This window comes from Spirosoma koreense, assembly GCF_054777875.1.
Genome location: NZ_BAAHAC010000022.1, coordinates 403,700 through 865,072 on the forward strand (window position 1 = coordinate 403,700; position 461,373 = coordinate 865,072).

Annotated in this window: 354 protein-coding genes and 8 tRNA genes (2 of these 362 only partly in view); 162 read left to right on the plus strand and 200 right to left on the minus strand. The window is 53.3% G+C overall.

Annotation, left to right across the window (positions count from 1 at the left end):
• From ACYVC2_RS15080 to ACYVC2_RS15110, 7 genes are all read left to right on the plus strand, one after another.
• Positions 1 to 1,001, plus strand: the end of a protein-coding gene (locus ACYVC2_RS15080) for a SusC/RagA family TonB-linked outer membrane protein (protein ID WP_461103279.1). The gene continues 2,515 nt to the left of window position 1, outside the view; 1,001 of the gene's 3,516 nt are visible here — the last part of the coding sequence; its start codon lies beyond the left edge, outside the window; it ends in the stop codon at positions 999 to 1,001.
• Positions 1,002 to 1,014: 13 nt separating this feature from the next.
• Positions 1,015 to 2,436, plus strand: a complete 1,422-nt coding sequence (locus tag ACYVC2_RS15085; RefSeq protein WP_461103280.1) for a RagB/SusD family nutrient uptake outer membrane protein — start codon at positions 1,015 to 1,017, stop codon at positions 2,434 to 2,436.
• Between the two features lie 134 nt (positions 2,437 to 2,570).
• Positions 2,571 to 3,563, plus strand: a complete 993-nt coding sequence (locus ACYVC2_RS15090) for a hypothetical protein (RefSeq protein WP_461103281.1) — start codon at positions 2,571 to 2,573, stop codon at positions 3,561 to 3,563.
• A gap of 42 nt (positions 3,564 to 3,605) precedes the next feature.
• Positions 3,606 to 4,952 carry a Gfo/Idh/MocA family protein gene (locus ACYVC2_RS15095; protein WP_461103282.1) on the plus strand — a complete coding sequence of 449 codons (1,347 nt, stop codon included), beginning with the start codon at positions 3,606 to 3,608 and terminating at the stop codon, positions 4,950 to 4,952.
• Between the two features lie 94 nt (positions 4,953 to 5,046).
• Positions 5,047 to 5,949 carry an alpha/beta hydrolase gene (locus ACYVC2_RS15100; RefSeq protein ID WP_461103283.1) on the plus strand — a complete coding sequence of 301 codons (903 nt, stop codon included), beginning with the start codon at positions 5,047 to 5,049 and terminating at the stop codon, positions 5,947 to 5,949.
• A 490-nt stretch (positions 5,950 to 6,439) separates the two neighbouring features.
• The gene (locus ACYVC2_RS15105) at positions 6,440 to 7,351 is read left to right on the plus strand and encodes a DUF808 domain-containing protein (RefSeq protein ID WP_461103284.1); all 912 of its coding nucleotides are present in this window, start codon (positions 6,440 to 6,442) and stop codon (positions 7,349 to 7,351) included.
• A 473-nt stretch (positions 7,352 to 7,824) separates the two neighbouring features.
• Positions 7,825 to 8,076, plus strand: a complete 252-nt coding sequence (locus tag ACYVC2_RS15110; protein ID WP_461103285.1) for a hypothetical protein — start codon at positions 7,825 to 7,827, stop codon at positions 8,074 to 8,076.
• A gap of 280 nt (positions 8,077 to 8,356) precedes the next feature.
• Here the strand turns inward: ACYVC2_RS15110 and ACYVC2_RS15115 are convergent, their stop codons facing one another.
• Positions 8,357 to 9,634 carry a hypothetical protein gene (locus ACYVC2_RS15115; RefSeq protein WP_461103286.1) on the minus strand — a complete coding sequence of 426 codons (1,278 nt, stop codon included), beginning with the start codon at positions 9,632 to 9,634 and terminating at the stop codon, positions 8,357 to 8,359.
• 477 nt (positions 9,635 to 10,111) lie between these two features.
• Between ACYVC2_RS15115 and ACYVC2_RS15120 the strand changes: the two genes are divergently transcribed.
• Together ACYVC2_RS15120 and ACYVC2_RS15125 are read left to right on the plus strand one after the other, a co-directional pair.
• On the plus strand, positions 10,112 to 10,300 hold the full coding sequence (locus ACYVC2_RS15120) for a helix-turn-helix domain-containing protein (RefSeq protein ID WP_461107145.1): 189 nt from the start codon (positions 10,112 to 10,114) through the stop codon (positions 10,298 to 10,300).
• A gap of 31 nt (positions 10,301 to 10,331) precedes the next feature.
• Positions 10,332 to 10,640, plus strand: a complete 309-nt coding sequence (locus ACYVC2_RS15125; RefSeq protein ID WP_461103287.1) for a helix-turn-helix domain-containing protein — start codon at positions 10,332 to 10,334, stop codon at positions 10,638 to 10,640.
• Between the two features lie 502 nt (positions 10,641 to 11,142).
• On the opposite strand, the gene ACYVC2_RS15130 is transcribed toward ACYVC2_RS15125, so the two are convergent.
• The 5 genes from ACYVC2_RS15130 to ACYVC2_RS15150 form a co-directional block, all read right to left on the minus strand.
• Positions 11,143 to 11,214: transfer RNA gene (locus ACYVC2_RS15130), tRNA-Gln, on the minus strand.
• A 73-nt stretch (positions 11,215 to 11,287) separates the two neighbouring features.
• Positions 11,288 to 11,372: transfer RNA gene (locus tag ACYVC2_RS15135), tRNA-Ser, on the minus strand.
• A 12-nt stretch (positions 11,373 to 11,384) separates the two neighbouring features.
• Positions 11,385 to 11,488: transfer RNA gene (locus tag ACYVC2_RS15140), tRNA-OTHER, on the minus strand.
• Positions 11,489 to 11,502: 14 nt separating this feature from the next.
• A tRNA-Cys gene (locus ACYVC2_RS15145) sits at positions 11,503 to 11,573 on the minus strand.
• Between the two features lie 38 nt (positions 11,574 to 11,611).
• Positions 11,612 to 11,712, minus strand: a tRNA-Tyr gene (locus tag ACYVC2_RS15150).
• A 327-nt stretch (positions 11,713 to 12,039) separates the two neighbouring features.
• On the opposite strand from ACYVC2_RS15150, the gene ACYVC2_RS15155 reads away from it, so the two are divergent.
• Both ACYVC2_RS15155 and ACYVC2_RS15160 read left to right on the plus strand, forming a co-directional pair.
• Positions 12,040 to 12,369 (plus strand): hypothetical protein, encoded by a 330-nt coding sequence (locus ACYVC2_RS15155; protein ID WP_461103288.1) that lies wholly within the window; start codon positions 12,040 to 12,042, stop codon positions 12,367 to 12,369.
• An 88-nt stretch (positions 12,370 to 12,457) separates the two neighbouring features.
• On the plus strand, positions 12,458 to 12,865 hold the full coding sequence (locus ACYVC2_RS15160; RefSeq protein WP_461103289.1) for an A1S_2505 family phage non-structural protein: 408 nt from the start codon (positions 12,458 to 12,460) through the stop codon (positions 12,863 to 12,865).
• A gap of 774 nt (positions 12,866 to 13,639) precedes the next feature.
• Here ACYVC2_RS15160 and ACYVC2_RS15165 read toward each other — a convergent pair.
• From ACYVC2_RS15165 to ACYVC2_RS15195, 7 genes are all read right to left on the minus strand, one after another.
• Positions 13,640 to 14,389, minus strand: a complete 750-nt coding sequence (locus tag ACYVC2_RS15165; protein ID WP_461103290.1) for a hypothetical protein — start codon at positions 14,387 to 14,389, stop codon at positions 13,640 to 13,642.
• 591 nt (positions 14,390 to 14,980) lie between these two features.
• Entirely contained in the window at positions 14,981 to 16,447 is a 1,467-nt protein-coding gene (locus ACYVC2_RS15170; protein ID WP_461103291.1) for an ATP-binding protein, read from the minus strand.
• Positions 16,448 to 16,560: 113 nt separating this feature from the next.
• Positions 16,561 to 17,280, minus strand: coding sequence for a PD-(D/E)XK nuclease domain-containing protein (locus tag ACYVC2_RS15175; protein WP_461103292.1), 720 nt, complete (start codon positions 17,278 to 17,280; stop codon positions 16,561 to 16,563).
• 274 nt (positions 17,281 to 17,554) lie between these two features.
• A tRNA-Asn gene (locus ACYVC2_RS15180) sits at positions 17,555 to 17,628 on the minus strand.
• Positions 17,629 to 17,747: 119 nt separating this feature from the next.
• Positions 17,748 to 18,050: a hypothetical protein gene (locus ACYVC2_RS15185; protein ID WP_461103293.1), complete on the minus strand. Its 303-nt coding sequence runs from the start codon at positions 18,048 to 18,050 to the stop codon at positions 17,748 to 17,750.
• 109 nt (positions 18,051 to 18,159) lie between these two features.
• Positions 18,160 to 18,789 (minus strand): 16S rRNA (guanine(527)-N(7))-methyltransferase RsmG, encoded by a 630-nt coding sequence (gene rsmG, locus ACYVC2_RS15190; protein WP_461103294.1) that lies wholly within the window; start codon positions 18,787 to 18,789, stop codon positions 18,160 to 18,162.
• 95 nt (positions 18,790 to 18,884) lie between these two features.
• On the minus strand, positions 18,885 to 20,039 hold the full coding sequence (locus ACYVC2_RS15195) for a glycosyltransferase (RefSeq protein ID WP_461103295.1): 1,155 nt from the start codon (positions 20,037 to 20,039) through the stop codon (positions 18,885 to 18,887).
• Positions 20,040 to 20,191: 152 nt separating this feature from the next.
• Here ACYVC2_RS15195 and tgt point away from each other — a divergent pair, with 152 nt between their 5' ends.
• The 14 genes from tgt (at position 20,192) to ACYVC2_RS15265 (ending at position 38,802) form a co-directional block, all read left to right on the plus strand.
• The gene (gene tgt / locus ACYVC2_RS15200) at positions 20,192 to 21,322 is read left to right on the plus strand and encodes a tRNA guanosine(34) transglycosylase Tgt (protein WP_461103296.1); all 1,131 of its coding nucleotides are present in this window, start codon (positions 20,192 to 20,194) and stop codon (positions 21,320 to 21,322) included.
• Between the two features lie 133 nt (positions 21,323 to 21,455).
• Complete coding sequence (locus tag ACYVC2_RS15205; protein WP_461103297.1) at positions 21,456 to 23,768, plus strand: SLBB domain-containing protein; 2,313 nt, start codon at positions 21,456 to 21,458, stop codon at positions 23,766 to 23,768.
• 18 nt (positions 23,769 to 23,786) lie between these two features.
• Positions 23,787 to 24,923: a lipopolysaccharide biosynthesis protein gene (locus tag ACYVC2_RS15210; protein ID WP_461103298.1), complete on the plus strand. Its 1,137-nt coding sequence runs from the start codon at positions 23,787 to 23,789 to the stop codon at positions 24,921 to 24,923.
• Positions 24,920 to 26,218 (plus strand): nucleotide sugar dehydrogenase, encoded by a 1,299-nt coding sequence (locus ACYVC2_RS15215; protein WP_461103299.1) that lies wholly within the window; start codon positions 24,920 to 24,922, stop codon positions 26,216 to 26,218. The genes ACYVC2_RS15210 and ACYVC2_RS15215 overlap by 4 nt, the downstream gene beginning before the upstream one ends.
• A 20-nt stretch (positions 26,219 to 26,238) precedes the next feature.
• A complete protein-coding gene (locus tag ACYVC2_RS15220; protein WP_461103300.1) occupies positions 26,239 to 27,267 on the plus strand; it encodes a CgeB family protein in 1,029 nt (342 codons plus the stop codon).
• Positions 27,248 to 28,516, plus strand: coding sequence for a lipopolysaccharide biosynthesis protein (locus tag ACYVC2_RS15225; RefSeq protein WP_461103301.1), 1,269 nt, complete (start codon positions 27,248 to 27,250; stop codon positions 28,514 to 28,516). The genes ACYVC2_RS15220 and ACYVC2_RS15225 overlap by 20 nt, the downstream gene beginning before the upstream one ends.
• Complete coding sequence (locus ACYVC2_RS15230; protein ID WP_461103302.1) at positions 28,513 to 29,844, plus strand: hypothetical protein; 1,332 nt, start codon at positions 28,513 to 28,515, stop codon at positions 29,842 to 29,844. Before ACYVC2_RS15225 ends, ACYVC2_RS15230 begins: the two co-directional genes overlap by 4 nt.
• Position 29,845: 1 nt before the next feature.
• The gene (locus ACYVC2_RS15235; RefSeq protein WP_461103303.1) at positions 29,846 to 30,859 is read left to right on the plus strand and encodes a glycosyltransferase family 4 protein; all 1,014 of its coding nucleotides are present in this window, start codon (positions 29,846 to 29,848) and stop codon (positions 30,857 to 30,859) included.
• Positions 30,856 to 32,022 (plus strand): glycosyltransferase, encoded by a 1,167-nt coding sequence (locus ACYVC2_RS15240; protein ID WP_461103304.1) that lies wholly within the window; start codon positions 30,856 to 30,858, stop codon positions 32,020 to 32,022. The genes ACYVC2_RS15235 and ACYVC2_RS15240 overlap by 4 nt, the downstream gene beginning before the upstream one ends.
• Positions 32,000 to 32,698: a class I SAM-dependent methyltransferase gene (locus ACYVC2_RS15245; protein ID WP_461103305.1), complete on the plus strand. Its 699-nt coding sequence runs from the start codon at positions 32,000 to 32,002 to the stop codon at positions 32,696 to 32,698. Before ACYVC2_RS15240 ends, ACYVC2_RS15245 begins: the two co-directional genes overlap by 23 nt.
• Positions 32,699 to 32,721: 23 nt before the next feature.
• On the plus strand, positions 32,722 to 33,813 hold the full coding sequence (gene wecB, locus ACYVC2_RS15250; protein ID WP_461103306.1) for a non-hydrolyzing UDP-N-acetylglucosamine 2-epimerase: 1,092 nt from the start codon (positions 32,722 to 32,724) through the stop codon (positions 33,811 to 33,813).
• 3 nt (positions 33,814 to 33,816) lie between these two features.
• Entirely contained in the window at positions 33,817 to 36,003 is a 2,187-nt protein-coding gene (locus ACYVC2_RS15255) for a bi-domain-containing oxidoreductase (protein WP_461103307.1), read from the plus strand.
• Positions 36,000 to 37,628, plus strand: a complete 1,629-nt coding sequence (locus ACYVC2_RS15260; protein ID WP_461103308.1) for a heparinase II/III domain-containing protein — start codon at positions 36,000 to 36,002, stop codon at positions 37,626 to 37,628. Before ACYVC2_RS15255 ends, ACYVC2_RS15260 begins: the two co-directional genes overlap by 4 nt.
• Positions 37,591 to 38,802 (plus strand): glycosyltransferase family 4 protein, encoded by a 1,212-nt coding sequence (locus ACYVC2_RS15265; protein ID WP_461103309.1) that lies wholly within the window; start codon positions 37,591 to 37,593, stop codon positions 38,800 to 38,802. Before ACYVC2_RS15260 ends, ACYVC2_RS15265 begins: the two co-directional genes overlap by 38 nt.
• Positions 38,803 to 38,906: 104 nt before the next feature.
• Here the strand turns inward: ACYVC2_RS15265 and ACYVC2_RS15270 are convergent, their stop codons facing one another.
• Positions 38,907 to 39,389, minus strand: a complete 483-nt coding sequence (locus tag ACYVC2_RS15270; protein WP_461103310.1) for a thioredoxin family protein — start codon at positions 39,387 to 39,389, stop codon at positions 38,907 to 38,909.
• Positions 39,390 to 39,575: 186 nt separating this feature from the next.
• Between ACYVC2_RS15270 and yihA the strand changes: the two genes are divergently transcribed.
• Together yihA and ACYVC2_RS15280 are read left to right on the plus strand one after the other, a co-directional pair.
• Positions 39,576 to 40,205 carry a ribosome biogenesis GTP-binding protein YihA/YsxC gene (gene yihA / locus ACYVC2_RS15275; protein ID WP_461103311.1) on the plus strand — a complete coding sequence of 210 codons (630 nt, stop codon included), beginning with the start codon at positions 39,576 to 39,578 and terminating at the stop codon, positions 40,203 to 40,205.
• A 68-nt stretch (positions 40,206 to 40,273) separates the two neighbouring features.
• On the plus strand, positions 40,274 to 40,786 hold the full coding sequence (locus tag ACYVC2_RS15280; protein ID WP_461103312.1) for a DUF5606 family protein: 513 nt from the start codon (positions 40,274 to 40,276) through the stop codon (positions 40,784 to 40,786).
• Between the two features lie 170 nt (positions 40,787 to 40,956).
• Here ACYVC2_RS15280 and ACYVC2_RS15285 read toward each other — a convergent pair whose 3' ends face one another.
• The 6 genes from ACYVC2_RS15285 to priA all read right to left on the minus strand — a co-directional run bounded on the left by ACYVC2_RS15285 (position 40,957) and on the right by priA (position 49,540).
• Positions 40,957 to 41,844 carry a transglutaminase family protein gene (locus ACYVC2_RS15285; RefSeq protein ID WP_461103313.1) on the minus strand — a complete coding sequence of 296 codons (888 nt, stop codon included), beginning with the start codon at positions 41,842 to 41,844 and terminating at the stop codon, positions 40,957 to 40,959.
• Positions 41,834 to 44,392 carry a circularly permuted type 2 ATP-grasp protein gene (locus tag ACYVC2_RS15290; protein ID WP_461103314.1) on the minus strand — a complete coding sequence of 853 codons (2,559 nt, stop codon included), beginning with the start codon at positions 44,390 to 44,392 and terminating at the stop codon, positions 41,834 to 41,836. The genes ACYVC2_RS15285 and ACYVC2_RS15290 overlap by 11 nt, the downstream gene beginning before the upstream one ends.
• A gap of 423 nt (positions 44,393 to 44,815) precedes the next feature.
• Positions 44,816 to 46,252 (minus strand): pyruvate kinase, encoded by a 1,437-nt coding sequence (gene pyk, locus ACYVC2_RS15295; RefSeq protein WP_461103315.1) that lies wholly within the window; start codon positions 46,250 to 46,252, stop codon positions 44,816 to 44,818.
• A 112-nt stretch (positions 46,253 to 46,364) separates the two neighbouring features.
• A complete protein-coding gene (locus ACYVC2_RS15300) occupies positions 46,365 to 46,760 on the minus strand; it encodes a type II toxin-antitoxin system VapC family toxin (RefSeq protein WP_461103316.1) in 396 nt (131 codons plus the stop codon).
• A complete protein-coding gene (locus tag ACYVC2_RS15305) occupies positions 46,760 to 46,978 on the minus strand; it encodes a DUF2281 domain-containing protein (protein WP_461103317.1) in 219 nt (72 codons plus the stop codon). Before ACYVC2_RS15305 ends, ACYVC2_RS15300 begins: the two co-directional genes overlap by 1 nt.
• A 36-nt stretch (positions 46,979 to 47,014) precedes the next feature.
• Complete coding sequence (priA, locus tag ACYVC2_RS15310) at positions 47,015 to 49,540, minus strand: replication restart helicase PriA (protein WP_461103318.1); 2,526 nt, start codon at positions 49,538 to 49,540, stop codon at positions 47,015 to 47,017.
• Between the two features lie 176 nt (positions 49,541 to 49,716).
• Here priA and ACYVC2_RS15315 point away from each other — a divergent pair, with 176 nt between their 5' ends.
• Positions 49,717 to 50,721, plus strand: coding sequence for a YpdA family putative bacillithiol disulfide reductase (locus tag ACYVC2_RS15315; RefSeq protein ID WP_461103319.1), 1,005 nt, complete (start codon positions 49,717 to 49,719; stop codon positions 50,719 to 50,721).
• On the opposite strand, the gene ACYVC2_RS15320 is transcribed toward ACYVC2_RS15315, so the two are convergent.
• The 6 genes from ACYVC2_RS15320 to ACYVC2_RS15345 all read right to left on the minus strand — a co-directional run bounded on the left by ACYVC2_RS15320 (position 50,718) and on the right by ACYVC2_RS15345 (position 54,811).
• Positions 50,718 to 50,957 carry a hypothetical protein gene (locus tag ACYVC2_RS15320; protein WP_461103320.1) on the minus strand — a complete coding sequence of 80 codons (240 nt, stop codon included), beginning with the start codon at positions 50,955 to 50,957 and terminating at the stop codon, positions 50,718 to 50,720. The two genes, ACYVC2_RS15315 and ACYVC2_RS15320, sit on opposite strands and share 4 nt — an antisense overlap.
• Positions 50,958 to 51,128: 171 nt before the next feature.
• Positions 51,129 to 52,124: an amidohydrolase family protein gene (locus ACYVC2_RS15325; protein ID WP_461103321.1), complete on the minus strand. Its 996-nt coding sequence runs from the start codon at positions 52,122 to 52,124 to the stop codon at positions 51,129 to 51,131.
• Between the two features lie 212 nt (positions 52,125 to 52,336).
• Positions 52,337 to 52,483 carry a hypothetical protein gene (locus ACYVC2_RS15330; protein ID WP_461103322.1) on the minus strand — a complete coding sequence of 49 codons (147 nt, stop codon included), beginning with the start codon at positions 52,481 to 52,483 and terminating at the stop codon, positions 52,337 to 52,339.
• Positions 52,484 to 52,658: 175 nt separating this feature from the next.
• Complete coding sequence (locus ACYVC2_RS15335; protein ID WP_461103323.1) at positions 52,659 to 52,910, minus strand: DUF6965 family protein; 252 nt, start codon at positions 52,908 to 52,910, stop codon at positions 52,659 to 52,661.
• Positions 52,911 to 53,039: 129 nt separating this feature from the next.
• Positions 53,040 to 54,278, minus strand: a complete 1,239-nt coding sequence (locus ACYVC2_RS15340) for a Gfo/Idh/MocA family protein (RefSeq protein ID WP_461103324.1) — start codon at positions 54,276 to 54,278, stop codon at positions 53,040 to 53,042.
• A 170-nt stretch (positions 54,279 to 54,448) separates the two neighbouring features.
• Positions 54,449 to 54,811, minus strand: a complete 363-nt coding sequence (locus ACYVC2_RS15345) for a hypothetical protein (RefSeq protein WP_461103325.1) — start codon at positions 54,809 to 54,811, stop codon at positions 54,449 to 54,451.
• A 319-nt stretch (positions 54,812 to 55,130) separates the two neighbouring features.
• Here ACYVC2_RS15345 and ACYVC2_RS15350 point away from each other — a divergent pair, with 319 nt between their 5' ends.
• The 7 genes from ACYVC2_RS15350 (at position 55,131) to ACYVC2_RS15380 (ending at position 61,733) form a co-directional block, all read left to right on the plus strand.
• Entirely contained in the window at positions 55,131 to 55,565 is a 435-nt protein-coding gene (locus ACYVC2_RS15350; protein ID WP_461103326.1) for a response regulator, read from the plus strand.
• Positions 55,566 to 55,732: 167 nt separating this feature from the next.
• A complete protein-coding gene (locus ACYVC2_RS15355; RefSeq protein WP_461103327.1) occupies positions 55,733 to 56,623 on the plus strand; it encodes a helix-turn-helix transcriptional regulator in 891 nt (296 codons plus the stop codon).
• Between the two features lie 66 nt (positions 56,624 to 56,689).
• Positions 56,690 to 57,427 (plus strand): SDR family oxidoreductase, encoded by a 738-nt coding sequence (locus ACYVC2_RS15360; RefSeq protein ID WP_461103328.1) that lies wholly within the window; start codon positions 56,690 to 56,692, stop codon positions 57,425 to 57,427.
• Positions 57,428 to 57,886: 459 nt separating this feature from the next.
• On the plus strand, positions 57,887 to 58,195 hold the full coding sequence (locus ACYVC2_RS15365) for a hypothetical protein (protein WP_461103329.1): 309 nt from the start codon (positions 57,887 to 57,889) through the stop codon (positions 58,193 to 58,195).
• A gap of 116 nt (positions 58,196 to 58,311) precedes the next feature.
• Positions 58,312 to 59,628 (plus strand): cryptochrome/photolyase family protein, encoded by a 1,317-nt coding sequence (locus tag ACYVC2_RS15370; RefSeq protein WP_461103330.1) that lies wholly within the window; start codon positions 58,312 to 58,314, stop codon positions 59,626 to 59,628.
• Between the two features lie 245 nt (positions 59,629 to 59,873).
• Positions 59,874 to 60,731, plus strand: coding sequence for a hypothetical protein (locus ACYVC2_RS15375; protein ID WP_461103331.1), 858 nt, complete (start codon positions 59,874 to 59,876; stop codon positions 60,729 to 60,731).
• 48 nt (positions 60,732 to 60,779) lie between these two features.
• Positions 60,780 to 61,733 carry a hypothetical protein gene (locus tag ACYVC2_RS15380; RefSeq protein ID WP_461103332.1) on the plus strand — a complete coding sequence of 318 codons (954 nt, stop codon included), beginning with the start codon at positions 60,780 to 60,782 and terminating at the stop codon, positions 61,731 to 61,733.
• Between the two features lie 172 nt (positions 61,734 to 61,905).
• Here the strand turns inward: ACYVC2_RS15380 and ACYVC2_RS15385 are convergent, their stop codons facing one another.
• The 6 genes from ACYVC2_RS15385 to ACYVC2_RS15410 form a co-directional block, all read right to left on the minus strand.
• Positions 61,906 to 62,616 carry an MBL fold metallo-hydrolase gene (locus ACYVC2_RS15385; RefSeq protein WP_461103333.1) on the minus strand — a complete coding sequence of 237 codons (711 nt, stop codon included), beginning with the start codon at positions 62,614 to 62,616 and terminating at the stop codon, positions 61,906 to 61,908.
• 50 nt (positions 62,617 to 62,666) lie between these two features.
• Positions 62,667 to 65,297, minus strand: coding sequence for a PAS domain-containing sensor histidine kinase (locus ACYVC2_RS15390; protein WP_461103334.1), 2,631 nt, complete (start codon positions 65,295 to 65,297; stop codon positions 62,667 to 62,669).
• Positions 65,298 to 65,598: 301 nt separating this feature from the next.
• Positions 65,599 to 66,093, minus strand: a complete 495-nt coding sequence (locus tag ACYVC2_RS15395; RefSeq protein WP_461103335.1) for a cupin domain-containing protein — start codon at positions 66,091 to 66,093, stop codon at positions 65,599 to 65,601.
• 45 nt (positions 66,094 to 66,138) lie between these two features.
• Positions 66,139 to 67,080, minus strand: a complete 942-nt coding sequence (locus ACYVC2_RS15400) for an NADP-dependent oxidoreductase (RefSeq protein ID WP_461103336.1) — start codon at positions 67,078 to 67,080, stop codon at positions 66,139 to 66,141.
• A 1-nt stretch (position 67,081) separates the two neighbouring features.
• Positions 67,082 to 68,170 (minus strand): alkene reductase, encoded by a 1,089-nt coding sequence (locus ACYVC2_RS15405; RefSeq protein ID WP_461103337.1) that lies wholly within the window; start codon positions 68,168 to 68,170, stop codon positions 67,082 to 67,084.
• Positions 68,171 to 68,248: 78 nt separating this feature from the next.
• Positions 68,249 to 69,259: a helix-turn-helix transcriptional regulator gene (locus ACYVC2_RS15410; protein ID WP_461103338.1), complete on the minus strand. Its 1,011-nt coding sequence runs from the start codon at positions 69,257 to 69,259 to the stop codon at positions 68,249 to 68,251.
• 323 nt (positions 69,260 to 69,582) lie between these two features.
• Here ACYVC2_RS15410 and ACYVC2_RS15415 point away from each other — a divergent pair, with 323 nt between their 5' ends.
• The 5 genes from ACYVC2_RS15415 to ACYVC2_RS15435 all read left to right on the plus strand — a co-directional run bounded on the left by ACYVC2_RS15415 (position 69,583) and on the right by ACYVC2_RS15435 (position 73,662).
• Complete coding sequence (locus tag ACYVC2_RS15415) at positions 69,583 to 70,158, plus strand: dihydrofolate reductase family protein (protein ID WP_461103339.1); 576 nt, start codon at positions 69,583 to 69,585, stop codon at positions 70,156 to 70,158.
• A gap of 355 nt (positions 70,159 to 70,513) precedes the next feature.
• A complete protein-coding gene (locus tag ACYVC2_RS15420) occupies positions 70,514 to 70,681 on the plus strand; it encodes a hypothetical protein (protein ID WP_461103340.1) in 168 nt (55 codons plus the stop codon).
• 138 nt (positions 70,682 to 70,819) lie between these two features.
• The gene (locus ACYVC2_RS15425) at positions 70,820 to 71,938 is read left to right on the plus strand and encodes a tail fiber domain-containing protein (protein WP_461103341.1); all 1,119 of its coding nucleotides are present in this window, start codon (positions 70,820 to 70,822) and stop codon (positions 71,936 to 71,938) included.
• A gap of 412 nt (positions 71,939 to 72,350) precedes the next feature.
• Positions 72,351 to 72,581 (plus strand): hypothetical protein, encoded by a 231-nt coding sequence (locus ACYVC2_RS15430; RefSeq protein WP_461103342.1) that lies wholly within the window; start codon positions 72,351 to 72,353, stop codon positions 72,579 to 72,581.
• 649 nt (positions 72,582 to 73,230) lie between these two features.
• Positions 73,231 to 73,662 (plus strand): hypothetical protein, encoded by a 432-nt coding sequence (locus ACYVC2_RS15435; protein ID WP_461103343.1) that lies wholly within the window; start codon positions 73,231 to 73,233, stop codon positions 73,660 to 73,662.
• A 95-nt stretch (positions 73,663 to 73,757) separates the two neighbouring features.
• Here ACYVC2_RS15435 and ACYVC2_RS15440 read toward each other — a convergent pair whose 3' ends face one another.
• The 6 genes from ACYVC2_RS15440 to ACYVC2_RS15465 are packed head-to-tail and all read right to left on the minus strand — an operon-like array spanning position 73,758 to position 83,031.
• Positions 73,758 to 75,098 carry a polysaccharide pyruvyl transferase family protein gene (locus ACYVC2_RS15440; protein ID WP_461103344.1) on the minus strand — a complete coding sequence of 447 codons (1,341 nt, stop codon included), beginning with the start codon at positions 75,096 to 75,098 and terminating at the stop codon, positions 73,758 to 73,760.
• Between the two features lie 5 nt (positions 75,099 to 75,103).
• A complete protein-coding gene (locus ACYVC2_RS15445; RefSeq protein ID WP_461103345.1) occupies positions 75,104 to 76,396 on the minus strand; it encodes a polysaccharide pyruvyl transferase family protein in 1,293 nt (430 codons plus the stop codon).
• 13 nt (positions 76,397 to 76,409) lie between these two features.
• Entirely contained in the window at positions 76,410 to 77,846 is a 1,437-nt protein-coding gene (locus ACYVC2_RS15450) for a RagB/SusD family nutrient uptake outer membrane protein (RefSeq protein WP_461103346.1), read from the minus strand.
• Between the two features lie 15 nt (positions 77,847 to 77,861).
• Positions 77,862 to 81,293, minus strand: coding sequence for a SusC/RagA family TonB-linked outer membrane protein (locus ACYVC2_RS15455; protein ID WP_461103347.1), 3,432 nt, complete (start codon positions 81,291 to 81,293; stop codon positions 77,862 to 77,864).
• A gap of 15 nt (positions 81,294 to 81,308) precedes the next feature.
• Entirely contained in the window at positions 81,309 to 82,304 is a 996-nt protein-coding gene (locus ACYVC2_RS15460; RefSeq protein ID WP_461103348.1) for a FecR family protein, read from the minus strand.
• Between the two features lie 46 nt (positions 82,305 to 82,350).
• Entirely contained in the window at positions 82,351 to 83,031 is a 681-nt protein-coding gene (locus ACYVC2_RS15465; RefSeq protein WP_461103349.1) for an RNA polymerase sigma-70 factor, read from the minus strand.
• Between the two features lie 656 nt (positions 83,032 to 83,687).
• Here ACYVC2_RS15465 and ACYVC2_RS15470 point away from each other — a divergent pair.
• Both ACYVC2_RS15470 and ACYVC2_RS15475 read left to right on the plus strand, forming a co-directional pair.
• Entirely contained in the window at positions 83,688 to 85,793 is a 2,106-nt protein-coding gene (locus tag ACYVC2_RS15470) for an outer membrane protein assembly factor BamB family protein (RefSeq protein ID WP_461103350.1), read from the plus strand.
• A gap of 63 nt (positions 85,794 to 85,856) precedes the next feature.
• Positions 85,857 to 86,651: an SDR family NAD(P)-dependent oxidoreductase gene (locus ACYVC2_RS15475; RefSeq protein WP_461103351.1), complete on the plus strand. Its 795-nt coding sequence runs from the start codon at positions 85,857 to 85,859 to the stop codon at positions 86,649 to 86,651.
• A 115-nt stretch (positions 86,652 to 86,766) separates the two neighbouring features.
• Here the strand turns inward: ACYVC2_RS15475 and ACYVC2_RS15480 are convergent, their stop codons facing one another.
• Genes ACYVC2_RS15480 through ACYVC2_RS15490 form a run of 3 tightly spaced genes read right to left on the minus strand, consistent with a single transcriptional unit; the run spans position 86,767 to position 89,283 of the window.
• Positions 86,767 to 87,267 carry an NmrA family NAD(P)-binding protein gene (locus ACYVC2_RS15480; RefSeq protein WP_461107147.1) on the minus strand — a complete coding sequence of 167 codons (501 nt, stop codon included), beginning with the start codon at positions 87,265 to 87,267 and terminating at the stop codon, positions 86,767 to 86,769.
• A 13-nt stretch (positions 87,268 to 87,280) separates the two neighbouring features.
• The gene (locus tag ACYVC2_RS15485; RefSeq protein ID WP_461103352.1) at positions 87,281 to 88,438 is read right to left on the minus strand and encodes a DUF1624 domain-containing protein; all 1,158 of its coding nucleotides are present in this window, start codon (positions 88,436 to 88,438) and stop codon (positions 87,281 to 87,283) included.
• Between the two features lie 38 nt (positions 88,439 to 88,476).
• Complete coding sequence (locus ACYVC2_RS15490; protein ID WP_461103353.1) at positions 88,477 to 89,283, minus strand: hypothetical protein; 807 nt, start codon at positions 89,281 to 89,283, stop codon at positions 88,477 to 88,479.
• A 191-nt stretch (positions 89,284 to 89,474) separates the two neighbouring features.
• On the opposite strand from ACYVC2_RS15490, the gene ACYVC2_RS15495 reads away from it, so the two are divergent.
• The 7 genes from ACYVC2_RS15495 to ACYVC2_RS15525 all read left to right on the plus strand — a co-directional run bounded on the left by ACYVC2_RS15495 (position 89,475) and on the right by ACYVC2_RS15525 (position 98,823).
• Positions 89,475 to 90,530, plus strand: a complete 1,056-nt coding sequence (locus tag ACYVC2_RS15495; protein ID WP_461103354.1) for a sensor histidine kinase — start codon at positions 89,475 to 89,477, stop codon at positions 90,528 to 90,530.
• Entirely contained in the window at positions 90,505 to 91,224 is a 720-nt protein-coding gene (locus tag ACYVC2_RS15500; protein ID WP_461103355.1) for a LytR/AlgR family response regulator transcription factor, read from the plus strand. The genes ACYVC2_RS15495 and ACYVC2_RS15500 overlap by 26 nt, the downstream gene beginning before the upstream one ends.
• Positions 91,225 to 91,435: 211 nt before the next feature.
• The gene (locus ACYVC2_RS15505) at positions 91,436 to 92,293 is read left to right on the plus strand and encodes an AraC family transcriptional regulator (RefSeq protein WP_461103356.1); all 858 of its coding nucleotides are present in this window, start codon (positions 91,436 to 91,438) and stop codon (positions 92,291 to 92,293) included.
• A gap of 78 nt (positions 92,294 to 92,371) precedes the next feature.
• Positions 92,372 to 93,547, plus strand: coding sequence for an FAD-dependent oxidoreductase (locus ACYVC2_RS15510; protein ID WP_461103357.1), 1,176 nt, complete (start codon positions 92,372 to 92,374; stop codon positions 93,545 to 93,547).
• A 555-nt stretch (positions 93,548 to 94,102) separates the two neighbouring features.
• Complete coding sequence (locus tag ACYVC2_RS15515) at positions 94,103 to 94,693, plus strand: TetR/AcrR family transcriptional regulator (RefSeq protein WP_461103358.1); 591 nt, start codon at positions 94,103 to 94,105, stop codon at positions 94,691 to 94,693.
• Between the two features lie 52 nt (positions 94,694 to 94,745).
• The gene (locus tag ACYVC2_RS15520; protein ID WP_461103359.1) at positions 94,746 to 96,308 is read left to right on the plus strand and encodes an FAD-dependent monooxygenase; all 1,563 of its coding nucleotides are present in this window, start codon (positions 94,746 to 94,748) and stop codon (positions 96,306 to 96,308) included.
• Between the two features lie 589 nt (positions 96,309 to 96,897).
• Positions 96,898 to 98,823, plus strand: coding sequence for a glycoside hydrolase family 97 protein (locus ACYVC2_RS15525; protein ID WP_461103360.1), 1,926 nt, complete (start codon positions 96,898 to 96,900; stop codon positions 98,821 to 98,823).
• A gap of 197 nt (positions 98,824 to 99,020) precedes the next feature.
• On the opposite strand, the gene ACYVC2_RS15530 is transcribed toward ACYVC2_RS15525, so the two are convergent.
• Complete coding sequence (locus ACYVC2_RS15530) at positions 99,021 to 100,655, minus strand: PQQ-dependent sugar dehydrogenase (protein ID WP_461103361.1); 1,635 nt, start codon at positions 100,653 to 100,655, stop codon at positions 99,021 to 99,023.
• A gap of 250 nt (positions 100,656 to 100,905) precedes the next feature.
• On the opposite strand from ACYVC2_RS15530, the gene ACYVC2_RS15535 reads away from it, so the two are divergent.
• On the plus strand, positions 100,906 to 101,160 hold the full coding sequence (locus ACYVC2_RS15535; RefSeq protein WP_461103362.1) for a hypothetical protein: 255 nt from the start codon (positions 100,906 to 100,908) through the stop codon (positions 101,158 to 101,160).
• Positions 101,161 to 101,394: 234 nt separating this feature from the next.
• Here the strand turns inward: ACYVC2_RS15535 and ACYVC2_RS15540 are convergent, their stop codons facing one another.
• Entirely contained in the window at positions 101,395 to 102,060 is a 666-nt protein-coding gene (locus ACYVC2_RS15540) for a TlpA family protein disulfide reductase (protein ID WP_461103363.1), read from the minus strand.
• A 469-nt stretch (positions 102,061 to 102,529) separates the two neighbouring features.
• On the opposite strand from ACYVC2_RS15540, the gene ACYVC2_RS15545 reads away from it, so the two are divergent.
• From ACYVC2_RS15545 to ACYVC2_RS15560, 4 genes are all read left to right on the plus strand, one after another.
• Entirely contained in the window at positions 102,530 to 103,399 is an 870-nt protein-coding gene (locus ACYVC2_RS15545) for a tail fiber domain-containing protein (protein WP_461103364.1), read from the plus strand.
• A gap of 636 nt (positions 103,400 to 104,035) precedes the next feature.
• Positions 104,036 to 105,043: a tail fiber domain-containing protein gene (locus ACYVC2_RS15550; RefSeq protein ID WP_461103365.1), complete on the plus strand. Its 1,008-nt coding sequence runs from the start codon at positions 104,036 to 104,038 to the stop codon at positions 105,041 to 105,043.
• 505 nt (positions 105,044 to 105,548) lie between these two features.
• The gene (locus tag ACYVC2_RS15555; RefSeq protein ID WP_461103366.1) at positions 105,549 to 108,146 is read left to right on the plus strand and encodes an FG-GAP-like repeat-containing protein; all 2,598 of its coding nucleotides are present in this window, start codon (positions 105,549 to 105,551) and stop codon (positions 108,144 to 108,146) included.
• A 603-nt stretch (positions 108,147 to 108,749) separates the two neighbouring features.
• Positions 108,750 to 110,054, plus strand: a complete 1,305-nt coding sequence (locus ACYVC2_RS15560; RefSeq protein ID WP_461103367.1) for a sensor histidine kinase — start codon at positions 108,750 to 108,752, stop codon at positions 110,052 to 110,054.
• An 831-nt stretch (positions 110,055 to 110,885) separates the two neighbouring features.
• Here ACYVC2_RS15560 and ACYVC2_RS15565 read toward each other — a convergent pair.
• The 4 genes from ACYVC2_RS15565 to ubiE form a co-directional block, all read right to left on the minus strand.
• Positions 110,886 to 110,990: transfer RNA gene (locus ACYVC2_RS15565), tRNA-OTHER, on the minus strand.
• A 96-nt stretch (positions 110,991 to 111,086) separates the two neighbouring features.
• Positions 111,087 to 111,161: transfer RNA gene (locus tag ACYVC2_RS15570), tRNA-Val, on the minus strand.
• Between the two features lie 126 nt (positions 111,162 to 111,287).
• On the minus strand, positions 111,288 to 112,070 hold the full coding sequence (porT, locus tag ACYVC2_RS15575; protein WP_461103368.1) for a type IX secretion/gliding motility protein PorT/SprT: 783 nt from the start codon (positions 112,068 to 112,070) through the stop codon (positions 111,288 to 111,290).
• Positions 112,013 to 112,756, minus strand: coding sequence for a bifunctional demethylmenaquinone methyltransferase/2-methoxy-6-polyprenyl-1,4-benzoquinol methylase UbiE (gene ubiE, locus ACYVC2_RS15580; RefSeq protein WP_461103369.1), 744 nt, complete (start codon positions 112,754 to 112,756; stop codon positions 112,013 to 112,015). Before ubiE ends, porT begins: the two co-directional genes overlap by 58 nt.
• Positions 112,757 to 112,969: 213 nt before the next feature.
• On the opposite strand from ubiE, the gene ACYVC2_RS15585 reads away from it, so the two are divergent.
• From ACYVC2_RS15585 to ACYVC2_RS15600, 4 genes are all read left to right on the plus strand, one after another.
• Positions 112,970 to 114,178 carry a dipeptidase gene (locus ACYVC2_RS15585; protein ID WP_461103370.1) on the plus strand — a complete coding sequence of 403 codons (1,209 nt, stop codon included), beginning with the start codon at positions 112,970 to 112,972 and terminating at the stop codon, positions 114,176 to 114,178.
• A gap of 142 nt (positions 114,179 to 114,320) precedes the next feature.
• On the plus strand, positions 114,321 to 115,628 hold the full coding sequence (locus ACYVC2_RS15590; RefSeq protein ID WP_461103371.1) for a Gfo/Idh/MocA family protein: 1,308 nt from the start codon (positions 114,321 to 114,323) through the stop codon (positions 115,626 to 115,628).
• 202 nt (positions 115,629 to 115,830) lie between these two features.
• Positions 115,831 to 117,600 (plus strand): aspartate--tRNA ligase, encoded by a 1,770-nt coding sequence (gene aspS / locus ACYVC2_RS15595; protein WP_461103372.1) that lies wholly within the window; start codon positions 115,831 to 115,833, stop codon positions 117,598 to 117,600.
• 117 nt (positions 117,601 to 117,717) lie between these two features.
• Complete coding sequence (locus ACYVC2_RS15600; protein ID WP_461103373.1) at positions 117,718 to 119,973, plus strand: sialate O-acetylesterase; 2,256 nt, start codon at positions 117,718 to 117,720, stop codon at positions 119,971 to 119,973.
• A 30-nt stretch (positions 119,974 to 120,003) separates the two neighbouring features.
• On the opposite strand, the gene ACYVC2_RS15605 is transcribed toward ACYVC2_RS15600, so the two are convergent.
• The 5 genes from ACYVC2_RS15605 to ACYVC2_RS15625 form a co-directional block, all read right to left on the minus strand.
• The gene (locus tag ACYVC2_RS15605; protein ID WP_461103374.1) at positions 120,004 to 121,518 is read right to left on the minus strand and encodes a sulfatase family protein; all 1,515 of its coding nucleotides are present in this window, start codon (positions 121,516 to 121,518) and stop codon (positions 120,004 to 120,006) included.
• 38 nt (positions 121,519 to 121,556) lie between these two features.
• Positions 121,557 to 122,423, minus strand: coding sequence for a UTP--glucose-1-phosphate uridylyltransferase GalU (gene galU / locus ACYVC2_RS15610; RefSeq protein WP_461103375.1), 867 nt, complete (start codon positions 122,421 to 122,423; stop codon positions 121,557 to 121,559).
• A 93-nt stretch (positions 122,424 to 122,516) separates the two neighbouring features.
• Positions 122,517 to 123,512: a mevalonate kinase family protein gene (locus ACYVC2_RS15615; RefSeq protein WP_461103376.1), complete on the minus strand. Its 996-nt coding sequence runs from the start codon at positions 123,510 to 123,512 to the stop codon at positions 122,517 to 122,519.
• A gap of 167 nt (positions 123,513 to 123,679) precedes the next feature.
• Positions 123,680 to 124,165, minus strand: coding sequence for a hypothetical protein (locus tag ACYVC2_RS15620; protein WP_461103377.1), 486 nt, complete (start codon positions 124,163 to 124,165; stop codon positions 123,680 to 123,682).
• A gap of 145 nt (positions 124,166 to 124,310) precedes the next feature.
• Complete coding sequence (locus ACYVC2_RS15625; RefSeq protein WP_461107149.1) at positions 124,311 to 124,679, minus strand: XRE family transcriptional regulator; 369 nt, start codon at positions 124,677 to 124,679, stop codon at positions 124,311 to 124,313.
• A 235-nt stretch (positions 124,680 to 124,914) separates the two neighbouring features.
• Between ACYVC2_RS15625 and ACYVC2_RS15630 the strand changes: the two genes are divergently transcribed.
• The 5 genes from ACYVC2_RS15630 to ACYVC2_RS15650 all read left to right on the plus strand — a co-directional run bounded on the left by ACYVC2_RS15630 (position 124,915) and on the right by ACYVC2_RS15650 (position 129,054).
• Positions 124,915 to 125,553: a hypothetical protein gene (locus ACYVC2_RS15630; protein WP_461103378.1), complete on the plus strand. Its 639-nt coding sequence runs from the start codon at positions 124,915 to 124,917 to the stop codon at positions 125,551 to 125,553.
• Positions 125,554 to 125,632: 79 nt separating this feature from the next.
• The gene (locus tag ACYVC2_RS15635) at positions 125,633 to 126,400 is read left to right on the plus strand and encodes a PD-(D/E)XK nuclease-like domain-containing protein (protein ID WP_461103379.1); all 768 of its coding nucleotides are present in this window, start codon (positions 125,633 to 125,635) and stop codon (positions 126,398 to 126,400) included.
• A gap of 104 nt (positions 126,401 to 126,504) precedes the next feature.
• Entirely contained in the window at positions 126,505 to 126,852 is a 348-nt protein-coding gene (locus tag ACYVC2_RS15640) for a hypothetical protein (RefSeq protein ID WP_461103380.1), read from the plus strand.
• Between the two features lie 129 nt (positions 126,853 to 126,981).
• On the plus strand, positions 126,982 to 127,749 hold the full coding sequence (locus ACYVC2_RS15645; RefSeq protein ID WP_461103381.1) for a pentapeptide repeat-containing protein: 768 nt from the start codon (positions 126,982 to 126,984) through the stop codon (positions 127,747 to 127,749).
• A 111-nt stretch (positions 127,750 to 127,860) separates the two neighbouring features.
• On the plus strand, positions 127,861 to 129,054 hold the full coding sequence (locus ACYVC2_RS15650) for an AsmA family protein (protein ID WP_461103382.1): 1,194 nt from the start codon (positions 127,861 to 127,863) through the stop codon (positions 129,052 to 129,054).
• Between the two features lie 102 nt (positions 129,055 to 129,156).
• Here the strand turns inward: ACYVC2_RS15650 and ACYVC2_RS15655 are convergent, their stop codons facing one another.
• From ACYVC2_RS15655 to ACYVC2_RS15665, 3 genes are all read right to left on the minus strand, one after another.
• Positions 129,157 to 129,858 (minus strand): porin family protein, encoded by a 702-nt coding sequence (locus ACYVC2_RS15655; protein WP_461103383.1) that lies wholly within the window; start codon positions 129,856 to 129,858, stop codon positions 129,157 to 129,159.
• A gap of 54 nt (positions 129,859 to 129,912) precedes the next feature.
• On the minus strand, positions 129,913 to 130,413 hold the full coding sequence (locus tag ACYVC2_RS15660) for a hypothetical protein (RefSeq protein WP_461103384.1): 501 nt from the start codon (positions 130,411 to 130,413) through the stop codon (positions 129,913 to 129,915).
• Positions 130,414 to 130,484: 71 nt separating this feature from the next.
• Positions 130,485 to 131,069: an RNA polymerase sigma factor gene (locus tag ACYVC2_RS15665; protein WP_461103385.1), complete on the minus strand. Its 585-nt coding sequence runs from the start codon at positions 131,067 to 131,069 to the stop codon at positions 130,485 to 130,487.
• 167 nt (positions 131,070 to 131,236) lie between these two features.
• On the opposite strand from ACYVC2_RS15665, the gene ACYVC2_RS15670 reads away from it, so the two are divergent.
• The 4 genes from ACYVC2_RS15670 to ACYVC2_RS15685 all read left to right on the plus strand — a co-directional run bounded on the left by ACYVC2_RS15670 (position 131,237) and on the right by ACYVC2_RS15685 (position 135,203).
• The gene (locus ACYVC2_RS15670) at positions 131,237 to 131,518 is read left to right on the plus strand and encodes a hypothetical protein (protein WP_461103386.1); all 282 of its coding nucleotides are present in this window, start codon (positions 131,237 to 131,239) and stop codon (positions 131,516 to 131,518) included.
• A 39-nt stretch (positions 131,519 to 131,557) separates the two neighbouring features.
• Positions 131,558 to 131,893: a hypothetical protein gene (locus tag ACYVC2_RS15675; protein WP_461103387.1), complete on the plus strand. Its 336-nt coding sequence runs from the start codon at positions 131,558 to 131,560 to the stop codon at positions 131,891 to 131,893.
• 221 nt (positions 131,894 to 132,114) lie between these two features.
• A complete protein-coding gene (locus tag ACYVC2_RS15680; RefSeq protein WP_461103388.1) occupies positions 132,115 to 133,455 on the plus strand; it encodes a Gfo/Idh/MocA family protein in 1,341 nt (446 codons plus the stop codon).
• A gap of 65 nt (positions 133,456 to 133,520) precedes the next feature.
• The gene (locus tag ACYVC2_RS15685) at positions 133,521 to 135,203 is read left to right on the plus strand and encodes an arylsulfatase (RefSeq protein ID WP_461103389.1); all 1,683 of its coding nucleotides are present in this window, start codon (positions 133,521 to 133,523) and stop codon (positions 135,201 to 135,203) included.
• A 16-nt stretch (positions 135,204 to 135,219) separates the two neighbouring features.
• Here ACYVC2_RS15685 and ACYVC2_RS15690 read toward each other — a convergent pair whose 3' ends face one another.
• The gene (locus ACYVC2_RS15690; RefSeq protein ID WP_461103390.1) at positions 135,220 to 136,935 is read right to left on the minus strand and encodes an arylsulfatase; all 1,716 of its coding nucleotides are present in this window, start codon (positions 136,933 to 136,935) and stop codon (positions 135,220 to 135,222) included.
• 489 nt (positions 136,936 to 137,424) lie between these two features.
• Here ACYVC2_RS15690 and ACYVC2_RS15695 point away from each other — a divergent pair, with 489 nt between their 5' ends.
• From ACYVC2_RS15695 to ACYVC2_RS15705, 3 genes are all read left to right on the plus strand, one after another.
• Positions 137,425 to 139,161: a tail fiber domain-containing protein gene (locus tag ACYVC2_RS15695; protein ID WP_461103391.1), complete on the plus strand. Its 1,737-nt coding sequence runs from the start codon at positions 137,425 to 137,427 to the stop codon at positions 139,159 to 139,161.
• Between the two features lie 101 nt (positions 139,162 to 139,262).
• A complete protein-coding gene (locus tag ACYVC2_RS15700; protein WP_461103392.1) occupies positions 139,263 to 139,781 on the plus strand; it encodes an OsmC family protein in 519 nt (172 codons plus the stop codon).
• 172 nt (positions 139,782 to 139,953) lie between these two features.
• The gene (locus ACYVC2_RS15705) at positions 139,954 to 142,857 is read left to right on the plus strand and encodes a glycoside hydrolase family 9 protein (RefSeq protein ID WP_461103393.1); all 2,904 of its coding nucleotides are present in this window, start codon (positions 139,954 to 139,956) and stop codon (positions 142,855 to 142,857) included.
• 120 nt (positions 142,858 to 142,977) lie between these two features.
• Here ACYVC2_RS15705 and ACYVC2_RS15710 read toward each other — a convergent pair whose 3' ends face one another.
• The 4 genes from ACYVC2_RS15710 to ACYVC2_RS15725 form a co-directional block, all read right to left on the minus strand.
• Positions 142,978 to 143,724: a GLPGLI family protein gene (locus ACYVC2_RS15710; protein WP_461103394.1), complete on the minus strand. Its 747-nt coding sequence runs from the start codon at positions 143,722 to 143,724 to the stop codon at positions 142,978 to 142,980.
• Between the two features lie 30 nt (positions 143,725 to 143,754).
• Positions 143,755 to 146,592, minus strand: coding sequence for an outer membrane beta-barrel protein (locus tag ACYVC2_RS15715; RefSeq protein ID WP_461103395.1), 2,838 nt, complete (start codon positions 146,590 to 146,592; stop codon positions 143,755 to 143,757).
• A gap of 272 nt (positions 146,593 to 146,864) precedes the next feature.
• Entirely contained in the window at positions 146,865 to 148,202 is a 1,338-nt protein-coding gene (gene pabB / locus ACYVC2_RS15720; protein WP_461103396.1) for an aminodeoxychorismate synthase component I, read from the minus strand.
• A gap of 2 nt (positions 148,203 to 148,204) precedes the next feature.
• Positions 148,205 to 149,215, minus strand: a complete 1,011-nt coding sequence (locus tag ACYVC2_RS15725; RefSeq protein WP_461103397.1) for an NYN domain-containing protein — start codon at positions 149,213 to 149,215, stop codon at positions 148,205 to 148,207.
• 340 nt (positions 149,216 to 149,555) lie between these two features.
• Between ACYVC2_RS15725 and hisB the strand changes: the two genes are divergently transcribed.
• The 3 genes from hisB to ACYVC2_RS15740 all read left to right on the plus strand — a co-directional run bounded on the left by hisB (position 149,556) and on the right by ACYVC2_RS15740 (position 153,127).
• The gene (hisB, locus tag ACYVC2_RS15730; protein ID WP_461103398.1) at positions 149,556 to 150,704 is read left to right on the plus strand and encodes a bifunctional histidinol-phosphatase/imidazoleglycerol-phosphate dehydratase HisB; all 1,149 of its coding nucleotides are present in this window, start codon (positions 149,556 to 149,558) and stop codon (positions 150,702 to 150,704) included.
• A 279-nt stretch (positions 150,705 to 150,983) separates the two neighbouring features.
• Positions 150,984 to 151,550 carry a 1-acyl-sn-glycerol-3-phosphate acyltransferase gene (locus ACYVC2_RS15735; RefSeq protein WP_461103399.1) on the plus strand — a complete coding sequence of 189 codons (567 nt, stop codon included), beginning with the start codon at positions 150,984 to 150,986 and terminating at the stop codon, positions 151,548 to 151,550.
• 185 nt (positions 151,551 to 151,735) lie between these two features.
• The gene (locus tag ACYVC2_RS15740; RefSeq protein ID WP_461103400.1) at positions 151,736 to 153,127 is read left to right on the plus strand and encodes a DUF3500 domain-containing protein; all 1,392 of its coding nucleotides are present in this window, start codon (positions 151,736 to 151,738) and stop codon (positions 153,125 to 153,127) included.
• 15 nt (positions 153,128 to 153,142) lie between these two features.
• On the opposite strand, the gene ACYVC2_RS15745 is transcribed toward ACYVC2_RS15740, so the two are convergent.
• On the minus strand, positions 153,143 to 153,910 hold the full coding sequence (locus tag ACYVC2_RS15745; protein ID WP_461103401.1) for a cupin domain-containing protein: 768 nt from the start codon (positions 153,908 to 153,910) through the stop codon (positions 153,143 to 153,145).
• 193 nt (positions 153,911 to 154,103) lie between these two features.
• Between ACYVC2_RS15745 and ACYVC2_RS15750 the strand changes: the two genes are divergently transcribed.
• A complete protein-coding gene (locus ACYVC2_RS15750; RefSeq protein WP_461103402.1) occupies positions 154,104 to 155,225 on the plus strand; it encodes a sensor histidine kinase in 1,122 nt (373 codons plus the stop codon).
• Between the two features lie 8 nt (positions 155,226 to 155,233).
• Entirely contained in the window at positions 155,234 to 155,947 is a 714-nt protein-coding gene (locus ACYVC2_RS15755; protein WP_461103403.1) for a LytR/AlgR family response regulator transcription factor, read from the plus strand.
• A gap of 247 nt (positions 155,948 to 156,194) precedes the next feature.
• On the opposite strand, the gene ACYVC2_RS15760 is transcribed toward ACYVC2_RS15755, so the two are convergent.
• Complete coding sequence (locus ACYVC2_RS15760; protein ID WP_461103404.1) at positions 156,195 to 157,664, minus strand: amidohydrolase; 1,470 nt, start codon at positions 157,662 to 157,664, stop codon at positions 156,195 to 156,197.
• 126 nt (positions 157,665 to 157,790) lie between these two features.
• Here ACYVC2_RS15760 and ACYVC2_RS15765 point away from each other — a divergent pair, with 126 nt between their 5' ends.
• The gene (locus ACYVC2_RS15765; RefSeq protein ID WP_461103405.1) at positions 157,791 to 158,753 is read left to right on the plus strand and encodes an HNH endonuclease; all 963 of its coding nucleotides are present in this window, start codon (positions 157,791 to 157,793) and stop codon (positions 158,751 to 158,753) included.
• A 355-nt stretch (positions 158,754 to 159,108) separates the two neighbouring features.
• Here ACYVC2_RS15765 and ACYVC2_RS15770 read toward each other — a convergent pair whose 3' ends face one another.
• The 7 genes from ACYVC2_RS15770 to ACYVC2_RS15800 all read right to left on the minus strand — a co-directional run bounded on the left by ACYVC2_RS15770 (position 159,109) and on the right by ACYVC2_RS15800 (position 165,023).
• Complete coding sequence (locus ACYVC2_RS15770) at positions 159,109 to 159,834, minus strand: zeta toxin family protein (RefSeq protein WP_461103406.1); 726 nt, start codon at positions 159,832 to 159,834, stop codon at positions 159,109 to 159,111.
• Positions 159,831 to 160,061, minus strand: coding sequence for a hypothetical protein (locus ACYVC2_RS15775; protein WP_461103407.1), 231 nt, complete (start codon positions 160,059 to 160,061; stop codon positions 159,831 to 159,833). The genes ACYVC2_RS15770 and ACYVC2_RS15775 overlap by 4 nt, the downstream gene beginning before the upstream one ends.
• A gap of 40 nt (positions 160,062 to 160,101) precedes the next feature.
• Positions 160,102 to 160,440 carry a hypothetical protein gene (locus tag ACYVC2_RS15780; RefSeq protein ID WP_461103408.1) on the minus strand — a complete coding sequence of 113 codons (339 nt, stop codon included), beginning with the start codon at positions 160,438 to 160,440 and terminating at the stop codon, positions 160,102 to 160,104.
• Positions 160,441 to 160,611: 171 nt separating this feature from the next.
• On the minus strand, positions 160,612 to 161,706 hold the full coding sequence (locus ACYVC2_RS15785; RefSeq protein ID WP_461103409.1) for a hypothetical protein: 1,095 nt from the start codon (positions 161,704 to 161,706) through the stop codon (positions 160,612 to 160,614).
• A gap of 71 nt (positions 161,707 to 161,777) precedes the next feature.
• Positions 161,778 to 162,368 (minus strand): hypothetical protein, encoded by a 591-nt coding sequence (locus ACYVC2_RS15790; RefSeq protein WP_461103410.1) that lies wholly within the window; start codon positions 162,366 to 162,368, stop codon positions 161,778 to 161,780.
• Between the two features lie 44 nt (positions 162,369 to 162,412).
• A complete protein-coding gene (locus ACYVC2_RS15795) occupies positions 162,413 to 163,273 on the minus strand; it encodes a methyltransferase domain-containing protein (protein WP_461103411.1) in 861 nt (286 codons plus the stop codon).
• The gene (locus ACYVC2_RS15800) at positions 163,254 to 165,023 is read right to left on the minus strand and encodes an FAD-binding protein (RefSeq protein ID WP_461103412.1); all 1,770 of its coding nucleotides are present in this window, start codon (positions 165,021 to 165,023) and stop codon (positions 163,254 to 163,256) included. The genes ACYVC2_RS15795 and ACYVC2_RS15800 overlap by 20 nt, the downstream gene beginning before the upstream one ends.
• 146 nt (positions 165,024 to 165,169) lie before the next feature.
• Between ACYVC2_RS15800 and ACYVC2_RS15805 the strand changes: the two genes are divergently transcribed.
• Positions 165,170 to 166,099 (plus strand): polysaccharide deacetylase family protein, encoded by a 930-nt coding sequence (locus ACYVC2_RS15805; RefSeq protein ID WP_461107151.1) that lies wholly within the window; start codon positions 165,170 to 165,172, stop codon positions 166,097 to 166,099.
• 120 nt (positions 166,100 to 166,219) lie between these two features.
• On the opposite strand, the gene ACYVC2_RS15810 is transcribed toward ACYVC2_RS15805, so the two are convergent.
• On the minus strand, positions 166,220 to 166,618 hold the full coding sequence (locus ACYVC2_RS15810; protein WP_461103413.1) for a hypothetical protein: 399 nt from the start codon (positions 166,616 to 166,618) through the stop codon (positions 166,220 to 166,222).
• Positions 166,619 to 166,738: 120 nt separating this feature from the next.
• On the opposite strand from ACYVC2_RS15810, the gene ACYVC2_RS15815 reads away from it, so the two are divergent.
• From ACYVC2_RS15815 to ACYVC2_RS15825, 3 genes are all read left to right on the plus strand, one after another.
• Positions 166,739 to 168,247 carry a glycosyltransferase family 39 protein gene (locus ACYVC2_RS15815; protein WP_461103414.1) on the plus strand — a complete coding sequence of 503 codons (1,509 nt, stop codon included), beginning with the start codon at positions 166,739 to 166,741 and terminating at the stop codon, positions 168,245 to 168,247.
• A gap of 104 nt (positions 168,248 to 168,351) precedes the next feature.
• A complete protein-coding gene (locus ACYVC2_RS15820; RefSeq protein WP_461103415.1) occupies positions 168,352 to 169,161 on the plus strand; it encodes an alpha/beta fold hydrolase in 810 nt (269 codons plus the stop codon).
• 31 nt (positions 169,162 to 169,192) lie between these two features.
• The gene (locus ACYVC2_RS15825) at positions 169,193 to 170,056 is read left to right on the plus strand and encodes a polysaccharide deacetylase family protein (RefSeq protein WP_461103416.1); all 864 of its coding nucleotides are present in this window, start codon (positions 169,193 to 169,195) and stop codon (positions 170,054 to 170,056) included.
• 99 nt (positions 170,057 to 170,155) lie between these two features.
• Here ACYVC2_RS15825 and ACYVC2_RS15830 read toward each other — a convergent pair whose 3' ends face one another.
• Together ACYVC2_RS15830 and ACYVC2_RS15835 are read right to left on the minus strand one after the other, a co-directional pair.
• Positions 170,156 to 171,181: a sugar phosphate isomerase/epimerase family protein gene (locus tag ACYVC2_RS15830; protein WP_461103417.1), complete on the minus strand. Its 1,026-nt coding sequence runs from the start codon at positions 171,179 to 171,181 to the stop codon at positions 170,156 to 170,158.
• A 52-nt stretch (positions 171,182 to 171,233) separates the two neighbouring features.
• Entirely contained in the window at positions 171,234 to 174,023 is a 2,790-nt protein-coding gene (locus ACYVC2_RS15835; RefSeq protein ID WP_461103418.1) for a PQQ-dependent sugar dehydrogenase, read from the minus strand.
• A gap of 87 nt (positions 174,024 to 174,110) precedes the next feature.
• On the opposite strand from ACYVC2_RS15835, the gene ACYVC2_RS15840 reads away from it, so the two are divergent.
• The 3 genes from ACYVC2_RS15840 to ACYVC2_RS15850 all read left to right on the plus strand — a co-directional run bounded on the left by ACYVC2_RS15840 (position 174,111) and on the right by ACYVC2_RS15850 (position 177,533).
• The gene (locus ACYVC2_RS15840) at positions 174,111 to 174,884 is read left to right on the plus strand and encodes an NUDIX hydrolase (protein WP_461103419.1); all 774 of its coding nucleotides are present in this window, start codon (positions 174,111 to 174,113) and stop codon (positions 174,882 to 174,884) included.
• A gap of 99 nt (positions 174,885 to 174,983) precedes the next feature.
• Entirely contained in the window at positions 174,984 to 176,480 is a 1,497-nt protein-coding gene (locus ACYVC2_RS15845; protein ID WP_461103420.1) for a capsule assembly Wzi family protein, read from the plus strand.
• A 93-nt stretch (positions 176,481 to 176,573) separates the two neighbouring features.
• Positions 176,574 to 177,533: an ABC transporter substrate-binding protein gene (locus tag ACYVC2_RS15850; protein ID WP_461103421.1), complete on the plus strand. Its 960-nt coding sequence runs from the start codon at positions 176,574 to 176,576 to the stop codon at positions 177,531 to 177,533.
• Between the two features lie 13 nt (positions 177,534 to 177,546).
• Here ACYVC2_RS15850 and moaA read toward each other — a convergent pair whose 3' ends face one another.
• On the minus strand, positions 177,547 to 178,527 hold the full coding sequence (gene moaA, locus ACYVC2_RS15855; RefSeq protein ID WP_461107153.1) for a GTP 3',8-cyclase MoaA: 981 nt from the start codon (positions 178,525 to 178,527) through the stop codon (positions 177,547 to 177,549).
• Between the two features lie 162 nt (positions 178,528 to 178,689).
• On the opposite strand from moaA, the gene ACYVC2_RS15860 reads away from it, so the two are divergent.
• The 8 genes from ACYVC2_RS15860 (at position 178,690) to ACYVC2_RS15895 (ending at position 190,251) form a co-directional block, all read left to right on the plus strand.
• On the plus strand, positions 178,690 to 179,229 hold the full coding sequence (locus ACYVC2_RS15860; RefSeq protein WP_461107155.1) for a hypothetical protein: 540 nt from the start codon (positions 178,690 to 178,692) through the stop codon (positions 179,227 to 179,229).
• A 247-nt stretch (positions 179,230 to 179,476) separates the two neighbouring features.
• Positions 179,477 to 180,598, plus strand: coding sequence for a hypothetical protein (locus tag ACYVC2_RS15865; RefSeq protein ID WP_461103422.1), 1,122 nt, complete (start codon positions 179,477 to 179,479; stop codon positions 180,596 to 180,598).
• 88 nt (positions 180,599 to 180,686) lie between these two features.
• A complete protein-coding gene (locus tag ACYVC2_RS15870) occupies positions 180,687 to 182,918 on the plus strand; it encodes a TonB-dependent receptor family protein (protein ID WP_461103423.1) in 2,232 nt (743 codons plus the stop codon).
• Positions 182,919 to 182,975: 57 nt separating this feature from the next.
• The gene (locus tag ACYVC2_RS15875) at positions 182,976 to 183,878 is read left to right on the plus strand and encodes a hypothetical protein (protein ID WP_461103424.1); all 903 of its coding nucleotides are present in this window, start codon (positions 182,976 to 182,978) and stop codon (positions 183,876 to 183,878) included.
• Between the two features lie 8 nt (positions 183,879 to 183,886).
• A complete protein-coding gene (locus ACYVC2_RS15880) occupies positions 183,887 to 185,434 on the plus strand; it encodes a vanadium-dependent haloperoxidase (protein ID WP_461103425.1) in 1,548 nt (515 codons plus the stop codon).
• A 223-nt stretch (positions 185,435 to 185,657) separates the two neighbouring features.
• Positions 185,658 to 186,569: a hypothetical protein gene (locus ACYVC2_RS15885; protein WP_461103426.1), complete on the plus strand. Its 912-nt coding sequence runs from the start codon at positions 185,658 to 185,660 to the stop codon at positions 186,567 to 186,569.
• A gap of 41 nt (positions 186,570 to 186,610) precedes the next feature.
• Positions 186,611 to 188,122: a phosphatase PAP2 family protein gene (locus ACYVC2_RS15890; RefSeq protein ID WP_461103427.1), complete on the plus strand. Its 1,512-nt coding sequence runs from the start codon at positions 186,611 to 186,613 to the stop codon at positions 188,120 to 188,122.
• Between the two features lie 104 nt (positions 188,123 to 188,226).
• On the plus strand, positions 188,227 to 190,251 hold the full coding sequence (locus ACYVC2_RS15895; RefSeq protein WP_461103428.1) for an alpha-1,4-glucan--maltose-1-phosphate maltosyltransferase: 2,025 nt from the start codon (positions 188,227 to 188,229) through the stop codon (positions 190,249 to 190,251).
• Between the two features lie 82 nt (positions 190,252 to 190,333).
• Here ACYVC2_RS15895 and ACYVC2_RS15900 read toward each other — a convergent pair whose 3' ends face one another.
• Positions 190,334 to 191,575: an ABC transporter permease gene (locus ACYVC2_RS15900; RefSeq protein ID WP_461103429.1), complete on the minus strand. Its 1,242-nt coding sequence runs from the start codon at positions 191,573 to 191,575 to the stop codon at positions 190,334 to 190,336.
• Between the two features lie 204 nt (positions 191,576 to 191,779).
• Between ACYVC2_RS15900 and ggt the strand changes: the two genes are divergently transcribed.
• Positions 191,780 to 193,585 (plus strand): gamma-glutamyltransferase, encoded by a 1,806-nt coding sequence (gene ggt, locus ACYVC2_RS15905; RefSeq protein ID WP_461103430.1) that lies wholly within the window; start codon positions 191,780 to 191,782, stop codon positions 193,583 to 193,585.
• 17 nt (positions 193,586 to 193,602) lie between these two features.
• On the opposite strand, the gene ACYVC2_RS15910 is transcribed toward ggt, so the two are convergent.
• The 5 genes from ACYVC2_RS15910 to ACYVC2_RS15930 form a co-directional block, all read right to left on the minus strand.
• Positions 193,603 to 194,277, minus strand: a complete 675-nt coding sequence (locus ACYVC2_RS15910) for a TetR/AcrR family transcriptional regulator (protein ID WP_461103431.1) — start codon at positions 194,275 to 194,277, stop codon at positions 193,603 to 193,605.
• 98 nt (positions 194,278 to 194,375) lie between these two features.
• On the minus strand, positions 194,376 to 194,510 hold the full coding sequence (locus ACYVC2_RS15915; RefSeq protein ID WP_461103432.1) for a hypothetical protein: 135 nt from the start codon (positions 194,508 to 194,510) through the stop codon (positions 194,376 to 194,378).
• 10 nt (positions 194,511 to 194,520) lie between these two features.
• The gene (locus tag ACYVC2_RS15920; protein WP_461103433.1) at positions 194,521 to 195,594 is read right to left on the minus strand and encodes a T9SS type A sorting domain-containing protein; all 1,074 of its coding nucleotides are present in this window, start codon (positions 195,592 to 195,594) and stop codon (positions 194,521 to 194,523) included.
• A 77-nt stretch (positions 195,595 to 195,671) separates the two neighbouring features.
• Positions 195,672 to 196,892 (minus strand): hypothetical protein, encoded by a 1,221-nt coding sequence (locus ACYVC2_RS15925; protein ID WP_461103434.1) that lies wholly within the window; start codon positions 196,890 to 196,892, stop codon positions 195,672 to 195,674.
• Positions 196,893 to 197,002: 110 nt separating this feature from the next.
• Positions 197,003 to 198,880 carry a tail fiber domain-containing protein gene (locus tag ACYVC2_RS15930; protein WP_461103435.1) on the minus strand — a complete coding sequence of 626 codons (1,878 nt, stop codon included), beginning with the start codon at positions 198,878 to 198,880 and terminating at the stop codon, positions 197,003 to 197,005.
• A 467-nt stretch (positions 198,881 to 199,347) separates the two neighbouring features.
• Here ACYVC2_RS15930 and ACYVC2_RS15935 point away from each other — a divergent pair, with 467 nt between their 5' ends.
• Positions 199,348 to 199,983: a response regulator gene (locus tag ACYVC2_RS15935; RefSeq protein WP_461103436.1), complete on the plus strand. Its 636-nt coding sequence runs from the start codon at positions 199,348 to 199,350 to the stop codon at positions 199,981 to 199,983.
• 38 nt (positions 199,984 to 200,021) lie between these two features.
• On the opposite strand, the gene ACYVC2_RS15940 is transcribed toward ACYVC2_RS15935, so the two are convergent.
• Positions 200,022 to 203,126: a sensor histidine kinase gene (locus ACYVC2_RS15940; RefSeq protein WP_461103437.1), complete on the minus strand. Its 3,105-nt coding sequence runs from the start codon at positions 203,124 to 203,126 to the stop codon at positions 200,022 to 200,024.
• A 232-nt stretch (positions 203,127 to 203,358) separates the two neighbouring features.
• Here ACYVC2_RS15940 and ACYVC2_RS15945 point away from each other — a divergent pair, with 232 nt between their 5' ends.
• Positions 203,359 to 204,348 carry a bifunctional heptose 7-phosphate kinase/heptose 1-phosphate adenyltransferase gene (locus ACYVC2_RS15945; RefSeq protein WP_461107157.1) on the plus strand — a complete coding sequence of 330 codons (990 nt, stop codon included), beginning with the start codon at positions 203,359 to 203,361 and terminating at the stop codon, positions 204,346 to 204,348.
• Positions 204,349 to 204,547: 199 nt separating this feature from the next.
• On the opposite strand, the gene hemE is transcribed toward ACYVC2_RS15945, so the two are convergent.
• Complete coding sequence (gene hemE / locus ACYVC2_RS15950; protein ID WP_461103438.1) at positions 204,548 to 205,567, minus strand: uroporphyrinogen decarboxylase; 1,020 nt, start codon at positions 205,565 to 205,567, stop codon at positions 204,548 to 204,550.
• A gap of 82 nt (positions 205,568 to 205,649) precedes the next feature.
• Between hemE and ACYVC2_RS15955 the strand changes: the two genes are divergently transcribed.
• The 3 genes from ACYVC2_RS15955 to ACYVC2_RS15965 all read left to right on the plus strand — a co-directional run bounded on the left by ACYVC2_RS15955 (position 205,650) and on the right by ACYVC2_RS15965 (position 209,477).
• Entirely contained in the window at positions 205,650 to 206,738 is a 1,089-nt protein-coding gene (locus ACYVC2_RS15955) for a glycosyltransferase family 4 protein (protein WP_461103439.1), read from the plus strand.
• A 132-nt stretch (positions 206,739 to 206,870) separates the two neighbouring features.
• Positions 206,871 to 208,703, plus strand: coding sequence for an ABC transporter ATP-binding protein (locus ACYVC2_RS15960; protein ID WP_461103440.1), 1,833 nt, complete (start codon positions 206,871 to 206,873; stop codon positions 208,701 to 208,703).
• A gap of 108 nt (positions 208,704 to 208,811) precedes the next feature.
• A complete protein-coding gene (locus ACYVC2_RS15965) occupies positions 208,812 to 209,477 on the plus strand; it encodes a GNAT family N-acetyltransferase (protein ID WP_461107159.1) in 666 nt (221 codons plus the stop codon).
• Between the two features lie 6 nt (positions 209,478 to 209,483).
• On the opposite strand, the gene ACYVC2_RS15970 is transcribed toward ACYVC2_RS15965, so the two are convergent.
• The 5 genes from ACYVC2_RS15970 to ACYVC2_RS15990 all read right to left on the minus strand — a co-directional run bounded on the left by ACYVC2_RS15970 (position 209,484) and on the right by ACYVC2_RS15990 (position 214,370).
• Positions 209,484 to 210,380, minus strand: a complete 897-nt coding sequence (locus ACYVC2_RS15970) for an SAM hydrolase/SAM-dependent halogenase family protein (protein ID WP_461103441.1) — start codon at positions 210,378 to 210,380, stop codon at positions 209,484 to 209,486.
• Positions 210,381 to 210,423: 43 nt separating this feature from the next.
• A complete protein-coding gene (locus ACYVC2_RS15975; protein ID WP_461103442.1) occupies positions 210,424 to 211,221 on the minus strand; it encodes a bacteriorhodopsin in 798 nt (265 codons plus the stop codon).
• Between the two features lie 62 nt (positions 211,222 to 211,283).
• Positions 211,284 to 211,925 carry a DUF305 domain-containing protein gene (locus tag ACYVC2_RS15980; protein ID WP_461103443.1) on the minus strand — a complete coding sequence of 214 codons (642 nt, stop codon included), beginning with the start codon at positions 211,923 to 211,925 and terminating at the stop codon, positions 211,284 to 211,286.
• A gap of 226 nt (positions 211,926 to 212,151) precedes the next feature.
• Entirely contained in the window at positions 212,152 to 213,459 is a 1,308-nt protein-coding gene (gene murA / locus ACYVC2_RS15985) for a UDP-N-acetylglucosamine 1-carboxyvinyltransferase (RefSeq protein ID WP_461103444.1), read from the minus strand.
• Between the two features lie 107 nt (positions 213,460 to 213,566).
• A complete protein-coding gene (locus ACYVC2_RS15990) occupies positions 213,567 to 214,370 on the minus strand; it encodes a DUF4290 domain-containing protein (protein ID WP_461103445.1) in 804 nt (267 codons plus the stop codon).
• Between the two features lie 146 nt (positions 214,371 to 214,516).
• Here ACYVC2_RS15990 and ACYVC2_RS15995 point away from each other — a divergent pair, with 146 nt between their 5' ends.
• Positions 214,517 to 215,926, plus strand: coding sequence for an MATE family efflux transporter (locus tag ACYVC2_RS15995; protein WP_461103446.1), 1,410 nt, complete (start codon positions 214,517 to 214,519; stop codon positions 215,924 to 215,926).
• Between the two features lie 3 nt (positions 215,927 to 215,929).
• Here ACYVC2_RS15995 and ACYVC2_RS16000 read toward each other — a convergent pair whose 3' ends face one another.
• The 3 genes from ACYVC2_RS16000 to ACYVC2_RS16010 form a co-directional block, all read right to left on the minus strand.
• Positions 215,930 to 216,169 (minus strand): hypothetical protein, encoded by a 240-nt coding sequence (locus tag ACYVC2_RS16000; protein WP_461103447.1) that lies wholly within the window; start codon positions 216,167 to 216,169, stop codon positions 215,930 to 215,932.
• Between the two features lie 81 nt (positions 216,170 to 216,250).
• The gene (locus tag ACYVC2_RS16005; RefSeq protein ID WP_461103448.1) at positions 216,251 to 218,356 is read right to left on the minus strand and encodes a carboxy terminal-processing peptidase; all 2,106 of its coding nucleotides are present in this window, start codon (positions 218,354 to 218,356) and stop codon (positions 216,251 to 216,253) included.
• A 103-nt stretch (positions 218,357 to 218,459) separates the two neighbouring features.
• Positions 218,460 to 219,248 carry an FKBP-type peptidyl-prolyl cis-trans isomerase gene (locus tag ACYVC2_RS16010; protein WP_461103449.1) on the minus strand — a complete coding sequence of 263 codons (789 nt, stop codon included), beginning with the start codon at positions 219,246 to 219,248 and terminating at the stop codon, positions 218,460 to 218,462.
• Positions 219,249 to 219,601: 353 nt separating this feature from the next.
• Here ACYVC2_RS16010 and atpA point away from each other — a divergent pair, with 353 nt between their 5' ends.
• From atpA to ACYVC2_RS16025, 3 genes are all read left to right on the plus strand, one after another.
• The gene (gene atpA, locus ACYVC2_RS16015; RefSeq protein WP_461103450.1) at positions 219,602 to 221,176 is read left to right on the plus strand and encodes a F0F1 ATP synthase subunit alpha; all 1,575 of its coding nucleotides are present in this window, start codon (positions 219,602 to 219,604) and stop codon (positions 221,174 to 221,176) included.
• A gap of 85 nt (positions 221,177 to 221,261) precedes the next feature.
• The gene (gene atpG, locus ACYVC2_RS16020) at positions 221,262 to 222,146 is read left to right on the plus strand and encodes an ATP synthase F1 subunit gamma (RefSeq protein ID WP_461103451.1); all 885 of its coding nucleotides are present in this window, start codon (positions 221,262 to 221,264) and stop codon (positions 222,144 to 222,146) included.
• 414 nt (positions 222,147 to 222,560) lie between these two features.
• The gene (locus ACYVC2_RS16025; protein WP_461103452.1) at positions 222,561 to 223,130 is read left to right on the plus strand and encodes a DUF4136 domain-containing protein; all 570 of its coding nucleotides are present in this window, start codon (positions 222,561 to 222,563) and stop codon (positions 223,128 to 223,130) included.
• An 89-nt stretch (positions 223,131 to 223,219) separates the two neighbouring features.
• Here ACYVC2_RS16025 and ACYVC2_RS16030 read toward each other — a convergent pair whose 3' ends face one another.
• The 4 genes from ACYVC2_RS16030 to ACYVC2_RS16045 all read right to left on the minus strand — a co-directional run bounded on the left by ACYVC2_RS16030 (position 223,220) and on the right by ACYVC2_RS16045 (position 226,791).
• The gene (locus ACYVC2_RS16030) at positions 223,220 to 224,149 is read right to left on the minus strand and encodes a DUF6607 family protein (protein ID WP_461103453.1); all 930 of its coding nucleotides are present in this window, start codon (positions 224,147 to 224,149) and stop codon (positions 223,220 to 223,222) included.
• Between the two features lie 191 nt (positions 224,150 to 224,340).
• Positions 224,341 to 224,871, minus strand: a complete 531-nt coding sequence (locus ACYVC2_RS16035) for a ferritin (RefSeq protein ID WP_461103454.1) — start codon at positions 224,869 to 224,871, stop codon at positions 224,341 to 224,343.
• 105 nt (positions 224,872 to 224,976) lie between these two features.
• A complete protein-coding gene (locus ACYVC2_RS16040; protein WP_461103455.1) occupies positions 224,977 to 225,339 on the minus strand; it encodes a hypothetical protein in 363 nt (120 codons plus the stop codon).
• Between the two features lie 78 nt (positions 225,340 to 225,417).
• Positions 225,418 to 226,791, minus strand: a complete 1,374-nt coding sequence (locus ACYVC2_RS16045; protein ID WP_461103456.1) for a peptidoglycan DD-metalloendopeptidase family protein — start codon at positions 226,789 to 226,791, stop codon at positions 225,418 to 225,420.
• Between the two features lie 557 nt (positions 226,792 to 227,348).
• On the opposite strand from ACYVC2_RS16045, the gene ACYVC2_RS16050 reads away from it, so the two are divergent.
• Complete coding sequence (locus ACYVC2_RS16050) at positions 227,349 to 230,528, plus strand: ExeM/NucH family extracellular endonuclease (RefSeq protein ID WP_461103457.1); 3,180 nt, start codon at positions 227,349 to 227,351, stop codon at positions 230,526 to 230,528.
• Positions 230,529 to 230,754: 226 nt separating this feature from the next.
• On the opposite strand, the gene ACYVC2_RS16055 is transcribed toward ACYVC2_RS16050, so the two are convergent.
• Both ACYVC2_RS16055 and ACYVC2_RS16060 read right to left on the minus strand, forming a co-directional pair.
• Entirely contained in the window at positions 230,755 to 232,236 is a 1,482-nt protein-coding gene (locus ACYVC2_RS16055) for an APC family permease (RefSeq protein WP_461103458.1), read from the minus strand.
• Between the two features lie 136 nt (positions 232,237 to 232,372).
• Positions 232,373 to 233,293, minus strand: coding sequence for an SDR family oxidoreductase (locus ACYVC2_RS16060; protein ID WP_461103460.1), 921 nt, complete (start codon positions 233,291 to 233,293; stop codon positions 232,373 to 232,375).
• Between the two features lie 90 nt (positions 233,294 to 233,383).
• Here ACYVC2_RS16060 and ACYVC2_RS16065 point away from each other — a divergent pair, with 90 nt between their 5' ends.
• Entirely contained in the window at positions 233,384 to 234,241 is an 858-nt protein-coding gene (locus ACYVC2_RS16065) for an AraC family transcriptional regulator (protein WP_461103462.1), read from the plus strand.
• Positions 234,242 to 234,255: 14 nt separating this feature from the next.
• On the opposite strand, the gene ACYVC2_RS16070 is transcribed toward ACYVC2_RS16065, so the two are convergent.
• From ACYVC2_RS16070 to ACYVC2_RS16080, 3 genes are all read right to left on the minus strand, one after another.
• Positions 234,256 to 235,149 (minus strand): hypothetical protein, encoded by an 894-nt coding sequence (locus ACYVC2_RS16070; RefSeq protein WP_461103464.1) that lies wholly within the window; start codon positions 235,147 to 235,149, stop codon positions 234,256 to 234,258.
• Between the two features lie 94 nt (positions 235,150 to 235,243).
• Positions 235,244 to 237,682: a glycoside hydrolase family 20 protein gene (locus tag ACYVC2_RS16075; protein ID WP_461103466.1), complete on the minus strand. Its 2,439-nt coding sequence runs from the start codon at positions 237,680 to 237,682 to the stop codon at positions 235,244 to 235,246.
• A 144-nt stretch (positions 237,683 to 237,826) separates the two neighbouring features.
• Complete coding sequence (locus tag ACYVC2_RS16080) at positions 237,827 to 238,777, minus strand: homoserine kinase (protein WP_461103468.1); 951 nt, start codon at positions 238,775 to 238,777, stop codon at positions 237,827 to 237,829.
• Positions 238,778 to 239,080: 303 nt separating this feature from the next.
• On the opposite strand from ACYVC2_RS16080, the gene ACYVC2_RS16085 reads away from it, so the two are divergent.
• Positions 239,081 to 239,464, plus strand: coding sequence for a hypothetical protein (locus ACYVC2_RS16085; protein WP_461103470.1), 384 nt, complete (start codon positions 239,081 to 239,083; stop codon positions 239,462 to 239,464).
• A gap of 106 nt (positions 239,465 to 239,570) precedes the next feature.
• Here ACYVC2_RS16085 and ACYVC2_RS16090 read toward each other — a convergent pair whose 3' ends face one another.
• The gene (locus ACYVC2_RS16090) at positions 239,571 to 240,050 is read right to left on the minus strand and encodes a hypothetical protein (RefSeq protein WP_461103472.1); all 480 of its coding nucleotides are present in this window, start codon (positions 240,048 to 240,050) and stop codon (positions 239,571 to 239,573) included.
• 137 nt (positions 240,051 to 240,187) lie between these two features.
• Positions 240,188 to 240,754, minus strand: a complete 567-nt coding sequence (locus ACYVC2_RS16095) for a hypothetical protein (RefSeq protein ID WP_461103474.1) — start codon at positions 240,752 to 240,754, stop codon at positions 240,188 to 240,190.
• A 202-nt stretch (positions 240,755 to 240,956) separates the two neighbouring features.
• On the opposite strand from ACYVC2_RS16095, the gene ACYVC2_RS16100 reads away from it, so the two are divergent.
• The 3 genes from ACYVC2_RS16100 to ACYVC2_RS16110 all read left to right on the plus strand — a co-directional run bounded on the left by ACYVC2_RS16100 (position 240,957) and on the right by ACYVC2_RS16110 (position 244,013).
• Positions 240,957 to 241,817 carry an SDR family NAD(P)-dependent oxidoreductase gene (locus ACYVC2_RS16100; protein WP_461103476.1) on the plus strand — a complete coding sequence of 287 codons (861 nt, stop codon included), beginning with the start codon at positions 240,957 to 240,959 and terminating at the stop codon, positions 241,815 to 241,817.
• Between the two features lie 13 nt (positions 241,818 to 241,830).
• Entirely contained in the window at positions 241,831 to 242,676 is an 846-nt protein-coding gene (locus ACYVC2_RS16105; protein WP_461103478.1) for an MBL fold metallo-hydrolase, read from the plus strand.
• Positions 242,677 to 242,777: 101 nt separating this feature from the next.
• Positions 242,778 to 244,013: an FG-GAP repeat domain-containing protein gene (locus tag ACYVC2_RS16110; protein ID WP_461103480.1), complete on the plus strand. Its 1,236-nt coding sequence runs from the start codon at positions 242,778 to 242,780 to the stop codon at positions 244,011 to 244,013.
• A gap of 77 nt (positions 244,014 to 244,090) precedes the next feature.
• Here the strand turns inward: ACYVC2_RS16110 and ACYVC2_RS16115 are convergent, their stop codons facing one another.
• The 7 genes from ACYVC2_RS16115 to ACYVC2_RS16145 all read right to left on the minus strand — a co-directional run bounded on the left by ACYVC2_RS16115 (position 244,091) and on the right by ACYVC2_RS16145 (position 247,266).
• The gene (locus ACYVC2_RS16115; protein WP_461103482.1) at positions 244,091 to 244,438 is read right to left on the minus strand and encodes a hypothetical protein; all 348 of its coding nucleotides are present in this window, start codon (positions 244,436 to 244,438) and stop codon (positions 244,091 to 244,093) included.
• A gap of 1 nt (position 244,439) precedes the next feature.
• A complete protein-coding gene (locus tag ACYVC2_RS16120; RefSeq protein WP_461103484.1) occupies positions 244,440 to 244,790 on the minus strand; it encodes a hypothetical protein in 351 nt (116 codons plus the stop codon).
• A 66-nt stretch (positions 244,791 to 244,856) separates the two neighbouring features.
• Positions 244,857 to 245,204: a hypothetical protein gene (locus ACYVC2_RS16125; RefSeq protein ID WP_461103486.1), complete on the minus strand. Its 348-nt coding sequence runs from the start codon at positions 245,202 to 245,204 to the stop codon at positions 244,857 to 244,859.
• Between the two features lie 55 nt (positions 245,205 to 245,259).
• Complete coding sequence (locus ACYVC2_RS16130; RefSeq protein WP_461103488.1) at positions 245,260 to 245,619, minus strand: hypothetical protein; 360 nt, start codon at positions 245,617 to 245,619, stop codon at positions 245,260 to 245,262.
• A gap of 177 nt (positions 245,620 to 245,796) precedes the next feature.
• On the minus strand, positions 245,797 to 246,495 hold the full coding sequence (locus tag ACYVC2_RS16135) for a hypothetical protein (RefSeq protein WP_461103490.1): 699 nt from the start codon (positions 246,493 to 246,495) through the stop codon (positions 245,797 to 245,799).
• An 18-nt stretch (positions 246,496 to 246,513) separates the two neighbouring features.
• Positions 246,514 to 246,888: a hypothetical protein gene (locus tag ACYVC2_RS16140; RefSeq protein WP_461103492.1), complete on the minus strand. Its 375-nt coding sequence runs from the start codon at positions 246,886 to 246,888 to the stop codon at positions 246,514 to 246,516.
• Between the two features lie 24 nt (positions 246,889 to 246,912).
• The gene (locus tag ACYVC2_RS16145; protein WP_461103494.1) at positions 246,913 to 247,266 is read right to left on the minus strand and encodes a hypothetical protein; all 354 of its coding nucleotides are present in this window, start codon (positions 247,264 to 247,266) and stop codon (positions 246,913 to 246,915) included.
• 98 nt (positions 247,267 to 247,364) lie between these two features.
• Here ACYVC2_RS16145 and arfB point away from each other — a divergent pair, with 98 nt between their 5' ends.
• From arfB to ACYVC2_RS16180, 7 genes are all read left to right on the plus strand, one after another.
• Positions 247,365 to 247,766, plus strand: a complete 402-nt coding sequence (arfB, locus tag ACYVC2_RS16150) for an alternative ribosome rescue aminoacyl-tRNA hydrolase ArfB (RefSeq protein WP_461103496.1) — start codon at positions 247,365 to 247,367, stop codon at positions 247,764 to 247,766.
• A gap of 161 nt (positions 247,767 to 247,927) precedes the next feature.
• Complete coding sequence (locus ACYVC2_RS16155) at positions 247,928 to 250,246, plus strand: GAF domain-containing protein (RefSeq protein WP_461103498.1); 2,319 nt, start codon at positions 247,928 to 247,930, stop codon at positions 250,244 to 250,246.
• Positions 250,247 to 250,339: 93 nt separating this feature from the next.
• A complete protein-coding gene (locus ACYVC2_RS16160) occupies positions 250,340 to 254,017 on the plus strand; it encodes a BamA/TamA family outer membrane protein (protein WP_461103500.1) in 3,678 nt (1,225 codons plus the stop codon).
• A gap of 21 nt (positions 254,018 to 254,038) precedes the next feature.
• A complete protein-coding gene (locus ACYVC2_RS16165; protein WP_461103502.1) occupies positions 254,039 to 255,319 on the plus strand; it encodes a Pycsar system effector family protein in 1,281 nt (426 codons plus the stop codon).
• A 412-nt stretch (positions 255,320 to 255,731) separates the two neighbouring features.
• Positions 255,732 to 258,878, plus strand: a complete 3,147-nt coding sequence (locus ACYVC2_RS16170) for a SusC/RagA family TonB-linked outer membrane protein (RefSeq protein ID WP_461103504.1) — start codon at positions 255,732 to 255,734, stop codon at positions 258,876 to 258,878.
• Positions 258,879 to 258,906: 28 nt separating this feature from the next.
• On the plus strand, positions 258,907 to 260,496 hold the full coding sequence (locus tag ACYVC2_RS16175; protein WP_461103506.1) for a RagB/SusD family nutrient uptake outer membrane protein: 1,590 nt from the start codon (positions 258,907 to 258,909) through the stop codon (positions 260,494 to 260,496).
• 99 nt (positions 260,497 to 260,595) lie between these two features.
• A complete protein-coding gene (locus ACYVC2_RS16180; protein WP_461103508.1) occupies positions 260,596 to 262,053 on the plus strand; it encodes a sulfatase family protein in 1,458 nt (485 codons plus the stop codon).
• Between the two features lie 124 nt (positions 262,054 to 262,177).
• On the opposite strand, the gene ACYVC2_RS16185 is transcribed toward ACYVC2_RS16180, so the two are convergent.
• The 3 genes from ACYVC2_RS16185 to ACYVC2_RS16195 form a co-directional block, all read right to left on the minus strand.
• Positions 262,178 to 263,038 carry a DUF2306 domain-containing protein gene (locus tag ACYVC2_RS16185; RefSeq protein ID WP_461103510.1) on the minus strand — a complete coding sequence of 287 codons (861 nt, stop codon included), beginning with the start codon at positions 263,036 to 263,038 and terminating at the stop codon, positions 262,178 to 262,180.
• Between the two features lie 174 nt (positions 263,039 to 263,212).
• Complete coding sequence (locus tag ACYVC2_RS16190; protein ID WP_461103512.1) at positions 263,213 to 264,025, minus strand: SMP-30/gluconolactonase/LRE family protein; 813 nt, start codon at positions 264,023 to 264,025, stop codon at positions 263,213 to 263,215.
• Between the two features lie 287 nt (positions 264,026 to 264,312).
• A complete protein-coding gene (locus ACYVC2_RS16195) occupies positions 264,313 to 264,993 on the minus strand; it encodes a 3-keto-disaccharide hydrolase (RefSeq protein ID WP_461103514.1) in 681 nt (226 codons plus the stop codon).
• 279 nt (positions 264,994 to 265,272) lie between these two features.
• Between ACYVC2_RS16195 and ACYVC2_RS16200 the strand changes: the two genes are divergently transcribed.
• Entirely contained in the window at positions 265,273 to 265,833 is a 561-nt protein-coding gene (locus ACYVC2_RS16200) for a carboxymuconolactone decarboxylase family protein (RefSeq protein ID WP_461103516.1), read from the plus strand.
• Positions 265,834 to 265,954: 121 nt separating this feature from the next.
• Here the strand turns inward: ACYVC2_RS16200 and ACYVC2_RS16205 are convergent, their stop codons facing one another.
• From ACYVC2_RS16205 to ACYVC2_RS16215, 3 genes are all read right to left on the minus strand, one after another.
• Positions 265,955 to 266,974 (minus strand): hypothetical protein, encoded by a 1,020-nt coding sequence (locus ACYVC2_RS16205; protein WP_461103518.1) that lies wholly within the window; start codon positions 266,972 to 266,974, stop codon positions 265,955 to 265,957.
• Between the two features lie 114 nt (positions 266,975 to 267,088).
• On the minus strand, positions 267,089 to 270,172 hold the full coding sequence (locus ACYVC2_RS16210; RefSeq protein WP_461103520.1) for an FAD-binding and (Fe-S)-binding domain-containing protein: 3,084 nt from the start codon (positions 270,170 to 270,172) through the stop codon (positions 267,089 to 267,091).
• Positions 270,173 to 270,198: 26 nt separating this feature from the next.
• Positions 270,199 to 270,678, minus strand: coding sequence for a DUF1648 domain-containing protein (locus tag ACYVC2_RS16215; protein WP_461103522.1), 480 nt, complete (start codon positions 270,676 to 270,678; stop codon positions 270,199 to 270,201).
• Between the two features lie 152 nt (positions 270,679 to 270,830).
• Here ACYVC2_RS16215 and ACYVC2_RS16220 point away from each other — a divergent pair, with 152 nt between their 5' ends.
• Positions 270,831 to 271,388, plus strand: a complete 558-nt coding sequence (locus tag ACYVC2_RS16220; protein ID WP_461103524.1) for a biopolymer transporter ExbD — start codon at positions 270,831 to 270,833, stop codon at positions 271,386 to 271,388.
• A gap of 27 nt (positions 271,389 to 271,415) precedes the next feature.
• On the opposite strand, the gene ACYVC2_RS16225 is transcribed toward ACYVC2_RS16220, so the two are convergent.
• The 4 genes from ACYVC2_RS16225 to ACYVC2_RS16240 all read right to left on the minus strand — a co-directional run bounded on the left by ACYVC2_RS16225 (position 271,416) and on the right by ACYVC2_RS16240 (position 276,361).
• Complete coding sequence (locus ACYVC2_RS16225; RefSeq protein ID WP_461103526.1) at positions 271,416 to 271,763, minus strand: hypothetical protein; 348 nt, start codon at positions 271,761 to 271,763, stop codon at positions 271,416 to 271,418.
• An 80-nt stretch (positions 271,764 to 271,843) separates the two neighbouring features.
• A complete protein-coding gene (locus ACYVC2_RS16230) occupies positions 271,844 to 272,899 on the minus strand; it encodes a DUF4097 family beta strand repeat-containing protein (protein WP_461103528.1) in 1,056 nt (351 codons plus the stop codon).
• Positions 272,900 to 273,584: 685 nt separating this feature from the next.
• Entirely contained in the window at positions 273,585 to 273,878 is a 294-nt protein-coding gene (locus ACYVC2_RS16235) for a hypothetical protein (protein ID WP_461103530.1), read from the minus strand.
• A 107-nt stretch (positions 273,879 to 273,985) separates the two neighbouring features.
• Positions 273,986 to 276,361, minus strand: coding sequence for an ABC transporter permease (locus ACYVC2_RS16240; RefSeq protein WP_461103532.1), 2,376 nt, complete (start codon positions 276,359 to 276,361; stop codon positions 273,986 to 273,988).
• A gap of 386 nt (positions 276,362 to 276,747) precedes the next feature.
• Here ACYVC2_RS16240 and ACYVC2_RS16245 point away from each other — a divergent pair, with 386 nt between their 5' ends.
• Positions 276,748 to 277,416 carry a hypothetical protein gene (locus ACYVC2_RS16245; RefSeq protein ID WP_461103534.1) on the plus strand — a complete coding sequence of 223 codons (669 nt, stop codon included), beginning with the start codon at positions 276,748 to 276,750 and terminating at the stop codon, positions 277,414 to 277,416.
• Positions 277,417 to 277,421: 5 nt separating this feature from the next.
• Here ACYVC2_RS16245 and ACYVC2_RS16250 read toward each other — a convergent pair whose 3' ends face one another.
• From ACYVC2_RS16250 to ACYVC2_RS16305, 12 genes are all read right to left on the minus strand, one after another.
• Positions 277,422 to 278,708: a serine hydrolase domain-containing protein gene (locus ACYVC2_RS16250; RefSeq protein ID WP_461103536.1), complete on the minus strand. Its 1,287-nt coding sequence runs from the start codon at positions 278,706 to 278,708 to the stop codon at positions 277,422 to 277,424.
• Positions 278,709 to 278,761: 53 nt separating this feature from the next.
• Positions 278,762 to 280,234, minus strand: a complete 1,473-nt coding sequence (locus tag ACYVC2_RS16255) for a serine hydrolase domain-containing protein (protein ID WP_461103538.1) — start codon at positions 280,232 to 280,234, stop codon at positions 278,762 to 278,764.
• Positions 280,235 to 280,308: 74 nt separating this feature from the next.
• A complete protein-coding gene (locus ACYVC2_RS16260; RefSeq protein ID WP_461103540.1) occupies positions 280,309 to 281,229 on the minus strand; it encodes a DUF4097 family beta strand repeat-containing protein in 921 nt (306 codons plus the stop codon).
• Positions 281,230 to 282,096, minus strand: a complete 867-nt coding sequence (locus ACYVC2_RS16265; RefSeq protein WP_461103542.1) for a DUF4097 family beta strand repeat-containing protein — start codon at positions 282,094 to 282,096, stop codon at positions 281,230 to 281,232.
• Positions 282,097 to 282,151: 55 nt separating this feature from the next.
• Positions 282,152 to 282,988, minus strand: a complete 837-nt coding sequence (locus tag ACYVC2_RS16270) for a zf-HC2 domain-containing protein (protein WP_461103544.1) — start codon at positions 282,986 to 282,988, stop codon at positions 282,152 to 282,154.
• Entirely contained in the window at positions 282,963 to 283,508 is a 546-nt protein-coding gene (locus ACYVC2_RS16275) for an RNA polymerase sigma factor (protein ID WP_461107161.1), read from the minus strand. Before ACYVC2_RS16275 ends, ACYVC2_RS16270 begins: the two co-directional genes overlap by 26 nt.
• A 231-nt stretch (positions 283,509 to 283,739) precedes the next feature.
• Positions 283,740 to 286,193, minus strand: coding sequence for an ABC transporter permease (locus tag ACYVC2_RS16280; RefSeq protein WP_461103546.1), 2,454 nt, complete (start codon positions 286,191 to 286,193; stop codon positions 283,740 to 283,742).
• A gap of 187 nt (positions 286,194 to 286,380) precedes the next feature.
• Positions 286,381 to 286,971, minus strand: a complete 591-nt coding sequence (locus ACYVC2_RS16285) for a hypothetical protein (RefSeq protein WP_461103548.1) — start codon at positions 286,969 to 286,971, stop codon at positions 286,381 to 286,383.
• A 223-nt stretch (positions 286,972 to 287,194) separates the two neighbouring features.
• Positions 287,195 to 289,579, minus strand: a complete 2,385-nt coding sequence (locus ACYVC2_RS16290) for an ABC transporter permease (protein ID WP_461103550.1) — start codon at positions 289,577 to 289,579, stop codon at positions 287,195 to 287,197.
• A 196-nt stretch (positions 289,580 to 289,775) separates the two neighbouring features.
• On the minus strand, positions 289,776 to 292,184 hold the full coding sequence (locus ACYVC2_RS16295) for an ABC transporter permease (protein WP_461103552.1): 2,409 nt from the start codon (positions 292,182 to 292,184) through the stop codon (positions 289,776 to 289,778).
• Positions 292,185 to 292,271: 87 nt separating this feature from the next.
• Positions 292,272 to 294,659 (minus strand): ABC transporter permease, encoded by a 2,388-nt coding sequence (locus ACYVC2_RS16300; RefSeq protein ID WP_461103554.1) that lies wholly within the window; start codon positions 294,657 to 294,659, stop codon positions 292,272 to 292,274.
• 104 nt (positions 294,660 to 294,763) lie between these two features.
• Positions 294,764 to 297,187, minus strand: coding sequence for an ABC transporter permease (locus ACYVC2_RS16305; protein ID WP_461103556.1), 2,424 nt, complete (start codon positions 297,185 to 297,187; stop codon positions 294,764 to 294,766).
• A gap of 331 nt (positions 297,188 to 297,518) precedes the next feature.
• On the opposite strand from ACYVC2_RS16305, the gene ACYVC2_RS16310 reads away from it, so the two are divergent.
• Positions 297,519 to 297,998, plus strand: coding sequence for a Uma2 family endonuclease (locus ACYVC2_RS16310; protein ID WP_461103558.1), 480 nt, complete (start codon positions 297,519 to 297,521; stop codon positions 297,996 to 297,998).
• A 78-nt stretch (positions 297,999 to 298,076) separates the two neighbouring features.
• On the opposite strand, the gene ACYVC2_RS16315 is transcribed toward ACYVC2_RS16310, so the two are convergent.
• A complete protein-coding gene (locus ACYVC2_RS16315; protein ID WP_461103560.1) occupies positions 298,077 to 300,479 on the minus strand; it encodes an ABC transporter permease in 2,403 nt (800 codons plus the stop codon).
• A 70-nt stretch (positions 300,480 to 300,549) separates the two neighbouring features.
• On the minus strand, positions 300,550 to 301,152 hold the full coding sequence (locus tag ACYVC2_RS16320) for a lipoprotein 17-related variable surface protein (protein WP_461103562.1): 603 nt from the start codon (positions 301,150 to 301,152) through the stop codon (positions 300,550 to 300,552).
• A 72-nt stretch (positions 301,153 to 301,224) separates the two neighbouring features.
• On the opposite strand from ACYVC2_RS16320, the gene ACYVC2_RS16325 reads away from it, so the two are divergent.
• Entirely contained in the window at positions 301,225 to 301,701 is a 477-nt protein-coding gene (locus tag ACYVC2_RS16325) for a Uma2 family endonuclease (RefSeq protein ID WP_461103564.1), read from the plus strand.
• Positions 301,702 to 301,751: 50 nt separating this feature from the next.
• Here the strand turns inward: ACYVC2_RS16325 and ACYVC2_RS16330 are convergent, their stop codons facing one another.
• The 4 genes from ACYVC2_RS16330 to ACYVC2_RS16345 all read right to left on the minus strand — a co-directional run bounded on the left by ACYVC2_RS16330 (position 301,752) and on the right by ACYVC2_RS16345 (position 311,906).
• Complete coding sequence (locus ACYVC2_RS16330) at positions 301,752 to 304,217, minus strand: ABC transporter permease (protein WP_461103566.1); 2,466 nt, start codon at positions 304,215 to 304,217, stop codon at positions 301,752 to 301,754.
• A gap of 99 nt (positions 304,218 to 304,316) precedes the next feature.
• Positions 304,317 to 306,776, minus strand: a complete 2,460-nt coding sequence (locus ACYVC2_RS16335; protein ID WP_461103568.1) for an ABC transporter permease — start codon at positions 306,774 to 306,776, stop codon at positions 304,317 to 304,319.
• Between the two features lie 99 nt (positions 306,777 to 306,875).
• Positions 306,876 to 309,281 (minus strand): ABC transporter permease, encoded by a 2,406-nt coding sequence (locus ACYVC2_RS16340; protein ID WP_461103570.1) that lies wholly within the window; start codon positions 309,279 to 309,281, stop codon positions 306,876 to 306,878.
• 222 nt (positions 309,282 to 309,503) lie between these two features.
• Complete coding sequence (locus tag ACYVC2_RS16345) at positions 309,504 to 311,906, minus strand: ABC transporter permease (RefSeq protein WP_461103572.1); 2,403 nt, start codon at positions 311,904 to 311,906, stop codon at positions 309,504 to 309,506.
• Positions 311,907 to 311,947: 41 nt separating this feature from the next.
• On the opposite strand from ACYVC2_RS16345, the gene ACYVC2_RS16350 reads away from it, so the two are divergent.
• Positions 311,948 to 312,391 (plus strand): hypothetical protein, encoded by a 444-nt coding sequence (locus tag ACYVC2_RS16350; RefSeq protein ID WP_461103574.1) that lies wholly within the window; start codon positions 311,948 to 311,950, stop codon positions 312,389 to 312,391.
• A gap of 61 nt (positions 312,392 to 312,452) precedes the next feature.
• Here ACYVC2_RS16350 and ACYVC2_RS16355 read toward each other — a convergent pair whose 3' ends face one another.
• Entirely contained in the window at positions 312,453 to 314,876 is a 2,424-nt protein-coding gene (locus ACYVC2_RS16355) for an ABC transporter permease (RefSeq protein ID WP_461103576.1), read from the minus strand.
• A 211-nt stretch (positions 314,877 to 315,087) separates the two neighbouring features.
• On the minus strand, positions 315,088 to 315,804 hold the full coding sequence (locus ACYVC2_RS16360; protein WP_461103578.1) for a DUF5020 family protein: 717 nt from the start codon (positions 315,802 to 315,804) through the stop codon (positions 315,088 to 315,090).
• Positions 315,805 to 315,980: 176 nt separating this feature from the next.
• Here ACYVC2_RS16360 and ACYVC2_RS16365 point away from each other — a divergent pair, with 176 nt between their 5' ends.
• A complete protein-coding gene (locus tag ACYVC2_RS16365) occupies positions 315,981 to 317,165 on the plus strand; it encodes a hypothetical protein (protein ID WP_461103581.1) in 1,185 nt (394 codons plus the stop codon).
• Positions 317,166 to 317,247: 82 nt separating this feature from the next.
• On the opposite strand, the gene ACYVC2_RS16370 is transcribed toward ACYVC2_RS16365, so the two are convergent.
• From ACYVC2_RS16370 to ACYVC2_RS16380, 3 genes are all read right to left on the minus strand, one after another.
• Complete coding sequence (locus ACYVC2_RS16370) at positions 317,248 to 319,674, minus strand: ABC transporter permease (RefSeq protein ID WP_461103583.1); 2,427 nt, start codon at positions 319,672 to 319,674, stop codon at positions 317,248 to 317,250.
• Positions 319,675 to 319,755: 81 nt separating this feature from the next.
• On the minus strand, positions 319,756 to 319,956 hold the full coding sequence (locus ACYVC2_RS16375) for a hypothetical protein (protein ID WP_461103585.1): 201 nt from the start codon (positions 319,954 to 319,956) through the stop codon (positions 319,756 to 319,758).
• A gap of 223 nt (positions 319,957 to 320,179) precedes the next feature.
• Positions 320,180 to 322,549 (minus strand): ABC transporter permease, encoded by a 2,370-nt coding sequence (locus tag ACYVC2_RS16380; protein ID WP_461103587.1) that lies wholly within the window; start codon positions 322,547 to 322,549, stop codon positions 320,180 to 320,182.
• Between the two features lie 234 nt (positions 322,550 to 322,783).
• On the opposite strand from ACYVC2_RS16380, the gene ACYVC2_RS16385 reads away from it, so the two are divergent.
• Positions 322,784 to 324,007 (plus strand): ABC transporter permease, encoded by a 1,224-nt coding sequence (locus ACYVC2_RS16385; RefSeq protein WP_461103589.1) that lies wholly within the window; start codon positions 322,784 to 322,786, stop codon positions 324,005 to 324,007.
• Positions 324,008 to 324,092: 85 nt separating this feature from the next.
• On the opposite strand, the gene ACYVC2_RS16390 is transcribed toward ACYVC2_RS16385, so the two are convergent.
• The 4 genes from ACYVC2_RS16390 to ACYVC2_RS16405 all read right to left on the minus strand — a co-directional run bounded on the left by ACYVC2_RS16390 (position 324,093) and on the right by ACYVC2_RS16405 (position 334,085).
• Positions 324,093 to 326,543: an ABC transporter permease gene (locus ACYVC2_RS16390; RefSeq protein ID WP_461103591.1), complete on the minus strand. Its 2,451-nt coding sequence runs from the start codon at positions 326,541 to 326,543 to the stop codon at positions 324,093 to 324,095.
• A 92-nt stretch (positions 326,544 to 326,635) separates the two neighbouring features.
• The gene (locus ACYVC2_RS16395; RefSeq protein WP_461103593.1) at positions 326,636 to 329,041 is read right to left on the minus strand and encodes an ABC transporter permease; all 2,406 of its coding nucleotides are present in this window, start codon (positions 329,039 to 329,041) and stop codon (positions 326,636 to 326,638) included.
• 89 nt (positions 329,042 to 329,130) lie between these two features.
• Positions 329,131 to 331,548: an ABC transporter permease gene (locus ACYVC2_RS16400; protein WP_461103595.1), complete on the minus strand. Its 2,418-nt coding sequence runs from the start codon at positions 331,546 to 331,548 to the stop codon at positions 329,131 to 329,133.
• A 179-nt stretch (positions 331,549 to 331,727) separates the two neighbouring features.
• Positions 331,728 to 334,085, minus strand: a complete 2,358-nt coding sequence (locus ACYVC2_RS16405; protein ID WP_461103597.1) for an ABC transporter permease — start codon at positions 334,083 to 334,085, stop codon at positions 331,728 to 331,730.
• Positions 334,086 to 334,137: 52 nt separating this feature from the next.
• Here ACYVC2_RS16405 and ACYVC2_RS16410 point away from each other — a divergent pair, with 52 nt between their 5' ends.
• The gene (locus ACYVC2_RS16410) at positions 334,138 to 334,578 is read left to right on the plus strand and encodes a hypothetical protein (protein ID WP_461103599.1); all 441 of its coding nucleotides are present in this window, start codon (positions 334,138 to 334,140) and stop codon (positions 334,576 to 334,578) included.
• On the opposite strand, the gene ACYVC2_RS16415 is transcribed toward ACYVC2_RS16410, so the two are convergent.
• From ACYVC2_RS16415 to ACYVC2_RS16425, 3 genes are all read right to left on the minus strand, one after another.
• A complete protein-coding gene (locus ACYVC2_RS16415; RefSeq protein WP_461103601.1) occupies positions 334,575 to 335,252 on the minus strand; it encodes an ABC transporter ATP-binding protein in 678 nt (225 codons plus the stop codon). The two genes, ACYVC2_RS16410 and ACYVC2_RS16415, sit on opposite strands and share 4 nt — an antisense overlap.
• A 129-nt stretch (positions 335,253 to 335,381) precedes the next feature.
• Entirely contained in the window at positions 335,382 to 336,629 is a 1,248-nt protein-coding gene (locus ACYVC2_RS16420; RefSeq protein WP_461103603.1) for an efflux RND transporter periplasmic adaptor subunit, read from the minus strand.
• 249 nt (positions 336,630 to 336,878) lie between these two features.
• Positions 336,879 to 338,585 (minus strand): ArnT family glycosyltransferase, encoded by a 1,707-nt coding sequence (locus ACYVC2_RS16425; RefSeq protein ID WP_461103605.1) that lies wholly within the window; start codon positions 338,583 to 338,585, stop codon positions 336,879 to 336,881.
• Between the two features lie 222 nt (positions 338,586 to 338,807).
• Between ACYVC2_RS16425 and ACYVC2_RS16430 the strand changes: the two genes are divergently transcribed.
• Positions 338,808 to 340,187 (plus strand): sigma-54-dependent transcriptional regulator, encoded by a 1,380-nt coding sequence (locus ACYVC2_RS16430; RefSeq protein ID WP_461103607.1) that lies wholly within the window; start codon positions 338,808 to 338,810, stop codon positions 340,185 to 340,187.
• Here ACYVC2_RS16430 and ACYVC2_RS16435 read toward each other — a convergent pair.
• The 3 genes from ACYVC2_RS16435 to ACYVC2_RS16445 form a co-directional block, all read right to left on the minus strand.
• Positions 340,184 to 340,327 (minus strand): hypothetical protein, encoded by a 144-nt coding sequence (locus tag ACYVC2_RS16435; protein WP_461103609.1) that lies wholly within the window; start codon positions 340,325 to 340,327, stop codon positions 340,184 to 340,186. The genes ACYVC2_RS16430 and ACYVC2_RS16435 overlap by 4 nt on opposite strands.
• Positions 340,328 to 340,503: 176 nt before the next feature.
• Complete coding sequence (locus ACYVC2_RS16440) at positions 340,504 to 340,728, minus strand: hypothetical protein (protein WP_461103611.1); 225 nt, start codon at positions 340,726 to 340,728, stop codon at positions 340,504 to 340,506.
• A gap of 76 nt (positions 340,729 to 340,804) precedes the next feature.
• Positions 340,805 to 341,554: a lysophospholipid acyltransferase family protein gene (locus tag ACYVC2_RS16445; protein ID WP_461103613.1), complete on the minus strand. Its 750-nt coding sequence runs from the start codon at positions 341,552 to 341,554 to the stop codon at positions 340,805 to 340,807.
• Between the two features lie 152 nt (positions 341,555 to 341,706).
• Between ACYVC2_RS16445 and ACYVC2_RS16450 the strand changes: the two genes are divergently transcribed.
• Together ACYVC2_RS16450 and ACYVC2_RS16455 are read left to right on the plus strand one after the other, a co-directional pair.
• A complete protein-coding gene (locus ACYVC2_RS16450; protein WP_461103615.1) occupies positions 341,707 to 342,681 on the plus strand; it encodes an acyl-ACP desaturase in 975 nt (324 codons plus the stop codon).
• An 8-nt stretch (positions 342,682 to 342,689) separates the two neighbouring features.
• Positions 342,690 to 344,051: a sensor histidine kinase gene (locus ACYVC2_RS16455; protein WP_461103617.1), complete on the plus strand. Its 1,362-nt coding sequence runs from the start codon at positions 342,690 to 342,692 to the stop codon at positions 344,049 to 344,051.
• Positions 344,052 to 344,171: 120 nt separating this feature from the next.
• Here ACYVC2_RS16455 and ACYVC2_RS16460 read toward each other — a convergent pair whose 3' ends face one another.
• The 3 genes from ACYVC2_RS16460 to ACYVC2_RS16470 all read right to left on the minus strand — a co-directional run bounded on the left by ACYVC2_RS16460 (position 344,172) and on the right by ACYVC2_RS16470 (position 347,651).
• Positions 344,172 to 345,845, minus strand: coding sequence for a hypothetical protein (locus ACYVC2_RS16460; RefSeq protein ID WP_461103619.1), 1,674 nt, complete (start codon positions 345,843 to 345,845; stop codon positions 344,172 to 344,174).
• 5 nt (positions 345,846 to 345,850) lie between these two features.
• Positions 345,851 to 346,621 carry an ABC transporter ATP-binding protein gene (locus ACYVC2_RS16465; protein WP_461103621.1) on the minus strand — a complete coding sequence of 257 codons (771 nt, stop codon included), beginning with the start codon at positions 346,619 to 346,621 and terminating at the stop codon, positions 345,851 to 345,853.
• A gap of 175 nt (positions 346,622 to 346,796) precedes the next feature.
• Positions 346,797 to 347,651: a DUF3037 domain-containing protein gene (locus ACYVC2_RS16470; RefSeq protein WP_461103623.1), complete on the minus strand. Its 855-nt coding sequence runs from the start codon at positions 347,649 to 347,651 to the stop codon at positions 346,797 to 346,799.
• 205 nt (positions 347,652 to 347,856) lie between these two features.
• On the opposite strand from ACYVC2_RS16470, the gene ACYVC2_RS16475 reads away from it, so the two are divergent.
• Positions 347,857 to 350,301, plus strand: coding sequence for a S8 family peptidase (locus tag ACYVC2_RS16475; protein WP_461103625.1), 2,445 nt, complete (start codon positions 347,857 to 347,859; stop codon positions 350,299 to 350,301).
• Here the strand turns inward: ACYVC2_RS16475 and ACYVC2_RS16480 are convergent, their stop codons facing one another.
• From ACYVC2_RS16480 to ACYVC2_RS16490, 3 genes are all read right to left on the minus strand, one after another.
• On the minus strand, positions 350,302 to 351,330 hold the full coding sequence (locus ACYVC2_RS16480; RefSeq protein WP_461103627.1) for an AAA family ATPase: 1,029 nt from the start codon (positions 351,328 to 351,330) through the stop codon (positions 350,302 to 350,304).
• 168 nt (positions 351,331 to 351,498) lie between these two features.
• Complete coding sequence (locus tag ACYVC2_RS16485) at positions 351,499 to 353,109, minus strand: amidase (RefSeq protein ID WP_461103629.1); 1,611 nt, start codon at positions 353,107 to 353,109, stop codon at positions 351,499 to 351,501.
• Between the two features lie 281 nt (positions 353,110 to 353,390).
• Positions 353,391 to 353,849 carry a pPIWI_RE_Z domain-containing protein gene (locus ACYVC2_RS16490; RefSeq protein ID WP_461103631.1) on the minus strand — a complete coding sequence of 153 codons (459 nt, stop codon included), beginning with the start codon at positions 353,847 to 353,849 and terminating at the stop codon, positions 353,391 to 353,393.
• Positions 353,850 to 354,037: 188 nt separating this feature from the next.
• Here ACYVC2_RS16490 and ACYVC2_RS16495 point away from each other — a divergent pair, with 188 nt between their 5' ends.
• Positions 354,038 to 354,298: a hypothetical protein gene (locus ACYVC2_RS16495; protein ID WP_461103633.1), complete on the plus strand. Its 261-nt coding sequence runs from the start codon at positions 354,038 to 354,040 to the stop codon at positions 354,296 to 354,298.
• 8 nt (positions 354,299 to 354,306) lie between these two features.
• On the opposite strand, the gene ACYVC2_RS16500 is transcribed toward ACYVC2_RS16495, so the two are convergent.
• The 4 genes from ACYVC2_RS16500 to ACYVC2_RS16515 form a co-directional block, all read right to left on the minus strand.
• A complete protein-coding gene (locus tag ACYVC2_RS16500; protein ID WP_461103635.1) occupies positions 354,307 to 355,560 on the minus strand; it encodes an ankyrin repeat domain-containing protein in 1,254 nt (417 codons plus the stop codon).
• Between the two features lie 55 nt (positions 355,561 to 355,615).
• Entirely contained in the window at positions 355,616 to 355,864 is a 249-nt protein-coding gene (locus tag ACYVC2_RS16505; protein WP_461103637.1) for a hypothetical protein, read from the minus strand.
• A 1-nt stretch (position 355,865) separates the two neighbouring features.
• Positions 355,866 to 357,197 (minus strand): WGR domain-containing protein, encoded by a 1,332-nt coding sequence (locus ACYVC2_RS16510; protein WP_461103639.1) that lies wholly within the window; start codon positions 357,195 to 357,197, stop codon positions 355,866 to 355,868.
• 72 nt (positions 357,198 to 357,269) lie between these two features.
• Positions 357,270 to 357,746 carry a pPIWI_RE_Z domain-containing protein gene (locus ACYVC2_RS16515; RefSeq protein WP_461103641.1) on the minus strand — a complete coding sequence of 159 codons (477 nt, stop codon included), beginning with the start codon at positions 357,744 to 357,746 and terminating at the stop codon, positions 357,270 to 357,272.
• Positions 357,747 to 357,969: 223 nt separating this feature from the next.
• On the opposite strand from ACYVC2_RS16515, the gene ACYVC2_RS16520 reads away from it, so the two are divergent.
• Positions 357,970 to 358,986 carry a helix-turn-helix transcriptional regulator gene (locus ACYVC2_RS16520; RefSeq protein ID WP_461103643.1) on the plus strand — a complete coding sequence of 339 codons (1,017 nt, stop codon included), beginning with the start codon at positions 357,970 to 357,972 and terminating at the stop codon, positions 358,984 to 358,986.
• A gap of 33 nt (positions 358,987 to 359,019) precedes the next feature.
• Here ACYVC2_RS16520 and ACYVC2_RS16525 read toward each other — a convergent pair whose 3' ends face one another.
• Positions 359,020 to 362,580 (minus strand): carboxypeptidase regulatory-like domain-containing protein, encoded by a 3,561-nt coding sequence (locus ACYVC2_RS16525; RefSeq protein ID WP_461103645.1) that lies wholly within the window; start codon positions 362,578 to 362,580, stop codon positions 359,020 to 359,022.
• Positions 362,581 to 362,645: 65 nt separating this feature from the next.
• On the minus strand, positions 362,646 to 362,945 hold the full coding sequence (locus tag ACYVC2_RS16530; protein WP_461103647.1) for a putative quinol monooxygenase: 300 nt from the start codon (positions 362,943 to 362,945) through the stop codon (positions 362,646 to 362,648).
• Between the two features lie 157 nt (positions 362,946 to 363,102).
• Between ACYVC2_RS16530 and ACYVC2_RS16535 the strand changes: the two genes are divergently transcribed.
• Positions 363,103 to 364,074, plus strand: a complete 972-nt coding sequence (locus tag ACYVC2_RS16535; protein WP_461103649.1) for an aldo/keto reductase — start codon at positions 363,103 to 363,105, stop codon at positions 364,072 to 364,074.
• A 171-nt stretch (positions 364,075 to 364,245) separates the two neighbouring features.
• Here the strand turns inward: ACYVC2_RS16535 and ACYVC2_RS16540 are convergent, their stop codons facing one another.
• Positions 364,246 to 364,965, minus strand: a complete 720-nt coding sequence (locus ACYVC2_RS16540) for an SDR family oxidoreductase (protein ID WP_461107163.1) — start codon at positions 364,963 to 364,965, stop codon at positions 364,246 to 364,248.
• A 306-nt stretch (positions 364,966 to 365,271) separates the two neighbouring features.
• On the opposite strand from ACYVC2_RS16540, the gene ACYVC2_RS16545 reads away from it, so the two are divergent.
• Positions 365,272 to 365,637 (plus strand): hypothetical protein, encoded by a 366-nt coding sequence (locus ACYVC2_RS16545; protein ID WP_461103651.1) that lies wholly within the window; start codon positions 365,272 to 365,274, stop codon positions 365,635 to 365,637.
• 118 nt (positions 365,638 to 365,755) lie between these two features.
• Positions 365,756 to 368,230 carry a TonB-dependent receptor gene (locus ACYVC2_RS16550; RefSeq protein WP_461103653.1) on the plus strand — a complete coding sequence of 825 codons (2,475 nt, stop codon included), beginning with the start codon at positions 365,756 to 365,758 and terminating at the stop codon, positions 368,228 to 368,230.
• A gap of 107 nt (positions 368,231 to 368,337) precedes the next feature.
• On the opposite strand, the gene ACYVC2_RS16555 is transcribed toward ACYVC2_RS16550, so the two are convergent.
• Positions 368,338 to 368,877, minus strand: a complete 540-nt coding sequence (locus tag ACYVC2_RS16555) for a YdeI/OmpD-associated family protein (protein ID WP_461103655.1) — start codon at positions 368,875 to 368,877, stop codon at positions 368,338 to 368,340.
• Between the two features lie 140 nt (positions 368,878 to 369,017).
• Between ACYVC2_RS16555 and ACYVC2_RS16560 the strand changes: the two genes are divergently transcribed.
• Positions 369,018 to 369,632: a dihydrofolate reductase family protein gene (locus ACYVC2_RS16560; protein WP_461103657.1), complete on the plus strand. Its 615-nt coding sequence runs from the start codon at positions 369,018 to 369,020 to the stop codon at positions 369,630 to 369,632.
• Between the two features lie 9 nt (positions 369,633 to 369,641).
• On the opposite strand, the gene ACYVC2_RS16565 is transcribed toward ACYVC2_RS16560, so the two are convergent.
• Positions 369,642 to 370,154 carry a GNAT family N-acetyltransferase gene (locus ACYVC2_RS16565; protein ID WP_461103659.1) on the minus strand — a complete coding sequence of 171 codons (513 nt, stop codon included), beginning with the start codon at positions 370,152 to 370,154 and terminating at the stop codon, positions 369,642 to 369,644.
• 101 nt (positions 370,155 to 370,255) lie between these two features.
• On the opposite strand from ACYVC2_RS16565, the gene ACYVC2_RS16570 reads away from it, so the two are divergent.
• The 3 genes from ACYVC2_RS16570 to ACYVC2_RS16580 all read left to right on the plus strand — a co-directional run bounded on the left by ACYVC2_RS16570 (position 370,256) and on the right by ACYVC2_RS16580 (position 373,118).
• On the plus strand, positions 370,256 to 370,702 hold the full coding sequence (locus tag ACYVC2_RS16570; RefSeq protein ID WP_461103661.1) for a hypothetical protein: 447 nt from the start codon (positions 370,256 to 370,258) through the stop codon (positions 370,700 to 370,702).
• 677 nt (positions 370,703 to 371,379) lie between these two features.
• Positions 371,380 to 372,381, plus strand: coding sequence for an NADP-dependent oxidoreductase (locus ACYVC2_RS16575; RefSeq protein WP_461103663.1), 1,002 nt, complete (start codon positions 371,380 to 371,382; stop codon positions 372,379 to 372,381).
• 131 nt (positions 372,382 to 372,512) lie between these two features.
• Positions 372,513 to 373,118: a TetR/AcrR family transcriptional regulator gene (locus ACYVC2_RS16580; protein ID WP_461103665.1), complete on the plus strand. Its 606-nt coding sequence runs from the start codon at positions 372,513 to 372,515 to the stop codon at positions 373,116 to 373,118.
• A 45-nt stretch (positions 373,119 to 373,163) separates the two neighbouring features.
• Here the strand turns inward: ACYVC2_RS16580 and ACYVC2_RS16585 are convergent, their stop codons facing one another.
• From ACYVC2_RS16585 to ACYVC2_RS16600, 4 genes are all read right to left on the minus strand, one after another.
• Entirely contained in the window at positions 373,164 to 374,093 is a 930-nt protein-coding gene (locus ACYVC2_RS16585) for a cation diffusion facilitator family transporter (protein ID WP_461103667.1), read from the minus strand.
• A gap of 224 nt (positions 374,094 to 374,317) precedes the next feature.
• Positions 374,318 to 375,586: an efflux RND transporter periplasmic adaptor subunit gene (locus ACYVC2_RS16590; protein WP_461103669.1), complete on the minus strand. Its 1,269-nt coding sequence runs from the start codon at positions 375,584 to 375,586 to the stop codon at positions 374,318 to 374,320.
• Between the two features lie 12 nt (positions 375,587 to 375,598).
• Entirely contained in the window at positions 375,599 to 380,041 is a 4,443-nt protein-coding gene (locus ACYVC2_RS16595) for a CusA/CzcA family heavy metal efflux RND transporter (RefSeq protein ID WP_461103671.1), read from the minus strand.
• 104 nt (positions 380,042 to 380,145) lie between these two features.
• Positions 380,146 to 380,472, minus strand: a complete 327-nt coding sequence (locus ACYVC2_RS16600; protein WP_461103673.1) for a DUF6660 family protein — start codon at positions 380,470 to 380,472, stop codon at positions 380,146 to 380,148.
• Between the two features lie 293 nt (positions 380,473 to 380,765).
• Here ACYVC2_RS16600 and ACYVC2_RS16605 point away from each other — a divergent pair, with 293 nt between their 5' ends.
• The 4 genes from ACYVC2_RS16605 to ACYVC2_RS16620 all read left to right on the plus strand — a co-directional run bounded on the left by ACYVC2_RS16605 (position 380,766) and on the right by ACYVC2_RS16620 (position 385,886).
• A complete protein-coding gene (locus ACYVC2_RS16605; RefSeq protein WP_461103675.1) occupies positions 380,766 to 381,677 on the plus strand; it encodes an NAD(P)/FAD-dependent oxidoreductase in 912 nt (303 codons plus the stop codon).
• A 158-nt stretch (positions 381,678 to 381,835) separates the two neighbouring features.
• A complete protein-coding gene (locus ACYVC2_RS16610; RefSeq protein ID WP_461103677.1) occupies positions 381,836 to 382,213 on the plus strand; it encodes a hypothetical protein in 378 nt (125 codons plus the stop codon).
• Positions 382,214 to 382,291: 78 nt separating this feature from the next.
• Positions 382,292 to 384,634, plus strand: coding sequence for a TonB-dependent receptor (locus ACYVC2_RS16615; protein WP_461103679.1), 2,343 nt, complete (start codon positions 382,292 to 382,294; stop codon positions 384,632 to 384,634).
• A 37-nt stretch (positions 384,635 to 384,671) separates the two neighbouring features.
• Entirely contained in the window at positions 384,672 to 385,886 is a 1,215-nt protein-coding gene (locus tag ACYVC2_RS16620; protein WP_461103681.1) for a sialidase family protein, read from the plus strand.
• Between the two features lie 201 nt (positions 385,887 to 386,087).
• Here the strand turns inward: ACYVC2_RS16620 and ACYVC2_RS16625 are convergent, their stop codons facing one another.
• Positions 386,088 to 386,909: an alpha/beta fold hydrolase gene (locus ACYVC2_RS16625; protein WP_461103683.1), complete on the minus strand. Its 822-nt coding sequence runs from the start codon at positions 386,907 to 386,909 to the stop codon at positions 386,088 to 386,090.
• Positions 386,910 to 387,185: 276 nt separating this feature from the next.
• On the opposite strand from ACYVC2_RS16625, the gene ACYVC2_RS16630 reads away from it, so the two are divergent.
• The 4 genes from ACYVC2_RS16630 to ACYVC2_RS16645 all read left to right on the plus strand — a co-directional run bounded on the left by ACYVC2_RS16630 (position 387,186) and on the right by ACYVC2_RS16645 (position 391,492).
• Entirely contained in the window at positions 387,186 to 387,869 is a 684-nt protein-coding gene (locus ACYVC2_RS16630; protein WP_461103685.1) for a response regulator transcription factor, read from the plus strand.
• 3 nt (positions 387,870 to 387,872) lie between these two features.
• Positions 387,873 to 389,240, plus strand: coding sequence for a HAMP domain-containing sensor histidine kinase (locus ACYVC2_RS16635; protein WP_461103687.1), 1,368 nt, complete (start codon positions 387,873 to 387,875; stop codon positions 389,238 to 389,240).
• 127 nt (positions 389,241 to 389,367) lie between these two features.
• Positions 389,368 to 389,661: a hypothetical protein gene (locus ACYVC2_RS16640; RefSeq protein WP_461103689.1), complete on the plus strand. Its 294-nt coding sequence runs from the start codon at positions 389,368 to 389,370 to the stop codon at positions 389,659 to 389,661.
• A 139-nt stretch (positions 389,662 to 389,800) separates the two neighbouring features.
• Positions 389,801 to 391,492 carry a SulP family inorganic anion transporter gene (locus ACYVC2_RS16645; protein ID WP_461103691.1) on the plus strand — a complete coding sequence of 564 codons (1,692 nt, stop codon included), beginning with the start codon at positions 389,801 to 389,803 and terminating at the stop codon, positions 391,490 to 391,492.
• 115 nt (positions 391,493 to 391,607) lie between these two features.
• Here the strand turns inward: ACYVC2_RS16645 and ACYVC2_RS16650 are convergent, their stop codons facing one another.
• From ACYVC2_RS16650 to ACYVC2_RS16660, 3 genes are all read right to left on the minus strand, one after another.
• A complete protein-coding gene (locus tag ACYVC2_RS16650; protein WP_461103693.1) occupies positions 391,608 to 392,138 on the minus strand; it encodes a response regulator in 531 nt (176 codons plus the stop codon).
• Between the two features lie 516 nt (positions 392,139 to 392,654).
• The gene (locus tag ACYVC2_RS16655; protein ID WP_461103695.1) at positions 392,655 to 393,161 is read right to left on the minus strand and encodes a SixA phosphatase family protein; all 507 of its coding nucleotides are present in this window, start codon (positions 393,159 to 393,161) and stop codon (positions 392,655 to 392,657) included.
• 143 nt (positions 393,162 to 393,304) lie between these two features.
• A complete protein-coding gene (locus ACYVC2_RS16660; protein ID WP_461103697.1) occupies positions 393,305 to 394,111 on the minus strand; it encodes a 3-keto-disaccharide hydrolase in 807 nt (268 codons plus the stop codon).
• A gap of 119 nt (positions 394,112 to 394,230) precedes the next feature.
• Between ACYVC2_RS16660 and ACYVC2_RS16665 the strand changes: the two genes are divergently transcribed.
• Positions 394,231 to 396,117: a family 16 glycoside hydrolase gene (locus ACYVC2_RS16665; RefSeq protein WP_461103699.1), complete on the plus strand. Its 1,887-nt coding sequence runs from the start codon at positions 394,231 to 394,233 to the stop codon at positions 396,115 to 396,117.
• Positions 396,118 to 396,209: 92 nt separating this feature from the next.
• Entirely contained in the window at positions 396,210 to 398,237 is a 2,028-nt protein-coding gene (locus tag ACYVC2_RS16670) for a c-type cytochrome (protein WP_461103701.1), read from the plus strand.
• A gap of 101 nt (positions 398,238 to 398,338) precedes the next feature.
• On the opposite strand, the gene ACYVC2_RS16675 is transcribed toward ACYVC2_RS16670, so the two are convergent.
• The 12 genes from ACYVC2_RS16675 to ACYVC2_RS16730 all read right to left on the minus strand — a co-directional run bounded on the left by ACYVC2_RS16675 (position 398,339) and on the right by ACYVC2_RS16730 (position 419,690).
• Positions 398,339 to 402,217: a sialate O-acetylesterase gene (locus ACYVC2_RS16675; RefSeq protein ID WP_461103703.1), complete on the minus strand. Its 3,879-nt coding sequence runs from the start codon at positions 402,215 to 402,217 to the stop codon at positions 398,339 to 398,341.
• A gap of 364 nt (positions 402,218 to 402,581) precedes the next feature.
• Positions 402,582 to 403,733, minus strand: coding sequence for a glycerate kinase (locus ACYVC2_RS16680; RefSeq protein ID WP_461103705.1), 1,152 nt, complete (start codon positions 403,731 to 403,733; stop codon positions 402,582 to 402,584).
• A 217-nt stretch (positions 403,734 to 403,950) separates the two neighbouring features.
• Complete coding sequence (locus ACYVC2_RS16685) at positions 403,951 to 404,910, minus strand: D-2-hydroxyacid dehydrogenase (protein WP_461103707.1); 960 nt, start codon at positions 404,908 to 404,910, stop codon at positions 403,951 to 403,953.
• Between the two features lie 150 nt (positions 404,911 to 405,060).
• Positions 405,061 to 405,972, minus strand: a complete 912-nt coding sequence (locus ACYVC2_RS16690; protein WP_461103709.1) for a sugar phosphate isomerase/epimerase family protein — start codon at positions 405,970 to 405,972, stop codon at positions 405,061 to 405,063.
• A 20-nt stretch (positions 405,973 to 405,992) separates the two neighbouring features.
• On the minus strand, positions 405,993 to 407,762 hold the full coding sequence (locus ACYVC2_RS16695; RefSeq protein ID WP_461103711.1) for an L-lactate permease: 1,770 nt from the start codon (positions 407,760 to 407,762) through the stop codon (positions 405,993 to 405,995).
• Between the two features lie 77 nt (positions 407,763 to 407,839).
• Entirely contained in the window at positions 407,840 to 410,017 is a 2,178-nt protein-coding gene (locus ACYVC2_RS16700) for an alpha-amylase family protein (RefSeq protein ID WP_461103713.1), read from the minus strand.
• A 178-nt stretch (positions 410,018 to 410,195) separates the two neighbouring features.
• Positions 410,196 to 411,905, minus strand: coding sequence for a GMC oxidoreductase (locus ACYVC2_RS16705; RefSeq protein WP_461103715.1), 1,710 nt, complete (start codon positions 411,903 to 411,905; stop codon positions 410,196 to 410,198).
• Positions 411,906 to 411,950: 45 nt separating this feature from the next.
• On the minus strand, positions 411,951 to 412,535 hold the full coding sequence (locus ACYVC2_RS16710; RefSeq protein ID WP_461103717.1) for a gluconate 2-dehydrogenase subunit 3 family protein: 585 nt from the start codon (positions 412,533 to 412,535) through the stop codon (positions 411,951 to 411,953).
• A gap of 58 nt (positions 412,536 to 412,593) precedes the next feature.
• Entirely contained in the window at positions 412,594 to 414,045 is a 1,452-nt protein-coding gene (locus tag ACYVC2_RS16715; RefSeq protein ID WP_461103719.1) for a RagB/SusD family nutrient uptake outer membrane protein, read from the minus strand.
• A 24-nt stretch (positions 414,046 to 414,069) separates the two neighbouring features.
• A complete protein-coding gene (locus tag ACYVC2_RS16720; protein ID WP_461103721.1) occupies positions 414,070 to 417,525 on the minus strand; it encodes a TonB-dependent receptor in 3,456 nt (1,151 codons plus the stop codon).
• Positions 417,526 to 417,831: 306 nt separating this feature from the next.
• Complete coding sequence (locus ACYVC2_RS16725) at positions 417,832 to 418,956, minus strand: FecR family protein (protein WP_461103723.1); 1,125 nt, start codon at positions 418,954 to 418,956, stop codon at positions 417,832 to 417,834.
• Positions 418,957 to 419,072: 116 nt separating this feature from the next.
• Positions 419,073 to 419,690 (minus strand): RNA polymerase sigma factor, encoded by a 618-nt coding sequence (locus tag ACYVC2_RS16730; protein ID WP_461103725.1) that lies wholly within the window; start codon positions 419,688 to 419,690, stop codon positions 419,073 to 419,075.
• A gap of 674 nt (positions 419,691 to 420,364) precedes the next feature.
• Here ACYVC2_RS16730 and ACYVC2_RS16735 point away from each other — a divergent pair.
• From ACYVC2_RS16735 to ACYVC2_RS16755, 5 genes are all read left to right on the plus strand, one after another.
• A complete protein-coding gene (locus ACYVC2_RS16735; RefSeq protein WP_461103727.1) occupies positions 420,365 to 423,544 on the plus strand; it encodes a SusC/RagA family TonB-linked outer membrane protein in 3,180 nt (1,059 codons plus the stop codon).
• 33 nt (positions 423,545 to 423,577) lie between these two features.
• A complete protein-coding gene (locus tag ACYVC2_RS16740; protein WP_461103729.1) occupies positions 423,578 to 425,101 on the plus strand; it encodes a SusD/RagB family nutrient-binding outer membrane lipoprotein in 1,524 nt (507 codons plus the stop codon).
• Positions 425,102 to 425,294: 193 nt separating this feature from the next.
• The gene (locus ACYVC2_RS16745; RefSeq protein WP_461103731.1) at positions 425,295 to 428,195 is read left to right on the plus strand and encodes a hypothetical protein; all 2,901 of its coding nucleotides are present in this window, start codon (positions 425,295 to 425,297) and stop codon (positions 428,193 to 428,195) included.
• Between the two features lie 19 nt (positions 428,196 to 428,214).
• Positions 428,215 to 429,702 carry a S10 family peptidase gene (locus tag ACYVC2_RS16750; protein WP_461103733.1) on the plus strand — a complete coding sequence of 496 codons (1,488 nt, stop codon included), beginning with the start codon at positions 428,215 to 428,217 and terminating at the stop codon, positions 429,700 to 429,702.
• A 36-nt stretch (positions 429,703 to 429,738) separates the two neighbouring features.
• Positions 429,739 to 431,328, plus strand: a complete 1,590-nt coding sequence (locus ACYVC2_RS16755; protein WP_461103735.1) for a S10 family peptidase — start codon at positions 429,739 to 429,741, stop codon at positions 431,326 to 431,328.
• 152 nt (positions 431,329 to 431,480) lie between these two features.
• Here the strand turns inward: ACYVC2_RS16755 and ACYVC2_RS16760 are convergent, their stop codons facing one another.
• Complete coding sequence (locus tag ACYVC2_RS16760) at positions 431,481 to 432,695, minus strand: proline dehydrogenase family protein (RefSeq protein WP_461103737.1); 1,215 nt, start codon at positions 432,693 to 432,695, stop codon at positions 431,481 to 431,483.
• Between the two features lie 547 nt (positions 432,696 to 433,242).
• Here ACYVC2_RS16760 and ACYVC2_RS16765 point away from each other — a divergent pair.
• Positions 433,243 to 434,136 carry an AraC family transcriptional regulator gene (locus ACYVC2_RS16765; protein ID WP_461103739.1) on the plus strand — a complete coding sequence of 298 codons (894 nt, stop codon included), beginning with the start codon at positions 433,243 to 433,245 and terminating at the stop codon, positions 434,134 to 434,136.
• Between the two features lie 63 nt (positions 434,137 to 434,199).
• Here the strand turns inward: ACYVC2_RS16765 and ACYVC2_RS16770 are convergent, their stop codons facing one another.
• Together ACYVC2_RS16770 and vapB are read right to left on the minus strand one after the other, a co-directional pair.
• Positions 434,200 to 434,586, minus strand: coding sequence for a type II toxin-antitoxin system VapC family toxin (locus ACYVC2_RS16770; RefSeq protein ID WP_461103741.1), 387 nt, complete (start codon positions 434,584 to 434,586; stop codon positions 434,200 to 434,202).
• Positions 434,586 to 434,795, minus strand: a complete 210-nt coding sequence (gene vapB, locus ACYVC2_RS16775) for a type II toxin-antitoxin system VapB family antitoxin (protein WP_461103743.1) — start codon at positions 434,793 to 434,795, stop codon at positions 434,586 to 434,588. The genes ACYVC2_RS16770 and vapB overlap by 1 nt, the downstream gene beginning before the upstream one ends.
• Positions 434,796 to 434,968: 173 nt before the next feature.
• Here vapB and ACYVC2_RS16780 point away from each other — a divergent pair, with 173 nt between their 5' ends.
• Positions 434,969 to 436,147 (plus strand): cystathionine gamma-synthase family protein, encoded by a 1,179-nt coding sequence (locus ACYVC2_RS16780; RefSeq protein ID WP_461103745.1) that lies wholly within the window; start codon positions 434,969 to 434,971, stop codon positions 436,145 to 436,147.
• Positions 436,148 to 436,200: 53 nt separating this feature from the next.
• On the opposite strand, the gene ACYVC2_RS16785 is transcribed toward ACYVC2_RS16780, so the two are convergent.
• Both ACYVC2_RS16785 and ACYVC2_RS16790 read right to left on the minus strand, forming a co-directional pair.
• On the minus strand, positions 436,201 to 437,478 hold the full coding sequence (locus ACYVC2_RS16785) for an MFS transporter (RefSeq protein ID WP_461103747.1): 1,278 nt from the start codon (positions 437,476 to 437,478) through the stop codon (positions 436,201 to 436,203).
• 2 nt (positions 437,479 to 437,480) lie between these two features.
• A complete protein-coding gene (locus ACYVC2_RS16790) occupies positions 437,481 to 438,518 on the minus strand; it encodes a Gfo/Idh/MocA family oxidoreductase (protein WP_461103749.1) in 1,038 nt (345 codons plus the stop codon).
• Between the two features lie 343 nt (positions 438,519 to 438,861).
• Between ACYVC2_RS16790 and ACYVC2_RS16795 the strand changes: the two genes are divergently transcribed.
• A complete protein-coding gene (locus ACYVC2_RS16795) occupies positions 438,862 to 439,245 on the plus strand; it encodes a hypothetical protein (protein WP_461103751.1) in 384 nt (127 codons plus the stop codon).
• 95 nt (positions 439,246 to 439,340) lie between these two features.
• On the opposite strand, the gene ACYVC2_RS16800 is transcribed toward ACYVC2_RS16795, so the two are convergent.
• From ACYVC2_RS16800 to ACYVC2_RS16825, 6 genes are all read right to left on the minus strand, one after another.
• Positions 439,341 to 440,582, minus strand: a complete 1,242-nt coding sequence (locus ACYVC2_RS16800) for a TonB family protein (RefSeq protein WP_461103753.1) — start codon at positions 440,580 to 440,582, stop codon at positions 439,341 to 439,343.
• Entirely contained in the window at positions 440,579 to 442,501 is a 1,923-nt protein-coding gene (locus ACYVC2_RS16805; protein WP_461103755.1) for a M56 family metallopeptidase, read from the minus strand. Before ACYVC2_RS16805 ends, ACYVC2_RS16800 begins: the two co-directional genes overlap by 4 nt.
• Complete coding sequence (locus ACYVC2_RS16810) at positions 442,498 to 442,869, minus strand: BlaI/MecI/CopY family transcriptional regulator (protein WP_461103757.1); 372 nt, start codon at positions 442,867 to 442,869, stop codon at positions 442,498 to 442,500. The genes ACYVC2_RS16805 and ACYVC2_RS16810 overlap by 4 nt, the downstream gene beginning before the upstream one ends.
• 219 nt (positions 442,870 to 443,088) lie before the next feature.
• Positions 443,089 to 443,409 (minus strand): hypothetical protein, encoded by a 321-nt coding sequence (locus tag ACYVC2_RS16815; RefSeq protein ID WP_461103759.1) that lies wholly within the window; start codon positions 443,407 to 443,409, stop codon positions 443,089 to 443,091.
• A 466-nt stretch (positions 443,410 to 443,875) separates the two neighbouring features.
• Positions 443,876 to 445,792, minus strand: a complete 1,917-nt coding sequence (locus ACYVC2_RS16820) for a glycoside hydrolase family 2 protein (RefSeq protein ID WP_461103761.1) — start codon at positions 445,790 to 445,792, stop codon at positions 443,876 to 443,878.
• Between the two features lie 79 nt (positions 445,793 to 445,871).
• The gene (locus ACYVC2_RS16825; RefSeq protein WP_461103763.1) at positions 445,872 to 448,385 is read right to left on the minus strand and encodes a glutaminase family protein; all 2,514 of its coding nucleotides are present in this window, start codon (positions 448,383 to 448,385) and stop codon (positions 445,872 to 445,874) included.
• Positions 448,386 to 448,643: 258 nt separating this feature from the next.
• Here ACYVC2_RS16825 and ACYVC2_RS16830 point away from each other — a divergent pair, with 258 nt between their 5' ends.
• The 6 genes from ACYVC2_RS16830 (at position 448,644) to ACYVC2_RS16855 (ending at position 457,433) form a co-directional block, all read left to right on the plus strand.
• A complete protein-coding gene (locus ACYVC2_RS16830; RefSeq protein WP_461107166.1) occupies positions 448,644 to 449,555 on the plus strand; it encodes an RraA family protein in 912 nt (303 codons plus the stop codon).
• Between the two features lie 117 nt (positions 449,556 to 449,672).
• Positions 449,673 to 450,950, plus strand: a complete 1,278-nt coding sequence (locus tag ACYVC2_RS16835; RefSeq protein WP_461103765.1) for a mandelate racemase/muconate lactonizing enzyme family protein — start codon at positions 449,673 to 449,675, stop codon at positions 450,948 to 450,950.
• A gap of 43 nt (positions 450,951 to 450,993) precedes the next feature.
• Positions 450,994 to 452,418, plus strand: coding sequence for an alpha/beta hydrolase family protein (locus ACYVC2_RS16840; RefSeq protein WP_461103767.1), 1,425 nt, complete (start codon positions 450,994 to 450,996; stop codon positions 452,416 to 452,418).
• Positions 452,419 to 452,527: 109 nt separating this feature from the next.
• Positions 452,528 to 453,754, plus strand: a complete 1,227-nt coding sequence (uxuA, locus tag ACYVC2_RS16845) for a mannonate dehydratase (RefSeq protein WP_461103769.1) — start codon at positions 452,528 to 452,530, stop codon at positions 453,752 to 453,754.
• A gap of 190 nt (positions 453,755 to 453,944) precedes the next feature.
• A complete protein-coding gene (locus ACYVC2_RS16850; protein WP_461103771.1) occupies positions 453,945 to 456,086 on the plus strand; it encodes an alpha-glucuronidase family glycosyl hydrolase in 2,142 nt (713 codons plus the stop codon).
• Positions 456,087 to 456,188: 102 nt separating this feature from the next.
• A complete protein-coding gene (locus ACYVC2_RS16855; RefSeq protein WP_461103773.1) occupies positions 456,189 to 457,433 on the plus strand; it encodes an alkaline phosphatase family protein in 1,245 nt (414 codons plus the stop codon).
• 2 nt (positions 457,434 to 457,435) lie between these two features.
• Here the strand turns inward: ACYVC2_RS16855 and ACYVC2_RS16860 are convergent, their stop codons facing one another.
• The 4 genes from ACYVC2_RS16860 to ACYVC2_RS16875 all read right to left on the minus strand — a co-directional run bounded on the left by ACYVC2_RS16860 (position 457,436) and on the right by ACYVC2_RS16875 (position 460,602).
• Positions 457,436 to 458,242 carry a helix-turn-helix domain-containing protein gene (locus ACYVC2_RS16860; protein WP_461103775.1) on the minus strand — a complete coding sequence of 269 codons (807 nt, stop codon included), beginning with the start codon at positions 458,240 to 458,242 and terminating at the stop codon, positions 457,436 to 457,438.
• A gap of 13 nt (positions 458,243 to 458,255) precedes the next feature.
• The gene (locus tag ACYVC2_RS16865; protein WP_461103777.1) at positions 458,256 to 459,278 is read right to left on the minus strand and encodes an SDR family NAD(P)-dependent oxidoreductase; all 1,023 of its coding nucleotides are present in this window, start codon (positions 459,276 to 459,278) and stop codon (positions 458,256 to 458,258) included.
• Positions 459,279 to 459,389: 111 nt separating this feature from the next.
• Positions 459,390 to 459,845 (minus strand): DUF2147 domain-containing protein, encoded by a 456-nt coding sequence (locus ACYVC2_RS16870; RefSeq protein WP_461103779.1) that lies wholly within the window; start codon positions 459,843 to 459,845, stop codon positions 459,390 to 459,392.
• Positions 459,846 to 460,149: 304 nt separating this feature from the next.
• Positions 460,150 to 460,602, minus strand: coding sequence for a hypothetical protein (locus tag ACYVC2_RS16875; protein WP_461103781.1), 453 nt, complete (start codon positions 460,600 to 460,602; stop codon positions 460,150 to 460,152).
• Between the two features lie 296 nt (positions 460,603 to 460,898).
• Here ACYVC2_RS16875 and ACYVC2_RS16880 point away from each other — a divergent pair, with 296 nt between their 5' ends.
• Both ACYVC2_RS16880 and ACYVC2_RS16885 read left to right on the plus strand, forming a co-directional pair.
• Entirely contained in the window at positions 460,899 to 461,195 is a 297-nt protein-coding gene (locus ACYVC2_RS16880) for an SCP2 sterol-binding domain-containing protein (RefSeq protein WP_461103783.1), read from the plus strand.
• 59 nt (positions 461,196 to 461,254) lie between these two features.
• On the plus strand, positions 461,255 to 461,373 hold the beginning of the coding sequence (locus ACYVC2_RS16885) for a hypothetical protein (RefSeq protein ID WP_461103785.1). Its footprint extends 1,414 nt past the window's final position; 119 of the gene's 1,533 nt are visible here — the first part of the coding sequence; its start codon is at positions 461,255 to 461,257; its stop codon lies beyond the right edge, outside the window.

Consider the following 461,373-nt stretch of genomic DNA (forward strand, 5'->3'; position numbering starts at 1 on the left):
GACTCGAAGTTGGCCTGTTCAGTAACCGCCTGTTGCTTACCGCCGATTATTATAACCGAATAACCTCGGGCTTGCTGCTGAATGTGCCAGTTCCGTCGATCACGGGTTTTACCAATGCCCTGCAAAACATTGGTCAGGTAAAGAATTACGGGCTGGAATTTGGCCTGACGAGTCGGAATATAGTGGGTAAAGTTTTCACCTGGACGACAGATGCCAATATCTCCTTCAACCGGAATCGCGTGCTGGCGCTAGGGCCCAAAGGCGACCCCATCCGTAGTTCCACCGACGTGGCCGATACGCACATCACCCAGATTGGATCGCCCATCAGCAATTATTATGGCTACCAGGTCGACGGTATTTTTCAGAACCAGGCGCAGGTCGATGCGGGTCCAACCTGGGCGGCACCGGTCATTACCCGGCCCGGCGATTTCCGATTTAAAGACATCAATGGCGATGGGAAAATCGATGCCAACGACCGGACGATCATCGGTACGCCGTATCCTAAATTCGTTTTTGGTCTAACGAATACGTTTAGCTACAAAGGCTTCGACCTCAGTATATTATTGCAGGGATCGCAGGGAAATCAGGTGTTGTATTTGCAGCGCCGTTTCTTCGGATTCGTCAATTCCAGCAATGCCTATGCGGATGTGGTAAACCGGTGGCAGAGTGAAGCCAATCCGGGCGATGGCAAACATCCGCGGGCGTATCCGGCGGGTAACTCCAATCAGGTAACGTCCTATTATGTGGAAGATGGCTCCTATCTGCGGATACGCAACGTTTCGCTGGGCTATCGGCTACCTGCCCGTTGGGCCGAACGCATCGGGATGCAGAGCCTCCGCATCTACACGACGGGCCAGAATCTCTACACATTTACCAAGTACGCGGGATACAACCCCGAAGTCAACCGAAACTACAGTGGCAATCCGCTCGTCGAAGGGGTCGATTATGGGGTTTACCCACTCGCCCGCAGTTTCACCGTTGGTTTGAATGCTTCCTTCTAATCCCTGCTTTTCCATGAAACGTTTTTCAACTGGTTTACTCCTCTTACTTGGACTGGCCTCCTCGGCTTGTCAGGACGACTTTCTGGCGTTGTCGCCCATTACGTCGGCCAACGTCGATAAATTTTACCAGACCCCGGCCGATTTTCAGACGGCCATTCTGGGGGCATATTCGACCTTACAAACGGGCGGTATGTACGGCAACTGGTTCTTGTTTGCCGAAGAACGCTCCGACAATACCGAGCAGGAAGATTATGCGGGCACAACACAGGTGTATGGCGATTTTGATACGTTTACCCTACTGTCTACGAACAGTTTTATCTCCGATGCCTGGAATGCCCATTATCGGTTGATCAATCAGTGCAATACCGTGCTGAGTCGGATTCCTGCAGTGAATTTCCCGGACGCTTCTCAAAAAGACCAGTTGATCGGCGAAGCTAAATTTTTGCGGGCATTAGCCTATTTCAATCTGGTACGGGCCTATGGCGATGTTCCACTGGTAACAACAGCCATTTCCGGAGCCGAAGCCTACCAGGTCAATCGGAGTCCAGTGGCTGATATTTATACCCAAATCGGTAACGACCTGACCGATGCTAGTGCGAAATTGCCAGCGAGTTACACGGGAGCCAACATCGGTAGAGCCACCAAAGGCGCTGCGGCAACATTGCTGGGGAAAGTGTATCTGACCCAAAAGCAATATGCTCAGGCCGTCCAGACACTGAAAACGGTGATCGATGCCGGTACTTACAGTTTGCTCCCTTCCTTCGCCAGTGTATTTCTGGATGCCAACGCGCAGAATAAAGAATCGATCTTCGAAGTAGCTTACAAAGCCAGCAGCCAGGGCGAAGGCAGTATCTATGCAACCACGTTTTCGCCGAAGCGGGGTGCCGTTTACATCACCGGTCAGGGGAACGGACAGGGCTATAACCGGCCTACGCAGAATATGATTGCCGCCTATGAACCGGGTGATTTGCGCAAACCTGTGTCGCTGAGCGAAACCTGGACCGATGGCAAGCAGGTTTACAATGACCCGTATGTGAAAAAACAATTCATTACCCCCTTAGCAACCGCGTATGATGGCGATGGGAACTGGATCGTGCTGCGCTACGCGGATGTACTGCTTATGTATGCCGAAGCCCTGAATGAACAGGGGCAGACTAGCCAGGCGCTTCCCTTTCTTAATCAGGTTCGGGTTCGGGCCGGACTCACAGAACGGGCTGGTCTGTCTCAGGCCGATGCCCGGCTCGCCCTGGAACAGGAACGTCGCGTTGAGTTAGCCTTTGAGGGGCATCGCTGGTTCGATCTGGTTCGAACGGGCCGTGCGCTGACCGTAATGAAAGCTACGGGTAAGACCGTCTCAGAGCGGGATTTATTGTTCCCGATTCCCCAGCAACAGATTGACATAAACCCATTGTTGAAACAAAATGCGGGGTATTAAGAAAATGGATAATGAATAATGTCAAATGAATAATGTCAAATGAATAATAGATGACGATTGCATTTAAACTATTTGATTATCAGCGGTAATTTATTATCCATTATTCATTTGACATTGTCCATTATTTCAAGCTCATGCAAGCGCTTCTGTTTTTGTACCTGATCGCCGGGTTATTTACCCGGTCTGGGCCAGTAGAGCCACCCGGCAAAAATCGGTTGACCGCGTTGACATCGCCCATTCTGTTTCGGGGTGATGAGCACACGGCCTATCGCGATCCGGCATTCCTGTATCTCCAGGACAGTCTGTACGTCTTTTTTACCCTGGTACGCATCGAGGAGGAGCATAAAATTTATTCCTACGTGGCCATGAGCCGGACGAAAGACCTCCAGCATTGGACACCTCTCCGCATACTAACTCCCCGCGACCAACGGCTCGATTACAGCAGCCCCGGCAACATTGTGCGGCAGGGCGATGAATGGGTGTTGTGCCTGCAAACGTATCCCCGGCCCGACTATACTACCGATCAAATGCCCCGGTATGCCACCCAGGATGCGCGAATTTTTACGATGCGAAGCCGGGATTTACTTCACTGGAGTAGCCCGGAGTTGCTTCGGGTGAAAGGTCCTGCTGTTGCTGAAAAGGATATGGGACGAATGATCGATCCATACCTGCTGGCCGATAAAGACGAACCGGGAAAATGGTGGTGCATTTACAAACAGAATGGCGTCAGTATGTCGAGTTCATCCGACCTGCGCCACTGGACCTTTGCTGGCCATACCGAGTCAGGCGAAAATGCCTGCGTATTAGTGGAGGATAATCAGTACATCCTGATGCATTCGCCGAAGAATGGGGTTGCCCTAAAACGATCAGCCGATCTGAAAAACTGGCAGGACTGGGGTGGGCTCATTACACTGGGCCAAGCGGACTGGCCCTGGGCCAGCGGGCGACTAACGGCGGGCGCGGTCCTGAACCTCAAACAAGTTCCTGCTTTTGGCAAATACGTGATGCTGTTCCACGGCTCTGGGCCACTGAGTGAAGAGGCTGGTGATTTTGACAAAAATGCGTCAATCGGTATTGCCTGGAGCGATGACCTGCTGAACTGGCAATGGCCCGCTCAGACCCGTTGACCCAATTGATCGTCACCTTACATACAACCAAAACATGCCTGAATGAAATCGAACGAACTCACCCGACGTACTTTTTTACACCAATCATCCCTGGCTGCGGCCAGTGTAGTCACTGCTTCATCCTTTCCCTCGCTTCCCCGAAACGCACCCAAACGCCGGGTGGCCATGGTCGGAACCGGCCACCGCGGAACCAGTATGTGGGGGATACCAGTCGTGCAGGAATTTGGCGACATCGTCGAATTTGTCGGCCTGTGCGACAAAAACGTGGGGCGGGTAAAAACGGCTCAGCAGCTTATGCAGGTGACCTGCCCGGTCTATACCGACTTCGACAGAATGATGCGGGAAACCAAACCCGACTTGTTGATCGTCACTACGGTCGACGCGACCCACGATCAGTTTATTATCAAAGGCATGGAGATGGGCGCTGATATCATTACCGAAAAACCCATGACCACCGATGAAACCAAATGCCGGTCTATTCTGGAGGCAGAAAAACGAACGGGTAAAAAGGTGACGGTTACCTTCAACTATCGGTATTCGCCCCACCGCCAGAAACTCTACGAACTGTTGCGGGAAGGCGTCATTGGGAAGATTACCTCGGTTGACTTCCACTGGTATTTAGACATTCACCACGGGGCCGATTATTTCCGGCGCTGGCACCGACTGCGCGAAAACAGCGGTTCACTTTGGGTTCACAAAGCCAGTCACCACTTCGATTTGCTGAACTGGTGGCTGGAGTCGGAACCGGAGCAAGTCTTTGCGCAGGGGTCGTTAGACTTTTACGGAAAAAAAGGCCCTTTTCGGGCGGAAAACTGCCGAAGCTGCCCCCATAAAAGTGACTGCAGCTTTTACTGGGACATGACGAAGGATAAACGGTTGACGGCTCTGTACATCGACAACGAACAGTATGATGGTTATCTGCGGGATGGTTGTGTATTTAAAGAAGATGTCAACATAGACGATAAAATGGCAGCTACCATTCAGTATGCCAATGGGGTCAATGTCAGTTATTCGCTGACCACCTATTCCCCTTACGAAGGCTATCGGATTGCCTTTAACGGAACGCAGGGACGACTGGAAGCATGGATCAAGGAAGCAGGAAAGATGCCAATCGAACCGCAGGACGAACTTATGTTATCCAAAAACTTTGGCGAAGTCGAGTATATCAACGTACCTCAGGCGGAGGGACATGGCGGAGGAGATGCACGCCTTCGGGATAAGATTTTTCGGAACCCTAACACGCCGGATGCATTTCGCCAGACGGCCGGAAGCCGGGATGGGGCCATGGCGATTCTGGTCGGCATTTGCGCTCGAAAAAGTAAGCAAACCGGTCAGCCCGTGCGTATTGAGGAGATATCCGGTCTGAAACCAAAAGCGATAAAAGCATAAGGATATATCATTGTACATCATAGGATTGGTAATTGAGTAAAGCCTCACCACCTTGTGTGATTGCTTTCTTTTAAAACTAAAACCCCTACTTAAGATGATAAAAAAGTTACTACTAAGCGGCTATTGTTGCTGCTCAGCACTGATCGGGTTGGCTCAGCAGGAAATTCCGTTGTATACGGGTGCCATACCGAATGCAAAAGCATCCGAGGTCAACGAAATTAAACGGGCCGATCAGAGTGTAACCAATGTAGTTCAGCCAACGCTGACGCTCTTTTTACCACCGAAAGAAAAAGCCACCGGGACGGCTGTCATCGTCTGCCCCGGCGGTGGCTACGAAACGCTGGTCATGAAGCGGGAAGGCTTCGACATTGCCGAAGCCTTTACTAAACTGGGCGTGGCCGCTTTGGTGCTGAAATACCGGCTACCCAGCGAGAAAACAATGATCGACCCGTCCATTGGCCCGTTGCAGGATGCCCAGCAGGCGTTGAAAACAATTCGCCAACGCGCTACCGAATGGGGTATCGATCCGAAACGAATCGGGATCATGGGCTTTTCGGCTGGTGGCCATCTGGCTGCTACGGCCGGAACTCATTTTCAAAAGCCGGTCATCGACAATCCGGAAGGCATAAACCTGCGCCCGGATTTTATGATTCTTGTTTATCCGGTGATTAGCCTGTCGTATGAAATCGGCAGCGAGAAAACACGCAAAAACCTGCTTGGTCTGTCGCCCAAACCGGATCAAATCCGGCTCTATTCCAACGAATTACACGTTGATAAAACCACTCCACCCGCTTTCCTGACCCATGCGGGTGATGACTCGAAGGTGCCCGTCAAAAACAGTGTGGTATTTTATGAGGCTCTCCAGCAAAACGGTGTTCCAGCCGACCTGCATATATACCACAAAGGCGAACACGGCTTCGGTAAAACCCCGACGTTCGAGGAGTGGTTTGGGCGAATACGACAATGGCTGACGGACACCAGCTTGCTCACTCCATAACCAGGATGATCTGTTGAGATAATCGTGGTAGGTACAAATTATATACATAGCCAGGGTGCGTTGGCTTAACCATCGAAGAGTTAACTAAACCGGGAGGATCAAAATACAGGGGATGTATTACTTCTTATTTTCCACCCTAGGATCAAATTTGGTAAGATAATTCTGGCTTAAAGAAAGGGATTCCTACAGATTCGTTCACGAAAACCCTTGTCCAGAGAAGCGCTTATCGTAACTCTGGAAGACAGTCAGATCTTTGTCCACAGGTAGGAATTAACAACTTGTTGCCAACTTTCGACCCATGAGCTGGTTAAACTATTCAGAGGCTACTGTAAAGGAGTAGGTATCGCAAATTTTGTGTAAACAAGCGCAGCGGCTTGGCGACCAACCGGTCTTTCCCCAACGGCGCCATTCGCGGGGCAGGACTCAAAAAAATCAGGATCTTGTCGATGCATCCTTTCCAGTGATAGTAGCAGTAGCCAACTTTTCGACGATGCCTTCAGGACTCTTTGCTTTATTGGATGATATTTCGGCGTTGGTAAAAGCAAGTGCCGCCAGTTTAGATGATATACCGACTCAAATCGCGAAAACGACCGGAAAAGTGTCGGGCATTGTCATTGATGACACGGCCGTCACGCCCAAGTATGTTGTGGGGCTCGATCCATCGCGGGAGCTGGCTATTATTTATCAGATTGCTAAAAAATCGCTGATCAATAAACTCCTGATCTTAAGTCCAGCCGCCTTGTTGCTTGGCTACTTTGCTCCCTGGGCTATTACGCCTATTTTAATGGTAGGTGGTGCTTATTTATGTTTTGAGGGCTACGAAAAGGTTCATTCTCTGTTTAGCCACCACGATAGGCACGCTGAACATGAGCCGGTAAAAGAGATTACTCCCGATGAGCTGGAGAAGGAACGAGTGGATAGTGCGGTTCGCACGGATATTATTTTGTCGGCCGAAATTATGGCCATTGCGTATAGCCAGGTAACTGGCCAGGCGATTGTGAACCAGATTGTCGTGATGGTAGCAGTGGCTGTTTTTATTACGGTGGCTGTATATGGGTTTGTTGGCCTGATTGTTAAAGTCGATGATATGGGGCTGCACCTGGCTGGCAGTAAATACCCTCCTGCTACTCAGAAAATAGGCCGTGGGCTGGTAAAATTTATGCCGCATTTTCTGAGCTGGCTGGGTTATGTAGGTACAGCCGCTATGCTTTGGGTAGGTGCCGAAATCATTGCCCATGGCCTACCGTTTACCGCTCACTTACTGCATGATTTAGAACAGGGTTTGTCCTCAATGCCGGTAGTAGCCTGGTTTACCAAAGCCCTGGCCTCCGGAATTGCCGGGCTTATGCTGGGGTTTATCATTGAGAAGCTTGTGATGTTAGTCAAGAAGGCGTTTTTGTAACTCAGGTGTAGATGCGCGTGATTGAGCCACAATGGCCGGTCGGAATGCCACACCACCGGCTCCTGGGTGGGTATCAGGTAAGCACCTCGGGCATTCGCCTGTCGGGTTGGGCGACAGCCTAAAAGCGAAATGAATCAAGTGGTACGCCTAACTGATGGATAGATTGTTGGGGAAATGCCAGCTTGCCGGTGTTAGAGATAGTGCCCTCCAGTTTACTCGGTTCAGCTAGCTTAGGGTGTTGTCTTAGGCGGTAAAAAAATCGAATTTGTTTGGCTCTCATAGGGTCTGTTTAAGCATACACTGCTCCCTTCGACCCTGCCCGCTCTTAAACTGGAAACTAATCTTACGCTTTCCGCTCAGGCTCAGCTCCTTCTCATTGGACAGAGGGCAAAACGGGGATTGATCTGAGTCAATACTGCGCCTGTGGCTATGCCGGATACCGGGCTCCAGACAGCCTGGCTATTCCGACAGCCATGATTAACAAAATCCACTCCAACACCTATACCATCAAACTCAAAAGTGCTGGTGCTCTACGGATTGGCGCCTTTAATAGCCCTAAAAACAAAAACATCATCTATCTACCCGTACAAAACTACTACACTAGTTCTTACGTGCGCTACTTGGCCGTTACTCCAACCGGATCAAGCCCTTCTGACTGGATTGAGGTTGGTGATTTTTATTTTGATACCAGTGGCGGTCGGTTAAACGGATGGGGTACTTGGTAAGATGGGTATTTAGCGGGGGACGCAGACGGATCGGCTCGTTCTTCGTCTTTACAGCCGGGAGCTGCTGCAGCTATCTAGCGTGATTGATAAACGGAACCTGCGTTATGCTGGCTTCTCAGCTATATGATCCCAATTGGCCGATGTGACAGGAGTGCCAAGGAATATATGACGCGGTGGGACGAAATACTGGAGGTGAAGCAGCTCTGGATATTTAACTGGTAATTGAGCAGGACATAAGTACAAAAAATTCTGATGAGCTGAATAAGTCATTTTTTTGTAGTTATGATTGATCATTGGCTGTGGGCGGTGTCCTTTTGGTAGACCGTCGTTGCCGGGTCCGAGCCGGTTTAATCTCGTCTAGTTTTTTTCGACTGTCTAACCAGTTCCGGATCCAGGCAACAAACCAACCCCAAAAACCAAAGATGGACGCCGTGCCGAAAATAAAAGGCAGCGTACCCGAGTATTTCTCAATAAAGCGAGAAATCCGGGCTCCCATCGTCACATCCACTTTGATGTTGCGATGATAAGTCTGCAGGGCATAATTTTGATTTCCACCCTTATAATAAAGCTGGGTATTGATTACCAGGTGTAGCCACTGGGCATCTTCGGTCTGGGGAATTACTTCCCAGCTCCATTCAGTAGGACCGTCTTTTTTGATCACCTGGGTTTCCCGGCTAATCTGATTAATGACAAAATCGCTGCCCGATAGATGCGCATCCACAATGTCGCTGATACGAATCGAATCTGCAGTGAGTGTGTGCGCTGTTTTTGCCTGATCAATCCGGGGTATTAGGGTTTTGGCGAGTTCCTGTTTGGCCTGAGCGGGCGTTCGGTTAGGGTCGATGATGAGGGTGATGGGCTGGGGCTCACCAACATACATTAGTTTCGGCGTTGAAAAGGCGATGCTGGCTGGAAAAAGCTTGTGGATCAACGCCGTTAATTCTGCGCTTGGATCGCTGGCAGGACTAGAAGCCGGCTGGCCTTCTAAAGGACTGTTGGTCGAAAGATGCCCATCAGTAGCCTGATTGCCGTGAGCCGAATAAACAACGTACAGTGAATCTAAGCGCAACTGCAGACTATGGATCCGACTTTTGGTGGCAAATAACTTTTGTTGAAGGCTAACGGACGCTTCACCGCGGCCAACCGTCAAGGCTTTTCTGTATCCACTCATCTCAGCCTCCAGTTCACGACTTAATTTAGCGTGGGCCTCTTTCTCCCGCTGGTACTGCGATTTCTCCTCAATAAAATCACTCACATCTACTTCGGTGTTCCAGTCGGCCTCGGTCGAAGGGGCATCGTTAACAGGAGCTTTCTCTTTAATTGGGTGTTCGGGCGGGTCATCATGGAAACCCGACGAATCGCCAGGTATTGTCGCAATTTGCCCTGTTCCTTCTTCAAGAGCACGTAAAGCTCTCCTAAGTGAGTCGTCTTTCGAAGTACTGTCTGTCACCTCATCAGAGGCTATGTATTGGGAGGTATTGACCCATAGCGATAGCAAAACGGCTAGGCTAAGGCCAGCCAGGAAATATATCCCGACTGACTTGTATACTTTACGCATACCTTTGCTTTTTTTGTGGATAGAAAAATGCCTGTCAGGTCGCCAAACCTGGGCAGGCATTTTACTGTCAGCAAGGTAAAGAAAATTTTCTACAACGTATTTTGCTTGAACAAGCGCTACGCGATCAGGAGTTAATTGTTAAGGATGGGTTGCTCAATCGGTGCTTAAAAAGACTAGTGTCTTAGTAGATTGGGGTCGAAGAGTTATCCAACTATGCCTGGTAAGAAAGCGAGTGACAGAACCCTGAAAATCTCGTGTGAGATGGTTTAATAAATCGGCACAGTGAACTTTTCTAATTTCGCAAGATCATCAGGGCCGCGTACTTTCATCTGTTCGTTCTAAACCATGACGAATTCAAACCTTACGCGCATGATGTAAGTACCCACGGCCGAGGATTTTTTAACCCTTGAGAAGCGAATCGATAATTTCGAGCGGATTCTGACTATTCTGGTTGACCGTACACCAAACTGGTTTACCATCAAAGAGACTGCTGATGCATTACGCGTGTCGCGAATGACTGTTCATCGGTTAACACAGATGGGTAAGCTGTCTCCTCGTTATCAAGGAAAAAGAGTATTGTACGAGGTGTCGCAGATTCTGGCGTACATTCAGTCAACCCGCGTGGGCCCTGAAGCCGCGGATAGTCGTATTCTTGCGGCCAGATGAAAAAGTCAACGCTAACCCGACGCCTATACCCATGTTAAAAGTCCCCAGCTATGAAGAGTTCGAAGCCTTACTGAAACGCATTGATGCCTTAGAACGGGAAGTGCGCTACCTGCGCCAAAACGAAGTCGCTCGTATGACGATTGACCAGACGATAAAAGCTCTGCAGGTGTCGAAAATGACTCTTCATCGATTAGTAAAGGAAGGAAAGTTAGTGCCTCAATATGAAGGAAAAAGGCCTATGTTCGACATTGCTCAACTGCGCGAGTATATCCAGTCGAAACGGGTTAGTCCCGAAGCCGCCGACAAGCGTGTTTTGTCAGCGCTTCAGAACAAAAAATGAGCGGCTTACAATGAGCGAATCCTTTGGCGATTGACGCGTTTCTGAGCGAGCATATCTTTGATTGAAATTAGGTTTTCTTCTGTGATTTCTTGAATGTAAGACCTTCGATAACGGACAATTGCAGAACCAAAACAAAGCACCTTTATGTCCTTCGCCTGGTTTTGATTTGTGCTTAAACCCCGAATCATTTTACGTGCGGTGTCTATATCAACATCCCGAAATTAGGCAACCCAGCGTAGTGGCACGTATTTATCAATTCTCAACGCATGCAATTCCCGCTTGGCCTTTATCAGTTCATTTGTTGTATTTACATAGTTATCGATTATTTCTTTCAATTGTCCAGCGGGCAATACGACAATAGGGTCCATGGGTAAGTTTGTTAAGTGAACCTAAAACAAACAAAATCATGGGGCCCTTTCAAGCTCTATGCGAACTGTCTCACTCTCTGGCCATTCGGTAAGAATTAAAAAGGCCCGGCCATTAACCGAGCCCTCTTTGTTAGTTGGGGCAGATGGAATCGAACCACCATTACCTGAACCAAAATCAGGTGTAATCACCATTATACCATGCCCCAATTAAAGGGGTAACCAGCCAGCCGGATCTATAGCGCTTAAAGCGAAGTAACCCGACTGTACGACACCTTTTTGCAGAGAGAGCAGGATTTGAACCCGCGAGACTATTACATCTGCTAGTTTAGCAAACTGGTGGTTTAAGCCACTCACCCACCTCTCTATTTATCAACTGAACACCTGGAGCGATTCGAACCGCAACGGCGGATCGTACCCGTCAACAGTTTTGGATCAGACCGCCGAAGCGGACCGCTATCCTAACCACTGGACGACAGGTGTATTTTCAACTTGTGAGGTCCGTCCCGGAATCGAACCGGGGGTGGAAGTTTTGCAGACTTCTGCCTTACCGCTTGGCCAACGGACCTTTATAAAGCCTACTAATCCAATTATGAATTAGTAGCTTGGTTGGCGCTGAGGGATTCGAACGGCAGCGGCCGACCGTCCACTCACCTGAAGGAACAGATTTACAGTCTGCTGCAACTCTCCCGCGTTGCCGAGCGCCAGTAAACGAAAAGCCCCTACCGGTTTTGACGCGATAGGGGCTCTCTATGAAAAAGTCTTTTGAACCTTAGTCAATAGCACCCCTATGCAGCCAATACTGGCAGCACAGACTTTGGGGTTGATATTGATTGCGGTTGATCATGCTGCAAAAGAATGAGAAAGAAATGAGAGTTCCAAAAAACTACTGAAAAATGTAATTCGCATCCTGCATGTGTTACTTGAGTTGCCGAAAGGTAGCCAGAGTAGGTTGTGCGACAGGTGGGACTTATTATGCGTATCTTATTTACCAAATAGTGATTAGATAGCCGATTTAAAACCAAATTCAAGCTATGAAACTGACGATCTTACTGCTGCTAACCTGGGTCACAACTTCTCTTAATCTGAATAATCTGGATGAGCCAATAATTAAAGTAACTAGAACATTTACTGACGCTCAAATCAAACAGACCGAGCAGCAGGTTCTACAACGATACGGAGTGAAAGTGGAGGTTAAGGTACTTGAGCGTAATAACAAAGGGGAGATTACAAATCTGAAGTGTGTACGCTATGATCAGGCAGGAAAGCAAGACAGTTCCTGTTCATCCGATAATTTCGGGTTATTAGTTATTACTCGGGAAGGTTGTAAGATTGCAACTCTAGGGCATGAGGACCAGATTTAGAACAACTACCTAACTTAATCCAGTTGGCTGTTGCAAAAGACTCTTTCCTTAACCAACTCCAATTCTCTTTACTGTTGGCCTTTGAAACATGATCACTCGAATTACTCCAGAACGAATTATTACCTTGGCTGAAAGTCAAATTTTTGTATTTGGGTCAAACCTATCAGGCAGACATGGCAAAGGTGCAGCCAAAATGGCTTTGAATTGGGGAGCTATCTATGGTCAAGCTGAAGGTTTACAAGGGCAAACCTACGCTATACCGACGAAAGATCGTTCGGTAAAACACTCGCTTTCCATTCAAGAGATAAAGCCATTTGTTAACAACTTCCTTGATTTCGCACGTACCAATTCTTCACTTCAGTTCTTAGTGACAGAAATTGGTTGTGGGTTAGCGGGCTTCACTCCCTTACAAATTGGGCCCTTATTTGAAGAAGGGGTTTACTTTGAAAATATCTGGCTTCCAGAGCGGTTTTGGCAAGTAATACAAAGTAAATAATATAAAGATGCCACGGCTGGCTTTTCTCAACAGCTACTAGAAATAGGTTAATCTCGCCAATTCAGGTTGACGGATTTACAGGTTGGGCACACCGTATTGCCTTCTGACAATGTATCATAATCGCATCGATGACACTTGTCTTGATGAGAAGTTAGGTGCATGAGTACCGCTTTAGCCTGAGCATGACTTAATTTAGAGGATTCTAGTAGGAAGTTGACGGCAGCTAAGCTTTTTCCCTCTCGATGAAGCCTTATCAGGCTGGCTTGCTGCTTACTATCTAATTCTGGTATGGAAATTTCATAGCCACATCGGTCACAGTGTAGTCCATTCATTTTTGTGGTTAGGTAATGCAGCTAAAAAAGCAACTTTCTATTCTCTACCCCAGTTGCACAGGTGGATTATCATACTTTTAACCGGTTTTGCCGGTAGAAACGGTAATAACCCTTTACCTAAAATCCCCTTTTTGGCTATTTTATCCACACGGCTTGCGGATAGTCTGTGGATATGTTGGAAAGGGGTGTATAGGGAGCTTTTCTGCTGCCAGCTCGTATAGCACGGTTTGGGTTAATTAAATACATTTATTCCCCTTCGCTCTACCAGTTTTCTAAGTTTATCAACTAGTCTATTTCTATGTCTTTTGCCGGTTTTGCCGGGTAGTCATATAGCCGTTTTTGGAATTACGTTTTCTGGTTGGTGATACGACATTAATAATTTTAACCTAGCGTGGTTGACTAAAGGATTAGCACTCTATTGAGAATGTAAGAGCCGATGGCTTTATTTTTTGTGTATATACGTCTTATTGCCGTGGCTATTGTAATAATAGACACCACCTCGCGGCCCGACGTTGAGTGTAGCTCCGGTTGTTGGTGTATTGATCCGCCTTTGGTGATACTCTTCACCGTCAGGATGGTAAGTCCGGCCAGTGTATTCAGTAGCGACAAAAGGACTTCTGGCTTTCGAGAAGTAATAGATAAAATGAACCGGTAAGTATCCTTGTTTGCCATTATGCCATACCTTCCAGTAACTATAGTTATGCTGCTTTATCTTTACTATCGTATTAGCTGGTAAGGACAATACTGTATCAGCAACAGCATACATGTCACTTAATAACTGAGTCCTATAGCTAACCTGACCATACCACTCAATTTTATCCTGTTCAGCCCAGTACTGTTTCGTATCTGCTTCTACTTGTTTAGTCTGCTCATCTTCTACTTTCTGTTTTTGCCTGGCAACATAGGCTACTGCTGGAATAACTGGTTCTTGCTTTGGGTCCACTTTTGTTTTAGACAAAAAGCTGGCTCTGGCAAATGGCGAGTAAAACCCATATCCTTTATATTCGATAGGAGTGAATCCGCCCATATGGACCGTTTCCTTTCCCGTGGCTGAGATCGTATCTCTTTTTTGGATTGTTAGAATAGGACTACCCGAAAACGAAGGAAATTCGTAGACCTCAATTGGCTCATCTGCTAAGTAGTAGAATCGATTTAATTGAGCCGCACGATGGCAGCCGACCAGTAAGATCATAGATAATAAGCAAGCTGAAAGTATGGTATAAGCCCTCATGGCGCTATTGATTTCACCACAAAGTACACTACTGAGCTTACGTTATTTTGCTGATTTACTAAGCGGTAATATATAAGGTTTACTCGCTAATACGGTAGGAGTATTAGAGCAAACGATATACAACTAGGTGGGAGGAAATACTATGAGTGAAGTAAAGATTTCATATTTGGATGTTATTGTCTAAAACGATCGGTTGTAACTCCATTTATATTAGAATAGTACAAAAACATCACTCATTGTAAGTGCTTGGCTATCAAGGTCTTTTCGTTGGTACATGCCCCGTAACCAATATTATATATAATATTGGTTACGGGGCATGTGGGAAAATATATCGAAACTTAGAAGATTACAATTTCACTGTAGGATCATAAGCCAAATTTGTCTTCTAAAAGCAATAAGTATGTATTCTTAAAGTGGTGTTTATAACTTACTACTACAACAAGACAAGCAAGCCATATTATATCTCACCATCTGTCGTTTTTCTAAGCAAGAAGCAATCTGTTGATAATCAATCAGTTGTACGTATACGTCGTCTTTTCAAGCAAGTAAAAACTATCCCCAATAAGGGATGTATTCTGCAAATTTAACAGATTGATTGTCAGGGTCTTTAGGCTTTATTCTTCCCTGAGTGAGTGCATCTCTAATAACACGGGAAACCTGAGAACGTTGCCTCTCGCTTAGTTTGAAACGTTCCCTCAAGGATGTGTTAGTCAGGCCGCTACTAGAAAAATAGCGTATTATACTGTGCTGATAACAAGCTTCTATTCTCTCTGTAGGAGTCATATCTGCAAAGCTTCTGGGACTATACATAATTACGCGAAACGAAGTAGAGGTCTCTTCAAATCTAAGAGGTGGCAAGCCATACAACTCAATGGAAGCGACAGTTTTCGCCATACCAGAACCTCGTTCTTCACAGATATTATAACGGCGGAAAGCAGAAGCCAAAATTTCATTTCTTGACTCAGGGGTCGTGCCTATAAGTCGGTCTATTTTCTTTGAAGGTAAAAGACGTCCTGGGTTTGAGAATTCGATCCGGTCATCAAAAATCTCAATCATTGGGTTGACGCCACGAACTGAAAAATCTTGATGGATTAAGGCATTCGCAGTCAATTCGCGCAAAGCAATCTCAGGGTACACAGAAGTTTCTGCTCTAAAGGCATTCTTAATGATTTCACTGCCGGGCAGGAGAGCCTTCATAAAGGTAATCAAAGCCTCAAAGGCAATTGCATAGCCTTTGCGTCCAGGATATTCCCTAACTGTTTCAATCTTATTTAATCCTTTATACCGGATAAGCCTAATAGTTTTTCGAGCTAGGCCGTCAAATTGATTTAAATCAAAGGCAGCCGCTAGTGCACCAAAATTGGTGATATAATAGCCAGCTCCATCGACCGCTTCGATCATCTTCTCGTCAACCATCCACTTCAAAACGCCCTCCTGTGTGGTAGGAACCGTTTTGTTATCTAGTAAAGCAAATACTGTTCTGTAGTCAATTAAATCCAAGACTTCGTTTCCGGATTTTACTTTAGTAGCGTGATTCTCTTCAAATCGGGGTGTTTTACTATTGAGCATCAAGCTGCCAACTTCAGGGCGAGATGCTTCACGAGTACTACCTCCGCTTCGTATGAAGGTGTTTTCTATTGTTTGCCCACGTTTATGGACTGGTTTAGTCGGACTCTCTTTAACATATACAAAAAGTAATGGTACGCCATCATATGACTCAATAGCATAGTCAATATGAATTGGTGGATCAAGTGCATCACGCCCCAAATTAGTTAGTTTTTGTACTATTTGTTGAGCATTTTCTCTAGTCACGCCAACCAGTTTGGCTGCCTTGTCTTCGATGCCAAATACTAAAAACCCACCAGCTGGTAAGTTGGCTAACGCTGACAAATGCTGAATAAGACGTTCTTTATCAGGCGATAACATTTCTTTCCAATCTAGTTCATTGATTTCCTGTGGTACGGGTTTAAGGCTATGATCCAGTAAAGCTAGAGCTCTTGTAATCCAATCTTTAACCATGGTTATTTTTTCAGGCAAGTAAAAATACTCTGACAATCAAATAGTTATACTGGATGTTTGTTTTCTAGGCAAGTAAAAATTGTCCTGTCATTGGACCATTCAATGACTAAATTTCATCTAGGACAAATGAAAACCTTTACTGTTACTTCTGAGGTACTCATTCGCTCAAGGTCATTAATCAATCCAGCTTTGTTACGTATATGATCACCTTTGTCATAAATGAATATAACCAATATTTTACATTCTGGGTGTCCTCGGTATCGACCAATATCAATCAATAGTTGTGCTCCAACTTCCCTGTCCGCAAGATGATCGTTAGTCATCTTGATCTCAATAACTATTTGCGCGTCTTTGAGAACAAAATCAGTTCTAGAGTTAGCACCTGCATAGCTTGGTGAATAATCCTCTGTTCGAATATCATCAAAGTGAATTAGTAATAGACTATGAAGTAAATCTTGAACATCGTACTCGTCCTTAATTATTAATGTTTCTCTATTACTATGTCGATGTCTTAGGCTTTGAGCTACTTTGTGAAACCTTGAAAAGAGTAATGCTAACTGCTCTATACCTTGGCTTTGTAAATCAACATCTGCTTTCTCTATTAATCCCTCAGCTTCATCAATAAGAGGCAACTTGCCTTGAATTAACTTTAAACGAGAAAGCTTAATAGATAAATTACTACGTACTTTGCCTGCCATTTCATTTAAAGTTGGCTGAGGGGCAGTGCCAAATGAAATTCGGCTGATCGTCATAGGCTGGTAGGTGTAATCTTTAAAAAAATTGGTTATCTGACCTATTAAAGGCTCGCTTAATAAACTCAGCATTATAGTCATTCCAAGACGTATACTCTTGCGAGGCTTTAGCAAGGTCATCCCTATTGTTGATCTGTTTTTCGATTATCCTTTCCCCAATCAGGATTCGATCACCTAACTCCGCTTCGAACTGGTCCTTCCGCTTAACTAGAAAGTCTGGCGTGTTATCAACAGGAGATTGAGACACTCTTCTTTTCGACATACAAGCAAGAGTAATAGAGAAAATTTAAAAGCAACTGTATGCAAATAAAAAAGCCACTCACAAGTTTTAACTCGTAAGTGGCTCATTATCAGGCTCCCGAAGCTGGGCTCGAACCAGCGACCCTCTGATTAACAGTCAGATGCTCTAACCGACTGAGCTATTCGGGAATCGTGGGGCAAAAGTAGGGCTAATCACGATATCACGCAAGTATTGTGCCCGAAAAAATATTGCCTGACTGACGCACTCCGCCTAAGCTGATGACTATCAGATGAAACGAGGGTAAATTTTATCGGAAAGCGTCGGGACGATGATCAGGTACGTTCTGGAGAATCAACTCCTTGATCCGCCGGGCGTCGCTTTTAGAAAAATTACGAATGACGATCTCCGGGCGCGCACGTGGTATCACGTGAATCGTCGCAAAGAACATACCATTGTCAATCTCAACGCCTGAGATATCGGAGTAAAAGACGAAATTATCGGTGCCACCGATCAGTTTCCGGGCCCGGAAAGTAACCCCTTTGTCGTTGAATTCAACCTCGTCAGGATTGAGTGGATCTTTAAAACTGCTGCTACGGAATTTTTCTGCCATGATTTCTGGACCGGGATTTACAGGATTTGACGGATCGACTATGGTTTCTGCTTTCGTCGAAAGCGATGTACAAAATCAGGGTCGGTCAGTTCAATCACATAAATCCCGGTTATTTTTTAGGGATGTAAATTACTTTCTTCGTCTCAAAAAAGGGCTCCTCGAAGTAGTCGGAGAGCTCATAAACCCGATAACGGTCAGGTACTTCTGCCAACTCTTCGGTCAGGTCGCCCCCTTTGAGATACAAAACACCGTTCGGCCGGTCGTTGTTGCCTGACTTATGAATTTTGTAGCGAACCCAGCCTAGAAAGGGCTTTAAACGGGTAACGGCCCGACTGACGACAAAATCGTAGGTGGTGTTCAACTGCTCCACCCGCATCTGTTCCGCCTTGACGTTCTTCAGCGCCAGCGCATCGGCTACTTCCTGCACGACTTTTATCTTCTTCCCAATGCTGTCGACGAGGTGAAAATCGACCATAGGAAAGAGAATCGCCAGGGGGATACCCGGAAAACCGCCCCCCGTACCCACGTCCAGAATCTCAGTACCCGGTTTAAACTGCACGATTTTGGCGATACCCAGCGAATGTAAGATGTGCTTTTCGTAGAGGGCATCGATATCCTGCCGCGAAATAACGTTGATCCTGGCATTCCAGTCGCGGTAGAGCCCGTCCAGGGCAGCAAATTGCTCCTTCTGTTCGCTGGTAAGGGCTGGAAAATATTTCAGTAACAGATCGATAGTCATGGATCGAAAATGAGTCGGCGAATATAATACGGCGAAGGCAACTAACGACTTCCGCTGGCACTCCTGAATCGGCACTCCGTGTTTATGGGTAAAGTCTAGCGCCAGTAAATCCGTTTGTCGGGTCTGGTCAGGAGCGTTTTCGCGCCCGCTAGTCCGTAATATATGGCCAGTACCAAGTCGACAAAAGGAATGATCGCCCAGTGGACGGTATGGCTTAGCCGGTAGCTGATACGGCCGACTATTCCCCAGAAGGCGAATAGTCGCGCCAGAAAAGCACCGGTTCCAATCCGCAAAAGTAACCATTCATGGGCGGTAAAGGAATGATCGCCTGCTACAAGGCAGCCGGCGTATAGGGCCAGCAGCCAGCTTAGCACCTGTGATCCGGTCAGTAGGCCCAGCCGAAGCTTGTGGCCAGGTTTGTAGTAGTTACCCACGTTCAGGTGGCGTCGTTTCTGTAAGCGCCAATCGGCCCACGTTTCCTTGGGTATCGACCAGGTGAAGGTTGACGGAGCCAGGCAGACGGTCGTGTTGCGTTTGGTCGCCACTTCGTTCAGGAACAGGTCATCATCACCACCGACTACGTTGATATGCGAATAAAACCCCCGGTTGGCAAAAAATAGCGACGTCCGGTAGGCCAGGTTTCGCCCCACGCCCATGTATGGTTTGCCGGCCAGGGCCAGCGAAAAATACTGTATAGCCGTGAACAGGGTTTCGGACCGGATCAACAGATTTAACAGGCCGGGACGGCTTTGGTAGGGCGAAAACCCCAGCACGATTTCTTTTTCAGGATTTTGCAATGGAGCAACCATCCCCGTCAGCCAGTCGCTGGAAGCAGGCCGACAATCGGCGTCGGTGAGCAGCACCGTAGCATAACGGGCCTTTTTGAACGCAATGGTCAACGCATATTTTTTGGGGGTTATGTGTTCGTGTTCTTTGTCGATCCGAATAAACCGGATGTGTTCGAGGATAGATGTTTCCCGTTCCAGAAAAAAACGGGTGCCGTCGGTCGAGCGATCATCCATGACCAATACTTCGAAATCGGGATAGTGCTGGGCATCGAGCAGAGGCAGTAACTGGCGGAGGTTTTCGTGCTCGTTTCGAGCGCACACCACCACCGTAATCCCCGGCTGGGCATCGCGACTGGTTACCGCTGATTGACGGAAGAAAGCGGTTCGGGAATATATGAAAAGGATAAAAATAAGCTGAATCCCGACAAACAGCAGCCAGGCTGCCAGCAGAATGATAATCACGAAACAGAAGGAGGTAAGCTCATTAAATCGATGGTTTGCGCACAAAGATAATCGTTCGCTACCAGTCATTCGTCGTTTGCCGGGAGCGGAGTAGATCGATCAACTTTGCCGGTGGATAACCTAGGCTACCGACTATCGACTAATTTTGCAGGATGACATTTTCAATTACGGCCCACGATCCTGGGTCGAAAGCCCGGACGGGTACTCTGACAACAGATCATGGATCGATTCAGACACCTATTTTTATGCCGGTCGGCACGGCTGGCACCGTAAAAGCCGTTCATCAGCGGGAACTGGAATCCGATATCAACGCCGAGATTATTCTGGGGAACACCTATCATTTATACCTGCGACCCGGCCTGAATGTCTTGCAGCAAGCCGGTGGACTGCATGCGTTTAACGGCTGGCGACGCCCGATCCTGACCGATTCGGGCGGGTATCAGGTGTATTCGCTGTCGAATACCCGTAAGATCAAGGAAGAAGGAGTTACTTTCAAGTCACACATCGATGGGTCGAAGCATACCTTTACGCCCGAAGGGGTCATGGATATTCAGCGAACCATCGGGGCCGATATCATCATGGCTTTCGATGAATGTACGCCCTACCCCTGTGAGTACGGATACGCCCGTCAGTCGATGGAAATGACCCACCGCTGGCTCGATCGCTGCATTGGCCGTTTCGACGAAACTGAAGGTCACTACGGCTATCGGCAAACCCTGTTCCCGATTGTGCAGGGCAGTACGTACGCAGATTTGCGTCGTCAGTCGGCCGAGGTGATTGCGAGTAAAGAACGGGAAGGCAATGCCATCGGTGGCCTGGCGGTAGGCGAACCTGCCGAAGACATGTATACGACCATCGAGCTTGTGAATAGCATCCTGCCCGTCGACAAACCGCGTTACCTGATGGGCGTTGGTACGCCAGCCAACATTCTGGAAGCCATTGCCCTGGGCGTCGATATGTTCGACTGCGTAATGCCTACGCGCAACGCCCGGCATGGGTTGCTGTTTACGACCGAAGGTATCATAAATATCAAAAACGAAAAGTGGAGTCAGGATTTTAGCCCCATCGATGCCGGGTTGGGTGGATATGCCAGCACGTTTTACTCAAAAGCGTATCTGCGGCATTTATTTAAATCCGAAGAGTTACTTGGAGCCCAGATTGCCAGTCTACATAATCTGACCTTCTATTTGTGGCTCGTCCGCCAGGCACGGGTCCATATCGCCGACGGCGACTTTGGCCTCTGGAAAAATCAAAACGTCGGGCGGTTCATGCAACGATTGTAGTCGATCAGGTCCATTATTCAGGTATTATAAGTCTCCTAAATAGATTTTTAGGAGACTTTTTTGCTTTCTCTCCGTCTTATTCCTATCCGGGAAAAGTAAGTAGAAAATAAATTATTCGTTTGCTGTGGCGTTGATGCATGAGCTGTCTGGTCGTTGGGTGACGATCGGTTTATTGATCATCGGTTCGTTAGGTACCCCGCTGGCGCAGTCGGTGGCGACCCTGACGGATGAGCAGCTTCAGCAATTTGTGCATCAGGCTCAGGCAAATGGTATGACGGTAAACCAGATGGAAACGATGGCGCAGGTACGGGGCTTTTCGACGGCCGACATCGATCGGATGCGTCAGCGGATTGCGGCCCTGCAACCGGCTGCAAAACCAACTCCTCAGCCCGAAACGAGCGTGGTGCGTGAACAGCCGGCCACACCGGCTCCGCCCACCGCACCAATTCCAACACCGAGCCCGGTTTTTGGTGCGTCGTTATTTGCCAATGCCAGCTTATCGTTTGAACCCAATTTGCGCATTCCGACTCCCCGGAATTATATCCTTGGGCCAGATGATGAACTTATCGTCGATGTTTACGGCCATGCGCAGCAAACCTATCGCCCTAAAGTAAGTCCGGAAGGAAGCATCCGCCTTGAGAACCTGGGCCCGATCTACGTGAACGGGTTGACCATCGAGCAGGCCGAGCAGCGCATTGTGGGTCGGTTGCGAACGCTTTATCTGGGCCTTAACACGGCCAACAGTGGGCTGCATGCCCAGGTAACGCTGGGTAGCGTGCGGAGTATCAAGGTTACACTACTGGGGCAGGTGGTCCGGCCGGGCACCTATACGCTGTCGTCGCTGGCTACGGTTTTCAATGCGTTGTACGCGGCCGGTGGCCCTTCGCCCGAGCGGGGTTCGTTTCGTGATATCCGGGTTTACCGGGCTAACCGACTCATCCGCACCCTCGATATCTACGACTTTCTGCTGCGGGCCGACCAGAAAGACAATCTTCGCTTGCTCGATCAGGACATTATTTTCGTCGATCACTACCACACGCGCGTCGAACTGGCCGGTGAGGTAAAACAGCCGGGTTTGTACGAAATGCGGTCGGGAGAAACCCTCCACCAGGTGCTGGCTTTCGCGGGTGGTTTTACGGATCGGGCCTACACAGCCGCCATCAATCTGCGTCGGAACACACCGACGGAGCACCAACTGCTCACGATCGGAGCCGCTGACGTAAGTCGGTTTGTCCCGCAGGCTGGCGACTACTACGGGGTCGGCTCGATCCTGGATCGAATAAAAAACCGGGTAAGTATCAGTGGGGCCGTCTTTCGGCCGGGCGATTATGCACTGACGAGCGGGTTGACCATTCGGCAGGTGATTCAGCAGGCAGAAGGGGTGCGTGAAGATGCGTTTCTGAACCGGGCCACGCTCCGCCGGCTGCGGGAAAACCTGGACCCGGAAATTATATCCATCGATCTGGGCAAGGTGATCCGGGGCGAAGCGGCCGACATACCCCTGCAGCGGGAAGACCAGCTACACATCGGTACGGTTCATGAACTGCGTCAGAAACGTACGGTCTCCGTTCTGGGCGAAGTGAACAAAAGCGGTACGTTCGACTTTGCCGATAGCATGACCGTGGCGAACCTGATCGTGCTGGCCGGTGGATTTACCGACGCGGCCATTTCGTCGCGGATGGACATTGCCCGGCGCGTCAAAGACGATACCAGCGATTTGAGTCCGAACCAGACTATCAGGCTGTTTACCGTTACGATCGACGAGCATCTCCGGCTCAGTCCGGCCGACGCCAAGCTGAAACTACACCCTTTCGATCAGGTTTTCGTGCGTGCGTCGACTCGGTATGGAGCCCAGAAAGCGGCCAGCATTGCGGGCGAAGTCGCCTATGCCGGTACCTATGCGATTGGGGCGTCTACCGACCGGATCACCGATCTCATTCGGCGGGCGGGTGGGCTGAAACCCGACGCGTATCTATCCTCCGCCCGGTTTATGCGCCGGGGTGAAGTGGTTTCGCTCGATCTAAAAAAAATCCTGCAGGAACCGACCGTAACCAGCAATCTGCTTCTGGAAGATGGCGATGTGCTGACCTTACCGCGTCGGCCGGATGTGGTCCGGATTCGGGGCGAAGTGCTGAACCCAGCCGCGGTAAACTACGATCCGGCCAAATCGTTTCGCGACTACGTGGACGAAGCGGGCGGATTTACGCGCAAGGCCCTCCGGCGAAGCGTGTATGTGGTGGCGGCCAATGGGAAAATCAGGCCAACGCACGCTTTCCTGGGTATTCGGTCTTATCCGAAACCGGAGCGGGGAGCCGAGATCGTCGTACCGGCCCGGTTACCGAAGGAGCCCAGCCATGTGTCGTCGGCCGAACGGGCGGCCTGGATTACGGTCATTGCTTCGGGCGTTGCTGTATTACTGACGGCTTTGCGCCTGTTTACTAATTAAATCATAGTGTCAGAAGAAATGATAGCCCAGACCGATCCGTCGTTTTCGTTGAACCGCCGGTTGCTGCCGCCCGCCGACGTATGGCTACGGCTGGTCTGGCAACACCGTGCGCGGGTGTTGCTGATTGGGACTGTTTTTTCTGCATTCGGGGTGCTGATTGCTTTTCTGATCAAGCCCGAGTTTCGGTCCGAGGCCCGGATTATGCCCGAAATGAGTAACGGATCGGGGGATATGTTCAAACGGCTGGCCTCAGTAGCGGGCTTTGCCGGGCTGGATTTTGCCGAAGCCGACGACATCGACGCGGTTCGTCCTGATCTATACCCCAACGTATTACAAAGTACGCCTTTCGTGCTGTCTCTGATCGATCACCCGATCGTAACGACCGATGGGCAGCAAACCACTATCGGGCGGTTTCTATTGCCGGAGGAAAGTGACTGGTCCTGGAAACGATGGTTGACTAAACGAGCCGATCCTGCCCGGCCATTACCTCAAAAACCGGCCGGGCTTGTGCGGCTGACAACCCGCCAGCAGGAATTGACCGAAGAAATCAGCGAGCGGGTCAGCGCCAGGCTCGATACTCGGTCCGGCATCATTACCATTACGGCCAATATGCCCGATGCGAATCTGGCTGCGGCCGTGGCCCAACTTGCCATGGACTACCTGACGCAGTACGTTACCAGCTATCGAACCGGAAAAGCCCGGCAGGATTTACGGTTTTATTTCAGTCGGCTGACCGAAGCTCGCCAACGGTATCAGTCGGCGCAACTAAAGTTGTTTCGGTATAACGATCAGCATAACCATTATGTCGTGCAGGCTGCTACCATGGAGAAACAGCGGATAGAAGCCGAGTTAAGCATTGCTCAGACAGTGTATATGGAGCTGTCGCGGCAGTTTGAACAGGTCCGCCTGAAAGTGCAGGAACGAACCCCGGTTTTCAAAGTACTCGAACCGGCCCGTATCCCGCTCAGACGTGCGTCGCCCAGACGAACATTCATCGTCCTGCTTTCGGCCGGCCTGGGCCTGGCATTCGGAATTTTATCCACGCTGGTCCGGCCAGCAGACATTGTCAGTAGCTTGCGGACGATCCTGCAGCAAGAACCGCTTCGTCGGCCGCAGCCGGCGGCCGATCACCCGCTAACCCAACACCCATTATGACTTTGGTGAATGACCTTCAACAGAAAAAAAAGCAGATCGCCGTGGTTGGCTTAGGCTACGTCGGTTTACCAATTGCGCTTGCCTTTGCGGGCCAGTTCCGGGTGATCGGTTACGACATTGATCCGGACCGGATTGCCCGGCTGCAACGGGCCGAAGATCCGTCCCGCTCGACCCCCGCCGACGCTTTCGCCGGCGCCGATATTACGTTTACGGCGAATCCAGACGATCTGAAACAGGCCCATTTCTTCGTGGTAGCCGTGCCGACACCCGTCGACGATTACAAAGTGCCGGACCTGAAACCCCTGCAGCAGGCTTCTGCAGTGATTGGACGGGCGCTCAAACCCGGCGATTACGTCGTGTATGAGTCTACCGTTTATCCGGGTTGTACGGAAGAAGATTGTCTGCCGATTCTGGAGCGAAATTCGGGATTGATGCTGGGGAAAGATTTTAAACTGGGGTATTCGCCCGAGCGGATTAACCCCGGCGATAAAGTCCGGACGCTGACCGACATTCTGAAAGTGGTGTCGGGTAATGACGAGGAGGCCGCCGGAGCCATTGCGGAGGTGTACGGGCGGATCATTCGGGCGGGGGTCTATACCGCACCGACAATTAAAGTAGCCGAAGCCGCTAAAGTGATCGAAAACGTGCAGCGCGATCTGAATATCTCGCTCATGAATGAGCTGGCCATCATCTTCGATAAACTCGGGATCGATACCCAGGAAGTCATTCGGGCCGCTGCGACCAAGTGGAACTTCATGCCGTTTACTCCCGGCCTGGTAGGCGGCCATTGCATCGGCATCGATCCCTACTATCTGCTTTACAAAGCCCGGCAAGTGGGGTATGATCCACAGGTGATCAACTCAGGACGCCGGATCAACGACGGCATGCCCGCCTACATCGCCACCCGACTGGTACAGATGTTGCTCCGGCACGGGAAAAATCCGCGGCAGACCAAGGTGCTGGTCATGGGGCTGGCATTCAAGGAAAATATTGCCGATATCCGAAATTCGAAAGTTGCCGATCTGGTGTTTGAGCTGATGAAATATGCCATTCATGTGCACCTCGTCGATCCGCATGCTTCCCCAAACGAAGTGACGCACGAATACCGGCTGACGCTCATCGATAAACCGTCTGATCAATACGATGCGATTATCGTGGCCGTGGGGCACGACGCTTACCGGACCCTCGACGTGGCGTATTTTAAGTCGCTCATGAACGGAGCGCCTATCCTGCTGGATCTGAAGGGATTATACAACGTCGGGGAAGCCGACGGTATTGAATACTGGCGATTATAATCACGTAAACACAACATCTTATGCGAGTAGTTATTGTAGGAAGCAAGCTCTTCGATTCGCTGGAGTATCATCTGGAGGATTCGCTTCGGGCATTAGGCCATGTCGCCACTATTCTGGATGTGACGGACGTGGCTCCCGTTTCTCCGAAGATTACGTATTGGATGGCCCGGTTCAGTGAGTCGTATGACCGAACCGTAAGTCAGCGTTTGGCAAATAGGGTCGTTCAGTTCCATCCAGACCTGGTGCTGGTGGTGTACCGAAACCTCCACCCAACGCTGGTCGAGCGGATCAAAAAGCGCTTGCCGGATGTGGTCGTGGCGCAAATCAATCCGGATGCCCTCTCGAACCTGGAAAAGCAGCAGATCATTGCCGCCGACTTCGACCATTATTTTTCCAAAGACCCTTACATCGTCGATTGTCTGCGCGACAAAGCCGGACTCCAGGCGCATTATTTGCCTGAAGGGTTCAACCCGCGGGTGCATCAGAAACCGCCCGTCGAGAAATTCGTAGCCGAATGGCTGACCAACATCGACGTGCTGGTATTTGGGAGTCTGTATGCCTACCGGGCGCGCATGATCGAGCAGCTCATCCGGGCGCGGGTCCGGGTAGCCGTCTACGGAATCGAGGGGCCGTATTTGCGGCCGGTGGTTCGAGCGGCCTTTCAACCACAATACCTGGTCGGGTCGGCAAAAAGCCGGCTGCTGTACGGGGCTAAGGTCGTCTTCAATAATTTTCATTACGCGGAGATTAGCTCCGTGAATCAGAAATACTTCGAAATCAATGGCGTCGGGGCGTTTCAGCTCTGTGACTACAAACCGACCATTCAGGAATACACGGGCGTACCGGCCGAGCAGGTAACTTACCGCACCATGAACGAAGCCATCGACAAGATCCGGTACTACCTGGCTCATGCCAGCGAGCGGCATGAACTGGCCGACCAGCAACAGCATCATTTTCAGCAGCACCACACCTTTGATCACCGGGTCGCGGAGTTACTCCAGATTGTCACCCACCAGTCGGCACCCGTTCATGTCAAACCGGGCCCCTAAACGAAGGTCGATTGCGTTACCCAGTCCGTCGCTGCTGGTGCTGACCAGCGGACAGGCCGTTTCGGCGCTGGCAGGCCTGGTCTATGGCAAACTAACGGCGCTGTACATCCGGCCCGATGTATGGGGTGCCTATAGCCTGCTGTTTGCCGGCCTGACGCTGTTTCAGGGCCTCTGCCTGGCCCCGACGGTTCAGGCCTTCAAAGTGGCCCTGACGCAGTTTCCGCACCGACAGACAATTCGCTTTTATGGATGGCTGCTCATGGTTATCTACGGTGTGGGCGCACCCTTGTTGGGGCTGGCTGCTGCCTTTTGTTGTCCGAATACCTACGTTGGCCTGATCTGGCTGGCGACCATTGGGCAGGGGGTTTGCCAACTGGGCTGGAGTTACCTCAATGCGACTGGACGGCATAAGCATTATGCCTTAATGCAGATGGGTTACGCCCTGGGTACGGTAGCAGGATTTGTCGGGATTGTTCTGGTCCTGGCCGATCATAGCATTACCGGCCTTTGGCTGGCAGCAGCCTCAACGAACATTGGATTCGCTTTTTTAAGTACCTGGTACCTGTCTCGCAAATGTAAAGAGGAGACTTATGAGCCAACGGCCAATGCTGATTTCAGCGCGTTATGGCGCACTTATCACCAGTACATGTATCCGCTGATCAGCCTAGCGTTTTGGGGATGGCTCATCAACTACGCCGACCGGTACCTGATTCGCCTGTTTATGACGGAAACCGACGTTGGTCAGTACGCCATGGCCTATAGCCTGGGGGCTAAACTGGTCCTGCTGGTCGGTCCTGTGTTAGCCTTCCTGTCGCCGAAGGTGTTGCGTCTGCGCGCTACCGGCCAGCCCGCCGAACAGGCAAACGCGCTGATACGACCTTACCTGATTCGATATGGTTGGCTGGCCGGTATAGGGTGTTTGACGTTCTTTATCGGGCATCGGGAAATTAGCCGACTTCTTCTGTCAGACCGCTATGCACCTGCTTTTCTGGTGGGCCCGATCGTGGCCACCGGCTATCTGTTTCTGACGAGTGTTCACCTGCTCGAACTGAAATGGTACACGTTCGGGCAGACGCGGTTTGTGCTGGGGCACCACCTGCTGGGGACGTTACTGAATATCGGGCTGAACCTGCTGCTGATTCCCCAACTAGGTATTCTGGGGGCCGCCCTGGCAACGTTACTGGGCTTTGCCGGGCAATTTCTGCTGGCCCTGTACCTGTTTTCGTTCACGCCTTCATCGAACCCATGAAACGACGGCTGATAAGCTTTCTGGTTTTCCTGGGCAGTCTGCCACTGCCTGATAGCACGATCCTGGAAGCGGCTGCGGTAGCCTTATCCGCTTATGCTTTTCTGACGTTTATTCACCGCATTGGCGATCGGATCGCCCTGCCCGAATGCATCGGCTGCATTGCTGCCCTGGAAATTTTACTCGTTCCGGCTATCACGTATTGGGTCTTTCCGGCTTCTATGCCCATTGGGTCGGCCAATTATTTTCGGTATGCATTGCCGGCATTCGTCGCTTTCTACATCGGTCTGAACTGGGTCGATACGAATCGCCTGACCCCGGCGCATCGGCTGTATTTTCAACGAGTTCGAAGCTACCTGAAACACCGGACGGAAGCTGGCAACGTGTTGTTTCTGATTGGCTTAGGTGGCTTCGGAATGAAAATGATTCTACCCGATGCGCCTACATTTCTGACGACGTTGCCCTCGCACTGCCTGTTCGTGAGTGTATTTTATGCTGTTTATTCCCGAAGTCGCTCCAGGCTGCTAATCGTGCATGGAGCTATCGGTGTTTTATTGACCTACACCGTTCGGGCGGGCATGTTCGGCGATTTATTCTTCTGGCTCATGCTCATGACCATTTTCGGGACAGCCAGCCTACCTAACCCATTGACGACCCGACTCAAAACAGGCTTTGTGCTGGCGGCTTTTGTGTTATTACTGCTAATACAGTCTGTGAAAGGCGAATATCGCTACAACACCTGGGGCTATTATCGGGGTGAGCGGAGTGGCAATGCCGCCCTGATGGGTGATCTGATCGTCGACCGGCTTCGGAACCCGGAAAAACTTTTCAGTGCCGACCATTTTTTTCTATCGTTCGTACGCTTCAACCAGGGAATCATGATTGGCAGTGCCATGACGAAAGTACCCACGCACGAAGCCTTTGCCAGGGGCGAGGTGTTGTTATCATTCGTTTATCCGTTCGTTCCCCGGTTTATCTGGCCCGGAAAGCCGCAAACGGGCGGTTATGCGAACATTCACCGATTTACGTCTCTGCCGCAGTCGGAAAATACCAGCATGAATATTTCGCCCCTGGGCGAAGGGTACGTAAACTTTGGATATGGCGGAATCGTATTCGCCGGTTTTTATGGGTGGTTGCTGGGCCGCATTTTTCGGTACGTGCTTTGGGTTTCGGCCCGTCGGCCGTCGGTGGTGCTATGGTTACCAGTGCTGTACCTGGGGTGTCTAACTATGGAAACAGACATCCTGTCTACCTGGGGGAGCCTGGTGAATAACGCCCTGTTTATGATCCTGCTCTACGGGGTGCTCCGGCGTGTCGGAATCCAGTTATGAGATGATCCTTACTTACCTACTTCGCAGCCCCGGCACTGGGCATAGCCTCGAAACCTTGTTCGGAGGTCTTCGGCAGGCCGGTGAAGACCAGCCGAACCTGGCCAGAACAGTTACGATGCCCGGCGTCAGTAAAGGTATTCGCAGCGTCTGGAAAAACTGGCGCTTCGTCGCCCGACTCGAATCCGACGTGTTTCATGTGACGGGCGATATTCACTACGCGGTGCTGGCGTTACCGCCCGCCCGAACGTTGCTGACCATCCACGATTGCATTACCCTGCGCAGCAACCGAAGTCGCCCGTTTCGGTATGCGATCTTCTGGCTGTTCTGGTACTATCTGCCTATCCGCAGGGCCGCCGTGGTAACGGTCGTTTCGGAGAAAACCCGGATGGAGCTGATTCAGTACGTGGGAGCCATTGCCCGAAAAGCGACGGTAATTCCCAATGCCTGGCATCCGGCTTTTGTGCCCCAGCCTGTCCAGACGCTGAACAAGCCTCCCATATTGCTACAGGTAGGAACGGCGTTACACAAAAACCTGGGTACCTTACTGGTGGCTATCGATGGTCTTGACGTCATATTGGTCCTTGTGGGGCCGCTTACCGACGCGACGCTGGCTGATTTGCATCGGCGGCAAATTCACTACCGGAATTACGTCGATCTTAGTCAGGAGGCTATTCGACAATTGTACGTAGCCTGTGATCTGGTGGTGTTTATTTCGACCTACGAAGGCTTCGGTATGCCCATTCTCGAAGCTCAGGCGATCGGCCGGCCGGTGATTACCTCTGATCTGTCACCCATGCGCGAAGTAGCCGGTGGTGCGGCCCACCTGATCGATCCAACAGATGCGGGGGCCGTCCGGCAGGGTATCTGGCGGCTGCTGCACGACACTGCCTACCGCCAGCAACTGATCGACGCGGGACTGACCAATGCCCAACAGTATTCAGCCGGTACGATTGCCCGGCAGTATATGGCGCTTTATCAGCGACTGGCGCAACCTTTATCTGAGCCGCTGCCATGAAGATCGCAATGTCGGCGGATTGCTTTTATCCTGCGCAGATGGGCGGTCCCAGCAATGCTATTTACTGGCAGGCGAAGGCATTGACGCAGGCGGGCCATGACGTAACCGTCGTCGCCACTTCGCAGGATCTACCCCCGGATACGCCCCTGGATCGTTGGTTGTCAATGGGTTGCGGACGGGTGATTTATACCCGAAACCCTCATTTTTACCTGCCGCTCAAACACATGTGGTTTGGCTGGCAGGCCATCCGTCAGGCCGACGTAATCCATGTCAATAGCCTGTTTTACCCGGCCTCGCTGGTCTGGGTGATGATGAGCCGGCTGGCTGGTAAGCCCGTTGTCTGGTCCCCGCATGGCGAAGTAAGCTCCGTAGCGTTGACCTATCGACCCGGTTTGAAGCAGAAGTTATTGAACGTAATCCGACGGTTTAGTTCGTCAGTCTGGTTTCATGCCACTTCCGATGTCGAAATGGCTGATATACAGCACTATATTGGCCGGAAGGTACGGGTCGGTGTGATTCGGAATATGATGGAACTGCCCATGAGGGATGTTCCCGAACCACCGGCTTCGCCCTATCTATTATTTATCGGCCGAGTGCATCCCATCAAAGCCATCGACCGGTTATTGGTTGCACTGAGCGATTCGACCCTGTTTCGGAACGACGCGTATTCCCTGCAAATCGTCGGACCCGGTGTGGATACCCTATACGTTCAACAACTCCAGGATCAGGTTCAGGCGCTGGGCTTGACTGGCAAAGTTATCTTTAGAGGGGCCGTTCATGGCCTCCACAAAGAGCAGTTGTACGCGAACGCCCGGGTAACGATTTTGCCGTCGCACGCCGAAAATTTCGGAAACGTGGTCATCGAGTCACTGGCCCAGGGAACTCCCGTTGTTGCGTCGACCGGTACACCCTGGCAACGGCTGGAAACCGAAGGCGTCGGAAGCTGGGTCAGCAATGATCCGGCTGTGCTTCGGCAGACGATTGACACCTACCTGACCATGCCGATTGACACCTACAGGGCGTATCGGAAACGGGCCGTGGCGCTGGTTTATCGGGACTATGACATCGCGAAGAATGTACCTCTCTGGACGCAGTTTTATGAAAAAGTTCTGGCCGAAGCCAGTCGGAAAAACAGCGGAGATGAAGACCAACGAGGCTATTGATTTTCACGACCGGAGGGCAACTCAGTTTGACCGGAAATATACCTCGTCGACCGCCTTTATGGAGCGGTTTCGCGTCTGGATCGATTTGTTCAGGCGGCACATTAAGCCTGAAGATCAGGTGATGGACCTGGGGTGCGGAGCCGGTATTTTCAGCCATTATCTGGCTGCGGCAGGCTGTACGGTGATTGGTATCGACGGCTCGGCGGCCATGATCGCGCTCTGCAATCAGAAAAAGACGGCGCCAGCGGTAAGATTTGTCAGGCAAATCTTACCGCTGGCCGAACCGGGCGATTATAATCCGCAGGACGTAATTATCATGTCGAGTTTGCTCGAATACATAGCCGATGCAGACCAACTGCTCGATCAGGCTCGTACGCTTCTGAGACCAAATGGCTTGTTATTCGTCTCTATCCCGAATAAGACAAGTATATATCGGCGTGTCGAACGGCTACTTTTTCGGTTAACCGGTCAGCCCCGCTACGTGGCCTACAGCCGCAATAGCTCAACGGCAGACGCCTTTACGCAGCAACTGATAAGCCTGGGATTCGAAGTAGTGGAAATGGCTTACTTTTCGAGTCACGACCCGGTTTCTCGGATCATAAAACCCTTCGTGGCCAGGCGGTATACCAACAGTTTGCTGGTCGTTGTAGGCCGAAAAAATGGATTGACAACCTGATAGCGCTTGCCAGACAGAATAAGATGAAAATCCTTAGTATCGTTGGGGCCCGGCCTAATTTCATGAAAGTAGCGCCCCTGCACCAGGCTTTTCGGCGTCGGCCCGCCATCGAATCCAGAATCGTTCATACCGGTCAGCATTACGACGCAAACCTGAGCACGATTTTTATGGAGCAACTCGGCGTTCGTGAGCCAGACTATTTTCTTAACATCAGCTCACGAACGGAAACCGGCCAGACCGCCGATATTCTGCACACACTTGAACCGGTTCTCCGGGCAGAAAAGCCCGATTGGGTCGTTGTCGTTGGCGACGTCACGAGTACATTTGCCGGTGCGCTGGCGGCTGCCCAGGCGGGTATACGGGTAGCGCACGTGGAAGCGGGCCTGCGGTCGGGCGATCGCCAGATGCCCGAAGAGCGGAACCGGATCCAGACCGATCATCTCGCCGATCTGTTGTTTATAACCGAACCGGCTGGGCTGGCTAACCTCAGGCAGGAAGGGATTTCGGCCGAAAAAATTCACTTTGTCGGGAATGTACTGATCGACTCGCTGGTGACGTGTCGGGCCCAAGCTAGCAGGCTGGATACCGTCGGCGCGCTAAACCTGGCGCCGGGCCAGTATATCCTGATAACCCTGCACCGCCCCGCAAATGTCGATACGGAACCAGGGCTACGTCGACTTTTACAGCTGGTGGAAGCGGCCAGCCAGTGGAAAACCGTGCTGTTTCCGCTGCATCCCCGGACCAGGGCGAGCCTCGCCAGGGCGGGTCTGTTGCCGAAACTGACCGACCTGCCCAACGTTCGGCTGCTGGAACCGCAGGGTTACCTCGAGTTTCTGAACCTGCTGGAGCAATCGGCCGTGGTCATTACCGATTCAGGAGGGGTTCAGGAAGAAACGACCTATCTGCAGGTGCCTTGCCTGACGTTTCGAACCACCACCGAGCGACCCATTACGCTCGAACTCGGTACCAATCAGCTGATAGTAGATTTAGCCCCCGCTACAGTCCACCGGAAACTAGCGGAGATCCTGGCGGGAAGGGGCCGGGTGGGGCAAATTCCGCCTTTGTGGGATGGTCGGGCTGCGGAGCGAATCGCCGAAATCATTAGCCGGTTCTGACGGATGAAACAACTGATTCAAAACCTCCGAACCGGCGAAACCCGGCTCGAAGAGGTGCCGACCCCACAGGCAGGCAAAGGGCAGGTGCTGATTCAAACCCGCCGGTCGCTGGTATCGCTGGGTACCGAGCGGACGCTGGTCGAGTTTGGCAAAGCAAACCTGATTGCCAAAGCCCGACAGCAGCCCGACCGGGTCAGGCAGGTACTCGAAAAAATGCAGTCCGACGGTCTGATCCCGACGCTGGAAGCGGTATTTCGGAAACTGGATCAGCCGTTGCCCCTGGGCTACTGCAACGTCGGGATCGTATCGGCGGTGGGTGATGGCGTTACGGACCTCCGCATCGGTGACCGGGTGGTTTCCAACGGGCCGCATGCCGAAGTGGTTTGTGTGCCGCGTAAGCTGGTAACGCTCATTCCGAACGCTGTCAGCGACGACGATGCGGCTTTTACGGTTATCGGAGCCGTTGGGTTGCAGGGCATTCGTCTGCTGAATCCAACATTGGGCGAAACCGTTGTGGTCATTGGCCTGGGCCTGGTCGGCTTGCTCACCGCTGCGCTGCTTCGACTCAATGGCTGCCGGGTCATTGGCATCGACGTCGATGAAGGAAAATGCCAGCTAGCAGAGCGCCAGGGCCACCTTGTGCTAAACCCACAGTCGGGTACAGATACGGTCAAAGCGGTTCTTGCCCTGACCAACCAGATCGGTGCCGATGGCGTCATCATCACCGCTTCGGCAAAAGGCGACGAAATTATTACCCAGGCCGCCCGCCTGAGCCGGAAGCGTGGTCGAATTGTGCTCATCGGCGTGGTGGGGCTGACGCTGAACCGGGCTGATTTTTACGAGAAAGAACTGACATTTCAGGTGTCGTGCTCCTACGGGCCGGGGCGGTACGATGAGGTCTATGAACAACAGGGTCATGATTACCCACTGGGCTATGTTCGATGGACGGAAAACCGGAATTTTCAGACTATCCTTCACCTGCTGGCTGACGGACAATTACTGGTAAAGCCGTTGGTAACCCAGCAAGTCGCTTTTGCCGACTACCGGCAGATTTATGACGATCTCCATTCGTCGCGCCAGATTGCTGCGTTGCTCACCTATCCCGACCGGGTCGAGCTGGCACCAACGATTCGCATCCGGGAGCAACGGTATACACCCGGTTTGGGCACCATAGGCCTCATTGGTGCGGGCAATTTCACCGGTACGGTACTGTTACCCTTACTCACGTCGGAGGGTGCCAGCCTGAAAACCATCGCCAGCTCCGGTGGTTTGACCGCCACGATACTGGCCAGACGATACGGCATTGCCCAGAGTACCGCCGATTATCGGCAAATCCTCCATGATCCGGAGATCGATCTGTGCATTATTACCACCCGGCATCATAGCCATGCCCGATTCACCATAGAAGCGCTTCGTGCGGGCAAGCACGTGTTTGTCGAAAAGCCACTAGCCATCCATGCCCACGAACTACCCTCCGTCGTCAGTGCCCGGCAGGAGTCGGGGCGGATGGTCGTGGTCGGCTTCAACCGCCGATTTTCGCCGTTTGTCCAAAAAATGAAAACCCTGCTGGGCGGAAGCCAATCGGACAAAATTCCGATGAATGTCGTAGTGACCGTAAACGCCGGATTCATTCCGGTTCATTCGTGGGTGCATGACCGGGCGGTTGGTGGCGGGCGTATCCTGGGCGAAGCCTGTCACTTTATCGATCTGACAACGTACCTGACCGGAAGTCGGGTGGCGTCTGTGTGCATGAATACCATGGGGCAGGAGAATGAAACGAGCGATGTCGCATCGATGCTGCTACGCTACGAAAACGGCTCGATGGGGGTGATCAATTATTTCAGCAATGGTAGCAAAGCGTACGCGAAAGAGCGGGTAGAGGTTTATTCGCAGGAGCGAACGCTGGTGCTGGATAATTTTCGGCAGCTAAGCGGCTATGGATTTCGTGGGTTTTCGCGGATGGCTGGTCGGCAGAATAAAGGCCATGCCGAACTGATCAGCCAGTTGATCAGGCAGGTGCGGGGTGTTCCGGGCCAGATGAATGAATCGAAACCGGAGCTTATTCCGTTTGCGGAGATCGTCAATACCACGCAAACCACGCTGGCGGCTTTGCTAAGTTCGCGCGAAAAGCGTTGGGTCGAGGTGGCAGGTATCGGTATGGACCAGCCACCAACGGCAGAAATAAGATGATCAGGGCCGGTTTATATTGGCGTACCGTACGGCATCTGACGTTTCGTCAGATCTGCTATCAATTCTGGAATCGGCTGCGAAGCCAGCCCCGGCTCCGCTTACCGAAACAGGTGCCCGACGTGTATTTTCTGCCCGTTTCAGAAGCTGACAAGCCGGTGGTCTTTCAACACAGGACCTTTACGTTTCTCAATCAGTCCGTTAGGTTTCCGGGTCAGATCGACTGGAATTATGCCGCCCATGGTAAACTCTGGACGTATCACCTCAATTACTTCGATGTGCTGAACCAACCGGATTTTCCTGTCGACGCGGGTGTCGCCTTACTTCATGAGTTCATGGCCTGTACGGCGCAGTTGCGGGATGGCCTGGAACCATATCCAGCCTCGTTACGCATCGGCAACTGGATTCGCTTTTTAAGCCGCTATCAGCTCCGTGATGACCGCATCGATAGCCATTTGTTTGCGCAGGTCAACTTACTGAGCCATCGGCTGGAGTATCATCTGGGGGGTAATCACCTGCTCGAAAATGCGGTGGCGTTACTGGCGGGCGCACTTTATTTCCGGCATGACCGCTGGTTTCGACTGGCTGCGAAACTCCTGCGGGAGGAACTCTCCCGCCAGATTTTACCCGACGGTAGCCACAACGAACGCAGTCCTATGTACCATCAGTTGCTGCTCGACCGGCTGCTGGATCTTCGCCCAGCCTTACAGCAGGCTTCCTGGCTCCCTGATCCCTCCCTGGTTCCGTTGTTGACGCATAAAATCGGACTGATGCTTGGCTGGCTTACCAGTATCACCTTTCGAAACGGTACTGTTCCTTTGGTAAACGATGCGGCTTCGGGTATTGCCCCCACGACATCCCAACTGCTCCGCAAAGCTGGCCTACAGAAACTCACGCCTTTTTTTGTCAGCAAAGATGCTGCGAAGACGAGAAATACGAGCGGCTATCGACTGTTTCGCCGGAGCCGTTATGAACTGTTCGTCGATGTGGGTGCGGTGGGGCCAGACCATCAGCCGGGACATGCCCACGCGGATACGTTCTCATTCGTGCTGCATGTGGATAACCAGCCGATTCTGGTGGATAGCGGCACCTCGACCTACCAGCCCGGACCGCGCCGGAGCGAGGAGCGCAGCACCGCAGCCCACAATACCGTTGCGGTAGCGGCTACCGACTCATCGGAAGTCTGGGCCAGTTTTCGGGTCGGCCGCCGGGCGAGGGTGCAGATCGTGGAAGATACCGAAGTCAGACTGACGGCCAGGCACGATGGCTACCGACCACTGGGCATCTGGCACGAACGAAGCTGGAACCTTAGCTTAACCAAGCTGACCATGACCGATCGACTGCTGAGCACCAGGCAGGAAACGACCCACAGTGGGGTCGCCCGCCTGCATGTTTATCCGGGCATTCCAATTCTGCCCACCAGTGACGACGTGCAGATCGGGCCACTTCGCCTGACGTTTTCGTCCGCAACCAAACCGCATTTGTCCGTCACAAGCTATGCGATGGCCGAAGGGTTTAACCGATTGCGGTCAGCCCAGTGTCTCGAAATCGCTTTCACCGATACCCTGACAACTATCCTGGACCTGCCCGATGAACCTCCTGTACCTGACCTTTTATTTCGAGCCTGACATTGGGCCGGGCGCTTTTCGGAACACAGCCCTGGTCAACGAGCTTTGTCGTCAGCTTCCCGAGGGGAGTCATATTCATGTCATTACCACCCTGCCCAATCGGTACCGGACTTACAGACCGGCGGCTTTCGAGCGCGAGGAACGCCTGAACGGTCAGTGTCGGGTAACGGTCGAGCGGGTGGCTCTTCCGGATCATGCCAGCGGCCAGTTCGATCAGATTCGGGCGTTCACGACGTATTTTAAAACCGCTCATCGGCTCATCGAAAGCCAGCAGTATGAACTGATATTTGCGTCGTCGTCCCGGCTGTTTACGGCATTTCTGGGCGCAAAAATAGCCCGCTCCAGACATATCCCCCTTTTTCTGGACATCCGCGACTTGTTTCGGGAAGCCATTCTGGATGTGCACAGGAGCCCTTTTATCCGGTTGGTACTGAGTCCACTGCTACGCGGGGTTGAAGCGTATACTTTTCAGACGGCCCGGCATATCAATCTGGTTTCGGAAGGGTTTCGCCCTTACTTTAACCCTTACCCGCGGGCCGAATACAGCTATTTTACTAATGGAATCGATGAGGCTTTTTTAGCCACCGAGCCAGCCGTCGACTACACATCCGAGTCGGGCTCGATTAGGCCGGCCAAGGAAATGAAAACAATTCTCTACGCGGGGAATATCGGCGAAGGCCAGGGCCTGCATAAAATTATTCCCTCGGCCGCCCGTCAGTTGGGCGATCGGTACCGCTTCGTCATCATTGGCGATGGCGGGGCTCGCCGGAAACTGGCCGAAGCGCTTCAGAAAGAACAGGTCAGGAATGTAGAGCTGCGAAGTCCCGTCTGTCGGTCAGCATTAATCCTGGAATATCAGCGCGCCGATTACCTGTTTCTGCACCTGAATGACCTGGCTGCGTGCAGGCGTGTATTGCCCTCTAAGCTGTTTGAATACGGAGCAACGGATAAACCAATTCTGGCCGGCGTGGCCGGATTTGCCGCTTCCTTTATCCGGCAAAGCGTTCAGAACTGCATTTTATTCGAGCCCGGCGATGTCGACAGTCTGGTGAGTCAACTGCGGACAAAACCGTACCGTACCGAAGTCAGGACCGACTTCATGACTCGTTTTCAGCGGAAAAATATCAGCCAGGAAATGGCCTGGCAAGTCTGCAACACGCTGGAGAGAGGGTAACGTGTACCGTGGCCGAACCCCGTGGTAGCTTCGCAATCTTTATAAAAAAAGGGCGATGTCGACATCGCCCTTTTTTTATAAAGATGAAAATGGATGAGCTACGATTAAACAGCTGGCTTTATGCTTTTGCCGATAGCAATCAGTTCCTCGGGGGAATGATAGCCTAAGACTTTCTTTAAAATCTTTCCATTGCCGTCAATGAATAGCAGAGTCGGATAGGCATCGAGTGGATACACCTGCGATAGGGCGGGGCCTTCGCCTTTTTCCATGTCCATTTTTACGTTGATAAACCGGCTGTTGTAAAAGTCACCGACGGTTTTCTTCGTAAAAACATTCTTTTGAAGCATTTTGCAGGGGCCGCACCAACTGGCATAGGCATCCAGAAAAATCACTTTCTTCTCCGCTTTTGCTTTTTTTAGAATCTCTTTCCAGGAGGTTTCTGTAAACTGAATTCCTTCCGGACTGTTGTCCGTCCGAGCGGGTTTGTAACCACCGCTTCGTATAGCTTTTGGAGAAAGTGCAGCCTGAGTCGATACCGGCCCAAACGCTACAAATAGCATCGCGAACAGCCAAAATACTTTTTTCATGATGGAACCGGAATAACGGTAGTCTGTGTGATTAACGGATTTATAACGTACGAACCCGCGATTTTCGTTTCAGCCGGGTTTCATTCCCGAAAATTAGCGGACGCCTTCGATAATTGCAAACAACGAACCGTGTGCCATTCTGGTTAATCTTTCCGAACTTTGCGGTCGTTTCCGTATGTCAAGACCATGCCTGTTAAACAAGCCGAATTTTTTGTCAGTAATTCCGATCCGGCCAAGTGCCCCACACCCGACCGGCCCGAGTACGCCTTTATCGGTCGCTCGAACGTGGGCAAATCGTCGCTGATCAACATGCTGACGGGCCGTTCCGGACTGGCTAAAATTTCGGGGAAACCCGGCAAAACGCAGCTTATCAACCATTTTATCATTGATAATGAATGGTATCTGGTCGATTTGCCGGGGTATGGCTACGCACAGGTCAGCAAAGTCGAACGGGAAAAATTTGCCGCCCTCATCGATGGTTACCTGACCGACCGACCCAATCTGCTGTGCATTTTCGTGCTGGTCGACTCGCGAATCGAGCCGCAGAAGATCGACCTTGACTTCATGACCAACCTGGGCGAACGGGGGCTCCCGTTTGTCATGGTCTTTACGAAAACCGAAAAGCTGGGGCCGACGAAACTCCAGGCTACGCTCGAAAATTACCGCGCTAAGCTGCTCGAAACCTGGGAGGAAACTCCGCAGCTTTTTGTTACGTCGGCCGTTACGTCGGCTGGTCGCGAAGAGATTCTGTCGTTTATCCGACCGCTGAACGAGGACTATTTTATTGAACAGAAACGCACACGAACGAAAAAGTAACTACATACATCCTTTACCAAAAGGCAATACGTCGGCCAGAACGGGCGTTACCCATTTATAAAGTCTCTATGGAAGCATTAAAACAGATTGCCAATATTGCTGGTTACAGCGGCCTTTACCGAATCCTGAAACCTGGTCGGGCGGGGGTCATCGTTGAATCATTGGACGACAAAAAGGCCAAGACCATGATGGGGCCAACGGCCCGGGTATCGGTTCTGAACGATATTTCGATATACGTCGACGATGATAGTGATGAACAGTCTATCGCGCTGGGGAATGTACTGACGGCAATCAGTGAAAAATACGGTGATACGCTGACGGTCGATCCGAAAGGCGCGAACAGCGAACTGGCAGATTTTATGGCATCGGTAGTGCCCAATTACGATCGGGAGCGCGTTCGTCCGGCAGATATCAAGAAGTTGATCGTGTGGTACAGCATTCTGCGACAGTTTGCCCCTGAGGTTTTCGACGTCGCTCCGCAAGAGCCTACCGCCGAAGCCACGGAAGAACCGGCTGCTCCGGAGGAGCCTAACGCGGAAGCACCGGAGTCAGAAACGACGCCAAAAACACAAAGTGCCTAAACAGAGTTATACAAACAACTATGTATAACTAATAAACGTCTTCATTTTCAGTGAGAACAGAAAATCCGCGATGACCTTTGGTTTCGCGGATTTTTTTTGTGGAAAGTCCGTACCATCGCCCCGGCGGACCGTGGTAGGCTGCCAGTCGGGGTGCTGCACGATGGTTAGCCTCAATGACTTGGGTAGTCAGCGTCTTCGATGGGAATGACATCTACTTCGACCTGAAACGCGTGCCGTCCCGTACTGAAAATAATTCCTTTTAGGGGTGAGACGTCGCCAAAATCGCGTCCCCAGGCGGTAACGATATGCCTTCCCTGCGGAATGAGGTCGTTGGTAGGGTCGAAATCACACCAGCCCGTACCAGGGATATAAACCGCTACCCAGGCATGCGTTGCGTCGGAACCCTGCAGTTTAGCGTGGCCCGGCAGAGGCTGCGTTTCCAGATATCCACTAACATAGCGGGCGGCAAAACCCAGACTACGCAGGCAGGCAATGGCCAGATGCGAGAAGTCCTGACAAACGCCTTTTTTTTCGTGCAATACCGTTTTAAGCGGTGTATGGATCGTCGTAAAACCCGGAACGTAGGTAAAGTCGGTGTAGATTTTATGGCAGAGGAGCCGTGCGCTCTGGTAAAAAGGCTGATCGTCGGGGAAGCAGCCGGCACAGAATCGACGAATGTCGGCATCCCACTGCACAAACGGGCTTGGAAGCATGTACTCCAGCAGCTCATTACGCAGTGAGGCAACCACCCGAAGTTTCTCTCTCACTTCCTGATTGGTCATGCCTGGATCAGCAACCAGCGACGGGTGCGTCTCAACCCTGCTTTTGGCTAAAAGTGTAAGCCGGGTATGGGGCTTATAAATGGAAAAGTAATGGACAGAGTTGCCGAAATAATCAGTTCGCAAATGAATCGTGTCTGGAGTCGGAGAAACCACCAGCGAGAAATCACGGCAGGTCTGGTACGACACATGCTTCGGCATCAGACAAGCCAGCCCATGATAATTGGTCACGTTCTCACTGTACTGATACTGGGTCTTATGAACGACTCTATAATTCATTTTCCAGGTCGATGATGGTCTCCGTAATCGAGTGCTGGGGGGCCGTATGGTTAAAGTACTGACTGGTTATAGAATCGGACACCGACAGCATCAGCGTGTACACATTGGACAGGATGAAGTCCAGATTCTCGTAGGCCTGCGAGTCGATCCCGACCGTAGCGATTTCGGTGATGTCGATCAGCTTGATTTGGGTAGACGCTTCCAGAATCGCTTTTCTGGATTTACTCAGCCGCCCCGACGATTGGGGGAGCTGGCTGATACTATGGTCGAGCGAGTCCAGCAGGCTGGTCAGCGAAGCCGGGACCTGCTTATCCAGCAGTACCATGTCCAGGACGTGTTCTCTCTCGAAATTTGTCTTGTAGGCCGAGCGGTAGTGCGACAGGGCGAAATGATTCATCAGGATAATTTCCATCAGCTCATTTTCGATTACCGACTCAGTTTTTACGCTGAAAATAGAGCGCAAAACGATAATTTTTGAGAGAATGCGCTCAATGAACTTTCCGGTTTCGAACAGGTAATACCCCTCGTTGCGCGGTACGGTTTCACTAACGATGCCGTAGAACGTGAACAGATTCGTTTGCAGATGATTCAGCGTATTCTGAATATCGTTGGGGTTATGATTGGGACCGATTTGCTGCAGCTTTCGGGCCGTATGCCCGATGACATCGATCGTGCGCCAGGTTACGTTATTCCACCGCTCGCGAACAACAATCATGGCTTTCAGAAAAGCCTGAACCGATGCGGTAACGGTGCCGGTTCTGGCTGCAGTGGCGATACTTGCCGAAAGAATGGGGTAGGGGTTTACAAAAGCGTCTTTGTTCTCGTCCGAAAAATAAGGTTCGATCTGAATCAACGCCGACACGGTTTTCAGGAGTATTTCGATGTGCTGCGTTTTCGTCTGGATGCCAAAATTCCGCTGAAAGCTCAGGGCATTCAGGGTAATCATCAGAAAGGTGGTCGCCGTAATGCTCCGTTCGCTGTACCGGGCGGCCCAGTATAGGTTTTCGGCACTGCGGCTGGGCAATGATGGCTGCGGCTGATGGTGATACGTACCGGGCAGTTTGATCCGCTCCCGAATGATTTCCGCTTCATCGGACACGATCCAGGTGTCTTTCGAAATGTTGCCGTACTGGTTCGAGAAGGTAAATCGATCTTTTAGCGTGGAGCTGCGTGTCAGGCCGCCTTCCATAACCTGATAGCCGTTGGGGGTGGCCGTCAGAAAAGCCCGGATGGCGGCATAGCGCGGCTCGATCCGGCCGTCGACATAGGCTGGCGTCGTCGAAAAACTAACTTCCTGCTGGGCTACATAGTCCGCTGGGTTTTGTAGAATCTGTAGGCGTAACTGCTGCAGCTGTGCTTTCGAGAGCTCTTTGCCGTAAACCGAGCGGAATACCTGTTTACGGTTCGCTTTTTTAATGATCAGGCTTCCCAAACGATCCAGCGTGCTTTGTAACTCTGTCGGCTGGCCACACCACCAGGTAGCTACTGAAGGCAAAATCAATTCTTCCTGTAAAAAATAGCGGCACAGCGAGGGCAAAAAGGCATTGAAGGCCGAATTCTCCAGGACACTGCTGCCGGGCGGATTGATGACCATGACGTTTCCGTTTCGGATCACCTGCAACAAGCCCGGAACGCCCAGTTTTGAGTCGATGCGCAGTTCGAGTGGATCGCACCACTCGTCGTCGATTCGGCGGATAATAATATCGACCCGTTGCAGTCCATCGATGGCTTTTATCCAGACAAATCCATTCTTGACGATCAGATCGTCGCCCTGGACCAGCGTGTAGCCCAGGTAAGAAGCCAGGTACGCTTGCTCGAAATAGGTTTCGTTATTCGGACCAGGGGTTAGATAAACGACGTTTACGTAGTCCGCTTTATCCCGAAATACTTTAAAAATAGACTGCTGGGCTTGCGTGAAGAAAGGAGACAGCCGACCGACGTACATGTCTCTGGCCAGTTCGGGCATCACTTTTGTCAGGATCGCCCGGTTTTCGAGCGCATACCCCGAGCCGGATGGGGCCTGGGTACGGTTGTCTACTACCCACATTCGGCCATCTGGGCCACGCGCCATATCGACGGCATACAGAATCAACTGATTTTGAGTCGGCAGTTTGATATCCTGACACGCTCGAAAAAAGCCGCTGTTGGTATAAACCAGTTCAGCCGGAAGTATCCGGTCTTTTATCAGGTTGCGATGGCCATAGATGTCCCGAAAAATCAGGTCCAGTAGAACGGCCCGTTGTTGCAGCCCTTTGGCAATAGTCTGCCATTCATTTTGCTCGATCAGAAACGGGATCAGGTCCAGTTTCCAGGGGCTGTTTAGGCCACCGGGATGCTGATAGATGTTGTAGGTGACGCCATTCTCCTGAATTTTGTTTTTGATTTCCTGAGAACGATTCCTTAGTTCGTCATGCCCGATGCGCTCTAACGACAGAAACAATTTCTCCCAATGTGGTTTGATCGACCCATCAGGTGCTAACACTTCATCGTACGAATGCAGTTGATTCGTATACAGGTCGAGCAAACGCTGAGCAGATGCTGAAATCATTGGGCTACAGAATGACAATCACTGGACTTTATCGTGGGTGTCGTAAAAACAAGCCCAACGGTATGGCTGCTGCCAACAGGTCAGGTAAGTTAGTATAAGGGCAACCAGGACATTGCTACCTACGACCTCTCCACGATCTTTGGCATAGAATCTTGGGAGGAACTAAGGGAAGTTTAAAATTATTCAGTTATCGCGGTATGCCAACTTTTTTTTGGTTTTTATTTGATACGGTAAAATATAGTTTGTAATAATACAATTTATTGGTCTGCGTCTATTGATGGAGATAGGGATAGATTTCCGGGTGGGGATCAGAGTAAGCGGGTTTTTTAAGGGATCAGATACCAAACTGCCTAATCGACAAAAGGCCAGCGCTCCTATATTGTAGGGCACTGGCCTTTTGCTGGTTTCCGGAGCAGGTGAGAACTAGTCTACGGTGCTCAGCTTCACCGTATTGGTGCGTCTGGACTGGGTCAGCGGCATGCTCAGGGTATTGATAAAAATATCGCCGGAAGCCAGTTTGCCCTGCCCAACGAGCGTTTGTTTGATGCCCTCCACTGTCTGGTCTACCGTCAGGTTCATATCGGGTTCGTAGGGCATGACCTGAACACCCCAGTATAAACCGAGCGTATTCCGTAACTGCGGATCGTTGGAGAAAACGAATAACTGAGCTTTCGGGCGGTGGTGCGATAGTCGTACGGCCGTATAACCCGAATTTGTGATGCCGATCACCGCTTTGGCATGAGTGTCGCGGGCCAGTCGGCAGGCGCTCATCACCACGTTGTCGTTGATGGCGTTTTCGGTTGGCTGCTCGTTTACGTGCGCATGGTAGCGATAGTAAATCTTGTCGGTGGTCGTCTCGACTTGTAGAATGGTGTTAGCCATGCTTTCCACCGCCAGGATGGGGTACTTACCCGAAGCCGTTTCGGCACTCAGCATCACCGCATCGGCACCGTCCATCACCGAATTGGCGATGTCGTTGATTTCGGCGCGGGTTGGGCGGGGGGCATCGATCATACTCTCCAGCATCTGGGTCGCCACAATGACCGGCTTAGCCGCTTTGTTGCATTTTTCGACCAGCATCTTCTGGATCATCGGTACTTCTTCGGCCGGCAACTCCACACCGAGGTCACCCCGGGCTACCATCAGGCCGTCGGTTGCAGCAATGATCTCATCGATATTCTGAATCGCTTCGGGCTTCTCAATTTTGGCAATTACCCGGCTTTTCTTCCCTTTCGATTTAATGTACTCTTTAATTTCGATGATCTCGGAAGCCTCGCGGACAAACGACAGCGCAATCCACTCGGCATCGTGTTCGAGTCCAAACTCCAGGTCGGCCCAGTCTTTTTCGGTAACGGCAGGCATCGATACCTTCGTGTTAGGCAGGTTCACGCCTTTCTTCGACTTCATAGATCCCCCGTACACGACTTCGGTAACCACATCCGTTCCTTCGGTTCGGAGGACGCGGACCTCTAATTTTCCGTCGTCCATCAAAATGCGTTCGCCGGGGTGCACATCCCTGTACATATCTTTGTAAGGTGTACTTACCCGCTGGGCTGTACCGATGATGTCTTCGTTGGTGAAGACGAGTTCCTGACCCGGTACGATCAGCACACCGTCTTTATTTTCGACGTTGCCAATCCGGATTTTAGGACCCTGCAAATCCTGTAGAACGCAGAGGTTCAGGTTATATTCTTCATTGATTTCCCGAATGCGGCTCAACCGCATTAGATGATCTTCGTGGGTACCGTGGGAAAAATTGAGCCGAAACACATTGACCCCAGCTTTGGCTAATGCCAATAATTGCTCTTTCGTTTCGGAGGCCGGGCCAATGGTGGCGACGATCTTAGTTTTCTTAAACATAGGACGGGAAAAATTGGGCAAAATCGGTCAGAAGCCGGTGCAAAAATAACCGGATGGTCTGATAAACGGTGGTATTCACTGAAATTTTACAGGAAGCGTTCCTAAAGAGGATTTACCAGATGACTTCGACCAGATGGTTGTAGAGCGAAAAGTTACGATCAGAAGAAATAACGGCTAACTCATCGGTCAGGGCCGTCGCCAGAATCATTCGATCAAAAGGGTCGCGGTGGTGATCGAAAAGGGGAATACGCTGGTAAGCAACTAAATGTCGTTTTCGTAATGGATTCCATTCGAAACCTGATCGCTGACTCAACTCAATGGCATGGCTGATTGGTCGGTTTAGACCTATCGTTTTGCCAATTTTAATTTTGATCGCCATTTCATAAAAGTTGATAGGGCTGACAAATACGTTGTCGGCTTTTTGAATCATCTCGAGAGCCTTGGTGGTCAGGCGACTGTCATTTTCTAAAAACCAAATCAGTGCATGAGTATCCAGTAGAAGTTGCATTACATATAGTCTTTCAGATCATCGATTGGATCATTAAAATCATCCGATACCCAAAAGGATCCCTTCATCAATCCGGGTGTGCGCTTGGGCTTTTCCGCTGTTTCGACGGTTTCTTCGACAAGCGTCACAATGACTTTGGCGTTGTCGCCCTTGACGGGTAGTGCTTCATCCAGAATGATCTGCCCATTTTTGTACGTTCCGGTGACTGTCGCTAGCATAGGAATATTCTCGTTTTCGGTAATAACGCAAAAATATCACAAACAATCCACGTCGATTACGATGCTGACCTGCCGGAGCCCTTTGTCGGTCAGAATATCGTTGATGCGCTCCTGGATATAGGCTTTTACGGCTTTTACGTTAACCTTGTCGCGCTCGATTTTTACCAGAATATCAAATAGAAACTGGTTTCGGATTCGCTCGACCAGCGGCTCTTCCGGACCGAGTATCCGGCTGCTACCGAGCGCATCCGTCAGTTCGGTCGCCAGGCGTTCGGCGGCCTGGTGGCTGATGGCTTTGTCGGCGTGACGAACAGTCAACTTGATGAGCCTGACGAAGGGCGGATAACTGAAATTCTGCCGTTCCTGAATCTCTTCTTCGTAAAGACCCTTGTAATCGTTCGCCATGACTTTTTGCAGAATGGGCTGATGCGGATTGCTCGTTTGAATCAGCACCGTACCCTGGCGCCCGGCTCGTCGGCCAGCTCGGCCACTCACCTGCGTAATCATCTGAAACGCTCGTTCCGTCGCCCGGAAATCGGGAAAATGAATGAGCCGGTCGGCATCGAAAATTCCAACCAGGCTGACATTGTCGAAGTCCAGCCCTTTGGTAATCATCTGAGTGCCGACCAGAATGTCGACCTGCCCGCCTTCGAACTCCTGAATGATTTGCTGGTAGGCATTTTTGGCGCGCGTGGTGTCCAGGTCCATTCGAAGCACCTGCGACTGCGGGAAAAAAAGTTGCAACTGATCTTCCAGCTTTTCGGTGCCGAAGCCGATGGTTTTCACTTTAGTAGAGCCGCATACCGGGCAGACGCGCGGCACCGGGTCTTTATGTCCACAGTAGTGGCAGCGCAGTTCGGCGTCACGCTGGTGGTAGGTCAGGCTGACGGCGCAGTTCGGGCACTCCGCCGTCCAGTCGCAGTCTTCACACTGCATGTAAGGTGAATACCCCCGACGATTCTGAAAAAGAATGCTTTGTTCCTTCCGCTCCAGGTTTTGCTCCAGCGCGCCGAGCAGCGTCGACGAGAACTCATTCTTCATCGTTTTCTGCCGCTTTTCCTGCTGCGTATTCACCAGAATAATCTCCGGTAAGGTTGCCTCGCCAAACCGCTGAAACAATTCGACCAGGCCGTAGCGGCCCTGTTTGGCCTGATAATAAGTTTCGAGCGAAGGGGTGGCCGAACCTAGTAACACCTTCGCCTGCTGCCAGTGGGCCAGCATGATGGCTACGTCGCGGGCGTGGTAGCGCGGAGCCGGATCGTGCTGTTTATAGCTCGTTTCGTGCTCTTCATCGACGATGATCAACCCCAGGTTGTCGAACGGCAGAAACACCGACGACCGAACCCCCACCACAAACTGATACTGCCCCGACACAACGCCCTTCCAGACTTCTACACGCTCGTTGTCCGAGAATTTCGAGTGATAAATTCCCATTTTATCCCCAAAAACCCGCTGCAGTCGAACCACGATCTGGGTGGTCAGCGCAATTTCAGGCAGTAAGTACAATACCTGCGAGCCACCGGCTACGGCCTGCTGAATCAGATTGATATAGACTTCGGTTTTACCACTGCCCGTAATGCCGTGCAGGAGTACGATATTCTGGCTTTCAAAATGGGCCATGATCTGCTCCGACGCCGTTCGCTGGGCCTCGGTCAGCCGGATCTCGGCTTGCGGAGCAAGGTTATCTGAGAACCGCGGCTGAATCACCTCGAAGGTTTCGAATACCTGATTCTTGATCAGTGTCGTGAGCGATGACTGGGAGAGCTCATCATCCTGATTCAGAATGGTTTTGTCCAGCCCTTTCTGGTTCAGCTCCGGGCTACGCTGCATCGGCACGTGTCGAAGATACCGCATAACGACTTCCTGCTGTTTAGGCAGTTTTTCGAGTCGTTGCAGCAAAACCAGCAGTTGTTCGCGCTCTTCGTAATTGCGGTGCAGGCGGATCTTACGCACCATTTTAGGGACGTATTTCTCTTTGACTTCTTCAAAAACGATTACCGCTTTTTTGCCCACCAGTGATTTGATCAGCGCCGGTACGTTGCTGCCTTCACCCGCCAGCCGGCCCAGTTCTTCGTAGGAGAGTGCCGGCTGTTTTTTTAGTTCGGTCAGCAGCGTCGTTTCGAAGTCGGTGAGCAGTTCGGGGTAATCGAAGTCGGGGTTGAACTGCACTTTCGACTGACTCGATATTTTCAGCCCCGACGGCAGGGCAACGTTCATGACGTCGCCAATGCAGCACATGTAATACTCGGCCATCCAGCGGAACAGTTCCAGCTGGTAACCCGTCACGAGTGGATACTCGTCCAGCACTTCGCTGATGTAGCGGGCCTGATAGGCCGTTGGGGGCGAGTTATGCAGTCGGGCAACCACGGCCGTCAGCACGCGGCCGTTATTTTTGCCAAACGGGACAATGACCCGAGCCCCAATCTTCAGCACCTCAGCCATGCCGCGGGGCACCCGGTATGTAAACAACCGAGGTACCGGAATGGGCAGAATCAGATCGGCAAAGAAAGTAACTTCTTCGGCTTCGGTTGAGGCAAAAAGAGTATATAGCTGGTTTTCCACGGGTCAGACGAGCGGTACGTCAGGTAAATATACGGAAAACGTGGCGTTGGCCCGGCGAATTCCAGTTTTGTAAAAAAGGGAGTGACTGGTAAACCTTTGCCCACTTTCTGACTGTTAAAGACTTATAAGGCGGCCAGAAAGCCGCCAATTTCGCGGCTTTCTGGCCGCCTTACTGCATGCAACTCTACGACGTACTTATTGTGGGCGGTGGGCCTTGTGGGCTGGCCGCTGGTATCGAAGCGACTAAAGCGGGTCTGAGTCATCTGATTCTGGAGATGGGAAGCCTGACCGAATCCATCCGGCAATACCCGCGCCGGATGCGCTTTTTCTCGACCGCCGAAAATATTGAAATTGGTGGCTTGCCCTTTGCCATTTCCGACGTAAAAGCCGGTCGCAACGAAGCCCTTCAGTATTATCGAAAAGCTGCGGCTTACTACCACCTGAATTTTAAACTCTTTCAGGAAGTCTGGGATGTGAAGAAAGAAGGCGAGGTGTTTACGGTTACGACGACAACCGGCGAACAGCACCAGGCCCGCAAAGTGATCATGGCCACTGGCTATTTTACGAAACCGCGCTGGCTGGGTATTCCGGGCGAAAACTTGCCACATGTTTCGCACTACTACGACGAACCGTTTAAGTATTCGTTCACCAACGTTGTCATCATCGGGGCCTCCAACTCCGCCGTCGAAGCGGCTTTGGAATTATATCGGCACGACGTGAACGTCACGATTGTACACCGGGGAGAAGATTTTCGGAGTACGGTGAAATACTGGCTTGTGCCCGATGTGAAAAATCGGGTGAAGGAAGGACGGATCAAAACGGTATTCGATTCGCTGGCTACTCAGATCGATGCGCAGCAGGTAACTGTCTTAAATCAGAAAACCGGCGAGGAAACGCAGATTCCCGCCGATTTCGTGTTTATTCTGACGGGTTACATTCCAGATGCAGCTCTGCTTCAGCGCTGTGGTATCGACCTCGACCCGGAAACGCAGGTGCCCGTTTTTAACAAAGAAACGTTTGAAACGAACATCCCGGGTCTGTACGTCTGCGGTACGGTGCTGGCCGGTATCTACACGGAGAAAGTATTTATCGAAAATGGCCGCGAGCATGCCCAGGCCATTATCGATCACATCGTGGGCCGCAAAGTACACAAAGTAGCTGAACTGATCCAGCGAATCTAATTCGACCGGATGCGATTGAGTTCTTCCTGTACCGCTTTGGCGAAAGCCACCTTATCCGACTTGCGGTAAAGTTCTGTTTTCTGCCGTTTGGAGGGTGGTCTGAAATCGCGGTTTATATGCTGACAGGCTACCCATAGGTCTGGGTTCAATTTGATTTTGTACTGCCGTATCGGTGTATCGACGCCGAACCAAAGATTGATAATATTACTGACTGTTGGTTTGATGACAACGCTCATGACTGTTTACGTGCTAAGGAATCAAAAATAGGCTGTGGATACCTGAAAAAATTTTTGGTACACTTAATTCATAGGTTAAAAGTAGCTGATCTATACAATCTCCTCAAAGGAAATTGTACTAACGGTAGATATAAACGCACGAACCGTAGAATGTATGGATAAAGTGCGGGTTTATAGCCTTAATTTCAGCAGCCGGTCGGCATTACCGTGAGCGATTTTGGCCAGGTCGTCGGGTGGTAGAGATATAGCATTCAGAAAGTTGCGCCCCTGCTCATTGGTGCTGTAGGGGTAATCGACAGAAAACAAAATCCGATCGACACCGAACGTAGCCAGAGCCGCCAGCAAGGGGGGCTGGGTAAAAATGCCACTGGTGGTGAGATAGACCTGCTGCTGTAGCGTCTGGCTGATGGTTCGGGGCAGGTGGGTCATCGCAGGCTTGAAAATCGTATCGCAGCGAGCCATCATAACCGGTAGCATTTCCCCCATGTGACCGACAATCAACTGCAATCCCCGGTGCCGTTCGAATGTGCCCGACAGAATCAGCCGCAGAACGTGAACGGCCGTTTCGGCATGCCAGCCAAAGCCCGCCATACCCAACAGCGTCGATATGGCCGGAGGAAGCCCCTCGTAATACACCTTCCTGACAGCTTCGGGCGGCACATTCGGGTGGAGGTATAGCGGAACGTCCAGTTTCTCGGCCCGCTCGAGCAGGGGCCTAAACTGCGGATCATCCAGAAATTTGTCCTGTGTCAGTCCGTTGATCATGGCTCCGCAAAAGTGCAGGTCCCTAACGGCCCGTTCGAGCTCGTCGGCAGCGGCTTCGGGCGCGGTCATGGGTAAATGGGCAAAGCCGGCAAAGCGGGAGGGGTGCTCAGCTATCTTTTGGGCCAGCAGGTCGTTGTAATCGCGGGCTAAAGCTGGCCCGTCGGTAGCATTCAGCAGATCGGCTCCCGCGCCGGAAACCGACAAAACCTGAACGGTGATACCAGCCTCGTCCATCTTTGTCAGCCGCTCATCGCCGATGTCTGCCAACTGCACGTCGACCTGCTTCATGGGCGAATCGGGGCTGGCGGACGTTGGCCATCCGCGGTTTGCCACGGCTTTTTCAGGAATTCGACTGGTCAGCTCGGGGAAGCTTACGTGTTCTTCAAGGGCAACGGTACGCATATAGCCTGTTTTGGGTTTGCCGGATGAGCTTAGCGTCATGCCGGTAGATGTTGCCCATTACTGACTGATGAAGAGAAAGGTTTTGCCAATGACCTTGTAAAATGATCGAATGGGTATCGGCTGGCGGATAAACTGGAGTGGTCACCAGTCTGGAAGATCAGCTTACCTGCTGAAAAAAGTTGCACCAATAAGGTCGGTTTGTATCAGTCCGGCTATTTATCTGGTTTGAGGTGATCAAACAACTTGAGCAGCAGTTCGGATAAAGCGTTATAGTCGGTCAGCATGTAGGCGAGTAAAATACTCACAAGGACAGCGACCAGAATAAACAGTGTTCTGGCTGATTTTAGCGATCTTGACATTCGCATCGGTGTTAACATGAACCATGCCTAAGCAGGCTATTGGGTCAATGGCTGTGCTGGTACAAGTCGGAAAATCAGCAGCGGGTTCTGGCGAGTGAGCAAACGGCAACCGGCACGGTCGGTCTAGGCAGCACCCCTGATGCCGTGACTAAGGACGATGGGTGGCGGCTATAGGCTACCCTTCAGTGAGTTGCGCCGGCTCCATGGCTGGGCTCTGCTCGATGAGCCACTGGCGTACTTCGGTCAGCATTCGCGCGGCCGAAGCACTGGTAGCGGTAACCTCGCTATGAAGCAACTTCAGATTCGTATGAACGGCGCTGGAAAGATTGAAAAACACGCTGTATGGGTTAACGTGCTGAGGACCTGTAGGTAAGGTCCGATCTGAAAAGAAATCGACTAACTGCTGGTATTCGTTACGCAATGCCATGCCGCAAAAGTAAACATTCCTGAGCAGGACTTCTTCGCATTTGCCCACGAAAAATAGCCTTTTAACTGAGCGGCTAATGCCGACCAGAACACAAGCTATAGCGCTAAGCGTACCATTGTTTCAACGAGGCTAACCCACAGGCCGCGGGTCCATAACCTGCCGCACATCTTTGGTCGGTACCTTGGTTCCCGTTTTGGCGGCCTGAAAAATAGCGTCGATCAGTTGAACGTCCCGCATGCCCATCTCGCCGGGCACTGTAGTGGGTTTATTGGCCAGAATGCAATTGGCAAAAGCATCCATCTGACGAGCCTGCTGAGGTACGTTGTCGACCTCCATCTTACCCTTGCTGGTTTTGCCTTCCAGGTCCGAGTATTCAAAGGCGGGCGAAAGTTCAAACCAGCCATTGGCCGCTTCGGCACGCAACAGGTTATATTTGTCGTTGAAGCTGCACTTGCAGGCCGCCATCGTGCCGTCGGCAAAGTACAATTGAAAGTCCATCCCTTCTTCTACTTTACTGAATTTTTCCGGGTCGGTCACCGGGTGTGGTTTAGCCGTAACGGCAATGGGAATCTGGCCTTTGGTGTAAATAGCCCCCTGCAAACAGTAAATGCCCACATCGAGCAGCGGCCCACCGCCCCCCACTCCGCGCCCCAGTCGCCAGGGTGAGCTTTCGTCCTGCTGCTGGGCATTCTGCGCAATGATTCCGTTTACACGGCCAAACACGTTCTGCTGACCCAGCCGCATCATTTCCTGGTTGTGCGGATCGAAGTGCAGCCGGTAGCCGATCGACAGCTGGCGGTTAGCCTGTTTGCAGGCATCGATCATCTTCTGGCATTCCTCGGCGTTCATGGCCATTGGCTTCTCGCAGATCACGTGCTTACCGGCTTTGGCCGCGCGGATCGTGTATTCGGCATGCAGCGAATTGGGTAATACCACGTATACAATGTCGATGTCGGGGTTGTCGGCAATCTGGTCGAAAGTCTTGTAATCGTAGATGTTTTTATCGGCCAGATTGTATTTTTTCTTCCAGGTCTGGGCCTTCTCGGGCGTACCGGTTACAATACCGGCCAGTCGGCACCGGGTGGTTTTCTCCAGCGCAGGTGCCAGCTGGCCTTCGCTGTACTTACCCAGCCCGACCAGGGCAATACCCAGTGGGCGCGTCGAGCCGGCCGTGGTGGTGGTAGACGATGCCGTGTCGGCCGACGATTTAGTTTCTTTGGACCCACATCCCTGCAGGCTGGTCAGCGTAGTCAGGCTGGGTATGAGCAGAGAAGCCGCCCCCAGGCGATGAATAAACGTCCGACGGGAAAAAGGCAGTTGTTCCATGGCAAAACGAGCGGAGAAAAAACCTGAACGATCCCAGCACATACACGCTGGTTTATGTCCAACGGCAGGGTATACAGAATGTTTGAAGAAGTGAGGCTCTGTAAGCTCAGCCTATTAAACCGGTAGAAATCGGCGCGAAACCGCAGGACGGATCCATCGCCGATCTCTACCTGATTCAGAGGTGTAGACAGAAGCGGACATAACGGATCTGCTTACCTTGAGGTAGGGCTGTGGTTTGGGTCCGATGGATCGTTGGGCGGCAGGGGCTGGCTGCTCTGCCCGATGTCCTGGTTTCGTCGATGTCGGGCAATTAGGTAGTCCGAAACGTGATTGTATAGCAGCATCACCAGGGGTAAAGCAGCCACGGCCAGTGCTGTAATTTTTGCCGCCCGGTGGTTCCACAGGTTTAAACCCACCAGCCCCGCCAGCAGAATAAACCCGAACACCACAAACCCCGATTCCATGCCCCGGCCAGCGGCATCATTTCCCGGCCGGTTGAGTTGAAAGAGGCTAAACACCAGCAGCGCTCCGTAAAGCCCAATCAGTACCCAGTTCAGCGTCGTAATGGTTTTCATGATTGCCAGTTGATCGGGGCCCTGGCGTCCCGATCGATGTAAAAATAAAGCCGGATGCTCCCTCAAAGCCATCCCGGATTTCTACAGAGCAGATCTGGGCCGATAATTGGTTGAAAACGGCTTGTGCTTACCGCTGGCCGACAACGGATTCGCTGCCGAAGCTGACACAAGCGGTGGTTTACCTGGCGATGGAGCTTTCCGGCCAGACGCTTTGATGAGCAGAAAATCTGGCACACAGTGCCTGCCTGAGCGGATAACTTGTTGTCGAACAAGCAAACATCTTCCTGTTGCGACTCGTTTAGTTACCTAAACTACTTATATGGAAGATGCCCCTATCGTCTTTATCGACGCTGATGAAGACGATCAAGCCATGTTCAGACAAGCACTGGCTGAATTAAATGTTGTTCGCCCCATAGTTGTATTCAGCGAGGGCCAGACGGCTCTGAACTATTTACAGACGACCGATCAGCTGACGTTTCTGGTTATCTCCGAGATGAGTATGCCTGGCATGAACGGGCTGGAACTCCGCCATCAGATCGAGAAAGATGCTGAGCTCCGAAAAAAATCGATACCCTTCGTATTCTTGACTTATCCGGTTGTCGACTATTTGGTCGAAGAAGCTTATGAGTTGACCATTCAGGGGTTGTTTGAGAAAAGAACCAGTTTTCAGGAGTGGAAACACCAACTGAAGGCCATCCTCGAATATTGGACGGAATGCCAGCACCCCAAACGATTCAACCGCGGAAACAGCTGAGCTCAACCTTCCGGAAAGCTGTTCATCATACCGAGCCCGTAAAGAAGGCGATTTGTGCAACTGCCAACACGCAGGAAACCCTGTGGCATCGATGATCGAGGTTGCCAGCTTCGACCGGGCTGCGATGCGGCTACGGACAGATGCGCAAAATGTTGTAGCTTTAAGCAATGCAAGTACTTACTGCCAATTCACAGATACCGGTTTATTCGCTGGAGCCGGACGAGCTAACCGGTAGCCGGCAGTTTAAGATGTATTTCTTCGAAGGCAACTTGCCGAATCAGTCCGAGCTGCTTATACCGCACCGGAAAGATCATTACCTGCTGGCTTTCGTCAGGCGGGCCGGTAGCCGTCAGTGGATCGACATGACGCCCTACGTCCTTAAAGACAATACAGTTTACTTTACGGGACCAAACCAGGTCATCGTCAAAGAAGAAATTAACCAGTTATGGAGTACGGGCATCGCGTTTACCGATGAGTTCCTGGCGCTTCAGGAAAATGCTTCGTTAAACAAACTGCCCCTTGTTCAAAACCCCCATAACGGTCACGAATTGGTGCTTACGAATGCCGATATCCTCGTCGTCGAAGAGCTGTTGGGCAAAATAGGGACAGAATATCGCCAGCCCGGCGAATGGCAGCAGCGAATGCTGGGGGCTTATTTGACAGTGCTGCTTACTTATCTGAGCCGCCTGTATACCGAGCAATTTACCCCAAACGATACCTCGGTCGACACGCTGTTGCTCAGAAAATTTCAGGCCAGGGTCGACGAACATTTTCAGCAATGGCACGAAGTGAGTGACTATGCGGCCATGCTGCATCTATCGGCAGGGTATCTGAGCGAAGTAGTGAAAGCGCAGAGTGGTAAACCGGCTATCAAACATATCCATGACCGGCTGGTGCTGGAAGCCCGTCGCCTGCTTTTTCATACACCCCATTCCCTGAAGGAAATCGCTTTTGACCTCGGTTTTTCGGACGCTTCCTACTTCACCCGGTTCTTCAAACGCGAAACCGGCATGACGCCTGCCGACTATCGGACCCACATCCGTAAAATGTACCAGTAATGCCGCAGAATGTGTTCCGGCCGACTGTACGGCGGGCGGTAGCTTTGTACTGTCAATAACTTACTTATGAAAACAGTACTCATCACAGGAGCCAACAAAAGCATTGGTTTTGAAACAGCCAGACAGTTACTACAGCAAGGGTATTATGTATACCTGGGCAGTCGGGATAAACAAAAAGGACTGCAGGCCGTCGGGCAGTTGCAGACCGAGGGGCTGACTCAGGTCGAACCCCTCGAAATCGACGTCGATAACCTGGATTCCATCAAAGCTGCCCGCCAGGTATTGGGCCAGAAAATCCAGACGCTGGATGTGCTGATCAATAACGCCGGTATTAGCGGTGAGTTGCCGCAGCCGCCCCTGGAAACCGATATCCGTGTATTCCGGCAGGTGTTCGAAACTAATTTTTTTGGCGTCATCGAAGTAACCCAGGCGTTTATCGACCTGCTGCGGCAGTCGCCGGAGCCACGAATCGTCAACGTTACTTCAGGGCTCGGGTCGATCACCCTACAGAATGATCCAGCCTGGAAATATTATCCGGTCAAGCCGGCTTGTTATGTCTCGTCTAAAGCGGCACTCAATGCTTATACGACCGTACTGGCGTATACCCTGCGCGATACGCCGTTTAAAGTGAATGCCGTCGATCCGGGCTATACCGCCACCGATTTCAATAACCACTCCGGCCCCGGAACCGTAGCGGAGGCTGCTGCCCGGGTCGTTAAAGCGGCTGTGCTGGGTCCAGACGACCCGACAGGTCAGTTTTTTAGTGACGATAACTCGCCGGAAACTGGAATCAGTCCGTGGTAACAGGGTTGCGGGGGCACGGCAAAGTCGGTTAGGTAAACTGTCCGTAATGCCTGTCTTGCTCTTTAGGCGGTTCCGTTGCCGCTAAGGATGACCTTCCCATCGGGTATACTGAGTCAGCAAATCTTACCCTGCAAAGCAATCATAAAGCGCTGGTCTTCAAAGACTGGCGTTTATGATTGCTTTGCAGCCCGTTTTTATTCGACTCAAAGTACCGGCACTCCCTACGTTCGTCTGGCCGAAGGTGGAGCTTCCGGGTAAAAAACAGTTTGTCTTTTTGGGTTAGATGATCGGGGAGGTGAAACCAGGGAGTCGTTGGCGAGGTAGGTCGTGGTGAGCTGTTTTTTCATCTCTGTTGTCGCAATCGTAGTGGGCGCCAATCTGGGAATCTGCCTATGAGCCGGTAAAGACAACAAATCAACGGCATTTGGGTTACAACCACGAACCCCATTCTGAACGATCATGGAAAACGAAGCCATCAAAACGAAGATCCTCTCTGACTACAAAACCCTGCTGGCTCTGAAATTTGACAGCCCGCTGGTGGCTTACGACAAGCTTAAGCTGATCGGCGAGCATATTCGGCAGCTAACCGGGACCACTCAGGAAGAGCAGGAAAATCTCAGTAAGGCCGCCGGTCTGATCGCGTCGGCCATGACAAGCGAATACGTGACCTTTGACGAAGCGGTGACAAATGCCGATAAAGAACAGACTCTGGCCGCTCTCAAGCATAAAGCCGCTGAAGCCTGCCAGCTCATCGGCCTTCATAGCTAGCTTTGGTTGTGTGCGCATGACGGTCTGGCACGGCCGTGTTCGTTCCGCAAACATTCTACTTAGACAGAGCGATAGGCTGGTGAGCGGATGACCCCATATGGCTGCGCTCTCTCGTAATGACTAACTCCACGGATCAATCCTTATCGCTGTGCTGGCTTCGGCGCGACCTACGGCTGGAAGATAACGCTGCACTGTATCACGCTCTTAAAAGTGGGCATGCTGTCCTGCCGGTTTTTATTTTCGACCGCACGATTCTGGACCCACTCGAAGATCGCCGGGACAGGCGAGTACAGTTCATTCATCAGCGGCTTCATGATCTTCAGCAGCAACTCACCAAAATGGGGTCGACTCTGCTGGTGTATTACGGAGAGCCGGTTGCCGTCTGGACGCAAATCCTGACGACTCTGTCGGTGGCGGGTGTTTATACCAACACCGACTATGAAACCTACGCCAAACAGCGGGACAAACAAATTGAGCAGTTAGTGCGTGAACAGGGAGTCGGCTTTCACAGCTATAAAGACCAAACCATCTTTGCGGGTGATGAACTGCTGACGGGGAAAAAGACACCGTACACCGTTTTTGGCGCTTACCAACGCAAATGGAAAGCAACGCTGACGGACTTCTACGTCCGGCCGTATCCGACCGGGCGTTACTTCGCGCATTTTCATAAACACGCTCCTCAGCCGATTCCCAGCTTAGCGGCCATGCAGTTTCAGCCGTTGAGGGAAGACTTTCCATCTGACCATGTGTCGACTAAATTCCTGGAACGGTACGCCCACGACCGGGACAAGCCCGCGCTGCACGGGACCAGTGAACTGAGCATCCATTTGCGGTTCGGTACCATTAGTTTTCGCGAACTGGTGCGGCAGGCGCTGGCCCATAGCGACCGGTTCCTGACTGAGTTGATCTGGCGCGATTTTTATTTTCAGATCCTGGATCATTTTCCCCATGTCGAACAGAAGCCGTTCCGGACCGCCTATGAAGCCATTCCCTGGCTGAACCGCGCTGAAGATATCGAACGCTGGCAACAGGGGCAGACAGGCTATCCGCTGGTGGATGCGGGCATGCGGCAACTGAACCAGACGGGCTGGATGCACAACCGCGCCCGCTTAAATGCCGCCAGCTTTCTGATCAAGAACCTGCTGGTGGACTGGCGAATCGGTGAGGCTTATTTTGCGCAGAAGCTGCGTGATTATGACTTGTCGGCCAACAATGGGAACTGGCAGTGGGTAGCCGGTTCGGGCAATGATGCCTCGCCTTTTTTTCGGGTGTTCAATCCGCTCTCCCAGGCCAAAACGTTCGATCCCCGCCAGGAGTATATTCGCCAATGGGTGCCTGAATATGGTACACCTGAGTATGCCAGACCGATGATTGATTTTGCGTTTTCGCGCCAGCGCGCCATCGATACCTATCGAAAAGCCTTACGCTCCTAAGTAGCCTAAGTGAATCCGGCGTATTGTCATAATCTGAATTGGTTACAGCAGGGATAGTAGGACAGTATCAGTCGCTTACACCCCTGGCCGCTTCGTTCATCTACAAACCAGCGTCGTTGACATCAAATCCGACAGCGCGGCTTCTATTTCACCTAGTTTTACGGGCATTACGCTTACCAGGTGACGTACTTTCTCTTTTCGCGCAACACCTTGTCTGGTCAATTACTTTCGAACCTACTCAACGTATGAAATACTTCTTTGTCTGCCTAACCTGGCTACTTGCCCACCAGGCTAGTGCTCAACTCTCGGTGGGTCCGCGTGGCATGAATGTCACCGCCGGAACATCCATCAACATCGATGGGCTGAGCCTGACTCCAGCGACCAACCTGACCCTGGTCAACAACAGCATTCAGCGAACCACAACGCCCCTGGCGGGTAATCCCAGCATCAGTCGGCTCTACCAGTTCGGTACCTCGGTTCCTTTCTCCGGCACGGCCGCTATCAGCTACCTGCCCGCCGAGTTGAACGGCTACAGCGAGTACACGCTTCAACTGGCCTACACTGGCGCTGCCAATGATCCGCTGACCGTAACCGAGGGCAGTACCGTAGACCCGACCCGACACATCGTGAGCAATGTGCTGACTGATCAGAACCTATACGTGGTGACGGCCACAGCCCTGTCGGATCTGTCCCCCACGCTGTTTGCCCGTCCCTCCAGTGTGCAGGGGACCAAACCCTTCACGGTCGTGGTGGACGTGTATGAGCTGAATTCGGTGGCTACTTCGGGCGGCTTCAGTGTCAAGATCAGCAAAGATCCCAAAGTCAATCTGAGCTTCGATCCGACTGCGACCACGATAGGGGGTAAGCCGGTGCAGAACAGTGCCTGGAGCTTCAGTGGTCCGGTGGGCGGCTACTATACACTGACCACCAGTCAGTCCATGGCCGCCGGGGATGCGCGGAGTGTTGGGTTATCGGGCACGCTCACGCCCGGAGCAACGACGGGAGTGCTGACGGTCAGCTCAACAGTGATCGCCAGCGGCTTTACGGAGGCCGCCTACGACAACAACACCGACGCTGATAAGGCTGATTACTTTCAGCAGTAACCTCTCTGCTTCAAGCAAACATCACGCTACTTGTTAACAACTCTATCTATGAAAATTGTCTTTACTGCCCTGCTCGGTTTTTCTTTGCTTTCGGCTAACCTGTCCGCTCAGGTTAAGATTGGTGACAATGTCAACACGGTCAACACCAATGCCTTGTTGGAACTGGAGAGCACCAATAAAGCGCTGCTCTTGCCCCGGCTCAATCAGACCCAGATCGATGCCATGCAGAACGTGCCAGCGGGTATGCTGGTCTACAACAGCACGACCAATGTACTGAACATCCGCACCAATACGGGTTGGATTACTCTGGCTCAGGCCGCTAATGCCGCTTCAGTAACCAACCCTTGGTCAACGACAGGGCTCGACATCTACTCGAACAACGTTGGTGGTAAAGTGGGCATCGGTACGAGTACGCCTTTTTCAAAACTAGCCAATACGGCGGGTAACACAATTGGTTCAGATGGGTTAGGAGGTAATCCCGATTCATTTGCCTGGAGTGCATCCCAAGCAGGCTATGCCGCTCAGATCAACAACTCTTTGGCGGGCAATGCAGGCAATGGGCTGGCGGTCAAAGTGGCTGCGCCGGGCTCAGTGGCGCTGGACGTGAGCCGGGGAGATCAAACGACAGTCGGTACGTCCTTGCTTTACGTCAAATCAAATGGCCGAGTAGGCATCAATACCAATTCCCCTTCGGAGGCTCTGGAAGTCAATGGGAACATCAAGTATTCGGGTAACCTGCAAATGGGCGTTCAATACGTATATAAGGATCTTACTTATCCCGCCAATAATTTAGGCAACCAGGTTGCTGGTTGTCCTAGTGGCACTAAATTAATTGGTGGGGGCGGGGGCCAACTCGCTTACGACGCTAATGGATTCAACATTAGTGTCATCTATAGCGGCCCGGACGCAAGTAATAATAACCAATGGAGAATAACTGTTAAGAATACAAATAGTACGGCTGTGGTAATGCGGGTTTATGCTATCTGCGCCAAAGTGCAGTAAGGCCTTGGCAAACGCCATGCATCTGGAATTATTAGTAGCCCTACCATCCTCGATGGGGCTTTTCCCTGGTCAACGAAAAGCAGCCGTTGAGTCGGCATAGCGGGGCTACCTGCTCCTGCGAACGACCCGGTTTATACAGGCATCAGACCTGGCAGACCAGTAAGTAAAGCGGTTACCGACCCGCCAGCGGTTTAAATTTTGCTTTTATCTTCTGACTGGCCTGCGGCTTCAACGGGGCTCCGTGACCAAAAACGGCCTGGTCGAACGGGCGCTCGGCCATCGCCAGGATGCTCCTCAGACCCACCGATCGGTCTTCATAGACAGTGCTGAAGGATAACCCCATCAGGTTGGCACACGTGTCGCCGGCGATCATGACCCCTTCTTCTTTAAGCCATAAGGCCATATGACCGACACTATGACCCGGCGTATGGATTACCTGAAGCCCACCGGCTACGGGAATGACATCGTTGTGGCTCAGTCGCTCATCGACACCCACAGGCGGAATCGACCCGTCTCCTCCTTTTACAAAAAACTGGTAAATGAGCCAATTGACGAGGCCCGGTGATGGATAGATCGGGGAGCGGCCGCTGGAGCCGGCTTCCAGCAGGGGGGCTTCCAGCTGATGGGCCAACAGGGGTATGCCGAGCTTGTCTTTTATCGCCGATGCGCTGCCGGCATGATCTGGATGGGCATGGGTCAGAATCACCTGTTTGATGGCATACGGATTTTCTCCTTGCTTTTGTAGCAGAGAGAAAATGGTAGCCAGGCTGTCGGAATAGCCCGTATCGATCAAGGTTAGTCCATCATCCTTGATCACGAAGGCATTGACGGTGCCCAGACTGAGTTGATACAGAGAAGGCGTAATGGATTGTAAACCAGCCATACGGTTCGTTTTATAGCGTTTATACTCTAAAAAGCCTGCATCAGGAAAGTTTATGGGTGCATGGGCAGATAAACCGTGAAGACAGCCCCCGCTCCGGTCTGGCTGCTCACGCTGATCTGCCCCCGATGATTTTCTACCACTTTTTTGACAATCGCCAGGCCAATACCCGTCCCGCTGTACTGACTACGACCGTGTAGCCGGTGGAATAAATCGAATATCCGTTCCCGGTACGATTCATCAAAGCCAATACCTTCATCGGCCACTCGAAGCCCGATCCATCCTTCGGATTTAGCCGTCGACGGGGGCTGGGGTAATTGGTCAGCGGTGAGGGAGAAACTATCCACCCGAACCTGGGGCGGCTGGCCTGGTTTATTGAATTTCAACGCGTTGGCCAGTAAGTTCTGTAGCAACTGACGAAGCTGGGTCGCGTTACCCATCAGGGTTGGCAATGGCGTGTTACTGACCTGCGCATTTGTTTGCTGAATGGTGGCTTCCAGATCACTTAATACGTCGGCAAGCAGCGTTTGGAGCGACACGGGTTCCATCGGCAGCGATGGCGTCGACAGCCGGGAATAATCCAGTAGCCCCCGGATGAGAACTTGCATACGCTGGGCCGCATTTTGCTGACGACGAAGCAAATCCTGTCCGGTTTCATCCAGTTTTTCGGCGTGCTGAGTCAGTAGCAGATCGGCGAAGGCCTGAATCTTTCGCAGGGGTTCCTGCAAATCGTGGGAAGCCACGTAGGCGAACTGCTGCAGATAGGCATTGGACCGACTCAGCGCCCGGTTGTTGGCTTCGAGTTGCTGCTGGTTGACTCGCAGGAGAGTGATGTCGGTGGTAATCATCAGTATACCCCTGCGGAAAGGCCGGATGTCGTACTCGTAGGTTAAGCCCAGCTCCGGATAGTCGACGGGGGTATGAATGGGCTCCTGGGTGTTCATCACAGAAATCAGGGCTCCAAACAGCGGACGCTGCCTGACGGCGGGAAAAAGGGTCAGCAACGTCTGTTCGGTCAACGTTTCCTGCGTGATGGTCTGGTCAAAAAAAGGGGAAAACAAACCAAAAGTGGCGGGATTGGCGAGCGGGAGGTGAAAGTCGACAACTTGCCCCGATTCATCGGTTATGGGCTCCAGCACCACGATACTATTGGCCGAGCTGTTGAGCACACCCTGAATTAGATCTGCCTGTTGCTGCCCTTTCAATCGGTCCAGTATACTGGCGGAAATGTCCATAAACGTAACAATCACCCCTCCCGGTACGGCCACGGCCGCGATCTCGTACCAGGTCGTGGCTGTGTCGTTGCTCCACTCGAAACGTTGCGAAACACCTGTTTGGGCTACGGTTGCGTACCGTTCGAAGAGGCCATTGACCAGTTGGTGCGGCATGAGTTCGGATAAGCGTCTGCCTTCCAGCGCTTCAGGAGGTTGCCTTAGCGTCTGAGCCAGCGTCGCATTGATCTTCTCCAGAGTAAAATCTACCAACCGACCGTCGGCGTTAAAAACACTGCCTAGCCAAGCCATGCCTGTCAGGGAATTATCCAGGACAAGCTGCAGACGCTCGGCTTCCCGCTGCTGAGCGAACTGCGCTTCTTTCTGCGCCGTGATATCCAGCGTAGTAAGCACAAAGCCAGCGCCGTGCCGCACCGTCCGGCAGTCGAACCAGACCGTCCGGGTAGCCAGCTCATGCATGATTTCGAACTGATCAGGTTGCCCCGACTCGACGACGGCCACGTAACGGTCGAACAAGCCGTTGTCTTTCAGGTAAGGATACAGCTCCAGCATGCGTTTACCGACCGTCGAATCGGCGGACCGGAAAGGACGGTAGGCGGCCAGTTCATTGCCGGTGCTGGTCATGAAATCGATAAGGTGGCCCTCCGAATCCCGGATGGCTTCGTAATAGCGAACCGAAGCGGGCGAACTACTCATCACACTTTCCAGCAGAGAGGCCGTTTTCTGCCCCATCGTCACATCCTGAAAACAAACCAGCAGGCCATCGCCGTACCTGGCCACCGATACGTCGAGCCAGCGTTCTTTCGTGGGTAAATAAAGCAGTTGCTGATGGGGCTGCCCCGTGGTTACCACCTCTACATAGCGATGAAATAAATCATACGCCGGCATGTTAGGGTAGCGTTCACTAATGGGTCGGGACAGTATGTAATCTCTGGGCTGACCGGTAATGGCAGCACCCATTGGGTTGCAGAGTATGGCCTGAAAATCAACGATGTACTCGTCTGCATCCCGGATGGCACGGAATAAGATCAGCCCAGCGGGCAGGGCCGAAATTACCTGTTCCAGAGAGTCCTCCTCTTCAGCCGGAGGCTTCTGCCAAAGCAGGGAAAGGACCACCAGTCCAGGGGCTGCTTTTATTAGGTGGCATTCGAATCCGGCGGCACTGACGGCCTGACTGGGGGGCGCCAGCTGAAAGCGGGAGCTGGTATGCTGCCCGGCTATCCGGTGAAGCTGACTAGCCAGTTCCGGTGAATTGAAGGGGTAAGGTAGCTGCCCGAGCCAGGCACCCGACAAGGAAGTGCTGCCTGCCAGTTGCTGAGCCGCTTCATTAGCCTCCATGACCCGAAATGAGGCAGCCGAATCGGAATCGGCTTGGAGTACCAGGATCGCATTATTGATTCCGGCTGGTAGGTCGTCTGGCTGGCCAGTATTGGGTTGCGTAAAGAAATTCACAAGCTAGGTCGCAGGCCATTGAGGCAACGGATGCGAAGTTAGTAATAAGCTTGAATACGCTTATTAAAAAAGAAACCAGGCTCGTGGGCGCCCCCTGCTTGTCGACAGATTGTAAAAGTTGGACTACTAAGCCGGATTCGCAACGGCCGTGGTGGACCATTACCTAATGGTCCACCACACAGGAACGACTGGGCTTACTTAGTCCCCGACGAGCCGGTTGCTGCGTGGCTAAAAATACCCGGAAAATACTCCGACGGGTTACTCATCGTCTGCTTCCTTTTCATCCGTTAGGATCCTCTGGCTACCCTAAATAATCGGGTGGGAATACTTGCTGACCGTACTTTTCGGCAATCGCCTGTAGCCGCTTGATCTCATCGGGGCTAAAATGGGGAGGGGGTAAGAACGTATCCGCAGCGACAGGTGTACCAATTTCCTGAAAGAATTCGTCCAGACCCGCCGGGACCACCGTACACCATAAGCGGGCTATCTGGTCCGATTTGTTTTTAAAACAGTGCACTACGCCCCCGGCGGGAATATTCAGAAAAGAACCTTTCCGGGCGACGTAGGTCTCCGATTCAGTTTTGACTTCGATCTCACCCTCCAGGACGTAAAACGACTCCTGAAAGTGAGGGTGTGCGTGAGGTCCTGGCCCCCCATTGGGTGGTATGAGCATATCGATAACCGCGTAGGCGCCCTGGGTTTGCTGGCCGGTGATTACGAGTCGATAAGTGTCGCCCACCACCGATAAATGCAGGCCCTGGTCAGCGGCAATCGTCGTTAGTTTATCGTCTTTCATGTTTTTCTAAGTTAAATGATCCGTACCGGCAGTCTAGCTACCGACTTAAGCGTGATTCAGCACGATGCGGCCGTTCTTCTTCTGGCCCGGTCCCGCTGGATTCGCCAGCACTGCATGCCAGGCTTCGGCCGTCCTGGCCAGCGGAAATACTTCGCCAAGGTTAATCGTCAGTTTTTCTTCGTCCAGCAGGGTGGCTATCCGGGCTAAGCCTTGCTGAGAAGGTTGCAACTGCGCAAATGTAGCATGGATATTATGGCTGGCGGCTAAATCGGCCGAGACCGGCTGGGTGGTCGAAACCAGATGCCCTCCCGCTTTGATGAGCCCGTACGAGCGTTGCTGTATCTCACCCCCGACCAAGTCGATGACCGCATCCACCGCATGAGCAACGGATTCGAAAGCCTCGTTTTTGTAATCAATAAACACATCGGCGCCCAGCCTTTTTACGTACTCCTCTGAGTCGGCGGTTGCCGTTACGATTACCCGTGCCCCGGCCTGGTGAGCGAACTGAACCGCGTAGGAGCCAACCGCGCCAGCTCCCCCATGAATGAGAATGGTTTGGCCGCTCTTCAGTTGGGCATCCCGAAAGATCACCTGCCAGGCCGTTTCGGCGGCAACAGGCACGGAAGCAGCTTCGATGAATGATAAGGAACGGGGCTTCAAAGCAATAAATTGGGGGTTAATGGCTATGTATTCAGCATTGGCTCCTCCCGTCAGGCTTGCTCCATACACTTCATCGCCCACGCTAACATCCTGTACCTGCTCGCCGACGGCTTCGATCACTCCGGCAAAATCGATGCCCGGAATCCACGGGATCGGTAGCGGGAAAACCGCCTGCATGGCTCCGGATGCTTTCAGCAGATCGAGCTTATTGACGGCAGAAGCCTTCACGTGAATCAATACGTCAGTGGCCGCAGGAGTGGGCGTGGTCATCTCCTGAAAACGCAGGTTTTCAGCGGGGCCGTAGTTGGTTAAAACAATTGCTTGCATGTCAGTTTAAGTCGATGGTTGATTCGGTCAATGTTGGGTAGTCCGTGTAGCCCTGGGCTCCGGGCGTATAAAGGGTAGTATAGTCCGGCTGGTTGAGTTCAGCCTGCACGGCAATGCGTTCGGCCAGGTCCGGGTTGGCTAAAAAAGATCGTCCAAAGGCAACCAGGTCGGCAAAATCGCCCCGTAAGGCCGCTTCGGCGGTTTCAGGCGTTAAGCCGTTGCAGAGGATGATGGTGCCGTTAAAGGAAGCACGCATGGCATCTGACGTTCGTTGCGGAATCGGTACGTTGACCGCGATATGGAGGTAGGCAATCCCTAATTTATCCAGTTCCTGAGCCAGATAACGGTAGGTTTCATGTACCTCATCGTCGGCATAAGGGGGCAGATCACCTAGTGTTGAATAGGGTGAAAAACGAATGCCGACTTTTTCTGGACCGATCGCATCGGCTACCGCTTTGACCATCTCGATAATGAGCCGGCTCCGGTTGACAAGGTTCCCCCCGTATAAATCGGTTCGGTCATTGACTGCCGGATTCAGGAACTGTTCGATCAGGTAACCATTCGCTCCGTGGAGTTCAATGCCATCGAACCCGGCCTGGAGGGCGTTCCGGGCCGCAGCAACGTGCCCCTCTATGACCTGAGCGATACCCGTTATGGTCAGGGGCTGCGGTTGCGAGTACGCCTGTAATCCTGCCGTATCGGTAAAGATTTGTCCAGCGGCTTTTCGTCCGGAAGCACCCACTAAAGTAGCCCCGGCGGGTAGGTTATCCTGATGGCCAATGCGTCCGGTATGCATTAGTTGCACGAAGATTTTACTACCATCGGCATGCACGGCCGAGGTGACTTTTTGCCAGCCTTCGACCTGATCGGCCGAAAAAATGCCGGGAATGCGCGGATAGCCCAGGGCTTCGGGGGTAGGGGCTGTTCCTTCCGTAATAAGTAAACCGGCTCCCGTCCGCTGGGCGTAGTAGTGAGCCATCAATGCATTGGGCAGGTTGTTGAGAGCCCGGCTGCGGGTCATCGGCGCCATCACCAGATGGTTTTTCAGGCGTAGCCCCCCTTTTGAAAACGGCGTAAGAATCTTGTTCATAATTCGTGATGGTTAGAACACCACAAATGTCTGGCAGACTTTACGCCTTAAATAGCCCGAAAGGACGCATAAATAGTCTTATCCGCCGGAAGCGTACTTTTTGGGTTTCACCCCGTAGTGTTTTTCGAACAGCCGGCTAAAATGGCTTAGGTTCGTGAACCCCAGCTGAGTCCCGACGTCGGTAACGGAGTGGCCGCCCTGCTTCAACAGAAACGCAGCTTCTTCCATGCGAGCCTTCTGGTAATAATTATAAATGCTGTCGCCAAATACCTGCCTGAAGAGGTCTTTCAATTTGGTTTCACTCATGCCGACCAGTCGGGCCAGCTGAGCTAAGTGAGGTGGTTGGCCCAGATCGGCAAGTACGGCGGTCCGGACGATGAATAAGTTGTCGATGTCATCTTTGTAAACCGGACTATGCCGCACGGTGTCTCGCCGGAGTAGCTGCTCAAAAAGCAGCAGCAGTAGCTCCTGTACTTTAATGCTGTAATACAGTGCGGTCAGCTCACCGTTCTGCCGGGCATCGGTAACCTGTTTGAGTGTTTTCTGCACATCGGGTCCCATGCTTTCGTAGAACAGAAAACCCGGTGACACATTCAGTATCGTTTGTATTACCGAATTGGGATGTTGAATGCCTAATAAGCTCTTCAACTGAGTGGCCTTTACCCCAACGACGACAAAGTTGATGGCCGTATGGGCCGGAAAACGAATAACGGACTCCAGATCGTACGAAGCGATCTGGATGGCAAACTGGGTGCTTCTGGCCAGCCGGTTCGACTGCTCCTGACCGTTGGTCATCAGCGAAGCCGGTTCTTCATTGCTGTGAAAGATGATGCTGACCAACCCATAGGTTTCATCGGCTGGCAGTCGTCTGAGTACAAACTCCTCATTCAACGTATAGTGATGAACAACCAGTTTAAAGCCAGTCTCCAGATCGATCCTCTTCATATATCCTTTGCCCAGGGCAGGAGGCAGGTGCAGCGTATCGCCTTGAACCGGAATACCGTTTTTTTCGCCGAAACTGGTTATAAAGTTGAAAGTCGGATTGGCAACAAACTCGAATACCATAAACTGTCTGGGAGGCTCACTCATCGATTTATAAGCAAAGAAATCGGCTATTTCCGGAAGAACAATAATTTCAGCCTGTTCCTGTCGATTAGCTTCAGGATACCCAGGGGTCTACATCGCCCATAACTTCGAAACCGGGGGCGCTACTTACTGTTTAGGTAGGTCGATTTACGCATGCGTTTACAAAGAATTATTATTCCGGTATAGTCTGCCACAGTGAACCTGACCTACTTGTGGGCCAATTGCAACTAGTCACAAAAGCCCCCTCTTATTGTCACAATTGCCCTGCATGCCCGTATCTAAGCCGGTTTAACTTTGTGCAAACAGTAAACAAATAGCTAATCAAAATGAGAAAGATCCGAATCATGGAGCATTGCTCACTGGACGGCGTAATCCAGCACGAAGAGAGCGCCGACTTCACGTATGGTGGATGGACGACACCCTACCGAAGTCCGGCTGGCTTAGAGGCCGTCCTAGAAGCGCAGGGCCGCCACTACGATCTGCTGCTTGGCCGTCATACCTACGACCTCTGGGCCGACTACTGGCCCAAAGCGGGCAATAGTCCAATAGCCAACGGTCTGAATGCGGCCACGAAATACGTCGTGACCCACCGGCCGGACAGCCTCGCCTGGGGCCCAGTCAAAGACTTAGGTACAGACATCCTGGCGGGTATTCGCAGCCTCAAGTCAACAGAAGGCCCTGACCTGATCGTGTGGGGAAGTTCAACGCTGACGTCGGTGTTGCTCGGGCAGGGACTGGTCGACGAGGTTGTGCTGCTGATCTACCCGGTCTTGCTGGGTCGGGGCAAACGCTTTTTTTCGGACAGTGTCGCCCCCTGCGAACTGGCTTTGGTCGACACGAAGGGTATGGACACGGGTGTGCTCATAAATACATACCGGCCCGTTGGGCCGCTACGGCCCTAAAGCTGATTGGTAAAGCGCCATAATCCATCCTGCCAACCGTTTACCAACCTACGCACGCATCGACTTGTGTGTAGCTGATCGGAAACAGAAAGGCTGGGGAAGAAAACCCCACTTGGCAGTGGAACCAGCGCTTTGGCGCCTGCATAAATTTTTTGCCCGCTGAAGCCTCCGGCAGGGCTATTCAGGTTTTGAATAGCCCTGCCGGAGGCTTCAGCGTAAAATGAGACCCTGCCGCTTTTAAACCATAGGGTGTCGGCCATGACTCATAGCTTCTGGGGTAAGGTTATTACTCTGGCAAATTGTGTAGTGTCTGGCAGGGGAGAAGCCGGCCCGAACCCCGATGGTCTGCGTCCGCATGTTACAGATTGGTGAAGTCATTACCCTGAGTCTGGTGGGAGGTGTGTCTGAGACCGGCCCCGCGCCGTCCTGGGTGTGCGTCACCCAGGACGGCTTTAATCACAGCCTGAGCAGCCTTAGGGGGCGGTCGGTTCGGAACGGCGCCCGGCGCGGAGTTTTTCATTGACCGTTCGCTCAAAACATACCCTGGCATATCCTAAAACAGCCCCAACTTACCCGCAGGTATGTTACTGCCTGGGGGATGGGAAAGGCTATGGCTCGGCCCTTCGGAAATTATAGCCATTTCATTCAAATTCTTTTCATCATGAAACACCTTGTCCTGGCGGTCTGCTCAATAGTAAGTTGGATTAACCTATATGCTCAGGTTGGCATTGGCACCACTACACCCAAGGCATTCTTCAACGTAGCCGAAGGCAAAGATGTGCTCTTTGGCAAAGATTTGTCTTACCCCATAGAAGATGATGACCTTGACCGGGCTAAACTCATTTGGTATGCCAGCAAAGGCGCTTTTCGGGCCGGTAATGTTTCCTATACCAAATGGGATATTGGCCAGGTGGGGTATAGTTCCTTTGCCGCTGGCTATAATCCAACCGCCAGCGGGGCTTTTACAGTGGCTCTTGGCTTCAGTAGTTTGGCCAGCGGTTATGGCTCCATTGCTATTGGCCAGGGCAGTGCTTCGAGTAAAGATCATTCGGTAGCCATCGGCCAATATACGACCGCCAGTGGTGACCTGGCAGTGGCGCTTGGGGCCTACAGTACGGCCAGTGGTGCTCAGTCGGCGGCCCTTGGCCACTTCGTCACTGCCAGTGGAGACAATTCATCTGCTTTGGGCAATAAGGTAACGACCAACGCTAAAACGGGCGCATTCATTATTGGTGATTATGACCCTAATGGACCAACCTATTCCAATACCGCCACCAATCAGATGATGATGCGCTTCACCGGAGGGTATACACTCTACACGAGTGCTCCCACCAGCCAGTCGACAGCGCTGGGTATCCGGCTACCTGCTAATGGGAATGCCTGGCAAACGCTGTCGGACTCGACTCGCAAGGAAAACTTTCGGCAAGCAGACGGTGTATCTTTTCTGCAAAAGATTGCCCGAATGCGGCTGGGTAGCTGGAACTACAAAGGGCAGGATGCTCATCAGTACCGGCATTACGGGCCTATGGCCCAGGACTTCTTTGCCGCTTTCGGCCAGGATGAACTGGGCACTATTGGCGAAGACAAGAGCATCAATCAGGCGGATTTCGACGGGGTGAACCTGATTGCCATTCAGGCCCTGATCAACGAGAACCAGGAGTTAAAAGCGAAACTGGCGGCTTTTGAAGAAAGAGAAAAGAACGCTCAGGCGCGACTCGACAGAATCGAAAGATTACTATCGGCATCGCCTGCTGCCTCAATGGCCAGCAGTAGGCCATAGGCGTTCGTGGGGAAATGCAGCCTGAGAACCACCTTTAGCTCAATTGCGCAGGTTATCGTACCCATTAGCCGTTATCTGCTTTGATCGTTTTATTTCCAGGGCGGGCTGGCGGATGAACTATGAATAGGTTGGGGAGAAGTGCCGAAGCCTTTCCTGACGCTGACTGGTGAGTTCCTTTTTATAGGGCGTTTGGACTGGATCAAATACATTTGTTCCCGAACTTCATTACCCGTTTGCTGAGTTTAACCCGGTAGCCGAGTTTAGTACAATCGTGCCTCATTACATTTATAAGCGCTGACCACACCTAGATGAAACTACTGTTCCAGCAGACAAACTTCATCGATAAGGCTGAGGCTACTCACACTTGAAAATTAGCCCATCAAAGGCTTCATTTCGTTAACACGCTATTCCTATGTATACGCTATTTCTACACCACGTCGATTATTTGGACCAGGAGCCACAGGTAAGTATGCCGTTTTTACCTACGACTAATGACTGGCTTGAAATTCCTGTCGATGTTCGCAATGCACACTGGCCTGGCTGTTCGGAGACGCTTTATGTGGTGGAGCGGGAACATCTGTTCGATGAGCAGATGCGATTCTACGGCACCCGGCTTCATTTGCAGGATTGGGAAGGTAAATAAGCAACTGTCTATCAACTGCTTTTTTTCGGTGGGCGGATAAAGGTGCCAGCCGAATAAACTTCGATTACTTAAGCGGATAGCTCTGGGTTGCCAACGAATGTGGCGTGACAATAATAAGAAAACTACCCGTAAGATATCCTGAATAAATAGGATAATTCTTATTTTACATCAATCCGGCTATCAACTCGCCAATCCACGTTAGGGCCAGCAGAATGGCACCTGCGGCCACAATTAGGGGGAGTGATCCTAAATCATCATTGTTGTATTTTTCCATCATACCTGTTAGACGGATAAATAGTGGCCAGGTCTCGTCGATGAACAAATTTTTAATATAATTCTAAGCAGTTAAAGCCGACACGGCTGGCGATAGAGGCTGTTAAGAAAGCGGTAGGCTACGCTCAGGGTGACACAGGAGATCAATCGCCTATAGGCCGTAATGGACCAACTGACCGGAATCAGAGTCTGCCATCCTTTCACGTAGTATGAATGGACGCTATGGGCAGCAGTCAGAGAATTTAAGAGTCATGACTGTTACTTTTTAAATAGAGCGGGAATATGTAATAGATCATGGGTTAATGGCTTTGCTGGCTAATTACCGGCAACCAGGCTGATTTAACCCTTGGAAAAACAACTCTATGCAATCCATCCTATGAAACACTTATTCTGCCTCTTACTGGCCAGTATGTCGATCAGCTTTTTGAGCTGTAAAAAAGCAGCAAATGACCCGGCTACTCCCTCGCCCGTTTCGTCGCTCAATGGCCAATGGCGGTACGCTAGTGATATTGGGGGTGGCTGTCATGATCTGGTTGGCGCAGTGTATGAGATCAAGGAAGGAACAGTAACGGCCCTGAGCGTACCCTCCAATGGATATGGCTGGAAGGCGGGGGATAATATTTTGACCAATATGGCCCAAACAACAGCGCCAACAGCATTTACTGCCAATGGCTACAGTAAGGCCGGAGGTAATATTGCAGACCCGAATATTAAAGTAAACATCATCACGGCAACTAATGCTCAGTCGATGACCGTGACTTACGTTAATGTCTGTAATCCAGTACAGGTGTGGGCAAAAACGAAGTAAGGCCCCTGTACAATGGATAGCCACCAGACGCTCCCGTAGACTACCGCGTAAGCGCATCCGCTAGGGCTTAATCCGGACGTAGCACAACCACAGGATCACACTTTCCGGGACGCAATGGCACGCTTGATCACCTGCATAGTCGCAGCCTGCCGATTCTTAACAAACGCCATTGCCGTGGCTACTTTCTTGCGTGCTCCGGCGTAATCCTGGTGAATCAGTCGGAGTTGTTTACTCCAGTCGGCTGCGGTCGACTCGTCGACCTGAAACAGCCATTCGGGCAAACCAATATCGCGGAACATCCAGGCTTTGCGTCCGTGCGAGGGAGGCCAGGCATGAAGAATCGGAACCCCCAGCGTCAATCCCATAATAAGCGAGTGCGGTTCCATGCCGAAAATAGTGTGAGCCCGTGCGTACACCGACATGGCTTCATCGGCGTTCCAGAACGTATCCCGCCAGACTACTTTCCCTTGTATATCAGTCGGTAACAGGTCGTATACGTACCGTTTGGCAGAGCCTATTTCCTTGGTTACCTCTGGTGCTAATAACACGTTTAAGCCTGTCTCCCGAACCCAGGAGGTAATCATCTCCCGCACCTTGGCCATGCGTGTCTGATCTTGTTCATCCTGGATGGCGGCCGGTTGAGCCAGGCTAAGCGGATCATATTTGCCCGCCGAAAACGGTTTATTGGTCAGAATCACTACGGTCAGAAACTTCTGGTCTTCCAGCCCTACTTTTTTCAGATACGCCCGTCCTTTCTCTTCGTTTCGAACGTTGATGCCGAAGCATCCGTCGGGTCCGAATTCAAGGACAGGCGTTCGGAACGCATTCTCTTTGAGGAACTTTACCGATTCGCCGTCCCGGCAGTATACGAAAGCGGCCTGGCTCAATACGTTCCGGTAAACGTACATCGACGGGAAATCGAAGCGGTCGAACGACTGGCCGTAAATACCAAAAGGAATCCGATTTTCGGCGCAGTAGACGAAAGGCGTCAGGCTCGACATGTTAGCGGCCCAGTCTTTGCCGAACAAGCCAAAATTCATGGCCATGCCCGAGTTAAATATAAACATGTCTGCGCGGTCAAAAGCCGATTTCAATTCACCATCAAAAGGCTTTCCCGCTTCGAAAAACTTACCCCGAATGACCTTGACAGCTGGGAAATTTTTGCTGATAAGCTTTTCGGTTTCGGGTCTGGGATCGACGTGCCAGAGCAGAATCTCGGCATCTGGAAGGTACTGAGAGAGTAGCCGAATGGTACCGGGGGTATGGCCCTGATCGCCAATGTTACCGTCGCCCCAGGACGATCGCAGAATGATAACCGGATTATTTTTGGGCTGCTCCGCTAAACTGGCCGCAAAGGCTAACTCCGGATGGTTTACCCCAAACGAAAGCGCCGGGGAGAGCGTCGAAACTTTAATGAAATCGCGTCGGGAGGGCATACTGATCAGGCTATTTCTACATTTTTCTTTACATACCCCATCGTTTCGCGTTGGCGTTGTTCCACGAATTTTCGGGCTTTGGCCGCTTTGGCTTTGGCTGCTTTTGGGTCTTTAGCCATCGCTAAAACCGCCGGCACGTAGTGGGCTACGTCCTGCCCGTTGTCCATATCGAACAGCCAGTCACCTAAGCCAATGTCTTTCCACATCACGCCCTTACTGGTTTGTTCGAAAAAACGACCAACGATGGCCGGAATACCGTTGCCAATGCACATAATCGGTGAATGCATTTCAAGACCAAACAATCCAGCCGACCGAACATACGTGCTAACGGCTTCATCCGTAATCCAGTACCGATCCCGCCAGACGACCTTCGGTTTCACATCGTCGGGTAGTTTGTCGTAGAGAATTTCCTTGCCGAGCTTCACCTGCGTTTCATCTTCCGGACAAATCAGAATCTTCATCGGCGTCTGACGAACGACGGCAATGATGGCTTCCCGCAGGGGTGCATTATCATGCTCTTTCATTTCCTGATTGCGGGCATTCCGTTTTTCGTCGAAGGGCGTTTTTTTAGCTGGTATTTCCCAGTAGGGGGTGAAGCGCGTTCGGGGAATGACGCACATAAACTTGCCTTCTTTCAGATCGTGCTCTTTCAGAAAAGTAGTAGCTGCCTGATCGTTGCGCAAATCGACGGCGAACGCACCATCCGGGCAATACTCCATAATGGCGTTGTGAACCCCGTTCTTTTTAGCGAAATCCAGCGAAATGGAATCCCGGAACAGCGCAAAACGGGCCTTATTCAGCAGTTCGACATCGAGTGGGTTGGCCGTTACCATGGCTTTAGGATCGGGACTGTATACACCCGGAAAGGTTATCCCATACACGCCGAAAGGCTTACCCGTTTCTTTATCCCAGCGATTTACATCTTTCCGGGCTACGAGCGACGGCCCTGAACCATGCAATAAAAAGACACATTCGGTAAACGCCTGAGTGATTTCATCGGGGGTTTTGATAATCGGTACGTTCGGAAATCTCCGGCGCATCAGAGCCTCGACGCCGTTATCCAGACTGGATGGCCATAAACGAACCTGAACATCGGGCAGGTATTTCTCCAATAGGGCGAGTACCCCGGGCGTATGACCAATGTCCCCAATGTTGACTGTCTGCCAGGATGAGCGGAGAATCATCGATTTTTTAGGAGCCACACCAACTGGGGTCAGGTGGTCTGCCAGTGCTGGAACACTCATTACTAAGCCGAGCAGTGAAGGCGTTTGTTGGAGGAAATCGCGACGGTTCATCATCGGTAAAACGGGATTAGTAGCCAGGGTTCTGTTTTAGGTTTGGGTTCGCATCCAGATCCGTTTGTGGAATCGGCATGAGCACGTGGAAGGGCTGAATCGTGGCATTGCGGTCGAAGCTATTTTCCGCTTTTACGGCGTCGAGTAAGCGGCCCGTGCGAACCAGATCATTCCGCCGATTATTCTCAAACGCCAGCTCCAGGCGTCGCTCCAGCCAAACGGCTTCTTTAAACTGCTGATAGGTTAGCCCGGAGAGCGTTGCCAATCCGGCTCGGGTATGCACTTTATTCAACGCAGCATACGCTGCGTCGGTAGGACCGTTGCCCGCTTCATTGCTGGCTTCCGCAAAAATCAATAATATGTCTGCGTACCGGAGAATGGGAATACTGGTTCCTTCCAGTGATTTAGCCGTTTTGTCGATAAATTTCTGAAATGCCACCGCTTTGGTCGGATCGGGGTCGGTAGCCGACAGGTTGTACGTTACGCCGTTGTAGACATACGAGGTCAGAAACATAACCGGCTTGCGCTTGTCGGCAGATGTATAGGCATTGAACAAACTCGGTGAGGGGCGGGCAATTCCTGAACCCGTACCAGGAAAAATAGGGGCTGAGCGGGTGCCGTATCCAAAATCCAGGGTGTGCCCTTTAACATCGGTAAGGTTCTGAACTTCAACGATATTTTCTTTGCCACCCCGTGCCGAAAGCGCGAACGCATCCGCAAAATTCGCGTATAGATCGTAGACGCCTAAATCCATAACCTCTTTGGCTTTGGCAGCCGCCTGCGCCCAGTAAGGTGACCCGGCGGTCGTGCCCGCCCGCGTCAGGTACACTTTGGCCAGTATACCTTTGGCAGCTCCCTGCGTCGCGCGGCCTGATTCACTGGCTGCATACGTTTTCGGCAATCCATTTTCGGCCTCTTTCAGGTCAGTTTCAATCTGCGCGTACACTTTGTCTACCGGATCGCGCTGGACCGCCAGTCCCTCCAGCGAAGTCGTTTCAGTCGTGACGACCGGCACATCCCCATAAAGCCGAACCAGGTTAAAATAATGGAGGGCGCGTAAAAATTTAGCTTCGGCAACATAGCGGGCTTTGAGGCTTTCGTCCATCGAAATGCCGGGCAAACGAGCAATGACGGTATTGGCCCGGTTGATGCCCGAATAAGCGCTGCCATAGTTTTGAATAAAGGTGTTGGTTGGCGTGATGTTGTAGCGCCAAAGGAGGGGCCGGTCTGCCGAGCCGGTCAGAAAGGGAATGGCGTCGTCACTCGTTGCCAGATCGAGAAACGGATCGGTTCCGCTAATGGCTGCGTAGCAGGCACCCAAGGCCGCTTTGGCATCGTCGGCGGTTTTGTAGAAGGTGGCATTGGTCAAATTAGTGACCGGTGATACATCCAGTTGCTTTTCGCAGGCCGCCAGCAAAAAGATCAGCAGGGGAGATATGTATTTGATGTTCATGGCGCTGGGAAGAGGCTAAAATTTTAGATTTAAACCAACCAGTACGGTTTTAGCCGATGGATAAGCTCCGTAGTCCAGGCCCTGGCTCAGTGAAGAACTGCCGTACCGGTTTACTTCCGGATCGAAGCCGGTATAATTAGTAAAGGTGAACCAATTCTGGGCGGCTACGTAGATGCGGGCTGAATTCATACTCAGGTGATTCATTACGGACTTGGGTAGATTATAACCGAACGCAATATTCTTGACGCGCAGATACGAGCCATTTTCAACCTGAAAGCTGGACAGAATGCGCGACCCACCCGCACTGTTTGCCCGTGGGATCGTGTTGCTGGGATTCGTGGGTGTCCAACGGTCCAGTGCCCGGGCCGACTGGTTGTTACCGCCCGTTAGGTTTAGCAAATCGAAGGTGCCGTAATTCAGAATACTGTTGCCCCAGTTCCCTTGTAGGAAGATGTTCAGATCGAAGCCTTTGTACGAGAAGGTGTTGTTCATGCCGCCAAATCCTTTGGGATTGGCATTCCCGATAACGGCACGGTCATTATCATTGATAACGCCATCGCCGTTCAGGTCTTTGTAGCGAATGTCGCCTGGTTTAGCCGTTTTTTGGGCTGAGGCATCGATCGCGCTCTGGTTCTGAAAAATACCGTCCGTGACACGCCCGTAGAAGTTGCCAAGTGGACTGCCCACCGCCAGTAGAATAGGATTGACATTCGTGGCAAAAATCACCGCATCCGTACCCGTCGTGAATTGCTGGCGACCATCGAGGGTCAGGATTTTATTTTGGTTGAAGGTAACGTTGAACTCAGACGTCCAGCGGAAGCCCCCTTTGTCAATGTTAACGGTATTGAGCGCCAGTTCAACGCCCCGGTTTTCTACGCTACCGATATTTTTGAGAGTAGTCGAAAAGCCTGATGAGGTGGGTACGCCCACGTTAAATAGTAAATCGGACGTGGTTTTGACGTAATAATCGGCTGTTAGCTGGATGCGGTTATTCAGCAAACCAACATCGAGCCCGGCGTCGAACTGAGCGTTTTTCTCCCAGCGCAGGTCCGGGTTGGCAACTCCGGATGTATACGCCCCTGAGTTCAAGGTTCCGCCCAGAATGTAAGACGTCGAACTAATGTTGGCCAGATACCGGTAGTTGCCAATTTCCTGATTGCCCGACAGGCCGTAACTTACCCGTAGCTTGGCATCCGATAGAACCGTTAGATTCTTCATCCACGACTCATTGGCGAGCTTCCAGGCGATGGCCCCTGATGGGAAAAAGCCAAACTTTTCGTTCGGACCGAACCGGCTGGACCCATCCCGGCGCCCGGTAAGCGTCACCAGGAATCGGTCGGCAAACCCATAATTGATGCGGGCTATATAGGAGATCAGCCGCCAATCGGTGGCTGTTGAGGTAGGGGCAACCAGGCTCGAGCCGGCGCTGAGGTTATTGTACAAAGCAAAGTCATTGGTAAACGAATTGGCGTTGGCCTGAACACCTTCCATTGTGAGGCCCTGAATGGTGTAGCCTACCAGGGCGTTCAGGCTATGGCGTGGGGTAATCTGGCGCGTGTAGGTTAACGTATTTTCATTCAGCCAACCCACGTTTTGCGCATTCGCTACGTTTGCGCTACCACCCACACTAGACCCGGCGGTCGTTAGCCGAGTGGCATAATAATTGGTTTTGGTCGTTTGCAGATCGGTGCCAAAGCTGGTGCGAAACGTCAACCCGTCCAGAAGGGTGTAATCCAGGTACGCATTTGCCAGCAACCGGATAGTCGTACTGGGGTTGCTGATTTCATTGGCTATGGCCACAGGGTTATCGACGCCGTAGCCGTTGAGCGTTCCCGTGTTTTTGTAATAGCTGCCGTCGGCATTGTACACCGGGAAGGTCGGAGCAAAACTTAGCGCAGAGCTCGTTACCCCCCCGCCCCCGTTGCCATCGACCTCGGTGCGGGCATTGTTGCCCGTAGTATAGCCTCCCTGCATGGTCAGACCGACTTTTAGCCGCGAGGTCAGGTTGTTATCCAGATTGGCCCGCAGGGTATATCGTTTAAAATTCGAGTTAACGATAATCCCTTGCTGGTTAAAATAACCAAATGAAATCGCATAACGGGATTTGTCCGTACCGCCCTGAGCCGATAGTTGGTGGTTTTGTATCGGAGCCGCCCGAAAAATTTGATCCTGCCAATCGGTTCCGGATCCCAGGGTCGAAGGCATCGGCTGATCAGCCGATGAACCATCGAAATAAGGCTTGCCCCCGTTATTCTGACGCGCTTCGTTGACAAAATCGGCAAACTGCTGTGCGTTTAATAAGGGAATCTTATGCCGCACCGTCTGCACGCCGTAATAACCATCGTAGCTGATAACCGTTTTGCCCGCTTTGCCACGCTTGGTGGTAACGAGTACCACGCCGTTCGACCCCCTCGACCCGTAAATAGCCGTAGCCGACGCATCTTTCAATACATCGATGGATTCAATATCATCGCTGTTGATCGAATTTAAACTACCGTTAATGGGAAATCCATCGACCACGTACAGCGGATCGTTGCTGGCGTTGACGGAGCCCGAACCCCGAATCCGGATGGTAGACGTTCCGCCCGGACGGGCCGAATTAGACACGACCTGCACACCAGCTACCCGCCCCTGCATGGCCCGGTCGAACGAGACAATGGGGGTGGCCTTGATGTCGGCTTCGCCTATTTTCGCTACAGACCCGGTCAAGTCTGATTTTTTGACGGTTCCGTAACCAATAACAACCACTTCGTTCAGCGATTTATCGTCCGGCTGTAGCTGAACGTCCAGCACGGCTTTAGTCCCTACTGGTATTTCCTGGCTGGTATACCCCACAAAGCTGAAAACCAACACTGTTTTTTCGTCTGGCACGGCCAGTTGATAGCGCCCGTCGGTATCGGTAGTCGTGCCACGGATGCTTCCTTTGATCACCACGTTGACTCCCGGTAGGCTTTCTCCTTTTTCGCCGGTTATACGCCCACTTACCCGAATATCGACAGCTTCTGTCGTGGCAAGCGAAGGCGTAAGGGATTGAATAGTTGAGATAGGCTCCTCGGTACTCGCTGATTCATTGCCTGAAACGGGCGATGGATTCTTCGACGGCTTAATGATGTAATAGGCCTGGTCGTTTAGTTTCCTGACGATCAATCCGTAGGGCTTCAAAACGGTTTGCAGTTGCTTTTCCAGCTTTCCCGGATGGCTGAGCGCGTCGGCAGGCACCGTAATTCCCTGAACGGTAGTTTCCTCGAACAGAATACTAATCTGATGCTGCCGGCTGAGGTTCGTCAGTACTTCTTTAAGCGATTGCTGACCAGCTGGATTGGTTTGAATTTGTGGGGGCCATTTGCCCTGCTGACGCGCCAGTACAACCGACTGTGCCAGGGCTAATTGCTGACCCAGCAAACTGAGTACAATCAAGCCCAGTTTGGGGAGAGGTAAACGTACCATAAGTAGATGAACTGTTTAGGAATTAGTGCGTAATTCGATGTGGTGCTGGGTTTTCACGACACGTAGATTCAGCAGCCCAGCCAGAATCTGTAGCAGATCATCGGCTCGTTCCGCTTTGAAGTTGCCCGCAATCCGGCGTTGGCTCAGCGCCGGATTCGTCACCACTACGTTGACCCCGAATCGCTCCTGAATTTGCTCAGCCACTTCGGCCAGTGGGGTATTGTCGAAATAAAACCAGTGTTCTTTCCAGGCTACATAAGGCCGGGCGGGAGCCGACTGAATGACTTTGTAGCTGCCGGACTTCGCCACCGTAACCACATTCCCCGGCTTCATGTAGAGCTGCTGTCCCTGGGGAAGGTTGAGTTTAACTTTCCCTTTGTTGAGAAAAACCCGCTTCCCCCGATCGCGGGCATACACCGTGAATTCAGTGCCCAGTACTTCTACCTGAAAATTGTCGGCGGTTTGAACGATAAACCGCTGGTGACTCGCCGTATGGGTGACACGGAATTCGCCTTCACCAACCAGGAAAACCTTACGGGTATCATTTCCAAAACCAAACCGGGGTACGCGCAGGCTGGAATTAGCATTCAAAACCACCGAACTACCATCGGGCAGCTGGTAGGAGGCAGTCTGCCCGTAGGCTGTCTCATACCACTGATACTGGATTTGTGCCCGAAAAAAATACGCGGCAAAACCGCTTACGAGTAAAATAGAAGCGGCAATGGACCAGGTCTGCCAGCTTGCCAGCCAGTCAGGCTTCGAAGGCTTCAGCAGTGTAGGTTTGAAAACAGGCTCGTCATTCGTCTGCATGACGGCCTGAAAGTCGTTTAGGGCGCTATCCACTTCAACCGGAAATTGCGGCCGTTGACTCTCCCATTCGTCTAAATACTGATAATAGGTTTCTTCGTTGGTTTCATCAGCTAGCCAGGCTTCCAGATATTTTTTCTGAATCGCCGTAGCTTTTCCGTCGAAGAAATCGAAGAGAATTGTTTTTATAAGTGCCGGTTTCATAGCGAATGCGTCGTTTGACAAGGAGACAAGTGAGGACCTTACTGCCTCACTCACAGGCATAAGAAGAAGCAATACATAGCCAGAGAGTAAGGGTGATAATCCAGTCGGCTTTTAATTCCTGACGTAGCTTAGTGAGTGCCCGAATCAATAATTTTTCGACCGCACTGCTACTGATGTGTAAATCCTGCGCGATTTCAGCATATTTCTTTCCTTCGATCCGGCTGAGTAAAAACGCACGCTGACACTGCGGGGGCAGATTTTGGATGATCGACTCGATCTTCTGATGGAGTTCGCTGTAGTGTAATACCTGATCAGGCTGCAAACAGGAAGGGATTGACTGGTTTGTGGCAAACTCAAGCGAATCGGACCGGTGAAGCTCCCAGCGCAGGTAATTATAAGCCCGGTGACGAACGGATTTGTAGAGATAGGCCCGATAAGACGTTGTAATCTTCTCGAAGGTGCGTTCCTGCCAGAAAACGGTGAACACCTCCGCCACAAGGTCTTCGGCTATTGCTTTCGAATACACAAAGCGAACGGCATGATTAACGAGATTGGCGTAGTAACGGCGAAACAGCAGCGAGCAGCCCTGTTGAGCATCCTGCGAAAATAAAGTACGGAGCATAAATTCATCATCCGTCACTTTAGCCGTAGGTTCTGGCTGCAGATCCTTTGCCGAAGCCGGTCCGCCAAAAGTCGAGTCATCATTCGTTAACGGTACTAGCTGCATAAAAACGTCCGTTAGTTGGGTAGTACTTAACGTAGACAAGTTTGGACTTTAATACCTCACCTTGTAGGGAATTTTTTTAGAATAAATTTTTAAAGTTGTTTTCACGTAGCTGTTAAATCGGTAGTGGAGCCATCGCCTGTGGCAGAAATAGTCAATTTCAATTCCTCCTATAAAACATATACCGGCCACCGATCTGGATGGTGATCCCCACCTGCTGGGTGAACAGATCGACATGGGCGCTTATGAGTTACCATCCGAGATCTGTCGCCGACGTTGTTCGCCTACTTTCAGCAATAACTTCGCCGACAAAGTCAACAGGATTCTTTCGGGGTCGATTTCGGTTTACGGTCATAGCTTATGCAATTCATTGGCTAATAATAAATTATCAATTCGGTAGCTGGCTTTTACCAGCACAGTAACGGTCGGTTGACTAAAGGAGCGGGCGATACTAACTATGTTCGTGAGGTAAGAACAACGCGACGCGTCGCAGCAGGTAGTTTTACGAGAGGATTTTGGCCTTTTTTCTCGTTTAAACGAGACGGTTCATTATACGGGAACGCCGACAGAATGTTCGAGCCTCTGCGCCACTTAAGCCCGGAGGTCATCGCAACTTTCGGCCATTTTGTGTTCATTTGTACGTTCCTAAAAACCTACTCATGAAACGGTTAACCTACCCAGCCTTACTGCTCACCCTTGGCTTGCTTAGCCTCACCGATAAACCCGCCACTACCGACTGGCCCGAATACAATGGGGGCCCCGATCGCAACCATTTTTCACCGCTTACTCAACTGAATACCGGCAACGTGGCGGGCTTACAGGTCGCCTGGGAATATGCGTCGGGTGGAGTCGATACGCTTAAAAACAACACCCAAATTCAGTGCAATCCGCTCATCATCGACGGTGTGCTGTATGGGGTGTCGGCCGGCTCACAGGCCTTTGCGCTCGACGCGGCTACGGGTAAGGAGATTTGGAAAACGGCCTTCACCGACGATACCTTCGCCATGAATAGCCGGGGCGTTACTTACTGGACCGATGGACGGGAAGCCCGGATTTTCTTTGCTTACGGCTCGCTGCTTTACGCTCTCGATGCCCGAACGGGTAAACCCGTGACCAGTTTTGGCAAAGGTGGAAAAATCAACTTGAAAGAGGGTCTTGCGCGGCCCGGAGCCGACGAGTACGTAGTGAGCAACACGCCCGGCGTGGTGTATAAAAATCTGCTCATTATGGGCCACCGGGTGTCGGAGGTCGCGCCGGCCCTGCCCGGCGACGTGCGCGCCTACGACCTGCGTACGGGGCGGATCGTCTGGACGTTCCACACCATTCCACACCCCGGCGAGTACGGGGCCGACACCTGGCCCAAGGACGGCTACCGCAACTTTGGTGGGGCCAATAACTGGATGGGCATGGCCATCGACCGGCAACGCGGCATCGTGTACGTGCCTACGGGGACGGCGGCCTTCGATTTATACGGAAGTACCCGGCCCGGCCAGAACCTGTTCGGTAACAGCCTGATTGCCCTCGATGCGGCCACGGGCAAGCGACTTTGGCATTTTCAGACGATCCACCACGACATCTGGGACCGAGATATTCCGGCTCCGCCCAATTTATTCACCGTCGTTCATGGCGGCAAAAAGGTGGATGCCGTATCGGTGTTATCCAAACAAGGGTTTCTGTTTGTCTTCGACCGGGTGACGGGTAAGCCCCTGTTTCCGATTGAGGAACGACCCATGCCCGCTTCCACTGTTCCGGGGGAAAAAGCCTGGCCCACCCAGCCGATTCCCCTCAAACCCGCGCCGTTTACCCGGCAATCGTTTTCGGAAAGCGATATCAACGACTTTGTCACCGACCGCGACACCGTGCTGGCCCAGCTCCGGCGCTGGCAATCGGGCAAGGAGTTCATTCCCTTGCCTCTGAGCCCCAACCGGACCGTGTTTTTTCCCGGCACCGACGGTGGGGCGCAGTGGGGCGGAGCCGCGGTGGACGAAGCGGGCATTATGTACGTTCCGGCTAAGCAAATTCCGGTTACCATGGGGCTGGTTCCAACCCCCACCGGTTCATTGGCATCCAGGGCCGTGGAGCGCACCGGTAGCCAACTCTACCAAACCCACTGTGCCGCCTGCCACGGCCAAAACCGCGAAGGCTCTCACGATGGGACCTATCCGGCTCTGATGGGCATTGCCCAAAAACGCAACGAAACGTCCGTGGCTCAGGTGCTGGCCAAAGGTCAGGGCATGATGCCTGCCTTCACCAACCTGAAGGAAGCCGAGCGCAAGGCCATCGTGGATTTTTTATTCGGTAAAACAACGTCCGTCGCCAGCCAGGCGGATCTGAACACCGCGCCCTACCACCACACCGGGTTTACCCGCTGGTACGACCGGGCCGGATACCCCGTGAGCCGCCCACCCTGGGGCACGCTGACGGCGATCGACATGAACACGGGCGAACACCGTTGGCAAGTCCCGCTGGGCGAGTACCCCGAACTGGTGGCGAAGGGCATTCCCCCGACGGGTACCGACAACTATGGGGCTCCGGCCGTTACGGCGGGCGGGCTGCTCTTCATCGCTTCTTCCCGCGACGAAATTATTCGGGCTTTCGACCGGAAAACGGGCCGTGAACTCTGGCGCGCTAAACTGCCCGCTGCCGGGTATGCTTCGCCGAGTACCTACGCCGTCAATGGTAAGCAATACGTGGTGATTGCCTGCGGGGGCGGTAAACTCAAAACCAAGTCGGGAGATCGGTATGTAGCGTTTGCCTTGCCGTAAGCAGCTACTTCGCCGTTTGTGAGCAGATTAGAATAGAACATTACATTTTCAAATAAGACAATAATGGATTTACAGATACGCGGGAAAACCGCCCTGGTAACGGGATCAACGGCCGGCATTGGGCTGGCTATTGCCAAAACACTGGCTCAGGAAGGGGCCGACGTCATACTGAATGGTCGAAATAAAGAACGGGTCGATGCACTCGTACGTCAACTGACCGATGAATTACCCGGCAGCCGGTTTAGCGGAATTGCGGCTGATTTCAGTCAGGTCAATGAGATTGACGCCTTGCTGGGGGCATTGCCCCAGGTAGATATATTGATCAACAACGTCGGTATTTTCGAGCCGAAGGAATTTACGGACATTTCCGACGAAGACTGGTTTAAGTTTTTTGAGGTAAACGTCATGAGCGGAGTTCGCCTTTCCCGTCATTATTTCCCCCGCATGCTGGCCAACGGGTGGGGACGTATCATTTTCATATCCAGTGAATCGGCGCTGCAGATTCCAACGGAGATGATTCATTACGGTACCACAAAAACCGCCCAGCTGGCCATTTCGCGGGGGTTGGCTGAATTGACTACCGGTACTGAAGTAACCGTAAATACCGTTCTGCCAGGTCCGACTTTGTCAGAAGGGGTGGGTGGTTTCATTACCAGTATGGCGGCCAGAAGTAATGTGTCAGTCGAGGAAATGGAAAAGGACTTTTTTAAAAACGAGCGGCCTACTTCGCTTCTCAAACGATTTGCCACGACCCAGGAAATTGCCAACATGGTGGCTTATCTCTCCAGCCCACTGGCGTCGGCAACCAACGGAGCGGCCATTCGGGTAGATGGTGGGGTGACCAAGACCATTGCCTGATCACCGCTCATTCCGGAAAAAGCAACAGAGTCAAATGCAGGACACGACGGACGATTTGGTGGCAGAACCTGACTTAATAATCAGGTTCTGCCCAAAGGTTGTTACTGACTACGTGTTACCGGGGCAGGTATGTATTCCTGTAACGTGATGTTCCCCCGGATGGGCGCTTCAGGCAGTTCATACGTCTGGTCGTCTGGTCCAGCGTGATGGCCGTCATAGCCGCCATCGACTCGGCGGCTGGCTGAGCAAAGCCGGTTGGCTGTAAACTACTCACCCACTTCTCACCTGGTGTCTCGACCGATTTAACAGCTTTGCCCAGCGCATCGGAAAAGGCAGCTGCCACGTCTGCCGATGAGTAGCGTTCGGGCCCCTCAACATAGTACAAGCCAGTTTGTTCGTTCGGCTCCTGCAACAGCCGGGCGCTTACCACGCCCAGATCCTGTGGGGCCACCATCGGTAACTTGAAATTGGCGAGGTATAAGGTAGACACCTGACCCGCCTGCTGAGCCGTTACCAGAGCCCTATCCCGATTGCTCATATAGTAGGCCGCCCGGATGATGCTGGTGGGAATGTATTGAGTAATGAGGTTACAATCTTGTGCAGAAGGGGTCAGGATTGGTTGGCTTCACTCAGATGTAGCGTAGCCACCGTTGCTCTTTATGACGCTCTTTATAATTTCCGTACCTCTTACAAAGCGGGTACATCGCCAGGACAAGGAAGATCCAAATGACATAAATAACCCATAACTCCACTCCGCTCCCCGCCCTGGGTCGGCCGAAGTTCGAGCCGAACACCAGGTCAGACGTTCGGAATCCTTGTAGAAAGACCATGACGAAAACAAGCGGGTGGATCAAATACCAGTGCACCAGGAAATAGAATAAGGGGGTTTTGCCATAGACGCTCACCCGATCCGTCCAGTCCGCTTTCAGGCCTTGTACAAGGGAAAGAATGATAAACATGATCCCCAAAAAAAGAAGACAGAATTGCAGCGACGGGGGGTATTTGGTCACGTTGATAAAGGAGAGAACTGTGTAGAGCAGATTCTTTTGGGTAGACCAGCTGAGGGGATCACCATATTGGTTCGCTGCGCGTAAAGCCGTGAATAAGCCTAACAATAGCCACCCTGCCTTCATAAAGACCCGCCGTTGATGCTTTTCGGTTGACATGAAAAAATGGCCCGCCCCGTAGCCGATCAGCATAATGCCCAGCCAGGGGATCGGCGGGTAGGCGATCAATACTAGTTTACCGGTAGCATACGGAAAAGCCATGGGGGAGAAAAGGGAGAGCAGCGCTTTCAACCATAAGTTGTCTGGAACCGGCATCGAGCTGACCAACTCATAACCAGCGACGATTATCCCGCCAAGTAACCCGACCGTCTGGGGTGCTAATCTGATCAACTGACTGAGAATCACAGACCCAAGCCCGATAGCCGCGATCACCTCCAGGATGAGGACATCGAAGGTTGGGTCGAACCAGATGCCGAAATTGACCACACTGAGCTCGAGCCCCACCAGCCAGAGGCCCCGTAGCAGCAGAAAACGCCGGGTAGCGGCCAGATCCTGGTTAGCCTTCATGGACAGAAAAGCGGAGGTGCCCGAAAGAAAGACAAACGTCGGGGCACATAAATGCGTAACCCACCGGGTAAAAAATAGGGCAGGGGTGGTGGTAGCCAGATCCGTCGGAGACTGCGATAACGAGGTTAGATGTAAAAAATCCCGAATGTGGTCCAGGGGCATAATGATCATGACCAGTCCACGCATCACATCAATAGAGTGGTTTCGTTTCATACTTTTTGCTATTTCTCCGATCGTTGTGCTCCTCAGACTCATTGCCAGCGTTCGATGTCCTCTACCCATTTTTGCTGCTTCATGGTCAGGCCGATCAGTAACGCCACCCCGCTGTACGCCAGCGCATCGAACGCACTGGCCAGCAGATTGCCACGGTCGGCAACTGGGTTCGACCAGGCGCCCGGGACATGGACCAGCCAAAACCACAAAAAGATCATCAGCGCGAGTAGCAGGGCGATGATCCGGATCCGGATTCCCAGTATAATGGCAATGCCGGAAGCGGTTAAGGCAACACCCGTCAGCTGGACCCAAAAGAGGGGGTTTGCCATCCAGGCAGGAACAGTAGTGACCAGAAACGGCGCGTAGATCAGGTGGGAGATTCCATAGCTGGTCATGGTGTAGAGGAAAAACAAATTGCCATAGGGCATGACTTTATCTAAAAACGCCAGCTTACCGGTTCGGGGCGAATCGAACGAATAGGCTACCACAAAGGCACCTCCCGCTAGGGCCAGTTCTTTTAGTGGCGTCGTCCACAAGCCTAAGTGATACAGCTTATTGGGTTCAGAGAAGAGCTCGTAGGTCAGGTGGGTTCCCAGGAACAGCGCCAGCCAGACAGCCCCCAGCAGAAGGGCAGCTTTTTTGCCGGCGCCTGACACAACCAGTAAAGCGCCTGTGATAATCAGGTAGAGCCCAAAGAGGGAAGCAAATACCTTCAGGAAAGGAAGGTGATGCTGATAGACCGAAAAAAAGACATCTCTGAAGCTGCCAAAATAAATCTGTTGACATCCATACACAATAAGAGCGGCTGCGTAGAAAGACCGGCCGATGCCTACCAGTTGGTTCATGGTGATCTGGGTGTTCAGTGATGTAGGCTCAAAAGTAGCCACCAGCCGTTACGCCCCGGTTTATCGTCTGTACACAACCCTATTCCTCGATAAGCGCCGTTTACCGGAAAAAACGGTCGTTTACCGAAAAAAGTCGTCGCCGTAACTCACCGGCTCTCAAAAGCCTTACCTTCGTTGGGGAGGGCCAACCCATGAACTTAACCCGAGACGTTGCGTTTACTGCCGCTTTCTGGCTACTGTACTTCCTGTATCAGTGGCTGGGCCTGGCGTCTCTGTACGGTAATTATGCAGACTACTTTATTAATGCCTGCATGGCCCTGCCCGTCGCCTTCCTCTTTTCCTGGCTAGCTGTTCATGTCTTAATCAAGAAGCGTTTGGCCGAAACAAGCCAGGCCGTCGATTGGGTGTATGTGGTTCTGTTTTCCCTTGTTTTGCTGGTCCTCAGGCGCTACATCAATTATTACCTTATTTACCCTGCGTACTTTCCCAGGGCCCAGCATATGCCCTTGTTTTCGCTGGGGAAAATGTTGGTCGACCTGGTCAATCTCTATACCATAACCGGCTTATATGCTTTGTATTTTTTTATCCAGTCCTGGTATGAGGAACGCTTGCGAGTCCACCAATTGGTGCAGCAGACTACAACGGCCGAACTAGCCCTGCTGAAAGCCCAGGTTCAGCCCCATTTTGTGTTCAATACGTTAAATAACATCTATGCGACGGCCCTGACAAGCAGTCCTGAGACGGCATCGCTGATCGCTCATCTGTCGGGTTTCCTAGCCTACAATCTATATGAATCCAACCAGGCGATGGTGCCTTTAGAGACCGAGCTTTCTTATATCAACCACTACATCGAACTGCAAAAAAACAGGTATGGTCCCAAACTGGACGTATCGATCAATGTGTATACCCCCATCCATGATCTTCGGATCGCTCCGTTGCTCTTATTACCTCTGATAGAGAACAGCTTTACCCATGGCGTAGCTCGCTCGCCCGGATTTAGCTGGATTCGGATCGATATTTCCGGGCAGCCTGGCCAGTTTTCGGTTAAGATTGCCAACAGTAAGGACGAACAAGATCCAGCTCCTGTATCCATTACCGGGGGGATTGGCTTATCGAACGTAAAAAAAAGGTTGTCTCTGCTTTATCCGGGAGGCCATGAGCTAACCATTATTGACGAGCCTCATTCATATTTGATTCGTTTGACGATTAACCCGTTGACAAATGACTACTTGCTTAATCGTCGATGATGAAGCACCCGCCAGGGCGCTGCTCCTGGAGCATCTATCGAACCTGAACGGGTTTACTGTCTTAGCTGCCCTGGACAATGCGGTCGATGCATTTACGTTTTTGCAGACCAACCCGGTCGACTTGGCTTTCCTGGATATTCAGATGCCCAAACTGTCAGGACTTGATTTGATCCGATCGATAAAGACCCGCCCGAAGGTCATTCTCACAACGGCCTACCGGGAGTACGCGGCTACGGCCTTTGAGCTGGATGCTGTCGATTATTTAGTAAAACCCATCACCCAGGAACGATTCATGCGAGCCGTTTCTAAATACCTGCACTATCAAAACAGCCCTGGGTTGTCTGCCCAGCTTCTCAGCCGCTATGAGGAGAGTTATATGTTTTTCAGAGTTGGGCGAGATCAAACTAAAATTTTCCTGAAAGACATTATTTTTATGGAGGGGCTGGGTGACTATATCAAGGTGCACACAAAAGAAAAGGCCTACGTAGCGTCCGAAAAACTAGGATATATGGAGCAGAAACTGCCCGAGGATAAGTTTATTCGAGTGCACAAATCGTTTATTATCGCCTGGGATAAACTACTCAGTTACAACGCTGATCAGGTTCATCTGGTTACCGGAGCACTGCCGCTGGGCCGTTTATATAAAGGGGTATTCTTACGAAAGATCCAGGAGCGGAAGTTCGATAGCCTGTAAGGGCCACTCCTGCTAGAGTCTGTTCCCTAACGAGGAGACTCAGAGAAACGGCCTGGGTGTAAGCTGGGGTGGTAGAGAGGAGACCAGGCCAGGTATCCACGATCAGTAGTGGTTATAGTATCTCACAAAGTACTACGCACTACATCGAATACGGCCCCTCTTGAAGGGCTTGACATATAAGCCGAAACATTAGCTTTGTGGCGTCGAAACGATGCCCAGAAAAAATAACTATATTCCTGTTAACACGTTGCCGACTGGAGTTGGCGAAGGAATAATCATTATCCGATCGTCGTTCGATGGGTCTCCCAATAATAAGGAAGTAACCCGGTCTCACCGAGATGGCGGACATACCTTTATCGTGCAGGAAAAAGGAGCTACTCATATCGAGATTGACTTTCAGACCTATCAGGTAGTAGCCCCCGCTGTTTTGTACATGCACCCCAATCAAGTTCATCGGCTGATTGAGTTTAAAAACGCTACCACCAGCAGTTTGATCGTCACTCAGGAAAATCTTCTGCCGGCGTACCAGCACCTACTGGACGAACTCACGCCCGTCGGTCCCATACCGCTGCAAACAGATGCGCTAGCCATTCTTTCGCAAACCGCTTCGCTTTGCCTGAACCTTTTCCACCGCAAGCAGGAGAAACTATACGTTCCGATACTGAAAGAAAGCTGTAATGTCTTAGTCGCCCTGGTGGCTTCGCAGTATCTGGCCCAGGCTAAGCCAGCCCATCACTACTCCAGAGTGGAAATGATTACCAAAGCGTTTAAGTCCGAACTGGAACGAGGGTTTACCACAATAAAAAGCCCAGGACGCTACGCTGAACGATTAAACCTATCGACGGCTTACCTCAACGAGTGCGTCAGAACGACAACGGGGCATTCGGTTTCGCATCATATCCAGCAGCGTATCGTGTTAGAAGCCAAGCGTCTGCTTCATCATTCCGAACTATCGGTCAAGGAGATAGCCGCTGAACTGGGCTATGAGGATTACTCGTATTTTGTCCGGCTGTTTGTGAAAGTTGCTGGCATGACCCCCCTGGCATTCCGGGGCAAAAACCTCGATTAGTCCTATACTTACTGCGTATCGGTTTTTTGTATCCTTTCCGTCGGCAGTTCCTTTGTACCCATGAAAAGGATACAAATAATGAACACGTCGAAAGCGATAAACGTACTTGAAAACAAACGGATAGCCATCGTTGGAGGGGGCCCTGGTGGCTTGACACTGGCCCGGCTTTTACAGCTAAAAGGGGCGGATGTCAAGGTTTATGAACGGGACAATAGCCCCGAAGCACGGGTAAAGGGGGCCATCGTTGACCTGCACGCTGACTCAGGCCTGAAAGTGATAAAAGCAGCTGGTTTGCTGGAGGCCTTTAAAGCGGCTTACATGATCGGAGCTGATAAGTTTCGTTCGCTGGATCAGCACGCCAATATCTGGGTCGATGAACAGGCTCAAGGGATGGATGCTGATTTTGAGGATGAACACTTCCGGCCGGAGATCGACCGGGGAGCCCTTAGGAATATATTAGTCGATTCACTTCTACCGGATACCGTCATTTGGAACAGTCAGTTGACGAATATGACGGAGGTCGCTTCCTGCTGGCACCTTACTTTTAAGAATGGGACGACAGTTACGGCAGATATTGTCATCGGGGCAGACGGGTACCGGTCAAAAATCCGCCCTTATCTTACAGATGCTAAAGCCCTGTATTCGGGGGTCACGATCATTCAGGGTGAGATCGATCATCCCCAAACTGATTGTCCAGCCATGTATGAGTTGGTCGACAAGGCCAATCTGATGGCCATAGGCGTGGGGAAATCCATTGCTGCTCAACCCAGAGGGGATGGTGGGTTAACCTTTTATGCCTCATCGCTATACCCTGAAGATTGGGTTAAAACCAGTGGGATTGATTTTACCAGCCCCGACGAAGTGTATGCGTATTTAGTTGACTTTTACGAGGGATGGAATCCCGTATTTTATACCCTGTTCAAAGCCTGTTCCCGGTTTGTACCAAGACCATTGACTTACTTTCCCCTGGACCAGCCCTGGGCTGTTAACCCCAACCTCACCCTGATCGGGGATGCGGCTCATTTAATGCCTCCATCGGGTGAAGGCGTCAATACGGCCATGCTGGATGCTCTGGATTTAACCGAGTGTTTAACCAATGGCAAATTTACCCATTTACAAGCGGCCATCGCAGCGTATGAGCGCCAAATGTGGGCTAGAGCGGTTATTCTTTTAGATGAATCACTGAAAGGAATCAAGGAGTTTGCTTCGCCCTCTGAAGCCTCGGTTCAGGAACTGCTACAACAGAATAACTAAAAAATAGATCAGTGATAAGTTCACCTGCAAGATGGTAGGAACAGGATGCCGTGACTTCGGTTACACCGGTTCATAAACGGCTTTCTAAAGTCAGACGAAAAATCGTTGCCTGTCTGTAAGCAGGTGTTTGGTGAGCCCGGCAGGCGTTTGCTCAGGGCGAGAGCGTGCCGAAAGGCTGTGGCTCCGCCGTCCAGTAATCGCTGGGCCGTAGCCGCACCAATGTCCCATAAATCGCTGTTTTATCTAGTTCTGCCAAGGTAATGGCCGGGCCATAGGTCAGTATGGAGGAGAAGTCATGCCTTGTTCCAATAACCGTATTATTTCAAAATAGGGTGGCTGTTTTTATGAAAACGATTTGGGTGTTCAATTCCTTATCGTTGGCCAACACCTTCCTGTAGGCGCGGAAAGCCTGTTTGTGTTCAGCGCACCCATGGTTCGTTTGTAAAAATGGCCAGGCCACCGGTGATTTGTCGATTCACTGCCCGAGAGGCCCTGGTTTGATTGACTTTTGAAAAACTCTCTCTATCTTTACATACCAAACAGTCGGTATCTAATATGGAAGAGTCCAGACAGCACATTCTTCAAACGGCTCTGACGTTATTTCTCGAAAAAAGCTACAAGGCCGTCACCTTTCAGGAACTGATGGAAAAGACCGGTTTTTCGAAAGGAGCCTTCTTCCATTATTTTAAAAACAAGCAGCAAATCTTCGAAGCAGCCATTGATTTATATATCGAGCGGTTTGCTACCGTCGAGTTTACCCAGCTTTCCCAGACTAGCCTGCGGGAGTTCCTCGATGCTTATTTTCAGGAAGCCAGAAAAGTAAGGGATACGATCCTAACTCCGGAGCTAATGTTTGGGGCTAATCATTACTCGTTGCTCTTCGAAGCTATGCGCATCGTTCCTGACTTCAAAACCAAGATCAACCGTCATGAAGCGAAAGCCTTAGCGGCCTGGATGAACATCATCGCAGCGGCCAGAACCAGTGGGGAAATCAAAACGACTTTACCCGATGAGCAACTGGCCCGGCTCTTTATTGATACGAGCCACGGCCTCGTGATCCATTTGATCATGACCGACAATACGACCGCGTTTGAAGCGAAAGTATCGGCGGCCTGGAATTCGATCTATGGGTTAATCGAAGAATAAATTTTTTTCGCTATTACATACCGAATGGTCGGTATTTCAATTCGCTAAATTGATGAAAACAAATTCAATAAAAACCAGAAATGAAATCAATTCAGCTCGTACCGATACCCAGGTGCTGATCGTTGGCGCTGGCTTAACGGGGCTGACCCTGGCCTGTGATCTGCTACGGCGGGGTGTTCACTTCCGGATCATTGACAAATCGCCCGTTTATTTTCCCGGCTCGCGGGGAAAAGGATTGACCCCCCGTTCGCTGGAGGTGTTCGATGATTTAGGCCTGATCGATGAACTCATGCCCTATGGTTACTCGCATCCGATCGTTTGGGAGTATGAGGGATCTACCGTACTCAAAGAGGAAGATCTCCACCAGGGGTTGACCACTACACCCAACAAGCCCTATTTACCCCTTTGGATTCCTCAGTTTCAGATTGAAGCGGCCCTCCGGAAACAACTGGCGACAGGGGGTAAGTATGTCGAATTGGCCACCGAGCTGATCAGTATCGACCAAAACGACGATGGGGTTACGGCAACCGTTTTACAGGATAATGTACCGGGGCAGATCACCTGTCTGTACCTGGTTGCCGCCGACGGCGGTCGTAGCTTTGTGCGGAAGTTTTTGCAAGTGGGCTTTGCCGGTGAAACCCGGGAAGCGGTCCGGATGCTGGTTGGGGATGTACATACCGATGCCCTGGACCATGCGCATACGCACATGTGGAAGCACCATCCCGACGGCTTTTTAGCGCTTACGCCCTTTGCCAAAACCGACATCTTTCAGATGGCCGCCCAGGTAGCCCCCGATTTTGAGGCCACGCCCACCCTGGCGTTGTTCCAGCAGATTCTCCAGAAACGGACGGGTATGGCCATTGAGCTGTACGATCCTACCTGGCTTTCATCCTTTAAGGTCAATATCCGCATGGTGGACCGGTCAGTTATTGGGCGCGTCTTGATTGGCGGGGATGCGGCTCATGTGCATTCGCCTACCGGTGGGCAGGGGATGAACACGGGTCTGCAGGACGCCTACAATCTGGGCTGGAAACTGGGTCTGGTCTTGCAGGGGGCAAACCCTACTCTGTTGGAAACCTACCAACAGGAACGGTTGCCGGTAGCCGCTGCGGTATTAAAGTTAAGTACTAAACTGCTGGATAAATTTCAGGGTCTCCAGCGTGCCTTGCCGGATGATACCGAACGATTTCAGTTGAGTCTCAACTATAGGCTTAGTCGCCTGAGTCAACAAGCCACGTCGCTGCCCGTACCCATACAGGCGGGTGATCGTGCTCCTGATGCCCCCTTACTGGACGATAAAGGGCGTCGGATACGGCTTTTCGACCTGTTCAGAGGCCCGCATTTCACGCTATTGTACACCGCCGACGTGGCGATGGAAGAATTGACGCAGCTTACCAGGCTATATAGTACTATCAAGGTAGTTCGAATAGTCCAGCAAGCAGGTGGTACAGATGCGAACGGCTGGATTGATGCAGAAGGCTTTTTCGGTTCAGCATACGCATCACAGGATCGATTCATTTATTTAGTACGCCCCGATGGCTATATTGGTTTTATTGGTGATACCGCTCAGACACAGGCACTATTGAGGTATGTAGATCAACTGATGGCCCCTTGAGGCTACTGGCCAAAAGGGATCTGTATAGTCCCGTCGTACCACGCGTTGATTGGTCATTGTCTCCTGAAAAGCTCCTCCTTATGACCAGGAACGTTCAAACCTTTGCTTTTTAAATAATAAAGTGCAGCTCTCATTTAGTGAGCCAAACGGGTTGAGTTGGCTAATTCCTGCCGATCAGTCTCTTTCGCCGATTCACAGCTACGGGTATAGAATAGGGCTGTTGGTCTGACTTCGGTTGCTTTTTTCACTGAATTCATTGGCGCCCCGTTTGTAGCGTAGGGGCTTGACTAGATAGGGTTCGAGTCAACCTATTGGGGTAAGTAGTAACTACTACAAGTATAAATCATAGCAGACCGCCTTCCAAAATAGAAGGTTGATCCAATGCGGGCGGCTTTGACTAGATTCTATCCCTGGCCACTAGATAGCCTGTTTGCTCGATACTGATAGGGGTGATGAGTGCCTGCACCGCTAAAAAGCCAAGGCTACGTATTTTTGTCAAATCCGCTTATTGATGAGAATAAGCACCTTTAGGTTTAACCTATTTTTTTAAGAGACGCCCCGCGTTGCCACTACGACCCTAATCAGTAGAATGAGAAATGTATTGATTTACAAAGGCCCTCCTTTTTTAGCCGGCGCCATTTTTCTTTTCAGCAGCTTTAACGCATCCAGCCAATCGATGAGCCTCAGTTCGAAGCTGGGTGCAAATTCAATCAGCTTGTCTTTGACCAAAAAAGGGGAAATCCAGTACCGGGTAACACACCGGGATAAACTTATTATTGCCGATTCTCCGCTTGGCCTGACTTGCGACGATCAGAATTTTACGGATGGACTCTCCCTCGTCAAGGTTTCACCCACTGGCGTAAGAAGGGAGAAGTACGACCTGAAAGTGGGTAACGTCAAAACGATAGATCATTCTTTTGAAACCAGGAGTATCACGTTTAAGAATAAGACGGGCGCGCAGATGATCATTGATTTGGTGACCGGCCAGGAGGGCGTTGCGTTCCGTTACCGGTTTCCGGATCAGGCAAATACCATGCGGGTGATCAACGACGAGCGGACGGGCTTTCAGATCGAAAAAAAGGCCAAGGGCTGGTTGCAGCCGTATAACAAGGCGGGAAAGGTTACCCCGGGCTATGAAGATTTTTACCTCAGCGTACATCCCGGCGACTCAATCAGTCATCCCCGTAACCCGTCGGTAGGGTGGTGTATGCCTGCTTTGTTTCAGGTAAATGAGAACAAAAACTGGGTGCTACTGGCCGAGTCCGGAACGGATGGATCGTTTCCAGGCTGTCATTTGCAACCCGACTCCAGAGGTGGACTATATAAAATTGCCTTTGCTGAGAAAGACGAAAAATACAACCTTCCCCTGGCTGACAACAATCATCCGACATCGAAGCTGCCCTGGACGATGCCCTGGCGGGTAATTATCATTGGCGACCAGGCCGGGGACATCCTGCTATCAAGCTTGATTACCGATTTGGCTCCTGCCTCTAAGCTGGACGATACATCCTGGATCGAACCGGGCAAAGCCACCTGGTCGTGGTGGTCCCATCCCGAGGATCATTCCCCGGACATATATAACCAATTCACGGATCTTGCCAGCTCTTTTGGGTTCGGCTATACGCTCTTTGATGCTGGCTGGGAGAAAGCCAACACCGAAGGGGGAATCATTGCGAAAGCGACCGCCAAGGGGATCAAACCCATGGTGTGGGCCTATTCGGCCGCCTATTTCGACGCCGAAAAAAGAAGAAAGCGCTTCAAAGAACTGGCAGCAATGGGCGTCAAAGGGGTTAAAATCGATTTTTGGTGTTCAGACCGGCAGGAGGTGATGGCCTGTTTCCAGTCACTTTTTGAGGATGCTGCCAACGAGCATTTGCTGGTCAACCTTCATGGCACGACCGTTCCGAGAGGCTGGCATCGGACCTGGCCCAATTTCATGACAGCCGAAGCGGTTTTGGGAACGGAGCATTATTTTTATGAATCCAGATATCCCGACAAAGCCGCCGAGCAGAATACCGTACTGCCCTTCACCCGAAATGTAGCCGGCCCTACGGACTACACCCCGTTTGCCCTGACCATCCGAAAATATCCCCGGCTAAACACGGCGGTTCATGAGCTGGCTACGGCTATGATCTATACGTCGGGGATTATTGATTTTGCGGATTCAAAAGAGATATTCGATTCACTCCCTGGGCCGGTTCGGCAATTATTGAAAGACATGCCCGCCACCTGGGATAAAACGGAAAGTATTGTGGCTGAGCCGGGGGAGCAGATCATTCTCGCTCGTCAGAAGGACCGGCTGTCTTACATTGTGGGAATAAACGGTACAAATAAATCAATTCCGGTCAACCTGAATCTGGCCAAGTATGCCAAGGGTTTTTCTAAATTTAGAGTGATTAGGGAAGGCGCAGATCCATTGATGAGCTTTACGTCGGAAACCTATCCAGTCACCTCTGCCTGGCAGTACGCTTTTGCTCCTAAAGGAGGCTTTATCATCCAGTTTGTTAATGAGTAAGCCTGGTCGAGTTAGTTAGTAGTCGTTGCTACGTAAGGCGCTGGTTGCATGGTGTCAAGCTTGCTGACTCGCGCGGTTTCGCAATAAGCTTGAAAGCTATTTCATCGTGTTTTCAACGCCTGCGTTCCAAACGAGCTAATATAGGTGGCTCAGAGCGGAGTCTGTCTGGTCGAATACGTAGACTTCTGCCATTGACCCTACGGCTGAAGATAGTCGACCTTGTTGGCAGCTGTGTTGTTGGTCACCTCACCTTCTCCACCACTGCCTGCCACAATAACTGAACTCAGCGTGAAGGATCCATTCACGGGTCTTCCACTGCAGATGCCCTCCAGACCAAAGCTCAGCACTTCACCTGGAGCCAGCTGTTTCGTGGTAGTTAGTGTATAAAAGCCCCCTAAAGGGCCCGTAAAGTTCCAGGTGTTGTTTGCGACGGACCGACCCCCTACTGTACTTGCCATAGGATTGAAACTTAAGCTCACGTTGGCATCTTTAGAGACTTTGACCTGAATGGGTCCAGATGTAGACACCCCGTTCAGCTCGAAGATGTCGACGACCACGGTGAAAGGCTTAGTCCCCACCAAAGAAGAAGGACGAGCATAAACCACCGGACTCAGATCGGGAGAAGGGCTACTCACCTGATAGAGTTTCCCATCGCCCAGCGACAGCACGTACAGTTCGCCATTGGGGCCCTCGCCAAATGAAACAGGCGATGTGGCTACGCCGACAGCCTGCGCAATGTTCTCAAATGTGCCATCGGCCTCTCGCTTTAGTGTCCAGAATGCGCCGGTTGCGTAGTCTGCGTATACGTACCAGCCCTGAAGGTTGGGGTAGGCTGATCCTCGATAGACAAACCCGCCGGTAATTGAGACGGATTGACCGCCATTATGATCGTAGCCCGCATAGTCTAGCAAGGGCATGTGATAAGGACCATTGGTTGGGCAATTGCTCGCGTAAGCGTGAGTGCCTTCGAAACAGGGCCAGCCGTAGTTCTGAGGTGTCGGGCTCGTAGCTGGAGTAACGTTGAGTTCCTCCCAACCATCCTGGCCAATATCACCGACCCAGAAATCGCCGGTTTGCCGGTCGAAACTCCAGCGCCAGGGATTGCGAAGGCCCCAGGCGTATATTTCGTCACGCACGCCGTCGTTAGGATCGGCAAACGGGTTGCTGGGTGGGATGGCGTACGGACTACCTTGGTTTACATCAATCCGCAGCAGTTTCCCATGTAAATCCTGCAGGTTTTGTGCCAGTAGCTGGGCTACTTTATCGGCCTCGCTGACGGGCCCTCGTGCACCCGACGAGGAGTCGCCGGTTGTGATATATAAATAGCCATCCGCCCCGAACCCCATCCGCCCGGAACGGTGTCCGCCAGCGGGATAGGGAATGGTTAAAAAGATCATTTCCGAACGGGAGTCAGCCTCATCGGGATTGTCCTTTTTTCGGGTGTAGCGGGCGAAGACCGACGTCAGATCGCTACGAGAGTAGTGAACATACACATACCCGTTTGTGGCAAAATCGGGGTGTAGGGCAATGCCAAAGATGCCTTCCCAGGTGGGGTCCCTGATTTTGGCGCTGATATCCAGAAAGGGTGTCGGCTGGACGGCCCCGCTTCGAACGAGCCTGATTTTTCCATCCGTCTGGGAGACTAGAAACGTGTTGGCATCGATGATGGCCAGATCGGTGGGGCGCGTGAGGCCACTGGCTACTAATTCCAGCTGGATTTTGGGGGGCTGAGCCCGCAAGGACGACCCCATGAACAGCAAACCAGCCCATAGAAGGTACCAAATGATAATCGTTCGTGCTTCCATCACGTAATCTTTTTTCAAAGTACGCATTGTTGCTAAAGAAAGAATTAAGAATACGCCTTAATCGTAAGGCCGATGTTCATCCTTGCTTAAGAAATCTACAAACCTTTGTACAAGTATTGATGGGTTAAACTCAAGTTGCATACCTAATCTTATCTATCCATGATGATCACTTGCCCCGTCAGCCGCACGTATCATTAATTTTTGGGCTGACCTTAGTTGCTTATGTCTTGATCCTCAGGTCTGGGTAGGCGAGGGTACATACAAGCCTACTTCTACTATGGATAGAGACATAAGCTTTAGTTTGAAAAACGGGGTAAGCAGCTTAGGAGGCTTTCCAGCTATTGGAAATCCGGACCTCTCTCAGCGTGCACCGGCCAGCTATACGACCATGTTATCCGGGGATATTGACGCAGATGGTACGTTGGCCAGCAACAGCTATCATGTTATAAATAACCCCGATGGATTGACAGCTACGGCCGAATTGGATGGCTTTGTTATTACGGGTGGCAATTCACTCAACGTTCCAGACTAGTAGCGGTGATTAGCAAATAACAAGTCAATGAGAAGTAAAGTCGTTTCAAAATGGACAGCTAGTTACGAATAGCGATTAACATAGATTAGTAGCTGCAAATAAACAAAAATCAGCTTAGGCGTTAAAAATCCGAACTCACTAGTCGCCGTTTCATATAAACGGAAGAGTAGTGCTAGCCTCAGAATCGTAACGGTTCTGATCTAATAGCTGAGTGATCTTTAGGCAAGTCTCCAATTACTTACCAACTGCTGTCAATAGCTCGTCGATCACTGATTTAGCCTTATAATAGGGGCCCGTCTGATCCATCTCGTTGCCAACCCAGGCTTTCTGAATGACTCCTTGCTGATCCACGATATAAGTAGTAGGCAGAACATTGCTGTAAAAAGGAAGCATATGGGGTCTCGCTTCGGCAACAACTTTAAACGCAAAAGGATGCTTCTGAAAGTAAGTAGGCGTCAAGCTGGCTGCTCGATCGCCAGCAAAACCAATGAAAAGAACATTCCTGCCCTGATAGTCTTTGACCAGCTTGTTTAACGCAGGCATTTCAGCCACGCAGGGAGCACAGCTAGTCGACCAAAAGTTGATTACTAAGATCTTCCCCGACAAAGCGGCTGAGTCATAGAACTCCCCCTCCAGCGTTTGGAAAGCGGTTAAAGGAGCTTTATGCCCTTTCACGCAGTCTGACCAGGTTTCCCAGGACTGTTTATACTTTTGATAAGTGGGATCTAAAGTTGGGAAGAGAGCTTGTTGATTCGGCACTCGGCTTTGGTTAATGGCATACACAGTTTGATTCAATGTCTTCAAACACTGTTCTAAGGTATTGCTTTGAGCGTAGCTCATTGAAGTGCTTAGTTGCAGACAGACAAGCCCTGTAAATATCGATACGAAGAGGGGGGGCATAGGATTTTACATTTAGATATAGCTGCTAATTCTGTTGTATGATCATCATTAGGTTAATAAGCCGGGAGTCGATGGGATATACCGCATAGGACTAACTTGTTCTTTAGGGCGTGTTCAATATGCTTTTATAACTATCATTTCGTGAGCTAACTAAGTCATTATCAAAATTATCGGTATTCCTGTTAATTGGCTGTTATCAATCGTGCTTACTGGCTGAGGGTGTCCTGAGTCGTTGCTCCTTCGATTGGCGAATAAGTACGCTGTAGGTAGCCTTATGTACATTATTTGAAAGGCATACATTGCGCTGGCCTAGAGACCAGGGCTTTTCTTTTGACCGTTTCCTCAAAACTTCCGCTTGACTGGGCAAAACAGAGACAACTTACCTCGAGGTATACTCCCTTTGAAGCCAAGAGCCAATATGGGGCTACCCTTGAGAAATTTTATATTAATTATTCAATCACTTTTCAGCATGAAACAAGTTGTCCTGGCGGTCTTATCACTAGTAAGTTCGATGAACCTCTATGCTCAGGTGGGTATTGGCACGACCATTCCCAAAGCCTTCTTCAATGTGGCCGATGGGAAAGACGTTCTCTTCGGAAAAGACGTCTCGGGAGTCGGTACCAAGCTGATCTGGTACGGGAGTAAAGGAGCGTTCAGAGCGGGCTATGTCGATGGCACACAATGGGACATTGACCAGGTAGGTGTCAACTCATTCGCGACGGGAGTGAGAGCCACGGCTAGTGGTTTTAACACCGTTGCCATGGGTAGCAATGTGTCCACAAATAATAACGTGGGCTCGTTTATTTTTGGTGATACAGGGGGAGTCCTCTTTACTACGACTGGTGCTAATCAAATGGTGATGCGCTTTGGTGAGGGCTATACGCTTTACACCTCATCAAATGGACAACAGGCATCAACTGTTGGCGTTAAAGTTGCTTCCGGTGGGAACGCCTGGCAGACACTCTCTGACTCGACTCGTAAAGAGAACTTCCGGATAGCAGACGGCGCATCGTTTCTGCAAAAGATCGCCAGGATGCGCCTGGGTAGTTGGAATTATAAGGGCCAGGATGCGGGGCAATATCGCCACTACGGACCCATGGCCCAGGATTTCTTTGCCGCTTTTGGTCATGATGAATTAGGCGTGATCGGTGAGGATAGAAGTATTAATCAAGCAGATTTCGATGGAGTCAATCTGATCGCCATTCAGGCCTTGATTAAGAAGGTAGAAAAGCTGGAAGCCGAAAACGCAGCGCTTAAACAACAGGTGAGTGAAACCGCTTCGTTAAAGTCAGATATGGAGCAGATCAAAAAGCAATTAGCCACGCTGCTGAAGCAGTAAGTCGATCAAACAGCTTTGCTATAATTAGCGGAGCTTTGTCATGTGAGGTCATTTATTAGCGAAAACAAAAAGCATCCCCACCAGTAGCATCAGACTGCTGATCAACCTAGATTATTCCGAGCAGGGCGACAATACCTAAAGGGCCATATTGGGTAAAGCGGAGAACTGAGCTGGGCATATGGTCTGGCTCAGTTTTTTTATGATTATAAATGCCCTACAGATGTAGTGCAAACGTGCTACAGATGCTATACAACACTTTATGGTATAATACCGTTTCTACCGGTATTTACTTACGGTTCCAAACCGTGTTTTAGCTCAACTGTCTGATTATTAAAATTATAGGTATTTCTGGTAATTGGCTGTTATCAATCGTGCTTACTGGCTGAGGGTGTCCTAAGTCGTTGCTCCTTCGATTGGCGAATAAGTACGCTGTAGGTAGCCTTATGTACATTATTCGAAAGGCATATATTGCGCTGACCTGGAGACCAGGGCTTTTCTTTTGACCGTTCACTCAAAACTCCCCCGGCATTTCCTAAAACAAACCCAACTTACCTCCTGGTAGGCTACCACCCGTGATCAGGACTGCTATAACGCTGTCCTTTGGTAGATTTTTAGACTTCTCAATCACTCTTCAGTATGAAACAAGTTCTACTCGCTGTCTGCTTGGTAACAAGTGGAGCCAGCCTGTACGCTCAGGTAGGTATTGGCACAACCACGCCCAATGCGTTTTTTAACGTAGCCGCGGGCAAGAATGTCCTGTTTGGCTACGACCTGTCCGGCTCAGGCAGCAAACTTCAATGGAATGCCCCCAAAAGCGCCTTTAGAGCAGGCTATATTGACGGTACTCAGTGGGATACTAGTCAACTGGGCTACTATTCGCTGGCAGCGGGTTATAATTCCGTAGCGAGTGGCGAGTGTGCTACGGCGATTGGCTTTCGGACTATGGCCACCAATGTCCGTGCCATTGCCTTAGGTACCCAGTCAGTAGCCAGTGGCCCCAACACACTTGCTTTAGGATTCAACGCGACCGCCAGTAGTGATAATGCCACGGCGATGGGCAATAACGTGTCAACCGCCGATAAGGTAGGTTCCTTTATCATTGGTGATTACTCAGGCACTACTTATTCCAATACAGCCGGGAATCAGATGATGATGCGCTTTACGGGAGGCTACATGCTTTATAGTGGTGACCCTGGCAATCAAGCCTCGGCGATAGGTGTACGGTTGACGTCTAACAATAATGCCTGGTCAACACTTTCTGACTCGACCCGCAAAGAAAACTTCCGACCGGCCAATGGCATATCCTTTCTTCAAAAGATTGCTCAGATGCGGCTGGGCAGTTGGAACTACAAAGGCCAGGATTCCCGGCTCTACCGGCACTATGGTCCGATGGCCCAAGACTTCTTTGCTGCCTTTGGGCACGATCAACTCGGAACGATCGGCGAAGACAAGAGCATCAATCAGGCGGATTTCGATGGGGTTAATCTGATCGCCATTCAGGCCCTGATCAAGGAAGTAGAAAAGCTGGAAGCAGAGAACAATATTCTACGTGGAGAAAACACGGCCTTAAAACAGGATACCGCTTCGCTAAAATCAGACATGGAGCAGGTCAAGAAGCAACTGACCATCCTGTTGAAACAGTAGTTCATTCAACAGCTTCGCTATAACTGCCGGGCTTTATCTTGAGGGGTTATTGGCAAAGACAAAAAGCCCTAACACCAGCAGCCCCGGGATTCTGGTCAATTTGGACCATTCCGATAACGGCGACGACCGCCTGTTCTGTGGCTATAAGGTTAGCGGATGATCGTGGAACAACCCTGATCGAAGGTTCGAGTGCAAGTTAAGTACATAAGCCCCGGCATTTGTCGGGGCTTTTTTAATGTCTGCTTTTATGCAGAATGAATAAGTAAACTACTTTTTGTTTTCATAAGTAACAAAACGAATCATCCAAGTAGCTTTCCCTTGCGTAAGTACTCATATTATAGCCAATATGAGTTAATATTGGCTCGTAAACGTTACTTCTCTTTTCTAACTGCTTTTTATGTCAACACCTCTACCGTCTACCGGCCAGGACTCCCCTGTATTGTGCCACAAGTCTCTTTCATCTCCTGTTGGCCAGACTAAAGCCGCCTTCATCTTGTTTCACTATATGGCAATCGGGTGCATCCTAAGCGGGCTCTGCCTGCTGACTTCCAGCAGTAGTTGGGGACAAAGTTTTGGACCCGCGACTAACTACCCCGTAGGTTTCTTCCCCACAGGGGTGATGGTATCGGATGTCAATCTGGATGGCAAACCCGATCTGATTGCCTACAGTAACCCTGATCGGAATGTGTCGGTGTTACTCGGCACCGGCACGGGCAGTTTTGGGCCACAGACCACCTTTAATGTGGGCGATGAGCTCGTAGGGATGGTGATAGCGGATGTCAATCTGGATGGCAGACCCGATATTATCACGGTTAATGCTAACAACTCTATTAATAATATATCGGTGTTATTGGGCGATGGCACGGGCAGCTTCGCGGCACCGACCAGCTTTCCGGCGGGGATATATCCCCGATCGATGGTGATAGCGGATGTCAACCTGGATGGCAAACTCGATATCGTCACGGCTAATTCTGGCGGCAACAATGGGTCGTTGCTGTTAGGGGATGGCGCGGGAAGTTTTGGTCCTCCGACTCCCATTTCCCTAGCCTCTAATCCTGTATCGTTGGCGGTGGGGGACGTGAATGACGATGGCAAACCCGACCTGATTTGCACTAGTATCAATAACAACACGGTATCGGTGTTATTGGGCGATGGCACGGGCAGCTTCGCGGCACCGACCAGCTTTCCTACGGGAATATTTCCCCAGATGCTAGTAATAGCGGATGTCAACCTAGATGGCAAACCCGACTTGATTGCAGGCAATAACGCCTTTAATGGCGCCATAGTGTCGGTGCTGCTAGGGGAGGGTGCGGGGAGTTTTGGTCCACCGACTAACTTCACAGCAAGCGGTTCTCCTTTAATGCTAACCGTAGGAGATGTCAATCTGGATGGTAAACCCGACCTGATCACGGCCGATGCCTATGGCACCACGGTGTCGGTGCTGTTAGGCGATGGCACAGGTGGTTTCGGACCTCAGACGCCATTTACCGTGGGCAGTAACCCCCGATGGGTGTCGGTGGGGGATGTCAACGGGGACGGTAAACCCGATATTGTAACGGCTAATGCCAACAGTAACAATGTATCAGTGCTGCTCAACCAGCAGGTGGTTGCCCAGCCCATTCGCTACGTGCGGGAGGGGGGCAGTGGCGATGGTAGTAGCTGGGCGACGGCTTCGGGGGATTTGCAGGCCATGATCAACGCCGAGGGCGTCCAGCAGGTCTGGGTAGCACAGGGTACCTACAAACCCACCAGCACTACAAATCGTAATATCAGCTTTAGCATGAAGAACGGGGTGGGCATCTACGGGGGATTTGCCCCCACGGGCGATCCGGGTCTGGCTCAGCGGGCTCCCGACAGTTTCACCACCGTACTCAGTGGCGATATTGGAACACCAGGCGTCAACACCGATAACAGCTACCATGTCGTCAATAACCTTGGGGGGCTAACCAGCACGGCCCTCCTGGATGGCTTTGTCATTACGTCCGGTGGTGACCCCAATGCAGTCAATGCTGCTGGCGGCTTATCATCCGGCGGGGGGATGTTTAATAGTAATAGCAGTCCGACGCTGATTAACTGCTTGTTTATCAATAACGTTGGTAGCAATAGGGCTGGCCAAGGCGCGGGGATGGCTAATGGTGTTAGTAATCCGGTACTGATCAACTGCTCATTTGTCAATAATTCGAATGGAAACGCAGGCGGGGGGATACTCAATGATAGTAGCAATCCGGTACTGATCAACTGCTCATTTGTCAATAATTCAGCCAAGTTGGGTGGAGGAATATGCAATAGATTAAATAGTAGTCCCCTGTTGATCAACTGTTCGTTTTCGAACAACTCAGCTACTAGTGGCGGGGGGATAGCCAATAACGGCAACCCTGTACTAATCAACTGTGTGTTCTTTGGCAATGGGGGAGCCAACACGATCGTAGGTGGAACTGTGCAGGCCAGCTACAGCCTGTTTGAGTCCAGCGTGACGGGCTACACCAGCGGACCGGGCAACCTGACGACCACCACCTCCCCCTTTGTCAGTACCACCGACCTGCAACTTGTGCCCGGCTCCCCGGCCATCAACGCGGGCAACAGTCAGAGCTACACCGCAGCGGGTGGCCCCCCTACCGATCTGGCCGGCAATGTGCGGATTCAGAACGGCACCATCGATATGGGGGCTTATGAATTGGGGTTACCGACCGATCTGACCCCGGTGGTCTACGCCCGCACCCTACAAGTCGATGGAACAACTGCTCTGAGTCTGGTGGTGGATGTGTTTGAGATCAACATCGCCCCAACCACAGCACCCCTAACCGTGCGTATCACCAAAGATGCCAAAGTGACGCTCTCCTTTGATAACAGCCTAACGAGCGTGGGCGGTCGGTCGGTGCAGAACAGCGCCTGGAGCTTCGATGCCACGCAGCCGGGCTACTACCAGCTGAGCACCACCGAGCCCCTGGTGGCGGGTGCTATCCGCTCGGTTGGCCTGACGGGGGTGCTGACCCCAACTGGTACAGATGGGATGATCAGTCTGAGCGCCACAGTGGCAGGGGGTGGGGAGGACAATCTGGCGAACAACACCGATGCCGACAAGATCGAGTATTTTCAACAGTAACGATGCCTAGATAAGATATATCATGCTTTTTTAGCCGCTAACAACATTAAACCTGAAACCTGAATGGGACAAAGCGGTGCTGAGGCTAACTCGGCATCGCTTTCCCACTTTAATAGGGGTCGACTTATCTAGTAAACAATAGGTGGCTTAACATCCATCACGGCTAAGAAATTAACACGGCCAGCCGCTAAGCCGTTCGCTGATGCGGTGTGATGCTATCTAGCTGTAATTCGTTGCGCTCTTGTCTATCCTATTAATTGTACGCATTAGCTAGCATGTAGGAAGTGTAGGCAATGCAGGCAGAAAAACAACTTCATATTTTCTACACCATCTGTGCAGGCAGGCTGTCATACGCATTGGTTAGGATCTGCTTTAGCTGCTCAATGACCTGCCGACTGGGCTTTGCTTTTAACTGATCAACCAGCGACCGGGCTAGAGCTTTTTTGTCGATACACTTAAATGAAAATGGTTAATTCATAACTTAGACACTATGAATAATTTACAATTCAACCCTAGCCAATGGCCAACTTTCTTTGTTCTGTGTGGTTTACTGAACAAGTAAACATGACCCTATAGGTATATATTTTGGCATAGCTGTCTTCTATGAAACCGTCTTTTTCGGACTCGACCTCGTCTCTGACCGAACTCGTCTCTTTCCTGGCTACCCAACAAGAAAACATCTTAAAAAACTGGCGTATTCGCTGTGACCAGGACCCCTCCCTCCATAACGTCGCTGGTCTGGCTAGGAAAGAATTTAACAATTCAATTCCTAAAGCCTTAACTATACTACAGCAACGACTAGCCGGGCAACCCGATCAGGAAAGCCTGGCTCAACTAGCCCTTGATCATGGTTTGCAACGGCGTCATAAAGCCCACCTGATCAGCGAAACGGTGCGGGAGCTAAACCACCTGACCCAGGCGCTTTACAACGAACTGCCGCACTTTCAGGCCTTGTTCCCGCAGACAGATCCAAGCCTGTTTTGGGCCGTCCAGCAGCACATGACCCAGATCATGAGCGAAATCATCGACGGTAGTATTCAAGTCTATGATGAGCTGCAACGGGTAGAAGCCACTACCCGGGCCGCTATTCTACAAAAAGCGCTCGATCAGCTGAATGCTCAATTACAAGAACAGAATGATCGACTACGCAGCTCGATGCATGATTTACGGGGTGGTTTTGATATCATTAGCGGAGCTGCTGATCTACTGCAACTCGAGGGGCTAAGTGAGCCCGAACGGACGGATTATCTGGCCATGCTAAGCCGTAATCTAACCAGTGTCCAGGCCATGCTGGCCAATCTGATGGACTTGTCCCGACTCGAAGCGGGTCAGGAATCACGCCAGATTCAACCCCTGGATGCGGCCCCGCTGTTGCGAGCGATTACCAGCAGTGTGCAGCCACTAGCCCATCAGAAAGGCTTAGTTGTCCAGACCGATGGACCTGAGACCTTACCCGTAGAAACCGATGGGGTCAAACTCCAGCGCATTGTTCAGAACCTGTTGCTCAATGCCTTAAAGTATACGGCCACTGGGTTTGTCAAGATTTCCTGGGCCCAACAGCAAGGCGATCACTGGCTGCTGAGTATTCAAGATTCAGGGCCGGGCTTACCCCGTCACATTGTGAGCCACTTCCAAGGCGTTGTTACCGCTGGAACAGAGCCTGAGGGGCATCAACTGGCTCCTTCCGATAAAAGAGTTCGGGCTCAACGAGTGGTTTCTTCAGCGTTGAGTCAACCCATCGTTGAGCCCCGTTCGGGGGAAGGGATTGGACTGACGATTGTCAGCGAGTTCAGTCAACTACTGAAGGCCAGGCTGGAAATAGAAACCGCTCAAGGTCAGGGCACCTCCTTCCGCTTTGTGTTCCCTATTCGGTTTAGCTACGAATCCCCTACGGAATCAATAATCTAAGCCCCAACCATAAAATACGCCCGGCTCAAACGATCCCGGCATTTTCTATACTTGTACAACGGTCAACAATTAGGCCTCGCAACTATCGAAGTAATTTGGCATTGCATAATCAGAGCATAGCCCTATCCACGCTGGCTTCAATCACCTGCTGCAACTCTCCGGTACGTTCGACAGTAAGTCGTGGCCCCCTTGTTTTGAGCCTGTTACTTACCCCGATCTTTTAAATGAGCGTCGGCTATGTGAAAACCATACATGGTTATACTGGCAAAAAACAATGACAGAATAATGGTTATTGAGGTCCGGTAGGGATGAAGCTTACCCGCTTCATCCATGCGACCCCAATCCTGAGGGATAAAGGCCAGTATTTGACTTAAGCCGCCATAGATGACAATAGTTAGAATGATGCCAATCAGTATTTGATGAAAGAGACCTGACCGTATTCGTTTGATTAGGTACAGGTCTTCATGCAACCACTGCCCACTGATGAATTTATAGCCGAAATCCAGGTAATGAGCTAAGAAGCAGAGGCTACCATACAGGATTAGGATGCTGGCAAGAACAGTAAGGATAGTAGATAAATAACTCATCAGGTATATGCTCAATAAGGCTGCAATGTACAGTCGCTAAGTACAAGGTCTGCGAGAATTAACCCAAATTAATCCTGATAATGATTCACGCACAAAAGCTTGATGCGTGGTAAAAGTGATGAAAGCGGTGGCTGAAACAAATACTTTTTTTCTTTCTGTAATAGGCCAATTTAAGACAATCAGATATAAAACTCCTCTGAATAATTAAAAAAGAACCTATATCTGTAGGTGCTTTTAACTAATGTGACCCCGGACAGGTTCGAACCGCCACGGCGGACCGTTGTCGACCCGCTGATTAAGACGGGGCCACCCGGGCGGTCATCTGCTCTACCAACTGAGCTACGGAGTCAATGACAACCCTGGCCATTTCTCTTTAGCGTCAGGTTGTATATCAAATGAAAAAGGCACTTACAATTTTTACATTGTAAGTGCCTTTTTTGTAGGGTGGGAGTTGACGGGTTCGAACCGCCGACCCTCTGCTTGTAAGGCAGATGCTCTGAACCAGCTGAGCTAAACTCCCTTGGTCGCCCGCCTGCCGTAGCGTTTGGGAGTGCAAATATAAACGGCTAAAACGGCTCTACGCAAGTCTACAGGCGAAAAAAAATGAAGTTTTTTGCAAGTGTCTGATAGCCAGCAGTACACCAGACTACTCGAAATTCAGGTACAGCGTGACCGAATGCGTCGTTAGCTTACGAATCCCGACGCTGGCTGCGTTGGTGCCCGGTTGATAGAGGTTAACCAGTCCGTGTGAGAAACGTAATTCGGGCGCGAACTTGAAAAACTCGAAAAACTGCTCGAAGCCAATTCCGTACTCAATAGCGAAATCAGTCGTCCCTGTGCTGAGCCGGCTTTGTCCTACATTTTCTTTTTTGCGCACGTTCGTTTCAAAACTGAAGGTTCCACCCGCCAGAAGATACATGCGGCTGTTGTTGCGCCGTTCGGATTTATACTTGAAGAGCATCGGAAAATCGAGCCAGGTGGACTCCCGAATCTCCGTTCGCGATGACCCTCCCGGATAATCGTACTGCACTTCACGACTCAGCAACGAAACCGAAGGCGTCAGCCGAAAATCGAACCGGTCGTTCAGAAAAGCGTTGATAACAAACCCTACCCGAAAATTTGGCTTGTTGGGCGAATAAATCCGATAAGCCGAGTCGGCTGTTAGAAACGCCGGGCTGTGCGTTACGCTGAAGCGCGATATGGGCGCGGCAAAGAAAAAACCGTAGTGAATGGTTTTATCGTCGTAGCGTTCGAGGTGCTTTCGAACGTATTTGTACGACGACTGCGCCTGCGTCTGCCCATGCAGCCAAAGCCCCATCAGGATAGCCATCCCGAACCGTAAGGTAGAACTCAGCACATAACCCGTTGAGGCTACGCCCGCTTGTGTCCGATGTAAATTGACGCGATGCCGAAGGTAAGCGGTATCCATTTGGTGTTGGTAAACCCGGCCGTTTCGTAGATGCGCAGAAAGTCCGGACCGTCGGGGAAAGCCTGCACCGATTCGGGCAGGTAAGTATAAGCCGACGAGTCCTTGCTCACCACGCGCCCAATCAGCGGCAGGATAGTGCGGGAGTAAAAACCGTATAGTTGTTTAAACGGAAACTGACGTGGATTCGAGAATTCCAGCACCACACACACGCCACCAGGGCGCGTAACGCGGTACATGTCGGTCAGGCCTTTCAGCAGATTCTCGAAGTTGCGTACACCAAACGAAACGATGACAGCATCGAATTCATTGTCTGTAAACGGTAAACCTTCTGAATCACCCGTCCGCATTTCGATAATCTGATCGACGCCCCGCTTTCGCATTTTCTCGCGTCCGATAGCCAGCATCCCTTCCGAAATATCGACACCGACGATTTTTTCGGGCTTCAGGGCCAGGGCCTCCAGGGCAAAATCGCCGGTTCCGGTGGCAATGTCCAGCACGGTTTTTGGCTGAAAAGCGGGCGATTTGCTCGACCGTAGTTCACGAATAGCCCGCTTGCGCCAAAGAATATCGATGCCACCGCTCAGCACGTGGTTCAGCAGGTCGTACTTCGGCGAAATGTTGTCGAACATCTCGGCAACCTGCTCGCGCTTGGAGGTATCTTTATCTTTATAAGGAACAACGGCCATGGCGTACGAATTGAATGAGAGAATGATTGAATGCGAGAATGAGGGATTTTCGCTGCAGTTGGTTTACTCAGGAATTCACTCATTCTCGCATTCACTCATTGAGACTGCAAAGGTAATACCCTAACCGCAGGCTTTCACCGAAAGTTTGTCATTTCAGGCGGCAATCCGTAGATTCGACACATTGTCAAATTCTTTATACAACCCGATCTACGTATGCTTCCTCTTGTTCTTCCGGCCCTGCTCGGTTTGAGTTCGCTGCTAACGCTGCTGCCCGGTGATGATGACCCGATCGCCAAAAAAGCGCATAAAATTCACCAGCGGGTACTGACACTCGATACCCACGCCGATGCGCCCATCATGATGCAGAAACCGGGCTTCGATGTGGGTCTCGTGCACGATACCAAACGGGATGAGTCGCAGATCGATTTTCCGCGGATGAAGCAGGGCGGCATGGATGCCATGTTTTTTGCCGTGTATACCTCGCAGGGCCCCCGCACCGATTCGGGTCATGCCGAAGCCAAACGAAACGCGCTGAATCAATTCGATCTGATTCATAAAGCGCTCAAAAAATATCCGGATATGGCCGAACTGGCCACCTCTCCGGCGGATGCCTATCGGATCAAAAAAGCCGGAAAACGCGCCATTTTTATCGGTATGGAAAACGGCTACCCGGTCGGCAGCGATCTGGCCATGCTGAAAACGTATTACGATCTGGGATGCCGCTACATGACCCTCACTCACTTCGCCAATAACCTGATCGGCGACTCATCGACCGACCCCGATGGGCCGATGTACGGCGGTCTGAGCGATTTCGGCAAGAAAGTAGTACCCGAAATGAACCGGCTCGGTATCCTGATCGATGTGTCGCACGTGGCCGACAGTACTTTCTACGATGCGCTGGCCCTATCGAAAGCCCCCGTCATTGCCTCGCACTCCAACTGCCGGGCGCTGTGTGATTTTCCGCGTAATATGACCGACGACATGATTCGGGCCATTGCGGCTAAGGGTGGGGTGGTGCAGGTAAACTTTGTAAGTGATTACCTCAAAAAACCATCGGATGCTCATCGGGCGGCCAAAACCAAAATCCGGATGGCGCAGGTGGGTAAAGTAGCTTCGGCCGAGATGCAGGCCCGCCTGAATGCCATGAGCGATTCGGTTGCCAAACGCTACGCATCGGAGCGCGCCAGTCTGTCGGATATTGCCGACCACATCGACCATATCGTGAAGCTGGTGGGTATCGACCACGTGGGTATTGGCTCCGATTTCGACGGGGGCGGGGGCGTCAACGGGCTCGAAGATGTCAGCCAGATCGAAAACCTGACAACCGAACTGGTTCGCCGGAAGTACTCAGAAGCCGATATCGCCAAAATATGGGGTGGCAATCTGTTGCGCGTGCTGGGCCAGGCTAAAGTGGCGAACTGAATTTGATTTACTTTAACACAGAGGCACGGACAACACCGAGAAAAGTTAGATTCTCGATGTTGTCCGTGCCTCTGTGTTGAATCTCATTGCGGTAAAAAAGGGCTGTATGACGCTTTTACTCCCATACATTCCGCTTTTCTCAATGAATCGTTCTGACTTTCTGAAAACCTCTGCGCTCGCGGGTGCCAGCCTTATCACCGATCCCGTTCAGGTTCGCGCCTTCATTACCCGACAACCGGCTCAAAAGTATCGCACAGCGCTGATTGGCGCGGGCTGGTGGGGTAACAATATCCTGCGGTGTGCCGTACAGGCCGGTGAATCGAAAATCGTCGCCCTGTGCGATGTCGACAGCCGGCAACTCCAGAAGACCAGCGAGGAACTGAATAAACTGACGTCGGATAAACCCAAACTATACCGCGATTACCGGGAAATGCTGAATGCCGAAAAGCCGGAGATCGTTATCGTCGCAACGCCCGACCACTGGCATCCGCTCGCGGCCATTGCTGCTATGAAGGCTGGCGCGCACGTGTATGTGGAGAAACCCATCTCGCACACGATCAACGAAGGAAAAGCGATGGTAAAAACAGCCCGGCAAACAGGGCGTATCTGTCAGGTTGGGATGCACCGGCGCGTGTCGCCCCACAATGTGTCGGGTATGGAGTTTCTGAAATCGGGGAAAGCGGGAAAGATCGGAATGGCGCGGGCGTTTGTGTACTACGGCGGTGGGGCCGGGCAACCGACACCCGACGGCGAACCACCCAAAGAAATGGATTGGAATATGTGGTGCGGACCGGCTCCGCTACGGGCCTACAACCCGGCCATGCACCCCCGTGGCTGGCGTAATTTCCTGGATTATGCCAACGGGACCCTCGGCGACTGGGGTATTCACTGGCTGGATCAGATTCTGTGGTGGACCGAGGAAAAACACCCGCGTAAAGTGTACTCTACCGGCGGCCGCCCGATTCGGCGAGATAGCACCGATGCGCCTGATCATCAGGTGGCTACGTATGAGTTCGAAAATTTTACGGCCATCTGGGAGCAGCGTAACTTTGCTGGTAATAACGCTGAGAAAACCCATCCGCAGCAGGCTGTGGGCGTTTATTTCTACGGAACTGAAGGTACCTTTCACATGGGCTGGCTCGACGGCTGGACTTTCTATCCGTCCGATCCGAAAAAGCCCACGATCCACCAGGATGCACAACTGAACAAGCCCGACGATCAGAATATTGCCCAGCTCTGGACCAATTTCCTGGACAGCATCAAAACAAACAAGCTGCCCGTCTGCGATATCGAAATCGGGCATCGGTCCACAAACATGGCCCTGCTGGGTATGCTGTCGATGAAACTCGGCCGTAGTGTGGCATGGGACGGCACCCAGATTGCCAACGACCCCGAAGCCAACAAGCTCCTGAGCCGTGCCTACCGGGGTGAGTGGCAGTATCCGGTGTAGGTATCACGGGTTTTAACCCGTCTCTGAGTTACTCTAAGAACGGGTTAAAACCCGTGATACCCGGATTCGTACAGGAAGGACTTTGTCCGTTGCAGTCGAAGTCTGTACCTTTGCGGCAGAATTTAAAGAGCGAATGCGTGAAAGGCAATCCATCTCCATGAGCCTTTCGCCCTTCGCTTTTTCACTCTTTCGTTTTTTCAAAATGCTCCGAACGCACACTTGCGGGGAACTCCGCCTTACCGACGCATCAAAAACCGTTACCTTAACTGGCTGGGTCCAGACCATCCGCGACAAAGGCGGGGTACTTTGGATCGACCTCCGCGACCGCTACGGCATCACCCAACTCCTGCTCGAAGACGGGCAGACCGACCCCGAACTATTCACGATTGCCCGTTCGCTCGGGCGCGAATTCGTTCTGAAAGCGACCGGAACCGTCATCGAACGAAAGTCGAAAAATCCGAATATTCCGACCGGCGATATTGAAATCAAGGTAACTGCGCTGGAGGTACTGAACCCGGCCAAGCTGCCGCCCTTCCTGATCGAAGACAGCACCGACGGGGGCGATGACCTCCGCATGAAATACCGCTACCTCGACCTGCGCCGGAATCCGGTTCGCCGGAACCTCGAACTGCGGCATCGGATGGCTCAGCAAACGCGGCTGTATATGGATAGCCAGCAGTTCATCGAGGTCGAAACACCGGTCCTGATTAAATCGACGCCGGAAGGAGCCCGTGACTTTGTGGTGCCCAGCCGCATGAACCCCGGCGAATTTTACGCCCTGCCGCAGTCGCCCCAGACCTTCAAACAACTGCTGATGGTATCGGGTTTCGACCGTTACTATCAGATTGTCAAGTGTTTTCGCGACGAAGACCTGCGCGCCGACCGTCAACCCGAATTTACGCAGATCGACTGCGAGATGTCGTTTGTGGAGCAGGAAGATATTCTCAACATGTTCGAGGGGCTGGTTCGGCATCTGTTCAAAGCCGTCAGGGGAATCGACCTGGACCGGGTGCCGCGCATGACCTACGCCGACGCGATGCGGTTCTACGGCTCCGACAAACCCGACACCCGTTTCGATATGCAGTTCGTAGAACTCAAAGGTACTTTCGATACGGTCGATCTGACGTCGGGAAAAGGCTTTGGCGTGTTCGACTCGGCTGAACTGGTGGTTGGCATCAACGCACCGGGTTGCGCACACTACACGCGCAAACAACTCGATGAACTGACCGAGTGGATCAAACGCCCGCAGATCGGTGCGAAAGGGTTGATCTACGTTCGTTATAACGAAGATGGCAGCCTGAAATCGTCGGTCGATAAGTTTTATTCGGAAGAGGATCTGAAAAAATGGGCGGTTCAGTTTATGGCGAAACCCGGTGATCTGATGCTGATTATGTCGGGCGATGCGGCCAAAGCCCGCAAACAACTGAGCGAACTCCGCCTGGAAATGGGGAGTCGGCTGGGGCTGCGCGACCCGAATGTGTTCAGTTCGCTGTGGGTACTCGATTTCCCATTGCTCGAATACGGCGAAGAAGAAAAGCGCTGGTTTGCCATGCACCATCCCTTTACGTCGCCGAAACCGGAGGATATTCCGTTGCTCGAAAGTGATCTGGGCGCAGTGCGGGCCAACGCGTACGACATGGTAATCAACGGAACCGAAGTTGGGGGCGGGTCGATCCGGATTTTCAACCGTGACCTGCAAGCCCGGATGTTCAGTATTCTGGGCTTCTCGGATGAAGAAGCCAAAGCGCAGTTCGGTTTCCTGATGGATGCGTTCGAGTACGGTGCACCGCCCCACGGTGGAATTGCTTTTGGGTTCGACCGCTTGTGTTCATTGTTCGGCGGAGCCGATTCGATTCGGGATTTCATCGCGTTTCCTAAAAATAATTCCGGCCGCGACGTCATGATCGATTCACCCTCGATTATTTCCGAAAATCAATTGCAGGAACTTAAAATAAAGACATATATTAATTAATAGAATATATAAAAAGTTAAATTAGAATTAATTTTTATTTACAAACGGCGTATAAATTTAAACTTTGGGTTTAAATTTATACGCCGTTTTTTATTACGCTTTTCTCCAACTCTCTTCATGACGTTTTTTTGCCTCCGGCTAAGGCTGGTTCTAACCTGCCTGTTACCTACTATTGCGTTTGCACAGATCAGTATCACCAGTCCGGTTTCCCGGATGGTTTTCCAGCGAAACTCCGCCAATCAGGCCACCATCCTCATAACGGGGATGGCATCGCCCTCCGCCACGACAATTCAGGCCCAGCTTCTATCATTGACAGCCGGACAAGGTCAGGATACCGACTGGACGACGCTCTCTTTTTTGCCCGGATCGAAAGCTTTTCAGGGCACGATAACCGCAACCGCGGGCTGGTATCAACTCGTAGTCCGGTCGAGCTCAGGCAATACCCTGCTCGATGAAGCCCACGTGAACCGGGTTGGTATCGGCGAAGTTTTTGTGCTGGCTGGGCAATCGAATATGGTAGGTGGCTTCGAGCGGCAGCCCGGCGCGGCCGACGACCGGGTCTCGTGCATTGATTTTCGTCAGGCTAGTTTAGATGAACAGTTGCTTCCGCTGGCCTTCAGCCATGTCAGCTACGGAACCAACACCGGCCCCAGCCAGCCACCCTACATCTGGGGCCGACTGGGCGATAAACTGGTCAGCCGGCTCAACGTGCCGGTTTTGTTTCTGGGCGCGGCTACGGCCGCTACAGGCAGCGATCAGTGGAAGCAATCGGCCGATGGCAACGTCGTGCTCGATGATCAACCGTTTCCCTACCGTCGGCTTGGCGTCGTGTTGCAGCATTACATTGCCCGAACCGGTGTGCGTGCGATTCTCTGGCACCAGGGCGAGGGCGATATTTATTCATCTCAGTCCGCGTATTTCAACAACATTCAGGCTGTGATTCAGAAGACACGCCAGCAGACGGGCTTCGATCAGTTGCCCTGGGTGGTTTCGCGGGTGAGCTATACGCAGGGGCGGTACAACTCGAATGTCATTGCCGCCCAGAATCAGCTCATTGCCAGCCTTAACGCCGTCTTTGCCGGCCCTACCACCGACGACCTTCAGGGGTCGGATAACCGCCTGGGCGACGATGTGCATCTCGGCGGGAATGGGCTGGTGCGGTTCGCCGAAAAATGGGACCAGGCGCTAAGCAACGACTTTTTTGCCCGCTCGACGCCCTATACACCCAACAATTCGGCCTCGCTGATTACGAGCGGATACACCCTCCCGACGAAACGCCGGCCGGGCGAAACGATTCAGGCACCTTCTCTCCGCAACGATGCGCACGAAGCCGACAATAACTACGTGGTGCAGCTCGTCCGGGCTTCCGACAACAGCGTGGTCACGTCTTCATCGCCGGGAACGGCAAATCCGCTGACATTGACTCTGCCCGCCAACCTGCCCAGCGGCCAGTACCGTTTCCGAACGGTCTCGACTCATCCGGTCGTTACGGGTACACTCAGCGAAACGTTCGCCGTCGATGCGTCGGCTCCGGCGACGAACAATCCGGTGGCCATTGTGCCACCCGTGCCTGGGGGCACTGCCGATGCGAGCACGATGCGCCTTGGTTATTCGTACGATGCTGTCAGCCACGGGTTCTATCTGATGGCTCAGTCGGACGTACCGGTCGATTTCCGGCTGGAGCGGATCGACGGCGGAGGCTTCAACAATTCGGGCTGGCAGTCGGCCGTAACGGCCAGCCAGGTGCCGGGTTATTCCGACTTTGCCGATTACAACTACTTTCTGTTCTATTCACCGCCCTATCCCGGTTCAGGTGGGGTCGAGAGTGGGCGCTATCGCCTGTCTGTACGCCGAAAAGGCGATAACGGTTCCGGGTTCTGGTGTGAGGCCAACTTACTACCTAATCGAAATACGCTCTTTCTGCGGATGGAGGAAATTCCGCTGCCACCCGATCTGACCCCTATCATGTATACCCAACCCTCTACCCAGACGGGTACAACTAACTTTGGGGTGGTGGGCGAGATATACGAAGTCAATTCGGTCGCTACGAACGGACTGATTACGTTAAAAGTCAACAAAGACCCACGAATCAAGCTAAGTCTCAATCCCATGGCTACCAGCATCAATGGCCGGAGTGTGCAAAACAGCGCCTGGATGTTGGATAGCAACGGGAATAACTCCTATTACATCATTACGACCAATCAGGTCATTGCGGGAGGAGGTAAGCTTTCGTTCGGGCTGAATGGAGTATTGACTGCCGGAACGACCACAGGAGCTTTGTCGGTCAGCGTGGTCATCGTGGCGGGCAGCGGGGGCGAAGTAAACGCTGAGAATAATACGATAACCAATAAAATAGATTATTTTCAGAACTAGACGAGTGCGCCGGCCCGGTCGGGCCGGCGATCAGTCGAACGTCCATTTGCTCAGCCAGGGATCGCCTGTCTGCTGCTGAAACTGCTTTAGTTTGGCCTGCATGCGAGTCAGCGTAGGGTGGTAACGCGGGTCAGCGGCCAGGTTATGCACCTCGTCGGGGTCGGTCTGAAGGTCGTATAATTCAAAACGCGGACGGTTCAGAAAAGCCGTAACCGTGCGTTTTCCGTATCGTTTCTGCCCGCTCCGCCGGATGTCCTGCCAGGTAAAGGAGTTGTACAAATCGAGCGCCATAGGATACGGCAGGGCATGGGCAATGTTGTAGATCAGTTTATACCGGCGTTCGCGCAGCACCCGCATCGGATAGTACATAGTCACTTCGTGCAGTGAATGGGATGCGTACACCTCATCCCAGCCCGTGATAGATGCTTGTTCGATATGGTTTTTGAACGACCGACCCTGGCTGGCTGCCGTACCGACGCCCGCAAAATCGAGCAGAGTCGGCGTTATGTCGACCCAGGAAATCATCGCGTCCTGCACAAAACCATGCTTCAGAGGTTTGGGTAACTTTATGATGCAGGGCAACCGCATACCGGGTTCGTACAGGGTCGTTTTGGCCCCCGGAAACGGAGCGCCGTTGTCCGACAGGTAAATGATCAGGGTGTTGTCGTACTGGCCGGTTTCTTTCAGGTACTCGACCAGTCGGCCTACGCCCTGATCAAGCCGACTGATGGCTTCGTAGTACTGCGCCAGTTCGGCCCGGCAGGCGCGGGTGTCGGGCAGGTAGGCGGGTACCCGAACGTCGCGGGGCTGATAAAAATGGTCGCCTACCTGCGGATATCCACCGGGGCGATTACCAAACAGGTTAGGCTTCGATCCGTCGAAAACAGGCGAGCCATTGGGATCTACCGAATTACTGCGGTGTGGATCGTCGGTAGCGAAATACAGAAAAAACGGACGGTCTGCTTTTTCGTTCAGGAACGGATAACACAGCCGCGCCATTTCCACCGGACTCCGTCCGATCGAAGCCGGATCGTTGACGGTGCCACCGCTGAGTACCTGTTGAAAATGATAAACCGGTTCCGGCGCGACGTGAAACTTGCCGATCCGGGCGGTTCGGTAACCCGCCTGCGCCAATAAAACCGGAAGCGACCGCACCGTGTCGAACGAACTGAAATGATGCTCCTGATGCTGCAAACCATACATGCCGTTGGCGTGGTTGTGCAGGCCCGTCAACAGGACCGAGCGGCTGGGGCTGCAACTGGCTGTTGTACAGAATGCGTTGGTAAAACGGGTGCCCTCGGCCGCCAGTTGATCGATATGGGGCGTTCGGACCGCCGGATTTCCGTAACAGCCCACCGCTTCGCGCCCGTGGTCATCGGCCACGATCAGCACGATGTTCGGGCGGGCGTCGGCTACAGGCTTTGCAGTATGGACCAGCGTTGACTGAGTCGATCGTAGGCCGGGACCTTCGATCGAGGGTAACAGCGCCCAAAAGCTCAGTAAAAAACTACCTAAAACGAGGCTGAATGCAGAATGTGTGTGCATGGTTCGACGATTCAGCCTCGTTTTACGGACAGGCTGACTTATTTTTTTCTAACCGTTTCTTCCAGAAATTCGCGGAATTTCTGGGCAAATTCGGGCCGTTTGAGGGCAAATTCAACGGTCGTTTTCAGAAAATCGAGTTTGTTGCCGATATCGTGCCGCTTCCCTTCGATACGATGGGCGTAAAGATTCTCGCGTTTGAGCAGCAACAGCATGGCATCGGTCAACTGAATTTCGTTGTTTTTTCCAACGGGCGTCTGCTCCAGCATCGCAAAGATTTCGGGCGTCAGGACATACCGTCCGGCGATGGCCAGATTGGATGGAGCGGCTTCGATGGCGGGTTTTTCGACCAGCGTGTCCAGCTCCAGAATACGGTCGCCAAGCGACTTTCCGCCCACGATACCGTAACGGTTGACTTTATCGTGCGGCACTTCTTCAACCGCGATCACCGAGCAACCGTACTGTGCGTAGGTATCGATCAGTTGCTGCGTCACCGGAATGACAGAATCCATGATAGTGTCGCCCAGTAGCACCGCAAAAGGTTCATTCCCAACATGATGACGCGCGTAGCGAATGGCGTCGCCCAGGCCGTTCAGCTCCCGCTGACGAACGTAGTGCAGGTTGGCCATCTCCGAGAGTCGGCGCATTTCGTCCAGCAGCAGTTGATCTTCTTTTTCCTCGAGCCGGGTTTCCAGCTCGAAGTTCCGGTCGAAGTGGTCTTCGATGGCGCGCTTGCCCTTTCCGGTGATGATGAGAATATCTTCGATGCCCGAATCGACCGCTTCCTGTACGACATACTGGATCGTGGGCCGATCGATAATGGGCAACATTTCTTTGGGTTGCGCCTTGGTGGCTGGCAAAAACCGGGTTCCAAGACCGGCAGCGGGAATAACAGCTTTTTTGATCATGAGTATGGGGCAGAGGGCAAAGGGCAGAGGGGATAGAGGTAAGGGCAGAGGGTGAATGCTACAAACCCTATCCCCTGACCCCTACCCCCTCTGCTACACTACATAAGGCTTGATAACGCGGGCATTTATTTTTTTGAGTTCAACGAACAACCGGTTCAGCATGGCGTCGTCGCGGTAGAGACCAATGATCGAGCCCCCCGAACCTGTAAACGATGCCGAGGCTCCGCAGGCCCGGGCCGTTTCGATGAGACTCCGGTTACGGTCGCTGATGGCGTAAATCTGCGCCCGCAGGTCGAAATTACGGTTGACCAGTTCGTTTAGCGCGTCGGTATCCTGCCGCAGAATGGCCGCGTGTCCTTCCCGCGCTACGTTGGCAATGGCGTTCATGGTATCGACCACCAGCGGTTCGCCTTTGAGCCAGCGCGCCCGAACGTCATTATGGACCCGCCCCGACTGCTTGCCCAAGTCGGTGTTGTAAGCAATGTACAATTTGGGGAGCAGGTGGGAGTCGATCGGTTCGTACTGACCGTAGCCCTGAGCCTCCATGATGTCGCGGTCGAAATCCATGTAAACACAACCCTCGTAGCACTGGATGACCCGATCCTGCAGTCCGGCGGTGATACCCAGTTCTTCAGTTTCGGTGGCCAGTACTAAATTGGGCAGAACAGGCTGTGGGATTTCGACCCCGTAGAATTGCATGAGCGCCCGAAACGTAGCCACGATGATGGCACTGGACCCCGACAATCCGACCTGTCGCGGAATGGACGTGTTATAGCGAATCGAAAAGTTTTGGTTCGGCAGGCGTATGTGTTCGGCTTCGCAATATTCAGCAAACTTTTTAACAGCCGCTTTCAGCAGAGGAACGCCACCGTGGTAGCCGAGTGTACTGACTGCGTCGCGGAGGTGGTGCAGGCTTCGGAACACATTCGTATCCTGAGCCTGCGGTTCAATATGCAGTTCCGGCGAACGGTAGAGGGTTACCGACGCGCCGAAATTACGAACACTGATGGCAATGGTTTTCCCAAAGAAGCCGTCGGACGGGTTGCCAAGCAGGCCCGCCCGGGCGTAGGCACGGGTTTCGATAAGCAAAATCGTGAGTGCGACCCAACAGGCCGCGGGTTTGGCTGAACAATTCAACGGCAAGTTTACGAAAGAATCGCCAGCCCAAAGCGCTACCTTACCAAACGGGCTACCAAATAAAAAGCGACCGGCTGGTGTTCCGGTCGCTTCCTGTGGATGATAAGTGCAGGTTAGCCCTAATCCACGTCATTCTTTTCTACGTTCTCTTTATCCTTTCCGGTATAGCCGACATTGTGCGGATCGTAGCCGGCATTCGGGTCGTCGCCTTGCTCGAGGTAGGTAGCATCGGACCGGTGCAGCAGCGCGTCATCCGACGGATTTTCGGCTACTTCGCTTAATTTCCGGGCGGCATCGTCGCTCATCATCTGTCCTTTGGGTGCTTCTGAGATCGCGTCGGCGTCGACGTCCCACTCCTGTGTACCGCCCAGGCTCGAACCGTGAGGTTCACCCACGCGTCCAACACCCAGGTTGGCTGCGCGCGCGTCACGGGTCTGGATTACGTTCTCGTCGTCCATGTCCATACCCGAGGTCGAATCTTTGTAGACGTTGGTACCAACCCCTTCCGACTCTCGACCGTAATCGGAGGTTCCGTGTTGGTTTGGATCGTGGGAATAAAACTCAGGATCAACTTTATCGGGGTCGAATGGTGATGTCGTAGCCATAGCGTTCAGTGTTTTTCAGACTATAACCCGTAAGCGGGTGGAGTTGTTTTGGGTGGCAAAGGGGTAAGGGCGTGGGGGAGAGGGGTAAGGGTATAGGGCAAAGGGGTAAGGGCGTGGGGCATAGGGTGAAAGTTGCCCCACGCCCTTACCCCTTTGCCCTCTGCCCTTTCAGCTCCGCCAGCAGCTGGTCGTTAGTTTGTTGCAGCAGAGCGACGCGCTCATTCAACTGGAACAGCAGAAACTCGACGTTCCGCAGCCGCTCTTCGGTAGTGATGGCCGCCGATGGCGAGTTCATAACTTTAAACATATGTCCTTCGCCCCGCAGCAGCCAGTCGCCGTTGACCTGCGGATAAGCCGTCAGGATCTTTTCGAGGGTGTCGTAACGGGGTTTCAGCCGACCATGGAGAATATGGTAAACTTTCTCACCCCGATTTTCGCCCAGTTGTCGGGAAAATTCGAGCACGCTGATGTTGAGCGTATCGATTAATTGTTGCAGCCGCAGGTGAATGGTCATAAAGCATGGGGGTAAGGGCATGGGGCATAGGGTTGAATCCGCATCCCCGCGCCCCATGCCCTTACCCCCATGCTTTTTTACACAAAAGTCCGTAAAAATAGGTGATTTTCGATCGAAAATCGGTTGGTTTATTACAGAAAACTATGTATATTTAACCTTGAAAACAGGGCCTTTTTAAAAGGCAAAAGGGACCGCAATATGGGCCCCCTGCTTGAACAGTAAACAACAAATACTAATGAACACACAAAACAAAAGCCAACTTTCGACAATTCAAAGCGGTAACCCCCTGAAACCGTATCAAAAGATTCATGAATTGACCGGCGAGGTGGTCAATAAGTACAAATATCTGGAAGGGCACCCGCGTCAATATCGCTTCGATGCCAAAGAGGGTGTGTTCAATATCAACGGTTCGGAGAAGCTGGGCCGTACGCTCACCTTCCAGCCCATCGCCTGGCGGATCTTCACCGACAATATCCTGAATATGGGTACTAAAAACTGGGCGGAGATTTTTTTCATCGATGAAAAAAACTGCGTGTCAGCGGTGCTGTTCCACGGCTACTCGGTCGATAATATTTTCCGGCTCATCGAACCGCTGTATTACGACGATCTGACACTGGCCGACGTAGTCATCACAGCCGTTGCCGAGAAGAAAGAAAATAATAAAATACAGCCCAAGGGTGTGTATTATATTTCCACGTTCTCCTACAAAATGGGCGACGTGGAAAAAACGGTCGAACTAAAGCAATTTGCGCAGGATGTGAAGATTTTTCGGCAGGAGACGCTTACGGACATTGCCAACATCAAAACGGCGATGAACTACTATAATCCGTTTATCAATCCGGTAGAAGAACCCGAACTCCTGGCCGCCGGCTAAGAATCGGTAGGGTGTTTCAAGGTTGAGGCTGCTCACGTCCGGGCGGCCTCAATTTCATGTATCCGCAAACGCTGAACTTATGTTATCACTGCCATTTTCCCAACAGATTCCCCTGCTGCTGAACCCCAATGATGAGTACCGGTCATTACCGCGGGTTTCCAATTCCGATCTGACCCAGCTGAAAGAAGAGCATCTGGGCTACTGGTCGGTGCCGTCGGCCCGCTTCATTCCGGAGAAAACGAAGGTGTTCGGCCGGGCCTTTCATCAGCACCTGCTCGAACCGGAGTCGATTGGAACCGTACTCGAGCAACTGCTGCCCGACCTGGTCGAGGGACATAGCAAACAGGTTGATCAGTTGGCCATGCTGACCCAAACTATTCGGCAGGATGCCTTTTGCCGACGCTACCTGCGCTTGTCGGAACGGGAGCGCGTAGTGCTGTCTACCGACCCCACAACCGGCGTTGCCTGCAAGGCTCGCCTGGATATGGTGTATACCAGTCCGAAACGGCGAAACGCGCTGATCATCGATCTGAAGACAACTTCTGCCCGCACCCAGGCGCAGTTTCTGGAGTCGTGCTATACCTACGACTATGACCGGCAGGCCGCTTTCTACCTCGACAGTCTTCGAAACGCCGAAAGCGGAGAGTGGGCGTCGACCCGCCAGTTTCGGTTTGTATTCGTGGGCGTCATGAAACAACGGCCGCATCGGCTGTTTGCTATCGATGCTACCTCAATTCCCGGCTTCATCGATTATGGCCGGAAGAAATACCGATTCTGGCTCCGGAAGTGGCGTGAAGAGCAGGACAACGAACTTGTTTCGGCTCCTGCCTGGAGTATGACGGCTTAAGGCAAGGGGCAGAGGGGTAAGGGCATAGGGTAACAGTTTAATTGATTTTTACCCTGTGCCCTTACCCCTCTGCCCTGTGCCAGAAACTTTAATCAACGATCGTTATGAATGCCTCGATAATAAATGTATCCCCCACTCCGCTCCATTTCGATTGGGGAACCGATGGACTGGTGCTCTGGATTGAGGAACTGGACGGGACCGACAGCCTGGCTGGCCAGATGAATGAGGTAATGGACCGGATCGCTTTCGCAATCGAACTCCAGACGGGCTGGGACCACCGGTCCGATGCCGACACGTTGCATCCATTATATGGCTATCGGCTTCTGCTGCGCGATGCGTCGGGCTGCTGGAATGCCGTTCAGACCGACGAAACCGGTCACTATGCCGGACTCACTCCATTGCAGGAAATGGATTATGAAGTGGCCTATGACAAAGTCATGTGGCTGGATTAGTTGGTGCATAAGGGATTGAAAACCGGATCGCTGGGCCATTATAGGAGCCGCCGATCCGGTTTTTTCGTTCTCACGCAACCTTTCTAGGGCCGTTTGCATCCTTAGAAAAACATAACGCACACGAGCCTCATGAAACTTATTGCTTCGTTCCTGTTCTTAACTGCTGTTGCGATAGCACCGGCGCTGGCGCAAACCTCGGTCGATGCCAAAGAGATTATAGCGAAAATCAACCGCAAACAGGCGGTTTCCTACCAGAACGCAACCATTACGGGCGACCTGGATCTGACCAGTCTGGAAAATCGCAAAGAAGTACACGAAGGCAATTGGGATACGCCCCAGTACCTGAGCGTAGTCGACGTGCCGCTGTCGTTTAAAAACTGCACCTTCAAAGGGAAATTTCTGGCTTACCGGTCCGAAGATCGCGAAGGGAAACTGTTCAAAGGCAGCAATACGGTTTATAACACCGACTTTACGGAAGCCGTAACCTTCGAAGGCTGTACGTTTGAAGACGACGCTGCGTTCAAATATTCGCACTTTAGCCAGCGGGCCCTCTTCACCAGTAATAAGTTTCGCGACGAAGCGCTGTTTAAATACACCCAGTTCCGCAACGCAGCCGATTTCAGCGGGTCAGAGTTTCGGGGGTATGCCGACTTCAAATACACGAAGTTTGAAGAAGCCTCGGCGTTTCAGGATGTCCGGTTTGGGCAGTACGCCGATTTTAAATACACGAAATTCGACGAAGGAGTGAGTTTTCAGAAAGCCAGCTTTTCGGGTCACGCGGATTTCAAATACACCAACTTCCCCCGGGGTACCTCCTTCGACAACGTTCGGTTCAACGGGGGCACCGATTTCAAATACACGAAACTCGACGGGCGGAAGTTCAATCCAGGCAACTGACCGTCCTGAGCGCCGGACACAGCGTGTTGGCTCCTGGTCCGGCGCAATTTCTTTCCAACCCCTTTCGGGTTTTTTGCGTTTATCAGAACGTTACACCAATCACGCAACGTTTTGAAACGCACCACCAAAGTTCTGATTGCGCTGGGCATTCTGCTCATTGTTGCCCGGTTACTGCTGCCGTATTTCGTGCTGCGGTATGTCAACAAAAACCTGGCCGACATGGGCGAGTATACGGGCCATGTCGAGGGTATCGACATTCACCTTATCCGGGGCGCTTACCAGATCGACGACCTGCGTATCCGTAAGGTCGCGGGGAAGATCAAAGAACCTTTTCTGTTTATTCCCAAAATCGACTTGTCGGTCGAGTGGAAATCGCTGTTTAAAGGTCGGCTGGTTAGTGAGGTGGAATGTTATAAACCCGAAATCAACTTCGCTTTCAGTGAGAGTGAGGCCAGCAGCCAGACGGGGGCAGAAGTAGACTGGACGGCCTACCTGAAAAAGCTGCTTCCCATCAATATCAACCGGTTTGCCGTGATCGATGGCACGGTCAACCTCACCAGCCTGATCACGCAGCCCCGCGCCGACTTATCGCTCAAGCAGTTTCAGGGCGAAATTCGGAACATCCGGAATGTTGAGGATAAGGACACCAAACTGCCTTCTCCCGTAACGGCCACGGGAAACGTGCCCGGCTATGGCGGCACCATGAATTTCAGGGCCAATATGAACCTGCTGAAGTCTGTTCCGGATTTCGACTACAACCTGATTTTTGCCGATCTTCAACTGGTTAAGCTCAATGCGCTTGCCCGGCACTATGCCAACATCGATTTCGAGCGTGGCAACGTGAGCGTTTATAGTGAGATGGCCATGCTCGACAAGAAGCTGAATGGCTATTTAAAACCCCTTACCAAAGGGATGAAAATTTTTAAGCTCAACGAACATGAACACCGGTCGGTGGGTAAATTTTTTACCGAACTGATTGCTCAGGCCGGCACTGCCATTCTCAAAAACCAGAAACACGATCAGGTGGCTACGCGTATTCCGCTTACCGGTACGATCGAAGACGTTAAAACGCCCCTATGGCCCACTGTTTTTGGCGTACTGCGCAATGCCTACATCAAGGCCTTTCGGGGCGAGTTCGACAATAATATTACCCTGAACGATGCGCTTAAAGATTTCAAAGCCGATCTGAAGGAAAAGCGAGCCGAACGAAAAGCCGAGCGTAAAGAAAAGCGAGCGGAGCGGAAAGCCGAACGCAAACAAAAACGGGCCGAGAAAAAAGCGCAACGCGAAAAAGAAAAACGCTGATGCCCTGGTAGGCGGTGGCTACAAGCGTCCTTAATCAGAAACGCCCGGCTAACGATTCTAAGAATCGTTAGCCGGGCGTTTCTGGCTTTCCTTCTGCAACTACTACCGCCGGGCGGGCGCCGAGTAACGGCTTGGGAATTCACGGCCTACGCCAAAAGCATAGCCCAGGGTAACGGTAATGGTCGAATTATAGAGCGAATTGTGAGGTCCCCACAGATTCGGCAGGTTCGACTGGACATTGGCCAGGCCAAGCGTGTAGCGGGCATCGATCAGGAAGTGCTGTCGGGTAGCCACGCCCCAGTTCAGCTGAAAGCCACCCGTAGCGCCCAGATCCAGGCTGTTGAAATCGCTGGTGTTATCCATGTTGACCACGGTTGGCGGTCCCGACAGGATTTGGCCGTTGGTGCGCTTGGCGTTGAGCTTGATACCGAGCGAAGGACCCACGAACACGTTCGGTCTGAATTTACCCGACAACGTCAGAAAATAACGCGCCACGACCGGAATCTCCAGGTAATTGACGTGCTGGGTAAACGAATACCGGCTGTCGGCGTATTTGGCCCCACGCTGTGAGTACAGGACATCGGCAGAAATTCCGAAATGGTTCAGCGAACTGTACATCAGAAAGGCACCCGCAGCCAGACCGGGCTTGAAACTCATGTTGTCGGCACTGCCCCAATAATTAGACATATTCAAGCCGATGCGCGGCCCGGCACTGAAGCGCTGCTGGGCAAAAGTGCCTGATAGACAGCAGGAAACGAAAAGAAACGATAGGAGAGTAGAGCGTAGCGAAATTGTGCGAAACATAAAGACCTGTATAAGTAGTTATGCCCCGTTAACGTATGATCTTCGGCAAATGTTTTACGATATCCTGATAAATATCGGCGGATTTTTCGAGAGTTTCAACCGAAATACACTGATAAAATCGGCGTTACTGCCGATCGCAGCCAAGGAAGGAGATACGTCGTCGGATAGGTGGCTCGTCACTTTGGGTGCTGGTTTTCGCTCCGGTTTGGCAGGGCGTTTGGGAGCGAAAAAGATAAAATAAACGGCCATGGCCAGCATAAACAGGATCGCGGCCGTCATGGTAGCGATCCAGAGGGGCCAGAGCCGTTTTTTCGTTGCCGACTCATGAATACGCCGGTGGAGCGCATCCCGCAGATCGGCGAGTTGGTCGGCCGAGGGCCCTTCGGCGGCATTGATGCCAGCCACGGCGGTCTGTTGCATGGCTTCCAGCCCGGCCAGCGCGTCGGCGTAAAATGGATTTTCCAGCAGCAGCCGCTCCACACGGTGCCTTGCTGGACCACTTAGCTGCCCAGCCTGATACGCCTGTAAATCATTGAATGTCAGTTGGTCGTTCATGGTTACTGCTTCGGTTGGTCGGGCAGGATGAGGTATATGCCCATCCGGTTGCCCGCGCGTCGAGTCCCGCGTCACCGACTCATACAAATTTTCAAATTTCGGCGGCCATTTTGCAAATAACTTTTCACCTGTTTCAGGTCATAGCCTGTTTCTTCGGCTACCTCCGTATAGGTTTTTCGCTCCAGATAAAAGAGAGTCAGGCAGGTTTGCTGTTCTGGAGGCAGGGTTTTCAGGTACGTTTCCAGGCGGGTCAGGTCTTCTTCCAGATCGGCAATATCAGGTTCTTCGCTGACTAATTTCCCGAATGCTTCTTCGTCGGCTTCCGCTCCCGTATCGGTCACCAGGGTTGTTTTCGGATGGGCCTGGCTTTTGCGCAGTTGCATGAGGCAGTAATTACGGGCCACACTATGCAGCCAGGGCCCGAATTGCAGCACTTCATGCCGGCGCAGGTCGGTGATCAACTGCTCGAAGAGGTTCATGACCGCATCTTTCGCTTCCTCTTCGTCGCGCAGGTAGTTGTAGCACACGGCGTAAGTAAGCTCCATATGTCGCTCATAAAGCTCGCCCAATACCGCCAGATCGCCCGTAGCGCGGTATAACGCCACAAACTCCTGATCGGTAGTTGGTTTAGGTTTACGAAATCGTTTCAGAAACATACACTAGCTGGCCACCTATACGTAACAGATGCACGAAAGGGTTAAATTCCATAAATAAGGGCTTCAGGAATCCAAAACAGATGGGTCACTGGCTCAATAACCCACGTTTGCCGTAACCTAATAAAGCCGCCAATCGTTACATACTTTTAGACAAACTCAACACAGGTATGAAACGAACGCTGCTGCTGATTCATTGGATAAGCCTTACGCTGGTGTGGGGGGCATTTGGGCAAAGTAACCAGTCGCCGACGATGCAACAATCGACTTCGACGACCGATACCCGGCAGACGGATCCGGCTCAGCCGAAACTGAAAAAGCCAGATCGACGCGAACGCCAGAAAATAGAAGCGGGCGTAGATTCTACCCTGCCCAAGAATCGGAAGCAACGACGTCTGCGCCCCGACTCACTCCGCCGGGGTGGTGCCACGCGCGTAGATACGGTTCGCTAAACCAATGTGCGTAATTGACCAATAAACCAACGAAACGTTATGATGAAAGTACTGATGGGTATGCTGCTGGTAACGACAACCGCACTGGCCCAAACATCTCCCGATGCCAAACGAGCCAACGTAGCTGAGAAACCAACGGGCTCCACCGAATCGACAACCCGCTCTAAAGCGAAAACGACGGCTGCCGCTTCGACCAAACCATTGCCGCAACCATCGCTGAAAGAAAAGCTGGAAAGTGGCGACCGGGCCATTCCGAGTTATAAACAGGAAAAAGATGCTGGTATCCACAAGGGTAAGAATCGATATGCGCCCCGGCGAACCGAGTCAGGAGTCCGTAAGGATACCATGCACACCAAGGTTACCAAAAAACTCTGATGCAAGCAATTGCATTCATCGTATAGCCCAAATTGGGTAACAGGCTCGTTGAGGTAGCCTCTCCGGCTACCTCAACCAACTACTCTCCGCTATTGATGCCGGGCCTTCTGCCCGAACGGGCATCATTAAGAATCGCCGACTGATAACCTGGATTTGATTAGTTAACGGGATGAATGTGCTTTCAGACGAAAGAGCCTTTCATGCCTAACGCTGACAAACCCATGCAAACGACGCGCAGAGATTTTATACGGAATACCGCCCTGACGGGAGCTGGTCTCATCAGTCTGCCCTCCTTAGAGGCCATTGCCAGCCAGCGAAAAAAAGTTTCGCCCAATGATAAATTACAACTGGGTCTGATCGGCTGTAACGGTATGGGCTGGTCGGATTTGCGCTCACACCTGCTCATGAGCGACGTCCAGTGTGTTGCACTAGCCGACGTCGATCAGAGCGTGCTCGATAAACGAGCCGCCGATGTTGAGGCTGCGCAGCACAGCCGTCCGCAATTGTTTAAAGACTACCGGAAATTACTGGAAAACAAGGATATCGACGCGGTCATTATCGGCACACCCGACCACTGGCACTGCATGGCTATGATTGACGCGGTATCGGCGGGGAAGCACGTGTATGTCGAAAAACCGCTTGCTAATAGCATCGAAGAGTGCAATCTGATGCTGGCAGCGGCCCGTCGGTACAATAAAATTGTGCAGGTAGGGCAGTGGCAGCGGAGCGGGTCACACTACGAGAAAGCCATCGAGTACATCCGCTCGGGTAAACTGGGGAATATCCGGCTGGTGAAAGTCTGGGCGTATCAGGGTTGGATGAACCCCGTTCCGGTCCGCCCCGATAGTGCTCCGCCCGCCGGTGTCGACTACGACATGTGGCTGGGTCCGGCTCCGAAACGACCGTTCAATCCGAACCGGTTTCACTTCAATTTTCGCTGGTTCTGGGACTATGCCGGTGGGCTCATGACCGACTGGGGCGTTCACGAAATCGATATTGCTTTATACGCCATGAATGCCAAAGCGCCGAAGTCGGTCATGGCGTCGGGTGGTAAACTCGCCTACCCAGACGATGCGTCGGAAACCCCTGATACGTTGCAGGCCGTTTATGAATACGACGGCTTCAATATGCTCTGGGAACACGCCACGGGCATCGACGGTGGCAATTACGGTCGTACCGAAGGAATCGCCTTTATCGGTAACAACGCGACGCTGGTGCTGAACCGGGATGGCTGGTCGTTGCTTCCTGAAACCCAGACGAAGAATAACATCAAGGTCTACAAAGTAGAAGACATACCGGACCAGGCGCGCAACGGCGATTACCTGAATGAGCATACCAAAAATTTCGTTCAGGCGGTTAAAACCAACAATCCGGGTATATTGAAGTGCGGTATCGAAACCGGAAGCGTAGCGGCCATCAACGCCCACATGGGCAACATTGCTTACAAGACCGGTCGAAAAGTGTATTGGGATGCGGCCGCCAAAGGGTTTAAGAACGATCCACAGGCCAATGCGCTCATCAGCGCGCATTATCATAACGGCTGGAAATTACCCGTGGTCTAGTCACTCCTGTGGGTTTGTTTGGTAGTACTGGGGCCGAAAGACGGTTTTGTTCTAATCCCATGCGTATGCGCAAACCAGTAATAAAGCGGAGATTTTTAGTCGGTGTACTCTGCATGAGCCTGAGCGCGCTGGGCTTTTCGTTCCTGTCCATGCCCGATCCGGCTCCTCAACCCCAATTTGTTGCGGGAGCTGGTCAGAGGCAACATGCCCCAAAGCCGAACATTGTCCTGATCATGGCCGATGATATGGGCTATTCGGACCTGGGCTGCTATGGGTCGGAAATTGAAACGCCAAACCTCGATAAACTGGCGAGCCAGGGTGTTCGGTTTACGCAGTTCTATAACACGGCCCGCTGTTGCCCTACGCGGGCTTCGCTCATGACGGGTTTGTTTCAGCACCAGGCCGGTATTGGGCACATGACCCGGGAACCTGGCAACGGAGTCGATTACAATTATGGGGTTTACGGCTACCGCGGTGAGCTCAATCGGAACTGCGTTACACTGGCGGAAGTACTCAAGTCGGCAGGATATCATACGTACATGGCCGGCAAGTGGCACCTGGGTTCCAGTACCCCCGATCTGCGGCCCCGGCAGCGCGGTTTCGACCGGTATTACGGTTTACTGGCCGGAGCCAGCAGCTACCTCGATCCCGTTCAGCCCCGCGGCATCTGGCTCGATAACGAACCGATTGAGCGGGTTGAGCAGCCGTTTTATACCACCGACGCGTTCACCGATCATGCCATCTCGTTTCTAAAAGACCAGACTGATCCGCACCCTTTTTTTCTGTACCTGGCGTTCACGTCTCCGCACTGGCCACTCCATGCGCTGAAGCCTGATATTGACCGGTTTGTCGGTAAATACCAGCAGGGCTGGGATCGGCTGCGGGAGCAGCGTTTTCAGAAGCAGGTGAACCTGGGCCTGGTGTCCAAACAATGGGGAATTGCCGGGCGCCCGAAAAGTTATCCGGCCTGGGTTGAGCAGGACAGCGCCCAACGGCAGGAGATGGATTATCGGATGGCCGTTTATGCCGCTCAGGTTTATCGAATGGATCAGAACGTTGGCAAACTGGTCGAGTATCTGAAAAAAACGGGAAAGCTGGACAATACTCTGCTGGTTTTTTTGTCGGATAATGGCGCTTGCCAGGAGGGCGGCAAACTGGGCGGAGGCACGATTCAGGATATCAACGTGCCTGCTAAAGGGGGTGCTATTTCCTATGGTGGTGTCTGGGCCAACGCGTCCAATACGCCTTTTAAAGGGTTTAAACATGTATCCTACGAGGGAGGGATCTCGACTCCGCTGATTGTGCACTATCCGGCGGGCATTTCTGGCCAGAAAGGGAGGCTTACGGCTACACCCGGCTACCTGATCGACATTATGCCCACGTTTATGGAGGTAAGCGGAGCGTCGTACCCAACGGAAGTGAACGGCCAGAAAATCCACCCGCTCGAAGGCAAGAGCCTATTGCCCGCCCTGACTAAAGGTGTCCGCCAGTTGCACGAATACATGTACTGGGAGCACGAAAACCACCGCGCCATCCGTTACGGCAACTGGAAAGCCGTAGGGGTCGTAGGCGGCCGTTGGGAACTGTACGATTTGAATACGGATCGAACGGAGCAGCATGACCGTGCGGCCGAGCATCCGGACCTGGTCGAAAAACTCGATAAGCAATGGACCACCTGGGCGACCACTCATTATGTGTTTCCCAAAGGAATAATGAAAGCCGATTTCAGCAAGGAGTGGAATTTATAGCGTCGGTCGGCCTGGCTCACTTTTTCGAGTCAGGTTTGGGAAACACCTGATGCGAGCGGGCCCACCCATGCCACAGGCTAGCCAACTGATGTACTTTTTGGGGAAAGCGGGCGGCTACGTCCCGGGTCTCGGTTCGGTCGACGGCCAGATTGAACAGATGCCAGGTACTGTCGCGGCTGGACGAAACCAGTTTCCAGTCGCCTGAACGGGCATACCGCGCTCCGAAGTGTTCATTGAATAAATCGCCATGACCGGCTGATAGTTTCCCCTGAAAGGAAGGAACCAGGCTGATGCCGGTTGTGGGCGTAATGGCCTGTCCATTATAAACTTTAGGGTAGGTCGCTCCACCCAGTTCGACAAACGTGCTCATGAAGTCCATTACGTGGCCTACCTGCGCGCTGAAACCACCTTTTCTGGCTGTAATTCCCCTGGGCCAGAACGCGACCAGGGGCGAATGAATCCCGCCTTCATACGATTCGGCTTTCCAGTAGGCATACGGGGTGTTAGCGACGTTGGCCCAGCGCTGCCCGATGGAGGCATACGTCGTCTGCGGCCCCGGCAACACTTGTTTTTTTAGATCATATACGATCTTTCGACCGTCGCGGGTTTCGCTGGGGCGGTCGAAACCAGGCCCGTAAGCGGCACAATTTTCCGGACTCGCCCCGTTGTCCGACAAAAACAGGATCAGCGTGTTCTCCAACTGACCGGTTTGGCGCAGGGTTTTCAGAATGCGGCCAATTCCCTGATCCATCCGATCGATCATAGCTGCATGAACGGCCATCGCCTGCGCATCCCAGGCTGTATCGGGATTAGCCTCCCAGGTCAGTTCCGGTTGCCAGCGTTCAGTAAGCCTGGTTGTTACTGAATCGATGAGCCCCATCTTGCTCATCCGCTGGTAGCGGGCTTTGCGAATCGCTTCCCAGCCCGGCTTGTAGGTGTCTTTGTACCTGGCAATATCGTCGGGCAGCGCCATCAGCGGCCAGTGGGGAGCGGTGTGCGCTACGTAGAGAAAAAAAGGAGCTGAGGTTTTGGCGAAGGAGCGGACGTAGGCAACTGCCGTATCGTTGATGGCATCGGTGTGGTAATAGTTTTTGGGAACCTGTTTGATGGGTTTAGTACCACTTACCAGACTGAATGGATCGAAGAAATCGACGACTCCCCATATGTTGCCGAAAAATTGCTCGAAGCCACGGCTGGTCGGGTATTGGGCGACTGGCGAAAAATCGCCGAAATCCTTCTGATGGTTTAGCCAGGCAAGCTGATCCTGCGGATTCTTCTGTACGTTGGTATTAGACACGTGCCACTTACCCACCATCGCCGTGCGATACCCCGCTGATTTGAGTACTTCTGCCAGCGTAACCGTGTTCTCGGTCAGGTAACCCCGGTAGCCAGGTTCATCCTCTGCATCCGTCATTTTACCAATTCCCGCCTGTTGGTTGTAGAGGCCCGTTAGCAGCGAAGCGCGCGTCGGACAGCAACGCGAGGTGTTATAAAACTGGGTATACCGCAGGCCGTTATGAGCCAGGTAATCAATGTTCGGGGTTTGAATTTCACCACCGTAACAACCCAGATCCGAAAAGCCCATATCGTCGGCCAGAATGACGATGATGTTGGGGCGCCGAGGGGCTAAGGGCCTACTTTGATGAAAATGTATATACTCGAAACCACTGAGAACCAGTGTGGCAATGAGAATAATCGAAGCGGATAAAAGAGCCAGTAAACCTTTTCTCATGGAGGAAACGCTATTTATTGAACCATAGCTAGGTAAGAAATATATAAATAAAAGCAGTCTGAAAAAGCGTCACCGACCACGAATACTACTTCGTGTACCGTTCAGTCGAGGTAAGTCTAATGATGGAATAATTGATGTAGGTGATCGTTTTCTACTTACCTATAAGGTCAATGAGGACGCTACAATAATGAATGTGATTCAAATAGAAATGATCGCTGGTAGCGTTGTGAGTCGACTTATCGGACTACGCTAAAGAATGACGGACTGTACCCCAATCAATCGGCCATAGCCATATAATTAGTAAATGTATTAAGTTTTCTATTTGATTTTGTAGTCAATAATATTGAGGATTTTATTGAAAAAATACAAGATAATTTAATAATAATAGACTTTATAGTCAAACATTGTAATAATGTATTCGTTGTTTAGCCTATCGGCATATATAGATTCATTTATTATTAGTTTTCGGTATTTAATTCCATGAACGTTATGAAACAGGATATTACAAACGGAGCTAAAATAGCTGTGATCGCATGGCTGGCAGTATGTGTGAATAATGTACAGGCTCAGGTTCGTATCGGACCTGCCTCCGGAGGGTTTGACGGATCGGCAACTTTCGATGTTAAATCGGGGCCTTATTCAACAGGGAGTCCCTACCGAGGTTTATTGACTCCAACTGTTACAACTCCCCAGCGGGCACAGATTCAGAACCCAGCTAAAGGGTTGCTGATCTTTAATACGACAACGAACCAGATCGAAGTTAATACCGGCACGACAACTGCGCCCATCTGGACTCCGGGGGGAACAACTAGTTCGGGTGGCGCATCAGCATCCTCCTGGAACTTGACGGGTAATGCCGGCACTAATCCCAGCACCAATTTTATTGGTACTGTTGATAATGTCCCTCTTAATTTTAGAGTCAATAACCAGAATGCAGGCCGTATCGATCAATTTCTGAACAACGTTGCGTTAGGTTATTTAGCGTTAAGCAGTGGTACTACAGGTCAGGGTAATATCGCTTTAGGCACTTTGGCACTTGCTAACGCTACAACTGGTAACTATAATACGGCTTCGGGTCTACAGGCTTTACAGAATAATACAACTGGTTCGGGTAACACCGCCTTAGGAAGCGTTGCTTTGTTAACTAATACCACAGGTCAGTTTAATACTGCCTCAGGATACAGGTCCTTGTATAGCAACATAAGCGGTACAGGTAACACGGCTGTAGGAGCAGTGACTCTAGAAAACAATACAACTGGAGACAATAACACTGCGGTCGGCCAGGTCGCATTGCAAAATAACTCCACTGGAGCAAGAAATACAGCTCTGGGGGCAGGATCTCTACGGAATAATGTCAGTGGTTATGAGAACCAAGCGATAGGGCAAAATGCTGCAGCTAGTAATACTACCGGTATTTCTAATACAGCAATAGGAACTGATGCTCTATATACAAATACGGCAGGGAGTAATAATGTAGCTTTAGGGGGGTCCGCCATGTTAAATAATACTACTGGCAATGGTAATGTAGCTACAGGCGATTTAAGTCTCCGGCTTAATACGATTGGCACATGCAATACGGCCAACGGGCTTATCGCTTTACAGTACAATACCACAGGGAGTTACAATACTGCTTTAGGGTATAATGCTGGCCCACCACAGGCTAGTCCTAATCTGAATAACTCGACAGCCATTGGAGCAAATGCGATTGTAAGCGCCAGCAATACAATTGTACTGGGCGATAATCAGATTACGGCTCTACGGTGCAACGTCCAAACCATATCGTCGCTTTCGGATAAGCGTATAAAGGATCAAGTCCGTGCGAATGTACCAGGCCTCAACTTTATTACTAAACTTACTCCGGTTACCTACTACGTTAACAAGGTTAAAGAAGCTGAACTGGTCGGGTACTCATTGGCGAATGTCAAAAAAGATACAGTACTCCACAGTGGTTTTTTGGCGCAGGATGTGGAGAAGGCGGCTAAGGCTGTAGGGTATAATTTCGAAGGTGTCCGTCAGGAAGACAACGGCAAATATTATACACTGGGCTATACCCTGTTTGTTATTCCCTTAGTACAGGCGGTTAAAGATTTGAACACTGAAGTCGAATTGCTCAAAGCAAGATTGAAAGAACGAGACGAAATCCAGGCCCAGCTGATAGACCAGGTCAAACAAATGCAGAATTTGCTGGAGATATCGCCGACGAGTGTCAACACGGCTCGTAAATAGGCTATCACTTAGTTGTGACCAGGCAGGAGAGGAAGGGGTAATAACGGAAGAAAGCAGTAATCAGGATCGCCGGTTTTCTTTTTGAGAAAACGTCTATCATCATGACAGCTGAAGAACTAAAGGCCACACAGGCTCCTCTTAAACACCAATACACAGAAGATCCGCAAACGGCCTGGATTACCCTCCGGGCAGAAGGCCGCCTGGGAGAGCAGATTTCCTGCAACATCTCCACCGGTCGGGCGCTGGTCGAAGCCGGTTTGCACCCAGCTACTGGAGGTACCGGTGAACTGGCCTGTTCGGGTGATATGCTGCTCGAAGCGCTGGTCGCCTGCGCGGGTGTAACCCTGAAAGCGGTAGCGACGGCCATCGGCGTCGTTGTTCGGCAGGGAACGGTGAAAGCGGAAGGTGATCTCGATTTTCGGGGAACGCTGGGGGTCAGTAAAGAAGCCCCCGTTGGCTTCCAGACAATCCGCCTGCTCTTTGAACTGGACACCGACGCCAGCCCGGAGCAAGTCGAAACGCTGATAAAATTGACCAAACGATACTGCGTTATTTATCAAACCCTGCAAAACGCCCCGACAATGAACCTGAGCGTAGCAAAGCAGTCTGTGGTTGACTAGCTACGCGACCTGGTCTGCTACGCATGTACGCACCAGGAAGAATTTTATTTATACCGATAACGAAGAAATGTAAATCTAAAGTTAGGTATTCTATTAATTTGACGCTCAGTTAGTTTTTAATCGATGTAGGGTTAAACTAAGATGTAGGGTTAAACTAAATAGAGGATCGTCGATGAATACCAGTCGGATTGCTTTATTCGTTATCAGTTTTTTTGTCTCCTGGATGGCCTGGTCGCAAACACCAGTCAACAGCAGTGGAAGTCTTACTTCGGGTGGACGCGCCCGTACCTTTTCATACCATCTGCCAGACACCCCGTCGGGTAATAATCTCCCGCTTATCATTGCTTTCCACGGTGATGGCGGAACGGGGGCGGGCTTACAGGCCATTGCCGGGCTGGATGCGGTAGCCAATACCCATAATTTTATCGTTGCCTACCCCAATGCCGTTAATGTCGGAGGGAGTCTTCAGTTCAACAAATACGCCGATACTGCGCCCGGATTCGGTACGGCGGGTGATGCCAACGGGCCTAATCCCGCTGATCCTAATGCGCCCGATGATGTGCTGTTTACCAGCGACCTCATCGAGTATTTCGTGCAGACCTACCACATCAATCGAAACCGGGTTTATGTAACGGGGCTTTCAGGAGGTGGGTTTATGTGTTATTTTCTGAGTATGGCGCTTCCAGGAAAAATTGCGGCTTTTGCACCGGTAGCCGCCAGCTTGTGGGGCAATGACGCTTACCTGAACGCTTATTTCGTTACCGGCGCCTACACGCCCGTTCCGGTCCTGCACATCCACAGCGCGGGTGATCCCGTCGTCGATCCACCCATCCAGCCGTATCCACATGCTTTGCCGTACTATGCCTGGCCGCTTTTCAAGTATGCATATCTGAACTGCGGTAACGAAAATACATACACTACCAATCCGTTGAATAGCAACGTCGATTCGCTGACCTTTTGCGGTTCAGGAAAAAAAGTCGTTCTGTTCATGACGAAAGATGCCGCGCACGAGTGGAGTTCGAAGTTTAACGTGGCGCAGACCATCTGGAATTTCGTCAATAAGTATCAGCTGAATATACCGACGAGCACAGGACCCATGGTGGATAACCACCTCAAGGTCGATCAGTTCGGGTATCTGCCGCTGGCTAAAAAAATGGCGGTGATCAGTAATCCACAAACGGGCTACAACGCAACCGAACCCTTCATTCCCTCCAGCTATTACCAGATTCGAAAAACAGGCAATGATGCGGTCGTCTTTCGAGGTACGCCCACTGCCTGGAACGGCGGGGCCACCCACGCTCAATCGGGCGATAAAGTCTGGTGGTTCGACTTTTCGCCGGTGCAGACACCCGGTACGTATTACGTTTATGATTCGCTCCAGAATAAGCGTTCGTATTCGTTCGAGATCGGGAACGCCGTCTATCAGCCCGTGCTCAAACAGGCTACGCGGGTCTTTTTTTACCAGCGTAGTGGCTTGGCCAAACAGCCGCCCTACGCCCAAAGTCCCTGGACCGACGGGGCTGCTTTCCTGGGGGCTCAGCAGGATACCGATTGTCGGCTGATTAGTAACACCACCGCGTCGACCGCGCAGGATTTACGCGGTGGCTGGTTCGATGCGGGTGATTATAACAAATACGTTCCGTTTACCTACGGTCCGCTGGTAGACATGTTGCTGGCTTACCAGGAGAATCCGGTGGTCTGGACCGACGATTTTGGTATTCCGGAGTCGGGAAACGGTATTCCAGACGTGCTGGACGAGGTGAAGTGGGAACTCGACTGGCTACGACGGATGCAGCAACCCAACGGTTCCCTACTGCACAAGGTATCGGTGACCGATTTCAGCGCCACCTCACCCCCGAGTGCCGATACGCACGTGCGTCGGTACGGGGCCGCGAGTACCGATGCCACCGCAACGGGGGCGGCCGTTTTTGCTCTGGCAGCTATTCAGTTCAAAGCGCTCGCTGATCCGGCTATGCAGCGTTACAGCGATACCCTGCGCCTGGCGGCCCAGAATGCCTTCGCCTGGTCGGCGGCCAATCCGTCGGTGTTGTTCAGCAATGCGGGTTTTCAAAGCGCAGCCGCAACGTATACCGACAATGACCGGCTGGCCCGGCGCGTAGCCGCGGCCGCTTTTCTGTTCGTGCTGACCGGCGACACTACCTACAAAACCTTTTTCGATGCGAATTACAATCAGGTACATCTGATGCAGTGGGGGTTTGCCTATCCCTTCGAGGCTACGTATCAGGATGCGCTGCTGTATTACTCACGAGCTCCGGGTGCAACAGCCAGCGTTAAAAGCGCTATTTTATCAACGTATACGGCCAGCCTGAAGACGAATAACGCTGATAATTTACCGGCGTATCTGGCTCAGTCCGATGCATACCGGGCTTTCCTGAAAAACGACAATTATACCTGGGGGAGCAACGAAACCAAAGCACATCAGGGAGCTATGTTCTTCAGTATGAACACCTACAACCAGGATGCCGCTAATAGGCTCAACTACCGGGACGCGGGCATGGGCTTTATCCATTATCTGCACGGTGTCAATCCCACGGCCTACTGCTACCTGACCAACATGAGCGCTTACGGGGCAGAGTTTTCGGTGCCGACTATGTACCATTCATGGTTTGGCGATGGCACCGTTTTCGATACCAATCCGCCACCGGGCTTTCTGATGGGCGGGGCCAACCCGACCTACGCACCCGACGCGGCTTATTCGGGACCCGTTATTTCGCCCCCGCAAAACCAGCCTGTTCAGAAATCGTATAAGGCCTGGAACACCAGCTATCCCGAAAACTCCTGGCAGCTCAACGAACCGGCCATTTATTCGCAGGGAGCTTACTTACGTTTGCTGGCCCAGTCGATGTGCTATACCGACGTAATCACCAGCGTAAAATCCGGTAACTGGACCGATCCGACGACCTGGGCCTGCGGGCGTATTCCGACCCTCGCGAATCAGGTTAGGATTCAGCCGAACCATACCGTTCTGATCGATGCCTCAGTGAATGCCAGAAGGCTGGAGTTAAGGGGAAAGATCACCTACGCAAAAGCGGGTATCCTGACGTTGGTGAATTAGTTGCTAAAGAAAAAGTCTTGTCAATCAGTGAGTTAGCTCAAAAACCCGGAAAAATCTGGAACCCAATTTCAGATTTTTCCGGGTTTTGGGCTCTCTAAATGCTAATCTTCGTAAATATTCTCAGTAGCGAATCGTGAAGAACGGGTTTCGGTGCGCCGTCATGCTTTCGGCGATACTCTGCTTGATGATGTCGTCGTAGCCAGCGTCCGTAATTTTTTTGCCTTTCTGCTTCGGCAGCTTCAGGTCGTCGGGCGTTAGTGGGCGAAAGGTGACGTTGCTTGCCGAAATGAGCGCATCGCCGTCGTTGATGTCCAGTTCCAGAATAAGGCCCGGCAGGCCATTCATCCGTTCGGGCCCGGCCGGTACCGGAATATCCTGGGCAAACCAGGCAGTGATTTTCTGCTTCTTGATCGGGTCTTCGGTTTCGGCTTTCATGCAGATGTAGCCCGCTACTTCCTTGATCTGGTTCCCGATTTTCCAGACCGGTGCGTGCAGCGAATCATCGACGATGTAGGTTTTACCCAGCATTTCGATAATGTCGGTCTTCTTTTCCTTCTCAAAATTGCGGTAGATAAAATAATCATATTTCCGAAAGGAGTACCCGCCCTCTTCGGGTTCATCGCTGAGGTAGGTATACAGGCTTTCGTTGGCATTGAAAGCCAGCTTCATCTTGGTTCCTTTAAAGCTTTCTTCCCAGTTTTTCCAGGTCTGCGATTCGCGGTCCTTTTGTTCCTGAGTTAAAAACGTCAGCCGGTTGGTGATCTTTAGCCAGTATTCTTTCCGAACGTACGTGATCACGCCCTCGGTTTTCTGGGCCATCGTTAGCGGACCCGTTAGCAGGAACAGAACAACAAGTAATTTTTTCATGATCGAAAAGGGAATGAGAACGTTGTGAAATTAATACATTTCCCGGCGCATCTTGGCCGAAACTCCCCGCATGTTGTACGTAAACCCGATGGTAAAATATCGTGCCAGGGTCTGAATCGTCTCCGACTGGGTGTAGTTGATGCCCCGGTTCAGCGAAACGGCTACATTCCGGTTCAGCATGTCGATGGCCGTTAGCCGGACTTCGGCCCGCTTGGCTTTGCCCAGGATATGATAAATCGACGTGTTCCAGAGTGGAATCCGCAAGTCGAAATTCAACTGCTCGTTTTTGTTGACCCGATAGTTCAGGTTCGTGTTGATGTAAAAATCGCTTGGTAGCTTCAGGGTTAGCTCGCCCCCGAAGTTATTGTTGGTGTACGACTGATTCTGGTTCGAATTGATCGAAAACTGCGTGTTGGTGAAGCTAAGGTTAGCATTTCCGTAGAATGTCAACCACTCGGTTGGTGTCAGGCTCAACCGAGCTCCGACGTTGTAGCCCTGCGAACGTGTTTCGTTGACCACATCATTGACCCGGGCCGGGTTGTTGCCCAGATTGAAGCCGCCGTTCAGGTCCAGCGTCGCTTTGGTTTTTTTCAGCGGAAAGCCAAAGCCGATGTACGAACCGGCGTTGCGGCCGCCAGAGAAATTTTCCGGACTGATCACCGTCACCAGCGTTTGTGGGTCGGTGCGCTGACTTTGCACGATCTGATTTACGTACGTCGTGCCGTAGAAGTTGATATAGGCGTTGATGAAACTACCCGGGTTGAAATAATTGAAAAACAAATTCAGGTTATGACCAAGTTGCGGCAGCAGATCGGGATTTCCCTGATTGATAAACAGCGGGTTACTGTTGTTGATCACCGGCTGCAGGTCGCGCGAGCTGGGAATCTGCACATTGACGTTGTAGTACACACCCAGGTACCGGTTGTTTTTCATGCTGTAATTCAGCGAAAAATTCGGGATAACCGCCGTGAAAACCCGGTCGATGTGGTTGAAGCTCTGCGATGTCTGGTCGGGCGCGAACTGCCCGTTGAGCGTAAACCGCTGGCCGGCCAGCCCCCCCGATACGTTCAGCCCTTTGTACGAATAGCGAATGCTGCTACCGAGCCGGTTGTAGACGTAGTTGTTTTTGTAGTACAAACTAAGCGTATCGTTGCGAACGTAGCGGTCGCTCCGGTTAAAAACGTCCCGGTCCACCTCGTCGAAGCGCAGGCTGAAATTATAGAAGGTTTCCCAGGTGTAGCGCTTAGCAAAGGGCTCTACGTATTGCAGACTCGCTTTGTACTCGCTCCGGATGATATCATTCCGCTGGTCCTGATGAATATCGGGCACTTTGTCGGCGGCCGTTACGGGGCCCGAATAAGTGTTGCGCGAATCCAGGTTGAGGGTAGCGTCGTTGGTATTCACCTCGTAGGTAGCACTGGCGGCCAGGCTCCGGCCTTTTTTGCTGCGCATTTTATGCCGATAGATGAGCGAGTTCGACGTGGCAAACTGTTTCTGCTCGCTGTTGTTAACGCTCAGGTTCTCGGTAATGGCACCGGTGCTGCGGGTCAGGATCTGATTCCGGAAAAGCTGGGCATTGCCCATGCCATAGCGGCTGTTGTTGATGAACACCAGCGTGTTGAGCGAATCGATTTCTTTTTCATAGCGCAGACTGACCCGGTGATTTCCGTTGAAGTTGACCTGATTGCTGGTTTCATCCCGCGCATATTGGCTTTGAGGTAAGGTGTTATTGCTCAACCGATGCGCATCGAGTTCAATCCGGGTCTGGTTGTAATAATAGCTGCCGCTGATCTTTTTCTGTTTCGTATCGTAGTTATAATTGGCGCCCCCAGCCGCGTTGTTGGAGAACCCCACGCCCTGACGACCCGTGACCGGAATTCCCAGGCTTTCGTCGCCACTGTCGGTATAGTAAAAGAAATTCCCGCTAAAGCCGAAGTCGGCATTCTGGTTGGAATTGTAGGCGTTGCTACCCCGAAAGTCCTGATAATCATCCCGCGATAAACCCTGCTGGTTCGTATTGTTGCCCAGCCCGATCAGTGAGAACTGGTGCTTGGCGTTGAATTTGTTATACGTGCCTTTGATTTCGGCGCGGGCCGACACGTTGTTGGAAGCGGGCCCCGCAGCCGCCGTCACTTTGCCAAAGCCGCCTTTCTTGAACTCTTCTTTCAGCTCCAGGTTGACGGTTTTTTCTTTCTTACCGTCGTCGATGCCCGTCAGTTTAGCCTGCTCAGTCTTGTCGTTGAATACCTGGACTTTCGTAATGGCTTCGGCCTGGAGGTTTTTGGTAGCCTGTTTCGGATCGTTGCCGAAGAAGTTCTTCCCATCCACCGTCACTTTTTTCACCTGCTCGCCCTGCGCTCGGATGTTGCCGTCCTGATCGATCTGCACACCAGGAAGTTTCCGCAGCAGGTCTTCGACCGTCGAGCCGGGGGGCACTTTAAACGAGCTGGCATTGTACTCGATCGTGTCGCCTTTGATGGTCAGGGGGGCTTTGGCGGTTTTTACGACCACCTCCATCAACTCCCGCGTAATAGGCTTCATTTTCAGTTCGCCCAGGTTAACGACCGCGTCGCCCGTGGGTTTAATGACCTGATTATAGGGAATGTAACCGACGAACGACACTTTCAGCAGGTAGGTCCCCACTTTCACATTTTTGAAGGTAAAAGCACCAGTCTCGGTGGCTCGGGTGAAATTGACCAGCGCCGAATCTTTCGGGTTCAGCAGCATGACCGTCGAGGAGGGGAGCGCAGCGGATGCGGTATCGACAGCGCGGCCCTGGATCGTGAAACGGGTAGGCGGAGTTGGGCTCTGAGCATAGAGACCCGTGATGAGCAGGCACAATACGGCCAGCAGGAAAAGGTTTTTCATAAGCTAAAAACAAAGGGATAGGCGAACAGCTGCAAAGCTAAATGGACAGACGATGCGTTGGTTAATCCGTTAACGATTTTTAACTAAATTTATAGTAGTTAATTTCGCGAACGGTCAGCAACGCTCATAATGAGTCGATTCGAGGCCAAAACGTTGCAGGCTTTACTCCGTAAGAGGAGAAAAAAGAGGCAATTCCACAAAAGCCACCCGTAAAATTTAGTTAGTGGTGATCCCTGGGGCGCTTCAGCCAGTATGGCCCAACCCTCCGGTTGTCAACTCTGCTCCAGCACCTCCCGAATGGCGCTTGCTTTCAGCAGGCATTCGTCCCATTCCTGAGCCGGGTCGGCGTCGTAGGTAATAGCACTCCCTACCGAGAAAGAAGTGTAATGCGTCTGAGCATTGTAGAGCAGAGTCCGAATGACGACGCTGAAGTCGAAATCACCAGCGGGTGTGACAAAGCCGATCGCGCCTGAATATACCCCCCGGCGGCTGGCTTCCAGCTCGTCGATCAACTGCATCGACCGGATTTTAGGCGCGCCCGTCATACTTCCCATCGGAAAGGCATGCTGAATGGCTTCGGCCCACGAAACGTTTTCACGCAGGCTGGCAGACACCGTCGAGATCATCTGATACATCTGACGAAAACCGTAAATACCGAACAGTTCATCGACGCTTACTGAGCCGGTTCGGGCGCTGCGCGCCAGGTCGTTCCGAACCAGGTCGACGATCATCAGGTTTTCGGCCCGTTCTTTTTCCGAGTTCAGCAGGTGGGCGCGAAGAAGCGCGTCTTCTGTCGGCGTTTGCCCGCGTCGGATGGTTCCTTTGATGGGTTGCGACAGCACCCGGTTACCGTCTTTTTTCAGAAACCGCTCGGGCGAAGCACCCATGATGTACCGATCCCCGATTTTCAGAAAACTGGAGAAGGGCATGGGCGATCGGTCATTCAGCGCCCGGTAGGTAGCCAGCGGGTCGAGAGGACGGCCATCGTCGGAAAAAAATTCGAGGCAGTAGTTTAGTTCATAAACATTCCCGGCCCGGATATGCTGCTGGATCCGCCGGACATTTGCCCGATACTCGTCGGCCGTAACCCGGCATTGGATGCGGGCAGGGGAGGAAGGGGCCGGGGCGGGGAGGAAAGGGCCGGGGGCGTAGTGCGTTATCTGCTGGAGCAATTCGGTTGCGTCGCCCCTGCCCGTAAGGATTACGGTACCAGCCAACACATCCGCCTGTTCAAAGTCGATAATCCATTCGGGCTCAACGAAATAAACGTCCGGCAAATCCATCCGGTCCGGGTAGCGGCTCTCCAGGACTTCCAGTTGATTCTTCAGGTCGTACCCGAAATAACCAACCAGGAACGATGGGTCTATACGATGAGCGTCATGCAGGATTTGAAAGGCGTTTTTCTCTGTCGCATCGGTAACCGAAAATGAAACGACCCGTTTCGCACCGATAAACAATCGGTTAGGAAACGGGTCGTTCGGGTAGCTGATGCCGTTGTTATTCAGCAAAGCCACGAAGCCATCCGGATGGTTCTGATCGGATAGGGCCCAGGAAAGTGCCCGCCACCGGAATTCAGGTATATCGTCTACAGCTATCCGAAGTGCGTTCATAATCAGGACCGTACCAGCCGGACATCGATGGCAATGTCTTTACCTTCGGCGTTCTGGCCAACCGTAAATTCAACTTCATCATCGACCTGTAATTCGTTGAAATCTGTATCGATCAGGCTCGTGTAATGAAAGAACAGGTTATTGGGCGGAAAATTGATAAAGCCATAGCCGGTTTTCAGGCTTCGGATGGTACTGATCTTGCGGCCTTCCGGGTCACTATCTTCGCCCAGATCGGCCAGGTTGTAATTGGGTTCGTCGGCCGATGAATACTCTTCATACTCATGCCCGTTCACGTACCCATTGCCGTTGGCGTAGGTCGATCCATTCGTGGTGGCGGTAAAGGCCGGACGAGCCTGCTGTTTTACGAAAAGATTCTGAATGACCATGTCGTTGCGACGGCTGCGATCGTCGATGATGCCATGCATACCAACCGGATAAGAAACCTCTTCCAGCAAATCCTGCGAGGTGCGGGTCACCTGTTTCTCCCCCTGTTCGTTCAGAAATTCGAAATCCCAGCTTAAAACCATAATCCGGGAGCCGAGGGTATTCAGTTTGCGGATAAGCGGTACGTAATCCCCATCGGACGTAATCAGTACGACTACATCGAATTTTTTGTACTGGGCCAGTTCAAACGCTTCGAGTGCCAGCCACACGTCGATGCCTTTCTCCTGACGATAGCCCTGGTAGGTTTTAACCGGTAAATAATGGGTAACGACCCCTTCCGACATCAGAATATCGTCGAACAATCGGTCATAAAATAATTGGTTCCCGCGTTGGTTCGCTTCGTGGGCGTTCAGACGGCCCCGGAAATAGTGGGCATCGACAATCTGACACAAGCGTTCGTTGACGCCTTCTTCTTCGGCTACCTGCCGACGGATAAAGGCGTGTAATCCGGAGATACTGATTCGGCTGCGCCGTTCGTGGGAATAATTATAGTAGTTGCTAACGTGTAAAAAATAATTGCCGTCATAAAAAACCCCAATGCGGGTCAGCCTGGATGATGTCGCTGGCATGTTTTACTCTAAAGTTTATAAATTGTATGTTAGTATAAAAAATGGTGATCCATTAACGAATGTGTTCTTCCGATTTTGTATAGGTTGCGTAGTTACGTATGGAAGGTACTTGTACGGTTTTATTTCTATAAACTAAAAAAACGCAAGCTATTCGGGAATAGGTTAGGTGGTAAAATAAGGGTACGATGCAGATGAACTCACCAGACTCCGAATGGAAACAAATGTATATGGATAGTTACAAAAAACCTATATAAAGAACTACGGTGCAAACATAACACATTTTCGCGTGGAATGTTCCAGGACCTGTATCTTTGGCGGCTTATTCCTGCGGACTTATTTTATGCAAAAGATTCTGTTTATCGACCGCGATGGCACGCTCATCATCGAACCCCAGCCAGACCAGCAGGTCGACTCCCTGGCCAAGCTGGATTACGTACCCAAAGCCATCTCCGCCATGCGCCGGATCGCCGAAGAAACGGACTACGAACTGGTGATGGTGACCAATCAGGACGGGCTCGGCACCGACGCCTTTCCGGAAAATACGTTCTGGCCCGCCCACACGAAAATGCTGGACACGTTTGCGGGCGAAAATGTCCAGTTTGCGGCTGTGCATATCGACCGGCATTTCCCACGCGATAACTCCACAACCCGCAAGCCCGGCATTGGGATGCTGATGGACTATTTCGGCAGCGACTATGACCTGGCCAATAGCTATGTGATTGGCGATCGGCTCACGGATGTGCAACTGGCGGTCAACCTCGGTGCCAAAGCCATTCTGTTCCTGCCCCCGAACGGACTGTCGGCGGTGCAACAGGCGGATGTTACCGGCCTGACCGAAGCCATGCAGAACGCCATCGCGCTGAAAACCGACGACTGGGATCGGATCTATGAATTTCTGCGCTTGCCCGCCCGCACGGCCACGGTAGAGCGCCATACCAAAGAAACTCAGATTCGGGTCGAGTTGAACCTCGATGGACGCGGACAGGCCGATATCCACACTGGGCTCGGCTTCTTCGATCACATGCTCGATCAGGTTGCCAAACATTCGGGGGCCGACCTGACCATTCACGTCGACGGCGATCTGCATATCGATGAGCATCATACCATCGAAGATACCGCCCTGGCCCTCGGCGAAGCGTATCGGCGGGCCCTCGGCGATAAGCGGGGCATCAGCCGGTACGGGTTTCTGCTGCCCATGGACGAAGCGCTGGCGCAGGTAGGCATCGACTTCTCGGGTCGGCCGTGGCTGGTCTGGGAGGCTGAGTTCCGACGCGAGAAAATCGGCGACATGCCCACCGAAATGTTTTTTCATTTCTTCAAGTCCTTCTCCGATACTGCTTTGTGTAACCTGAATATCAAAGTGGAAGGCGAGAACGAACACCACAAAATCGAAGCTATTTTCAAGGCTTTTGCCAAGGCGATCAAAATGGCGGTTCGGCGCGATATCAAAGAACTGGACAACCTTCCGAGCACGAAAGGCGTTTTGTAATCGTTGGTCTCCGCTATGGGTTGTTCGGTAAAAAATACTATCGACTCGTAGCGGAGACTAGCGACTATTGACTCTTCTGTGTACTTTTGCACCGACATTCAACTGAATACCGACATGGATTTATCAACACCTCTGACGCTTCTGTTCTACGCGGTTCTGCTGGGCGCTTCGTTCGTAACGGGCCGTTGGCTGGAGCGCAATGATCGCAAGTACTAATTTTTAGTTGCCAGTAATGAGTTGATGACTACTATCGACTCATTACTGGCAATTCTCTTTATTATGCTTAGCGCTCTTACCCGCTGGTTGTTCCGAATAGCAGGCTGGCGGGTCGTTGGCCCTGTGCCAACCGTACCCAAAGCCCTTTGGGTCGTTGCTCCTCATACGACTAACTGGGATTTTCTGATTGGGCTGGGCGTTCGGCCCACCATCCACGTCTGGATCGAATACCTCGCCAAAAGCTCGTTGTTCACCTGGTATGCCGGCTGGCTTTTTCGCGCCCTGGGCGGAAAGCCCGTTTACCGCGACAAATCGCATAACCTGGTCGATGCGATTGTCAGCATCTTCAACCAGCACGATCGTCTGCACGTTTGTATTACCCCCGAGGGAACGCGCGCCAATGTGGCTACCCTGAAAACCGGCTTTTACTATATCGCCCTCAAGGCGGAGGTTCCCATCATTCCGGTGGGCTTCGACTGGCCCCGCAAACTCGTCGTTCTGGGTGAGCCTCTGTACGTTACAGGAAGTTACCAGCAGGACATGATCCCGTTCTATCGATTCTTCGCCCAGGTGCATGGGGTAAAGAAAGACTGGCTGAGAGATTGGGAAAAGACCGGACTCATCCCCTGATGAGGACGTAACGAAAAGGATTATTCGATCTTATCATCTCCGTTTACGGGGTAATCTTCCCTGGCTTCCTTATTTTTACGGGTCTATTACAACCTGATCGCGGGGCGGGTCAATCATAATTTTCTCCATAGAAGCGCTCATTCTTCCTGCGAACTGATCTTAAATCGTCCAACTGGTCAATTGATATGAACGGACAACTCATCCGACTCACGTTACCTCTTTTCCTGTTTCTCAGCGTAGTGATCTCCTGCAAAAAGACAGAAAACGACATCATAAAAGCCCCTTCGCTAAATTGTTCATCTACGGCCTTGAGCGCTGGGAGCTTAACGACCAGTGGGTCGGCGCAGAGTACGACGCTTACGGTTGGGCTCAACGATGCCACCGCCGGATTGGTTACGTTTGCCATTACCAGCTCTGGAGCTGACTTTAGCCCCGAAACATACAGCACGACCGTGACCAGCGGGCAAACGTCGGTAGCGATTCCGCTCACCTTCGATGGAACCTCCAGCGCGACCTCGGAGACGATAACCGTAACCGCGACGTCCTACGGCACGGGCAATTGCTCGGTAGTGGCCACGCTCTCGCCCACCAGCTCGACCACAACCACCGATTGCAGCACCGCTACAACCAACACCGCTAAGGTAGTGTGCGCAGCCGAAGCGTTTCTGGCCACCCTGAGCGCTACCCAGAAAGCCGCCGTGGTGCTGGATTACTCCAAAGCCAATGCCATCAAGTGGTCCAATCTGCCCTGCGGTTCCAACTGCCGGGTAGGCCTCCAACTGGCCGATCTGACAACGGCGCAGGTCACCGCAGCGCTGGCCGTCGTTGCCGCAGCTACCGGCACCACGACCAACGAAGGGTATGACGAGGTTAATCAGATTCGGGCGGCCGACGATGTCCTCAAAACCGCTGGTGGTGGATCGGGCTACTCATCGGGTATTTATTTTATCGCTTTTCTGGGAACGCCTTCCACGAGCAGCACCTGGCAGCTACAGTTTGGAGGGCACCACCTGGCCGTCAACAAAACCTTCAATGCCGGCGCCGTTCAGGGAGCGACGCCCCAGTTCGAAGGTGTCGAACCCCGGAGCTGGACGGCCGCGAACGGAACGGCCTATGCGCCCCTCGGCAGTGAGCATGATGCCATGGCCGCTATGCTGGCCTCACTGACCAGCAGCCAACTGGCTACGGCCAAACTCAGCAGTACCTTCAGCGACGTAGTACTTGGCCCGAACAACGATGGTAAATTTCCGGCTACTAAAGTGGGTGTGCCGGTCAGTAGCTTAAGTACCGATCAGCAGGCGCTGGTGCTGGCTGCCATGAAGCCCTGGGTGCTCGATACCGACGATGCCACGGCCACCAGTCTGCTGGCGACTTACCAGAACGAACTGGCCAGCACCTACATCGCTTATTCGGGAAATGCAAGCCTGACCAGCAATGCCGATTACGTCCGGATCGACGGGCCGAGCGTGTGGATCGAGTTTGTGTGTCAGTCGGGCGTCGTGTATCAGAATCAGATTCACTACCACAGCATCTGGCGGGATCACACCCGCGATTACGGCGGCAACTTCAGTTTCTGATAATCTTGCTGGCTTTTACTCGAACTGAAAGGCAAAGTAAGTACAGGGACCCTGACTCGTGTTCTGGATGGCATGGGGTACGTTCGATTCCAGAAAGATCAGATCGCCCGCGCTGGCCGGATGAAGCGTTCCATCGATGCTTTCCTGCGCCCTGTTGTCGATCATCAGCAGGATCTCAGCGGCCCGGTGCGTGTGGGGCGGATGACTCCACAATCCCTGATTCAGGGTCGTTACGTGCATTTCGAAGCGTTTGGTCATAGCCGTTGCCCGGTCGAACATACGTCGAATCCCGCCTTTGTCGTGCGGTTGGAATGCAACGTCGTTCCAGTCGATCCAGAAGGAACCTCCAGCCTGGCGACCCCGCTCCAGGTCTGCTGGCTGGGTTGCTTCATAGCGCATGACATAGTACGTGGCAGGAACATCACCCTTGTTTTCGAAACCGTGTACGTCGCCCGGCAGCATCAGAGCCACGCTGCCCGCCCCCAGCGTTTTGGTTCTGCCTTCAATGGTTACCGTCAGGGCACCTTCCTTGATGAGGATCAGCTCTTCGTCATCGTGCCGGTGGGCGGGGTGCGGAGCCTGATGGGCAGGCAGCGTTGTGGCGTGAACCTTCAGGTGCCGGAAATCGGTCGTGCTGCCTTCCAGTAGGGTTCGCTGTTCGACGCCCGCTTTTCGGGTTACCGACGCTTCAGCCCATCTGTACACGTTAGCGACGATGGGTGCATTCGGGAGCGGGCTGATGGCCGCAATCAGGCAGAAAAAAAAGAGATAGCAGGGGTTCATGCCAGGAGGCTGGTTAAAAATCCGGTGTATCCAAAAGCAGGGTACCGCTGTCTGTCTAATCATTTTGCCCATCAGGTAAGGCAATTGGTCAATTGATTGCGGTCGTTGGTGTATAGCTGAGGCATAAACCCGGACATTTACTGTAATTTAGGGAAACAGAAATATCCTGCGTCGAAACCCTTGTTCCCAGACTATGAGCATGGTAACGTACGGCCCACCTGGCCAGAACTGGTTTTTTAGATACAAAATCTACCACCTGCCGTTCTGGATCGTGTACCATTACCTGTGGGCGGCCGTTACTCTGGGCAATCCATTCAAAGCGCTGGATGTGTTTCTGTCGTTTCCGATCAACTACAGTTTTTACATCATCTTTCAGGCCCTGGCAGTTTATTTCAACCTGTATGTTCTGATGCCGGGATATCTCGAAAAAAGCCGGATTGCGCTCTATATCGCTTACCTGCTCCTGACTATCCTCGGCGCCACGTTGTTCATCATTTCCGGTTATTACGTCAGCGCTTACGTGTCTGGCAAAACCATGAATGAGCTGTACGGAGGGGGTACCGACGCGGCCTGTTTCTTTCGGTTTCTGGGAATAGCTCTCCCATCGACGGTAGCCAGTATGACCCTGGCGATGAGTATTAAACTGACTAAAAACTGGATTCAGACCCGGCAGCGGCAGCAACTGCTCGAGCGGGAAAAACTGGAAACAGAACTGAATTTTCTGAAAGCCCAGTTCAACCCGCATTTTCTGTTCAATAGCATCAATTCGGTCTTTTTTCTGATCCACAAAAATCCAGTTATGGCGTCGGCGTCGCTGGCTAAATTTTCCGACCTGTTACGGTACCAGTTGTACGAATGCAACGATCGGCAGATTCCACTGGGGAGGGAAATTGCGTATCTGGAGAATTTTATCGAACTCGAAAAGCTCCGCCAGAACGACCTGACGGTGCAATTTGCTGTCGGGCCGACGGGTACGGATCAGCTGGGCATCGCGCCGTTTATACTGATGACGTTCGTTGAAAATGCCTTCAAACATGTGTCCAAAGACCGTGCCAACTGGATCACGATTCGCTTGGATCTAAGCGGCTCCGAACTGACGTTCGCCGTCGCCAACAGCACCGCCCCGGCGGTTGTCGGTGAGCGGATCGACTACGGCGGTATCGGTCTGAAAAACGTACGACGCAGGCTGGATCTACTTTATCCGAATCAGTATGTACTGAGCATCGAGTCTACCCAGAACCGGTTCGAGGTAGCGCTCCGTGTACACCTATCGACGCTTGCCGACCCTCCCGTTCTGCAACTGGCTTCAACCTGAGCGATCCAATGATCAAGTGTGTGATTACCGATGATGAGCCGCTGGCCCGCGAAGGACTGGCCAATTATGTTCGCGAGTTAGATTTTCTGCAACTCGCCGGCACCTGCGCGAACCCGCTCGAACTGATCGGGCTACTGGATGGGCAACCGGTTGATCTGCTCTTTCTGGATATCCAGATGCCCAAAATGAACGGCATCGATTTTCTGAAAATTGGCCGTCAACCGCCGATGGTGATCATCACAACGGCCTATTCCAGTTACGCCCTCGACGGGTTTCAGCTCAACGTGCTGGATTACCTGCTGAAACCCATTACGTTCGATCGGTTTGTTCAATCGGCGAACAAAGCGAAGGATTATCATCGGTTGCTTACCCAGGCGGGCACGCAGCAACCCGAGGCCGATTATTTTTTCATCAAATGCGGAGCTAAATACGAAAAGCTTTTTTTCGAAGAGATTCTCTTCGTAGCAGGCATGCAGAATTACGTGACCATTTTTACCGACCGGGGCAAGTATGTCACACTGTTGAATATGAAGGATCTGGAGCAGAATTTAGCCCCTCATTCGTTTATCCGGGTGCACAAATCGTACCTGGTTTCGACCAGTAAAATCGATGGCATCGAAGGGGCCGAGATCTTCATCAGGTCGCACCGCGTGCCCATCAGCCGGAACTACCGCGATCAGGTCATGCAGCGGGTGCTGACCGATAAATTATGGAAGAAGTAGCCGATACGCAAAAACTTTTATTGAGAAGCTGAGAGAATAAGCTTCTATAAATCAACTATTTGGGTAAATGTTTTGACCGTCAGCCGATTGGTTTTTTGTCATTCCGACGCCAGGAGGAATCTCAAAGCGTCCTCACCAGAAAGCGTGGCGACACGAAGATTCCTCCTGGCGTCGGAATGACAACCTATAGCCTATTTGGCAAACGCTCGATGAAAAGTAAGTTTTATTCTGCCTTCGCCTGCGGGTATCACTTCCGATAATCCAGCGCGGGTTTGCGGTCGCCGAGCAGGGCTTCGTATTTGAAATCGGCTCCGCGTTTCTGTGTCCATTCGGCACGGGCTTTTTCGATGAGCGCTGGGCTTTTATACAGATCCAGCGCCGTCATGGCCAGGGTTTTGGCCGCTACCAGCATGCCTTTCTGGCCGATGCTCATCCCGCTGGCCGCCGTCGACTGCCAGCTGTGGGCCGACGAGCCTGGTACCCAGGTGGCCGTCGATAAGCCCACGGTCGGTACTACCCAGCTGACGTCGCCCACATCGGTCGAAGCACTGCTGGTCGTGGTTTCGGAAGCCGAACGGAAATCGGCGACTTTAGCCGCGTTTTCGATGGGCACTTTCGGCCCCGTGAAGGTCTGGCTGATTTTGTTGGCAAAAGCAGTTTCTTCCGGAGTGTAGTCGATGCCGCCAACGGTTTGCAGGTTCTGGTGAACGACCTCCGCCAGGGTTACGTTTGGCAGCAGATTATACACCCCACCCAGCACTTCCCACTCCACCTGCGTACCGGTTCCTTTGGCGGCTCCTTCGGCCGCATTTTCGATCCGTTTCCAGACACTTTGCAGCACATCGCGGTCTTTGTGGCGGGCGTAATAATACACCTCCGCAAAGGCCGGCACTACGTTCGGCGCTTCGCCCCCACGGGTAATGACGTAGTGAATGCGCGTATCCGACGGAATGTGTTCGCGCATCATATTGACCATGTAGTCCATCGCTTCCACACCGTCCAGCGCCGACCGGCCGCGTTCGGGAGCCGCAGCCGCGTGGGAGGCAATTCCCTTGAACCGAAACTTAGCATTTTTATTCGCCAGCGATGTACTCGCGTCGGCTGCATTCTGGGCGCCGGGGTGCCAGTGCAACACCACATCGACGTCCTTGAACAATCCGTCGCGCACCATGTACACTTTCCCCGCCCCACCTTCTTCAGCCGGACAGCCGTAAATGCGGACCGTTCCACTGTGCCCTGACTTTTTAAGCCAGTCTTTCACCTCAACGGCAGCGGCTACCGATGCTGTACCGAACAGGTTATGGCCGCAGCCGTGGCCGCCTTTCTGCCCCGCAATGGGCGTAAAGTCGGGTTTGGCTTCCGTGGCCAGACCGGGCAGCGCGTCGTACTCCCCCAGAATTCCGATGACGGGTTTACCCGACCCGTAGGTGGCGACAAAGGCCGTCGGAATGCCCGCCACGCCCGTTTTTACGTCGAAACCTTCTTTTTTGAGTTGCTCTTCCAGCAGGGCAGAACTTTTCTCTTCCTGATAGCCCAGCTCAGCAAAATCCCAGATTTGTTTCGAGATGCCCGCGTATTCGGGAAAGCGTTTGTTTAGATCCGCGATCACCGCCTGCTTGTCGGCATCGACGGCCGGTGTAGCGGATTTTTTAGGTTTCGACTGAGCAGCCGCCAGCAGAGGCAGCAACAGCGCCAGCGTGAGGAATTGTGTTTTCATAGACCGGGTTGCCGGGATGGTTGTAATCGATTGATTCTGTTGGGCAACCGATAAAAATAAGGCAAAAAGCCCGGATGATCAATATATTTCGGTGTAGAATGGCTTTACTGCAAAATTATCTAATGTATGTCCAGTTCCTTTGAGCAAAATCAGTTAGCTGTTTATCAGCGAAAATTTATCCGGCTTAAGCAAGGGGTGACGCCTTACGGTAAAGCACCGCACAAGCCTATACTTCTGATTACGCTGCTTGAATTGATCGGCAAACGGTTGATTGTAGATAATCGGGTGATGATTACGCCTGAACTCGTGGCTACGTTTAAAGAGAACTTCGCGTTGCTAGTCAGAACGGCTCATAAAGATGATTTTACCCAGCCATTTTTTTATCTGCAGAGCGACGGATTCTGGTTTCTGCGTCCCAAGGCAGGCTATGCAATCGATACGCACATTCGTAGTGTTCAAACCCTCAGCGACCGGCTGGATTTTGGTTATTTAGCCGATACTCTGTTTGATTTACTGTCGAACGACGACGCCCGGTTGTCGCTGACAAACACGTTACTCGATCATTATTTCGCTGACATCAAAGCGGAATTTCTACGAATCAAGAATGCTGGACGCAGCTATGTAGCTGAACTGGAAACTTACCTGCTGAATGAAAAAGCAATGTCGTATGCACCGTTACAGGCTGTGGAAGATGAGGAAACGCGCTTTGTGCGTGGTGGTTTGTTTAAAAAGCTGGTGCCTAAGGTCTACGACTTCACCTGTGCTATTTCGGGCCTGAAAGTCATTGCCGTCGACGGGGCTTCACTGGTGGAAGCCTGCCATATCATGCCCATCAGCATTTCCGGTGATGATAAAGTTACGAATGGGATTGCGCTCTGTCCCAATCTGCACACGGCCTTCGACCGGGGCATGATCGGCGTAGATGAACAACTACGGGTAGTGGTTTCGCCTTCACTGGCTGACCACACAGCGAGTCCTTATAATCTGAAACAGTTTCATGGTCAGCCGCTCCGCCTTCCGTTTGGCGAAATGCATTACCCGAAAATAGAAAGCTTTCGGTGGCACATGCGTGAGCGGTTCAGGAGCTAATCTGCTGATAAATAAAAGTTATCAGAAGCATCGGTCAGCAGTTGCGTCTTAGATTGTAAGCTGTGAGGTCATTCAGGCAACGATGGGTTCTGATCAGATTGAGCGACGTGACACTAGAAAAGCACATTTGCAAGCGATAATCACCGGCGTACACAGTCTCTGGAAGTGCAAGGGTCCGCCTAGTTTTACCCCACCAGGATCCACAATTCTTCTATAACGCCTTTTACTCCGTCTATCGCAGCCGTTACATCTTCTTCGGTTGTAAATCGTCCAAGGCTAAAGCGCAGGCATGAAAAGGCTTCGGTTTCGGTTAGGCCCACGGCCAGCAATACGTGCAAGGGATCAATAAAATCAGCTATATTTTATCAAGTACGGCACGGGTAAACCACTGAGGAATTAAGTCTGTCTTGAGTTCAATGTCAATGCCGTCGGTAATCTCGGCAATCCAGACTTTGGTTTCGCCGGAGTTATCAAAAATATAGGCTCGGTTAGTAAGCCGCACAGCATCAAGTAGCAGATCCAATGAACGGTAGTAGCGTTCAGTAACTTTCTGATCCGGTACATTATGTCCACCCATTCTAACCCGGTGTTTAATTCGACTAATGTTAATGAGCGGGTCTTCTGTAGCTACATAATACAAGTAGTTGCGAAAGCTAGCGTCACGGGCTTTTTGCAACGTTTGTACCTTATCCGCCGACGACATTACGGTCTCGAATGTAAAGGAACGCCCTGCTTCAATCAGTTTGTGTCGTAAGAAATCCGTCAGAATAACACTTAGGTATGAGCTAAAGCCAACATTGGCAAAGTCAATAAACTCCTCCTGTACAAACCGGATTGCTTGTATAAAATCGGCTTCATCGGCGCGGCTAAGCAACGGGTGTTGTTCGAAAAAGTGGATAATTTCTAACTCAGACATCGGTAAATTGAGACTACGGACATCGAAATAGCCATCATGCTTAACGGCCTTTTCAATGTCGTCGGGATTGAGGTAGTAACCCAGCATATTGGCTTCAATTACTGACTTTACCGTACTCTTTCCCGAGCCGTTCGGCCCGGCAAACATCCGCATTCGTTTAATCATGCTTTCGGAATGCGAAAATACTTTTGGGTGATGGCTTTCGGTTTGTCAACGGTTTTCACATACGTGCGTGAACCGTCAGGTTTTACTTCTACGATTTGTCCGTTCTCTGCAATCAGTACACTATCGCCCGAAGCCAGCGTTTGCCAATAGGCCTGCCGCGTAGCAATAGAAGCCAGTTCAGGAATCTGCTGTTCTAAATAATCAACTGCCTTATCAGAAAGTACCATCGTCTACTCGGTTGTGTAAACGTAAAATTACCAGATTAAATCATACCAACGCCCGCAATTCCTCCACAACTCCCTTGATGGCGTTAACCGTCGCCGTTACATCGGCTTCGGTCGTAAATCGTCCAAGGCTAAAGCGCAGGCATGAAAAGGCTTCGGTTTCGGTCAGGCCCATGACCACGATGCCCGGTACGTTCAGCGTGCCGTTCCGTATGCCGCGTTTGTGGCCACCGCCGGGCAAAAGCGCATCTAGTTTTACTTTGTTCGGGCGTCGCTGACAAATAAATAGCCCACTACTACCCTTCGGACCATAGAACTTGTGCGCCAGTTGGGCAATCTCCTGAAGAGGTTGAATAACCCCCATTTCGTTGTTCACCAGCATAACCGATCCCAGGATTGTATCGGGGCGGATAGCCGTTTTTTATGACTTTCAAATCTAACGGATCTATTCAACTGGCCAGACGAGTTTTCTGTACTATCCTTTGCCCGGATTTTTCGTCGGCCGCGACCAAATCGCTCAGGCGGTTGTAGTCTTATCCAGTGAATAAAATTGTCAATAGTCGTACACATGCTCGATGTTGACGCCCGGCTGATCGATGTACCGAATGGCTTTGTCGAGCTGCCCAACCACTGTAACGAGAGCTACCCGCTTCAGACCGGGTTTGGTCACAATGGGTTGCGTAAAGACGGCTCGTAGCGTAGGCGAGGCAGGTTGCCAGGTTTCCGGTGCCAGCACGGTCAGCAGAATGGCCGAGTTGTTGCCGGCAATTTCGCGGAAACTTACCCCTTGTTTTACCAGCGCCGATATGGCCGGATGGAACGCTTCGTAGCGCGGCAGCAACAATAAGGCCGACCCATCGGGGTAGGTTTGAGCGGGTGGGTTGGGCGCAGGAGTAAGAGGGTTGGACAACTGATTGACGATGACGGCGGTGGTAGGCAGTGCTTCGTCGTAGGAAGCTTTGGTGCCGAGTTTGATGAGATAACCATAACCCGCTTTCACCAGTAATTCCGTCAGCAGCGTGTATTTGCGGTCGAGTTTGCGAAAAAAATGCGGGCCGAAAAAAGATGCCTTCAGCAACTGGGGAATCCGGGTCATGAAGTCGAATTCATACCAGGGGCGTACCCGAATAAAGTCTACGTAATCCTGCGTGAAGCGGGCGTTGAATTGGTCTTCTTCGGTCAGAACAGCCCCGGCTGCCGGGTCCGTCAGGCGGCCAACCACAGTTTCATACAAAGCTTTCAGCGCATATTCGACGGTTGTGCTGACGCCAATGACCCAGATCATGATGTGATAACCGGTATTGAACGGAAATGCCGATTTGATCTGGTCGTACACGACGCCGTAGCTCTGCCAGAGTTGCCGCACGTGGCTCATGTAGGGAAAGGTCGTGGTGGTATGCGTGTGGGCGTAATCGGCGATTTCGGCGGGACTATGCACCAGAAACCATTCCGGATAGGTCAGAAACGTCTGGTCGGCCGGACGGACGTGCTCACTGGGGGTTACCGGATGGGTGTTGCTGACGAGCCAGTTCTTTGGCACCACGCAACCTTCTCCGGCAGGAACCGTCAGGGCGTTGCGCTTGCTGCGCACAAACAGCATAACGGCCAGCACGAGCATAATGACGGTGAGAATAGGAAGTCGAAGCATGGAATCGATAGTTCTAGTAAATAGTCATTTGTTGTTTTGCTTACGATAAATGATAATAAATGACAATTTACTCAATGGTTCCAGTTTAGGTTGTCGGTTCTAAAGGTGATCTGCCGTTTGCCCTGGCCCGCAAAATCAACGTCGACATCCATAGTTCGGGACGTTTTCAGTTTATCGACCAGCGCTTTTCCAGCGTCGAAAAAGATAACGTTGGCGCTCCCGTTTTCGGCAGCCGAAAACGCGTATGAAACCGGCGGAGCACCATCGAACCGAACGCGGGCCTGCCCGCCCTGAAAACTTCGGTTAAATTGTCCTTTCGACACCTGAATGTACACGTGCGTATCGCTTGCCCGCTTCCGAATGGTCAGCGTAGCGACGGAACCACCGTTGTACGGAAAATCAAACTCGAGCAGTTTGGGCGAAACCGTAGACGCTTTATAAACGGTGCGACCCTGTTGATCCACGCGCTTTTCGTACTGCCATTTTGTATCACCGGCGGTGGGCGCGTTTGTAGCAACTGCATTGTTGGCGACTATGGGCGCTGGCGGTTCGGCCGTCGCTGTGGTTTCGGTCGGGTCGGCCCTGGCTATCGATTTGGCTTTTTCTTTGCCGGCGCATCCGGCAAAGACGAGCAGACTAAGAACAAAAAGAAAAGTTCGCATGAATTTTTTGCATTCAGAAACGGCTCTCGGGCTTCTCAACGGCTTCAGTGTTTGGTAAACAGCACCAGCGTATTGTCGGAAGGGTCGTTGGCCTGCAGCAACCGTTTTCCAGCATCGGTAAAACCCGCTTTGCCGATGAGCTGGCTCCATTCCTGGATGGGTTTGAAGCCTTTATAATCTTCCTGGTCGGTTTCCCAGCTGATATTTAGCCCCAGGTTGAAGACGGTGTGCACGAGCGATACGAAGGTAGCCATGTCGGTGGTTTTGACATCGTGGTCGCGCAGGATGAACCAGCCGCCGGGCCGCAAAATTCGGTGGATGGAAGCCAGAAATCCAGCTAATTTTTCCGGACGTGCGTGGTGCAGGCCGATCAGGCAGGTAACCAGGTCGACGCTTTCGTCGGGAATGGCCGTCGGGTTGATGGGCTCATAGTCGTTCAGCTCGACGAAGGTGCCGAGTTTGCCGAGCTGACCGCGTTCCATGATGTCGGCGGGGCTAAACGTGGGGGCAACGTCGTTGATCAGATAAATCGGCTCGTTGACCGTCAGGCGTTTGCGCAGATCGCTGATGTAGCGCCCCGGTGAACCAATCTCGACATAGCCATTGACAGCCACGCCCGCGGGCAGGAGTTCCAGCATTTGCCGCGTCATTTCTTTCTTCTGCACCTTTAGGGCCGGCAGGGCATACGTCAGCTCCGACAGAAACGGTTTGATGCTGGGCAGTCGCTGCTGAATGGTTTTGTAAATGCGCTCATCCGACGATTCGGTTTTTGTCACTTCCCCAATCAGGTGATGAAACTTGTCTTCCGGATAGAGGTGAAAAACGACCTGCAGGAATCGATAAAACGCATCGCGCGGTTTTGTCTGGTCGAAGACCGCGTGAAATTCAGATGTTGGGTTCGGCATAGTTTGGTTGAGTTTCGGGTTGATAGTACGTGTCCCAGAAAACGTTGCGGAACCGAAAGGTTGGGTCCAGCTTATGCTTGAGCGCAAACAGCTTCCGGGCATTCGGATAAGCCTGGTGAAACTGCTCCGGCGTGGCGTGGGGCTGATAAGGCAGGTAGTAAGCCCCGCCCACTGACAGCACTGCGTCAATCAGCTCGCGCGTCCAGACGGCAACGGCATTTTTTGCCACCTCACTCGTGCGCTGTTTGTAGTACACCACAAACGCGAACATTTCCTCGCGTGCCCAGGCCAGGTACGACCCCGCATCAGGCAACGCGTGCCGGACCGAAACATTGATGACGTTGACCCCGTAGCGGTTGAAAATCTCACTCATTTGCTCCGCAAAGGCATCGAACTGCCCCACCGGGACAAAATATTCCTGCAACACATACGTGCGCTTCGTTCGGGCGCGCGGTTCGAGTTCGGCTACATCATATCCAGCTTCATAGTTGCGCCAGTGAATCGGTTGGCTCAGGTACAGCAGCGGGTCGACGATATGCTCCCGACGCCATTTGCCAAACAGCGTTTCGGTAAAGGCCCACATAAAATACCGTTCCAGCGGATACGATTCCCGAAGCGGCATCAGGCGGGTTTTCACGGTGGGCTTCTCTGTCGTCTTAACCCACGTAACGGCCCGCATGTTTTTGTAAGCGGGCGGATACATGTCGCCGTTATGAAAAACCGCCTGGGTGTTATCACGAATGGACGCCAGAAAATAATGGCGGTAGGCCGTGTAAGGCAGTTTATGGTAGTCGCGCCGGACGGCCAGGTTTTCTTCCAGATCCAGCTCGGCAGAGACGATGATCCCCAGCCCGTTGTAGCCGCCGATCGCGCCAAAGAACAGCTCCGGATTTTCGGTACGGCTGGCGGGCACCAGCGCCCCATCGGCCAGCACCAGCCCGATCGAGCGGACAGACAGAATGGCCGGGCCATGACCCATGTAGCGACCGTGACAATTCACGCTCAGCGCTCCGCCCACGGTGAAGTTGGCGTAGGTCTGCATGATCTTGACGCTCAGGTCGTGCGGGTCGATATACCGCTGAATGTCGCACCAGCGAATGCCAGCCTGCACCCTAATCCATCGTTCTTCCTTCGAAAAAGCAATCACCTGATTCAGCCCGCGCATATCGATGTGCAGGCTGCTGGGGCTCGCCGTCTGCCCGCCCATGCTGAAGCGGCCGCCCCCTACCGAAACCGGGCCGACGGTCGTGCGTAGCCGCTCCTGCAGTTCGGGGATCGAGCCGGGCCGGACTACCTCTGCTACAGTGACCGGATTCAGTTGGGTAACATCGTTGATGATTCGCTCCGATGTATGCCGGTTCGGAACGGGTTGTCCATTGTCATTTTTGAGGTAATCGGCGGCTTCGTTGGGAACGGTACCGAATCGATTGGGGTGCTTGTCTCCCCGTCGGAAGCCCAGTCGGTAAAGAAGCCAGACTGGCCCCAGAACCGGAATCAGAACCGCCAGCAGCCAATAGCCCGACTGGTTTGTATCATGAAGTCGTTTGGTGCCCGTCGCAATCAGCGAACCGAGTAGGAGCGGGTAAAGCGCATACGTTGCACCTTCGCCAAGCAAATCGTTCAGGAGTGTATGGAGCACATAGAACGTACTCCAGATGAAGGCCGAGACAAGCCAGTAGGTGGTACGTCGGATGCGGCCCCGGGTTGTAAAAAGTAGATAACTAAGAGGAAGTTTATCTTTCAACTGCATAAAGTGCGCAACGATAGTAGGCCGCCGACTAGCGGGCTGATTAACAGCGGTTCCTGTTATTTACTGGTATCCGGATAAATTAAAGTTTAAGTAGTTCCTACTATAACCTGGATACTTTTCCTATGTTTGGAACATATTTGTTGCTTATGTTCATTCGTAAAACACAATTGCTTGCAGCAGCACTTTGTCTGTCTGTATTCGGTATGAGTAGCCTGACCAGCTGCCAGTCGAAAGGGTCAGGAGCCAACGAAACGGCTGGTTCCGAAAAGGTTGAGGGGGGCGATAAACCGGCTGGTGCTACGAAAGAAACGTCGGCCGCAGCGCCCGATCCCAGCTCGATTCCCGCCGGTAAAATTGCCGATGCGGCTACCATTCTGGCTCGTCCACAAGTGCCCATTCTGTGTTACCACCAGGTCCGTGACTGGCGCCCGACGGATTCCAAAAGTGCAAAGGATTACATTATTCCGGTTGCGGCTTTTAAGGAGCAGATGAAGATGCTGGCCGACAGTGGGTATCACACCATCCTGCCCGACCAGCTGTACGCCTATCTGGCAACGGGCGCTCCACTGCCGTCTAAACCGGTGATGCTCACGTTCGATGATGGTGACCTCGATCAGTACGAGGTGGCCGCTCCTGAACTCGAAAAGCACGGGTTCAAAGGTACGTTCTTCATCATGACCGTAGCCATCGGCCGGCGGGGGAAACAGCCCTACATGGACAAAACTCAGATCAAGGATCTGGCCGACCGGGGGCATACCATCGGCGCGCATACCTGGGACCATCACAATGTGAAAAAATACCAGGGCGACGACTGGAAAATTCAACTGGAAGAACCCAAAACCAAGCTGGAAACAATTACCGGAAAGCCGGTTCGGTATTTTGCCTATCCGTTTGGGCTTTGGAACAAGCAGGCGCTTCCTGAAATTCAGAAGCGGGGTTACGCGGCCGCCTTTACGCTCGCCGACAAACCTGACGATCAGATGCCGCTCTACACCGTTCGGCGCATCATTGCGGGCGGGCAGTGGAAAGCTACGACCATGTACCGGAACATGATCCAGAGTTTCGATGGTAAATAAAGCATGAACCATTCCGCATGCTGGCTCTATAGCCGAGTGCGATTGGGAAAAGCGGTGCTGGTATTTTCCGGCACCGCTTGGTGTTTCGGGCCGGTATTGATTCGTAAGGGAAACCTACGATTACTTTTGGCCGGTTGTATTCTGAGCCGAAAATCGGTTTATCCGCTCGTTGTAGCTATCCAGCAGGCGATCATCCAGCTCCGGCGCCTGACTGAGTTCGAACCGTAGAAAGTCGTTTCGGTCGGCCCCCTCTACCATGCCTTCAAATTTAAGCTCCTGTTCTACCCAAACTGCGGTTTTCCCGAGCGTGGCTGCCTGACCGAGAACCGCCCGAACGATAGTTTCGGTCCGGGCAGGGCTCTGCGTCGTCAGCAACAGGGTACGGATATCTCTGAGGTAATCTGCCTGGGTTAACCCTTTGGTGGGCAGGCCGGCATGGACCCACTGAAAGACCAGCGACTGAATGAGTTCCTGGTAGGGTGAGGAGTTAAGGTCGTCGGGGTGTAGGCGTCGGTTCATAAATCAAACATACCCACTTTTGGTGGCAAGTGTCTCCAGGAGGAAGGTTTTTTGAGAATCCTGTATTTTGCGATAGCTTGTAGCCTAAACTGTCCTTGTCTCATCAGAAATGTTTAATCGATGTCAAACCGATCGGCGATATTAGCAGGGTTTATTGCGGCCAAGTTCGTACTGCAGTATTTTCTGATCCTGCCGGAGTACGACTTACACCGTGACGAATACCTGCATCTCGATCAGGCCAGTCACCTGGCCTGGGGCTATCTGTCGGTGCCGCCCGTTACATCCTGGGTCGCGCTGGTCATCCGCTGGCTCGGGAATTCTGCTTTCGTAATCCGATTTTTTCCGGCCCTCTTCGGAGCGTTGACCATGCTGGTCGTCTGGAAAACGGTCGAAGGGCTGAAAGGTGGCTTGTTCGCGTGTGTGCTGGCCGCTACCTGTCTGCTGTTTTCGGTGCTGTTACGGCTGAATCAACTGTTTCAACCTAATTCGTTGGATGTGCTTTGCTGGACGACGCTGTATTTTGTTGCCATCAATTACATCGATTCCAAAGACAAAAAATGGCTTTATGGATTCGCGGCTGTTTTCGCGTTTGGCTTCCTGAATAAATATAACCTTGCTTTTCTACTCATCGGATTGCTGCCGGCAATCGTTCTGACCCCCGAACGCAGGCTGTTGGTGAACCGCCATGTTTTTCTGGCGTTGGGAGTAAGCCTGGTGCTCATTTCGCCCAACCTGATCTGGCAATATCAGCAGGGATTTCCGGGCATTCACCACATGAAGCTACTGGCCCAGACCCAACTCGTCAACGTGAATCGGGTCGATTTTCTGAAAGAGCAGGTCTTGTATTTCATCGGCTCCTGGGTTGTCATCATCGCGGGACTATATGGGCTGCTGTTTTACAGGCCATTCCGGGTCTACCGATCGTTCTTTTTCGCCCTGATTTTTACCCTGGCGACCTTCTTGTTTTTGCGAGCCAAAGGGTATTATGCTATCGGACTTTATCCAATTTACATTGCGTTCGGCGCAGTTTTTATCGCTGCGCACGTACGGTCCGTATGGTGGCGGACCGCTTTAACGGCGCTGCCTGTTTTATTTTTTATTCCGGTGTATCAGGTGGCTTTTCCCAACAAAACCCCGCAGGAAATTGCCCGGCATCCTGATCGTTATAAAAAACTCGGGCTCCTGCGCTGGGAAGACGGTCGGGACCATCAGTTGCCCCAGGATTTTGCCGATATGCTTGGCTGGCGGGAATTGGCCGCTAAAGTAGATGCCGCTTATGTTCGTCTTGCCGATCCGGAGAAGACGCTGGTTTTGTGCGATAATTATGGCCAGGCCGGAGCGATCAATTTCTACACCAAACGGAATATCAGAGCTGTAACCTTCAATGCCGATTATATCAACTGGTTCGATCTCAGTAAACGATATGTCCATCTGATACGGGTCAAAAATGCTGAAGAAAGCAGCGATGAACTAGCAGAAACCGGGCCTTTGTTCGCTAGAGGGTATGTTGCCGACTCTCTTACGAATCCATTCGCCCGGGAGCGGGGCGCTACCATTTTCGTTTTCCAGCAGGCTAAAGGGAACATCAATAATCGGCTGGCTAAAGAGATCGAAGAAGAACGCTGGTAGGACGCATCAGGCCAGGCAAAAAACGCCGGATTCAGCGCCGATTGTCGGAAAAGAAATGGGCTTATGCGTTGATGAAAAATGATCGTTAAGACAGGCTATGCCAGATGAGCTATGTTAAGCAAACCTTACTCTCGCTACTGTTCCTGGTGGCGTTGAGCGCTCATGCTCAATTACTCGATACCATCGTCAAGGGCGGTCCTTATCACCTTCATTTTCGGGTTCTGAAGGGCATAAATCCGCCCATACTTTTTGAGTCGGGTGGCGGACAGGATGCCTCCCAGTGGGACTCGATCGCTGCGGTGGTGCATCAGCAACTTCAGGCAACCGTGATTACCTACGACCGGGCTGGCTTTGGTAAAAGTAGCTTTGACACCGTTGGCTACACGATTCTGCAGGAGATCAAAAGCCTGGAGACTGCCTTGCAGCACCTGGGTTATAGCCATACTCCACTGATGCTGGTGGGGCACTCGCTGGGGGGCTTCTATAACCGGGTTTATGCCGCCCGTCATCCTGACCAGGTGAAAGGTATTGTTCTGCTGGACCCAAGAATACCATCTCACGCAGACATGCGATTTGCCCGAAACTATGCTCAGCAGCTTAACCGTAAAGAGTATGAAGCAGAGTACATGAGCTTGTACTATTTACTTGCCAGAATGGAGCGTACCAGTGATTATGTGAGACAGGTGCCGTTGCCGTCGGCCATTCCGGTACTGGATATTATGGCGGAACACGGTCCTTTTGCTGAAGCTAACCAGAACGAACGATTCAAAGCCGACCAGCGCAATCTGGTGAAGGAAAATCCCAATCGGCGTCTGGTTTTTGCGAAGGGAAGTTCGCACAACATTCCTGCCGATCAGCCGACGCTGGTGATTGATCAGGTTGTACACTTCTATAAGAAATACCTCATAAAATGAGGGTCCAAACAAACGTCCTTTTCCTGTCAGCATGACCAGTAAATCAAGACTCCTGAGTGCGCTTCTTCTGCTAATTTTTTACCAGGCGTATGCGCAAACCAATCCGCCCCGGCTCATCATCCGGGGCGACGACATGGGCTACGCGCACGCGGGCAACGAAGCCATTCTGAAATGCTACAAAGAAGGCATCGAGAAATCGATCGAAGTGCTGGTCCCCTCGCCCTGGTTCCCGGAAGCGACCGAAATGCTGAAGCAAATTCCAGCCGCCGACGTGGGTATTCACCTGACCCTGACCAGCGAGTGGGACAACATCAAATGGCGACCGCTGTCCGACTGCCCCAGCCTGCGCGATGCCGACGGCTATTTCTACCCGATGGTGCGCCCGAACAAAAACTATCCGAAACGGTCGGTGGTCGAAAACAACTGGCAACTGGCGGATATCGAAAAAGAATTCCGCGCGCAGATCGAACTGGCGCTGAAGAAAATTCCCCGGATCAGTCACTTCTCCGGGCATATGGGCTGCACCAGCCTAAACGATGAGGTGAAAGCACTGGTCAAAAAACTGGCGCAGGAGTACCACATTCCGCATCATGACGCGAGCCTTCAGGAATCGGGCGTGCAGTACGCGGGCTACGTCGGCGCGCACGTAACGGCCGACGAAAAACTACAGAGCTTTATGAAGATGCTCGAAAGCCTCGAACCCGGCAAGACCTACCTGTTTGTCGATCACCCCGGACTGGATACGCCGGAAGTACAGGCCATCCACCATATTGGCTATGAGAACGTTGCCGAAGACCGGCAGGGCGTCACTGACATTTGGACCAACCCGCGCGTCAAACAGTTGATCAAAGCCAAAGGCATTCAACTCATCGGCTATAACGAGATCAGTAAATAGTAAAAAGTAGATAGTGGTTAGTCATTAGTGGTTGTCATTCGTTGTGAGCATTTACGATGAATGACAACCACTAATGACTAACCACTATCTACTTTTTACTTATGCCAGTTCGGTCCGGACGTGTTCGAGCAGGGTCTTGGTCGCCCGGATGCCGTCGTTCGTGGCCAGATAACCGCCGGTGGGGTTATACATATGCATGAGCCCGCCTTCGTATTCGACACCCACGTAGCCGCTAAACCCGGCGTCTTTGATGATCTTGAACATCCGCCGGAAATCGGTTTCGGTCTCGTTGCCTTTGGCGTCGAACTTATGCGTTTTGGCGCTGATGCCTTTGGCGTAGGGCATCATCTTTTTTACCCCTTCGTAGCGGTCGTATTCCTTGATGCATTTAGTGCCCATGATGCCTTTGATGTCGTTCGTTTCGGGTTTGCTCCGCTGCCGACAGAAATTGCCGAAATCGGGCAGCAGACCCGCATTCGGCATATTGACCTGTTTCATGATGCCCACCAGCCAGTCGATGTCGGTGGAGTTGCCAAAGTGGTTTTCGACGATGACGTTCATGTTCGATTTGGCGGCATATTCCAGCAGTTTGTGGTAACCGTCGGCCGCGGTTTTGGCGGCTTCCTCCGCCGGATCGTCGGCCACGCCCGTAATGGCCTTGCTGGTGTCGCCGAAGTTCACCCGGATGGCGCTGCAGCCTAAAAATTTAGCTGCATCGATCCAGGGATGGTGCGCTTCTACCGCCTGCTGACGTTTCGTTGCATTCAGGTCCGCGATGTTCGCCCCGTCGACCATGATCATGTTGTTTTTCATGCCCAGATCATCGCAGCGCTGCTTCAGTTCTTTCAGATACGCCTGGTCGGTATGCTTGTTGTTGAAGAACATCGAGACGTATTCGAGTACGTCGATCCCGAAATCGTTCTTGGCTCGGGCCGGAAATTCCATGTTGGTCATCTTGCCCGACATGAGCTCGGCAGCAAACGAAAACTCCGCCAGCGAAATGTCGAAGCTGAATTTTTTTGCAGTCATGTCAGCAAAAGTTTGCGTGGGAAGAACGGAGGATAACGTGAGGCCGGCCGTTGCCAGACCGAGTTGGTTGAGAAAATCGCGACGAGTTTGAGTCATGGGTCAGTGAAAAAAGCCCCCGCCGAAAGTAGCGGGGGCGGGTTAGGTGAAATCAGTTGGCAAATTGAACGGTAACGGGGACGAACAGCGGGGATTTACCGGCTTTCTCATTTTTGAAGACGAAATACAGATCATGTTCGCCGGTAGCGGGTGTAATCGTAACCTTCGCCAGGCTGGGCTTAAACATATCGGCCGGATCTTTGCTTTCGTTCGGGACCAACTCTTCGGTCTGGCCCAGGAGCTGCCCCGTCGGCGAATCCAGTCGTATTTCGACGCGACCGCCTACCGCCATGAGCTGCGTTTTCGGCACCGCTACGGCAAATTCCATCGTCCGGATACCCGTCAGGTCAAGCTTGTTGAACTGAACGTATGTGTCCGACGCCATCACAATCACGAGCGGAAACGGCTGGGTACCCATTTTAAAGAGCGTAATCCCTTTGGATTGGCTGTTGCTGGCGCCCATCGCCACCAGCGGATTTCGCAGGAGACGCACGGCTTCGGACGTCTGCGCCGGAAGCCCATTGGCCCCTTTGTCTTTGTACGATGCCTGCAAAACCAGATTACCCGTTTCGGCCTTATCGGGCGTATAAGTTCCCTGGGTCGGCAATGAGGGGGTAGCTACCTTTTTGTCCGATAGCGTCAGAATGTATTTGACGATCTCGCTGGCATCGGGCGAAGTCAGCTGCGGGTGAGCCGTCATGATGGCGTCGCCCCAGACACCCCCGCCCCCTTTGATGATCTTGTTCGACAGGCTGGCAACGGCGTTGGCATCGCCTTTGTACCGTTTCGCTACATCGACGAAGGCAGGGCCAACGGACTTTTTATCAGTGAAATGGCAGGCTTTGCAGTCGCTCTTTTCCATCAGCACCTGCCCCGTTCCGAGGTAAGTAGCTTCGGAGAATTTATGGCCTGCCTCACTGGCATTCTGGGCGGTGGCTTCGTCCTGGTAGTTGGCGCGCACCACCACCTGTTTCGGCTGAATTCGCCCCGGAGCCGCGACCGATCCAGCCAGGCTACCGTCTTCTTTGTCGGTTACGCGCACCTCATAGGCAATGGGTTGTCCGGGAAAATAAAAGCTCTTGTTGCCTTTGGTAATGTCCAGCGAAACGACCGGGGGCTGGTTGCCGGCCAGAATGTCGATCTCGCGGGCGTCTTTCAGGCCATGGGCGTCGGTTACGGTTAGAATGGCTTTGTATTGCCCCGGTTTCTGAAACGTAAATGTCGGGCTGGGTTCGTTCAGCACCGTTGGCTGACCGCCCGCTTTGCTCATGATTTTCCATTGATAGGTCAGCGCGTCGCCGTCGAAATCTTTGGTGCCTTCCGACGATAAGGCCACTTTTAGCGGAACGGCACCGGCTTTCTGGCTAGCGGCTACCTGCACATTAGGTTTGCGGTTGCCCGCGTTGAACTCGATCCGGACCAGCCGCGAATCGTCGTTTTTGAGAAACCAGCCCGTGCCGTATTCGAGCACGTACAGATCGCCGTTCGGCCCAAATGCCATGTCGATCGGATGGCTGAAAGGCATGTTCGGCAGGAAGCGTTCCATGGTGGTCATGTCGCCCTTACTGTCGAAACTGACGGCCAGGATCATATCGCGCATCCATTCGTAGAGAAATACTTTACCGTTGTAATACTCCGGAAATGGTCGTTTCGCGCTTTTGAAATCGTCTTTGTAGTAAGTCGGTCCGGCCATGGCGCTACGCCCGCCGGTGCCCATCAGTGGAAACTTCTTGGTCGCGGCCGCCGTATACGAGATCATCGCCGGTTGAGCCGGAGGGAGGTCATGCATTCCTGTATTGTTGGGCGAGTCGTTGAACGGGTGTGCCGGGTCGAATTTAGCTCCCGACTTACCCGTCGTAAAATCTACGTCATTGTACGCTTTGTTGTCGCCCACGAAATACGGCCAGCCGAAATTTCCCGGTTTTCGGGCCTGGTTGTATTCATCCTCTGCCGTGGGGCCAACTCCGGCCGAATCGACACCCGCGTCGGGACCGACATCGCCCCAGTAAACATAACCCGTGTGTTTGTCGACCGAAATGCGATATGGGTTTCGGTGGCCCATAGTATAAATCTCCGGCCGGGTCTTGGCAGTGCCCTTCGGAAACAGGTTGCCTTCCGGAATGGTATAGGTACCGTCGGCTTCGGGATGAATGCGTAGGATTTTTCCGCGCAAGTCGGCTGTATTCCCCGATGATTTCTGAGCATCCCAGGGGCCTCGGTCGGGTCGTTCGTCGATGGGGGCGTAGAGCGTGGCGCGGGGGCTGGTGTTGTCACCCGTCGAGAGGTACAGGTTGCCCTCCCGATCCCAGTCGATCGAGCCGCCCGTATGGCAGCACTGTTCGCGCTGAACCGGCACTTCCAGCAGCACTTTCTTCGACGCCAGCACCAGTTCATCGCCCCGCAGTTCGTAGCGGGTCAGGATGTTTTTCGACTCCGGGCCGGCAGGCGAGTAGTACAGATACAGCCAGTGATTTTTCTCAAAATTGGGGTCGATGTTCACCCCCAGCAATCCGTCTTCGGCCTCGGTTTCGTGTCCTTCCTTATCTTTATACTTCGTGCTGACCGGAATCGTCGCGATGGTTTTCACCTGCTTCGTGGTTGGCGAGTACAACTGAACGTTGCCATGCCGCTCGATAAAAAGAACCCGCTCGTCGGGTAGAATGGCCATTTCGAGTGGCTCATTAAGTTTTTCGGCCAGAACTACTTTTGTGAAACGATTTTCGTCGGGTGCATCGCCGGGGGCCACGAACGGACGAACCGAGTAGGCCCAGAGCCCGACAGCGCCCAGACACAGGGTCGCGACGGTTCGGTGTGATTTCGACAGGAGAAAATGGCGGCTCATAGGTAGATGTGTATTTTTAACACAATGATAGTAGAATTTTGTTAATGTGTACTCTGTACACACTACATTAATTTTTAAATTTTCCCGATGGAGTACAAAAAAGAGCTTCGGCGTTTCGTGACCGACTTCAAAACCAACTACATGCCTTCGGTATCCATCGACTGCGTCATCTTCGGCTTTCACGATGGACAGCTAAAAGTGCTGTTGCTGCGCTGGAAAGGAACCGACGACTGGTGTCTGCCCGGTGGCCGAATCCGGCATGAGGAAAATATGGAAGACGCAGCCTACCGAAGCCTGCACGAGCGAACGGGCCTGAGCGAGGTGTTTCTGCAGCAGTTTCACACCTTTGGCGATGTGATGCGCTATACCCATTTTAGTCGGGAAGAAACGCTGACCCGGCTGGGATTGGATGAAGAGGTGATCCGGGAGATTGTCAGTCGCGATGTGTCGGTGGGCTATTACGCGCTGGTCGAGTTTGCCGACGTCGTGCCGACGCCCGATTTTTTCACCGAAGAATGCCGCTGGTGGGACATCGACCAGATTCCGGAGCTGCTCTTCGACCACAACGAGATGATCAGGCTGGCCCTGAAAACCCTGCGTCGGCAGCTCAGCTATCAACCGATCGGGTATAAGCTGCTACCCGAAAAGTTTACCATGCCCGACTTGCAGCAGCTCTACGAAACGATTCTGGGGCAGTCGCTCGACCGGCGGAATTTTCAGAAGCGGATGCTCGGCTACGGGATTCTGGAGCGGCTGGATGAGCGGAAAACCGGCGGAGCCCATAAAGCGCCGTATCTGTACCGGTTCGATAAGGAAAAATACGAAAAAGCGCTGGCCGACGAAAGCCTTTTTGTGGGGTAAAGCCGTTGCCAAGCGACAGAAATCACAGCTCATCCGGAAAGATTACCGGTTAATACGCACGATAGGGTAGGTATTCGCAGAAACGTATTTCTTTGGGGTATGAAACACCCTTTCCTCTTCCCTATACTACTTATCTACGCTTATTTCCCAGCCCTGGCTCAACCCCGAAGCCTGCATCAGGCCCATGTCGAAGTAGGGGGGCTGGTTTCCTCGTCCGGGCGAACACCCTTCTGGTTACGGGCCAACCAGTTCGGCGTCGTTCCGAACTCGGCTCCCGTCGGTACGCTCCGGGCAGGGTTGTCGGGAGCTGTGCTGCTAACCGATACGTCCGGGTCATATGCCCGGAAAGCGCCGAGCCGGGCCTGGGTGCTTAGTTACGCGGCTGAGGTCGTTGGCAATGCCGGAAAAGAAGCCCAACTCCTGGCTCCGGAATATTACCTGAGACTGGCCCATCGGCAACTCGAACTGGTCGTTGGCCGCCGACGCGACGTGATTGGGCTGGTCGATACGACGCTTACTTCCGGTTCCTACGCCTGGTCGGGCAATGCCCTGCCACTGCCTAAAGTTCAGATCGGTACGAAAGGGTTTGCCCCCATCGGTCGGCGAAAATGGCTGGCCATCAATGCCTTCATGGCGCACGGCTGGTTTGCCAATACAGACTACATGCAACATTCGTTTCTGCATCAGAAATCGGTTATTTTTCGGGTCGGTAAGCCCGCTTCGCCGGTACGCGTATACATAGGCGTGAATCACAGCGTGCAATGGGGCGGGCATTCCGATTCACTGGATTACCATTATGCCGTCAATGGTAATCTGCCCGGCCAACTGCGCGATTTTCCGAACGTGCTCTTCGCTATTCGTACCGACGGGCTGGACAACCCCCGGATTACGTCCTATGATTACACGAACCTGTACGGCAATCATATTGGTAGCGTCGATTTCGGGTTTGAACTCAGGCTGCCGGTGGTTACCCTGATGCTGTATCATCAGCATAGTTTCGATGATTCGTCGGGGTTGTTTTTCAAAAATCTTCCCGACGGGCTGAGCGGCCTGCGGATCCAACCCGTGAGTCAGGGGTCGTCTGCCTTCCGAATCGACGATTTTCTGATTGAATTTCTATCTACCCTAAATCAGAGCGGCCCTATTTATGATCCGTTCAACAAAATATTTGGAGCTGACAATTACTTCAACAACCAGCAGTATCAGGAAGGCTGGGCTTATAAAAACAGAATTATCGGCACGCCGTTCATTACTCTAAAGCAGGATACAAAACCCGAATACCAGCATAATGCACACTGGGTCGTGAATAATAACCGGATACAGATGGCACACCTTGCCATGCGCGCTACCGTAGCGCAACGGATGAGCCTGATGGCGAAACTTTCGTACAGTAAGAACTACGGTATCCCGATGGCCGAGCCCCTGGCCGGAACACCCGGTCAGTTTTCCTCGCTCATTCAGCTTGGTGCGCCTTTGTCCTGGATGGGTGGCCTGTCGCTGACCGCAGCCGTTTCCGCCGACTTGGGGCAATTATACACTAATGCCGTGGGAGGATACATCGGCTTACGTAAGACCGTCTGGCGTCGGATTCAATAAATTCGGCTGTTCCTCACGATCGATAGATTCTGAATATATTAAGAAACTTTCCTTTTTTTGGCTTGTTAAAAAGCCGTAACACTACCGCGACGCATGAATACACCAATTCGTTTAGCGCTCGACCGAACGCCCAACACCAACCACACCGGGTTCTATGTCGCCTTGGCGAAAGGAACCTATAAAGAGGCCGGACTCGATGTACAGCTCATTTCGCCCGATGAGCAGAACTACCAGACCATGCCGGCCCGGCGAGTAGCGCAGAACGATGCTCACCTGGCCATCACCCCTTCCGAAAGCGTAATCAGCTATCAGACGAATGGTGTACCGCTGGTAGCCGTGGCGACCCTGCTGGCTCGTGATATCAGCGCGATCGTTACGCTGAAAGAAAGTGGAATCGACCGGCCATGCGAACTGGATGGTAAAGTGTATGCCTCCTACGGTGCCCGGTACGAAGAAGACCTGATCCGGCAATTGATTCAGAACGACGGCGGACGTGGTCAGTTCGTTCCGCACAAAACGGGCTGGTCGGGCATCTGGAAAGCGCTGCTGACGCGGGAAGTCGATGCGGCCTGGTTCTGGCTGACATGGGAAGGCGTTAGAGCCGATATCGATGGGGTTGACCTGAACCAGTTTCTGTTCGATGAATATGAGATTCCGTATGGCTACAATCCGGTACTGACCGCTCACCGCGACTGGATCGACGAGAACAGCGATGCGCTCCGTCGGTTTGTGGAAGCCACCGCGGCTGGGTTTCGGTTTGCGGCTAAGGAGCCCGATGAGGCCAGTCGGATTTTAATGAAAACAGCGAACCACCCATCGCTTACAAATCGGAATTTCGTGGAGCAAAGCCAGCAGATGGTCTCCGGCTACTACCTGGATGCGGAAGGCCACTGGGGGTACATGCACCGAACCATCTGGTCTTCATTTGTTACCTGGATGATTCGTAACCGAATGCTGACGGATACCAATGGGGAGCTGATCCAGCGCATGGATGTCGATTCGCTTTTTACGAACGAGTTTCTGGCGCCTGTGCCCGTTGTCATTCGTATCTGAACGCTTTTTCGGATTACCCGCCGATGGTGGCCATCGATTCGGTTACCACGGCGCGCTGTCCTTCGGCTTCGAAGCCATTTAGTGGCCGGTGGGCAAACGCCTGTAAAAATGCAGCTGTCAGTTCTTCGTCGGAGGCACCCTGACGGAGAAGTGCCCGTACGTCGAGAACTCCGTTGTCGTATAGGCAGGTTTTAAGCGTACCCTGGGCCGTTAACCGGATGCGGTTGCAGGTGCCGCAGAACGTTCGGCTAAAAGCGGCAATCACGCCTATTGTTCCCTGATGACCCGGAATCTGGTAATTCGCCGAGGTAGAGAAAGGGGGATCAGGGAGCTTGGTGAGCGCCGGAAAATGCGTTCGTAACTCGTCGATGATCCGCTTGTGCGTCCAGTGAAGGACCGGATAATGGGTACCTTCGCCATTGAACGGCATTTCTTCGATAAAACGCACATCGACGGGCATCGTCCGGGTCAGGTCGGCCAGCGGCACCAGATCCTGAATATTCTGGCCATCCATCACCACGGCGTTGATCTTGGTATGAATACCCGCCGATAGCAGTGCGTCGAGGGTTTTCAACACCGCGGGCAGTTCATCGCGCCGGGTAATCTGCCGGAAGCGCTCCCGGTCGAGGGTATCCAGGCTCAAGTTGACGGACCGTACTCCCAGGCTGGCCAGGTCGGCCACGTGCGGAGCGGTCAGCACCCCATTGGTGGTTATAGACAGATCGGACAAGCCGTCTGTGTCGGCCAGGCGCCGGATAAAAGTCATCAGGCCCGATCGAACGAAGGGTTCGCCCCCGGTCAGGCGGACCTTCTGCACACCCAGGCGGGCCAGTATACCGACAACCCGTTCCATTTCTTCAAACGTCAGCACTTGGTGCCGGGGCAAATACTTGATGCCTTCTTCGGGCATGCAGTAAAAGCACCGTAGATTACAGCGGTCGGTTACGGCCAGGCGCAGGTAAGTGATGGGGCGGTTGTGATTGTCGTAGAGCATGCAGTATCGGACTAACACAAATCTACGCATTTTGATTGCAGCCGCCGGAATAATTGACCCTGGGGCCTGAGTAAATTTCAGAAAAATACTTATTCTACCGGCTTGTTGTGATTTGTCGATAAATTAGTATTATTTTTGAAAGAAATTTACCCCCTTGAATTGGTGAAGAAAGCGGTTTCTATCGGTCTCTTTGGTTTGTTCCTCTACCACACGCTGGCTTATGTGCTGGTGTTTGTGGGTACGTGGTGGCAGGCCGAGCATGACCTGTCCGAACGGCTTTCCGTATATCGGTCGGTAGACAGCATCGTCGAGTTCGAGATTCCACTCAAAGATAAGCTCGATGCCAGCACCATTGCCAGTACCACCTCCGACGGCTTTACCTACCACGGTAATTATTACTCGGTGGTCAGCATGGAAATTCGGGGTAACACGCTGCACATCTCCGGGCTGCAAACCACCAGTCGGTCGTTCTGGCAGAGCGACCTGCTTTCGTTCCTGAACGATCACGTGACCGGTAATACCGAATCGCGCCAGAAAGCGAATCAGTTTCTGAAGTTCCTGCTGAAAGAATATTCGCCGACCCCCCGCGCTATTTTTAAGTTTCTCGCTCCCAACTGGCGCGAAGCCATCCGCATTCCCGAACAGGTGTTTGTGGTGTCGGCCCGTGCCCTGCCCGTTCATTCGCCCCCGCCTGAAGTCTGAGAAATTCCTCAGGACTGTGCTCTTGTAAGTAGTTTGCTGGCTAATCGCGATCAAGGCGGCTAGACACCTGTGTGTCTGCGTTCATTGGTCTGCATGAGGTCTATAGTGGCAGGCTGTTGTCTGGCGGCTAACTTCTTATTCGGCTCAGTTCTGTGGTTGAGTTGCAGGCGTAATCGGCTGCCGGTCTTCGGATCGACGCCCCGCTGCGCTATAAACCAGTTTCTTTCTCTCAGACATTTTCCTGATCATGAAAACACTTTTTACGGTCGTTATCGCGACGGTATGTAGTTTCCTTATAGCCAATTCAGTATTCGCTCAGGGCTGTGTAGCCGTTCGGCACATGAGCTGTGCGGCTCCGGCGGGTGCCAATTCTGCCGATTATTTCAAACAACGGACGGGCCACTGGCAGTTATCGGCGGGCTATCGCTTCTTCCGATCCTATAAACATTTTGTGGGTGATGTTGAGCAGACCCAGCGCGTTGCGCAGGGCACGCAGGTGATCAACGTATCGCACGCGATCGACTTAGGCCTGACGTATCTGGTCAATAACCGGCTGTCTTTTTCGGTCAATCTGCCGGTTCAGTATTACGACCGCTCATCGCTGTATGAGCACTACGGCAACGCGGTGTCGACCAATCCGGCCCAGAAACGATTCCACACGGGTTCGCAGGGAATTGGCGATTTGCGGATTTCGGGAAGCTACTGGCTGATTAACCCCGTCAAGCTGCCGAAAGCCAACATTGCAGCCGGGCTGGGTGTCAAACTGCCGACGGGTGATTTTCGGGCTACCGACCAGTTCCACAGACTGGACAAGGAAGGGAAAGATTATACAGTGGAATTACCCGTCGATCAGTCGATTCAGCTTGGCGATGGAGGAGTGGGCGTGAGTGTCGAACTGCAGGGATACGCACAGGTGACCAAGAGCCTGACGGCCTACGCCAACGGATTTTATCTGTTCAACCCGCGCGAAACGAACGGCGTACTGCGGAACCCCCTTTCCACCACCATCGATCCCGTCATCGGGTACTTCTCCGTAGCCGATCAGTTTGCCGCCCGGATTGGGTTGAGCCAGGCACTGCCTTTCATACCGGGTCTGTCGGTCATGGCCGGCGGTCGGGTCGAAGGGGTTCCGGCGCACGATGCCATCGGGGGCAGCAACGGCTTCCGTCGGCCGGGCTACATTGTGTCGGTAGAGCCTGGACTGGCCTACATGAAAGGGCGCTTCTCGGCCGCACTGACGGTGCCGATAGCCGTCTACCGCAATCGGATCAAAAGCTACTATGACTTGCAGGACCCTACCGGGCAGCGTCATGGTGATGCCGCTTTCGCCGATTACCTGGTATCGCTCAACGTCGCGAAGTGGTTTTAGTGACACTCAACGAACTGGTAGTTAGGGATGGCTCCTGTCGTGCCTCATTACCAGCCTCCTTATCTCAGTTCTGCTGAGGATATTGATAATGAAACCAGTGAATCATAAGTCGATATACCGTTCGGCTAATCCTGTAAAAATCGTTTTGTCGACGCTGCTTATCCTGAGCCAATTTTCCCTGGTCGGCTTCGGGCAGACTCAGCCTACTCCCGATTCCCTCCGAACGCGCACCCTCAATCAGGTGACGGTACGGGGCGTTCGGGCGACGGTGGTGGCGTCGTTGCCGGCCATACACGGCACCTACCTCATGAGCGGTAAGCGAAGCGAAGTCATTCGCCTGTCGGAAATCGATGCGAACGTAGCCGAGAAGAATCCCCGGCAGGTTTTTGCCCGGATTCCGGGGGTATTTGTTTATGATATGGATGGCACCGGAAATCAGATCAACATCGCCACGCGGGGGCTCGACCCGCACCGGTCGTGGGAAAACAACATCCGGCAGAATGGCGTACTGACCAATTCCGATATGTACGGCTATCCGGCCAGCCATTATTCCCCACCGATGGAAAGCATCGATCGGGTCGAGCTGGTTCGGGGAACGGCTTCGCTGCAATACGGCGCGCAGTTTGGCGGTATGCTGAATTACGTAACCAAAAGTGCCGATACCACCCGTCGGTTTGGGTTCGAAAGCATCAACTCCGTGGGCTCGTATGGGTTGCTGAGCACCTACAACGGCATCGGCGGGCGCGTAGGCAAGTGGACCTACTACGGCTATTACTACCGGCGTCATTCGGAAGGCTATCGGCAAAACAGCCGCTCCAACGCCGAAGCCGAACTGGGGCGGCTCCATTACCAGGCTACTCGACGACTGGGCATTACAGCGGAAGTAGGTCGCTCGACCTATACGTATCAGATTCCCGGACCGCTGACGGACGCCATGTTTGCCCAGAACCCGCGCCAGTCGACCCGTAGCCGGAATTATTTCAACCCGGATATCTACGTGCCTTCGATTAAGGTCGACTGGCAACTGTCGGATCGGACCCGGTTCCTCTGGACGACATCGGCCGTTCTGGGGGCGCGCAACAGCGTTCAGCTCGATGCATTTGCAACCGTTCCGGACACCATCAACCGGACGACGGGTCAGTACAAACCCCGTCAGGTAGATATCGATAATTTTCACAGCTACACGACCGAATTGCGCATGCTGCACCACTATCGGCTGGGGCCGGTAGCGTCGACACTGGCGGGTGGTGTTCAGCTGATGAGTACGGATCTACACCGTCGGCAACTCGGCGTCGGCACCACGGGCAGCGATTTCGATCTGGCCCTGGTCGAGCCGTTTAAGCGGGACCTGCACTTCCGGACGAAAAACCTGGCCTTTTTTGCCGAGAACCAGTTTCGGCTGACCAACCGCCTGACGGTTTCGCCCGGCATTCGGGTGGAAGAGGGTAAAACCGAAATGCGCGGCACCATCACGTATTACACGCCGGAGAATCTACCCACAGACATCAGCCACCACTTTGCGCTGCTGGGTATCAATGGACAATACCAGTTGACGGAGGCCGTCCGGATCTACGGAGGCTGGTCGCAGGCTTACCGGCCGGTCGTTTTCAAGGACATCATTCCCACCTCGGTTTACGAACGCATCGATAAAAACCTGAAAGATGCCTACGGATATAATGCCGAAATTGGCGTCGATGGGCACTGGCAGGGACTGCACATAAACCTGACGGTTTTCGACCTGCTGTACCGCAACCGCCTGGGAACGTTGCTGCTGGCTAACCCCGATGGGGCCAACTACATCCTGCGCACCAACATCGGCGACAGCCGCTCCACGGGCGTCGAAGCCCTGATCGAGACGCAGGTGTTGCGCACGGAAAACGTGCTGATCAGCGCCTTTACGTCAACGGCATATAACAACGCCCGCTACATCCGTGGTCAGGTATCGGCGGGCACCGAAAACCGGAACGTGACGGGTAATCAGGTCGAGTCGGCCCCGCGCTGGACCAGCCGCAATGGCTTAAGCGCCCGCTACGGAACAGCCAGCCTGACGCTTCAGTACAGCTACGTAGCCCAGACCTTTTCCGATGCGCTCAACACGGCAGTGCCGTCGGCCAACGGGGCCATCGGTCCAGTGCCGGCCTACAGCCTGTGGGACCTGAACGGGAGCTGGCGTCTGAAGCGAAACCTGACCCTACGGGGCAGTATCAACAACCTTCTGAACACCCAATATTTTACCAAACGTCCCACTTTCTACCCAGGGCCGGGTGTCTGGCCTTCCGACGGGCGCAGTGCCGTCCTGACGGTTGGGTTCGTGCTTTAAATCAAAAAAACGCTGTCAAAACCAAAAAAATCCATCGTAATACTAATCTGTCAACCAATGAAAACAAGTTTAATCGGTCTTTTTATTACCTCGCTGCTGATGCCCTTCGCGGTTCGGGCGCAGATGCCGCACGATGCCATCTATATGGGGAAGAATCAATTGTGCGTGGCCGGTATGTACGGCTATAGCTCCTGGGATCACTACTGGGAGAACAGCCTCAAGCGGGAAAATTTCAACATCGGTACACTCACCACACAGAGCGCCATGGTTATGCCCGCTTATGGCATCAGCAAGCGAGTCAATGTGATTCTGAGTCTGCCCTACGTCTGGACCAGTGCGAGTGCGGGAAATCTGATGGGCCAGCGTGGCGTACAGGATCTGTCGGCCTGGCTGAAAGTAAAAGCCGTACAGGTAGGCGGTTTCTCGCTGCATGGTATCGTCGGCGCGTCGATCCCCATCGGAGGGTACGTGCCCGATTTTATGCCGATGTCCATCGGGATGCAGTGCCGTACGGCGACGCTGCGCCTGCTGGCCAATTACCGCCATGCGCCTACGGGTCTGTACGTAACGGCGCACGGAAGCTACGGCTGGCGCAGCACTATTAAAATCGACCGGGATGCCTACCAGGCCGACGACCGGATGTATAACGTCGACCGGGTCAATGTTCCTAATGTATACGATGCGGCCCTGCGGCTGGGCGTGTTGCGAAAAGGCTGGCAGACGGAAGTGTTTGCCGAACGCATGGCCTGCCTCAATGGCGACAATATTCGCCGGAACGACATGCCTTTCCCGACGAATAACATGCAGGCGACTTCGGTAGGCTGGTACGGTAAATTTCAGCCGCACCACATCGGGGTCAATGCGCGGGTTGGCTACGTGGTCGATGGGTTGAATGTCGGCCAGAGTACCAGCTACACGGTTGGGGTGTTGTATCAAATTAATTTCAAGAAAAAAGCGTGAATAAAGCCATGAACATACATAGTCGTTTTTTCGTCGTAACGGCCCTCGTGGCCAGTCTGGGAGCCGGCGTGGTTTCGTGCAGCAAAACCATCGACGAACCTCAGAAAGCCGCCTACGCACCGACCAATGTCGATGAGAAAGCCGGAACCTGGAAAACATACATACTCACAGCCCCTACGGACGTTACGGTCGCGGCTCCTGCCGCCATCAATTCCGCCACGTACCAGGCCGAACTAACCAGTCTGAAACAAAAAGCTACGGGACTAACCAGCGAGCAACAGGACGCCGTTACGTACTGGGGGGCCGGTGCCGCCTATCGCTGGAACGAGATCGGTCGGGAGTTGTGCGCGCGCTACAATATTCCGCCCGCATCGACACCTGATGGCAAATACCCCGTGCCCGACGCGGCTAACCCACTGGCCGATCCGAAGTTTCCGTTCTCCAACCCGCCCTATTCATCCCGGGCACTGGCTTACCTGAGTGTGGCTCAGTACGATGCGCTGGTGTCGGCCTGGTACTACAAGTACCTGTATAACCGCGTGGCCCCCGCCAAAACCGACGCGGCTCTTAAACCGCTGCTGCCCGTATCGGCGCTGCCTTCGTATCCGTCGGAAGATGCGGTCGTGGCGGCTGCTTCGGTGGTTATCCTGAAAGCGATGTTTCCCGGCGAAGTGCCTTACCTGGATGCGAAACTGGCTGAGCACCGCAATAGCCGTCTGTGGGCGGGCATGAACGTTGAAAGCGACCTGGCCGCGGGCGAAGCGCTGGGCAATGCCGTAGCTGCGAAAATAATGGCCCGGGCCAAAACGGATGGCATGAGCGCGGCCAACAACCAGACCGTAACCGCCGGTATGATTCAGGCGGCAAAAGATCGGGGATTGACCGAGGTATGGGTAAGCCAGGAGGCCCCCGCCCGGCCTCCTATGCTGCCGAACTTCGGTACTGTCTCCACCTGGAATTTCGACAAAGCAACCCTGGTTAAATTACGGCCCGGTCCGCCCCCGGCTCTGAATTCGGATAGCTACGAGAAAGACATAACGGAACTGCGGCAAATCAACAAAAGCCAGACCCGCGATCAGGCCCGGATTGCCAATTACTGGTCGGACGGAGCCGGCAGTTATACGCCACCGGGTCACTGGCACCGCACGGCTGCGAATGCTGCCCACGATGCGCAATACAGCGAAGTGCGCACGGCCCGAACGCTGGCGCTGGTCGGTACGGCGATGATGGATGCGGCCGTAGGCTGCTGGGATGCCAAGTACTACTATTATTACCCCCGCCCACAACAATTTGGCGTGAAAACATCGGTGGGATTACCCAACTTTCCTTCGTACCCGTCGGGGCACTCGACATTTTCGGCGGCTGCAGCAACCGTTTTAAGTGGTATCTTTCCTGATAAAACCCAGGACTTCCAGGATGAAGCGTCTGAAGCGTCCGTATCGCGGGTGTATGGCCTGATTCATTACCGATTCGACTCGAATGCCGGGCTGGATCATGGCAAAAAGATTGGCGCCTACGCGCTGGAACGGGCAAAAGCCGACGGGTCAGGATTATAAAATCTTTATTTTTTATCATAGGTTGACTTTAGTCCCCGGCCGTTCTGCGGCCGGGGTTACTTTTTTGAAGACTGTCCGCCGATAGCACAAACAGGGTTACCGGGGGCGGTCGTCTGCCCGACTAAACTCGCCCAGTTTTCAGATACCGTTCACAAGGAAATTGCACCTTACTGAGGTAGGCTCGTCCGGAACCTCTACTTTTGCGTAACCCTATTCTGGATGTATGCGATCAATCGCCGGTATTACCATCGTTTTTCTGCTTAATCTGATCGGTATCCGACAGGCTTATGCGCAAGGACTGGTCGACGGATTTATGCGCGGTCAGCGCAAAGCGAATCTGCAGATCATAGGCTCACAGGAGTCATACGAGACCTACTACATTAACAAAACCGAAACCCGAAACCCCAATCTGGGTACGGTGACAACCCAGGCCGTAACGGTAAAAGCCTCTTACGGGCTGGGGTACGACCTAGACCTGATCGTGGCAGCTCCCTACGTCCGGACCGAAGCCAGCGCGGGTTATTCGCCCAAACAGGAAGGATTTCAGGACATCTCGGCGGCCCTGCGCTGGGAAGCGTATGATTACAAGATCGGGAAAACCCGGCTGTCGTGGCTGTTTGCGGTGGGCTACTCGATGCCGCTGCAGAATTACGTCAACGACGCCCTGGTAGCGATCGGACGGGGTTCCAGTAACCTCGACGGCCGAACCATGCTGCATTACAAAGCCGGACCTTTCTTTTTGACGGGTCAGTACGGTTACATTCGCCGGGGCCAGGTGGCCCTCGATCACATCGTGAGTGCCTACGACCCCACGCAGCTAAATCCCAACAGTGGCGTGAAGGTCAACTCGCCGGACGTGACCGAGCTGATCATCAAAACGGGGGTCAAAACAAAGGCTCTTTACATCGACGGCTGGTTTCAGCAGCAAACTCCCTATTCTGAAGGGACCAATATCGGCCCCGGAATTCCGTTTCCGACCAACACCGTTGGCTTTGCGCGGGTAGGCGCTACGGCCTATGTGCGGCTCGTCGGTCAGTTGGGGCTGACGGCTGGGTACAGCACGACCCTAAGCGGACGGAACATCGGTAAATCCGATCGGATCAATGGCGGGCTGGTGATTGGCCTGTATCCTTAACCAACCAGGGTATCCCTGGGCTTGCCAAAAGTCATAACGATATGAAAACGTTTTTCTCATTTAGTCTTCTGGGCAGTTTGCTCCTGAGCGTGATGGCTTGTAAAGAGCCTGCCATCGACGAAGGAATTCTGCCGCTGGTGCTTCCGGCAACGACCGACGCCGATGGCGGAACCTGGCGAACCATCGTGCTTAAATCGGCCGCCGACATTGCGGTCCCTCAACCTGCGGATGTGACGTCGGATGGGTATCAGCACGAATTGTCCGACATAAAGAACGGGCTGCTGAGCTTGAATCCGGAGAAGAACACGGCCGTTACGTACTGGGTAGATGGGGGCGTCCGGCGCTGGAATCAGATTGCCCGGCAGCTGGTGGCCAAATACAATCAGTACCCAAACTATCTGACTCCCACCACGGGGCAGGTTTCGTCTACCGATCCGGCCAATCCGATGGCAAGTCAGTCGTTTGCCGCCCGGGTATACGCGCTGCTGAGCGTGGCGCAGTACGACGCGCTGGTGGTGGCCTGGCGGGCCAAGTATCAGTACAATCGCCCGTCGCTGGAGCGGCAGGGCGTGGTGGCGCGGGTACCTGTTCTCGACGTGCCCTCGTATCCGTCGGAAGATGCAGCCATTGCGGAGGCTTCTTACCAGGTACTGGCGTATTTATTCCCGGACGACGCAAGCTGGCTAAAAGCCAAAGCGACGGAGCACAAACAAAGCCGGTTGTGGGCCGGGGCCAGTGTGGCCAGCGATGTAAAAGCGGGCGAAGACCTGGCGGTCAGCGTAGCGGCAAAAGTGATTGACCGGGCCAAAAACGACCGGTTCGACCGGGCAGCCGACCCGACCAATACCTGGCAAACGGCACTGGCCAAAGCGCCATACGACCTGAAATGGAAAAGCCTGGAAACTCCTGTTCTGGCTCCTATACTGCCGCTGGGGGGGCGCGTCAGCACCTGGTATGATTCGGTATCGGTATTTCGGGCGGCACCGGGTGCTCCTCCCGCAACGACCTCGGCTGACTTTCAGCAGGCGCTCAGCGAAGTCCGCAACGTAGCCAGCAACCGCACCCGCGATCAGTGGCGGATAGCCAGTTATTGGGAAGATGGCATTGCGACCTACGGCCTGGCTGGCCACTGGAATTACCTGGCCGAAGGCCTGATTCGCGACGCCCGGCAGAACGAACTGCGTTCGGCACGCACCTATGCGCTGCTGAACCGCGCCATGCAGGATGGTGCAACGGCCTCCTGGTCGGCTATATACACGTATTTCGTGCCCCGTCCCTCGCAGATCGATCCCGCCATAAAAACGGCTACCAGCATACCCAATTACCCGAGTTACGTATCCGACCACGCGACCATCTCCACGGCGGCTGCCACCGTGCTGGTTTATGTGTTTCCCGACCAGGCTACCCAACTGACTGCGCAGGGGACCGAAGCCGCTTTATCGCGGCTCTATGCTGGAGTGCATTATCGGTTCGACATCGATGCGGGTACGAAGTGGGGAACCACCATTGGGCAGGTCGCCATCGACGCGGCAAAAACCGACGGCGCCAAATAACGGGACCGGGACGACTGAAAAGCCTTGAGCGACAGCAGGGCCAAAGCTGCATTTTTTGTAACATTACTCCGTCGTTCACGATTTACTAAGCAAACATTGACTGCATGAGTTCTGCTAAACGTCTTTCCGACATACCCATGTCGGGCCAGTCCCGCGTTGTTATCGAGCAGGTTGCTCCCGAACTCGATGGCGGACGGTTTCCCATAAAAGCGATTCCGGGTGATGTCATCGCTATTGAAGCCGACATTTTTGCCGATGGGCACGATTACCTGGCGGCCCGCCTGCTGTATAAACATGCCGACGAGGCCGACTGGACCGAAACGGCCATGACGCTAATCGTGAATGATCGGTGGGGCGCTTCGTTTATTGCCGCCCGGCAGGGGCGATACCTGTACACCATCGAAGCCTGGATCGATCATCCGGCCTCCTGGCAGCACGAAATCCACCTGAAAGTAGAAGACGGCCAGCGGATTACGAGCGAACTGCTGGCTGGCGCGCAGTATATCGATGGCATGATCGAACGGGCAGGCGGCACGACAGCGAAGGGGAAAGGGCAGCGGGGTAAGAATAAGCCAGTACCGGAAACCCCCGATCTGAAAGCGCTGGTGGATATGGCCGCCATGTTTCGCGACGAGAACCGCTACGACGAAGCCGTTTCGATTGCCGAAAGTGACCAGTTTACGTTCTACGCCGATCGCTACCCCGAACGGCGGCACGTGACGCGCTACTCGCATGAGCTTGGCGTAGAAGTAGACCGGGCCAGGGCTGGATTTAGTACGTGGTATTGTTTGTTTCCACGCTCGGCCTCGCGCGAGGAGGGCAAACACGGTACGTTCCGGGACGTCGAAGCGCTACTGCCCCGTATTTCCGGGATGGGGTTCGATGTGCTGTACTTGCCGCCCATTCACCCTATCGGTATGGCCCATCGAAAGGGGAAAAACAATTCGGTTGTCTGGCAACCCGGCGAACCGGGCGTACCCTACGGAATCGGCTCAGCCGAGGGTGGACACGATACTATTCACCCGGAACTGGGTACGATCGATGATTTCAAGCATCTGATTGCCATTGCGGCTAACTACGGTATGGAAGTGGCGATGGACCTGGCCATTCAGTGCTCACCAGACCATCCGTGGGCAACGGAACATCCCGAATGGTTCAGGAAGCGTCCCGACGGAACCATCCAGTACGCCGAAAATCCGCCCAAGAAATACCAGGATATCTACCCGATTTATTTTGAAACCGAGGACTGGCGAAACTTGTGGGAGGAGCTGAAACGGATACTGCTGGTGTGGGGTTCGTGGGGAGTTCGAATCATCCGGGTCGATAATCCGCATACCAAACCGTTTGGGTTCTGGGAGTGGATCATTGCGGAAGTGAAAAAAGAATATCCCGACATGCTGTTTCTGGCCGAAGCCTTTACCAAGCCAAAGGTCATGTTGGAGCTGGGCAAGCGTGGCTTTGCGCATTCATACACCTACTTTACCTGGCGAAATACGAAGTATGAGCTGGAGCAGTACCTGACCGAACTGACCCAGACCGACATAAGATACGCTTACCGGCCGAATTTCTGGCCAACTACGCACGATATCAATCCGGGAATTCTGCACGGGGGCCACGAACCCCAGTTTCTGATTCGCTACTTCCTGGCGGCTACCCTGTCGAGCAACTACGGAATATACGGCCCCTCGTTTGAGCTGATGGAACACGTTCCGTTTCCGAACAAAGAAGAATACCTGAACTCCGAGAAGTACGAAATCCGGCTTTGGGATTGGGAGAAAACCAACAAGCTGACTTACCTGATCACGGTTGTCAACCGAATCCGTCGCGAAAATGCAGCTCTGCAGACCACCAATAACCTGACCTTCTGCCGGGTAAGCGACGACGCTATCATGGCTTACCTGAAAGTGTCGGGGACCAACCGGCTGATCTGCGTGGTCAATACCGATGCCTATAGCCGCCGGGCCGGAATGGTGCAGGTGCCGATCTGGGAGTTAGGCATCAACCCCGACCAGCCTTACACCGTTCATGATCTGCTGACGGAGGCCTATTACACCTGGCAGGGCGAATACAACTACGTCGAACTCGATCCGTATACGTTACCTATGCACCTGCTGAGGATTGAAGTGTAAATGTGGGGTAAGGCGCGGGGGTAAGGGCAGAGGGTAAAACTTTTGTCAACCCCATGCCCTTACCCCCGAGCCCTACCCATACCTACTTCGCCCGGATGGCGATAACCGGGTCGAGCTTGGCAGCGGAGAAGGCCGGAATGATGCCGGATAGGATGCCGATTACGCTCGAAACGCCGAGGCCCAGAGCGATGTTGCCCGCTGTGAGCTGTAAGTCGAGGGTGCCCAGGTTGATGAACGACAGCAGGTAAACCAGAAAGATACCGGCCAGGCCACCTACCAGACTCAGCAGCACGGCTTCGAACAGAAACTGGAACAGGATGAAATAATTCTTGGCGCCCAGCGATTTCTGAATCCCGATAATGTTGGTTCGCTCCCTGACGCTGACGAACATGATGTTGGCGATGCCGAATCCACCGATCAGAATCGAGAAACCACCGATAACCCAGCCTGCAACGGTCAGTACCGAAAAAATACCGCTGATGGCTTTGGCAGCTGCTTCGGGCCGGTTGATGGAGAAGCTGTCTTCCTGGGTCGGCCGTAGCCCACGCCGGGTGCGCATCAGCCCCCGGATTTCGCTTTCGAGTTCGAGCAGCCCCTCGTCGCTGTCGTAGCCTTTGATGGCAATGTCGATGCTGGGATTGAGGGAGTGAAACATTTTGGCGAAGGCCCCGTAGGGAATCAGGCATTTGATATCCGGATTGCCGCCTACGTTGAGAATACTTTCACCTTTGCGCTCCTGAACTCCGATGACCACAAAATTCAGGCTGTTAATTTTTATTGTCTTGCCCAGCGGCTCCTGACCCGGAAAAACGTTCTCGGCCACGTCGGAACCGATGATGGTTACGTTTCGGGAGTCGTTCATTTCCTGCTGGGTAAAATACCGGCCAACTTCCACCGGAACATCCGAAATCTGATTATAATCGAAGGTCGTTCCCTGAATGAGCGAGGCCATGCTGTTGTTGCCGTTCTTGACCGTCACGCGTCCTTTAAAATCCATCGCTACGATAGCCTGCGCATTCTCCAGCCGTTCGCTCAGAAAACGGTATTCTTTATACGACGGTTCGGGGCGCTGGAAGTACTTCCACCACTGAAAGTCGCCGTCGAAAACCCACGGCCATTTCTGAACGTACACCACTTTGTCGCCGATGAACGAGAGGCTGTCCCGAATGTTTCGTTCGAGCGAATCGACCAGGGTAAACACCGCGATGATGGCAAAAATACCGACCGTGACGCCCAGCAGCGAAAGCGTGGTGCGGAGCAGATTCGAGCGCAACGCTTGCCACGCAAATCGAAAACTTTCGAACGTCTGACGAAAAAACTGCATTTGTTACAACGGGTGAACAAGTGAATGACCAGTCGGACGAAACCCGGTCGGACTCGGAGGAATGAAGGTAATAAATTGCCGCAACTAACCCAACCTTTTTAGGATAAGCGCGGACCTCGACGGGATAAGTGGGCGACTGACGCATTGCCCGAACCGGCTTTTTTCGTAGTTTAGGGCACTTCAATCGCCTATCAGACGTATACCATGCATTACCGGATTGGGCCTTTCGGGCTCTCGCTGCTGCTGGCAACAGGGTTTGTTGCCTGCAAAACCCAATCGTCGACCACCGCTGTCGATAAAACTGTCAGTCAGAGTCAGGGTGTTTATCAATACCGCGACGAAGACCCGACGGTCAAGCCTTTCTTCTCCAACCGGGTTGGGGTAACCGGCCGGAATGGCATGGTGGCGTCGGCGCACCCGGAAGCGTCGCAGGTTGGCCTGGACATCCTGAAAGCCGGCGGCAATGCGGTCGATGCCGCTGTGGCCGTGCAGTTTGCGCTGGCCGTCGTCTACCCCGGTGCCGGTAACATCGGTGGGGGCGGGTTTATGGTTTATCGGGACAAAGACGGGAAAGCCTATACGCTCGATTACCGCGAAAAAGCCCCTGGTCGAGCCACTCAGAACATGTACCTCGACTCGGCCGGTAACGTTCGGCCGGGGCTGAGTTTTACGGGCCACCTGGCGAGTGGCGTACCGGGTTCGGTCGATGGGATGGCCGAAGCCCACAAACGGTTTGGTAAACTGACCTGGGCGCAGGTGCTGCAGCCCGCCGTCGATCTGGCTGCGAAGGGTTTTGCACTGACGGAGCGCGATGCCGTCGGGCTCAACCGGATCAAAACAGACCTGACGACCATCAATCCCGGAAAGCCCTATTTCCTGAAAAGCACTGCTCCGACTGATACCACAAGCTGGCATAAGGACGACCAGCTGGTACAGATGGATCTGGCGAAAACCCTGCAGCGAATTCAGGCGCAGGGACGGGCGGGTTTTTACGAGGGCGAAACCGCCCGGTTGCTGGCCGATGAAATGGTACGTGGCAAGGGGTTGATTACCGAAGAAGATCTGAAAAATTACCACGCTGTCTGGCGCGATCCGATTCAGGCAAAATACAAAGAGTACAATGTCATTACGATGCCGCCAACCTCCAGCGGAGGAGTGGCCCTGTTGCAGATGATGCGCTTCACCGAACCGTTTCCGCTTCGGAAATGGGGCTGGAACCGCGACAGCACCGTACAGGTAATGATCGAGGCCGAACGGCGGGTATATGCCGACCGGGCGAAGTTTCTGGGCGATCCGGATTTTGTGAAAGTGCCCGTCGCCCAGCTTATTTCGCCCGATTATCTCCGCACCCGCTGGACTGATTTTTCGTGGGCCAAAGCTACCGACAGTCGAAACATAAAAGGAGGGATGATTCCGGGCTATGAAAGTCTGGAAACGACCCATTTTTCGGTGGTCGACAAAGACGGAAATGCCGTAAGCATTACGACGACCCTGAATGGTGGCTACGGCAGCCGGGTGGTGATCGGCGGAGCCGGATTCTTCATGAATAACGAGATGGACGACTTCAGCGTGAAACCCGGTGTGCCGAACGTTTACGGACTTATTGGCAATCAGGCCAACGCCATTGCCCCCAACAAGCGGATGCTTTCGTCCATGACACCAACCATTCTGGAGAAAAACGGCAAACTATTTATGGTGGTCGGTACGCCGGGGGGCTCTACCATCATGACATCCGTTTATCAGACCATCCTGAACGTCATCGAACACGGGATGACCATGCAACAGGCGGTCAACGCGCTCAAGTTTCACCACCAATGGTTGCCGGATAAGACCATTTTCGAAAACGGGGCTTTCTCCGAGGCTACCATTCAGGCCCTGCAAAACCGGGGGTATATGCTGGAAAAACTGACGAACACCCTCGGCCGCATGGACTGCGTCCTGATTCGGCCGGATGGGACTTACGAAGGCGCGTCTGACCCCCGGGCGGATAATACGGCCCGAGGCTATTGAGCAAAGCTCAAATTAAGTCACCACATGCTGAGTGCCATACGGGCTAATTCGCTGGTGTGTGAGTTGGTCCGGCGATGAGTGCGACTTTTATCCAGATGCCGGTAGAGTATTTTCAAGGCGGTTTCTACCCGCTGCCAGCCTGCTTCACTGCGCAGGTCGATGCCCAGCATGGGCCGGTCCTGATGAGCCATGATGGTCAGATACGACAGCCCTCCGAGTATAATGCTTAACATTGCGGAGGTGTCGTCGCCCGCCAGATCGCCTTCCAGGTGTAGTTGATCGACGAAGCGGTTGAGCTGGGCATCCTGCGTCTGACTCAATAAGATAGATGCCTCATCGTCTCCTGTCAGCGCGGCTTTGAGCATCTCACGGGTGGCTTTCGAAGAGCGTAACTGCCGGAACAGGAGCCGCGTCTGGCTCGTCCAGAACTGCGCCATTTCGCCTTCCTGCAGGGCAATAAGGGAATCGCCCTGGGGTGGAAGCGGAAACAGGAGCCCGTTCTGGATGTATTCTTCCAGCAGCCCGTCGAGACTGCCGAAGTAGCGGTAGATCAGCACCTTGCTGACCTGCGCCTGGTCGGCTACCAGACTGATAGTGGCCCCTTCTAGCCCGTGTTGGGCAATGACGGCCTGTAAGGCAATAAGAATGCGTTGCTGGGTCTGGTTGCGATTGCGTTTCTTCTTGGTTTCCATCGGTTTGCGGTAGGTATCACGGCTGCCCTGCTCCCGAGTCTACGCCCGTAGACTCGGGGCGGGCCAGCTCATTCAGGTTGTATATTATTGAAAAAGTCTTAGCCTACGTGTAGCGATAGGCCATCACTGACCGAGCCGATCTTAAGCGTCAGTTGGGCTACCTGCCCCAGCTTGCGCACTTGGGGGCTGTGGTAAACCTTACGGACGGGCCTGGATACGATTTGCTGTTTCATAATGTAATTTTTAGGGCACGACCAGCCGATGCCGCCGGGTGGTGGCCCGCTCCTGGACTTGCAACACATAGACGCCACTGGGCATAGCATTCAAGGGCTTAAGCTGCACGCTGACTTCACTCAGGGGCTGACGATGGAGCCCAACGGCCACGCCCCGGCTGTCGTGCAGGCTGATGGCGGCCGTAGAGGGCTCATCCAACTCCAGCACAAAGCTCGCTCCACGGACGACCGGGTTGGGGTACAGCCCGTACCGGCCCTCCAGCTCGACCCACCTGGCCGGGAAGGTCTGCTCCCTGCCCGACTGGTCGACTTGCACCAGCCGGTAATAACTCCGCCCCCGGTAAGGAGAGCTATCGACCAAGTGGTAGGTGTTCAGACTGGTACTGCTACCGGCCACATCGAGGACTTCCCCCACCACGTCAAACGTTTTCAGGTCTTTGCTGCGCTCGACGACAAACTTGCCGTTGGCCCCCTCCCAGCTGGTCTGCCAGCGGACCAGCACGCTGCGGTCGGCCTGAGCCTGGGCCGAAAAGTCGGTCAGCTTTACGGGTAGTCCCAGCGATATGGTATGGGTGTAAACAGAGGCAAAGTCGTTGTCGGTCGGCTGGGGATTCGCCGAGGGGTTAGGCGCAATGTTGCACGAAGCCCCAATGTTATTGACGCTCGTAGCGGAGGAGGCTTCGGTGACCACCGCCGATACATAGATGTCGAAAACGGTACTGGCGGGAATGGCGATGTCTTTCTGCAGGCCATCGATACACCCCGTGACGGGATTAAGGCTAAGGTCGAAGTAAGCTAGTAGGGGCCCCGACAAGGCAGCCAGTGGGCTAGGGGCATTTAGGGCACATTTGGACAGACAGATGCCAAAGCCCATCTTGTTAGCGGGACCCACTCCGGTCATGGGTACGACCCCGTTATTGCCAATACTGAACGTCATCGAAAAAGGCGATCCTGTTCCCGCCAGCGGGGCAGGTTGTAAATCACGACTGGTGACAGCGGGGTCGGAGCCCCTTTGGGCCCAGCCGGGCAAGGTCAGTAGGACCCACAGGCCCAGACTACCCAAAGAACGTATCCATGAATGCATAAGCGGTGGAGGTTAACCGGGGTGACCCTCTGGCAGAAGAGCCACCCCGGTCGATGAATCGAATCGATCAGGACCGGCTACTGCTGGAAGTAGTCGATCTTGTCGGCATCCATATTGTTTTCGAAGACGATCTCCGAGCCACTGCCGGCCACAATGCCCGTCGAGACGGTCAGTGTACCGGAAGTAGCCCCTGGAGTCAGCGTGCCTTCCAGCCCGAAGGCGAGCTTTCCTCCGGCCGGGATGACCTGGGAGGTGGTCAGCGTGTAGAAGCCTCCGCTGGGCCCCGATAGGCTCCAGGCTGCGTTGCTTACTGGACGCCCCCCCACTGTCGTAGCCGTGGGTGTTAGGCTCAGGCTGAACATAGGGTCTTTGCTGAGCTTGAGGGTGATGGTGCCTGAAGTAGCCACGCCACTCAGCTCGAAGACATCGACGACGACTGAGATGGCTTTCGTACCGCTGATGGTTGAGGGGCGGGCGTAGATAACCGGCGTCAGGTCGGGGGCGACAACTAAGGAGCCGAAGCTATAAGCAGTATAGGTGTCAGGAGCGAACGAGTCCGTTGTGGTGATCGAACCCGCCGTTAGGGAAGAACTGCCGCCCAGCACGGATGTTCCGTCTACTACCGACGGGATGGCCACCCACTGGGTGCCGTCCCAGCCCGCCACGGTCAGCTTGCTCAGGTCACCCCCCGTCAGCGTACCGATGGCGCTGGAACTGCTCCAGCTCAGGGTGATGGCCGTGGCGTTGACTCCGTCGATGTCCCAGTACTCCCGGGTGCTCACCGCCGAGAGCGAAGCCGCTTTGGTGGCCGATGGGAACGGCCCGCCCGTTGGCAGCACGGCATAGTTGCCCCCGGCCAGGTTGGAGGTCACCGCGCTGGTGGGATCGACGAAGAAGTAGGCGCCGGTGGTGCCATCAGCCGCGGCTGCGAAGGGACCGTAATGGCCGTTGTCGCCGGTGGGAAAGAGGAACGGACCCGTTCCCAGCTTGCGCACGTAGCCATCTACGTGGTTAGCGTCGTTGGCCCCGGTGTGGGTGGTAGCCGTAGGGGCAAAGTTGAGCACGCCCGAGGGTGAGCTGCGGACCGTGCCGATGATGCCCGGCAGTGCACCCTGGCCCCCGGTGAGGAAGTTATGGGTGCCGAAGAAGGTCATCTGAGCGCCACCAAAGATGTAGGTGTTGCCCTGACTCCCCTGCTGGGCCCGGGCGGTGAGCGCTAGTATGAGCAGGACCACCAGCAGTGGGACACTCATCCAGGCCCACTGCCAGCGGGAGGAATGACTATAGGATTTGTTCATTTGAGCGCTTTTTAGCAATGAGATGATAAGGAGAAAGCCGTAGGCAAAGCCCCTGCCCGAATGAGTCGATGAAGGGACTGGCCTAAAGGTCAGCTAAGTGATTTCTCTGCTTATTTACGGACGACGCGCTTGGTGGTGGCTGGGCTAACACCAAGCAGCGATTTGATGCTGGCCACTTCAGCCTTTAACGCGGCCATCTCAGCCACCTGCGCTTTTAAGCGAGTGTTTTCGGCTTTCAGCGCTTCTAGTTGCTCCTGCTGCTCCTGAACAGCTTTTACAATTAGCGGAGTGACTTTACCATAATCGACTGTCCAGGGATTTGTCTTCTCATCTTTTCCGCCAATGGTTACTGCTACTGGATAGGCTTTGTAGAGGTCCTGGGCTAAGAAACCAGTCGTCTGAGTTTTCTTTTTGTCGGATTTGTAGTTGTAATCGGCTACTTTAATCTTCATCAGATCGCTCAGGCCATAGCGCGTAACCTTAATGTTCTCCTTTAAGCGAATGTCCGAAGAAGTATTGTAGGAAATACCACTGGCTATCCGGGTAATACTTCCGACAACGGCACTATTAACACCAAAGACGGCAAACCGGTCGCCAACCGAAACGTTTGTTTTGGTTAAATACAGGTTGGCTCCTGCATCCCGTTGTACAGCAATGTAAGCATCACCACCGCCTGAATACAGTTCTGCTCCATCCTGCGAAGAATTTCCATTATATAACTGACCTGTATAAGCCGCGGCTACCGCTCTGATGGTACCATTCACGTGAAGCATGGCAAAAGGGGCTGGCGTATTTATACCCACTTGTCCATCGTGATCGATCGTCATTCGTCGAGTCGTGACTGTACCATTGTTGGGTATAGTCCAAAAAGAAAGGTTGGTACCAGCCGCTGCAGCGGTATGGTTTTGAGTAGCTTCTACAAGAATTTGGGAACCATGGTTTTGGTGGTCTCTAAAAGCAAGCAAACCCATGTTATCCCCGCTCTGCACGAAGGTGGGGGCGTCAATAGTACCCCGGCTACGAAGTCCGATGACAACGGGTTGTAAGTCAGGATCGTTGTTTGCCATAATTGGGTAAAAGCCAGGAAAACCGCCGTCAGACATGGCTCGTACTACCCCTTGCACTTCCATCCGGGCTGGACCGAACGCACCAAAGGTCGTACCCGGATAACGGCCAACCCCTACCAGACCCGCTTGTGTAACCGTCATTCTTGGTGTGCCGTGATCCTGAATAGTAATTGCCAGATCACCGATAGCCGGATCGCTGCGCATGGCGATCCGCATTGGGTTTGGATCACTGGATGAGTTGGTGAAGTCAATATACCCGTTCGTCAACGGTGCATTCGCGGCCGGTAGTGAGCTGCTCCGGAACAAGCGTATGCCCCCATTGGCAATTAAGTAGGTCGACATAGGTAAACTCGGGTTTTTCAACCAGATTCCGTTGTTTCTGGATATTAAAGCGCCTTTATTGCCACCGGCGTCATTGGTCGTTCCGTTGATGTAGAATTCCGTCCGGTTGGGGGCTGTATAGCTTACCCAGGACCCGCCACTACAAACGAATTGCTGACCAACCGTAGGGCTCGTTTCGAGCGTGTCGGTATATAAATCACCGCTGTTGCAGGAGCCGGTTGGGGCTCCGCTGCCATATGTATAGTTATAGTTAGGATCAGCCGACGCCCCTACCGTGGCTACCCATTTGGTGCCGTCATTGTAGTAGAAACCAGGCACAACGTCGTTGGCCGTTGCGGTATTGTAGACCGTCATCCCGGCTACGTGTGCGGTCAGTGGGGTTGGGCTTGTCGTTTGGGTCAGGGGCAGCCGGGGCAGCAGCAGACCTTTATTGGTACTTTCTACTTCGAGGGCGGAGTTGGCGTTGATTGTCGTTGGATTGTCACCAACTTTTACCTGCGCCCACACAAAAGAGGAGGCAAATAGCATCGCTGCGAACAAAGCTGTGCCAACGATTTTTGAGAATAGACCGTTTTTCATGGTTACTTTTTGTTTTGTAAAGAGAAATGAAGAGACAAAAAATGTGACTAAATGCAGATCTGAGAGTGATAGTTAATTGGATTAAAAGAAGGAATTGCACCGTTAAAAAGACAATAAGTTGTACTACTAGGCCTGTAAGTATTTATAAATTCAGCTTAGTATGTCATTAGATTTATAGTAAAATCTAATGTTACTTATCGCCTTCAAACGTAGAAAGTATTTTTCAGAAAGTGTATAGATATTTAATTATAGGTTACATAGAATTTTTAGTATATCTCTTATAGTATTAGTTTGAGGGTTAATTAGTATAAATGGTATAAAGAGATCGTAGTTATTCTATATCAAAGACAAACATTATTCGATACTTTTTGTAATAGCCTGTTTGTGTAAACAATCATGTTTATTCTATTTACCTCGATAGGGTATTTGTTGTATTTTTGGCTGCTTTTTCTCACTCTGGCTTTATCATGACTATCCTGGTTGCTGACGATCACACGATCATCCGATTAGGCCTTGAACTCTACCTGACCGACATTCTTCCTGATGCTAACATCATTCTGTGCGAAACCTTTCCGGACGTACTCGAAGCGCTGGATAAACAGGAGGTAGATCTTATTGTGCTCGATATCGACATGCCCGGTTCTGAAAACAGCCAGATGATCCGGCAGATTCGGGAGAAGATACCGCGCATTCTGATCCTGATTTATTCTGGTCTGGACGAAAAAATATATGCCTTACCCTACATCCGGGCGGGAGCCGATGGATATCTGTCGAAAAACGCACCTCACCCTGAGTTCGAAGTGGCCATCACATCGTTGCTCAATCAGGGCAAATACGTCAGCCGTGAAGTCAATCAGCTGATGTTGAGCAAGCTGGGCCAGAAACACCCCAATATGGCCGACAACCCCCTACAGAGCCTGTCGCCGGGCGAACGAAAAGTGCTGCAACTGCTGGTCGAGGGGAAATGGACGAAGGATATTGCGAGTACGCTGAAACTGAAGTCGACAACCATCAGCACTTACCGCAAGAAAATCTTCGAGAAGTTTGAAGTGACCAACATTACCGAACTGATGCAGAAAGTAAACCTCTTCAAGCATCTGTAAGCATATCCGAGAAAGGTTGACAGAATGGGAAGGAAGGCTCAGTCGGCAAACACCAGATGAACGGCCGTGTTCTCGGTTTGCTCGACAAAGATTTTTATCTGAATCAGTTCCGCTATTTCTTTGACAATCAGTAGGCCTACTCCGCGCTGGGTCGTTGCGATGAGCTTGGTGACGCTTTCTGACTGGTTCTGCTCATTGAACCAGTCGATGGTCTGTGCAGACATGCCTGACCCGGTATTGGCAATAATCAGGTGAAGCTGCTGGTCTGCCCGGTCTACATACGCCCGAATCTGGCCCTGCTCCGTGTATTTGGTGGCATTATCGATCAGGTTGTGAATAATAATGCCCAGCAGGTGGCTATCCGACCGAACCGTAACGCCCTGCGGAATCTCATTCTGGAACCGGTTGTGTTTTTGCGCCAGCAGGTTACTGAAAATATCGTAGCGACTGGCTACCAGCGTTTGCAGGTCTACGAGCTCGGCGTCTTCCCGCCGTTGGTACACTTTCGCTCGGGTATAGGTCAGCAATTCTTTCAGCAATTCGCTGGTGTGTTCGCTCGTGCTGGCTACGTTGCTGGTTAGCCTAGCCAGATTATCGTACCGCTCAGCCGTAACCAGCTGATGAACGCGCCGGGCAGTATAGCTTAAAAATGAGAGTGGCGACTGAATGTCGTGCGTGATAGAAGCCATGAGCCTGGACTGAAGATACAACTGACGGTTAAGCTCCTGCTCCGATTTCTTCAGCTGACTCAGCGTGGCCTGCAGATTAGCCGTTCGGGTCGTAACCAGCCCCTCCAGCTTCTGATTTTCCCGAAGAATCTGGCGGAACCGGAGCCGGAGAAGCCCATAAACCATTCCAACACCCAGCAGCACCAGGAGCAGGCGCATCCACCAGGTCTGATACCAGAGCGGAGGTACGGTTACGACGAATCGGGTATAGCCGTAGTTGTTTGCCCCGAATCCGTTGATTTTGCGAACCACGAGCCGATACGTGCCGGAAGCTAAGCTCGATAGCAGAATGGTTGGTTCCTGCGGATTGATGCGAATCCAGCCACCGGACTGGACGGAGGCATCTGCCCGGGTCAGCTGGTACGTTAGCTGCAGGTTGTTAATGTTGTCGAAATAAGGCATAGTCAGATGAAAACGAATCTGTTGCGGTTCCTGCGGTAACCTGATCGTGTCTCCTTCGAGCGGCATCGGGCTTCCGTTCTCCTCGATACGGTCTAGCCGCATAGGCCCCCCCGGCAGCGCTGGCCGAACCGATTCGGGCCGGAACCAGACTAGCCCATGCAGGGAAGGAATCGAGACGTAGCCGTTCGCCAGCCGGACGATACCGGGTTGCCCACCTCCGTTGAATTCGTTGGTTAAAAAGCCGTGTTCTTTAGTATAGTACAGATAGAAAGGCCGATCGGTCCGTTTACCGAGGGCGTAGTCGAGCAGATCCTGATGGGCCATCTGAAACAACCCTTTGTTGGTAGGTATCCAGAAATAACCCCGGTTGTCTTCGAAGATATGGTGGCTGGTAGCCAGATACTGATTATCATCGAGAGGAAACCGGGTAAGTTTATTCTTCAGCAGCAGAAAAAAACCGTCGCCGTAGGTTGTGAACCAGATTTCGCCGGGCCGGGGGTGGTACACACTGCGGATGTGAAACGTTTGTGTACCAGCGATGAGCTGTGCTTTGCGGGTCGTGACACCAACCCGGTAGAGTCCTTTTCGGGTACCGACCAGCAGGATTTCGGGATTTTCGTACAAAAAGTAAACAGCCTCTTTAGGTGGCCCAAACCGAACGGGCCTGGGTAGCGAATCCAACAAATGAATGCGACTTAAGCCGGTTTTCTCTCCGCCAATCCACATATAACTTCTGGTCTGATCCGGAAAGAGCTGAAAGGCATCGATCAGCGGCCAGGTTTGCATCAGGCGCTGGCCCTGAGCATCGAACTGCATCAATTTATCCGTCCGTTTGGTCCAGATGTTTCCCCGCCGATCGATCAGGATACTCGACTGGTCGGCGGGGTTGTTCAGCATGGCAGGTAATTTTTTTTCGATACGCTTGCCGGTCAGGAGGTTTTTGCCCAGCACGGTTCCATTTGGGATCAAGACACTGTTGGCATCGTACGGAATCTGCGCATAAAAGATGTTGTCGAAACGTTTGTTGGTCGCCATCAGAGTTTCAAATGGCCGGGCAGCCAGAACAAACAGGCCTTCGGTCGTGCTGCCCAGAAACAGGCGGTTGCTGGCCGACGCATAGTAGACGTGTCCAATGTTGTGCTGCTCCAGATCGAAATCCTCCAGTAGTAACCGAATCGACAGTTCAGCCGGAGACCGGGGGTCGAACTGATACAGTTTTTTGTTGCGATACAGAAAAACCTGACTGGATGCATTATTCCAGTATAGAGTGCCGTTGGCCGGATTGATTTCGGTCTGGCCGGTCAGGGCAACCGGAGTGGCGCCGGCCTGACTGATCCGAAGAACGGAGCCATCTGCCTGACGATAATATAGGTTTCGGTCTAAGGCGAATACATGCTGAAAGTCTCTGATCGTAAGGCTGACGGAGTATTTCTTTTTCCAGTGATCGTAAAAAGTAACCCGCTGGTGTTCACAGACATAAAAACAACCGGTGTAGCGCCCAATCGGGATAACGTAATGTTTATAACCTGGGAAGGTAAGTAAATAATTAGGCAGGCCCGCTGAGATCAGGTTTTTCTGATCGGGCTGATCGGAGGTGTTCATAAAGGACCATCTTTCGATGGTGGCTCGGTACGCCGTGTCGGTGGTAACCAACCCGCCCTGAAGCCGGATAAAATTTCCTTTCTCGTCGGCCCCATAGATAGACCGGCGGATACCATCCGAATCGTTTAGGCTTGGCTGTAGACCATAAAATCGATTGGTGGCGAAGGCCGCGTTTGATTTAGTGAAGGCGTAAAAATGCTGTCCATCGAACCGAACCAGGCCATTTTCGGTCCCTAGCCAGACAAACCCCAGGTTGTCGGGTGCTACCCCTTTGATGCTGTTCTGAGGTAAACCATTTTCGTCGGTATAGTGCGTCAGGGTAAAAGTAGCAACCGATCTGCTCTGGGCATTGCAATAACTTTGTAATTGAAAAATACTCATCAATAACAAAGCGACTATCGTTTTATTCACAGGCGTGACGCAGCTTGCTACGACCTTAAATACGTTCACGTAAAGGTACTGGATGTTAATAAATAATGGCCAGACAGAACTAGTAATATATGAAGAAAAATACGTCGCTTGCCGATTCGCAAAGCCCCGTTTACTCGAACCCGACCGCTCTTTTCGGAAAAAGACCCCACTTTTTGTTCCTTTGTACTTTCAATAAGCTTTTGCTGTGCCTATGAATCCGGTCAATGACCAGATGGTGCTGGACATGTCGCTCGACGACTTGTTCGACCAGTTCGACAAACTCCGCGTACTGATCATTGGGGATGTCATGCTCGATTCCTACGTATGGGGGCATGTCGAGCGTATTTCGCCCGAAGCGCCCGTACCCATTGTGCGGTTCAACCGGCGTGAGGTGCGCCTGGGTGGGGCCGGAAATGTACTGCTGAACGTACAGGCGCTGGGGGCCGAAGCGATCCTGTGTTCGGTAATCGGTACCGACGCGCCAGGTGATCAGCTCGAACAGGAACTGTGTGACCGTGGGCTGAACTGCGATGGCCTCATTCGGAGTGCCGACCGGATAACCACCATCAAAGAGCGGATCATTGCCGGCTCGCAGCAGGTAGTGCGCGTAGATACCGAAACCGATAAATACATCACCGCCGACGAACGGGCTAAATTGGTAGCCAAAGCCAAAGAGCTGATCCCGACCTGCCACGTCGTTATTTTCGAAGATTACGACAAAGGCGTACTAAGCAAAGAGGCCATCACCGAAATCACGGATTTTGCCAACCAGCAGGGGATTCCAACGGTGGTCGATCCCAAAAAGCGCAATTTTCTGTGCTACCAGAATACGACCCTTTTTAAACCCAATCTGAAAGAGTTACGGGAGGGGCTAAAACTTGATTTCGACGTCGATAACCCCGAGGAATTTCAGTCCGCCGTCGATCAGCTGAAAACGCAGCTGAACCTGAAAGGAGCTTTGATTACCCTGTCGGAGCGGGGCGTATACATTGATTTCAACGGTGAGAAAAGTCAGCTTCCGGCGCATATTCGTAAAATCGCCGATGTATCGGGGGCGGGCGATACGGTGATCAGCATTGCAGCGTGCTGCGTGGCCCTGCGCCAACCGCCCTCCATCATTGCCGGACTCTCGAATCTGGGGGGTGGATTGGTATGCGAGTCCGTCGGGGTGGTGCCCATCAATAAAGCCCAACTGAGAGAAGAAGCTAAAGAGAATCTGTAACGGTTTCGGGCAGTCGCGCTTTTCTTTAGTTTGTCATTCCGACGAAGGAGGAATCTTAAAGTAAATCAACCCTTAAGATTCCTCCTTCGTCGGAATGACAAGCTTTAACCGGCCATTAAGATCCTATTGGATAAAGGGCTTTAACAGCATCAATGACAATGAAAGGGTGGCCTTCTGTTGCAATGGGTTCGCCATTGCGTTACATCGCTTTTATAGCATCGACAAAGCAACGTGCCTTGTCGGGATCGGTATCGGGATAAATCCCATGGCCGAGATTGGCAATGTAGTGTTGATGCCCGAATGCATCGATCATTCGCTTGGCTTCCGTTCGTATCTGCCCAAAGTCGGCGTAAAGCACGCAGGGGTCGAGGTTACCCTGCAAAACCCGGTCCGGAATCAATTCCCGCGACTCGTGCGGGTCCATATTCCAGTCCAGTCCCACTACGTCGCAGCTTAACTGCCCAATCTCCTGCCGGGCGAAGAAAGCGCCTTTGGCAAAGACCGTCAGGGGCGTATCGGTTATCAGGTCGCAAATCTGTTTGAGATAAGGCAGCGAAAACGTCCGGTACTGCTCGGGCGAAAGAATCCCGGCCCACGAATCGAAGAGCTGCACCAGATCGGCACCGGCCCGTATCTGTGCCTGTAAGTACGCAATGGTGCTGTCGGTAATCTGTTGCAGCAGCGCGTGGGCAAAATCCGGATCGGTATACAGCAGTTTTTTGGCGACCGAAAACGTCTTGGATCCTTTACCCTCGGTCATGTAGCAAAAAATGGTAAAGGGCGCTCCGGCGAAACCGATCAGCGGCACGCGGTTGTTCAGCTCTTTCTTGGTCAGCTTGATGGCATCCAGCACGTAGCCCAGATCGCTTTCGGCATCGGCCACGCGCAGACGACTCAGGTCGGCCATGGTCCGGACGGTATCCGGAAAAATTGGTCCCCGGCTCTCGACCATTTCATACGGTAATCCCATCGCTTCGGGAATCACCAGGATGTCGGAGAAGATGATGGCGGCATCGACGTCGAAGGCGTCTACCGGCTGAATCGTTACTTCAGCGGCCAGTTCGGGTGTTTTAGCCAGCGTAATGAAGCTCCCGGCCCGCTCGCGAACCACCCGGTATTGAGGAAGCACGCGCCCCGCCTGACGCATCATCCAGACCGGTATACGTTCGGTCAATTCGCCCCGTGCGGTGCGGAGCAGTAAATCATTCTGTAAAGTCATAATGCAAATATCCGAACTCTGTGTGGTAGGATGTACGTGAATTGATCAGGATTTCAGACTTTTGTCAAAATTGTGCCATCAGATGCCTGCTCTTTTCATCGACGCCGAACGATTACGCGATCTTCATAGTGGTTTAGGGCAGGTGTGTCTGCATCTGGGCCAGGAACTCGTTCGGCAGCACCCGCCCGGCTGGCAACTCACGTTTCTGGTACCCTCCGGTCAGGCTGGCATTTTCGGGAACGAGGTACGGTACATCGAAGCGTCGGCGTTACGAAAAATCTGGATTTCGGGCCGGTTCGATCTGTGGCACTGTCTGCATCAGGATTCGGCTTATCTGCCCCGCCCGGCTCTGAACGGACCTGCCCGGTTGGTACTGACCATTCATGATCTGAATTTTCTGGAACGGGCAGATTATTCGGCAGATAAAAAAAAACGGAAGCTACAGACTCTGCAACGGAAAGTCGATCGGGCGGACCGCCTGACCGCTATTTCGCAGTATACGGCAACTATACTTAGGGAGCATTTGCAAATTCCAGCTGGCAAACTGATTCAGGTCATCCACAACGGCGTAGCGGTCGATCCGGCAAAGACACCGGCTGAACTGCCTGAGAACTCACCTGTACCGAATCTGGCAGATGAACCGTTCTTTCTGTTTCTGGGGGTTATTCACCCGAAAAAAAACGTTCATACCCTGTTGCCGATGCTCGAAGCTTTTCCGGATTATCGGCTCGTGCTGGCCGGCTCCGATGCCCATCCATACGCCCGGCATATTCGTGAGCAGGCAGAAAAACTAGGCGTGGCCGATCGGCTGGTTATGCCCGGCGCGGTAGACGAAGCCACCAAAGTATGGCTCTACGCCCACTGCGCTGCTCTTTTATTCCCGTCGCTGGCCGAAGGCTTTGGCCTGCCCGTCGTTGAAGCGATGGCGTTTGGAAAGCCGGTTTTCGTGTCCAGACTGGCCAGCCTGCCCGAGGTGGGCGGAAAAGAAGCGTATTACTTCGAGGATTTTGACCCGGAGCACATGGCACAAACGATCGACGATGGGCTGCGCGATTTTGCCCAGAATCCGCTGCGGGCGGAGCGGATGAAAAAGCGGGCCGCCGAGTTTAGCTGGCCCCACATAGCCGCAGACTACTGGAAACTGTATCAGACACTGGTCGGTAGTCGGTGAAGATAACCGGGACGAACTGAACGGATTCGGAAGGTAATCGGGTTGTGCTGGCAAAGAGCCATCCGGTCGGTTGCGGGACCCGGAACCTGTAACTCCTGAATCCACTCATTCCCGGTTATCTTTGCGCTACGCATGAAAACTTACCTCCGATTACTCTCGTTTGCCAAGCCGCTGAGTCGCTTTCTGGTGCCGTTTGTGCTGACCTCGCTCGTGGCCAGTGTGTTTGGCGTGCTCAATTTTACCCTCCTGATTCCGCTGCTGAGCATTCTGTTCGATAAGGTCGATGCCGAAAAGATGCGGGCGTTTCTGAGCCAGCCTGCTCCCTCGCTGGTGACGTCGCCAACCGATGCGTTTAGTTATTACTTCGCGCAGGTGTTTCAGGAACACGGCAAAGTAGGAGCACTCCAGTTCGTATGCGTGGTCATTGTCTGCTCGGTGCTGGTTAGTAACCTGTTCAAATACCTGTCGATCCGGCAGTTAGAGTCCTTCAAAGCCCGCATGGTGGCGCGGCTGCGCGAGGCCGTGTTTCATCGAGCGATTGACCTTCACCTGGGTTTTTTCTCGAACGAACGAAAAGGGAATCTGATCTCCCGCATCACCACGGACGTTCAGGAGGTCGAGAATTCCATTGCCAATACGCTCTCGGCGGCTTCGAAAGAAGTGTTTCTACTGATCGGTTATATCATCGCCCTGCTGAGTATTTCGGTGAAACTGACGCTGTTCGCCATTGTCGTCATTCCGATTTCGGGCGGCTTTATCGCAACTCTGGTTCGACGCATGAAGCGCGACGCCCAGGAGGGCCAGCAGCGGCTGAGTGGCCTGGTCAGTCTGCTCGACGAAACCTTTGGCGGAATGCGCGTGGTGAAAGGGTTTGTGGCCGAAGGATTTATCCTGGATAAATTCCGGCGCGAAAACGAAGGGTACCGTTCTGCCATTCGGTCGCTGGCCAACCGGCGCGAACTGGCGTCTCCCTTTTCAGAAGTAATGGGCGTGGCCGTGGTGGCGGGTATTCTGCTGTATGGCGGTTCGCTGGTGCTCAGCGGCCAGTCGGACCTGACAGCCGCCCAGTTCATTGCCTACATCGCTATTTTTTCGCAGGTGACGCGGCCCGCCAAGGATATTTCCAACGCCTTCAGCGCGTCTCAACGCGGGCTGGCCTCCGGTGAGCGCGTCCTCGAACTAATCGATACACAACCTGCGATTCAGGATAAACCCGGTGCCGTGACGTTGAAGCCCTTCCAGGATAAGATTTCGGTTCAGCGCGTGTCCTTTGCCTATACGACCGACACGCCGGTGTTGCGTGACATCAGTTTTGACCTGCCGAAAGGAAAAACCATTGCTCTGGTGGGCTCGTCGGGGGGAGGAAAATCGACCATTGCCGATCTGATTCCCCGGTTCTACGACCCAACTGCTGGCCAGATTCTGATCGATGGGGTAGACCTGCGCGACGGCACGACGGCGTCGCTGCGCGAGCAGATGGGCATCGTAACCCAGGAAAGCATCCTTTTCAACGATACGATTTTCAACAACATTGCTTTTGGCAGTACAGCTTCCGAAGCCGACGTCATGGAGGCTGCCCGCATTGCCAATGCTCACGATTTTATTGAGGCTCAGCCCGATGGCTACCAGACCCTGATCGGCGACCGGGGCGGCAAACTGTCGGGAGGTCAGCGGCAGCGGATCAGCATCGCCCGCGCTATTCTGAAAAATCCGCCGATTCTGATTCTCGACGAGGCCACTTCGGCGCTCGATACCGAGTCTGAAAAGTTGGTTCAGGAAGCGCTGACTCGCCTGATGGCCAACCGGACCACGCTGGTCATCGCCCATCGGCTCAGTACCATTCAGCACGCCGATGAGATTCTGGTCGTCAATCAGGGGCGCATCGTCGAGCGTGGCCGGCATAATGAGTTGTTGTCGCTAGACGAAGGATTTTACCGAAAACTGAGCACGATGCAGAGCGTTTAGCACTGAAAGAATTTGCTTATCTTGGTCATCCAAACAGCGTACGGGCTTTCTCCGCTGAATTAAATACGCTGTTTGCTCCGAATTGCCGCCGAAACTACGTACCGAACCATGAAAGGAAATAAGCTGGATTTATGCCTGAGCAAAGGCTATTTTCGGATGCAGCAGGATATTTTTACCTGTCAGTTTTCGGTCTTCGAAGACAAGCTTTGTTCTGTACACTGGTTGCGGATTGTACTCCCCAGGGTTACCTACGGCACCAAACAGCTCAGGCTGCTTCGAATCAACGAAACCTATTCGGTTGCCGTCAAGCCACTGGCTTTGACGCAGGAAGTCGAAGCCTTGTATGCGCTTTATCGCGGCTCTATTAGCTTCGATGCTCCTCAATCTGTTGAAAACTGCCTGCTTGACGGCGCTACCCGCAATTTGTTCGATACCTACATGGTCGAGGTTCGGGACCAAGGCCGGCTCATTGCCGTGGGCGTTTTCGACAACGGTGCGCAGACCATTGCGGGCATCATGAATTTTTACCATCCGGCTTATCGTAAACAAAGCCTGGGAAAATACCTGATGTTACAGAAAATCAACTATGCCCGTCTGCAGCAAAAAACGTATTACTATCCCGGCTATCTGGTTCGCAACTTTCCTAAGTTCGATTACAAACTGTTTGCCTGCGAGTCTGCCACGGAAGTATACGACAGTTTCACCGATAAGTGGTTGCCCTTCTCGTGGGAAGCCATCGCCAGCCTATCTGCCGACTGGATCGACGGTAGATAAGCTATACTACCGACTGACGACGATCGTCCAGTCCGGGCCACTGAATACCTTGTATTTTTCCGAAAAATTGCCCTGGTTGACGGCCACCGAAAAGTTCAGCAGACTATTGATATACGCGACGTCCTCGCCAACGGGGGCTTCGCCAAACGTGTTGACCCACCGAATGGGTTTATCATACACCAGCTTGTCTTTCTGAAAAATCCTGACCTGCAACATAGCGCCTGGTTTGATTCCCAGTCGGTCGATCAGTGATTTAGGAATGTTGCTCCAGACATTCCCGTATTGAACATCCAGTATGGGAATATTCCCTTTCAGGGTGCCATGTTCGTACGTTGCTTTCTGGTATGGTAGTTCAACAACTTCGTTGCGTAGCTTTTGGCCGACCTGATCGAAGCGGATGGTGTGAGAAGCCAGCCGGGCGGCCGTGTAGGCGTATACATCGCGCCCGTGAAAGGTATATGATTCGTTCGAGTTTTTTCGCCGGTTAATGGCTTCGTTGATCTGCCGGATTTCGCGAATACCCAGGTGTTCGGCCAGGAGAGTCAGGGTGCCGTTATCGGGCGTTACAATATACTGCCCCGTACGGGTGAGCATCACAACCGAACGGCGCTCCGTACCAACACCGGGGTCGCACACGGAGACAAACACCGTACCGGCCGGGTAATACGGCACGGTCTGGTAGAGCCGGTAAGCGGCCTCCCAGATGTTATAAGCCGGAATGTCGTGGGTGAGATCGAACAATTTCAGGTTTGGCGACACGCCCAGCGCTACGCCTTTCATGGCCGATACCGCGCCGTCTTTCAATCCAAAATCGGATTGAAAGACCACGATGCCATTCTGGGCTTTTGCTGAAAAGCATAAGAACGTTAACAGCCAGAGTTTGATCAGGAGCCGGTTATCCATAAAGACCTACATTTTTTTACCGGAGTTGAGCGATAAAAGGCGTCTATTCTGGTTTCGACACGTCCAGACTGGCTACATAAACGGTTAAACCAATGCCGACGATACCGGCCAGGTCGGCGAGTGTGAACAGTAAGTGAAGCCAGTTAAAATCGATAGGTGTCAACGTCAGAAAATAACCGATGAGGTAAACGCCCCAGACACCACCAAGCAGCCGGACGATGGACGAGTAAGTCGTTTGCTGGCCAGCCGCTACCGGTTCATTGGACTGCCGGCCGAGTCGCTGCAGTGTGAAGAAGATAAACCCGAACAGACTGGCCGCAACGACACCCCAGATGGCCTTCGGTCCAGCCAGGATTTCATTGTCGAACGACAACTGCTGATGGCCAAGGTAGCTGGTAAAGAACAGGAGAAAAGCCGCTGTCAGAAGCAGCGCCAGTGAGCGTTTAACCTCACGTGTCCGCAGATTTAGCCTGAGAATCGCCTGAATCAGGAGTAGAGGAGCCACTATAGCCCAATTCATATAGCGATAATGACCCATTGCATTATACGCTTCCCGGATGAGGGTTTGCCGGTCGCCGGCATCCGTTAGAGTAACCAGTTCGGTGAGCAGGATGCGGTAGTCGGCCTGGAGCAGGTAGTAGGACAGCACAGCAAGAAGTGCGACGCAGGCGGTCAGGGTGTGGGCCGTGCGGTAGGCTGGCCTAACCGCTGACTGAGTTGCCAGGGCAAAAATGAAATTACCCAGAAAAACAAACATGGCTACGACCAGAAAAAAGTACGTAACCATGGGGAGAAGGCCAACGACGCCTGCCGTCGGCAAAAATGTATTCGTTACTTCCATGAATGCAGGAATGGTCGGCTTGAATATACGACCATTCCTGCTACCCGGCAAAACCGGCCTGTTTATTTAGGCTGTTGCGCCTTTATCGTATTGATTTCCTGTTTGGCTTTGTCAACCAGCTTCTGGGCATAATCCCGCAGGGTCGTGTTTTTACCGTATTGCAGATAAGTATTCGCCATATCGATACCATCCTGCCGTTGATCGAGCAGCAGCGCCGTAAAGTTTTTGTCCAGGTCGCTCGTCAGTTTGTCGCTGGTACCGGTTTGCTGGAGTCTCAGGTTTATGGCTTCGACATTCCGGCTTTGTTGTTGCGTATAGGCCTGGTTGGGTCGGGTCGGCTTCAGTTGCTTCATCGTACCATCGATCAGGGTCATGTCTGAGTCGGTCGCTGACAGCATCGCCTTGGCCATGTTGACGACATCCGGGTTTTTGCCGTTCTGAATTTCCTGCTTCAGCAAATCCTGAATACCCTGGGTATAAATTTTGGCCTGAAACGAATAGTCGAAGTCAGGATCACCAGTAGATGCCAGTTTTTTGAGTTTGGTAACGCTTTGTTGTAAGGGGGTCAGCAGAGCTGCTTTAGCTGGATCGCTGGTGGCGGCCGTCGAACCACTCGATGTGGCCTGGGCACAAGCTACTAAAGAACTTCCGGACAACAGGGCAACCAGGGCCCAGATGGATAGATTGGATTGTATTGTTTTCATAGTGTGTTAACGGATGCGTTTGCTGTTATTGAATTAAGTGGGCTACATATGTAAGACAAAAATTAGACGAGAAGGTTTAGTGCTGGTAATTTGTGAGTTGATTTTGTAGCCCGGTAAATTTTATTCGCTTTGACTATAACGGCCAGATTAAACCTCTTAAAAAAAGCAAGCAAGGACTATGACGGCCCTTGCTTGCGTAAAAATAACGGATAGGAGTATCTATATTCTACAACCGGATGATCTCGGCACCCAATGCGTTTAGGCGGGTGTCGATGTTCTGGTAGCCGCGGTCGATCTGCTCGATGCTGTCGATAATACTGGTTCCTTTCGCCGACATGGCCGCAATCAGCAGGGCGACCCCCGCCCGGATATCCGGCGACGACATGCGGATGCCTTTCAGTGGAACCTGCCGGTTCAGCCCGACGACCGTAGCCCGGTGTGGGTCGCAGAGGATGATCTGAGCACCCATGTCTATGAGCTTGTCTACGAAGAACAGCCGGCTTTCAAACATTTTCTGGTGAATCAGCAGCGTACCCTGCGCCTGCACCGCCGTGACGAGAACGATGCTGAGTAAGTCTGGGGTGAAGCCAGGCCAGGGCGCATCGGCAACGGTCATCATGCCCCCATCCAGGAACGTCTCGATCTGATAGTGCTCCTGCGCCGGAATATAAATGTCGTCGTCCCGAAATTCCATCTGGATCCCCAGCCGTTTGAACTGGTCGGGAATGATCCCTAATTCGGGAATCCGGCAGTTTTTAATCGTTATTTCCGACTGGGTCATGGCAGCCAGGCCAATAAACGAGCCAATCTCGATCATGTCGGGCAGCATGGTGTGTTCGGTGCCTTTCAGTTCCGAAACCCCGTCGATGGTCAGTAGATTCGAACCGACGCCCGAAATCTTGGCGCCCATCGAATTGAGCATTTTGCAAAGCTGCTGCAGGTAGGGTTCGCAGGCCGCGTTATAAATGGTCGTGGTGCCTTCGGCCATCACAGCCGCCATCAGAATGTTGGCCGTACCCGTCACCGAGGCTTCGTCGAGCAGCATGTACGTACCGCGTAAATTGCTGGCATCGACCTGGTAATATCCTCCGTCGTTGGCATCGTAATTAAACTGGGCTCCTAACTTCTCGAACCCCAGAAAGTGCGTATCCAGCCGCCGACGGCCGATCTTATCGCCACCGGGCCGCGGGATACGGCCGGTCTTGAAACGGGCCAGCATGGGGCCGAGCAGCATGACCGAACCACGGAGTGCAGCCGCTTTGCGCTTGTAAGTGTCGGTGCCGAGGTAATCCAGGTTGACGTCGCTGGCCTGAAAACGGTAAGCGCCTTCGCCGATTTTGGTCACCCACACACCCAGATCGCCCAGCAGATCGATGAGCTGGTTGACGTCGCGAATCCCCGGAATATTATAAATCGTAACCGGTTCTTTGGTTAGCAGAACAGCGCAAAGAATTTGCAGGGCTTCGTTTTTCGCCCCCTGCGGAATCAGTTCGCCTTTTAACCGACGCCCGCCCGTAATTTGAAAAGATGCCATTCGTAGAATGATAAATAATGAGATAGGAAATGATGAATTATAAAGGAGTAGAGTAAGAAATAGTTTACCCTATTCATCATTTATAACCCATCATTCATCATTGGGTACTAGCGTCGCCGACGCGGATTGTCGTTTCGATTGTTGCCCCCCGGCCGCTGGGGACCGCTGTCGCGGTTGCCGAAATTGCGCTGGGAGCCGTTGTTAGGACGTCCCTGTTGACCACTATCGCGGTCGTTTCGGTTGCGGTTCCCGAAGTTGCGTTGCGATCCGTTGTCATTCCGGTTGTTGGGCCGGCTCTGGTTTGAGTTGGCACCCCGTTGATTACTGTCGCGGTCGTTCCGGTAATTGTTACCGCCCGTACGCTGTGGCTGATCACCGGTCCGCTCGCGGGGCGTAGCTTCTACAAGGCCCTGTTCGCGAATGAGCTGGATATCGTCATATAGTTTCCCGTTCGAAAGCTCGATCAGGCTTTGGTAGATGGTTTCGTCTTCAACGGATTCCTTATTCCAGGCCTGGTAGAAGGTGCGCATCAGGCGAGTCAGGTAGGAAACGAAAGCCCGTCGTTCGTCGGGATCTTCCAGGGCCGATGCTTTGGCCACCAGCAGATCGACGTTACGGCCAAAATGTTTGAATTTCAGGTGATGGGTATTGTAGGGAACCCGCTGGGGTTTTTTGCCCAGGGCTTCTTCGGATGGCGGAGGATAAGGACTGTCTACATCCAGTGTAAAGTCGGACATGATGTAGAGGTCGTCCCACAATTTGTTGTAGTAATCCTGGCCATCCTTCATGTTCGGGTGAATCTGTCGCATCAACTCGATCAGGATGTGGGCGTACCGCGTACGCTTTTCCCGATCTTCGATGTTGACCATGTTGTCAACCAGTTTTTGGATACTACTGCCGTATTCTTTCAAAAGCTTTCCTGATTTATAATCGTTCTGGCAAAAGTACGAAGGAATTGGCAGAGGGCAAGGGCGGAGGGCAGAGGGTACGGGGCAGAGGGTACAGTAAAAATGTAGTATTTTTGCAAACCTCGTTCCGCTTCTCAACCCCATGCCCCATGCCCCGTGCCCTCCGCCCTTTGCTCAGTACCTACCGCGCCGAACTGACCGATACGATACGGTTGAGCCTGCCGATCATTATTGCGCAACTAGGGGTCGTGTTGATGGGCGTGACGGATAACCTTTTCGTTGGTCGATTGTTGGGCGCTGTGCCGCTGGGTGCGGCTGGTTTAGCCAATTCGCTTTCGTTTCTACTATCGGGTATCGGCGTCGGGGCCTTGCCGGTGGTGGCGGCTTTGGTGTCAAAAGCAAACAGTCAGCACAGCCCGGCCGAGGTTAATCGGCTGTTTAGGGCCGGGCTGCGGGTGTCGATTTTGCTCAGCGTTGTACTAGGAGGGCTCTCGGTGCTGCTGGCGTTCAATTTTGGGTTGTTTGGCCAGACCCGGGAGGTAAGCGGACTGGCCCGCGATTTTATGTTGATCCTGAGCGCATCGGTTTTGCCCCTGCTGATTTTCGTTGCCGCTCGTCAGCTTTGCGACGGCCTGCGCTATCCGCGTGTCGCCATGGCCATTACGCTATCTGCTTTGCTGGTAAATGCCCTGTTCAATTATCTGCTAATCAAAGGCGTCGGTCCTTTCCCGAGATTGGGGCTGATGGGTTCCGCACTGTCGACGCTCATATCCAGAACCTTCATGGCGGCTGCTATGCTGATTTACATTTACCGCGCCGACCGGTTCAAGCCATTTTTGAAGCCTGAATTCAACTCCTTATCATCGACCGGCGACGTCTGGACGATCCTTCAACTGGGCGTACCCGGTGGGCTCACGTTTTTCTTTGAGATCGCGACGTTCTCGCTGGCCGTGGTTATTGTGGGCTGGCTGGGCGAAGATCGGCTGGCGGCCCATCAGATCGCCATCAACATGGCGTCGGTCACGTACATGATGGCTACGGGTATTTCATCGGCGGCCGCCATTCGGGTAAGCGCGGCTGTCGGGCGGGGAAGTCAGCGCGAAGCGTTGCAGGCGGGGATGGCAGCCTTTCTGTTATCCATCAGTTTCATGAGTCTGGCGGCACTGCTGTTCCTGACCGCCAACGACTGGCTGGTCACTCTGTACATCCGCGACAATCCAGCGGTGATGACCATTGCGGCTTCGCTGGTCATCATGGCCGGTTTCTTTCAGTTGTCCGATGGGGTTCAGGTCGTGGCGCTGGGCGGTTTGCGCGGGCTCTCGGATGTAAACGTTCCAACGCTGATAACCTTATTTTCGTACTGGATTGTGGCGCTGCCGCTGAGTTACGTACTGGCTTTTCCGTTTAAACTGGATGCCATCGGTGTCTGGATTGGCTTACTGGCGGGTTTGACGATAGCCGCGATACTCCTGAGCTGGCGGTTCTTTCGGCGTGTTCGCCGGGCAGACCTGCCGGTTAGCAGCGGACCGGAACCGAATCCGTCGGTAATTCATTCGTAAGATTTACCGCATGCCTGAGAGCAGCTCCGGGCGTGTAGGCCGATCGGCCCTGAGTTCATAAACAATACCTGCGGTATCGAGGTAATCCATGAACTCCTGATAACTGTTTTTCTCGACGGAAAATACGTACCAGTTTTCGTAAGGTTCATTAAAAAGTTCGACTTCGGTCAAGGATGCGCGCTTTTGCAAAGCCTGATACGGGCCCGTATCGAGCGCGCGTTGCTGGATCAAAAAATACCACATACGCCTAAAAAACTGATTTAGACGATAAAACCCCGGTCCATTGGCTGTACCGGGGTTTTATCGATCGATAGACCGTTGAATTTATTTGTTTACGGCTAATTTGTTCGTCGCCAGAATGTAATCAGCCAGAACGAGACCCGCTTCGTTGAGGTACAGGTCTTTTTTCTTTTTCGTAGCGGCTGTTGCGTTCGGTGTTGCCGAGTCGTCAGCCGAAGCGGTGACCTGCGTCACTTTGTTGGCGGCAGCCCGTTTCCGTTCGGCATCTTCGCGCTCTTTCCGACGCTTCGACTCCTGGAGCGATACGACCGTATTTTCTTTCGCTTTCTTAAAATCGGCCAGGTCCTGTGCCAGTTGCTTCAGCTCCGGATCGGATTTAAGCCGCTGATCGAACCGATCGCGCAGACGCGCCAGAATTTTGTCGTCCAGCCCGCGCGACTGCTCGTAGCGGGTGGTATTGATATGATCCCAGGGAAGGGCGCTTGGCTGCGAACTTTCTCCGTATTCTTCAGCCGAGAAGGCCGACGGCAGTTCAACGTCGGGCGTTACACCTTTGTGCTGGGTACTGCTGCCGTTGATGCGGTAGAATTTCTGGATCGTCATTTTAACCTGCCCCACTTTCTCTGGCTCTTTGGGCAACCACTTGTTCAGGTCGATCAGGGTCTGGACGGTTCCTTTTCCGAAGGTTTGGCCGCCTACGATAACCCCGCGTTTGTAATCCTGAATGGCGGCTGCAAAAATCTCCGAAGCAGACGCACTGAAGCGGTTGACCAGCACGGCCATCGGCCCATCATAGGTGACGGATGGATCCGGGTCGGTATATACTTCGGTCTCGCCCGTCGATTCACGAACCTGAACAACCGGTCCTTTCGGAATAAACAGACCGGTCAGATCGATCGCTTCCGTGAGAGAGCCACCACCGTTATCGCGCAGGTCGATGACAATGCCATCTACTTTTTCGCCTTTCAGCTCGTCGATGAACTTCTTAACGTCGCTGGTCGTGCTGCTGAAACCCTGCTCATGCTTGCGGGCTCCTTCGAAATCCCGGTAGAACATAGGAATGTTGATCACGCCAATTTTGAACGCTTTTCCGTTGTCAGACACCTCGATCACTTCTTTTTTGGCGCGCTGCTCTTCGAGCTTGATTTTCTCGCGGACCAACCGGATTTCTTTCGGTGGCGCACCGGCAATCGCATCCGGCGATACTACATGTAAGCGGACAACCGTGCCTTTGGGACCTTTGATGAGTTTGACCACTTCGTCGACCTGCCAGTTCATGGTGTTGACCATCGCCCCGTTGTCGCCCTGGGCCACCCCGGCTATCTTGTCATTTACTTTCAGCAGGTTGCTTTTGAAGGCCGGGCCACCCGGCAGCACACTAGTGATTTTGATGTACTCACCGTCTTCCTGCAACATCGCGCCGATACCTTCCAGCGACTGGCTCATCTCCTGATTGAACCGGTCAGCATTAGTCGGTGAGAAATAATTCGTGTGCGGGTCGAGCGCTTCGGCAAACGAGTTCATGTAAATCTGAAAGACGTCGGCACTTTTTACCCGGTTAATGGCTTTATCCAGGTTGGCATACCGTTGTGCCATCGTTGCCGTAACCACGCTGTCTTTTCGGTTTCCCAGCCGTAGCTCCAGTTCCTGGTTTTTCAGGATTTTCCGCCACAGATCGTTCTGCTCTTCAACCGTTTTAGGCCACTGCGCTTTTTCCCGGTCAGTATTGAAACTTTCGTCGGCCGTAAAGGTGAAAGGCGTTTTCAACTGCTCCTTAATAAACTCACTACGCTCCTTATAACGCTGCCGGAAAACATTGTACAGGTCATAAGCAGCCGTCAGATCGCCATTGATAAGTGCATCGTCAATTTCATAACGGTATTTTTCGAGCGAGGCTACATCCGAGGCCAGCAGGTAGGTTTTGTTCCCATCCACTTCCTTCAGGTAATTATCCCAGACCACAGACGACAGGGAATCATTGAGCCGCACCTTCCGGTAGTGATACGTTGTCAGCAGCTTGGCCACCAGCGTTTCTACCTTTTCCTGAGAAATGGTCGGCTTCAGATCATCGGCTGCGGATGAGACGGGAGTCGATCGCATCGTGCCACTCAGGGCCGAGGCTCCTGAGGGCGAATCCGGCTGAAAACTGAGCATCAGCACGGGCACAAGGGTCACCAGATACTTCTTCATCTATATTACCCAGGTTAACGGCGAACGACCAAAAGCGTGAAGGAGCGAAAACACTCGGGTAATTTATCCACTCCTTCACGCTTTCGCGCATTCACACTTTGAACTATTGTTTTACAATATCAAGCAATTCCACATCGAACACCAGCGTCGAGCCAGGCTTGATGTCGCCACCGGCGCCCCGGTCGCCGTAAGCCAGATCGGATGGGATATATAGTTTCCATTTCGAACCGACCGGCATTAGCTGTAGGGCTTCCGTCCAGCCTTTGATGACTTCACTCACGCCAAATTCAGCCGGTGTCCCGCGCTCAACGGAGCTGTCGAACACCTTACCGTCGAGCAACCGGCCGGTATAATGTACCTTAACCCGATCCGTGGCCGTTGGTTTAGCCCCAGTCCCTTCTTTTTCGACCGAGTACTGCAGACCACTGGTGGTGGTAATGACGCCCGATTTTGCTTTGTTCTCCGCCAGGAAGGCGTTTCCGGCCTTTTTGTTCTCTGCCGACACTTTCATAGCTTCGGCATTACGGGTAGCCATCTGCTTTTGCATGAACGTATTCATGATCTGGCCGGCCTGATCCTGAGTCAGGGCTGTTTTCTGATCTTTCAGCGCATCCTCCAGTCCACGCGCCAGCAGAGCCGTATTCAACTCGGTCAGCCCCTGTTGTTTGAGGTTCTGCGCCATAAAGAGGCCAATGCTATAGCTGATGGAGTCCTGCGTGGATGCCAGGGAAGTAGCTCCTGCGGCTGGTTTGGCAGCCGCTGATGATCTGACCGCCGGTTTAGCGCTGGAAGCAGGTCTGGAAACAGCAGGTTTTTTGGTTTGAGCGGTGGCAGATCCGGAGATAAAAAGAGCTGATGCAACACCAGCCAACATCAATGGGTTGAACTTCATGCGAACGAAAACAAAAATGATAAGGCAATAACTGATCTGGTAATAAAACGTGATTCGGTATCAGAAAAGTTTGGTAACCCCGGGTTTTGATGAAATTTCATTGAACCCCGCCCGAAAAACGCCGACCGATAAAAGTAGCCGTTTCTATAAGCATAAACCAGAATTGAGCCCTGAAAATTTGCCTATTTCGGACGAACGGTTTTCGGCAACCACCGGCGGTTTTCGACTTTAGGGCTTCAGTATTGGAAAAGTCTAACATTCAGCCCGTAATTATCACTGTCGGCAAGCTTTTATTAAATTTTAATTGTACCTTTGCGCCCGAAAAATCAATATTAAAATTTCATTATACTCATATGGAATCCGTAAGACCCGACGAGATATCAGCCATCCTGCGCCAGCAACTGGCCGGAACCCAAACCGAGGCTGAACTCGAAGAAGTCGGTACGGTGCTGCAAATCGGCGACGGCGTAGCGCGTATCTACGGCCTCTCGAAAGTGCAGGCCGGCGAATTGCTGTCGTTCGACAATGGGCTTCAGGCCATGGCTCTGAACCTGGAAGAAGATAACGTTGGTGCCGTATTGCTCGGCGATTATTCGGAGGTTAAAGAAGGCGATACCGTTAAACGGACCGATCAGATTGCCTACGTAAACGTAGGTGATGGCATTCTTGGACGCGTGGTGAACACCCTCGGCCTGCCGATCGATGGCATGGGCCCGATCCAGGGCGAACTGTTCCAAATGCCACTGGAGCGCAAAGCGCCGGGCGTTATTTTCCGCCAGCCCGTAAACGAACCTCTGCAAACAGGAATCAAGGCCATCGACGCCATGATACCCATTGGTCGTGGGCAGCGCGAGCTGATCATCGGCGACCGGCAGACGGGGAAAACGGCCGTAGCTATCGACACCATCATTAACCAGAAAGAATTCTACGACAAAGGACAGCCCGTTTTCTGTATCTACGTAGCCTGCGGTCAGAAAGCATCGACCGTGAAACAGGTGGAACAAACCCTGCGGAAGGCTGGCGCGATGGACTATACCGTCGTCGTTTCGGCTAACGCATCGGATCCTTCGCCCATGCAGTTCTTTGCTCCGTTTACGGGCGCGGCCATCGGCGAATATTTTCGCGATACGGGCCGTCCGGCACTGGTAGTATACGATGACTTATCGAAACAGGCCGTAGCTTACCGTGAAGTGTCGCTGCTGCTGCGTCGTCCGCCGGGACGCGAAGCGTATCCGGGAGACGTGTTCTACCTGCACAGCCGGTTGCTGGAGCGGGCCGCTAAAGTCAACTCGAACGACGAAATCGCCAAGAATATGAATGATCTGCCGCCTTCCCTGAAAGACAAGGTGAAGGGTGGTGGTTCGCTGACGGCGTTGCCGATTATCGAAACTCAGGCCGGTGACGTATCGGCTTACATTCCGACGAACGTAATTTCGATTACCGACGGGCAGATCTTCCTGGAGTCGAACCTGTTCAACTCGGGTATTCGTCCTGCCATCAACGTAGGTATCTCGGTATCGCGGGTAGGAGGTAACGCGCAGATCAAGTCGATGAAGAAAGTGGCGGGTACGCTGAAACTCGACCAGGCCCAGTTCCGTGAGCTGGAAGCCTTCGCGAAATTCGGTTCGGACCTGGACGCATCGACCAAACTGACGATCGAACGGGGCCGTCGGAACCAGGAAATGCTGAAACAGCCGCAATATTCACCGGTTCCAGTTGAGCAGCAGGTAGCGATCATCTATGCATCGACCAACGGTCTGCTGGATAAAGTACCTGTCAACAAAGTGAAAGCGTTCGAAAGCGAGTTTGCCATGGTTCTGAGCGCTCAGTATCCGAACGTGCTGGCCGAGCTGCGCGCCGGTAAGCTGACCGACGAAGGTACCGCAACGCTGAAGAAAGTAGCCGCTGATCTGTCAGCCCAATACTAAAATGAGTTAACAGTGGTTAGTGGCTAACTGGCGGTGAATCGACCGCTCAACCAGTCACTAACCACTGCCGACTATCGATTATTTTATGGCCTCACTGAAAGAAGTACGCGCCCGGATTTCGTCGATCAATTCGACCCAGCAAATTACCAAAGCCATGAAAATGGTGGCGGCTGCCAAGCTGCGTCGGGCGCAGGATAACATCACGCAGCTGCGTCCTTACGCGCAGAAACTCACCCAGATGCTCGGTACCGTTTCGGCGGGTGCCGAAACAGCGTCGGAGAGTCCGTACAAACAGGCTCGCCCGATCGATCACGTTCTGCTGATCGTCGTTACATCGGATCGTGGTTTGTGCGGAGCGTTCAACACAAATGCCGTAAAAGGTGCACTGGCATTGATCGAAGAGAAGTATACGGCACAGGCTCGTTCGGGGAATGTCGAAATCATGGCGATCGGTAAGAAAGGAGCTGAAGCGTTCCAGCGTCGGGGATTCAAAGTCAATACAGCCCACATGGATGTATTTGGATCGCTCAACTTTGCTACGGTTCGCGCTGCAGCTGAAGAAGCCATGGCTGGTTTTGCCAACGGTCGATACGATGTCGTGGAAGTAATTTATAATGAGTTCCGGAACGCTGCCGTGCAGATCGTACGGACGGAGCAGATGCTGCCTATCGTGTCGGCGCAAACGCCCGGTAGTGCCTCGGCCGCAATCAATTATATATTTGAGCCATCGGAAGAAGAAATCATTACCGAACTGATTCCCAAAACCATCAAGATACAGTTATATAAAGCTGTTCTCGATTCCAACGCATCGGAACACGGTGCCCGGATGACGGCTATGGATAAGGCCACCGATAACGCGGGCGAACTCCTGAAAGAGTTGCGGCTGGTTTATAACCGGACGCGTCAGGCTGCCATTACGACTGAAATTCTGGAAATCGTGGGTGGTGCTGAAGCCCTGGCCAGCGCTTAACAAATACCTACAGTCTGCCATTTAAAAAGCCACTGTCCGTACGGGCGGTGGCTTTTCTATTTGATCGTAATTTTTGAGGATCATTGCAACGGTTTACGCGCCAAATGCGTCATGTTATTAAGTAGCAACCCATTGCAACTGTTGTGAGCAGCAGGAGTAATTCCGGCGCGTCGAGCGCTTTGGAAACAAGCCGGTGAACCGCTGGAATGAAAGCCGGATTAATCCCTTGTTAAAATTACTTAATTCGCTATTAATTGCTGATATTCAGTACGTTAAGCTTGGTAGTATCTACTTGTAAACTTCTAAAAACCGGAACGAATGAGCGCTACTTTTAGTTATTGAATTGTCATATACGAATGAGTGTTTCCTCAGCGTTTACTAATCGGTTTGACACCATCTAACGACTTAAATTACATGAAATTCAAAGGCATAATCACCAGTCTGTTCGTCGTCGGTACGCTGGCGTCCTGCGCCCCTTCAATTACCGTTAAATACGACTACGATCCTAAAGTTAACGTTCGGCAGTTTTCCACCTATCGGATCGAAGCTGACCGGCAACGCAACGCTGACCCCATCGTCGGTAGCAACCTGAACCAGCGTCGGATTGCCGATGCGCTCGATCAGTCGCTTAAAGGACGTGGTTACAAGCCCGTTACGCAGGGTGAAGCGGATCTGATCGTTCGGTTCTTCATGGACTCGAAAGATCGGCAGCAAATCCAGTCCAACAACATGTATTCGCCTTATTCGTGGTGGTACGGTGGTATGGGTAACAACGTCTACTCGCGGCAGTACGAAGAAAACCGCGTGGTGATCAACGTGCTCGATGCCCGGACCAATGATATCGTATGGCAGGGTTGGGCTACCGGTCAGTTGAACAATCGAAACAAAGAGCGTGATCGTGATCAGGCTTTCCGCGAAACGGTAACCAGCATTATGAAAAACTTCCCCGAAAGTGCCGGCCAGGATTATGGCGCAGCTCGCTAAGGGTCGTTATTCCCCAATACAAACCGGCTATCGTTGGATAGCCGGTTTTTTGTTATAAGGTAGCGCGGACTTCAAACCGCGCTACCTTACTACTTAATATACTTTTCGATCGTCTCCCGGATTAACCGACGGCTGCTGGCCGAATTGTAGCCTCCTTGTTGTGTAGTGAGAGCCAGCTCATCCAGTTCCCGGCCCAGCACCTGACCCTTCACCTGTCCTCGGATGGTCACCACATTGCGGCTCGCCAGCACCTCGTTCCAGACGGTTCGTACGTCGGCCCAGTAAGCGCGGTTTTCGGCCCACCAGCGTTTTGCGACTTCGCACTTGCGTTCGTCCGTACGCTTGTACGCATTCAATCCTTTCTCGGCTACCAGAAGCTGATCGCCCGATTCTGAACGGATCACTTTATCGTTGTCCTGTTCGTGCACGTACCCATCGGCACGAATCTCGTGGTGATTAGTCCGGCGCAGCACGTTGTAATCCGAGCGCTTGGTGTATTCGCGACGGGGCAACGGAGCGTCGGCGGTACTTTCCCAGTAGTGCCGGCCGTCGGCATGAATCCAGGTTGCCGACCCTTCGTAACGAGGACTGTCGTCTACTTCAAACACTTTCTGGGTCCATTGCCCTTTGACTTGAGCCGCTGTAAGGTTTTCGCGCTTCCAGGAGGCATTCTGGTCGAACTTAAGCAGGCTCGTGTTCTGATAGAGCCAGTCTTCGCGCCAATGCTTCACAACGATTGAGTCGCCAATGACCAGCAAGTGCTGAATCACGATTCGGGACGGGTGAAGAGCCGGTCCGGCTTCTTCATCGACAAATACCCACTCAACGCCTTTAGCTCGGTAGCGATCTTTAAATACGTAGCTTTTTTCGGGAGCAAAGGTTTCGGCATACAGGAAATCGACGTCATAACAACCACACTGGGCCTTTATAGCAGTGATATCCTCAGTATTGGGAGCCGGCTGCGCCAAAATAGTTCTGGTGCTGAGTGATACCAAGGTTATAAGAGTAGGTATACGCATGGTGAACAGGAATTAACAACCAGAATTTACCTGGACAAAAATAGTTTCTCCGGAATGTAATGCATACGGTTCCGAACGCTTTTGAACCAACCGGATTGGTTACGTCATAAGATTGGATGAATGTAGAAGCCAACTCGCTAAAATAAAAAAGGCATCCGCGATGGATGCCTTTTCAATCGGTCATAGGTTGGTTATTCAAAGACGTTGCCATCGTAGGTAACGCTGGCGAGTTTTTTATCCAGGTAATAAATCTGATCGGCGGGGATCTGATCGATCAGTTCGAGGCAACGACGGGCAATGTATTCTTCTTCCATCTGCTCTTTCACGTACCATTTCAGCAACTCCTCGGTAGCGTAGTCACTTTCCCGGCGGCAGATGCCGATGATACGGTTGATCGAATCGGTAACGGCAATTTCCTGATCAAGAGCGCCTTCGAATACCGAACGCAGCGAATCGAATTCTTGGCCTACGGCCGGCACTTCGGGCGAATAAGCCGTAGCCCCCTGATCGCAGAGATAATGGAAGATTTTCATGCCGTGTTTGCGTTCTTCTTCCGACTGCTTGTAAAAAAAGCCCGCACAATGGTCAAGACCATTCCGGTCGCACCAGCCCGCCATCGCCAAATATTTCGATGACGAAATCATTTCCATCTGTATCTGCTGGTTCAGCGCCAGCTCAACGCTTTCTTTAACCGAGGTGCGCAGTCTTGCTAAATCTTTCATAAATAATGGCCGTTTCCGGTGAGAAATCTTATAGCAAAACAACACAAAAAAACCGGACCTTGTTAGAGAGCCGGTTGATTATCAGGAAATTTAGAAAAAGTCTATTTATGCGTGCTCAGGCAGGGAACAGCCACATTCCCGCAGCATGGAATTAAGCTCCAGCATGAGCCGGGCACCGGCGAGCAGCTCGCGCAAATGAATGACTTCGCAGAGCGTCAGCACATAGCAACGCTCGGAGCGCGGAAGGGTCAAAATCTCCACATCGTCGGCGGCTGCCGTGCTCAACGCCATCTGGCGAACATCGACCGTTTCGACCATCCGCCGAAACTGCGCAAAATCGCGGGCGGATAGGGGGGTGTGGGTATCCCAAAATTCCAGAATCAGGCGGTTGCTGCGATCGCACTGATAAACAACACCTTTGTCGGTCCGAAATACTTCCTGGTAAGTGGCGGGTACGTTGCCGGTCATGGTTGCAAAAAAGAATAAGCAAAGATAAGCAGCAATCGTTAATTTAGATAGTGTCTAAACAATATTTTAACCCTGAGTTTAGTGAACGGAGGTCGTTGATGGTTTATTCGAATCGACAGTCATCGGCAGCCAGCCCGTCATCCCATCCGTGCTTCGTACGAGCTGAAAGAAATTGCCGAGCGCCAGCACCTCTACCGCCGTACCCGCAGCCAATGTTTTAACGATCGCTGCCTGGCTATCAGGTTCGTCGAGTAAGTTGCCCGCTGCCGAAAGCGTCAGTCGGCGAAGTGGTCGCCCGGCGGCTTCTGTCGTACTGCTGAGAACATAGCCTGTCAGGCCATCCGGCGTTTCCACCCGAAGCCAGGTTTCAGTTCCGCCAATAATGGTCATTCCCGCCGATTTAGGCAGTGTACGCAGCATGGGCGCATCGCTGGTGGGGGCAAGCCGTATTACCGTACGCGGAGCCGCCACCCGTACCGAATCGCCCAGCCGCGATGGCGCGAGCAAAGGCTGCCTGGCCGGACCGCGCCCCAGCCGGATAAACGGCAAGGGGTCGGTTGCTCCACCCATGGTATTATAAATGCCGAAATGCAGGTGTGGCCCCGTAGTGCGGGCATTGCCCGTATTACCGACGAACCCTACCGTATCGCCGATGGATACGCGTTGCCCGTTCGAGACGCTCCAGCGGTCGAGGTGCGCATAGTACAGGCGGATATTACGTTCGTTATCGGTTAGAAACGCCACGTTACCGCCCAGGCTGTTCGACCCTACGCCCGTGATTACGCCATCGACGGCCGCAACGGCGGGTGTACCCTTAGGCGCGAAAATATCGACGCCTTCGTGTCTACGCCGGCCGCCATCGCGCGCAGCCCCAAAATAACTACTGATCTGCCGACTGTCGCGCCCCTGCACCGGGAATGCCAGAGCTGGTTCGCGGGTAATGCTGATCGTGTAACTGTCGCTCCGCAGCAGTTCGGGTTGCACCCGAATGAGATAGGTCTGGGCTTTTCGGGGTTCCCAGGCCAGCACGTTCGTATCGGCTTTCGAAGAGGCCAGTAGACTGGTGCGGTTCCGGTCATCCAGTGAGAAGACGTCGATAAACACCTGAGTGACTTTCCGACCCTGGGTTTCGATTCGGATCAGAAACCGGTCGCCCCGTTGCGCATCGAGCCGATAACCAACCGCAAAGGCTTTGTTGGCCGAGAAATAGCCGGTTTCGCGGTAAGGAACGGTGATTTTGAGCGAATCCCGCAGTGCCCGCTCACCCGCCTGGAGCCAGTCCGTACCGAGGGCCGTGCGATCGAGTTTCGCTTCTTTCAACGATTGCCCGTACTGATCGTGCAGGGATGTAGGACGGAAGAGACTGGTAGTCGGTCCCACGCCCGTGCAGGCAGCTAGGCTAGTGACCAGTAAACCAAGAGATAATATGTACTGTAATCGAGTGCGAATCATTGGTTATCGTAAGCTTCTCACAGGAGACGATGAACGAGAGAGTTCGTAACTCCCCTTCACCCTGGTATAACGAACAGACTACTACTGTAAAGTTTACAGACCCGTCAGTTGTTTTTAAAATTCGAAACGAAGTATATAAATCGGTATTGGGGCAGAAGGATAAGTTTTTAATCGATTGTATAACAATCCTTCCGGGTTTTCACTTTGTACCAGTACACGCCAATAGTATGAGTTAACAAAAGTGCTTCTTGAATAAATACATTTTCTGGCCAAATAGAAAGTTGTCCGGATAAATTTGGTTTATTCGTTGAAATATGTTAATTCTAATAGAAAAAAAGGGTATTAGCTTTATCTTGTTGGCTGTTATTTTAACATCTACTACATGGACATAGTTGGTCAGTCTGGAATGTTAAAGCTCCCCTTCTGTTTAATGTACAATTTCAGTCGCTTTTGTGGTTAGTAGTGTCCTGCTAATGTCTTGTCCAGCAGGCTCTTCACGTTCTTTCCAATCAGTTAATGTTTATCCGTTCAAGTCAATCATCCAATTAAAGCAAGTGATGAAAAAAGTTTTTACAACGTTAAAATTTAGGCATGGGGCAGTAAAGAGTCTGGGGTATTCGTTGCTCCTGATGCTGCTAATGGGGTTTGGGGCTGGTACAGCTCAAGCACAACTGCTGATTACAAATGCATTCTCAGGAACCAACGTTTGCCCCACACCCGGCAACTCTGTGAGTGTTGTTTCCAACGCAACCTTCTCGGCTTTTTCCCGATCCACCCTCACGTGTACACCTGCTGCCAATGTGTTTAACAGTACTACGCTGAACAACACCGCATCGCGGGCAGATAATAGCTACATTGAATACAGTGTTACGGCTAACACGGGCTATGCCCTGAATTTAACGCAGCTTTCTTTCTTCAGACAAGCTAGTGGAACGGCTCCTAACTCTTTAATCGTATCCTATAGCACAGACGCGGCTAATTTCAATACGACCAGAGTAAATAGCTCAACGTCAGTAACTCCGACTACAGGTACCGTTTTATCCTGGAGTTTTACAACTCCGATTACAACCACCGATGGTGGAACTGTAACCTTCCGGTTTTATCCGTATGGGACAACTCGGGCAGATGGGGGTGCTGCCGCTGCAGCAGCGACGGGTACTTTTAGATTAGATGACGTTGCCCTTTACGGTACTGTCGACCCGGTAGGGGATATCCCACCAACAGTGACCAGCACAACGCCTGCTAACTCGGCAACCTATGTAGCGGCCAATTCAAACATCGTTGTCAACTTCTCGGAAGCGGTTACGGCGTCGGCCAGTTCGTTTAACATTTCAGGCTCGTCCAGTGGCAGCCACTCGTTTGCGCTGACGGGCGGCCCAACCAGCTTTACCCTAAATCCAGACACTGATTTCGCCGATGGCGAAACTATTACCGTTACGGCCCTGGCTGCGCAGATCGCCGATCAGGATGGCACGGCCGATCCACTGGCGGCCGACTACTCCTTCTCGTTTACGACGATTCCGTCTCTTACGGTTGTGAAGATTCATGACATTCAGGGAAGCGGCTCTACGTTTAATACAGCCTTTGGCGGTGTGCAGGCCATTGAAGGGATCGTAACGAGGAAATTTGCCGGATCGACCAAACTCAATGGTTTTTACCTCCAGGAAGAAGATGCCGACGCCGATGGCAACCCAGCGACCTCGGAAGGGATTTTTGTGTATGACCCTTCGGGCGTGTTTACGGGTAACGAAGGCGACAAGGTCCGGGTGGTTGGCTCGGTGGTCGAATATACGAGCGCATCGGGCGGAAACACCAGCTCACTGACGGAAATAAACCTGCTCGGTCTGGTCAATCTGGGAGCCAGTACGCTTCCCACGCCTATATCCGTTACGCTGCCTGTCGCTACTGTATCGGACCTGGAAGCCTACGAAAGCATGCTGATTACGTTGAGCGCAGCCACCGGAAATCTGGCGCTCACGGAATATTTTCAGTTAGGACAATATGGGCAGATCGTGGTGTCGGCTACGGGCCCTAGTGACATAAGTGGTACCGATGCGCGCCTGGACCAGTACACGCAGTACTTTGCGCCCAGTGTATCGGGCTATGCGGCCTACCTGGCCGAACTCGCCAAGCGTAAACTTATTCTGGACGACGGTAGTAGCGTCGCTTATCCTAATCCGGTTCCGTTTGGGCGGGGTGGTCAGCCGCTTAGTGCCTCCAACACGCTGCGTGGGGGCGATCAGGTAACCAGCGTGACGAGCGTACTCGATGAGCGATTTGAAGGATATCGCCTGCAACTTAACACCGGTGTCGACTTTTTGCCGACCAATGCCCGCCCGGTAACACCACCGGCAGTGGGTGGTACGCTGAAAGTGGCCAGTGCCAACGTGCTCAACTTCTTTAACGGCAACGGGTCGGGGCAGGATGGCTCGGCGGGTGGCTTCCCCACCTCACGTGGTGCTTCTAACCTAAATGAATTCAACCGGCAGCGGGCTAAAGTATTGGCGAACCTGTACGGTACCGGTGCCGATATCATTGGGTTGATGGAAGTAGAAAACGATGGCTATGGATCGGCCAGCGCTATTCAGAACCTGGTGAATGGCCTCAACGATCTGGCCGGACCCGGTTCATACACGTTTGTCAACCCTGGCACCAGCATCGCAACGGATGAAATTACGGTGGCCATGATTTACAAACCCGGCAGCGTCAGTGCGGTCGGAGCACCGGCTTCGTTGTCGACCAGTACGGCTTTTGCAGTGGTAGGTCGTCAGCCGCTGGCACAGACGTTCCAGCAACGCTCGACGGGTCAGATTCTTACCGTAGTGGTCAACCACTTCAAATCCAAAGGGTCTAGCTCCGGTGGAGCAGGCGATGCAGATATTCTCGATGGACAGGGAGCCTCGAACGGAACCCGGACCCGCCAGGCTCAGGACCTGTCCGAATGGCTGGCAACCGCTCCGACGGGCACGACCGACCCGGATTACCTGCTGCTCGGTGACCTGAACGCTTACGCCAAAGAAGATCCGCTGACGAAACTGGCTAGCTATGGCTATAACAACCTGCTGCCGACTACGTCCTATTCTTACGTTTTTGATGGACAGATCGGCTCGCTGGACCACGCGTTGGGTAGCAATAGTTTGGTTACGCAGGTGGCCGGTGCTCAGAAATGGCACATCAACGCCGACGAACCCAGCATTCTGGATTACAATACGGAGAATAAATCGGCTGCTCAGCAGGCCAATCTGTACAGCGCCGATCAGTTCCGCTCGTCGGACCATGATCCGGTCCTGGTTGGTTTAAATCTACAGACGCCCCCCGATCTGACCCCCGTTATTACGGCTCGCCCGGCTACGGCCGTCGGTACCATCGACTTCACGGTTGTGGTAGATCTGTATGAAGTTAATTCGGTGGCTACCAGCGGACCGATCACCGTTCGGGTTACCCGCGATTCGCACGTAAACCTTACGCTCGATGCCGGAGCCAGTTCGGTCGGTGGCAAACCCGTGCTGAATTCGGCCTGGGTGCTCGACACGTCTAACCCCAGCTACTATACCCTGACAACCAGTCAGGTCATCGCGGCCGGTGGACAGCTCTCGTTCGGTCTCAGCGGTACGCTAGCGGCTAACTCGACCACGGGATCGCTGACAGTCAGCCCGGTTATCCTGGCCGGTAGCGGGGGCGATGTCGATCCGACGAACAACTCTGATTCAGATAAGGTCGAATATTTTCAGCAGTAGTTGCCTAAGCGTCATTCAATAAAAAACGGGTCCACTTATGCAAGTGGACCCGTTTTTTATTGAAAATATAGTTCGTTTATGATCAACTAGTCGGTGTAATGATTTTTGTCGTCCCGACGGCAGGAGGGGGAGTAGCCTATCCTAACTTACCAGCGTGTACGCTTTAAGATACCTTCTGCCGTCGGGATGACAAACCCGAAAGATAATAACCTGCCAGTTGACTACATTAAGCCTGCTGGCTGCGCTTCGTCAGTAAATAGACAGGAACTCCCAGCCCTGCAATCAGCAAACCCATGCCCGTATTGAATGTTTTAGTATAAAGCAGAATCCCGCAGATGGTCAGGCCGGCGATGATATACAGAGCCGGCACGACCGGGTAGCCAAAAGCCCGGTAGGGCCGTTCGGTCTGGGGTTCGATGCGCCGGAGCCGGAACAACCCCGTAATGGTGATGATGTAAAACAACAGCGAGGCAAATGTGCAATAATCCAGCAGATCGCCGTATTTACCGGACAGACACAGGAGCGAGGCCCAGAGACATTGCAGCCATAAGGCCCGCCCAGGCACGGCATTTTCATTGAGGTGCGACGCCTGCTTCAGAAACAAACCGTCTTTGGCCATGGCATAGTAGAGCCGGGCACCCGCCAGAATCAGCCCGTTGTTACAGCCAAAGGTCGAAATCATGATCAGCACCGCCATAATGGCTACCGCTACGTTGCCGAAGATCGTCTCGACGGCCGCCGTAGCAACCCGGTCGGCTTCGGCAAACTGAATACCCCGGCCAAGAATGTCCGTAGCCGTGGGCGATCCTTTCAAAGGCAGCAGCGACAGGTACGAAATGTTGGCTAAAAAGTAAATCGTCGTTACGAGCAGGGTACCGAAAAATAAAGCGAGGGGGATGTTCCGACGCGGGTTCTTGATTTCGCCCGCAATGAAGGTTACGTTGTTCCAGGCATCGGCCGAGAACAGCGATCCTACCATCGAGGTGCCGAACGCCAGCACCAGTGCGATACCCGCCAGCGGAAGCACCTCGCCCGTAGTCGATGTGAAGCTAGCATCCCACGCATTCGTCAGGTTGGTAGATAATTGCCCGCTGTTCAGCCCGAGTGCGATGCCAACAACGATCAGGCCCAGTAAGGCAATAAGTTTGGCCGAGGTAAATACGTTCTGAATCAGCTTGCCGCTTTGAATGCCCCGACTGTTGAGCCAGGTCAGCAATACCAGGCTGGCAATGGCAAACAGCGACCCCAGCGTGATCTTGATGGGGCCGAGCGCCAGCAGTACATTGTCGGGACCCAGCGCGGGGACAAAGACCGCCGTAAATTTGGTGAAGGCAACGGCAACGGCCGCAATCGTACCGGTTTGAATGACCATAAAGACCGTCCAGCCGTAAACAAAGCCCATCAAAGGCCCGAAAGCCCGCTGGATGTAGATATACTGGCCGCCCGCTTTGGGCATCATGCCCGCCAGCTCACCATAGCTCAGCGCGGCCGCAACCGTCAGGACGCCCGTCAGCACCCAGAGCATCAGCAGCCAGCCGGACGAACCAAGGTTACGGGCCATATCGGCCGAAACAATAAACACGCCGGAGCCGATCATCGAACCGGAAACGATGAGCGTTGAGTCGAGCAGACTCAGGGAACGATTGAATTCTGTTGGTTCCGTAACTACGTCTGCCGTCGGAACTGAGTTCTGTAGGTTGTTTGCCATGAAGAAGAGGATATCTCTACAAGAACCGGCCTATCGGGCAGAAAAACAAGCTAATAGCCCTAAAAGTGTATGGTCTTTACCCTGATAGCCAGAATAACATTCTGGCTATCAGGGTATATGCAGAATCACGGATGAGTTAGGAGAAAGCAGGCGCGTAATCCCGCGCGAACTGCGTAAACGTATACGACGGGTGGCCCGTTACGTCCTGAACGACAGTGCTGATGGCATCAGCCTCGTGGCGACTGTAATGTGCATAGTCTTCGATCAATCCTTCAGCCTGCCAGGCCGGAAACCCGGCTTCGACCAACGCATTCCGCATAACCTCGGGTGGAATGTCTACGAAGGTAATGGGGCGCGCCAGAGCGGTGGAAAGCTGATCTGCCATTTCATCATGGGTAAGCGCTTCCGGACCGGTGAGCGTATAGGTTTGGCCTTCGTGCCCGGAGTTGAGTAAGACCGTAGCGGCCACGGCGGCAATATCGCGGATATCGATGGCGCTGATCCGGGCGTCGCCGATGGCCGCAAAGAACTGGCTCTGATGACGAATCGATTCCCTGAAGCTCAGCAGTCCCTGCATAAACAGATTGGGGCGCAGAAAGGTAAACGGAATGCCAGATGCCTCGATCGCCTGCTCGACCACGGCGTGATAGCGAAGAAAGCGGACGGGCGAATCGACGCGGGCAGCCAACTGCGATAGTTTGACCAGGTGTCGGAGTCCGGATTTCTGCGCAGCCGCAACGAAGGCCAGTTGTTGCGCTTCAGCCTGTTCGGAAGAGTTGGTCAGCAGAAAAGCCCGCTCGATACCCGTCAGCGCCTGGGCCAGGGTGGCCGGATCGTTGAAATCACCGGCGACGACTTCGGCATGAGGAAGCGCCGATAGGGCCTGTGCCTGTTTCGGTGATCGGACCATCGCCCGAAACCGAATTCCTTGCTCAGACAGCAGTCGGGTCAGTTCGGTTCCGATGCTGCCGGTGGCTCCGGTAATCAGAATTTTCGGTGCGTTGGTCTGGGTGGATTCCGATTCGGATGGCGTAGCGGAATTTAGGGTCGTATTCATACGTTTGTAAAGAAATGGGCTATCAGACCCGGTTGATTGATACGACAAAGGTCCGGGTGGCGACTGGCGTAAACTTGTAAGAAAACGAAGATGGCATCACCGACGAATAGTCAACTAATCGAGGCCGATGCGCGCCTGGCGACAGTATTCAGCCTTTTTTACTGCGTACAGCATTCGACACAGGCCGAGGCTTTAGAACAACAACTGCTGCCCAACTACGAAATGCTGATGCTTTTCAATTTTGGTCCGGCCATTCCGGGGCTGCTGGGCGACGAGCCGTATGTAGTCCAGCAAACCGCTGTTCTGGGTCCTTTACAAAAACTCCTGACGTATACCCTGCCACCCGGCGCTGATCTGATCGTGGTCAATTTTACCCTCAACGGATTTTACCGGCTGTTGGGTGTACCCATGCACCAGCTTCGGGACGCGCACGAATTCGACCCGGATGCGCTGATCAATAAAAGCTGCTTTCGCGATCTGTGGGAAGAAGTAGCGGCCACGCCGAACCTGTCGGATCGGCTGCAACGACTCAGCGAGTACGCACTGACCTACTTAACGCCTGTCGACGAAGCCACCCGTTCGCTGATGCATAGCATTCCTTATTTCACCCATCAGGCCGTCGACCCGATCAAGGCACTGGCAGAAACGCAGCGCGTATCGCCCCGAAGCATTCAGCTACGCTTTCAGACACAGCTGGGCTATTCGGCCAAAGAGCTGACGCGTTTTCTGCGGTTTAAGAAACTGCTCAAAGCGCTGTATCAGGAATATCCCGCACCGGTGGACTGGCTAAACCTAGTGTTTACCTTCGGCTACCATGATCATAGCCATTTGATCAAAGATTTTCAGTATTTTCTGGGCATGACGCCCCGACAGTTTTTGCGTCAGCTAGCCACAGGGGGCGTATGCATCAGCCAGTCCGGGAAGTTCTACAGTCTGGCGCTGGAATAACCTGTCGAGTCTTGTCAGAACCGGCCGACCAGGCTCATTCCGGAAAGACCGTAGTGTAGATAAGGCCTTACCTCCCATGAAAACTTTTGTTTCAGCGCCCGATTGTAATACTGAACCGCTTTCAACAGGGCACTGTGTTGATTGCCCGGTGCTGAGTAGCTGACGATGAAGCCCACCAGCATGGTTGCTACACCGGCCACGCCAAGGCCAAGGCCCGTAGGCTTATCAATCGTCGTTGGTTTGGGTGTGGTATAGCCAATTTGGGTTTGCCCGGGCGTCGTTACCGGAATCTTAACTTCAGTAGGCGGGTAGGGGCCTTTGTAGGTAAGGGTTGGGTCGCTGCCGCAAGTCCAGTTGTAGTTACCGCTGCCGTCTCCGGTACCGATCCAACTGGAGCATGGTTTGCTTACATACGTTGTGGTGGGCGGGGTTGTGTAAGTATAATAGCTCGGTTGCTGCTGTTGCTGCTCTGCCAGCGCTTTTTTGTATTCAGTCGCCTGAACGACACCGACGCAGAACATAATGAGGCCCGGAACCCACAGGGCGGCCCCCACCGAAGAGGCCGTTTTCTTCCGGGCTACAATGTCGTCAAAAGAAAGTCGCTGCTTTTCAACATCCGGATCGCCCAGCGCATTCAGGTATCTCCATAGTTCTTTCTCCGGATTCTCCACATCGATGCCATCGTAGCTGTAAATACGCCGGAGACCTGAGTGCGTGCTATAGCTTGTGTGGCTTCGACCATTGTACGTGCTGGTGCTACTGGTCGTGTAGGTATACGGAATCTCCCGAAACTCGATTGGCTTTAATGTATCACCATAGGGTTTGGGTATGCTTAGCGATTCTGGATTTTCGAATTGAGATAGTCCAGGCAGAGAGATGAGCAGTAAGGGTAAAAACAATGTCTTCATACCGTTCGTCGTTTGGCGAAAGGTATGATTATTTCAACTTAATTGAATTAATTATAGGATAATAGAAGGTTAAAGTAGAATTAATTAGGACGTACTACCGTATCTCGATCTCGTCGACGGCCAGCCGGGCCACTTTGCCGGGCGTACGCATGCCCGCTGGTACTTTGCCGACGGTCCGGGCAATAATTCGGATATAACGGGCAGTGGTAGCCTCAAATGAGTAAGGAAGCCGGATAAAGGAACGCTTACCGGTTGGGGCAGCTTCTGTGGGGGCCGTAAGCACCGGGCGAAACGTGGTACCGTCTTCCGAAACCGAAATTTCGACCTGTTTCGGAAGACAAACATTCTTAGCCGTATACCGTAAAAAACCGATTCGCACGTGTTCGATCGACTGCGGCTGTCCCAGGTCGATGACCGCGTTCAGGTCGGCGGTAAAGGCCAGAATTCCCTCGATTTCGTAGCCGCCTATGCCACCGGTGGTTCCATCGGTCAGAACATAGTTTTTGTCGGGGCGGGTACTGATCGGTGCGTTCAGCAGCGTATACGCTTTTCCGGTGGCTTTCGAAACCAGATAAGCCTTCTCGATTTTAGCGGGCCGACTCAGCGGTTTCCCGTTCAGAAACGTGGCGGTGCGAATCGTTGCTGATCTGTCCAGCACAATGGGTTTTTCTTCATATAGCGCAGAAGTTGCAGCCGGAACAGTGCCGTCCAGCGTATACCGAATTGCCGGAATGATTCCGGCAACGGGTTGCTGCCCCGGCAACAACGTAACTGCCACTTTTCCTTCGGGTGTTGGTTTGGCTGATGGCAGGGCATCGTAGAGGGTGCGGGCGTAATTGGTATTCAGATGGCTCAGCCGCTCGAAATGCGTAGTTAACCGGCGGGTGAAGTCGTCGTAATTGCGCTGGTTTTGGGGCGTCCAGACCACTTCGGCCATGGCGGCTGCCCGTGGCCAGAGCATGTATTCGAGCTGGTTGATGGTGCTGATGTATTCGGTCCAGACATTCCCCTGCGCGCCCAGAATGTGCGTGGCTTCGTCGGGTGTCAGCTCGACGGGAGTAGGGTTGTAGGCATACACGGTTGCCAGCGGCAGGAAATCTCCGAAGGCGGGCGGCTCTTGTGCCGGATCGCCCTGGTAGTGGTCGAAATAGCAGAATTTGCCGGGTGTCATGATCACGTCGTGCTGCTGCCGTGCCGCTTCGATGCCGCCTTTAATGCCCCGCCAGCTCATAACGGTAGCATTGGCCGAAAGCCGCAGCGCTGGGCTCTGGCCTTCCAGAATCTCATCCCAGCCAATAATCCGGCGGCCTTTCGAGGTTACGAACTGATCGATACGTTTGATAAAATACCGCTGCAGACCGCGTTCGTTTTTCAGGGCTTTTCGCTTGATGAGCTGCTGGCAGTAAGCATTTTTGTGCCACACGGTTTTCGGGCATTCGTCCCCGCCAATGTGAATGTACTTACCCGGAAACAGATCCATAACTTCCGTCAATACGTTCTCCAGAAACGTAAAGGTTTTCTCGGTCGGGCAGAAGACATCATCGAAGACGCCCCATTTAGTCGAAACGCGGTAGGGTTCGACATGAATGGACCGGGGTGAACAGCCTAGCTCCGGATACGACGCTAAAGCAGCCATGGCATGACCGGGCAGCTCGATTTCGGGCACAATGTCGATGTATTTGGTAGCCGCATACCGGACCACCTCACGGATATCGTCCTGGGTGTAAAAACCACCGTAAGGCGTACCGTCGAACACCTGCGGATCGAACTCATCGTAGTGCCCAACGATAGTTTCGCGCCGGTGCGACCCCACCTGTGTCAGCTTCGGGTATTTTTTGATCTCGATCCGCCAGCCCTGATCGTCGGTCAGGTGCCAGTGAAACGTGTTGAATTTGTGCAGTGCCAGCAAATCCAGGTATTTTTTGATGTAGGCTACCGGGAAGAAATGTCGGCTGACGTCCAGGTGCATCCCCCGATAAGGATACCGCGGCCGATCCTGAATCCGGCAAGCGGGGAGGGTGAGCGCAGCGGGTAGCGGAAGAAGGGTTTGGGGAGCAGGATGCTCCGCTAAAACCCCGATGCCCTTCGCTCCCTGCCCCACGCCCAGCACCGAAGGCGGCAAAAGTTGATACAGCGTTTGAATCGCGTAGAAGAACCCCTTCGGATGACCGGCTTCGACAGTTACGAGCCGGTCGGTGATATCGATGCGGTAGCCTTCGTTGCCGAGGGTCGTGTCGCGCAGCGACAGAAACTGGATCAGGTTGCCGGGCAGTGTCAGTTTGTCCAGGTTTTTTACCGGAATAGCCAGACCACTGCCCTGGTTGATCTGGTTCGTGAACGACTCGACCATCATTTTCAGGTCAGGCTGCACAAAAGGCACCATAACCGTTGTCGTGCGACTTAGGACAAAATCGCCGGTGCGCGGCTCCAACTGAGCCGGTTGCGGAATGATGGAATACCGGTTGGAAGACTGGCAGAAGCCTGCCGTAAGCGAAAGAAAAAAAGCAACGATAAAAGCGAGACGCGTAAGCATACCGGATGGGAGGGCACTTCCTCCGATTCAACGAACCAGGTCAGAAAACCGTATGGTAGCCTGCGATTCGGGATAAAACAAAGTGGTTCCGGCTTTTCGGTAAGAGCCGGAACCACTTGAATAAACAGGAGAGTGACGTAAATGTTAGGCCGCTACTTTTTCGCCGGTTAGTACTTTAGGCCCCTGCCGGTTGATTTGCGAGACGTAGGCTTCGCTGGTAATACCCACCGATAGAAAAGCCTGCTGCATGGCTGCTCCGACTTGGTCGGCGGTTTGGGCGTCGCGGCTAAGCGCAAACATCGACGGACCCGACCCCGAAATGCTGCACCCCAGCGCTCCGTTTTCGAGAGCGGCCTGCTTGACTTCGTTGAATTCGGGAATCAGAATGGCCCGAACGGGTTCAATGATGACGTCGACCAGCGAACGGCTGATAAGGTCATAATCGGGGGTCATCAGGCCTGCGATCAGACCTGCTACGTTCCCCATCTGCGTGATGGTATTTTTCAGCGAAACCTCGTTCTTCAGGATGAACCGGGCGTCTTTGGTATTGACTTCAATATCGGGATGAACAAGGGTGCAGAACAGATTCGCTGGGGTTTCGATCCGGATAACATCCAGTGGCTGGTAACTCCGGACCACCACAAAACCACCCAATAACGACGGACCTACGTTATCGGCGTGCGCTGATCCACAGGCAATTCGTTCGCCTTCCATGGCGAATGGCAGCAGTTTCATGGTCGGCAACGGTCGACCCAGCAGTTCGTTGACAGCGTACACACCCGCCACCGCACTGGCTGCGCTAGACCCCAGACCACTGCCCAGCGGCATCTGCTTATGCAGAATGACGTCGAGGCCCAGATCGGTTCTATTCAGGTGCTTGAGATAGGTCTGAATGGCGATACCCGCCGTGTTTCGGGAGGCTTCGCGTGGCAGGCGACCTTCATCGCCAATGATATCGGTGATTCGAACTCCTGGTTCATCGCTACGTGTCAGCACGATCTGATCACCCGGATTATCGACCGCAAAGCCAAAAATATCAAATCCACAGGCGACGTTGGCGACGGTTGCCGGGGCAAAAACAGTAATTGAGTCCACGAGAAGTGAGTGAGCTTATCTGCAAGTTTAGCGATTTCGCCCCGGAAAATCAACGTTGCTGACTTTTCTCCTAGGGGTCTGTTAACCGGAACACGCGGGCAGGCCTTCCGACACCCGACTAACCATCCGGATCCGTCGGAAATTCTTACTTAGCAGACGCTTCATACTATTGAGTAATTATACTTTATGGTAAACTAGGTAAAATTGGCAGTTAAAAAAGCATTAAAACTGCAACGTATTGACTGCCTACACCGTAACCAATTCTGGAGTATCAACACATTCCTACTTTTCCTACATATGCACATGAAGAAGTCTATTCTAATGGGTTGTGTCGCAGCCACGCTTATGGGCGGGTATGCCTGCACAAAAAACTCGGATCTTTCACCTACTGATGCCGATGCATCGGCACGGACCAGCGCCGTTTCGTCGGGTACGGCTACCGGACCGCATTCGGGCACGGCGACTCCACCGCACAGTGGCACCGATACGCCCCCTCATAGCGGTACGGGTGGTCCGGGCGGCCCACCCCCGGGTCCACCGCATAGCGGTACGGCAACACCTCCACAGAGTGGCACTGGTCATCCGGGTGGACCACCGCCGACACCCCCGCACAGCGGAACGGCAACACCACCACCCAGCGGTACAGCCGGACCTGGTAAGCCGCACCCCGGCCCGCACCGCGGCTAATAGACAATAAAAACCGCCAGATTCGTCGCAAATCTGGCGGTTTTGCCGGCTGGTATCGGCAGTAACAAACCGTGCCACGGTTTGTTACTGCCGATACCCGAAACTATTATTCACCAAAAAACTGGTTCCAGACGCTCTTGGCCTTTTCTTTGGCGGCTTCGATCTGAAGGGCGGCTTCTGCCTTTAGCTCATCCAGTTTAACCTGAGCCGCCTGGAGCTGTACGGTTGCTTCCGCTTTCATTTCATCGAACTTATCTTCAGCTACGTCTGAGAGTTCATCCGCTTTAGCCGAAGCGGCTGCAAAGGCGGTTTCGGCCTGGGCCTGCAGATTGGCCAGGTTTTCGGCAGTGGCGGCTTTGGCCGCTTCGAAATGTTCGGTGGCCTTGGCTTTTAACCCGTCTATATCAATATCTTTCCCGAACTCCTGCGCCTGGGCTACCAGCTTGTCTTTCATTTCGTCGAGCTGGACGGCGGCTGCGTTCAGGTGCTGACCCGCTTCGGTTTTGAAGGATTCCAGCTTTTCGGCCGTGGTGGCTTTGGCGGCCTGTACGTCTTCTATCGGTTTGGGAGATGGGTTGGTTTCCATGTGATTCCGTATGGGTGTTTACTACTGACCGAAAATTGACCAGAAACGACGGGAAAAGCAAAGCGAAAAAGGAAGAAGGGTGAAAGGAGCGGCAGAAAGGTGAAAATTCAGGCTTTTAACGACTCCCGGTTGTTGCCCTATCCTAAACGCCGGACAAGTAAACTGTTTACTAACTCAAAAAGCCCGGCGGGTTTGAGGGTACGCCAGTTGGCAATGTCGAGCGTACCGCCGAAATTGATGTAATAATCGAGGTGGTATTTCTTCCATTCGCGTTCGATAAACTCCGGCGAATGAATGGCCGCAATCCAGCCGTCTTCTACGTCTTCGAACCATTCCTCATAATAACTGTCGTCGGAGCCGTGGAAGTTGAGAATGTTCTCGGCGATCAGAATAAAGTATTTGATCTCCTGCTGTACCAGCGGATCGACTACCTGGCGCTTCAGGTACATGATGTCATTGTGAAGCGTGTCGTTCCATTCGCCGAAGAGTTCGATCACCGCAAACTGCCGGTCGTAATTAGCGAAGAGAATTTTGCAATAAAGCGTTTCGGAGCCGATTTCGTCCCAGAGCGGATGAATATAATACCCGTAGATGGTATTCTCGTACTGCTGCATGTTGTACTCTCGTTCATAGAACGGCGACTGCTCGTCTTCCGACGCGGTATAGTATTTTTCCCAGCCATAAAAAGGCTCGATATCCTGCATAAGTCAAAGGCAACAGAGTGGATGAGAAAGTCGATATGGCTGGGGGCAGCCAGCAACTTGCCCAATAATTGCGTAACAGATTTTACAACGAATTGGTTGGGGGCCCGCGTACGTCGACACTGGGCTGGAACGTGATTTTTTAGTGGATTTCTACACCGGTCCACATGCTGAAAAACGGCGCAGTTCCGTGTAGCTTTACCGCATGAAACCCGTCAGTAAATATATTCTCATCACCGGCGTCTCGACCGGCATTGGCTACGGTGCGGCCCGACAGTTTATCCGGCGCGGCTACACTGTTTTTGGCAGCGTCCGGACCCAGGCTGATGCCGACCAACTACAGCAGGAGTTCGGAGAAAACTTTACGCCCTTGCTGTTCGATGTAACCGACGCCGAAGCCGTACACAAAGCGGGGGCGTTGCTGGCAGAGCGGCTCCACGGAGAGGGCCTGGGTGGGTTGATCAACAACGCGGGGGTCGCCATCGGTGGACCGTTGCAATACCAGCCCCTAGAAACGGTTCGTCGGCATTTCGATGTCAATGTACTGGGGCTGCTCCAGGTCACCCAGGCCTTTCTGCCGTTGCTTGGCGCCCGGCCAGACCACCCGGTTCAGCCGGGCCGGATTCTGAACATCAGCTCGGTCAACGGGCAGGTAGCTATCCCGTTTATGGGCGCCTACGTAGGAACCAAGCACGCACTGGAAGGCCTCTCGCACAGCCTTCGCCGGGAGCTGGCCCTGTTCGGCATCCGGGTGATCATTATTGGTCCAGGAGCCGTAAAGACACCGATCTGGCAAAAAGGAACTGACATCAGCGCTTACAAAACAACCGCCTATTATCCGGCCATGCAGTGGTTTCGGAAACAGGTCGAAGCCTCGGAAGCGGGCGGCTTGTCGATCCATGCGGTTGGCGAGCGAATTGTGGATATTTACGAGAAAAAACATCCCAATATCCGATACGCTCTGCTACCGAATAAACTGACCGGCTGGATCGTGCCCCACCTGATCCCAGACCGCGTCCTGGACTGGGTGCTGGGGCGAATGAGCGGACTGAGATCAAAGGCGTAGCCAACGGAGAACCATGCTAAAACCTGCTTTTCAAAAAGACGATCGCTTACTGGCCGATATAGCCACCGCCCGACATCAGCCTGAGGCATTGCACATCTGGTGGCTGGGCCAGAGCGGATTCCTGCTACAGCACAACGGAAAAGCCGTGCTGTTTGACCCGTATCTGTCAGACTCACTGACGGAGAAATATGCCGCTACCGACAAGCCCCATGTCCGAATTTCGGAGCGGGTCATCGATGCGTCGCAGCTAGGCATGGTTGATGTGGTTACCTCCAGCCATAATCACACCGACCATCTGGACCGCGAGACACTGCTTCCACTGATGTCAGCCAACCCAGAACTTCGATTCGTGATTCCGGAGGCTAACCGGGCATTCGTTGCCGATCGATTAGGGACCGATTTAGCCTGGCCTGTTGGGCTAACCGATGGACAAACAGCAACCGTCGGCGGCTTTGTAGTTCATGGGGTTCCGGCAGCTCACAATGAACTCGAACGCGACGCCGAAGGCCGCTGTAAATTCATGGGGTTTGTCGTCGAAGTCGGTCCCTATCGCGTGTATCATTCCGGCGATACGCTCTGGTACGAAGGAATGGTCGATATCCTGCGGCCTTTCCGGGTAGATGTAGCCTTTCTGCCCATCAACGGCAACCGGCCCGAACGGCGCGTGGCGGGTAACCTGGATGCGGACGAAGCCGCCCGGCTCGGCCGCTACATCGGAGCTAGACTCGTTGTTCCGCATCATTATGACCTGTTCGCCTTCAACACCGCCGATCCGGCCGATTTTGTCGACGCCTGCGAGCGGTACGGCACTCCGCACCGGGTGATGCAACTGGGTGAACGGATCAGTATAAGCCGGTAGAAGTGCCAGCCGGACCACTTTACCGAATGAACATCAACGCAGGCGTTTTGCTGTGAACCGTGGCACGGTTCACGGCAAAACGCTTATTATCAACAAACGCCATGCGCAGTCAAAACCTTCTTCTTTCGCTAATTACCGCCTTCTTTATACCGAATCTGGCTCTACAGGCTCAGCCCGGAACCCCGAATTTTAAAATTCAGGTGGTGGATAATCAGATTAATATTGGATACGGTCTGGCCATCGGCGATGTCGACGGCGATCGGAAACCCGATATTCTGCTGGCGGACCAGAAAGAGTTTGTCTGGTATAAAAATCCCGGCGACAAAACGACGGCCTGGAAACGGTACGTCATGGCTGCCAACCTGACGCCCCAGGATAACGTCTGCATTGCGGCCCGTGATCTGGACGGCGATGGGCGCGTCGAAGTCGCTGTAGGAGCTGGCTGGAATCCGGCCGAGACGGTCGACAGTACCAAGTCGGGAGCCGTTTTCTACCTTGTTCGGCCACAGGACCCAACGCAACGCTGGGAACCCATTCGGTTGCCGCATGAAGTGACCACGCACCGCATGCGCTGGGCCAAAATCGGAAAGGACCGATACCAGTTGATCGTGGTTCCGCTACATGGACTGGGGAACAAAAACGGCGAGGGCAAAGGCGTTCGGATATGGGGGTATGAGCTACCCAAAAATCCGCGGTCGCCCTGGAAGCGTTACCTGGTTGATTCGACTATGCACCTGACCCATAATTTTGAAATCTGGGAGGATGACAACACCACCGCCATGATCGTGGCCGGAAAAGAAGGCGGGGGTATTTTCGAATGGCGAAAAAATAAATGGCATGCGTTCGAAGATGAATCCGCTCGCAACGCACTACCGATGCTGACCAAAGGCGCTGAGGGCATCGGCGAAATCCGGCGGCTGGATAAGGGCAAAAGCATCGCAACCATTCAGCCCATGCATGGAAACCTGCTTCAGGTAGAAACGGGCTATTATTCGTTTCATAAACCTCTGCAGTTGGTGACGGACAAAGAAATATCGGTGCTTACGGATATATTCAGTCAGGGCCACGGGCTGGTTTGCGGTGATTTTCTGGGGCTGGGTAGCGATCAGATCATAGCGGGCTGGCGGAACCCGAATGCTGAGAAGAAAGTTGGTATCCGGTTGTATAAGCCCCAGGAAGAGAACAACATACAGGGTTATCCACTGGACGATAGCGTACGCATGGCCTGCGAAGATCTACAGGCTGCCGACCTCGACGGCGACGGCGATCTGGACGTGATTGCCTCAGGCCGGGCCACCCTGAACGTCTTGATCTACTGGAATCAACGGAAACCGTAGCGTAGTAGCCAGTAAGCCGTATTTAGTTCAACGGGATTCGGTATGACCCCGCAGAGGTCATACCGAATCCCGTTGAACTACTGTTGAATCTGGCCGGCCAGGGAGCGCAGGGCCGATGCCAGACCTTCCAGGCGGCCGGAAATGTCACCTTCAGAACCCGTAAACGTGCTGAGCTCAACGGTTTGATCCGCCAGGGCTTCCAGCAACTGACTCAACTCCCGGTTGTTGATCTGATCGCTCTCCAACTGCGTTTTTACTCGTTCGAGCGTATTGGCAATGTCTTTGGCGTTTTCGGTTTTGTGGAGCTGAACTAGCCACCGATCGATAACGCCCAGTCCGCTTTGTGGCGTGGCCTGGGTGGAGTTGCTCTCCAGCACATCCATCGTGGCGTCGAGCAAATCTGTGGATTCTTCGTGGGTGAACATATCAGAGCTGACCAGTAAAATTGCGTAACGAATTCGCCAACTGCTTGAGCTGATGCGCCGTTGTTCCGTCGACGGCGGGCTCATGCGAGAGGGCCAGCGTATGACTGGCCATGCTTAGCAGCAGATGCCGGATTTTTTCGCCGTCGTAAACCCCGGTTTTCAGATGATCGCGCAGGGTGCCTATTTCGGCCAGAATTCGTTCGGCACCCACGTCGCCAGGCAGGGCATTGAGCCAGCCCTCGAGCAGCAAAAGCCCCTGCTCGGGTGTAATTTGCACATGATGACCATCACCGAAAGCGCCCAGCGTATCCGTTAGCATCCGGTGTTCAAGCGTAGTTCCTGTTCCTTCCATGTTTATCGTGTAGTAAATAAGGCTTTTGTCGTCTGGCTATTTACCTGGCCAGACGACAAAAAGTGATTAAGATTGACTTCCTAGATGTCGCAGAATTTTCGACAGACTTACCAGCCCACCCGTCCAGGTACCTTCGGAGGTAGGGGCTTCAGCTACCTGCTGGGCCTGATCGGCCAGACTCACAAGCAGATCCCGGATATAGGGGCCGTCGGGTTGGGCGGCCTGTAAAGCGGTCCGTAGCTCGCTGAGCTGACCCGTCAGCTGATCCAGGTTGGGCTCGCCCTGTAGGGCCTGCAGCCAGCCGTCGATGAGCATAATGCCCTGAGCCGGGCTGACAGCGTCCAGTTCATTCTTGCGAAACGTACTGAGGGTCTCATTGAGCATACCCTCTTCCAATCGATTCGATCCTAGCATATAGTGGGGTATCGATAAATAGCTGAGTTGATTAGGGTCGTCGATTTCGGGTAACTTACCGATGGTCGACGACCGGCTGGCCCGCCAGTTGACGAAGCGTCGTTGCCAGCTTCTCCAGTTTATTGACCGTTTGTTCCTGAATGGCTCCTCCCTGGGCCAGTTGCGAGGTGTAGTCGGCCAGGGCTAACAACAGCTCCCGAACGATGTCCGGGTCCGGATGGTTGAGCTTCAACTGATCCCGGAGTTCCGTTAATTTGCCTTCGATGAGCTGCGTACCCTCATTACCGCCAATGACCTTGAGCCAGCCGTCGATCAGGTCGACTCGCTCGGGCGATGAATCAGTAATCGAATTATGTTCGTCGGTAAGACTGGCCATTTTTTCGAACAGCCGCTGGTCTAATGCGTGAGAAGCCATAGTTTTTTTGATTGGTAATGGGCCGACGCGTCGGCTTTTTCAGCCCATTGGTGGTTTGTTGTTAAGCAAATAACCCGGTCTGAGGGTGCTTTGTTCAGAGCCCGACGAGCGCGTAGCGCGTCAACAAAAAGCCTCCGGAGCCTGACCTCAGACTAGCCGGATAGCTTTGGCCGTTGGTCAGTACTGCGATCGGCCACCCGACTGGCTGGTAGCCGTGTCGCCCGTACCGCCCGATACGCCCATGCCATCCACTCGCGATGTGTCCGACCGGGATTCTTCCGACTCGGTCGAATTGTCATAGCTCGAATCGCCGGTATCTTCGTCGGACGAGCGGTCTTTGGTCGGGCCTCCGTCGCTACCGGTGGTGTCGTCCATATCACCTGGTTCGGTGGCATTGCTGATGGTTCCGCCATTGCGACCAGCCAGTTCGTCGCTGCTGGCACCGAAAGTAGAAGCGCCGACACCACTGTGGGTCGACTCGCCCCCCACGGTGCTGGTCATGGGCGCCTGGCCCCCCGTTTTAGCAGGCCCCGACGCTCCGCCTACCTGTTGGCTGAAACTTTGCAGCGCACCCGACAGGGTGTTCAGTTTCGGCTGGCTGTCCCGGTCCGCCGAATCCGTAATTTGTTTGGTCTGCGCCGTCAGGTTTTTCAGAATCTGTTGGATCGACGCTCCGTCGAGGTTGCCGCTCTGCAATTCGGCTTTCAGCTCGCGGAGTTCGCCGACAAGGGCTTTGCCTGACTCGTCGGCGTCCAGAAAACTGACCCAACTGTCGACGAGCGAGAGGCCATCCGTGGGCGAAATACTGGTAACATCGCCGTTGAAGGCCTTCACCGTGATGTTTATTAAATTAGAAGCATGATCATCTAGTGCCATAACTATCTGTTATTTGGGTTATTCGATGCGGCTAACTGCCTGCTGATGTAAGTTTTCGAGTACGGCAATGAGTTGCGAAAGCTCGACCTGCTCGGCGCTGGCTTCTACCGAAGCCGCTACGTTCCGGGTCTGTTCGATCAATTCCTGTAAAAGTGAGGCAATGCGCGCGTTGTCGATCCGGTTATAGCGCTGGGCCGTATCCAGCTCGGGGCGTAATCGTTCGAGTGTTTCGGCGATGTCGTCGGTGGCATCGTCGCCAGCTTCTTCCAAGCGGTTCAGCCATTTGTCGATGAGCGCCATGCCGTCCGTAGCCGTTGTCGTGTCGATGTTTCCATCGAGGGTATTTACCGTTTCGTCGATGAGCGAAATCTGCGATTGATTCTTGGAAATCATTGTCTGATCGGTTGAGTAGTTGGGTTAATGCATTTGCGCGTTGGCCAGGTTCTGGGCAAAACCTTTCAGTACCGTCGACAGGTTCTGCAAATCCTCTTTATTATGGCCCTGGGCATCATTATTGGCAAAGTCGATAGTGATACCGCTAAGATTATGCAGCAGTTCATCGACTTCGTGCCGCTTATGCGCCTGGACGGCCGTCTGGAGTTTTTCGAGAGGTTCGGTTAGCCACTGGGTACTCACATTCGACCGCACGACCTCGATCCATTCCTGAATCAGATCGGCCCCCTCATCGGGTGTCGTTGCCGACACGTCGCCCCCGAGCGCCGAAAACGTGCGATCGAGAAGATCGTTGATTGGTTGCTGCTGCTGTGTCATACCGTTGAATCCGTTAGTTTTGAAAAAAGAACTGCCTCCTCCGGTGATTGTTCGCCAGACGGTTAGGTTTTCAGTACTATTCCCTCGTTCGATTCCGTATGGATGCTACTCGCTTAGTGCCCGAACTTCAGTATCAGTTTGCCCGCAGTGGTGGGGCAGGCGGACAGAATGTCAATAAAGTAGCCACAAAAGCGGAGCTGCGCTTTAGCGTGCGTCATTCTGTCCTGCTTACAGACGACGAGCGAGCAGTTCTGGAAGAAAAGTTAGCCAACAAGCTCACCACCGACGGCGACCTGGTGCTGACGCATCAGACCGAGCGGACTCAACTGGCCAATAAAGAAAAGGTAACGGCCAAGTTTTACCGGCTGATTGCAAAGGCCTTTGAGAAACCGAAGCCTCGCAAAGCCACAAAACCATCCAAAGCCGCCGTCGAAGAGCGAATTGCCGGTAAAAAACACAAAAGCGACGCGAAGGCCCGCCGGAAAAAAGTAGATTATTAGCCGAGGAGCCGGAATCTGGCGCTATGTCATGGACTTATTGGCATTTATTGATCTTTTTGGCGCATTTAGCTGTTAGAATTTATTACATAGCACGGTCTTTGCACCAGTGAAGACGCTACCTAATACCGTATGCTACCACTTATACAACCAGTTGATCAACAATGGATACTCAGGACGATGACCTTCAACAGGCCGATCTATCGCCCCGGTTCAGGTTATCTTTCAAGCCATTTATAGATTACCTGAAGCAGCAAAAAGCGCTGAATGGCTGTTCCGTAGAGCTGGATCGCCTGCGTGAATTTTTAATTCAGAAACTAACAGCCTTCTTCCCGGATGAAAACCAGGATGAGCAGGCCTATGATCCGGATCAATTAGCCGAATTATTTCAACTGATCACGTTCAGTGTGTTACCCCTGACTCGCATGAATCAGGATCTTCCGTATGCCTTCGGCCTGCCTCAGCCCTTGCGGCTGTTTCATTACTCGGCCGAGTTTGGCCGCCTGATGAGTCAGAAAGCGGCCATGCCAATGGAACTGAAAATGCAGGTGACCGCCGATGAACGGCTTCGCTTCGGCTACCGGATGATTCTGGAAAAATGCTACAAGGTGCAGTTGCCCAAAAAACCGTCTGTGCTCACGTTTCAGAAAGAAGCCGCTGGATTGGTGACCTATTATCGCATCAACGTCGATAATACGTTCATGAACCCGATTCCGCCGGCTGAACTGCCCCCCCTTCAACCCGAGTGGATCGATTTTGCCAGGGGCCTGATTTCATCCCGTCATGAGCTGGCGCAGCCGATGCCGGTTCAGGAGTTTCTGATGGAAGGCTTCAACTTTTTTCTGATCGAAGACGTCACGGAAACGGAAACGACCCAGCGGCTTCGGGAGATTTTTGCCCACCTGCAATCGGAACCCGAACCGGTCATCTACAACCGCTTCGAGCAAACCCTCCGTAACTTTGGTGGACAGCCGGACCTTCAGATCGGGATTGTGCCGTTTCTGCAGGTCAATGACCGGTATGTGCATTACCCAGCTTTTGCGTCGCGCAGCGTGTTTCTGACGCACTCGGGAACCTTGTCGGTTGAACAGGCGGCCCTCGAACGGATTATTCAGTACATCGGTCGCCACGGCCAGCCAACCGTAACGCCCGATCTGACGCAGGCGCGGGGGTCGCATCTGCGGGCGTTGCATAAGCGAGGTATCCGGAGCTTTTTGTTTTATCCTATCCGGATGGGAAATCAATTGCTGGGTACGCTCGAAATGGCCAGCCCCCATGCCAACGCCCTGAACGAAGAAACGCTGCGGAAATTCGAATCCGTCATTCCGCTGGTGCAGGAGTTTCTGTTGTACCAGCGTGGGCAGTTCAATGCTGCCCTGGACCGGATCATCAAGCAGCAGTTCACCAACCTGCAACCCGCCGTCGAGTGGAAATTCAACGAAGCGGCCTGGCACACACTCCTGGAACAAACGAAACCTTCACGGAACGAAATCAACCGGGTTCGGTTTCCGAAAGTGTACCCGATCTACGGGGCCATCGATATTCGGAATTCGTCCATCGAACGACATAAAGCCATACAGCAGGATTTCTCCCAGCAACTGGCTGCTATTACAGTCATTTTCGACTGCCCGATCATGCCCAACGAATTGCTGCTGCCGGATTTGCTGCTGAGTAAGGTGAAACACTGGCAGAAGCGGCTGGCGGCCGAGCTGAACCCAGACGATGAAGCCGAAATTACCCTGTTTCTGACCGACGAAATTCGACCATATCTGCAACACCTGCAGGGTAATCATCCGGAGCTGGCCGATTCCATACAGCACTATTTCAGCCAGTTGGATGAAACGACCGGCCAATTCAACCAGGCGCTGAAAGCGTATGAGCGAAGTATACGATGGCTGAACACGACGGTCAAGGACTACATCAGCGAAGCTGAAACCAAACTCCAGGCCATCTATCCGCACTATGCCGAAACCTTCCGGACCGATGGGCTGGAATACACGCTTTACGTCGGTCAGTCCATGGCACCTCAGCGGCCGTTCGAGCCCGAACACTTGCACCAGCTCTACGCCTGGCAGCTGTCGTCAATGATCGACATTGCCCGCCTGACGCACCGATTGCGCCCGCATTTGCCGCTGCCCCTGCAAACCACGCAACTTATTTTGGCACAGTCGCATCCGCTGGACATCAACTTCCGGCAGGACGAACACCGGTTCGATGTTGAAGGGTCATACAGCATTCGGTATGAGGTAATTAAGAAGCGGATCGATAAGGCGTATATTCTGGATACCAGCGAGCGGCTTACCCAGCCGGGCACCGTTGCGCTGGTATATGCCAATCATCAGGATATTGCCCCCTACCTGCCACTGATCGAAACCCTGCGGGATCAGCAAAAAATACAGCACACCGTCGATCAGGTCGAGCTGGAGCCGCTGCAGGGGGTCTTCGGTCTGAAAGCATTGCGATTGCACATTAATTTCGATTGAGACGGACATCAGTTGAGAGGTCGGAGTCGTGCCACGGCTCCGACCTCTCAACTAAACCGACGTGCTACGATAAACATACCCAGATCTACACGGATGATACTTTTTTTACCCACGGTCCGATATTGGTGTTTTGTGCTTCTGTTCCTGGTCAGTAACGGGCTTTGGGCCCAAAGTCCGCCGATGGATTCGGTGGTCCACCGGCTTATTCTAATTGGCGATGCCGGCCGCTTATACCACGGTAAAAATCCAGTTGTCGATGCCGTTCGGGCTCGCTACGATTTCAACGATACGCGAACAACCCTGCTGTATCTGGGCGATAACGTGTATCCGCATGGGCTCGAAGACGAAAATCATCGCGACTACGATTCACTGACCGCCATTCTCCGGTATCAGGCCCGGCCTGGATTGGCGACCGCCGGTACCGGGACAAAGTCGGACGTGTTGTTTATTCCGGGGAACCACGACTGGGGAAAAGGGCATCCCGATGGCTGGGAGAAAATCAAGCGACAGGGTCGCTGGCTCGACAGTCTGAAAGCGCCCAACATTCGCCTGCTGCCCGCAGGGGGCTGTCCCGGACCGGAAGAAATTCACCTCGACAACCGGCTGGTGCTGGTCATTATCGATACACAATGGTGGCTGCACCCGTACGATAAACCGGGTGTCGATACGGACTGTGCCTGCAAAAGTCAGGATGAAGTACTGGCTCGCCTGACGGACATCGTCGCGCGAAATAAAGACAAGGGTATCATTCTGGCCACTCACCAGCCGTTCCGAAGTTACGGCATCCACGGCGGGTATTACAGGTTCAAACAGCACATCTTTCCGCTAACCGACATCAACGAAAAACTATACATTCCGCTGCCGGTGATCGGGTCGTTGTATCCGCTGGTACGGGGTGTGTTTGGTAACATCCAGGACCTGCCCAACCCGTTGTATCAGGCGATGGTGCAGGCGCTTGAAAAAGCCGTGGCAGGCGCGCCCAATGTCACCTTCGTATCGGGCCACGACCACGCACTTCAGCACATTGTCGATGGCAACCGGCACTACATCGTTAGCGGATCGGGCATCAACCGCGAACGGGTCAAAAATGGCAAGCTGGCCCAGTTTGTCAGTGGCGAGTGGGGCTATGTGGTGCTGGACCACCTGAAAAGCGGTCGCCTGAAGGCTACATTTTATACCGTCGATGAGGCCGCGACCGCCACCCAGGCACACGACGCGACGCTGTTCACGACTCTATCGACGGCCGATTCCGTCAAAACCGGTGGGCGTCGTCCGGTCTGGCCCGATAGCGTCCGGCTTGCTATTGCACCCGCCTACGACAGCGTTGGCCGGTTGCACCGCTGGCTATTTGGTGAAAACTACCGTCGCGAGTGGGCCGCTCCGGTTTCGTTGCCCGTTTTCGACATTACCCGGACCAAAGGCGGGTTTAAAATCCTGCAGCGTGGGGGTGGACAGCAAACTAAATCGTTGCGGCTGGCCGATGCCAGTGGGCGCGAGTGGGTACTGCGAACGATCCAGAAAGACCCGGCCAAAGCGGTTCCCGCTTACCTGCGCCAGACTGTTGCCAGCGATATTCTGCAGGATGAAATTTCGGCGGCTTATCCGTACGCGCCGTTGTCGGTGCCGGTACTGGCCACGGCCAGCGGGGTTCCCCACGCGAACCCCGCCATCCTGTATGTTCCCGACGACCCGGCGCTGGGACTTTACCAGACCGATTTTGGCAATACGGTCTGCCTGCTGGAAGAACGCAATCCGGCCGATAACAAGTCGGTCAGTACACCCAAAGTGCTGGATGCGCTCGAAGATGATAACGACAATCAGGTCGATCAGCGGGCTGCGCTACGGGCGCGGTTGCTCGATTTGTTCATGGGCGACTGGGACCGCCACGAGGACCAGTGGCGCTGGGGTAGTCATAAAACCAAGTCGGGAAAATCGTATTATCCAATCCCCCGCGACCGGGATCAGGTTTTCTTCCGGACGGGCGGTATCCTGCCCGCCATTGCTGCGCTGCCCTGGCTTCAACCCAAATTGCAGGGGTTTCGATCCAAGCGGCCTAATGTCGATGGGTTTATGTACAATGGCCGGTATTTCGACCGGCTGTTTCTGACGGGTTTAAGCCAGCAGGACTGGCAGAAGGAAATCGACGCGTTCAACGCGACCATGACCGACGACGTGCTAAAGAAGGCGGTTGGGCAACTGCCCGACACGATTCGGCAACTGTCGGGGCGTCGGATTCTGGAAACGCTTCAGGCCCGGCGTGGCTGGCTCGCTGAGGAAGCCATGACTTACTATCGCTTTCTGGCGAAAACGGTGGACATTCCCGGCTCCGATAAAACCGAATCGTTTCAGGTCGATTATCTGAATAAAGACCACGTGGCGGTATCGGTTTTTAAAATCACTAAAGAAGGTAAACCGGCACAGCGCCTGTATTACCGCGTCTTCGACGCATCGGAAACGGCTGAGATACGGCTGTATGGCCGCAAGGGCGACGACCAGTTTCAGATCGGAGGAACACCCGTCGACGGGCTAAGAATCCGGCTAATCGGCGGACGGGGCGCCGACACCTACACGGTGGATACGCAGCATCCGCACCCGAACCGGACTCTCATTTACGACCAGTCGACCGAAGCCAATGTGTTTCCTAAACCGGGGCTGGCCCGGCTGCATACAGCAACCGACAAGTCGGTGAATCAGTACGATCCGCACGCGTTCAAGTACGACCGGCTCGCTCCCATCGGTACGATCGGGTATAACCTGGACGATGGCGTGCTGCTGGGTGTTGGCTTGCAGTGGACCAAGCAGGGCTTCCGCAAGGCACCCTACAAGTTTATGAACCGCCTGCTGATTTCTCATTCGCTGGCTACCGACGCAACGGCGTTTAAATACGACGGTATTTTTACCGATGCTATCGGCAAGAACGACCTGTGGGTCAATGCGTTCATAAAAGCGCCGGACAATGTGACGAACTTCTTCGGGCCGGGCAATGAAACCGTATACGACCAGTCGCGACGGATTCGCTACTACCGGACGCGCTACAATCTGATGAATTTGGCCGTTCAGCTAAAGCGAAATGTTGGCGAACACGTGCAACTGGCCGTTGGCCCGGTTTTTCAATATTTCAAGCTGGATGTTCAGGACAACCTGGGTCGGTTTATCGAACGCTACCTGGCCGAACTGCCCGAAGAAGAACGGTTTCTGCGTCAGGAGGGCTATGGAGGTATTCAGGCAGGCATCGTGATCGACACCCGGAACAACGCGGTTCAGCCCGCACGGGGTATTTTCTGGAACACCACCTGGCTGGGGCTGCAGGGATTTGCCCACCGGAGTAATCACCTGACGCAGCTCCGCACCGATCTGAGCACTTATATCAGCTTTAGCCGGGCGGCCCGATTCGTGCTGGTCAATCGAATCGGGGGTGGGCTCACCTATGGCGATCCGGCATTTTATCAACTGCTTTATCTGGGGGGGCATGAGAACCTGCGGGGCTTTCGGACCTATCGGTTTGCGGGCGACAATATGGTTTATCACAACCTGGAGGCACGGCTCAAGCTGTTCGATTTCCGGTCGTATCTGTTTCCGGGCAGCGTGGGCCTGATGGCGTTTAACGATGTCGGGCGTGTCTGGAGCCGGGGCGAACACTCGAAAAAATGGCACGATGGCTACGGCGGTGGCCTGTATATTTCGCCGGCCAGCTTACTGGTGGTAACGGCCTCGGTTGCTTTTTCCGACGAAGGTACGCTCCCCTATGTTTCGCTGGGGTATCGCTTTTAAAGGATTTATTGCGGTACTTTAATGTCCGTAACCGATCTAACCCGCATCCTCGTGTCCGACGCTCTGCTCACTCAAATCAAATCCTACGTCGTTCGGCAGTTTACCGAACACCCCAGACCCGAACTGGTGTACCATACGCTGGCGCATACGGAGGATGTCGTGCAGGCGGCCGGGAAGATCGCGCACCACTATGAACTGCCCGACAACCAGCGTCTGGTGGTACTGGCGGCCGCCTGGTTTCACGACCTGGGGTATTTGTCGGGATCGGGGCAGGACCACGAAGAGAAAAGCGCCGAAATAGCCGCTTCATTTCTTCAGAGCCAGTCGGTTTCGGCCGATCAGATCCGACAGGTTCAGGCGTGTATCCGGGCAACTAAGCTGCCGCAGCATCCGACCAATCTGCTGGAAGAAATCATGTGCGACGCTGACCTGTGGCATCTGGGAAGCGACACGTTCAGAGAGCAAACCAAGCTGCTGCGTAAAGAGCAGGAACAACTGACCGGACGGGAGATTTCTGGTGCCCAGTGGCGGCAGGGAAATATCTCGTTTCTAAGTACTCATCGGTATTTCACGCCCTACGCCCAAAAACACCTCGACAAAGGCCGGGAAGCCAACCTTGAACAGCTTCGGCAGAAAGAGGCTGACAAAAAAGAAAAACAGGCTGAGATTCCCATTCCGGATTTAACCAACCCGGAAGCTGCCCCAACAGACCCGATCACGACCGTAAGCACCCCGTTTGCGCCGTCGGAGAAGAAAAAAAAGAAAGACGATAAACCCGAGCGGGGAGTCGAGACGATGTTTCGGACCACCTCGACGAATCATCTGCGGCTGAGTGAGATTGCCGATAGTAAAGCCAATATCATGATCTCGGTCAATTCCATCATGGTGTCGGTACTGGTATCGGTATTGGCTCCGCGCATCGAAAATCATCCGCACCTGATGCCGCCTACGCTGATTTTCGTCACGACGGCCCTGCTCACCATCGTCTTTGCCGTGCTGGCTACCCGGCCCAACGTGACCCAGGGGCGGTTCAGTAAAGAAGATATCCAGAACAAAAAGGCGAATCTGCTCTTCTTCGGCAATTTCTACAACATGACCCTGGACGACTATGAGTGGGGGGTAAAAACCATGATGGACGACAGCGACTTTCTCTACAGCAGCATGACCCGGGATATTTACTTTCTGGGGGTTGTGCTGAGCAAAAAGTATAAACTCCTGCGGATAGCCTACAATATCTTCATGTTTGGCTTTGTGGTGTCCATCCTGGCCTTCGTCGGTACCTTTCTTATTTACGAGAAATAGCCGTTCTGATTTGCTGGCTTAGTCCAACAGGTCAATAACGAGCTGTAGCGCCGACCAGCCTGGTTTGGCGAGTAGCCGCTTGCATCCGATGGAGCCGGTCGGCGCTACCAGTTCAGACAATCCATTCAAGCTCACGGGAATAGCAATCAGACACATTTTGCGTCTGTTGAATAACGGTATTTCTCGATAGACTATTGACTAAACTGTTGATTGTCAAAAAATTAACTTTTGTTTGGAAAAACGTTTTTGCGTACCAACCTTTGCCTACCAATTAACAGTACTTATCTTCTGGTGTCAGTTGGTTTTCTAGTACGCAATTACGTTCTGATGGACCGCCAGCCGGTGCCGTAGTTCTTATTCTGCCAGACGGATTACTTCAGTTGATACTCAAACAGTAATTATTCCTTTTTTTATGGCAAATTCTTTACGAAGCACCCTTCGCGTGGGTCTTTTGGCTATGGGGTTGCTTGCCGACCCCTGGTCCGGCTGGGCGATTGCCCGGTCACTCAGCGGGCCGGCAGCACCGGCGCTAAGCACATCGAGAGCTGATCAGGTCGCCAACCCAATTACAGGTACCGTAAAAAGCCAGTCGGGCGAAACCCTGCCGGGCATCAACGTAGTGGTGAAGAACACCACAAAAGGCACCAGTACGGATGCAAACGGCAACTTCTCGCTCGATGCACCGGCCAACGCGGTGCTGGTTTTTTCGGGTATTGGCTTCACGACGCAGGAAGTGGCGGTAAACGGGCGTAGCCGAATCGAGGTGTCGTTAGTGGCAGATAATAAGCAGCTCGACGAGGTCGTTGTGGTGGGTTACGGTACGCAGAAACGCAATAGCCTGACCAACTCCGTTTCGCAGATCGGGGCCGAAGAAGTAGCCCGTCGCCCCGTCTCGAACATCCAGCAGTCGTTGCAGGGGCAGTTGCCGGGTGTAACGGTGCTCGATCAGGGAGGGTCGCCGGGGCGTTCCAACGCGGCCATCCGTGTGCGGGGGATTACCACCTTCAACATCAACGCGACCAGTGGCGCGGGCTCCAGCAACTCGACCGGTGGCTACGATCTGGGGAAGAACGATGCGCTCGTGATCGTCGATGGCATCGAACAGCGGCTGATCGACATCAATCCTGACGACATCGAGACCGTGTCGATTCTGAAAGATGCTTCCTCGACAGCCATTTACGGCTCAAGAGCCACCAACGGGGTTGTGCTGGTGACGACCAAACGGGCGAAGGGCAGTAAGGTCCAGGTCGATTACCACGGGTATTACGCCATTCAGAAATCCATCAATACGCCCCACATGATGGGTATTGAAGACTACATGCGCATGCAGGTGGCGGCTTACACCAACGCTGGTTCGCCACTACCCGCCCGCTTCACCGAACAGTCGATTCAGGCGTATGTGACCGCAACGGACCGGGAAAAATACCCCTTGCCGAATACCTGGTTTCAGACCATGCTACACGCGGCTCCGCAGCAGAACCACACACTTTCGGTAGCGGGCGGTACCGAAGCCCTCCGGACCCGGCTGAGCCTGCGGTATCAGGATCAGGCCGGGATCATTACCCATTACAACAGCAAAATCGGTGAAATCCGGCTGAATTCAGACTACACCATTTCGCCGAAACTGCGCGTGAGTGCCGATGTCGACTACCGCTACAATTATTCGCAGGCGCCCACCGTCGACCCGATCGACCGCTTCCTGCACGGATCGCTCTGGGCCGTACCTAAATATGCCGACGGAACGTATGGCCTCAGCACCCAGGGCAACAACCCACTGATGTACGCTGAAATCGGGGGCGATTCGAAGCGGTTTGCCGATTACCTGGTAGGTTCCATCAAAGGCGAATGGGAAATTCTGGATGGCCTGACCTTCTCGACCCAACTGGCGGGGCGGGGGTATTTTACTCAGGAGAAGAACTTCGCCAATGCCTACGTCAACGTCGATAAGAACGCCAACGTGACCAAAACGGTAGCGAACAACACCCTGACCGAAGTGCGCAATACACTTCGGGAATATACGCTCATCAATTTGCTTACCTACGACCGGAGCGCAGGCAGCCATACCTTCAAAGGCTTGTTAGGCTATTCACAGATTGGCAATACGCAGACGTTCCTGACGGCTTACCGCGAACGCTTTTACAACAACGACATCCAGTCGATCGGCCAGGGCGCAAACGACGGTACTAAAAGCAACACCGGAAACGACGCGCAGTATGGGCTGCGGTCGTATTTCGGGCGGATCAATTACGATTATAACGGCAAATACCTGGTCGAGGTAAACGGCCGCTATGATGGATCGTCCAAATTTACGGGCGAAAAGCAGTACAGTTTTTTTCCGTCATTCTCGGCGGGCTGGCGGCTCTCGAAAGAAGCTTTCTGGCAGGGTATTCAGAATAACGTAAATGACCTGAAACTGCGGGGATCCTGGGGGATCACGGGCAATCAGTCGGTGGATCTGTACAGCTACTATTCGGCCCTGCGAGCCAGCGGCTATGATTTCAACGGTGCCGCCGTGCAGGGCTATCGCCAGACTACCTTGGCCAATACCGGTCTGGGCTGGGAGTCGACCACACAACTGGATCTGGGGCTGGATGCCTCGTTCCTGCGCAACCGGATGACCCTGACGGTAGATTATTACCGCAAGCTCACGAGCGATATTCTGCTGAATCTGGATATTCCGGCTACGGTAGGGCTGATTGCTCCTCCGCAGAACGCCGGTTCGGTAGAGAACAAAGGCTGGGAGTTTAGCCTCAATTACCGTGGAGCGAAGAATGCTTCAGGCTTTCAGTACAACCTGGGGGCCAACTTCAGTATCAACACCAACAAAGTGGTCGACCTGAAGGGAACGGGGCCGTACATTACCGGTTCGGACATCGATCCCCGTTACATTATTGCCGTAGGCCTGCCGATCAACACGCTGTGGGGTTATAAAACCGATGGATTGTTCCAGACCCAGCAGCAGATTACGGACTACAAAGCGACATATGCCGCCAACACCAAACCCGGCGATGTGAAATATGTGGACCTAAACGGCGACGGGAAAATCGATGCCAACGACATGACCAACATCGGTAACTCGTTTCCGAAGTTTACCTTCGGCCTCAATTCGAACTTTTCGTTTAAGAACTTTGAGCTGAACCTGCTGTTCCAGGGCGCGGCCAAAGTCGATACCCGACTGGCGGGTGCGCTGGCCGAAATGGGCAATCAGGAAGGATTTACGCACTCGATCTACACGAACAATTACTGGACGCCGGACCATACGGATGCCCGTTTTCCGCGGCCGTTGAAATTCGATCTGAGGAACGTAGCCACCTCCGACCGGCTGGTGATCGACGCGTCGTACGTTCGGCTGAAGAATATTCAGCTGGCTTATGCGCTGCCAACGGCGCTGGCCAGCAAAGTCCGGATGAGCCGGGCGCGTGTGTATGTGTCGGCGACCAACGTATTCACCATCTCGAAACTGAACGAGTGGAATCTGGACCCCGAAGTCGGTTCGGGCCGGGCGGTATATTACCCACAAACGGCGCTGTACACCCTTGGGCTCAACCTGCAATTCTGATTTTACCCTCTTTTCAGACTGAACTTCCATGAAACCAATACGTTATATTTCTCTGCTGGCGCTGGCCGGTAGCCTCGCGCTTACCGCCTGCGACCGCGACCTACTGGAAACCGTTCCGAACGACCGTCTGTCGGAAAGCCTGTTCTGGAAAACCGAAAACGATGCCCGGCTGGCTTCCAATTCGTTGTATACCGATCTCGACAGCACCAACATCATGAGCTGGGATGCCATGACCGATATTGCGCACGTCAACCAGCCGTTCGATGTGCAGGCGTATATCGAAGTGGGGCAGTACGACGCCACCAGTTCCAAGATTCTGAGCGAATGGACGAGAGCCTACAAGGGAATTCGGGCCTGCAACTATTTTCTGGAAAACGTCGATAAAGTGACGTCGACCAATGCCACGCTGATCAATCAATTCAAGGGCGAAGCCCGGACCCTGCGGGCGTACCAATACCTGAAGCTGGCGGCTCTGTTCGGCGACGTGCCGCTGGTGACCACCGCTATTTCGCTGGACGAAAGCCGCACGCTGGCCCGCACGCCTATTGCGCAGATCTGGGATTTTGTGGACAAAGAGCTGTCTGAAGCGGCCGGTCTGCTACCCACGACCTATGCCGCTGTCGACAAAGGCCGGATCACGAAAGGGGCGGCTCTTGGGTTGCGGGCACGCGCCAACCTGCTGGCCGGTCGCTATCAGCAGGCCGCCGACGCAGCCGATCAGGTTATGAAGCTGGGCGTTTACGGGCTCTATGAATCGTACGAAAAGCTGTTTACGTACGCGGCCGAGAACAATAAGGAGGTCATGCTGGATCGGCAATTCATTAAAGACACGTACCCTGTAAACGTGTTCAGCTACATCGGGCCGTATAGCCAGAAAAGCTCCGGCAGTACGTTTGTACCAACCAAAGCGCTCGTGGATATGTACGAAACAACGGCCGGTAAGCTCATCGCTGACCCGAGCAGTGGGTATGACCCGGCGAATCCGTACGCCAACCGCGATCCACGGCTCCGGTTTTCGGTGTTCCTGACTGGCGATCCATTACCGAGCGGGATTACGTACCGGCCTGAGCCCAACAGCGGTACGGGGGATGCGGTCGGAAACACGTACATTGCCACGACAACAGGTTATAACATCAAAAAATACATCAATGCCGACGATTACGCCAACCCAGCCAACAACGGCATCAACATCATTCTGTTACGTTACGCCGAAATTCTGCTGACCTATGCCGAAGCCAAAATTGAACTGAACCAGCTGGATGCCAGTGTAATTACGGCGATCAATGCGGTGCGGAATAGCCGGACGGATGTAAAACAGCCCGCCGTCAGCAGTACGGCCAGCCAGGCCGAATTGCGGGCTATCGTGCGCCGGGAGCGGGCGGTGGAGTTTGCCTTCGAAGGGCTGCGGCTGTTCGATATTCGTCGGTGGAAAATTGCGGAAACCGTACTGCCCGGTCCTGTGTATGGCATTACCTACAAAGCCGCCGGCGGAGCGCTGACCACCATTCAGGTTGTGGGGGTCAACCGAACGTTTGACAAAAGCCGGCATTATCTTTGGCCCATTCCGCAGAAAGAACGGACCCTGACGCCAACCCTGACGCAGAATCCCGGCTGGTAGAAAAGTCATGAATAGTCATTCGTCGGGCTAGTATCGGCTAATGACCACGAACGACTGAAATGACCACGAATGACAATAATGACTACTTATCAATAAGTTATGCATCTGATTCCCCGACGTTTATCTCATTTGGTTTTTAGTATCACTGTGCTCGTCGGTGTTGGGTTACTCGCCAGCGCCTGGGTCGAAAAGCCAGCGGCTACTCCGCCGAATGTCGTGCTGTTTTTTATGGACGATCTGGGCTATGGCGACCTGTCCGTTACGGGCGCGCTGGATTACACCACCCCGAATCTGGACCGAATGGCGGCCGATGGAACCCGTTTTACGAATTTTCTGGCCGCACAGGCGGTCTGCAGTGCATCGCGGGCGGCCCTGCTGACGGGCTGTTATCCGAATCGGTTAGGCATTTCGGGCGCACTAGGGCCTAATTCGCTCATTGGCCTGAACCCGAACGAAGAAACGCTGGCCGACCTGCTCAAGGAAAAAGGCTACGCAACGGGTATTTTCGGGAAATGGCACCTGGGTGATCGACAACCGTTTTTACCGCTTCAACAGGGGTTCGACGAGTACTATGGCGTGCCGTATTCACACGATATGTGGCCGCTGCATCCGAACCAGGCCAATGCGCATTACCCGCCACTCCGCTGGATCGACGGCAATTCGCCCGGCCAGGAAATCAGGAACCTGGAGGATGCCAGCCACATAACGTCGACGGTGACGGAGAAAGCGGTCTCGTTTATCCGGAAGCATAAGAATGCTCCTTTTTTCCTGTACGTACCGCACCCGTTGCCACACGTACCGCTGGCCGCGTCAGCCAGGTTTAAAGGCAAAACCGCGCGGGGTATCTTCGGCGACGTACTGACCGAACTCGACTGGTCGATTGGCCAGATTCTGGGCGAACTGAAACAGCAGGGACTGGAAAAAAATACGCTGGTTATTTTCATCAGCGACAACGGGCCGTGGCTGAACTACGGCGACCATGCAGGGTCATCGGGTGGTTTTCGGGAGGGGAAAGGTACTTCGTTCGAGGGTGGACACCGGGTGCCCTGCCTGGTGCGCTGGCCGGGCGTAGTGCCCGCCGGTCGGGTGTCTAACAAACTCCTGACGACGATGGATATTCTACCGACGGTCGCTAAGCTCTGCGGTGCCCGCTTGCCCAAACAGCGCATCGATGGGGTCGATTGGATCGCATTGATGAAGGGCGATAACAGCGTGACGCCCCGCGATCATTTTTACTATTATTATCGGAAAAATAGCCTCGAAGCGGTCCGTCAGGGCGACTGGAAGCTGGTCTTTGCACACCCTGGCCGGACTTACGAAGGGTTTTTACCCGGGCAGAATGGCCAGCCGGGACCCAGCACCGAAACCCACGAGTTTCCGTCGGCGTTGTATGATCTCCGTCGCGATCCGGGCGAGCGCTACGACGTGCGCGAACAACATCCGGAACTGGTAACTAAACTGGAAAAACTAGCCGAAGAAGCCCGCGCCGACCTGGGCGACGACATTCAGAAACGGACTGGTGCCAACACCCGCGAACCGGGCCGCGTGAGTCAGTAGCAGACACCGTAGTAGTACCTATCGATTACCCGGAATGAAACCGAATGGATGGTTTTGTTTCGGGTAATCGATTTTATGACAAGCTCGGAACAGGGTTCTGGTTATCCCAAAAAGCACCATTGCTTCAACGAACAGATACCCAGTTGACGATGGCTGGTCCCCAATAATACAGGGTAAAGTAATAGGTGCCCAGCAGTAAAAAACCGGTTGCCAGTAAAAAAACGAGTGAGGCTGCGAACCTGAAGAGGGGAGAGGCTTTGTATTGACTGGCCCGGATCAGGATCTCGACGACCAGCAGGTTCGGAATGTAAAAAAAGAAAGCCATAACACTATCGAAAGGCCCGCTGAAGGTGCGCGTATGACCCAACCCATCCGTAAGCAGCAGCCAGAAACCGTAATCCATTCGGTAGAGCCAGGAACCGATCGCCAGGGCATACAGGCGTAGTGCCCACTTTCGGTGGCTCACCAGCTGTCTGGCTACGGCGCTGCGGTACGTCTGGATGGCGCAGACAAACATAAGGATGCCATAAAGCGAGAATCCGATGTTCATGGCCGTACCGCCGATGGTGCCTTTGACGGCGATAAAAGCCAGCCCCCCAATAGCCGCCAGCAGACAAGCCAGTACATACAGGCGACCGATCCAGCGGTGCAGCGCCGGAAAGCGGACCCGGACGGCGTCAATCAACTGAATGCTTCCCAGCACCAGAATAATACCACCTGCCGCAAAATGCAGACCGATACCGGTGGTCGCTCCGGCTGTGCTTTGTTCGTATAAGCGGGGCAGCACCTGATTCCAGCGGGCCATGTTGCCTGCGTAAAAAGCCGACGCATAAAAGGCCAGGATGTAAAGCCCAAACAGACCCGCGCTCACCCAAACCGTCGTAACCAGCAGCACACTCGACCAGCGCAGGGTTTGTTTGCTGACTTTCGCCAGTGGGCGATGCGGTATAGGCTGGGAAACGGTATCGCTGAAATCGTTCGTCATAAGCTCTATCGATTGCTAATCAATAAATTAGCTTTTGAGTTAATCTACTCCCGTTCGTGTGGAAATAGTCGCATTACCACTAAAAGCCAGGCCTTGAAATGACATCATTCCTGTACGATGTCGTTTCAAGGCCTGGCTTTTATCCAAAACGATTTTAGCTAAGCTTTCTGGGAGTTAATCGAGATGGTAAGCGACGACGGACTTAGCCATAAACGTCGGTACGTAAATAATACGCTTGCCGGGGTCGTAGCCGATGTCGGCCGTGTTTTTCTTCTGGGCCCGGGTGTCGAGTAAGGTTTCCAGCTTGCCGTCCTTGCTCATGTAATACATAACCCCGCCCCAACTGGACAGAATAAAATCGCCCTTACCGACGGGTTCGATGCCATCGCCACCCAGCTCCATGTTGCTGATGACTTCCTTTTTCTTGTCCGCCCCAACCTTATAAACCTCTTTGGCGGTCAGGATGTAGAGATCGTTGCCAACCGCTTTCAGGCCGTTTACGCCCTTCAGATCGCTCAGGTAAAGTGTTGGTGTACCGTTTTTGATCTGATGAACGTTGTTGAGTCGACTATCCGACACGTAGACCGTTCCCTTATCGTCGATGGTAATGTCGTTCAGACCCGTGGCTGAGGCAACGGGGATTTTGGTTTCTACCTTTCCGCTCGACAGGTTAACCACCACCACCTCCGACACATCGGCGACGTACAGCTTGCCCCGCCAGATACCCATGCCCTTGGGTGCGTTGAGACCGCTGACCCAGCTCGAACTCAGGATTTTTCCGTTTTTATCCAGCTTCGCAACCCCCCCTTTTCCGTCGGTTTCCCAGGGACTTCCGTCGATCAGCGATACGTACAGAACGTCCTTGTCGGACAAGACCGACTCGGGGATAGCCAGCGTACTGTCACTTTCCCAAAGTTTTTTCAGTTGATGTTGGGCCTGGCTGGTCAGTCCGCAAAGCAGGCAGCACAAAATGAATACATGTTTCATACGAGAATTGGATGGAGTTAGGGGAGATAACAAAAAACGATCGGGTTCAAAGCCTGTCAACAGGCTTACATGTGTCTGCATCGCCAACCGGCCGGTCATTCGCTGCTATAAAAAGCATTATTGGCCAAAATTATAATCGTTTCCGATGTAGCACCAAAGCTCCAGCTTCGGGTAAACGACAACTGAACACATCCGAAGCTGGAGCTTTGGTGCTATCATCCAGATGATTTTATCGGTAAAAAACAAAACCGTGGCGGTTATTTTGCCACGGTTTTGTTTAGGATTGGTTACAATTCCCGAATCTGGACGTTCCGGTACCAGACGCGCTCTTTTGGGCTGTGGTTTTGCAGTGCGATTTTGCCTTTCGCGTGAGGAGTCGCATAAGGCCAGTTGGCAAACTTACTCTTCGCCACCAGTGCTTTCCACTCGTCTGTACCATACTGGTAGTCGACTACTTTTTTGCCGTTCAGGTAATGTTCTACGTGATTTTTATTGACAACGATCCGGCCTTTGTTCCATTCACCGGGCGCTTTCAGCGCCGTCATGTCCGAGGGAGGAATCATGTCATAATTTGCTCCGCTTAGCTGCGTATCTTTCAGCTTATACGGCTTGCCTTCGCCGTCCACATAGCCTTTATCATCGATCACCTGATATTCGGGACCCGACATATAGGTCGATTTGATATCGGGGCTGTCGATGATTTTGTAGACTACCCCGCTGTTGCTGCCCTTGGGGATTTTGAAGTCGAATTCGAGGTCAAAGTTTTCGTATTCCTTGTCCGTGACCAGGTCGCCACCCGTGCCGTCGGGCGTCATGGCCCCATCTTCTACATACCAGCCGACCACGCCATCTTTATGATAGCTGTGCCAGCCTTTTATCGTTTTACCATCGAACAACGAGGTCCATTTAGGAGGAGCTGCCAGCGCTATTGCACTCAACAGCAGGCAGGGAAACAGTAACTTTTTCATGGCGTTTAGAATTTTGGGTAAAGGTAAATAAAACAAAACGTTGTGGAAAGGGCCTAACTCGGTCCTGCGCCGATTCTAAGCGGTGACGCCGGAAGGAAAGATGGATGTTACTCAACCGCCTGACAAACTATCTGACATACAGGCGAGTTAGCGCTTGTCTGCCCCAGAAACGATCCTTATCTTGGCGTCAGCCTTTCAAGTGTAATCCGTAGCTATACGTTGACGCTTTACGGGCAACGAAGCCGAATCCAGTTCCTACTTAACTTTATACTACTACCCATGGCGCATATTGCTTTGCCCGAAGGATTGCCCGGTATTGTCGGACCGATGGCCTTCAGTCCTGAAACCACCAAACCGCTCAACGAATTAGCTGAAGTATTACTGCGAACCAACGCCAGCGATTCGCTCAGGCAGGGCGAACGGGAGTTGATTGCCTCGTACGTATCCCGGCGTAACGATTGCTTTTTTTGTTCGACCTGCCACGGTGCCGTTGCGGATTTTGTACTGGGGCGCGAGAACCAGGTTGTAGCCCAAACCTGGGCGGACCCCCAAACGGCCCCCATATCGGATAAGCTGAAAGCTTTACTGGTTGTTGCCGATAGCGTGCGGCAGGGGGGCTTGTACGTAACAGCCGAGCAGATCGCCGATGCCCGGACAGTGGGTGCTACCGACCGCGACATTCACGATACCGTATTGATTGCGGCTGCTTTCAGTATGTTTAACCGCTATGTTGATGGGTTGGCTACCTGGGCGCCAGAAGACCCGGCCATGTATGCACAAATGGGCGAAACGCTGGCTACGCAAGGCTACCCGAGTTCCGTAGAACCGCAACCCGCCTAAATCGCTTTCAACCGATTGAGCCTAATGCCAAAGCGAGTGGCAAGATAAGCGGCAGTCGTGCTGTTTATCTTGCCACTCGCTTTGGCGTGGCTCCTGTTATGTCCGAAATAAATATGCCTGACTAACTCGCCATTTCGCGGGCCGCTTCCGGGTCGTTGTATTTCCGATCGAGTCCTTCGGTCGATTTCTGATCCGAACGGTCGGGGCCGGAGATCATATCCTGCGCTTCGATGCTGCTTTCGTCGGCCATTTCGCGTGGAAACTTCTGGGCTTCTTTGGCTTCCTCAGGCCGCTCTCCGGGTTGATTGGCGGCCTTATCTTTTGCATTTACGTCATATGGACGCCCCGACTCACCCGTGTCAGGATTGTCGACCATACCTTCTTCCGAGCCCGGATCAGCTTTCGCACCCTGATCTAAATTTTCGTAGTGCGTATAGGGCACGTCCCCGTCTGGCTTCGGACCGTTTGTCGGAATGACCCCCGGACCGGCTGAGGTAAATGTTACGAATTGGGCGTTTATTTCGTGAGAGCGGTCGGGTTCGCTCGGTTCCTGAATTTCGGGAACTGATGGTTTGGGTGTGCCAGGTAAGTCCGGAATTTCCGGGCCCGGCGCAGGTGGCGTCGGTGGTGTTTCCGGAATACCCGGAACAGGTTGCGTCGGGTCGGGCGTGCCGGGTGTAGACGGAATCATTTCGCCGATCGGCTGACCGCTACCGATGAACTGCCAGCCGCCAAATGAGTTGGTCGGCGTAGTTTTATCCGATCCTTCATCTTCCGAAGGAAGGCCCGTATTTACGTCCGAACCCGCATCGGGATTTCCGGTAATGTCACCAACCGCAATCGGGTCGTCGGGCATGACCGAAGGATCGAACATAGTGCCTGCGCGCAGGGCTGCGTCTGAGTTTTCGTATTTCTTTTTATCGTCTCCTTCCAAAGCGCGTTCCTCATCGCTGCCCAACCGGATGCGGGGCATATCGTCGGAAACGTCGGCCTCGGTATCGCCGATAGACACTAATTTGCCATCTACCAACTTCACCATATTGGTTTCGGCCTGGTCGGCACTGAACATCGTTTCGGCGTGTTCGCTGGAAACGATGTCGGCCTGTCGGGCTCCATCAGTGAGATTCGCGTTATTTTCCATGATTACTGTGCATGTTTAAGGTCTATGGAAAACCACTGGCAGCCGAAAAGGTTTGCCGTACCGCACCGCTGGCTCAGTTATAAGCGGTCCTGCTACCAGGTCATCAGTACGGTACTACCTTAGGGCATCGAATAAAATCTCGGCGGGATGCTGGGCTTTGCGACCCGTACCGTCTTTGATCTGGTGGCGACAACTGGTGCCCGCGGCCGAAATAATCGCGTTCCCGGCCTGGCGAACGGCCGGGAACAGCACCAGTTCGCCAATCTGCATGGACAGGTCGTAATGTTCTTCTTCGTAGCCGAATGACCCGGCCATGCCGCAGCACCCCGAGGGTATCAACTGCACCGTATAGTTGGCTGGTAAGGAAAGTACTTTTTTGACTGGAATCATCGACGACAGGGCTTTCTGGTGGCAATGCCCATGGACTTTTACCAATTGAGTTTCGGCCGTAAACCGGCTTCGATCGATGCGGCCGGCGTCAGCTTCCTGGGCGAGCCATTCTTCGAACAGAAACACATGCTGGGCAATGCGCTGGGCATCGGCTTTGAGATTGTCAGGAACCAGGTCCGGATATTCGTCGCGGAACGTCAGAATAGCCGATGGCTCCAGGCCGATCAGCGGAGTTTCGGCCGAGATAAGATCTTTGAGCAGTGTTACGTTGCGAATGGCCAGCTTACGGGCTTCTTCGACCAACCCTTTCGACAGATACGTCCGGCCACTTTCGGCATGGTCGGGAACCGTAACGACATAACCCAACCGCTCCAGCAACTGAATCGCTTTCTGGCCTACCTCAACGTCATTATAATTCGTAAACTCATCGGCGAAGAGCAGAGGGCGTGGGGCAGAGGGCATAGGGTCTGCGGCCGTGAGCGACAACCCCTGGCCCCCATGCCCCATGCCCTCTGCCCTTTGCCCTCTGCCCTTCGCCCACTGCCGCAACGTCACGCTGGCCAGCGAAGGCATGGTTCGATTGGGGTGAAAGCCAACGGCCCGGTTAGCCATCTGGCGCAGCGCCGTCGAGCCGTAAATACCATTGTAAGCCCAGGGGGCCAGGCTAGCCAGCGACATAAGCTTCGTGAAGTTACCCACCAGCCGCGCGCGTAAGGGCACTCCTTTTTCGCGATAGCGCTGCTGAGTGAATTCTGCTTTCATTTTCGCCATGTCGACGCTCGACGGGCATTCGGCTTTGCAGGCTTTGCACGACAGACACAGGTCCAGCACGTCTTTGACGGCTTCGTAGTCGTGGTCGGACGGCGTCTGCTGGTTGCTGTAAAAATGCCGCAGGATGTTGGCCCGCGCCCGGGTCGTGTCGCGCTCGCGCCGGGTGGCCATGTAGCTCGGGCACATGGTGCCGCCCGTAATTTCGGTTTTGCGACAGTCGCCGGAGCCCGAGCATTTTTCGGCCAGTTCGAGCAAACCACCGTCTTTCGAGAAATCGAAAACCGTTTTGGGTTGCGGAATAACCACGTCAGCTTCCGACCGAAGCGACTCGTTCATGGGGGGCGTGTCGACCACTTTGCCCGGATTGAATGAATTGTTCGGGTCCCAGAGCGCTTTGACATCCTTGCACAACTGGTAGTTTTCGGGGCCGAGCATAAAGGCAATGCATTCGCCCCGCAGCCGTCCGTCGCCGTGTTCACCCGACAGGGATCCACCGTATTTTTTGACCAGCTGCGCCGTATCCATCAGCAGGGCCCGGAAATTGGCCCGTCCTTCCGACGATTTCAGGTTGATGAGCGGCAGCACGTGAATTTCGCCCGCGCCCGCGTGAGCGGAATATTCGAGTTTTAGCCCATGTTGTTCCCAGGCCATCCGGTCCAGTTCGTCGATGTAGTCGGGCAGGTCGTGTACATCCACCGCGGTGTCTTCGATGACGTTGGCGGGCTTTTCGTCGCCGGGAATGTTATACATGATGCTCAAGCCGGCTTTTCGCAGTGCCCAGGGCTTCTTCGTGTCTTCACCGAACAGCGTTGGGTAAGCGTAGCCCAGCCCCTTCGCTTCAAGCGCAGCCACAAAATCCGCTGCTTTTTGCCCGACGCCTTCCGTCGTTGCATCGAAAAACTCGACCATCAGAATGGCCTTCGGGTCGCCTTCGACAAAGGTTCGGTTTTTGGTTTGTTCGATGTTGGTTTTGGTCAGCTGCAGGATGTAATCATCTACCAACTCCGAGGCCGAACAGTGGTGGGCTAGGGCTACCAGATTTGCTTCGAGCGACTGGCGGATGGTTGGAAAATGAGCGCATACCAGGACCGTTTCTTTCGGCGGCAATGGCAGCAGATTCAACTTGGCTTCGGTGATGAAACAAAGCGTTCCTTCCGATCCGGCGATGAGTCGGGCGAAGTTGAAGGGCGGAGGGGGTAGGGCAGAGGGGGAAGGGGGAAGGGTTGGCGAAGGATCCCCCCCTCCGCCCTCTGCCCTCTGCCCTACCCCTTCTACCCTCTGCTCAAAAAACGTCAGTAGTGCATCCAGTGCGTAGCCCGTATTTCGCCGGGTAACGGTGGGTTTGGGGTAGCCTTCGCGGATGTGCTGCTGAATTTCTGGCTTTGACAGCCAGTCCCGAAATTGGACGTAAAGCCGTTGTTCGAGCGGGCTTGCCACGTTTTCGCCCCGGCATTTGGCGTCGAATTCAGCCTGGGTAAGTGGCCCAAATGTTACTTCGGCCCCATCGCTGAGTACGGTCCGGACTTCGAGCAGATGGTCGCGGGTGGTGCCCCAGACGATGGAATGCAGCCCGCAGGAATTATTGCCGATCATCCCGCCAATCATGGCCCGGCTGGCCGTACTGGTTTCGGGACCGAAAAGTAAACCATGCGGTTTCAGAACAGCGTTGAGGTCGTCACGGATAACCCCCGGCTGGACCCGTACCCAGTGCTCGTCTGGATTGACATCCAGAATCTTTCCGAAATACTTCGAAATGTCGACCACAATACCGCTACCCACCACCTGGCCGGCCAGTGAGGTTCCGGCAGCCCGCGGAATGAGCCCCAGCCCATGCTGTTGCGCAAACCGCAGTAGCCGTTTTATATCCGCCACCGATTTGGGTAGCGCTACGGCTATGGGCATTTCCTGATAGACGGACGCATCCGTAGCGTAGAGCACACGTTGGGCGCTGTGTTCAGGCGAATCATCGAAATAAAGGCCCCCTTCGAACGAAGGAAGCAGGTTGACGAAGGGCGGTTTTTGAGTCAGGCGAAACATAACTCAAAGATACGAAGAAACGGGCGTTACTGGCGCGGAACCAGTTTGTAGGCCCGCCGAACGAAGAAACCGATTATCAGAAACAAGGAAACCATGAACACCGGCAACGTCCAGCCAATCAACTGATCCCGATTATAAAATTTCGCCCAGATCGACTGGCTTTGTATGATGAGAAACATGAACGTGAGATAAACGCGCATAGTAGCGTTCATCAGCCGAGTATTACGCAACTGGCGGGGTACATTTTCGGGTGTGCGTGGGCCCGGGAAATTCATCAAATCGGGATGTGCTCTATCGGTAGCCCAGATAATACCAAGAAGGAAAAAAACAATTACAGGCAAAATAAGCAGGGAAGCGGGGCTGCCCCAGCGATCGGGTTTTCCAGCCAGGTTGTAATGGATGGCAACCGGAACTGGCAAAAAGACCGCACCGGCAATCGATATACCTGTCAATAGAACAAACAGGCCGATGGTCAGGTAGTTGGCATTCCGTACGTAAGTGCTCATGTCAGGTGTTCTGGACAGATGAGAAAGCAGGTTAAATCCTGGTGAATTAGTGATCTCTATGGTTTAGACGTTGAATAGGTTTAGAATAATGAAAATCAATGCGGGCTTATGGAAAATAAGGATTCGGGCATCAGTCACTTAACGAACTGCCTATGCAAATGACCCGTCGCCGACATATACCCATACGCATTGACTTCACACCTTTCGTAAGCGTAGCCTTCCTGCTGATCGTATTTTTTGTCTTGGTAAAGACAATACAACGACCAAGCTACTTAAAAGTAAGATTCCCGGATGAAAGCGCAACCTTTTGTTGGGGCTATCCCATTGCAGATGCTAGCCTCTTTTTGTTAGCGAACAATCGCATTGGCTGCCTTACATATGAGCCAGCCAAAGGCCAGGCAGAGTTTGTCGAAACCGATTATGCCATAAACGGCATTCAGCGTTTTTTGCTGTTTCTATCAACTATTTTCCCGAAGGAAGCAGGGATTGTTGTTTTAGTGAAGCCAACGAACCAGGCCTCGCTCAGGAATATTGCTGACCTGATCAAGATCTTCAATATGAACAAACGAATTCGGTTTAATCTCTGCACTCAGCTCAATCCATCGGATCGCAATCTGTTACAGCAGTATAAGTGGATAAGACGAACAGGATTGAAGCTACCGCTTCAAAAAAGAATGACCTTACCTCCTGAGTGGTATGCAGGTGGATAAAGGTATCAATAATAGCTATAGAGCCACCTAAGCCCGGTCGAACACACGTTTCAGTCGACCACCAATGAAGCTTCCCACAAAGGTTAAAATCATGGCACCGTAGAGACTGAAGGCCTCCACTTCCGAGTCGACGTTGTTGGTGGGGTGTTCGAGGAAAAAGGTGTACACAATCCAGATGGTCGCGGCCTGGATCAAAGCCAGAAACCAGCCTTTGCGCGGTTCGAGAACCCCCAGTCCCGTAGCGACCACGGTAGCAGCCAGAAAAGGCAGATGAGCTGCAATGGCTACTTTGATGCAGTACAGAATGAGCGCACATCCAGCCAGTGTCAGCAGGATATTTAGCAGCAGTCGGCGGTTAAAAAACGAAGCGTCCATGAGAAATGAAAAACGTAGAATGGATAATGCATAATGACAGCCTTTGCATTATTCATTATCCATTCTACATTTTTCATTCCCTACTGGTTCACATTTACGCTGCCCGAACTGGCTGACATCGTTACAGGAATGCCTCCACCATTGAGCGTGCCTTTGATTCGGTCTTTTTCCGTGTCTCCGCTAAAATTGTTGAGCGGAATTTTAATGCGGTTACCGCTTAAGCTTAGATTGATTCCTTTGTTGAGCGGCATTCGTACGTTGATGCTACCGGCGCTGGTGCTCAGCCGCACATACTCGCCCAGTTTGGTTATACTCACCTCGATACCGCCCGCGCTGGTGCTGGCGTCGATGCTGCCCGCTACGTCGGCCAGCCGAACCGAACCACCCGACGTGCCGGCTTTGATATCACCGTCGATGTTTTCGCCGTTTACACTACCGCCACTGGTTTGCGCATCGACATTGCCTTTCAGATCCATGAGCCGAATGCTGCCGCCCGACGTGTGCAACCGCATGGCGCCTGACGACGCTTTGGCTTCGATTGAGCCGCCCGACGTTTGCAGGTCGATTCGATTAGCCGACCCAGCCTGGCAACGATCGAAATGGATAGACCCACCCGATGTTTGCCCGTTGATGTCGCCCGAGATGTCGCTCATGCGCAGACTGCCCCCGCTGGTGCGGAATTTCTGGGTGCCCGTCAGTGCGGCCAGGCTGATGCTGCCGCCCGAGGTGCGCAGATCGGTGGTTACGTTGCGCGGTGTATAGAACTTGAAGCCGATGCTCAGCGATCGTTTCCAGTCGCGGTCGTTATTCCGGCGCTTGGCGGTGGCGACGATCGTGCTGCCTTCCTGCATAATGGAAATGTCATAATCTTTAAGCCGGTCTTCAATCTCCGACTTGTCGAGATTACCGTTTCCGTTGTTGCCGCGCACGTACATTTCCACTTTGGCGTTCATGTCGGTTCCACCCTCGATGCTCAGGCTGCCGCCGGAAGTTTCGGCCCGTACGGCACTGATTTTACCCGAAAATGTTTTGGTCAGGTACGGTGTATCGCGGTCGTCCTTAGGGTTTGTCGCGAAAGCCGTTAGCGAAAGCGTCGCTGCGCTCAGTAAAGTCAGGAAGAATTGATTTCGTTTCATGTGGTTCATTTGATTATGTATTCAATAGATGTTCTACGAGCGAAAAAGGTTGCATGAGCTACTTAAAGCTGGGCATGACCGGCGCAAACATATCTGTAACAGGCGATGGGCAAGATCTATGCCAGGTTGCTAACAGGCTGATAGCTAAAACGATAGTCGATTTGTCGGTTCGGTGGTGTCCGCTGCTGGACAACCGGTGTTCACTGACGGACAGAAGCACTATAAATCTCCGCTTCTCCACGAATTTCAATTCCAGCCAGGTACGATAAAAGTGGTATGGGTTGCGGCAGGCTCAGGGTCTTCGCTATGTCAATTCCAGCCAGGTACGATTAAAAGGCGTGAAGTTATAGCTACAAAAAGGCTTCTCATAGCCTGAATGATGGGGTTCCAACAAGTCGGTTTTATTGAAAAGTTCGACTAGCAATAAGTTGAAAAAAACTGCCGTTTGACGACTCATTGATAATTAGCAAGAAGCGCCTTGTTTTCTGGCTTAGGCCAGATGAATAACAATAATTCAAAGAACGAATAGAGTCGGTCGACGACAAAACTCGGGCAAAACCAGAGATTCTGTTTACCAAATATCGAACTGAACCCTATCCCGTAAACCCTCAACTGGGGAGCCGTCGCTTACAGGATAGGGTTAGTAAATAACAGGCCGAAATAATCAGCGAACGTTGCCGATTGATTATCGCGCCATCAGCAGCGTTCGCTGTTTGACCAGGTCTTCTTTTTTGACAAACGTGATCGGCACAAAATCGTCGGTGGGGGAGCCGATGTAATAGAGCGTCCAGTCCTGATCATAGTCGGCCAGTAGCTGGCGGATGCACTCGACCCGGTCGAAGCTGGGAACCCGGCAGTCGCCCCAGTAAAACAACTCGACGCGGTAATGCAGCGCCTGTTTCTGACCGTTGATGGTCACGTCGATCTCGATGTCCTGTTTGCCGGGCAGCGAGGAAATGGGAATGGCGATGTATGACATAGGTTTTAGGGTTAAGGGTTATAAGTTATCTGGGGTAGGGATAAGGGCAGAGGGTACTGGGTAGGTTAAGGTAGCATTACCCCATGCCCTTTGCCCTTACCCCTACACTACTCATTTCTCAAACTATTAACCGGGTTGGCCAGCGCTGTTCGGTACGTTCGCCAGCCGATGGTCAGCCCACCGAGCAGCAGCATAGTACCGAAACACAGACTCAGCGTACCCACACCCAGCGTTACATGATAGGCAAACGACATCAGAAAAAAGCTGCCGGCCAGATACCCCAGCGGTAGGGCGATGGTTCCGGCAATTAGTAACAAGCGCAGGAAGTCCCAGGACAACAGCCAGATTACCTGTGCGACGTTGGCCCCCATTACTTTCCGGACGCCCACTTCTTTCGTTCGAAGAGCCGATGTGTAGGTCACCATGCCCAGCAAACCCAGACAGGCGATGGACATGGCCAATCCTAGCAGCAAGCCCATAAAGCTAATGTCGTCGGTGTGGCTATGGCGGACGTTCAGGTAATCGTCGTACCAGACTCCGGCGAAAGGCTCGTAAGGGTTCAGTCGTTTCCAGATTCGGGCAATGTCGGCTTTGATACTTTCCGGATTGCCGCCGATTACTTTCACCGTCAGATAACGAAACCCGTCAGGCTGATAGCGAAGGATGAGCGGATGGTTTTTCATGGCCAGCGTGGTAAACCGAAAATCTTTTAGTACCCCCGCTATCTGAATTTCGGTACTATCGTTTAACCACAGGGTCTGCCCAACAGCCGCGCCCGGTTCGCCCAGTTTGAAGGCTCTTACCGCTTCTTCATTGATCAGTACCTGCCGACCGGCAGAGTCGGCTACCGATGGAGGCAGATTCTGACCGGCCAGAAGTGTCAGGCCAGTAGTGGGTAACAGATTGGCATCTGCCGAAAAGACATCCGATGCCGCTGAATCGAGCCCGTTTTTCTGCCGCCAGACCATCTGGCCGTTGCCACCGTGATCGCCGAACAGAGCAACCGTTGCTGTTACCCGCCCGACCCCGGCCAGTCGACTGATTTCGGTCGATAAGCGGGCGGCTGGCAAGCCATTGAGCGGAATCGTCAACAGGTTTTTCCGCTCGAACCCGTAGTCCGTCGTAGCCATGTATTGCTGCTGCCGGTACATGGCCAGCAGCGAAATCATCGCCAGCAGCGAGATGGAAAACTGGGCAACGATCAGTGATTTGCGCAGGGTTATACCCCGGAAAATGCGCAGGCCAGTCTGGCTACGGAGAACCTGCGCCGGTTGGAAACCCGACAGCACCCGGGCGGGCAACAGCCCCGCCAGCAACCCCGTAACGACACTAAACGAAATAAATACCAGCCATACGGTGCTGTTATGCTCCCACTGAACCCCGCCGATGAGCCACTGCTGCACGAAGGGCATGGGTTTCACGAGCTGTAGCATCAGGTAGGCCAACCCCAGGCCCAACACCGACAAAATCACCGACTCGGCCATAAATTGCCCCATCAGTTGCCAGCGTAGGGCCCCGGCCACTTTTCGGATGCCGACCTCCCGAGCGCGGCTCAGCGACCGGGCCAGGGTGAGGTTGATGTAGTTGAACGCGGCCAGCAGCAGCGTTAGTAGACCTACGCCCAATTCCGTTTCCAGTTTTCCGGCCGTCGGCTCATAGGTACCCTGCCTCAGGTCTTCCCGGGAGGGTGAAATCTTCGTGAGTGCCTGAGGGCGAAAGCTGTATCCTTTTTCCGTCGGTAGTCGCGTCTCTTTGGTCACCCGGCTGGCTAGTTGACGTAACGCGCTACTAAGGCTTTCGCCGGAAACGCCGGGTTGCAGGCGAACGTACGTGTAACCCTGATCGTAGAGTTTCCAGTCGATTCGTGAATGTTGCCAGGCTGGCGTCGAGAGGGTCGCCATCGACACCAGGATGTCAAAATCCAGGTGTGTTTTGGTCGGATTCGGACCTAACACACCCGTTATTGTCAGCGCGCCAAAATCCGGATGTTCCATGCGTTTTCCAAGAGGATTGGCAGCACCGAAAAAACGCTGGGCGGTCTCCTGAGAAAGAACAACCGATTGAGAGTTTATGGCCGGTTGCCCCGCCAGTAGCCTGAACCCGAAAATCCGAAAGAACCCCGGATCGACCGCGCTAACGACAACAGGCAACTGTTTCCGATTAGCGCTAACCTCCGCCCGCATCCGGATCACACGGGTGGCTTCGTCAATGAATGGATACTTGCTCGTCAGCTCTTCGGCCAGTGGTAGGGGCGTCGTTGCGTAGGGCTGCTCATCGTTCGTCGCCGTAGTTACGTCGGTCAGGATGCGGTACGTGCGATCGGCCTGTGGATGAAAGGAGTCGTACTCAAAAGCCCCCTTGATGTCGATCATGGCCAGCAAACACACCAGCATACCCGAAGCGAGGCCAAAGACATTGATGAAGGAAAACAACTTGTGTTTCCAAAGGTTGCGTACGGCCGTTTTTAGGTAGTTCTGTAGCATGGGGGTAAGGGCTGAGGGCGCGGGGGTAGGGATGGCAGGGATAGCTCGGGTGGCAGGGGATAGCATAGAAACAATCCCTGCCCCGAGCCATCCCTGCTATCCCTGCTCCGCACACACTAGGGATACGCTCAAATATTATACCACTGATCGTAAAGTTTTGATATTTAAGGGTTTATATGAAGAAAGCGAACGTAGTCCGTCCGGAACCGGACGGACTACGTTCGCTTGCGGACAGGCTATTTACGCTTCGGAATACCCTTCACGCTATGGCTCTGCGTCCTGTGTATGGAAGGGTTGGGCTGGTTTACTATGTAGAATGATTCAGAGCGGAGACGCAACCCAAAGTTGCTGACCGCCGTATCGAACAAAAAACCAACCGAATGCTTATGTCAAAACTTTTCATGTTCCTGCTGTTGCTCGGCATCCAGGTACAGGCTCAGAATATGGCGACCACTATGAGCCTGAACGCCGACGCTGAAGATTCGTTATCAACCACGCCGGTAAAGACGAGCCCAAACGAGTCGTACGAACGTCCGCTTCTACCCAACCGAATGCTGTTCACGCAGCGCATTTTCTGGGGAGCCAATGGCCTGCTCCGGGTTATGGACATTGCCCCACTGACGCAGGAAGGGCGGGAAAAAGAAATGAAGGTACGTCGGTTGATGCTGGTGTCGCATCAGGTGACGGGGTATGTAACCCTGGCCGGTTTGCTGATGCAGGGCATTTTAGGAAGCCAGCTAAATCACGCGTCGGGGGCAGAGTATGCCCGGCTTTCTCAACTGCAGCAAACCACGGCTACAATCACCAACGTTGCGTACGGCACGACCGCGCTTCTTTCGCTAACGGCTCCGCCTAAGATTGCAACCGATCGAAAAAAGTCGGGTGGGATTAACCTGCACAAATACCTGTCCATCATTCATCTGACGGGTATTATCGCTACGAACGTGCTGGCGGCAAAGGTACCGCAGAATTCGGAACTCAGGCCCTACCGTCAGGCCGCTGCATTTACTACACTAGCTGCGTTTGCACCCGCCCTGATCGCGCTCAAATTCTGAACCGTTCAGTTCGGCAGGGCAATGGCTCGCTCGTCGATAGCCGAAACAACCTGATTCGCCAGGGTAACGATCCGGCCTGCCGTTGTTCGGTCGCATTCGTTCGAGACGACCACAATGCCCAGGTTCAGCTCGGGATAATTGACGCATAAGCTGCTGAAACCCGGAATGTTTCCGTCCTGCCAGATCGCCCGGTTGCCGGCTACGTTCAGGATTTGCCAGTTCAGCCCTGCCGAATAACGGTTTGCGTTGCCCCAGGTGGGCCGGTGCGCCAGTCGGGCGGCTTCGGCCTGCTCCGCAACGTTCCACTGCACGTAGTTGAGCATGTCTGCAACCGTCGATTTGAGGGCGCAGGCTCCCTGCAATTCATCGGGGCTGTGCGGCATCTCTACGCCCTGATAATTATATCCTTTGGCAAGCCGACTCTGCTCCGAAGCCGCCAGGGTTATTCTGGTACGATGCATACCGAGCGGCTGGGTTATTTTCTGGCGTACGAGTTCTTCGAACGACATCCGGTATACGCGCTCCAGAATGTAACCCAGCAGTTGGGCGCCGGCATTGGAGTACCGGAAGGTATAGCCCGGTGCGCCATCGAGTACGACGTCGTGCAGGTCGGCGTAAAAATCGTCGCGGGTGTAGTGCGCCAATAGCGATGCCGCAATGGCCGATGAGGGGATGCTGGTGTTGTCGAACGCATCCGGACGATCGGGCAGGAGGAACGGTAAACCCGACCGGTGGTTAATGAGGTGAAAGAGCCGGATAGGTTGCTCCTGGTATTCCAGGTTAGGATAACTGCCCGGCAGGTATTTTCGGATATCGTCGCCCAGACCCACCTTTTTTTCAACTACGGCCTGCGCCAGCAACGCGCCCGTAAACGTCTTGGTAATCGACGCAATGGGGTAGACCGTGTGGCTGGTGGGCAGTTGCTGCCGACCTTTTTCGACCGTACCGTAGTTGTACACGTAAGTTTGCCCGTCCTTAAAAATACCCAGCGAAAGCCCTACAGACTGCGGGGCAGTCATGAATTGCTGAGCCGCCTGCTCGACGATAAAATCAACGGGCCGTTTAAGCGGATTATCCGTAGAGGCTTTTTTTGGCACTGTCGGTATGGCGGTAGTCCGTTTCGGATGATTAAGCGCCGATGGAAACAGAAAAAGAGCGGAGATAAGCCAGGCATTCATGAGTAATCGGCTGGTTTTAAGTTGAGTGGTCGGCCACTTTCCGGGAAGGCTGAATTCATCCTGCCGGTAGCGATTTCTATGAAGATGCGGTTTTGGGTAAGGAAGTTGCTTCATCGGCCGAATAAATAAATGTTCCGGAGGCCTATCCTATTGTGTTTTACTCGCAGCTAGTTGCCAGTCGGTTCGCCAGTTTTTTTCAGATAATCGATGGCATTGGTGTTCTGAGGGTTCAGCGCCAGCGACCGTTTGTAGTTTTCAATGGCGAGTTTGCGGTTGCCCACCCGCTCGTAGGTTTCAGCCAGACTGTCGTAGGTATTCCAGGCGTTAGGGTACAGTTGCACATTCAGCCTGAAAATCTCAACGGCTTCCTGAAGCCTGTTCTGTCCGACGAGCGTATAGCCCCAGCTGTTTATGTAGTTTTCGGTCAGGTGCAGTTCGGGGTGCTTTTTACGAACGTCCTCAACTACCGAAATAGCCTGGGCGTAACCGCGCTGCTGGAGGGCTGCGTTGAGTGCTTTCAGAGCGGCTGGTTCACCAAATAGCGTATCCATGATCTTTTTCGACAGTTCGCCGAGTTGGTTCTGAGTCGATTGTCCAGCGTCGTTTGCCAGCAGCACCAAACCTACCTGCCGATCGGGATACAGGTCGCAGTAGCTGGCAAAGCCGAACGTACCGCCCGAATGTTCCAGTTGTCGCTGGCTGTCGAGGGTCTTGTGAAGAAACCAGTTCAGCCCGAACGCCAGGTTGTCTACGTTGCCCCAGGTAAGCTGATGGCTCAGCCGCACGGCTTTGCCTAAATCCGTCGTGGCGGTTTCATCGAGTTGGAAGGCTGCGTATGTCAGCAGATCGGCCGCACTGTAGCGTAAGCCACCGGCGGCCTGCATCGCTTTCATCGTAAAAGCAGGCATCCGGCTTCCCCCTGCATTATACCCAATGGCAAACGCATCGGAGGACGTCAGCGCGAACGTGCTGTGCATACCGAGCGGTCGCTCGATCTGTGTTTCCACCAACTGTTCGTAAGGCATCTGGTAGATTTTCTCCAGAATATAACTCAGCAACTGAGCCGCTACGTTGGAGTGCCGGGGATTCTGTCCCGGCGCCGTCCTGAGCGTGACCGCGTGCAGATCGCGAAAAAAGTCCTGCTTTGTATACTGGCGCAAATCGTTCACAATCCGAAACGGAAGCGAATCGGGATTCGTCTGCTTATACACCTCTGGCTTATCCGGAAAATTATCCGGCAACTCAGAGGTCCAGTTGGTCAACTGCACCAGTTGAATAGGCTTGCCATCGTAGGCCAGGTTTGGGTAATCGCCGTCCAGGTACTGGCGGATGTCGTCGGTCAGCAGAACGCGTTTCTCGACCACCGCTTTTGCCAGCAGCAGACTTCCGAACGTTTTAGTGATCGAGCCAATTTCGAAAATGGTCTGCTGCGTGGGAAGCTGGTTTTTCCCTTTCTCCGCCGTACCGAAGTTGTAGAAAGCCGTTTTCCCGTTGCGCACGATACCGATGGCCAGACCTACATGCCCCTGCTCCTGAACAAATGCGGTGCCCAACTGCTGAATGGCCGTTTCGGAAGCCGTTTTCTGATGGCTTTCAGTTACCGACGAATTTACCTGGCCAGAAGCTATTTTCGTTATCAAAGCGAAAAAACACAGACCGATAGTACGTTGCTGGATGCGCATACGGATGAATTGCTAAACGGATCGGTGGGGGCTTATTTCGCCTTACGGACGTAAATATTCCCGTTCATATTCTTCATCATGATCTCGCGGCCTCCGCCGTTGACTTTGCCCTGTACCCAATCGTCGACGGTTACCCGATACATGCCGTTCTGACTCGTTCGGTTGACTTTAGGCTGGGTTTTATCCACGTCGATGTCGAAATCGCTGTAGACATCGCCCCGGTCCGATTTGAGCTTCAGGTTCATCTTGGCCGAAGCCGGAAAGGTTACGTCGACACTGCCGTTGAGGGTCGAGAACGCCATCGGGGCATCGGTATTCACGTTCTTAAACGTCGCCTTGACCGCACCGTTGACCGTATTGGCCACGGCTGAGCCCGAAACGCCATTCAGCTCGATGGCCCCGTTCACGTTCTTGACTTCCATCTCGCCGTTGACATTTTCGACCGAAATATCTCCCTGATTGATCGTGCCGATGCGCAGGCTGAACTGCTGAGGTACTTTGATGGTCAGATCGACCGGCTGGCGCATCGAGTTGGCTTCAATTTTAACCGTATTGTTCATTTCCCTGGCGCTAACATCGAAAGGGTTACCCTGGCTGATGTGTTTCATACCGCTGGCGGATGCGCTCCGGTCGTCGTCATCGTCGCGTCGTCCCCGGCGGGCACTGCCGCTGGCGGCAATGTCGATCACTACGTCCTTACCCGTATACCCGACGACATTGATCGACCCATTGATCAGGTTCACCTGAAGCGTTCCTGGCTTGCCGGGTGTGCTCAGCGGTACGACCAACTGTTCCTTGACGTCATTCTGCGCCAATAGGGGAGTGGTTAGAAGGGAAATGAATAATGCATAATGAATACTGGATAATGGGCGGATAGACAGGCAATTTTTCATTGTCCATTGTTCATTATTCATTATCCATTGTAAAATCTGGTTCAGTCGATTCGTTTTCATCTAGGATTGCTTTTTGATGTAAATATTTCCGTTAAAAGTTTCGAACCTGAGCACCTTGCCGCCGTTTCCGATGCGGATGGCTGTGTCCTTGTTTAGTTTATAGACCGTTCCGTCGCTGGTTTTCTGCTCGGTTTTGATCGCTTTCAGGGGCAACGATTCGGCATTGGGGAAATCGGTGAAGAAACTTCCCTGAAACGTCTTGAAGTGCAGATCGGCCGACAGATTGGCTGGGTAAGTGACCCGAATTGTGCCGTTGAGCGTATAATACGACGAATTTTCCGGCGGGTTCGCTACGTAGCTGATATCGACATTCCCGTTGATCGTATGCGCATCGGTCGTTCCTTTGACATTCGTCAGCGTGATGGCTCCATTGACGTTCCGTGCTTTCAGGTTCCCGTTCACATCTTTCACGCTGACGTCTCCCCGGTTCACCGTCGACGCGATCAGCTTCATAGCGTTCGGAATTTTTACGGTAAACGCCAGGGTGAAATCGTAATCGACATCCCGGTCGTTGTGCTGGTTATTTCTCCGGAATCGGCGGGGGCGGGTGTCGTAGGGCTCGGCCAGGTAGGCAAGGATGCTGTCGCCTTTCTGCTCCATCTGCAACTGAAGTTCCTTCTTGCCAAATTCCAGATCTTCAGCCGTTTTAGCCGTGATGGATTTGTCGATATCGATCACCACCTTATCGCCCGAATAGCCCTCGACTTTGACAAAGCCGTTGAGGTTGTAAATCGCCAGCGTACCAGCCGCGGCATTCGATACGGTAAATTCTTTTCTGATGTGCTCTTTGAATTCCTGAGCCGTTGCCGGCGACTGGGCACAAGAAAGTACCAGCCCCGTCAGCGCGGGGAGTAGAAACAGTTTCATGAGTTTGACTGGAGTTAAGTGTTTACAGATGCGCGGGTAGCCAGGTTCGCTAAAATCAGGACAGGTCGCGGATGCTTTGCTCGATCTTGCCCTTCACCAGGTGATTCAGCTTATCGTCGCGGAGCAACTGCCGAAGCGGCTTGATGGAGCGTTTCTCCTGCAGTTTCACCATTACGTCGGCCAGAGCCGACTGCACCAACGGCGAGTCCTGCCGGGTAATCGACTGTACCAGCCCTTCGCGTACCTTCGCGTGATCGGCCAGTTTCGCCAGGGCTTCCAGCGTAACCAACCGGACGTTGTCGTTATCGTCGTTGTTGAGCGTAGTCAGCAGGGCGTCCACCACCTTCTCGTCTACCTGACTGATTTCTTCGGTATAGCTCACCGCCCGCAGCCGTTCGGAAGCGGCCGGGTTTTCCAGGAGCGAAAGCATCATCATCTGCCGCATTTCCTGTACCTGATTCGACAGCGTGTCGATCTGTTGCTGATACGCCACCGTCGGTGTGCTGGACCGGTGGAACCAATAACCGGCCGCTATGCCAACGCTCAGTAAAACAAAGCTGTAGGCCAGTCGAAAAGCTACCCGGGGAGCCACAAGCCGGCGAAGTTTTATCAGCAGGTCTTCCCATCCACTTTCCTGTTCTTCGGCTACAGTCTGTTTATACGTGTCGAGCATGGCCTGAAACCGAACCTTTGCCTGGTCGCCTGGCTCCGGCGTCGGGGTATTTCCCATCAGCTGCCAGAGTTGCCGCATCGAATCGGCGTCGGCCCGGCAGCCGGGGCATTCGGCCAAATGCGCTTCCAGATCGGCCCGCTCCGGCTCCGACAACTGGTGGCTGAGCCAGTCAGTCAACCGGTTGGTGGTTCGTTCACAGTTTATAGGAAGTTTTTCCATTTTCAATCGTCAGGTAAATCTTTTTCAACTCATTCATTGCCCGGTGCACCCGCACTTTGATCGCGCCCTCAGTCGTGTTCAGCACTTTGGCAATCTCTTCGTATTTCAATTCCTGAAACCGGCTCAGCACCAGCACTTCCCGGTTTTCAGGGCTGAGCCTGGCCATCGCCCGGTGCAGCGTATCGACCTCCTGCTCTTTTTGAAACGACGCATCGGCCGCCGGTCCGCCTGCAATCCGCTCTGCCATATCGGCAATGTCATACTGCTGGGCTGAGCGCTTGTTCTGCTTGCTGTGATCGACCAGCACATTCCGGGCCAGGTGATACATCCAGCTTCTGAACTCACCGTCGCCCGTGAAGGTATGGCGGTATTTCAGCATTCGGTAGAACACCGTCTGGACCATGTCTTCGCTGGCCTCACGCTGATTGGTCATGTGAAACAGAAATCCGAACAGAGGTCGGTGGTAGCGCTCGAAGAGCAGCCCCATCGTGTCCAGATTACCGGCTTTCACCTGAAGCATCAGGGCGTTGTCTGTCAGAGCGTTCAACCGTTTTTAACGTTGTATCGGGTGGAATTTGGACTGGAAACTGCGCGAACCGGAGGAGGTTACAGAAAAAGTGAAAAAAATTTGACGAAGGGCAGAGGGGAAAGGGCAGAGGGGAAAGGGCAGAGGGGTAAGGGCAGAGGGGTAAGGGTTGGGTAGTTTGCCCCCATGCCCCCATGCCCTTTCCCCTACCCCCGCTGCCCTTCTCTATTCGCTCCGCAGACTTCTAACGGGGTTCATCAGCGCGGCCTTTACGCTTTGCAGGCTGACGGTCAGGAGTGCAATGCCCACGGCCAGCAAACCGGCCAGCCCGAACATCCACCAGGCGATGTCGATTTTGTAGGCAAACTCCTGCAGCCAGCGGTTCATGGCGTACCAGGCAATGGGTGAGGCAATGACAATGGCGATCAGTACCAGTTTGAGGAAATCTTTCGAGAGCAGGGCCACGATGCTGGTAACGCTGGCTCCCAGCACTTTCCGAACGCCAATCTCTTTGGTTCGCTGTTCGGTCGTGAAAGCGGCCAGCCCGAACAAACCCAGGCAGGCAATGAAAATAGCCAGGCCTGAGGCCAGGGTAAACACCTGGCCATACTGCTGTTCGCTCTGGTACTGCCGGTTGTAGTTTTCGTCGGCGAAGTAGTATTCGAACGGATTGCCGGGGTAACTGGCTTTATACAGCCGTTCCAGCTCCGCCAGCTTATCCTGCACCCGATCCGAACCGGTTGTTCGGGTTATCAACTGAACGGTCAGGTCGCTGACCGACCGGCGCGGCATGAAAATAACGGGGTCGATAGCCTGCCGTACACTCTGGTGGTGATAGTCTTTCACCACACCCACAATTTCGTACGGCTTGCCCCAGTTGATGATCTGCATGACCGCTTTTTCGGGTGAGGCAAAACCCAGTTTCCGGGCCGCTGTTTCGTTCACCATCAGTTTCCCGCTTTTCTCCCAGCCCAGCTCGGCTTCCTGAGTCGTAAAGTTTCGGCCGGCGGCCAGCCCGATTTCGTACGTTTTCAGAAAGCGGTCGTCGATGATGCCCATCGAGTAGCCAATTTTTTCGTCGCCGGGTTTGGGATTCTGCTGGGTAATGCCATTGGCCGTAAAGTTGTAGAAGTTGCCCGGCACGACCGTGGTCTGGCAGAAGCTCTTAACGTAGGGCAGCTGCGCCAGCTTATCTTCCAGCAGCGCGGTGCGGGGTGCAAACGGGCCATCGCCAATTTCGGGCCGCTTGATAACCACGCGCTGCGTTAGCCGGACACCCAGGTCTTTGTTCTGCATGAACTGCAACTGCCGGTACAAGACCAGTGTGGCAATGACCAGCGCAACCGACGCGCTGAACTGAGCCACAACCAGGGTCTGCCGTAGCCAGCTGCCCTTACCGGTCTGATAGCCGTTTCCTTTCAGCGTCTGAATGGGTCGGAAGGACGTCAGCGCAAACGCTACGTAACCGCCCGAGGCTAGTGCCCCGACGATCAGCAGGCACACACCCGCCAGCCAGACGCCATCTGTATTCAGGATCGCCAGCGACAAATCGATGTTTACGAAGGCATTGAAAACGGCTTGCAGGCACACGACCAGCCCCAGCGCCAGGCCAAAGCCCAGCAGGTTCAACAGCAGCGATTCGCCCAGGAACTGCCCGATCAACTGGCCGGGACCGGCGCCGATCACTTTCCGAACGCCGACTTCTTTGGCTCGTTTCAGCGCTCCGGCCGTCGACAGGTTGATGTAGTTGAACCAGGCAATTAGCAGGATCAGCCCGGCAATTCCCGTTAGTAAGTACACAAACCCGAGGCTACCCGTGGTTTGATACGAATCGCTCAGTGACGCAGCGAGGTGCATATGGGTGGCCGGCTGCAATCGATAAGTATTCTCTTCTTCCGGAGTCAGCTTCTTTTTTAGAGCATTCAGCTTGGCTTCCAGAGCCTGGTAGTCCGATTGGGAATTGGGGAGCTTCAGAAACGTGGTGAGATACGACCCGTCGAAACTGTCTAGTCGCGCCCAGTCGTTTCCGTTGAGGTTAGCCGGGTTTGCCAGGGTTTGCAGCGAAAAAACGGCGTCGAAAGCCAGATCGGAGTTGCCGGGCATATCGGCATAAACGGCCGTAACGGTGTACTGCGTTTTGCCGAACTGGTTGTTGAGAATCATCGTTCGGCCGATTGGCTTCGCATCTCCGAAATACTTGCGGGCCTGTGTCTGCGACAGGGCAACCGTATTGGGCTGAACCAGCGCCGTAGTGGCTGTACCCTGGATGAGCGGAAAGGTGAAAAGCGTGAAAAAGCTAGCATCGGCGTAAGCCAGCTTTTCTTCCCGAAACGACTGCTGCGACTGCCCGTCTTTGCCGGTCGTAAAACTGACGATGCCATTGGCCGAGTGCTCCGCAATGCGGCAGAAATCCGTCACTTCCGGAAATTTCTGTTTGGCCAGTGGGGCCACCGCCGGCGCCAGATCCGACCAGGTCTCTCCCGCGCGGTTCTGGCCCAGGACCCGATACAGAGTCGGTAGATTTTCGTGAAAGCTGTTGATGCTTCGTTCGTAGGCGATGTACTCCAGAATCAGCACGAAAGCGGCAATCCCGAGGGCCAGCCCCGACATGTTTATGATGGAAAAGACCTGATTCTTACGTAGGTTGCGCAGGGCGATTTTAATGTAGTTCGTTAGCATAGGTTTTTAGCGTGTAAGGGTACACCGAAGCCGACACGTCGACGGCGTGCGTGAGGTAAACGAAAAAAGTAGCTACGGTGAATCCGGGCGGAGCGAGCTTCCAGGATATACAAATGGGGTGTAAGATCGGAATTACACAACTGAATCCATCTTACACCCCACAAAAACAACAGGTTGTCGGTCGTACTTACTGGTTACCCAGCTTTATGCCGAAACTGCGCTCGGTTTCTTTGATGATGGCTTGTTTCTCAGGGTCGCTTTTGCCGATCACATTCGCCGTGCGTTCGATGATCAGCTCATCGCCGTCTTTCTGAAAGGTATACTGCATCCAGAGTCGGCCGTTTTCTTTGTCTTCCCGAACCAGCACCGACGAAGGCGCGACGTCGCTTGCCGACAGCGCTGAAGACGCATTGGCCACCATCGACTGATCCGCTGACCGATCTTCCGACTCATCGTCTCTCGAAACCCGCACGGTACGCTCTTTATGAATTTTCCGGGCCCGCTCAGTATACTTGCGGTCGATGTGGATGGCAGCGGTTTTCCCGGCTACGACCCGATCCAGCGAGTCGATTACGTGGTTTTCCAAAGCTTTTACCTCACTCTGGTCCATGTCTTCGACGTCGAACGAGCGGTTATAGTGAACCGACTGGCCTTGCTGCTCGATATCGACGCGAATCTGAAGTTGCCCACCATCGATCGTGACGAGCTTGCTGGACGACCGTTGTGCCACTGCGCCGAAGCCAATCGAAAGCAGGAACAGAGTAAAAAGCGTTTTCATAAATCGGCAGTCAATATGGAGGAATTTCGTTAAGCAAAAATACTCCCATCTAGGATCGTGCCAAATCTATAGGTGGTTGTCTATCAGGGATTTATTGGGTTGTTTGGCGCGAGGGTGTCCGCTATCGGACAAATGACGTACGACAGCGGACAAAGGGCGGGGATGGCGGGCATAGGGGTAAGGGCATGGGGTAGTCCCTTTGCCCTCACCCCTATGCCCTTCCCTACTCAGACCGCAAGCTCTTAACCGGATTGACGGTGGCGGCTCTGACGCTTTGAAAACTGACGGTGAGCAGCGCGATGACGATGGCCAGCAGGCCCGCCAGCGCAAATACCCACCACTCGATCGCCACTTTATAGGCAAACTCCTGTAGCCAACGGTTCATGGCGTACCAGGCAATGGGCGTGGCAATGACAATGGCGATCAGTACCAGTTTGAGGAAATCCTTCGAGAGCAGGGCCACGATGCTGCTTACCGATGCACCCAGTACTTTCCGAACACCGATCTCCTTCGTGCGTTGCTCGGCGGCAAACGCAGCTAGCCCGAATAGACCCAGACAGGCAATTAGCACGGCCAGAATCGTGAAGGTCAGCAACACTTCGCCCTGTTTCTGTTCGGCTTTGTATTGTCTGGAAAAGTTTTCGTCCAGGAAATGAAAATCGAGTGTAGCGGTCGGGTCGAAGGTGCGGTAGACCGACTGAATGTAAGCCAGCGCTTCAGTGACTTTATCCGGTTGTATCCGGACGTACAGATTGTCTTTATCACCAGCGGGTGGCATTTGCAACACCAGCGGCTCGATTTTGTGCTGAAGCGAATACGTATGAAAATCCTTCACAACGCCCACTACCTGTGCTTCGGCGGTGTGGTTCTGGTCGTCGATGAAATACTTAACCCGCTGCCCAACCGGTTGTTTCCAGCCGAGTTGCTTCACCAGGGTTTCGTTGACCAGGATGGCGCTCGATGCATCGCTTTTGAAAGATGCTGAGAAATTGCGTCCGCTCAGCAGCTTGATTTCCATCGTCTGGAGGTAATCCGGATCGACCAGGAATTTCTGAACGACCTGCGGAGTGGCCGGGAACGCACCGTTCTGCTCAAAGAAGATTCCGCTGCCGCCGATGTTGTTATTGCCAATCGGGTTGCTGGCCGCCGATGCGCTTGCTACCAGTGGGTTGCGAAGCAGCGCTTCCTTCAGCGCGTCGATGCGCTGGCGAACATCCTGATTGTCGATATGAAACGTGAGAACCTGTTCTTTGTTGAACCCTAAGTCCTTGTGCATCACGTAGCTCATTTGCCGGTAGACGATGCTCGAGCAGGTAATCAGCGCCACGGTGGCCACAAACTGAAATACTACCAGCGACTGCTTGAAGAGAATGCTGCCCGACTGATTGCCGACCTGACCTCGCAGGGCCGCCACGGGCCGGAAACCCGACAGCATCAGGGCCGGATAGAGCCCGCTCACCAGCCCGATCAGGAACGAAAATGCAGCAACGATCAGCAGTGTATTGACCAAGCCACCCAGCGACAGCGATTTGTCGGCCATCTGGTTGAAATACGGTAACGCTACCGTCGCCAGCGCGGCACTGAGCAGACCGGCCAGAAACGTCATCAGCATCGATTCGGTCAGGAATTGCCCGATCAGTTGATTTCGGTATGAGCCGATGGCTTTGCGAACCCCTACTTCACGGGTGCGCTTGAGGGCGCGGGCCGTGTACAGATTGACGTAATTGATGCAGGCAATCAGCAAAATCAGCGCGGCCACGGCGGCAAAGATGGAAACCGTCCGGGCGTTGCCGTTGGCGCTGATCTCATAGTCGAGGTGCGAGTGCAGGTGGATGGACGTCAGGGGCTGAAGCTCCATGCGGTAATCCACATTGCCCATTTCTTTTTCCAGATACTTGTGGAAAAAACCGGGTAGTTTGGCTTCCAACGCTTTGTAATCGCTGTCTTTGGTGAGTAGCAGGTACGTGTACGATTCAAAGCTTTGCCAGCCGCTCGTGTAGTTCGTGGGCAGCGACCGCAACGCTTTGAATTGCAGGTGCGAGTTTGTGGGAACGTCCTCCACAACACCCGTTACCGTGTTCGGAAAATGATTGCTGAATTCAATCACTTTACCAACGGCCTGGCTGGCGCTGCCAAACAGATTTTCGGCCAGGCTTTTGGTCAGAACGATGCTTTGCGGTTTGCTCAGCGCATTAGCCGGGTCGCCGTACAGAAACGGGAAGGTAAATACATCGAACACCGTCGGATCGCTGAACAGGATGTTGTCGGCCTGTATTTTTTTATCGTTATACGTGATGAGTCCACCGCCCTCGGGATTGAACCGAACGGTCTTTTCGATCTCCGGATAATCGGCTTTCAGCGCGGCCGCGTAGGGTGCGGACGTGGGCGCGAGTTTCAGATTTCCACCCGGCCACTGAGCATAATGAACCACCCGGACAATCCGGTCGGCGTTGGTATGAAAGCGGTCGTAGCTCAACTCATCGACCACATACAGCACCATCAGCCAGACAGCCGCCATGCCGATGCCCAGCCCGACGACATTGAGTCCGCTGAACAGTTTGTTTTTCCAGAAGGTCCGGACCGTAATTTTTACATGGTTGCGTAGCATGATCGGTAGACGTTGAAAGATGCCGGTTAGAAAACGTAGTCAATAAACGCAGAACCTGCGCTTTCTACCTATGCCCAAATGTCGTACCAAAGGGTTAAATTGCTGACAGATAGAGGTATGGGCGGTCTTACTTTATAGGTGTTGTCCGCAAACGGACGATTCGGCGGACAAGTCCGGGCCGCCGGAGCGGTTCGGACTACTCACTTCGCAAACTTTTCACCGGGTTCATCAACGCGGCTTTCAGGGATTGCACCGAAACCGTGGCGAAGGTGATGAGCGTCGCCAGCAGGAGGGTCGCGCCGAAGTACCACCACGCCAGCTCGATCCGGTACGTGTAATCCTGCAACCAGGCGTGCATCAGCCACCAGCCCAGGGGCGCGGCCACCAGGAAGCCCAGCAGAATTAACCGGCCAAACTCCCGACCGAAGAGCCAGAGAATCTGCCCGAGTCTGGCCCCCAGCACTTTGCGAACCCCGATTTCTTTCATCTTCGATTCGGCCATAAAGGAAACCAGCCCATATAATCCCAGACAGCCGATCAGAATAGCAATCAGCGAGAAGACCTGCGCAAATCCCAGCATAATGGTTTCGGCGGTGTAGAACCGGTCCAGAATCTCATCCATAAACTGAAAATGAAAGACCTGCTCGGGAAACAAGCCATTCCAGACGGTTTCCACCTGCTTCAGCGTTTGGGGTAGGTTGGTAGAACTAAGTTTCAGCGCGGCCATCTGGTTCTCGGAGAAATTCTTGAAAATGACCAGGGGTACGACGCCTTTTCGGAGTGAGTTGACGTGAAAGTCGTTGACGACACCGACAATGGTATGATCGGTTCCCCAAACGTTGAGGTGTTTTCCCAGCGTCTCGTCTGCCGATTTCAGGCCCAGTCGCTTCACCAGCATCGCGTTGATCAGGATTTCGTGCACAGACGTATCGTTGGTTCGGAAATTGCGACCTGCCAGTAGCTTCAACCCGAACAGGGGGACGTAATGCATGTCGCCAACTTTCGTCCTGGTTTCGAATTTTTCGGGTTCTGTTCGGTTGTCGTAGGTAAAAGTGGTTTCGTTGATGTTGTTCGACGCAGGCGGGGCGTTGCCCAGGGTCACATCCTGAATGGCGCCGATCTGAAGCAACCGGCTCCGTAGGGTTTCCTGCTTGAGCGGATCGGCGCTCGGCACCGGAATCGTCAGGACGGTCTCGCGGGTAAAGCCTAAGTCCATATTCCGGACGTAGTTCAGCTGGGCCATGATCACCAGTACACTGATGACAAACAATTGGGTGATGAAAAACTGAACGACCACCAGCCCCCGGCGCACCGAAATACCACCCACCTGATCCGTCGTCATTTTTCGGCGCAAAGCGGCAATCGGATTGAAGCCCGACACAACGAGCGACGGATAGAAACCAGCCAGCACAATCACCAGCCCGATCAGCAATAGGAACAGCGCCAGCGATCTGGGTTCCAGTAGTGCCGTCAGCGAGAACGTAACGTTGAAAACCGCCATCGCTTTGCTGACGGCTGGCAAACTAGCCTGCGCCATGCCGAGCGCCAGCGCGACAGCCGCCAGGGTAATTATCGCCGTTTCGGTCATGAACTGGCCGAACAACTGACCGCGCGTACTGCCCATGGCTTTCCGAACGCCCACTTCCTTCGACCGTCGAAGCGCGTGCGCTGTAGCCATGTTGATGAAATTGATGCAGGCCGCCAGTACCAGAAACAAACCGACAAATCCCAGGGCGTACATGAGTTGCCGCTGCACCTTGCCGCCGTAATTAATATTAAAATGCACATCGCTGAGCGGTTGCGCATGAAAATGATAAATGCCCGCGGCCTGGGCGGTATAGTGCTTCCGGACAACGGCTGGCAAACTGGCTTCCAACTGGCTGACCGGCGTTCCTTCGCGTAGAGTCACGTATGTCATCTCCTCACTGTCGAGGTTTTCCCAGTCCTGAAACGACTGGGCCACGTCGGGCCCCAGACTCGGTACGGTGTTGTACGAAATATAAACTTCATCGCTCAGGTTAGTGGCCGTCGGGTGGTCTTTCAGCACGCCGGTGACCGTCAGATTCAGGGCGTTGTTCAGCCGGAGCGTCCGACCGATGGGATTGGCTCCCCCGAAATATTTGCGGGCGTATTTCTGAGTCAGTACAACCGAGTTGGGTTTACTCAGGGCGACCTGCGGATTACTGGTAGCCCATTGAAAATCAAAGACGTCGAATAGCTTCGGGTCGACAAACGCCACGGCTCGGTCTTCCTGAAATTTCTTCAAAAATCCACCCTGTGCGTTGGGTAAGCTTAGCAAACCACTGCGCATTCGTTTGATGCGGGCCGCCGTTTCGATGAACGGATAGTCCCGGCGCAGCACCTCGGCCAGGGCTTTGGGTGTGCCGCGCGAATAGGTCGTGTTTTCGTGGGTAAGTTCAGCAACGATGCGGTAGATCCGGTCGGCTTTCTGGTGATGGGTGTCGAAGCTCAACTGAAACCCAACGACCAGGAAAACCAGAATGCCGCACGCCAGCCCAACGGCTAACCCGACGATATTGAGCAGACTGTAGGTCCGGTACCGCAGCAGCGTTCGGAACGTGATGGTAAGGTAGTTGCGTAGCATAGGCATAGAGGTAAGGGGAAAGGGGTAGGGCAGAGGGGGTAGGGGTCGGGGGTAAGGGCCCGGGGCCAACCACCCTCTGCCCTATCCCTACTCACTCCGTAAACTCTTCACGGGATTTACCAGCGCGGCTTTGACACTTTGGTAGACGACAGTAGCCCAGCAAATGAACAGCGTGAGCAGGCAGGCGGCTATGAAGACCCAAACGCCAATATCGGTTTTATAAGGGAAATTCTGTAGCCACGTATACATCGAATACCAGGCAAGCGGAATGGCTATCGGAAACGAGAACAGGACCAGCTTCGTGAAGTCGCGGGATAGCAGCAACACGACACTCGATACCGATGCGCCGAGGACTTTGCGCACCCCGATTTCTTTGATGCGCTGCTCCGTTGTGAACGTCGCCAGGCCAAACAAACCCAGGCAGGCAATCAGGATGGTCATGGCCGAAAAAGCGGTGAAAATTCGCCCGCGCACTTCATCGGCTTTATACGCCGACTCGAAATCCTGATCCAGAAAGCGATATTCGAATAGTCGGTCGGGATACGCTTCGCGCCATTTCTGGCCGATAAACGCGACGGTTTTATCGATGTTTTGTGGCTCAACTTTAATGTGTATGACCGGATTGGACCGGCCGCAGAGCATGATCAGCGGCTCGATCGGGCTGTAGAGCGATTGTTGGTGGAAGTCTTTCACCACACCGATCACCTGCGCCGTGGGCGGAGCCGGTTGCCCATTCTGGGGCAGGCCTCCCAGAATGACTTTTTTGCCCAGCGGTTCTTTCCAGCCCATCCGGTCGACTACTGCCTGATTGATAATGACTGAGTTGAGTGTGTCGGCGGGTATTTTATCGGAGAAGTCGCGACCGCTCAGGAGCTTGATGCCCATCGTTTTCAGGTAATTATAATCGATGCGCATGGGCTTGAATCCCATTTCTTTCAGACCCGTGTTCGACTCGACCGTAAAAATGACCCGCCCGCCGATGTTACTGGCGGGTGACGAAGCCGATGCTACCTGCCGAATGCTCGGATTGGCCAGCAACTCATTTCGGAGGGCGTTGTAGCTAGCGGAGGGTTGCTGGTTCTGATAATCGATGGTCAGCACCTGCTCCTGGTCGTAGCCAAGGTCGTGGTTGCGCATGAAATTCAGTTGCTTGTACACGATCCAGGTGCAGATGAGCATCGTCAGCGAGATCGAGAATTGGGCAACGACCAGGGCTTTCCGGAAGAAACTCCCCCCTTTCGCGTTAAACGCACCCTTCAGGACCGTTGCTGGTTCGAAGGCTGACAGATAAAACGCCGGATAACTACCGCTGATGAAACCCGTAAACACCACGATCGCCAGCGCAATCAGCAGAAACTGAGGCTGGAGAAGTTCCTGGAACTGAATTTCTTTGCCCGAAACGGTATTGAAAAAGGGTAGCAGCACAACCACCAGAACCAGGCTGGCAGTCAGCGACAGTACCGTCATCAGTACGGATTCGGTCAGAAACTGGGCCATCAATCGGCTCCGCAGCGATCCCATCACCTTCCGAAGCCCTACTTCTTTGGCCCGTTTGGCCGAACGGGCGGTGGCCAGATTCATGTAGTTGATGCTGGCAATCAGCAGCATAAAGAAAGCTACCGCACTGAAGGTATAGACGTAGCCGATGTTCCCATTGGACTCGCCTTCCATGTTTGAATACAAATGGATGCGGGTTAACGGCTGTAGTTCGTAGGTGACTTTGATTCCCATCCGCTTGAAAATCGGGCCAATGTACTTGTCATATACCTGCGGAAATTTACTTTCGAGAATTTTGGTATCGAAGTTTTCGGGTAGCACCAGGTAGGAGTACAGATAAAAACCGCCCCAGTTGGTGGCCTGGTTTCGTTCATTCTGCCCGATGGACATCAGGCCGTTGAAGGTGAAATGGGAGTTCTTCGGAACGTCTTCCAGTACAGCCGTCACTTTATAAAACGTCGTGTCGTTGGTTTGCAGCGACTGCCCGACCGCGCTCTTTGAGCCGAAAAATTTCTGCGCGGCTTTCTGCGTCAGCACGACGCTACCGGGCTGCGCCAGCGCCGTTCGGGGGTCGCCTTCCACAAACTTATAGCTGAACACATCGAAGACGGTGGAATCGGCGGCATAGATATCGTCTTCATAAAACCGCTTGTCGCCCTGCCGGAACATAACCCGACCGTACGGAAAAAACCGGACGTAATTTTTGACGAACGGATAGTCTTTCTTCAAAGTCGGCGCCAGCGCGGGTTGGGTGCTGCTCCAGCGATTCACTTTGTCGGGCTCGGTGATGTGCGAGACAATCCGGTAAATCTGAGACGCTTTGGTCTGGTAGCGGTCGTAGCTCAGTTCATCCGTAACGTACAGCAGCAGGAGCAGACCACAGGTAACGCCGATGGTCAGTCCCAGAATGTTGATCAGGCTATAGAATTTGTCTTTCCGCAAATTCCGCCAGGCGATTTTCAGGTAGTTCGTTAGCATAGGGGGTAGGGGTAAGGGCAGAGGGTGTAGGGCAAAGGGGAGATGTGTAGGGGCATAGGGGCATGGGGCCAGTCACCCTCTTCCCTTACCCCTTTGCCCTACAATTATTCACTTCGCAAACTTTTAATCGGGTTCACCAGCGCGGCTTTGATGCTCTGGAAGCTGACCGTTAGCAGGGCGATGCCCACGGCCAGCACACCGGCTAAGGCCAGCATCCACCATTCAACTTTGATGCGATAAGCGAAATCCTGTAGCCAGCGATCCATGGCGTACCAGGCTAAGGGTGTGGCCAGGACGATCGCGATGGCCACCAGTTTGAGGAAATCCCGCGAAAGCAGGCCCACAATACTGGGCACGCTGGCGCCGAGCACTTTGCGCACGCCGATCTCCTTGGTGCGCTGCTCGGCCGTGAACGTTGCCAGACCGAACAGACCCAGGCAAGCCACGAAAATGGTCAGCCCGGCGAAAATACCCAGAATCCGGCCGGTTTTCTGTTCGGCCAGATACGTGTCGTTGAAACGCTCGTCGAGGAACGAGTACGTAAAGGGCGCTTCGGTCGTCAATTGCTCCCACTGTTTTTTCAACGTAGCCAGCAGCCCACTGATGTCTTTGGTTTTGATCTTCACAATCACCGTACCCGAAGTTTTACCCAGCACCATGACCAATGGCGAAATCTGCTCATGCAGCGATCGAAAATGAAAATCTTTGACAATGCCTATCACACGGAGCGTTGTCTTTTTGCCAGCATTATCGGTGCTGTTGATGGTATGGCCAATGGCTTTTTCGCCCCAGCCTAACGTTTTGGCGGCTGTCTCATTCAAAATTACCCCCGACGAATCCGTACCATACGCTTTCGAGAAGTTTCGGCCGTACGCCATTTGCATGCCCAGCGTTGGAATATAATTGTAATCGACATCGTAGCGTAGCGTTTTTACCAGCTGGGTCGAGTTACTTTCGGGATAGACCATGAAATTATTGTTGTTGCTTGGCCCCGCTGGCAAATACCCCGACGTACTGACGTTCACTACCCCAGGGTCCTGCATGATCTGATTTCGGAACACCTCTTCTTTTTTGTCGAGCAACCACGTCTCAGGCAGCACCAGTACCTGATCTTTCTCATAGCCTAATCGCTTGTTCTGGATGTAGTTAAGCTGTCTGTATACGACCGTTGTACCGATCATCAGCGTAATGGAAATAAAAAACTGAACCACGACCAGTCCGCTACGCAGGCCAATACTTTTTCGGTCGCCCGTAAATTTGGTACCTTTAAGTACCTGAACCGGTTTGAACGACGACAGGAAAAAGGCAGGGTAGCTTCCGGCCAGTATGCCTACCAGAATTCCAAGCAGTAATAAAGCCGCCAGCAGCCAGGGACTGGTAGTGAAATTTAAGGTCAACTCCTTTCCTGCCAGCTCGTTGAAGAGCGGTAGGGCCAAATAAACGACAGCCACCGCCAATACCAGGGCAATCGCCGTCAGTAACAGCGACTCAATCAGAAATTGTGAAGTCAGGCTTTGCCGGACCGATCCCATCACCTTCCGAATGCCCACTTCTTTGGCCCGTTTCGAGGCTCCAGCCGTCGACAGATTCATGAAGTTGATACAGGCGATCAGCAGCATAAATAAGGCAATGGCTCCGAAAATGTAGACGTACTGAATGTCGCCGGGAGGAGTCAGGTCGTAGCCAAACGACGCATGCAGGTGAATATCCGTCAGTGGCATCAAATACAGGCCAAGGTTATTTCCTTTCTGTCGAAACTGGCTGTAGCTCATGCCGAATGCCTGCTGGATCTGCGGACCCATGTATTTCTCCACCGCCTGGGGCAGTTTGGCCTCCAGTTGTGTGTAGTCGTATCCTTTCGGCAAGGTCAGGTACGTGAAGAACTCTGAAGTCATCCAGGACGTTGATTTTGCGTCGGGCAAACCGGCCATCGACAAAAACATGTCGAAATGAAAATGGGAGTTAACGGGTACTTTGTCGATGACACCGGTAACTTTATAGACCGTATTCCAGCTTTTAATGGTTAAGAGCTGCCCCATTGGGTTGGTTTCGCCGAAAAACTTCTGCGCCATCGCCTGCGTAATAACGGCCGTATTTGGCTGGACCAGCGCCGTTTTGGCATCGCCCTGAATCAGCGGAAGCGTGAACACCTGAAAGAAATTGGAATCGACATAGGCTAACCGGTCATCCCGAAACGTTTTGTCGCCGACCGTAATGAATGGCGCCCCCGCTGTACGAATTCGGGTGGCTTCTTCCACTTCCGGATAGTCGGCTTTCAGGGTCTGCGCCACCGGTGGCATCACGTGAGCCTCCTTCATGGTTCCTCCCTGCATCGTCCCCTGAAAAAAGACCCGCACAATTCGGTCGGCCTTTTCGTTGTAGCGGTCGTAACTCAGTTCATCGAGCACAAACAGGCTGATGATCAGGCACGTAGCCAGACCAATGGCTAGTCCGACAATGTTGATGGCTGAGAACGCTTTGTTGCGGACCAGGTTCCGCCAGGCAATTTTGACGTAGTTCGTTAGCATAGGGCGTTGGGCCGAGGGCATGATGTTAAACGCTGGGTATATACGCCCAAATCACGTACCACGATTCTAAGTGGTTAGTTGTCAGTAGCTTGTCGTTATTGCACGTTCGGAAAATGTCCGCAAACGGACGGCGTGCGGACGGTAGCGGACAGGGGCATAGGGCAGAGGGGTATGGGGCACAGGGCATGGGGGTGAGGGTAAAGCGCACTCCTACCCTTACCCCTCTACCCCATGCCCTCTACCCTCCGCCAAAGAATTACTGAGGAGTAAGTAACTGTTTATTTGTTATGATTATCTTTGATTTTCACTCTGCCAAAAAATACTGTCGATTATGGATGCAATCATCGAACAAGTATCTGATTACGAATTGGAGCGCGGTAAACCCATGCCAACACTGAACCATTCAATTATACAAGGCAACTTGACTTTTGCGCTAAAACTTCATTATCGAGACCAGTATTCTATCCTCCCTGAAATCAATATTACCATGCCCCAACGGCCTGATGCCGTGCCAGATATTGCTATCTACCCAAAGCTGCAAAGCGATTTTATGCACGACGTGACCTCGATGACCGAGATGCCGCTGACAGTTATAGAAATCATTTCTCCTTCTCAGTCTGATGCTGACATTGTGGCTAAGTTTGAACGCTATTTCAACGCAGGCGTAAAATCCTGCTGGCTGGTCATGCCCAGCTTTCAGGCTATTTCGGTTTATTCCTCGTTCGGCAAATACCGCTTCTTCTCCGAAAATGATACCCTTACTGACGCTGTCACCGGTATCGAGTTGGGGGTTAAGGAAATTTTTGGGTAGTGAAAAGGGAAGGGCAGAGGGGGAAGGGCAGGGGCAAGAGTATGTTTTTTTCCTCTGCCCTTTCCCCTCTGCCCTTCCCTACTCAGATCGCAAACTCTTCACGGGGTTCAGCAGCGCGGCTTTTACGCTTTGGAAACTGACGGTTAATAAAGCAATCAGGATTGTAAAACAGGACGCGCCGATAAACAACCAGCCGCTTAGATGAACGTGAAACGGGTAGGTGTCGAGCCAGCGATGGAGCGATAGCCAGGAAATCGGTACCGCAATCAGGAGCGCAGGCAGGAGCAGCCAGAGCAGGTCGCGGGAGAGCAGAGTCGCTACTTCGGTAACCGATGCCCCGAGTACTTTGCGCACCCCGATTTCTTTGGTACGCCGTTCGGCCGAGAAAGTGGCGATGCCAAACAAGCCCAGGCATGAGATGAACAGACACAGTCCGGCCGCCCAGGTAATCATCTGCCGAAGCCGCACTTCCAGGTCATACTGCTGTGCCAGAACCGCATCCAGAAACTGAGCGTGGTAAAAATGCTGCGGGATAACTTTCTGGAAGGTGCGAGCCAGCAAAGCCATCGTCTGGGCGGTTGTTTTCGGCTGAATCCGAAGCCAGATTTCTCCGAAAGCCAGTTCCGCATCGCCCACGAACACCTGCGGTCGGATGGTTTCGTGCAGCGACGAAAAATGGTAATCGCGGACCACACCCACCACCCGGTATGCCTTCTGATTTCGGTCGGGAAAAACAACCCGTTGACCAATCGGTTGTTGCCAGCCAGCCTCCCGAACGAAGCTTTCGTTGACCAGCGCATTGTCGAGCGTATCGGACGCGTAGGCTGTCGAGAAGTTGCGCCCCTGCGCTAGTTTGATCCCCATCGTCGGCAGGTAGTTTTCATTGATGCGCAGGTAATTCACGTCGATCGTTTTCGCTTCGGTTCGAACGCTGGTGTACTCATCGAGCCGGTTTTTGGCCGTCATACTGACAATGCCGGGCTGATTCGTGAGTTTTTGCCGGAACAGCCGGGTTGCTCTGTCGTTACCGTCTCGCAGGGTAGGCAGGTCCATGCGAACCAGGTTTTCGGGCTGGTAGCCCAGGTCTTTGGTGGTCAGGAAATCAAACTGTTTGAATACGGCGAGCGTGGCTACAATCAGAAAAACCGATAACGCAAACTGCACCACGACCAGACCCTGGCTCAGGTAATTCTTACCCTGAAGCGCCCCGCGTCCGTACAGCACCCGCGACGGATTGAATCTCGACAGCACAAAAGCAGGATAGGAACCCGCCAGCACGGCTGTGAGCATGAGCAGGCCTGCATAGGTCAGCACCAGCCGGATGTCGAGCAGATACGCCAGGCTGAGCTGCTGACCGGCAACGGCATTGAAAAACGGTAGAACGAGCTGCGCCAGTGCAAGCGCCAAACCGAATGCAACCGTACTGAGCAGCAGCGATTCGCCCAGAAACTGTCCGATCAACTGACTGCGTTTGCCACCGACGACCTTCCGTACGCCCACTTCACGTGCTCGGCGGAGCGAGCGGGCAATGGTCAGATTGACAAAATTTATGCAGGCAATCGTCAGAATAAACACGGCCAGGCCACCCAGCAGATACAGCATAAGCGGACTAGTCGGCATGGCGAGTTCGTTGCCTCCGCCATAGTCCAGGGTCAGGTGAATGTCGGTCAGGGGCTGCAGCCCAAACCGGCGCTGTTCCGGATAGCCACGTTCCTGAGCCGCTTTGGCAACCTGCTCCCGGCCCAGCACAGCAAAGACCTGGCCCAGTTTTCGCTCGACCGCGGCCGGATCCGCATCCGGTCGAAGAACGAAGAACGTAGCCAGATACTGACTAAGCCACTGGTCGTTCTTATAATTACGTTCGAGGTAGTCGAACGACAGCAGCATTTCGAACTGTAGCGATGAGTTGGGGAGCGGATTTCGGGCAACCCCCGTTACGACTAACGGCTCGAACGCACCGTTCATCTCCACACCCAATGTTTGCCCCAGCACGTGGGTCGTCCCGAAGTATTTCAGCGCACTTTTTTCGGTCAGTACAACCGAGTTGATCGTGCTGAAAACCGACCGGGGCGTGCCTTCCAGCAGCGGTAGCGAGAAGGTCTGAAAGAAATTGGTGTCGACATAGTGCGCATCCTGATAAAACCCTTCCCTGTCGCGCCGAACGTTGAACGAAACGCCCATCATCCGCGTCATCGACTCGATATCCGGAATGCTGCCCGCAAACGAAGGACCATGCACGGCCCCGGTATTGCCCGTTCGGTTTTTCAGTTCCGTTCCATCCGCGTTGGTGGTTGTCGTGGTCAGTCGGTAAATGCGGTCTGCCTTGTCGAGAAACCCATCGAAGGTTAGTTCGTTTTTGAGGTACAGCGTAATCAGCAGCACACAGGCCAACCCCAGGCTTAGCCCCGACAAGTTGATCAGCGTGTAGGCTCGCTGGTTGACCAGATTCCGCCAGGCGATTTTCAGGTAGTTCAGGAGCATAGGGGAAAGGGGTAAGGGCAGAGGGGGTAGGGTGTTGCTGGGAGGAGTACGACTCCTGGCGAAAGGCCTGTTAGTTGCTGGCAGCCGGAATGCCAATTTCTTTTTCGATCTCGTCGATGATGCGCTGCCGCTCCTGCTGCGACTTGTCGCGGGCGTTGAGCGTACGCTCGTAGGTAATCTCTTCCCCGTCTTTCTGGAATTTATACCGTAGATACAGCTTCCCCGATTCCGAGTCGTAGTTCACTTCCTTGGTGTACGGATTCTTTCCGCCGACGGCTACGGCCTGCTTATTTCCTTCGCTAACCCATATTTTGGGCTTATCCCCGGTAATCATGGTTACCGACTCATGATCACGATCCAGACGGGGAGCTTTAGGTGCTTTGGGCGCAGCCGGGGCACCAGGGGCTTTCGGGAGGGTCGGGGGCTCGGGCGGTTCGGGCATGTTGATGTTGAGCGAATCCAGCACCCGTTCGCGCAGGGCGTTTCGTTCAGTCAGGCTCAGGTGCGAGACATCGTAGCTACGGTCGTAATCAACCGGTTTGCCGTCGATGGTGCCCTGTACCTTGATCGACAGGGTTTTTTCGTCGTCGTTAATGCTGCGACTGATCGATGAATGTTGCGCAGCGGCCAGATAGCTGGTTAGTGCCAATAAGCTGGTTATAAGCGTTTTCATGTTATTGAAGATTTGTAATAGAATCGGTATGTTGTGTATATTTGATCTTGAATCTGAAAAGCCCGTTTCGTTATGGAAACTTTTGTTGATATCCTTTCCGACTATGAGCGTGAACGAGGTAAACCCATGCCTAATCTTACCCACGGTTCTATCCAGGCTAACCTGGTGTTTGAGCTTAAAACTGTTTATCGAAGTCAGTACCGCATTGCCAGCGAAGTAACCCTGGCTACGCTGCCCGATGGAACTACGCCCGACGTTGTCATTTATCCAGCCATTACACTGGATTATCAGCATGAACCGTCCAAACGTACCGACGCTCCTTTGGTTTGTATCGAGATACAGTCGCCGTCGCAGAGCCTGGAACAAATGGTTGATAAAACAGACATTTATTTCAGCTTTGGTGTAAAGTCCTGCTGGATCGTGGTCCCGGCTGTAAAAGGCATATTTGTTTACGATCGTCCGGGGCATTATCAATTTTTTTACGAAGCCGACACACTGCACGACCCAAATACCGGCTTTACGGTTCAGCTACCAACTATTTTTGAGTAGGGAAGGGCATGGGGCAGGAGCGCGTTTTACCCTCTGCCCCATGCCCTTCCCTACTCCGACCGCAAACTCTTCACCGGATTCATCAGCGCGGCTTTGATGCTTTGAAAACTGACGGTGACGAAGGCAATGGCCAGCGCCAGCGCACCCGCCCCGACGAAGACCCACCATGGCATGTCGATTTTGTAGGCAAAATTCTGCAGCCACTGATGCATGGCCCACCAGCCGATGGGTGTCGCAATCAGAATGGCTATCAGCACCAGCATCAGGAAATCGCGGGAGAGCAACAGCACAATGTTGGTTACGCTGGCGCCGAGCACTTTCCGGACGCCAATCTCTTTCGTGCGCTGCTGCGCGGCAAAAGCGGCCAGCCCGAATAAGCCCAGGCACGAAATCAGAATGGAAATAGCCGTGAAATAACCCACAATGCGCGACGTTCGGGCCTCGGCTTCGTAGTTCTTCTGAAAATCTTCGTTGACGAACGTATACTGGAAGGGTTCGTCGGGGCGCAGGGTTTTCCATTTCTGTTCCAGAAAAGCCAGCACCGACTCCATGTTGGCGGTGTTGACGTGTACCAGTAAATGGTTATAGTTAGGCTGGCTGTTCAGCAGAAACGTGTACGGTTGAATAGCCTGGTGCAGGTTTTCGAAATGAAAATCTTTCAGCACGCCCACAATCTCGTACTGATTTGTTTGGCCCTGCCAGTCGAAATTCAGCTTCTGCCCAACCGCCTTCGTCAGCGGAATCTGGAATTTTCGTAAGGTGGCTTCGTTAACGACGATCCGGTTGCTGGTATCGCCGGGGAACTGCCGGGAGAACATCCGCCCCGTAAGCAGTTTGAAGCCCATATTCTGCAGGTAGTCATAATCGACCCAGTCGGTTTTGATCGACTGGCCGGTCAAGGGCCCCTGTTCCGGCCGGTACAGCAAAAAGTCGGTGGCGTTATTGATACCGGGGTAATACTGGGTTCCGGCCGCGCCCAGTACCTGATGGTTTCGCTGGATTTCGTTGCGAAGGGGCCTGTAAATGTCGCGCGCTTCCTTGCTGCTCAGTGGAATGGCAATCTGCTGATCCTGTGTAAAACCCAGCGATGCGTTTCGCAGGTAGCGCATCTGCTCCTGAATGACGAACGTTGCCAGCACCAGCCCGACGGAAATCACGAACTGAAACACAACCAGCCCACGACGTAACGCAACGGCCGACAGGGTATTTGTAAATTTCCCTTTGAGTACCTGCGCCGGATTGAACAGCGACAGATAAAAAGCCGGATAACTGCCCGCAAACAGTCCCGTAAGCAACGCCAGGCCAATAAACGCCAGGATGATGCGGGGTTCTGCCAGCTCGGAAAAATGCAGCGATTTAGCCGTCAGCTGATTGAATACCGGCAGCGAGAGCATTACAAGCCCCAGCGCAATCACCAGTGCCAGCAGCGACAGCACCATCGATTCGCCCAGAAACTGCCCGATCAGCGAACCCCGTTCGGCGCCCATCACCTTTCGGACCCCGACTTCGGCCGCCCGTTTAGCCGATCGGGCCGTCGACAGATTCATGAAGTTGATGCAGGCAATCAGTAAGGTGAAGATGGCAATCGACGCCAGTATGTACAGGTAGGTTCGGGTGTTGGTGGGCGTAACCACGGTGCCGATCTGGTCGTAAAGGTGCAGGTCGGGAACAGGAACCAGAAACAGTTTTTTGCCGAAGCCCACGGCTTTCAGATCGTTGCTGGCATACTTCGCCATGAAGGCCGGGAATTTCTTCGCCAGTTGGGCGGGGTCAGCGCCGGGCCGTAGCTTCAGGTACGTCACAAACATGTTGTTGCAGCAGAAGTCCAGCTTCGAGTCGCGGAGGAACCCTCCGACCCACCCGGCCGAAATGGGCAGGAAGAATTTGGCGTCGATGTGCGAACGCGCGCTTTCGTCCCGATACACACCGGTTACTTTGAAATCCTCGCTATTTCCCGAAGTGCCACCAATGCGGATGATTTTGTTCAGCGCCGGGCGATCGCCAAACAGCTTGCGGGCAATAGCTTCCGACAGAACCACCGAATTCCGGTCGACCAGAGCGGTGCGAGCGTTTCCTTCCGTAAACTGGTACGAAAACAGCTCGAAAAAAGTCGAATCGACCTGATAGCCCTTGGTTTCGTAGAAAGATTTCACAGCTTTACCGCCTTCCCGAACCTGGAGCAGGGCCTTGTCGTCGATGATGTTGGACCACAGGCGGGCCACCTGGTCGATCTCCGGAAATTCGGCTTTCAGCGCAAACGCATACGGAGCCGATGCGGTCGAGCTGAGATCGCTTCCTGCGTCTTTACTGCCTTTGCCGATGATGGTTTCCTGCGCCATCAGGTACAATTCATGGGCATGCTGATGGTGCTTGTCGAACGACATTTCGCTGCGGATATACAGCAGCAACAGCAGGCAACAGGTCATCCCCACCGACAGTCCGAAGATGTTGATGACGGAGAACGATTTGCTTCTGAGCAAATTCCGAACGGCGATTTTGAGATAGTTTAGAAGCATAGGGGTAAGGGCGTAGGGGTAAGGGCAGAGGGCGTAGGGCGTAGGGGTAGGAGCATGGGGCCAGTCCCCCTCTGCCCTTACCCCTACGCCCTACGCTATTTACTCACTTCGCAAACTTTTAATCGGGTTGACCAGGGCGGCTTTGATGCTCTGGAAGCTCACGGTTAGGAGGGCGATACCGACGGCAAACAGACCGGCCAGGGCAAACATCCACCATTCGATATCAATCTTATAAGCAAATTTCTGTAGCCACTGATGCATGATATACCAGGCCAACGGCGAGCTGAGGACCAGTGCAACCAGAACGAGCTTTACAAAATCGGTGGAGAACAGGCCGAAAATATGCGCCGTCGACGCGCCGAGCACTTTCCGGATGCCGACTTCTTTGGTGCGTGTCTCAGCCATAAACGCTACCACGCCATACAGACCCAGGCAACCGATGAAAATGGCGATGCCTGCCAGCAGCCGGAAGAGCGAATACATCCGTTCTTCGGTCTGGTAGAAATTGGCGAGGGTTTCGTTCAGGAACGTATACCGGAACACGAAGTCGGGGAAGGTGGCATTCCAGGCCGTTTCGACGGTTTTCAGTAGCTGGCTGATGCGTTCGGGACTGGTATAACCCTCGGCCAGTTTAATTCCCAGATTACGGTATTGGTCGCGGTAGGAAGTCAGCACGCTGGGCTCGATCCGTTGGTGCAGTGAGAACATGTTGAAATCCTTCACGACGCCCACAATCGGCTTTTTCACGTCTTCGCCGTTTACGGTCATCAGCTTCCCGATGACCTGGTCAGGCTTTTGAAAGCCCAGCCGCTTCATAAACGCTTCGTTAATCACAAACTCCCGAATGCTGTCGGCAGGCTGGTACATGCGTCCGGCCAGCAGTCGCAGGCCGTAGGTGTGGATGTACGCCGTGTCCGCCGGGCGCATCAGTACGCCGTAATCCGGTTCTTTGTCTGAATTGCCGAACCGGAAACCCGTTGTCCAGTTGCTGGATGACGACGGAGTGGTCATGGCAAAGCTCATCGACTGAATACCCGGTAAACCTGTCAGTTTGGCTTTCAAACTCTCCAGCTGGCCTGGCTTTTTCTCAGGAATCAGGACCGATACCACGGCGTCGTGGCTGTATCCTAAATCGGCGGACCGGAAATAGGTCATCTGGTTGTAGGCGATGATGGTGCCGATGATGAGCAACTGTGAAATCGCAAATTGCCCCACGATCAGCCCCCGACGAAGTGACAGCTGTGCATTCCCGCTGCCCTGCGCCGACGCGCGGAGTTTGCCTTTCAGGGCCAGAATCGGCTGGTAACCCGACAGCACTAAGGCCGGATAAAAACCCGCCAGCCCGGTCGTGAGAATTCCCAGAATAAACAGAAATCCGATTACCGTTGGGTCGAACAGGTGAGCGGCCCCCGGTTTGATGTTGAGCAACTCGCCTACGTATGGCAGCGCAAGCTGTGCCACCAGTAAGGCAAGCACCATAGCCAAACCTGTCAGCACACCGGTTTCGCCCAGAAACTGCCGGACCAGTTGCCCGCGCGAGCTGCCCAGCACTTTCCGAACACCCACTTCCTTGGCCCGGCGGATGGCCTGTGCGGTGGCCAGATTGATAAAATTGACACAGGCCGTAACCAGAATAAACAAGCCGATCAGCGCCATCGCCCAGATCATTTCTTTGCTGACGGCTCGCTTGGCATAATTATCCGTTCGGGTGTCGAAATGGATTGCCGTCAGCGGTTGTAACTGGTAGCGCAGGTCATGCGCATCTTCGGGGCGGTGGTATTTTTTGACAAAGCCCGCCAGTTGCTGTTCCATCTGTGCCGAAGCGCTGGCCTGGTCGGCCGGACTGCCGGGCAGTTTCAGGTAAATCTGCGCCCCGCCGTAGGTCGACTGCCAGTCATCCCAGTTCGTATAAGCGCCGTACTGCTTCAGCGAAGCAAACGACAGTAGCATTTCAAACGGTACGCTCGTCGTGACGGGTAGTTCCTGCACGATACCGCTTACCACAAAATCCAGTTTGTTCTCAACCCGTAAGGTTTTGCCAATGGCCTGACTGGTGCCGAAATATTTCTGCGCCATCCGCTCGCTCAGCACTACGGTATTCGGGCTGGAAACGGAGGTTTGGGGGCTACCGCTTTTCCAGCCGTAATCGAACAGCCGGAAATATTCGGGTTCTACGAAGGCTACGACGCCATCGCCCTCCTGGAATTTTTTCGCAGCCCGGCCGCCCTTGTCCCGCACGCTCACCACCACATTGGCAATTCGGTTGACCAGAGTGATATCGTGCTTCAGGTTCGGAAAATCGTTTCGTAAGGCCGCCAGGGCTGGGAGTGGCATGCCTACATTCCGCCGGTCCTCGTTGGCGGTTATGTCATACGACACCATCCGATACACCTGATCGGCGTGGGCATTGTGCCGGTCGAAACTCAGCTCATAGCGAATGGCCAGAAACAGCAGCAGACAGCAGGCCAGGCTGAGCGTAAGCCCCAGCACATTGATGACCGAATAACTCCAGTTGCGCCTAAGCGCGCGAAGGGCGGTGGTGAGATAACTTTTGAGCATAGGGGTAGAGGGGGAAGGGCGGAGGGCATGGGGGTAAGGGTATGGGGCAGAGGGTACTACACCTCCCTTACCCCTGTGCCCTTACCCCTTCCCCCTACACTATTCCGACCGTAGTGATTTGATGGGATTGGTTAGGGCCGCTTTTATGCTCTGGAAACTGACGGTCAGGAGCGCAATCAGGACCGTCAGGCCACCCGCCAGCAGGAAAACCCACCAGTGAATGGTAGTGCGGTAGGCAAAATCAGCCAGCCAGGTGTACATCGCATACCAGGCGATGGGCGAGGCAATGACCAGCGCGATGAGCACCAGCTTCATGAAATCTTTCGAAAACAAAGCTACCAGGCTGGCTTCCGACGCCCCCAGTACTTTCCGGATGCCGATTTCTTTGGTGCGCTGCTCGGCCATGAACATCGACAATCCAAACAGACCCATGCAGGAAATCAGAATGGCGATACCGGCAAAAATACTGAACAGAATCTGTTGGGTCTGTTCGCGGGCGTAGAGCCGGTCGAAGCGTTCGTCCAGAAACTGGTAGTCGAACGGCCGTTCGGGGAAGAACTGCTTCCAGACCGATTCGACGTGTTGCAGGGCAGTTGGGATGTTGCCTTTCAGCGGCACCGAAATCCAGTTGAAGTTCTGGGTAGACATCACCATGGCAATGGCCGACATCTGCTGGTGCAGGGACTCGAAATGAAAATCCTTCGTGACGCCGATTACCTGCCCGTTGGTCGGGCCGTAGCGGAACCGTTTGCCAATGGCCTGGTCGGGTGTCCAGCCCAACTGCCGCACCGCCGTTTCGTTCAGAACGACCATCGAAGTATCGGTACCATAAGCGCGCGAAAAATTCCGGCCGGCCGCCATCGGAATCTGATAGGCTGTAATGAAATCATAATCGACGCGCAGGCCCCGCAGATTGATTTTGACCGGTGCCATGCTGTCGCCTTTAGCTGCCGAAGCATCCCAGGAATCGAGCAACCGACTCGACGGAATTCGCGACGAGCGACCCATGTCGCGGACGGCCCCCGTCTGGACGAGCTGCTGCTTGAGGGTTTCGTAATTCGTGGTCGAATCGCCGACGTCGCGCAGAAGCAGAACCTGATCTTTGGCGTAACCCAGCCGGTAATCCTGAATGTATTTCATCTGGTTATAGACCACCGCCGTGCTGATGATCAGCGCGATGGCAATGGCGAACTGCGTAACGACCAGCACCTGCCGCAGCTTGCCGGTCCGCATGGCCGAAACGATCTGCCCTTTCAGCACACCCAGCGGCCGGAACGACGTCAGAAAGAAAGCCGGATAGCTACCTGCTACCAACCCGGTCAGCAGCGTAATGCCGATCAGGATGCTGAGGAAAATTGGGTCGAGGAGTTGCTGGAACGACAGTTGCTTTTGAGTGAAATCGTTCAGCGCGGGCAGGCATAACACCACCAGCACGACCGCGATACTCAGCGCAAAGGTGACCAGCAGAATGGATTCGCTCAGAAACTGACCAATGAGCTGGGTGCGCAAAGCCCCTACAACCTTGCGCATCCCAACCTCTTTGGCTCGTCCGGCGGAGCGGGCGGTGGCCAGATTCATGTAGTTGATGCAGGCGATCAACAAAATGAACAGACCGATGGCCGAAAACAAATAAATATAGCTCATGTCGCCGGTAGGCTCCAGTTCCGAGTCGGTGTGCGAACGCAGGTGGATATCGGTTAGCTTCTGGAGGTTCAGCACCGACCATTTCGAGGGTTTGTTACCTTCTTCGGCAGGGATATGCTTATCCTGAAAAGCCGGGAAAGCCGCTTCTACACGTTTAGGGTCGACGCCCGGTTTTAGCAAAATATAGGTGCTGAAGGCGTTGTTTCCCCAATTGGTGCGCAGGCGTTCCGTGCCGTAAACACGGTTATCGTTGAACGTGCTGAATGACGCCAGAAAATTCGGGTGAAAATGCGCCTGAGCGGGTAGGGGTTCGAAGACACCCGTAACAGTCAGGTCGAACTGGTTATTCAGGCGAACAATTTTGCCCACCGGATTCTCGTGACCGAAATATTTCTCCGCCATAGGCCGGGAGAATAGGATCGAAAATGGATTGACCAGGGCATGGTCGGGGTTGCCGCTGAGGAGCTTGAAGTCGAAGACTTTAAACAGATTGCCCTCGGCAAAATAGAGGTCCTGCTCATTGAACGAGTGCTCGCCGTAGCGAATCAGCCCGCTGTTGTCGATCGTCCGAACTACCTGCTCGGCTTCCGGGAAATCCTGCCTGATCAGTGGACCAAAAGGCGGAGCCAGTTGCGCCAGCTTTAACGAGGGCGTACCTTCCGAGGAAAGGAATGTGCGGGATACCCGGTAAATGTGGTCGGCATGGGTGTTGTATCGGTCGTAGCTTAGCTCGTCTTTGACATAGAGCGCAATCAGCAGAAAACACGCCAGCCCGACGGCCACCCCCGTGATGTTGATGAAGCTGAAGGTTTTGTGTTTTCGTAAATTACGAAGGGCTATGAGCAGATAGTTTCGTAGCATGACTGGAGTAGAAGTTGGCGCCATACGAAACTGCCCAAATGCTATACCAGAAAATTAAATTACTGATAATCAGCAGGTAGCTTTGCGTTTTTGTAAAGAAGTGTCCGCAAACGGACGCGTTGCGTACAGTTACGGACAGAGGAAGGGCAGAGGGGTAAGGGCATGGGGCAGGCGAAGGGTAGAGAGTAGTCCAACCCCACGCCCTTATCCCTCTGCCCTTCCCTACTCCGACCGTAAACTCTTAACCGGATTCATCAGGGCCGCTTTCACGCTTTGAAAACTGACCGTCAGCAAGGCGATACCCACTGCCAGCGTACCCGCCAACGCGAAGATCCACCAGGCCATGTCGATTCGGTAGGCAAAATCCTGAAGCCACTGCTGCATGGCCCACCACGCAATCGGCGACGCGAGGATAATCGCGATCAGCACTAGTTTGAGAAAGTCTTTCGAGAGTAGTGTAACGATGCTGGTGACCGATGCGCCGAGCACTTTCCGAACCCCAATTTCTTTTGTGCGCTGCGTCACCACAAACGAAACCAGCCCGTACAGTCCAAGGCAACAAATCAGAATGGCAATACCCGTAAAGGTGTTGACCAGCCGGAAGATCAGGTTCTCGGTTTCGTAGCCCTTTGCCAACTGTTCGTCTAAGTAGGTGTACTCGAACACTTCGTCGGGGTAAAGCTTTTCCCATGTCTGCCGGATCAACTGGAGCGTCTGCGCCGGGTGATGCCCCGCTATTCGGATGCCCGCCTGCCTGAAAAACGGCGAGTGGCTGGCAATGAAACAGGGCTCAATTTTTTCGTGCAGCGAGCGCATGTGAAAATCGTTTACGACCCCCACGATGGGCAGCGCCACCGGCGATAGGTAATACTGCATTTTCTGCCCCAGAATCTGCTGGGGATTGCGGATGTGAAGCTTCTTTAAAAATGCTTCATTGACCAGGTACTCCCGAATCGTATCGCTCGGAACGATGTTGCGACCCGCCACCAGCTGCAAACCGTAGGTAGGCAGATAATCAGCATCGGCGATGCGCTCCCGGATCGGACTTTTTTCCCATTCTACCCGGCCATACAGGCGGAAGGAGCCGCCATTCTGAATCGGGGCCGACGGTGGGCGGTAGCTGGCGCTCACCGATTTGATGTCCGGGTATTGTAACAGTTCCCGTTTGAATGTCTCGCGGTGAGCTTTCTGCTGGTTAGGCAGCGTAACAACTACGATGTTATCTTTTCGGAATCCAAGATCGGCTTCACGCATGTACCGAACCTGATTGGCGACCACGAATGCCCCTACCAGCAACGCCTGACAAACCACGAACTGCAGCACAATCAGGCTTTGTCGGAGCGAGTAGTTTCCGCTTATGCGCAACGGAAGCTTCCCTGTCAGCGCTGCCCACGGACTGAAACCGGAGAGTACGGCCGCCGGATAGCCGCCCGCCAGCACAACCACCAGCGCCATCAGCAGGCCGATGAAACCAAGTGTGGACGCGGTTAGACGAAGCGACAGATCGGTGGACAGCCACTGGTTGAAGAGTGGTAAAGCGACCAGGGTGAGCACCAGAGCCAATGCCGTTGCTGTCAGCACGATCAGTATGGTTTCGAGCAGAAATTGACGGATGAGCTGACCGCGTGTGCTGCCCAGGGTTTTGCGGATACCCACTTCCTTGCTTCGGCGGAGGGCCTGCGCCGTGGCCATGTTGATAAAATTGATACAGGCCGTCAGCACCAGAAATAGCCCGACCAGCCCCAGCGCCCACAACAGCGTCGGACGAATAGCGCCCCCAACAACCCGTTTGACGTCGAAATGAACATCCCGCAACGGCTGCACATGAAACTGGAAAACATGAGCCATCTCGCCAAAATGCTTCTTCGAGAAGGCGGGCAGGGCGGCTTCCAGACTCTCGGCTGAGGCCGGGTCTTTCAATAGCACGTAGACCCGGTCCGTTGTGTTCAGATTGCCCCAGTCCTGCTGGTCGAAATCGGGGATAAGTGTGCTAAGGGTTGAGAGCGAGATGAATAAATTGATGTCGGTGTCGGTCGTTTTGGGCGGGTCGGCCAAAATGCCGGTTATGTTGGCCGTAACCAGATGATTCAGCCGCAGCGTTTTTCCCAGCGCGTCAGAATCGCCAAAATATTTCTTTGCCCAGGATTCTGTGAGCACCACGCTATTGGGTTCACGCAGGGCAGTTTTTGGATCTCCCTGAAGCCATTCATAATCCAGAATAGCAAACAGCTCGGGCTCGACCAGCGCCGTGCTTTTGTGTTCCAGAAAGCGCACGGGTTTATCTTTTTGCCTGGACGTGCCAACCTCTACAGTCAGTTCCCGGTTCATTTTCAGGTAAGCGGCCTGTTCAACCTGTGCGTAGTCAGTGCGCAACGCTTTAGCTACCGGCAGCGATGCTTCGGGATAGTATTCGACAGCGCCATCATCCAGGTGAAGGTCCAGAACAATGCGGAAAATGCGGTCGAAATGGGTGTGATGCCGATCGGTGCTGAGGTGGTACTGGATGAACAGAAAAATGAGCAGCCCACCCGCCATGCCCACGGTTAAGCCAACGAGGTTGAGGACCGTGTAGGTTCGCTGCGAACGCAGGTGGCGGAAGGCGATTTTGACGTAATTGCGAAGCATAAACGTTTTGGCTAACTTTGTTTACATCCAATCAGTTGATTATGTACTTTCCTGCCGTCACAGAACCCTCCCAAGTTGCCGAAGATTTGGTTATATGGGCCCCTATCGATCATCAACGGATTATTTCCCTGCTGACGATTGGGTTAGGCGTTTTATATCATCGCGAAAAGAGCATCTCGCTGGAGCCACTGCCCGAAACAATGCTTGACGAAGGCAAAGCCAGCCAGGTACCCGACGTATCTCTGCGGGATAATCTGACGGCTCAGACGCCGATCATTATCGAAGTATGTCATACGAATGGGTTAAAAGGCGATCTACGGAAAGTCATTCAATTGATAGACGAAGACATCTACGGCATCCGGGAAGGGTTTATCTATGATTACCGAACCCGCCAGTGGCTCCGGTATCGTTTCGGTGATGGCGGGCTAATCACCGAATCAGCCTTCTCCGACATTCTCCAGATGGACCTGAATCAGTTTCTCTAGTTCAACGACCCCTGCCCCGCGCTATCCCCGCCATTCCCTGCCTCAACCCCTCTGCCCCCCGCTATTCACTTCGTAAACTCTTCACCGGATTCATCAAAGCTGCCCGGCTGGCCTGAGTGCTTACGACGAGGCCGGTCAGCAGCGCTAAAATCAGGGCGACCAGCGCAAACGGCCACCACGACACATCGGTTCGGTAGGCGAAATGCGTCAGCCAGTCCCTCAGCAGGTAGTAAGCGATCGGCCAGGCTACGGCGTTGGCAATCAGCAGGATCAGCGCGAACTCGCGCATGAACAGGCCAATGATTCCCAGCGTCGATGCGCCCAGTACTTTCCGGATACCAATTTCCTTGGTTCGACGGGTAACGTTCAGCGATACCAGCCCCAACACGCCCAATAAGACAATGACCAGAGCCAGCGTCGTGGCCAGCTTCGAGGCTTTCTGAAGCTGGATTTCCGTCTGATAAAGTTTCTGGAGGGTATCGTCCATAAACGAATATTCGAACGGCGCATCAGGAAACAGCCGCGCCCATTCGGTACCGACAGCGGCTACCGTCTCCGCCAAATGACCCGGAGTCGAAGCGAGCTTAAACGAGAAATAGCGATAAACGGGATTCGACCGGACATGGATGAAAATGAGTGGCTTGATGGGCTGATGCAGCGAGCCGAAGTGAAAATCTTTCAGAACGCCATCGATTCGCAGGGGCGTGCTGCCTCCGTAAAACCGCACCAACTGGCCTAGCGCCTTACCGGGATCGTTCCAGCCCAGGGCTTTGGCCGCCGATTCGTTCAGGACCACCCGCGTCGAATCGTAAGCGCCACCGCTGGCGTGGAAAAATTGGCCGGAATGCAGTTGAAGCCCATACGTCTGGGCAAAGCGCTCGTCGGTGGTCAGCACCTCCATGGTAGCGGCCGACGTGCTGTCATGCCCCTGTCGGAATACCTGGCCACTCCCGCTGCTTTTACCATCGGGCACGACAAATGAAAAGCTTACATCGCTGACGCCGGGAATGCGGGCCAACTGACGGCGGATGCCCTCCATGCGTTGTACCCCCGCGGGCGACCAGTCGCGCGGTACGGACGCCACCGTCAGCAACTGATCTTTCCGATACCCTAGATCTTTACTGAAAAAATACGAAACCTGCTTACCGATTACTACCGCGCCCACAAACACGAAGACCGCGACAGCAAACTGAAAAACAATCAGCGCCCGACGCAGCCCGATGCCTTTCTGAACCGATGCGGTTAGCTTACCCCTGAGCGATTCGATGGAGGGCAACCCCGACAAGACAAACGCCGGATAACTTCCCGCCAGCAGGCCAATGAACAACACAAACCCCAACAGGCCCGCATAGGCCACCGGCGACCAGGTCAGAAAGGACGGAATCGGTTTGCCCAACAGATCGGCGAACATAGATCGGAAAATCTCATGACCGGCCAGCGCCAGCAAGGTCGCGCCTGTAGTCAGCAGCAGGGCTTCGGCCAGAAACTGACCAATGAGCTGACGTTTCAAACTGCCCAGTACCTTTCGGACACCGATCTCCCGGAGCCGGGTCGCCGATATGCCGATGGTAATATTCATGAAATTGACCACCGCCATCAGCAGAATGAACACCGCCACCAGGCTCAGCGTCAGGATCATTTTACCGACCAACCCATTGTTCGCTTTCAGGTAGAAAGTATCCAGCGGGCTAAGGGATACCGTGAGATTTTCCTTAAAACCGGGGGGCGCGTGGGCCGCCAGCATCCGGCGCATGGGTTCCGTCAACTGATCGGCGGTAACGCCCGGTTGCAGTTCCAGGTAGGTCGGGATGTACTGGTTTTGCCAGGTGTGCATGCTGGCTTCCGGCGTAAAATACCCGATGTTCCGCATCGGAATAAACACCTGGTCGGTCGTGGCCACCAGATCCGTCACGCTGTTTTTGGGCAGGTCCTGCAACACACCCGTCACGGTGAAAACCTGCTTGCCGCCCACCGGCGTCTGGACGGTCAGCGGCTGACGAAGTACGTCGGTTCGGCCGAAAAACTTTTGCGCAACGGTTTCCGTAATCACGATCGAGTTGGGTTCGAGCAGTGCGGTTTTTGGGTCGCCATACGCCATCGGGAAACCGAACATCGGCAACAGCGTCGAGTCGGCTACTTCGATGCCCTGGCGAAAATGAGTCTGTCCGTTCGAAATAATAGCCGTAACGCCATAGAACCGGTAATAAGTAGCCACCAGGTTCGGGTAGTGTTGCCGCAGCGTCGGGCCGAGGGGCGCCAGCGTGGTAATGTCCATGCCCATCGTTTTTTCTTTCCAGTGACTTTGTACCAGATACTGCTGACCGACATGCCGAAGGGTTTGGTTAACCGCCAGTTCTCCCTGAATGTAGTTGCCGATAAGCAGCAGGAACGTAATCCCGACCGTCAGGCCGAGCAGCGTAACCAGGGCGTAAAACCGGCGTCGGACTAAATTGCGCAAGGCGATTTTGAGGTAATTCTGAAGCATAAGACAAACGGTTTTTCAAACGCAGGTTTCGTTAGCACGAAGGTATTAACCGTTTGTCGATTCGCCTGATTTGCAGGCTGTTAAAAAATGTTAAGGGGTGGGGCAGAGGGGGTAGGGCATGGGGAGTAGGAGAAAGACCGCTATGCCCACTTACCCACAACTCCATACCCTTCCCCCTCTGCCCCCACCCCTTCCCCCCATGCCCTTCTCCTCAAAACTGATTCTTCAGCGCGAGGGTGGGGTAAACCTGTAGTTGGTTGGCGTTCGTGATCGTGTGGTAGAATAGATTGATGCGGGAGCCGACCGAAATGGCTTTTGTGAGCCTGACCCAGCATTGGGGATCCCCGAAAAAAGCGATCTTTTTGCCGCTCAATCCTTTGGTGAATTCGTTACCCTGGTTTCGATTTTCGCTCCAAGCGACCAGGCTGCCGGCTATCATAATCCGGTAATTAAAAAAGCCTCGTCCGAAGTAAAACGTAAACTGTGGGTCGATACTTGGCTTCGGGAAAGCGCTGTATCGACAGACCAGGCTCGTACTGAACCAGGCTTTTCGTGTTTGAAAGGGATAAGCGGCTCCGAGGCCAAAGGTGTTGGTGAGGTAATAGCCGTAAGTCGGTGGCGCCACGCCCAGACCACCCGTGTACGTGAGCGCCAGCTGGAGTTTGGGTCGCCAATACCGCAGGTTTTTAGAAACCTGTACGAAAAGCTGCCCAACGTTGTTATTTTCGCCAGCAAAGTCGGTTTGCATTTTCAGCAGAAACGAGCCGGTCGAATCGTTGCTTTTGAAATATTCGAAGACCATCGACGCAAAATTGCGTCGATTCAGACTAGGATCGATCGAGTGGCGGAAATCGTAATGCAGTTGAAGCTGCTGCGCCTGAACAGTCAGTGAGGCAGCGAAAAAAATAAGTAGCAGGATGGTCTTCATCGCAAACAAAGTTTTCGACAAAGCTTCGTCGCCGACCGAAAAACGGGCGGTATTGGGCCGGAAACGTCCCGGAAATGTGAATTCCGCCGAAATTACAGCCGTCGGAGCGAGCCATTGACGACCAGCGATGACAATCAATGACTATGTATGACGACCAATGACAACGTAGTGTACTTATGGACGATCTTGACCGGCGGGCGTTTGCCGATTTGCTGAATGCAGTAGTGGAGAAATGCTTCGGCCATCCGCTCAAGAGTCCGCTTTCTGAGCCGGAAAGTAAGCACGTGAGCAACGAAATTGAGGAAAAGACGGGGCTGGTCGTCGGGTGGCGGAGTATAAAAAACTACACCAGCTTTGTGCTCAATCCGGCTTCGGGCAGACAGGAAAATCCGTCGGTGGCTACGCTCGATACCCTGGCACGCTACGTGCTCAACGCGCCAATTACGACCGAAGTCGAGCGGAAAAAAGCGGAAGAGCATTTTCCGTACTGGTTTCGCTACCGCGAACAGGTAGCATGGCCCTTGAAACCTCGGGCTGAAGTAGTCCCTGAAGAACCGCGCAGGCTTCGGCTTGGGTTTTTAAGCCTGGTGTTCAGTCTATTGATCGTAGTGGTCGGCGGGAGTTTTCTGTGGTTTTGGCACACCGAATCAGACAAAATTGAAGAAAACTTCCGCCTAACTGACGACGTATCTCTGAACCGGAACGGCTGGTTTTTGCGGGGTAGAAACGCCGACTTCTGGAATCGTAGGGGTCAGACGCCGGGCCGCCTGACGTTATTTACGCTCAAAGGCGATAACTGGCCCAAATCGGGTGAAATGCCCCGTGTGCAGAATCTGCTCCTGCGCGAAATTCATAACGACTGCTTTCAGGCCGAAGTCCACTTCAACGATTTCGTGCCCAGCGGCAACTGGCAACAGGCGGGGCTTCTCTTGCTGGAAGATACGCTGTTTACGGGGAAAAGTATCCGGATGTCGCTTGCTTACAACGACTTCTTTGGTGGTTTCACCAGACCCGCCGAAGTGCTAATTCAGGCGATTGCTTCGTACGGGAAAGGGCACACCAATCTGGAAGAGTTTGTGCACCAGCCGCTCTTTCAGCTAGCCAGCGCAACCGATCGGCGCATTGCCCGGACAAACCTGAAAAACTTCGCTTTCCGGGTCGAAAAGCAAGGGCAAAAATTTCGACTGCTGTACTCGGCCAGCCCCGTCGATAACTTCTCATTCAAAGAAATCTCGACCTACGAATTTGGCCTGCAACCCAGGTACATCGGCCTCTTTGCTCTCAAAGGCTTCGTCGATTCAACGGCCGTCAGGCCCGTTACGGTTCGCTATTTTCGGCTGGATGGCCAATGGTGTGAATAGGGTAGGGGAAAGGGCAGAGGGGTAAGGGCATGAGGTAGGAGCACGTTTCTACCCCATGCCCTTACCCCTCTCCCCTTCCCTGCTATTCAGATCGCAAGCTCTTTACCGGATTCGTCAGGGCGGCTTTGATGCTCTGGAAGCTGACGGTGAGTAGCGCGATGCCGACGGCCAGTAGACCCGCCAGGGCGAACATCCACCACTCGATGTCGATTTTGTAGGCGAAATCCTGCAGCCACTGGTTCATGGCGTACCAGGCCAGGGGTGAAGCTATGACGATAGCGATCAGCACCAGCTTGAGAAAGTCTTTGGAGAGCAGGCCCACGATGCTAGTGACGCTGGCCCCCAGTACCTTACGAACCCCAATCTCTTTGGTGCGTTGCTCGGCCATGAACGCGGCCAGCCCAAACAAGCCCAGGCAGGCGATCAGAATAGCCAGTGCGGCAAAGGTGAGGGCGATCGTGCCGACGCGTTGTTCGGTCCGGTACATCTCGTCGAAACTGTCGTCCATAAACTGATACGTGAACGGCTGACCCGGAGCCAGTTGCTTCCATTTGGTCTCAATCTGTTTCACCAGACTGGGGACGTCGGTTCCGCTCAGCCGGAACGTTGCCGCGCCGGGGTTGTTGCTCAGGGTCAGCGCCAGCGCGCCGATATTCCGTCGAAGCGATTCGAAATGAAAGTTTTTAAGGACCCCAAGGATGGTGTACGTTTTTCGGGTTTTACCGAGTGCGTCGTCGAAGCCCCAGATGTGCTTGCCAACCGGATCTTTAAACCCCAGAATCCGGGCCGCGGCTTCGTTGATCAAAATACCGGATGAGTCGGAACCGAATGCCTGTGAGAAATCGCGTCCCTGCACGATCTGCATCCCCATTGTTTTTACGTAGTCGTGGTCGACAGACCAGGTCTGCATATTGACACCTTTGCTCAGATTCGATTGCCCTTCCGCATAAAAGGCGTTGTCGTTTCGGTTGGAAGGCGTTGGCAGGTAACCGGAAATACTTCCGCTTTGTATGCCCGGTAAGCGCAGGACTTCCTGCCTGAACGTTTCTGCCTGTTTACCAATGGCGTAAACGTCGTTGATTGTCAGCAGCTGATTGCGGTTGAAGCCTACGTTCTTGGTCTGGATGTAGGTAATCTGCCGGTAGACGATGATGGTGCCGACAATGAGCACGATAGACATCATGAACTGAAACACCACCAGACCACTCCGCAAACCGGCACTTCGAAAACTCACGTTTATTTTGCCTTTCAGCACTGTAATAGGCTGAAACGACGACAGGAACAGCGCCGGATAACTCCCTGCCAGTATCCCAACTACAATAGGAAAGAGCAACAGCAGGGGGAGGAAATACGGCGATATGAACGGATGCATACTCAACGCTTTAGCCGCCAGGGTGTTGAAGCCCGGCAAGGCCATCGCCACCAGCCCAAGGCCCAGCAGCATGGCCAGGGTCGTGGTCAGCACCGATTCGGTCATGAACTGGCCGACTAGTTGCCGCCGTTCTGAGCCCATCACCTTCCGGACGCCCACTTCTTTGGCGCGATTGGCCGAGCGGGCGGTGGCCAGGTTCATGAAGTTGATGCAGGCAATTAGCAGAATAAACAGCGCCACCGCTGAGAAAATGTACACGTACTGAATATCGCCGTTCGGGGCCAGCTCGATCTGCTGTTTCGAATGCAGGTGAATATCGGTTAGCGGAATAAGCCAGTAGCCAACCCGATTGCCCGCTTTTAGAAACTGATCCATGGTCGTGCCGATAATCTGAAGCGCCTGCGGGCCAACGTATTTCTCGATGACGGTGTTGAAATGCTGGGTAAACTGCGCCGGATCCGTGCCTGGTTTGAGCAGAATATACGTGTAATGATTATGGCTTAGCCACTGCCCCCAGGGATATTTATCGTTGAGCATAGTGACAAAAAAGTCGGTACGGAAATGCGCATTGACGGGCATATCGCGCATCACCCCCGACACCCTGAACGTTTGGTCGTTATCGAATAGCAGCGATTGACCCATTGGGTTCTGGTTGCCGAAGTGCCGTCTGGCTGCCGATTCGCTGATGACGACCGTATTGGGCTCGGCCAGCGCGTGCTTCGGATCACCCGCCAGCAGTGGTAGCGTAAACACATCGAACAGGGTCGAATCGGCGAAGGTGATGTTATTTTCACGTAAGTTCGCTGTCTCTCCCGATCGCCGGATCAACCAGCTTCCTTTGTCGTGCAGGCGCACAAACTGCTCAACCTGTGGATAATCTTTTTTCAGTGTCGGCCCCATCGGGTCGGGCGACACGGCGAAGTGCATGTCGTTTCCGCCGAACTTGACGTCGGATTGAACCCGGTAAATGCGGTCGGCTTTGGCGTTGTAGCGATCAAAACTCAATTCATCCAGCACATACAGCAGAATGAGCAGGCAGCAGGCCAGCCCAACGGCCAGGCCGAAAATATTGATGAAGCTAAAACCCTGCTGCTTCCGGAGCGTCCGCCAGGCGATTTTAAGATAATTGATGAGCATACTGTAAAACCGACCGTCCCGGTCGGCTGGGGTATTTTCTAAATGCCGACCGTCTTGGTCCGAACCGCTACTTCCAAATCCTTACTCGAAGCAAGGGGTTGTCACCGGGTTTAGGAAGGTGCCTATCGTGCTTTTCAACGATACAGGCTGTAGGCTGTGCTGCGTTTGGCGGCAGGCCGATTCCTGCCGGGGTTGAGGACCGGCGGTAAAACAAAAAGCAAGAACCAACAGCAACAGCACTACTTTCATAAAAATACTCAGAAAGAAAAGTTGTGCTTTCATGATTCGATAGTAAATGTGTAGTGAAAAGAGGATAGTTGTTTCGATACCCACGTGCTATGATCATGCCAATTGAGTAAGCAGCTGATAATTAGGTGGCTAATTGAATTCACGCAAAAAAAATGTCCACTATCGGACAGGGGGCGTACGACAGTGGACGCGGGTAATGGCAGGGTTGGCGCGGAAACAAGCCATGCTATTCCGTGCCGCTCCGTGCCATTCCCTGCTAGTCACTGCGCAAGCTCTTTACAGGATTGACGAGTGCGGCTTTAATGCTTTGAAAACTAACGGTTGCCAGCGTGATGACTACGGCCAGCAGGCCCGCCAGCCCGAACATCCACCAGGCGACGGCTATTTTATACGCAAAGCCCTGTAGCCAGGCATTCATGATGTACCAGGCCAGGGGCGAAGCCACCACCAGGGCAACCAGCACCAGCTTCAGGAAATCTTTGGAAAGAAGCGTTACGATGCTGCTAACGCTGGCCCCGAGCACTTTGCGAACGCCAATTTCCTTCGTTCGCTGTTCGGCTGTGAACGTAGCGAGGCCAAACAGCCCCAGGCAGGCAATGAAAATGGCCAGACAGGCAAATACGGAGGCCAGGATGCCGACAACGGTTTCGCTTTTATAAATCTTCTGGAAATCAGTATCCACGAACGAATAGGTAAACGGGAAAGTCGGATTCATTTTTCGGTAAACCATGTCGATACTCGCTAGTGCCTGTTTGGTCTGGCCTGGCTGGGTTTTGATCAGAATACTGCCGTACGCCCACTTTTCGCCTAATCGAATGATCATGGGCCGGATGGGTACGTGGAGCGAATTGAAATGGAAGTCCTGCAGAATACCGACGATTTTACCCGGCCGCTTCCCGAACGAGAGTGGCTGCTCCAGCGCATCCTTGTACCCAAGCCGTTTTGCCGCCGATTCGTTGATCAGGTAATTGGTGGTGTCCGTACTAAAGCTGGGCGAGAAATCGCGACCACGAATCAGCCTGAGCTTCATGGTCCTGACGAAATCATACCCAACAGCGGTATTGTTGAACTGAATCGCGGAAGTCGGGTCTTTCCCCACCCATTCTACGCCGTCGGTCGTATTGCCGTTGCTGAGCGGGTTCGTCTGCATGTGCGTAACGGCCTCGATACCGGGCGACTGAAGCAGTTCTTGCTTGAACGTCTGGTATTTCTTAGCAATGTCGCCCTCGCCGGGAATGCGAATAAGATTCTCCCGGTCGTAGCCGAGATTTTTGGTCTGGATATACTGAAGCTGCCGATACACCACCACCGTCCCGACAATCATCAGGATCGAGAGCACAAACTGAAAGACCACCAGCCCCCGGCGAAACAACTGCGCACTGGCACTGAAGCGAAGCGCACCTTTCAGCACCCGCACTGGATTGAGCGATGACAGAAAGAGCGCCGGATAACTCCCCGACAGGAAACCTGTTAGGAGCAGTAGCCCGAGCAAAAAAAGCCAGAATAAAGGCTGTTCCAGAGGAAGGGCCAACTGCTTTTCGGTTACCTGATTGAAAACAGGCAATACGGCCCCGACGAGCAACAGCGCCAGCCCAAGCGCCAGGGTTGTCATGAGCAGCGCTTCGCCCATAAATTGCCAGATCAGGGCGAGCCGCTCGGCTCCGACCGCTTTCCGGACGCCCACCTCCTGCGCCCGTTTGACGGAGCGGGCCGTGGCCAGGTTCATAAAGTTGATGCCGGCAATCAGCAGTAGAAAAATGGCTACGACACTGAACAGCCGGACGTACTCGATTCGCCCGCCGTCGCGGTGGCCGTTCCTGAAATTGGAGTACAGATACGCTTCTGATTCAGGCTGTAAAAACAGTTCGATGTTGAAGGTCGGGCCAATGTCTTTGTTCCGGCCTTTGAGAAACGAGCGAAGCCTGGCGTCGACGTTGGCCAGATTTGCATCAGCCCGAAGCTGAATCCGGGTACCGGGTCCGGCGTTGTCCCACCGGGTCAGCCAGGGTTCTCGTTGTAAATATCTCTCCCAGTTCAGCAGGAAATCGTACTGGTCGGCCGAATTATAAGGCAGATTTTCGAAGACAGCCGTTACCTGATAATCCTGGTAATTGTCGAAGCGGATGGATTTTCCCAGGGCCGCCTGAGGTGTTTGAAAATAGGTTTCGGCCACTTTCCGGGAAATGGCTACGTTGTTTGGCGCTTTCAGGGCGTTCTGGGCCGAGCCCGCCAGCAGCGGAATACCGTACATCTTTAGCCAGTCGGCACCCACAAAGCACCCTTTCTGGCGAGCGATTTTATCATTGACGCTCAGAACGTGTTCTTCTCCAGACGACAGACCCGCAGCATACACCACCTCGGGAAATTGCCTTTTCAGTTCGTCGGCCAGAATCCCTGGCGTATCTTCGTCGGTAACGACCCGACCATCGGCAATTTCATGCTCCATGATCCGGTACAGCAAATTTGCGTTGGCATACTGCTTTCCAATGCTCAGCTCATCCTGAATCCACAGCAATATCAGCAGGCTCGACGCCATGCCCAGCGCCAGCCCCAGGATGTTAATGGTCGAGAAGGTCTTGTTTCGAATCAGATTACGCCAGGCGATCTTGAGGTAGTTCGTTAGCATGGGGCAAAGGAGTTAGGCATAGGATGACTCGGACGGCACTCTTTTAAGGAATCCCCAAATCTTGTACCACAAAAGCAAATCTTTGACATATAGATAGTTACCTTTAGGTGCAGCTCAAAATTGTCCGCTTATGGACGAGCGGTGTTCACAGGCGGACATCCATCGCGGCCGCTTATCACATAGCCGTTGACCAAACAGCGTAAGGCCTATTATTTCGTGTAACCGATCCTCACCATGAAAAAAATCATTGGTTCGTTTGTGACCGCGCTGCAAAATATTCGCACCCGGTTTTTTCACACCGTTCTGTCTATTCTCGGCATTGTCATCGGTGTGGCGGCTCTGGTCGCCATTCTGTCATTGATCGACGGGATGGAGCAATACGCACAGGAGCAGATAACGAAAACGACCACGCTGAACGCAATTCTGGTGCAGCCGAATCCGTACAAATCGGCCAACGGGGTGCAGGTTCGGAAAGAAAAGTATGCCTATTTCACGGGCGATCGCTTCAACCAGATGCGGTCGTCGCTAACCAAACCCGCTACCGGGTACCTATACTGGCGACAAAACAGCGAGATTCAGTCGAAGGCCAGCAACCGTAAACTGGGCTCTATCGTTACCGGGCTGACGTTACCGATCCATCCAAATTTGACCTTAAAACAGGGCCGGGCGTTTACGCAGGCGGAATGGCAACAACGGCAACCGGTGGCGGTTATCAACCAGCGACTGGCGAAACAGCTCGTCGGAAAACAGCCCGAGCAGAAAGCCATCGGCCAGCAGCTCGTATTTAATAACAAATTGCTGACCGTCATTGGAATTACGTATGATAAAGACGCCAAACTGGAACAGCTGTTTATGCCCATTACACTATTGCCGGATAGCGCCCTGAAAGCCAGCCCGCCTATGGGCGTTGTCGAAGCGCGCTACGTGGAGGATGTACCTGAACTGAAAACACAGATCGAAAGCTGGGTAAAAGCGAACCTGAATAACCAATCGGACGATTTTATCTTCATTACCAACGAACAGCGGGTTGGTCAGGCGGCTAAAGGATTTCTGCTGTTTCGGATCATTATGGGCCTGATCGTCGGGATTTCAGTGATTGTGGGCGGCATTGGTGTTATGAACGTGCTTCTGATTTCGGTGACGGAACGAACCGTCGAGATCGGGGTCCGGAAAGCGCTGGGGGCCAAACGGCGGGATATCCTGTGGCAGTTTCTGTCCGAGTCGATCACCATCTCCATGCTGGGCAGTCTGCTTGGTCTAGCGCTGGGTCTGTTGAGCACAATGGTGTTTATTCCGATCGTCAAAGCCCTGACCGATGTACCTTTTCAGGCCGCCTACACCTGGAATACCTTCCTGCTGATTATAACTATTGCCATGCTGATCGGCGTCCTGTTCGGCACCTACCCGGCCATGCGGGCCGCCCGGCTCGATCCCGTCGAAGCCATCCGGCGGGAGTAGGGGAATAGCAAAGGGCAGAGGGGTAAGGGGTAAGGGCAGAGGGCACGGGACAAATCACCCTCTGCCCTTACCCCTTACCCCTCTGCTATTCAGATCGCAAACTCTTGACGGGGTTCATCAGGGCGGCTTTAATGCTCTGGAAACTCACCGTTAGCAGGGCGATGCCGACGGCCAACAGGCCGGCAAGAGCGAATAACCACCAGGCAATATCGATCTTATAGACAAAATCCTGTAGCCACCGATGCATGGCGTACCAGGCAATGGGTGTGGCAATGACAATGGCGATGAGCACTAACCGTAGAAAGTCGCTGGAAAGTAGCGCCACAAGGCTGGGGACACTGGCACCCAATACCTTACGAACCCCGATTTCTTTGGTCCGCTGCTGGGCAATAAAAGTAGCCAGACCAAACAGCCCCAGGCAACTGATAAAAATGGACAACGCCGTAAACAGATTAACCAGCTTTCCGAGGTTGCGCTCTTTGTTGTAGAGTTTGGCTACCGCTTCGTCGAAGAACTCCGGTTCGAAGGGTTCGCCAGCGTACGTCTGCTGCCAAAGCACCCGAATCTGTGCCAGGACTTGGTCGAACTGGGCCGCGTTGCCCCGGCGCAACAGTACATTGAATTGATACGTATTCGATTTCTGGCTCATAAGAGCCGTCGGAAAAATGGCGTAGTGAAGCGATCGATGATTGAAATCTTTGACAATACCGACAACTGGGAGCAGGCTTTTGTTGTCGGTTTCCAAAAACTGGCCAAGTGCGTCTGCCGGATTCCGGAAACCCATCTGCCGGGCGAGGGTTTCATTGATGACCAGTTCCCGCGCGGTATCACTGTCGACGTAATTGCGTCCTGCCAGCAGTTTAAACCCAAACAGGTTGAGGTAGTCGGTATCGCCCTGCTTGCGGTATATATTGATTTCTTTCGACCCTTTTCTGCCTTTAAACGTCATGGTCGAGGTCGTCCAGCTTCCAGAAATCGGAGTCGACTGGGCGACGCTCACCCGGTCGACTCCCGCTAAGCGCCGGATTCGGTCGGCCAGGCTAAACCGGCGGTTGTTGTTCTCCGCAAACAATACTTTCATTGGCGCGCTGAATGTCACGATGGCATCGCGCCGGAATCCTAAATCTTTATCGATCAGAAAGTTCAGTTGCCGACCTACCAGCAAGGCACCGACGATAAATACCTGAGCGATAACAAACTGGCTGACGATCAGCGTTTTTCGCAGGCCCGCTCCTCCTGCCAGGTTACCGACCTGATTCCGCAGCGTGTGAACGGGCAGATACCGCGACGCCAGCAATCCTGGATAAACACCCGAAAGCAGCGTGGTCATCAGAGCCGTTAGCGACAAAAACAGCCAGAGGTATGGCTGGGCCAGGTCGAGCGTCACGCCTTTCGGAATCAGATCGTGGAGGTAGGTCAGGGCCAGATTGGTTAGCACCATCGAAAAGGCAACCGCTACCAGTGTAAGCGTCAGTGACTCGCCCAGAAACTGGAGGATCAGATGTAGCCGGGACGAGCCCATTGTTTTTCGAATTCCGATCTCTTTGGCCCGCTGCGTTGCCTGCGCCGTTGTGAGGTTGATAAAATTGATGCAGGCCAGCAGCAACAGAAAGATACCCACTGCAATTAACCCGTAGAGTGTGGGTTTATGCGCCTGATTGCCAGTGCCGTAATCGATATTGAAGTGGACATCGGCCAACGGTTGTAGCCGCAACCAGCGCTTTCCGGTCTTGTCTGTCGTATTCTTCTCGGCCATTGTTGTAATCTGTTCGGCCAATTTTGCCGGATCGACACCCGGGTTGAGTTTCAGGAGGCACTGCGACGACGAATTGGTGCTGTTCCATTCCTCCCAGTTCATCGACTCCCGCAATTTTTTATTGGCCGACAGCGTAGCCAGCGACACGACCGTGTGAAAATCGAAGTTGCTATTGTGTGGTAAATCGCTCAATATTCCTGACACGGTCAGTAGCAACGTATCCCGAAACTGTTCTGCCCGGAGCGTACGGCCAATAATGGCGGGGCTGGCTTCACCAAAGTAAATACGGGCCTGTTGCTCGGTAAGGACCACCTGATCAGGACTCGTCAGGGAGGTCTTCGGCGATCCGACCAGCCATTGCCGTTCCATGATACTCAGGAAACGGCTATCGGCAAAAACCGCGCTGGCAGGCTCGTCTTGCGTAGACCGAAATCGGGCGGGTGCCTGGCCTGTGCGCGGAATCTCGACTACCTGAAATTCCGTCGTATAAAAATTCGCGCCGACGTCGACACCGGCAAATTTTGTCTGAACAGCACGTGCCACGGGTAAGGCTACACCGGGGTTGTGGTAATCCTCGTCACCGAACTGGAAGTCGGAAACAAGCCGGTAAATTCGGCTACCGTCTCCTTGATAACGGTCGAAGGTTAGCTCGTGCTGTACAATCAGGTAGATTGTCAGGCAAGCAGCAATCCCGGCCGACAGGCCTGCTACGTTGAGAGCCGTCGTCAGCCAGTTACGAAGCGCATTCCGAATCGCGATTTTGACGTAGGTTTTGAGCATAGGGAAAGGGGGCAGGGAATAGCAGAGGGCAGAGGGGTAAGGGGTAAGGGCAGAGGGTGATTTGTCCCGTGCCCTTACCCCTCTGCCCTCTGCTATTCAGATCGCAAACTCTTGACGGGGTTCATCAGGGCGGCTTTAATGCTCTGGAAACTCACCGTTAGCAGGGCGATGCCGACGGCCAACAGGCCGGCAAGAGCGAATAACCACCAGGCAATATCGATCTTATAGACAAAATCCTGTAGCCATCGATGCATGGCGTACCAGGCAATGGGCGTGGCAATGACAATGGCAATCAGCACCAGCTTCAGGAAATCTTTCGAGAGCAGAAGCGTAATGCTCAGTACCGAAGCGCCCAGCACTTTCCGGACACCGATCTCCTTTTTGCGCTGGGCTGTGGTATAGGCCGACAAGCCGAATAGCCCCAGACAGGCCAGGAAAATAGATAGGAAAGCAAACAGGCTGAAAATCTGCCCGGTACGGCTTTCAGCGGCATACAGTTTGTTGAACTCCTCGTCCATGAATTCGTACGTGAACGGCCGATCAGGGATGATCGTGCGCCATTTGCTTTCCAGAAACGGGAGCGTATTGGCTATCTGACTACCCGACAGCTTAACCAGCAGTACTTCGCCCCCCATTTCCGGGAACAGCATCAGCGGGCCGATTTTCTGTTTCATGGACGCAAAGTGAAAATCGGCGACCACGGCTTTGATCTCTCCTTTACGCCCACTGCCCATGTCGATTTTCTGACCGATGGCTTCCTGGGGTGTCCAGCCCAGTTCTTTTACGGCCGATTCGTTCGGAATGAAATGATAATAATTGAGACTGTCGCCGTCGGGGTGCGATGCCTGTTCGACATCGGTTCGGGTCAGGTCCCGGCCAGCCACTAGGTGCAGGTTCATGGCCTTGATAAAATCTTCATCGATCTGGAGACCTGCCACCATCTTGTATTTCCCATCGGGCATGTTGGTCCGGCGCATGCTGTAGCCGCCGTTGATATACACCGGCGATTCGGAAGCCAGCGAAACCTGCTGGACATCGGCGTTTTGACGAAATTCGCTTTTCAGGGTCATGATTTTTTCCTTGACCTGTTTGTCGACGGGTAGTAGCAGGACGTGATCTTTGTTATACCCCAGCTTTTTGTGCTGAATAAACGACAACTGGTTTCGGATCAGCAGAGTGCTGACGATCAGAAAAGAGGTGATGGCAAACTGCGCGACGATTAGCGTTCGACGGAATTGACCGGCTCCGGTGGTTTTCAGCTGCCCTTTCAGAACACGGATTGGCTGAAACCCTGCCAGAACCAGCGCCGGATAACTCCCTGCAATCAGGCTCACAACGACGCCAATGCTCATCAGCAACAGCAGATTCGTCGGCTTAAACCAGGTGTCGATCGAAAACTGCCGGTCTGAGAGCGTATTGAACAGCGGCAGGGTCAGACTGGCTAGAACCAGCGCCAGCACCAGTGAAACCGACGTGACGATAACCGATTCGCCGATGAACTGCCCGAACAACTGACCCTGTAGCGCGCCCATCACTTTCCGGACCCCCACTTCCTGCGCACGCTCCACGGCCCGCGAGGTAGCCAGGTTGACGTAGTTAACACAGGCAATCAGCAGAATCAGCAGGGCAACGGAGCCGAAAATGTAGATGTACGTCAGGTCGCCGTTGGGTTCGAAACTGCCTTCTACCACCGAATGCAGGTGCACTTGCCGGATTGGCTCCAGGTTGTAGGTCAGGTAATTACCCGACGACATCTCGTCTTTGCTGAACTGGGTTTTCATGAACCCCGGAATTTTCGCCTGCAACGACGCAATGGCTTCGGGTTTGCGCAGCAGCAAATACGTGGCATAATTGGCCGAATACCATTCTTCCGTTCTGGCCGCTTGCAGGGTCGTAAACGATGTTAGCAGATCATACTTAATCTGCGAGTTAGCCGGACAATCACTGACCACACCAGTTACCGAATAATCACGGAACGAACCACCGGTATTGATGCGCAGGGTTTTCCCGACCGGATTGTCGGTGCCAAAATATTTCTGGGCCGTTGTCTGCGACAGCACCACCAGATTCGGACCCGCCAGCGCCGTTTGCGGATTGCCCTTGATCAGCGGAAACGTAAAAATCGAGAAGAAGGCCGAGTCGGCGAAGACCACGCGCTTTTCGCTGAACTGCTGATTGCCGTTGATCACCACCGCGTCGCGGTTGATCAGCCGAACCCCCGCTTCGACTTCGGGAAACTGCCGCCCGAACTCCGGGGCAACTTTCGTGCCTGTCTGCGGTATTTTACCCACCCGGCCTTCCATGCTGTATTCCATGGTGACCCGAACGATTCGGTCCGCTTTCTGCTGAAAATCATCGTAGCTCAGCTCGTGCGTGATGTACATGAACAGCAACAGGCAGGACGCCAGCCCCACCGACAAACCGATGACATTGATGCCGGAAAATACTTTGTTCCGCCACAGGTTGCGAAAGGCGATTTTGAGGTAGTTTTTGAGCATAGGGGGAAGGGGGATGGGCAGAGGGGGGAGGGGTGGGGTCGGGGGAAGGGCATGGGGTATTCCCTCTGCCCTTCCCTCCATGCCCTTCCCTACTCGCTTCGTAAACTCTTGACGGGGTTCATCAACGCGGCTTTGATACTTTGGAAACTGACGGTTGCCAGCGCGATCACGATGGCCAGCGCACCCGCCAGCACGAACACCCACCATTCGATGTCGATCTTGTAGGCAAAGTCGGCTAGCCATTTGGTCATAGCCCACCAGGCAATGGGTGAGGCAATGACAATGGCGACTATAACTAATTTTAAAAAGTCTTTGGAGAGCAGGGCTACCAGGCTGGGGACACTGGCTCCCAGTACTTTGCGCACCCCAATTTCTTTGGTCCGCTGCTGAATGGCGATGAGTGCAATCGAGAAGAGACCCATGCACGACAGCAGAATCGCGACGCCAGCCGCCGACGAGAAAATGGTTGCCAGCCGCTGCTCTTTCCGGTACCAGCGTTCGGTGTTTTCGTCGAGAAACGAACCGATGAACTCCTGCTTGGGGGCAATGCTCTTCCAGACGGCTTTAATGGTTTCCATGGCTCCCACCAGGTTCTTCGGATTCACCCGCACCAGAATGTAGTGAATGGGCGCGTTCGACTGCATCTGCAGCGCAATGGGCTTGGCTTCCTGATGGAGCGAATACAGGTTGAAGTCCGACACGACCCCCACGATCTGAAATTGCTTGTTGTCGGGCTTGATGAACTTGCCAACTGGATTGGCTTCGCCCAGTTGTTTGGCCATGCTCTGTGTAATCAGGATGCTCGAACTGGAGTCGGTGCTGAATTTTGGGCTGAAATCCCGACCCTGGATTAGCTTGATTCCCATTGTTTTGAGGTAATCCGTATCGACCCGCAGCCAGTCGCAGGCTATGTCGCGTTTGCCATACAGGAAGCCGTAAATCATCCGCGACGAGCTGCCATCCAGTCCCGCGCCGATGTTGACTCCGGCGCCTGAAATGGCGGTAATGTTGGGTTGATTCGCCAGTCGGTCGCGCATGCTTTTCAGAGCGTCGCTGCCGTTGAGTTCGTTGCCGACCGGAATACTGACGACCTGTTCTTTATCCAGCCCCATCGGTTTCTGCTGCAGGTAGCTGATCTGCTGATAGATAATCATGGTGCAGACAATGAGCAGGCAGGCAATCGTGAACTGCGTCACAATGAGTGAGTTCCGTAACAAGCCCGGCCGGCTTACTTTGACTTTCCCTTTGAGCACTTCGACCGCGTTGAAACGCGTTACGAACCAGGATGGATAACCGCCGGCAATCAGGGTGATAAGCAAAAACCCGAACCCGGTCAGTAGCAGTACACTTGGTTTGAGGAAATCGGCCAGGGTCAAAACGCTTTGAAAGAGCCGGTTGAAGGTTGGCAGCGTCCAGTAGGCTAATCCTAAACCAATAAGCAGCGCGCCGAAGCACAGCAGCAGGGTTTCGCCCCAGATCTGGCCAAAAAGCTGACTCCGCATGGCGCCCAGCGATTTCCGAACACCAACCTCACGGGCGCGTGAAAGCGACTGAGCAATGGTCAGGTTGATAAAGTTGATGCAGGCAATGGCCAGGATAAACAAGCCGACGAGCAACAGGGTATACACATACGTCCGGCTAATACTATCGCCGTTGGACGCTTCAGTATCGAAATGCACTTCGCGCAGTGGTTCCAGCAACAGGCTTTTCTGGTAGCCCAGTTCATTTTTCGGATAACCCTGCTCGTTTCGTTCTTTGATTTCCTGCGCGAAATATTTGTCCATGAAGGCCTGCGTGCGTCGTTGCAGGGTTTTGGAATCGGTACCCGCTTTCAGTTTGACATACACCACGTGGTTGCCATGATCCCACCGACTTTGAAATTGCGCGTAATCACCGGCGTTTTCGCTGCGAATCAGGGCGTCGAAGTCGAACGTCGAATTTTTCGGTGCATTGCTAATGACGCCCGATACCGTGAAAGCCTGCCAGTTATTGTTCATCCGAAGCTGGAGTGGCTTACCGATAGGGTCTACATTCCCGAACATGTCCTGCGCCATTTTTTCGCTGATGACAATGTCGCTCAGGCTGTTCATGGCCGTCTTGGGGTTTCCTTTTCGGAGCGGAAAGCTGAACATCTGGAGGAAGTCGGGGCTAACCATCCGAACGTTTTTGTTGTAGGTCTGGTCGGCCCGCCGAACGCTGGAAGTTCGGTTGAACCACCGCGTGATGCCCTCGATTTCCGGAAATTCGGCTTGCAGCGCCGAAGAAATCGGGTAGGGCATGGTCGATCCGCGACTGGGCGATCCATCGCGCTCGGTGTTCAGAAAATTCAGGAGATAAATGCGGTCAGCGTCGGTATGAAACTTGTCGTACGATAATTCGAACGTGGCGGTTAGAAACAGCAGTACGCACGTCCCGAACGCGACCGACAGCCCAATGACGTTGATCAGCGTGTGGGTACGGTTTTTCCAGAGGGTGCGGAAGGCGACTTTCAGGTAATTGCGAAACATGAACGGTAATGGTATGTTTGTTGAAATCTCTTTTTAGTACCGACCGTCCCGATCGGACGAGTCGCTATAACTCGCCCAACCGGGACAGTCGGTATTACGAAATATATAAAAGACAAGTATGGGTGATACCATCGCTTTATCGATAGGTTCCAACCGCTAAATATGCCACCCCTGCACCGCTACTCCGACCGTAAACTCGTTACTGGATTGACCAGCGCGGCTTTGATGCTCTGGTAGCTGACGGTCAGGAACGCAATCGTCACGGCCAGGACACCCGCTACCGCAAAAATCCACCACGGCAACTCCGTCTGGTAGGCAAACGAACCGAGCCAGGTGTTCAGCGCCCACCACGCCAGGGGCGACGCGATCACCAGCGCCATCAGCACCAGCAATAGGAAATCTCTGGAGAGCAGCCCGACGATATTCGATACGCTGGCACCCAATACCTTACGAACCCCGATTTCCTTGGTCCGCTGCTCAGCCGTAAAGGCGGCCAGCGCAAACAGACCCAGGCACGAAATCAAAATCGCCAATACACCGAAGTAATTGATGAGCGTATTGACCTGCTGCTCGCTCCGGTACATGCTTTCGTACTCTTCGTCCAGAAAATGGTAGTTGAACGGGTAGTTCGGATTGAATGCTTTGGCCGTGCGCTCCAGCTCGGCAATGGCCTGCTGCGTTTGACCGGCGCGGGTTTTAGCCATCAGGTAACTCGTGTTGCGGACGTCGAAGCAAAGGATCAACGGAGCAATGGCCTGGTGTAGGGAGTTAAGATGAAAGTCTTTCATCAGGCCGATAACCCGACCTTTGCCCGGCCAGAACGAAACTTCCTTGCCGACCGGGTCTTTCATCCCCATCAGTTTGGCGGTTGCTTCGTTAATGAGGTAGTTGGTCGAGTCGGCGGGGCTGTCGGTGCGGAAGTCGCGGCCGTCGAGCAGTTTAATGTTCATGGTGCGGGTAAAATCACCACCGACGAACATGCAGGAAACATTGGTTTGCAACTTCGGGTCTTTGCCCGGCCAGTTCAGATCTCCCGACGAACTCTGAATATTGACGGGCAGCGTCATGGCCGTCGTTACCGACGCAATGGAGGGCAACCGCATGACTTCCTGCCGGAAGGCTTCTACTTTCTTGGGCTGGGCAATTTCGCCTTCCAGGGGAATGTAAACGACGTTCTCGCGGTCGAGACCCAGGTTTTTGGTCCGCAGGTAGTTCATTTGCTTACCCACGGCCAGCATCCCAACGATCAGGAAAATGGAAAGCGAGAACTGGAAGATCACGAGCGCCCGCCGGAATAGCGCCGGACCGGAGCCAACCTGTAGCCGGCCTTTAAGAATCTTGATGGGCTGTAATGAAGACAAAAACAGCGCCGGGTAACTGCCGGATAAAAAGCCGGTCACAAGCACTAGAACGAGGATAATGAGCCAAAGGGTCGGTTCGGTGAGGTTAAGGGTCAGGTGTTTGTCAAAGACGGTATTGAAGGTCGGCAGAATGCTCCAGACCAGGCCCAGTGCCAGCAAGACGGCCGCAAAACTCGTTAGAATGGATTCGCTCAGAAACTGGCCAACCAGCGATGAGCGCAGCGCGCCCACGACTTTTCGAACACCCACTTCTTTGGCGCGATTGGCCGAGCGGGCGGTGGCCAGGTTCATGAAGTTGATGCAGGCAATCAGCAGGATAAACAGTGCCACAATGGCGAAGATCCGCACGTATTCGATCCGGCCACCAACCGACTGGCCATTTTTATACTCGGCGTAAAGATGCAGATCCGTGAGGGGTTGCAGCATTGGGCGGCCCGTTTCGAAGTTTTTACCGGCGAAACGTGGGTACAGCGTGCTCATGGCCGCTTCGGCCTGCGCCAGAGTCGTATTGGGCTTGAGCCGGACGTAGGTGTAGAACGAGTTATTCCCCCAGGTTTTCATCCAGTCCTGCTCCTGCACTTTCCAGTTGACCATCCAGTCGAACTGCATCGTCGAGTTGTGAGGCAGGTCATCGATGACGGCACCGACAACGTAAAATTTGTCGTTATCCAGTTGCAGGGTTTTCCCCATCGCCAGCCCATTCGGAAAGAACTTTTCGGCGACCTTCCGGGTGATGATGATCTGGTTGGTTTGCTTGAGCGCGGCTTTCGGATTTCCGTAAAGAACCGGTAGATCGAACACCCCGAAGAAATCGTCGGTGGCAAAGTGGCCTTTTTGCTTGGCGGCTTTTTCGCCCACCTTGATCAGCAGTTCCGGACCATAATTCGTCTTGGTCACCGCAGCGACTTCCGGCACCGCATTCGCAATAGCCTGCTGCAGGGGCCCCGGCGTCGTGTAGTTGGTAACGGTCTCCCCATTATACGGAAAATTGACTCGCACGTAGGCAATCCGGTCCGCGTCGGGCAGAAACCGGTCGTAGCTGAGTTCGTCTTTTACCCAAAGCCCAATCAACAGACTGCACGCCATACCCAATGCAAGCCCCAGTACATTGATGCTGGAATAGAGTTTGTGTTTCAATAAACTCCGAACGGCTATTTTGAGGTAATTGCGCAGCATGAAAAGTAATCGATTCTTAGTATTTTTGATACAAATGAACTCCCGGAAACCTGTGAAAATTTACTCCGACCTCCAGCCGCAGAAGTTTATGGTTCACGACGATGGCACCAATGCGCCTGTCATTCACCAGCATACGATTGCCCGGTTAACGGCAAAGCTGTATCCCTTCTATGAGTCTGGAGCCATCGCTTATGAACCACTTCCTGAGATGATGGTCGGTGAATACAACAGCCCGGTTCCAGACCTTATCCTCTATGATTACGAAACCGAGCAGGCGTTTGTCATCATTGAAGTAGCGCATAACGTCGGGTTTAAATCCGACCTCAAGAAGGTCATTGCGCTTATCGACGAGGACCTGTACGGCATTCGCGAAGGCTTCGTTTATAATTATAAAACGAACCAGTGGCTCCGCTATCGGAAAGGTGACGGCGGAGTAGCTACAGAATCGTCCTTCTCAGAGATATTACAGATCGACCTTGGATCGCTGCTCTAAACGTGGAAGTTTTCGGTCACGACCTTGCCATCGAACAGGTTTACGATCCGGTGCGCAAAGCCCGCATCATAGGGCGAGTGGGTTACCATGATGATCGTTGTGCCTTCGTCATTCAGTTCGCCCAGCAGTTTCATCACTTCCTCGCCGTTTTTGGAGTCGAGGTTACCCGTCGGTTCATCGGCCAGGATCAGCTTGGGTTTAGCCACAACCGCCCGGGCAATGGCCGTCCGTTGTTGCTGCCCACCGGATAGCTGCTGGGGGAAGTGATTGCGCCGGTGCATGATGCTCATGCGTTCGAGGGTTTCTTCGACCCTCTTTTTCCGTTCGTCGGCGGGGGTTTTCAGGTACAGCAGCGGCAGTTCGACGTTTTCATATACGGTCAGTTCGTCGATCAGGTTGAAGCTCTGGAAGACGAAGCCAATGGACCCTTTGCGTAACTGCGCCCGCTGCCGCTCCGTCATTCGGGCTACTTCCGTACCGTAGAAGTTGTAATCGCCTTCGCTGGGGTTATCGAGCAAACCCAGAATGTTCAGAAGTGTAGATTTACCACAGCCCGAAGGACCCATGATCGCGACAAACTCGCCATCTTTCACTTCCATGTTGATGCCATTGAGGGCAGTGGTTTCGACTTCTTCCGTTGCGAAGAGTTTCTGAAGGTTAATTGTTTGGATCATTGTGTGTAGGGATGTCTGAACCGGGATTTTTGTGATTTAGTTGACTGGCCTTGATTTTAGATTCAGCTTTCGCAGAAGCCGCATAACGCAAAGTCAGTCAGTGAAATCATAAAAATCCCGGTTCAAAGATTAAAATTCGAGCACTTCGTTATCACCAAAATTTTCGTAAGAACTTGTAATGACCTGTTCGCCGGGCTCCAGACCCGTGAGCACTTCGTAAAATTCCGGGTTTTTGCGACCCAGGGTGATCGGTCGTTTCACCGCCCGTTTGCCGGACTTGTCGACCACGTACACCCAGTTACCGCCGGTGTCGGAGAAGAAACCACCGACGGGCAGCAGGGTGGCTTTGGCCGCTTTGCCTAACTCCAGCTGGATCGGCGACGACTGCCCCCGTTTGATACCTTCCGGAGTGCCTTTCGGAAACACCATATCGACTTCGAAGCGACCGCTTTTTACTTCCGGATAAACCCGGCTGATTTCCAGCTCGTGCATTTTTCCGTTGAATTCGAACGACCCTTTCAGCCCCGAAAAAACCCGGCTGATGTAGTGTTCGTCAATCCCGACGCGCATTTTAAAACCGTTCAGATCATCGATCTGGCCGATATTCTGCCCCCGATTGATGTTCGAACCGACTTCTACGTCGATGCTTGACAACTGACCCGATACCGGTGCTTTTACGACCAGGTTATCCAGCGTCTGCTGCCAAAGAGCCACATTTCGCTGCGTACGTTGCAAGGTGCCTTCCAATTGTTTGATTTGCATCTGCGCATTTTCCTGCTGATACTTCTGGGTAGCAATTTCGATGACCCGCTGACTGGTCAGGCGTTCGTAAGCGCGTTTCGCTTTCAGGTAGTCTTCTTCCGAAACCACTTTATCTTTGTAGAGCTTAGCCTGCCGGTCGTAGGTATCTTTGGCCTGGTCGATCTGGGCATCCAGGTCCGTCAGGGTTTTGCGGAGCGTAAAGCCTTCCACCTGTAAGCGCTGCCGGGTATTCTGCAGATCGTTGACGAGTCGGTTGGCTTCTGTTTCCGACTGTAAGAAGCTCAGTTTCAGGCTCTGATTTTCGAGTTTGAGCAATACCTCTCCCTTCTTTACCATATTACCGCCTTCCACAAGTTTCTGGGTGACGTAGCCCCCCTCGATAGCATCGAGTCGGATAGTTTTCAGCGGTTGTACCACGCCCGTTACGGCAATGAAATCTTCGAAAGGTCCCGTTGTTACGTTCGAAACGGTGATTTTATCTTTTTCGACGTTAAGTTTCGACCGCCGATCAGCGAAGAGAAGTGTGTAAGCCAGCAAGCCTAAAATTAAGGCACCACCGCCAATGATTGCGATGCGCTGGGTAGTCCAAAATCGTTTAGGTAAGACGCGATCCATTACAGTAATAATCAAAAAGTGTACAGAGTGCGAGAGCGAAAAAATTAGTTGTCACCTGCTAAAAAAAGACGCTCGGCTTATCGACTCAAATGCTTTATGCCAATAGTCATGCCAGCCGCATACGTTTCTTGATTATCAGATGTTTAGTTCGCGCTAACCGGGGTCCACTGTCCGCTTTCGGACGGAATTTGTCCGCTTTTGTCGGGCTTTTCAATACGAGTTCATGTGGCCTGAAAGCCACAGTTTCGTTCAGCGACTGGTTGCTGCGCTTTTTACGCTGACATCGGCCAGCACGTATGGCGACAAAGTTTTTGAACGGGTGGCCGGATTGAGAAAGTCATACGTCAGCTGACTGACGTGAAAATAAGGAAAAGCCGCCAGCCGATGAACCGCAAATCCCTGCGTTTCCAGCGCATCGGCCAATTCCGCCGTGGTAAACACCTGCCTGGTTGCTAACTGAATCTGCTGGCGCAAAGACGAATCAGACCGGGCGTACTGGGTAGGGGCGTCGGCGTAGAATTCGTACGACCAGAAACTGCCACCGCCCACGCCGGTGCCCGGTTCATACAAAATCGTTGGCCGCTTCGCCAAAGTCGGTTGCTCGTTTACGTACTGCGCTCCCGCCATACCTGCCTGATAGCGAAGGAATGTAGGATAGAGAAACAGATTCAGGGAGACAAACAGCACCAGCATGGCACTCACCATTCGGGCCAGTAACGAAAACAGGGTGTTTTGCCGAAACAGAAAATAGGTTGCCAACGTGAGAATAACCACCCAGCTTATGGCCGTGATTACCTGGTCAGGCTGAACGAGCACTAGCAAGCCGATGGTTATCAGCGCAATGAGCAGGCCAATAACGGTTTGCCCGATGATCCACTGCCGTAAAGTAAGCGGTTTGAGGTTGACCAGAAACTGCGCGGTCAGGATGGCATAGAAGGGAAAAACAATGTTGAGGTAGTGCGGCAATTGAAACCCCGACAGCGAGAACAAACCGAAGGTAGCCAGTCCGGAACCGAGCGAAATGTATTCGGGTAACGGGCGTTGGCGTTTCGCCAGGCCTGCCAGCGCCTGGCCGACGCTCACGTACAGCGGCAGCGACCAGGGTAAAAAAGCCCAGAGGAGCGTATGCACAAAGAAAAACTTATCGCCCTCGCCTTTGATGGGCCCCGTATTAAAAAAGCGCCCAAACTGGCTATCCCAGAAGAAGAACTGCACACCTGATACCCCCGTCCGGTCAAATATGACTTTTTCGGGGTGCAGATCGAATTGTCGATACAAACAGTAAATTTCGGGCAGTGTAAAGACAAACGACAGCACAAGAGCCAGATACCAACGCCAGTTGAGCAGTTGACGCCCATTTCCGGTCAGCATCCAGTGAATCACCAGACCCGCACCAATGGGGACGAGCACAAAAATGCCTTTGGTCATCAGAGCGCAGCCTGTTAGGAACGATCCGAGAACTAAATGATACAGCCGAGCGCCCAGAAAGACCCGGTAGAAGTGGTAAACGGCACCAATGATGAGGGGCATCAGGTACGGTTCGGCCCGGACGTCGCTGTTGGACAAAACACCATGTAGGGCGGTCAGCAGGACCAGCGTCGCTACCTGTGCGACCAGTTTAGCATAGAAAATCCGGGCGAAACGGTAGGTGTATGCCACGCTGCCCAGAAAAAAAATCAGCGCCGGAAATTTGTAGGCAAACGTGTTGATACCGAAAATTCGGTAACTTGATGCGACGATCCAGAACGGGAAGTGGGGTTTGTCGAGCCAGTCGCTGCCTACCGCATACAGATTCATGAAATCGCCCGACTGAGCCATGGTTTTGGCAATACTGGCATACAGCGCACCGTCGATTTCCAGAATGGGCGGGAACAAACCAGTGGCGTTCAGAAAGACGCCAATGGCAACGAGGGCGTAGAACCCCCGATCGGTAACGGATGAATCGGACTCGCTCATTGAATGGTCATTCGTCGTCGGTCACGGTCTGACAATCAACGGTCAGTCAATGCCATTTATAGCCGCCTGACGACCGCGCCGGTGACCCGGTTTAATGACCACCTAATGACAATAAATGACCGCTTAACGACTTTTTACGGACAAAGTACGTAAGAAACCCTTAATTCGCTGTCGAAACGGTGCCAGTGTGCAACAAATCGTTCTGCTTTCTATCTTTGGTCTATGCAAGATGCAAAACTCTTACTCGTCGATGATGACCCCGACGTACTACTGGCTGCCCGCCTGTTATTGAAGCGTCATGTAGCCGCGGTAGATATCGAAAAAAATCCCGAAAAGCTGCCGTTTCTGCTCAATAATAACCGCTACGACGCCATTGTGCTCGACATGAATTTTCAGCGCGACGTCAGTAGCGGACGAGAGGGGTTTGCCTGGCTCGACCGCATTCTGGATATAGATCCCAAGGCACGGGTTATTCTGTTTACGGCCTATGGCGATGTGGAGATGGCCGTGCGGGCTATCAAGGCGGGTGCCGTTGATTTTGTGCTCAAACCCTGGCAGAACGACAAGTTTCTGGAAACGATCCGCGGGGCGATCAGCAAGGCGGGGGGAAGCGTCTCGTCCGACGAAAAAGGGAAAGCAGAGATCAGTACGGCGCCGGCTAAAAAAGGATCGAAGCAAACCAACATCATTGGTTCGGCCATGCGCCCGGTTCTGGAGACCGTTGAGCAGGTTGCACCCACCGATGCCAATGTCCTGATTCTGGGCGAGAATGGGACGGGCAAAGATTTAATCGCGCGCGCCATCCATGAGCAATCGAATCGGCACGACAAACCCTTCGTAAGTGTCGACGTAGGCGCTCTGACCGAAAGTCTGTTCGAGAGCGAATTGTTTGGTCACGTCAAAGGCGCGTTTACGGATGCCCGTGAGGACCGCGCCGGTCGATTTGAAGAAGCGAACGGGGGCACCATTTTTCTGGATGAGATCGGAAACCTGAGCCCCGCCCAGCAGGCCCGGCTACTGACGGTTCTTCAGCAACGCCAGGTTACCCGGGTTGGCTCGAACAAAGCCCGGCCAATCGACGTTCGGCTGATCTGCGCCACCAATGCCGACCTGAACCAGCGGGTCGACGAGCGGCAATTTCGGCAGGATTTACTGTATCGGATCAATACAATCGAGTTGCATCTGCCGCCCCTGCGCGAACGACCGGGCGATATCGGTCCGCTGGCAGACTATTTCCTGAAGAAATACGCCAGGCAGTACAACCGATCGGTTACGGGCCTGAGCCCTGCGCTGTTGGCCGAGATGAAGCAGTACCGCTGGCCGGGCAATGTGCGCGAGTTGCAACACGCGGTTGAACGGGCAGTGATTCTGGCCCGCCCCGAGCTGAATCAGGGAAACCTGCTGGAGCCGGGTAATTTTGTCTTCAAGAATGGAACGGCCGCGTCGTCGCCGGTGAACGAAACGTTGCAACTGGAGGACATGGAAAAGCAACTGATCCAGCATGCCATGCAGAAATACCGGGGAAGCATCACCGATGTGGCCCGCGAGCTGGGCTTATCGCGGCAGGCCTTGTACCGGCGGCTGGAGAAGTTTGGGCTTTAGTCGTTCGTTTCCGGATTTCCTTTGTTGCGGCTGGTGTGATATACGTCCGGAAAGACAAGCATATCAGCATCAATTCGATAAATCACAGCGTAGGTATGCTTGAAAATAGCACGCCTGTATGCACCCGTCTGCGTTTTCATAATACCTTATTCGACGAACGCATACGGGTTAAGAGGAATCCGGTCGGCAACAAAATTCATTAGATCGGAAGTTAGCTGGCGTGCCCTTCTCTCCGAAAACTGGGCAACATATTCCTGAATGAGGGCTACCTGTTCTAAGAAATAGTCTGTAAAAACCAGTTCCCAGCCATTCGTCTTCATAAGCCAAGTCTGGCTTTCGCTTCCTCAAAAGAATAAGGCTGACCGCGCTCTGAAATACGAATGCGGTCAATCAACTCTTTGTCAGATAATTGAGGGCCTTCCGCCGGAAATGAATCTGCACGGTCAAATTCGATAATATGTTTCTGGGCTAACGCATTCAGAATGCTCATCACAAAATCCTGATCTTCATCGTCCAGAATATTTACTTCTATCGTTTTCATACCAATGGTTTTTATGAAATATACTTACTATGATTTATAAATTCAAGTAAGGCATCTGCTCATAGACAACGTCGATTTATGCCGTATGAGAAGTCAACTCCCCGGCAATGGCGGCTCTTGCCTGTTGAACCACCTCGTCGGGTGTTCGCCCGGCTGGATCGATAGGCGGGAGCACTTGCCACGACATCCGCGAGAACGAAATTAACGGAAACAAGCCTTTTGGATTGAAATGCCCCGTTCCCTGAATGGCAATCGGTACAACCAGCGCGTCGGGTGCCCGCTTCAGTAGAGCTGCTACGCCACCCGTCACAAACGGTTTCATTTCGCCCGTGGCCGAGCGGGTGCGGGTACCTTCCGGAAAAATAACCGCCGACCGGTTGGTTTGCTGAATCAGTTTTCCCAGCCGCGAAATTTCGACGATGGCCTGCTTCGGATCTTTGCGGTCGATGAGCGCAGCACCACTTTTGCGGAGGTTATACGAGACGCCGGGAATGCCCGTGGCCAGTTCGATTTTCGAGACGAAAATGGGGGTATGTCGCCGTAGAAACCAGATAATAGGCGAAATATCGAACATACTTTGGTGATTGGCGATGAAAATAATCGGGCGGTTAGGAGGCAAGTCCGGCCGGTCATTGAACCGGATGGTACTGCCGGTCAGATACCAGCCATAGGCGATGGATGCGTTCATCCAGTCGACCGTCTTTTTATGGGCATCTTTGCCAAATGCGTGAAATGCCACCACCTGGGCAACGTGAAAAAGGCAGAGTACGATACCGAAATAAAGCAGATAAACGCAGCTTAACAGATAATCCAACAGTTTTTTCATAGGGAACAGCCGTCATGACGCGGCTCCCAAAATTAATGAACCCATGATTTTTATCAGGGAGAAAAACAGAAATTGAACTAATTCAAACGGTTAAATTGCCGAACTTTACAGGAGTATAGGATTTATCGTTCATTTTCTGAGTTAATTACCCCATGAGTTTATCAGGCACCCGTTTGGAAGTTATGCGATTCGTCGGCGAAACGATCGATGCATCCATCGATCAATTTTTGAAGCCAATTGAAACCTATTGGCAGCCTGCCGATTTGCTGCCTGATACCACCAAAGAGACCTTTATCGATGAGGTTAAATACCTGCGCGAAAGTTGCCGGGAACTGTCGTACGATTACATTGCCGTGCTGGTGGGCGATACTATTACCGAAGAAGCGCTACCCACTTACGAATCCTGGCTGATGGACATGGAAGGCATCGACCAGAATAATCCGCATAGCTGGACGCGCTGGATTCGGAGCTGGACCGCCGAAGAAAATCGTCACGGCGACCTGCTCAATAAATTCCTTTACCTGTCGGGGCGCGTGAATATGCGGGCGATGGAGGTCTCGACGCAGTACCTGATTGCCGATGGTTTCGACATCGGAACGGGCCGCGACCCCTACCGCAATTTCGTCTATACGTCGTTTCAGGAATTGGCCACCAACGTATCGCACCGCCGGACCGCCACGCTGGCCAAACAGGCGGGCTGCGTGCAGTTGTCGAAAATCTGCGGGGTGATTGCCTCCGACGAAATGCGGCATGCCAAAGCCTACAAAACTTTTGTGAGTCAGATTTTTGAAGCCGATCCGTCGGAAATGATGCTGGCTTTTGAGGACATGATGCGCAAAAAAATCGTGATGCCCGCTCATTTCCTGCGCGAATCCGGCGTCAATCTGGGCCAGACATTCAGTCATTTTTCGGATGCGGCTCAGCGGCTGGGCGTTTATACCACCCAGGATTATATCGACATTGCCGAATCGCTGCTGGTCGACTGGAAAATCGATGCCATCACCGGTCTGAACGACGCAGGACAGCGTGCGCGCGACTACCTGATGGCGCTGCCGGCCCGTCTGCGCCGGGTAGCCGACCGGACCAAGATTCCGGCGCTCGAATACCCGTTTAGCTGGATTGCCTGACCTACTCTATGGATCGTTTTGCGCTTGGTATCGGTTGGCGGATTGTCGGTATTCTCTTGCTGACCAGCCTGATCACGTATATGTATGTTCAGGAAATCAACGGCTTGTCGCTTTTTCCCCTGCTGATTCTTGAGTTAGTCTTAACGATCAACCTATACCGGTACGTGACCAGCCTCAACCGCAAGCTGACGAGGTTTCTCGAATCGGTCCGCTATTCCGATTTTGCGGTCGCTTTTCGCGCCGACAGCAACCTTGGGCCCACGTTTCACGAACTGAACGATCAGTTCAACGAAGTGCTTGACGCGTTCCGGCAGGCGCGGGCTGAGAAAGAAGCGAACCTGCACTACGTCAATACGATCGTTCAGCACGTGAGTGTTGGGCTCCTGACCTTCGATGCAGCCGGGCAGGTCGAGCTGACGAATCAAACGGCGCTGCGCCTGCTGGGTATTTACCGGCTTCGCACCCTCAACGACCTCACGCCCACGCACCCCGATCTGGCCGACCAGCTCCGGGCCGCTGCCGCTTCGCCGACGCCGGTGTCGTACCAGACCGGGGTCGAAGGCGAACTGTCGGTGCGCTGTACGGCCGTGCGCCTGCGCGGACGGCTGGTTACGGTGGTATCGATGCAGAACATCCGGACGGAGTTGCAGCAGCGCGAACTCGATGCCTGGCAGAACCTGACCAAGGTGCTCCGCCACGAAATCATGAATTCCATCACACCGATTGTGTCGTTGGCCGGGACCATGCGCGACATTGTCGAAACGGACCTGGTGCCGCTGGCCGAACCGGAGTCCGATCAGGCGCTGGTCTTACCCGCTTATGTCGGTGAGTCGATTGGCGATCTGCGCGATGCGCTGACGACCATTGAGCAGCGCGGAGCTGGGGTGATGCAGTTCGTGGATGCGTACCGCCATTTTACGACCATTCCCCAACCGATTTTTGCCGATATTCTGGTGGAGCCACTGCTGCGGAATGTCGTGCAGTTAGCCCAGGCTAATGCCCCCGATGCGCACATCATCCTGAAAGTGGGGTCGCCGAATCTGGCCATTCGTGCAGACGTTTCGCAGATTGAGATGGTGCTGATCAACCTGATCAAAAACGCTGTCGAAAGCCTGGGGAAAGCGCAGGTTCCAGAAATCCTGCTCGAAGCGGAAGCGGAAGGACCACGCGTCATCATTCGCGTATCGGATAACGGACCCGGTATCGAGCCGGAAGCCCTGGAGCAGATCTTTATTCCGTTCTACACGACCAAGAAAACCGGCTCGGGTATCGGCCTGAGCCTGTCGCGGCAGATCATGCAACTGCATAACGGCCAGCTCACCGCCGAATCGACGCCGGGCGCAGGTAGTACGTTTAGTATGATATTCTGAGTTTTTCGTTATACGTTATATGCATACGTTGCTCGATGACACGCTGAACATCAGCATACCATTGGCGGAGATATTTGCGTGATAATGACCACTGAAACCCAGTGGTTAAACCCTCGCGCCTTACCCCATTTCGATCTGCTCCCAGCCTGTCTTTTTATACTGCCGCAACAGTACCCAGACCGTAGCGACAGATACCGGAATGGCGGCCCACACCCCATACGGTATCAGCGTCAGGCCGTAGTGCGAAAACCCCACGATTCCCAGCACGACACTGACCAGAAGACCGCGGGCCGTATTATTCTGCCGGAGGGCATCCTGCATTATCGAAAAGGGCATGTAGCGCGTGGCCAGCAGCGCGGCACTCAGCAGCATAACCAGCGAATTGCTGAAGGCCAGCAACACATCGCTGATTTTATCGGCGCCGTACCGGTACAGAATATAAATCGACAGCAGCAGGTAAAACGGTGTCAGTAGCTTTATGATCAGGGCTTTCAGGGAACCTGCCAGGATATCGCCCGGCTTGGGGATGGGCGCGCTGCCGTAAATCCAGGAAGCCCGGTAATTGTCGGAAACGCTGAGCTGATACTGCGCGACCAGGACATAGAGCCCGGCAAAATAAAGCGCGAAGAGATAAAAGAAATCACTTGAGCCGAAGGGATTACGCTGGATGGACATGACCAATACATAAGCCAGCCCAAAGCCCAGTTGCGGATACGTTTTCAGCTTGAACTTCCGGTCGCGGCCGGTGATGCGCCAGGTAAACGCAAAAGCCGCCCGTTCGAGCGAGTTGCTCGTAAACCAGCCCCCTAGCCGTTCCACCCAGCCCAGGCGATCCGGCTCCGACACCCGCGTCGACGGAAGGACGGTTGCTTCCGGGCGAACTTCCTGATCGATACCGCTCAGTTTCTGGGTAAAATCGGTGGTCAGGAATCGGTTCATGAACCACAGACCCGCTATTGGAGTGACCAATGCCAACGTTAGGAAGATCAGGTGGGTCCAGTCCAGCGCGGGCTGAATGACGGTTTCCATCGCCCCGGCCATCCACATGGGCGGAACCAGGTAATGCCAGCTCTGATGTTCAACCGCCTGCGTCATCATCATCCGCGGATCGATCAGCCGGGGCAGCAACTGATACCCGCCGTAGAACAGGATCGCCATCACGATCTGGAAATAATTGATTACCTCCCGCAGCTTCTCTTCGCTGATAAACCGCATCAGAACGAGGTAGAAGACGTTCGTCAAAAACACCATCAGTACCGCCGACAGCAGGGCGAGCGCCAGCAGCAACAGCCCCGCCAGTACTCCAAACCGCGACGTCATAACGAATACCGCCACAACCGACAGCGAGAGCGCAATGGCGAAAAGATAGCTGGTGATGTGCACGATCCGGGCCAGCCACAGGGTCCGGTTGCTGACGGGCCGCGGCAGAATGATCTGGTTATCCGACGAGTCCAGAATGACCGACGAGAAGTCGGAAATCAGCGTCATGGCGCAGAGGGCCATGATGTAGGTGAACTGCATCGTGAGCGGAAAAAACAGCCGGTCTTTGGTCGGAATAGCCAGCGTGCCCAGGCTGATAAGGCCGCCAATGACGGTATAGATGACCAGAATCCGGGTGAAGTTGCTGTTGTTTTCGCTGGAGGAGCGGCCGTAGCGCCCCAGGCTGACGATGCTCCGGCGATTGTCCATCGTCAGCTTCACCTGAACGATGGCCCGCAACTGCCCATAATCGGCACCCAGCGTCCGGAAGAGCGGCTGAAAACGGTCGAGCAGCCAGAGGATAACAGGAGTCATGCCGATTAGTTTTTCAGCGTATGGATGAATTCTTCGGCCACGCCCGTTTGCCCTTCGCTGCCGGTCAGTTCGGCAAACAGTTGTTCGAGCGATTCGGGGCGCTGGTGCTGCAGTTCGGCAAAGGTACCATCGGCAATGAGCTGGCCCTGGTTGATGATAATGATCCGGTCGGAGATCTTTTCCACCACGTCCATCAGGTGCGAGCTGTAAAAGATCGTTTTGCCACTGCCGGCAAGCTGCCGGATAATCTCTTTCACCAGCACGACGGCGTTGGCATCCAGACCGGACAGCGGTTCATCCAGAAAAATAACGTCGGGGTTATGCAGCAGGCCTGAAATCAGCAGCACTTTCTGGCGCATGCCTTTTGAGAAGGTCGTCATGCGCGCGTCGGCCTGATCACTGAGCTGAAACAGCCGCAACAGGTCGAGGGCTTTCCGGTCGATCTGCGCCCTGTCCAGTTCGTACAACTGCCCGATGAACTGCAGGTATTCCAGGGGCGTGAGGGTGTCATACAGTGCGGCATTTTCCGGGACGTACCCAATCCGGCGTTTGATGGCGAGCGCGTCGGTTTTCACGTCCATGCCCAGCACCGTGGCCGTACCGGTGTAATCGGGCAGCATCCCGATCAGAATCTTGATGGTGGTCGACTTCCCGGCCCCGTTGGGACCAATGTAGCCCACCACCTGACCCGCCGACACGCTTAAGTCGATGCCCTTAAGAACGGGCGTTGACCCGTAGGATTTCTGCAAATTCTGAAGTTGAATAATAGCGTCCATAAGCAGGTACCACCGAATGATTTCACCGGTAACCGAAAGTTACGGAAAAGTATGGTTAGTTGGGGCGCTACCTCGCATGACTTAAAAAATACGAAGGCCAGGTTCGCAACTCAGCGGCTTATGGCGCCCCAGAGACGTAATTCGTAAAACCGGAGGGTCTACCTAAGTCAGGGATTTAGCTTAATGCTTCAGCCGTTTTTTCAGCATAGTTGTCTAGCTGCTCTTCCTCAACAATTTTGACATAAGGCTGATCGTCCAGAAGCTGCACAGCCTGATCATAGGGCTTGTGTAACCGTCGGTCTTTAGGCCGGGCTACCAACACATCGAAGCGCGCTTTATGTTGCTCCGCATAAGGACGTAGGAGGGTAAACTGCCCTACATTAAGGGTTGCTTTGTCCGTAATAGACTGCTCCAATTTCAAATCGAAGCTGACGGGCTTCACTAAATTGAAACTTCCATTTTGCCAGGCAAAGGCGAACTGGTAGGAAAAATTAGTGCCCTCTGGCTTGACCGTAATAGGGCGCTCGAAGGCTTCCCGAGACAGTAAACCATTCAGCCACTTCTGAAGCCGCCGTTGATACTCTTTTAGTAAATAGGATTCATCATGACGAACCTGGGGTTCGCTTTCGTCGTAAAATGAAAGATATAGCCTATAAAACTGCTCGCTGATTGCTGCCAAATCTTCTGTGTACAAGACGGCCGTTTTTAGCTCGCTAAATTGTAAAGCACTGCTGTCGCGAATCAGAATTTCGTTGTCGATCAGTTGCCTTGGATGATTCTCGTAATCCGCGAAGACCTCCGGCTGTTTGGTTAATTGATTGGTACGGGCAGCAATACCTTTGAAGTACGACCGAATGACTTTCTCGGCAAACTTAGGATAAAGCTTTCGAATGCGGCCAAGCCGTTCAGGATGGAGGAACGTAGCGGTGCGCTGCTCAGGATACAGTAGCAACACACCAACGTTCAGCACTTCACCCAGCGACTGAGCGTACCGATATTGCAGGAGGCTATAGTAAAAGACTGAGTTCACTCGATTTGTGTCGTTAATAATTTACAAAACTCTCCGGCGCCCTTACACCGGATGATTCTAGATAAGGGGTAGTTGTATAAGTGTATATTGCTTTCTGAATTAACATAAGTAAATGTAAATAAAACCTTACTTTTTTGGTAATTGATATGAGGTTGAAACAAAATTAAAATACTGTACAGAAGAAATAATGCAATATTAGCTAAGTATGTATCCACACCTAATTTATTCGAACCCACCTCAAGTTGGTAAATTTAGTCAACCCAATCGTGCTCTTGGTGAAAAGCCAAAGGATACTTCTCCGCCAAATTATGGTCCGATGCAACAGGATTTCAGCGCATCATTAACGAAGTTTAATTTGAACCGCTCTCGACGTGACGAAGGCCGTAATTTGAGTGTACCTGTTCATATCGACTATATCCGAATCCGTTTTTTTAGTGTATTTGATAACACAAAGTTTGAATCACGTTACCGCACAAACTTTGGATTGATTCCTGTTTTAGCTGACGAATTTAACCAACGTGTACTATTTGCGATTGCTGAAGAAGACCGTTTTCAAAATTTCGTTCAGGAAATTTTGAACTTTATTAATGCGGAAAAGCACGAGAAAGACGAAAAAATATATAACCGTGATCTACTATTTATTAAAGAGTTTGAATTATTAACTTCTTCTGACATTTTACCTTTCATTGATGAGCCTTCTGCAGTTATACTTAATCTGGTTGATAGACAAAACGAGATTATTTCAAGCTATGAGTCAATTCGTGACTCTTTAGTAGTCTACTTAAGAGCGAATGAGATTCATCATGAAATCATTGGCATCAACAATACTGTTCAGCTTTGGGATATTACAGGTCCCCAACTTAATGAGATAGTTGATAATTTTGATATTATCACATCAGCTCGACCAAATGCTTTTGGAGTTATTACACCCGATCGCTATAGTACAGTATCACGTCGTTATGGGTTTCAGCCTGTTTTGCCAGATCGAGAAATTCCCGTAATTGGAATCCTAGATACTGGGATTAGTGATCAAACGCCCCTTGCCGAATTAATTGTCAACCCAACAGAAAGTGATCCATATGATTTAACTCGAACAAACGCTCGAGTTGACAACTGGGATAACACTTGGGGACACGGAACTGGTGTTGCAGGTATAGCAGCCTTCGGTAATAAATTACATTCCCAGCTTACTGGCTCAGTACAGGTTGATGCCAGCTTACTGTCAATCAAAGTATTAAGCCCCCATATTCCTCGTGTTTCAGATAACAGTATTCGTGAGGCAATTACCAGGGCACATAGAGAGATTGGAGTGAGGATCTTTGTATTAACAATATCAGAGAATATCAAGGATGATAATGAGCCTATTTCTGCATTGGCATATGAATTAGATTTACTCGCATATGAATTAGATATCTTAATCTGCATAGCCTCGGGTAATATGCGCCGAAACATGGTAGACGCAGCCGGAAATATACTACCTTATCCAAAGCATTTTTCCGATGCGGAAAATAACATTCATAGTCCGGCTGAGAGCATGAACAATCTAACAGTCGGCGCGATAGCAGATAATTTGGAAGATAATTTGTTTGTAGCAGGTATTGCGAATGATAAAATGGCTCCGGCAATTTATTCATCTAAATTTCATATCAATCATGACTCTGCTATGTTGACTCAAAATCAAGCAAACAAGCAGTTAGTTAAACCTGATATACTCTATTACGGTGGGGATCACGAGATTACAGGTGATAAAAACAGAACAGGTATTAGTGTTTTAACCCCAAAAATTGGTCAATACTTCACTAAGGAAACCGGTACTAGCTATGCTGCTCCATTCGTAGCAAACCTAGCCGCGCGAATTTTAGGTGAATATCCACACCTAACTATGCAAACGGTAAAGGCTATAATCGTCAATTCTGCAACTGTGCCTAAACTAGATGATACATTTGCTCCCGTACCTAAACCAGTTTTGAGTAACGTCTTAGGAAAAGGTATTCCATCTGAATCAATTTGCCTTAGCTCCACCGATCATGAAGCAACCATTGTGTTGGAAGACAGTATTTTGCCGGGTCAAATACAGACATATCCTTTAAAGTTGCCAGACTACCTATTACGCTCAAAAAGGGTAACAGGTTTACTCGAATTTCAAGTAACTCTATGCTTTAAGTTTAAGCCTATTCAACATAGTCAGAGCACATACTGTCCTATTCACATTGGTTTTGGCGTTTTTAGAAATACTGAACTAGAACAGATTGCTTCAGGAAAATTAAACGATCAATACAATGAAAATACCAAAGAGCGTACCAGCAAAGGTCATAGGCTAAGAACTGGTTGGTCACAAGACCCTTACTATCGGGGCAAACTACTCTGCAATACTCAAAAAACCTCATTCGTTGTTGGTAAGAAGGAGCTAATTGATGAGCAAAACAGATTCATGGTAGGTTTATCATCCCAGTTCAGTAAACTATTAACAGAAGCACAAAAAGCAGACTATGCGCAGGAGAATAAATTCACAATAGTAATACGGGTGCAGGAACGACCATTCAAAGGAGAATATATTGACTCGTTGTACGAAGGACTACGACTTGTTAATAACTTAAGCACCTTAGTTGATCTAGATACAGACTTGGAAGCGGAGGCTACTGCTGAATAATCAAGAAGCTTCTAATAGGGTTTTACGTTCTTGATTAATAAGATCAGTCCAGACAGCCGTCTGTATTTTTTGAGATTTTTGATGCTCGGTGTTATGCGAAAATAAACTTCGTTTTATTGCAGTTAACAGCGTTTTCTGAATTGTATAGTAAGATAAACCTACTGATTCTTTGATAACTTTTTGGGCTTTTGTCTTATTATCGAAAGTGAAAGGAGAGCTGGCAAGTGTCTTATTAATTAACTCTTTGATGTGAGTTTCATCAGGCAATTCCAATTTAACAGATAAGTCAAAACGACGTAGTAACGCGTCATCAATCATGTCTTTCTGATTCGTGGCTGCAATAACAATACTACTTTGGGGTAGATAGTCAAATAGTTGTAGAATAGTGTTAACAACACGCTTCATCTCTCCATGATCTTGGCTATAATCTCTAACTTTCCCCAATGTATCAAACTCATCCATAAATACGATACAATCCTCCGTAGCAGCTCTGCGAAATATCTTAGCTAAGTTTTTACTTGTCTCCCCTAACTTAGACGAAACAATCGCACCTAGATTGATAACGATCATCATCTTCTGTAACTCCCCTGCCAGTACGTAGGCGGCTAGAGTCTTACCGCACCCTGAAGGGCCATACAATAGGACCTTATTTGATACCGGCAAGTCATATTTACGCAGAGTTTCGATAGAATGATGTTCTTCAACAAAATAAGCTAAGTCTGAACGCACAGGCTCAGAGCAAACCAAATTATCGAATCGATAGTCGGAGGTAAGTTTTTCAAGAATGAATTCACTTACCTCACGATCTTCTTCCCTTAATATGTGTTTGGAAGACCCTAGCTTAGTGATTCCATTCGTTTGTTGTTGACGAATAGCATCCTTTAAAATCGACTGAAGCTGGAGAGCAAAGTTGACTTTCTTCGTTTGCTTCGAGTGCTCAATCAATTCATTAAGGGTAAAAAGAAGTTTCTCTTGGTTATTTTCCAAGCCATACTTCGCTATCTCCTTAATGTAATCTATCTGTTGCATTATCCTGTAAATTACGCAAAATAACGAAGAATATCCAGTGTATTACAAAAGCATATACTCAACTCAGATACTTAATTCTAACGTAATGTACTAGACTAGAGTGTTAAGGTAATGCACTTTTTAACAGTATTTATTGACGTTTGGATTATTAGTTGTCACGAATCGACTCTAAATCAACGACTCCCGAAACCCCGGTCGCTCCCGCTTTTTAGAGGCCTGCTCGTACGCATAACCCATTGCCAGTAACGGGCCTTCCTGATAGGCGCCGGCAATGAGGGAGAAACCCACGGGGAGGCCGTGAACGGTGCCCATGGGGATGGTCAGGTGGGGGTAACCCGCCATGGCGGCTGGCTGGCAGAAGTAAAAGCCGGTGTCGTAGTCGCCGTTGATGAGGTCAATGCAACCCGCCGGGCCGATGCTCGTGCCCGCAATAGCATCCAGCTTTTGCGTTTTCATTAACTGGTCGATGCGGTTGCGCCAGCTTCGGGTTTTGGCCACGGCGTCGGTGTATTCTTTGCTGGTCAGGTCGCCTTTGGCCTGGGAGCTTTCGAGGGTTTCCTGCTTGAAAAATGGCATGGCTTTGGCCGCATGTTGCTGGTTGAAAGCAATCACGTCGGCCAGCGATTTCACTGGTGCGCTGGCGTTCGAGAGGTAGCGGTTCAGTCCGTCTTTAAACTCGTATTGCAGCACCGTAAATTCGGCACTGCCCGTTTCCTGAAGCGCTTTCCGCAATTCTACGTCCACGATCGTAGCGCCTTGTTTTTTCAGGACGTCGATGGCGGCTTTGTAGAGGGCAACGACGTCTTCGTGGCCTTCCAGAAACGATTTTTCGATGCCAATCCGCTTGCCCGATAAACTGTCGGCTTTCAGAAAAGTCGTGTAGTCGGCAGCGCTTTTGCCGCGGCTTTCGAGCGTAACGGCATCGGCCGGATCGACACCCACCAGCGCGCCCAGCAAAATAGCCGCATCGCTGACGGTTCGGGCCATTGGTCCGGCGGTGTCCTGCCTGTGCGAGATAGGGATAATCCCGCTACGGCTGACCAGCCCAACCGTTGGCTTGAGTCCGACGAGGCCGCACATCGACGAAGGCGCAATGATCGAGCCATCGGTTTCGGTGCCCACCGCTACGGCGCATAGGTTGGCCGATACCGCCGAGCCGGAGCCCGAACTGGAACCGCTCGGATTGCGGTCCAGCACGTACGGATTACGGGTCTGCCCACCCCGGCTGCTCCAGCCGCTGGTGGATCGGGTCGACCGGAAGTTGGCCCACTCGCTCAGGTTGGTTTTTCCCAGAATTACCGCCCCGGCCTTGCGCAGTTGCGCGACGATAAACGCATCGGCGGCTGCTTTATGACCCTCCAGCGCCAGCGATCCGGCGGTGGTCATCATCTGGTCGTGGGTGTCGATGTTGTCTTTGATAAGCACCGGAATCCCGTGCATCGGTCCCCGGAGTTTCCCAGCTTTCCGCTCCTGATCCATGGTTTTGGCGATGATCAGCGCGTCGGGGTTCAGTTCGATGACGGCATTCAGGCGTGGACCTTTTTTGTCGATGGCTTCGATGCGGTCCAGGTACAACTGGGTGATGGCTTCGGACGTGTAGTCGCCCGACCGCATTTTCTGTTGCAGCTGGTTGATGGTCAGCTCATTGAGGGCGAAGTTGTCCGTTGCGGGAGCCGTGTCGTGGGTGGTGTTTTCCGATTTAGGCGATGAGCAGGCGGTGAGGGCTGTTGCAGTTACGGAAGCAAGGGAGCTGGTTCTGATAAAATTCCGGCGGTTCATGCGGCAGGTTGGTGTAAGCTTGCAAATTAATATAGGAGGCTGTTTATACTTTTGGTAGTCGGTTAAAAATGAGCGTTTTTGTCATTCCGACGAAGGAGGAATCCGCTCCGGCTACCCGGTTAAGCTACCCTCCTTCGAAAATAAGGATAGTTTAGGATTCCTCCTTCGTCAGAATGACAAAAGTGGTTGTTCGAGTAAAGTTTAAACAGGTTCTTTTTTCTGACAGGATTTTCAGGATTTTATAACTACTGCATTAATCCTGTCAATCCTGTCAGAAAACCTTATGCCAGCACGCCCTGAAATAACCCCAACCGCTCGCGGAGGACGTAGCTGCTGATTTCGGTGTTCCAGCCACCCCGCCCGGCCAGCGAAAAGATGCGGACGTCGGCGCCCAGGGTAGCGTATTTGTCCAGCGCTTTGAACCAGACCGACCGGTCGCGGTAAGGAGCCAGCAGTGTACGCGCCTGATTCAGGGCGCGGTGTTGCCGGGGCGACCAGATGGGCCGTTGCCGGTAAGCCGCGCCCTGGCCGTTGAGCAGGTCAGGCAGACACTGCGGGGGTACCAGCGGCAGCAACTCTGCCAGCAGATACAACCCCAGTTCGACGTTCAGCATCCGGTTGGCAACCATACCCGGCAGCATGTGCCGATACCGCAGGCGGGTTACCAGCGGCTCCTGCCAGCGCAGCAGATTGGTCAGGCCCGGACGAGTGGTGAGGGAAGAAGCGGAAGCCATTGCCATGTTCATTGTGTTGTTGTTTACTGTTCTTATCAAAGTTCGCATCCTCAGAACGTAATTTTTTTACGTCCTTCTTGGAAAGGCAAAGTTTTTTTGAAATTTTTTTTGGTTATCGGTTCGGGTCCGGTGTGCCACGGTTTCCTGACGACGACTCGATGAACCGTGGCATGTCGGACCCGAACCAATGACGCATGAGCCACTATACGGAAATCTCAGGAAAAAGCGGTCTTTGCGGACGCCGGTTAGGCCGTAGTGAGTCGACGTCGGGCCAGCGTACGGAACAGTGGCTTCAGGCACGTTTGGGCAACGGCTCGGGCCAGCGGCTGGCAGGCCCAATGGAGTGTGTTGGATCGGCCGATGACCAGACCGGACAGATTCAGAAGCCACCAGTACAGATGCCGGATCGCCTTAATGCCGATGTATACCACCCGAATGTGATTTTTATGGGCTAACCAATGCATCATAATGTGGCTCCGTGCAGTCGCAGTACGTCTGTCAGGCGTTGTACATGAGTTGTATCCTGTTGCCTTAGCCAAGTCAGGGTGTCTGGTTCAATTTCAGCACCGGCGTTCAGCAGGGTTTCGATGAGCGGGATATACTCCGTTTCCGAATCACTGTTGCCCGCGCACCAGAGCGCCTGACCCAGTGCGGTTCCGCCGTACATGTTCCGGATGTCGAGAGCTGCCCGGCGTTCCAGGAGCCAGTCGACCACATGAAGCTGGTTTCCGATAACGGCGTGGTGTAAGCCGGTTTGTCCGGCATTGTCCTGAACGTTTAGCTGAACCCCCTGGCGGAGCAGAAAATCTGCCACGTCGATATGCCCATACTGGCAGGCGTAGAAGAAAGCGCTTTCGAGCTGAGCGTTCGGTTGGGCCGGAATACCCCAGATCGGTACGTCGGGCGAAACGGGTTTGAGTTTCCCCGACGGACTGAAAAACTGTCTGACCAGGTCGAGCCGACCGATTCCTGCAGCTGCTACCACACAATCGACCCGGGCACCCATTCGGGCCAGCGTTTGGGCTGCCTGCAACCGTCCGTTGGCTAGCGCGGCCATTAGCGGAGGCCAGCGATTCGGAACTCCGTCGAGGGTGGCACCGTGCGCGGCTAAAGCTTCGATGAGCGGAATCTGCACTCCGGCCCGGCACGGAGGAACACTCGTCGCAACCAGCCCCAGCGTGGTATCTTCTCCGTACATGTCGGCCAGTGCGTCGACCTCGGCACCGGCTTCAAGGAGTTGTTGCGCTATCGCAACCGCATTCCTGGGCGATTGCTGACGGTATGTCTCCACGCCGTTGGCACCCAGGTAATGAATCAGCATCGCGCCGTGCGTGCGCATCGACCGCTTGTGGATCAGGTCGGGGTTCACCCGCAGCAGCCGGGTCAGTGCTGCCAGATCCCCCTGAACAATCGCTTCTGCCGCAGCCTCGAACTGCCAGACGGATAAAGACTCCCGATAAACCGCGGCTACGTACTGGGTCAGGTCGGCCCAGTTTGCAAACTGGTAGAAGCGGGCCACACAAAGCTGCGCGTCCCTCACCGAAATCGATGCGTTCCGGGTATCCGGTTCGGACCGGCTCCGAAAAGCGGGGTGGTATTGCCGGACGAACCGAAGGGCCGCCGGGTCAGCCGACCGGTGACCGCTGATGAGGTCACCGGCCTGTTTCTCGTACTGAGCTAAATCGGCGTCGAAGGGGACAGGCTGTGAGAGCATCATGGAAACAGGGGAAGAGGAAGTTGCCGGAGGCCGTAGCCTCTGTCAACTCAGTTGGTTATTGAGGAAAAGCGCTCAGGGTCGGAAAGTAATACACCCGGAACATGCCGTTGTCGTTGATGGCCCAGCCTTCCTGCTGGGCTATCGCAAAGAGCCAGTCCGACACCTCTGCCTGCCGGGCCCAGTAGCCCCGGTTACGCAAAAACTGTTTGACAATCAGTGAGCTCGTGCTGCCTTCTGCCAGAATGAGCGTCGTGGCGGCCAGGGAAACCATACCGGGCGTTAGTTGCTTTAATTGAGCGTTCATGTCAGATTTTGATTTTAACCATGTACCGGATCGTACACTGGGCCGGGTTATAAACAATGAATTCGTTTTTTACTAAACTGATCCCTCGCTGGGCAAAAACGGAATCGTACTGCGGGTCGATAGCGGCTAGTTTGCCGCCGTCCAGCTGCATATGCCAGCTTTCATGTCGACTCACCTTCAGTTGCTTCCCTACATGGACTTCGTAGATGGCCAGATAGCCTTCCATCTGTCGGCCACCGGCCCAGACGGAGCCCTGCAGGGAGGTGTAGTTGAGCGATTTGCTGAACTGGTCGGCGAAGTAAATTCCGTAGCCGAACATCTTGCCCGTGATGACCGCATTGGCTGGCCGTAATACCAGCCCCGTTTTCAGAATCGACATCCAGTTTTCGCTTCGACTGCCGTGCCACAGCAACTGGGTTTTCTGACTTGGCCGCTGGCTGACGTAGGTGTCGAACTGGGCCTGCGTATAAGCATGCTGAATGCTGAAGGCCGAATCAAACTTGTCGGCGTCGGTACCCATCATGCGTTTGATAAGCGTCAGTACCCGTTTGTCCGTGACCGGCTCTACAGTCAGGTTCATTGCTTCGAGCAGACTCACGGGTGTCTGGTCGGGGTTCTCGTCCGACTGGGTCAGTTCAACCTGCCCCCGCATCACGTCGAGTGTATCCTGCTCGTGGGCCAACTGATCGTGCAGCGTCTGTAGATCGACGGTCGTCTGGAGTGGTTCCGTGACGAGGTGTTCGCTGACTTTTCCCATTTTACGGGGAATGGTTTTGAACAGGTCCAGCAACCGGGCATTGTAAGCGTCGATATCCAGGCCCACAGTCAGCAGAGTAGCCAGCTCGTCGAGCAACTGCTGGGCCGTTTCGATCTGCCTGCGGGTCACCTGCCGGGCCGTCACGACGTAATTCTGGTAGATCGATTGCCGGGCGAGTTCCAGCAGCCGACCCATGAACGAGCGCACTTCGGGATTCGAAATGCTGGTCGCGTCGGTGTCCACTGACCGGTCGGCGTACAGATGCGTTTGATCGACGTATCCCTTCGCTACTTTCTCGCGAAATTTCCTGTCCCATTGCGCCACCGGATAAGTAGCCGTACTATACGTGCCGCCCACCCGACCGTATCGCACAGTGAACGTATCATTATCGTTCTCGTGCATTTCATAGTATTTGTTGTTGTTTTCGGCAGTTACCATGATCAGCTTCAGCGTGCGTAAGGCTTTGGCTGGCTTAGCAACAGGCGGTTCCGGGGTCGATGGGTTAGCGGTGTTTGTTAGTTTTTTGAGCGATGGTGTCGGATCGGTGTAACTGCGAAGGCGTTGCAGAAGATTCATGGATAAAAAAGGCGGTTGCCGTCGTGCGAATGGAGGAATCGATTAAAAACGGTCCGGAAAGAACACTTGCCCTTATCCCACCATCTGACGCAGGGTAATGATCCGGTTGCGGAAGAAGCCGACGGTCTTCTCGCCGAATCGGCTGCGGTCGGTGCTGATGTCGTAGGCCTGCAGCCGGTCGGGAATGGTCATATAGGCATCCAGCAAGGTGCTCCACACGTTGCAGTGCTGAATATGGCTCAGCAGTATCCGGCCCCGGTTTAGCAGCTTGTGTTGTTTAGGAGTCCAGGTCGGCCGGTCCAGGAAAGAAGCGCCGTTATCGGCCAGCAGATTCGGCAGCGCATCCGGGGAAGCCGAGGGCACCAGCTGCGACAGCAGAAACAGCCCCAGTTCGATATCTAACAACTGCCCCGCCGACAGGGTAGCACGTTTTGACGGGCGGGGCGCAGCGGCCGACGTTGCCCAGGTGTTGGAAGAATTCAGGGCCGGAAACAGCGAGGGAGAAAAGCCGGCGTTGCGGTTCTGGTTGGCGTTCATAAGTGTGTTCATTAGTATCGTTGTTTAAAATTCACAGAACAAAGTTCTACCGGGTAAAACGTAATCTTTTTACGCTCTTCTTTTTTTGTGAAAATTTTTTTCTCTTTTTTGTGGGAGTGGAGAGCGAAGGGGTAAGGGTAAAGGGGATAGGGTTTAGAAGTTATTTAACCTTTGCCCCTCCACCCAAACCCCTCTGCCCTTACCCCTTCGCCCCCTGCCCAAACCCCTTCGCCCTATGCCCATCACCCGTTCCGCTTTTCAGCGCTATCGTCTGATCGACGAAATTATCAGTCGGCATCCCCGGCAGTATTCCAAGCAGCGGCTGTTTGAGCTGTGCCGCGATAAGTGCGGAATCCGCTCGATTTCGTCGCTGGAGAAAGATATTCAGCGCCTGCGCGAAGACCACGATGCACCCATTGCCTACGACAAGCGCCGGAATGGCTATTACTACACCGACCCGCAGTTCCGCTTGCTTCGGCTGATGCTCTCGCCGGATGACATGGAAGCACTCGATTACGCGCGCGAAGTGCTGACCGCCACGCAGGGCGCATCTGTAGCGGGCGAGCTGGCCAATGCACTTCAGAAAGTGCGCCAGAGTCTGGACATTATTCGCGAGGTGAAAACCGAGACGTTGACCCGCCGGGTGGTCTACGTGGAAGAGCGGATTCTGGGCGGCAACCGGCAGTACGTGCCGGTGCTGATCCGGGCTATCAACCAGAACCGGCAAATAGCCTTTCATTACCGGAAGCACGACGTTGGGGCTGACGAACCCATCGAAAAACCGAAGCTTCGAACACTGCACCCGATTCTGTTACGGGAAGTGGCCGATAGCTGGTACGTGATCGGTTACGACGAACCCAGCGGTAAGGAACGGACGTTCGCCTTCGACCGCATGAGCGACCTGGAATTGATCGACGAACCCTGCGCGGTTCCGCCCGACATACTGACCAATGTCAGCGAACTGTTCGAGCACATTTACGGGATTACCGACAGTAGCGGTCCAGTCGAAGAGATTCTGTTGTCGTTTTCGCCCCTGTTTGGCCGCTACGTCAAAGCCAAGCCCATTCACCAGACCCAGGAAGTCGTAAGCGATACCGAAGCGGCCTGCGTTATCCGACTGCGGCTGGCTCCCAACCGCGACCTGCTCATGCACCTGCGCAGCTACGGCGAACATGTAACGGTGCTGCAGCCCGAAAGCCTGGCGAAAGACATCCGCGAGTCGCTGATGGCAACCCTGGCTCATTATGGATGAATAGGTATCGCGGGTTTCAACCCGCGATACCTCTTACTGCACCCGAATCAACTCGGTGCCGATAACCGGGCGTCCTTCGGCGGTGATGCCCTGGACGGTGATGCGAAGCGTGCGGACTACATCGGAGAGCGGGAAGATCAGTTGCGTACGGCCCTGCGAGTCGGTCTGAATGGTGGGTTTCCAGTATAACACATCCCGCCGATCGACGCGGGTGGAGGGGCCGGACTGGGTTTCGTCGGGGCGGGTTTCGTACCGGGGTACGTAAAATTCGCGCTGTATGGACGGGTAACCAATGAAGGACAGCGGTTTCATGCTCGATTTACCGACGCCGTTCTTCTGGTCGGGGCTAGTGCGCTTGGTGTAGAACGCAATGACGCCGTTGCCACCCCGAACGCCGTAGATACCCGTGTTTCCGGCATTTTTCAGGAACTCGATCCGGTCGATATCGCCCGGGTTAAACGCCAGCAACGCTGTCCCGTCGTCGTCTTTGACGTACATGCCGTCTACCATATACAGGGGCTGTGTACCACCCATCAGACTCCCGTTTCCCCGGATGACCACTTTGTAGTTGCCCGTCAGTGGAGCCTGCGTAACGCTGACACCCGCTACCCGCCCGCGCATCATCTCGTACAGGTTAGTAAAGCGGGGCGACTTTTCATCGAAGGTAAGCGTCGCATCGGCGCCACTGTGTAAACCCATCCGGCGAATCTCTTCCGGTCGTTCGTCGTACCTCCGCGCCCGAACCGTTACCTCTTTCAACTGCTTTACTTTTTTGTCCCGGTACAAGTCGGCATCGCTCTCCTGGCGAAGGCGGGCTGCTTCCAGTTGTGCACGCAGGGCCTTCCAGTCGGGCAGGCTGCGGGTCGTATCGGTCTGCCACAACTGACCGGGGCTTTCCAGCACCAGCCGCGCTTCTTTATCGGGCAGATCCTTCAACTGCCGGTCCGATAATTGCGTCATCAACTGAACGGTGTCGGACAATGCCAATCCAGCTAGCCGGAACCGGCCCCGCTCATCGGTTCCGGCTGATTTGACAAACGACTCATCGGCTTTGGTGGAGGCAATGAATACCTGTGCCCCGGCAATGGGCTGATTCTGGGGATTCAGCACTCGCCCCATGAGCGAAACGCCACCGAGCAGATCCGTAGCGGGGGTTCCGCTGACCCGTCGCCAGCCTTGCGTCAGCAGCAGGTCGTCCAGCGCCTGGCGGGTTTCGGGTGTATTGTCTTTCAGGTAAAGATTGGGTTGCTCGACCCGGCCGCGCAGTTCGCCGGTCAGGAGCAAATGAGCCTGAATGGTCGCTTCGGCAGTATCGGTCAGCACCTGATCGGCATCGGTGATCGACGCCGACAAAGCCGCCACGGCAGGTAGTCCGTCGTTGTTCAGGTTGAGGGTCAGTATGGCCTGCTCACGCGGTTGATAATGCGGTTTGTTGACGCCCATAATCACCCGGATGGGCGGAACCCGATCCGGGATAAACACCAGCCGCTCGGCCCGCGGGCGGGCGGTTGCGTCGTACAAGGTCAACTGGTTGAGGCCAGGCGGCAGCGGGGCGGTGGGAAGGCTCACCTGAGCCAGGCCATTCTGCAGCCGGATTTTTTGCTGACTCACCAACCGCCCCTGTTGCTGGATAAGCACGTACACCGAGTCGGTGGCGAGTCCGTTTTTGGCTGTAATGGTTAGAGCAATTCGGTTCGTATCGCTGACCGCATCGGCCGCAAAAACGAGACCGCTGGTGTCGGCGGGCGGCAGCTGAGCCGATCCGACCAGGTGGTGCCGGTCCGTAACTGGAAGCGTCGTTACCTGCGCGCGATAGGTTTGGCCGGGTTTGGGAGTCAGCGTAACATGACTCATACCCAGTGAGTTCGTAGTAAAACGCGCCACTTCGGTACCGGCATCATCCACAACTTTACCCACCACTGGCCGGCCACGTCCGTCGGTAGCCACCACTTTGATTCCTAACCGAGCCTCCACGTCGGTCACCCAGCGTCCACCTTCGGGAAAGACCTGTACATCGAGCGGATGATGGGTGGTATCGGCCGAAACCGGGTTCTGGAGGATGTTATATACCGCAATCGATCGTTCGAAGGCGGCTCGTTTCTGTCCATCGTCTTCGTCGGTATAGGCGCGTAGGCGATACGTACCCGCAGCCAGCGTATCCGATAGCCGAAAATTCCCGGCTGCCCGGCCATCCGTGACCCGTAACCACTGATGCTGCACGAGTTTTCCGGCCGCCGTCAGGACGTCGACGTGCATGGCGGTTTCGCCGAGCGGCAGCCGGTTCGTCGCGGCATCCAGAAAATACGCACTCAGCCAGATTCGGTCGCCGGTTGCGTAGAACGGTTTATCGATGTGCAGAAACAGGACTGGCGACAGGGCGCGAAATCGATCGGTAAAGGCCGTTGTAATTCGGCCCAGCCGTGCATCGGGCGGCAGCAGTTGGCCGCGTGTTATAACGGGCGCGCTGGTGGCTGGATTCGCATCAGTCTGATTCGGTTGCCAATCGGCGGGCAGCATCCGCGAAAGCCGGTCGTCGCCCAGAGAGCCCTGAACTTCCATGCCCTCCGGGAGCGTGATGGTGCCATCGAGGGTAAATTGAAGATGACCGGTAGGCAGCCTGATCTGCGAATACGCATAGCGGGCGTCGATGTACGGCGAATAGGGTGATGTGGCATTGGTGTAAAAAACCACTAACGGATAATCGGATACCAGCCGCCGTTCGAACGACAGACGTCCGGGCTGTATGAGCTGCCGGATGCGCAGCGGATACAGTCGCCTGTTGATCGACCCCGACAAGGTTGTTCGCGAAAACCGATCCCGGTCGATGGGCACGGTCATGTTTTCCTGATACACCAGAAAGCCTTCTTTCTCGTAGGTACTATCGACGAGGCTGGCCATCAGGTGTCGGGTCGACCCTTTATAAGCGGTCATCCGGTTCCGCCGAAATCGATTCGCCTGCCGTTCGTTTTCGGCTTTCATCTCCTCAAACCGGGCGGTACCCGCATAATACACTTTCTGAACGGTGCCGTCGAAATACAGAAGGTCGTACCAGAGCTTATAACCGAGTGCCTGGTTTTCAATCAGAATTGGCTCCGAGGCTGTTGCTTTCAGGTGCCCGTTTTCTTCTTTGAAACTAAGGACGTCGCTGTTGACGATCAGGCACTGTCCGCCGAAGGGTTCACCGAGCAACCGGCGTTTGAACTCTTTCAGATGTCGTTCCCACTTCTTCTGATTACCCCGCACGGTGACGGCCGCCAGCATCTGGTTATTCGGTTTAAGGCGGAAATTAGCGGTTTTGGGGTCGGTATTGTCCAGCCGAAAAACATGCTTGTCGGGTTGATAGCCGATGAAAGACGCCACCAGTTCAACGGTGCCGAGCGGAACGCCGGTGAGTGAGAAGTGCCCTTTTTCGTCGGTGAGCGTGCCGCGGGTGCTGCCATTCAGGTATACGTTGGCGAAGGGCATGGGCTTGCCGGTGGTGGCGTCGATGACGTGGCCGGAGAGGGTCGTCGTCGTGATTTGCGCCAGCGCCAGGGGCGTTAGGGCGGCCAGCAGACAGGCCGTTAGCCAGACGACACAAACCAGACGAGCCATGGCTGTTGAGAGCGTTTACGTACTATCAGCCAAAAGCAGGTGTCTGAGTGGTTATACTCAATGGCTCAGGGATTTACGATCTCCAGCCGTACGGCGGAGAAGGCAATAGGCCGTTCGGCAAACAGAGCTTTGCTGGCGACCCAGGTGGTGCGGAATAAATCGCTTTGGCGATATGCTTCAAGCGCATCGGCCGACGCCCACAGGCTATACGTGATGCGTACGTTCGGGTGGTCGGGGTCATACAGGAGTTCGAGATGATGATTTCCGGGAAAAGCCCGGATGTGGTGTTTCGAGCGGTCGAAGATGGTGTGGAAGTCAGCGAGCTTATCTTCCTGAAAGGTCATGCGAACGATACGAGTGAGCATTTTTTTGATTGGCTACAAAGTTGGGTCCGCCATTGCGTCACAAAGAATAGAAAGAAAAAAAAGAGTAAAAACGATAAGGCTCGTTATTTACTGAAGAACTCTGTGTTCTTTGTGCCGCAACGGCGGACCGCTCTGTAGACAATCAAAAAACGAATTCATGAATTATCGAACATTTGGCCGGACGGGCTGGCAGGTCTCCGAAATCGGCTATGGGATGTGGGGGCTGGCGGGCTGGACTGGCTCCGACAAACAGGAAGTCTTGAACGCCCTTCAGCGTTCCGTCGAACTGGGCTGTAATTTTTTCGATACCGCCTGGGCCTACGGCGACGGCGTCAGCGAAGAAGTTCTGAACCAACTGCTGAAAAACAACCCCGACAAGCAGTTGTATGCCGCCACGAAAATTCCGCCTAAAAACCGCCAATGGCCTTCAAAGCGAGATTCCAGACTGGAAGACGTTTTTCCGGCCGAGTACATTGTCGAGTACACCGAAAAAAGCCTGAAGAACCTGGGTGTCGAAACCATCGACCTGCAGCAGTTTCACGTTTGGGAAGACAACTGGGCCGACCAGGACGAATGGCAGGAGGCCGTTACGAAACTAACCCAGCAGGGAAAAGTGCAGGCCTGGGGCGTTTCGGTCAACCGCTGGGAGCCCGACAACTGCCTGAATACCCTGCGCACCGGCCTCATCGACGCGGTGCAGGTGATCTACAACATCTTCGACCAGAACCCGGAAGACAATCTCTTCCCGCTCTGCCGAGAACTGAACATCGGCGTCATTGCTCGTGTGCCGTTCGACGAAGGAACATTGACCGGTACGTTAACCAAAGAAACGACTTTCCCGGCCGACGACTGGCGCTCAACGTATTTTGTACCGGAAAACCTCAACAGCAGTGTCGATCACGCGGAGGCCCTGCGCCCGATCATTCCGGCTGGTATGACCATGGCTGAGATGGCGCTGCGGTTTATCCTGAGCAACCCCGACGTGCACACGACGATTCCCGGTATGCGCCAGATTCGGAACGTCGAAGCGAACATCGCGGCCAGCGACGGCAGCGGCCTTGCTCCTGAGGTATTACGCGAACTGAAGGAACACCGCTGGGACCGTACCCCAACCAGCTGGAGCCAGTAAAAAAGTAATGTACAATGAATAATGGATAATGGATAATGGATAATGTAAATCGGAGAAGCCCAATCATTATCCATTATTCATTGTACATTATCCATTATCCATTATCCATTATCCATTATCCATTATCCATTATCCATTATCCATTATCCATTATCCATTATCCATTATGCTCTAGTATTCCTGCGAGAGGGGGTGGACCATGAACTCATCGATGACGACGTGAGCGGGGCGGCTGACGATGAACAGCATCGACTCGGCCATGTCTTCGTTCCGGAGCCAGCTCGCTCGCTTGTCTTCGCGGCCCGACGCGTGAAAATTGGAATCGACCAGCCCCGAATAAACGCCCGTCACTTTGATGCCAAACGGGCGGACTTCTTTCCGGAGCGCCCCCATGAACGCTTCCTGCGCGTACTTGCTGGCCGTATACAGCGCACCACCCGCAAACGTACGCTTGGCTACATCCGACGCCACGACTACAATATGTCCGGCTCCCTGCGACTTCATAGCCGGGAGAGCAGCTTTGGTGAGCAGAAACGTACCCTTGACGTTGGTGGCCATCAGCTCATCCCATTCGGTGGCGGAGAACTCCTCGACGTTTTTGAAAATTCCATACCCGGCATTATTGATCAGCACATCAATGCGCTGAAACTGATCGAGTGCCGTTTTGACAACGGCTGCCATGTCCGATTCATTGGCGACGTCGCCCGGCACGGCCACGATTTTACCCCGAACAGAGCCTTGTTCAGCTTCGGTAACCAACTGATTCAGGTCATCGGCGTTGCGGGCGGTGGCAACTACATGGGCACCATGCTGCGCTAACAGTAGGGCCGTTGCCCGACCGATGCCACGCGAAGCACCTGAAATAATCACGGTTTTGTTTTCGACGTTCATATACATAGATTGAGCCGAAGGAAAGCTCACCGTAAAGGTCATAAAGTTTGGCCTGAGTTTGTCATTCCGACGAAGGAGGAATCTTAAGTTATCCTAAGCCTCAAGATTCTTCCTTCGTCGGAATGACAAACTCACTCACTTTTCAAAATCTAAATGGCTTTGTGATAAACCAGCGATTTGATCAACTTGCGCTAAAATTAATTTTAGATATATCTAAAATTAAATGAATCAGAGCACTTCATAATTGATGTTTCTTATCTTTGGTTCAAATTTGATGCATTGACGCTCAGTGAGTAGCGGAACAAAATGATCAATTGGCTTCATCTTCACCGGTTTCGGTTAGCCCGTATCCTGCTTGGCCTGTTTCTGGCCATGTGGTTGAACGGGGTGGTGTTTCGCCACGCCCACCGCTTGTCGGATGGGCGGTTGATTGTTCACGCGCACCCGTACTGGCCATTCGGTAAGGGGCCGATTCAGCCCAACAACCACACCGCTCAGGAGATTCTGCTGCTGGATCTGGCCGGGCACCTGCCGGTGGTTGTCAGCACTTTTTTCGCCTTTCTGTTTCTGCTGCGTAGCCGTCAGCGGGTCTTTTTCGGTTCTGTAAACCGCTCATTTCATTCGTTTTCCCCGTTTTTTTGCTTCTCGCATCGGGGGCCGCCCATCGTTTGAGTCATTTCTGATAAGTCTCACCAGCTAAGCACTGGTGATCGGTCGTGCTTTTGCACTGGATTCGTCAATCCATTGCGTACCGATCCATCCGACTGTTCAATCAAACGAAACTTCCTGAATGAAATCATTTCTTCTTCTGATTAGCCTTGGGCTAACGGTCGGGCGTGTGTATGCACAGCCGGCGCCGAACCGAATTATCCGCGGCTCGATTACCGATGCCGAAACTCATAAATTCATTCCGTTCGGCACGATTAGCCTGATCGGCCAAAGCAAAGGCGCGCTGGCCGATGCCAGAGGCCAGTTTGTACTGACCCTCAAAGCCGATTCGCTGGAACACCAGCTTATCATTTCCTGCATCGGTTACAAGTCCGATACGCTGCTGGTCCGGCCTAGTACTGACGAGTATACCATCGAAATGCTGTCCGTTTCGAATACGCTGAATGAGGTCGTCGTGACGGGTGTTACCCGGGGAACCCTGCTCAAACAGAATCCGGTGGCTATTCTGGCCATTTCGCGCCGGGCCATCGAAAGTACCGCGAGTAGCAACATCATCGACGTACTGGTCAAAAATGCGCCCGGTCTGAACGCGGTCAAAACGGGACCGAATATCTCCAAACCGTTTATTCGTGGGCTGGGCTATAACCGGGTACTGACGCTCTACGATGGAGTTCGGCAGGAGGGGCAGCAGTGGGGCGATGAGCACGGAATCGAAGTCGACAATTATAATATCGAGCGGGCTGAAGTAATCAAAGGACCTGCCAGCCTGATGTATGGGTCCGATGCGTTGGCGGGGGTGGTGAGCATGATGCCGTATTACCCGAAAGATACCGAAGGGAAGATTAAAGTTGGGTTTGTGACGGAGTATCAGTCGAACAACCGGATGCTGGGTGAGTCGGTCAGCCTGGCGTCGGGCGGGGCGCGCTGGTCCTGGAATCTGCGCGGTTCGCTACGGGCGGCTACCAATTACCAGAATAAGATCGACGGCCGGGTATACAACACAGGCTTTTCCGAAAAAACGGCAACGGCCATGCTGGGCTACGCGGGCCAGCGGGGGTATTCGCGCTTCGGGGCCGCGCTGTACGACAATTTGCAGGGTATTCCCGACGGCAGCCGCGATTCGCTGACGCGCCAGTTTACCCGCCAGATTTACGAATCGGACCGGGATGATATTCAGCACCGGCCCATCGTGCCGATCAGCGAATTATCGCAATACAAACTTGGGCCGCTGCACCAGCGGATTCAGCATTACCGACTGCACACGAACAACCACTACCAGGTAGGTAACGGCGAACTGGATGTGCTGCTGGCCTTTCAGCAAAACGTCCGTCGGGAGTACAACCACCCAACCCGGACCGATCAGCCGGGCTTGTATGTGCGGCTCAACACCCTCAACTATGGGCTCCGCTATAACCTCCCGAATTTCTCGAATGTATCGGCCACGGTGGGTGTCAATGGCATGTACCAGGCCAACAAGAACAAGAACGGAACGAATTTCCCTATTCCAGATTATACCCTGTTCGATGTCGGCACGTTCGTTTTTCTGAAGTGGCAGGTCGATAAACTGACTCTGAGTGGGGGCGTGCGCTACGACCGACGCCGGTTGCACGGCGATGACTTTTACGTGCACGTCGATCAGAAAACAGGCTTCGACCGGCACGTGACCCTGCCCGATACAGCCGGAGCTACGCTGCAATTTCCGCGGCTGCAACAAAACTTTACGGGGGTTTCGATGAGCGTAGGCATGACGTACGAATTCTCGGAACGGCTGGCGCTGAAAGCCAACGTGGCGCGGGGCTATCGGGCACCGAGCATCACCGAAATTGCCTCGAACGGCCTCGATCCGGGCGCGCATATCGTTTATATCGGCAACCGGAATTTCAAGCCCGAATTCAGTTTGCAGGAGGATCTGGGGCTGACGGCTACCTTCCCGGATGTAAACATCGGGATCAGCGTGTTCAATAATTACATCCAGAATTACATCTCCCTGGCGCAGTTAGTCGATGCGCAGGGCGAACCGGTGGTGATCGTGCCGGGGAATAAAACGTACCAGTATCAGCAAGCGTCGGCGCAACTCTACGGCTTCGAAACCCAGCTGAGCATCCATCCAACCGCCTGGCGAGGCTTCTCGTTCGACAACAGCGTTGCGCTGGTGTATGGGTATAACCGGGGGAGCCTCTACTCGGATGCGGGCATCAATGGCGAATACCTGCCGTTTATTCCGCCCCTGCGCATCTCGACGGGCATCAGTCAAACGCTGAACGTGAAGCGGCAATGGCTGTCGGACGTGAACGTAAAAGCGGATGTAGAATATAATGCCAGCCAGAATCGGTATCTGGGATTGAATGACACAGAAACATTCACGCCCGCTTTTACACTCGTTAATGCCGGGATCGATGGGCTGATTCATGTTGGGCAGAATCGACCGGGACTACGGCTGTCGTTTCAGGTCAATAACCTGTTCGACGTAGCGTACCAGTCGAATTTGAGCCGATTGAAATATTTCGAGTACTTCACACGTTCGCCCAACGGCCATTACGGCATCTACGGCATGGGCCGAAACGTCTGCCTGAAGCTAACTATCCCGTTTAATTAGCATGTCATAAAGCTGTCATTATTTGTCATCAGGTAGTCATTAAGTCGTTATTCGTTATCATTGGTCGTTTATTTTGCCCAACAACGAATGACAACCTTATGAGCCCCCTAATTCTGTTTTTTGAAATAGCGGATCGTTTCTCCAAAGCTCATGCGCATCGACAAGCCGCGCAGGGCTTTGGCAATCCGGTCGGCTTTGGTTTCGGGCGTTTTGGCGTCTTCGATCCATTTGCTGAAATAATTCTGGTGGCTTTTGGCTAATGACGCGAAGAATTTCAACGCGTCAGGTTCATCGTCCAGACAGGTCAACAAGTCAGCCGACTGCGGCAACGGGTCAGTGTCCACTTCCAGGTTCACCTGAATCGGCGTGCCTTCTTCGTCCTTGCCGATGCCCCGGCGCATGCCAGCGTTGATGGGCATCATGAACCCGCCTTCCAGCCCGTCGCTTATGCGCGGTACTGACTTTCCCATGGGCAGCAGAGCCACCTGTTTAATGGAGTACTGGTCCAGACTACCTTTGACCCGGAAACTGGTTTTCTGACCCGGCTTGAGTTCGTCTGTCACGGCAATCGGAATCTCGATATATGTCCAGCGGGTTTTATCGCCTTTCTCGCCGAATTTCTGAAGAATAGTAGTGAAAGAAATCATGCTTTATGGGGTATTAACTGACTGCCAATAAATTTGAGTAGCAGTAACGTGGGTGGAAACTCGCGATTTTAATCAACAGTCGCGGGTTTCCACCCACGTTACTGCCTAAATACGCAGAAAATAATAAATACCGATAATCATTGATCAACACCAGCCGTAGTTCAACAGTACACCGATCGCTGATGGCAAACTCATTTAACATAACGATTCACATGGTTTCGAGTCTTGACGGCTTTGTTGCCAAAAAAGACAATAGTGTTTCCTGGTTTGAGACAGCTGACCACTATGAAAAGGGGGTTGAGTTGACCGAGCAGGACACCGCGGAATTTTTGAAAACGATCGATTGCTATGTGATGGGGTCACGGACTTACGAACATGCTCTGACGCTTGCAGAAACGTATGGATGGGCTTATGGCGACGTACCGACCATTGTTGTAACGGAGCGAAACCTACCCGTCGTCAGGCCAGCTATTGAATTGTATGCGGGCGACCTAAGCAAGCTGGTGAATGAGCGGCTGCAACAAACCTACAGGAATGTTTGGCTTGTGGGCGGACCCACACTTGCCAGTGCGTTTATCCGGTTAAAATTAGCGGATGAGATACGCCTGTCTATTCTGCCTGTTATACTGGGCGATGGGATACCGTTTTTTGACCGCCTTAATCTGGAAGAGGCCCTGCATCTGAAGCAGGTGACAGCTTACAAAAGCGGCATGGTCGAGCTGTGTTACAAAATAAAAAATAACCTAGTGTTCTGAAAGGTACGTTTAGGAGAAGGCCAGGATGTAAAACTGGCACAGAAACGTTTGGCCGAATTCCGTAATCGCGCGCTGGTACGTGCGTTGAAACCCGTGCCGTTCGTAAAACTGCATCAGTTTGGGGCGGGTGGCGTCGGTTTCGAGCTGTAGCGTCGTTATGCGCCGGCGCAGGCATTCCGTGCGGCAGAAGTCGATGATGGCCTCGAACAGGTTCTGGCCGGCAAAGGATCGGCGAATGGCCAGTTTGTGAATAAAACCAGAGGTGTTGTCGGGGACGTCGGGCCAGTAGAGCGGATCTTTCCATTGCAGGATAAATACCGCAGCCGGCTCCGGACCGGCCCCTTCCTCCCGGTCGACGTACATGACGTGGAAGTTACCGGTCGTGTACTCATCCAGCAAATTTTCAGCCGTGAGGGTATCGACGTTCCAGAGTTGGCGGTCGCTGTCGATGAGCCACTGGCCCACTTCGCGCAGGATGTCGATGGCCAGGTCAGTCTGATTGTTTTGTAAAGTAACTATCATGAAAACGGGTGTCGGTGTTGGGCTACGGTCGATGGCCGGCTTTTGGGAAGCACCAGCCTTAACATTTGGGCGACCTGACAAGTTAAGCACATATGGCAAATATGAACAAAACAATCCTGCAATCGCTGGGTAGCGGCCTGTTTGGGGCCTGCGTACTGAACGTAATTCATGAAACCACCCGTCAGTTTATCGACGAAGCGCCCCGGGTTGACCTGCTGGGCGAACGGGCCATTAAGAAAGGCATGAAAAAAGTGAATCTGGAACCACCCACCGGTGATGAACTGTATTACTGGACGTTGGCGGGCGACTTGGTTTCGAATGCGCTCTACTACAGTCTGGTTGGTCTGGCGAAGCCAAAATATGCTGTACCTGCCGGGGCCGCGCTGGGGTTGGCTGCCGGAGTAGGGGCGGTGGGCCTGCCTGGTCCTATGGGCTTAGGAACGGCTCCGAGCAACCGAACCCCCGCAACCAAAGTCATGACCATTGGCTGGTACCTGATCGGTGGTCTGGCTACGGCGGGCGCGTTTCGATTCCTGAAAGGCCGGTAATCGCTCCAGCGAATCGCCTGGATTTCCGTGCCGGAAACACTACGCATATATACTTGGGATAGCCTTCACAGGAAGCGGTTCTTGTAAATAAGCCGTGGGTATCGGGTTGTCCGGCACGCTAATGTTCCCAAGCATTTGATTCGATCGCCTGGGTTCGCGCCTGCAGAACGCCGACGGGCTATTTCGTACGATCTATACTTCTCACCGACAGGTCGGTTAGATAATATAACATGTTCATTTTAACATAGTTATAATACAAAATACGCTTCATTAATTTCAGACTTTCACGCAGTAACTGCCCAATACTTGTGCATATATTGCATTCCAAACGGTAAGTAGTGGAAGCGACAAGCCGAACCACCCTGGTTCTGTGCCTGTTTCGGTCGTTTCGACTAGCTGCTTCAACATCGAAGTCGGCTTTGCATGCTTACCCGTTTGACCTACGAGCTGACCTAAAAAAGTAAAATCAGGCTAGTTGAGCCAAGGCGCTACACCTACGGCGAAAGGGCTCACATGGGCCAATCGTATTGTGCCGGAAATAAATTGCGGAAGGTGCCCGGCCGGAACCTTCCGCAATTCGTCTGGAATAAATAAGGCGGTTATTTTTTGCGTCGATTGACGCCTGAAAGCGCCTGAGTATGACTAAACTTTTTTAACCTAAGGAGCTGAAATTGACTATGAAAGCGTTTGTCATCGATGAATATAAAAGTAAAGAGCCGATGCGGCTGGCTGATATGCCCGAACCAACGTTGCAGGAAAACGACGTGTTGGTCGAGGTGCATGCGGCTGGTGTAAATCTGCTGGATTCTAAAATCAAAGGCGGGGAATTCAAGCCGATGTTACACTATAAATTCCCGCTCATCTTAGGCCACGACGTGGCAGGCGTTGTTCTTGACGTTGGCCCAAAGGTCAAAAAGTTCAAGGCTGGCGACAAGGTTTATGCCCGTCCGGCCGACTATCATATCGGAACGTTTGCCGAGCGCATCGCCATAAGTGAAGCCGATGTGGCCCTCATGCCCGCTTCGCTGTCGATGGAAGAGGCCGCGTCGGTCCCATTGGTAGGCCTGACGGCCTGGCAGGCACTGGTCGAAAAAGGCAACCTGCAAAAGGGCCAGAAAGTATTTATCCAGGCTGGGTCGGGTGGGGTAGGCACTTATGCCATTCAACTGGCCAAACACCTGGGCGCAACCGTTGCCACCACCACCAGCGCAGCAAACAGCGCATTGGTGAAAAGCCTGGGGGCCGACGTGGTGATTGACTATAAAACACAGGATTTTGAACAGGTCCTTAGTCAGTACGATCTGGTACTCAACAGCCAGGACCCCGCCACGCTGGAGAAGTCGCTGCGGGTGTTGCGGCCCGGTGGCCGGCTCATTTCGATCAGTGGCCCGCTCGATCTTGACTTTGCCAGAGGGGCTGGCCTAAGCTGGATGCTAAAGCTGGTCATGTTCTTTTTGGGGTACTCCACCAACCGCAAAGCAAAAGCGCTCGGGGTGAACTATACCTTTATGCTGATGAAGGCCGATGGAAGCCAGCTGGCCAACATCAGCCGGATGATCGACGATGGAATCCTGCGGCCGGTAATGGACAAGGTGTTTCCCTTTGCCGAAGCCAACGAAGCGCTGGCCTACGTCGAAAGCGGCCGTTCCAAGGGTAAAGTCGTTCTTAAAGTAAAATAACAACGCTATAGTGCCGAAGGTCCGGCTTCGGTCGGCAAGGGCTGGCTAGCCGTTCAACCCCCGATAAATCGTTTCCGTTGGAACAATTATAATTCATCGAGCGTATTTATACCACATGGTATATTCAGGCGATGAAAAACGAATTGTCGAAAGCCGAGCGGACCCGTCGGTTCATTATCGAAAAGACGGCTCCCATCTTCAATACGAAAGGTTATGCCGGCACCTCGCTGGCCGACCTGACCGAGGCTACCGGCTTGACGAAGGGTAGCATATACGGTAATTTTGAAAACAAGGAAGAGGTCGCGCTAGCCTGTTTCGACTATAATTTTGGTAAAATGTACCAGGCTGTCGGTGCCGAGATTGCCCAGGCATCGACATATTACGAGAAGTTACGGGTGTATGTTACCTTCTACCACAGTTTCACCCGATCGGCGTTTCTGGAAGGCGGTTGCCCCATCCTGAATACCGCTACCGAAGCCGACGATACCAATAACCTGCTGAAAGACAAAGCGGCTAAGGCACTGATTCTGTGGCGGAAACGCCTTGCCGATCTTATGAAAGCCGGTATCGAAGCGGGTGAGTTCAAACCGGATATAGCGATAGAACAAACGGCGCTTTCCATAATGGCCCTGATTGAAGGGGGAATTATGATTGCCAAAGTGACAAACACGCCCGCCAGTCTGGATAAAGTGCTGAAGACCGTCGAGATGCTGATTACGGAACTCAGGGCGAATTGACCTATGTCGCTCCTGGATAGGCCTCTATCCTGTTTGGGAAACGGGTTAGCAAACCTCCGCTTCGCAATCATCTTCGGCGACCATCTCGGTTTCAAGGGTCGCATGACTGATGTTCTGGTGTTCGAGTCGATGGCGGGCGTCGTGTTTGAGGCCAACGATCTGCTGTTCGGATAAGCCCGGCTGCAGCACCAGATGGGCTGTCAGGGCGTTTTCGGTGGTGCTCATAGCCCATACGTGCACGTGATGGACATCCTGCACACCCGTCACCGAACGCAGGTCTTGCAACACAGCCTCCAGGTCGATACCCGCCGGAACGCCGTCCATCGACAGGCGCAGGCTATCCGCCAGTAAACCCCAGGTCGATCCCAGAATCACTACCCCCACCAGAATCCCAATGACCGGATCGAGCCAGGTCCAGCCGGTATACTGGATAAGGATACCCGCAATGACAACGCCCAGCGAAACCAGCGCATCGGTGGCCAGGTGCAGGTAAGCCCCTTTGGCATTCAGGTCATGCTCTTTGTTCCGGAAAAACAGCAAAGCCGATACTGAATTGACCAGAATACCGACGCCCGCTACCCAGGCCACGGCCCCGCCCGCCACCGGTTCGGGATGCCGGAAGCGCTGAAAACTCTCCCACAAAATAGCTCCGATCGTAATCAGCAGAATGACTGCGTTGGTGAGAGAAACCAGTACCGTACTTTTCCGGTACCCATACGTAAACGTCGGCGTCTGTCGGACGCGGGCCAATCGAAAGGCCAGCAGTGAGAGCAGCAGGCTCGCTACATCGCTCAGGTTATGGCCGGCGTCGGCAACGAGGGCTAACGAGTTGTAATAAATTCCCAGCGCAAACTCGACCGCAACGTAACCCGCATTGAGCACCGCACCGATAATCAGTGCGCGATTGACGCTTGTCAGAACGACAGGGCCGTGCTGATGGCCAGCGTGGTCGTGATGGGTATGCTCGTGCGCCATAATATTCGTTTATACGTAGATTTTTACCGCAAAATCGCGGAGCATGTGGCTCCGCCGTGAGTTCATTTCTGGAATTTTGTCAGGTGGGAGCCGTACTACAGTTCTGTAATCACCATTGATGACCGTGGCACGGTTCCCGCCTGACAAAACATCTACCTTTATCAACCTTATTTAAACAAGATTGGTTAGGGTGCTCAATAACTGACCTGTTAACGGGCTGACTGTCAGTGATGGTGCTCCTCTTCCTCACCGCTGGCAGCTTTGAGTTGCGATAATAAGGCGTAGGCACCTCGCACCACCACCTGCGTGGATTTCCAGTCAAGGGTAGTCGGCAGCGTAACCTGCGAATAGCCGCTCTCGGTAACGCCCCGCCGAACGGGAATTTGCTTAAATACGGTGCCGTGCGTTTTCGGTTCTTCAGCGTCATGGTCAATTATGGCACTGTCTTGGGTCCCGGCATGTTCAGCATGCTCCGATGCCATTTCTGTCGTCGTCACGAAGATGTAGTCTTTGCCTTCTGCCGAAACAATGGCTCCCTCGGGCAGCGCCATGACGCGGCTCTCGCCCAGATCGAGGCTGGCTTTCAGAAAGGTGTTGGGCGTCAGTCGGGCGTCGGGCTGGTCGAGCTTTGCCACGACCCGAACGGAACGGTCGGTATCGATAGCCTGATTGATGAAGCTGATGTGACCCGATCGTTCGCGACCTGCTTCGTTGTTCAGCAACAGACTGACGCGCTGGCCCGCCCGAATCTGCGGCAAATCTTTCTCAAACACCGTCAGTTCGGCGTAGAGGCCCTGGCTGCTGGTGAGTTGGGCAATGACGTCGGTCGGCTGCACGTACTGACCGGCCGTGGCTTTGACGTCGGTAACGACTCCCGATACGGGCGCGACGACGACGTAATGAGCGCTGTATTTTCCGGACAGGGCGTCCTGGGGCGATAACCCAACCCGGCGAATTCGCTGGCTTAGCCCCGCTACCCGAGCCTGAGTGGCTTTTAGATCGGCCGTCGTTTGCTGAAGCACTTTCAGCGCGCCGACATTCTCGCGGCTGAGTTCCTGCTGACGGGCGTATTCGGCCTCCAGGTAGGTCAGGCGGCTATGGTTTTCGGCGTATTCCTGCTGCAACTGCACCAGTTCAGGATTTTCGATACGGGCCAGAACCTGCCCCTTCTGTACTGGCTGGCCGGGTAGGAGCGGGATGGAGCGGATGAAGCCGCCCTGCAGGGCCGTCAGAATCACCTGACTCTGGGCCGGAACGGCCAGTCGGCCGTTGAGCTGAAGGAGTTGCCCCAGGTTGCGGTATTCTACCCGCCCGAGCTGGACAGAGGCTATCCGCAGCTGATCATTGGTCAATTCAATAAGGTCTGTCGCTTCGTGTTCGTGGCTAGGTTCGGGTTCGGTTTTCTGGTCCGGTTGCTGCTTTTGGCAGGCGATCGTTGTGCAGAGCAGCCCGAGCAGAAGCGTCAGTCGATAAGGATGAATAAGGGCAAACATCGGTTGAGTGTGTTAAGGCAGGCCCAGCAATTGCTCCAGGGCAATAACCGCCTGATTGTATTGGTTGATGGTGTCCAGATAATTCAGGCGGGTCTGATGCGAGCGCGTCAGTGCCTGGGTGTATTCCAGGTAGTTGGCCTCGCCCGCCCGAAACGATTTTTGTGCGCCTTCGACCAGTCGCCGGGCCACGACCAGACCGGTCTGGTCGTAATAAGCCAGGCTGGCCTGTTGCTTGCGGATCTGTTGCACAGCCGCGGCCAGGGTTCCCTGCAGGTTTCGCTGGTTGTAGGCCAGCGTCGCTTCGGCCACCTGCTGACCCAGCCGGGCCGACTCGATACGCGCCCGCTGGGCTTTCTGAAAAATGGGAATGCCGACGCCAACCTGTACGCCCTGAAAACGCTTGCCTCCGCTGAAGTAGCGGTCCTGTCCGTCGACACTTTGCACCCCGATGAGCGACTGGTTGAAATAGCCGACCGAATAATCGGGTCGCAGGCGGGCCTGTTCGACGGCGATCTGTCCTTCGGCAATGGAGACCTGCTGCCGAAGTAAGGCCAGCGTAGGGTTCTGCACCAGCGCCGAATCGGGTAGGGCAGGTAGGGGTCGGCGGGCGAGTGGCTCATCGGGTAAGGCCAGTGGGGCGCTGGTGTTCAGCAGCGTCTGCAAATCGCTGAGGGCAATTTCGCGGTCGGCGGCTGTCTGCGCGCGCTGGTTCTGAATTTCACCGAGCAGGTTTTCGGCAGTTGCCACTTCGAGCCCGGTGCCTTCGCCGGTGCGGTGCCGTACTTCCGTCGCCCGCCGGAACGTTCCGAGCAGACTATCCTGCGCTGCCAGGAGCTTCAGCCGTTCGGTCAGGTAAGCCAGCGCCAGGTAGGTACTTTTTACGCGCGCCCGCAACTCGGTCTGGATAAGCCGCGCCTGTAACTGGCTGCCCTGCACATTGGCATCGGCGAGTTTTTCCAGACCCCGGATCAGCTTACCGTTTGGAATACTCTGGGCGATCGTGAAGTTATTGTCCCAGTTAATGGAGTTGTACTGCCCGCCCGTCCACTGCAAATCGGTTCGGCCAATCTCCCGGGCACTCCGTCGCGTCGTTTGCTGCAGGGCAATGGTCAGATTACTTACCCGGCCTGATCCATTGTTAGCCTGCGCCAGGGCCAGGGCGGCATCCAGTGTCAGCGGACCCGCGGGCGTGGTGTTGGCCTGCGCCCGAACGGTTAGCGATCCTCCCATCAGCAGCCCGGCGATCAATAGCCAACTGACCAGGTTGCCCACGGGCTTACCCGCCCGAGCGGGGGGCTGGTGGCCGAAGCGGGTTTGTTCCCACCAGTAGAGGCAGGGCAATACCAGCAGCGTCAGCAGCGTTGCCGAGACGAGTCCGCCAATGACAACCGTAGCCAGCGGTCGTTGTACTTCGGCTCCGGCAGTCTGGGCCAGAGCCATGGGTAAAAAGCCAAGTGACGCCACCAGCGCGGTCATCAGTACCGGACGAAGTCGGGTCGCTGTGCCTTCCAGAATGATCGTTCGCAGATCATGATGGCCGCTGGCTTTCAGGTGGTTAAATTCGCCGATGAGTACGATGCCATTCAGTACCGCTACACCAAACAGAGCGATGAACCCGACACCCGCCGAAATACTGAACGGCATACCGCGCAGCCAGAGGGCAAACACCCCACCGATGGCCGCTAACGGAATGGCCGAGAATATCAGCAAACTTTGCCGGACCGAGCCGAAGGTGAAAAACAAGAGTATAAAAATGAGCCCAAGCGCTACGGGCACGGCAATGCCAAGCCGGTCTTTGGCTTCCTGTAAATTCTGGAACTGCCCGCCATAGGTGAGGTAGTAGCCCGCCGGGAGCGTTAGCTGCGTTTCGAGCTTCTGCTGCAGTTCCTGAACCACGCTTTCCACATCCCGCTCCCGTACGTTGAACGCCACCGTGATGCGTCGTTGGGCATTTTCGCGCTGAATCTGATTGATGCTGTTCTGAAACGAAACCTCCGCCAACTGGCTCAGCGGAATGGACTGGCCACCCCTGCTGGTCAGCAACAGGTTCTGCACGTCTTCGAGTCGCTGCCGGCTGTCCGACTGTAACCGGACCACCAGATCGTATCGGCGTTCGCCTTCGTAGACCAGACCCGCCGACGCCCCGGCAAAAGCCGCCTGCAAGTACCGGTTGGCTTCGGTAATGGATAAGCCAAAGCGGGCCAGTGCATCCCGATCGAACCGAACTACGATCTGAGACAAACCCGATACCTGCTCGACATAGACATCTTTTGCGCCAGCTACACGGGCCGCCACCCGGCCAATACGGGCGGCATAGTCGGCCAGAACACCCAGATCTTCTCCGTAGAGTTTTACGGCTACATCCTGCTTGACGCCCGTCATGAGTTCGCTGAAGCGCATCTGAATCGGTTGCAGGAACCCGAAACTTACCCCCGGAATCTGCTCCAGCTTCTTCTGCATCTTTTCGGCCAGTTCTTCACGGCTATCGGCCGATGTCCACTCACCGCGTTCTTTCAGCAGAATCATAATGTCGATGGCTTCCACGGGCATTGGGTCGGTCGGAATCTCACCCGCGCCGACTTTACCGACCACTTCGACCACTTCAGGAAAGGACTCTTTGAGCATTTTTTCCGCCTGAAGTGAAGCCTCGATGGTCTGACCCAGCGACGAGCCGGTCATCAGCCGCGTTTCGACGGCGAAGTCGCCTTCGTCCAGTTGAGGGATAAACTCACCGCCCAGTCGGGTAAATACAACCAGGGCCACCGCAAACAGACCCACCGATAGCCCCACGACCAGGGCCCGGTAAGACAAAGCCCAGCGGATGGCCGGATCATACAACCGATGAAAAAAAGCCATGATTCGGTCGGAAAAGGAGGGCGTATGGCTGGTGCCGAACGTTTTGTTCAGCACCAGCGCCGAAATCATAGGAACGTAGGTTAGTGAAAGAATAAACGCGCCGGCAATGGCAAAAACGACCGTCTGCGCCATCGGCCGAAACATTTTACCTTCGATGCCAACCAGCGCCAGAATGGGCAGGTACACAATCAGAATGATTATTTCGCCAAAAGCCGCCGACGAACGAATGCGGCTGGCGGATTCGGCCACTTCATCGTCCATTTCGGTTTGGGAGAGAGTGGTTTGCGGCAGAAGGCGCTCCGCTGGTCGAACCGCTGCCCGTTGGTTCATGCGTACCCGTAAATGATGCATGGTCGCTTCGACGATGATGACCGCGCCATCCACGATCAGTCCGAAATCGATGGCCCCCAGGCTCATGAGGTTGCCCGATACACCGAAGAGATTCATCAGCGATACGGCAAACAGCATCGATAGTGGAATGACCGAGGCAACGACCAGGCCCGCCCGCCAGTTGCCCAGCAGAAGTACAAGGACAAAAACGACGATCAATGCCCCCTCGATCAGGTTTCGCTCGACCGTTCCGATGGCCCGATTGACAAGCTTGGTCCGATCCAGAAAGGCATGGATTTCGACGCCTTCGGGCAGCGATTTTTTGATCTGCTCGATCCGCTGTTTTACATTCCCGATTACGTCGGAGGAGTTAGCGCCTTTGAGCATCAGGACGATACCGCCCACTACTTCGCCCTCGCCGTTGTGGGTCATGGCACCGTAGCGTACGGCATGCCCCAGGCCGACCTGCGCCACGTCGCGGACCTGTACCGGAATGCCTTCGTCGGTTCGGCGTACGACGATCTTACCGATGTCGGCCAGCGAGCCGATGAGCCCTTCCGAACGAATAAAATAAGCGTTGGGTCGCCGGTCGATGTAGGCTCCTCCCGCGTTCTGATTGTTGTGCTGAAGGGCGGTAAACAAATCGTCCATCGTGACGTTGGCCGCCCGAAGGCGCTGCGGGTCTACGGCGACTTCGTACTGTTTCAGGTAGCCACCGAAACTGCTGACGTCCGCTACACCTTTCGTGCCCAGCAACTGCCGCCGGACAATCCAGTCCTGAATCGACCGTAGCTCGGTGGCCGAGTAGCGCTTTTCGTAGCTCGGCTTTGCCCGCAGCACATATTGATAAATTTCGCCCAGGCCCGTCGTTACAGGAGCCAGTCCGGGTTCGCCAGCTTCCGCCGGGATCTGCGAGCGAACCTGCTGAAGCCGCTCGAACACCTGCTGGCGGGCCAGCAGGCCGTTGACGTCGTCGTCGAAGACAATGGTAATCACCGACAACCCAAACCGAGAAATGGAGCGGATTTCCTCTAAATCCGGCAGCGTCGCCATGGTTTGTTCGATGGGGAAGCTGATGAGCCGTTCGACGTCGGTTGCCGACAGGGCCGGGCTTTGGGTAATGACCTGAACCTGGTTGTTGGTAATGTCGGGCAGGGCGTCGATGGGCAACCGGGTCAGCGAATAGCTACCCCAGATTACCAGCGCGAGCGTTCCCAGCCCAACGATCAGTTTATTCTGAATGGAAAAACGAATGATACGATCCAGCATGGTCGAATCGGAACAAATGAGTAATCGATGGATGCAATACACGCGCTAACTGCACACGTTTCCGAAAAACATGCGTAGTAATCTGTCGCGAAGACACGGCGGAGTCAGATCCGAAGCTGGGGAGGTTGCCAGACCGAGCGGGCTACACCGGCGTGGCTGGGAAGTTGATAGGCAAATGCCTGCCGGGAGGAGGTAAGTACGGCAGCAGTCGTCGGCAGGGTATACCCGAAGGATTGGGGAACCGAGAAACCCAGGCAGGTGGCGCAGTGACAGAACGGGCTGCAGGGGTGTTCGTGATCCTGGTCGTCGGTCGGTAGCGAAGCCGACGTTGCGGCATTGCCAGTATGCCGGGCATGGCATTCCGCATCCGGGCAGGGCAGGCCGGATAGCAGCAATAGCCACCACGCAAACAGGTAAATCACCGCTTTCATGCCCGTAAATGTAGGGGTTGTGCTAATGCAACAGGTAGTCAAAACAGAAAAACACTCGTCGTTAGGCTATATTTTGGGCGACAATCCGCTGAAAAACAGGTGCATTCGCTGATCGAAGTCAGTCTGCAGTCGAACGGCCGTCAGTCTTTTCCACGCCCAACAAGCTGCCGGATTCCATCAAAACCAAACTTTATATTTGCAACAATGTTGCATTTTGTGGGATAGTAAGTAAATTTGCTCCTGAAAAGGCTGGCATCGTCGAGGGTGCTTCCTGAATCAACTTCTTTTTATGTATGGATCAGCTTTCAGAGTATGAGGTAATTATTGTAGGCGGCAGTTATGCGGGCCTGAGTGCTGCGCTGGTATTGGGCCGGTCACTTCGTCGGGTACTGGTACTGGATAGCGGTAAACCCGCGAATCGGCAGACGCCCCACTCGCATAGTTTTCTGACCCGCGACGGAGCGACGCCCGCTGCATTGACCGCTACGGCCCGTCAGCAGGCGCTGGCTTACCCGACCGTGATACTCGAAACAGCCGTCGTGACAACGGCCGAGCGTCGCGACGCGCAGTTTGTCGTTACTACCGATACCGGTGCTACTTATTCGGCCAGCCGCCTGGTGCTGGCAACGGGCCTGATGGATGAACTTTTGCCCATTCCGGGCTTTGCCGAGTGTTGGGGCATATCGGTTCTGCACTGTCCCTATTGCCACGGCTATGAGGTGCATGGGCAACCGCTGGGTGTGTTGGCCAACGGCGAAGAAGGATTCGAGTTTGCCCGGTTGATTCACCACTGGAGTTCCCAGCTGACCTTATTCACCAACGGGCCGTCTACGCTGACGGATGAACAAACCGCGACGCTGCAGCGGCACCAGATCTCGATAGTAGAAACCCCCATTTCGACTATTCCGCATCAGGATGGGCAGTTAACCGGCCTGCTGTTGACGGATCAACGACACCATCCACTGACGGCTTTATTCGCCAGGGTGCCGGTTCGCCAGGCATCGACGTTGGCCGAACAACTGGGTTGTCTGCACGACGAGAAGGGGTTTGTGCAGGTCGATGAGTGGGGAAGAACCAGCCAGCCCGGTATTTTTGCGGCAGGTGATACGCACACAATGATGCGCCAGGTTATGATTGCGGGAGCCAACGGACTGCGGGCGGCTGTGGTCATCAACAAAGAACTGATCGAGGAAGCGTTCGGCTAGGCAGCGGTGCGTTCCGCCAGGAGCGGTATCACCACTCGGCCGACCCTGGCGTATCTCCGCGTTACCAGGAATGGGGGCACTGCTCCTGGCGAAAGCACTGGAAATTTCTGGTCCGGAAACGAACAACCGCCCCGATCGTACCCTACCTTTGCGGAGTCATGAAGAACGCGCTGATCTATGTGCTTTTGTTTGCCACGTTGCTGCCCTCCGTCAGCCAGTGGGGAACCATCGCGTATTATCATGCCAACAAGGCCTACATTGCCCGCGTTCTCTGCGAAAACCGCGATAAGCCCCAACTGCATTGCGACGGGCAATGTTACCTCGCCAAACAGCTGAAAGCCCAACAGGAGCGCCAGGATAAGGAAACGACCGAACGGGTGCAGAACACGCCCGTTATGCAGTTGTTTTGTCAGGCCAATGTGCCGTTTCAGTTCCGCCCGCTGTGGCAAGCCCTGCTGTCGGTTGCCTTTTCGGTCTACCGCTTTCCTACCTACGAAACCCGCCTGACGGATCTGTTTCATCCTCCCCAGGTTTAAGTCGAACAACTCAGCGTTGACCCATGCCGGACAAGCCGCCGGTACTCGTTTATTTTCTCGACTTAAACTAAAAGCTTTGTGAATACATATAAAGTGCTCATAGCCGTAGGGTTATGGGTTGGTGTGTCGTTTCGTGCCGGTGCACAGAACGACCGGCAAGGGCTGGTATTCGATGCCCAGACGAAAGAACCTTTGCCGGGCGTAAGCCTGACGTTTCCGGACGGTAAATCGGGGGTAGTGACCGATGCCAACGGTCATTTTTCGTTCGCCCGCGCTACCGGGCGGGTTATAGTGTCGGCGGTGGGTTATCGTCGGCAGGAAATCAGCCTAACCGCTACTCAACCGCTTCGTATTGCGCTCGAACCCGCCGTCGAAAACCTGCAGCCGGTGGTCGTGACAGGGAACCGGGAAGCCGCTTTGCGCACCGAAACACCCATTGCGATCTCGAAGCTCTCGCCCAGACTCATCGAAGAAACCAAGCCGACAAGCATCTACGAAGTCATCAATAAAACGCCGGGCGTGCTCATGGTAAACCTGGGCAACGAACAGCACATGATGGCGATTCGGCAACCCATGACTACCAATGCGTACTTTCTGTACCTCGAAGATGGCGTTCCGATCCGGCCCATGGGCGTGTTCAACCACAATGCGTTGCTCGAACTGAACCAGTTTACGGTCAGCTCGATCGAAGTTGTCAAAGGGCCTGTATCGTCCGTTTATGGGCCGGAGGCCGTCGGTGGAGCGGTAAATTTCATTACCCAGCGACCAACGGCCGTGCCCACCGCGCGCGTCGGCATTCAGGCCGACCAATGGGGTTACCAGCGGCTTCAGTTCGGGGCCGGTGCCCGGCAGGGTAAGTTCGGCATTTACCTGGGTGGTCTGGTATCGCGCCAGCGGAACTCGTGGCTGGCCAGTTCGGACTATACCAAATCGTCTTACTTTACCCGGCTCGAATATACCTTCACGGATCGGACGCGCCTGACGGGGACGCTGTCTTACAATAACTACGATTCGCAGACGAGTGGGAGCGTCGATAGCACCGCGTTTTTTGCGCGTCAGTACGTCAGTACCACCGATTTTACGTACCGGAAAACCTTTTCGCTCCGCAGCCGCCTGACCCTCGAACACGACTGGACCGATGGCTCGCAATCGTTTATCACGGCCTTTGTGCGGACTAACAGCGTCGGCCAAAACCCCGCTTATTCGATCCGATGGACGACCGGCGCAACAACCGCGACGGGCCAGATCAATAGCAATGACTTCAGCAGCACCGGTTTCATTGCGCAGCACACCCAGCGACTGAATATCCTGAACAGCAAGCTGATCGTCGGGGCCACACTCGATCTGTCGCCGAACACCTACCGGGCTTACCAGACCGACTTGACGGCACAACTGCGGGCCGACAAAAAATCGGTGGAAAAATACACCCAGGTGAACGAACGGCCCGACATCGAACTCGCTAATTACCAGGCCGGTATTCATAATCTGGCGGCCTATGGGCAGTACGACTTTGAACCCGTTTCGAAACTGCGGGTGTCGGCCGGATTACGCTATGACCGGATGGCGTTCGACTATACCAACGCGCTGGACAGGAGCAGCGGTGATAAATCGTACAGCCAGATTACGCCCAAGATCGGAGCCACCTACGATCTGGGACACGGTAAAGGATTGTATGTCAACTACGCCAACGGGTTTTCGCCCCCGGCGCTTACGTCGATCTTTCTCAAACGCACGACCCCGTCCTCAACCGGCGATCTGTTTTACTACAACCTTCAGCCCGCTACGTTTGTCAACCTGGAGATCGGTGGCTGGGCCTCGCTGCTGAACAACAAGGTGTATGTCGATGGGGCGCTGTATCAGATGAACGGCCGGAATGAACTGCTCAATATTCGCCAGCCCGACAATTCGTTCGACTACCAGTCGGCGGGCCAGACCCTGCACCGGGGCGTCGAGCTGGGTGTTACTTACCGCCCGTCGAAGCAGGTGTTTTTTCGCTTCGGGGGCACGCATGCCGTGCATCGGTTTGTGGAATTTACCCTCAGTCAGCGGTCGTCCGACGCCGTGCAGAACGTCGATGGTAAGGACATGCCATCGGCTCCGCGAACCCTCTGGAATACCGAAATCAGCTATTATCCGGTCTGGCTGAAAAATTTCCGCACCTCGCTCGAATGGCAGCACGTGTCGGGCTGGTACCAGAATCAGATCAACACCGTTCGGTACGGTGGTTATGATGTTGCAAACGTTCGGGTAGGGTATCAGTGGAAAGGCATTGAGGTCTATTCGAACATCATGAACGTAACCGACGCGCTCTTCGCCACCAACGCCACGAGGGGCAATAACGCGACCGACCGGACCACCTACACACCAGCTGCTCCCCGCACGTTTGTGGCTGGTATTCAGTACACATTTTCAGGCAAATAAAGGGAACGCCAGCCCGGCTGCGATACACTTGATACACATGACATACTCTCTGTTTTTCTTCATTCTTAGCGGGTTGCTGAACCTGCTTCCGCTGGCCGAGACGATGGTTTCGGACCCCAATTTTGCGGGCGTGTCGCCCCGGTTAACGACCGATGCTGCCGGTAATCCTATCCTGAGCTGGGCCGAGACGGACGGCGAAAACGGCAGTGCTTTTTACTTCGCGCTGTCGACCGATGGCGGAAAAACCTTCGGATCGAAAATTCGGGTGAAAACGTCCGCCAATCTATCGGTACACGCCGAGGGAATGCCCAAAGTGGCCGTCAAAGCCGACGGAACCCTGCTGGCCGTATTCGAAGTGCCTCGCCCCACCGAAGCGTCGCGCTTTGCGGGCGATCTGCTCTACACCCTGTCGTCCGATAAGGGCCAGACCTGGACCGAACCCCGGCCGGTTCATCAGGATGCATCACCGGGCAAGAGCCATTCGTTTAGCGACATCACTCGCTTGCCGAACGGTGAAATCGGTATCGCCTGGCTCGACGAGAAACTGCCTGGCCGGGAAGGCCGCCCGGTGGTGTTTGCCCAGACCTCGAAAGGAAAAGGGTTTGGGCCAGCCGTGCTGGTCGATGACAATGCCTGCCAGTGCTGCCGGATGAACGTGTTTGTGGATGCCAGCCAGCAGATTCACCTGACCTATCGCGATTTGGTATCCGCTGCCCGAAAAGGTGAAGCGGCTTCCCGCGATATCAGCACGGCGGTTTCGACGGATGGCGGGCAGACCTTCGGCAAGCCGAAGGTTGTCGTGGCCGATCACTGGCAGGTCAACGCCTGCCCGCACGCGGGCCCGGTCGTAGCGCAGACGGGCGGGGATGTGCTGGTGACCTGGTTTTCGGGGAAAGAAAATGCCGCTGGCCTGCGACTCGCCCGACTGGGTTCCGACAAGCTCGTGTCTGGGGTGATGACGAACCGGGCGAAGCACCCGCAGCTAACAGCGGCCAACAACCGGCTGGTCTGGGTCTGGGATGAGTCGGTCTCCAAAGATGGGTCCGGCGAAATGGGATCGTTTGTGCAGCGAATCGGTATGCGGACCGTTGCGGGCGAGGTCGTCAGTCCGACAACCTACCTGACACCCGAATCGGTAAATGCAACCTATCCGGCCGTACTGGCAACGAGCAAAGGAACACTGGTAGCCTACGAACAGACGCAGGAGAAACAGAAGGCGGTGATCGTGGTACGGCTGATCGACGTACACTAGAAAGACCGTACGGGAATCTGTCGAAAATTCACGGAAAATCGCCCAAAGCGAGGGCTGTCATTCCGACGCAGGAGGAATCTTATCTTTTCCCGACCCATGGGTAAGGATGCGGCAAGATTCCTCCTGCCGTATGAAACCGACAGAGCTTACCCGATTATTCTGATCGCTCGGTTGGTTTCATGCTGACCTGTTCGTTAGTCATCAGGATTGAATAAACGCTAGCAGGTCGGCATTGATCGTGGCCGCTTCGGTCGTTGGCATACCATGCGGAAAGCCCGGATACGAAATCAGTTTCCCATGCTTTAGCAGTTTTACCGCTTTGGCACCGGAGAGGGGGAAGGGCACGATCTGATCATCCTCGCCGTGCAGCACCAGAACAGGTATATCCACACTTTTGAGATCTTCCGTAAAGTCGGTTTCCGAAAATGCTTTTATTCCGTCGTGATGGGCTTTGATGCTCCCCATCATGCCCTGGCGCCACCAATTGTCCCGGATGCCCTGCGACACGTTGGCCCCTTCCCGATTGTACCCATAAAAAGGCAGGGTGAAATCCTGAAAATACTGGGGGCGCTGTGTAGCCGTACCTTCCCGTATTTCATCGAATACCGACATCGGAATCCCGTCCGGATTCGTTGCGGTCTGTACCATAAGTGGCGTAACGGCGCTGATGAGGACGGCTTTGGCAACCCGTCCCTGCCCATGTTTGGCTACGTAACGAATTACTTCCCCACCGCCGGTCGAGTGGCCAATGTGAATAGCATCTTTCAAATCGAGGAAGGCCGTCAGTTCCGCCACGTCGGCTACATAGGTATCCATGTTGTGACCCTCAGACGTTTGCGATGAACGGCCGTGTCCCCGGCGGTCATGAGCGATCACGCGAAATCCCTGTTTTATGAAAAACATCAGCTGGGCATCCCAGTCATCGCTGGATAAGGGCCAGCCGTGATGGAAGACAAGGGGTTGGCCTGTTCCCCAGTCTTTGTAATAAATTTCCGTTCCGTCTTTTACTTTGATCGTACTCATGTCGTTGTGTGTTGATTGTGATGGTGAAAAAGCAGGGATGTACTGCCCTACTCTCTGGCCAAATACACTCTTTTTTGGCACAAAGACAAAGCAAGACCGCTAACAAACGGTTAACAATTTGTAAACTAATTCGTCCGCGCTGGTTTGGTCACGGCCAAAGGCCGACCGTGATCACTCATCTGACTCGTGGGTTAATGGGTCGATCGGGCTGATATAGACGCGCTTTCGGCAAGCTTCCTTAATTTAGCCGTTGTTAGGCCCGGTAGTAAAGACTGTATGCGAATTTTGATTGTTGAAGACGAGTGGGAAGTGGCGGCCCTGATCAAGAGCGGTCTGGAGGAATACGACTTTGAGGCCGACATGGCAGGCAACGCGATGGAAGCCCAGCAGCAATTGGCCGAACACGATTATGATACGGTCATTCTGGACGTGAACTTACCCGTCATCAACGGCTTCGACCTGTGCCGGATGATTCGCCATAAGTACGCTTCGCTGCCTATTCTGATGCTGACCGCTTTTGGGAGTACCGACAATAAGGTCGACGGATTTGAGGCTGGTGCCGACGATTACCTGGTCAAACCCTTCGAGTTTCGGGAGCTGGTGGCCCGGCTGCGGGCGCTCAACCGACGCAACGCCAGTGTGCCCGTCGAAGCCGCCGTTCTTCGCATTGCCGATCTGGAATTCAACCAGCAAAGTAAGGCCGTCCGGCGCGGCAATCAGAAAATTCCGCTGACGGCCCGGGAACTGACCCTGCTGGAATTTTTTATGAAAAACCAGAATCGGGCGCTTACCCGCAACGAAATTATGGAGCAGGTCTGGGACCTGAACTTCGACACCGGCACCAACGTCGTGGATGTGTACGTGAACTACCTGCGTAAGAAAATCGATAAGGATTTCCCGAAAAAGCTGATTCACACCATTAGCGGCATCGGCTACATCATGCAGGCTACCGACGATTGATCTATGAGAATCCGCACCCGCCTTTCCTTTACGTTCGTTGGGGTGGTGGCAGCCATTCTGCTGCTGTTCTCGATGGTTGTGTACGCTACCGCCGAGTATTTCCGGCAACGGGATTTTTACCTGCGCCTGAGCGACAAAGCCAAAAACACCGCCCGGCTGCTGCTGGACGAAGCCGAGATCGACGCCCGTCTGTTCAAGATCATCGAACGAAACAACCTCACAGCCCTGCCCGAAGAGCAGATCAACGTGTATGATCAACAGAACCGGATGGTGTATTCGACGCGGGACAGCTCCATTGTAAAGCCAGCCGTGCTGGCGCTCATCCGACAGAAGAAAGAACTGTTCGTTCGGCAGAGACGGGCCGAAATCATCGGGTTTACCTATCAGCACAACCACCAGGAGTACGTGCTGGTGGCGTCGGCCTACGACCAGTATGGCATTGAGGAGATCGGGCATCTGGGCACCATCATGGTCGTTGGGCTGGTGTGTAGTCTGGCTTTGGTCGGCGCAGCTGGGTGGGCCTATGCGGGGCGCTCGCTCCGACCCATTCTGGAAGTTATCCGGCAAGTGGGCCAGATTACGGCCTCGAATCTGAATCAGCGGGTGACGGCCGGTAATGAACAGGACGAAGTCGCGCAACTGGCGCATACGTTCAACCGGATGCTCGACCGGTTGCAGGAAGGCTTCGAGGTGCAGCGGAATTTTGTGGCCAATGCCTCCCACGAACTACGTACTCCGCTGACTATCATCACGGGGCAGATCGAAGTGACGCTGCTGAAACGGCGCACGGTGGAAGAGCACGAAGCCAAGTGGAAAGCTGCCCTGGAGGTGATCCAGCGCATGAACAAACTGACGAATAACCTGCTGGATCTGGCTCAGGTAAGTCTGGGGGCTACCCCGTTGAAATTCAGTGAGGTAGCGATCGATGAGGTCATCTATCAGGCCGCCCAGATGCTAATGAATGGCCGCCCCGATTATGCCGTCGTTTTCGCGTTCGAAGGCGAGATGGAAACCATGCAGCATTCGTTGACCATCGAAGGAAACAAATCCCTGCTGTATTCAGCTTTTTTCAACCTGATGGAAAATGGCTGTAAGTTTTCGGAACAAAGAAAAGTGGAAGTGACCCTCGGCGCGACGGATCGCTGGGCAACCATCGCATTCAAAGACGAAGGCGTTGGCATCGAACCCGCCGACATCAAAAGCATCTACGAGCCGTTCTTCCGGGCGCAGAACGTCAAGCGGATACACGGCCACGGCGTTGGCCTGCCCCTGACGTACCGGATCATTCAACTGCACCGGGGCCATATTCAGGTGCAGTCGGCGGTAGGGCAGGGAACGACCTTTACGGTGCAGTTGCCCAAGAAGCTCTAATCGTTTTCTAATCAACTTCTAATCGGGCTCTCATTGCCTTCTAACAGGTCCTTAATTAATACCATCGTTGATTGTCTGACCTTTGTTACCTCAATACCAGAGTGGAGGTTAAAAGCCATTTTGCGTGATGAAAACAAACAACGCTATCGGTAAAATCAGGATCGTGAATTGGGTGACCGTCTGGGGATTTATCTTCGGCTGTATTGCTTTCAATCTTTACTTCGATACCCGCCAGACCCGTATGACCCGCAACTGGTACCGCGCTCGGTACGAAGCCGAAAGCCAGCGGGCCGATTCATTGCAACGTGCGGCCGTTCAACTAAAGCAGCGACTGCAGCAGGTGCAGTCAGCCACAGCGTCGAACGTCTCGATAAACCCGATCAGCCCGGCGCAGCGGGCAATGCCTGCCCGCCCGCTATAAGTAAGTGTAGTCGATAAGCTCACTGACTATGAAGAAAAGCCCTGTCGCAGCTAGGTAGAATGGCCCGTCGATTGCCCTCGGAGCGGGTCGTTCTACCTACTGTGATGGGCACTAAACAACCTGACAATCATTCAACTCTATGAATACGAAACAGTCTTTTTTCAAATCGATCGACCTGAGTCACTTACCGGGTGACGTTCGGGGCGGCTCGATTTCTTTTCTCGTCGCGGTGCCGCTCTGTCTGGGTATTGCCCTGGCCTCGGGGGCGCCACTCTTTGCCGGGATTATTGCCGGTATCGTCGGCGGTATTATTGTCGGCCTCGTGAGCCGCTCGTCGCTCAGCATTTCGGGGCCCGAAGCGGGGCTCATTGTCGTTACCCTGAGCGCCATACAGGCCCTGGGTTCGTTTCCGGCTTTTCTGCTGGCTACCTGTATAGCCGGCCTGATTCAGATCGGGCTGGGCTTTGCCCGTGCGGGAATGATCAGCAATTTCTTTCCTTCCTCGGTGATCAAAGGTATGCTGGCGGGTATCGGAATTATCCTGATCATCAAGCAGTTGCCGCACTTGGTGGGCTACGATGCCGATGCGGCCGAAGGGTTCGCGCTGTTTCAGCCGGGTGGGTTCAACATCATCGAGCAACTGCACATGGCCCTCGGTCAGTTCAGTGGTGTAGCAATTCTGATTGCGTTGCTGTCGCTGGGGGTGTTTTATCTGTGGGAGCAACCGGGTTTTCGTCAGCGGGGTTTTGCTAAAAACGTACCGGCGGCTCTGGTTGTGGTGGTGCTGGGAATCGGTATGAACGAACTCGTCCGGATGACGTTTCCACAAGGCGCGCTGCGGGGTAACCACCTCGTACAATTGCCGGTTCCGGATAGTGCGCAGGCGTTTCTGCAACTGTTTACCCTACCCGATTTTTCGCAATGGAACAACCCGCTGGTGTATACCTCGGCCGTGGCGATTGCATTGGTAGCCAGTCTGGAAGCACTGCTGGCGATCGAAGCGTCGGATGCACTGGACCCGCTCCGGCGCAAAACTCCGGCCAATCACGAATTGAAAGCCCAGGGTGTGGGTAATATCGTGAGCGGTTTGCTGGGCGGTATTCCACTGACGTCGGTGATCGTACGGAGTTCGGTGAGCATCAACGCCGGCGCCCGAACCAAACTGGCTGCGCTCATACACGGTACCCTGCTGCTGGTGTGCGTGGTTACCCTACCGACGGTGCTGAACAAAATACCCTGGGCCAGTCTGGCAGCTATTCTGCTGGTTACTGGCTATAAACTCGCCCGAATCGAGCTTTTCAGGGCTGTGTTTGCAGAAGGAAGTTCGAAGTTCATTCCGTTTATGGTGACTATTCTGGCCATCCTGCTCACCGACCTGCTGACGGGAATTGGAATCGGTATGGTAACAGGAATTTTCTTTATTCTCCGCGACCATTACCAGAATACCCACCGCGTTCGGACCGAATGGGTCAGTGATATCAAACGGATTCACGTGAGTCTGGGTGAGCACGTTTCGTTTCTGAGCAAAGCCAAACTGGTGAAGCTGCTGAAAAGTGTTCCGGATAATGCCATCGTGGAAATCGACGGAAGCGCATCTTCCTACATCGACAGCGACGTCGTGGCGACCATTCAGAATTTCGGCATATCGGCCCGCCAGCGCAACATCGAGCTCATCTTTCTGCCAAGTCTGGCCAGCGATCAGCCTCCGATTTACACCTCGAAAGAGTTGTTCAATACATACCGGCGTACCGCTTCGGCCAATGCTGCCCGAACAGGTTCACGGTTTCCTGTCCAGCCTGCGGTAAACACCGCGTCGATCGGCGAATTGTAAATTACCTGTTCCTCTTTTGCCATGCGTCAGGCCTGACTTTCCGCGAGGATCGTCGGGCTTTGGCGTTTTAGGAGTAGACTATAGGCTATACGTTGCTCGGTATTCGCTGGTGATCCTAACGAACCGGTATTCGCTCGGGTGGGGCCTGCTCTCCGCCCAAAGGCAATACGCCCTGGTCCCACCAGAACTGGCGCAGGCTCTGCATCAGATTAAACCAACTGGTCATGGTCTGGGGCTTGACGATGTAGAAACTGGCTCCCTGCCGATAGGCCCGGCGCACATCCGCTTCCTCCACGGAAGAACTCATCATCAGAACCGGAATCTGCTGCTGATTGGCCAGCAGGTTCCGGATGTTTTCGAGCAGACCCAAACCCGCTTCATGCTGGGGTAGATAAAGATCCTGTAGAATCAACTTGGGTAAATCTGTCCGGTTAGCCAGAGCCTGAGATAGATACTCGATGGTTTGCTTTGGCGTGGTACAGCGATGCAGGGTTACATCGGGAAAGCATTTCGCCAAATTAAAATGAATGATGGCCCAAAGGTCGTCCTGATCTTCGACAACCAGTAAGATCGCTTTGTGGAAATTATGATGACGCAATGGCGAGTAGCTCGTATCCGTTAGCTGAGCAGGAGTGAATGAAGTCATGGGTTGCTCCCGAAGAGATGAATGAACCTGATTTTTGTTGCTGATACGGCTTTTTGCTATAAATGCGCAGCAAAAAGCTGCTATTGAAGAGCGTGTAGGACAATGGTTTTAGAACGGCCAGGCCTTTCTGACAAAATTAGCTGGGTATGTCGCTTTCTTTCCAACGGTAGACTGCTGTAATTATCAAACTTTCGTAAAAATACTCAAAAAATCGATAAAAAATACTGCGTATAATTACTTATTAATTGCTATTTAATTATAAACTGTAAAAACAAGTTTCCGCTTGAACGGCGTCGTCGCCGGGGCAATCTCGAATGATTGGTGTCAACGATCAGGTAATACCTGACCGTTGCGCTATATGTAGCGTAGCAAGTTACTCGTAGTCAGAAGATTGATGGAGCGGGGAGACAGAGCTAATCCGTACTGGTTTATAGAAAACAACCGACATGGCTGCGTGGCAGAATCGACAGCAGGGTAGTAGATTGGCTACTGCGCGGCCAACGGTTCGTTTGCCATCTAGGGCGGAGTCGGTCGCCCATAGGTCGTCTGCGACAGCGTTACGGACTTGCCGAACAGCCCCCGGCGGATCCGTACCCGCAGCAGGTTGTCGAAATCGCCCGATTCGATTCGGGTCATTGTCGGTTGGGTACCTAATCCCCGGGCAATCTCCAGGATCGTGTTGCTGTGTCCGACCACCAGTACGGTTTTGTGCCGAAGCTTATTAAGCCGGTTGATGATGGCGTCGTTGGGCCTGGCCGGGTAATCGACCAGGCGGACACCGATCCGTTGGGCTAGAGGTTCGGCGGTTTGCCGCGTCCGGCGGTAAGGAGTTGTAAAAATCGAATCGATGCCTTTACGAGCCAGCGTATCGGCCAGCGCTATGGCGCGCTGCTGGCCCGCCAGATTCAGGTTGGTCGTGTCGGATTCGGACACTTTTTCGCCGTGACGAACGATGTAAACGGTGGTTGTCGAGCACGCCATCAGCAACGTAGGCGCGATGGCAATCAGGCAGTAAGAGCGCATAGCTGAACGGTACCTACGGATTTTAATCCGTACTGATTGGTGATTTCCCGAATTACGGATTAAAATCCGTAGGTACCTAAAAAAAAGCCCCCGGCAACTGCCAGGGGCCATCGAAGAGGTCAGGGTATCGAATAGCTAAATTATTACAGAGGACGGACCCAGATGTTCCGGAAGCCGACTGGGTTGCCGTGATCCTGCAGCAGAATCGGGCCGGCTCCGTGGGGCTGTACTTTCGGGTAACCAATGTACTCGGTTGTTCCGCGAATGGCCGCGTGGTTCTGTACCAGCACCCCATTGAGCAGAACGGTCACGTAAGCGTAGTCGGTCATCATACCCGCTTTGTTGAAGCGGGGAGCCTGATAGATAACGTCGTAGGTTTGCCACTCGCCCGGCGGCCGGCTCGGGTTGGCCAGCGGAATAGCCTGCTTGTAAATCGACCCGACCATGCCGTCGACGTAGGTAGGGTTGTTGTAGTTGTCGAGCACCTGTAGTTCGTAGCGACCCTGGAGGAAGACCCCGCTGTTGCCCCGTCCCTGGCTGTTTCCTTCTACTTTTTCGGGTGTTTTAAATTCCAGGTGAAGCTGGAAATCGTTGAACTCTTTTTTCGAACGGGCCGAGAAGCCTTTGGTCGAGTAGAGTATCCCATCAGTAACGGGCCATTTCAGCGGGCCTTCGTTGGTCTTCTCCCAGTTGGCGGGCGAATAGCCTTTGATGGCTACCCATTCGTCGGTGTTTTTGCCATCGAAGAGCACGACCGCATCCGAAGGAGGAGTTATACCGCTGGTATTGGCGGCCACTTTACCGGGCGTAACGACGGGTGGAACCGGTTCCCAGATCTCGGTCGACTCGGGGGTTTGTTTTTTCGGCTGATCCTGTGCCACAGCCTGACTGGCGAAGCCAAGACTGGCAAGTCCGACACAGAAGGCAAGCGATACATGTACTTTTTTCATGGAGAATTGATCAAATTATTGAACGCACGGGTAAAAGCCCAAAGATAGGGTAAATGTGGATTTACGTCCTTTTTTGGTGAAAAAATGGTAGATTTCGGCTCTAAAATTTCCATTTCCCCATGTTTACTCATTACGTAAGAAGCCGCTTCTGGTGGCTGCTTAGCCTCAACTGTCTGGCTGGTATTCAGCTGGCCCTGGCGCAGCCCGCACCGGTGCCGGGTACTTCACTACCGCTCAACGACTTGAGTGCTTTTACAAATCCCACCGCAAACTGGCGCATTGTGGGCCGGGTTCGTGCCGACCTCAACAAAGCCAATACGCTCCTCACCGAAAAAGGTGCCGGGGTTCTGGTCAATATTCCGCTGGATAAAGCGCCGGTCGACGCTAAAAACCCCTACAAATACGATCTGTTCACGAATCTGCAGCATGGCGACGTCGATCTGGAACTGGATTATATGATGGCATCGCAGTCGAACTCGGGTGTATACCTGCAGGGACGATACGAAATTCAGTTGCGCGACAGCTGGGAGGTTCGTACGCCAACGGTACATGATAACGGTGCCGTATACGAACGCTGGGACGAAAGGCGGCCCGAAGGTCAGAAAGGCTATGAAGGCCACCCCGCCCGTCAGAACGCCAGCCGCGCCCCCGGTTTGTGGCAGCATATAAAAATCTCGTTCCAGGCCCCTCGGTTCAATGCCGGCGGTCAGAAAACAGAAAATGCCCGCGTAATCCGGGTGGAACTGAACGGGGTGATTATTCAGGAAGATGTCGAACTGACCGGCCCGACGCGTGGCTCAGCCTTTGCGGATGAAAAAGCCGTGGGTCCGCTCCGCTTTCAGGGCGATCACGGGGCTGTCGCCATTCGCAACATCAACTACGTAGCTTACGACAAACCCCGGCCCGAACTGCTCAACCTGAAATATGCTGTCTACAAAGGCAAATTCCAGAAAGAACCCGAATACGACAAAACCGCGCCCGAATCGGAAGGAGCCACAACGGTGCTGTCGTCGTCGGTTAGTCGCATCCCCAACGAGTTCCTGATTCGGTATACGGGCACGCTGCGCGTTTCCGAGCCGGGTGAATACCGGTTCAACCTCGGAGTTCCGGGCGGGGGCGGTACCCTGAAAATCAATAACCAGACAGTCATTGCTCCGAGCGAATGGAATGCCCGCGGCAAAGCTACCCTGCCCAAAGGCGATCTGCCCTTCGAGCTGCTTTACGCTAAATTTGTCGACTGGGCGCAACCCGCTCTGGGGCTTGCCGTAGCCGGACCCGGCATCCGGGAGTATGCCATCAGCGACGGCGTCGGAGGAACCGGCGAAGAAGTCGATCCGATTATCGTCGATGCGTCGACCAATACCATACTGCGCAGTTTCATGGACATGCCGGGTGAGAAAAACACGCAGGGCCGTACCCTGCGCGTCACGCATGCTGTGTCGGTGGGCAGCCCTGAGCAGGTTCATTACACCTATGATCTGGATAAGGGCGCGCTGATTCAGGTCTGGCGTGGGTCGTTTCTGGATGCTACCCCCATGTGGCACGACCGGGGCGACGGCTCGTCGCGGCCGACGGGTATGGTGCAGCGGCTGGGCGCTCCGGTGCTGATGCTGAGCCGCCTGTCGTCACCGCAGGCCAACTGGGTTGCTGATACTACGGGCTCCGGCTATCGCCCGAAAGGCTACGTGCTGGATGACAGCGATCGGCCAACCTTCCGCTACCAGAGTTACGGCGCGTCGGTGGATGACAAAATTCGGGTGATGACGGGGGGCAAAGGCATCCAGCGTGAGGTGACGGTAACCAATCCAGGGGCCAATCTGTATGCCCGACTGGCTGGCGGCAGCACGATCAGCGCACTGGAAAATGGCATGTACCTCGTAGATGGTCAGGCGTATGTGCGTATCGACGATGTGGCGGGGGCTAAACCGACGATTCGGGACAGCAACGGACGCCAGGAACTGATCGTGCCCGTAAAAGGGAAATTGACGTATTCGATATTATTTTAATGAATAATGTAAAATGGATAATGCCTAATGTGTAGATGTCGTGAATGACCATTATGCATTTTACATTATTCATTATCCATTACAGAATCACTATGAAACGCATCTATAAAACCCTGCTTCACCGGTCCGCTGCTGCGCTGCTTTGCGCTATGGCCATGACGCGTGTGCAGGCGCAGGAATCGCCCAAAGAGGAGGATTTCTTTAAAATTCTGAAAGTGACCGCACCCGAAGGTACGCTGCTCGAAGTAGGCGGTCTGACGGCGCTGCCCGACGGAAATCTGGGGGTCGCCACCCGCCGGGGTGACATCTGGATCGTGGAAAATCCGACCAGCCGCAAGCCGTTCTTCCGCAAGTTCGCATCGGGTCTGCACGAGATTCTGGGGCTGACCTACAAAGACGGAGCGCTGTATTGCGCACAGCGGGGCGAACTCACCAAACTCGTCGATGCCAACCATGATGGGAAAGCCGACGTCTTCGAAACGGTATACGCCTGGCCGCTGTCAGGCCACTATCATGAATACAGCTTCGGACCGAAGATCGCACCCGACGGCCAGTTCTTCGTGACGGGCAACGTAGCCTTTGGCGATGAAGAATGGTGGCGGGGTGAAAGCCGGGTCCCCTGGCGCGGCTGGACCATGAAAATCAGCGAAAACGGCACCATGCAACCCTGGGCAACGGGCATGCGGTCGCCCTGCGGGCTGGGTATTTTCGACGGTGAGCTCTTCTACGCCGACAACCAGGGCGACTGGATGGGCTCGGGGGGCGTCGTTCACGTGAAGAAAGGGGCTTTTGTGGGCCACCCGGCGGGCCTGCGTTGGACCGGAACCGCCAACTCGCCCGTTAAACTGACTGCCGAACAATTCAACGCCAAGATCGACGAACGCCGGCGTCGGGACGAAAACGGACGGGCTATCAAACCTGAGAATATCGTCAACGAAACCCCGAATCTGCTGTATCAGATGAAAGAGCAGTTTCCCAATGCCGATATTCAGACGCCCGCAGTCTGGTTGCCGCACGGTATTCTGGGCATTTCGAATTCCGAAATTCTGGAGATTCCGCAGGGAGCGTTTGGGCCGTTTGCCGGGCAACTGCTGGTCGGTGATCAGGGCATGAGCAAGATCTCGCGGGTGTTCATGGAAAAAGTTGGTGGCGAATACCAGGGTGGTGCCATCGAATTCCGGAACGGATTCCGGTCTGGGGTGCTGCGGATGGCTTTTGCGAAAGATGGGTCGCTGTTCGTTGGCGAAACGAACCGGGGCTGGGGCTCGGCTGGGGAAGCCAACGAAGGCCTGCAACGCCTGGCCTGGAACGGAGCCATTCCGTTTGAGATGCGCACGGTAAAAGCTATGCCCGACGGTTTCGAAGTCGAATTCACCAAACCCGTCGATCGCAAGTCGGCGGAAGATCTGGCTTCGTACCGCGTGGAAAGTTTCCTCTACAAATACCATTCCGTCTACGGTAGCCCGACCATCAACAAGGAAGCGTTGCCCATCAAGGGTGTGAAAGTGTCGGCCGACGGGCTCAAGGCGCGGCTGATTGTGGGGGATTTACGGAAGTACTACATTCACCAACTGACGCTCGATGGCGTTCGGGCTACCGAAGGATCGTACTCGCTCGTTCATCCGATCGCGTATTATACACTCAACAATATTCCAGACGGACAGAAACTGGCGATGAGTGAGGTGAGTACGAAAAATTCAGCTACGGCACCGGCTGCTGCTACGCCAACAGCAGCCCCGGCTTCGGGGCAGAAAGCGGGTACCAAGGCCGTAACCGGGGGTAAGCCTAAACTGGTAGAAGGACAGGCCGTAACCATGGCCAAAGCCCCGAGCTACGAAGAAGTGAAGGGCTTGCTGACCCGCCATACCTGCGCGGCCTGCCATCAGGCCAACAAGCGGCAGGTGGGTCCGGCGTTTGCAGACGTCGCCAAGCGCAAATACACCAACGACCAGATCGTGGAACTGATCTACAATCCGAAACCGCACAACTGGCCGGATTATGCTACGGAAATGCCGCCGATGCCCCAGGTCCCCAAAGCCGACGCGCTGAAAATTGCGGCCTGGATCAACTCGCTGGCACCGGCTAGCGGCAGCAACTCAACAGGCGCTCCCAAGCCGTAAGCTGTCGGAACATCGGGTATAGAAAGCAAAAAGGGCGATCATCGCCCTTTTTGCTTTCTATGGGCTGGAGGGCGTTATCCTCAAAACGTTGAAGACCTACTTTATCGGGTTCGGATAGACACGGTTGCGGTGTCATCTTCCCCATTCGAGAAGCCGTTGTTTGGCGTCGAATCGGGGTCTGAGGGCGTTGCTGCCTCGATTTGCGCCTGTAAGGTCCAGGCTCCGGTGGTTGTCGGCGTCAGGGTGAAGGTCAGTTGATCCTGCCCGCCTGCCGGAACACTGCCTAGGGTTCCCCGCACTGTGTTATCGATCAGACTCATCGATGGGCTGCCACCAAAGGATAAGCCTGCCGGTAAGGAACAGCCAAGCTGTACGTTCTGAGCATCCTGACCGCCGGTATTCCTGACCACCAGACTCAGGGAAACCGGAGAATTAGGCGCAGCGGACAGTCTGTTTGCCAGCAGGGAAAGTGTCAGGTCAGCCCGGTTAGGATCGGCGAAGGGCTGGGTGCTGATCGGAGCCGGTAAGAAGGGGGCATTGGGCGATACCGATGCTGTGAACAAAGCGGAGCTGGCGTCCGACGTGCGAAAATCGACCCAGGCCACATCGTCTTCGCCATTGCCGATACTCGTGTTCGGGCGCGAATCGCGGTCCAGCTGATCGGCGCGAATGATCTCGGCCGCCAGCTGATACGAACCCGCCTGCAGAGCCTGCGCCGTAAACGTGAGTAGGGCTCGTGCGCCCGCGGGCAGGCTGGCTATCGATGCCCGTAAGTCGCCCTGCTGGTTGGTCATCGATTCACTGCCAACAAACTGAACATTCGGCGGTAAAGAGCAGCGTACGCCTACATTCGTCGCGGTAAACGGGCCTTCATTCCAGACCGTGATCGTAAACTCAACGATATTACCTACCGGCTTTACCCGGCTATTTACCTGAGCGGATAAGCGCAGATCGCTGAGAACGGGCGGTTGTGGCAGCATAGCTGTCGTAGACCAGACAGCGTTGGATAAGGCCTGATTCCAGGCGGCTGCCAGGCGGCTCAAGCCATTTCCCTGCAAATACATACCCCCGGGGCGGGGCGTTTGAACGGTATCGGTGATGGGGCCTGCCAATACCTGCGAGACGGTCTGGATCACCGAGTTCTGGGCGTTTGTAACCGGCTCGTAACTACCGGAAGAAGACGTGGCCACGGTCGTATTATCAGCTGAGGAACGGGCTACCAGCCAGGGCAACTGAGCCGCTCCCGCGTCCGTCCGGCTACGGCTGATCAACGCCTGTAAATCCGCTGCATATTGGGTGGCCTGCTGATCGGACGAGTAGAATTCCGACTCGCCCTGTTGCCACAGAATAGCCCGCAGACCGGTCAGCGGTACGTAATCTGCCAACACCCGCTTCAGATTACCGTAGGGCATACCCACCGGCAGAATGGTTCCGTTAAGGGGAGTAGTTGTTCCCTGCCCGGCACTTTCCCGCCAGTTGCGAACCGTTGTGCCCGCCCAGGCTACGTTGTAAAACAGCACTGGTAGGTTGAGTCGTTTGACCAGTAGATCCCCTAGTTCGCCCCAGCACCAGGCTGTACTCCCTCGTGGACCGATTGTTCCGTCCGCAGTTACGGAATTGAATATCGGCGGTAAAGGCAAGCGAGTCGTATCGGTAAAGTTATAGTGCGGTACCGAACTGACCCGATCGTCGTCAGCGGCTGCTACCGATCGGATGGGCGTAACCCCCTGTGCATTGCCTTCGCCGGCAACGATGAATACTTCGCCCACGCCAACGGGGGTTACGCGGGTATGGCAGATCACTTTATTCTGAACAATCGACTGAACGTCCAGCTTGTACCAGCCCGTGGCGACGGTAAGGCTGCCTGAAAAATAACCATTGGCCGGCTGGCTGTCCAGCGTAACGTAAAAATCATTATCCTGACCATAACCGGAAGCCGTCGGCGATACCCTGACTTCGACGCGTTCGGTACGCGTCGGACACGTACCCGCGATCCGGATCTGCGCCGAATTGGCGTTATTTCGCTGGAATACCATTCGCGCTGTCGGGAAAACTACCTGCATCGGGTCGGCTTCTGAAAACGTACCTGAGGCCGGATACAGGCGGTCTTTAGGCATGTAAATGGCCTGATTACTGCCCGGCACCACCCACAGTAGCCGGGCCTGGGCATTAAACCAGCCCTGCAACAGATCGACCCGGATATCGTATTTCTGATTGGCCTGCAGCGAAATCTGCCCCCGTTTGGTCTGTGGGTAGGGATAGTTGGCCCAGTCGTCGATAATGAGCTGGTTGTTGATCCAGACGCGTGCGCCATCGTCGTTGTTGGTTTTGATGGTATACGTACCTGTCACCGGCGCTTCGATTTGCCCGGTCCAGCGAATGATATAATCCCGGGGTGGCATCACCGCCGAAGGGGGCACATCGAACCAGGTAAAATCCAGCGGTCCATCCAGTTCGGTATGCAGGACTGGGTTGTTCGGGTCCGACCCGCTGATGTACTGCCCGAAAAGTCCCGTACCGGTTCCTTTTCCGTATGGGGGCGTAAACACCGTGATGGAGGTGCTGTTAGGCGAGGTAGTTCCATCCGATGTAGCAGCGATACGAACCTGATAGCTACCGGACAGATTATCGGGCAGCATCACACGCATTGGTCGCGTGTTTCCGACGCCCAGGTTGGTTATAAACTGCCCGCTCATAGTCATCAGTTGAGCTTTGTAATTACCTCCGGGATCATTACCCGGCATTGCCTCATCCAGAAAGGGAATAACCAGATGCCCACCCGAATATTGGTAGGCGGGTTGGGGCAGACCGGCCGTAAGACGAGGGGGTGTCTGAGTCAGAACGTAGGGAGTAGATTGCTGAAGGAAATTGTCAGACAGCGATTGACTCCAGAGGTCAGCCAGTTGCGGATAGAAGGATTGCAGGAAGTGGGTGCCATCCTGCCGGTAGCTATTGCCGTAGGTATCGGTATTGGGGCCTGGATAACAGTTGGTAACCTGAGCAATCACCTGATTCTGAGCAGAAACAATGTTGTTGTCGCCACTGCCTTCGAACCACGAAGCCCGGGCAATGACCCAGGGCAGGGCAGGCGCTCCGGTATCCTGCCGACTGACTTCGATAACTTTCTGCAAATTGCCCGCATAAGCCGATCCGGATTTCCCTTTGTCGGATTCTCCCTGGTGCCACAGAATGGCTCGTAGCCCCGTGCGCCGTACGTAATGGTTCAGAGTCGCTTTGATGGCCCGGTACGGCCGTAAATCATCGGCACCGCCCCACTGCTCCGCATCCGGAATATCCAGTCGTCCCTCGGCGGTCTGCCGCCATTGAATCGAGGACGTACTGCCCAAAGCGGCTCCGTAGATCAATACCGGTACGCCCCACCGCTGCACCAGCTTGTCGCCCAGCAGGCCGTAAAAATAAAGCTCATTGGTAGGGCCAACTTTTATAGGGCCTGATAACTGGCTGAATGACAGTGGGAAACGGTATTCCGTTATGTTACCATCATAATAATTGACGCACGATACCCGATCGTCGACGGCACCCGTGGCATAGGGAAAGCCCTGAGCATTGGATTGACCCGTAGCAAGCAATACCTCACCGACGCCTACCCGCTGGATCCGGCTGGTACCCAGGCTTACCTCGCCACTGAAGGCTTCGGCTTCCAGATCGTACCAACCCCCCATTACGCCCGGAACCAGGCCCTCAACCGTACCGTTGACGGGCGTAAATGTGCTCCAGCCCGTTGCCGAGCCACCCTGGCGGACAACTAAACGGACTTTAACACTGGTAACGGCCGATGAGGTAAGCCGGGCCCGGAATGGAACATCAGCCTGATTGGCATTCGTTCGCTGAAAAACAATTCGGGAGACGGGAAAGGTGAGCTGAAGTTGTGCAGAAACAACGGTGGGTAGGCCGAAAACCAGGGCCATGAGTAGGCATATCCGTGCGCTTACCCCCGGCAAGGGCGTTAAACGATTCATTCGCATGGTGTGGTAAAGTAGTATCTGTAATGAGTATTTGTTTTATCTAATCGAAAAATAACTCATATATAGGATATAAAAAGTATTATGTAGTTAATTTATAACAGTTTAGATAAGTAAAATTTTAAAATGACTAACAAATAGTTAATAACAATGTAATTAAAATGACGTTTTGGGGTAATGATTGGGAGATTGACATTCGCGCAGGCGGCAACAGGTATCGTGCTGTCAAGCACTATCGTAGGCAATAGGGTTTTAGCCAGAGCGCAAAGCGGCTGGAAGATGAATGTCTGTCAGGAAGAATAGACGCTATTGAGATGCCTTCGCCGATGCTGTACCCCTGAAATAGGCGCTTAGACTAGCCTTATTTAGCGGTTTTGCCCAATAGGACCAGTAAATTGCCCAGTTGTCGTGCGGTCCGGATCAGGTTTTGGCGAGTGTTGCCGAAAGCTGTAGCCAGGTCAGTAGGGCCATTGCCGATCGCCAGAAGCAGATCGAAATACTGGCTTAGCTTATCGTTATGTTCGAGCGGTATTTTCCCGGCCAGCCCAAATACGGGCAGCTTTTGCGCTTTGGCCCGGTAAGCAACGCCGTATGGCCCTTTGCCGTGCAGGGTTTGTTCATCGATACTTCCTTCACCCGTAATGACCAGATCGGCTTTAGCGACGGCTTCGTCGAAACCCGTAAAATCCAGAAAGAAATCGATGCCAGTGATGAGTTTAGCATTCAGAAAGGTATGTAGACCAGCCGCTACGCCCCCGGCCGCGCCCCCGTGCCGAATCGTAGCCATATCGATACCCGTTTGCCGACGAGCGATCTGAGCCAGAGTGCTCAGACTGGCATCCAGTTTTTTCACTCCCTCAGGCGTCGCGCCTTTTTGCGGACCAAAAACGGCGGCCGACCCATCAGCCCCTAACAGGGTGTTTTCAACGTCGCAAAGAATGCTGATGTCGCAGGCTAAAATCCGCGGATCAAGTCCTGAAGTATCGATACGGCTAAGGCTGGTTAGGCTCTCGGGCGCCGTTAGCTCGGTTCCATCGGCATCTAAAAACCGGATACCGAGCGCACGCAGAATGCCCGTGCCTCCATCGACCGTAGCCGAACCGCCAATGGCCAGCACGAGTTTCCTGATCCGCTCATCCAGCGCCCGTTTGATCAGCTCACCGGTGCCGAACGAGGTGGCCCGCAGTGGATCGAGTTCCGCTGGCTTCACCAGCTGAATTCCTGAAGCACTCGCCATCTCAATAATGGCCGTTTGTCCTCCGTTGACCAGACCAAACGACGACCTGATTTTGCGGCCGAACGGATCACCGACATCCAGCGATACGAGCGAGCCGTTGTGCTTTTCGATCATCAGTTCAGCCGTGCCGTCGCCACCATCGCCCACCGGAAAACAGGTGCAAAGGCTATTCAGCAGGCTTTGTTGCAGCCCCTCCTGAATGGCTAATGCAACCTCCGTTGCGTTGAGACTATGTTTAAAGGCATTCGGGGCAATGAGGATGCGTGTCGGATTCATACGGCTAGAAAAGCAAATGTCATCGAGCCCAAAATCGATCCGCCGATTATTGAGCCCGATGAAGCGAGCCTGAATAATGTAAATTATGGAGAAGTATAGTTTATCATTCCGACGTCAGGAGCAATCTTAAAACCTGTCAATTCCTAAGATTGCTCCTGACGTCGGAATGATAAATCAGGTAAAGTATTGCCTAAGCTGCGCCTGTCCGTAAGTCACGTTAATTAGTGACAACATTCACCGGATTCCCACGGATGAATGCCGTCAGATTGGCTATGGTTATGGCCATCAGTCGGGCGCGCGCTTCTTTGGTAGCCCAGGCAAGGTGGGGCGTAATCAGGCAGTTTTTGGCCGTAAACAACGGGTTGTCGGCGGCCGGCGGTTCCGTCGATAATACGTCGATACCCGCTCCGGCAATACGTCCGTTGTTCAGCGCATCCGCCAGATCCTGCTCCACGATAATGGGGCCACGGGCCGTGTTGAGCAGAAAAGCGGTAGATTTCATTCGCGCCAGGTTTTCCCGATTGATCAGTCCTTTAGTTTCCGGTACCAACGGCGTGTGAATGCTGACCACGTCAGACTGTTCCAGCAATTCGGGGATGTCGGCCCAGCGGAAATTCGGCCGGTGCGATTGATCCGTCCGGTGCCGTTTGGAGCCGATCAGGTTCATGCCAAAGGCGGTGGCAATGTCGCCAACTTTTTCGCCAATGCTGCCAAAGCCGATGATGCCCATGGTTTTACCCGCCAGCTCGATCAGCGGATAATCCCAGAAACACCAATCCTGCGAACTGGCCCAGCGACCCTGCCTGACCGCATCGCTGTGGCGTTGTACGTGCTGCGTCAGTTCGAGCAGTAACGCAAAGGTCAGCTGCACCACCGACGCGGTGCCATAACCCGGTACGTTGCAGACCACAATGCCTTTTTTCTTCGCCACAGCGGTATCGACAATGTTATAACCAGTGGCTAATACACCGATGAATTTTAGGGCTGGTAGTTGCTCCAGGGTTTGTTCGCCCAGGGGTACTTTATTGGTGAAAATGATTTCGGCATCCTTCGCCCGGTCCAGAATCTGATCGGCGGGCGTACGGTCATAGACCGTCAGATCACCCAATTTCTCCAGTTCTTCCCAGGAGAGGTCGCCCGGGTTGAGTGTGTAGCCATCCAATACGACAATCTTCATTAGTTCTTTCTGCGATTATGAGTTCAGTCCGTTGCCGTTGAGCCGTAGCGCAGCTCATCGGCAACGTAAGCAATGGTTTTTTTGTGATCCTGTCGGTAACTCCGCGCCGTCTGTTGCCGACAGGATCACAAAATCAATGCTGACAATCGGTCAGACCCGCGCCCAGGCTGCGTTCAGGGTGCGTTTTGCGTTGGCAATTACGACATCGGGGTCTTCATCACCAAAGGGCTTGACCTCAAAACTGACGATCGGCGGATTTTCGGGATTCAGGTAGCCGATGTCGAGCAGTACTTTCAGGTAATGGGCTACTTCGGGCACGTCGTTTTCGCCGTTGGGAAAGCCGAAGCGTGGGTGTACATCCCCGTAGGCGGGTAGGTCCGGGCTTTTCACCACGCAGTTGCCGATGTGCGCGTGGGTAATGTAGTCCTTCAGCGGTAGCAGCGACTCTTCGATGGTTTCGTGGATGAGCGGAATGTGGCTCAGGTCGACCATCAGCCCGAAATGATCGTGGGTTTTGCGAACTTCCTGCACGTAGCGCAGGGCCAGATCGGCTGGTCCGATGAGCGATTTTTTATCGACGTCGTAATCGAACACTTCCAGCGATACCTTCATGTCGCCCTTCCTTTTTGCGTAAGCGCAGATTTCACGGGTAGAATCGACCAGCCGCTCGAAGGCTTCTTCTTTGCGGGCTTCGTCGTATTGACCGCTCAGAAACGAAAAACCGGTAGCCTGCATTTCGTAGGCTTCGTCGATACCTTCTTTTACATTGGCCAGTGCCCGTTGCCGGGCGCTTTCGTCGGTATCGTTCAGGTTGAGCCCCGTGGTCAGGAGCCGGGGCTGGGCCGCATAAGCCACAATCATGTGCGACGAAGTAAGCAGGCTTTTTACCTGTCGTCGGACGGCCGGATCTTTGACCGTCGTGATCTCGATAGCCGTGAAATAATCGTCGATAACAACTTTTTTGATGGTTTCCAGCACGGGGCCTTCGCCTTTCATGGTCTCAGGAAAAGCCATGAAATGGACCAGCCCCACTTTCATGTACTTACAAAGTGGCGCGTTCATGTGCATTCAGGATGTATACGTCAATTGACTAAATCGGGGGTTTGAGCTTTTTTTCGGGCACCGATCAGCACGGCAGACGCAATGATGGCGAGCAGGAGGCCGAGCCCCAGAAGATACATGTAGCCTCTCGACGGATCGGGTGTAGCGGCTGCCGCTTTCGTGCCCAGCATCTCGTAGGCCGGAATGATCCATTTGACCACATAGGCCTGCGCCAGCACGATCAGACAAATGACAAACAGCATAATGAAACTGTGTTTGACCGTGAAGCGGAACAGTTCCGACTCTTTACCCACCAGATTGCCGGCGGCCGCGGCCACTGCGATCGACTGCGGAGAAATCATCTTCCCGACGACCCCGCCCGAAATATTGGCCCCGACCGTCACCACCGGATCGACCCCGATCGACTGGGCGGTAGCATACTGAAGTTTGCTGAACAAGGCATTGGCCGACGTATCCGAACCGGTAATGAACACGCCCAGCCAACCCAGTACGGGCGCGAAAAAGGGAAACAGCAGGCCCGTATTCGCCAGCACGTCGGCCAGGGTTAGGGTGATGCCTGAATCGTTCAGGATATACGCGAAACTGAGTACGGCGGCAATGGTCAGGATAGGGAACTTCAACTGATTCAGGGTAGCACCAAACACCTGCGCGCCTTCGCCGTAGCTCAACCCGACCAGCGGAATAGCAACGAGCGAGGCAATCAGAATGGCCGTGCCAGCCGCCGATAGGTAATTCAGCTTAAAGACTTTGGCGAGTAATGTGCCATCTTCCGACTGAATGGCGTTGTGCAGACCCGGAAAGTTAAACTGCGTCATACCCACCGAGTTCAGGGCGTCTTTGATCGGCTGCATCCCCCAGGCAATCACCATGATGGTCAGTACGATAAACGGTGCCCAGGCTCGCAGCAACTGCGGATTGGTGTAGTTCAGATCGGTATGAACCGTGGCGGCCGGTTCGTTGGCAAAACGCCAGACCGTCTGGGGTTTCCAGATCCGAAGAAAGATCATCAGGCATACGATAGACCCCAGCCCGGCAATCACATCGGGTAACGACGGCCCCAGAAAGTTGGACGAGAAGTATTGCAGAAACGCGAAGGAAATTCCCGACACCAGCACAGCCGGCCATACTTCCCGGGCTTTATTGAAACCGGCGATGATGGTTACCAGATAGAAAGGCAGGAGCACCGACAACAGCGGCAGGGTTCGGCCCACCATCTGAGAAATGGGGAGTTCGGGGATGCCCGATACCTGCGAAGCCACCGTGATCGGAATGCCGATGGAGCCAAACGCTACCGGAGCCGTATTGGCAATCAGACAGATGCCCGACGCATAGAGCGGGTTGAAGCCCAGCCCCACCAGCATGGCTGCCGTGATGGCCACCGGTGCGCCGAAACCCGCCGTGCCTTCCAGAAACGAGCCGAAGGAGAAAGCGATGAGCAGCGCCTGCAGGCGTCGGTCGGAAGTGATCGAGGCCATGAAATGCTTGATAATCTCGAACTGGCCGCTTCGGACGGTGATGTTGAAGAGAAAGACTGCCATAACAACCAGCCAGCAGATGGGAAACAACCCATAGAGCGCGCCATGAGCCGCCGAGAGCAGGGCCAGTTTGACGGGCATACCGTACACAAAAACGGCAATGAGCATGGCCAGCCCCGTAGCGATCAGGCTGGCCTGGTAGCCTTTCATCTTCCGGATGATCAGCGCCCAGAAGATGAACAGGATCGGAATGGCGGCAACCAGCACGGATAAAAGGATACTATTAAACGGATCGATAACTTGTTTCCAGGTCATACGTTGTGTTCAGTTAATGAATTGGGTTTCGACATGAGCTGCCCACCGACGCACGGCCGTTTCGGGAAGCGGTTCGGTCAGGCCAGGTCCAGCGCTACGATCTCATGATCGAGAATCTTCGGCACGGCAACGGTTACTTTGCCGCCTTTCAACTCGAATTTCGGTTTCTGGTCGCTCATGAGCAACCTAACGGCCGTCACTTTTGCCCCCGCCGGAACCGCAACGGTCACCTGCGCTTCCACCGGAATGAGTTCGCGGAACGGTCCTTTCATCATCATCGGGTTGGTCAGATTCACCAGGTGAACCGTCATCGAGTTGGCCTGCCGCCAGACGTTGACATCGATTATGCCTGGTCCGGTTACGGTCGCCACGGGTTCTTCGTTGAGCGCCCAGTCGACCACATTACTCAGCAACTGACCATGGTCGGTGCCCAGCATCTGCCAGAACGAGCGGTCCAGATCGCCGGGAATGTAGGCCACCCGCCCTTTGCCGACCTGCCGCAGGTACAGTTCACGCGTATCGGTTTCGGCCACGCGTGGGTAAACGTCTTCCATGGGCAGATCCGGGTAGGTCGGAATGAGCGTTATCGGACTGGGAAACGTCGTCGTCGGTTTCACGTTGACTTTGTAAATGGCGTTGATGATCCGGGGGGTATCCTCCAGGCCTTTCAGGATCAGCTGCGTCTGGCTGTCTTTTGCGTTCGGGCGTAGCTGCAGGTAGCTGTTCCGCATCGGTCCCTCCACTTTCTGGTCGTATGAAACCCCGAACAGGCTCGCCAGCCCGAAATCTGGTCGTTGTTTGCCTTCTTCGTCATAAAGCGAGGTTTCGAAGGTGGCTACCAGGCTCCCGCCATTAGCCACAAAGGCCTGGAGCTGCTGGCATTGCGTATCCGACAGGGCGGCAATATTAGGCAGGATCAGCAACCTGAACCGTTTCAGATCGTCGGGCGAGAGCAGCCGGTCGTTCACCATATCGAACGGAATCCGGTTTTCGACCAGGTTGTGGTACATGCCGTCGAGGTGGTCGCTGCTTTTCTGTTGCCACGGTTTTCCACCGTAGTTACGGTCGGTCTGTTCGGAGTAGACGATGCCTACCCGAGCCAGCGGGGCCGTGTTGCGCAGGTATTTTTCGTTTTTGTAGTAGCCCTCGTAGAGTTTGGCGACGGATTCCATCCAGCGTTTGTCGTAGATATCTCCCCCAAATTTGACAAAGCAGGGACGCATGCCGTTGGCAGTCCCTTCGGCCACCCAAATCCGGATTTCGGCGTCGCTCTGCACTGAATCTTTCCAGCGGAATTCTTCTTCGATACCGACGCTGAAAATACCGATCAGGGGTTTCTGCCCCAGCGTAGACCGTAGTTCTTTAGCGCCTTTCCCATTGGACCAGGGTGGAATGAGCCCCCGGCGCGCCTGCTGGTCGGCGAAGAAAAGGTCGGCTTCCCGGCCGGTCATGACCTTATCGGGAAACCCATTCGGGATGAAGCGGGCGGTGGGTTTCTGTTTGCGAATGCCCGCGTCCCAACTCATCCACACGTCGCGCAGTCGCTTCATGCGCCAGTCGGTCCATTTGCGGTAGGTCAGGTCGAGTTTGTCGGCTTTCTGGGGGAGTTCGAGCCCCGAATAGGCTTTGAAATTCGTTTTGCAGTGTTCGCAGTAGCAGATGTCGTGCCCGTGCCAGCGGTTCGAGAAAATGCCCTCCGGCTGGAATTTCTCCATAATTTCCTGATTCACCTGCGTCATGAAATCGAAGCTGTATGGCCCCAGTGCACAGGTGACCCATAGCTCCGGGTTGGCCCAGTGCCGACGCTTCTGCCCATCGGCGGTGACGGCGATCCAGTCGGGATGAGCGTCGTAAACGTTCTGCCGGACGGCGTGGGGATCGGTCCGGAGCATAATCTTCATGCCTTGTTTCCGGCAACCCTCGACCAGATACCCCAGTGTATCGGAATTGCCCATAAAATCGCTGCGGTGATGGAGCGGAATTTTGGTCGGATAAAAGGCTACGATACCCCCTGCGCTGAGCAACGCCCCGTCGGCATGAACGCGCTTGAAATAAGCCAGCCAGAAATCGGGGTCATAATGGCCCGGGTCACGCTCGACAAAGGCCAGCTGTGCCCACCGCATGGGGCCGTCGAGCCATAAGGGTTCGGTAGGAGCCACGCTGTTCGTCGCTGAACTGGCCAGTACCGACGCGCCCGAAAAGGCATAAGCGCTCCCGATAAGACCACTGGTTTTGATAAAATCTCTTCGTTCCATAAAATACGTGTGCAGCTCGGTCCACGCCGGGTTACTGGGTTAGGAGGAAAATGGTCGCGGTTGGCTCTAAAACCCCACTATCTCCGGCCTTTTGTCCGTAGACGTATCGGACAAAAGGCCGGAAAGGGGCGAAAGAAACGGTCGGCAGGACCAGGCTTGTAGGATGCTCCGCTGATTTTTAAAGATTACGCGCTTTCAACTGTCCGACCGCGTAATTGGCGGCCCGGGCCGTCAGGGCCATGTACGTCAGCGACGGGTTTACGTTCGAGGCCGACGCCATCGCGGAGCCATCTGTCACGAACACGTTTTTGCAGGTATGCACCTGATTGAACTTGTTCAGTACCGAAGTTTTCGGATCTCGGCCCATGCGGGCCGTACCCATTTCGTGGATACCCAGGCCCATGTGCGCCACGGGGTTGTCGTAGGCTACGACGTTCCTGAAGCCCGCGGCTTCGAGCATTTCGGCCCCGTCGTTCATGATATCCTTGCGCATCGCCAGTTCGTTTTCGCCAAAATCGGCGTCGAAAACTACCTGCGGCAGGCCCCATTTATCGGTCTGATCTTCGCTCAGGTAAAAGCGGTTTTTGGGGTCGGGTAATACTTCGCCGAAGCCGCTGAGGTTGATCTTCCAGGGACCGGGCTGAGTCATCTTTTTCTTGAAATCGGCTCCGAAACCCGCTTCGGTAGCGCCCCGCGACCAGTCGGCCCGGGTAGCTCCACCCTGGTAACCGAAGCCCCGGAGGTAGCTGCGTTTGTCGGTGCCCCAGTTCCGGAACCGCGGAATGTACAGGCTGCCCGGCCGGGCACCAAAGAAATAATCGTCTTCGAACCCGTCGATATCGGCCCGTGCGCCAATGGCCAGGTGATGGTCCATCAGGTTGCGGCCCAGCTGGTCGCTGTCGTTGCCGAGTCCGTTCGGAAAACGGGCCGACTTCGAGTTCATCAGAATAGAGGTCGATGCGATGGTGCCGGCATTCAGAAAGATGACTTTAGCGAAGAACTCCCGCACCTCCATCGTATTCTGGTCGATAACCCGCACACCTTTGGCCTTCTGCGCTTTGTCGTCCAGGATAATCTCCTTCACGATGGCGTTGTGCACCACCGTCAGGCGGTTGGTCTGGCGGGCGGCCGGAAGCGTAGCAGCCAGCGAACTGAAGTAAGCGCCAAACGGACATCCGCGTGAACACCGATTGCGGAACTGGCAGCTCGCCCGCCCGACGGCCGTATGCCACGGTTGCGGCTTGGTCAGGTGCGCCACTCGCCCGATTGTAATGGGCCGGTTCAGTTTCTGCGCAACCGACTTTTTCAGGTGCAGCTCGGGGGCGGTCATGGCCATGGGCGGCAGAAAATGGCTGTCTGGCAAAACGGCGAGCCCTTCGGGATTTCCGCTGATGCCTACGAACTTTTCAACATAGCTATACCAGGGTTCGAGGTCTTCGTAGCGAACGGGCCAGTCGACGCCGAGTCCCTGTTTGGCGTTTGCCAGAAAATCTTCCTTATTCCAGCGGTAAGTATGTTTGCCCCACAGCAGCGATTTCCCGCCCGTATGGTACGCACGAATCCAGTTGAAAGGCCGTTGCTGAATGTACGGATGCGCCTTGTCGTTGGCGTACAGGTACTGCGACCCCTCCTTGGCTGAGAAATACATGGTCGCGTAATGCTCTTCGGCGGCCACGACGGAAATTTTTCCCCGGTGTTCGAACTCCCAGGGATCTTTGAAGGCTGTTTTGTAGTCTTCGACGTGTTTGAGTTCGTAACCCCGTTCGAGCATGAGTACCTTCAGCCCTTTTTCGGTAAGTTCTTTGGCGGCCCAGCCCCCGGTCATGCCCGAGCCTACCACGATGGCGTCGTAGGTCTGGGCGGTGTCTGCCTTTATATTCAGGTTCATCGGTTTACTGCTTGGTTAGGTACAGTTAATGGCGAATGGCGCTGGTCAGGCCTGATTGCCGTACATGAAATCTTTTTGGCCCGGTTTGATTTTAATGGCTTCGAACCGCCCCGGAATGGGTTGGTAATCGAACGAGGCTTTAACGCCCGGCTCCGAGGTGAAATAGCCCAGCAGCGTCTGCTCCTTGATCATTTGCCAGAACGACAGGTCGCTGCTCAGCAACGCCTTTGTTTCGATTTGTTGCAGCAGTTGCGTTTGCTGATCGGCTGGCAGGTTCAGAAACCCCTTCCGCTCCAGATCGCCAACGCCGGTCAGAAACAGATCCTGCGCCGGTTTTTTGTAACAATCGCGGAGCATCAGGTCGATGAAGTCAGGCACACCGACGTCGAGCGCTCCAGGCGAATCCACGCCGGGCGAATCCACGCCGGACGTGTCGGTTCGGGGGATGATCAGGTCGGCGATGCGGGCCACAATCTCGCGCTGCGTTTCGGTCAGTATCGAGCCGGTCGGGCCGCTGCCCACTGGACTTTTTCTGAGCTGTTGCCAGCGACTCATGGCCTGTAGGGTCGGTGCGGAGAGGACTCCCCCCAGCATCCAGGCTGTTTGCGCTACGGCTTCCCGTCTGTTCATTCGGTTCGTGGTTAAGTTTGCTTTCGGATACGTTACGACAAAAGGCTCCGCTAGTCGGTTAATACCCGGGATTCTGCCGGATTTTATCTTTGTTGATATCGATCTGACTCTGCGGAATCGGGAAGATCAGGTTATTGTCGGTCAGGACGTTAACCAGCCGGATCTGATCTTTCTTGCTGTTCATCACCGCAACGGCCCGTCCTGTCCGGACGAGATCGTACCAGCGCTGGCCCTCGAAGGCGAATTCGGAGCGTCGTTCCTGCTCCATCGCGAGCCGGAAGGCCTGCTGATCGGGAATGTCGGTAGCGGTTTTGGCTTTTAGGCCGGCCCGGGTCCGAATCTGGTTCAGGTAGGTCAGCGCTTCGCCCGTGGGCTGGTAGCCTACTTCATTCAGGCTTTCGGCGTAAAGCAGCAGCACATCGGCGTACCGAATGACCGGAATGTTGTTGCCATTGTCGTTATTGACGACGGGCGTGTCGAAATACTTCTTCACGTAGTTGACCTGTACGGTCTGCCCGCCGGCGTTGACGTATGAGGTTGCCAGCGAGACGTCTTTGCGGACATCGCCCGCTTCGTACGATTTGATCAGGTCGTCGGTGGGCTGGTTGTTGCCGCCCCCGCTGAAGTTGATTACCGCATTGCCTGAGTTTTGGGGCGCAAACGAGTTGGGCCAGGCATTTCCTTCGCCCGATCCGCCCGACTTGTACTGCACATCGAAGACCGACTCTTTATTATTTTTATTGCTCACCTTGAAGACATCCGCGTAGTTGGGCAGTAGGGCGTAAGTATTCAGGTCGATAACTTCTTTCAGCTTCGCCACGGCCTGTGGGTATTTCTTTTCGGTCAGGTACACTTTCCCGAGCAGCGCTTTGGCGGCTCCTTTCGTGGCCCGGCCAATATCGGTGCCGGTATACGAAACCGGCAGAGCACCGTCGGCGTCGGTCAGGTCTTTCTCGATCTGCGCGTACACCTCCGCTTTGGGGTTGCGCGTGTAGGTATATCCTTCGTCGGGATCGTTGATCGCTTTGGTCACCAGTGGCACATCTCCGTAGGTCTGCACCAGGGTAAAGTACACCAGCGCCCGAAGGAACTTCACTTCGCCCACGTACCGGTTCTTCAGCGTGCCGTCTATCTGAATGCTGCCGATCTTATCCAGAATTGTGTTGAAGCGCGCAATGGCCGAGTAGCAGTCGTTCCAGCGACCATTGATATACGGGTTGGTGGTTTTGATGTAGAACCGGTCGAATTCGTCCTGGTCGGTGATCGAACCCGACGCCACCGGCAGGGTGTTGTCCGATGCAATTTCGCCGAAGACGTAGCTGTTTCCGGCAATACCGTCGGCCTGGAGGGCGGCATAGCTACCGCTTACGGCATTGCGGATGTCGTCGCCGGTTTTGTAGAAATTGTCTGTCGTAGCGTTCGAAATCGGGTTCAGGTCCAGGAATTTCTGGCTGCACGAACTGATGGTCAGGCTGATCAGCAGGCTTAGTACGGGTGTATATCGTTTCATGTTGGAGGAGCTTGGGAAGTGGGCTTAGAATCCGAGGTTGATACCGAAGGTGAAGGTGCGGGCCAGCGGATACGCTCCATAGTCGATACCAGCCGAGAGCGGACTTTCGAAGTTGCTGACTTCGGGGTTGTAATTCAGGTAATTCGTGAAGGTGTACAGGTTCTGCGCCGACACGTAGATGCGGATTTGCTGAAGCCGGATCTTGTTCAGCAGAGCGGTCGGCAACCGATACCCCAGGCTGACGTTCTGAATCCGCAGGTAGCTGGCGTCTTCCACCCAGCGCGACGAAACGGCGTTGTTATTGCCCGTGGTCCGTTCGTTGGCCCGCGGAGTGATGCCGTCGCCCGGATTGCTTTCCGAGCGCCAGCGGTTCAGCGCCGTGGTCAGCTGGTTCTGGTTACCTTCCATGTTGTCGAAATACCGCCGGCCAATGTTCAGAATCTTGTTGCCCTGCGTTCCCTGAATGGCAATGTTCAGATCGAACCCTTTGTAGCTGAAGGTATTCGTAAAGCCGTAGATAAAGTCGGGTTGGTTGTTGCCCAGAATCGTGCGGTCGCTGGCCGTAATTTTGCCGTCGCCGTCGATATCGGCGTACTTCACGTCGCCGGGTCGCGAGGTGGCATCGTGCGGATTAGCGTCCAGGTCGGCCTGGTTCTGAAAAATACCGATTTGTTTATAGCCGTAAAAACTACCGATGGGTGAGCCAATCTGGGTGATGTTCAGGTCACTCAGGCTACCGCTCGCCGTCCGGATCGGATCGCCGTTGGGACCCAGCGCCAGCACCTTATTGCGGTTCAGCGCCACATTCAGGCTGGTGTTCCAGATCAGCCCTTTGGTCGTGTTGCGGGTGTTCAGGCTGAACTCCCAGCCTTTGTTCTCCATCTTGCCGATGTTCTTGTAGGCCGTTGTGAAGCCCGTCAGGGAAGGCACGTTGACCGACAGCAGGAGGTCTTTCGTAATCCGGTGGTAGTAATCGACAATCAGGTAGATGCGGTTGTTGAACAGCCCCAGGTCGATCCCGGCGTCGAACTGCTGGTTCTTTTCCCAGCCCAGTTTGGCGTTGCCGAGCGTCGATGGAGCCAGCCCATTGACCAGGCTATTGTTGAAACTGTAATTGTCGGGTCGGAGCAGAGCGACGTACGGATAATTGTCTGCAAAGGCATTGTTGCCCGATAGCCCGTAGCTCACCCGCAGTTTGGTTTCCGATATAGACCGGATGTTTTTCATGAATGGCTCCTCACTCACGCGCCAGCCCAGCGAGCCGGCCGGAAACGTACCCCAGCGGTTGTCGGGCCCGAAGATGGACGACCCATCGCGCCGAACGGAGAGGTTGGCCAGGTACCGCCCTTTGTAATTGTAGTTGGCGCGGGCAAAATACGACACCGACGCGTTGGCGGTCTTGAACGACCAGGCTGTGGTGGTCGAGCCGGTGGCGCTGGCGTTTAGGGTTTCGATCACGTCGTTGGCGTACGAACTGCCGGACGCACTGGCCGACTGAAACTTCGAGGTCGTGGCTTCCATACCGACCAGCGCTTCGATGTTGTGCACCGAGTTGATACTTTTGTTGTAGCTCACCACCTGGTTGAACAGCCAGCCGAGACCCTGGTCGGAGTAGATCGTGCCCATGGCCGTCGTTGGGGGCAGCAGATTACTCAGCGGCATGCGGGAGGACCGGTAGGTGTTCCGGCGGTTGTCGTTGAAGTTCACGTTGGCCGAAGCCCGGTAGTTGGCATTCTTCAGGAAACCCCAGTCGGCATACACATTTCCCAGCAGATTTCCGGACAGGTACTGGCTGTTGTATTCGGTGATGTTGGCCAGTGGATTCGTCACGCCCGGCAGGTTATACGGTGCCGCCAGCGCCAGCTCCGACGAATACGTACCGTCGGCTGCATAGATCGGTGCCATCGGAATTGCCGCCAGTGCAGCCGTGATGATGCCCTGATTGAACCATTGGTTTTCGGCCGTCACTTCCTGCGTGGTCCGGAACGACGGGTTCAGGTTCAAACCCACTTTCAGTTTCGGCAGGAGGTTTACTTCCACGTTGGCGCGAAAAATATACCGGTCCAGGCCCGATTTCAGAATGATCCCGTCTTGTTTCAGATAACTGCCGCTGACCAGAAAGCGCGCTTTTTCGTTGCCCCCCGACACCGACAGCTGGTAGCTGCTCATTTTGGCCCGCCGGAAAATCAGATTCTGAAAATCGGTGTACGGCAGATTCGCTACTTTTTCCGGGTCATCGAAGTTGAACCAGTCGAACAAATCCCCGCGCGGGTAGCGGTAGCGCAGGTAGCTCGCGGGCCGGACGCTGTTGGGGTCCGTTATTTTTGCACCTGGCACGTTGTCTAGATAAGCGTTATTGGAACCGTCTTTCGCGAATTCGGCGTATTGCTGGGAGTTCAGCAGCGGTAGTTTCTTGGTCACATCCTGAAAACCGGTATATACGTCCAGGTTGACGTTCGTACGGCCAGGCTTGCCGCGCTTGGTTGTTACCAGCAACACGCCGTTCGAGCCTTTCGACCCATAAATGGCCGTCGAAGACGCATCTTTCAGCACGTCGATGCTTTCGATATCGATACTGTTGAGCAGCCCGAACACGCCCGCGCCCACGATGTTGCCATCGACCACGACCAGCGGTGACGTTCCGGCGCTGATGGATCCGAAACCGCGAACTTTGATGGCGGGTGCGCTGCCCGGTGCGCCACTGCTCTGCTGGATGACCACCCCCGGAATTTTTCCCTGCAAAGCCGTCGCTACGTTCGAGACGGGCATGTCTTTTACTTCCCCGATCGGTGCCGAAGCAATAGCCGCCGTAACGTCCGAGCGTTTCTGCGTACCGTAGCCCACCACCACCACTTCGGCCAGCGACTTGTTGTCGGTAGCCAGAATGACCGAAACCGTCGTCTGATTACCCACAACAAGTTCCTGCTTCAGGTAACCTACGAAGCTGAAAACCAGTGTAGTTTCCGTATCGGTCATGTCGATTTTAAACTGGCCTTTGGCGTCGGTCGTCGTGCCTTTCTGCGTGCCTTTGACCAGCACGTTCACGCCTGGCAGGGTTTCCCCACTGGCGTCGGTGACCGTCCCGCTGATCGTCCGGGCGGCCACTTCGGGCGCGGTGGGCACAGCGGCCTGCTCATCGCCCGGCGCAGGATGGGTCGGGTGATCGGGTTTGATGATGATGTTATTTCCGCTGACTTCGTAGGTAAGCTGAAGCGGTTTGAGTACCCGGTTCAATACGTCGGACAAGGGCTCGGCCTGGCTCCGGACAGATATTTTACGGTCGGACTGGATGAGTTGCGGACTAAAGACAAATCGGGCATCCACCTGTTTTTCAATTTGGTGCAGCACTTTCTTTACGTTCTGCCCGTCCACCTGGATGGTAATCCGCTGGTCGAGGAGTTGCTGGGCCTTCCCGTCGCGTGCCCACGCAATTCCGGCTAACGCGCAAACCAGAAGCCATTGGAGTAGGGTGATACGCATGATTGTTCGGAGACGGTCATTTTCCAGTGATAGTTTTTTCATAGATTTGTCTGGATTTGTTGGGTGAACGAAAAAATTCGACAAAATCCCCCCTAACCCATTCATTGTCAGTGAATGTCTTCGGCTTGTCAGGTCAGTAAGTAGGGGAGTTGCGGAGGTCAGCTATGCGGGAACATGGCTGACCTTTTCTTATGCAGGTTTAGGGTACTCAACAGAACCGTGGCCCGGCTCGAAGCCATAGACCTGTTTTGACGTGGCGGAATGCATAAAGGCTTAAGATGAGTTAAAGGTTAGGAATACAGAAATTTATTGACAGCCCTGGCCACCCGTAATGACCACCTGTGTGCCCTGAATCGTGAACTGGGCATCCAACGCTTTACAGATCACCGATAGTTTTTCGTGAAAAGGCTGCCCGATCAGCAGGGCCGAAAGCGAACATTTGCCCAGTACCGACTGGTTGTAAACGATGGTGACACCGTAGGCTTTTTCGAGCGTCCGGAACACCTCCGACACGGGCGTCTCATCGAAATCGAACGATTGCCGGGCTACGGTCAATGTGCCGGGCTGGGCGAACGTCGACACGGTGTCTGGCCGGCGGATCAGGCGGTGGCTATCGGTCAGGTATTCAGCACTCTGATTTGGCGTCAGTACCAAGCCGTTGAGTTCGCTGTTCGTAACCTGCGGTTGCGCCGACGTTGGTTCGGTCAGTGAATAAACGGCTACTTTTCCGGTCTTCACCGCTACCTTGATCGGCTGACTGGTGTCCGGTGCATCGATGAAAAAGCTGGTTCCCAGTACTTTAGTCGCGATGCCGTGCGTGTACACCAGAAACGGCCGGCTTGGGTCTCTGACGATTTCGAAAAAGGCCTTGCCCACCAGATATACCTCGCGCTGTTTGAGCTGATGGGGGTAGCTCAGGCGGCTACCTGGCTGAAGCACCACCGAACTGCCGTCGCTGAGGGAGATGGTCAGGGGTGTCTGGTTATCATTGCGGGTTTCGGTCAGTTGTGTACCAGCGGGCGCGTCCTGAACGAAGCGGTTATAAGCAGCTGGTTGACTGGCCCGCTGGCTGTACCAGTAGCCCATGACGCCCAGCCCGGCAACCAGCACTACCGAAGCCGCTATACGCATCCAGCCCCAGCTGGTCCGACTGGGCGGCCCGAGCGGTATCACGGGCGTTTCCTGCTGCAGCCGTTGCCGGATGGTCTGGCGCATCGATTCGCTGTCGGCTTCGGTAAGCTGGTGCCGACCGGTTTGCTCGGCCAGCGCCAGTACATACTGACGCGCCAGTTCGATAAGCGGCTTTTTGTCTGGATACTGTTCCTGAAACTGCTGCCAGTAGGCGTCCTGCTGATCATTGGGATGCTTTACCCAACTGACAAAATCAGGGTCTTCCAGAAAATCGATCAGGGCGTACGAAGCTTGTTTCATGGCAGGCTGAAAACGGGATCTACCGGAGAAGGAATAGAATTATTCCCGCTTTATTTAGAAAGAAGCAGCAAATGGCCGGATGACCTCTTTTTTCGTGAAAATTTTTTCTAAAAATTTTACAGGCTCAGTAAAAGCCAGAAAATCAGCAGGGAGCCGATGAGCCAGTTGCGGTTCTGGCGGAGCGAGGTTAGCGCCCGGTGGATGAAATTACGAACAGACTTTTCGTGTACATCCATCAACTGGGCTATTTCGGCGATGCTGAACTCATCGTAATAATAGAGGGTGAGGGCTTCGACCTGCCGCTTGGGCAGGTGAGTCAGCAACTCCTGAATTCGCCGGCTTACCAGCTCCTGCGATTCCTGCTGAATCTGTACCGCTTCTTCGGTAACGGCCGTCGGCGCGTTGTGGTGGTCGGCCAGCTCGTCGATATTTTCGCCCGACGGGTACTTCCCCTGCATGCGGTGAATACGACGACGCAGGGACCTGTATAGATAAAACTTAACGGAGCCGATATCGTCGGACAGGGTAGACCGCATGCGCCAGACGTCGATGAACACTTCCTGTACGGCATCCTGGATGAGCGCCGAGTCGGTGGTCAGCTTATGCCCATAGTTATACAGGGTTCGATGGTAACGCTCAAAAATGGTCGTAAACGCCGACTCATCGCCCGCGCATAGACTACGCCAGAGCTGTTGATCGGTTAAACGGATTGAGGAAGAAGGAAGACTGGCCACTGCTGCTTAAAACCACCGATGATGCGTGCGGGCGATAATTAGATAAACTTAATTAAAGATGCACAAAATACAATTAGTTTCTAAAAAGTGTTGCTGCTCTTTTACGGCCTGAAGCAGGAAGCGGCCTTTTCCGGATTTTTTACGGCAAGGCTCAGTTGTCGTAAAAATTGGATTTTTCTGAGATCGAGTAGCAGCCCGTCGAGGCTCTTTTCTGGGGTAAAGACCGCAAACAAAAGCAGGATAATTGGAATTCATTATAAAATTAAATTCCACATTTTAGGATTATTCTGGAATTTAATTCTGTATATGACAAAAATTGTCCGTTTATCAATAAATATTAGTCATTAGGCCGTTACTGGACTTATATCAAAAAAATCCTTTTTCTTTTTTTGCTTACTTTACTCGTAAACAAGAAAAACAGGCCCTGGAGCCGACCAGCGCACGTGTGTTTGTCAGGCTGTTTTCTACGGGTTCTGTAGCCTACGACCGGAGTCTGATAAACGCGTCCCAGGCCGGGCAGACCAGCTGTAAGGACGATACGGGTTGTTTCTGACGACCACCTATCGAACTCCTTCATACCGGTCGAAAACAGGCAGGAAGCGTGATGCCACTTTCCGAATTCGAACGGCATTCTCCAGGAGATGTAATTATTCATTAAAAGCGCACCCCCGTATATGAAACAACCTCTAACTGCCATTCGTACGTCTTTGTTACTTGGTGTGGCCTGTTTCTGTCTGATGCCGGCAACCAGCACCCTGGCCTACGCGGAACCGTCGTTCTATACCGTCGCCGATGTTGAAGTTACCGGAACGGTGACGTTCAAAGACGATGGCACGCCCCTTCCTGGCGCGTCGATTATTGTCAAGGGCAGTAACAACATCGGTACGGTTACCGATGCCAACGGTAAATTCCGGATCAACGTACCCGAGAATGCGACGCTGGTATTTAGCTACATCGGCTACATCTCGCAGGAAGTGGTCCTGAACGGACGCCAGACCTTGACGATTGCGATGGAAGCCGATGCTCAACAGCTGAGCGAAGTAGTCGTTACTTCTTTCGGGATCGCCCGCGACCGCAAGACCCTGGGATATGGAGTCAGTGAAGTTAAATCCGAGCAAATCACGAAAGCCCCCACGACCGACGTCACCAATGCGCTCGCGGGGAAAGTGGCGGGTGTGCAGGTGACGGGTTCCGGGGGCGGCTTTGCCGGCTCGAACGTAACGATTCGGGGCTTCTCGACCTTTACAGGCAGTAACCAGCCGCTCTACGTCGTCGATGGGATTCCGCTCGATAACAGTCTGGGTAGCAGTACGTCGAACGGAGGCAACTCCGTCAATACGGGCGTGGTCAATTCCAGCCGGATTTCCGACATTAACCCGCAGGATATCGAAAGCGTCAATGTTCTGAAAGGGGCTGCGGCTACAGTTCTCTACGGGTCACGGGCCGCATCGGGGGCGATTCTGATCACGACCAAAAAAGGAAAGAAAGGCACCAGCCGACAAATCTCCTTCGAGACGAATACCGCCGTCGGGTCGGTCAGCCGTTTCCCTAAATTCCAGAACGAATACGCGCAGGGCAGCAACGGCAACTACATCAACAACGTCGCCGGATCGTGGGGGCCGCAGATTCAGGGGCAGACTGTCACGAACTGGTTTGGCCAGCAGGAGCAGTTGCGGGCTTATCCGAACAACGTTCGCGACATTCTGCAGAACTCGATCTCATCGCAGAACAATCTGAGCTTCTCCGGCGGGGCCGACCGCTTCGATTACCGCGTTTCGTACGGCAATTCCATCGAAACGGCGCTCGTGCCCAACAACAAGCTGAATCGGAACAACCTGACCGTCAATGCCAGTACGCAGCTGACGCCTAAGTTCCGGGTGGCCACCTCGTTTACATACACCAACAACGTATCCGACCGCACGCAGTCGGGCAACCAGGGAGCAAACCCGCTGTGGCGGGGCATTTATACCCCCCGCAGCTACGATCTGACCAACCAGCCTTACGAAGATGCGGCCGGCAACCAACAGTGGTTTGCGGCCGAAGATCAGCCTTACTGGTCGATCAATCACATCAAAAACCACCAGGAAGTCAATCGGTTTTACGGAAACCTGAATCTGAAATACGATATTCTGGACTGGTTGCAGGCCGATCTGAAAGTGGGTACCGACGTCTTTACGTACCTCACCAAAGGCTTCGACGACAAGGGCGTTCGAAGTAATGCGAATACTACGTCGGCCGGTGCTGGTGGCGTACTGGACCGCTCGGAGACGACCCGCAACCTGAACTCGTACTTTACCCTGACGGCCAACAAGAAAATTACCAACGATCTGCACCTGATGGCTACGGTCGGAAACGAGATTATCTCGAACTACAACAACACCATTCAGGATATTGGCTTGGGCATTGTGGTTGCGGGTTTCGACAACGTGAAGAACTTCCTGACGTTCAACCCCAGTTCGAGCATTACCAAACAGCGGACCGTTGGGGTATTTGCCGATCTGGTGCTCGACTATAAAACCTGGTTTTCGTTCAACGTCAAAGCCCGGAATGACTTTGCCTCGACGCTCGCTCCCGGCAAGCGCTCGATCTTTTACCCAGCGGTGGCGGTGAGTTTCGTGCCGACCGAAGCGTTCCCGGCGATCAAATCCAAGCTGCTGTCGTCGGCCAAAATTCGGGCGAACGTCGGCGAAGTGGGGAAAGGAGCCAGCCCGTACGCCATCAATACCTACTACGGCAAAGCCAGCGCGGGCGATGGGCTGGGCTCAACGGGAGTTAGCTTTCCATTCGGTGGCCTGGCCGGATATACCTACAACAACAGCACCGGAAATCCGAACCTGACGCCGGAGTTTACGCGGGAGATTGAACTGGGTACCGAACTGGCGTTCTTCAACGGTCGGCTTACCCTCGACGGATCGGTCTACCGGCGCGACACCCGCAACCTGATCTTCGCCGTGCCGGTGCCGTCTACGTCGGGCTTTACGAGCCTGGTTACCAACGCCGGTAAGCTTTCAACGAAAGGAATCGAGCTGTTGATTACCGGCATCCCGATCGAAAAAGAAAATTTCAGCTGGGAAACTTCGCTCAACTTCACCAGTTTCAAATCGATGGTCGAAGAGCTGGCGCCGGGCGTGAGCAACATTTCCATCGGGGGCTTTACCTCGCCCAACATTCAGTTGGTGCCCGGTCAGGAGTATGGCCAGATCTGGTCGACGGCTTACCAGCGGGACGCCAGCGGAAACATGATCATCGGCAGCAACGGTTTACCGAAAGTAACCACGGCGGTGCAGCGGATCGGGAACCCGAATCCGAAGTTTACGGCGGGCTTCAGCAATACCTTCAACTACAAAGGTTTCAGCCTGTCGTTTCTGTTCGATCTGAAGTACAAAGGCGATCAGCTCTCGCGTACCATCGGCGACCTGCGCATCAACGGGGTGTCGGCCGAAACGGCTGAGTTTCCCCGCTTCAATCCGGATGGTACCCCCAATAAACCCTATGTGTTTCAGGGTGTTCGGGAAGATGGTACGCCGAACAACATCGGGGTGACGGCGCAGCAGTACTTTAGCCTGCAGGGGAAATACGTAGCCTGGGAAGGATACATGCTCGACGCTACGTACCTGAAACTGCGCGAAGCCAACCTGACCTATAAATTCCCGACTTCGCTCTTTGGGCAGGCCAAGTTCATCAAGGCCTTACAATTATCGGTGTACGGTCGTAACCTGTTCATCTACGCGCCCAACTACCCCGATCTTGATCCTGAGCAAAACCTGCTGGGGGTGAGCAACGCACGCGGTCTTGAGTTCGGGATTACCCCCACGGCCCGCACCATCGGCGGTAGTCTGCGGGCTACGTTCTAATCCGTTACGATCCACCTGACAAAACTTGATAGCATGAAAAAATTACTGTATACATCTGTTTTAGCCACCGGGCTTGCGCTTAGTTCCTGTAGTACTTTCCTGGATATAAACGACGATCCCAACAATATCAAATCCGTGCAGGTGTCGCAGTTGCTGCCTTCGGCTACTGTGAACATCGGCTACATGGGCGGTAGCGACCTGTTTCGGGTGACCAGCCTGTGGGCGCAGCAGTTCAGCGGTCAGGGACCCAACACAGGTCTGGGAACCTTCAAGGAATACGAACGGTATAACGTGACCAACTCCGATATCAACAACCAGTGGGTCACCATCTTCGGCACGATTCTCAGCGATCTGGAGTTGATGATCGCGCAGGCTACGACCGAAGGCAGCCCGCACTACGCCGGCGTCGGGAAAATCCTGAAAGCGTATGTGTATCAGGTTACGGTCGACTCCTGGGGCGATGTGCCGTATACCGAAGCCAGTCGGCATAGCGCTAACTTTTACCCCAAATTCGACGACGACGAAGCGATCTACAAAGACCTGATCCGGCTGATCGACGACGGGATAAAGGACGTGAGTGCTACCACCTCGGCCATGTCGCCAAATGTAAGCACGACGATCTATACGGGCGCTACCTGGGCGGCTTCGCAGGCGAAGTGGATCAAGTTTGCGAACACCCTGAAGCTGCGAATTTTCCTGCACTATTCAGCGAAAGATCCGGCGTATACGACCGCACAGATTACATCACTGATCGGCAGTGGAGCCAAGTTTATGGAGAGCACCGCCGACAATTTTCAGATGGCATTCCTGACGGAATCGCAACGGCAAAACCCGCTCTACAGCGCCGAAAACGGGCAGTTCAAAAACCAGTTCTTCCCGAATCGCTACATCGTCAATCTGATGAATTCGAAGAGTGATCCGCGCCGGGCAGCGTATTTCATCCCGTTTCCGTTCAATTCGAATCCGGCGACCTACAAAGGAGCCAGCGCGCTGGATGCCGATCCGTCGTCGGCTTATTCGCGGAACTACCAGTACATTTACGGCACGCCGTCGGCCCCCAACCTGTCGCTGATCAACGCCGACGGGAGCTTAAAAGATGGGGCCATCACCTTCGGCGGAAACGGCCCGGCCCGGCTGCTGACCTTTGCGGAATATAACTTCATTCGGGCCGAAGCCGCGCTGGCCTACGGCGCTCCGGGCAGTGCGCAAACCTTCTTCGAAGCGGGTATCCGGGCGTCGATGAGCGACGCGGGGGTTTCGACAGCCGACGCCAACGCTTACGTAGCCGCTAACGGCACGCTCCAAGGAACGACAAGCCAGATGCTGGAGCAGCTCATCACCGAAAAATACGTCGCCAATCACGCGGTGCTGGTAGAGCCCTGGACCGATTACCGGCGGACCGGTTACCCGGCGCTGACACCGCTGAAGACGCCGTTTGCGATTTACGATGAGGTGCCGCATTCGCTTTTCTATGCCCAATCGGAAATCAGCAATAACCCGAACGCCAAGCAGAAGACATCCATGCTGGAGCGGGTGTTCTGGGATACACGCAAGTAATTTCTGACTAGTCCGGCGTTTGATGTGCGGAGCCAATTATACTTCATCAACAAATGCCTTCACTTCATCTTCTTCACGTGTCAAACGTCGGACCAGTCATGTTAACATTGGTTAAGTTTAATGAAGAGAGCTTTTGTCATTCCGCACCGGCGGACCGGTCGGAATGACAGAACCCCACATCAATAGTAACCGTATGACCAGACTCTACGCCTTACCGATCTTGCTGTTGTGCCTGGCCGGAGTTGCATCGGCTCAGCCAGCCAACGATACCAAAGCCGTTCAGGCCAGCCTGGAAAAAGCCCGGGCCGACGTCCGGAATCAGTTTCGGCAGAACACAAACGGTAAAGCGAAAGTGATCAAGCGGATGCTGGACCTGGGTCTCTGGCAAGAAGCTACCGACGCCATTAAATCAGGCAAGGGGCTTGGTGTTGCGGAAAAGGCCATTCTGCGGGCCGAATATGCCTGGCTGATCAACGATTTTAAACAGGCCGAGAAAGAAGTTAAAAGCGCGCTGTCGGCTGATAAAAACAGCGCGTGGGCCAAACGACTGAAAGCCGTGCTGGCGATCGAAGCCTGGGACCTGGCCAATGCCGAAAAACAATGCAAAGCCCTGATCGCCAGTAATCCAGCCGACGACGAAACGGCGCAGGTGCTGGGCCGGGCGTTGTTGCTCCAGAAAAAATACCCCGAAGCGCTGGACGTTGCGAAGAAATTACAGAAAAAGAACCCCAACCTGGCGGGGGCGTATCTGCTCGAAGCCAATGTGTACTTCTGGGATCAGCACCCCGAGCAGGCCGAAGCACCCCTGGTCAAATCGCTGACGCTGGACCCGTTCAATGCCGATGCCCGCTTCAGCTACGGGTATGCCATCTGGCGCCGGATCGATGCTACGCAACTAAACGACATGGCGGCTCAGTGGCAACTGGCGCTGGAGATCAATCCGCTGCATTTTCAGACCCACTGGCACTGGGGCAATGGCCACACGAACCTGACCTACGCCGATTACGCCGATAAAAACGAGAAAGAAATTCGGGAGAAGCTCAAAGAAGTCGACAAGCTCTTTCACGCCAATCGCCTGACCGACGCCGTAGCGGTGACGCACCGGGTCGAAAAAGAATACCCGAACTCGGTGCTGCCTGCCATGCACCGGGCTTCGATCTATTACAGCGACTTCGACACGCCGAACCGGAAGGCGAACCTGGATTCGGCCGAGCAGGCGTTCGTCGGGATTCTGGCGAAGAAAAAACATTACGGTCCCGCGCACAACGGGCTGTCGGCGGTCATCAAGTCGAAGCGGATTCCGTACCTGATGACGTATGACTCGATCACGAACGTTCTTAAAACCACGAAGATAGCCGACCCGGAACACTTCACCGATGTCTTCCCCGACCTGACCTACTATCCGGGTAGCCGGGCCAAAGCCATGGTCTGGAATCAGATGTACACCAGCGTCGTTTATTTCCCGTTCCTGTCGAAACAGGGCAACACATTTGTGGTACCGCCCCTGCACATCGACCTGGCGCTGGCGATGCGATCCCCGCAGTTTAGGTACACGACCACCTTCGACAATCGCCAGTGGATGGACATTCGGGGTGTCGGCAGCGGTGCGGCTGCCATCGAGTACGTGGAGCGGGGCGCTTACGAAGAGCGGAACGTAGTGCTGCATGAATACGTCCACCTGTTTCATGGCCGGGTGCTGACCGACGCCGAAAACCGGAAAATCCGGGAGCGCTATTACCACGCCATGAAGAACCATCTCACGCTGGATTATTACTCGCAGAACAACGAGTCGGAATATTTTGCGCAGACTTACCCGGCTTATTTCGAGAAGGTGAAAGTGCATCCGCTGGACTTTAAGTCGATGAACATTACCGCCGAGCTGAAAAGCAAAGATCCGGAGATGTATAAATTTCTGGATGCGCTGGTAAAGAAAGAGCGGGCGTACCTGAACGGCGATCAGTCGGTGATGGCGTCGAACTGGGCGCAGGTGTACATCAACCTAAGCAACAAGGTCATCCGGTCGGATTCGGTTAAAGCCGGAAAATACCTGGATACTGCTCTGGTATACGACAGCAAATACCAGCCCGCTTACCTGGCTTACGCCCGGCTCAAACAGCAGCAGAAAGACTTCGATAAAGCTCTGAGTTACATCAAAGCCGCCGAAGCCATCGACCCCAACTACGCGCCAGTCTATGCGGCCTACGCGAAGTGGGAAGAAGATAAAGCCGGTCCGCAGGACCGCTCACCGGAGCTGATCGCAAAACAGGCGACCTTGCTGCGGAAAGCTCTCGACCTGGAAACCGACTATCAGACCCGCGCCTACGATGCCATCCAGTTGCGGGAGATGTATGTTCAGAACGGGCTCGTCAGTCAGGCGATCAAAGCCGCCGAAGACTATGCGGCCACTGGTCCCGATGTTTCGACCTACCTCCGCGACCGGCGCGACGATGCCAAAGCGTTCGGGCTGGCGCAGCGGGCTATGCTGGGGTATGCCAATCAGCTCGACGGGTTGAAAAAGCTGGTTCTTCTGCGGCCCCAGAACTACGAACTGCGTGGACTGTATGCCGATGCGCTGTTGGCGGTTGGGCGCTACCCGGAAGCAGTGACCACCATGAAGGAGGTGCAGCGTATATTGGAGTCCGGTAGGAGTTCGCGGGCTGATTTCGACCTGCGCATTGCTGAGAGCTACGCCAAACAAGGCAAGACGGATTCGCTGACAAGCTATCTCGACAAAGTTATGGCAGAGAAAGGTAGTCTCGACCGGACGTACAAGCAGCGGCTGGTACGCCTGCTGGCTTCGGCGAAGCGGTTGCCGGAAGCCGAGGCTCTGTACAAAAGTCTCTCCGCATCGGGTAATCCGCTGTATGAGTCGTCGGCCCTGCAGTCGGGTGGAGTGCTGAATCAGGCCGCCGGTAAGACCGATGAGGCTGTCGAGGCCTTCAAAAAATCGCTGAAACTGAATCCGTATAACCTCGAAAGCTATGCCACCCTGGCGAAGCTGTATAAGCAGACCGGCCGACAGACGGAACTGAAAGAGTTGCTGGCCGCAGCCAGCCAGCTCGATATTAAACCCGGCGAAGTGGCGGGCTTGTAACCGTGTACATTACCTAACCATGAAAAAAAACTATTTACCCTTCCTCTTTTTTTTACTGTCCCTAACCACTGCCTTTGCCCAGAGCCGGAGCCTGAAACTCGACGGTGCCGTTACGACAAAAGATCAGGTGACTATCAAAGGTAAGGTGGTGCCCTACAATGTCACCGCGGGCAACCAGCCGGTCTTCGACGAAAACGGAAAACCCATTGCCACGCTGTTTTATGTGTATTACGAGCGGTCGGATGTGACGGATAAGACCACGCGCCCCCTGATGATTTCGTTCAACGGCGGTCCGGGAGCGGCTTCCTGCTGGATGCACATTGGTTATACCGGCCCGAAGCGGGTGCTCGTCGATAGTGAAGGGTATCCGACCCAGCCCTACGGGATCAAAGACAATCCGTATTCGACGCTGGATGTCGCCGACATCGTGTACGTCGAGCCGGTCAACACAGGGTTCTCGCGGGCCGTAAACGATTCAATTCCAAAGTCGAAATTCTTTGGGGTCAATGCCGATATCAAATACCTGGCCGAGTGGTTGAACGTGTTCGTGAGTCGGAAAGATCGCTGGTCCTCGCCCAAGTACCTGATCGGGGAGAGCTACGGTACCACGCGGGTATCGGGACTGGCGCTGGAGTTGCAGAATGCCAGCTGGATGTACCTCAACGGAGTGATTCTGGTCTCGCCCACCGACCTGGGCATCGGTCGGGAAGGACCGGTGGCTTCGGCGAACATGCTGCCGTATTATTCGGCAACGGCCTGGTATCACAAAATGCTGCCTTCGGACCTGCAACAGAAAGACCTGACGGCCATGCTGCCCGAAGTCGAACAGTTTACCGTCAATGAACTTACACCCGCGCTGGCCAAAGGCGGGTTTCTGGAGGCCGACCGGAAAAAGCAGCTTGCCGGTAAAATGGCGCGCTATTCGGGACTGTCGGAAAAAGTAATTCTTGAACATAACCTGGTGATTCCGTCCACGTTCTTCTGGAAAGAACTCCTGCGCGATAAGGGTTATCAGATCGGTCGGCTGGATTCGCGCTACCTGGGTATCGACCAGGAAACGGCAGGCGAACGACCCGATTATGCGGCTGAATACACCTCTTGGCAGCATTCGTTTACCCCGGCCATCAACTACTACCTCCGCGAACAGCTCAAGTACAAAACCGATCTGAAATATTATATCGCCGGGCAAACCCGCCCCTGGGATCGCGACGGGGCCAACACCGACCGGACCGGCGAAAACCTGCGGCAGGCCATGGCGCAAAACCCCTACCTCCATGTCTTCATTCAATCGGGGTATTACGACGGAGCCTGCGATTATTTCAATGCCAAATACGATATGTGGCAGATGGACCCCAGCGGTAAGCTCAAAGACCGCTTTGAGTGGAAAGGGTACCGGGGCGGCCACATGATGTACCTGCGGGATGAGGACCTGGCTACGTCGACCGACGATATACGGGCGTTCATCCAGAAAACCTTACCCAAGCCGACCCAGCCAGCGAAATACTAACAACAGAATACCTACTTTTTTAATCAGTAACGCTACATGAAACGGATTGCAGTTTTAGTGCTTATCGGTTTAACCACGGGTTCTCTCTCGTACGCCCAGGGGCAGCGCGGGCAGGGGGGGCAGCGAGGAGCAGGCGCTCCGGCAGAGGCCGCTCAGGCCCCGCGCTCAACACCCGGCACCTCGGCCAAAGCGGCTCCCGGCGACCTGACCCTGCCGATGGATTCGACCATCACGACCTCACATGCCATAACGGTCAAAGGACAGCGGGTGCCTTATACGGCTACGGTTGGCACCCAGCCGGTCTGGGATGAAAATGGGAAGCCCATTGCCGGGGTTTTTTATACCTACTACGAACGCTCGGACGTAAAAGACCGGACGACACGCCCGCTGGTCATTTCCTTCAACGGCGGCCCCGGAACGGCATCGGTCTGGATGCACCTGGCCTACACCGGTCCGAAGCTGCTGAACATCGACAGCGAAGGCTACCCGATGCAGCCGTACACGGTGAAAGATAACCCGAATTCGCTGCTCGACGTCGCCGATATCGTCTACATCGATCCGGTCAATACGGGCTATTCGCGGATGGCGAACAAGGATGTGCCGCGGTCGAAGTTCTTCGGGGTTAATTCCGATATCAAATACCTGGCCGAGTGGCTCAACGTGTTTGTGAGCCGCAAGAACCGCTGGCCTTCACCCAAGTACCTGATCGGGGAGAGCTACGGTACCACGCGCGTATCGGGACTGGCTCTGGAGCTGCAGAACGCCAGCTGGATGTACCTCAACGGAGTGATTCTGGTCTCGCCCACCGACCTGGGTATCAGCCGGGAAGGGCCCGTAGGGGCGGCTAATCTACTGCCGTATTATTCGGCAACGGCCTGGTTTCACAAGCGGCTTCCGGCGGAGCTCCAGCAGAAAGACCTGACGGCCATGCTGCCCGAAGTCGAGCAGTTTACCATCAACGAATTCATTCCGGCGCTGGCCAAAGGCGGGTTCCTGGAAGCCGATAAGAAAAAACAGATCGCTACGAAAGTTGCCCGTTATTCAGGATTGTCGGAGAAGGTAATTCTCGAACACAACCTGATGATTCCGACCTCATTCTTCTGGAAAGAGCTCATGCGTGACAAGGGCTACACCATCGGCCGGCTCGATTCGCGCTACCTGGGTATCGATCGGGAAGATGCGGGCGAACGACCCGACTATTCGCCCGAGCTGACATCCTGGCTGCACTCGTTTGCGGCCCCCATGAACTACTATTTCCGGGATTTCCTGAATTATAAAACCGACCTGAAATACTACATGTTCGGCCCCGTTCATCCGTGGGACCGTACGGGTGCCAATGCCGACAAAACCGGTGAAAACCTTCGGCAGGCGATGGCGCAGAATCCGTACCTGCACCTGCTGGTTCAGTCGGGCTACTACGACGGGGCCTGCGATTATTTTGGTGCTCAGTACAACATGTGGCAGATGGATCCCAGCGGTAAGCTGAAAACCCGCATGGACTGGAAAGGCTACCGGAGCGGGCATATGATGTACCTGCGCCAGGAAGACCTGGTAAAAGCAAATGACGACCTGCGGGAGTTTATCAAAAAATCGACACCAAAGCCAGGGCAACCAGCTAAGTATTAGGTTGTTAAGTTCCAGCGTAGACATGCCCCCTTCGGCGTCACCTATTTATAGCCTACCAGATTGACTACAAATAGGTGACGCTGAAGGAGGCATGCCGGGATCAAAAGCCTTACTTCACAAATGCGATTCTGATCTTTCTGATCACAAACCCTTTACAATCCTCTCCTCTTCATCTCCTGCTCGATCAGAAACAGCTCCCGGCTGGTTTGTCCGGCGACGGAGCTGTTTTCCTGCGCTCTACGCATCAAATAAGGAATGACATCCTGAATAGGACCGTAGGGCAGGTATTTACTAACATGGCAACCGATCTTCGCCAGATTGAACGTGATGTTATCGCTCATGCCGTACAACTGCGAAAACTGAACGTGGGGGTGATTCAGGGGGAGGGCTGCCTGGGTAAGCAGCCGAACAGCCAATAGCGCGCTGTTTTCGTTGTGCGAGGCAATGATGACCGATAACGTATCTATGTGGCTGATACAGAAGTTGATCGCTTCGTTGAAATCGTCGTCACTAGCCGCTTTGTCAGCCTGAATGACCGTTTGTTCATTCAACTCTGCCGATCGTCTGCGTTCTTTTTCCATGTACGCACCCCGCACGATTTTAACGCCCAGCAGGAAGTTGTTTTTTTGCGCCAGTTCAAAGCAATATTTAAGAAAATCCAGCCGGTCATGGCGGTAAAGCTGAACGGTATTATAAATGATGAATTTCTGCTGATTATAGCGCTGCATCAGCTGCATGGTCAGCGCATCGATGGTATTTTGAATCCAGGATTCTTCTGCGTCGATCAGGATGCCGATGGTTTTTTTCGTGGCCAGCTCGCATAAATCCACGACGCGCTGTACTACCCGTTCCCATTCCTGCTTTTCCTCCGGACTTAACTGGCTGGTATCGAGTTCAATTTTTTCGCCTGAAGCCACAGCCGATTTATTGAGTTTTTCCAGCAGGGTAAACCGGGCCAGTGCCGTCAGCTTGATACCGATCAACGGAACATTTGCATGCGTAGCGGAATGGTTGATAACCCGGATAAATTCGTCTTTTGTTTTATTGAAATCTACCTCAGTTTCTTTACCTTCCGCTCCGTAATCCAGGATAACATCGATGTTGTATTTTTGTAGTTTATCGATTAGAGCGGTTGTTTGGTCGAGAGTTTCTCCCCCAACAAATTGCTCGAAAATAGTAGACCGGATAAGCCCCGTAACCGGTAGGTTCCATTTAACCGCATACATGGTTAACGGTATGCCCATTTTGACCAGCCACTGCTGGTTCATCAGCTGAAATAAATAATGCGTTTTTTTTAATTGTTTGTCTGACTTATAGACAAACGCCTGGGCTGTATTTTCGAAAGAGAGCGTTGCTTCCGTATGCATTTTCTTTTTGATCAAATTTATGCGCTGATTTTACGCAAAATTCATTTCAGCAATTTTCGCTTATACATGGATAATTCCTGTATATACTTCAATTCTATTGGATAATACCAATAAAATATTAATTCACCAGGTTGGCTTTCAGGGCAACTATTGAGCCGATTTTCATCGGGTTTCTTTAGAAAACGGTGTTTACAACCGAATGGTTTTATAACGATAGAAACAAACGTGGACGAGTAACTCATAAAAAATCAGGATTCATTCGAATGAGATGGTGCCAACGTCATATTATTGATAGATGAGTAATTTCATGTAAATCAAATCGTTTGTGATCTATCGTCGTCGCATCTGAAGGAAATAAGACAAGATGGCCAATAGTGTAAAAACCAGCGATGAACGCTTGCAAGTACTCGGTATGTAGTTTAATTTTGTTTTAATCTCGGCGCACCGCTATAAGGCAAGCAGACCAGTGCCGGATTACCTGAAATTGGCCGTTAATTAGATAATTCTTCTATTGAATAATAACGCTTAATTAATACGATTGTCCATTATGAAAGTGTTGCAGTATACCCCCCCGGTTCCTAAAGAAGATTCGGTAGTCGTAGATGAAGATATTCTGCCCCATTTTTATAATTATTTTCATCGGCACAAACAGCTACAGTTGACGTTGATAATTAAAGGGGAAGGTACCCTGATTGCCGGTAATTATAGCCAGGCGTTTAAGCCTGGCGACATTTATATTTTGGGCGCGAATCAGCCGCATATTTTCAAGTCGGATCCAGCCCATTTTGCCAATCCTGAAAAAGATAATTCGCATGCCATTCATGTGTATTTCGATCAGGATCGGATTCCGGATGCTTTTTTCAATCTGCCGGAAATGGAGTCTATTCGGAATTTTCTTGATAAAACGCACAATGGCTTTCAACTCCCGGACTACTATACTGCTAACGTATCCCGGTTGATTTTAAAATTAAAAGATAAATCGAACTTGAATCGATTGCTGCTAACCCTGAAATTATTTCAGTACTTCTCGCAAAAAGTAAGTGGTTGGAAATCGCTGGATTCGGGTTTTGCCAGTAATACGCTGGCCGTTGGCGAAGGAATACGTATGAACGACGTATTTCAGTATACCTTAGAGCATTATGCCGAAAATATTACCCTGAACAGGATAGCCGAAGTAGCGAATATTACCCCCCATGCGTTCTGTAAATATTTCAAAAAACACACCCGAAAAACGTACAATACGTTTCTGAATGAGATACGTATCAACGAAGCCTGTAAGAAAATAATTAACAACAATTACGACGGTATTTCTACCATTGCCTATTCGACCGGTTTCAATAGTCCGACGAATTTCAACCGGGTCTTCCGAAAAACGACGGGCATGACACCCAGAGATTACATCCGCGAATACAAAAGCAAAGCTGGCGACTGGACGAATTAGTAAGATTGAAACACAGAGCGGTCTGCCGTTGCGGCACTAGTCATTGTGCTGAAATAAAAACTATCACCAAAACCATTCTACAGCGTATTGATGTATGTTCACATCGCGAGTAAGGAGTTGCATATTTTCAACTAAGCTTTGCGCGATTAGGAGCCGATCAAACGGATCTCGACGCAGCATGGGTAAGGTCAGCAGTTCGCGCGTGTGCGAAAAAGTGACAGGCAGCAACTCAAAGCCATTTCCATCCAACAGAGCGAGTAAATTTTCGTAGCCGGGTGTGAAAGTCAACGTTCCCAGCCGGATTTTAATAGCCATTTCCCATAAACTGGCTATGCTTACGAATGAAGTATTGGCTGGGTCGCTGATAGCTTTTCGAGCGGTTGGTGACAAGTCGGAAGTGCTACCATTAAGGAACCAGATAAGAGCGTGTGTATCGAGTAATAGATTCATTACATATAGTCTGCAAAGTCGTTTAGGGGGGCGTCAAAATCATCGCTCATTTGAAACTGTCCTTTGGCACTACCGAATACAGGCGTTTTTCGCTTTGAGTGCGGTTGGTTTGCATTCTTCTCCTGCAGAAAAGCAATAAACTCTTCTACCTCAGCCTGATAGGCAGGAGGGAGCGTCTGGAGCTTATAAAAGAGCTGCAAGTAAGTCATGGATTAATAGGTCAGTGAGTTCTTTACAAAGATATGATTTTCATATATCATATGGGTTACCAGGCGATTGTTAGACCCGTACGGACCGAAACCCGGTATAATGCACTAAATTTGGTCGCTGACTAAAACGGGCATTAACTCGGCCTGTCATGATATTTACAACCTGATCGTACATGGATTTTTCAAAGCAGAAAAAAGGAACAGCCGCCATCTGGGCGGGCGAAACTGAGCGCTTTTTTCAGGGCGCAACTACTCCTCCCATCGTCAACAGCGTAACCTATGCCTACGACGATCTCGACGAGTGGTACGACGTAGCAACCGGCAAAGCCAACGGCTTCATCTACAGCCGCAATACCAACCCGACGGTGCATGTGTTCGAAGAAAAGGTGCGGATTCTGGAAGAGGCCGAAGCGGCTACCTCGTTTGCGACGGGCATGGGGGCCATTAGCAACACGTTGTTCGCGCTGCTGGGGCCGGGCAAGCGGGTCGTTTCGCTCAAAGATACCTACGGCGGCACCAGTCGGCTATTCCTCGATTTTCTGCCCGGCTACAACGTTCAGGTGACGCTTTGCGACACGACCGACCATGAGCAACTGGAAGCCGAGATCGCTAAAGGCTGCGACCTCGTTTATCTGGAAACGCCGACCAATCCAACCCTGAAAGTCGTCGATATCAAGCGGTTGGCAACGGCTGCCAAAAACGTGGGGGCGGTGGTCGTGGTCGACAATACGTTTGCGACGCCCATTAATCAAAATCCGCTGAAACTGGGTGCCGATCTGGTCGTGCACAGCGCTACCAAATTTTTGTGCGGCCATTCCGATGCCATGGGTGGGGTGCTGGCCGGAAAACGGGAACTGGTCGAACAGGTGTTTCGGTTTCGGGAAATCAACGGAGCCAGTTTGCAGGCCGAAGCGGCCTATATGATTGCCCGCGGTATGAAAACCCTCGAATTACGCATCGAACGGCAGAATGCATCGGCCCTGAAAATCGCTCAGTTCCTGAAAAACCATCCTAAAATAGACGATGTATTTTACCCCGGTCTGGACACGCACCTGGGCCATAGCATCGCCAAAACGCAGATGTCGGGTTTTGGCGGCATGATGAGTTTTGCGCTGAAGGGTAATTACGACGACGTAAAGAAATTCCTGCCCAGCCTGCGATTTGTGCACCTGGCGGCCAGTCTGGGTTCAGTCAGTACGCTGGCGGGCCCTCCCAGAACCACCAGCCATGTCGAACTGACCGAAGCCCAGCGCGCTCAACTGGGTATCCCCGAAAGCCTGATTCGCTATTCGGTGGGTATCGAAAATGTAGAAGACCTGATCGCTGATCTGGATGCCGCATTGACGGCGTAAGCGTCTGGATTATAGCGGTGCCACGGTTCAAAACCGTGGCACCGCTGATCCTATTACCGGCTCTCATCCATCAGCGTAACCGGCTGTATGGTACGGGCGAGCAGGTGGATACATAGCCAGGCCAGCACGTATGCACTGCCGCATAGCACGAACAGGTAGTTGTAGCCGATCGTTATGTTGCCAGCTGCTTTGTAGGTGTCGAGCAGCGCCCCCACCACGATCGGAAACAGAAGCCCGCCGACTGAACCTGCCATACCACCCAGCCCGACTACCGAACTGATCGCATTTTTGGGAAACATATCCGACACGAGCGTAAACAGGTTCGCGCTCCAGGCCTGGTGTGCGGCAACGGCCAAACTCAGGAGCCCCACTACTTCCCAGATGGTGGTGGCGTAGCGAGTCAGCATAATGGGCGCAATGCAGAGGGCGTAGAGCAGCATCGCCGTTTTGCGGGAGCGGTTGATGGTCCAGCCCCGACGAATAAAGTAACCGGACAGATAACCGCCCCCCACGCTGCCGATCGTAGCTGCGGTATACACGAAAATGAGCGGTAAGCTCGGCTTTTTCAGGTCCAGATTGAACGACGACGCAAAGTAAGAGGGGAGCCAGAAGAGAAAAAACCACCAGACTGGATCGGTCAGTAACTTGCCGACGATAAACGCCCAGGTCTGCCGGTAGCGAATCAAACTGAGCCATGGGATCGTCTCACTGGTGTTGCTATCGGCATCGCTGGTTATGTAGGTTAACTCCTGCGCCGACACCCGCGTGTGGCGCTGTGGACTTTCGTAGCCCCACCACCAGAAAACAAGCCAGGCGAACCCGACCAGTCCCGTGAGCAGAAAAGCAACCTGCCAGCCGTAAACTCCCAGCACCCACGGCACCAGGATCGGGGCTACTACCGCGCCGATGTTCGTGCCGGAATTAAAAATGCCTGTTGCCAGTGCCCGCTCTTTTCGGGGAAACCATTCGGCCACGGTCTTGATGGCCGCCGGAAAATTCCCACCTTCACCCAGGCCCAATAGCGCCCGGTAAAATCCAAACCCGAACGTGCTGGTAGCCAGCCCATGGAGGCAGGCCGCGATACTCCACACAAACACCGCGATGGTGTAACCCAGCTTCGTACCGATGGCGTCGATGAGTCGGCCGAAGACGACGTAACTGAACGCATAGGCGGCCTGAAACGCCATCACGATGTGGCTGTAATCGGTTTCCGTCCAGTTGAAAACGGTTTCTAGCGTTGGTTTGAGCAGGCTGATTACCTGTCGGTCCAGGTAGTTGATGGTGGTGGCAATAAACAACAGCACCACGATTCGCCAGCGGTAGGTGGTCATAGTCAGAACGAAAGGGTGCGTTGGGTACGGCTGCTTTCCTGGGCCAGGTCGATCACGCGGGCAAGCCGCTGAATATCCGTGGGTGTAATGGCGGGTTCGGCCTTATTGACAATGGCTTCGTAGAGGTTGTCGTAAAAGGGTGTGTAATTGCCCAGCTCACTCTGGATGACTTCAGCCTGCCCATCGCGGTAGAGCGTGCCCCAGCGATCCTGCGGTTCGTCGCCCCAGGTAGCCTGGTCGGGTAGCTGATTCTGACGCAGGCGTTCTTCCTGCGGGTCCAGCCCCCCTTTGATAAACGAGCCGGTTGTGCCGTGCAGGGTAAAGCGAAGCTGATTGTGGTAATTGATCAGGCTGGATTCGAGCCGAACGACTTTATCGGGGTACCCCAGCCGGATATCGAAATAATCCGTGACCTGACTGTTGGGCCGGATGCTCCGGAGTGTTGCCTGGACCGTGTCGGGTTGGCCAAACAGGTGCAGCGCCTGATCGAGCACGTGTGGCCCCAGATTGTATAGGTTGCCCCGACCTAGGCCCGCCTGCTCCTTCCAGCTTTGGGCCTGCGCATCGACGGGCGAATAGCGATCGTACCGGCCTTCGTACTCGATCAGGGTACCTAAAGCGCCCTCGGCCAGCAGGCGCTTGATGGTCAGAAAATCGGAATCCCACCGGCGGTTCTGGTAGGCGGTTGCAATACGGTCCTGTCGCTCGGCCAGTTCAAGCAGACCAGCCGCTTCGGACTCGTTGAGCGCAAACGGTTTTTCGACTACCACGTGCTTGCCATATTCCAGTGCCTTGCGGGCGTAGCTAACGTGAGTTTCGTTGGGTGAGCAGATGAAAACGAGATCGATCGACGGATCAGCGAACAACTCGATCGGTGTGGCGACCCACTCGATGGACGGATCGAACTGACGAACCGCGTCGGGCCGACTACTGACGACTTTCTTTAACCGAAACCGCGGGTTGACCGACAAAAAGGGCGTGTGAAAATAACGACCCGATAACCCAAAACCGACTAAACCGACCTGAAGAACATGAGGCATACTGAGCAAAAAAAAGAAATAAATCAGGGTATAGTGGGTAAAGCAAAAGCCACATACTTATCTCCTGATTGGGGGGGCAATTTTCCACCTCCATAGGCAATTGCCAGCTATTGATTGTAAGCGGGAAAAGTTGACCGCGTCGTTTTCCAAAATGAATTTCTGCCGACCAGGAACCCGCCTTGCTTTTGTCCGCAAGTGAACAGCGGTTGTCCAGTTGCGGACAGAATTTATTCATGCCACAAAAGCTAATTGATTGATAATGAGATTGCTGATGAGTTGGCACAACCTTTGGCTTATAAGTGTCAGACAAGTAGACAACAAAAAACACCAAACATACACGACCATGTTAACACTAATGACCAAAGTAGCCGCTTCTCTTTTGTTGAGTGCTTCTACGTTAATCAATCCTACCAAACCTACTACGCCCAAGACGCTTTCGTTCGAAGCCAGCGCGTTTGTGACAAACACCAATCAAATCCGTGTGGCCGTCAATAAAGCCGAGGGCGTACCGGTTGATCTGCTGCTTCGTGATTCGGAAAATATGGTCATTTTCCGGCACAGCATCGACAGAAATGAAGCGAAGTACACCGTCAAACTGAACGTCGACGATCTGACTGACGGAAAGTATGTGCTGGAAATCAAGTCCAGAGAAGGCAGCATTCGCAAGCAGTTGAACTTGTCGACAAAACCGGTCGAGCAGACCAGCCGGTTGGTTGCCATGGAGTAGTCGCAGGCAGTTCTTAAAACGACAGCAGCCCGGTGTTTGCCGGGCTGCTGTCGTTTTAAGCAATTGGGTGATTCTATCGTGTGAATCTAACCAGGTTAGTCCAACTGAAAATTGATCGGTAAGTTGTACTGCACATTGACTACCTGTCCATCCTGCTTAGCCGGAGTCCAGCGTGGCATCTGCTTAACCACGCGGACGGCTTCTGCGTCGGCGCCGTAGCCGATTCCTTTCAGAATCTGCACATCGGTGATTTCGCCGGTCGTTGTTACAACGAAACGTACAAATACCCGTCCCTGCACATGGGCCTTCTTGGCTGCCGACGGATATTTCAGGTTCCGTTTCATATAATTACCCAGCTCGGCCATTCCGCCCGGAAATTCCGGCTGCTGCTCGACCACCGTATAGATTTCACCATTCACCTGGCGGGCCGACGCCTGAGCGCCTGCCTGACCGCTTCCAGCCAGTGGCTGATCGGGTTCCGATTGGGTACACATGGTCAGAAGAGCGGCCAGCGGTAGTGCCAGCGCGTAGCCGAGCAGTTGTCGGCGGGAAGAAGCGGGTTTATGTAACATGACGATACGTTGTTTGAGGGTTGATTTAGAAACGAAAGGAGTGAGTAACGCGGTTGGCGAAACATTGAGCGCGTAAGCAACCAGAATCCGGGGATAGTCAGGCTGGGGTGTTTGCAGCACAGCCCGGTCGGCCAGAAATTCGTGGACTTCCTGCAGAGAATGTTTGTAGAGCCACAGCACCGGATTGAACCAGAAAGCGGCCTGCATCAACTCCAGAAACAGCACGTCAACCGTGTGGTACTGCCGAATATGGGCTTCTTCGTGGTGGAGCAAAACATCCGGTCCGCTGAGTGCATCCGTGTGGTTGAGTACCAGATACCGCCCGAACGAAAACGATGGGGCCGGTTTGGTGGAGGTAAGCACCTGCGGTAGGCGCACGAGCGTATAGGTCGGTTTTCGTTCAGCGGTTCCCTGCCCAATGAGCCGGAATACCGACCGCAGATTCAGTACGAATCGTACCAGCATGACAAGAACGCCGAGCCCGTAGATTGCCCAGAGCACCTGCGTCAGCGACCAGGTACCGGTTTCGGTCGGGGCCGCTGTGCCGATCACCAGGGTGGGTAGAGTGAGGTTCACCAGCGCCAGCGATTCGGCCGTTCCAGCCGGTAGCTTTACCAGCGGGAGCGCCAGCGAAAGGATAACCGAAGCAAGCAGATAGACCCGGTTCAGGCCAAAAAAGGTGCTACGGCGTAGCAACAGCCAGTAGCAGCCGTAGAACAGCAGCAGATAGAGGCTGGCTGTCAGCAGGTAGGGGAGTGTGTTCATTTCTTTTTCGTCGTAATGAGGATGACCCCGTTTTTACCTTTCTCACCGTACGTGCCCGTGGCAGATTCTCCTTTTAATACGCTTATACTCTCGATATTTTTAGGATTCAGGGAGTCCGATGAAAAATGGTTCATTTCAATGCCATCGATGATGTACAGCGGAGGAGGACTTAATAGCGGCCGATTTTCGTGAATGCTTATCGTCGTGGCTTTGGGCTGGGGCGTGGTGTCGGGCCTGAATTTACTGGCGGGCACTATCGTCATTGCCAGACGAGGCTGATACGGATAGTCTCCGCTGCGAGTCGTCGGGAAGTCGCCGATTGGGCTGCCGGTCGGACCAAAAACGGGCATGCCGTCCAGCCAGCCGGTACGTTTATCTTCTTTCTTTTCCAGCGCAAACTGAATTGGCAGCACAAACTGCGTCGCGACGGGCTGGCCGTTCTGCTGACCCGGAATCCAGTGCGGCATCTGCCTGACAATGCGTAGCGCTTCGGCATCACATTCCTTACTGAGTCCTTTTTTTATCGTCGCCGAACCGATAGCACCCGAGGGAAGCACCATAAACTCGACTAATACCTTGCCTTGAATGCCGGCCGCTTTGGCTTTAGCCGGGTAGCGTAAGGCCTGCGCTACATACTGCATCAGGCCCGGTATGCCAGTTGGGAAAACGGCGGGTTCTTCCACCGCTGTGTAGCTTTTCCTGGTAATCGTTTCAGCCGAAGGCGGGGTCCGGACGGGCATCTTCGGGTTGGGCTTGATGGCCTTGTAAACCGAGGTGGCCCCCATGGTCGGTAATTCGTCGGGATCAGTCGGTACCAGCGCGACGTCGATCGTTGTCCGGTTGTCGAGGGGTAAAACAACGGTTTGGAACCCAACGAAGCTAACGCTCAGCAGCGCCTGCCCGGATACCTGCTTAAGCGTATACCGACCCTGCGCGTCGGTAGGCGTACCTTTTCCGGTGGCCGCAACCAGCACCATCGCTCCCGGTAAGCCTTTGCCATCGACCGAACTGAGCACGCGACCCGATACCGTCAGGGTTTCGCCCGTCGCCCGAGAGACGATCGCTGTAATGTCCTCACGTGCGGTTGTCATCGCCAGTAACCCGAACACCAGGGGAGCTATGAGTACGTATTTGCCCAGTGCCCAGCGCGTTGTGGCTTTCTGCTGAAGCATCGTAATACGTTGCTTCAGCAGCGATGGGTTAAAAAAGTTGTTCGTCAGCATACCTGGTTCCGGCTGTCTACGTTGCAAACCGAACGAGTAGGCGACCAGAAACTGCGCGTATTCGGCGGGTCGGCTGGCCTGTTTATCGGCCAGGAACTCGTGAACCTGCCGCAGCAGCCGGTTAAGAAGCCACAGCATCGGACAGGCCCAGAACAACGCCTGCAGCAAGCCCAGGATTACGACGTCGACGCTGTGGTGTTGCCGAACGTGGACCAGTTCATGCTGAATGATCAGCTCATTTTCGGCATCGGCGGGATTAAGAACAAGGTATTGAAAAAACGAGAACGTGGGCATCGTCGCGTCGTTGGGTCGTACCAGTACATAATCGCCCTGCACCTGTTTAGGCGACCGACGGATCAACCGAAGCAGGCGGGTCGTACGGACCAGAAACCGGGCGACAAAACCGAGTGCGATCAGCCCATATACGATCCAGCCGATCTGTTCCCAATCGGGCGAATCGGCCACCGCTTCGGCAGGCGCGGTAGCCATCGGAAGAGCAATGAGCCCCACGGGTAAAGGGTCTATGGCCTGGGTAGGCAGACTAACAAGCGGTAGGGCCAACGAGAGCAGCGCGGAACCAATCAGGTATAGCCGATTCAGACTAAAAAAGGTATGCCGCCGGAGTAACAGCCAGTAGCTTGCCGCAAACAGCAGACCGTAGAGGTTGGCTTTCAGGAAATAGTCGAGGGCATTCATTGGTCTTTCTTTTTGTTTAGGAGCTTAATGATTTCGTTGGCTTCCGATAGGCTGATGTTCTTGTCCTGCACAAAAAATGACACCAGCTTTTTAAGCGAATTATCGAAGTAGTTCGCCATGAGCTGTTCGGTCTGAAAACGGCGGTACTGTTCTTCCGTGATCAGCGGGTAGTACTCATGCGTTTTTCCGTAGGCCGTGTACCCAACCAGTTCCTTTTTCTCCAGAATGCGGATAATGGTCGAAACTGTGTTATAAGCGGGTTTGGGTTCGGGTAACTCGGCCAGCACATCTTTTACAAAGCCTTTCTGAAGTTGCCACAACACCCGCATAATCTCTTCTTCGGCTTTGGTCAGTTCGCGTATCGGCATAATCGTTAGGGAAGCATATGAAAGATAAACGAAAGGTATGACTAATGGTTTAGTTTTACAACTAATATATTAGTTATTTTCTTTTTTAAAAGATAATGATCTGATAATCAGAATATATGCTGCTACCATAAGCAGCAGTCGGCCCGTTAGCCAGCGTACGTTTTCCGCTGGCCAACGGGCCGACTCAATTATACCCGGAAAAAATTGTGTAGGGCCGTATTACTGGCTGACGGTGAATGTAATGGTCATAACGTTGCCATCGATCGACCGTTCCTGAACGATCATGCCCGAATCTTCATCGAACAGACGGTCGCCGACGTGCGGTAATACGTTGAAATACTGGTGAAATATCTGCATGCTGGTGAAACAGATACGGAGTTTTTTCATCCAGACTGCTGTTACTGCCGGGTCTTCGTACCAGTTATCGATCTCCGATCGCTTTTTAATGGTATGCAACAGTCGTTCGGAAAGCATGAACTTGATCTGCCAACCGTCTATTTTCCAGTCGGGGTGATCAAGCGTATCGATAATCGATTTCATTTACGTGGCAATTTGAGAAGATCGGTGCGCGAATGTAGTAACTATTTACGTGTAAAATATGCTACTTTATTGATATAGTTTTTATTCTTGAGTATATAATTAACTTAATGAATTGTTATGTTTTTTGTGATGTAGTTAAGGATACAAATATTGGTTTTGGTGTCCGGTCGGGGCATACATCTGGATATCGGAGACAGGCAGGGTTGCATCGGATCTGTCGGTATGTAACCAGCTCGTTACCCTTCTTCGTACGTGCTCAGCGGCTTTACCCGGCCTACGACCCGGCGCACTTTGCGTTAGGTTATGATGGGAATATGAACGCTAAAATTACCTGCGTCGGCTTAGATGATGCCGGGAACTTAGTCAACCGGGTCGAGTCGCAAAGCGTAGTGGTTTAGTCATTGTCTGAGGCACAACAAAAAACGGGCACTTACTGAGTGCCCGTTTTTTGTTGTAGGTTATTGGCTTACGGTTTCTTGAACAAGGGTGCGTGAATTTGCCGGAGGGTTTCGACTGGAATCTTGATCACTTCCCGGTCGTAGGTCAGAAGCCCGTTCACTTCCCCTTCTACGTCCGTCGTCTGGGTATAGACAGCCGCCGAAAGCGCCTGCTTCTGGTAGTACTCAATGATCTTGGCGTATTTCTTCTGGTAGGCTTTCAGGACTACATCGGCCGATTGGTAGGTCTGATACCCCCAGTTGCGCATGCCGGGGTTCCAAAGATGCCCCTGAACCGGCCAGCCAATGCCACCGAATTCACCGATCACTACGACCCGGTTAGCTTTGGGGGCCGGCGCTCTGGGCTCTTCTTCATACGTATGAATGTCGTAAAAATCACCCGCGCCAAGGTCGTTCCAGCCACTGGCCGCGTTGATAGCCCGGCTGGGGTCGATGGCTTTTACCCAGTCGGCCAGCCGCTTGTTGTCGTACTGGCCCCAACCTTCGTTATGCACCACCCAGGTAACGATGCTGGGGTGATTATGCAGCCGGTTCATCATCCGGCGGAGTTCCAGCTCGAACTGTTCCTTGCCTTTCGACCGGCGGACGGGTTCCGACTGATCGCCGGGATGTTCGTTCTGACCTTCCAGAAAGCCCGACGGCATGTCCTGCCAGACCAGGATACCGAGTTTATCGCAGAGGTAGTAATAGCGCTCGGGTTCGACTTTGATGTGCTTGCGGAGCATGTTGAAGCCCGATTTTTTCAGAAAATCGATCTCAAAGGTCATGCCCTCATCCGAGGGGGGCGTTAGTAAACCACCTGGCCACCAGCCCTGGTCGAGCGGGCCGTTCTGAAACACGAATTTATTATTCAGCAACAAGACTGGCTGATTGGCCACGGGACCCGGACCCACCGAAATTTTTCGCATCGCAAAATAACCCGTAACCACATCGACCGGGCTGCCGACCACCGTGGCGTTGGCATAGGCCGTCCGGAGGGGCTCATCCTGGCGCGGACGCCGATTCCGGGGTGTATCGCCGAATGGATCGTTGACGGTAACAAGCTCAACTTTAAAGTCGTACAGAAATGGGCTGTCGGGCGACCAGAGTTTCGGGTTTTTGATGTTCAGGTAAGCGGTTCTACCCGCCCGAACCAGCGTAGTCGCTACGGTCTGAGTTCCGTCCAGCGCGGTCACGCGAATGGCTGTCGTGTAATTATCGGCGGGTTTGTCGAGCAGCGCTTCGACCCGAACCCGGCCCGAATCCAGTTCTGGTGTCAGACGCACCTCTTCCAGATACGTCTGTTTCGGAACCGGCTCCATCCAGACCGTCTGCCAGATGCCCGACACCGGTGTGTACCAGATTCCGTTAGGATTGAGCAATTGCTTACCGCGCGGCTGTTCACCGGTAGAGGTCGGGTCCAGAACGCCCAGTACGAGTTCGTTCTGCCCATTTTTCAGGTAATCCGTAATGTCGAAACTGAACGCGTCGGAGCCGCCCGTATGCGAGCCGACCAATCCACCGTTTACCCAGAGATTGCACTCGTAATCGACGGCACCAAAATGAAGCAACACCCGCTGCCCCGACCAGTCGGAAGGGAGGCTAACCGTCCGGCGATACCATAGTCGCTGGTCGGCCGTGAGCGATTTGGTCACCTTCGATAAGGTCGATTCGAGGGCGAAGGGCACCAGAATCTGGCCGTCGTAGCGGGTTGGTTGCGGGGCGGTTTTCGGTGTAATGGCGTAGTCCCACAGGCCATTCAGATTTTGCCACGCTTTCCGAACCAGTTGCGGACGGGGATATTCGCGCCAGGCGTTTTCGGGGGTAATCTGTTTTTCCCATCGGCTCATGATGGGCGCAGGCTGCAACTGACTAGCAGTGGGGGCCTGTCCCAGAGCAAGCAGAGAACTTAGCAAAACAAAGGATAGGGTGTGAAAAATGCGCATGAAGCAGGATTGGGTTTAAACGAATGAACCGCTGCTGGTTATGACTTGATCATAACGATCATAATCAGCAGTCTATAAATTACTTACCCGCTGGCTTGTTTAGTTTACCTTCGAGCATCTTGATAAAATACCCACCAACCACCGACCGGGCCTGAAAACCAACCTGTTTGGCATCCGTTGTTTCGTGCCAGTCGGTCAGCGGAACCCGCGACGGCGTTTCGTTGGCAAAGCGCCAGACGGGTTTGACCAGCGCCTGAAAATCGGCGGGCGAGTTAGCGAGCGTTGCCGTCCACATAATCCAGTCCGACTTGGTGTAGGTTTTCCGGCTGTCGAGCGGCAGGCCGTACGGTTTCTGTTTGGTCAGGTAATAGGCAATCTCCTTCTGCGCTACTTCTTTCGGGAAAATGTTCATCGCCAGCAGTTTATCCCAGATCAGGTTGTATTTCTGGCTCCAGGTATCGGCCGGGTTCTCGAACGTCAGATCGTAGTGCGGTTTGTCCGATGGAGTTTTGTCGAGGGCGAGTTCCTGCCATTTGGCTGCCATGTCACGGGCGGTTTTGAAGTAGGTGTCGGCGGTGGCTTTGTCGCCCAGCTGACCCGCCAGTTTTCCGTAGGCCGCAATACCCAGAATTGCTTTCACCGACAGGTTGGCATTGCGGGCAATGTGGCCGGCGAAGTCGTCGGTGCATAACTGATTGGCCGGGTCGAAGCCATCTTTTTTGAGATATTCGACCCAGGTAGTCAGGGTTTTCCAGTGTTGTTTGGCATAGCTGGCATTTCCTTCGGCACCTGCTATGGCTCCCATTAGCAGAAGCATATTACCGCTTTCTTCCACGGGCATGTCTTCGCCGTAGGTTTGCCCGTTGGCCTGCGGATACGTACCGACGTCGTGGGCGGGAAACGGTTTGGTCCATCGGCCGCTTTCCGAATACTGAAAAATCGGTTCCATCATGCCTTTCAGCAGAGTTGGATTATAGAGCAGGAACAGCGGTGCCGACGGATAAGTAATGTCTACGGTACCGATGGATCCGTTCGAGAAATTCTCTTTCGAAAAGAACAGTACCTCGTTCTTCGGACCGGCCACAATCTTATGGGCCGCAATGGCCTGCCGATACGCCAGCACGCACAAATCTGCGTATTCTTTTCCCCCCGCTTTCTGCGCATCGGCGCGGAGCTTTTCATCGAAAGCTGTGCATTTCTGCTGCAGCTGAGCGTATTCTTTTTCGGCCGTTTTCAGCAGTTCGGGCATGGTTACTTTTTCGCTCCGACGCCACCAGGCCCGTAGATTTTGCTGGAAATACTGTACCGAGTACAGATCGTCGTAAGCCAGCATCAGGTGTTTGGTCGTGACGTTGCTGAAATCCAGCACGCTGGCAATAGAAACGTCGATAGCAGCCCTTGGGTCGGTAAGATTCGTGGTTTTGGGCAACTGGCCGTTTGTCAGAAAGCTTTGCTTCAGCGCGTCGGCCATGCCCACGGCGGTCTGATTGCCGGTCTGCTGCGGCACGGCCAGGTACGCATAGCCCCAGTCGATCCGGACGTTATCGCCCTTCCGGTACAAAATCGATTGCGGCTCGGTGCCTACCAGTTCGTAGGTCAGGCCATCGGTCTGCCCGGTTCTGGCTACCACTTTCTGCCCAACGGTATGGGTCGCCAGCGTACCCGATTCGCTGAAAAAGACCTGGGTCGAATGCGGCTTCCCATCGCGCGAACGAACGTCGAAGGTCAGGTACGTGATCGGTCGGGCGGCCACCTCCAGGTTATCCAGCAGGAGCGGAGACAGGAAATTGACCGTTAGGTTGACTGCTCCGGCCGTGAAGGTATAGTGGGTTTGCGTGGCCGATACCGTTACACCCGTTTGCGTGGCTACGGCCACCGACGCCGACTTGATGGGATTGACAATACCGACGTCGATAAACGAACCGCCCCGCGGGCTGACGCAATGTACGGCCAGCACGTTTTTTCCGGTTTTCAGCGCTTTCTGACCGGCGGCCGACAACGGGAGGTGAATGTATTCGTTGATGTAGCCGGGTTTATCCAGAATCTTCGTGCCGTTGAGGTAGATTACCACGTCATCGTCGTGATTGAGGGTCAGCAGCAATTTCGACGGATCGGCTTTGCCATCGTAGGTAAACTCCCGTCGCAGGTAAATACCGTGCGACATGGTTTCGGCGTTTTTCCACTTGCTTTTGGCATCAGGCGTATCCCCAAACGGCCCTTTGCCCGATAGCCAGCGGCTATCGTCGAAGTCGGCCTTCTCCCAGCCCTCGGTCTGATTGGTAAAGGAATATTTCGCTGAGTAGCTGTCTATTTCGCCCGAGGGCAGAATGTTCTCGTAGGTGGTGGGCACGGCACCCATGAACTGGTAGGCTTTGCCATCGACCCGAATGATGCCCTCCAGCGACTGCGGTTTTCCCGTCCAGTGGCGGGTGGGCGAATCCGTCAGTTTATCGGTCGTACTCCAGACGCTGAAATATGGATCATGCGTAACAAGCGGGTAGGCGGGTGGGCGAAGGGTCTGGGCTGTACTACTGCCTGCTAAAAGGCCGAGAAACAAAAGACCAGCAACCTGAACGAGGGTAGTTTTGTGCATAGGAAATAAACTCAAATTTTGGCAAAAGTAACAATTGCCCAACATCATAAACTCAGCGCAGGCTAACCTTTACTTATTGTTGCCCAACCGAGCTTGGTTTTCAGTAGTATGCGCTGCAGACCAAGGGTATTGAAGCTAATCTGAACGCTCGGCTACCACCCGGAAGGGTAGAACGGGCGGGCTGAAGCCTTATTCCTTCAAAACCCTTTGTAACCGATTGCATAAATGAAAAAAATCTTCTCGCTGATCATTGGGCTGATGCTTCTTGGTCAGAAGTCGGCAATTGTAGCCCAGCAGATTTCCCGGGACGAATTGATCTTTCTGACACCCGACTGGAAAGGCGAACGCTTCCCCGACGGCCGCCCTAAAGTGCCGGATTCGATCCTAAAACGCATGAAACTGGTGACCCAGGAAGAAGCCTGGGCGGTACTGAAAGGCGAAAACTACCGCTATCAGTTTGCCGGCGACTGGCAGACCATCAACCCCGATAGTGTGCTGGTAGGCCGGGCGCTGACCGCGACGTTTATGCCCGGTCGCCCGGATGTGCATCGGGTGACGGATGAGAAAGGACATACGAAAGATGGTCGCGTGAAGTCGCAGAATGCCTGGCCGATCGACATGCTTGTGAAAGGCGATGTGTACGTAGTCGATCAGTTCGGGATGCATGAAGATGGCCCGACCATCGGCGATAACCTGGGCAATTCCATTTACGCTAAAACCGGCAATGGTATCGTCTACGAAGGCGCTGTACGGGACGTGGCCGGGCTAAAAGAAATTGGTGGGTTTACGTCGTATTTCCGGAGTTACCACCCGTCGCACCACAACCCCGAAGGTAACCTGAACACCACACTGGTGGGTATCAACCGGCCTACGCGCATTGGAAAGGTGATGGTCATGCCGGGCGATATCGTGCTGGGCCGCGACGGGGGCGTCTGTTTCATTCCGCCCCACCTGGCCGAAAAAGTCGTAAAAACCTCCGAGATCATTCGCCTGCGGGATATGTTTGGTCACCTGCGCCTGCGCGAACAGAAGTACACGCCCGGTCAGATCGACTCCCGCTGGTCGGACGAGATCGAGAAAGATTTTTCGAAGTGGCTGAACGCCCACCTGAACGAACTGCCGGTTCCGAAAGAGCAGATCCAGGACTACCTGAAAACCCGAACATGGTAAGTTGATGAACACAGAGGGCACAGAGTTTTAATTTATTCCTCTTTGTTCTCCGTGTCTCCGCTTCGGCGGTCCGATGTGTTCATCTCTGATTTCCTTAAACCTTTTCCCTGAAAAAATATGGCAACATCTCGTCGTTCCTTTCTGACTAAAAGTGCTTTAGCCGGTGTATTCAGCGCCAGCGCTCTATCCAGTTTCGGGGAGGGGCTCGAAACGGCGGTGCACCATGCTCCGCAATCATCGGCTCCCTCAGACCTGAAAATTACTGATATTAAATGCGGTTATACGCGGGGCGGGCACAGCCTGTTTGTGAAGATTCATACCAATCAGGGCATCTGGGGCTGCGGAGAAGCCGTCGACGCTTCGGTCGGTACGTATCACCTGGTGAAACTGATGGCCGACCGAATCAAAGGCAAAAGCCCGCTCAACGTCAACCGCTTGTTCGAAGATGTTCGGAAATCCGGCTTTTTCGAAGGTGCTCAGGCAGGTATCTACATCTCGGTGCTGTCGGCGGTCGAAACGGCCCTCTGGGATCTGGTCGGGAAAGCACTCGGTATGCCCGTCTATCAGTTGCTGGGTGGGAAATTTCGGGATAAGATCCGGGTGTATTGCGATACGGGCGCCTACCGCGAAACCGACACCAGTGCCGATGCTTTCGGTAAAAGCGCCAAACGAGCCGTCGATATGGGCTTTACGGCCGTAAAATACGACATCGACGAACGCAACGACCCGAACAAATACGATGCCTATAACTGGACCGCCAGCCCCGGCGAACTGGAGCGGATGTACAACCAGATTGCGGGCGTCCGCAAAGCCGTCGGCCCAAAAATCGACATCTGCGTAGACATGCACGGCCGTTACGACGTTACGACCGGCCGGCGGGTGGCTAAAATGATGGAACCGCTGAACCTGCTGTTTCTGGAGGAACCTATTCCGGCCGAAAATCCGGAAGCCTACAAGCAAATTCGCGAAGCCTCCAACACGCCGATCTGCGCGGGCGAAAACCATTATCTGGCGCATGGCTTCCGAAAACTGCTCGAAATCGGGGCTGTCGACATCATCATGCCCGATCTGCAGAAGGCCGGTGGACTAGGAGAAGCGCAACGCATTGCCAACTTGGCCAACCTGTATTACGTACCGTTTGCTCCGCACATGGTGGCGTCGTATCTGGGGGCGATGGCGTCGAGCCACGTGTGTGCGTCGGTGCCGAACTTCCTGATTCTCGAATGGCAAATTTATTTCCACGAAGAACCGATGTTCAAAGAAATCGTGACATTCGACGGACCGATGGTGGAGAAAGGGTTCATCCCGTTATCGAACAAACCGGGTATCGGCGTAGAGATCAACGAAGAAGGTATGAAAAAATACGCGCCCAAGGACGTGCCGTTTTTCGTCTAAGACAATGTATCGCGGCCGCGATACCTGCAACCTTACGAAACCCATGTATATCTTACCATTCCGTCCTGCACTCGTCGGAGCCTGTTTTGCCTTCAGTCTGACCGTTCACTATGTCAACGCGCAGGCACCTAACGTCCAGAAAATGACTCCTGAGGAGCGAACCGCATACATGACTAAGATGCGGGAAGCCAGTCAGGCCGACTGGCAGAAGGGAATGGATGAACTCCGGCTAAAACAGCCGACGCTACCCCCGCCTGCCGACGACCCTAAACGGCCGCAGCACCTAAAGCCCAAAGAAGGAACCAACAACTGGTTCGACGACGCGGCCAATACGCACATTCGCTCGGGCTGGGGCAACTGGACCAATTATGAAGAAGCCAAAGCGAATGACTACACCTTACCTGACCCGCTGAAGCTGAAAAACGGAAAGCCGGTCAAGGACGCCAACACCTGGTGGAAGCAGCGCCGACCGGAGATTCTGAACGATTACCTGACGGAGATTTATGGTAAAACGCCCACAAATACACCCCGCGTAACGTTTGCTCCCACCGGCATCGATAGTACGGTACTGAACGGGAAAGCGGTTCGAAAAATGATCATCGGCAATATCGATAACAGCCGGTATCCGATGGCGAAACCGAGCATTCCGGTGACGTATTACCGGCCGGTCAAGGCTACCGGGGCTATTCCGCTGATGGTCATTGTCTGGGGCACGTTTCCGCAACCGATGGCGGCTATCGAGAAAATCATCGATGCAGGCTGGGCCGTTGCCACCGTAAATACCGGCGGGGTTCAACTCGATAGCGGGGCGGGCCTACACGAGGGTATTATCGGTCTGATGAACCAGGGCAAGGACCGCAAACCCGACGACTGGGGCGTTTTGACGGCCTGGAGCTGGGGGCTGAGCCGGGTACTTGATTATTTTGAAAAAGACAACGGTATCAATCCCAAACAGATTGGGGTGCAGGGCCATTCGCGCTGGGGCAAAACGGCTCTGCTGGCGGGGGCGCTCGACCCACGCTGGGCGATCGTGTTTGCCAGCTGTTCGGGTTCAATGGGCGCTTCGCTGGAGAAACGGAATTACGGTGAAACCATCGACAACGTAGCCGGTTCGGGCGAATACCACTGGATGGCCACTAATTTCCTGAAATACGGCGGAAACTGGGTCGCCATGCCGGTGGATGCCCATGAGTTAATTACGCTGGTGGCACCCCGTCCGGTATTCATTACGGGTGGTACCAAAGACCTCTGGGCCGACCCGAAAGGCGAGTTTCTAGCCTGCGTAGGGGCTAGCCCAGTGTATGAGCTATTAGGAAAGAAGGGCATAGGAACAACCGAGATGCCCGCGCCGGATGTTGCGCTCATCAATGGCGAAGTGGCTTTTCGGGAACACGAAGGCGGTCACGTCGATATTCTCGACTGGCCGGTGTTTTTAGAATTTGCGCAACGACAATTCAAAAAAAGATGAACACAGGCTGTCCGTCGATACGGCACGGAGAGCACAGAGTTTTGATCTATTCCCCTGTGCTCTCCGTGCCGTATCGACGGACAGCCTGTGTTGAAACAAAATATAATAAATGAGTATGCTACAAACCATGCGCTGGTTCGGGCCACACGACCCGGTCTCGCTGATGGATATCCGGCAGGCGGGTTGTACGGGCGTAGTTACGGCCTTGCACCAGATTCCGGTGGGAACGCTGTGGACCATTGAGGAGATCGAAGACCGAAAAGCGCTTATCGAAGCCGACAATCGAACGTATACGCCCCTGCACTGGGCCGTGGTCGAGAGTCTGCCGGTACACGAAGACATCAAAAAAGGCAGACCCACACGCGATGCCTACATCGAAACTTACCGGCAGTCGATCCGGAACCTGGCGGCCTGCGGCATACGAACGGTCTGTTACAACTTCATGCCGGTGCTCGACTGGTCGCGGACGAACCTGACCTACGAAATGCCCGACGGCTCGCGGGCGCTCCGGTTTGTCTGGGAAGATTTTGCCGTGTTCGATCTGTGCATCCTGAAGCGACCGAAGGCCGAAGCCGACTACGGGCCTGAGCTGAGCGAATTGGCCCGCCGGACGTTCGGCCAGATGACTCCCGAGCAAATTCAGACCCTGACGAATATTGTACTGCTGGGACTGCCGGGTTCGGAAGAAGCTTTTTCGCTCGATACGTTTCAGGCGCTGCTGAACGAATATGCTGTCATCGGCGACCAGGCGCTTCGGGAAAATCTTTACTATTTCATCCAGCAGGTGGCACCGGTCGCGCAGGAGGTGGGCGTCAATCTCTGCATTCACCCCGACGATCCGCCGTACCCGCTGCTGGGGCTGCCCCGCGTGGTGAGCACCGAAGCGGATCTCGCGCAACTGATGGCCGCCAGCGACCTAATCGCCAACGGCATTACTTTCTGCACGGGTTCGCTTGGCATCCGCTCCGACAATGATCTGCCCGGCATAATCCGGCGCTTTGGCGAGCGGATTCATTTCGTACACTTACGCACGACCAAGCGGGAAGGCCCCGAACTACCAAACAATCCCGGTACGTTTTACGAAGCCGATCACCTGGCGGGCGATGTCGATATGTACGCCGTAGTGAAGGCGCTGGTGCTGGAACAGAAACGGCGGGAACAAACCGGCGTCGGCGAAACCCATATTCCTATGCGCCCCGATCATGGCCACCAGATGCTTGATGATCTGCACAAAAGAACCTATCCGGGCTATTCGGCCATCGGTCGGCTGCGGGGCCTGGCAGAAATCCGGGGGCTGGAAATGGGTATCCAGCGATCGCTGGCCGAAACCGAATAAGCCTGGTTCGAAGATTAGCCTTGTTTTGTCATTCCGACGGCAGGAGGAATCTTAACGTGTCCCTGGCAACTAGCTGAGGATGTTACAGGATTCCTCCTGCCGTCGGAATGACAAAAATGCATTCGTTGATTCAACAAAAAACGACGTTTAAAAATGATTCTAATGCTCAACAAGGCAAAAAATAGATGACATGATTTCCCGGAACCGCATCAACATTCTGATTGTCTTATTGCTGAGTTTCACCGCGTTTAGGTCGGCGCTTGGCGACGACGGCTACCGGCTCTGGTTGAAATACGACCGGATCAATGACGCGGCCCGGCGGGAAGCCTACGCCCGTTCGGCATCGTTTATCGCGCTCGACGGTAATGGGACTATACTAAAAACTGCAGCGGAGGAACTACAGGCTGGCTTGCAGGGCTTGCTGGGCAAACCAGTCCCTATCGTGACCAACGCCGGTAACCGGCCAGGGGGTATTCGGCTGACCGTGAGCAAAGCGCCGACTGCCGACGTGGCGAACCTGAATGACGAAGGCTACCGCATCGTCAGCCAGAGAGCGGGCCAACCAGCGGAAATGACCATTACGGGGAAATCGGAAGCCGGGGTGCTGTACGGCGTGTTTGCCCTGCTTCGCCATCTGCAAACCGCGCAGCCGATCGAAGCGCTTTCGATCAGCAGCAGCCCCAAGGTGCGGTATCGGATGCTCAACCACTGGGACAACACCAACGGCACAATCGAGCGCGGGTATGCCGGTGAGTCGCTCTGGAAATGGTTTGAACTGCCCGCTACCGTCGATCCGCGCTACCGCGACTACGCCCGCGCCAATGCATCGCTGGGGATAAACAGTACGGTTGTCAACAACGTAAACGCCAGCCCCCGCTTCCTGACGGCTGAGTATCTGGAGAAAGTAGCGGCACTGGCCAGCGTATTTCGCCCCTACGGCATCCGGCTGTATCTGTCGGTGTATTTTCCGGCTCCCAAAACCATCGGCGGGCTGAAATCGGCCGATCCGCTCGAACCGGACGTGAAAAAATGGTGGGCCGATAAAGTCAAAGAAATTTACACCGCCATTCCGGACTTCGGCGGGTTCCTGGTCAAAGCCAACTCGGAAGGCGAGCCGGGCCCGCAGGATTACGGCCGCGACCATGCTGATGGAGCCAACATGCTGGCCGATGCGCTGGCGCCCTATAACGGCATCGTGCTCTGGCGCGCCTTCGTTTACAAAGCCGACCCTAAGGCCGATCGGTTCAAAGCCGCTTATGAAGAGTTCAAACACCTGGATGGCAAGTTTAGAAAGAACGTCATTGTGCAGGTGAAAAACGGTCCGATCGACTTTCAGCCTCGTGAACCGTTTTCGCCCCTGTTTGGGAATATGCCGAAGACTCCACTGGCCATAGAATTTCAGATCACCCAGGAATACACGGGCTTTGCTACGCATCTGGTCTACGAAGCGCCGATCTTTAAAGAATGCCTCGATTCGGATACGTACGTAGCCGGAAAAGGCTCGACCGTGTCGAAGGTGGTCGACGGGAGTTTACACGGGTACGCGCTGACGGCCATGGCGGGTGTAGCCAACACCGGTTCGGACCGGAACTGGACGGGCAACCCGATGGCGCAGGCCAACTGGTATGCGTTCGGCCGGCTGGCGTGGGATCATACCCTGTCGCCCGAAACCATTGCCCGCGAATGGGTGAAGCTCACGATCACGCAGGAGCCCCGCGCCGTCAGGACGATTACGGATATGCTGCTGAAATCGCGGGAGATTTACGTCAATTACAATACACCCCTGGGACTGTCACGTCCCTGGACCGGGGTTCACTTTGCTCCCGAACCCTGGCAGAATCAGAGTCCGCGCCCAGACTGGACGGCCATTTACTACCACCGCGCCGATTCCGTCGGGCTGGGTTTCGACCGGACTTCCACCGGCAGCGATGCGCTGGCGCAGTACCGGCCCGAGGTTCGGCGGGTTTGGGAGACGGCCGAAACCTGTCCGTTGCCATACCTGCTGTGGTTTCATCATGTGCCATGGACGAAAAAGCTGAGTACGGGCCGAACCCTCTGGGATGAGCTCTGCACGCGGTTTTATACAGGCGCCGATTCGGTGGGCTGGTTGCAGCAGCAGTGGGCACAGGTGAAGCCCGCTGTCGATCCAGAACTGTTTGCAGACGTATCGGGGCGGCTAGCTACGCAGCATAAAGAAGCCATCTGGTGGCGCGATGCCTGGGTGCTGTATCTGCAGTCCTACGCCCGACAACCTATTCCGGCTCCCTTCAAAAAACCAGATCGCACGTTGGAGGATGTGAAACGTTTGGTCGATATTTACCGCCTACGGTAAGAAAACAAGCCCAGGAGGTTCGTTTCTGAGGGTTTGGCAAGGCGTGCCACGGTTTAGAACCGTGGCACGCCTTGCCAAACCCTCAGAAACCATATGTCGACTATGAAATCAGACTTCAACAAATTGTTATTTTTTCTGGGCTGTACGCTGGTTTGCCAGTTGAGCCAGGCACAGACCAAACCCAAAAAAGCCCTGTTCGTGATTGTCGACGGCATTCCGGCGGACGTCATCGAAAAACAGCCGACGCCCAACCTGAAAGCCATTGCCAGCGTGGGTGGCTACGCCCGGGCGTATGTAGGTGGGCAGAAAAGCACGTACTCACAGACACCGACGATTTCGGCCGTGGGGTACAACAGCCTGCTGACGAGTACGTGGGTGAACAAGCACAACGTCTGGGACAACAGCATCAAAGACCCGAACTATCAGTACTGGACCATCTTCCGCTTCTTCGAAACCCAGTATCCGCAGAAGAAAACCGCCATTTTCTCGACCTGGCTCGACAACCGAACCAAGCTGATCGGTGAAGATCTACCCCAAACCAACCGTATGCGCATCGATTACTCGTTCGACGGCCTGGAACGCGACACGCTCCTGTTTCCGCACGATAAAGAGAAAAACTACATTCACCGGATCGATGAGAAGGTGATCGACGAAGCTACGCGGTACATTCAGGACGAAAGCCCCGATCTGACCTGGGTGTATCTGGAATATACCGACGATATGGGCCACCGCTACGGCGACAGCGAGCAATTTTATAAAGCTATCGGTATGATGGACAGCCAGATGGGACGTTTGTGGAAAGCCATTCAGTACCGGCAAAAAACTTTTGGCGAAGACTGGCAGGTGTTTATCACGACCGATCATGGCCGGACAACCGATACGGGTAAAGACCACGGTGGGCAATCGGACCGCGAACGCAATACCTGGATCGTGACCAACGCCCGTGACCTGAACAGCCAGTTCCGAAAAAACAAACCCGCCATTGTCGACATCATGCCCACGATGGCCCGTCATCTGAATCTTACGATTCCGAAGGAACAGGCCTTCGAACTCGACGGTATCTCGCTGACCGGCAAACTGTCGATTGCCGAGCCGGTTGTGAAAAAGGAGGGAAGCCAGTTGAACCTAAGCTGGCAGGCCGTTGAGCCGGAGGGAACTGTGAAAGTCTGGCTCTCGACTACGAATCACTTCGAAGAAGGCAAACGGGACGATTACCATCTGATGGCCGAAGTACCCGTTAAAGCCGAATCGGCCCGCATCGATGTGTCGAAGTTACCGGCCGGTTTCTTCAAGATTGTTCTCGAAGCTCCCCATAACTGTTTGAACCGCTGGGTGGTGGAAAAATAAGTCTAAACCGGCGTTTCGGTGGGTGCGTAGCCGAACCGCTTTTTAAATGCGTAGCCAAAATGGGAAAGGTTCTCAAACCCAACTTCCAGATACACGTCCGAAGGCTTTCGCTGTTTCTCCCGGATCTGGTAATGAGCCAGTTCCAGCCGCTTCGCCGTCAGCCATTTCTGCGGGGTGGTTTGAAACGCCTTTTTAAAATCGCGCTTGAAGGTTGTCAGGCTGCGACCGGTCATGTAGCCGAACTTAGCCATCGGTAGGTTGTACATATAGTTCTGCTCCATGAAATCGGTGAGGCTTTTTTTACCGGGCTCGTTAAAATCGGCCAGCAACGCATCGATATCCGAATCAATAGACCGAAGAATAGTAATGGCTTCTTCTATTTTTAGTGCGGCCAGCGTTTCCGGCAACGGTTCGGGCAGATCGAAATAGGGAACCAGGGAGGCCAGACAACTATTCAGTAGCGGATGCTTATCGAACGTGCGGAACCCAGGCAGTTGCCTGGGTCTGACGTCAACCTTTTGTTTAGCATAAAAAGTAGTGAGCCGCGCCGGGGTCAGATGCATCACCGCCGATTGATGCGGCATACCATCTTTGGGATAGTTGATAACAGTAACCAGTTCGTTGCGCGGAAAGAACACGGTATCGCCGGGCCTAAACCAGTACGTTCTGCCGCCCTGCAGGATCTTGGTTTCACCGGATATAAGCCAGACCAGCAGATGTTCGTCAAACAGCACATCGGCCTTGTAAAATCGGTCGTCAAAGCTTGATAGCTTTAAGTCGGGATGGATATAGTGCGTCTGATGTCCCACGCTTTTTTCGTTGTTACAAGCTTACACCAGTTAGTTCTTCGCTCAACGTCCACAAAAGTTTTGCTTGTTCTGCATCGACCGAGTAAGGCTTAACACCCCGCAGAGTTAATGGATCGTCGTAGTGGTGGTCAATGTTGCCGAGGTCCAGTTCGGCGATGTCGGCATTCTCGCAATAGACACCACCCAGATTGGCCAGTTGTGGGCTGGTCGCACACCAAACTGTGGTGGCGGCTCCCTGCGGGATGGTCTTCAGTTTCCGAGCTACTTCGGGGTATAAATTGCCATCAGCATCGTGGGTGCCCATTTGTTGAAAAAGCTGCATGGGCGCAACCCGCCCCAGATCGGTCCCGTTTACCGAACCAGGATGAAGTGAGAAAGCTCGTATACCAACATCTTTACCCCGCCGGTCGAGTTCTACGGTAAACAGGTTATTGGCAGTTTTGGATTGACCGTAGCCTACCAGCGTTTCGTAAGGCCGGTGTTCAAAATTAGGATCATTAAAATCAAACGGGGCAATCTGATGCCCAAATGAAGATACGGTAACTACCCGGGCTCCATTCGCTTGTTGCAAAGCGGACCAAAGCCGGACTGTAAGCTGAAAATGACCGAGGTGATTCGTCGAAAGCTGTGATTCATAGCCTCTGGCATCCCGTTTCAACGGTACCCACATAATTCCTGCATTGTTGACCAGGATGTGGAGGGGACGATTGGTACGGAGGAATTTTTCCGCAAAGGCATCGATCGAATCCGGGTCCATCAAATCCATCGCTTCGACGGCTACATGCTGAAGACCATTTAGGTTCTGAGCCGCCTTGTCGCGGTCGCGGGCGGGTACGATTACCTCGGCGCCCGCTGATACAAAGGTTCTTACCGTTTCCAGGCCGATGCCAGCGTAGCCGCCGGTAACAATGACCGTTTTACCTGTCAGGTCAATTCCATCAATTACATCGGCGGTAGTCGATGTGGCGGTAAAACCAGAACCGATTGGCTGTTGCAGACCGGGATTGTAATTGTCTACTGCGATTGATTGTTCCATTTTTAACATGCTGATTGGTTGGAACAAAGGTAGACGGGGCGTTTTCTGACTATTTTGTTTTAAAGACCTAATTTATTTGTTCTGAGGACCACGGACTAATCCAGCAAAAGATTATTTCACCCGCGTCCAGCTGCGGGTTCGGCCCAGGAAGCTGATGCCCATCACGTACCCATGCAGATCCATGGTGTTGGGGTCTTTCAGGGTTATGTCGCAACTGTAAGTTTTTCCGTCTTCAGGGTTGTAAATCTGCCCATCGCCCCAGACGTTGTTTCCTTTATAGACTAGATCCGACAACAGTATCATCTGCATCAGCGGTCGCATACGCAGCTTTTCGTCGGGGTTGGCAACGTCTACTTTCGGCTTTCTGGTAACCGGGTCGTTGGGTTCCAGCATCCAGACCAGCTTGCCGTAATACTTGTTTCCCTGCTTATAAATCTGAACCTGATTGCGCTTCTTCGAGCTGAGCCATTTTCCCAGCAGCGCATCGGGGTCGTCGGCCCTGGGAGCCGCTGCAGCCAGGGTCAGGCAAACCAACAGGGAAAGGATAGAAAGGCGAAGGGCAGTCATGAGTGTCAAGGCGTTGAGCGATCGTGATTTGGGTTTTTCCTGTATAAACAAATTAAAGGTCAGTTTGGCGGAGCCGTTGTTGAAAATCGCCATGAAAATCGATCGGATAAAGATCAGATGCGAAGGCTACCCTGGTGTAGACATATGCACGTGGAGTATAGACCATTGACGGACAGACGGAATTTCGTTGACGAGCCGTACCTGAAACACAGACCAGGCAAGGTACGCAACTGAATGGATGGTTTTTTTGAGGAAAAGTTTAATCGATACCCAAAGCAATGTGCCTGAGATGGTCTTCTGGTCGTCAATGCATTTCCTTCAGCGACACCCAGTATAAGCCCGTAAAGAGAAGGCTGAAAAATACCCCGAACGAATGGTTGAGCGCGCCAAACCCAATCAGCACAATCGGCAGAATGAACCCTATGACCACGCCCGCTACATAAATCCAGAAGCCAATTCGGCGTAGCCGGAACATCAGAATGGCTCCCAGCAGCGTAGGCACGGCATAGGCAAGCTGGGCCACCGCTAAGGTCTGGACCTGATCCGGATCTTCATCCATGGGTTCGTTGCCCGAAGAGCGGTCTTCATAGTATTGCTTGGGCGGAGCTTTCTGGGGGTCTGGTGTGGCCGTTCGTTCGACCTGAGTGGTTTCTGAAACCGCATCGGTTTGAATAAGAGATACCACCGAGTCGGAGATATTCCAGGCGCAGCTAAGAAAAGTGAGAATGCAGAGTAGGGTTAAAAATTGCGAACGCATACGTAAGGCGGCCTTGCCGTTTTGAAATGGGTTGTACTTACCTGGGCAGATCTTTCGCTTCAGGCCGTGCCACGGTTTGTTTGAACAACATGGATAACCACGGCCTGTTGTTGCGGTGGCACAGCCTGAAGCGAAAGGTCTGCTAAGAACTGATCGATCGACCGAATCGGTTTGACTACGTTAAATAAAAAGCGGTTTCTGGTCCTGATTACTTTCGGAGCCACACCGATGCCATCCTGAAAAAAGCTTATTTTCGCGGGAGAGTTCATTTTATTATTTACAAAATCTCAACTACCATGACTTTGCAGGAACTGACCGAGCAGATACGGGCTAAAGTTACGCACGCCGACAACATCAACGCGACTATCAAACTCGTTACCGACCAAGGCGTTGTGTATATCGATGCGACTCAATCGCCCGCTGTGGTTTCCAATACCGACAAACCCGCCGACTGTGACCTGCACGTAAGTATCGACAATCTGGTCAAAATCGGAACGGGTGATCTGAACCCGATGATGGCCGTGATGAGCGGGAAACTGAAGATCAAAGGCGACATGGGAATCGCCATGAAGATGGGCCAGATTATGGGCTAAGCACACCAGAGGACACCTCACTGAGGTGTCCTCTTTCCATACCTCCTCTTTTTTGACGTATGCGGTACCGATACGATCCGTTGATCCACACACTCACCTTTCTGTACGGACTCATCCCAATCGCTATTTTCTTTCTTGGCTGGTTACGCCCGATGGTCGCCATTCCGGCTACGCTGCT

Bases quoted from the DNA above. Each gene is read 5' to 3' on its own strand.
- ACYVC2_RS15085 (WP_461103280.1), top strand. From the start codon at position 1,015: ATGAAACGTTTTTCAACTGGTTTACTCCTCTTACTTGGACTGGCCTCC.
- ACYVC2_RS15090 (WP_461103281.1), top strand. From the start codon at position 2,571: ATGCAAGCGCTTCTGTTTTTGTACCTGATCGCCGGGTTATTTACCCGG.
- ACYVC2_RS15095 (WP_461103282.1), top strand. From the start codon at position 3,606: ATGAAATCGAACGAACTCACCCGACGTACTTTTTTACACCAATCATCC.
- ACYVC2_RS15100 (WP_461103283.1), top strand. From the start codon at position 5,047: ATGATAAAAAAGTTACTACTAAGCGGCTATTGTTGCTGCTCAGCACTG.
- ACYVC2_RS15105 (WP_461103284.1), top strand. From the start codon at position 6,440: ATGCCTTCAGGACTCTTTGCTTTATTGGATGATATTTCGGCGTTGGTA.
- ACYVC2_RS15110 (WP_461103285.1), top strand. From the start codon at position 7,825: ATGATTAACAAAATCCACTCCAACACCTATACCATCAAACTCAAAAGT.
- ACYVC2_RS15115 (WP_461103286.1), bottom strand. From the start codon at position 9,634: ATGCGTAAAGTATACAAGTCAGTCGGGATATATTTCCTGGCTGGCCTT.
- ACYVC2_RS15125 (WP_461103287.1), top strand. From the start codon at position 10,332: ATGTTAAAAGTCCCCAGCTATGAAGAGTTCGAAGCCTTACTGAAACGC.
- ACYVC2_RS15155 (WP_461103288.1), top strand. From the start codon at position 12,040: ATGAAACTGACGATCTTACTGCTGCTAACCTGGGTCACAACTTCTCTT.
- ACYVC2_RS15160 (WP_461103289.1), top strand. From the start codon at position 12,458: ATGATCACTCGAATTACTCCAGAACGAATTATTACCTTGGCTGAAAGT.
- ACYVC2_RS15165 (WP_461103290.1), bottom strand. From the start codon at position 14,389: ATGATCTTACTGGTCGGCTGCCATCGTGCGGCTCAATTAAATCGATTC.
- ACYVC2_RS15170 (WP_461103291.1), bottom strand. From the start codon at position 16,447: ATGGTTAAAGATTGGATTACAAGAGCTCTAGCTTTACTGGATCATAGC.
- ACYVC2_RS15175 (WP_461103292.1), bottom strand. From the start codon at position 17,280: ATGACTATAATGCTGAGTTTATTAAGCGAGCCTTTAATAGGTCAGATA.
- ACYVC2_RS15185 (WP_461103293.1), bottom strand. From the start codon at position 18,050: ATGGCAGAAAAATTCCGTAGCAGCAGTTTTAAAGATCCACTCAATCCT.
- rsmG (WP_461103294.1), bottom strand. From the start codon at position 18,789: ATGACTATCGATCTGTTACTGAAATATTTTCCAGCCCTTACCAGCGAA.
- tgt (WP_461103296.1), top strand. From the start codon at position 20,192: ATGACATTTTCAATTACGGCCCACGATCCTGGGTCGAAAGCCCGGACG.
- ACYVC2_RS15205 (WP_461103297.1), top strand. From the start codon at position 21,456: ATGCATGAGCTGTCTGGTCGTTGGGTGACGATCGGTTTATTGATCATC.
- ACYVC2_RS15210 (WP_461103298.1), top strand. From the start codon at position 23,787: ATGATAGCCCAGACCGATCCGTCGTTTTCGTTGAACCGCCGGTTGCTG.
- ACYVC2_RS15215 (WP_461103299.1), top strand. From the start codon at position 24,920: ATGACTTTGGTGAATGACCTTCAACAGAAAAAAAAGCAGATCGCCGTG.
- ACYVC2_RS15220 (WP_461103300.1), top strand. From the start codon at position 26,239: ATGCGAGTAGTTATTGTAGGAAGCAAGCTCTTCGATTCGCTGGAGTAT.
- ACYVC2_RS15225 (WP_461103301.1), top strand. From the start codon at position 27,248: ATGTCAAACCGGGCCCCTAAACGAAGGTCGATTGCGTTACCCAGTCCG.
- ACYVC2_RS15230 (WP_461103302.1), top strand. From the start codon at position 28,513: ATGAAACGACGGCTGATAAGCTTTCTGGTTTTCCTGGGCAGTCTGCCA.
- ACYVC2_RS15235 (WP_461103303.1), top strand. From the start codon at position 29,846: ATGATCCTTACTTACCTACTTCGCAGCCCCGGCACTGGGCATAGCCTC.
- ACYVC2_RS15240 (WP_461103304.1), top strand. From the start codon at position 30,856: ATGAAGATCGCAATGTCGGCGGATTGCTTTTATCCTGCGCAGATGGGC.
- ACYVC2_RS15245 (WP_461103305.1), top strand. From the start codon at position 32,000: ATGAAGACCAACGAGGCTATTGATTTTCACGACCGGAGGGCAACTCAG.
- wecB (WP_461103306.1), top strand. From the start codon at position 32,722: ATGAAAATCCTTAGTATCGTTGGGGCCCGGCCTAATTTCATGAAAGTA.
- ACYVC2_RS15255 (WP_461103307.1), top strand. From the start codon at position 33,817: ATGAAACAACTGATTCAAAACCTCCGAACCGGCGAAACCCGGCTCGAA.
- ACYVC2_RS15260 (WP_461103308.1), top strand. From the start codon at position 36,000: ATGATCAGGGCCGGTTTATATTGGCGTACCGTACGGCATCTGACGTTT.
- ACYVC2_RS15265 (WP_461103309.1), top strand. From the start codon at position 37,591: ATGAACCTCCTGTACCTGACCTTTTATTTCGAGCCTGACATTGGGCCG.
- ACYVC2_RS15270 (WP_461103310.1), bottom strand. From the start codon at position 39,389: ATGAAAAAAGTATTTTGGCTGTTCGCGATGCTATTTGTAGCGTTTGGG.
- yihA (WP_461103311.1), top strand. From the start codon at position 39,576: ATGCCTGTTAAACAAGCCGAATTTTTTGTCAGTAATTCCGATCCGGCC.
- ACYVC2_RS15280 (WP_461103312.1), top strand. From the start codon at position 40,274: ATGGAAGCATTAAAACAGATTGCCAATATTGCTGGTTACAGCGGCCTT.
- ACYVC2_RS15285 (WP_461103313.1), bottom strand. From the start codon at position 41,844: ATGAATTATAGAGTCGTTCATAAGACCCAGTATCAGTACAGTGAGAAC.
- ACYVC2_RS15290 (WP_461103314.1), bottom strand. From the start codon at position 44,392: ATGATTTCAGCATCTGCTCAGCGTTTGCTCGACCTGTATACGAATCAA.
- pyk (WP_461103315.1), bottom strand. From the start codon at position 46,252: ATGTTTAAGAAAACTAAGATCGTCGCCACCATTGGCCCGGCCTCCGAA.
- ACYVC2_RS15300 (WP_461103316.1), bottom strand. From the start codon at position 46,760: ATGCAACTTCTACTGGATACTCATGCACTGATTTGGTTTTTAGAAAAT.
- ACYVC2_RS15305 (WP_461103317.1), bottom strand. From the start codon at position 46,978: ATGCTAGCGACAGTCACCGGAACGTACAAAAATGGGCAGATCATTCTG.
- ACYVC2_RS15315 (WP_461103319.1), top strand. From the start codon at position 49,717: ATGCAACTCTACGACGTACTTATTGTGGGCGGTGGGCCTTGTGGGCTG.
- ACYVC2_RS15320 (WP_461103320.1), bottom strand. From the start codon at position 50,957: ATGAGCGTTGTCATCAAACCAACAGTCAGTAATATTATCAATCTTTGG.
- ACYVC2_RS15325 (WP_461103321.1), bottom strand. From the start codon at position 52,124: ATGCGTACCGTTGCCCTTGAAGAACACGTAAGCTTCCCCGAGCTGACC.
- ACYVC2_RS15330 (WP_461103322.1), bottom strand. From the start codon at position 52,483: ATGTCAAGATCGCTAAAATCAGCCAGAACACTGTTTATTCTGGTCGCT.
- ACYVC2_RS15335 (WP_461103323.1), bottom strand. From the start codon at position 52,910: ATGGCATTGCGTAACGAATACCAGCAGTTAGTCGATTTCTTTTCAGAT.
- ACYVC2_RS15340 (WP_461103324.1), bottom strand. From the start codon at position 54,278: ATGTGCTGGGATCGTTCAGGTTTTTTCTCCGCTCGTTTTGCCATGGAA.
- ACYVC2_RS15345 (WP_461103325.1), bottom strand. From the start codon at position 54,811: ATGAAAACCATTACGACGCTGAACTGGGTACTGATTGGGCTTTACGGA.
- ACYVC2_RS15350 (WP_461103326.1), top strand. From the start codon at position 55,131: ATGGAAGATGCCCCTATCGTCTTTATCGACGCTGATGAAGACGATCAA.
- ACYVC2_RS15355 (WP_461103327.1), top strand. From the start codon at position 55,733: ATGCAAGTACTTACTGCCAATTCACAGATACCGGTTTATTCGCTGGAG.
- ACYVC2_RS15360 (WP_461103328.1), top strand. From the start codon at position 56,690: ATGAAAACAGTACTCATCACAGGAGCCAACAAAAGCATTGGTTTTGAA.
- ACYVC2_RS15365 (WP_461103329.1), top strand. From the start codon at position 57,887: ATGGAAAACGAAGCCATCAAAACGAAGATCCTCTCTGACTACAAAACC.
- ACYVC2_RS15370 (WP_461103330.1), top strand. From the start codon at position 58,312: ATGACTAACTCCACGGATCAATCCTTATCGCTGTGCTGGCTTCGGCGC.
- ACYVC2_RS15375 (WP_461103331.1), top strand. From the start codon at position 59,874: ATGAAATACTTCTTTGTCTGCCTAACCTGGCTACTTGCCCACCAGGCT.
- ACYVC2_RS15380 (WP_461103332.1), top strand. From the start codon at position 60,780: ATGAAAATTGTCTTTACTGCCCTGCTCGGTTTTTCTTTGCTTTCGGCT.
- ACYVC2_RS15385 (WP_461103333.1), bottom strand. From the start codon at position 62,616: ATGGCTGGTTTACAATCCATTACGCCTTCTCTGTATCAACTCAGTCTG.
- ACYVC2_RS15395 (WP_461103335.1), bottom strand. From the start codon at position 66,093: ATGAAAGACGATAAACTAACGACGATTGCCGCTGACCAGGGCCTGCAT.
- ACYVC2_RS15400 (WP_461103336.1), bottom strand. From the start codon at position 67,080: ATGCAAGCAATTGTTTTAACCAACTACGGCCCCGCTGAAAACCTGCGT.
- ACYVC2_RS15405 (WP_461103337.1), bottom strand. From the start codon at position 68,170: ATGAACAAGATTCTTACGCCGTTTTCAAAAGGGGGGCTACGCCTGAAA.
- ACYVC2_RS15410 (WP_461103338.1), bottom strand. From the start codon at position 69,259: ATGAGTGAGCCTCCCAGACAGTTTATGGTATTCGAGTTTGTTGCCAAT.
- ACYVC2_RS15415 (WP_461103339.1), top strand. From the start codon at position 69,583: ATGAGAAAGATCCGAATCATGGAGCATTGCTCACTGGACGGCGTAATC.
- ACYVC2_RS15420 (WP_461103340.1), top strand. From the start codon at position 70,514: ATGTTACAGATTGGTGAAGTCATTACCCTGAGTCTGGTGGGAGGTGTG.
- ACYVC2_RS15425 (WP_461103341.1), top strand. From the start codon at position 70,820: ATGAAACACCTTGTCCTGGCGGTCTGCTCAATAGTAAGTTGGATTAAC.
- ACYVC2_RS15430 (WP_461103342.1), top strand. From the start codon at position 72,351: ATGTATACGCTATTTCTACACCACGTCGATTATTTGGACCAGGAGCCA.
- ACYVC2_RS15435 (WP_461103343.1), top strand. From the start codon at position 73,231: ATGAAACACTTATTCTGCCTCTTACTGGCCAGTATGTCGATCAGCTTT.
- ACYVC2_RS15440 (WP_461103344.1), bottom strand. From the start codon at position 75,098: ATGCCCTCCCGACGCGATTTCATTAAAGTTTCGACGCTCTCCCCGGCG.
- ACYVC2_RS15445 (WP_461103345.1), bottom strand. From the start codon at position 76,396: ATGATGAACCGTCGCGATTTCCTCCAACAAACGCCTTCACTGCTCGGC.
- ACYVC2_RS15450 (WP_461103346.1), bottom strand. From the start codon at position 77,846: ATGAACATCAAATACATATCTCCCCTGCTGATCTTTTTGCTGGCGGCC.
- ACYVC2_RS15455 (WP_461103347.1), bottom strand. From the start codon at position 81,293: ATGGTACGTTTACCTCTCCCCAAACTGGGCTTGATTGTACTCAGTTTG.
- ACYVC2_RS15460 (WP_461103348.1), bottom strand. From the start codon at position 82,304: ATGAAACCGGCACTTATAAAAACAATTCTCTTCGATTTCTTCGACGGA.
- ACYVC2_RS15465 (WP_461103349.1), bottom strand. From the start codon at position 83,031: ATGCAGCTAGTACCGTTAACGAATGATGACTCGACTTTTGGCGGACCG.
- ACYVC2_RS15470 (WP_461103350.1), top strand. From the start codon at position 83,688: ATGAAACGGTTAACCTACCCAGCCTTACTGCTCACCCTTGGCTTGCTT.
- ACYVC2_RS15475 (WP_461103351.1), top strand. From the start codon at position 85,857: ATGGATTTACAGATACGCGGGAAAACCGCCCTGGTAACGGGATCAACG.
- ACYVC2_RS15485 (WP_461103352.1), bottom strand. From the start codon at position 88,438: ATGAAACGAAACCACTCTATTGATGTGATGCGTGGACTGGTCATGATC.
- ACYVC2_RS15490 (WP_461103353.1), bottom strand. From the start codon at position 89,283: ATGAACCAACTGGTAGGCATCGGCCGGTCTTTCTACGCAGCCGCTCTT.
- ACYVC2_RS15495 (WP_461103354.1), top strand. From the start codon at position 89,475: ATGAACTTAACCCGAGACGTTGCGTTTACTGCCGCTTTCTGGCTACTG.
- ACYVC2_RS15500 (WP_461103355.1), top strand. From the start codon at position 90,505: ATGACTACTTGCTTAATCGTCGATGATGAAGCACCCGCCAGGGCGCTG.
- ACYVC2_RS15505 (WP_461103356.1), top strand. From the start codon at position 91,436: ATGCCCAGAAAAAATAACTATATTCCTGTTAACACGTTGCCGACTGGA.
- ACYVC2_RS15510 (WP_461103357.1), top strand. From the start codon at position 92,372: ATGAACACGTCGAAAGCGATAAACGTACTTGAAAACAAACGGATAGCC.
- ACYVC2_RS15515 (WP_461103358.1), top strand. From the start codon at position 94,103: ATGGAAGAGTCCAGACAGCACATTCTTCAAACGGCTCTGACGTTATTT.
- ACYVC2_RS15520 (WP_461103359.1), top strand. From the start codon at position 94,746: ATGAAAACAAATTCAATAAAAACCAGAAATGAAATCAATTCAGCTCGT.
- ACYVC2_RS15525 (WP_461103360.1), top strand. From the start codon at position 96,898: ATGAGAAATGTATTGATTTACAAAGGCCCTCCTTTTTTAGCCGGCGCC.
- ACYVC2_RS15530 (WP_461103361.1), bottom strand. From the start codon at position 100,655: ATGCGTACTTTGAAAAAAGATTACGTGATGGAAGCACGAACGATTATC.
- ACYVC2_RS15535 (WP_461103362.1), top strand. From the start codon at position 100,906: ATGGATAGAGACATAAGCTTTAGTTTGAAAAACGGGGTAAGCAGCTTA.
- ACYVC2_RS15540 (WP_461103363.1), bottom strand. From the start codon at position 102,060: ATGCCCCCCCTCTTCGTATCGATATTTACAGGGCTTGTCTGTCTGCAA.
- ACYVC2_RS15545 (WP_461103364.1), top strand. From the start codon at position 102,530: ATGAAACAAGTTGTCCTGGCGGTCTTATCACTAGTAAGTTCGATGAAC.
- ACYVC2_RS15550 (WP_461103365.1), top strand. From the start codon at position 104,036: ATGAAACAAGTTCTACTCGCTGTCTGCTTGGTAACAAGTGGAGCCAGC.
- ACYVC2_RS15555 (WP_461103366.1), top strand. From the start codon at position 105,549: ATGGCAATCGGGTGCATCCTAAGCGGGCTCTGCCTGCTGACTTCCAGC.
- ACYVC2_RS15560 (WP_461103367.1), top strand. From the start codon at position 108,750: ATGAAACCGTCTTTTTCGGACTCGACCTCGTCTCTGACCGAACTCGTC.
- porT (WP_461103368.1), bottom strand. From the start codon at position 112,070: ATGGATACCGCTTACCTTCGGCATCGCGTCAATTTACATCGGACACAA.
- ubiE (WP_461103369.1), bottom strand. From the start codon at position 112,756: ATGGCCGTTGTTCCTTATAAAGATAAAGATACCTCCAAGCGCGAGCAG.
- ACYVC2_RS15585 (WP_461103370.1), top strand. From the start codon at position 112,970: ATGCTTCCTCTTGTTCTTCCGGCCCTGCTCGGTTTGAGTTCGCTGCTA.
- ACYVC2_RS15590 (WP_461103371.1), top strand. From the start codon at position 114,321: ATGAATCGTTCTGACTTTCTGAAAACCTCTGCGCTCGCGGGTGCCAGC.
- aspS (WP_461103372.1), top strand. From the start codon at position 115,831: ATGCTCCGAACGCACACTTGCGGGGAACTCCGCCTTACCGACGCATCA.
- ACYVC2_RS15600 (WP_461103373.1), top strand. From the start codon at position 117,718: ATGACGTTTTTTTGCCTCCGGCTAAGGCTGGTTCTAACCTGCCTGTTA.
- ACYVC2_RS15605 (WP_461103374.1), bottom strand. From the start codon at position 121,518: ATGCACACACATTCTGCATTCAGCCTCGTTTTAGGTAGTTTTTTACTG.
- galU (WP_461103375.1), bottom strand. From the start codon at position 122,423: ATGATCAAAAAAGCTGTTATTCCCGCTGCCGGTCTTGGAACCCGGTTT.
- ACYVC2_RS15620 (WP_461103377.1), bottom strand. From the start codon at position 124,165: ATGGCTACGACATCACCATTCGACCCCGATAAAGTTGATCCTGAGTTT.
- ACYVC2_RS15625 (WP_461107149.1), bottom strand. From the start codon at position 124,679: ATGACCATTCACCTGCGGCTGCAACAATTAATCGATACGCTCAACATC.
- ACYVC2_RS15630 (WP_461103378.1), top strand. From the start codon at position 124,915: ATGAACACACAAAACAAAAGCCAACTTTCGACAATTCAAAGCGGTAAC.
- ACYVC2_RS15635 (WP_461103379.1), top strand. From the start codon at position 125,633: ATGTTATCACTGCCATTTTCCCAACAGATTCCCCTGCTGCTGAACCCC.
- ACYVC2_RS15640 (WP_461103380.1), top strand. From the start codon at position 126,505: ATGAATGCCTCGATAATAAATGTATCCCCCACTCCGCTCCATTTCGAT.
- ACYVC2_RS15645 (WP_461103381.1), top strand. From the start codon at position 126,982: ATGAAACTTATTGCTTCGTTCCTGTTCTTAACTGCTGTTGCGATAGCA.
- ACYVC2_RS15655 (WP_461103383.1), bottom strand. From the start codon at position 129,858: ATGTTTCGCACAATTTCGCTACGCTCTACTCTCCTATCGTTTCTTTTC.
- ACYVC2_RS15660 (WP_461103384.1), bottom strand. From the start codon at position 130,413: ATGAACGACCAACTGACATTCAATGATTTACAGGCGTATCAGGCTGGG.
- ACYVC2_RS15665 (WP_461103385.1), bottom strand. From the start codon at position 131,069: ATGTTTCTGAAACGATTTCGTAAACCTAAACCAACTACCGATCAGGAG.
- ACYVC2_RS15670 (WP_461103386.1), top strand. From the start codon at position 131,237: ATGAAACGAACGCTGCTGCTGATTCATTGGATAAGCCTTACGCTGGTG.
- ACYVC2_RS15675 (WP_461103387.1), top strand. From the start codon at position 131,558: ATGATGAAAGTACTGATGGGTATGCTGCTGGTAACGACAACCGCACTG.
- ACYVC2_RS15680 (WP_461103388.1), top strand. From the start codon at position 132,115: ATGCAAACGACGCGCAGAGATTTTATACGGAATACCGCCCTGACGGGA.
- ACYVC2_RS15685 (WP_461103389.1), top strand. From the start codon at position 133,521: ATGCGCAAACCAGTAATAAAGCGGAGATTTTTAGTCGGTGTACTCTGC.
- ACYVC2_RS15690 (WP_461103390.1), bottom strand. From the start codon at position 136,935: ATGAGAAAAGGTTTACTGGCTCTTTTATCCGCTTCGATTATTCTCATT.
- ACYVC2_RS15695 (WP_461103391.1), top strand. From the start codon at position 137,425: ATGAAACAGGATATTACAAACGGAGCTAAAATAGCTGTGATCGCATGG.
- ACYVC2_RS15700 (WP_461103392.1), top strand. From the start codon at position 139,263: ATGACAGCTGAAGAACTAAAGGCCACACAGGCTCCTCTTAAACACCAA.
- ACYVC2_RS15705 (WP_461103393.1), top strand. From the start codon at position 139,954: ATGAATACCAGTCGGATTGCTTTATTCGTTATCAGTTTTTTTGTCTCC.
- ACYVC2_RS15710 (WP_461103394.1), bottom strand. From the start codon at position 143,724: ATGAAAAAATTACTTGTTGTTCTGTTCCTGCTAACGGGTCCGCTAACG.
- ACYVC2_RS15715 (WP_461103395.1), bottom strand. From the start codon at position 146,592: ATGAAAAACCTTTTCCTGCTGGCCGTATTGTGCCTGCTCATCACGGGT.
- pabB (WP_461103396.1), bottom strand. From the start codon at position 148,202: ATGAACGCACTTCGGATAGCTGTAGACGATATACCTGAATTCCGGTGG.
- ACYVC2_RS15725 (WP_461103397.1), bottom strand. From the start codon at position 149,215: ATGCCAGCGACATCATCCAGGCTGACCCGCATTGGGGTTTTTTATGAC.
- hisB (WP_461103398.1), top strand. From the start codon at position 149,556: ATGCAAAAGATTCTGTTTATCGACCGCGATGGCACGCTCATCATCGAA.
- ACYVC2_RS15735 (WP_461103399.1), top strand. From the start codon at position 150,984: ATGCTTAGCGCTCTTACCCGCTGGTTGTTCCGAATAGCAGGCTGGCGG.
- ACYVC2_RS15740 (WP_461103400.1), top strand. From the start codon at position 151,736: ATGAACGGACAACTCATCCGACTCACGTTACCTCTTTTCCTGTTTCTC.
- ACYVC2_RS15745 (WP_461103401.1), bottom strand. From the start codon at position 153,910: ATGAACCCCTGCTATCTCTTTTTTTTCTGCCTGATTGCGGCCATCAGC.
- ACYVC2_RS15750 (WP_461103402.1), top strand. From the start codon at position 154,104: ATGAGCATGGTAACGTACGGCCCACCTGGCCAGAACTGGTTTTTTAGA.
- ACYVC2_RS15755 (WP_461103403.1), top strand. From the start codon at position 155,234: ATGATCAAGTGTGTGATTACCGATGATGAGCCGCTGGCCCGCGAAGGA.
- ACYVC2_RS15760 (WP_461103404.1), bottom strand. From the start codon at position 157,664: ATGAAAACACAATTCCTCACGCTGGCGCTGTTGCTGCCTCTGCTGGCG.
- ACYVC2_RS15765 (WP_461103405.1), top strand. From the start codon at position 157,791: ATGTCCAGTTCCTTTGAGCAAAATCAGTTAGCTGTTTATCAGCGAAAA.
- ACYVC2_RS15770 (WP_461103406.1), bottom strand. From the start codon at position 159,834: ATGATTAAACGAATGCGGATGTTTGCCGGGCCGAACGGCTCGGGAAAG.
- ACYVC2_RS15775 (WP_461103407.1), bottom strand. From the start codon at position 160,061: ATGGTACTTTCTGATAAGGCAGTTGATTATTTAGAACAGCAGATTCCT.
- ACYVC2_RS15780 (WP_461103408.1), bottom strand. From the start codon at position 160,440: ATGCTGGTGAACAACGAAATGGGGGTTATTCAACCTCTTCAGGAGATT.
- ACYVC2_RS15785 (WP_461103409.1), bottom strand. From the start codon at position 161,706: ATGCTTCGACTTCCTATTCTCACCGTCATTATGCTCGTGCTGGCCGTT.
- ACYVC2_RS15790 (WP_461103410.1), bottom strand. From the start codon at position 162,368: ATGCGAACTTTTCTTTTTGTTCTTAGTCTGCTCGTCTTTGCCGGATGC.
- ACYVC2_RS15795 (WP_461103411.1), bottom strand. From the start codon at position 163,273: ATGCCGAACCCAACATCTGAATTTCACGCGGTCTTCGACCAGACAAAA.
- ACYVC2_RS15800 (WP_461103412.1), bottom strand. From the start codon at position 165,023: ATGCAGTTGAAAGATAAACTTCCTCTTAGTTATCTACTTTTTACAACC.
- ACYVC2_RS15805 (WP_461107151.1), top strand. From the start codon at position 165,170: ATGTTCATTCGTAAAACACAATTGCTTGCAGCAGCACTTTGTCTGTCT.
- ACYVC2_RS15810 (WP_461103413.1), bottom strand. From the start codon at position 166,618: ATGAACCGACGCCTACACCCCGACGACCTTAACTCCTCACCCTACCAG.
- ACYVC2_RS15815 (WP_461103414.1), top strand. From the start codon at position 166,739: ATGTCAAACCGATCGGCGATATTAGCAGGGTTTATTGCGGCCAAGTTC.
- ACYVC2_RS15820 (WP_461103415.1), top strand. From the start codon at position 168,352: ATGAGCTATGTTAAGCAAACCTTACTCTCGCTACTGTTCCTGGTGGCG.
- ACYVC2_RS15825 (WP_461103416.1), top strand. From the start codon at position 169,193: ATGACCAGTAAATCAAGACTCCTGAGTGCGCTTCTTCTGCTAATTTTT.
- ACYVC2_RS15830 (WP_461103417.1), bottom strand. From the start codon at position 171,181: ATGACTCAAACTCGTCGCGATTTTCTCAACCAACTCGGTCTGGCAACG.
- ACYVC2_RS15835 (WP_461103418.1), bottom strand. From the start codon at position 174,023: ATGAGCCGCCATTTTCTCCTGTCGAAATCACACCGAACCGTCGCGACC.
- ACYVC2_RS15840 (WP_461103419.1), top strand. From the start codon at position 174,111: ATGGAGTACAAAAAAGAGCTTCGGCGTTTCGTGACCGACTTCAAAACC.
- ACYVC2_RS15845 (WP_461103420.1), top strand. From the start codon at position 174,984: ATGAAACACCCTTTCCTCTTCCCTATACTACTTATCTACGCTTATTTC.
- ACYVC2_RS15850 (WP_461103421.1), top strand. From the start codon at position 176,574: ATGAATACACCAATTCGTTTAGCGCTCGACCGAACGCCCAACACCAAC.
- moaA (WP_461107153.1), bottom strand. From the start codon at position 178,527: ATGCTCTACGACAATCACAACCGCCCCATCACTTACCTGCGCCTGGCC.
- ACYVC2_RS15865 (WP_461103422.1), top strand. From the start codon at position 179,477: ATGAAAACACTTTTTACGGTCGTTATCGCGACGGTATGTAGTTTCCTT.
- ACYVC2_RS15870 (WP_461103423.1), top strand. From the start codon at position 180,687: ATGAAACCAGTGAATCATAAGTCGATATACCGTTCGGCTAATCCTGTA.
- ACYVC2_RS15875 (WP_461103424.1), top strand. From the start codon at position 182,976: ATGAAAACAAGTTTAATCGGTCTTTTTATTACCTCGCTGCTGATGCCC.
- ACYVC2_RS15880 (WP_461103425.1), top strand. From the start codon at position 183,887: ATGAACATACATAGTCGTTTTTTCGTCGTAACGGCCCTCGTGGCCAGT.
- ACYVC2_RS15885 (WP_461103426.1), top strand. From the start codon at position 185,658: ATGCGATCAATCGCCGGTATTACCATCGTTTTTCTGCTTAATCTGATC.
- ACYVC2_RS15890 (WP_461103427.1), top strand. From the start codon at position 186,611: ATGAAAACGTTTTTCTCATTTAGTCTTCTGGGCAGTTTGCTCCTGAGC.
- ACYVC2_RS15895 (WP_461103428.1), top strand. From the start codon at position 188,227: ATGAGTTCTGCTAAACGTCTTTCCGACATACCCATGTCGGGCCAGTCC.
- ACYVC2_RS15900 (WP_461103429.1), bottom strand. From the start codon at position 191,575: ATGCAGTTTTTTCGTCAGACGTTCGAAAGTTTTCGATTTGCGTGGCAA.
- ggt (WP_461103430.1), top strand. From the start codon at position 191,780: ATGCATTACCGGATTGGGCCTTTCGGGCTCTCGCTGCTGCTGGCAACA.
- ACYVC2_RS15910 (WP_461103431.1), bottom strand. From the start codon at position 194,277: ATGGAAACCAAGAAGAAACGCAATCGCAACCAGACCCAGCAACGCATT.
- ACYVC2_RS15915 (WP_461103432.1), bottom strand. From the start codon at position 194,510: ATGAAACAGCAAATCGTATCCAGGCCCGTCCGTAAGGTTTACCACAGC.
- ACYVC2_RS15920 (WP_461103433.1), bottom strand. From the start codon at position 195,594: ATGCATTCATGGATACGTTCTTTGGGTAGTCTGGGCCTGTGGGTCCTA.
- ACYVC2_RS15925 (WP_461103434.1), bottom strand. From the start codon at position 196,892: ATGAACAAATCCTATAGTCATTCCTCCCGCTGGCAGTGGGCCTGGATG.
- ACYVC2_RS15930 (WP_461103435.1), bottom strand. From the start codon at position 198,880: ATGAAAAACGGTCTATTCTCAAAAATCGTTGGCACAGCTTTGTTCGCA.
- ACYVC2_RS15935 (WP_461103436.1), top strand. From the start codon at position 199,348: ATGACTATCCTGGTTGCTGACGATCACACGATCATCCGATTAGGCCTT.
- ACYVC2_RS15945 (WP_461107157.1), top strand. From the start codon at position 203,359: ATGGTGCTGGACATGTCGCTCGACGACTTGTTCGACCAGTTCGACAAA.
- hemE (WP_461103438.1), bottom strand. From the start codon at position 205,567: ATGACTTTACAGAATGATTTACTGCTCCGCACCGCACGGGGCGAATTG.
- ACYVC2_RS15955 (WP_461103439.1), top strand. From the start codon at position 205,650: ATGCCTGCTCTTTTCATCGACGCCGAACGATTACGCGATCTTCATAGT.
- ACYVC2_RS15960 (WP_461103440.1), top strand. From the start codon at position 206,871: ATGAAAACTTACCTCCGATTACTCTCGTTTGCCAAGCCGCTGAGTCGC.
- ACYVC2_RS15965 (WP_461107159.1), top strand. From the start codon at position 208,812: ATGAAAGGAAATAAGCTGGATTTATGCCTGAGCAAAGGCTATTTTCGG.
- ACYVC2_RS15970 (WP_461103441.1), bottom strand. From the start codon at position 210,380: ATGGATAACCGGCTCCTGATCAAACTCTGGCTGTTAACGTTCTTATGC.
- ACYVC2_RS15975 (WP_461103442.1), bottom strand. From the start codon at position 211,221: ATGGAAGTAACGAATACATTTTTGCCGACGGCAGGCGTCGTTGGCCTT.
- ACYVC2_RS15980 (WP_461103443.1), bottom strand. From the start codon at position 211,925: ATGAAAACAATACAATCCAATCTATCCATCTGGGCCCTGGTTGCCCTG.
- murA (WP_461103444.1), bottom strand. From the start codon at position 213,459: ATGGCATCTTTTCAAATTACGGGCGGGCGTCGGTTAAAAGGCGAACTG.
- ACYVC2_RS15995 (WP_461103446.1), top strand. From the start codon at position 214,517: ATGCCCCGTGCCCTCCGCCCTTTGCTCAGTACCTACCGCGCCGAACTG.
- ACYVC2_RS16000 (WP_461103447.1), bottom strand. From the start codon at position 216,169: ATGTGGTATTTTTTGATCCAGCAACGCGCGCTCGATACGGGCCCGTAT.
- ACYVC2_RS16005 (WP_461103448.1), bottom strand. From the start codon at position 218,356: ATGAAGAAGTATCTGGTGACCCTTGTGCCCGTGCTGATGCTCAGTTTT.
- ACYVC2_RS16010 (WP_461103449.1), bottom strand. From the start codon at position 219,248: ATGAAGTTCAACCCATTGATGTTGGCTGGTGTTGCATCAGCTCTTTTT.
- atpA (WP_461103450.1), top strand. From the start codon at position 219,602: ATGGAATCCGTAAGACCCGACGAGATATCAGCCATCCTGCGCCAGCAA.
- atpG (WP_461103451.1), top strand. From the start codon at position 221,262: ATGGCCTCACTGAAAGAAGTACGCGCCCGGATTTCGTCGATCAATTCG.
- ACYVC2_RS16025 (WP_461103452.1), top strand. From the start codon at position 222,561: ATGAAATTCAAAGGCATAATCACCAGTCTGTTCGTCGTCGGTACGCTG.
- ACYVC2_RS16030 (WP_461103453.1), bottom strand. From the start codon at position 224,149: ATGCGTATACCTACTCTTATAACCTTGGTATCACTCAGCACCAGAACT.
- ACYVC2_RS16035 (WP_461103454.1), bottom strand. From the start codon at position 224,871: ATGAAAGATTTAGCAAGACTGCGCACCTCGGTTAAAGAAAGCGTTGAG.
- ACYVC2_RS16040 (WP_461103455.1), bottom strand. From the start codon at position 225,339: ATGACCGGCAACGTACCCGCCACTTACCAGGAAGTATTTCGGACCGAC.
- ACYVC2_RS16045 (WP_461103456.1), bottom strand. From the start codon at position 226,791: ATGATTCGCACTCGATTACAGTACATATTATCTCTTGGTTTACTGGTC.
- ACYVC2_RS16050 (WP_461103457.1), top strand. From the start codon at position 227,349: ATGAAAAAAGTTTTTACAACGTTAAAATTTAGGCATGGGGCAGTAAAG.
- ACYVC2_RS16055 (WP_461103458.1), bottom strand. From the start codon at position 232,236: ATGGCAAACAACCTACAGAACTCAGTTCCGACGGCAGACGTAGTTACG.
- ACYVC2_RS16060 (WP_461103460.1), bottom strand. From the start codon at position 233,293: ATGAATACGACCCTAAATTCCGCTACGCCATCCGAATCGGAATCCACC.
- ACYVC2_RS16065 (WP_461103462.1), top strand. From the start codon at position 233,384: ATGGCATCACCGACGAATAGTCAACTAATCGAGGCCGATGCGCGCCTG.
- ACYVC2_RS16070 (WP_461103464.1), bottom strand. From the start codon at position 235,149: ATGAAGACATTGTTTTTACCCTTACTGCTCATCTCTCTGCCTGGACTA.
- ACYVC2_RS16075 (WP_461103466.1), bottom strand. From the start codon at position 237,682: ATGCTTACGCGTCTCGCTTTTATCGTTGCTTTTTTTCTTTCGCTTACG.
- ACYVC2_RS16085 (WP_461103470.1), top strand. From the start codon at position 239,081: ATGAAGAAGTCTATTCTAATGGGTTGTGTCGCAGCCACGCTTATGGGC.
- ACYVC2_RS16090 (WP_461103472.1), bottom strand. From the start codon at position 240,050: ATGGAAACCAACCCATCTCCCAAACCGATAGAAGACGTACAGGCCGCC.
- ACYVC2_RS16095 (WP_461103474.1), bottom strand. From the start codon at position 240,754: ATGCAGGATATCGAGCCTTTTTATGGCTGGGAAAAATACTATACCGCG.
- ACYVC2_RS16100 (WP_461103476.1), top strand. From the start codon at position 240,957: ATGAAACCCGTCAGTAAATATATTCTCATCACCGGCGTCTCGACCGGC.
- ACYVC2_RS16105 (WP_461103478.1), top strand. From the start codon at position 241,831: ATGCTAAAACCTGCTTTTCAAAAAGACGATCGCTTACTGGCCGATATA.
- ACYVC2_RS16110 (WP_461103480.1), top strand. From the start codon at position 242,778: ATGCGCAGTCAAAACCTTCTTCTTTCGCTAATTACCGCCTTCTTTATA.
- ACYVC2_RS16115 (WP_461103482.1), bottom strand. From the start codon at position 244,438: ATGTTCACCCACGAAGAATCCACAGATTTGCTCGACGCCACGATGGAT.
- ACYVC2_RS16120 (WP_461103484.1), bottom strand. From the start codon at position 244,790: ATGGAAGGAACAGGAACTACGCTTGAACACCGGATGCTAACGGATACG.
- ACYVC2_RS16125 (WP_461103486.1), bottom strand. From the start codon at position 245,204: ATGCTAGGATCGAATCGATTGGAAGAGGGTATGCTCAATGAGACCCTC.
- ACYVC2_RS16130 (WP_461103488.1), bottom strand. From the start codon at position 245,619: ATGGCTTCTCACGCATTAGACCAGCGGCTGTTCGAAAAAATGGCCAGT.
- ACYVC2_RS16135 (WP_461103490.1), bottom strand. From the start codon at position 246,495: ATGGCACTAGATGATCATGCTTCTAATTTAATAAACATCACGGTGAAG.
- ACYVC2_RS16140 (WP_461103492.1), bottom strand. From the start codon at position 246,888: ATGATTTCCAAGAATCAATCGCAGATTTCGCTCATCGACGAAACGGTA.
- ACYVC2_RS16145 (WP_461103494.1), bottom strand. From the start codon at position 247,266: ATGACACAGCAGCAGCAACCAATCAACGATCTTCTCGATCGCACGTTT.
- arfB (WP_461103496.1), top strand. From the start codon at position 247,365: ATGGATGCTACTCGCTTAGTGCCCGAACTTCAGTATCAGTTTGCCCGC.
- ACYVC2_RS16155 (WP_461103498.1), top strand. From the start codon at position 247,928: ATGGATACTCAGGACGATGACCTTCAACAGGCCGATCTATCGCCCCGG.
- ACYVC2_RS16160 (WP_461103500.1), top strand. From the start codon at position 250,340: ATGATACTTTTTTTACCCACGGTCCGATATTGGTGTTTTGTGCTTCTG.
- ACYVC2_RS16165 (WP_461103502.1), top strand. From the start codon at position 254,039: ATGTCCGTAACCGATCTAACCCGCATCCTCGTGTCCGACGCTCTGCTC.
- ACYVC2_RS16170 (WP_461103504.1), top strand. From the start codon at position 255,732: ATGGCAAATTCTTTACGAAGCACCCTTCGCGTGGGTCTTTTGGCTATG.
- ACYVC2_RS16175 (WP_461103506.1), top strand. From the start codon at position 258,907: ATGAAACCAATACGTTATATTTCTCTGCTGGCGCTGGCCGGTAGCCTC.
- ACYVC2_RS16180 (WP_461103508.1), top strand. From the start codon at position 260,596: ATGCATCTGATTCCCCGACGTTTATCTCATTTGGTTTTTAGTATCACT.
- ACYVC2_RS16185 (WP_461103510.1), bottom strand. From the start codon at position 263,038: ATGACGAACGATTTCAGCGATACCGTTTCCCAGCCTATACCGCATCGC.
- ACYVC2_RS16190 (WP_461103512.1), bottom strand. From the start codon at position 264,025: ATGAAACATGTATTCATTTTGTGCTGCCTGCTTTGCGGACTGACCAGC.
- ACYVC2_RS16195 (WP_461103514.1), bottom strand. From the start codon at position 264,993: ATGAAAAAGTTACTGTTTCCCTGCCTGCTGTTGAGTGCAATAGCGCTG.
- ACYVC2_RS16200 (WP_461103516.1), top strand. From the start codon at position 265,273: ATGGCGCATATTGCTTTGCCCGAAGGATTGCCCGGTATTGTCGGACCG.
- ACYVC2_RS16205 (WP_461103518.1), bottom strand. From the start codon at position 266,974: ATGGAAAATAACGCGAATCTCACTGATGGAGCCCGACAGGCCGACATC.
- ACYVC2_RS16210 (WP_461103520.1), bottom strand. From the start codon at position 270,172: ATGTTTCGCCTGACTCAAAAACCGCCCTTCGTCAACCTGCTTCCTTCG.
- ACYVC2_RS16215 (WP_461103522.1), bottom strand. From the start codon at position 270,678: ATGAGCACTTACGTACGGAATGCCAACTACCTGACCATCGGCCTGTTT.
- ACYVC2_RS16220 (WP_461103524.1), top strand. From the start codon at position 270,831: ATGCAAATGACCCGTCGCCGACATATACCCATACGCATTGACTTCACA.
- ACYVC2_RS16225 (WP_461103526.1), bottom strand. From the start codon at position 271,763: ATGGACGCTTCGTTTTTTAACCGCCGACTGCTGCTAAATATCCTGCTG.
- ACYVC2_RS16230 (WP_461103528.1), bottom strand. From the start codon at position 272,899: ATGAAACGAAATCAATTCTTCCTGACTTTACTGAGCGCAGCGACGCTT.
- ACYVC2_RS16235 (WP_461103530.1), bottom strand. From the start codon at position 273,878: ATGTCATACATCGCCATTCCCATTTCCTCGCTGCCCGGCAAACAGGAC.
- ACYVC2_RS16240 (WP_461103532.1), bottom strand. From the start codon at position 276,361: ATGCTACAGAACTACCTAAAAACGGCCGTACGCAACCTTTGGAAACAC.
- ACYVC2_RS16245 (WP_461103534.1), top strand. From the start codon at position 276,748: ATGTCAAAACTTTTCATGTTCCTGCTGTTGCTCGGCATCCAGGTACAG.
- ACYVC2_RS16250 (WP_461103536.1), bottom strand. From the start codon at position 278,708: ATGAAGCAACTTCCTTACCCAAAACCGCATCTTCATAGAAATCGCTAC.
- ACYVC2_RS16260 (WP_461103540.1), bottom strand. From the start codon at position 281,229: ATGAAAACGAATCGACTGAACCAGATTTTACAATGGATAATGAATAAT.
- ACYVC2_RS16265 (WP_461103542.1), bottom strand. From the start codon at position 282,096: ATGAAACTGTTTCTACTCCCCGCGCTGACGGGGCTGGTACTTTCTTGT.
- ACYVC2_RS16270 (WP_461103544.1), bottom strand. From the start codon at position 282,988: ATGGAAAAACTTCCTATAAACTGTGAACGAACCACCAACCGGTTGACT.
- ACYVC2_RS16275 (WP_461107161.1), bottom strand. From the start codon at position 283,508: ATGCTTCAGGTGAAAGCCGGTAATCTGGACACGATGGGGCTGCTCTTC.
- ACYVC2_RS16280 (WP_461103546.1), bottom strand. From the start codon at position 286,193: ATGCTAACGAACTACATTAAAATCGCCCTGCGCAACCTACGTAAGAAT.
- ACYVC2_RS16285 (WP_461103548.1), bottom strand. From the start codon at position 286,971: ATGAAAACGCTTTTTACTCTGTTCCTGCTTTCGATTGGCTTCGGCGCA.
- ACYVC2_RS16290 (WP_461103550.1), bottom strand. From the start codon at position 289,579: ATGCTACGCAACCATGTAAAAATTACGGTCCGGACCTTCTGGAAAAAC.
- ACYVC2_RS16295 (WP_461103552.1), bottom strand. From the start codon at position 292,184: ATGCTACGCAACTACCTTACCATCACGTTCCGAACGCTGCTGCGGTAC.
- ACYVC2_RS16300 (WP_461103554.1), bottom strand. From the start codon at position 294,659: ATGCTAACGAACTACCTGAAAATCGCCTGGCGGAATTTGCGGAAAGAC.
- ACYVC2_RS16305 (WP_461103556.1), bottom strand. From the start codon at position 297,187: ATGCTAACGAACTACGTCAAAATTGCCTGGCGGAACCTGGTCCGCAAC.
- ACYVC2_RS16310 (WP_461103558.1), top strand. From the start codon at position 297,519: ATGGATGCAATCATCGAACAAGTATCTGATTACGAATTGGAGCGCGGT.
- ACYVC2_RS16315 (WP_461103560.1), bottom strand. From the start codon at position 300,479: ATGCTCCTGAACTACCTGAAAATCGCCTGGCGGAATCTGGTCAACCAG.
- ACYVC2_RS16320 (WP_461103562.1), bottom strand. From the start codon at position 301,152: ATGAAAACGCTTATAACCAGCTTATTGGCACTAACCAGCTATCTGGCC.
- ACYVC2_RS16325 (WP_461103564.1), top strand. From the start codon at position 301,225: ATGGAAACTTTTGTTGATATCCTTTCCGACTATGAGCGTGAACGAGGT.
- ACYVC2_RS16330 (WP_461103566.1), bottom strand. From the start codon at position 304,217: ATGCTTCTAAACTATCTCAAAATCGCCGTTCGGAATTTGCTCAGAAGC.
- ACYVC2_RS16335 (WP_461103568.1), bottom strand. From the start codon at position 306,776: ATGCTCAAAAGTTATCTCACCACCGCCCTTCGCGCGCTTAGGCGCAAC.
- ACYVC2_RS16340 (WP_461103570.1), bottom strand. From the start codon at position 309,281: ATGCTACGAAACTATCTGCTCATAGCCCTTCGTAATTTACGAAAACAC.
- ACYVC2_RS16345 (WP_461103572.1), bottom strand. From the start codon at position 311,906: ATGCTTCGCAATTACGTCAAAATCGCCTTCCGCCACCTGCGTTCGCAG.
- ACYVC2_RS16350 (WP_461103574.1), top strand. From the start codon at position 311,948: ATGTACTTTCCTGCCGTCACAGAACCCTCCCAAGTTGCCGAAGATTTG.
- ACYVC2_RS16355 (WP_461103576.1), bottom strand. From the start codon at position 314,876: ATGCTTCAGAATTACCTCAAAATCGCCTTGCGCAATTTAGTCCGACGC.
- ACYVC2_RS16360 (WP_461103578.1), bottom strand. From the start codon at position 315,804: ATGAAGACCATCCTGCTACTTATTTTTTTCGCTGCCTCACTGACTGTT.
- ACYVC2_RS16365 (WP_461103581.1), top strand. From the start codon at position 315,981: ATGGACGATCTTGACCGGCGGGCGTTTGCCGATTTGCTGAATGCAGTA.
- ACYVC2_RS16370 (WP_461103583.1), bottom strand. From the start codon at position 319,674: ATGCTCATCAATTATCTTAAAATCGCCTGGCGGACGCTCCGGAAGCAG.
- ACYVC2_RS16375 (WP_461103585.1), bottom strand. From the start codon at position 319,956: ATGAAAGCACAACTTTTCTTTCTGAGTATTTTTATGAAAGTAGTGCTG.
- ACYVC2_RS16380 (WP_461103587.1), bottom strand. From the start codon at position 322,549: ATGCTAACGAACTACCTCAAGATCGCCTGGCGTAATCTGATTCGAAAC.
- ACYVC2_RS16385 (WP_461103589.1), top strand. From the start codon at position 322,784: ATGAAAAAAATCATTGGTTCGTTTGTGACCGCGCTGCAAAATATTCGC.
- ACYVC2_RS16390 (WP_461103591.1), bottom strand. From the start codon at position 326,543: ATGCTCAAAACCTACGTCAAAATCGCGATTCGGAATGCGCTTCGTAAC.
- ACYVC2_RS16395 (WP_461103593.1), bottom strand. From the start codon at position 329,041: ATGCTCAAAAACTACCTCAAAATCGCCTTTCGCAACCTGTGGCGGAAC.
- ACYVC2_RS16400 (WP_461103595.1), bottom strand. From the start codon at position 331,548: ATGTTTCGCAATTACCTGAAAGTCGCCTTCCGCACCCTCTGGAAAAAC.
- ACYVC2_RS16405 (WP_461103597.1), bottom strand. From the start codon at position 334,085: ATGCTGCGCAATTACCTCAAAATAGCCGTTCGGAGTTTATTGAAACAC.
- ACYVC2_RS16415 (WP_461103601.1), bottom strand. From the start codon at position 335,252: ATGATCCAAACAATTAACCTTCAGAAACTCTTCGCAACGGAAGAAGTC.
- ACYVC2_RS16420 (WP_461103603.1), bottom strand. From the start codon at position 336,629: ATGGATCGCGTCTTACCTAAACGATTTTGGACTACCCAGCGCATCGCA.
- ACYVC2_RS16425 (WP_461103605.1), bottom strand. From the start codon at position 338,585: ATGAGCGAGTCCGATTCATCCGTTACCGATCGGGGGTTCTACGCCCTC.
- ACYVC2_RS16430 (WP_461103607.1), top strand. From the start codon at position 338,808: ATGCAAGATGCAAAACTCTTACTCGTCGATGATGACCCCGACGTACTA.
- ACYVC2_RS16435 (WP_461103609.1), bottom strand. From the start codon at position 340,327: ATGAAAACGCAGACGGGTGCATACAGGCGTGCTATTTTCAAGCATACC.
- ACYVC2_RS16440 (WP_461103611.1), bottom strand. From the start codon at position 340,728: ATGAAAACGATAGAAGTAAATATTCTGGACGATGAAGATCAGGATTTT.
- ACYVC2_RS16445 (WP_461103613.1), bottom strand. From the start codon at position 341,554: ATGAAAAAACTGTTGGATTATCTGTTAAGCTGCGTTTATCTGCTTTAT.
- ACYVC2_RS16450 (WP_461103615.1), top strand. From the start codon at position 341,707: ATGAGTTTATCAGGCACCCGTTTGGAAGTTATGCGATTCGTCGGCGAA.
- ACYVC2_RS16455 (WP_461103617.1), top strand. From the start codon at position 342,690: ATGGATCGTTTTGCGCTTGGTATCGGTTGGCGGATTGTCGGTATTCTC.
- ACYVC2_RS16460 (WP_461103619.1), bottom strand. From the start codon at position 345,845: ATGACTCCTGTTATCCTCTGGCTGCTCGACCGTTTTCAGCCGCTCTTC.
- ACYVC2_RS16465 (WP_461103621.1), bottom strand. From the start codon at position 346,621: ATGGACGCTATTATTCAACTTCAGAATTTGCAGAAATCCTACGGGTCA.
- ACYVC2_RS16475 (WP_461103625.1), top strand. From the start codon at position 347,857: ATGTATCCACACCTAATTTATTCGAACCCACCTCAAGTTGGTAAATTT.
- ACYVC2_RS16480 (WP_461103627.1), bottom strand. From the start codon at position 351,330: ATGCAACAGATAGATTACATTAAGGAGATAGCGAAGTATGGCTTGGAA.
- ACYVC2_RS16485 (WP_461103629.1), bottom strand. From the start codon at position 353,109: ATGAACCGCCGGAATTTTATCAGAACCAGCTCCCTTGCTTCCGTAACT.
- ACYVC2_RS16490 (WP_461103631.1), bottom strand. From the start codon at position 353,849: ATGGCAATGGCTTCCGCTTCTTCCCTCACCACTCGTCCGGGCCTGACC.
- ACYVC2_RS16495 (WP_461103633.1), top strand. From the start codon at position 354,038: ATGAGCCACTATACGGAAATCTCAGGAAAAAGCGGTCTTTGCGGACGC.
- ACYVC2_RS16500 (WP_461103635.1), bottom strand. From the start codon at position 355,560: ATGATGCTCTCACAGCCTGTCCCCTTCGACGCCGATTTAGCTCAGTAC.
- ACYVC2_RS16505 (WP_461103637.1), bottom strand. From the start codon at position 355,864: ATGAACGCTCAATTAAAGCAACTAACGCCCGGTATGGTTTCCCTGGCC.
- ACYVC2_RS16510 (WP_461103639.1), bottom strand. From the start codon at position 357,197: ATGAATCTTCTGCAACGCCTTCGCAGTTACACCGATCCGACACCATCG.
- ACYVC2_RS16515 (WP_461103641.1), bottom strand. From the start codon at position 357,746: ATGAACACACTTATGAACGCCAACCAGAACCGCAACGCCGGCTTTTCT.
- ACYVC2_RS16520 (WP_461103643.1), top strand. From the start codon at position 357,970: ATGCCCATCACCCGTTCCGCTTTTCAGCGCTATCGTCTGATCGACGAA.
- ACYVC2_RS16525 (WP_461103645.1), bottom strand. From the start codon at position 362,580: ATGGCTCGTCTGGTTTGTGTCGTCTGGCTAACGGCCTGTCTGCTGGCC.
- ACYVC2_RS16530 (WP_461103647.1), bottom strand. From the start codon at position 362,945: ATGCTCACTCGTATCGTTCGCATGACCTTTCAGGAAGATAAGCTCGCT.
- ACYVC2_RS16535 (WP_461103649.1), top strand. From the start codon at position 363,103: ATGAATTATCGAACATTTGGCCGGACGGGCTGGCAGGTCTCCGAAATC.
- ACYVC2_RS16540 (WP_461107163.1), bottom strand. From the start codon at position 364,965: ATGAACGTCGAAAACAAAACCGTGATTATTTCAGGTGCTTCGCGTGGC.
- ACYVC2_RS16545 (WP_461103651.1), top strand. From the start codon at position 365,272: ATGATCAATTGGCTTCATCTTCACCGGTTTCGGTTAGCCCGTATCCTG.
- ACYVC2_RS16550 (WP_461103653.1), top strand. From the start codon at position 365,756: ATGAAATCATTTCTTCTTCTGATTAGCCTTGGGCTAACGGTCGGGCGT.
- ACYVC2_RS16555 (WP_461103655.1), bottom strand. From the start codon at position 368,877: ATGATTTCTTTCACTACTATTCTTCAGAAATTCGGCGAGAAAGGCGAT.
- ACYVC2_RS16565 (WP_461103659.1), bottom strand. From the start codon at position 370,154: ATGATAGTTACTTTACAAAACAATCAGACTGACCTGGCCATCGACATC.
- ACYVC2_RS16570 (WP_461103661.1), top strand. From the start codon at position 370,256: ATGAACAAAACAATCCTGCAATCGCTGGGTAGCGGCCTGTTTGGGGCC.
- ACYVC2_RS16575 (WP_461103663.1), top strand. From the start codon at position 371,380: ATGAAAGCGTTTGTCATCGATGAATATAAAAGTAAAGAGCCGATGCGG.
- ACYVC2_RS16580 (WP_461103665.1), top strand. From the start codon at position 372,513: ATGAAAAACGAATTGTCGAAAGCCGAGCGGACCCGTCGGTTCATTATC.
- ACYVC2_RS16585 (WP_461103667.1), bottom strand. From the start codon at position 374,093: ATGGCGCACGAGCATACCCATCACGACCACGCTGGCCATCAGCACGGC.
- ACYVC2_RS16590 (WP_461103669.1), bottom strand. From the start codon at position 375,586: ATGTTTGCCCTTATTCATCCTTATCGACTGACGCTTCTGCTCGGGCTG.
- ACYVC2_RS16595 (WP_461103671.1), bottom strand. From the start codon at position 380,041: ATGCTGGATCGTATCATTCGTTTTTCCATTCAGAATAAACTGATCGTT.
- ACYVC2_RS16600 (WP_461103673.1), bottom strand. From the start codon at position 380,472: ATGAAAGCGGTGATTTACCTGTTTGCGTGGTGGCTATTGCTGCTATCC.
- ACYVC2_RS16605 (WP_461103675.1), top strand. From the start codon at position 380,766: ATGGATCAGCTTTCAGAGTATGAGGTAATTATTGTAGGCGGCAGTTAT.
- ACYVC2_RS16610 (WP_461103677.1), top strand. From the start codon at position 381,836: ATGAAGAACGCGCTGATCTATGTGCTTTTGTTTGCCACGTTGCTGCCC.
- ACYVC2_RS16620 (WP_461103681.1), top strand. From the start codon at position 384,672: ATGACATACTCTCTGTTTTTCTTCATTCTTAGCGGGTTGCTGAACCTG.
- ACYVC2_RS16625 (WP_461103683.1), bottom strand. From the start codon at position 386,909: ATGAGTACGATCAAAGTAAAAGACGGAACGGAAATTTATTACAAAGAC.
- ACYVC2_RS16630 (WP_461103685.1), top strand. From the start codon at position 387,186: ATGCGAATTTTGATTGTTGAAGACGAGTGGGAAGTGGCGGCCCTGATC.
- ACYVC2_RS16635 (WP_461103687.1), top strand. From the start codon at position 387,873: ATGAGAATCCGCACCCGCCTTTCCTTTACGTTCGTTGGGGTGGTGGCA.
- ACYVC2_RS16640 (WP_461103689.1), top strand. From the start codon at position 389,368: ATGAAAACAAACAACGCTATCGGTAAAATCAGGATCGTGAATTGGGTG.
- ACYVC2_RS16645 (WP_461103691.1), top strand. From the start codon at position 389,801: ATGAATACGAAACAGTCTTTTTTCAAATCGATCGACCTGAGTCACTTA.
- ACYVC2_RS16650 (WP_461103693.1), bottom strand. From the start codon at position 392,138: ATGACTTCATTCACTCCTGCTCAGCTAACGGATACGAGCTACTCGCCA.
- ACYVC2_RS16655 (WP_461103695.1), bottom strand. From the start codon at position 393,161: ATGCGCTCTTACTGCCTGATTGCCATCGCGCCTACGTTGCTGATGGCG.
- ACYVC2_RS16660 (WP_461103697.1), bottom strand. From the start codon at position 394,111: ATGAAAAAAGTACATGTATCGCTTGCCTTCTGTGTCGGACTTGCCAGT.
- ACYVC2_RS16665 (WP_461103699.1), top strand. From the start codon at position 394,231: ATGTTTACTCATTACGTAAGAAGCCGCTTCTGGTGGCTGCTTAGCCTC.
- ACYVC2_RS16670 (WP_461103701.1), top strand. From the start codon at position 396,210: ATGAAACGCATCTATAAAACCCTGCTTCACCGGTCCGCTGCTGCGCTG.
- ACYVC2_RS16675 (WP_461103703.1), bottom strand. From the start codon at position 402,217: ATGAATCGTTTAACGCCCTTGCCGGGGGTAAGCGCACGGATATGCCTA.
- ACYVC2_RS16680 (WP_461103705.1), bottom strand. From the start codon at position 403,733: ATGAATCCGACACGCATCCTCATTGCCCCGAATGCCTTTAAACATAGT.
- ACYVC2_RS16685 (WP_461103707.1), bottom strand. From the start codon at position 404,910: ATGAAGATTGTCGTATTGGATGGCTACACACTCAACCCGGGCGACCTC.
- ACYVC2_RS16690 (WP_461103709.1), bottom strand. From the start codon at position 405,972: ATGAACGCGCCACTTTGTAAGTACATGAAAGTGGGGCTGGTCCATTTC.
- ACYVC2_RS16695 (WP_461103711.1), bottom strand. From the start codon at position 407,762: ATGACCTGGAAACAAGTTATCGATCCGTTTAATAGTATCCTTTTATCC.
- ACYVC2_RS16700 (WP_461103713.1), bottom strand. From the start codon at position 410,017: ATGGAACGAAGAGATTTTATCAAAACCAGTGGTCTTATCGGGAGCGCT.
- ACYVC2_RS16705 (WP_461103715.1), bottom strand. From the start codon at position 411,905: ATGAACCTGAATATAAAGGCAGACACCGCCCAGACCTACGACGCCATC.
- ACYVC2_RS16710 (WP_461103717.1), bottom strand. From the start codon at position 412,535: ATGAACAGACGGGAAGCCGTAGCGCAAACAGCCTGGATGCTGGGGGGA.
- ACYVC2_RS16715 (WP_461103719.1), bottom strand. From the start codon at position 414,045: ATGAAACGATATACACCCGTACTAAGCCTGCTGATCAGCCTGACCATC.
- ACYVC2_RS16720 (WP_461103721.1), bottom strand. From the start codon at position 417,525: ATGCGTATCACCCTACTCCAATGGCTTCTGGTTTGCGCGTTAGCCGGA.
- ACYVC2_RS16725 (WP_461103723.1), bottom strand. From the start codon at position 418,956: ATGAAACAAGCTTCGTACGCCCTGATCGATTTTCTGGAAGACCCTGAT.
- ACYVC2_RS16735 (WP_461103727.1), top strand. From the start codon at position 420,365: ATGAAACAACCTCTAACTGCCATTCGTACGTCTTTGTTACTTGGTGTG.
- ACYVC2_RS16740 (WP_461103729.1), top strand. From the start codon at position 423,578: ATGAAAAAATTACTGTATACATCTGTTTTAGCCACCGGGCTTGCGCTT.
- ACYVC2_RS16745 (WP_461103731.1), top strand. From the start codon at position 425,295: ATGACCAGACTCTACGCCTTACCGATCTTGCTGTTGTGCCTGGCCGGA.
- ACYVC2_RS16750 (WP_461103733.1), top strand. From the start codon at position 428,215: ATGAAAAAAAACTATTTACCCTTCCTCTTTTTTTTACTGTCCCTAACC.
- ACYVC2_RS16755 (WP_461103735.1), top strand. From the start codon at position 429,739: ATGAAACGGATTGCAGTTTTAGTGCTTATCGGTTTAACCACGGGTTCT.
- ACYVC2_RS16760 (WP_461103737.1), bottom strand. From the start codon at position 432,695: ATGCATACGGAAGCAACGCTCTCTTTCGAAAATACAGCCCAGGCGTTT.
- ACYVC2_RS16765 (WP_461103739.1), top strand. From the start codon at position 433,243: ATGAAAGTGTTGCAGTATACCCCCCCGGTTCCTAAAGAAGATTCGGTA.
- ACYVC2_RS16770 (WP_461103741.1), bottom strand. From the start codon at position 434,586: ATGAATCTATTACTCGATACACACGCTCTTATCTGGTTCCTTAATGGT.
- vapB (WP_461103743.1), bottom strand. From the start codon at position 434,795: ATGACTTACTTGCAGCTCTTTTATAAGCTCCAGACGCTCCCTCCTGCC.
- ACYVC2_RS16780 (WP_461103745.1), top strand. From the start codon at position 434,969: ATGGATTTTTCAAAGCAGAAAAAAGGAACAGCCGCCATCTGGGCGGGC.
- ACYVC2_RS16785 (WP_461103747.1), bottom strand. From the start codon at position 437,478: ATGACCACCTACCGCTGGCGAATCGTGGTGCTGTTGTTTATTGCCACC.
- ACYVC2_RS16790 (WP_461103749.1), bottom strand. From the start codon at position 438,518: ATGCCTCATGTTCTTCAGGTCGGTTTAGTCGGTTTTGGGTTATCGGGT.
- ACYVC2_RS16795 (WP_461103751.1), top strand. From the start codon at position 438,862: ATGTTAACACTAATGACCAAAGTAGCCGCTTCTCTTTTGTTGAGTGCT.
- ACYVC2_RS16800 (WP_461103753.1), bottom strand. From the start codon at position 440,582: ATGAACACACTCCCCTACCTGCTGACAGCCAGCCTCTATCTGCTGCTG.
- ACYVC2_RS16805 (WP_461103755.1), bottom strand. From the start codon at position 442,501: ATGAATGCCCTCGACTATTTCCTGAAAGCCAACCTCTACGGTCTGCTG.
- ACYVC2_RS16810 (WP_461103757.1), bottom strand. From the start codon at position 442,869: ATGCCGATACGCGAACTGACCAAAGCCGAAGAAGAGATTATGCGGGTG.
- ACYVC2_RS16815 (WP_461103759.1), bottom strand. From the start codon at position 443,409: ATGAAATCGATTATCGATACGCTTGATCACCCCGACTGGAAAATAGAC.
- ACYVC2_RS16820 (WP_461103761.1), bottom strand. From the start codon at position 445,792: ATGCGCATTTTTCACACCCTATCCTTTGTTTTGCTAAGTTCTCTGCTT.
- ACYVC2_RS16825 (WP_461103763.1), bottom strand. From the start codon at position 448,385: ATGCACAAAACTACCCTCGTTCAGGTTGCTGGTCTTTTGTTTCTCGGC.
- ACYVC2_RS16830 (WP_461107166.1), top strand. From the start codon at position 448,644: ATGCTTCTTGGTCAGAAGTCGGCAATTGTAGCCCAGCAGATTTCCCGG.
- ACYVC2_RS16835 (WP_461103765.1), top strand. From the start codon at position 449,673: ATGGCAACATCTCGTCGTTCCTTTCTGACTAAAAGTGCTTTAGCCGGT.
- ACYVC2_RS16840 (WP_461103767.1), top strand. From the start codon at position 450,994: ATGTATATCTTACCATTCCGTCCTGCACTCGTCGGAGCCTGTTTTGCC.
- uxuA (WP_461103769.1), top strand. From the start codon at position 452,528: ATGAGTATGCTACAAACCATGCGCTGGTTCGGGCCACACGACCCGGTC.
- ACYVC2_RS16850 (WP_461103771.1), top strand. From the start codon at position 453,945: ATGATTTCCCGGAACCGCATCAACATTCTGATTGTCTTATTGCTGAGT.
- ACYVC2_RS16855 (WP_461103773.1), top strand. From the start codon at position 456,189: ATGAAATCAGACTTCAACAAATTGTTATTTTTTCTGGGCTGTACGCTG.
- ACYVC2_RS16865 (WP_461103777.1), bottom strand. From the start codon at position 459,278: ATGGAACAATCAATCGCAGTAGACAATTACAATCCCGGTCTGCAACAG.
- ACYVC2_RS16870 (WP_461103779.1), bottom strand. From the start codon at position 459,845: ATGACTGCCCTTCGCCTTTCTATCCTTTCCCTGTTGGTTTGCCTGACC.
- ACYVC2_RS16875 (WP_461103781.1), bottom strand. From the start codon at position 460,602: ATGCGTTCGCAATTTTTAACCCTACTCTGCATTCTCACTTTTCTTAGC.
- ACYVC2_RS16880 (WP_461103783.1), top strand. From the start codon at position 460,899: ATGACTTTGCAGGAACTGACCGAGCAGATACGGGCTAAAGTTACGCAC.